Origin of the sequence: Streptomyces sp. RK62 (assembly GCF_018070255.1) — a bacterium.
GTDB classification, from domain to species: Bacteria; Actinomycetota; Actinomycetes; order Streptomycetales; family Streptomycetaceae; genus Streptomyces; species Streptomyces nigra.
The window spans coordinates 57459-511885 of the sequence record NZ_JAGPYD010000002.1 but is presented as its reverse complement, the minus strand read 5'-3'; the positions used below and the strand labels follow the sequence as shown (position 1 = coordinate 511885).

Annotated in this window: 408 protein-coding genes, 8 tRNA genes, 1 pseudogene and 2 riboswitches (1 of these 419 only partly in view); of the genes and pseudogenes, 153 read left to right on the top strand and 264 right to left on the bottom strand. The window is 71.2% G+C overall.

Annotation, left to right across the window (positions count from 1 at the left end; genetic code table 11):
• The 15 genes from KBY32_RS06080 to proS form a co-directional block, all read right to left on the bottom strand.
• Window positions 1-1025 carry the 5' portion of a YifB family Mg chelatase-like AAA ATPase gene (locus KBY32_RS06080; protein ID WP_210979119.1) on the bottom strand. Its footprint begins 601 nt before the window's first position, so 1025 of the gene's 1626 nt are visible here — the first part of the coding sequence; the start codon lies at window positions 1023-1025; its stop codon lies off the left edge, out of view.
• 1 nt (window position 1026) lies between these two features.
• Window positions 1027-1389: a YraN family protein gene (locus KBY32_RS06075; protein WP_210979118.1), complete on the bottom strand. Its 363-nt coding sequence runs from the start codon at window positions 1387-1389 to the stop codon at window positions 1027-1029.
• A gap of 163 nt (window positions 1390-1552) precedes the next feature.
• On the bottom strand, window positions 1553-1861 hold the full coding sequence (locus tag KBY32_RS06070) for a DUF2469 domain-containing protein (RefSeq protein WP_003993268.1): 309 nt from the start codon (window positions 1859-1861) through the stop codon (window positions 1553-1555).
• Between the two features lie 56 nt (window positions 1862-1917).
• Window positions 1918-2466 carry an NUDIX hydrolase gene (locus tag KBY32_RS06065; protein ID WP_374224908.1) on the bottom strand — a complete coding sequence of 183 codons (549 nt, stop codon included), beginning with the start codon at window positions 2464-2466 and terminating at the stop codon, window positions 1918-1920.
• Window positions 2456-3229 carry a signal peptidase I gene (lepB, locus tag KBY32_RS06060; RefSeq protein WP_055623282.1) on the bottom strand — a complete coding sequence of 258 codons (774 nt, stop codon included), beginning with the start codon at window positions 3227-3229 and terminating at the stop codon, window positions 2456-2458. The genes KBY32_RS06065 and lepB (KBY32_RS06060) overlap by 11 nt, the downstream gene beginning before the upstream one ends.
• Before the next feature lie 185 nt (window positions 3230-3414).
• Window positions 3415-4317 carry a signal peptidase I gene (gene lepB / locus KBY32_RS06055; protein WP_055623283.1) on the bottom strand — a complete coding sequence of 301 codons (903 nt, stop codon included), beginning with the start codon at window positions 4315-4317 and terminating at the stop codon, window positions 3415-3417.
• Complete coding sequence (lepB, locus tag KBY32_RS06050) at window positions 4250-5359, bottom strand: signal peptidase I (RefSeq protein WP_210979117.1); 1110 nt, start codon at window positions 5357-5359, stop codon at window positions 4250-4252. Before lepB (KBY32_RS06050) ends, lepB (KBY32_RS06055) begins: the two co-directional genes overlap by 68 nt.
• Complete coding sequence (lepB, locus tag KBY32_RS06045) at window positions 5352-6068, bottom strand: signal peptidase I (protein WP_210979116.1); 717 nt, start codon at window positions 6066-6068, stop codon at window positions 5352-5354. The genes lepB (KBY32_RS06050) and lepB (KBY32_RS06045) overlap by 8 nt, the downstream gene beginning before the upstream one ends.
• 60 nt (window positions 6069-6128) lie before the next feature.
• Window positions 6129-6479 (bottom strand): 50S ribosomal protein L19, encoded by a 351-nt coding sequence (rplS, locus tag KBY32_RS06040; protein ID WP_004924850.1) that lies wholly within the window; start codon window positions 6477-6479, stop codon window positions 6129-6131.
• A 135-nt stretch (window positions 6480-6614) separates the two neighbouring features.
• On the bottom strand, window positions 6615-7448 hold the full coding sequence (gene trmD, locus KBY32_RS06035; protein WP_210979115.1) for a tRNA (guanosine(37)-N1)-methyltransferase TrmD: 834 nt from the start codon (window positions 7446-7448) through the stop codon (window positions 6615-6617).
• Window positions 7448-7999, bottom strand: a complete 552-nt coding sequence (gene rimM / locus KBY32_RS06030) for a ribosome maturation factor RimM (RefSeq protein ID WP_115507948.1) — start codon at window positions 7997-7999, stop codon at window positions 7448-7450. Before rimM ends, trmD begins: the two co-directional genes overlap by 1 nt.
• An 84-nt stretch (window positions 8000-8083) precedes the next feature.
• Window positions 8084-8323 (bottom strand): RNA-binding protein, encoded by a 240-nt coding sequence (locus KBY32_RS06025; protein WP_003973401.1) that lies wholly within the window; start codon window positions 8321-8323, stop codon window positions 8084-8086.
• 2 nt (window positions 8324-8325) lie between these two features.
• The gene (gene rpsP, locus KBY32_RS06020) at window positions 8326-8745 is read right to left on the bottom strand and encodes a 30S ribosomal protein S16 (RefSeq protein ID WP_055623288.1); all 420 of its coding nucleotides are present in this window, start codon (window positions 8743-8745) and stop codon (window positions 8326-8328) included.
• 386 nt (window positions 8746-9131) lie between these two features.
• Window positions 9132-9728 carry a hypothetical protein gene (locus KBY32_RS06015; RefSeq protein ID WP_055623289.1) on the bottom strand — a complete coding sequence of 199 codons (597 nt, stop codon included), beginning with the start codon at window positions 9726-9728 and terminating at the stop codon, window positions 9132-9134.
• A 260-nt stretch (window positions 9729-9988) separates the two neighbouring features.
• Window positions 9989-11404 (bottom strand): proline--tRNA ligase, encoded by a 1416-nt coding sequence (gene proS, locus KBY32_RS06010; RefSeq protein WP_115507947.1) that lies wholly within the window; start codon window positions 11402-11404, stop codon window positions 9989-9991.
• 198 nt (window positions 11405-11602) lie between these two features.
• On the opposite strand from proS, the gene KBY32_RS06005 reads away from it, so the two are divergent.
• Window positions 11603-12457, top strand: a complete 855-nt coding sequence (locus tag KBY32_RS06005; protein ID WP_210979114.1) for a class I SAM-dependent methyltransferase — start codon at window positions 11603-11605, stop codon at window positions 12455-12457.
• Between the two features lie 18 nt (window positions 12458-12475).
• Here KBY32_RS06005 and ftsH read toward each other — a convergent pair whose 3' ends face one another.
• The 6 genes from ftsH to KBY32_RS05975 all read right to left on the bottom strand — a co-directional run bounded on the left by ftsH (window position 12476) and on the right by KBY32_RS05975 (window position 22118).
• Complete coding sequence (gene ftsH / locus KBY32_RS06000) at window positions 12476-14413, bottom strand: ATP-dependent zinc metalloprotease FtsH (RefSeq protein WP_210979113.1); 1938 nt, start codon at window positions 14411-14413, stop codon at window positions 12476-12478.
• Window positions 14414-14502: 89 nt separating this feature from the next.
• Entirely contained in the window at window positions 14503-16056 is a 1554-nt protein-coding gene (ffh, locus tag KBY32_RS05995; protein WP_055623293.1) for a signal recognition particle protein, read from the bottom strand.
• Between the two features lie 85 nt (window positions 16057-16141).
• The gene (locus KBY32_RS05990; RefSeq protein ID WP_210979112.1) at window positions 16142-18589 is read right to left on the bottom strand and encodes a [protein-PII] uridylyltransferase; all 2448 of its coding nucleotides are present in this window, start codon (window positions 18587-18589) and stop codon (window positions 16142-16144) included.
• A gap of 25 nt (window positions 18590-18614) precedes the next feature.
• Window positions 18615-18953, bottom strand: coding sequence for a P-II family nitrogen regulator (locus KBY32_RS05985; protein ID WP_003997576.1), 339 nt, complete (start codon window positions 18951-18953; stop codon window positions 18615-18617).
• Window positions 18950-20293, bottom strand: a complete 1344-nt coding sequence (locus tag KBY32_RS05980) for an ammonium transporter (protein WP_210979111.1) — start codon at window positions 20291-20293, stop codon at window positions 18950-18952. The genes KBY32_RS05985 and KBY32_RS05980 overlap by 4 nt, the downstream gene beginning before the upstream one ends.
• A gap of 334 nt (window positions 20294-20627) precedes the next feature.
• Window positions 20628-22118, bottom strand: coding sequence for a hypothetical protein (locus KBY32_RS05975; protein WP_210979110.1), 1491 nt, complete (start codon window positions 22116-22118; stop codon window positions 20628-20630).
• Between the two features lie 459 nt (window positions 22119-22577).
• Here KBY32_RS05975 and KBY32_RS05970 point away from each other — a divergent pair, with 459 nt between their 5' ends.
• Window positions 22578-23234, top strand: coding sequence for a bifunctional DNA primase/polymerase (locus KBY32_RS05970; protein ID WP_055623297.1), 657 nt, complete (start codon window positions 22578-22580; stop codon window positions 23232-23234).
• Window positions 23235-23328: 94 nt separating this feature from the next.
• Here KBY32_RS05970 and ftsY read toward each other — a convergent pair whose 3' ends face one another.
• Entirely contained in the window at window positions 23329-24537 is a 1209-nt protein-coding gene (ftsY, locus tag KBY32_RS05965; protein ID WP_055623298.1) for a signal recognition particle-docking protein FtsY, read from the bottom strand.
• 105 nt (window positions 24538-24642) lie between these two features.
• Here ftsY and KBY32_RS05960 point away from each other — a divergent pair, with 105 nt between their 5' ends.
• Complete coding sequence (locus KBY32_RS05960; protein WP_055623299.1) at window positions 24643-25614, top strand: LLM class flavin-dependent oxidoreductase; 972 nt, start codon at window positions 24643-24645, stop codon at window positions 25612-25614.
• A 113-nt stretch (window positions 25615-25727) separates the two neighbouring features.
• On the opposite strand, the gene KBY32_RS05955 is transcribed toward KBY32_RS05960, so the two are convergent.
• From KBY32_RS05955 to KBY32_RS05940, 4 genes are all read right to left on the bottom strand, one after another.
• On the bottom strand, window positions 25728-27143 hold the full coding sequence (locus KBY32_RS05955; protein WP_055623300.1) for a sugar porter family MFS transporter: 1416 nt from the start codon (window positions 27141-27143) through the stop codon (window positions 25728-25730).
• A 230-nt stretch (window positions 27144-27373) separates the two neighbouring features.
• Window positions 27374-30934 carry a chromosome segregation protein SMC gene (smc, locus tag KBY32_RS05950; protein WP_210979109.1) on the bottom strand — a complete coding sequence of 1187 codons (3561 nt, stop codon included), beginning with the start codon at window positions 30932-30934 and terminating at the stop codon, window positions 27374-27376.
• A 252-nt stretch (window positions 30935-31186) separates the two neighbouring features.
• A complete protein-coding gene (locus KBY32_RS05945) occupies window positions 31187-31390 on the bottom strand; it encodes a hypothetical protein (protein ID WP_055623302.1) in 204 nt (67 codons plus the stop codon).
• Between the two features lie 391 nt (window positions 31391-31781).
• Window positions 31782-32063 carry an acylphosphatase gene (locus KBY32_RS05940; protein ID WP_055623303.1) on the bottom strand — a complete coding sequence of 94 codons (282 nt, stop codon included), beginning with the start codon at window positions 32061-32063 and terminating at the stop codon, window positions 31782-31784.
• A 152-nt stretch (window positions 32064-32215) separates the two neighbouring features.
• Here KBY32_RS05940 and KBY32_RS05935 point away from each other — a divergent pair, with 152 nt between their 5' ends.
• Window positions 32216-33364 carry a CAP domain-containing protein gene (locus KBY32_RS05935; protein WP_210979108.1) on the top strand — a complete coding sequence of 383 codons (1149 nt, stop codon included), beginning with the start codon at window positions 32216-32218 and terminating at the stop codon, window positions 33362-33364.
• Window positions 33365-33396: 32 nt separating this feature from the next.
• On the opposite strand, the gene KBY32_RS05930 is transcribed toward KBY32_RS05935, so the two are convergent.
• The 3 genes from KBY32_RS05930 to KBY32_RS05920 form a co-directional block, all read right to left on the bottom strand.
• Window positions 33397-33792 (bottom strand): DUF6188 family protein, encoded by a 396-nt coding sequence (locus KBY32_RS05930; protein ID WP_210979107.1) that lies wholly within the window; start codon window positions 33790-33792, stop codon window positions 33397-33399.
• Window positions 33789-35132, bottom strand: coding sequence for an MATE family efflux transporter (locus KBY32_RS05925; RefSeq protein WP_308293657.1), 1344 nt, complete (start codon window positions 35130-35132; stop codon window positions 33789-33791). The genes KBY32_RS05930 and KBY32_RS05925 overlap by 4 nt, the downstream gene beginning before the upstream one ends.
• An 88-nt stretch (window positions 35133-35220) precedes the next feature.
• The gene (locus KBY32_RS05920) at window positions 35221-35565 is read right to left on the bottom strand and encodes a hypothetical protein (protein WP_210979106.1); all 345 of its coding nucleotides are present in this window, start codon (window positions 35563-35565) and stop codon (window positions 35221-35223) included.
• Window positions 35566-35760: 195 nt separating this feature from the next.
• On the opposite strand from KBY32_RS05920, the gene KBY32_RS05915 reads away from it, so the two are divergent.
• Entirely contained in the window at window positions 35761-36168 is a 408-nt protein-coding gene (locus KBY32_RS05915) for a helix-turn-helix domain-containing protein (protein WP_210979105.1), read from the top strand.
• On the opposite strand, the gene mutM is transcribed toward KBY32_RS05915, so the two are convergent.
• The 8 genes from mutM to recG form a co-directional block, all read right to left on the bottom strand.
• Entirely contained in the window at window positions 36141-37001 is an 861-nt protein-coding gene (gene mutM / locus KBY32_RS05910; RefSeq protein ID WP_210979104.1) for a bifunctional DNA-formamidopyrimidine glycosylase/DNA-(apurinic or apyrimidinic site) lyase, read from the bottom strand. The two genes, KBY32_RS05915 and mutM, sit on opposite strands and share 28 nt — an antisense overlap.
• Window positions 37002-37081: 80 nt before the next feature.
• Window positions 37082-37873, bottom strand: a complete 792-nt coding sequence (rnc, locus tag KBY32_RS05905) for a ribonuclease III (RefSeq protein WP_055623310.1) — start codon at window positions 37871-37873, stop codon at window positions 37082-37084.
• A 19-nt stretch (window positions 37874-37892) separates the two neighbouring features.
• Entirely contained in the window at window positions 37893-38066 is a 174-nt protein-coding gene (gene rpmF / locus KBY32_RS05900; RefSeq protein ID WP_003951102.1) for a 50S ribosomal protein L32, read from the bottom strand.
• 2 nt (window positions 38067-38068) lie between these two features.
• Window positions 38069-38710, bottom strand: a complete 642-nt coding sequence (locus KBY32_RS05895) for a DUF177 domain-containing protein (RefSeq protein WP_055623311.1) — start codon at window positions 38708-38710, stop codon at window positions 38069-38071.
• Between the two features lie 153 nt (window positions 38711-38863).
• Window positions 38864-39934 (bottom strand): ATP synthase F0 subunit B, encoded by a 1071-nt coding sequence (locus KBY32_RS05890; protein WP_210979103.1) that lies wholly within the window; start codon window positions 39932-39934, stop codon window positions 38864-38866.
• 58 nt (window positions 39935-39992) lie between these two features.
• Complete coding sequence (gene coaD, locus KBY32_RS05885) at window positions 39993-40472, bottom strand: pantetheine-phosphate adenylyltransferase (protein WP_055623313.1); 480 nt, start codon at window positions 40470-40472, stop codon at window positions 39993-39995.
• A 26-nt stretch (window positions 40473-40498) separates the two neighbouring features.
• Window positions 40499-41086: a 16S rRNA (guanine(966)-N(2))-methyltransferase RsmD gene (rsmD, locus tag KBY32_RS05880; protein ID WP_210979102.1), complete on the bottom strand. Its 588-nt coding sequence runs from the start codon at window positions 41084-41086 to the stop codon at window positions 40499-40501.
• 107 nt (window positions 41087-41193) lie between these two features.
• Window positions 41194-43398 carry an ATP-dependent DNA helicase RecG gene (gene recG / locus KBY32_RS05875; RefSeq protein ID WP_210979101.1) on the bottom strand — a complete coding sequence of 735 codons (2205 nt, stop codon included), beginning with the start codon at window positions 43396-43398 and terminating at the stop codon, window positions 41194-41196.
• A gap of 189 nt (window positions 43399-43587) precedes the next feature.
• On the opposite strand from recG, the gene KBY32_RS05870 reads away from it, so the two are divergent.
• A complete protein-coding gene (locus KBY32_RS05870; protein WP_210979100.1) occupies window positions 43588-45423 on the top strand; it encodes an HSP90 family protein in 1836 nt (611 codons plus the stop codon).
• A complete protein-coding gene (locus KBY32_RS05865; protein ID WP_210979099.1) occupies window positions 45423-48368 on the top strand; it encodes a tetratricopeptide repeat protein in 2946 nt (981 codons plus the stop codon). Before KBY32_RS05870 ends, KBY32_RS05865 begins: the two co-directional genes overlap by 1 nt.
• Before the next feature lie 8 nt (window positions 48369-48376).
• On the opposite strand, the gene KBY32_RS05860 is transcribed toward KBY32_RS05865, so the two are convergent.
• Window positions 48377-50044, bottom strand: a complete 1668-nt coding sequence (locus KBY32_RS05860; protein WP_210979098.1) for a DAK2 domain-containing protein — start codon at window positions 50042-50044, stop codon at window positions 48377-48379.
• Window positions 50045-50298: 254 nt separating this feature from the next.
• Here KBY32_RS05860 and rpmB point away from each other — a divergent pair, with 254 nt between their 5' ends.
• Complete coding sequence (gene rpmB, locus KBY32_RS05855) at window positions 50299-50484, top strand: 50S ribosomal protein L28 (protein ID WP_004924906.1); 186 nt, start codon at window positions 50299-50301, stop codon at window positions 50482-50484.
• An 88-nt stretch (window positions 50485-50572) separates the two neighbouring features.
• On the opposite strand, the gene thiD is transcribed toward rpmB, so the two are convergent.
• The gene (gene thiD, locus KBY32_RS05850) at window positions 50573-51355 is read right to left on the bottom strand and encodes a bifunctional hydroxymethylpyrimidine kinase/phosphomethylpyrimidine kinase (RefSeq protein WP_210979097.1); all 783 of its coding nucleotides are present in this window, start codon (window positions 51353-51355) and stop codon (window positions 50573-50575) included.
• Window positions 51352-52320, bottom strand: a complete 969-nt coding sequence (locus KBY32_RS05845; protein ID WP_210979096.1) for a thiamine-phosphate kinase — start codon at window positions 52318-52320, stop codon at window positions 51352-51354. The genes thiD and KBY32_RS05845 overlap by 4 nt, the downstream gene beginning before the upstream one ends.
• 206 nt (window positions 52321-52526) lie before the next feature.
• On the opposite strand from KBY32_RS05845, the gene KBY32_RS05840 reads away from it, so the two are divergent.
• Together KBY32_RS05840 and KBY32_RS05835 are read left to right on the top strand one after the other, a co-directional pair.
• On the top strand, window positions 52527-52760 hold the full coding sequence (locus tag KBY32_RS05840; protein WP_055623321.1) for an Lrp/AsnC family transcriptional regulator: 234 nt from the start codon (window positions 52527-52529) through the stop codon (window positions 52758-52760).
• 20 nt (window positions 52761-52780) lie between these two features.
• Complete coding sequence (locus tag KBY32_RS05835; RefSeq protein ID WP_055623322.1) at window positions 52781-53290, top strand: DUF3515 domain-containing protein; 510 nt, start codon at window positions 52781-52783, stop codon at window positions 53288-53290.
• Window positions 53291-53309: 19 nt separating this feature from the next.
• Here the strand turns inward: KBY32_RS05835 and KBY32_RS05830 are convergent, their stop codons facing one another.
• From KBY32_RS05830 to KBY32_RS05820, 3 genes are all read right to left on the bottom strand, one after another.
• Entirely contained in the window at window positions 53310-54467 is a 1158-nt protein-coding gene (locus tag KBY32_RS05830) for a D-alanine--D-alanine ligase family protein (RefSeq protein ID WP_055623323.1), read from the bottom strand.
• Window positions 54468-54570: 103 nt separating this feature from the next.
• Window positions 54571-55581, bottom strand: a complete 1011-nt coding sequence (locus KBY32_RS05825; RefSeq protein ID WP_210979095.1) for an NAD(P)H-dependent glycerol-3-phosphate dehydrogenase — start codon at window positions 55579-55581, stop codon at window positions 54571-54573.
• Window positions 55578-56366, bottom strand: a complete 789-nt coding sequence (locus tag KBY32_RS05820) for a 1-acyl-sn-glycerol-3-phosphate acyltransferase (protein ID WP_210979094.1) — start codon at window positions 56364-56366, stop codon at window positions 55578-55580. The genes KBY32_RS05825 and KBY32_RS05820 overlap by 4 nt, the downstream gene beginning before the upstream one ends.
• 212 nt (window positions 56367-56578) lie before the next feature.
• Here KBY32_RS05820 and cofC point away from each other — a divergent pair, with 212 nt between their 5' ends.
• Entirely contained in the window at window positions 56579-57217 is a 639-nt protein-coding gene (gene cofC / locus KBY32_RS05815; protein WP_210979093.1) for a 2-phospho-L-lactate guanylyltransferase, read from the top strand.
• Between the two features lie 75 nt (window positions 57218-57292).
• Window positions 57293-57496 (top strand): hypothetical protein, encoded by a 204-nt coding sequence (locus tag KBY32_RS05810; protein WP_055623327.1) that lies wholly within the window; start codon window positions 57293-57295, stop codon window positions 57494-57496.
• 105 nt (window positions 57497-57601) lie between these two features.
• Here KBY32_RS05810 and KBY32_RS05805 read toward each other — a convergent pair whose 3' ends face one another.
• The 4 genes from KBY32_RS05805 to leuC form a co-directional block, all read right to left on the bottom strand.
• Window positions 57602-58255, bottom strand: coding sequence for an HU family DNA-binding protein (locus KBY32_RS05805; RefSeq protein ID WP_115507921.1), 654 nt, complete (start codon window positions 58253-58255; stop codon window positions 57602-57604).
• Window positions 58256-58394: 139 nt separating this feature from the next.
• On the bottom strand, window positions 58395-58625 hold the full coding sequence (locus KBY32_RS05800; protein ID WP_055623329.1) for a hypothetical protein: 231 nt from the start codon (window positions 58623-58625) through the stop codon (window positions 58395-58397).
• A gap of 264 nt (window positions 58626-58889) precedes the next feature.
• Window positions 58890-59483, bottom strand: coding sequence for a 3-isopropylmalate dehydratase small subunit (gene leuD / locus KBY32_RS05795; protein WP_055623330.1), 594 nt, complete (start codon window positions 59481-59483; stop codon window positions 58890-58892).
• A 6-nt stretch (window positions 59484-59489) separates the two neighbouring features.
• Window positions 59490-60920 carry a 3-isopropylmalate dehydratase large subunit gene (gene leuC, locus KBY32_RS05790; protein WP_055623331.1) on the bottom strand — a complete coding sequence of 477 codons (1431 nt, stop codon included), beginning with the start codon at window positions 60918-60920 and terminating at the stop codon, window positions 59490-59492.
• 203 nt (window positions 60921-61123) lie between these two features.
• On the opposite strand from leuC, the gene ndgR reads away from it, so the two are divergent.
• Complete coding sequence (ndgR, locus tag KBY32_RS05785) at window positions 61124-61840, top strand: IclR family transcriptional regulator NdgR (protein ID WP_055623332.1); 717 nt, start codon at window positions 61124-61126, stop codon at window positions 61838-61840.
• Between the two features lie 129 nt (window positions 61841-61969).
• On the opposite strand, the gene KBY32_RS05780 is transcribed toward ndgR, so the two are convergent.
• Entirely contained in the window at window positions 61970-62479 is a 510-nt protein-coding gene (locus KBY32_RS05780; RefSeq protein WP_210979092.1) for a DUF4188 domain-containing protein, read from the bottom strand.
• A gap of 88 nt (window positions 62480-62567) precedes the next feature.
• Here KBY32_RS05780 and KBY32_RS05775 point away from each other — a divergent pair, with 88 nt between their 5' ends.
• Window positions 62568-63212, top strand: a complete 645-nt coding sequence (locus KBY32_RS05775; protein ID WP_115507918.1) for a MerR family transcriptional regulator — start codon at window positions 62568-62570, stop codon at window positions 63210-63212.
• 76 nt (window positions 63213-63288) lie between these two features.
• Here the strand turns inward: KBY32_RS05775 and KBY32_RS05770 are convergent.
• The 10 genes from KBY32_RS05770 to KBY32_RS05725 form a co-directional block, all read right to left on the bottom strand.
• Window positions 63289-63361: transfer RNA gene (locus tag KBY32_RS05770), tRNA-Glu, on the bottom strand.
• A gap of 28 nt (window positions 63362-63389) precedes the next feature.
• Window positions 63390-63461: transfer RNA gene (locus KBY32_RS05765), tRNA-Gln, on the bottom strand.
• Window positions 63462-63481: 20 nt separating this feature from the next.
• Window positions 63482-63554: transfer RNA gene (locus KBY32_RS05760), tRNA-Glu, on the bottom strand.
• A 62-nt stretch (window positions 63555-63616) separates the two neighbouring features.
• A tRNA-Glu gene (locus KBY32_RS05755) sits at window positions 63617-63689 on the bottom strand.
• 40 nt (window positions 63690-63729) lie between these two features.
• A tRNA-Gln gene (locus KBY32_RS05750) sits at window positions 63730-63801 on the bottom strand.
• A gap of 91 nt (window positions 63802-63892) precedes the next feature.
• On the bottom strand, window positions 63893-64624 hold the full coding sequence (locus KBY32_RS05745; protein ID WP_210979091.1) for an HAD family hydrolase: 732 nt from the start codon (window positions 64622-64624) through the stop codon (window positions 63893-63895).
• A gap of 55 nt (window positions 64625-64679) precedes the next feature.
• Window positions 64680-65354 carry a DUF4241 domain-containing protein gene (locus tag KBY32_RS05740; RefSeq protein WP_210979090.1) on the bottom strand — a complete coding sequence of 225 codons (675 nt, stop codon included), beginning with the start codon at window positions 65352-65354 and terminating at the stop codon, window positions 64680-64682.
• Between the two features lie 124 nt (window positions 65355-65478).
• A complete protein-coding gene (gene gltX / locus KBY32_RS05735; RefSeq protein WP_210979089.1) occupies window positions 65479-66966 on the bottom strand; it encodes a glutamate--tRNA ligase in 1488 nt (495 codons plus the stop codon).
• Window positions 66950-67735, bottom strand: a complete 786-nt coding sequence (locus tag KBY32_RS05730) for a fumarylacetoacetate hydrolase family protein (protein ID WP_055623338.1) — start codon at window positions 67733-67735, stop codon at window positions 66950-66952. The genes gltX and KBY32_RS05730 overlap by 17 nt, the downstream gene beginning before the upstream one ends.
• A gap of 163 nt (window positions 67736-67898) precedes the next feature.
• Window positions 67899-68081: a hypothetical protein gene (locus tag KBY32_RS05725; protein WP_055623339.1), complete on the bottom strand. Its 183-nt coding sequence runs from the start codon at window positions 68079-68081 to the stop codon at window positions 67899-67901.
• Between the two features lie 605 nt (window positions 68082-68686).
• Between KBY32_RS05725 and KBY32_RS05720 the strand changes: the two genes are divergently transcribed.
• The 8 genes from KBY32_RS05720 to KBY32_RS05685 all read left to right on the top strand — a co-directional run bounded on the left by KBY32_RS05720 (window position 68687) and on the right by KBY32_RS05685 (window position 79170).
• Window positions 68687-72382, top strand: a complete 3696-nt coding sequence (locus KBY32_RS05720) for a nitrate- and nitrite sensing domain-containing protein (RefSeq protein WP_210979088.1) — start codon at window positions 68687-68689, stop codon at window positions 72380-72382.
• A gap of 9 nt (window positions 72383-72391) precedes the next feature.
• The gene (locus KBY32_RS05715) at window positions 72392-72805 is read left to right on the top strand and encodes a roadblock/LC7 domain-containing protein (protein ID WP_055624380.1); all 414 of its coding nucleotides are present in this window, start codon (window positions 72392-72394) and stop codon (window positions 72803-72805) included.
• Window positions 72806-72918: 113 nt separating this feature from the next.
• On the top strand, window positions 72919-73317 hold the full coding sequence (locus KBY32_RS05710; RefSeq protein WP_003997626.1) for a DUF742 domain-containing protein: 399 nt from the start codon (window positions 72919-72921) through the stop codon (window positions 73315-73317).
• Window positions 73298-73873 carry an ATP/GTP-binding protein gene (locus KBY32_RS05705; RefSeq protein WP_055624289.1) on the top strand — a complete coding sequence of 192 codons (576 nt, stop codon included), beginning with the start codon at window positions 73298-73300 and terminating at the stop codon, window positions 73871-73873. Before KBY32_RS05710 ends, KBY32_RS05705 begins: the two co-directional genes overlap by 20 nt.
• Window positions 73874-74258: 385 nt before the next feature.
• Window positions 74259-77519, top strand: a complete 3261-nt coding sequence (locus tag KBY32_RS05700; protein ID WP_210979087.1) for a nitrate- and nitrite sensing domain-containing protein — start codon at window positions 74259-74261, stop codon at window positions 77517-77519.
• A gap of 10 nt (window positions 77520-77529) precedes the next feature.
• The gene (locus tag KBY32_RS05695) at window positions 77530-77943 is read left to right on the top strand and encodes a roadblock/LC7 domain-containing protein (RefSeq protein WP_004983065.1); all 414 of its coding nucleotides are present in this window, start codon (window positions 77530-77532) and stop codon (window positions 77941-77943) included.
• A gap of 95 nt (window positions 77944-78038) precedes the next feature.
• Window positions 78039-78608, top strand: coding sequence for a DUF742 domain-containing protein (locus KBY32_RS05690; RefSeq protein ID WP_062666611.1), 570 nt, complete (start codon window positions 78039-78041; stop codon window positions 78606-78608).
• Entirely contained in the window at window positions 78589-79170 is a 582-nt protein-coding gene (locus KBY32_RS05685; protein ID WP_026248371.1) for an ATP/GTP-binding protein, read from the top strand. The genes KBY32_RS05690 and KBY32_RS05685 overlap by 20 nt, the downstream gene beginning before the upstream one ends.
• 150 nt (window positions 79171-79320) lie before the next feature.
• On the opposite strand, the gene KBY32_RS05680 is transcribed toward KBY32_RS05685, so the two are convergent.
• The 3 genes from KBY32_RS05680 to KBY32_RS05670 form a co-directional block, all read right to left on the bottom strand.
• The gene (locus tag KBY32_RS05680; protein ID WP_055624292.1) at window positions 79321-79512 is read right to left on the bottom strand and encodes an acyl-CoA carboxylase subunit epsilon; all 192 of its coding nucleotides are present in this window, start codon (window positions 79510-79512) and stop codon (window positions 79321-79323) included.
• 45 nt (window positions 79513-79557) lie between these two features.
• On the bottom strand, window positions 79558-81141 hold the full coding sequence (locus KBY32_RS05675) for an acyl-CoA carboxylase subunit beta (RefSeq protein WP_055624293.1): 1584 nt from the start codon (window positions 81139-81141) through the stop codon (window positions 79558-79560).
• 154 nt (window positions 81142-81295) lie between these two features.
• The gene (locus KBY32_RS05670; RefSeq protein ID WP_308293656.1) at window positions 81296-83617 is read right to left on the bottom strand and encodes a polysaccharide lyase 8 family protein; all 2322 of its coding nucleotides are present in this window, start codon (window positions 83615-83617) and stop codon (window positions 81296-81298) included.
• A gap of 129 nt (window positions 83618-83746) precedes the next feature.
• On the opposite strand from KBY32_RS05670, the gene KBY32_RS05665 reads away from it, so the two are divergent.
• The 3 genes from KBY32_RS05665 to KBY32_RS05655 all read left to right on the top strand — a co-directional run bounded on the left by KBY32_RS05665 (window position 83747) and on the right by KBY32_RS05655 (window position 85998).
• Window positions 83747-84361, top strand: coding sequence for a YceI family protein (locus KBY32_RS05665; protein WP_210979085.1), 615 nt, complete (start codon window positions 83747-83749; stop codon window positions 84359-84361).
• A 136-nt stretch (window positions 84362-84497) separates the two neighbouring features.
• Entirely contained in the window at window positions 84498-85028 is a 531-nt protein-coding gene (locus KBY32_RS05660) for a DUF4240 domain-containing protein (protein ID WP_210979084.1), read from the top strand.
• Between the two features lie 190 nt (window positions 85029-85218).
• A complete protein-coding gene (locus KBY32_RS05655) occupies window positions 85219-85998 on the top strand; it encodes a trypsin-like serine protease (RefSeq protein ID WP_055624295.1) in 780 nt (259 codons plus the stop codon).
• 54 nt (window positions 85999-86052) lie between these two features.
• On the opposite strand, the gene KBY32_RS05650 is transcribed toward KBY32_RS05655, so the two are convergent.
• From KBY32_RS05650 to ureA, 7 genes are all read right to left on the bottom strand, one after another.
• Window positions 86053-87414, bottom strand: a complete 1362-nt coding sequence (locus KBY32_RS05650) for a hypothetical protein (protein WP_210979083.1) — start codon at window positions 87412-87414, stop codon at window positions 86053-86055.
• Between the two features lie 58 nt (window positions 87415-87472).
• Complete coding sequence (gene cimA, locus KBY32_RS05645) at window positions 87473-89077, bottom strand: citramalate synthase (protein WP_210979082.1); 1605 nt, start codon at window positions 89075-89077, stop codon at window positions 87473-87475.
• Window positions 89078-89385: 308 nt separating this feature from the next.
• Window positions 89386-90672: a PD40 domain-containing protein gene (locus KBY32_RS05640; RefSeq protein WP_210979081.1), complete on the bottom strand. Its 1287-nt coding sequence runs from the start codon at window positions 90670-90672 to the stop codon at window positions 89386-89388.
• Window positions 90673-90798: 126 nt separating this feature from the next.
• The gene (locus KBY32_RS05635) at window positions 90799-91398 is read right to left on the bottom strand and encodes a TetR/AcrR family transcriptional regulator (RefSeq protein ID WP_055624299.1); all 600 of its coding nucleotides are present in this window, start codon (window positions 91396-91398) and stop codon (window positions 90799-90801) included.
• 11 nt (window positions 91399-91409) lie between these two features.
• A complete protein-coding gene (locus tag KBY32_RS05630) occupies window positions 91410-92429 on the bottom strand; it encodes an agmatine/peptidylarginine deiminase (protein ID WP_210979080.1) in 1020 nt (339 codons plus the stop codon).
• A gap of 42 nt (window positions 92430-92471) precedes the next feature.
• Window positions 92472-94181, bottom strand: coding sequence for an urease subunit alpha (locus KBY32_RS05625; RefSeq protein WP_210979079.1), 1710 nt, complete (start codon window positions 94179-94181; stop codon window positions 92472-92474).
• Window positions 94178-94873 carry an urease subunit gamma gene (gene ureA / locus KBY32_RS05620; protein ID WP_210979078.1) on the bottom strand — a complete coding sequence of 232 codons (696 nt, stop codon included), beginning with the start codon at window positions 94871-94873 and terminating at the stop codon, window positions 94178-94180. Before ureA ends, KBY32_RS05625 begins: the two co-directional genes overlap by 4 nt.
• A gap of 131 nt (window positions 94874-95004) precedes the next feature.
• On the opposite strand from ureA, the gene KBY32_RS05615 reads away from it, so the two are divergent.
• Window positions 95005-96453: a cytosine permease gene (locus tag KBY32_RS05615; protein WP_210979077.1), complete on the top strand. Its 1449-nt coding sequence runs from the start codon at window positions 95005-95007 to the stop codon at window positions 96451-96453.
• Here KBY32_RS05615 and KBY32_RS05610 read toward each other — a convergent pair.
• From KBY32_RS05610 to KBY32_RS05595, 4 genes are all read right to left on the bottom strand, one after another.
• Window positions 96450-97538: a branched-chain amino acid aminotransferase gene (locus KBY32_RS05610; RefSeq protein WP_115507904.1), complete on the bottom strand. Its 1089-nt coding sequence runs from the start codon at window positions 97536-97538 to the stop codon at window positions 96450-96452. The genes KBY32_RS05615 and KBY32_RS05610 overlap by 4 nt on opposite strands.
• A gap of 266 nt (window positions 97539-97804) precedes the next feature.
• Complete coding sequence (locus tag KBY32_RS05605) at window positions 97805-98848, bottom strand: 3-isopropylmalate dehydrogenase (protein WP_210979076.1); 1044 nt, start codon at window positions 98846-98848, stop codon at window positions 97805-97807.
• A gap of 78 nt (window positions 98849-98926) precedes the next feature.
• Entirely contained in the window at window positions 98927-99067 is a 141-nt protein-coding gene (locus tag KBY32_RS05600) for a hypothetical protein (RefSeq protein ID WP_107096849.1), read from the bottom strand.
• 258 nt (window positions 99068-99325) lie between these two features.
• On the bottom strand, window positions 99326-99883 hold the full coding sequence (locus tag KBY32_RS05595; protein ID WP_210979075.1) for a GNAT family N-acetyltransferase: 558 nt from the start codon (window positions 99881-99883) through the stop codon (window positions 99326-99328).
• Between the two features lie 107 nt (window positions 99884-99990).
• On the opposite strand from KBY32_RS05595, the gene KBY32_RS05590 reads away from it, so the two are divergent.
• Window positions 99991-100197, top strand: coding sequence for a DUF5988 family protein (locus tag KBY32_RS05590; RefSeq protein ID WP_210979074.1), 207 nt, complete (start codon window positions 99991-99993; stop codon window positions 100195-100197).
• A 65-nt stretch (window positions 100198-100262) separates the two neighbouring features.
• Here KBY32_RS05590 and pruA read toward each other — a convergent pair whose 3' ends face one another.
• A complete protein-coding gene (pruA, locus tag KBY32_RS05585) occupies window positions 100263-101894 on the bottom strand; it encodes an L-glutamate gamma-semialdehyde dehydrogenase (protein WP_055624308.1) in 1632 nt (543 codons plus the stop codon).
• Window positions 101895-101971: 77 nt separating this feature from the next.
• Entirely contained in the window at window positions 101972-102898 is a 927-nt protein-coding gene (locus KBY32_RS05580; protein WP_210979073.1) for a proline dehydrogenase family protein, read from the bottom strand.
• Window positions 102899-103079: 181 nt separating this feature from the next.
• Here KBY32_RS05580 and KBY32_RS05575 point away from each other — a divergent pair, with 181 nt between their 5' ends.
• Window positions 103080-104255 carry a CdaR family transcriptional regulator gene (locus KBY32_RS05575; RefSeq protein WP_055624310.1) on the top strand — a complete coding sequence of 392 codons (1176 nt, stop codon included), beginning with the start codon at window positions 103080-103082 and terminating at the stop codon, window positions 104253-104255.
• 7 nt (window positions 104256-104262) lie between these two features.
• Here KBY32_RS05575 and KBY32_RS05570 read toward each other — a convergent pair whose 3' ends face one another.
• The gene (locus KBY32_RS05570) at window positions 104263-104841 is read right to left on the bottom strand and encodes a TetR/AcrR family transcriptional regulator (RefSeq protein WP_210979072.1); all 579 of its coding nucleotides are present in this window, start codon (window positions 104839-104841) and stop codon (window positions 104263-104265) included.
• 84 nt (window positions 104842-104925) lie between these two features.
• On the opposite strand from KBY32_RS05570, the gene KBY32_RS05565 reads away from it, so the two are divergent.
• On the top strand, window positions 104926-106476 hold the full coding sequence (locus KBY32_RS05565; RefSeq protein WP_210979071.1) for an MFS transporter: 1551 nt from the start codon (window positions 104926-104928) through the stop codon (window positions 106474-106476).
• A gap of 13 nt (window positions 106477-106489) precedes the next feature.
• Here the strand turns inward: KBY32_RS05565 and serA are convergent, their stop codons facing one another.
• The 6 genes from serA to KBY32_RS05535 all read right to left on the bottom strand — a co-directional run bounded on the left by serA (window position 106490) and on the right by KBY32_RS05535 (window position 116488).
• Window positions 106490-108079, bottom strand: a complete 1590-nt coding sequence (serA, locus tag KBY32_RS05560) for a phosphoglycerate dehydrogenase (protein ID WP_055624313.1) — start codon at window positions 108077-108079, stop codon at window positions 106490-106492.
• Between the two features lie 231 nt (window positions 108080-108310).
• Window positions 108311-109309 (bottom strand): ketol-acid reductoisomerase, encoded by a 999-nt coding sequence (gene ilvC / locus KBY32_RS05555; protein ID WP_210979070.1) that lies wholly within the window; start codon window positions 109307-109309, stop codon window positions 108311-108313.
• A gap of 118 nt (window positions 109310-109427) precedes the next feature.
• Window positions 109428-109952: an acetolactate synthase small subunit gene (ilvN, locus tag KBY32_RS05550; RefSeq protein ID WP_055624315.1), complete on the bottom strand. Its 525-nt coding sequence runs from the start codon at window positions 109950-109952 to the stop codon at window positions 109428-109430.
• Window positions 109953-109973: 21 nt separating this feature from the next.
• A complete protein-coding gene (locus tag KBY32_RS05545) occupies window positions 109974-111818 on the bottom strand; it encodes an acetolactate synthase large subunit (RefSeq protein WP_107096853.1) in 1845 nt (614 codons plus the stop codon).
• Window positions 111819-112061: 243 nt separating this feature from the next.
• Window positions 112062-115085 (bottom strand): bifunctional diguanylate cyclase/phosphodiesterase, encoded by a 3024-nt coding sequence (locus tag KBY32_RS05540; RefSeq protein WP_210979069.1) that lies wholly within the window; start codon window positions 115083-115085, stop codon window positions 112062-112064.
• A gap of 452 nt (window positions 115086-115537) precedes the next feature.
• Window positions 115538-116488, bottom strand: a complete 951-nt coding sequence (locus KBY32_RS05535; RefSeq protein ID WP_210979068.1) for a 2-hydroxyacid dehydrogenase — start codon at window positions 116486-116488, stop codon at window positions 115538-115540.
• A 75-nt stretch (window positions 116489-116563) separates the two neighbouring features.
• Between KBY32_RS05535 and KBY32_RS05530 the strand changes: the two genes are divergently transcribed.
• Window positions 116564-117562, top strand: coding sequence for an aldo/keto reductase (locus KBY32_RS05530; RefSeq protein WP_115507894.1), 999 nt, complete (start codon window positions 116564-116566; stop codon window positions 117560-117562).
• Between the two features lie 108 nt (window positions 117563-117670).
• Window positions 117671-118873 carry a sorbosone dehydrogenase family protein gene (locus tag KBY32_RS05525; protein ID WP_210979067.1) on the top strand — a complete coding sequence of 401 codons (1203 nt, stop codon included), beginning with the start codon at window positions 117671-117673 and terminating at the stop codon, window positions 118871-118873.
• Here KBY32_RS05525 and KBY32_RS05520 read toward each other — a convergent pair.
• From KBY32_RS05520 to KBY32_RS05495, 6 genes are all read right to left on the bottom strand, one after another.
• Window positions 118860-119096 (bottom strand): DUF6191 domain-containing protein, encoded by a 237-nt coding sequence (locus KBY32_RS05520; protein WP_210979167.1) that lies wholly within the window; start codon window positions 119094-119096, stop codon window positions 118860-118862. The genes KBY32_RS05525 and KBY32_RS05520 overlap by 14 nt on opposite strands.
• A gap of 38 nt (window positions 119097-119134) precedes the next feature.
• A complete protein-coding gene (locus KBY32_RS05515; RefSeq protein ID WP_210979066.1) occupies window positions 119135-122203 on the bottom strand; it encodes a helix-turn-helix transcriptional regulator in 3069 nt (1022 codons plus the stop codon).
• A 68-nt stretch (window positions 122204-122271) separates the two neighbouring features.
• On the bottom strand, window positions 122272-122475 hold the full coding sequence (locus KBY32_RS05510; protein ID WP_055624323.1) for a hypothetical protein: 204 nt from the start codon (window positions 122473-122475) through the stop codon (window positions 122272-122274).
• A gap of 228 nt (window positions 122476-122703) precedes the next feature.
• Window positions 122704-123246 (bottom strand): hypothetical protein, encoded by a 543-nt coding sequence (locus KBY32_RS05505; protein ID WP_055624324.1) that lies wholly within the window; start codon window positions 123244-123246, stop codon window positions 122704-122706.
• Window positions 123247-123281: 35 nt separating this feature from the next.
• Window positions 123282-123857 carry a GNAT family N-acetyltransferase gene (locus tag KBY32_RS05500; RefSeq protein ID WP_055624325.1) on the bottom strand — a complete coding sequence of 192 codons (576 nt, stop codon included), beginning with the start codon at window positions 123855-123857 and terminating at the stop codon, window positions 123282-123284.
• A complete protein-coding gene (locus KBY32_RS05495) occupies window positions 123835-126063 on the bottom strand; it encodes an MMPL family transporter (RefSeq protein WP_210979065.1) in 2229 nt (742 codons plus the stop codon). The genes KBY32_RS05500 and KBY32_RS05495 overlap by 23 nt, the downstream gene beginning before the upstream one ends.
• Before the next feature lie 307 nt (window positions 126064-126370).
• Between KBY32_RS05495 and KBY32_RS05490 the strand changes: the two genes are divergently transcribed.
• Window positions 126371-127174 carry a cyclopropane-fatty-acyl-phospholipid synthase family protein gene (locus tag KBY32_RS05490; protein WP_210979064.1) on the top strand — a complete coding sequence of 268 codons (804 nt, stop codon included), beginning with the start codon at window positions 126371-126373 and terminating at the stop codon, window positions 127172-127174.
• Window positions 127175-127234: 60 nt separating this feature from the next.
• On the opposite strand, the gene gatB is transcribed toward KBY32_RS05490, so the two are convergent.
• The 9 genes from gatB to KBY32_RS05445 all read right to left on the bottom strand — a co-directional run bounded on the left by gatB (window position 127235) and on the right by KBY32_RS05445 (window position 137926).
• Complete coding sequence (gene gatB, locus KBY32_RS05485; RefSeq protein ID WP_055624328.1) at window positions 127235-128749, bottom strand: Asp-tRNA(Asn)/Glu-tRNA(Gln) amidotransferase subunit GatB; 1515 nt, start codon at window positions 128747-128749, stop codon at window positions 127235-127237.
• A 15-nt stretch (window positions 128750-128764) separates the two neighbouring features.
• On the bottom strand, window positions 128765-129007 hold the full coding sequence (locus tag KBY32_RS05480; RefSeq protein WP_079033834.1) for a hypothetical protein: 243 nt from the start codon (window positions 129005-129007) through the stop codon (window positions 128765-128767).
• Window positions 129004-130497: an Asp-tRNA(Asn)/Glu-tRNA(Gln) amidotransferase subunit GatA gene (gene gatA / locus KBY32_RS05475; protein ID WP_115507886.1), complete on the bottom strand. Its 1494-nt coding sequence runs from the start codon at window positions 130495-130497 to the stop codon at window positions 129004-129006. Before gatA ends, KBY32_RS05480 begins: the two co-directional genes overlap by 4 nt.
• Window positions 130498-130503: 6 nt before the next feature.
• Window positions 130504-130800, bottom strand: a complete 297-nt coding sequence (gene gatC / locus KBY32_RS05470; protein WP_019754397.1) for an Asp-tRNA(Asn)/Glu-tRNA(Gln) amidotransferase subunit GatC — start codon at window positions 130798-130800, stop codon at window positions 130504-130506.
• 118 nt (window positions 130801-130918) lie between these two features.
• Entirely contained in the window at window positions 130919-133129 is a 2211-nt protein-coding gene (locus tag KBY32_RS05465; RefSeq protein WP_210979063.1) for a bifunctional diguanylate cyclase/phosphodiesterase, read from the bottom strand.
• Between the two features lie 272 nt (window positions 133130-133401).
• Window positions 133402-135597, bottom strand: coding sequence for an NAD-dependent DNA ligase LigA (gene ligA, locus KBY32_RS05460; RefSeq protein WP_210979062.1), 2196 nt, complete (start codon window positions 135595-135597; stop codon window positions 133402-133404).
• A gap of 14 nt (window positions 135598-135611) precedes the next feature.
• The gene (locus KBY32_RS05455) at window positions 135612-136619 is read right to left on the bottom strand and encodes a methionine synthase (protein ID WP_055624333.1); all 1008 of its coding nucleotides are present in this window, start codon (window positions 136617-136619) and stop codon (window positions 135612-135614) included.
• 39 nt (window positions 136620-136658) lie between these two features.
• A complete protein-coding gene (locus KBY32_RS05450) occupies window positions 136659-137348 on the bottom strand; it encodes an SDR family oxidoreductase (protein ID WP_199835475.1) in 690 nt (229 codons plus the stop codon).
• 38 nt (window positions 137349-137386) lie between these two features.
• Window positions 137387-137926, bottom strand: a complete 540-nt coding sequence (locus KBY32_RS05445) for a TIGR00730 family Rossman fold protein (RefSeq protein WP_210979061.1) — start codon at window positions 137924-137926, stop codon at window positions 137387-137389.
• A gap of 50 nt (window positions 137927-137976) precedes the next feature.
• On the opposite strand from KBY32_RS05445, the gene KBY32_RS05440 reads away from it, so the two are divergent.
• Both KBY32_RS05440 and KBY32_RS05435 read left to right on the top strand, forming a co-directional pair.
• Window positions 137977-138300: a DUF427 domain-containing protein gene (locus KBY32_RS05440; protein WP_055624336.1), complete on the top strand. Its 324-nt coding sequence runs from the start codon at window positions 137977-137979 to the stop codon at window positions 138298-138300.
• A 37-nt stretch (window positions 138301-138337) separates the two neighbouring features.
• Window positions 138338-139117, top strand: a complete 780-nt coding sequence (locus KBY32_RS05435; RefSeq protein WP_210979060.1) for an alpha/beta fold hydrolase — start codon at window positions 138338-138340, stop codon at window positions 139115-139117.
• Window positions 139118-139162: 45 nt separating this feature from the next.
• Here KBY32_RS05435 and mnmA read toward each other — a convergent pair whose 3' ends face one another.
• The gene (gene mnmA / locus KBY32_RS05430; RefSeq protein WP_210979059.1) at window positions 139163-140299 is read right to left on the bottom strand and encodes a tRNA 2-thiouridine(34) synthase MnmA; all 1137 of its coding nucleotides are present in this window, start codon (window positions 140297-140299) and stop codon (window positions 139163-139165) included.
• A 60-nt stretch (window positions 140300-140359) separates the two neighbouring features.
• On the opposite strand from mnmA, the gene KBY32_RS05425 reads away from it, so the two are divergent.
• A complete protein-coding gene (locus tag KBY32_RS05425; protein WP_055624339.1) occupies window positions 140360-141025 on the top strand; it encodes an N-acetylmuramoyl-L-alanine amidase in 666 nt (221 codons plus the stop codon).
• A 4-nt stretch (window positions 141026-141029) separates the two neighbouring features.
• Here KBY32_RS05425 and KBY32_RS05420 read toward each other — a convergent pair whose 3' ends face one another.
• The 3 genes from KBY32_RS05420 to KBY32_RS05410 all read right to left on the bottom strand — a co-directional run bounded on the left by KBY32_RS05420 (window position 141030) and on the right by KBY32_RS05410 (window position 142809).
• Window positions 141030-142199 (bottom strand): cysteine desulfurase family protein, encoded by a 1170-nt coding sequence (locus tag KBY32_RS05420; RefSeq protein ID WP_210979058.1) that lies wholly within the window; start codon window positions 142197-142199, stop codon window positions 141030-141032.
• A 90-nt stretch (window positions 142200-142289) separates the two neighbouring features.
• Window positions 142290-142568 (bottom strand): hypothetical protein, encoded by a 279-nt coding sequence (locus KBY32_RS05415; RefSeq protein WP_055624340.1) that lies wholly within the window; start codon window positions 142566-142568, stop codon window positions 142290-142292.
• An 88-nt stretch (window positions 142569-142656) separates the two neighbouring features.
• On the bottom strand, window positions 142657-142809 hold the full coding sequence (locus tag KBY32_RS05410; RefSeq protein WP_164492363.1) for a hypothetical protein: 153 nt from the start codon (window positions 142807-142809) through the stop codon (window positions 142657-142659).
• Window positions 142810-142945: 136 nt separating this feature from the next.
• On the opposite strand from KBY32_RS05410, the gene KBY32_RS05405 reads away from it, so the two are divergent.
• Window positions 142946-143572, top strand: coding sequence for a TetR family transcriptional regulator (locus KBY32_RS05405; RefSeq protein WP_055624341.1), 627 nt, complete (start codon window positions 142946-142948; stop codon window positions 143570-143572).
• Between the two features lie 146 nt (window positions 143573-143718).
• Here the strand turns inward: KBY32_RS05405 and KBY32_RS05400 are convergent, their stop codons facing one another.
• Window positions 143719-144582, bottom strand: a complete 864-nt coding sequence (locus KBY32_RS05400) for a thioesterase family protein (RefSeq protein ID WP_055624342.1) — start codon at window positions 144580-144582, stop codon at window positions 143719-143721.
• A gap of 98 nt (window positions 144583-144680) precedes the next feature.
• Here KBY32_RS05400 and KBY32_RS05395 point away from each other — a divergent pair, with 98 nt between their 5' ends.
• Window positions 144681-145907, top strand: coding sequence for an esterase family protein (locus tag KBY32_RS05395; protein ID WP_210979057.1), 1227 nt, complete (start codon window positions 144681-144683; stop codon window positions 145905-145907).
• Here the strand turns inward: KBY32_RS05395 and KBY32_RS05390 are convergent.
• The 9 genes from KBY32_RS05390 to KBY32_RS05350 all read right to left on the bottom strand — a co-directional run bounded on the left by KBY32_RS05390 (window position 145816) and on the right by KBY32_RS05350 (window position 155662).
• Window positions 145816-146472 carry a trimeric intracellular cation channel family protein gene (locus tag KBY32_RS05390; protein WP_055624344.1) on the bottom strand — a complete coding sequence of 219 codons (657 nt, stop codon included), beginning with the start codon at window positions 146470-146472 and terminating at the stop codon, window positions 145816-145818. The genes KBY32_RS05395 and KBY32_RS05390 overlap by 92 nt on opposite strands.
• 63 nt (window positions 146473-146535) lie before the next feature.
• Window positions 146536-147849, bottom strand: a complete 1314-nt coding sequence (locus tag KBY32_RS05385) for an ABC transporter ATP-binding protein (protein ID WP_210979056.1) — start codon at window positions 147847-147849, stop codon at window positions 146536-146538.
• Window positions 147846-148943, bottom strand: a complete 1098-nt coding sequence (locus tag KBY32_RS05380) for an ABC transporter ATP-binding protein (RefSeq protein WP_210979055.1) — start codon at window positions 148941-148943, stop codon at window positions 147846-147848. Before KBY32_RS05380 ends, KBY32_RS05385 begins: the two co-directional genes overlap by 4 nt.
• Complete coding sequence (locus KBY32_RS05375; protein ID WP_055624347.1) at window positions 148940-149947, bottom strand: ABC transporter permease; 1008 nt, start codon at window positions 149945-149947, stop codon at window positions 148940-148942. The genes KBY32_RS05380 and KBY32_RS05375 overlap by 4 nt, the downstream gene beginning before the upstream one ends.
• A 69-nt stretch (window positions 149948-150016) precedes the next feature.
• On the bottom strand, window positions 150017-151789 hold the full coding sequence (locus tag KBY32_RS05370; RefSeq protein WP_055624348.1) for an ABC transporter substrate-binding protein: 1773 nt from the start codon (window positions 151787-151789) through the stop codon (window positions 150017-150019).
• 37 nt (window positions 151790-151826) lie between these two features.
• The gene (locus tag KBY32_RS05365) at window positions 151827-152825 is read right to left on the bottom strand and encodes an ABC transporter permease (RefSeq protein WP_055624349.1); all 999 of its coding nucleotides are present in this window, start codon (window positions 152823-152825) and stop codon (window positions 151827-151829) included.
• Between the two features lie 362 nt (window positions 152826-153187).
• The gene (locus tag KBY32_RS05360; protein WP_055624350.1) at window positions 153188-153976 is read right to left on the bottom strand and encodes an enhanced serine sensitivity protein SseB C-terminal domain-containing protein; all 789 of its coding nucleotides are present in this window, start codon (window positions 153974-153976) and stop codon (window positions 153188-153190) included.
• 142 nt (window positions 153977-154118) lie between these two features.
• Window positions 154119-154910 (bottom strand): enhanced serine sensitivity protein SseB, encoded by a 792-nt coding sequence (locus KBY32_RS05355; protein ID WP_055624351.1) that lies wholly within the window; start codon window positions 154908-154910, stop codon window positions 154119-154121.
• Window positions 154911-154990: 80 nt separating this feature from the next.
• Window positions 154991-155662: an AAA family ATPase gene (locus KBY32_RS05350; RefSeq protein WP_055624352.1), complete on the bottom strand. Its 672-nt coding sequence runs from the start codon at window positions 155660-155662 to the stop codon at window positions 154991-154993.
• Window positions 155663-155832: 170 nt separating this feature from the next.
• A riboswitch (glycine riboswitch) is annotated at window positions 155833-155931 on the top strand.
• A gap of 145 nt (window positions 155932-156076) precedes the next feature.
• On the opposite strand from KBY32_RS05350, the gene gcvT reads away from it, so the two are divergent.
• From gcvT to KBY32_RS05325, 5 genes are all read left to right on the top strand, one after another.
• Window positions 156077-157195, top strand: coding sequence for a glycine cleavage system aminomethyltransferase GcvT (gene gcvT / locus KBY32_RS05345; protein WP_210979054.1), 1119 nt, complete (start codon window positions 156077-156079; stop codon window positions 157193-157195).
• Window positions 157196-157338: 143 nt separating this feature from the next.
• Window positions 157339-157716: a glycine cleavage system protein GcvH gene (gcvH, locus tag KBY32_RS05340; protein WP_055624354.1), complete on the top strand. Its 378-nt coding sequence runs from the start codon at window positions 157339-157341 to the stop codon at window positions 157714-157716.
• A gap of 16 nt (window positions 157717-157732) precedes the next feature.
• Window positions 157733-159010 (top strand): serine hydroxymethyltransferase, encoded by a 1278-nt coding sequence (gene glyA / locus KBY32_RS05335; RefSeq protein ID WP_210979053.1) that lies wholly within the window; start codon window positions 157733-157735, stop codon window positions 159008-159010.
• Window positions 159011-159104: 94 nt separating this feature from the next.
• On the top strand, window positions 159105-160472 hold the full coding sequence (locus KBY32_RS05330; RefSeq protein ID WP_055624356.1) for an L-serine ammonia-lyase: 1368 nt from the start codon (window positions 159105-159107) through the stop codon (window positions 160470-160472).
• Window positions 160473-160563: 91 nt separating this feature from the next.
• A complete protein-coding gene (locus KBY32_RS05325; RefSeq protein ID WP_055624357.1) occupies window positions 160564-161121 on the top strand; it encodes a glycoside hydrolase family 25 protein in 558 nt (185 codons plus the stop codon).
• A 41-nt stretch (window positions 161122-161162) separates the two neighbouring features.
• Here the strand turns inward: KBY32_RS05325 and KBY32_RS05320 are convergent, their stop codons facing one another.
• The 5 genes from KBY32_RS05320 to KBY32_RS05300 form a co-directional block, all read right to left on the bottom strand.
• Entirely contained in the window at window positions 161163-161381 is a 219-nt protein-coding gene (locus KBY32_RS05320) for an EF-hand domain-containing protein (RefSeq protein WP_055624358.1), read from the bottom strand.
• A 97-nt stretch (window positions 161382-161478) separates the two neighbouring features.
• The gene (locus tag KBY32_RS05315; RefSeq protein WP_055624359.1) at window positions 161479-161982 is read right to left on the bottom strand and encodes an ATP-binding protein; all 504 of its coding nucleotides are present in this window, start codon (window positions 161980-161982) and stop codon (window positions 161479-161481) included.
• A gap of 294 nt (window positions 161983-162276) precedes the next feature.
• The gene (locus KBY32_RS05310) at window positions 162277-163044 is read right to left on the bottom strand and encodes an enoyl-CoA hydratase/isomerase family protein (protein ID WP_210979052.1); all 768 of its coding nucleotides are present in this window, start codon (window positions 163042-163044) and stop codon (window positions 162277-162279) included.
• A 124-nt stretch (window positions 163045-163168) separates the two neighbouring features.
• Window positions 163169-164410: an Ig-like domain-containing protein gene (locus KBY32_RS05305; RefSeq protein ID WP_210979051.1), complete on the bottom strand. Its 1242-nt coding sequence runs from the start codon at window positions 164408-164410 to the stop codon at window positions 163169-163171.
• Window positions 164411-164590: 180 nt separating this feature from the next.
• Complete coding sequence (locus KBY32_RS05300) at window positions 164591-165838, bottom strand: Ig-like domain-containing protein (RefSeq protein WP_210979050.1); 1248 nt, start codon at window positions 165836-165838, stop codon at window positions 164591-164593.
• A gap of 157 nt (window positions 165839-165995) precedes the next feature.
• Between KBY32_RS05300 and glgX the strand changes: the two genes are divergently transcribed.
• Window positions 165996-168248 carry a glycogen debranching protein GlgX gene (gene glgX / locus KBY32_RS05295; protein WP_210979049.1) on the top strand — a complete coding sequence of 751 codons (2253 nt, stop codon included), beginning with the start codon at window positions 165996-165998 and terminating at the stop codon, window positions 168246-168248.
• Here the strand turns inward: glgX and KBY32_RS05290 are convergent, their stop codons facing one another.
• The 4 genes from KBY32_RS05290 to KBY32_RS05275 are packed head-to-tail and all read right to left on the bottom strand — an operon-like array spanning window position 168249 to window position 171810.
• Entirely contained in the window at window positions 168249-168905 is a 657-nt protein-coding gene (locus tag KBY32_RS05290; protein ID WP_115507868.1) for a response regulator transcription factor, read from the bottom strand.
• Window positions 168895-170151 (bottom strand): sensor histidine kinase, encoded by a 1257-nt coding sequence (locus tag KBY32_RS05285; RefSeq protein WP_210979048.1) that lies wholly within the window; start codon window positions 170149-170151, stop codon window positions 168895-168897. Before KBY32_RS05285 ends, KBY32_RS05290 begins: the two co-directional genes overlap by 11 nt.
• 25 nt (window positions 170152-170176) lie before the next feature.
• Window positions 170177-170911: an ABC transporter permease gene (locus tag KBY32_RS05280; RefSeq protein ID WP_210979047.1), complete on the bottom strand. Its 735-nt coding sequence runs from the start codon at window positions 170909-170911 to the stop codon at window positions 170177-170179.
• A complete protein-coding gene (locus tag KBY32_RS05275; RefSeq protein WP_210979046.1) occupies window positions 170908-171810 on the bottom strand; it encodes an ABC transporter ATP-binding protein in 903 nt (300 codons plus the stop codon). The genes KBY32_RS05280 and KBY32_RS05275 overlap by 4 nt, the downstream gene beginning before the upstream one ends.
• 207 nt (window positions 171811-172017) lie before the next feature.
• Here KBY32_RS05275 and KBY32_RS05270 point away from each other — a divergent pair, with 207 nt between their 5' ends.
• From KBY32_RS05270 to KBY32_RS35785, 9 genes are all read left to right on the top strand, one after another.
• Window positions 172018-173811, top strand: coding sequence for an ABC transporter ATP-binding protein (locus KBY32_RS05270; RefSeq protein WP_210979045.1), 1794 nt, complete (start codon window positions 172018-172020; stop codon window positions 173809-173811).
• Window positions 173808-175658, top strand: a complete 1851-nt coding sequence (locus tag KBY32_RS05265; protein ID WP_055624369.1) for an ABC transporter ATP-binding protein — start codon at window positions 173808-173810, stop codon at window positions 175656-175658. The genes KBY32_RS05270 and KBY32_RS05265 overlap by 4 nt, the downstream gene beginning before the upstream one ends.
• Window positions 175659-175698: 40 nt before the next feature.
• Window positions 175699-177420: an ABC transporter ATP-binding protein gene (locus tag KBY32_RS05260; RefSeq protein ID WP_210979044.1), complete on the top strand. Its 1722-nt coding sequence runs from the start codon at window positions 175699-175701 to the stop codon at window positions 177418-177420.
• A complete protein-coding gene (locus KBY32_RS05255) occupies window positions 177417-179243 on the top strand; it encodes an ABC transporter ATP-binding protein (protein ID WP_210979043.1) in 1827 nt (608 codons plus the stop codon). Before KBY32_RS05260 ends, KBY32_RS05255 begins: the two co-directional genes overlap by 4 nt.
• Window positions 179244-179316: 73 nt before the next feature.
• Window positions 179317-181347: an NAD(+) synthase gene (locus tag KBY32_RS05250; RefSeq protein ID WP_210979042.1), complete on the top strand. Its 2031-nt coding sequence runs from the start codon at window positions 179317-179319 to the stop codon at window positions 181345-181347.
• Window positions 181348-181656: 309 nt separating this feature from the next.
• Window positions 181657-183705, top strand: coding sequence for a M4 family metallopeptidase (locus tag KBY32_RS05245; RefSeq protein ID WP_210979041.1), 2049 nt, complete (start codon window positions 181657-181659; stop codon window positions 183703-183705).
• 215 nt (window positions 183706-183920) lie between these two features.
• On the top strand, window positions 183921-185573 hold the full coding sequence (locus tag KBY32_RS05240; protein WP_210979040.1) for a M4 family metallopeptidase: 1653 nt from the start codon (window positions 183921-183923) through the stop codon (window positions 185571-185573).
• 70 nt (window positions 185574-185643) lie between these two features.
• Entirely contained in the window at window positions 185644-186147 is a 504-nt protein-coding gene (locus KBY32_RS05235) for a DUF1990 family protein (protein WP_210979039.1), read from the top strand.
• Between the two features lie 55 nt (window positions 186148-186202).
• On the top strand, window positions 186203-189652 hold the full coding sequence (locus KBY32_RS35785) for a glycosyltransferase (protein WP_210979038.1): 3450 nt from the start codon (window positions 186203-186205) through the stop codon (window positions 189650-189652).
• A gap of 6 nt (window positions 189653-189658) precedes the next feature.
• On the opposite strand, the gene KBY32_RS05225 is transcribed toward KBY32_RS35785, so the two are convergent.
• Window positions 189659-190348 carry a hypothetical protein gene (locus KBY32_RS05225; protein WP_308293655.1) on the bottom strand — a complete coding sequence of 230 codons (690 nt, stop codon included), beginning with the start codon at window positions 190346-190348 and terminating at the stop codon, window positions 189659-189661.
• Window positions 190349-190467: 119 nt separating this feature from the next.
• Window positions 190468-193086 carry a glycosyltransferase family 1 protein gene (locus KBY32_RS05220; protein ID WP_210979037.1) on the bottom strand — a complete coding sequence of 873 codons (2619 nt, stop codon included), beginning with the start codon at window positions 193084-193086 and terminating at the stop codon, window positions 190468-190470.
• A gap of 322 nt (window positions 193087-193408) precedes the next feature.
• Here KBY32_RS05220 and KBY32_RS05215 point away from each other — a divergent pair, with 322 nt between their 5' ends.
• The 5 genes from KBY32_RS05215 to glgB all read left to right on the top strand — a co-directional run bounded on the left by KBY32_RS05215 (window position 193409) and on the right by glgB (window position 203150).
• On the top strand, window positions 193409-194611 hold the full coding sequence (locus KBY32_RS05215) for a S8 family peptidase (RefSeq protein ID WP_210979036.1): 1203 nt from the start codon (window positions 193409-193411) through the stop codon (window positions 194609-194611).
• 262 nt (window positions 194612-194873) lie between these two features.
• Window positions 194874-197048, top strand: a complete 2175-nt coding sequence (locus KBY32_RS05210) for an alpha-1,4-glucan--maltose-1-phosphate maltosyltransferase (RefSeq protein ID WP_210979035.1) — start codon at window positions 194874-194876, stop codon at window positions 197046-197048.
• On the top strand, window positions 197045-198745 hold the full coding sequence (gene treS, locus KBY32_RS05205) for a maltose alpha-D-glucosyltransferase (protein ID WP_210979034.1): 1701 nt from the start codon (window positions 197045-197047) through the stop codon (window positions 198743-198745). The genes KBY32_RS05210 and treS overlap by 4 nt, the downstream gene beginning before the upstream one ends.
• A gap of 83 nt (window positions 198746-198828) precedes the next feature.
• A complete protein-coding gene (locus KBY32_RS05200) occupies window positions 198829-200277 on the top strand; it encodes a maltokinase (protein WP_210979033.1) in 1449 nt (482 codons plus the stop codon).
• Window positions 200274-203150 carry a 1,4-alpha-glucan branching enzyme gene (gene glgB, locus KBY32_RS05195; protein WP_210979032.1) on the top strand — a complete coding sequence of 959 codons (2877 nt, stop codon included), beginning with the start codon at window positions 200274-200276 and terminating at the stop codon, window positions 203148-203150. Before KBY32_RS05200 ends, glgB begins: the two co-directional genes overlap by 4 nt.
• A 195-nt stretch (window positions 203151-203345) precedes the next feature.
• On the opposite strand, the gene KBY32_RS05190 is transcribed toward glgB, so the two are convergent.
• The 4 genes from KBY32_RS05190 to KBY32_RS05175 all read right to left on the bottom strand — a co-directional run bounded on the left by KBY32_RS05190 (window position 203346) and on the right by KBY32_RS05175 (window position 207962).
• On the bottom strand, window positions 203346-205562 hold the full coding sequence (locus KBY32_RS05190) for a UvrD-helicase domain-containing protein (RefSeq protein WP_247689015.1): 2217 nt from the start codon (window positions 205560-205562) through the stop codon (window positions 203346-203348).
• Window positions 205563-205733: 171 nt separating this feature from the next.
• Entirely contained in the window at window positions 205734-206048 is a 315-nt protein-coding gene (locus KBY32_RS05185; protein WP_115505561.1) for a co-chaperone YbbN, read from the bottom strand.
• Between the two features lie 14 nt (window positions 206049-206062).
• The gene (locus KBY32_RS05180; protein ID WP_055624965.1) at window positions 206063-206449 is read right to left on the bottom strand and encodes a MerR family transcriptional regulator; all 387 of its coding nucleotides are present in this window, start codon (window positions 206447-206449) and stop codon (window positions 206063-206065) included.
• A gap of 115 nt (window positions 206450-206564) precedes the next feature.
• A complete protein-coding gene (locus tag KBY32_RS05175; RefSeq protein ID WP_210979031.1) occupies window positions 206565-207962 on the bottom strand; it encodes a cation:dicarboxylate symporter family transporter in 1398 nt (465 codons plus the stop codon).
• Between the two features lie 221 nt (window positions 207963-208183).
• On the opposite strand from KBY32_RS05175, the gene KBY32_RS05170 reads away from it, so the two are divergent.
• From KBY32_RS05170 to KBY32_RS05145, 6 genes are all read left to right on the top strand, one after another.
• Window positions 208184-209869, top strand: coding sequence for a sensor histidine kinase (locus KBY32_RS05170; protein WP_247689014.1), 1686 nt, complete (start codon window positions 208184-208186; stop codon window positions 209867-209869).
• Window positions 209866-210573, top strand: coding sequence for a response regulator (locus KBY32_RS05165; RefSeq protein ID WP_055624968.1), 708 nt, complete (start codon window positions 209866-209868; stop codon window positions 210571-210573). Before KBY32_RS05170 ends, KBY32_RS05165 begins: the two co-directional genes overlap by 4 nt.
• 124 nt (window positions 210574-210697) lie before the next feature.
• Entirely contained in the window at window positions 210698-212071 is a 1374-nt protein-coding gene (locus KBY32_RS05160) for an extracellular solute-binding protein (RefSeq protein ID WP_210979030.1), read from the top strand.
• A 10-nt stretch (window positions 212072-212081) separates the two neighbouring features.
• A complete protein-coding gene (locus tag KBY32_RS05155; protein WP_210979029.1) occupies window positions 212082-213017 on the top strand; it encodes a carbohydrate ABC transporter permease in 936 nt (311 codons plus the stop codon).
• A gap of 2 nt (window positions 213018-213019) precedes the next feature.
• A complete protein-coding gene (locus KBY32_RS05150; protein ID WP_210979028.1) occupies window positions 213020-213859 on the top strand; it encodes a carbohydrate ABC transporter permease in 840 nt (279 codons plus the stop codon).
• Window positions 213860-214215: 356 nt separating this feature from the next.
• The gene (locus KBY32_RS05145) at window positions 214216-214962 is read left to right on the top strand and encodes a helix-turn-helix domain-containing protein (protein WP_374224906.1); all 747 of its coding nucleotides are present in this window, start codon (window positions 214216-214218) and stop codon (window positions 214960-214962) included.
• A 16-nt stretch (window positions 214963-214978) separates the two neighbouring features.
• Here the strand turns inward: KBY32_RS05145 and KBY32_RS05140 are convergent, their stop codons facing one another.
• On the bottom strand, window positions 214979-216004 hold the full coding sequence (locus KBY32_RS05140) for an ATP-dependent 6-phosphofructokinase (protein ID WP_108708770.1): 1026 nt from the start codon (window positions 216002-216004) through the stop codon (window positions 214979-214981).
• A gap of 299 nt (window positions 216005-216303) precedes the next feature.
• On the opposite strand from KBY32_RS05140, the gene pta reads away from it, so the two are divergent.
• From pta to pyk, 3 genes are all read left to right on the top strand, one after another.
• Window positions 216304-218406, top strand: a complete 2103-nt coding sequence (gene pta, locus KBY32_RS05135) for a phosphate acetyltransferase (protein WP_210979026.1) — start codon at window positions 216304-216306, stop codon at window positions 218404-218406.
• Window positions 218403-219629, top strand: coding sequence for an acetate kinase (locus tag KBY32_RS05130; RefSeq protein ID WP_210979025.1), 1227 nt, complete (start codon window positions 218403-218405; stop codon window positions 219627-219629). The genes pta and KBY32_RS05130 overlap by 4 nt, the downstream gene beginning before the upstream one ends.
• A 113-nt stretch (window positions 219630-219742) precedes the next feature.
• Window positions 219743-221173, top strand: coding sequence for a pyruvate kinase (gene pyk, locus KBY32_RS05125; protein WP_055624975.1), 1431 nt, complete (start codon window positions 219743-219745; stop codon window positions 221171-221173).
• A 66-nt stretch (window positions 221174-221239) separates the two neighbouring features.
• On the opposite strand, the gene KBY32_RS05120 is transcribed toward pyk, so the two are convergent.
• The 7 genes from KBY32_RS05120 to KBY32_RS05090 all read right to left on the bottom strand — a co-directional run bounded on the left by KBY32_RS05120 (window position 221240) and on the right by KBY32_RS05090 (window position 231877).
• Window positions 221240-221629 (bottom strand): hypothetical protein, encoded by a 390-nt coding sequence (locus KBY32_RS05120; protein WP_210979024.1) that lies wholly within the window; start codon window positions 221627-221629, stop codon window positions 221240-221242.
• 96 nt (window positions 221630-221725) lie between these two features.
• A complete protein-coding gene (locus KBY32_RS05115) occupies window positions 221726-222298 on the bottom strand; it encodes a hypothetical protein (protein ID WP_210979023.1) in 573 nt (190 codons plus the stop codon).
• Entirely contained in the window at window positions 222295-227121 is a 4827-nt protein-coding gene (locus KBY32_RS05110; protein ID WP_210979022.1) for a ricin-type beta-trefoil lectin domain protein, read from the bottom strand. The genes KBY32_RS05115 and KBY32_RS05110 overlap by 4 nt, the downstream gene beginning before the upstream one ends.
• Before the next feature lie 405 nt (window positions 227122-227526).
• A complete protein-coding gene (locus KBY32_RS05105; protein WP_210979021.1) occupies window positions 227527-228900 on the bottom strand; it encodes a hypothetical protein in 1374 nt (457 codons plus the stop codon).
• Window positions 228890-229462, bottom strand: coding sequence for a DUF6114 domain-containing protein (locus KBY32_RS05100; protein WP_210979020.1), 573 nt, complete (start codon window positions 229460-229462; stop codon window positions 228890-228892). Before KBY32_RS05100 ends, KBY32_RS05105 begins: the two co-directional genes overlap by 11 nt.
• Before the next feature lie 136 nt (window positions 229463-229598).
• Window positions 229599-230237, bottom strand: coding sequence for a DUF6230 family protein (locus KBY32_RS05095; RefSeq protein ID WP_108708761.1), 639 nt, complete (start codon window positions 230235-230237; stop codon window positions 229599-229601).
• 665 nt (window positions 230238-230902) lie between these two features.
• Window positions 230903-231877: a tetratricopeptide repeat protein gene (locus tag KBY32_RS05090; RefSeq protein WP_210979019.1), complete on the bottom strand. Its 975-nt coding sequence runs from the start codon at window positions 231875-231877 to the stop codon at window positions 230903-230905.
• Between the two features lie 239 nt (window positions 231878-232116).
• On the opposite strand from KBY32_RS05090, the gene KBY32_RS05085 reads away from it, so the two are divergent.
• Window positions 232117-232746: a TetR/AcrR family transcriptional regulator gene (locus KBY32_RS05085; protein WP_210979018.1), complete on the top strand. Its 630-nt coding sequence runs from the start codon at window positions 232117-232119 to the stop codon at window positions 232744-232746.
• A gap of 30 nt (window positions 232747-232776) precedes the next feature.
• Here the strand turns inward: KBY32_RS05085 and KBY32_RS05080 are convergent, their stop codons facing one another.
• The 5 genes from KBY32_RS05080 to KBY32_RS05060 form a co-directional block, all read right to left on the bottom strand.
• Complete coding sequence (locus tag KBY32_RS05080; protein WP_210979017.1) at window positions 232777-234477, bottom strand: methylmalonyl-CoA mutase; 1701 nt, start codon at window positions 234475-234477, stop codon at window positions 232777-232779.
• Between the two features lie 73 nt (window positions 234478-234550).
• Complete coding sequence (locus tag KBY32_RS05075; protein WP_055624985.1) at window positions 234551-234883, bottom strand: DUF3817 domain-containing protein; 333 nt, start codon at window positions 234881-234883, stop codon at window positions 234551-234553.
• A gap of 43 nt (window positions 234884-234926) precedes the next feature.
• Window positions 234927-235436 carry a MarR family winged helix-turn-helix transcriptional regulator gene (locus tag KBY32_RS05070; protein WP_055624986.1) on the bottom strand — a complete coding sequence of 170 codons (510 nt, stop codon included), beginning with the start codon at window positions 235434-235436 and terminating at the stop codon, window positions 234927-234929.
• An 83-nt stretch (window positions 235437-235519) separates the two neighbouring features.
• A complete protein-coding gene (locus KBY32_RS05065) occupies window positions 235520-235840 on the bottom strand; it encodes an antibiotic biosynthesis monooxygenase (protein WP_055624987.1) in 321 nt (106 codons plus the stop codon).
• Window positions 235837-237105 carry a cytochrome P450 gene (locus KBY32_RS05060; protein ID WP_210979016.1) on the bottom strand — a complete coding sequence of 423 codons (1269 nt, stop codon included), beginning with the start codon at window positions 237103-237105 and terminating at the stop codon, window positions 235837-235839. Before KBY32_RS05060 ends, KBY32_RS05065 begins: the two co-directional genes overlap by 4 nt.
• A gap of 147 nt (window positions 237106-237252) precedes the next feature.
• On the opposite strand from KBY32_RS05060, the gene KBY32_RS05055 reads away from it, so the two are divergent.
• Together KBY32_RS05055 and KBY32_RS05050 are read left to right on the top strand one after the other, a co-directional pair.
• Complete coding sequence (locus KBY32_RS05055; RefSeq protein ID WP_210979015.1) at window positions 237253-238881, top strand: FAD-dependent monooxygenase; 1629 nt, start codon at window positions 237253-237255, stop codon at window positions 238879-238881.
• A 61-nt stretch (window positions 238882-238942) separates the two neighbouring features.
• Complete coding sequence (locus tag KBY32_RS05050; RefSeq protein ID WP_210979014.1) at window positions 238943-239911, top strand: amidohydrolase family protein; 969 nt, start codon at window positions 238943-238945, stop codon at window positions 239909-239911.
• A 69-nt stretch (window positions 239912-239980) separates the two neighbouring features.
• On the opposite strand, the gene KBY32_RS05045 is transcribed toward KBY32_RS05050, so the two are convergent.
• The 9 genes from KBY32_RS05045 to KBY32_RS05005 form a co-directional block, all read right to left on the bottom strand.
• Window positions 239981-240304, bottom strand: coding sequence for a TcmI family type II polyketide cyclase (locus tag KBY32_RS05045; RefSeq protein WP_055624991.1), 324 nt, complete (start codon window positions 240302-240304; stop codon window positions 239981-239983).
• Window positions 240289-240744 carry an SRPBCC family protein gene (locus tag KBY32_RS05040; RefSeq protein ID WP_055624992.1) on the bottom strand — a complete coding sequence of 152 codons (456 nt, stop codon included), beginning with the start codon at window positions 240742-240744 and terminating at the stop codon, window positions 240289-240291. Before KBY32_RS05040 ends, KBY32_RS05045 begins: the two co-directional genes overlap by 16 nt.
• Window position 240745: 1 nt before the next feature.
• Window positions 240746-241012: an acyl carrier protein gene (locus KBY32_RS05035; protein ID WP_055624993.1), complete on the bottom strand. Its 267-nt coding sequence runs from the start codon at window positions 241010-241012 to the stop codon at window positions 240746-240748.
• Window positions 241013-241030: 18 nt separating this feature from the next.
• Window positions 241031-242281 carry a beta-ketoacyl synthase N-terminal-like domain-containing protein gene (locus KBY32_RS05030; protein ID WP_210979013.1) on the bottom strand — a complete coding sequence of 417 codons (1251 nt, stop codon included), beginning with the start codon at window positions 242279-242281 and terminating at the stop codon, window positions 241031-241033.
• Window positions 242278-243549, bottom strand: a complete 1272-nt coding sequence (locus KBY32_RS05025; RefSeq protein WP_055624995.1) for a beta-ketoacyl synthase — start codon at window positions 243547-243549, stop codon at window positions 242278-242280. The genes KBY32_RS05030 and KBY32_RS05025 overlap by 4 nt, the downstream gene beginning before the upstream one ends.
• Window positions 243546-244010, bottom strand: coding sequence for a cupin domain-containing protein (locus tag KBY32_RS05020; protein WP_055624996.1), 465 nt, complete (start codon window positions 244008-244010; stop codon window positions 243546-243548). The genes KBY32_RS05025 and KBY32_RS05020 overlap by 4 nt, the downstream gene beginning before the upstream one ends.
• A 44-nt stretch (window positions 244011-244054) precedes the next feature.
• On the bottom strand, window positions 244055-245164 hold the full coding sequence (locus tag KBY32_RS05015; RefSeq protein ID WP_210979012.1) for a SchA/CurD-like domain-containing protein: 1110 nt from the start codon (window positions 245162-245164) through the stop codon (window positions 244055-244057).
• A 241-nt stretch (window positions 245165-245405) separates the two neighbouring features.
• On the bottom strand, window positions 245406-245702 hold the full coding sequence (locus KBY32_RS05010; protein ID WP_055624998.1) for an MTH1187 family thiamine-binding protein: 297 nt from the start codon (window positions 245700-245702) through the stop codon (window positions 245406-245408).
• Window positions 245699-246043, bottom strand: coding sequence for a DUF3817 domain-containing protein (locus KBY32_RS05005; RefSeq protein WP_055624999.1), 345 nt, complete (start codon window positions 246041-246043; stop codon window positions 245699-245701). Before KBY32_RS05005 ends, KBY32_RS05010 begins: the two co-directional genes overlap by 4 nt.
• A 223-nt stretch (window positions 246044-246266) precedes the next feature.
• On the opposite strand from KBY32_RS05005, the gene KBY32_RS05000 reads away from it, so the two are divergent.
• From KBY32_RS05000 to KBY32_RS04985, 4 genes are all read left to right on the top strand, one after another.
• On the top strand, window positions 246267-246899 hold the full coding sequence (locus KBY32_RS05000) for an AIM24 family protein (RefSeq protein ID WP_055625000.1): 633 nt from the start codon (window positions 246267-246269) through the stop codon (window positions 246897-246899).
• A gap of 1 nt (window position 246900) precedes the next feature.
• The gene (locus KBY32_RS04995) at window positions 246901-247551 is read left to right on the top strand and encodes an AIM24 family protein (RefSeq protein WP_055625001.1); all 651 of its coding nucleotides are present in this window, start codon (window positions 246901-246903) and stop codon (window positions 247549-247551) included.
• Entirely contained in the window at window positions 247548-248345 is a 798-nt protein-coding gene (locus tag KBY32_RS04990; RefSeq protein ID WP_108708745.1) for an AIM24 family protein, read from the top strand. Before KBY32_RS04995 ends, KBY32_RS04990 begins: the two co-directional genes overlap by 4 nt.
• Before the next feature lie 105 nt (window positions 248346-248450).
• Window positions 248451-248927, top strand: coding sequence for a MarR family winged helix-turn-helix transcriptional regulator (locus KBY32_RS04985; RefSeq protein ID WP_055625003.1), 477 nt, complete (start codon window positions 248451-248453; stop codon window positions 248925-248927).
• Between the two features lie 19 nt (window positions 248928-248946).
• Here KBY32_RS04985 and KBY32_RS04980 read toward each other — a convergent pair whose 3' ends face one another.
• Together KBY32_RS04980 and KBY32_RS04975 are read right to left on the bottom strand one after the other, a co-directional pair.
• Window positions 248947-250401, bottom strand: a complete 1455-nt coding sequence (locus KBY32_RS04980; protein ID WP_210979011.1) for a cell wall metabolism sensor histidine kinase WalK — start codon at window positions 250399-250401, stop codon at window positions 248947-248949.
• The gene (locus KBY32_RS04975; protein ID WP_108708743.1) at window positions 250398-251075 is read right to left on the bottom strand and encodes a response regulator transcription factor; all 678 of its coding nucleotides are present in this window, start codon (window positions 251073-251075) and stop codon (window positions 250398-250400) included. Before KBY32_RS04975 ends, KBY32_RS04980 begins: the two co-directional genes overlap by 4 nt.
• Before the next feature lie 133 nt (window positions 251076-251208).
• Between KBY32_RS04975 and KBY32_RS04970 the strand changes: the two genes are divergently transcribed.
• Window positions 251209-251886 (top strand): PepSY domain-containing protein, encoded by a 678-nt coding sequence (locus KBY32_RS04970; RefSeq protein ID WP_210979010.1) that lies wholly within the window; start codon window positions 251209-251211, stop codon window positions 251884-251886.
• 18 nt (window positions 251887-251904) lie between these two features.
• Here the strand turns inward: KBY32_RS04970 and KBY32_RS04965 are convergent, their stop codons facing one another.
• The 3 genes from KBY32_RS04965 to KBY32_RS04955 all read right to left on the bottom strand — a co-directional run bounded on the left by KBY32_RS04965 (window position 251905) and on the right by KBY32_RS04955 (window position 255655).
• Entirely contained in the window at window positions 251905-253146 is a 1242-nt protein-coding gene (locus tag KBY32_RS04965; RefSeq protein WP_210979009.1) for an MFS transporter, read from the bottom strand.
• A gap of 300 nt (window positions 253147-253446) precedes the next feature.
• Window positions 253447-254403, bottom strand: a complete 957-nt coding sequence (gene meaB, locus KBY32_RS04960; RefSeq protein ID WP_055625008.1) for a methylmalonyl Co-A mutase-associated GTPase MeaB — start codon at window positions 254401-254403, stop codon at window positions 253447-253449.
• A 49-nt stretch (window positions 254404-254452) separates the two neighbouring features.
• A complete protein-coding gene (locus KBY32_RS04955) occupies window positions 254453-255655 on the bottom strand; it encodes an acetyl-CoA C-acetyltransferase (protein ID WP_079033892.1) in 1203 nt (400 codons plus the stop codon).
• Between the two features lie 148 nt (window positions 255656-255803).
• Here KBY32_RS04955 and mce point away from each other — a divergent pair, with 148 nt between their 5' ends.
• The 7 genes from mce to KBY32_RS04920 all read left to right on the top strand — a co-directional run bounded on the left by mce (window position 255804) and on the right by KBY32_RS04920 (window position 265567).
• Complete coding sequence (mce, locus tag KBY32_RS04950; RefSeq protein WP_210979008.1) at window positions 255804-256244, top strand: methylmalonyl-CoA epimerase; 441 nt, start codon at window positions 255804-255806, stop codon at window positions 256242-256244.
• Window positions 256245-256453: 209 nt separating this feature from the next.
• On the top strand, window positions 256454-260269 hold the full coding sequence (gene scy / locus KBY32_RS04945) for a polarized growth protein Scy (protein ID WP_210979007.1): 3816 nt from the start codon (window positions 256454-256456) through the stop codon (window positions 260267-260269).
• Window positions 260270-260452: 183 nt separating this feature from the next.
• Entirely contained in the window at window positions 260453-261388 is a 936-nt protein-coding gene (locus KBY32_RS04940) for a hypothetical protein (RefSeq protein ID WP_055625012.1), read from the top strand.
• Between the two features lie 143 nt (window positions 261389-261531).
• Window positions 261532-262500, top strand: coding sequence for an ABC transporter ATP-binding protein (locus KBY32_RS04935; protein ID WP_210979006.1), 969 nt, complete (start codon window positions 261532-261534; stop codon window positions 262498-262500).
• A 1-nt stretch (window position 262501) separates the two neighbouring features.
• The gene (locus KBY32_RS04930) at window positions 262502-263272 is read left to right on the top strand and encodes an ABC transporter permease (RefSeq protein WP_210979005.1); all 771 of its coding nucleotides are present in this window, start codon (window positions 262502-262504) and stop codon (window positions 263270-263272) included.
• A gap of 139 nt (window positions 263273-263411) precedes the next feature.
• A complete protein-coding gene (locus KBY32_RS04925; protein WP_210979004.1) occupies window positions 263412-264698 on the top strand; it encodes an ABC transporter ATP-binding protein in 1287 nt (428 codons plus the stop codon).
• Window positions 264695-265567, top strand: a complete 873-nt coding sequence (locus KBY32_RS04920; protein ID WP_108708734.1) for an ABC transporter permease subunit — start codon at window positions 264695-264697, stop codon at window positions 265565-265567. The genes KBY32_RS04925 and KBY32_RS04920 overlap by 4 nt, the downstream gene beginning before the upstream one ends.
• 4 nt (window positions 265568-265571) lie before the next feature.
• On the opposite strand, the gene KBY32_RS04915 is transcribed toward KBY32_RS04920, so the two are convergent.
• The gene (locus KBY32_RS04915) at window positions 265572-265904 is read right to left on the bottom strand and encodes a hypothetical protein (protein ID WP_055625195.1); all 333 of its coding nucleotides are present in this window, start codon (window positions 265902-265904) and stop codon (window positions 265572-265574) included.
• Between the two features lie 222 nt (window positions 265905-266126).
• On the opposite strand from KBY32_RS04915, the gene KBY32_RS04910 reads away from it, so the two are divergent.
• Window positions 266127-267155 carry an LLM class flavin-dependent oxidoreductase gene (locus KBY32_RS04910; RefSeq protein WP_055625194.1) on the top strand — a complete coding sequence of 343 codons (1029 nt, stop codon included), beginning with the start codon at window positions 266127-266129 and terminating at the stop codon, window positions 267153-267155.
• Between the two features lie 89 nt (window positions 267156-267244).
• Here the strand turns inward: KBY32_RS04910 and KBY32_RS04905 are convergent, their stop codons facing one another.
• Window positions 267245-267637, bottom strand: a complete 393-nt coding sequence (locus tag KBY32_RS04905) for an SCO5389 family protein (RefSeq protein WP_055625193.1) — start codon at window positions 267635-267637, stop codon at window positions 267245-267247.
• A 265-nt stretch (window positions 267638-267902) separates the two neighbouring features.
• Between KBY32_RS04905 and nucS the strand changes: the two genes are divergently transcribed.
• The gene (gene nucS, locus KBY32_RS04900) at window positions 267903-268574 is read left to right on the top strand and encodes an endonuclease NucS (protein ID WP_055625192.1); all 672 of its coding nucleotides are present in this window, start codon (window positions 267903-267905) and stop codon (window positions 268572-268574) included.
• A 77-nt stretch (window positions 268575-268651) separates the two neighbouring features.
• Here the strand turns inward: nucS and KBY32_RS04895 are convergent, their stop codons facing one another.
• The 4 genes from KBY32_RS04895 to KBY32_RS04880 all read right to left on the bottom strand — a co-directional run bounded on the left by KBY32_RS04895 (window position 268652) and on the right by KBY32_RS04880 (window position 273646).
• Window positions 268652-271225: an ATP-binding protein gene (locus KBY32_RS04895; RefSeq protein WP_210979003.1), complete on the bottom strand. Its 2574-nt coding sequence runs from the start codon at window positions 271223-271225 to the stop codon at window positions 268652-268654.
• A gap of 263 nt (window positions 271226-271488) precedes the next feature.
• Window positions 271489-271812 (bottom strand): STAS domain-containing protein, encoded by a 324-nt coding sequence (locus tag KBY32_RS04890; RefSeq protein ID WP_055625190.1) that lies wholly within the window; start codon window positions 271810-271812, stop codon window positions 271489-271491.
• 207 nt (window positions 271813-272019) lie between these two features.
• Entirely contained in the window at window positions 272020-272868 is an 849-nt protein-coding gene (locus KBY32_RS04885) for a 3-hydroxyacyl-CoA dehydrogenase family protein (RefSeq protein ID WP_055625189.1), read from the bottom strand.
• A gap of 136 nt (window positions 272869-273004) precedes the next feature.
• Entirely contained in the window at window positions 273005-273646 is a 642-nt protein-coding gene (locus KBY32_RS04880) for a TetR/AcrR family transcriptional regulator (protein WP_210979002.1), read from the bottom strand.
• Window positions 273647-273725: 79 nt separating this feature from the next.
• On the opposite strand from KBY32_RS04880, the gene KBY32_RS04875 reads away from it, so the two are divergent.
• The 3 genes from KBY32_RS04875 to KBY32_RS04865 are packed head-to-tail and all read left to right on the top strand — an operon-like array spanning window position 273726 to window position 275851.
• Window positions 273726-274508, top strand: coding sequence for an ABC transporter ATP-binding protein (locus KBY32_RS04875; RefSeq protein ID WP_055625187.1), 783 nt, complete (start codon window positions 273726-273728; stop codon window positions 274506-274508).
• Window positions 274509-274515: 7 nt separating this feature from the next.
• Window positions 274516-275265 carry an ABC transporter permease gene (locus tag KBY32_RS04870; RefSeq protein WP_210979001.1) on the top strand — a complete coding sequence of 250 codons (750 nt, stop codon included), beginning with the start codon at window positions 274516-274518 and terminating at the stop codon, window positions 275263-275265.
• A 13-nt stretch (window positions 275266-275278) separates the two neighbouring features.
• Window positions 275279-275851 carry a cob(I)yrinic acid a,c-diamide adenosyltransferase gene (locus KBY32_RS04865; protein WP_210979000.1) on the top strand — a complete coding sequence of 191 codons (573 nt, stop codon included), beginning with the start codon at window positions 275279-275281 and terminating at the stop codon, window positions 275849-275851.
• A 3-nt stretch (window positions 275852-275854) separates the two neighbouring features.
• On the opposite strand, the gene KBY32_RS04860 is transcribed toward KBY32_RS04865, so the two are convergent.
• On the bottom strand, window positions 275855-276427 hold the full coding sequence (locus KBY32_RS04860; protein WP_055625199.1) for a hypothetical protein: 573 nt from the start codon (window positions 276425-276427) through the stop codon (window positions 275855-275857).
• 153 nt (window positions 276428-276580) lie between these two features.
• Here KBY32_RS04860 and KBY32_RS04855 point away from each other — a divergent pair, with 153 nt between their 5' ends.
• From KBY32_RS04855 to KBY32_RS04845, 3 genes are all read left to right on the top strand, one after another.
• Window positions 276581-277768: a sensor histidine kinase gene (locus KBY32_RS04855; RefSeq protein ID WP_210978999.1), complete on the top strand. Its 1188-nt coding sequence runs from the start codon at window positions 276581-276583 to the stop codon at window positions 277766-277768.
• On the top strand, window positions 277765-278400 hold the full coding sequence (locus KBY32_RS04850) for a response regulator transcription factor (RefSeq protein ID WP_210978998.1): 636 nt from the start codon (window positions 277765-277767) through the stop codon (window positions 278398-278400). Before KBY32_RS04855 ends, KBY32_RS04850 begins: the two co-directional genes overlap by 4 nt.
• 144 nt (window positions 278401-278544) lie before the next feature.
• Window positions 278545-280371, top strand: coding sequence for a glycoside hydrolase family 18 chitinase (locus KBY32_RS04845; protein WP_210978997.1), 1827 nt, complete (start codon window positions 278545-278547; stop codon window positions 280369-280371).
• Window positions 280372-280443: 72 nt separating this feature from the next.
• Here the strand turns inward: KBY32_RS04845 and KBY32_RS04840 are convergent, their stop codons facing one another.
• The 27 genes from KBY32_RS04840 to KBY32_RS04710 form a co-directional block, all read right to left on the bottom strand.
• Window positions 280444-280890: a DUF2550 domain-containing protein gene (locus tag KBY32_RS04840; protein ID WP_055625181.1), complete on the bottom strand. Its 447-nt coding sequence runs from the start codon at window positions 280888-280890 to the stop codon at window positions 280444-280446.
• Window positions 280891-281053: 163 nt separating this feature from the next.
• On the bottom strand, window positions 281054-281428 hold the full coding sequence (locus tag KBY32_RS04835; protein ID WP_055625180.1) for a F0F1 ATP synthase subunit epsilon: 375 nt from the start codon (window positions 281426-281428) through the stop codon (window positions 281054-281056).
• 130 nt (window positions 281429-281558) lie between these two features.
• Window positions 281559-282995 (bottom strand): F0F1 ATP synthase subunit beta, encoded by a 1437-nt coding sequence (gene atpD, locus KBY32_RS04830; protein WP_055625179.1) that lies wholly within the window; start codon window positions 282993-282995, stop codon window positions 281559-281561.
• Complete coding sequence (locus tag KBY32_RS04825; protein WP_055625178.1) at window positions 282996-283916, bottom strand: F0F1 ATP synthase subunit gamma; 921 nt, start codon at window positions 283914-283916, stop codon at window positions 282996-282998. It abuts the gene before it with no gap.
• A gap of 21 nt (window positions 283917-283937) precedes the next feature.
• Window positions 283938-285530: a F0F1 ATP synthase subunit alpha gene (gene atpA / locus KBY32_RS04820; RefSeq protein ID WP_055625177.1), complete on the bottom strand. Its 1593-nt coding sequence runs from the start codon at window positions 285528-285530 to the stop codon at window positions 283938-283940.
• Between the two features lie 132 nt (window positions 285531-285662).
• Window positions 285663-286478 carry a F0F1 ATP synthase subunit delta gene (locus KBY32_RS04815; RefSeq protein ID WP_086866971.1) on the bottom strand — a complete coding sequence of 272 codons (816 nt, stop codon included), beginning with the start codon at window positions 286476-286478 and terminating at the stop codon, window positions 285663-285665.
• Window positions 286475-287020: a F0F1 ATP synthase subunit B gene (locus KBY32_RS04810; protein ID WP_210978996.1), complete on the bottom strand. Its 546-nt coding sequence runs from the start codon at window positions 287018-287020 to the stop codon at window positions 286475-286477. Before KBY32_RS04810 ends, KBY32_RS04815 begins: the two co-directional genes overlap by 4 nt.
• Window positions 287021-287062: 42 nt before the next feature.
• Window positions 287063-287293, bottom strand: a complete 231-nt coding sequence (gene atpE / locus KBY32_RS04805; RefSeq protein ID WP_024884520.1) for an ATP synthase F0 subunit C — start codon at window positions 287291-287293, stop codon at window positions 287063-287065.
• A gap of 73 nt (window positions 287294-287366) precedes the next feature.
• Entirely contained in the window at window positions 287367-288188 is an 822-nt protein-coding gene (atpB, locus tag KBY32_RS04800; protein WP_210978995.1) for a F0F1 ATP synthase subunit A, read from the bottom strand.
• Between the two features lie 225 nt (window positions 288189-288413).
• Window positions 288414-288860 (bottom strand): hypothetical protein, encoded by a 447-nt coding sequence (locus KBY32_RS04795; RefSeq protein ID WP_115507573.1) that lies wholly within the window; start codon window positions 288858-288860, stop codon window positions 288414-288416.
• Window positions 288861-289229: 369 nt separating this feature from the next.
• Complete coding sequence (locus KBY32_RS04790; protein ID WP_210978994.1) at window positions 289230-289559, bottom strand: hypothetical protein; 330 nt, start codon at window positions 289557-289559, stop codon at window positions 289230-289232.
• Between the two features lie 334 nt (window positions 289560-289893).
• Window positions 289894-291228 carry an MraY family glycosyltransferase gene (locus KBY32_RS04785; RefSeq protein ID WP_210978993.1) on the bottom strand — a complete coding sequence of 445 codons (1335 nt, stop codon included), beginning with the start codon at window positions 291226-291228 and terminating at the stop codon, window positions 289894-289896.
• A gap of 139 nt (window positions 291229-291367) precedes the next feature.
• Window positions 291368-292606, bottom strand: a complete 1239-nt coding sequence (gene glyA, locus KBY32_RS04780) for a serine hydroxymethyltransferase (protein ID WP_055625171.1) — start codon at window positions 292604-292606, stop codon at window positions 291368-291370.
• Between the two features lie 219 nt (window positions 292607-292825).
• Window positions 292826-293506, bottom strand: coding sequence for a protein-tyrosine-phosphatase (locus KBY32_RS04775; RefSeq protein ID WP_055625170.1), 681 nt, complete (start codon window positions 293504-293506; stop codon window positions 292826-292828).
• Window positions 293503-294150 carry an L-threonylcarbamoyladenylate synthase gene (locus KBY32_RS04770; protein WP_055625169.1) on the bottom strand — a complete coding sequence of 216 codons (648 nt, stop codon included), beginning with the start codon at window positions 294148-294150 and terminating at the stop codon, window positions 293503-293505. The genes KBY32_RS04775 and KBY32_RS04770 overlap by 4 nt, the downstream gene beginning before the upstream one ends.
• A gap of 52 nt (window positions 294151-294202) precedes the next feature.
• The gene (gene prmC, locus KBY32_RS04765) at window positions 294203-295042 is read right to left on the bottom strand and encodes a peptide chain release factor N(5)-glutamine methyltransferase (RefSeq protein WP_055625168.1); all 840 of its coding nucleotides are present in this window, start codon (window positions 295040-295042) and stop codon (window positions 294203-294205) included.
• Window positions 295043-295130: 88 nt separating this feature from the next.
• Window positions 295131-296207 (bottom strand): peptide chain release factor 1, encoded by a 1077-nt coding sequence (gene prfA, locus KBY32_RS04760; RefSeq protein WP_055625167.1) that lies wholly within the window; start codon window positions 296205-296207, stop codon window positions 295131-295133.
• Between the two features lie 105 nt (window positions 296208-296312).
• Complete coding sequence (gene rpmE, locus KBY32_RS04755; RefSeq protein WP_055625166.1) at window positions 296313-296537, bottom strand: 50S ribosomal protein L31; 225 nt, start codon at window positions 296535-296537, stop codon at window positions 296313-296315.
• Window positions 296538-296661: 124 nt separating this feature from the next.
• Window positions 296662-297804, bottom strand: a complete 1143-nt coding sequence (locus tag KBY32_RS04750; protein ID WP_210978992.1) for an LCP family protein — start codon at window positions 297802-297804, stop codon at window positions 296662-296664.
• Window positions 297805-298014: 210 nt separating this feature from the next.
• Complete coding sequence (locus tag KBY32_RS04745) at window positions 298015-299826, bottom strand: trypsin-like serine protease (protein WP_247689012.1); 1812 nt, start codon at window positions 299824-299826, stop codon at window positions 298015-298017.
• A gap of 121 nt (window positions 299827-299947) precedes the next feature.
• Complete coding sequence (gene rho / locus KBY32_RS04740; protein ID WP_210978991.1) at window positions 299948-302008, bottom strand: transcription termination factor Rho; 2061 nt, start codon at window positions 302006-302008, stop codon at window positions 299948-299950.
• A 411-nt stretch (window positions 302009-302419) separates the two neighbouring features.
• Entirely contained in the window at window positions 302420-303349 is a 930-nt protein-coding gene (gene thrB, locus KBY32_RS04735; protein ID WP_055625163.1) for a homoserine kinase, read from the bottom strand.
• A 334-nt stretch (window positions 303350-303683) separates the two neighbouring features.
• Window positions 303684-304742, bottom strand: a complete 1059-nt coding sequence (gene thrC / locus KBY32_RS04730; protein ID WP_055625162.1) for a threonine synthase — start codon at window positions 304740-304742, stop codon at window positions 303684-303686.
• Window positions 304743-304748: 6 nt separating this feature from the next.
• Window positions 304749-306041: a homoserine dehydrogenase gene (locus KBY32_RS04725; RefSeq protein WP_063885519.1), complete on the bottom strand. Its 1293-nt coding sequence runs from the start codon at window positions 306039-306041 to the stop codon at window positions 304749-304751.
• A 168-nt stretch (window positions 306042-306209) separates the two neighbouring features.
• Entirely contained in the window at window positions 306210-307601 is a 1392-nt protein-coding gene (gene lysA, locus KBY32_RS04720; protein WP_210978990.1) for a diaminopimelate decarboxylase, read from the bottom strand.
• Window positions 307602-307618: 17 nt separating this feature from the next.
• Entirely contained in the window at window positions 307619-308755 is a 1137-nt protein-coding gene (gene nrtL / locus KBY32_RS04715) for an ArgS-related anticodon-binding protein NrtL (RefSeq protein ID WP_210978989.1), read from the bottom strand.
• A 108-nt stretch (window positions 308756-308863) separates the two neighbouring features.
• Window positions 308864-309394 (bottom strand): response regulator, encoded by a 531-nt coding sequence (locus KBY32_RS04710; RefSeq protein WP_108710832.1) that lies wholly within the window; start codon window positions 309392-309394, stop codon window positions 308864-308866.
• A 59-nt stretch (window positions 309395-309453) separates the two neighbouring features.
• Here KBY32_RS04710 and KBY32_RS04705 point away from each other — a divergent pair.
• Together KBY32_RS04705 and KBY32_RS04700 are read left to right on the top strand one after the other, a co-directional pair.
• Window positions 309454-309525 (top strand) — tRNA-Arg (locus KBY32_RS04705).
• A 278-nt stretch (window positions 309526-309803) separates the two neighbouring features.
• Window positions 309804-310181, top strand: a complete 378-nt coding sequence (locus tag KBY32_RS04700) for a hypothetical protein (RefSeq protein WP_210978988.1) — start codon at window positions 309804-309806, stop codon at window positions 310179-310181.
• Window positions 310182-310321: 140 nt separating this feature from the next.
• On the opposite strand, the gene KBY32_RS04695 is transcribed toward KBY32_RS04700, so the two are convergent.
• The 14 genes and pseudogenes from KBY32_RS04695 to KBY32_RS04630 all read right to left on the bottom strand — a co-directional run bounded on the left by KBY32_RS04695 (window position 310322) and on the right by KBY32_RS04630 (window position 320327).
• Window positions 310322-311695, bottom strand: a complete 1374-nt coding sequence (locus tag KBY32_RS04695; RefSeq protein WP_210978987.1) for a tyrosine-type recombinase/integrase — start codon at window positions 311693-311695, stop codon at window positions 310322-310324.
• Window positions 311692-311862, bottom strand: a complete 171-nt coding sequence (locus tag KBY32_RS04690; RefSeq protein WP_006134823.1) for an AlpA family transcriptional regulator — start codon at window positions 311860-311862, stop codon at window positions 311692-311694. Before KBY32_RS04690 ends, KBY32_RS04695 begins: the two co-directional genes overlap by 4 nt.
• A pseudogene (locus tag KBY32_RS04685) lies at window positions 311862-313237 on the bottom strand (replication initiator). The gene KBY32_RS04690 and the pseudogene KBY32_RS04685 overlap by 1 nt, the downstream one beginning before the upstream one ends.
• A 93-nt stretch (window positions 313238-313330) precedes the next feature.
• Window positions 313331-313636 carry a SpdD-like protein gene (locus KBY32_RS04680; protein ID WP_210978986.1) on the bottom strand — a complete coding sequence of 102 codons (306 nt, stop codon included), beginning with the start codon at window positions 313634-313636 and terminating at the stop codon, window positions 313331-313333.
• Between the two features lie 20 nt (window positions 313637-313656).
• Window positions 313657-313812: a hypothetical protein gene (locus KBY32_RS04675; RefSeq protein WP_103543452.1), complete on the bottom strand. Its 156-nt coding sequence runs from the start codon at window positions 313810-313812 to the stop codon at window positions 313657-313659.
• A gap of 16 nt (window positions 313813-313828) precedes the next feature.
• Complete coding sequence (locus KBY32_RS04670; RefSeq protein WP_161107971.1) at window positions 313829-314008, bottom strand: mobile element transfer protein; 180 nt, start codon at window positions 314006-314008, stop codon at window positions 313829-313831.
• A gap of 13 nt (window positions 314009-314021) precedes the next feature.
• Complete coding sequence (locus KBY32_RS04665; protein ID WP_210978985.1) at window positions 314022-314720, bottom strand: DUF2637 domain-containing protein; 699 nt, start codon at window positions 314718-314720, stop codon at window positions 314022-314024.
• A gap of 87 nt (window positions 314721-314807) precedes the next feature.
• Window positions 314808-316163 carry an FtsK/SpoIIIE domain-containing protein gene (locus KBY32_RS04660; RefSeq protein WP_210978984.1) on the bottom strand — a complete coding sequence of 452 codons (1356 nt, stop codon included), beginning with the start codon at window positions 316161-316163 and terminating at the stop codon, window positions 314808-314810.
• Between the two features lie 5 nt (window positions 316164-316168).
• A complete protein-coding gene (locus tag KBY32_RS04655; protein WP_210978983.1) occupies window positions 316169-316516 on the bottom strand; it encodes a hypothetical protein in 348 nt (115 codons plus the stop codon).
• A gap of 242 nt (window positions 316517-316758) precedes the next feature.
• Entirely contained in the window at window positions 316759-317115 is a 357-nt protein-coding gene (locus KBY32_RS04650) for a DUF6233 domain-containing protein (protein ID WP_210978982.1), read from the bottom strand.
• Window positions 317116-317143: 28 nt separating this feature from the next.
• Window positions 317144-317968 carry a protein phosphatase 2C domain-containing protein gene (locus KBY32_RS04645; RefSeq protein ID WP_210978981.1) on the bottom strand — a complete coding sequence of 275 codons (825 nt, stop codon included), beginning with the start codon at window positions 317966-317968 and terminating at the stop codon, window positions 317144-317146.
• Entirely contained in the window at window positions 317965-318816 is an 852-nt protein-coding gene (locus KBY32_RS04640) for a sigma factor-like helix-turn-helix DNA-binding protein (RefSeq protein ID WP_210979163.1), read from the bottom strand. The genes KBY32_RS04645 and KBY32_RS04640 overlap by 4 nt, the downstream gene beginning before the upstream one ends.
• Window positions 318817-318991: 175 nt before the next feature.
• Window positions 318992-319381 carry an ATP-binding protein gene (locus KBY32_RS04635; RefSeq protein WP_006134834.1) on the bottom strand — a complete coding sequence of 130 codons (390 nt, stop codon included), beginning with the start codon at window positions 319379-319381 and terminating at the stop codon, window positions 318992-318994.
• A 97-nt stretch (window positions 319382-319478) separates the two neighbouring features.
• Entirely contained in the window at window positions 319479-320327 is an 849-nt protein-coding gene (locus KBY32_RS04630; protein ID WP_210979162.1) for a helix-turn-helix transcriptional regulator, read from the bottom strand.
• Window positions 320328-320579: 252 nt separating this feature from the next.
• Here KBY32_RS04630 and KBY32_RS04625 point away from each other — a divergent pair, with 252 nt between their 5' ends.
• Window positions 320580-320975 carry a hypothetical protein gene (locus KBY32_RS04625; protein ID WP_210978980.1) on the top strand — a complete coding sequence of 132 codons (396 nt, stop codon included), beginning with the start codon at window positions 320580-320582 and terminating at the stop codon, window positions 320973-320975.
• 418 nt (window positions 320976-321393) lie between these two features.
• Here KBY32_RS04625 and KBY32_RS04620 read toward each other — a convergent pair whose 3' ends face one another.
• Window positions 321394-322563 (bottom strand): hypothetical protein, encoded by a 1170-nt coding sequence (locus KBY32_RS04620; RefSeq protein WP_210978979.1) that lies wholly within the window; start codon window positions 322561-322563, stop codon window positions 321394-321396.
• An 897-nt stretch (window positions 322564-323460) separates the two neighbouring features.
• Between KBY32_RS04620 and KBY32_RS04615 the strand changes: the two genes are divergently transcribed.
• Entirely contained in the window at window positions 323461-328248 is a 4788-nt protein-coding gene (locus KBY32_RS04615) for a type ISP restriction/modification enzyme (RefSeq protein ID WP_210978978.1), read from the top strand.
• A gap of 228 nt (window positions 328249-328476) precedes the next feature.
• Here the strand turns inward: KBY32_RS04615 and KBY32_RS04610 are convergent, their stop codons facing one another.
• A complete protein-coding gene (locus tag KBY32_RS04610; RefSeq protein ID WP_210978977.1) occupies window positions 328477-328782 on the bottom strand; it encodes a hypothetical protein in 306 nt (101 codons plus the stop codon).
• A gap of 274 nt (window positions 328783-329056) precedes the next feature.
• Window positions 329057-331114: a TerD family protein gene (locus tag KBY32_RS04605; RefSeq protein WP_210978976.1), complete on the bottom strand. Its 2058-nt coding sequence runs from the start codon at window positions 331112-331114 to the stop codon at window positions 329057-329059.
• A 622-nt stretch (window positions 331115-331736) separates the two neighbouring features.
• Between KBY32_RS04605 and KBY32_RS04600 the strand changes: the two genes are divergently transcribed.
• Window positions 331737-334190 (top strand): hypothetical protein, encoded by a 2454-nt coding sequence (locus tag KBY32_RS04600; protein WP_210978975.1) that lies wholly within the window; start codon window positions 331737-331739, stop codon window positions 334188-334190.
• On the opposite strand, the gene KBY32_RS35630 is transcribed toward KBY32_RS04600, so the two are convergent.
• The 3 genes from KBY32_RS35630 to KBY32_RS35215 all read right to left on the bottom strand — a co-directional run bounded on the left by KBY32_RS35630 (window position 334184) and on the right by KBY32_RS35215 (window position 335204).
• Entirely contained in the window at window positions 334184-334381 is a 198-nt protein-coding gene (locus tag KBY32_RS35630) for an SHOCT domain-containing protein (RefSeq protein WP_210978974.1), read from the bottom strand. The genes KBY32_RS04600 and KBY32_RS35630 overlap by 7 nt on opposite strands.
• Window positions 334382-334461: 80 nt before the next feature.
• Entirely contained in the window at window positions 334462-334800 is a 339-nt protein-coding gene (locus KBY32_RS04590; protein WP_055624078.1) for a YciI family protein, read from the bottom strand.
• Between the two features lie 11 nt (window positions 334801-334811).
• Window positions 334812-335204: an ATP-binding protein gene (locus KBY32_RS35215; protein ID WP_055624079.1), complete on the bottom strand. Its 393-nt coding sequence runs from the start codon at window positions 335202-335204 to the stop codon at window positions 334812-334814.
• Window positions 335205-335596: 392 nt separating this feature from the next.
• On the opposite strand from KBY32_RS35215, the gene KBY32_RS04580 reads away from it, so the two are divergent.
• Window positions 335597-335827, top strand: a complete 231-nt coding sequence (locus KBY32_RS04580) for a DUF397 domain-containing protein (protein WP_055624080.1) — start codon at window positions 335597-335599, stop codon at window positions 335825-335827.
• 251 nt (window positions 335828-336078) lie between these two features.
• Window positions 336079-336990: a helix-turn-helix transcriptional regulator gene (locus tag KBY32_RS04575; protein WP_055624081.1), complete on the top strand. Its 912-nt coding sequence runs from the start codon at window positions 336079-336081 to the stop codon at window positions 336988-336990.
• 82 nt (window positions 336991-337072) lie between these two features.
• On the opposite strand, the gene KBY32_RS04570 is transcribed toward KBY32_RS04575, so the two are convergent.
• Window positions 337073-337891: an SAM-dependent methyltransferase gene (locus KBY32_RS04570; RefSeq protein WP_055624082.1), complete on the bottom strand. Its 819-nt coding sequence runs from the start codon at window positions 337889-337891 to the stop codon at window positions 337073-337075.
• A gap of 418 nt (window positions 337892-338309) precedes the next feature.
• Here KBY32_RS04570 and KBY32_RS04565 point away from each other — a divergent pair, with 418 nt between their 5' ends.
• A complete protein-coding gene (locus KBY32_RS04565; protein WP_210978972.1) occupies window positions 338310-339059 on the top strand; it encodes a thioesterase II family protein in 750 nt (249 codons plus the stop codon).
• Window positions 339060-339068: 9 nt separating this feature from the next.
• Here KBY32_RS04565 and KBY32_RS04560 read toward each other — a convergent pair whose 3' ends face one another.
• A complete protein-coding gene (locus KBY32_RS04560) occupies window positions 339069-340142 on the bottom strand; it encodes a Ku protein (protein WP_308293654.1) in 1074 nt (357 codons plus the stop codon).
• Window positions 340143-340229: 87 nt separating this feature from the next.
• Between KBY32_RS04560 and ligD the strand changes: the two genes are divergently transcribed.
• Window positions 340230-341111, top strand: coding sequence for a non-homologous end-joining DNA ligase (gene ligD, locus KBY32_RS04555; protein WP_210978970.1), 882 nt, complete (start codon window positions 340230-340232; stop codon window positions 341109-341111).
• 43 nt (window positions 341112-341154) lie between these two features.
• On the opposite strand, the gene KBY32_RS04550 is transcribed toward ligD, so the two are convergent.
• Window positions 341155-341961, bottom strand: coding sequence for a nuclease-related domain-containing protein (locus KBY32_RS04550; RefSeq protein ID WP_210978969.1), 807 nt, complete (start codon window positions 341959-341961; stop codon window positions 341155-341157).
• Between the two features lie 115 nt (window positions 341962-342076).
• On the opposite strand from KBY32_RS04550, the gene KBY32_RS04545 reads away from it, so the two are divergent.
• The 6 genes from KBY32_RS04545 (at window position 342077) to KBY32_RS04520 (ending at window position 348681) form a co-directional block, all read left to right on the top strand.
• The gene (locus KBY32_RS04545) at window positions 342077-342583 is read left to right on the top strand and encodes a dual specificity protein phosphatase family protein (RefSeq protein WP_210978968.1); all 507 of its coding nucleotides are present in this window, start codon (window positions 342077-342079) and stop codon (window positions 342581-342583) included.
• 103 nt (window positions 342584-342686) lie between these two features.
• Window positions 342687-343430 carry a hypothetical protein gene (locus KBY32_RS04540; protein WP_210978967.1) on the top strand — a complete coding sequence of 248 codons (744 nt, stop codon included), beginning with the start codon at window positions 342687-342689 and terminating at the stop codon, window positions 343428-343430.
• The gene (locus KBY32_RS04535; protein ID WP_055624089.1) at window positions 343427-344662 is read left to right on the top strand and encodes a HAMP domain-containing sensor histidine kinase; all 1236 of its coding nucleotides are present in this window, start codon (window positions 343427-343429) and stop codon (window positions 344660-344662) included. The genes KBY32_RS04540 and KBY32_RS04535 overlap by 4 nt, the downstream gene beginning before the upstream one ends.
• A 544-nt stretch (window positions 344663-345206) precedes the next feature.
• Window positions 345207-345734, top strand: a complete 528-nt coding sequence (locus KBY32_RS04530) for an SH3 domain-containing protein (protein WP_210978966.1) — start codon at window positions 345207-345209, stop codon at window positions 345732-345734.
• Window positions 345735-345787: 53 nt separating this feature from the next.
• Window positions 345788-347209, top strand: a complete 1422-nt coding sequence (locus KBY32_RS04525; protein WP_210978965.1) for an FtsW/RodA/SpoVE family cell cycle protein — start codon at window positions 345788-345790, stop codon at window positions 347207-347209.
• Window positions 347206-348681: a penicillin-binding transpeptidase domain-containing protein gene (locus KBY32_RS04520; RefSeq protein WP_210978964.1), complete on the top strand. Its 1476-nt coding sequence runs from the start codon at window positions 347206-347208 to the stop codon at window positions 348679-348681. Before KBY32_RS04525 ends, KBY32_RS04520 begins: the two co-directional genes overlap by 4 nt.
• A 10-nt stretch (window positions 348682-348691) precedes the next feature.
• Here KBY32_RS04520 and KBY32_RS04515 read toward each other — a convergent pair whose 3' ends face one another.
• Window positions 348692-349798, bottom strand: coding sequence for a ferritin-like domain-containing protein (locus tag KBY32_RS04515; protein ID WP_210978963.1), 1107 nt, complete (start codon window positions 349796-349798; stop codon window positions 348692-348694).
• A gap of 126 nt (window positions 349799-349924) precedes the next feature.
• On the opposite strand from KBY32_RS04515, the gene KBY32_RS04510 reads away from it, so the two are divergent.
• The 5 genes from KBY32_RS04510 (at window position 349925) to KBY32_RS04490 (ending at window position 353524) form a co-directional block, all read left to right on the top strand.
• Complete coding sequence (locus KBY32_RS04510) at window positions 349925-350863, top strand: diiron oxygenase (protein WP_210978962.1); 939 nt, start codon at window positions 349925-349927, stop codon at window positions 350861-350863.
• 38 nt (window positions 350864-350901) lie between these two features.
• Complete coding sequence (locus tag KBY32_RS04505; protein ID WP_210978961.1) at window positions 350902-351546, top strand: TetR/AcrR family transcriptional regulator; 645 nt, start codon at window positions 350902-350904, stop codon at window positions 351544-351546.
• Window positions 351547-351556: 10 nt separating this feature from the next.
• On the top strand, window positions 351557-351862 hold the full coding sequence (locus KBY32_RS04500; RefSeq protein WP_308293653.1) for a hypothetical protein: 306 nt from the start codon (window positions 351557-351559) through the stop codon (window positions 351860-351862).
• Between the two features lie 102 nt (window positions 351863-351964).
• A complete protein-coding gene (locus KBY32_RS04495) occupies window positions 351965-353017 on the top strand; it encodes an NlpC/P60 family protein (RefSeq protein ID WP_210978959.1) in 1053 nt (350 codons plus the stop codon).
• 147 nt (window positions 353018-353164) lie between these two features.
• The gene (locus KBY32_RS04490; protein WP_210978958.1) at window positions 353165-353524 is read left to right on the top strand and encodes a DUF805 domain-containing protein; all 360 of its coding nucleotides are present in this window, start codon (window positions 353165-353167) and stop codon (window positions 353522-353524) included.
• 77 nt (window positions 353525-353601) lie between these two features.
• Here KBY32_RS04490 and KBY32_RS04485 read toward each other — a convergent pair whose 3' ends face one another.
• The 5 genes from KBY32_RS04485 to KBY32_RS04465 are packed head-to-tail and all read right to left on the bottom strand — an operon-like array spanning window position 353602 to window position 359280.
• On the bottom strand, window positions 353602-354855 hold the full coding sequence (locus KBY32_RS04485) for a styrene monooxygenase/indole monooxygenase family protein (RefSeq protein WP_210978957.1): 1254 nt from the start codon (window positions 354853-354855) through the stop codon (window positions 353602-353604).
• 25 nt (window positions 354856-354880) lie between these two features.
• Window positions 354881-355492, bottom strand: a complete 612-nt coding sequence (locus KBY32_RS04480; RefSeq protein WP_055624100.1) for an ATP/GTP-binding protein — start codon at window positions 355490-355492, stop codon at window positions 354881-354883.
• Entirely contained in the window at window positions 355473-355892 is a 420-nt protein-coding gene (locus KBY32_RS04475; protein WP_055624101.1) for a DUF742 domain-containing protein, read from the bottom strand. Before KBY32_RS04475 ends, KBY32_RS04480 begins: the two co-directional genes overlap by 20 nt.
• Window positions 355889-356392 carry a roadblock/LC7 domain-containing protein gene (locus KBY32_RS04470; protein ID WP_055624102.1) on the bottom strand — a complete coding sequence of 168 codons (504 nt, stop codon included), beginning with the start codon at window positions 356390-356392 and terminating at the stop codon, window positions 355889-355891. Before KBY32_RS04470 ends, KBY32_RS04475 begins: the two co-directional genes overlap by 4 nt.
• The gene (locus KBY32_RS04465) at window positions 356389-359280 is read right to left on the bottom strand and encodes a nitrate- and nitrite sensing domain-containing protein (RefSeq protein WP_210978956.1); all 2892 of its coding nucleotides are present in this window, start codon (window positions 359278-359280) and stop codon (window positions 356389-356391) included. The genes KBY32_RS04470 and KBY32_RS04465 overlap by 4 nt, the downstream gene beginning before the upstream one ends.
• Before the next feature lie 406 nt (window positions 359281-359686).
• On the opposite strand from KBY32_RS04465, the gene KBY32_RS04460 reads away from it, so the two are divergent.
• On the top strand, window positions 359687-360457 hold the full coding sequence (locus KBY32_RS04460) for a protein phosphatase 2C domain-containing protein (RefSeq protein ID WP_210978955.1): 771 nt from the start codon (window positions 359687-359689) through the stop codon (window positions 360455-360457).
• Window positions 360458-360471: 14 nt separating this feature from the next.
• On the opposite strand, the gene KBY32_RS04455 is transcribed toward KBY32_RS04460, so the two are convergent.
• On the bottom strand, window positions 360472-360966 hold the full coding sequence (locus KBY32_RS04455) for a MarR family winged helix-turn-helix transcriptional regulator (RefSeq protein ID WP_374224900.1): 495 nt from the start codon (window positions 360964-360966) through the stop codon (window positions 360472-360474).
• A gap of 225 nt (window positions 360967-361191) precedes the next feature.
• Between KBY32_RS04455 and KBY32_RS04450 the strand changes: the two genes are divergently transcribed.
• Window positions 361192-362031, top strand: coding sequence for a lysozyme (locus tag KBY32_RS04450; protein WP_055624106.1), 840 nt, complete (start codon window positions 361192-361194; stop codon window positions 362029-362031).
• Window positions 362032-362100: 69 nt separating this feature from the next.
• Here the strand turns inward: KBY32_RS04450 and lon are convergent, their stop codons facing one another.
• Window positions 362101-364524, bottom strand: a complete 2424-nt coding sequence (lon, locus tag KBY32_RS04445) for an endopeptidase La (protein WP_210978953.1) — start codon at window positions 364522-364524, stop codon at window positions 362101-362103.
• Between the two features lie 308 nt (window positions 364525-364832).
• Here lon and KBY32_RS04440 point away from each other — a divergent pair, with 308 nt between their 5' ends.
• The 4 genes from KBY32_RS04440 to KBY32_RS04425 all read left to right on the top strand — a co-directional run bounded on the left by KBY32_RS04440 (window position 364833) and on the right by KBY32_RS04425 (window position 371560).
• Entirely contained in the window at window positions 364833-365510 is a 678-nt protein-coding gene (locus tag KBY32_RS04440; protein ID WP_115507527.1) for a spermidine synthase, read from the top strand.
• Between the two features lie 132 nt (window positions 365511-365642).
• Window positions 365643-366380 carry a response regulator transcription factor gene (locus KBY32_RS04435; RefSeq protein ID WP_030956984.1) on the top strand — a complete coding sequence of 246 codons (738 nt, stop codon included), beginning with the start codon at window positions 365643-365645 and terminating at the stop codon, window positions 366378-366380.
• Window positions 366377-367483 carry a cell wall metabolism sensor histidine kinase WalK gene (locus KBY32_RS04430; RefSeq protein ID WP_210978952.1) on the top strand — a complete coding sequence of 369 codons (1107 nt, stop codon included), beginning with the start codon at window positions 366377-366379 and terminating at the stop codon, window positions 367481-367483. The genes KBY32_RS04435 and KBY32_RS04430 overlap by 4 nt, the downstream gene beginning before the upstream one ends.
• 291 nt (window positions 367484-367774) lie before the next feature.
• Entirely contained in the window at window positions 367775-371560 is a 3786-nt protein-coding gene (locus tag KBY32_RS04425; RefSeq protein ID WP_210978951.1) for a multifunctional oxoglutarate decarboxylase/oxoglutarate dehydrogenase thiamine pyrophosphate-binding subunit/dihydrolipoyllysine-residue succinyltransferase subunit, read from the top strand.
• 83 nt (window positions 371561-371643) lie between these two features.
• On the opposite strand, the gene KBY32_RS04420 is transcribed toward KBY32_RS04425, so the two are convergent.
• The gene (locus KBY32_RS04420; protein ID WP_210978950.1) at window positions 371644-372633 is read right to left on the bottom strand and encodes a hypothetical protein; all 990 of its coding nucleotides are present in this window, start codon (window positions 372631-372633) and stop codon (window positions 371644-371646) included.
• A 136-nt stretch (window positions 372634-372769) separates the two neighbouring features.
• On the opposite strand from KBY32_RS04420, the gene KBY32_RS04415 reads away from it, so the two are divergent.
• Window positions 372770-372952, top strand: a complete 183-nt coding sequence (locus KBY32_RS04415) for a DUF6104 family protein (protein ID WP_055624112.1) — start codon at window positions 372770-372772, stop codon at window positions 372950-372952.
• 15 nt (window positions 372953-372967) lie between these two features.
• Here KBY32_RS04415 and KBY32_RS04410 read toward each other — a convergent pair whose 3' ends face one another.
• Complete coding sequence (locus KBY32_RS04410) at window positions 372968-373792, bottom strand: hypothetical protein (RefSeq protein ID WP_210978949.1); 825 nt, start codon at window positions 373790-373792, stop codon at window positions 372968-372970.
• A 170-nt stretch (window positions 373793-373962) separates the two neighbouring features.
• Here KBY32_RS04410 and KBY32_RS04405 point away from each other — a divergent pair, with 170 nt between their 5' ends.
• Both KBY32_RS04405 and KBY32_RS04400 read left to right on the top strand, forming a co-directional pair.
• Entirely contained in the window at window positions 373963-374931 is a 969-nt protein-coding gene (locus KBY32_RS04405) for a DUF4097 family beta strand repeat-containing protein (RefSeq protein WP_055624114.1), read from the top strand.
• A 1-nt stretch (window position 374932) separates the two neighbouring features.
• The gene (locus tag KBY32_RS04400; RefSeq protein ID WP_210978948.1) at window positions 374933-376021 is read left to right on the top strand and encodes a PadR family transcriptional regulator; all 1089 of its coding nucleotides are present in this window, start codon (window positions 374933-374935) and stop codon (window positions 376019-376021) included.
• Window positions 376022-376076: 55 nt separating this feature from the next.
• Here the strand turns inward: KBY32_RS04400 and KBY32_RS04395 are convergent, their stop codons facing one another.
• The 4 genes from KBY32_RS04395 to KBY32_RS04380 form a co-directional block, all read right to left on the bottom strand.
• The gene (locus tag KBY32_RS04395) at window positions 376077-376640 is read right to left on the bottom strand and encodes a Clp protease N-terminal domain-containing protein (protein WP_055624116.1); all 564 of its coding nucleotides are present in this window, start codon (window positions 376638-376640) and stop codon (window positions 376077-376079) included.
• Window positions 376640-376849 (bottom strand): helix-turn-helix domain-containing protein, encoded by a 210-nt coding sequence (locus tag KBY32_RS04390; protein WP_055624179.1) that lies wholly within the window; start codon window positions 376847-376849, stop codon window positions 376640-376642. Before KBY32_RS04390 ends, KBY32_RS04395 begins: the two co-directional genes overlap by 1 nt.
• A 125-nt stretch (window positions 376850-376974) precedes the next feature.
• Window positions 376975-377937: a zinc-binding dehydrogenase gene (locus tag KBY32_RS04385; RefSeq protein WP_055624117.1), complete on the bottom strand. Its 963-nt coding sequence runs from the start codon at window positions 377935-377937 to the stop codon at window positions 376975-376977.
• Window positions 377938-378178: 241 nt separating this feature from the next.
• Window positions 378179-379402, bottom strand: coding sequence for an NADP-dependent malic enzyme (locus KBY32_RS04380; RefSeq protein WP_055624118.1), 1224 nt, complete (start codon window positions 379400-379402; stop codon window positions 378179-378181).
• Window positions 379403-380055: 653 nt separating this feature from the next.
• Here KBY32_RS04380 and KBY32_RS04375 point away from each other — a divergent pair.
• From KBY32_RS04375 to KBY32_RS04365, 3 genes are read left to right on the top strand one after another with little or no spacing between them, the layout of a single operon-like run.
• Window positions 380056-381009, top strand: a complete 954-nt coding sequence (locus tag KBY32_RS04375; RefSeq protein ID WP_210978947.1) for an ABC transporter substrate-binding protein — start codon at window positions 380056-380058, stop codon at window positions 381007-381009.
• A gap of 35 nt (window positions 381010-381044) precedes the next feature.
• Window positions 381045-381989, top strand: coding sequence for an amino acid ABC transporter permease (locus KBY32_RS04370; RefSeq protein ID WP_210978946.1), 945 nt, complete (start codon window positions 381045-381047; stop codon window positions 381987-381989).
• On the top strand, window positions 381986-382747 hold the full coding sequence (locus KBY32_RS04365) for an amino acid ABC transporter ATP-binding protein (RefSeq protein WP_055624121.1): 762 nt from the start codon (window positions 381986-381988) through the stop codon (window positions 382745-382747). The genes KBY32_RS04370 and KBY32_RS04365 overlap by 4 nt, the downstream gene beginning before the upstream one ends.
• 71 nt (window positions 382748-382818) lie before the next feature.
• Here KBY32_RS04365 and KBY32_RS04360 read toward each other — a convergent pair whose 3' ends face one another.
• The gene (locus tag KBY32_RS04360) at window positions 382819-383595 is read right to left on the bottom strand and encodes a trans-aconitate 2-methyltransferase (protein ID WP_210978945.1); all 777 of its coding nucleotides are present in this window, start codon (window positions 383593-383595) and stop codon (window positions 382819-382821) included.
• A 98-nt stretch (window positions 383596-383693) separates the two neighbouring features.
• Between KBY32_RS04360 and KBY32_RS04355 the strand changes: the two genes are divergently transcribed.
• Window positions 383694-384323 carry an ABATE domain-containing protein gene (locus KBY32_RS04355; protein WP_055624123.1) on the top strand — a complete coding sequence of 210 codons (630 nt, stop codon included), beginning with the start codon at window positions 383694-383696 and terminating at the stop codon, window positions 384321-384323.
• On the opposite strand, the gene sodX is transcribed toward KBY32_RS04355, so the two are convergent.
• Window positions 384227-384661 (bottom strand): nickel-type superoxide dismutase maturation protease, encoded by a 435-nt coding sequence (gene sodX, locus KBY32_RS04350; protein ID WP_055624180.1) that lies wholly within the window; start codon window positions 384659-384661, stop codon window positions 384227-384229. The two genes, KBY32_RS04355 and sodX, sit on opposite strands and share 97 nt — an antisense overlap.
• A 145-nt stretch (window positions 384662-384806) precedes the next feature.
• Here sodX and sodN point away from each other — a divergent pair, with 145 nt between their 5' ends.
• The 3 genes from sodN (at window position 384807) to KBY32_RS04335 (ending at window position 387698) form a co-directional block, all read left to right on the top strand.
• Window positions 384807-385202 (top strand): superoxide dismutase, Ni, encoded by a 396-nt coding sequence (sodN, locus tag KBY32_RS04345; RefSeq protein WP_020123534.1) that lies wholly within the window; start codon window positions 384807-384809, stop codon window positions 385200-385202.
• Between the two features lie 170 nt (window positions 385203-385372).
• Window positions 385373-386929: a glycosyltransferase family 39 protein gene (locus tag KBY32_RS04340; RefSeq protein ID WP_210978944.1), complete on the top strand. Its 1557-nt coding sequence runs from the start codon at window positions 385373-385375 to the stop codon at window positions 386927-386929.
• 28 nt (window positions 386930-386957) lie between these two features.
• On the top strand, window positions 386958-387698 hold the full coding sequence (locus tag KBY32_RS04335) for a VOC family protein (protein ID WP_210978943.1): 741 nt from the start codon (window positions 386958-386960) through the stop codon (window positions 387696-387698).
• Here KBY32_RS04335 and KBY32_RS04330 read toward each other — a convergent pair.
• Genes KBY32_RS04330 through KBY32_RS04315 form a run of 4 tightly spaced genes read right to left on the bottom strand, consistent with a single transcriptional unit; the run spans window position 387685 to window position 389163 of the window.
• Entirely contained in the window at window positions 387685-387897 is a 213-nt protein-coding gene (locus tag KBY32_RS04330; RefSeq protein ID WP_247689122.1) for a hypothetical protein, read from the bottom strand. The genes KBY32_RS04335 and KBY32_RS04330 overlap by 14 nt on opposite strands.
• Window positions 387894-388226: a DUF952 domain-containing protein gene (locus KBY32_RS04325; RefSeq protein ID WP_055624126.1), complete on the bottom strand. Its 333-nt coding sequence runs from the start codon at window positions 388224-388226 to the stop codon at window positions 387894-387896. Before KBY32_RS04325 ends, KBY32_RS04330 begins: the two co-directional genes overlap by 4 nt.
• A 44-nt stretch (window positions 388227-388270) precedes the next feature.
• Window positions 388271-388552 carry a hypothetical protein gene (locus tag KBY32_RS04320; protein ID WP_210978941.1) on the bottom strand — a complete coding sequence of 94 codons (282 nt, stop codon included), beginning with the start codon at window positions 388550-388552 and terminating at the stop codon, window positions 388271-388273.
• 26 nt (window positions 388553-388578) lie between these two features.
• Window positions 388579-389163 (bottom strand): dihydrofolate reductase family protein, encoded by a 585-nt coding sequence (locus KBY32_RS04315; RefSeq protein WP_210978940.1) that lies wholly within the window; start codon window positions 389161-389163, stop codon window positions 388579-388581.
• A 134-nt stretch (window positions 389164-389297) separates the two neighbouring features.
• Here KBY32_RS04315 and KBY32_RS04310 point away from each other — a divergent pair, with 134 nt between their 5' ends.
• On the top strand, window positions 389298-389888 hold the full coding sequence (locus KBY32_RS04310; protein ID WP_210978939.1) for a TetR/AcrR family transcriptional regulator: 591 nt from the start codon (window positions 389298-389300) through the stop codon (window positions 389886-389888).
• Window positions 389889-389907: 19 nt separating this feature from the next.
• Here KBY32_RS04310 and KBY32_RS04305 read toward each other — a convergent pair whose 3' ends face one another.
• From KBY32_RS04305 to KBY32_RS04295, 3 genes are all read right to left on the bottom strand, one after another.
• Window positions 389908-390501 (bottom strand): N-acetyltransferase, encoded by a 594-nt coding sequence (locus KBY32_RS04305; RefSeq protein WP_210978938.1) that lies wholly within the window; start codon window positions 390499-390501, stop codon window positions 389908-389910.
• Window positions 390502-390753: 252 nt separating this feature from the next.
• Complete coding sequence (locus KBY32_RS04300) at window positions 390754-391881, bottom strand: family 2 encapsulin nanocompartment cargo protein polyprenyl transferase (protein ID WP_210978937.1); 1128 nt, start codon at window positions 391879-391881, stop codon at window positions 390754-390756.
• A 123-nt stretch (window positions 391882-392004) separates the two neighbouring features.
• A complete protein-coding gene (locus KBY32_RS04295) occupies window positions 392005-393411 on the bottom strand; it encodes a family 2B encapsulin nanocompartment shell protein (protein WP_210978936.1) in 1407 nt (468 codons plus the stop codon).
• 302 nt (window positions 393412-393713) lie between these two features.
• Between KBY32_RS04295 and KBY32_RS04290 the strand changes: the two genes are divergently transcribed.
• Together KBY32_RS04290 and KBY32_RS04285 are read left to right on the top strand one after the other, a co-directional pair.
• Complete coding sequence (locus KBY32_RS04290; RefSeq protein ID WP_181890392.1) at window positions 393714-394304, top strand: N-acetylmuramoyl-L-alanine amidase; 591 nt, start codon at window positions 393714-393716, stop codon at window positions 394302-394304.
• A gap of 27 nt (window positions 394305-394331) precedes the next feature.
• Window positions 394332-395252: a 1-aminocyclopropane-1-carboxylate deaminase/D-cysteine desulfhydrase gene (locus tag KBY32_RS04285; RefSeq protein ID WP_055624133.1), complete on the top strand. Its 921-nt coding sequence runs from the start codon at window positions 394332-394334 to the stop codon at window positions 395250-395252.
• A gap of 4 nt (window positions 395253-395256) precedes the next feature.
• On the opposite strand, the gene KBY32_RS04280 is transcribed toward KBY32_RS04285, so the two are convergent.
• Entirely contained in the window at window positions 395257-396852 is a 1596-nt protein-coding gene (locus KBY32_RS04280; protein WP_210978935.1) for a Na+/H+ antiporter, read from the bottom strand.
• Between the two features lie 135 nt (window positions 396853-396987).
• Between KBY32_RS04280 and KBY32_RS04275 the strand changes: the two genes are divergently transcribed.
• The 3 genes from KBY32_RS04275 to KBY32_RS04265 all read left to right on the top strand — a co-directional run bounded on the left by KBY32_RS04275 (window position 396988) and on the right by KBY32_RS04265 (window position 399078).
• Window positions 396988-397248, top strand: coding sequence for a UBP-type zinc finger domain-containing protein (locus KBY32_RS04275; protein ID WP_055624135.1), 261 nt, complete (start codon window positions 396988-396990; stop codon window positions 397246-397248).
• A gap of 271 nt (window positions 397249-397519) precedes the next feature.
• Window positions 397520-397933 carry a hypothetical protein gene (locus KBY32_RS04270; RefSeq protein WP_055624136.1) on the top strand — a complete coding sequence of 138 codons (414 nt, stop codon included), beginning with the start codon at window positions 397520-397522 and terminating at the stop codon, window positions 397931-397933.
• Window positions 397934-397950: 17 nt separating this feature from the next.
• Complete coding sequence (locus KBY32_RS04265) at window positions 397951-399078, top strand: RNA polymerase sigma factor SigF (RefSeq protein WP_079033811.1); 1128 nt, start codon at window positions 397951-397953, stop codon at window positions 399076-399078.
• Between the two features lie 24 nt (window positions 399079-399102).
• Here KBY32_RS04265 and KBY32_RS04260 read toward each other — a convergent pair whose 3' ends face one another.
• Window positions 399103-399558 (bottom strand): hypothetical protein, encoded by a 456-nt coding sequence (locus KBY32_RS04260; RefSeq protein ID WP_115507591.1) that lies wholly within the window; start codon window positions 399556-399558, stop codon window positions 399103-399105.
• A gap of 187 nt (window positions 399559-399745) precedes the next feature.
• On the opposite strand from KBY32_RS04260, the gene KBY32_RS04255 reads away from it, so the two are divergent.
• Together KBY32_RS04255 and KBY32_RS04250 are read left to right on the top strand one after the other, a co-directional pair.
• Window positions 399746-400714 (top strand): diacylglycerol kinase family protein, encoded by a 969-nt coding sequence (locus KBY32_RS04255; protein WP_055624139.1) that lies wholly within the window; start codon window positions 399746-399748, stop codon window positions 400712-400714.
• 316 nt (window positions 400715-401030) lie between these two features.
• Window positions 401031-401288: a WhiB family transcriptional regulator gene (locus KBY32_RS04250; RefSeq protein ID WP_003992873.1), complete on the top strand. Its 258-nt coding sequence runs from the start codon at window positions 401031-401033 to the stop codon at window positions 401286-401288.
• A 172-nt stretch (window positions 401289-401460) separates the two neighbouring features.
• Here KBY32_RS04250 and KBY32_RS04245 read toward each other — a convergent pair whose 3' ends face one another.
• Window positions 401461-402927, bottom strand: coding sequence for a sensor histidine kinase (locus tag KBY32_RS04245; RefSeq protein WP_055624140.1), 1467 nt, complete (start codon window positions 402925-402927; stop codon window positions 401461-401463).
• A gap of 665 nt (window positions 402928-403592) precedes the next feature.
• Between KBY32_RS04245 and nagB the strand changes: the two genes are divergently transcribed.
• Window positions 403593-404378 carry a glucosamine-6-phosphate deaminase gene (gene nagB, locus KBY32_RS04240; RefSeq protein ID WP_055624141.1) on the top strand — a complete coding sequence of 262 codons (786 nt, stop codon included), beginning with the start codon at window positions 403593-403595 and terminating at the stop codon, window positions 404376-404378.
• Window positions 404379-404517: 139 nt separating this feature from the next.
• On the opposite strand, the gene KBY32_RS04235 is transcribed toward nagB, so the two are convergent.
• The 4 genes from KBY32_RS04235 to KBY32_RS04220 form a co-directional block, all read right to left on the bottom strand.
• The gene (locus KBY32_RS04235; protein ID WP_210978934.1) at window positions 404518-405999 is read right to left on the bottom strand and encodes a glycoside hydrolase family 3 protein; all 1482 of its coding nucleotides are present in this window, start codon (window positions 405997-405999) and stop codon (window positions 404518-404520) included.
• Between the two features lie 9 nt (window positions 406000-406008).
• A complete protein-coding gene (locus KBY32_RS04230) occupies window positions 406009-406839 on the bottom strand; it encodes a carbohydrate ABC transporter permease (protein ID WP_210978933.1) in 831 nt (276 codons plus the stop codon).
• Window positions 406836-407822 (bottom strand): carbohydrate ABC transporter permease, encoded by a 987-nt coding sequence (locus KBY32_RS04225; protein ID WP_210978932.1) that lies wholly within the window; start codon window positions 407820-407822, stop codon window positions 406836-406838. Before KBY32_RS04225 ends, KBY32_RS04230 begins: the two co-directional genes overlap by 4 nt.
• A 78-nt stretch (window positions 407823-407900) precedes the next feature.
• A complete protein-coding gene (locus KBY32_RS04220; protein WP_210978931.1) occupies window positions 407901-409178 on the bottom strand; it encodes an extracellular solute-binding protein in 1278 nt (425 codons plus the stop codon).
• Window positions 409179-409534: 356 nt separating this feature from the next.
• Here KBY32_RS04220 and KBY32_RS04215 point away from each other — a divergent pair, with 356 nt between their 5' ends.
• The 6 genes from KBY32_RS04215 to KBY32_RS04190 all read left to right on the top strand — a co-directional run bounded on the left by KBY32_RS04215 (window position 409535) and on the right by KBY32_RS04190 (window position 416600).
• Window positions 409535-410299 (top strand): GntR family transcriptional regulator, encoded by a 765-nt coding sequence (locus tag KBY32_RS04215; RefSeq protein WP_055624146.1) that lies wholly within the window; start codon window positions 409535-409537, stop codon window positions 410297-410299.
• 164 nt (window positions 410300-410463) lie between these two features.
• A complete protein-coding gene (locus KBY32_RS04210; protein ID WP_055624147.1) occupies window positions 410464-410727 on the top strand; it encodes a DUF3311 domain-containing protein in 264 nt (87 codons plus the stop codon).
• Window positions 410724-412352, top strand: a complete 1629-nt coding sequence (mctP, locus tag KBY32_RS04205; protein WP_055624148.1) for a monocarboxylate uptake permease MctP — start codon at window positions 410724-410726, stop codon at window positions 412350-412352. The genes KBY32_RS04210 and mctP overlap by 4 nt, the downstream gene beginning before the upstream one ends.
• Before the next feature lie 73 nt (window positions 412353-412425).
• Window positions 412426-412932, top strand: a complete 507-nt coding sequence (locus KBY32_RS04200; RefSeq protein ID WP_055624149.1) for a GNAT family N-acetyltransferase — start codon at window positions 412426-412428, stop codon at window positions 412930-412932.
• A gap of 45 nt (window positions 412933-412977) precedes the next feature.
• Window positions 412978-413110, top strand: a riboswitch (cobalamin riboswitch).
• A gap of 122 nt (window positions 413111-413232) precedes the next feature.
• Entirely contained in the window at window positions 413233-415587 is a 2355-nt protein-coding gene (locus KBY32_RS04195; protein WP_210978930.1) for a ribonucleoside-diphosphate reductase subunit alpha, read from the top strand.
• Window positions 415588-415643: 56 nt separating this feature from the next.
• Window positions 415644-416600, top strand: coding sequence for a ribonucleotide-diphosphate reductase subunit beta (locus tag KBY32_RS04190; RefSeq protein ID WP_247689034.1), 957 nt, complete (start codon window positions 415644-415646; stop codon window positions 416598-416600).
• On the opposite strand, the gene KBY32_RS04185 is transcribed toward KBY32_RS04190, so the two are convergent.
• Complete coding sequence (locus KBY32_RS04185; protein WP_062668204.1) at window positions 416513-416752, bottom strand: hypothetical protein; 240 nt, start codon at window positions 416750-416752, stop codon at window positions 416513-416515. The genes KBY32_RS04190 and KBY32_RS04185 overlap by 88 nt on opposite strands.
• Before the next feature lie 92 nt (window positions 416753-416844).
• On the opposite strand from KBY32_RS04185, the gene KBY32_RS04180 reads away from it, so the two are divergent.
• Window positions 416845-417810 (top strand): GlxA family transcriptional regulator, encoded by a 966-nt coding sequence (locus tag KBY32_RS04180; RefSeq protein WP_055624152.1) that lies wholly within the window; start codon window positions 416845-416847, stop codon window positions 417808-417810.
• On the opposite strand, the gene KBY32_RS04175 is transcribed toward KBY32_RS04180, so the two are convergent.
• The 10 genes from KBY32_RS04175 to KBY32_RS04130 all read right to left on the bottom strand — a co-directional run bounded on the left by KBY32_RS04175 (window position 417807) and on the right by KBY32_RS04130 (window position 427719).
• Complete coding sequence (locus tag KBY32_RS04175) at window positions 417807-419195, bottom strand: cytochrome P450 (RefSeq protein WP_210978929.1); 1389 nt, start codon at window positions 419193-419195, stop codon at window positions 417807-417809. The genes KBY32_RS04180 and KBY32_RS04175 overlap by 4 nt on opposite strands.
• Window positions 419192-420277 carry an epi-isozizaene synthase gene (gene cyc1 / locus KBY32_RS04170; protein ID WP_210978928.1) on the bottom strand — a complete coding sequence of 362 codons (1086 nt, stop codon included), beginning with the start codon at window positions 420275-420277 and terminating at the stop codon, window positions 419192-419194. The genes KBY32_RS04175 and cyc1 overlap by 4 nt, the downstream gene beginning before the upstream one ends.
• 263 nt (window positions 420278-420540) lie before the next feature.
• Window positions 420541-421191, bottom strand: a complete 651-nt coding sequence (def, locus tag KBY32_RS04165) for a peptide deformylase (RefSeq protein WP_055624155.1) — start codon at window positions 421189-421191, stop codon at window positions 420541-420543.
• Window positions 421192-421265: 74 nt separating this feature from the next.
• Window positions 421266-422246, bottom strand: a complete 981-nt coding sequence (locus tag KBY32_RS04160) for a hypothetical protein (protein ID WP_055624156.1) — start codon at window positions 422244-422246, stop codon at window positions 421266-421268.
• A gap of 108 nt (window positions 422247-422354) precedes the next feature.
• Window positions 422355-423596 (bottom strand): HD-GYP domain-containing protein, encoded by a 1242-nt coding sequence (locus tag KBY32_RS04155; protein WP_210978927.1) that lies wholly within the window; start codon window positions 423594-423596, stop codon window positions 422355-422357.
• Window positions 423593-424900, bottom strand: a complete 1308-nt coding sequence (locus tag KBY32_RS04150) for an HD-GYP domain-containing protein (RefSeq protein ID WP_210978926.1) — start codon at window positions 424898-424900, stop codon at window positions 423593-423595. The genes KBY32_RS04155 and KBY32_RS04150 overlap by 4 nt, the downstream gene beginning before the upstream one ends.
• Before the next feature lie 111 nt (window positions 424901-425011).
• Entirely contained in the window at window positions 425012-425314 is a 303-nt protein-coding gene (rsrA, locus tag KBY32_RS04145; protein ID WP_055624159.1) for a mycothiol system anti-sigma-R factor, read from the bottom strand.
• Window positions 425311-426006 carry a sigma-70 family RNA polymerase sigma factor gene (locus KBY32_RS04140; protein WP_055624160.1) on the bottom strand — a complete coding sequence of 232 codons (696 nt, stop codon included), beginning with the start codon at window positions 426004-426006 and terminating at the stop codon, window positions 425311-425313. Before KBY32_RS04140 ends, rsrA begins: the two co-directional genes overlap by 4 nt.
• 257 nt (window positions 426007-426263) lie before the next feature.
• Window positions 426264-426902: an alpha/beta family hydrolase gene (locus KBY32_RS04135; RefSeq protein ID WP_210978925.1), complete on the bottom strand. Its 639-nt coding sequence runs from the start codon at window positions 426900-426902 to the stop codon at window positions 426264-426266.
• A gap of 1 nt (window position 426903) precedes the next feature.
• Window positions 426904-427719: an SOS response-associated peptidase gene (locus KBY32_RS04130; RefSeq protein WP_210978924.1), complete on the bottom strand. Its 816-nt coding sequence runs from the start codon at window positions 427717-427719 to the stop codon at window positions 426904-426906.
• 50 nt (window positions 427720-427769) lie between these two features.
• Here KBY32_RS04130 and KBY32_RS04125 point away from each other — a divergent pair, with 50 nt between their 5' ends.
• From KBY32_RS04125 to KBY32_RS04110, 4 genes are all read left to right on the top strand, one after another.
• A complete protein-coding gene (locus tag KBY32_RS04125; protein ID WP_210978923.1) occupies window positions 427770-428492 on the top strand; it encodes a M50 family metallopeptidase in 723 nt (240 codons plus the stop codon).
• A gap of 69 nt (window positions 428493-428561) precedes the next feature.
• Window positions 428562-429878, top strand: a complete 1317-nt coding sequence (gene aroA / locus KBY32_RS04120) for a 3-phosphoshikimate 1-carboxyvinyltransferase (RefSeq protein ID WP_210978922.1) — start codon at window positions 428562-428564, stop codon at window positions 429876-429878.
• A gap of 17 nt (window positions 429879-429895) precedes the next feature.
• Window positions 429896-430906, top strand: a complete 1011-nt coding sequence (rsgA, locus tag KBY32_RS04115; RefSeq protein WP_210978921.1) for a ribosome small subunit-dependent GTPase A — start codon at window positions 429896-429898, stop codon at window positions 430904-430906.
• 129 nt (window positions 430907-431035) lie between these two features.
• A complete protein-coding gene (locus KBY32_RS04110) occupies window positions 431036-431359 on the top strand; it encodes a multidrug efflux SMR transporter (RefSeq protein ID WP_108708595.1) in 324 nt (107 codons plus the stop codon).
• A 31-nt stretch (window positions 431360-431390) separates the two neighbouring features.
• On the opposite strand, the gene KBY32_RS04105 is transcribed toward KBY32_RS04110, so the two are convergent.
• Entirely contained in the window at window positions 431391-432005 is a 615-nt protein-coding gene (locus KBY32_RS04105; protein WP_210978920.1) for a TetR/AcrR family transcriptional regulator, read from the bottom strand.
• Between the two features lie 310 nt (window positions 432006-432315).
• Between KBY32_RS04105 and hisN the strand changes: the two genes are divergently transcribed.
• Both hisN and KBY32_RS04095 read left to right on the top strand, forming a co-directional pair.
• On the top strand, window positions 432316-433116 hold the full coding sequence (gene hisN, locus KBY32_RS04100; protein WP_108708594.1) for a histidinol-phosphatase: 801 nt from the start codon (window positions 432316-432318) through the stop codon (window positions 433114-433116).
• A gap of 136 nt (window positions 433117-433252) precedes the next feature.
• Window positions 433253-433645: a cyclic nucleotide-binding/CBS domain-containing protein gene (locus KBY32_RS04095; RefSeq protein ID WP_115507498.1), complete on the top strand. Its 393-nt coding sequence runs from the start codon at window positions 433253-433255 to the stop codon at window positions 433643-433645.
• A 94-nt stretch (window positions 433646-433739) separates the two neighbouring features.
• Here KBY32_RS04095 and KBY32_RS04090 read toward each other — a convergent pair whose 3' ends face one another.
• Complete coding sequence (locus tag KBY32_RS04090) at window positions 433740-435191, bottom strand: catalase (protein WP_210978919.1); 1452 nt, start codon at window positions 435189-435191, stop codon at window positions 433740-433742.
• Between the two features lie 154 nt (window positions 435192-435345).
• Between KBY32_RS04090 and KBY32_RS04085 the strand changes: the two genes are divergently transcribed.
• Entirely contained in the window at window positions 435346-435762 is a 417-nt protein-coding gene (locus tag KBY32_RS04085; RefSeq protein WP_055624170.1) for a Fur family transcriptional regulator, read from the top strand.
• Window positions 435763-435901: 139 nt separating this feature from the next.
• Here the strand turns inward: KBY32_RS04085 and KBY32_RS04080 are convergent.
• The 4 genes from KBY32_RS04080 to KBY32_RS04065 all read right to left on the bottom strand — a co-directional run bounded on the left by KBY32_RS04080 (window position 435902) and on the right by KBY32_RS04065 (window position 441308).
• A tRNA-Met gene (locus KBY32_RS04080) sits at window positions 435902-435975 on the bottom strand.
• Window positions 435976-436023: 48 nt separating this feature from the next.
• The gene (locus tag KBY32_RS04075) at window positions 436024-437826 is read right to left on the bottom strand and encodes a tetratricopeptide repeat protein (protein ID WP_374224899.1); all 1803 of its coding nucleotides are present in this window, start codon (window positions 437824-437826) and stop codon (window positions 436024-436026) included.
• A 344-nt stretch (window positions 437827-438170) separates the two neighbouring features.
• A tRNA-Met gene (locus KBY32_RS04070) sits at window positions 438171-438244 on the bottom strand.
• 112 nt (window positions 438245-438356) lie between these two features.
• Window positions 438357-441308: a UPF0182 family protein gene (locus KBY32_RS04065; protein ID WP_210979161.1), complete on the bottom strand. Its 2952-nt coding sequence runs from the start codon at window positions 441306-441308 to the stop codon at window positions 438357-438359.
• A 167-nt stretch (window positions 441309-441475) separates the two neighbouring features.
• On the opposite strand from KBY32_RS04065, the gene KBY32_RS04060 reads away from it, so the two are divergent.
• Complete coding sequence (locus tag KBY32_RS04060) at window positions 441476-442018, top strand: PPA1309 family protein (protein WP_055624184.1); 543 nt, start codon at window positions 441476-441478, stop codon at window positions 442016-442018.
• A 72-nt stretch (window positions 442019-442090) separates the two neighbouring features.
• Here the strand turns inward: KBY32_RS04060 and KBY32_RS04055 are convergent, their stop codons facing one another.
• The 4 genes from KBY32_RS04055 to KBY32_RS04040 all read right to left on the bottom strand — a co-directional run bounded on the left by KBY32_RS04055 (window position 442091) and on the right by KBY32_RS04040 (window position 445301).
• Window positions 442091-443188 (bottom strand): PDZ domain-containing protein, encoded by a 1098-nt coding sequence (locus KBY32_RS04055; RefSeq protein ID WP_055624172.1) that lies wholly within the window; start codon window positions 443186-443188, stop codon window positions 442091-442093.
• Between the two features lie 82 nt (window positions 443189-443270).
• Window positions 443271-443435, bottom strand: coding sequence for a hypothetical protein (locus KBY32_RS04050; RefSeq protein WP_164492349.1), 165 nt, complete (start codon window positions 443433-443435; stop codon window positions 443271-443273).
• Between the two features lie 175 nt (window positions 443436-443610).
• Window positions 443611-444072, bottom strand: coding sequence for a molybdenum cofactor biosynthesis protein MoaE (locus KBY32_RS04045; protein ID WP_108708589.1), 462 nt, complete (start codon window positions 444070-444072; stop codon window positions 443611-443613).
• A 110-nt stretch (window positions 444073-444182) separates the two neighbouring features.
• Window positions 444183-445301, bottom strand: a complete 1119-nt coding sequence (locus KBY32_RS04040) for an SDR family oxidoreductase (RefSeq protein ID WP_108708588.1) — start codon at window positions 445299-445301, stop codon at window positions 444183-444185.
• Between the two features lie 192 nt (window positions 445302-445493).
• Here KBY32_RS04040 and KBY32_RS04035 point away from each other — a divergent pair, with 192 nt between their 5' ends.
• Together KBY32_RS04035 and KBY32_RS04030 are read left to right on the top strand one after the other, a co-directional pair.
• Complete coding sequence (locus tag KBY32_RS04035) at window positions 445494-446951, top strand: zinc-dependent metalloprotease (protein ID WP_210978917.1); 1458 nt, start codon at window positions 445494-445496, stop codon at window positions 446949-446951.
• Window positions 446948-447469 carry an NUDIX hydrolase gene (locus KBY32_RS04030; protein WP_210978916.1) on the top strand — a complete coding sequence of 174 codons (522 nt, stop codon included), beginning with the start codon at window positions 446948-446950 and terminating at the stop codon, window positions 447467-447469. Before KBY32_RS04035 ends, KBY32_RS04030 begins: the two co-directional genes overlap by 4 nt.
• A 57-nt stretch (window positions 447470-447526) precedes the next feature.
• On the opposite strand, the gene KBY32_RS04025 is transcribed toward KBY32_RS04030, so the two are convergent.
• The 4 genes from KBY32_RS04025 to KBY32_RS04010 form a co-directional block, all read right to left on the bottom strand.
• The gene (locus KBY32_RS04025; protein ID WP_115507492.1) at window positions 447527-448282 is read right to left on the bottom strand and encodes an AIM24 family protein; all 756 of its coding nucleotides are present in this window, start codon (window positions 448280-448282) and stop codon (window positions 447527-447529) included.
• Between the two features lie 18 nt (window positions 448283-448300).
• Complete coding sequence (locus tag KBY32_RS04020) at window positions 448301-448981, bottom strand: AIM24 family protein (RefSeq protein ID WP_055624178.1); 681 nt, start codon at window positions 448979-448981, stop codon at window positions 448301-448303.
• Between the two features lie 13 nt (window positions 448982-448994).
• Window positions 448995-450701 (bottom strand): TerD family protein, encoded by a 1707-nt coding sequence (locus tag KBY32_RS04015; protein ID WP_210978915.1) that lies wholly within the window; start codon window positions 450699-450701, stop codon window positions 448995-448997.
• Window positions 450702-450851: 150 nt separating this feature from the next.
• The gene (locus KBY32_RS04010) at window positions 450852-451448 is read right to left on the bottom strand and encodes a M48 family metallopeptidase (protein ID WP_055621917.1); all 597 of its coding nucleotides are present in this window, start codon (window positions 451446-451448) and stop codon (window positions 450852-450854) included.
• A 326-nt stretch (window positions 451449-451774) separates the two neighbouring features.
• On the opposite strand from KBY32_RS04010, the gene KBY32_RS04005 reads away from it, so the two are divergent.
• Both KBY32_RS04005 and KBY32_RS04000 read left to right on the top strand, forming a co-directional pair.
• Window positions 451775-452995, top strand: a complete 1221-nt coding sequence (locus KBY32_RS04005) for a TOMM precursor leader peptide-binding protein (protein WP_210979160.1) — start codon at window positions 451775-451777, stop codon at window positions 452993-452995.
• On the top strand, window positions 452988-454364 hold the full coding sequence (locus tag KBY32_RS04000; protein WP_210978914.1) for an AarF/ABC1/UbiB kinase family protein: 1377 nt from the start codon (window positions 452988-452990) through the stop codon (window positions 454362-454364). The genes KBY32_RS04005 and KBY32_RS04000 overlap by 8 nt, the downstream gene beginning before the upstream one ends.
• Window positions 454365-454427 lie beyond the last annotated feature (63 nt).

The window sequence follows — 454427 nt, the reverse complement described above, 5'->3', positions numbered from 1 at the left end:
AGGGCGTCGAGTGCCCGGCCGCTGAATTCGGGCGTTTCATCCAAAAAGAGCACGCCTCTATGAGCGAGGGACACCGCGCCGGGGCGGGCGAAGCCGGGTCCGCCGCCGACGAGGGCCTGCATGGTGGCCGAGTGGTGCGGGGCGCAGTAGGGGGCGGTGTCGATGAGGGGCTTACCCGAGGGCAGGAGTCCGGCGATCGAGTGCACGGCGGTGACCTCGAGGGATTCCTGCCTGCCGAGGGGCGGCAGGATGGTGGGGAGCCGCTCCGCGAGCATGGTTTTCCCGGCTCCGGGTTGGCCTTCGAGGAAAAGGTGGTGGCCCCCGGCGGCGGCGACTTCGACGGCGGTGCGTGCGGACGTCTGTCCGACGACGTCGGCGAGGTCGTGTCCGTGCTCACCGGCGGTGGCGCCCAGGTTCTGCATGCCGGTGGCGGCGCCGGTGCCGGGCATGCGCAGTCCTGCGAGCAGGGGGTCGGGGCGGCCGTGGTCGTCGGGTTCCTCGTCGGGGACGGGTTCGTCGGCGAGGACGGCGATGAGCTGGCGCAGGCTGCGGACGCCGAGGACGGAGACGCCGGGCACGAGGGAGGCCTCGGCAGCGGCGCATTCGGGGACGACGACCTGTTCGTATCCGGCGTCGGCGGCGGCGAGGACGGCGGGGAGGATGCCCCGGACGGGGCGTACCCGGCCGTCCAGTCCGAGTTCGCCGATCATGACGATGTCGGCGAGGACCCGGGGGTCGATGCGTTCGGCGGCGCCGAGGACGGCGCAGGCGACGGCGAGGTCGAAGCCGCTGCCGGCTTTGGGGACGGATGCCGGGCTGAGTCCGACGGTGAGTTTCTTCTGCGGCCATTCGCCTCCGGAGTTGACGACGGCGGCCCGTACGCGGTCGCGGCTCTCGGTGAGGCTCTTGTCGGGGAGTCCGACGAGGGTGAAGGCGGCGACGCCTGGTTCGAGGTCGGCCTGGACCTCGACGACGACTCCTTCTACGCCGACGAGCGCGACGGAGCAGGTGCGTGCGAATCCCATGTCAGGCCACCCCTCGCACGTGCTCGACGACGGGGGCGCCGCGGTCGGGCAGGACGATGCCGACGAGGTCGATGCGGACGCCTCCGGGTGGGGCTCCGCCGTGTGCGTGGATCCAGCGTTCGGCGAGGCCGCGCAGGCGCCGGGCCTTGTCTGGGCCTACGGCGGCCATGGGGTGTTCGAAGCCGCAGGCCCTGCGGGTCTTCACCTCGCAGACGACGAGTACGTCGCCGTCGCGGGCGACGATGTCGATCTCTCCGGTCCTGCCGCTGCGCCAGTTGCGTCCGATGACGGTCATTCCGGCTTCGGTCAGCCGCCTTGCGGCGAGGTCCTCGCCGTACTTGCCGAGTGCGTTGCGTGCGTTCATGTCGGCACCACCTCCGGCGCCAACGATGAACCTGCTTCACCGAGCTATTGGATCTTGGTGGACGACTGTCGGGCTGTGGACAACTCCGTCACCCGTGCGGGTGCACTCTGCCGGCCGGGCAGAAGCACCCGGGCGACTGAGCCCGCCTGGACGCGCGTCGACGTCACCCGCTCGGCAGCTCGAGGTCACTCTTGTTCAGCTCCTCGATGTTCACGTCCTTGAACGTCAGCACGCGGACCTGCTTCACGAACCGGGCCGGCCGGTACATGTCCCAGACCCAGGCGTCCGCCATGGACACCTCGAAGAACACCTCGCCCTGGACCGAGTGCACCTGCATCTCGTAGTCGTTGGTCAGGTAGAAGCGCCGCTCGGTCTCGATCACGTACTTGAACAGACCGACGACATCGCGGTACTCCCGATAGAGCTTCAGCTCCATCTCGGTCTCGTACTTCTCGAGGTCCTCGGCGCTCATGGCATGTTCCCCTTCAGCCGTGCGATCCCCCCATTGTGCGCCAGTCCCGTCGGCCCCTAGACAATTTCGGTGTCGAGGGTCACGGGCCCGGCCGGGGGACCTTCGTCGAGCAGCCTGCGCAGCAGCTCGGCGAGTCTGGTCGGATACACCGTCTCATGTGCCCGGGTGAGTTCCCGACACGTCCACCAGCGTGCTCCGGCGACGCTGCGCCGCTCCAGCTCGGTGAGGGCCAGTGCCTTGATCGCCGTCTGGGCCGTACGGGCCAGGTAGTACCACTCGTCCTGGTCCCAGCGGCGGCCCGCGAACGGGAACGAGCACCGGCGCCGCCACAGCACGGGGCCGAGGTCGACGTCCGTGATGCCGGTCTCCTCCGCGAGTTCCCGCAGTGCGGCCTCTTCGCGCGTCTCGTCGCCCTCGACTCCCCCGCCGGGGGTGAACCACCAGTCGTCGGCGGGGTCCTCCGGCTCATGGCCGTGGAGCAGCAGGATGCGGTCCTCGGGGTCGAGCAGCACGACCCGCGCCACCCTGCGGACCCCGGCCTCGTCCCCAGCCCCGTCCCCGGCACCGGCCGCGTCCTCGTGCGGGCCGTCGGCCTCACCGGGCACGCGCGGGCTCCGCTCCTCCGCGCGAACGGCCGCCGAGCCGTGCGGCCACCGGTCCGTACGCCCCGCCGCCCAGGACGAGGACCGCCCCGGCGACGATCATGAGGCCCATGGTGCGCAGCGGTCCCTGCGCGGACAGCGGGCCGAGCTTCTCGAAGCCGGTGGCCTGCTCCAGCATGCCGTTCATGGGCCATACGACGGCTTCCACGCGGGCCGAGACGGCGCTGCGGGCGACCGTGCCGCGGGCGGCGTCGGTGAGGTGGGCGGTGGAGTCGAGGGAGCCGCTGCGCTCGTCGCCGAGGAGGAAGAGACGGCCCTCGGGGACCTTCACGCTCGGGAAGTCCTGGAGTTCGGCGAGGCCGTCGTCGGCCAGGTAGGGCTCGTCGATCTGCTTGCCGTTGACGGTGAGCTTGCCGTCGGTGCAGCAGGCGACGGTGTCGCCGCCGACGGCGACGACGCGCTTGACGACGGGGGCGTTGCTCACCCAGGTCTTGTCGGTGAAGACGACGACGTCACCGCGGTGGATGTCGCCGCTGCCGATGCGCTGGGCGAGGACGCGGGCGCCGGCGTCGATCGTGGGGGCCATCGAGCTGGTGGGGACGGTGTACGGCCGGTACACGATCGCTCCCCAGACGAAGCCGCCGAGGAACAGCGCCAGGCCCAGCGCCACGGCCAGCCCGGACAGCACCTGTCCGGTCCGGCCGCCCGCCGGGCCCTTGCTCGCGCCGGCACGCGGCGCCGTTCGTATCGTGCTCTCGCCACCCATGGACCCGCACCCTACCCGGCGGTACCGGCGCCGGGCAGCCCCTCAGGAACGCCCGGAGCGGCGGCCGGGCAAAGCTTTCCCCAGCTGCGGGTGCGAAACGGAACGACCGATGCCGCACTCCCCGCACGCGCCCTGAAGCGCCCACGCGAAGTACGGCACCACCCACCGGACAGGACGCCCCGTCCTCAGCGCGTCTCCGCCGCCTTCGCCCGCTGCCGCCGCCACAGCACCAGCGGCACCGCGCCCGCGAGCGCCAGGCTCGGCGGGGCGATGACCGGGGCTGCGGAGCGCGCGCTCAGGTCCTGGTCGAAGGTGTCCGGAACCGGCAGGTTGTCCCAGCGGCTGATGGGCCACGCGATGACGACGGCGCGGCCGACGACCTTGTCGACGGGGACCATGCCGTGGTTCTTGTCGGACTGGTTGTAGCGCGAGTCCCGGGAGTTCTGCCGGTGGTCGCCCATCACCCAGATGAAGCCCTGGGGGATCTTCACCTTGAACTGGCCGCCCTGGTCGTCCTGGCTGCACGGGGTGTTGCCGGGGTAGACGTAGGGCTCGTTCAGCGCCTTGCCGTTGACCGTGAGCGGGCCGGTGCCCTTGCACTCGACGGTGTCGCCGCCGACGCCGATCACCCGCTTGATCAGGTCCTTCTCCTCGGAGGACGGCATCAGGCCGATCCAGCTGAGGAAGGTCTGCAGGGCGTTCGGGTCGGGGGCGGGCTGGCCCGCGAGCCACTGGTCCGGGTCGTGGAAGACGACGACCTCGCCGCGCTCCGGCTCGGAGCCGAACCAGGGGGTGAGCTTGTCGACGAGGACGCGGTCACCCTGCTGGAGGGTGTTCTGCATCGAGTCGGAGGGGATCGAGAACGCCTGTACCAGGAACGTCTTGATGAGCAGCGCGAGGACGAGCGCGATCCCGATCAGGATCGGCAGCTCCTTCCAGAAGGAACGCTGCTTCTTCGCGGGGGCGGCCCCGCCCGACCCCTGGCCGCCGGTCGGGGGCTCTCCGCCCGACCGTCCGCCGTCATTGCCGGATCCGGGTCCATCCCCGGAGGTCACGGCGCCGTCCGCGGCAGGGTCGGCTGCGCCCACGGGACGTCCGCGGTGCTCCTCGCCGTCGTGCCCGGACCGTGCGCCAACCGCCACATCCCCCACGCCAACTCCTTACTCTGTGCCGCTGCCTGCCCCATGCGCGGCGCAGGCCCACCACTCCCATAACGAGCGGGAGTTCCGCAGGGCTCGGGAGCTGGAGCGTTCCGTTCGATTCGTCGGAGGCAACCCTATGCGACGGCGAGAGGGACACGGTCGACCCCGGGCCCGAGTCGGCCACGGAGGCGTAGGTGTTCGGCTCGTCGAGGCTGGTCCAGTGCCCGAGGGGCCAGGCGATCCACTTGGCGCGTCCGACGACCTCGTCCTCGGAGACGGTGCCGCCGTACTTCTGGTCCTGGTGGACGCGGGAGTCCGCGGAGTTGGACCGGTGGTCGCCCATGACCCAGAGCCGGCCCTGGGGGACGGTGATGTCGAACTGGATCTTGGAGGGGGCGTTGCCCGGGTACAGGTAGTCCTCGTTCAGAGGGACGCCGTTGACGGTGACGCGGCCCTGTGCGTCGCAGCATTTGACGCGGTCGCCGCCGACGCCGACGACCCGCTTGATCAGGTCTTTCTCGTCGTCGGAGGGCAGCAGGCCGATGAAGGTGAGGGCTTGTTTGACCTGCTTGACGACAACAGGGTCCTCCTTCTTCACGGTCGTCTGCTCGCCCTTGAGCCAGCCGCCGGGGTCCTTGAAGACCACGACGTCGCCGCGTTCGGGTTTGTTGCCGAACCAGGGGGTGAGCTTGTCGACGAGGACGCGGTCGCCGATCTGGATCGTCTGCTCCATGGAGCCGGACGGGATCACGAAGGCCTGGACGAGGAAGGTCTTCAGGACGAGCGCTATCAGGACGGCGACGCCGACGAGGAGGGGTATCTCCTTGATCGCGGAGCGCCTGCGGCGGCGTTTGACCTTGCGCTGGAGTTTGCGGCGCTCGGCGCGGCTGCGGCCACCCGTGGGGCCGGAGGCACGCCGGGAGCCGGTGGGAAGCAGGTTGTCGGCGGCGCTGCTGGGGATGCCGCGCGGCTTGCCGCGGTTACCCATGGGCGCCGTCCGGGGCGGGCACGCGCGCGTAGGCGTCCGGACGGTGCAGTCGGGTCCAGTGGCCGGCGGGCCAGACGACGGCGTCGGCGCGGCCGATGACGGCGTCGACGGGAATCATGCCGCCGCCGGGTGAGCCCAGGTGGTCGCGGGAGTCGCTGGAGGCGCTGCGGTGGTCGCCGAGGACGAAGAGCCGGCCGTCGGGGACGACCACATCGAACCGTACGGAGGACGGGCGGTCGCCGGGGTACAGGAAGGCCGACTCGTCGACCGGGCGCCCGTTCACCTGGATCCTCCCCTCCTTGTCGCAGCAGACCACATGGTCTCCCCCCACACCCACAACGCGTTTGATGTAGTCGGCGTGCCCGAAGTTCCCGGTTCCGTCGAACACGACGACATCGCCGCGCCGCGGCCCGGCATCGAAACGGTACGCCAACTTATTTACGAGGACGCGGTCGCCGATCCTCAATGCGGGCTCCATGGATCCGCTGGGAATCTCGAACGGCCGTGCGGCGAACATGGTGAGCAGCAGGGTGCACACCAGGACCAGCAGCAGCGTCAGGCTGTAGCGGCCGCCGGGGACGCGGGCGGTGATCCCGGTGGCGAACGCGAAGCGCGACCGGTCCTCCCGAGCCTCCGGTTCCGGGGTGTCCCCGGTGCCGGAAGGGCGGGAGGAGCGGTCGCGCTCCGTGTGCTGTGCTTCGGTGTCCATCGAGGCCAGATGCTATCCGGCCGCGCCGCGGACCCCTCGGGGGCGAGCCCCCGGAAGCGCTCAGTTCTCGCGCTTCTCCTTGATCTTCGCGGCCTTGCCGCGCAGCTCGCGCAGGTAGTACAGCTTGGCGCGACGCACGTCACCGCGGGTGACGAGCTCGATCTTCTCGACGATCGGGGTGTGCACCGGGAAGGTGCGCTCGACGCCGACGGAGAAGGAGACCTTGCGGACCGTGAAGGTCTCGCGCACGCCGGCACCCTGGCGGCGGATCACGACGCCCTTGAACTGCTGCACACGGGAGCGGTTGCCCTCGATGACGCGCACGTGGACGTTGACGGTGTCGCCGGGGCGGAACGCCGGGACGTCGCTGCGCAGCGACGCGGAGTCGACGGAGTCGAGCAGGTGAGACATTTCGTCTGCTTTCTTCGCTGATGCCACAGGTCATCAACGGAACTAGATGTTCGATGAGAGTGTGCTGTGCCCGTCGGGGCGGGCGTCGTGTCCCCCTGTGGCAGGGGCGCACGCCGGACGGCGCACAACAGCGGCCTATTCTTCCACGGCCTCGGTCCTGCGCCAAAATCGGCCGAACCGCGCGCCCTCCGGGTCGGGCATCCAGCCCAGGATGGAGAGCATCTCGCGGTCCTTCTTGTCGAACGCGGCGGGCTCGCAGCGTTCGATCAGATCGGGACGGTTGGCCGTGGTGCGCCGCAGCGCCTCGTCGCGGCGCCAGCGGGCGATCTTCCCGTGGTGGCCGCTGAGCAGCACCTCCGGGATGTCCCGGCCGCGCCACTCGGGCGGCTTGGTGTACACGGGACCTTCGAGCAGGCTCGCCATGGCACCGGGCGCGAAGGAGTCGTCGCGGTGCGACTCGGCGTTGCCGAGGACGCCGGGCAGCAGGCGGGCCACGGCCTCGGTGATGACGAGGACGGCCGCCTCGCCGCCGGCGAGGACGTAGTCGCCGATGGACACCTCGTGGACGGGCATCCGGGTGGCGTACTCGTCGATGACACGGCGGTCGATGCCCTCGTAGCGGGCCGGGGTGAAGATCAGCCAGGGCCGCTCGGACAGTTCGACGGCGAGTTCCTGGGTGAAGGGGCGTCCGCTGGGAGTGGGGACGATCAGGGTGGGCCGGCCCGCGCCGCCCTCGTAGCCGTCGGCGAGGACGGAGTCCAGCGCGTCGCCCCAGGGCTCGGTCTTCATGACCATGCCGGGGCCGCCGCCGTACGGGGTGTCGTCGACGGTGTTGTGGCGGTCGTAGGTCCACTGGCGCAGGTCGTGGACCTGGACGTTCAGCTGCCCGCGCGCACGTGCCTTGCCGACGAGGGAGACGTTCAGCGGGTCGAGGTACTCGGGGAAGATCGTGACGACGTCGAGCCGCATCAGCTCTCGGCCTCCGCGTCGCGGGTGGAGGCGATCTCGGCGCGGTCGTCGATGAGGCCGGGCGGCGGGGTGATGACGGCCCGCTGCTCCTCCAGGTCGATCTCGGAGACGATCTCGGAGACGAACGGGATCATGACCTCGCTGCCGTCGGGCCGCTCCACGATGAAGAGGTCCTGGGTGGGCAGGTGCGAGATCTCGGTGATACGGCCGACCTCGGTGCCGTCGGCGGTGACCACGTCCAGGTCCATGAGCTGGTGGTCGTAGTACTCGTCCTCCTCCTCGGGCAGCTCGTCGGGGTCGACGTCGGCGATGAGGAGGGTGTTGCGCAGGGCTTCGGCGCCGGTGCGGTCGCGTACGCCCTCGAAGCGCAGCAGGAGGCGTCCGCTGTGGACGCGGCCGCTCTCGATGGTGAGGGGTCCCGTGGAGGCGGGATCGGTGGCGAGCACGGCCCCGGGCGCGAGCCGCAGCTCCGGCTCGTCGGTGCGTACCTCGACGGTGACCTCGCCCTTGATGCCGTGGGCCCGGCCGATCCGTCCGACTACCAGCTGCACGTCTTCACTGTCTCCTGTCCTTACGACTACGGGCCGGGGACGGCCAGTGGCCCTCCCCGGCCCGAGCCGGTGCTGTGTTCGGCGTCAGCGGACGTGGTCCACGTCGACGAGGTCGACACGGACACCGCGGCCGCCGATGGCGCCCACGACGGTGCGCAGAGCGCGTGCGGTGCGGCCGTTGCGGCCGATCACCTTCCCGAGGTCGTCGGGGTGGACCCGGACCTCCAGCACACGCCCGCGGCGCAGGTTGCGCGAGGCGACCTGCACATCGTCAGGGTTGTCGACGATGCCCTTCACGAGGTGCTCGAGAGCCTCCTCGAGCATGCTCAGGCCTCGGCCGACTCGGACTCGGCCGGGGCCTCGTCCTTCTTCTCCGCCTTCTTCTTCTGGGTGATCGCCTCACCCTTGCCCTCGTCGTCGCCGCCGAGGGCCTCGAACGACGGGCGCGCCTTCTTCGGCTCGGCGGTCAGCAGCGGAGCCGGGGCGGGCTCGCCCTTGAACTTCTGCCAGTCGCCGGTCTTCTTCAGGATGGCGAGGACGGGCTCGGTCGGCTGCGCGCCGACACCCAGCCAGTACGCCACGCGCTCGGCGTCCACCTCGATGACCGACGGGTTGTAGGTCGGGTGGTACTTGCCGATCTCCTCGATCGCACGGCCGTCACGACGGGTGCGGGAGTCGGCGACGACGATGCGGTAGTGAGGCGAACGGATCTTGCCCAGACGCTTCAGCTTGATCTTGACTGCCACTGGAGTGGGTTCTCCTGGATTTGACGTGGTTGGGCACGGCAGGACTGCCGCGTGGGGTTGCGGTACCCGAGTGCCCGATGGACGCGTCAGCCGGAGGAGAGAGGGGTCCTGTGCGGCTGTCGAGTACAGCTAGCCATTGTGCCACACCCGGCGGGTCGCTCCCTGCCGCGGGCGGACGGCAGCGCGCGGGCATGACGAAGGGGCACCCGGCGAACCGGGTGCCGGTGAGCATCGGCCACGACCGGCCCGACGCCGCGGGATGCCGCCCTCACCGGGCCGTGCCGCACCTCGGCGGTACGGCGGTCCGGGTCAGGACGGCACCCGCCTCGCTCCGCGTCCCTGACCGGCAGCCACGAGATGCCGGTGCCGGACGCCGCGCGAGTGCGTCACGCCGCTCCCATGACCTCCGGGATGCGGAACGGCTTGCCGCAGCCGCCGCACACGATCGGGGCCTGGGCGAGGACCGAGGGGACGACGCGGACGTTGCGGCCGCAGTCGCAGACCGCCTTGACGCGGACGCCGCCTCCGGAGGAGCCGTGCCGTGCGGCCGGGCCCCGGAAGGTCCTGCCGGTGTCGGAGGAGGTCGCCGCTGTATGGGCCTTGAGGGCCCGCTGGAGGCGCTCGATGGTCGGCCGGTAGCGGCGCTTGGCCTCGGGGTTGAGCGTGACCAGGGAGAAACCGCTGCTCGGGTGCGGCTCCTCGGGATGGTCCAGGCCCAGCTCCTCGGCGATGGTGAGGAATCTGCGGTTGTGGTAGCGGCCGGCCCGGGACGTGTCCCGGATGCCGCGGGCGGCGGCGATGCCGTGGACTGCCTCATGGAGCAGTCGCTCGAAGGAGAGTTCGTGACCGCACGCGGACGACGACTCCCCGATCAGGGACTCTGGCGCGGCGAGATCCGGCAGCTCGGGGTGGTACCGCTGAATGTCGGCCCACGCCTGTGCCAGCTCTGCGGCGAGAACAGGTGGTGTCTGTGTCGTGCTCACGTAATGACAACGAGCCGGGGTGCCGCTGTGTTCCGATTCCAGGGCATCCCAAATAATTTGCACGTACCCGTCAGTCGGGAATGATGCGCACCGACGAGGGCGGGTGCGCTGATCTGCGGAGAAAGGCTTACAGCTCGTACCAAGCCGGTGCGTAGCCTGACGTACGACCCGGCGCGTAGGCCGTGTCCAGACGCGGTCACCCCTGTGATGGGCGTGTGCGCAAGAGGCGTTTCGGTCGCTGTCGCTCCCCCGGCGTCATCTCAGTAAGCGCGCGCGACGACCGCGACGTTACCGGGTGCGTCCTCGGCGTCGGGCACCGACCCGTCCCCGGCGACCAGACACCGTACGGTCACCGCGTGCTCGGCGAGCCTGGCCTCCCCTTCCGGGCCGAGCGCGGCCCACGGCAGGCGTGCCCAGCCGCCGGCGGTCACCGCCTCCACGGCCTCGTCGGCGGTGGCCACGTCCGCCGTCCGGGAGGCGCGGCGCTCGCGGGACTGTGCGAGGAGCAGCGCCTGGTCCTCCTCGAGGAGTGCGGGCAGCCGGGCGGGGAGCGTGTCGAGGGCGACGGGCTCCTTGCCGCCGGGGATCCGCCGGGCCAGCATCGCGGTGCCGGCGGCCAGGTCACGGGGGCCGACCTCGACGCGGGCCGGGACGCCCTTGAGTTCCCAGTCGACCGCGCGGCGGCCGAAGGGGGTGTCCGTGCGGTCGTCGACATGGACGCGCAGACCCGCGGCGGCGAGCCGGTCGCCGGTCTCGCGGACCTTGGCCAGAACCTGTTCGTCGCCCTTGACCGCGATCACGACGACCTGGGTCTGCGCCAGCCGGGGCGGGACGCGCAGTCCGTCGTCGTCGCCGTGCATCATCACCAGCGCGCCGATCATGCGGGTGGTGGAGCCCCAGGAGGTCTGCCAGACGAGTTCCTGCCGGCCCTCCGGGGAGAGATAGCGCGTGTCGAACGCCTTGGCGAAGTTCTGGCCGAGTTCATGGCTGGTGGCCATCTGGAGGGCCTTGCCGTCGCCCATCATGCCTTCGAGGGTGAGGGTGTTGACGGCTCCGGCGAAGCGCTCCTTCGCGGTCTTGCGGCCGGGCAGGACGTCCATGGCGAGGACGTTCACCATGAAGTCCTCGTAGACGTCGCGGTGGATGCGCGCGGCGAAGGCGCGGGCCTCCTCGTAGGTGGCGTGCGCGGTGTGGCCCTCCTGCCAGAGGAACTCGGTCGTGCGCAGGAACAGACGCGGCCGCAGCTCCCAACGCACCACGTTGGCCCACTGGTTGATCAGCAGCGGCAGATCGCGGTAGCTCTGCACCCACTTCGCGAAGTACTCGTTGACGATCATCTCGGAGGTGGGCCGGACCACGGCGGGCTCCTCCAGCGGCTTGCCGCCGCCGTGGGTGACGACCGCGAGTTCGGGGGCGAACCCCTCGACGTGGTCGGCCTCGCGGGCCAGGGAGGACTGCGGGATCAGCACCGGGAAGTAGGCGTTCTGTGTGCCGGTGGCCTTGATGCGGGCGTCCATCTCGGCCTGCATGCGCTCCCACAGGCCGTACCCGTACGGGCGGATGACCATGGTGCCGCGCACCGGTCCGTTGTCGGCCAGCTCCGCCTTGGCGACCAGGTCCTGGTACCAGCGCGGGAAGTCGTCCGTCCGGGGCGTGAGTACGGGTGCCTTGGCCATGTCGGGATCGTACGGGCTTCGATTACCGGAATGTGAATTTTGGCCACGGACACGGGGAAGCCACAAGCAGGGCCCCGCAACCCCTGGACGCGGGGACGGGCGCGGAGTTACCTGGCATACGGGGGGAGCGCGAGCGCGTGCCACGGGGGCGACGGAAGCGGGCATGGCGACAACTCTCGGCGGATTGGGGCGCTTTACATGACACCTACGCTCGTGCGGCAGCATCTGCCTCGCGCGGGCCGGGCACCCCGCGTGGACCCGTGTGCACGCGCGCGTGACTGGTCCGAGATCCAGGAGCGGATGCTGGTCCCGCTCTACGAGGCGGTCTACGAGCGCTTGGAGGTGGGTCCCGGCAGCCGGCTGCTGGGCCTGGGCTGCGGCAGCGGACTCGCCCTGCTGATGGCAGCGTCCAGAGGCGCGGCCGTCACCGGCGTCGACGCGTCCGCCCCCGAGCGGCTGGCCCTGGCGCGGCAGCGGCTGCTCCCGGCGAACGGCGACGCGGGCGCGCGGAGCGGGACCCGGCTGGTCGACGCCCTCGGGGACGCGAGGGAGCCGGGTTCGTCCGCCTTCACGGTCGTGACGGCCTTCGAGCCGATCGGGTGCCTGGCGGGTGACGCGGAAGGGCTGGCGGGTCTGCTGGCGGCCGCGACTCCGCTCGCCGGGCGGGGCTCGCCGGTGGTGCTGGCCGGCTGGGGGCCGCCCGAGCGGTGTGCGACGACGTCGGTGCTGCGGGTCGCCACGAAGCTGGCGGATCCGCTGCGGAACGCGGGCAGTTGGCGTCCGGCGCTGCGGGACGACCTGGAGGAGGTCGCCCAGCGGGCAGGGCTGCGGATCGACGGTTCGGGGCGGGTGGCCTGCCCGTTCGGGTACGCGGACGTGGACAGCGCCGTACGGGGGCTGCTGTCGACGGGGCTGTTCGACGCGGCGGTCACGGCGACGGACCAGGTGCAGGTCGACAAGGAGCTGGCGGAGGCGCTGCATCCGCATCAGCGGCGGGACGGGACGGTGTGGATGCCGAACGTCTTCCGGTACCTCATCGCGCGCGTGCCGTGAGCTGTCGCGTGCCGTGAGCTAGGCGGTCTCGCTCTTGGCGAGGCGCGGGATGCCGGCGACCCGGTAGGCGTCGGCCTCCTCCAGGGTCTCCTGTTCCAGCAGTGCCGCCGCGAGGGCGTCCAGCCGGTCGCGGTGCTCGCGGAGCTTGCGGCGGGCCTCCTCGTAGCAGTCGTCGACGATGCGGCGCATCTCGGCGTCGATGACGTCCAGGGTGCGGGGGGCCGCGGAGAGCCCGTACGCCTGCTGGGCGTCGCTGGGCAGGGCGGACAGCCGGCCGACGGCCTCGCTCATGCCCCAGCGGGCGACCATGCCGCGGGCGATGGCGGTGACCTGTTCGAGGTCGTTCTCCGCGCCGGTGGTGACGACGCCGTAGACCTCCTCCTCGGCGGCCATGCCACCCAGGGCGCCGATGATGCGGCCGCGCAGATACTCCTCGGAGTGCGCGTACCGCTCCACCTCCGGGGTGGACATGGTGACGCCGAGGGCGCGGCCGCGCGGCACGATGGTGACCTTGCGGACCGGGTCGGCGCCGGGCTGGAGCATGCCGAGCAGGGCGTGGCCGCTCTCGTGGTAGGCGGTGCGCCGGCGGTCCTCCTCGGGCATGACGAGGGTGCGTTCGGCGCCGAGCTGGACCTTCTCCAGTGCCTCGGACAGGTCCGTGGCGGTGACCTGGGACTGGCCGCGTTTGACGGCGAGGAGGGCGCCCTCGTTGGCGAGGTTAGCCAGGTCGGCGCCGGTCATGCCGGGGGTGGTGCGGGCCAGCTGGGTGAGGTCGACGTCGTCGGCGAGCGGGATGTCACGGGTGTGGATGCGCAGGATGGCCTCGCGGCCGCGGCGGTCCGGCGGGGAGACGTTGACGACGCGGTCGAAGCGGCCGGGGCGGGTCAGGGCGGGGTCGAGGATGTCGGCGCGGTTGGTGGCCGCGATGACGATGACGCCCTCGGAACCGGTGAAGCCGTCCATCTCGGTGAGGATCTGGTTGAGGGTCTGCTCGCGTTCGTCGTGGCCGCTGACGGAGGCGCCGCCGCTGCGGACGCGGCCGATGGTGTCGATCTCGTCGATGAAGATGATCGACGGTGCCACTTTGCGGGCCTCGCCGAACAGTTCCCGGACGCGGGAGGCGCCGACGCCGACGATCATCTCGATGAACTCGGACGCGGAGGCGGAGAAGAAGGGCACGCCGGCCTCGCCGGCCACGGCCCGGGCGAGCAGGGTCTTGCCGGTGCCGGGCGAGCCCGCGAGGAGGACGCCACGGGGCATCTTGGCGCCCATCGCGCGGTAGGCGTCGGGGTGTTCCAGGAAGTCGACGACGTCGTCGAGTTCGCCCTTGACCTCGTCGATGCCGGCGACGTCGGCGAAGGTCGTGCGGTGCCGGCCGGGCAGCAGCTCGACCGGTTTGGGCGGCGGCTTGCGTCCGAACATGCCGCCGGCGCCGCCCCGGCCGGGGCCGAACCGCCGGGCGATGAAGATCCACACGGCGACGATGATGACGATCGGCGCGAGGGAGATCAGCAGGTTGGTGAGGGCGCCGCGCTCCTTGACGACCGGTTCCGCGGTCACGGTGACGCCCCGGCTGTTCAGCTCCTGCCAGAGGTCGTCCTCGGCGAACGCCGGGCGCTGGGTGCGGAACGTGGTGTAGTCGCCGTGGTCGCCGGGGGCGTCCCGGGCGCTCTTCAGCTCGCCCTGGATGGCGTCGCCCTTGGAGTAGATCTTCGAGACGTTGTCCGCCTGCACCTGGCGGCTGAACTCGGTGTACGAGATCGTCGGCTCGTCGCCCCGGTCGAGGTAGTTCAGGCCGATGTAGGCGAGCAGGAACACGACCACCGCGGTGACGGCCAGCCCCCACCAGCGGCCGCGCATCCGCCGCCCGCCGGACCGCCCGGGCGGCTCCTCCGGTGTGCCCTCGGTGCGCCACGGCTGGTCCGGAGCCTTCCGTCGTGGCGCGGAATCGCTCATATCTGGACGTTACGGCAGTCGCGGGGCCTCGGCATGCGCAAGGGCGCCCCTCCCGGAGGAGGGACGCCCTGTGCGGCGTACGGGAGCGGTCAGCCCATGAACTTCTTGAACTCGTCGGGCAGCTCGAAGTCCTGTCCGGCCTGCTGGCCCGGCACCCCGAAGGCCCCGCCGCCCTGCGCGGCGGCGGCGCGGCGGGCGGCCTCCTCCTGCTCCTGCTGCTTGCGCTTCATCGGGTTCCCGGAGCGCTGCTTGCCCTTGGCCTTCTTCGGCTGCTTCTTGGAGCGGCCGGGGCCGCCACCCATGCCCGGCATCCCCGGCATGCCCGGCATTCCGCCACCCTGGGCCATGCGGGACATCATCTTGCGGGCCTCGAAGAACCGCTCGACGAGGTTCTTCACGGCGCTGACCTCGACGCCGGAGCCCTTGGCGATACGGGCGCGACGGGAGCCGTTGATGATCGTCGGTTCCTGGCGCTCGGCCGGGGTCATCGACTTGATGATCGCGGCGGTGCGGTCGACGTCCCGCTCGTCCAGGTTGTTGATCTGGTCCTTGATCTGGCCCATGCCCGGGAGCATGCCGAGCAGCTTGGAGATGCTGCCCATCTTCCGGACCTGCTCCATCTGGGCCAGGAAGTCGTCCAGGGTGAAGTCCTGGCCCTTCTTGGACGCCAGCTTGGAGGCCATCTTCTCGGCCTCTTCCTGGCTGAACGTCTTCTCCGCCTGCTCGATCAGGGTGAGCAGGTCACCCATGTCGAGGATGCGGGAGGCCATCCGGTCAGGGTGGAAGGCGTCGAATTCGTCGAGCTTCTCGCCGTTGGAGGCGAACATGATCGGCTTGCCGGTGATCTGCCGGATCGACAGGGCGGCACCACCGCGGGCGTCGCCGTCGAGCTTGGAGAGCACCACGCCGTCGAAGCCGACGCCGTCGCGGAAGGCCTCGGCGGTGTTGACCGCGTCCTGACCGATCATCGCGTCGACGACGAAGAGGATCTCGTCCGGGGAGACGGCGTCGCGGATGTCCGCGGCCTGCTGCATCATCTCCTGGTCGATGCCGAGCCGGCCGGCGGTGTCCACGATGACGATGTCGTGGACCTTGGCCTTGGCGTGCTCGATGGAGTCCTTGGCGACCTTGACCGGGTCGCCGACGCCGTTGCCCGGCTCGGGGGCGTAGACCGCGACACCGGCGCGCTCGGCGACGACGCTCAGCTGGTTCACGGCGTTCGGGCGCTGCAGGTCGGCGGCGACGAGCAGCGGCGAGTGGCCCTGCTCCTTCAGCCAGCGGCCGAGCTTGCCCGCGAGGGTGGTCTTACCGGCACCCTGCAGACCGGCCAGCATGATCACGGTGGGCGGCTGCTTGGCGAAGCGCAGCCGGCGGGTCTCGCCGCCCAGGATCGTGACGAGCTCGTCGTTGACGATCTTCAGGACCTGCTGGGCGGGGTTCAGCGCCTTGGAGACCTCGGCGCCGAGCGCCCGCTCCTTGACGTTCTTGATGAACGTCCGCACGACGGGCAGCGCCACGTCGGCTTCGAGGAGCGCGATACGGATCTCGCGCGCGGTGGCGTCGATGTCCGCTTCGGAGAGCCGTCCCTTGCCACGCAGGTTCTTGAACGTCGCTGAGAGGCGATCGGAAAGAGTATCGAACACGGCGCTCGCGGTCCTCGGGGTCGGTGGCAGCTGGGAATCGCCCTCCAGGGTATCCCGGCGACACAGGTGACCGGGATCCCCCGGGTCAGCCCCGCAGTGTCTCCTCCAGCTTGCGGGCCACGGACACGGCCTCCTCACCGGGCAGGGGCGCGCCCTCGGGCCCTGTGACATAGAACGCGTCGACGGCGTTGGCGCCGAGCGTGCTGACGTGGGCGCTGCGCACCCGCACGCTCGCGTCCTCCAGCGCCCGGCCGATCCGGAACAGCAGGCCCGGCGCGTCCTGGGCGCGGACCTCGATGACGGTGGCCAGCCGGGACGCGGCCGGGTGCACGGTGACCCGGGGCGGCGGCGCCACGACCCCGCGCCGCCGCGGATAGGCGGCGTCCCGCTCCGCGAGCCGCCCGGCGATGTCCAGCGACCCGTCCAGCGCCCGTACGAGGTCGGCGCGCAGCCGGGTCGCCTGCGGCAGGGAGCCGTACTCGGCGGCGACCCGCCAGTTCAGCAGGAGGACGGAGCCGTCGACGCCGTCGGGCAGGTCCAGGGCCCTCAGCTCGGCGGTGCGCACGGTCAGCCGGTGCATGGCGAGAACGCCGGCCACGGCGGGCAGCACGCCCGGCTGGTCGGGTACGGCGATGAGGAGCTCCACGCCGAGGGGTTCCGGGTCGCCTGCCGGCCGTTCCTCGGCCGGTGGCTCGGTCTGGGCGCGCAGGGCCAGGACGGGGCTGCCGATGGCGACGGCCTCCAGGGCGAGCCGTTCCTGCTCGGCGGTGGGCGCGGCGGCCTCCGGCTCCTCGGGGACGTCCCCGGCGAGGACCGCGCCGACCCGTTTGACCAGGTCGGCGACGAGGGAGCCGCGCCAGGCCGACCAGGCGGCGGGGCCGGTGGCGAGGGCGTCCGCCTCGGTGAGGGCGTGCAGCAGCTCCAGCGTGCCGGGCGAGCCGACGGCGTCGGCGACGGCGCGGACGGTCGCCGGGTCCTCCAGGTCCCGCCGGGTGGCGGTCTCGACGAGCAGCAGATGGTGCCGGACGAGGGTGGCGAGCACGGCCACGTCGTCGCGGTCGAAGCCGATCCGGGCCGCCATGTCCTTGACGATGATCTCGCCGGCCACCGAGTGGTCGCCGGGCCAGCCCTTGCCGATGTCGTGGAGCAGCGCGGCGACCAGGAGCAGGTCGGGGCGGTGGACGCGGCGGGTGAACTCGGAGGCGCGTACGGCGGTCTCGATGAGGTGCCGGTCGACGGTCCAGACGTGCACGGCGTTGCGCTGGGGGCGGCAGCGGACCCGCTCCCAGTCGGGCAGGAAGTGGGTGATCAGCCCTTCCGCCTCCAGGGCCTCCCAGACCTCCACGGTCGGCCGGCCCGAGCCCAGCAGGGTGACGAGCTGCTCGCGGGCCTCGGCGGGCCACGGCGTGGGCAGGGGGCGCACCCCGGTGGCCATACGGCGGACGGCGTGCAGGGAGAGCGGGAGTCCGGCCTGGGCGGCGGCGGCCGCGGCCCGCAGCGGCAGCACGGGGTCGCGGTCGGGGCGCGCGGCGCGGGCGAGCACGACCTCGCCGTCCTGTTCGACGACGCCCTCGGCCAGCGGGGAGCGTTCCGCGGTGGGTTTCCCGCCGCCCAGCATGGCCCTCAGCCGGGGCCGTACGGCACGGGAGCGCAGCACACGGCCGACCTCGCGCCAGGTGACGTCGCTGGCGTACGAGATGACCCGGGCCGCCTCGTAGACCTGGCGCAGCAGGGTGTCGGCGTCGAGGAGTCCGAGCTCGGCGGCGACCTGGTCCTGTTCCTGCAGGGCGAGCCGGTCGGTGGCCCGGCCGGTGGCGAGGTGCAGGGCGTCGCGGACGTCGAGGAGGCGGCGGCGGGCGTCGGCGAGGCCCTCGCGGGGGGCGTCCGCCAGCCAGGAGGCGGCGACGGCGCGCAGGATGGTGGCGTCCCGCAGCCCGCCGCGGGCCTCCTTGAGGTCGGGTTCCAGGAGGTACTGGAGTTCGCCCTGGCGTTCGGCGCGCTCGGCGGACAGCTCCTGGAGCTCGGGGAGCCGTTTGGCGGCCTGGTTGCGCCAGTCGGCGAGGACGGCGGTGCGCAGGCCCGTGGTGAGGCCGAGGTCACCGGCGATGTGCCGGGCGTCCAGCAGGCCGAGCTGCACCTTGAGGTCGTCGGCGGCGGTCTTGCGGGCCTCGGCGGGGGTGCGCACGGAGTGGTCGAGGGCGAGGCCGAGGTCCCAGACGGGGTACCAGATCCGGTCGGCCAGGGTGGCGACCGCCGTTGCGTCCCCTCCGTCGTGCAGCAGCAGGAGGTCGAGGTCGCTGCGCGGGGACAGCTCGCCGCGTCCGTAGCCACCGACGGCGACCAGGGCGACGCCCCGGGTGGCCTCGGCGCCCGCCGCGAACAGGCCGGTCAGCCAGTCGTCGGTGAGCTGGGCGAGGGCGGAGCGGCGCGGCGGCCCGGACCGCGCCCCCTCGGTGAGGAGGCGCAGCCGGGCCGCCGCGTAGCCGCTGGGTCCCGAGTCCTCTGCTTTGTCACGCACATCCGTACTCGACACCCGGCAGCTCCTGTTCTTCGTCTGGTCAGAGCGCGTCGGGGCCGCGCTCGCCGGTCCGGACCCGGACGGCCGTCTCGACGGGCAGGGACCAGACCTTGCCGTCGCCGATCTTGCCGGTGCGGGCGGCCTTGACGATGACGTCGATCAGCTGTTCGGCGTCGTCGTCCTCGGCCAGGACCTCGATGCGGATCTTCGGGACCAGGTCGACGGTGTACTCGGCACCGCGGTAGACCTCGGTGTGGCCCCGCTGACGACCGTAGCCGCTGGCCTCGGTGACCGTCAGGCCGTGTACTCCGAAGGCCTGGAGGGCTTCCTTGATCTCGTCGAGCCGGTGGGGCTTGACCACTGCGGTGATGAGCTTCATGCGTCCACCTTCTTGCTCTCGGCCGCGGCGACCGGGGCCGGGGTCGCGGCGGTACGGGCGGCACCGCCACCGGCACCGCTGAAGTCGTATGCGGTCTCGGCGTGCTCGGCCTGGTCGATGCCGGCGATCTCCTCGTCCTCGGAGACGCGCATCCCGATCGTCTTGTCGAGCAGGAAGGCGAGGACCGCAGAGGCGATCAGCGAGTAGGCGAGGACGCCGAAGACACCGGCGCACTGCTTCCAGAACTGGTCGAGGCCGCCGCCGTAGAAGAGGCCGGCCACGTCGGACTGGCCGCCGCCGGTGGCGAAGAAGCCGATCAGCAGCGAGCCGAGGACGCCGCCGACGAGGTGGACGCCGACCACGTCGAGGGAGTCGTCGTAGCCGAACCGGTACTTCAGGCCGACCGCCATGGCGCACAGGACACCGGCGATGAGACCGACGGCGATGGCGCCGAGCGGGGAGACCGCGCCACCGGCCGGGGTGATCGCGACGAGGCCGGCGACCGCGCCGGAGGCGGCACCGAGGGTGGTGAACGCGCCGTGGCGGATCTTCTCGTAGGCGAGCCAGCCGAGGACGGCGGCACCGGTGGCGACCTGCGTGTTGACGAACATCAGCGCGCCGACGCCGTCGTCGTTGCCGAGCCACGAGCCGGCGTTGAAGCCGAACCAGCCGAACCACAGCAGGCCGGCGCCGAGCATGACCAGCGGGAGGCTGTGCGGGCGCATCGGGTCCTTCTTGAAGCCGACGCGCTTGCCGATGACCAGGATCACGCCGAGCGCCGCGGCACCCGCGTTGATGTGGACGGCCGTACCACCGGCGAAGTCGATCACGCCGAGCTCGAAGGCCCAGCCGCCGGAGCCCCAGACCCAGTGGGCGACCGGGAAGTACACGATCGTGACCCACAGGGTGATGAACAGCGCCCAGGCCGTGAACTTCACGCGGTCCGCGAGGGCGCCGCTGATCAGGGCGGGCGTGAGGACGGCGAACATCAGCTGGAAGACGGCGAAGACGTAGACCGGGATGGTGTAGCCGTCCCAGAGCTCGGTCAGTCCGATCCCGCTGAGGCCGACGAAGTCGGAGGACCAGCCGATGAGGCCGCCGGAGTCGGTGCCGAACGCCAGGGAGAAGCCGTACAGCACCCACAGGATGGTGACGATCCCCAGGCTGATGAAGCTCATCATCAGCATGTTCAGTGTGCTCTTGACGCGGACCATGCCTCCGTAGAAGAAGGCCAGGCCCGGGGTCATGAGCATCACCAGGGCGGAACAGATGAGCATGAAACCTGTGTTGGCGGCGGACAACTCGGGAGCGTCTGCCGCAAGCGTGATGGCTGATGCCATCGGCGTCTCCTCGTCATAGGTACGGCGGCCCCGTGCGGGCGAAGCCTGAGCGGAGTGAGGGGTGGGCCGGTATGGGCCAAGAGATTGGCGCAGCGCGGTTTCGGTGGAAGCCCCTCGTTGTTTCGCCGCCGTGACGAAGGTCCCTCGCGTGTTACGCGTCGATGAACTGCCGGATCCGTGTCCGCTCGATCGTTATCGTGGCGCAACCTTCGTGGAGGGATGCAAACCGGCCGCGGTCGGCCTTCCGATGACCTGGCATGGGGGAGCCGAGTCGGGCAGTTCGGGAGGGCCGGCCGCGGCCGGGGTCAGGGGTGCCCTGGGGACACACGCGTGGTCAGACCGCCTCCGCGCTCTCGGGCAGTTCCACGGCGAGCTTTTCGGTCAGGTCGACGACCTCGGCCAGATCCCCGAAGTCGCGGACGGCGGTGTCGACCGTCTTTCGGATACGAGTGTTCACACGCTCGGAGCGGACCTTCTTGGCGATCCGCATGGCGCGCTCGGCGTAGCCGACGCTCTGCTCGGGCTCGCGCCGCAGCAGATGCACGGTGGCCATCCCGATGAGGTTCAGCGCGTACGACCGCTGGTGCTCGCTGTCCTCGGCGAACAGCTCCACGGCCCGCTGCATGACGGGCTCGGCGAGCGAGGCGTAGGCGGGGCTGCGGCCGGCCACGTAGGCGAGGTCACGGAAGGAGTGGCTGTTCTCCCCGTACAGCTCGGCCTCGGAGAAGAAGCGGATCCAGTCGGGGTCCGGCTCGTCCCACTCGTCGGCCTCGGCGAAGGTGTCCTCGGCCATGCGGACGGCCCGCTTGCACTTGCCGGGCTGGCCCATGTTGGCGTAGGCGCGGGCCTCCATCGCATACAGCATGGACTGCGTGCGGGGGCTGGCGCAGTCCCGGCTGCCGTACTGCGCGAGGTGGATCAGCTCCAGCGCGTCGTCGGGCCGGCCGAGGTGGATCATCTGCCGGCTCATGCTGGACAGGACGTACGAGCCGAGCGGCCGGTCGCCGGCCTCCTTTGCGGCGTGCAGCGCGAGGACGAAGTACTTCTGCGCGGTGGGCTGCAGCCCGACGTCGTACGACATCCAGCCGGCCAGCTCGGCGAGCTCGGCGGCGACCTTGAACAGGGTGCGGGTGGTGGCCTCGGGCTGCGGCTCCTGGAGCAGATCGGTCACCTCGTGCAGCTGCCCGACGACGGCCTTGCGGCGCAGGCCGCCGCCGCACTGGGCGTCCCACTGCCGGAACATCACGGTGGTGGACTGCAGCAGGTCCAGCTCGGGCTTGGACAGGCGGCCGCGGGCCCGGGAGGACGGGACGGCCCGGGAGTCGCGGTCCGCTGCCGGGGCCGGGACCAGCCAGCGCTGCATCGGCTCGATCAGCGCCGGCCCGGCGGACAGGGCGAGGGAGCTGCCGAGGAAGCCGCGCCGCGCCAGCATCAGATCGCTGCGGGAGAACTCGCTGAGCAGGGCGACCGTCTGCGGTCCGGTCCAGGGCAGGTCGACCCCGGACACCGACGGCGACTGGCGGGCGGCGCGCAGGCCGAGGTCCTCGACGGAGACGACACAGCCGAACCGCTCGGAGAACAGCTCGGACAGGATCCTGGGGATCGGCTCGCGGGGGTTCTCGCCGTCGAGCCAGCGGCGGACACGGGAGGTGTCCGTCGAGATGTGGTTGGCGCCCAGCTGACGGGCCCGGCGGTTCACCTGGCGGGCCAGCTCGCCCTTGGACCAGCCACTGCGCACGAACCAGGAGGAGAGGAGGTCGTTCGGGCGCTTGTCCGTGTGCGACGCGCCGGTGGCACTCGTACCGCTTCCGCCGTTGCCGCTCACTGGAACGCCCCCATCCCTTGGACCACTTGTCACCGAGTGCGCCAAGCCCTATCAGAATGCCGGTAAACACCGTCGCTCGTCTGGCAGTTGTCACCCTTCGAACGGAAACCCGACTTGCCCGCGGCATACCCACACGTGCATGTGCCCCGAGGCCTCGTGCACACACGGTAATCCTACGATCACTGGTGCAGCCATGGCGTTCGCGGAATCGCCACCATTCGCCACCCCTTCGAATGAACTCACGGGCGCCGCAACGCGATTCACTTGACATAGGACGGCCGGAAGTGGGCGGAACGGAGCACCGAGGGGCGCGTGTTGACCGTTCCACCACCCCGCACACCCCAACGCGCCGCCATGGACGCCGCGGCGCCCGGGGTATCCGGCCCTCCAGGGAATACAGAGGGTCACGATCCGCTTTCGTGCCGTAACCAGCGGCGCGCTGGACCCGTTGGAGGGGGCATGGGCTTCACGATCGGCGGTATCCGGGAGATCCGATCCGGCGCGCGTCGGCGCGGCCGCTCCTCGGAGTGCACCGCCGTGGCCGAGTTCACCGGACTGTGGGGCTGGGACGTGGTGCCCGGCGCGCGGGCCACGGCGGGCGTCTGCTCCTGCGGCCGCTCCGGCTGCGCGGCCCCCGGCGCGCACCCCCTGGACCTCGCCCCCGTCATCCCGGCCGGCGCCACCCTCGACGAGGTCACCAAGGCGTGGTCGGAGTACCCGGGCGCCTCGGTGCTGCTTCCGGTCGGGCGGACGTTCGACGTGATCGAGGTGGCCGAGCCGGCCGGCCGCCGGGCGCTGACCCGGCTGGAGCGCATGGGCCTCCCCCTCGGCCCGGTCATCGCCACCCCCGACGCCCGCGCCCAGTTCCTGGTCGCCCCCGGCGCCGCCGCCGAGCTGCCCGAGCTGCTCTACCGCATGGGCTGGGACGACCCCACCCACCTCGATCTGCACGGCCTCGGCCCCGGCAGCCACCTCACCGCGCCGCCCTCCGACCGGGGCGGCCTGGGCCCGGCCCGCTGGCTGCGCTCCCCCTCGCTGGACACGGCGACAAAGCCCCCGGCGGCCCGTCTGCTGCTGGGCACCCTGGCCTACGTGGCCCACCGTTCGCGCGCGTAGGCAGCAGTCGTACACAGCGAAGCGCCCGCCCCCAACTGCACCTTGGGTGGCGGGCGCTTCTTCGCGCGCTGCGACGGGCTCGCGGCCGGTGGGGTCACTCCCCGATCAGGGCGTCGACGAACGCCTCGGGCTCGAACGGCGCCAGGTCGTCGGCGCCCTCGCCGAGCCCGATCAGCTTGACCGGGACGCCCAGCTCGCGCTGGACGGCGATGACGATGCCGCCCTTGGCGGTGCCGTCCAGCTTGGTGAGGACGATGCCGGTGATGTCGACGACCTCGGCGAAGACACGGGCCTGCACGAGGCCGTTCTGCCCGGTGGTGGCGTCGAGCACGAGCAGCACCTCGTCGAGCGGCGCGTGCTTCTCCACGACGCGCTTGACCTTGCCGAGCTCGTCCATGAGGCCGGTCTTGGTGTGCAGGCGCCCGGCGGTGTCGATGAGGACGACGTCGGAGCCCATCTCCTTGCCCTCCTTCACCGCGTCGAAGGCGACGGAGGCGGGGTCGCCGCCCTCGGGGCCGCGCACGGTGTAGGCGCCGACGCGCTCGCCCCAGGTCTGGAGCTGGTCGGCGGCGGCGGCCCGGAAGGTGTCGGCGGCGCCGAGGACGACGCTGTTGCCGTCGGCGACCAGGACCCGGGCGAGCTTGCCGGTGGTGGTGGTCTTGCCGGTGCCGTTGACCCCGACGACCATCACGATGCCGGGCTTGCGGTCGTCCGGCTCGGTCCGCACGACGCGGTCCATGTCGGTGCCGACCAGCTTGAGCAGCTCCTCGCGCAGCAGGCCGCGCAGCTCCGCGGGGGTGCGGGTGCCGAGCACCTTGACGCGCTCACGCAGGCTGTCGACCAGCTCCTGGGTGGGCCGCACACCGACGTCGGCGGTGAGCAGGGTGTCCTCGATCTCCTCCCAGGTGTCCTCGTCCAGGTGCTCACGCGACAGGAGCGTGAGCAGGCCCTTGCCGAGGGCGTTCTGGGAGCGGGAGAGCCGGGCGCGCAGCCGGACCAGGCGGCCGGCGGTCGGTTCCGGCACCTCGATCGCGGTCGGCGGGAGCTCCTCGACGACGGGCGGTTCCTCGACGGCCGTCGCTCCGCCGCCCGGAAGGTCCACCTCCTCTATGGTCCGGCGCTCTTCGTCGCTCGGTGTCTCGGCCTCGTCGCCGACGTGCGGCTCGGCCGGTGGGGCGGTGATGTCGGGGGCGGCGGGCGGCGGCGGGGGCAGCTGCTTCTTGCGGCGCGTGCCGATGACCAGCCCGCTGACCGCGCCGAGCACGACCACGGCGATGACTACAGCAAGGATGACGATGTCCATAACCCGACCAGTATCGGCCATGGAGTGCCGCGACACCGCTATGGATGTCTGACACACCGTCAGCTAAGGTCCGCCGTGCCACCCGCCCGGCGAAGGGGGACCCCCATGCCCGTCTCGGTCGTGCGCTTCAACCTGGTCGAGCCCGACGCGACCCCCGCCTCGCTCTCCGCCCGCTACCGGGCCGCCCTGGAGATGGCCGCCTACGCCGACCGGCACGGCGTGACCACCGTGCAGACGGAGGAGCACCACGGGGCGGCGAACAACTGGCTGCCCTCCCCGTTCGCCTTCGCGGCGGCGGTCTTCGGCGCGACCCGCACCCTCGCCGTCACCGTCTCCGCGATCATCGGCCCGCTGCACGACCCGCTGCGGCTCGCCGAGGAGATCGCGGTCCTGGACCTGATCGGCGGGGGCCGGCTGGTGACGGTGGCCGGGATCGGGTACCGCCCCGAGGAGTACGCGATGTTCGACGTGGAGTGGAAGCGGCGCGGCCGGCTCCAGGACGAGCTGCTGGAGACGCTGCTGAAGGCGTGGACCGGTGAGCCGTTCGGGTACCGGGGCCGTACGGTACGGGTCACCCCGCGCCCGGCCAGCGAGCCGCACCCGCTGCTCCTGGTCGGCGGTTCCTCGAAGGCCGCCGCCCGCCGGGCCGCCCGGCTCGGGCTGCCGTTCTTCCCGAGCGCGCATCTGCCGGAGCTGGCGGCGTACTACACGGAGCGGCTGGCCGAGTACGGCACCGAGGGCTGGGTGATGATGCCGGCGGCCGAGACCCCGCTGCTGCATATCGCCGAGGACCCGGACCGGGCCTGGGCCGCGTACGGCCGGCACTTTCTGCACGAGGCCCGCACCTACGCCTCCTGGCAGTCCGGGGACATCCGCTCGGCGGTGCGCTCGGCGGCCACGACGGTGGCGGAGCTGCGGGCCGAGGGCGTGTACCGGATCGTCACGCCCGAGGAGTGCGTGGCGCTGGGCCACGACCACCACGTACTGCATCCGCTGGCCGGCGGGATGCCGCCGGAGGAAGGGTGGCGCAGCCTCACGCTGTACTGCGAGCGGGTGCTGCCCGCCCTCGGCGCCTGACCGGCGGACGACACGGCGCCGCCCCGGCTCGGGCGGTGGCCGAGCCGGGGCGGCGACGGGTTACGGGGAGAGGGGCAGCGGGGACTTGGCCCTTCTCCCCGGGTCGGGGGCGGTCAGCCCATCTCCTCCAGCTTCTTGCCCTTGGTCTCGGGCACGAACTTGAGGATGAAGGGGATGGAGAGGAAGGCGAACACCGCGTACATGACGTAGGTGAGCGACAGGTTCCACTCCGCCAGGTCCGGGAAGGTGATCGTGATCAGCCAGTTGGCGATCCACTGGGCCGAGGCGGCCACGCCCAGGGCGGCGGCGCGGATCTTGTTCGGGAAGACCTCGCCGAGCATGACCCAGACGACCACGCCCCAGGACAGGGCGAAGAACAGCACGAAGGCGTTGGCGGCGATCAGCGCCACATAGCCCTGCGCGGTGGGCAGCGGGTCGTTGCCGTGCTGGAAGGAGAAGGCCCAGGCGGCCGCCGCGAGGGAGATTCCCATGCCGATGGAGCCGATGAGGGCGAGCGGCTTGCGGCCGATGCGGTCGACGAAGATCATCGCGATCACGGTGCCGAGGATGTTGATGATCGAGGTCTCGAACGAGTAGAAGAACGAGCTCGACGGGTCGACGCCGACGGACTGCCACAGCAGGTTCGAGTAGTAGAAGATGACGTTGATGCCGACCAACTGCTGGAAGACGGACAGGCCGATACCGATCCACACGATCGGCAGCAGACCGAAGCGGCCGCCCAGCAGGTCCCGGAACGTGGACTTGTGGTCGCTGCGCATGGCGTCGTCGATCTCGGCGACGCGGGCGTCCAGGTCGATGTCGCCCTCGACGTCGGCGAGGACCTTCTTGGCGTCGGCGGTGCGGCCGACGCTGATCAGGTAGCGCGGGGACTCGGGAATGGCGAAGGACAGCAGCCCGTAGACGAGGGCGGGCACCAGCATCACGCCGAGCATCCACTGCCAGGCCTCCAGGCCCGCGACCTGCCCGCGCTCGGCGCCGTCGGCGAGGTTGAGGATGGCCCAGTTGACGAGCTGGGAGACCGCGATGCCGATGACGATGGCGGCCTGCTGGAACGAGGCGAGCCGGCCACGGTAGGCGGGCGGGGCGACCTCGGCGATGTAGGCCGGGCCGATGACGGAGGCCATGCCGATGGCGATGCCGCCGAGGACGCGCCAGGCGGCGAGGTCCCAGGCGGCGAAGGGCAGCGCGGACCCGACGGCGCTCACGGCGAACAGCACCGCCGCGATCTGCATGACGCGGATACGGCCGATGCGGTCGGCTATGCGGCCGGCGATCGCGGCACCCAGGGCGCTGCCGAGCAGGGCACTGGCGGCGACGGTTCCGGTGACACCGGAGCTGAGGTCGAAGCGGGCCTGGATACCGCCGTTGGCGCCGTTGATGACGGAGCTGTCGTAGCCGAAGAGGAAGCCGCCCATGGCGGCCGCCGCCGTGATGAAGACGACGTGCCCGAGATGCTCGGGGTGAGCCGTCCTGGCTCCTGCTGGCTGCGCCTGCGCTGTGCTGGTCACGTGTAACTCCTCGGGCCCCCGGCAACGTCGCCGGATGGGGGGATCAGCCCCTTCAGGCCGTGATACCTGAAGGAAAAAGCAACGCTGGTGACCCTATGCCTTCAAGTTTCGAAGTCAATAGGGAGAGGAGTGTGACTTCCAAGACCACTCAAGGTCGTGATGTGTTCATTTATTGAAGAGTTGAAGGTGACGGGAGGCAGTGAAGGGCCTCACCTGGGCCTTCGCGGCGCTCAGCGCAGCCGCTGGCTGATGACCTTCGACACACCGTCGCCCTGCATGGAGACGCCGTACAGGGCGTCGGCGACCTCCATCGTGCGCTTCTGGTGCGTGATCACGATGAGCTGGGAGGCCTCCTGCAGCTCCTGCATGATCCGGATGAGCCGCTGGAGGTTGGTGTCGTCGAGGGCGGCCTCGACCTCGTCCATGACGTAGAACGGGCTCGGCCGGGCCTTGAAGATCGACACCAGCAGGGCGACCGCCGTCAGCGAGCGCTCACCGCCGGAGAGCAGGGACAGACGCTTGACCTTCTTGCCGGGCGGGCGGGCCTCGACGTCCACACCGGTGGTGAGCATGTTGTCGGGGTCGGTCAGGACCAGGCGTCCCTCACCGCCCGGGAAGAGCCGGCTGAAGACGCCCTCGAACTCGCGTGCGGTGTCCCGGTAGGCCTCGGTGAAGACCTGCTCGACGCGCTCGTCGACCTCCTTGACCACCTGGAGCAGATCGGCGCGCGTCTTGCGCAGATCCTCCAGCTGCTCGCTGAGGAACTGGTGCCGCTCCTCCAGCGCCGCGAACTCCTCCAGCGCGAGCGGGTTCACCTTGCCGAGCTGCTGGTAGGCCCGCTCGGCGGACTTGAGCCGCTTCTCCTGCTCGGCGCGCACGAACGGCTTGGGCCGGTTGCGCGGATGGTCGGGGTCCTCCGGGAGCTGCTCCCCCTCGGCGGGCAGCGACGGCGGTACGAGCTGGTCGGGGCCGTACTCGGAGACCAGCCCCGCCGGCTCGACGCCCAGCTCCTCCAGCGCCTTGGTCTCCAGCTGCTCGATCCGCAGCCGCTTCTCGGCGCCCAGGACCTCGCCGCGGTGCACGGAGTCGGTGAGCTTGTCCAGCTCCGCCTTCAGATCGCGGCCCTCGGTGCGGGCGGCCGCCAGTTCCTGCTCGCGGCGGGCCTTGGCGGCCTCGGCGGCGGCGCGCTCCTGCTCGGCGCGGCCCAGCGAGACCTCGACATGGGCGAGGAGCTGCCGGGCGCCGGACGCGACGGCCTCGGCCACGGTCGCCTCGTGCCGCAGCCGCGCCCGCCGCTGTTCGGCACGCGCGCGTGCCTCGCGTTCGGCGCGGGCGGCCCGGTCCAGCGAGTCGGCCCGCCCGGCGAGTCCCTTGACCCGTTCCTCGTGCGTACGGACCTGGAGGCGGGCCTCCATCTCGGTCTGCCGCGCGTTGGCGCCGTCGGCGGCGAGCCGGTCGCGCACGGAGGTGTCCGGTTCCTCCTCGACCGGCATCTCCTCGGCGACGGCGAGCCGTTCCGCCAGCTCCTCGACCTCTTGAAGCGCCTTGTCGAGGGCCTCCTGGGCGCGGGCGGCGGCGGCCACGGACCGCTCGGCCTCCCCGGCGGCACCGCGCGCCTGCCCGGCGAGCCGGCCCAGCCGCTGGGCGACGGCCGACTTCTCCCGGTCGGCGGCCCGGCGCCGCTCCCCCAGCTCCTCGACGAGCGCGGCGCACTCCCGGCGCCGTTCGGCGGCCGCGTGCTGCGCCTCGGTCAGCTCCTCGCACCGTACGGCCAGCTCGTCCAGCTCGGCGGCGGCCTCGTCGACGGAGGCCTGCACCTCCAGCAGGCTGGGCGCGCCGGCGGAGCCGCCGTGCGCGAAGTGGGCGCCGAGGAGATCGCCCTCGGCGGTGACCGCGGTCAGCTCGGGGTGGGCGTAGACCAGGTCCTCGGCGTCCTCCAGGGTGCCGACGACGACGATCCCGCGCAGCAGGCGTCGTACGGCGGGCATGAGCTCGTCGGGACCGGAGACCAGGTCGGCGGCGTACCGCCCCGCGGGAGCCGGGGCCGGCTCGGTGGCGGGGGCGGGGGCGGGGGCGCCGGCGGGCAGGAGCGAGGCGCGGCCGCCGTCCTGCTTGCGCAGCAGTCGGATGGCCTCGGCGGCGGCGGCCGGGGACGTCACCGCGACCGCGTCCGCCGCGGACCCGAACGCGGCGGCGAGCGCCACCTCGTGTCCCGGCGCCACGGTCAGCAGCTCCGCCGCCGGTCCGAGCAGACCGGTCAGGCGGTCCCGGGCTCCCAGCAGGGCACCGGTGCCGTCCTTGCGGCGCAGGCCCATGGCCAGGGCCTCGTGGCGGGCCTGGGTCGCGGCGCGCCGGCGTTCGGCGGCGGTGGCGGCCTCGCGGGCGGCGGTCAGCGCGGCCTCCGCCTCGGCGAGCTGCCGCTTGGCCGTCTCGTGCCGCTCGCCGAGCTCGGCGTCACCGGCGTCCAGGCCGTCGACCTCGGCCTTCAGGGCCTCGTACTCCTCCTGGGCGGCGACGGCCCGCTCCTGCGCCTCGTCGCGGGCTGCGGCGAGCCGGTCGATCTCGGCCTGCGCGGAGGCGGCGCGTGAGCGGGCCGCGTTGACCTGGCCGTTCAGCCGGGCGAGACCTTCACGGCGGTCGGCGATGGCGCGGGCGACGTCCTTCAGGCGGCGCTCCTCGACGGCGAGCTCGCGCTCCAGTTCGGCGCGGTGCCCGACCGTGTCGTCCAGGGCGCGTTCGGCCGCCTCGAGGGCCGCCTCCAGCTCCGCCTCCTGCTCGCGGATCCGGGCGGCCTCGCGTTCCATGTCCTCGGGGTCGCGGCCCCGGCGCTCCTCGGGCGGCGCGGAGGTCGCGCTCTTCACCCGGGCGTCGGCCAGCGAGATCGTGCCGCGTACGCGCTCGGCGAGCTGGGACAGCTCGTACCAGGTCTGCTGGGCCCGCTGGAGGCGCGGGGCGAGCCGGCGCACCTCGTCCTCCAGGAGGGCCTCGCGCTGGAGCGCCTTCCTCAGCTCCTGCTCGGCGGCCTCCTTGCGGGCCTTGAGCGCGGCCTCGTCGGCGACCTCGGCGTTCAGCGCCTCCCGCAGCCGTACGAGGTCGTCGGCGAGCAGGCGCAGCCGGGCGTCGCGCAGGTCGGCCTGGATGACGGCGGCGCGGCGGGCGACGGCGGCCTGGCGGCCGAGGGGCTTGAGCTGGCGGCGGAGCTCCTCGGTGAGGTCCTGCACGCGCGCGAGGTTGGCCTGCATCGCGTCCAGCTTGCGGAGCGCCTTCTCCTTGCGCTTGCGGTGCTTGAGGACGCCGGCCGCCTCCTCGATGAAGGCGCGGCGGCCCATCGGGTCGGCATGCAGCACGGAGTCGAGCTGGCCCTGGCCGACGATGACGTGCATCTCGCGGCCGATACCGGAGTCGGAGAGCAGTTCCTGGATGTCGAGGAGGCGGCACGTGTCGCCGTTGATCTGGTACTCGCTGCCGCCGTTGCGGAACATGATCCGCGTGATGGTGACCTCGGCGTACTCGATGGGCAGCGCCCCGTCGGAGTTGTCGATGGTCAGGGACACCTCGGCGCGGCCCAGCGGGGGGCGGCCGGTGGTGCCGGCGAAGATGACGTCCTCCATCTTGCCGCCGCGCAGCGACTTGGCGCCCTGCTCGCCCATGACCCAGCTGAGCGCGTCCACGACGTTGGACTTGCCCGAGCCGTTCGGTCCGACGACACACGTGATCCCCGGCTCGAACCGGAGCGTGGTCGCCGAGGCGAACGACTTGAACCCTCGGAGGGTCAGGGCCTTGAGGTGCACGCCGCCGGACTCTACCGTCCGGCGATGTCTCGCTCCATGAACGTACGGTTTCGCCGGTGAACGCCGGGGGCACACCAGACGTTGAAGAAGGTGAAAGGATGCGCGGGGCAATAAGGCGGGGGAAAGAAAGAAGGGACGCCGAAGCGTCCCTTGCAATTTCTGACAACTGGATGCCCAGTCGTCCGACAACTGCCGAGCGGTTGGATACGGGCCGCCCGACCACTGCCGTGCTTTCGTGGAGCGATGCAGTGATCAGGTGAGCGCAGGCTCCGCCTGGTGTGCGTCGATGCTCTCCATGATCCTGTCGTGAGAAGCGGCAGCCGTCAGCGCCTCGTTCTCGGCCTGGATCCGTACGAGCTCGGATTCCAGGTCCTGGACACGCTGCTGGAGCCGTCGCATCTCGGCGAGGAGTCGCGGGTCGGAGCCGCCGACGTAACCGAGAAGCGCCTTTGCCATGATGGATGGTCCTCCACACTGAGTGACCGACCGATGCGGTGTGGGTCGTGAGGGATTCGCACCCGTGGATGCTTGACGAAGCCTGACGGGCCTTGAGTTGTACTGCCGTTCAGCCACGCCAAACAGCTGAGGTGCGCGGGGACTTTCAGCGTCTCACCAAAAAGTTTGACGGTCAACACGATCACGCCCCGTATTGGCGGGCGAACCCGGGGGCACACGGCCTGACGGCGGCACGCGGCGACTCCTGCGGGGCCCTGGGGGCGTGACGATCACCGTGAGAGCGGAGCTTGCCACTACGCGCGCTTCTTGGCAACCACCTGCTCATTTCTGCTTCGGGCAGGTGCCGGTGGCATGTCCCTCCGCTTCGGCGGGGCCGGCGCGGGCCCCTGAGTCACCGGATGGCGAAGCCGTCGTAGCCGCCGCGGGGTGTGTCCCAGATCTCGGTGACGCCGTCCACCCGCCCGGGCGTGTCGGCTCCCTGGAGCCAGTCGAGCAGCCCTTCGCAGTTCTTCCGGGGACCCTCGGCGACCACCTGGACCCGACCATCCTCCAAATTGAGAGCAAAACCACTCAGGCCGCCGATCTCGAGCGCCTTGGCCCGCGTGAACCAGCGGAAACCCACGCCCTGGACCCGTCCGCGCACCCAGGCGACCAACCGCACATCCTCACTCATGACTGCAACCTAACGGGCCAATGTCCCTCGGGGCACTTCCTCCCCTTGCGCCATGCGATACCGTCCCCACTCAATGAATCTCATTTGAAACTCACCTGATCGTGTGAGTTCCGTGAGGGCATGAAGACCGCAGGGACCAGGAAGGCCAGGACATGGGACGCCACCGACGCTCCGCCGCCGGCCGCGCCGCCACGGGCCGCGCCGCGGGGGGCACACACACGGACGGCTCGTACACGTACGGCGACGACCCGCTGAACCCGCAGGGCGACCGGCCCACCATGGGCATCGCTCCCTACCTGAACCCGGAGGCGTACGCCGAGGCCTACGCGCAGAGTGACGCCTACCTCTTCGCCACGGACGAGGGCTACGACCGGATCACCGCGACCACCACGTTCCCGGGCGACGACCTCACCACCGCCTTCGGCAGCGAGGGCTTCACGCCCGACAGCGGCACCCGGCTGCCGGGTGGCTCTCACCGCCGCCGCAAGAAGAAGGGCCCGGCACCGGTGAAGACCGGTCTGCTCGGTGTCTCGGCCGCGGTGGCCCTGGGCACGGTCGCGGTCGCCACCGGTGTGGTGCCCGGCATCGACAACTACCGGCTGGGCGGCGGCAGCGGCACCGACCGGGTGCAGTCCGCGGGCACCCCGACCAACGCGCCGAACGAGCTGGGCGGTACGTCGGGCAGCGCCGAGACCCAGGAGAGCGGCGGCGGCACGACGAGCCGCGACGTCGAGCGGCCCTCCTCGCCCGCTCCGTCCAAGGCGTCGTCCGCGCCGACGAAGACGCCGTCGAAGAAGCCCTCGGCCACGCCCAGCGAGAAGCCGAAGGACACGCCGTCGCGTACGGCCACGAAGACCCCGCAGAAGCCGGCGAAGCCCCCGAAGGCCGAGGAGCGCACCAGCGCCCCCGTGACGGTCTCCGCGGAGGCCGCCGCCGCGGCCGAGGTCCTCCGCCTCGTCAACGAGGAGCGCGCGCAGGTCGGCTGCACCCCGCTGGCCGCCAACAGCGCCCTGGCCGACCTGGCCCAGGACTTCAGCGAGGACATGGCCCAGCGCGGCTTCTTCGACCACACCGACCCGAGCGGCGCCTCCCCCTGGGACCGCGCGGCGAAGGCCGGCGTCACCGACCTCGGCGGCGAGAACATAGCCCGCGGCCAGGCGGACGCGGCATCGGTCATGGAAGCCTGGATGAACAGCCCCGGCCACAAGGCCAACATCCTGAACTGCGACTTCAAGACCCTGGGAGTCGGCGTCCACATGGGCCCCGGCGGTCCTTGGTGGACGCAGGACTTCGGGTACTGAGCTGCCCTCAGGTCAGCTCGGTCGGGCGGTCGTCAGCGCTCCCAGTCGTCCTCGCCGCCCGGGCCGACCGTGATCGAGTCCACTCCATACCCGGTCAGGTGCCAGGACTCGAACTGCGGGTCCGGGCCGATCCACAGCCCGGCGCCGTCGTCGAAGTCGATGACCAGAGCACCGTGCTCACGGACGTCGACCGCGATGACCGACTGCCCGAACAGCGCCAGTACAGGGGCGAGGCTCACACCTGTGCCGGGGTCGAGTTCATACCACTCGCCGGCTGCGTCCCGGAACAGGAACGGCGTCTCCAGCACCAGTTCGGCACCCAGCCGGTAGCCCTCGTCCGGGCCGAGGGCGCCGAGGCTCAGCCGCACTTGGTGATCGAAGGCCGTGCACTCCACCCGGGCGCCGATCAGGGCGGCAGGAACCTTCACCGTGTCTTCCTCTTCCCGACGCGTGGCAGTTCGACAGCGTATCGAGGTGCCGGAGGCCGGTACGCGCTGTGCCGGTGGAAGGCGTACGCCTTTCCGGCCGTCTGGAGGGAGTTGGTGAGTGCCAGGGCTGCCCAGAGGGCGGTGAGGCCGCCGGCTGTGGCGAGCGGTGCGGCGACGGCGGCCAGAACTCCGTAGCAGATGGCGGTCGTCACGAAGCTCGGCACCGTGCGCTTGAGGCCGATGAGGCCGAACCCAACGACGGCCTGGGCGGCGTCGGTGACGACCACGGCCAGTACCCACGGCAGGAGTTCGGTGATCTGCGGCCGTACCTCGGGGTCGCTGGTGAACAGCGGGACGACCCACGCGCTGCACACGATCACCGCTGTGCCGATGAACCCGACAACGGCCAGTGCGAGCCACGTTCCCGCCCGGATGCCGCGCCGGATCCTCGCGGTGTCGCGCTCCTCCGCGTACTCGGAGATCAGGGGGATCGTGGCCTGCCCGATCGCCACCGCGGCGGTGAAGATCAAGTTGACCAGGGAGATCCCGACGCTGTGCACCGCCGCGCTGTCCGTCCCGATCCGGGCCGCGGCGAAGGTCAGGACGCCCAGGACGGCGAACTTGACGAGGACGGTTCCGGCGAGCGGGATGCCCACCGCGCCCACCTTCCAGACCTGCCGCAGGTCCGGCCGGCCCGGACGCAGCGAGCGGCCGGACAGCGCGGTGCAGCGGTGCAGGGCCAGTTGGTTGGCGACGGCGGTGATCAGGCTGGAGGCGAGCATCGCGATGCCCGCCCCGGTCAGGCCCAGGCTCGGCAACGGGCCCGGGCCGCCCACGAGGACGACGGACAACGTGGCCGATGCCCCGGTGCCGAGCAGTCCGGCCCGCATCACCGACGTCGAGCGTCCGAGGGCGACCAGGACGGAGGTCGCCGCCGAGGTGACGGCGATGGCCAGCACACTCGCTGCCAGGAGGTAGGGGAAGATCCCCAACGCGTCCAGGGTGGGGCGGGGGACCCCGGTCACCCGGCCTATCAGCGGCACGGCCGCTACGGCCTGCGCGCCGAGGCCACCCACGATGACCGCCAGCCACATCCCGCTGTGCACCACGGGCAGCAGCCGGTCGGGGTCGTCCTTGCGGGGCGCGACGAACGGCATCACCCCGCGCAGCGCGCCCGCCACCGTGGCGGTGGCCGGGCTGAACACCGCCACGGTGACGGCGAAGGCGGCCAGGGCGGCGGTGGCGTGGTTGCCCAGCAGAGCGGTGTCGACCAGGGCCCCGGCCGAGGCGGCGATCATCGTCAGGTACAGCGGCAGCGCGGCACCGCTATCCCGGCCCACGCACTCCGCCCGTTTCGTCCGCTCCCCTCACCGATCACGGTTTCGATCATCACACCGGGGCGCCCGGCGAGTGGGCCGGTCGGTTAATTCAGTCCTCGGCCGTCCCGATCGGCCGCAGGGCCGACGTGTAGTCGCCGCTCGCCACGAGACGGTCGATGACCTCGGTCATCGCGGAGATGCCGGGGTCCCGGACCAGGAGGTTGTCCCAGCCGTAGAAGTACCGGCCGTCGAAGCACTCCCCCGTGTCCCGCCAGCGGTCCATCACACGGCGGGTCTCGTCGAGCGTGATGACGCTTCCCGACCAGCGCTGCCCGTCGGTGAAGGTCAGCAACATGTCGACGCTGCACACCTCGTCGAGATCCTCACCCGCGCCCGGCACGAAACAGATCTCGTACCCCGTCCTGCGCACTCGGTAGAACGGGCCGTCCCACATGTCTCGTCTCCCCCAGTCCGCCGGCCAAGAGAGCCAGGCCCCCACCCCGCCGGCTCGCTGGGACCCTACTGCGGCTTCGGGCACGCGTGCGCGCCCATTAGCAGATGGTCAGACCCGTCAGGCCGCCGCCACCCGGCACTAACAAAACGAAAGCGCATGCGGCGAGGCAGCGCTGTAGGCGCGTACGCTGGCAGCATGGAGAGCATTCAGGAGCAGGAGCGCACCCCAGACCCGTGCCTCCCGTACGACGTGTTCGCGAAGACCTGCCCGTCGCGGGGCACGCTGGAGCATGTCACCGGGCGCTGGGGCGGGCTCACGCTGAGCGCTCTGTACGACGGCTCGCTGCGGTTCAACGAGCTGCGCCGCAGGGTCGACGGCGTCAGCGAGAAGATGCTGTCCCAGACGCTGCACGCCCTGGAGCGCGACGGCCTGGTGCACCGGGAGGCGCAGCCGACGAATCCGCCGCGTGTGGACTACGAGCTGACCGAGCTGGGCCGGGGCGTGGCCGAGCGGCTGCTGGGCCTCATCCAGTTCCTGGAGGGGCGGATGGACGACGTGCTCGACGCACGCCGGAGCTACGACGAGACGCGCGGCGGCCTCTGACACTTCGGGCAGAAGTAGCTGGACCGGTTCATCCAGGGCCGGCGCCGCATCGGCGTGCCGCAGCGCTTGCAGGGCAGGCCCTCGCGCCCGTACGCGTCCAGCGAGCGGTCGAAGTAGCCGGACTCCCCGTTGACGTTGACGTAGAGGCTGTCGAAGCTGGTGCCGCCCACCGCGAGGGCCGCGTTCATCACGTCCCGGGCGTGCCCCAGGAGTTCGAGGGTGCGCGGGCGGGTGAGGGTCGCCGTCGGGCGGTCGTAGTGCAGACGGGCCCGCCAGAGTGCCTCGTCGGCGTAGATGTTGCCGACCCCGCTGATCAGGGACTGGTCGAGCAGGGCCCGTTTGACGGTGGTCCGCTTGCGCCGCAGCGCCTGGTGGAACGCCTCGTCGTCGAAGAGCGGGTCCAGCGGGTCGCGGGCGATGTGCGCGATGACGTCGGGCAGGCCGTCGGCGGCGGTGTCGTGCAACGACAGGCCGCCGAAGGTGCGCTGGTCGACGAAGCGCAGTTCGGTGCCGAGGGCGTCGGCGAAGCGCACGCGGATGCGCAGATGCTTCTCCGCGGGGGCGGTGTGCGGCTGGACCAGCAGCTGACCGCTCATGCCGAGGTGCGCCAGGACCGCCTGGCCGGTGTCCGCGAGCGGCAGCCACAGGTACTTGCCGCGCCGGCTGGGGACACCGACGCGGTGGCCCTTGAGGCGGTGCGCGAAGTCGTCGGCGCCCGCGATGTGCCGGCGCACGGCACGCGGGTGCAGCACCTCGGCGTCGGCGACCGTGCGATGGGCGACCCACCGCTCCAGGCCGCGCCGGACGACCTCGACCTCGGGCAACTCGGGCATGGTCTCTCCTGCACACCGTGCGGATACGGGCCGAGCGCCCGCCCCGGGGACGGGACGGGCGCTCGGATCGCGCTGTTCGGTCAGGCGGAGGCCGACGCGTCGGCGTCGGCGTCGGGCTCGGCGGCCTTCGCCGCCTCCTCCTTGGCGCGCTCGTCCGCCGCGGCCTTGATGGACCGCCACGCGGACTCGGCGGCCTGCTGCTCCGCCTCCTTCTTGCTGCGGCCGGTGCCGGTGCCGTACGAGACGCCTCCGACGCGGGCGGCAGCAGTGAAGGTCTTCTCGTGGTCGGGGCCGGTCTCCGTGACCAGGTACTCGGGGACGCCGAGCCCTTCGGTCGCGGTGAGCTCCTGGAGACTGGTCTTCCAGTCCAGGCCGGCTCCGAGGTTCGAGGACTTCTCGATCAGGGGGTCGAACAGGCGGTGCACGAGCTCCGCCGCCGAGTCCAGGCCCTGGTCGAGATAGACCGCGCCGATCACCGCTTCCAGGGTGTCGGCGAGGATGGATGCCTTGTCCCGGCCCCCTGTGCCCTCTTCACCGCGGCCGAGCCGGATGAAGGCGCCCAGGTCGAGCCCGCGGCCGACCTCCGCCAGCGCACGCGAGTTGACCACCGCGGCCCGCAGTTTGGCCAGTTGGCCCTCGGGCAGGTCGGGGTGGGTGCGGTACAGCGTGTCCGTGACCACCAGGCCGAGCACGGAGTCCCCGAGGAACTCCAGCCGCTCGTTGGTGGGCAGACCGCCGTTCTCGTACGCGTAGGAGCGGTGGGTCAGCGCACGCACCAGAAGGGCGGACTCGAGCTTGTACCCGAGCCGCCCTTCCAACAGCGTGTGGGACGAGGCCTGGTTGTCCGCTGCGTTCTTCTTGGGCGTGGACACAGTGCCTCTCACCAGCCGCTCAGACCTCGAGGACCTGGCGCTTGTTGTAGGTGCCGCAAGACGGGCACGCGATGTGCTGCTGCTTGGGCTCGTGGCAGCGCTCGCACGCAACCAGGGTGGGGACCGCAGCCTTCCACTGCGACCGGCGGTGGCGCGTGTTGCTGCGCGACATCTTCCGCTTCGGAACAGCCACGGCTACTTCTCCTGCTTCTCGTCGACGCCCGGTTCGGCGCCGCTCTTGTCGTCCTTATCGCCGGGTTCGAGTGAATCGGCGAGTCCCTGCAGTGCCGCCCAACGGATGTCGACGGCGTCATGGTGGTGGTCCGGGTCGTCAGCGAGACGTACGCCGCACTCGGCGCACAGTCCCGGGCAGTCTTCCTGGCACACCGGCTGCATCGGCAGTGCGAGCACCACCGCATCACGCAGCACAGGCTCGAGGTCGAACAGGCCGTCCTCGAGGAAGAGCCTGTCCTCGTCGTCCTCGGCGTCGTCGCCCGGTTCCGCGTGGTGAACGCGGCCCCGGTCGTCGGCGTCAGGGTACGAGAACATCTCCTGGAAGTCCGCTTCCACGTCGAGCTGAAGCGGCTCCAGACACCTTACGCACTCCCCCTCGGCCCGTGCACGGGCGGTGCCTGTGACAAGCACACCTTCCATGACCGATTCGAGCCGGATGTCGAGCTCCACCGGGGCGCCTTCCGGCACTCCGACGACCTTCTGGATACCGAGGTCCTTGGGGGCGTCGACCGTGCGGGTCTGGCGCTGCAGCGCACCGGGCCGCCGGCCCAGCTCGTGTGTGTCGAACACGAGGGGGTTGCGGTGGTCGAGGCGGGCTGTCACGCCGTTCCTGCTTTCGATCTGCTGAGCTCAGGGGGTTCCGCCGCCCAGTGGTGCCTGCGGGCAGCGTTGATCGCGGACGTACGCGCGACCGAAGAGCCAGGATACTGGACCTTTCGCTCACGGCCCAATCCGGTGGTCGCGCCACCGACCGCGCTACTGACCGCGCCCCTGTTCGTACGCCCTCAGCTGCTCCGGAGTGATCATGCTGGTGTCGAAGAGGCTGGTCTCGTCGAGCGCGTACGACTGCTGGTTCTGCTGGGGCTGCTGGGCCGCCTGCTGCGGGTCGTACGCCTGCTGGCCGGTGTCGTAGCCCTGATACGCGTAGGGGTCGGCCTGCTGGTAGCCGTAGGCGTCCTGCTGGCCGCCGTAACCCTGCTGGTAGCCGTACGGGTCGGCGGTCTGCTGCTGGTAGCCGTACGCCGGCTGCGCGGCCCCGGGGTCGTACTGCGGCTGCGGTGGTACGGCCGCCTGCTGCTCGGAGGGGGCCGCCGCCGCGGCGTCCTGCTGGGCGAGCGCGGCGAGGTCGGCGAGGTAGTCGGCGTCGCTGGAGTGCTGGACGCTGCTCATGTCGTCGGCGAGGGCGCCGAGGTCGTCGGTGGCGATCCGGCCGTGCAGCTTCTGCCGGCCGCGGCCGACCGCCTCCAGCGTCTTGGCGAGCACGGCCTCGAAGGCGCCGAGCTTGACGTCGACGTATTCGTCGGCGCTGCGGCGCAGGGTCTCCGGGTCGTGGCTGCGCTCGGGGGCGTCCTCGTCCTCGTAGCCGTTCTCGTCGGTGCCCGGGCCGGTGCCGAGGAGCTTCTCGCGGCCGCGGCCGACGGAGCCGAGGGTCTTGGTGAGGACGACCTCGAAGTTGGCGAGCTTGGAGTCGACGTAGTCGTCGGCCTCCGCGCGGATCTCCTCGGCCTCCTGGCGGGCCTCGGCGAGGATGCGGTCGGCCTCGGCCTGGGAGCGGCGGGCGATCTCGGTGCCGGAGACCAGGGAGCCGCGCTCGGCGTGCGCGCCCTGGATGATCCGCTCGGCCTCCTGGCGTGCCTGCTCGACCATCTGCTCGCGGTCGCCGATCAGCTCCTGGGCCTGGGCGAGGGAGCCGGGCAGGGCCTCGCGGACCTCTTCGAGCATCGAGAGCAGTTCGGCGCGGTTGACCACGCACGAGGCCGACATCGGCATCGACCGGGCACTGGAGACCGCCGAGACGATCTCGTCGAGCTTCTTCTGCACGTCCACCGTGTGCTCGCCACTCTCTACAGCTGTGATGGAGACGGACGGGACGACTGTAGCCCCATCAGCTGTGCCGCAGGCGCTTGTTCAGGGCCTCCAGGACCACCGGCGGGACGAGGTGGGAGACGTCGCCGCCCCAGGTCGCCACTTCCTTGACCAGGGAGGAGGACAGGAAGCTGTAGGTGGGGTTGGTGGGGACGAAGAGGGTCTCCACGCCCGACAGGCCGTTGTTCATCTGGGCCATCTGCAGCTCGTAGTCGAAGTCGCTGACCGCGCGCAGGCCCTTGACGATGGCCGGGATGTCGCGCTGCTTGCAGAAGTCGACGAGGAGGCCGTGGAACGCCTCGATCCGGACATTGCCGTACTCGGCGGTGACCTGGCGGATCAGGTCCAGTCGCTCGTCGACCTCGAACAGGCCCTTCTTGGACTTGTTGATCATGACGGCGACATAGACCTCGTCGTACAGCCTGGAGGCGCGGGAAATGATGTCCAGGTGTCCGTTGGTGATCGGGTCGAACGACCCGGGGCATACGGCGCGGCGCACTTGTGATCCCTCGCTCTCCGGTCCGGTCATCGTGCGTCTTCGCACGTAGAGGCGGCGCGACCGTACCAAAACGTTCCCTCGCCGTATCGGCGGGCCCGGATGCCCTCGAAACCGTCCGGCCACCGGAATTCCCCGCCTCTGGTGCTGCGCTCCACGGTGACGAGCGCGTCGGACGCGAGCCAGCCCCCGGTACGGAGTGTGAGGAGAATCTCCCGAAGATCGTCGTCGGAGACGGCGTACGGAGGGTCGAGGAAGACGATGTCGTACGGCTCACCGGGCGCCGCCGTGCGGATGATCTGTTCCGCTTTGCCCGACCTCACCTCGGCGCCGGGGAGGCCGAGACTCTTCACGTTCTCCCGGACGACGCGGGCGGCCCGGGCGTCGGCCTCGACGAGCAGGGTGTGGCCCGCGCCGCGCGAGAGGGCCTCCAGGCCGACGGCGCCGGAGCCGGCGTAGAGGTCCAGGACCCGCTCCCCGTCCAGCGGGCCGCCGAGGAGCGACTGCCAGGTGGAGAGGAGGCCTTCGCGCGCGCGGTCGGAGGTGGGCCTGGTCCCGGTGCCGGGCGGCACGGCCAGACGACGTCCGCCGGCGGCTCCGGCGATCACGCGGGTCATTTCACTGTCCTCGGGTGTGGGCGGTTGTGGGTATCAGTGTGGCCGGTCGCTCACGGGCCCGGGTACCCGCCTGGTCCATCCGGCCGCGTCCCCCGGACGGGCGGGTCTCACCCCTTCTCCAGGTACTGCTCCCGCTCCTCGTCCAGGAGGGCGTCCAGGGCGGTCCGCAGGCCGGGCAGCCCGGTGAGCTCCGGGTCCCGCTCGACCAGGGCGGCGGCCTCCTGCCGGGCCTGCGCGATGATCTCCTCGTCCTCGATGACGGCCAGCATCCGCAGGCTGGTGCGGGCGCCGGACTGGGCCTGGCCGAGGACGTCTCCCTCGCGGCGCTGCTCGAGGTCGATCCGGGACAGCTCGAAGCCGTCGAGGGTGGAGGCGACGGCGCCCAGGCGCTGGCGGGCCGGGCTCGCCTCGGGCATCTCCGTGACCAGGAGGCAGAGTCCGGGCGCGGAGCCTCGGCCGACGCGACCGCGCAGCTGGTGCAGCTGGGAGACGCCGAAGCGGTCGGCGTCCATGATCACCATGGCGGTGGCGTTCGGGACGTTGACGCCGACCTCGATGACGGTCGTGGCGACCAGGACGTCCGTGTCCCCGGCCGCGAAGCGGCGCATCACGGCGTCCTTGTCGTCGGGGTGCATCCTGCCGTGCAGCACCTCGACCGAGAGGCCCTGCAGAGGGCCCTTGGCGAGCTGCTCGGCCACGTCGAGGACGGCCAGCGGCGGGCGCTTCTCCGCCTCGTCCTCGGGCGACTTGGCCTTGCCCTTCTTCGGGTCGTCCTCCTCGTCGCCGATGCGGGGGCAGACGACGTACGCCTGATGGCCGTTCTCCACCTCCTCGCGCACGCGCTGCCAGGCGCGGGCGAGGAAGTGCGGCTTGTCGGCGGCCGGGACGACATGGGAGGCGATCGGCGAGCGGCCGGCGGGGAGCTGGTCGAGGACGGATGTCTCCAGGTCACCGAAGACGGTCATCGCGACCGTGCGCGGGATGGGGGTGGCCGTCATGACCAGCAGGTGCGGGGGCTGCTTGCCCTTGCCGCGCAGGGCGTCACGCTGCTCCACACCGAAGCGGTGCTGCTCGTCGACGACGACCAGACCGAGGTCGTGGAACTGCACCTTGTCCTCGATGAGGGCGTGCGTGCCGATGACGATGCCGGCCTCGCCGGTGACCAGGTCGAGCAGGGCCTGGCGGCGGGCGGCGGCTCCCATGGACCCGGTGAGCAGCACGACCTTGGTGGCGTGCTCGGCGCCGCCCAGCATGCCGCCCTCGGCCAGCTCGCCCATCATCTCGACGATCGACCGGTGGTGCTGCTGGGCCAGGACCTCGGTGGGCGCGAGCATCGCGGCCTGCCCGCCCGCGTCGACGACGGCGAGCATGGCGCGCAGCGCCACCATGGTCTTCCCGCTGCCGACCTCGCCCTGGAGGAGCCGGTGCATCGGGTGCTCGGTGGCCAGGTCGGCGAAGATCTCGCGGGAGACCTGCTGCTGGCCCTCGGTGAGGGTGAAGGGGAGGCGGGCGTCGAAGGCGGTGAGGAGTCCGTCGGGCGCGGGGCGGCGGGCGACGGCGGGGAGTTGGGCGTCGGCGTGCCGGCGGCGGGCGAGCGCGACCTGGAGGACGAAGGCCTCGTCCCACTTGAGGCGGGCGCGGGCGTCCTCGATGTCGGCCTTGGTGTGCGGGCGGTGGATCTTGAGCAGGGCCTCGGGGAGGGGGACCAGGCCGCGGCCTTCGCGCAGGGACTCCGGGAGCGGGTCGACGGCCTCCTGGGCGCTCGGCAGAACCGTCTGGATCGCCTTGCCGATCTTCCAGGACTCCAGTTTGGCGGTGGCCGGGTAGAGCGGGATGAGGGCGCCGGCCCAGCTCTCGACGGCCTCCTCGGAGTCGTCGCGCAGCAGCTCGTACGCCGGGTGGGCCAGTTGGAGGCGGCGGTTGAAGACGGAGACCTTGCCGGCGAACATCGCGCGGGTGCCGGGCAGGAGCTCCTTGTGGGGCTTGTGGACGCCGTTGCCGAAGAAGACCAGTTGGAGGCGGCCGCTGCCGTCCGTGATGGTGACCTCCAGGCGCTGGCCCTTGCCGCGCGGCGCCTTGGCGGAGGCGAAGCTGTGCAGCCGGGCGTCGGCGACCAGGGCGACCACGGTGACGTGCTCGTCCATGGGGAGGTCGGCGAGGTGCGTGAGCTGGCCGCGCTCCTCGTATCTGCGGGGGTAGTGGTGCAGCAGGTCCCCGACGGTGTGCAGGCCGAGATGCTCGGCCATCACCTTCGCGGTGGGAGGGCCGAGCACCTTCTTCAGTGGTTCGTCCAGTGCGGGCACGAGATCCATTCCACACCACGGCACTGACATCGCGGCGGGCGCCGCCGTGAGCTTGTGGGTAAACGTCCCGGAAACCCCTGGTCAGCCGGTTCGTCTCGGATCTAGGATGACGCGCCCCGGCCATCCCTTCGCGGTCACCGCCTCACCGGGACCGCCCGACCCCGCGCCGTCGCCCCTCCCCCCACCGGCGCTGCGACGATGGACTCACAGACCTCTCAGTCATCCCAGCCCTCCCTTCCCTCCCCGTCTCCTCACACCTTCCAGGTCGACCTGCGCGGTCTGGTGGATCTGCTCTCCCACCACCTCTACTCCAGTCCGAAGGTCTACCTGCGCGAACTGCTGCAGAACGCGGTCGACGCCATCACGGCCCGGCGTGCCGCGGAGCCGGACGCGCCCGCGCTGGTGCGGCTGTTCGCCGAGCCGGACGCGCTGCGCGTCGAGGACTCCGGGGTCGGGCTGACCGAGGCGGACGTGCACGACCTCCTCGCGACGATCGGGCGCAGCTCCAAGCGGGCGGAGGGACTTCAGGAGACGCGGTCGGACTTCCTCGGGCAGTTCGGCATCGGGCTGCTGGCCTGCTTCGTGGTCGCCGAGCGGATCCGGGTGGTCAGCCGCAGCGCGCGCACCCCGGACGCGGCGCCCGTGGAGTGGACGGCGGCCGACGACGGTTCGTACACCGTGCGCACCCTGCCGGACGACGCGCGTCCCGAGCCCGGCACGACCGTGCACCTGGTGGCGCGGGCCGGCGCCGCCGAGTGGCTGGCGGAGGACCGGGTGCTGGCGCTGGCGCGGGACTTCGGCTCGCTGCTGCCGTACGACGTGCGGGTCGGCGAGGAGGCGGTCACCGATCTGCCGGCGCCCTGGGACCGGCCGTACCCCTCCCCCGCCGCCCGGCGGGTGGCCCTCGGGCGGCACTGCCACGACCTGTTCGGCTTCACACCGCTGGACGCGATCGAGCTGGACGTGCCGCTCGCGGGGATCCGCGGGGTGGCGTACGTGCTGCCGTCGGCGGTGAGCCCGGCGCAGCGGGCGGGCCATCGCGTGCACCTCAAGGGCATGCTGCTGACCGAGCGCGCCGAACAGCTCCTGCCCGACTGGGCGTTCTTCGTGCGGTGCGTCCTGGACACCGACAGTCTGCGGCCGACGGCGTCGCGCGAGGCGCTGTACGAGGACGAGACGCTGGCGGCGGTGCGGGAGGCGCTGGGGGAACGGATCCGGTCCTGGCTGACGGGTCTCGCGGCCGGTGATCCGGAGCGGCTGGCGGCGTTCCTCGCGGTGCACCACCTGGGGGTGAAGTCCCTGGCGCGCCACGACCGGGAGATGCTGCGGACGATGCTGCCGTGGCTGCCGTTCGAGACGACGGACGGCCGGCTGTCCCTGGAGGAGTTCGCGCGCCGGCACCCGGTCGTGCACTTCACGCGGACCGTCGAGGAGTACCGCCAGGTGGCGCCGATCGCGTCCGCGCAGGGCGTCGGGGTGATCAACGGCGGCTACACGTACGACAGCGAGCTGGTCGAGGCGCTGCCGTCGGTGCGGCCGGGCACGGTCGTCGCCGAGCTGGACGCGGAGACCGTGACCGCGCATCTGGACGCGGTGGACCCGGCGGTGGAGCTGGCCCTGGCGGGCTTTCTGGCCGCCGCGCGGGCGAAGCTGGACCCGCTGGGCTGCGATGTGGTGCTGCGCGCCTTCCATCCGCTGTCGGTGCCCGCGCTGCACCTGGACGACCGGGCGGCCCGGCACGAGCAGGCCCGCGCGCAGGCCGAGGAGGAGGCCGACGACCTGTGGGCGGGCATCCTCGGCTCGCTGCGCGGCGAGGCGCCCCGCGCGCGTCTGGTGCTGAACCACCTCAGCCCGCTGATCCGCCGGATCGGTTCGCTCGGCGAGCCGGAACTGATCGGCACCGCCGTGGAGTCCCTGTACGGGCAGGCACTGCTGATGGCGCAGCGCCCGCTCAGGCCCGCGGACTCGGCGCTGCTGAACCGGGCCTTCATCGGCCTGCTGGAGTGGGCCACGAACGGCGAGGGGGACCGCTGATGACGGAGATCACCGACTTCGACGCGCTGCGCCGGGCGATGGCGGAGAACGGCGAGCAGCCGGAGGGCCCGGCCCGCAACGCGCGCGCGGAGCAGCTGCTCGCCGAGGCGGAGCGGCTGGGCGAACCGCTCGCCGTGATCGAGGCGCTCGGGCACCAGCTGAAGGTCTACAACTACAGCTCCGAGAAGGCGAAGATGTTCGTCCCGTTCGCGCGGCTGCTGCGCATGTGGGACGAGCGGCCCGAGGACTTCGACGAGTACGAGACGCACAGCCTGCACTGGGTCTTCAAGTGGATGTCGGCCGGGATGCTCGACCAGCCGCACATCCCGCTCGCCTCGATCGAGAAGTGGCTCGGCGAGATGGAGCACCGCTACCGGCTCGCCGGGCACTCCGAGCGGGCGGTGCGCAGCGCCGAGTTCAGCGTCGCCGCGCACGTCGGCGACCTGGAGCGGGCGGAGCGTGCGTACGCGGCGTGGCTGGCCGCCGACCGGGACTCCATGGCCGACTGCCACGCGTGCGAGCTGCACGGTCAGGGCTGGTGGCAGGCGGTGCGGGGCCGGGACGCGGAGGCGGTCCGGCTGTGGCGGCCGGTCCTGGACGGCGAGTACTCCTGCGCCCACGAGCCGCACACCGTGCTCGCGTCCTCCCTGGCGCCGCTGCTGCGTCTGGGCCGGGTGGACGAGGCCCGCGCCAACCATCTGCGGGGCTTCCGGCTGGTACGGCCGATGGAGAGCATGCGGGGCGCGTACGCGGACCATGTGGAGTTCTGCGCGCTGACCGGCAACGAGGCACGTGGTCTGGAGCTGCTGGCGGAGCGCCCGGCGTACTTCACGGACGACGGGCAGCCGCGCAGCAGGCTGGACTTCATGGCGGCGGTGGCCCTGCTCATGGACCGGCTGACCGAGCTGGGGCTGGGCGGGCAGCGCGTGCCGGGGCCGGCGGACCGCACGTGGACCGCGTGTGAACTGGCCGTCCACGCGCGCGAGGAGGCCCTCGCGCTGGCCGCGCGCTTCGACGAGCGCAACGGCACGTCGTACACGAGCGAGCGGGCCGTACAGCGGATGGCGCAGCGCCCGCTGGTGGAGCGGCTGCCGCTGGGCGTGCGGACGGCGAACCGCCCGGCGTCGGCGGCGTCGGCGGCCCCCGTCGCGCCCGCCCCCGAGGCCACGGACGAGGCGCCCGGACTGCCCGAGCTGCTCGCCGAGGCCCGACGGCTGTCGGACACCCTGCGGCCCAGTGCCATCGAGGCGTGGGCGGCGGTGTCCCGGGCCGCCGAGGGCGTCGAGCTGGACGCGCCGGACCGGGCGGAGATCGCCGACCACCGGGCGATGGATCTGGGCCCCGAGGGCGTCCCGCTGTTCGAGGAGGCCGCCGCGCTGTACGCGGAGGCGGGCGATCCGGGCGAGGCGCTGGCGGCCCGCGCGCGTGGGGCGTACGTCCGCGCGCTCACCGGCGAGGTGTCCGCGGCCCTCGACGCGATCGGCGCCCTGTACGACCAGGTCCTCGCGCTGTACGCCGAGGACGGCACGGGTGTGCGGCAGACGGCGGCCGTCCTGATGAGCCGGGCGCGGATCCTGATGCGCCGGGTCCACGAGGCCGAGGAGGGCACCGAGGCCACCGCCCTGTCCGCCGCCGAGTCCGCCGTCCGCGAGGTGCTGGCGTTCGTCTCGGGGCGCACCGGGGACGACGTACGGCTGCTCGCGCGGGTCGCGGAGGCCCGGGCGATGCTGGCCGAGCTGGCGGCGCTGACCGGTGACGTGGAGGGGGCCGCCGAGCTGTTCGCGCGGGCCTCGGGCGAGTTCGTCGGGGCGGGGCTGCCGTGGTTCGCGGTGGAGTACGAGGCCCGGCTGGCCGGTCTCGCCCACCATCTCGGCGACACGGCCCGCGCCGAGCGGGCGCTGCGGGCCGCCCTGCAGCACGGCGGGCCGTATCTGGAGGCGACCGGGCGGGCCCAGCTGCATCTGCAGCTGGCCGAGGTGCTGGGCGGCACCGGCGTCTCCGAGGAGGCCGCGGAGCACGCCCTGGAGGCGGCGCACTGGGCCGACGAGGCGGGCGAGAGCCGCACGCTCGGCGCGTGGGCCCGGCACCAGCTCGGCGGGTTCCTGGTACGGCAGCAACGTTTCGCCGAGGCGGCGGAGGTGCTGGAGTCGGCACTGCCCGACCTGTCCGCCGAGACGCACGGCGACGGGGCGGTCGTCCAGACGCTGTGGTGGCTCGGGGACTGTCTGAGCGAGCTCGGCGACCACCGGGACGCGGCGGAACGGCGGCTGCAGGCGGCCGCGATCGCCCGGGAGTGGCCCGAGCAGCACGACCACGCGACGCTGGCGCACCTGGCCGCCGAGTCGCTGGGCCACGCGGGGCTGCACACGGAGGCCGACCGGGCCTACACGCGCGCGGGTGAGCTGTGGCGCTCCCTGGGCAACGTGCACGGCCTGGTCCGTTCCCTGCGCGCCCGCGCGTGGCTGGCGCTGCGCGTGGAGGACGGCGGCGGCGCGCGGGCCGCCGAGCTGATGGCGGGCGCGGTCGAGGAGTGCACGGCGGCGCTGGACGAGGCGGCCGACGAGGAGGCGCGGCAGCGGCTGGTGGCCGAACTCGGCCAGACGCACCGCCAGTTCGGCGACCTCCTGGCGCGCTCGGCGGCCGAGGACGCGGAGGACGACTCGATCCGTACGGCGATGGAGGAGGCCCTGGCCCAGATGGCCCGGGCCGTCGCGGTGTTCGCCTCCCTCGGCGAGGACGCCCTGCACGGCCGTACCGGCGCCGAACTCGCCGCCGGCTGGCTCCAGGCCGACCTGAGCCGCCTCGCCGAGGCGGCGGCACACGCGCGTGCCGTCCTCTCCGCCTACGAGGACGCCGACCCCCGCGACGAGACGGTCCGGCAGCGCCGGGCCGAGGCCGAACAGATGCTCCAGGTCGTCGAGGAACAGGAGCGGGACGGCGGCTGACCCTCAGGTCACTCCACGCCGATGAGCAGGAGCGCTCCCTGCCGGCCGCCCCGGTAGACCACCGTGTCGACGGCGAGGTACGCCTCGCGCACCCGGTCCTCCAGGTGTGCGGCGATCGTCCCGGGCGCCTCGTCGCCGAGGACCAGGGTGACGAGTTCGCCGCCGGCGGCGAGCATGCGGTCGAGGACGGTCTCCGCGACGGCGGTGACGTCGGCGCCGATCACGGCCACGTCGCCGTCGATGAGGCCGAGGACGTCCCCGGCCTGGCAGATGCCGGCGGAGGTCCAGGACCGGTGCTCGGCGACGGCGACCTCGGCGTGCCGGGTCGCGCCGGCCGCGGAGGTCATCGAGACGACGTCCTCGTCGAAGCGGCGCTCCGGCTCGTGCACGGCGAGCGCCGCGATGCCCTGGACGGCGGAGCGGGTGGGGATCAGCGCCACCCGGATGCCCTCGGCGCGGGCCTGCTCGGCGGCCGCGGCGGCGGTGTGCCGCAGATCGGCGTCGTTGGGGAGCAGCACGACCTCGCGCGCGTGGGCCCGCCGTACGGCCTCCACGAGCTCCCCGCTGGCCGGGGGCTCACCGGGGCGGGCGAGCACGGTGGTCGCGCCGGCCTCGCCGTACAGCCCGGCCAGGCCCTCGCCGGGCACGACGGCGACGACGGCCCGCTGGACGCGTTCGCGGGGCGTTCGCTCGCCGGTGCTGTGCGCGTCGCCGGCCCCGAAGTGGGTGATCCGGATCCGGTACGGCCGTCCGGCCTCCACGCCGGCCTCCACGGCGGCGCCCGCGTCGTCGACATGGACGTGCACGTTCCACAGGCCGTCCCCGCCGACGACCACGAGGGAGTCACCGAGCCCGTCGAGGCGGTCCCGGAGCCGGGCCACGGCGGCGTCCTCGGCCTCCAGCAGATAGATGACCTCGAAGGCGGGGCCGCCCGCGCCGGGCCCGTCGGCGCAGTCCTCGGCGCCCACCGGTCCGTCCCCCGGTCCGGGGCGTACGCGCGCGGACGCCCCGGGGACGACGGGCGCCGCCTCGCCGGTGAACGTCTCGACCAGCGCGCCCAGGACGGCGACCAGTCCGCGTCCGCCGGCGTCGACCACCCCGGCGCGCTCCAGGGCGGCCAGCTGTCCGGGGGTCGCGGCGAGCGCCGCGCGCGCTCCCTCGAAAGCGGCCCGGGCGATCGCGCCGCAGTCGTCGCCGGTCGCCGCGCCGGCCGCGTCGGCGGCTGCGGAGGCCACCGTGAGGACGGTGCCCTCGACGGGGTGGGCCACGGCCTGGCGGGCGGAGTCGGCGGCGGTCCGCAGCGCCAGCCGCAGCCCGGTGCCGTCGGTGTGGGCCGTGTCTCCCTCGTCGGCGAGTACCTGGGCCATGCCGCGCAGCAGCTGGGCGAGGATCGTCCCGGAGTTGCCGCGCGCCCCGATCAGGGCGCCGTGCGCCATGGCGCGGACCGCGTCGGCGAGTGTGGGCTTGCCCACGTCGTAGGCGGTGAAGACGGCCTCCACGGCCGCGACCGCGGACTCCACGGTCAGATAGAGGTTCGTGCCGGTGTCCCCGTCGGCGACGGGATAGACGTTGATCGCGTCGATCTCCTCGCGCGCCCGGCCCAGCGACTCCAGCGCGAGGCCGCACCAGGTGCGCACCGCGAGAGCATCGAAGAATGTCTGCGGCACCTGCGCCACCTGCGCCTCCTCGGACTGCTGGAACGGGACGCAGCGTAGACCCAGGGCCGGGGCCCGCCGGAGGTGGCCCGGGACCGCCCCCCTCGCAGCCATGGTAGTTTCGTTGTACTGGCGCAGCCGTTGTATGCTGCTCCGGTTGCCCGATCCGATCGGGCCATTCCCCTGGCAACGCCACTCAGATCTCTGATCCTACGATCTCGATCCCGGCCTGCCGGGATCAACCGTAAGTGCATCTGAAGTCTTTGGAGTGACCCGTGGCTGCCAACTGCGACGTCTGCGGCAAGGGGCCGGGCTTCGGCAACAACATCTCGCACTCGCACCGCCGTACGCCCCGTCGCTGGAACCCGAACATCCAGCGCGTGCGTACCGTGGTCGGCGGGACGCCGAAGCGCGTGAACGCCTGCACCTCGTGCATCAAGGCCGGCAAGGTCTCGCGCTGACGCCCACAGCTGAGCGCGCGGCCACTGCTGGTTCGCTGCAAACAGCCGGTCCACCCTCGGGTGGGCCGGCTTTTCGCATGTCCGATCGCTAGCCGAGGTTCCAGCCGTGGTGCACGGGCCCGATCCCGGCGCCGAGGGCGAACCCGGCGGCGATCGCCCCGGTGACGTACTCCTTGGCGGCCATGACCGCCTCGGGCACGGTCTGCCCCTTGGCGAGCTGCGAGGCGATCGCGGAGGCGAGGGTGCAGCCGGTGCCGTGGGTGTGCCGGTTGTCGTGGCGCGGGGCGCGCAGCCAGTGCTCCTGCGAGCCGTCCGTGAGCAGGTCCACGGCGTCCCCGGCGAGATGGCCGCCCTTGATCACGACCCAGCGCGGCCCGTACGCCAGCACGGCCTCCGCCGCCCGCCTCAGGTCGTCCTCCGACTCGACACGCACCCCGGTGAGGTGCGCCACCTCGTCGAGGTTGGGCGTGGCCACGGTCGCCACCGGCAGCAGCGCGGTGCGGACGGAGTCGAGCGCGGACGGGGCGAGCAGCGCGTCCCCGTGCTTGGACACCCCGACCGGGTCGACGACGGACGGCGCGTCCGTCCCGGCGATCAACTCGGCGACCGTCTCGACGAGTTCGGCCGAGGACAGCATCCCGGTCTTCACGGCCCGTACGCCGATGTCGTCGACGACGCTGCGGTACTGGGCGCGGACCGCCTCGACGGGCAGCTCCCAGGCCCCTTGGACGCCGATCGAGTTCTGCGCGGTGACGGCGGTGATCACGCTCATGCCGTGCACGCCGAGCGCCAGCATCGTCTTCAGGTCGGCCTGGATGCCCGCCCCGCCGCCGGAGTCGGAGCCGGCCACGGTGAGTACGCCCGGTATCACGACTCGATGTCCCCTCCGAAGTGGTCCCAGCCGCCCTTGCGGGTCCAGGGCGCCCCGTCGACCGTGACGTGCGGCAGCGCCGAGGGGTTGAGGACCTCGCCGATGACCTTCCAGCGGGCCGGGAGCTTCACGTCGGGCGGGAAGGTCGCCACGATCGCGTGGTCCTCTCCCCCGGTCAGCACCCACTGCATGGGGTCGACGCCGACGGCTTGCCCGATGTCGTTCATCTGGGTGGGGATGTCGATGGCGCCCGAGCGGATGTCGATGCGCACCTTGCTGGCCTCGGCGATGTGCCCGAGGTCGGCGATCAGTCCGTCGCTGACGTCGCACATGGCGGTCGCGCCGAGCCCTGCGGCTGCCGGACCCGCGTGGTACGGCGGCTCGGGGCGCCGGTGCGCCTCCACGAAGGCTCGGGGCGAGCGGAACCCCCGGGAGAGCACGGCGTACCCGGCGGCGGACCAGCCCAGCCAGCCGGTCACGGCGACGAGGTCGCCGGGCTGGGCGCCGCCGCGGGTGACGGGCTCCTGGTTGCGCAGATCGCCGAGCGCGGTGATGGACACGGTGATGGAGTCGCCGCGGACGACGTCGCCGCCGACCACCGAGGCGCCCGCGACCTGGCACTCGTCGCGCAGTCCGTCCATCAGCTCGCTCGCCCAGGTCACCGGGAGTTCGGCCGGCACGACCAGGCCGAGCAGCAGCGCGGTCGGCACCGCCCCCATGGCGGCGATGTCCGCGAGGTTCTGGGCGGCGGCCTTGCGGCCGACGTCGTAGGCGGTGGACCAGTCGCGGCGGAAGTGCCGGCCCTCGACGAGGATGTCGGTGCTGGCGACCACCCTGCGGTCGGGGGCGGCCACCACCGCGGCGTCGTCGCCGGGGCCGACCCGGACCGCCGGGGTGGTGGTGAGACGGGAGGTGAGCTCCCTGATGAGCCCGAACTCCCCTAGCTCACCAACAGTGCCCTTCATTGCCCTTACGCCCCTTCTGTCCCTGTTCGCACCCGGTCGCGCGTCCCTGCTGCCCTCGTTACGGTCGAGGTGCACGTCACCTTCTGCCGTGCGCGCACCCCGGCGCGCAAGCCCCGGCCCTCGCAGGTCTCCCCGCGGCGAGCGGCGACGCGATACCGTGGCGTTCCTTTTCCCCACATGATCCTCGTGGCCGCCCTGGAGGTTCCGTGGTACAGGCGTACATCCTGATCCAGACCGAGGTCGGCAAGGCGTCGACCGTCGCCGAGACCATCGGCAAACTCCCTGGAGTCATCCAGGCCGAGGACGTGACGGGACCGTACGACGTCATCGTGCGCGCCCAGGCCGACACCGTCGACGACCTCGGCCGCATGGTGGTCGCCAAGGTCCAGCAGGTGGACGGCATCACCCGCACCCTGACCTGCCCCGTCGTCCATCTCTAGCCCCCGTCTACCCTTGGCCGGTGAACTCTTTCCGTCATCGGCGCCCCGTCGTCCTCGGGCTGCCCGCACTCGCCGTGCTCATCACCGCCGCGGGCTGCTCCTCAGCAGACGGCGGTGCCTCGGCGGCGGTTCCCAGTACCGGTGCGAAAGCCACGGGACTGTGCCGGAACCTCGACAAGGTGCTGCCGGCCGAGGTGGACGGGGCGGACCGTGACGATCCCTCGCCCGCGTCCGCGTTGACCGCGGGCTGGGGGGACCCGGCGATCATACTGCGGTGCGGTGTGGAACGGCCGCCCAAGATGCTGGACCCGAAGGTGGCCGAGGGCCATGACCCCGACGCGGTGCCCGGCGGCGTGGAAGGCGTCCGCTGGCTGATGGAGAAGCGCGACGACGGCGGGTACCGGTTCACCTCGGCCCTGCGCCGGGTGTACGTCGAGGTCGACGTGCCCGAGGGCCGGGACAGTTCGGGCGTGCTGATCGATCTGGCCCCGGCCATCAAGAAGGCGATCCCCGAAGGGATCGCCGACTGAGCCCCCGCCCGGATGTCTGCTAGCGCAGCCCCGTGGAGCGCCGCAGGGCCGCCTTGATGAGCCGGTCGATCAGCTCCGGATATTCGACGCCGCTCGCCTGCCACATCTGCGGGTACATCGAGATGGGCGTGAAGCCGGGCATCGTGTTGATCTCGTTGATCACGAACTCGCCGTCCTCGGTGAGGAAGAAGTCCGCCCGCACCAGGCCCTCGCACGAGGCCGCCTCGAAGGCCTCCACCGCCAGGCGCCGCACCTCGTCCGTCTCCTCGGCCGTCAGCGGCGCCGGGACGATGCCGGGCGTCGAGTCGATGTACTTGGCCTCGAAGTCGTAGTACGCGTGGGCGTCCGGCGGCGGGATCTCGGCGGGGACGGAGGCCCGCGGGCCGTCCTCGAACTCCAGCACCCCGCACTCGATCTCCCGGCCGCGCAGGGCCGCCTCCACGAGGATCTTCGGGTCGTGCCGCCGCGCCTCGGCGATCGCCTCGTCCAGCCCGGACAGGTCGTCGACCTTGGTGATGCCGATGGAGGAGCCCGCGCGCGCGGGCTTCACGAACAGCGGCCAGCCGTGGTCGCCGGCGAGGTCGATGATCTTCTTGCGGGCGGCGGACTCGTCCTGCTCCCACTCGCGCGGCCGGATCACCACGTACGGGCCCACCTTGAGCCCGAACGACGTGAACACCCGCTTCATGTACTCCTTGTCCTGGCCGACGGCCGAGGCGAGCACACCCGAACCCACGTACGGCACACCGGAGAGCTCCAGCAGCCCCTGCAGGGTGCCGTCCTCGCCGTAGGGGCCGTGCAGCACCGGGAAGACGACGTCGATCTCGCCCAGCGCCTTGGGCACCGAACCGGGCTCGCTGTAGACGACTTCGCGGTTGGCCGGGTCGACGGGCAGCACCACACCGCCGTCGTGGGACTCGGCGAGCTGGTCGACGCTGGGCGTACGGCGCTCGGTGATCGCCATACGGTCCGGATCGTCGGCGGTGAGCACCCAGCGGCCGCTCTGCGTGATGCCGATCGGCAGGACGTCGTACGTGGTCCGGTCGATCGCGCGCAGCACGGCCCCCGCGGTGACCGCGGAGATGCCGTGCTCGGAGCTGCGTCCGCCGAAGACGACGGCCACCCGCGGCTTGCGCGCCGGCCGGTCGGGGCTCTGGGGGAGGTTCTCGGTGCTCATATCGCGATGAGAGTACCCGGTGGTACGGGGCCGAGTCAGCGTCCGTTGACGGGTGGCGGTTCGAGGGCTGCCCCGAAAGGGTGGCTCAAGCGGAACCGGTCGCTCAGCGCCGCTCGGGCTTCGCGCTGCGCGACATCAGCTCCTTCAGGGCGACGACGGGCGGCTTGCCCTCGTGGACGATGCCGACGACCGTCTCCGTGATGGGCATGTCCACTTTGTGCCGGCGGGCCAGATCCAGCACGGACTCGCAGGACTTGACGCCCTCGGCGGTCTGCTTGGTGACCGCGATGGTCTCCTGCAGGGTCATGCCCTTGCCGAGGTTGGTACCGAAGGTGTGGTTGCGCGACAGCGGCGAGGAGCAGGTGGCCACCAGGTCGCCGAGGCCCGCGAGTCCCGCGAAGGTCAGCGGGTCGGCGCCCAGCGCCATCCCGAGCCGGGTGGTCTCGGCGAGCCCGCGCGTGATGAGCGAGCCCTTGGCGTTGTCACCGAGGCCCATGCCGTCCGCGATGCCGACGGCGAGACCGATGACGTTCTTCACGGCACCGCCCAGCTCGCACCCGACCACGTCGGTGTTGGTGTACGGGCGGAAGTACGGCGTGTGGGAGTGGGTCTGGAGCTTCTGGGCGACCGCCTCGTCGGTGCAGGCGACGACCGCGGCGGCGGGCATCCGCGCGGCGATCTCGCGCGCCAGGTTGGGTCCGGTGACGACGGCGATCCGGTCCGGGCCGACCTTGGCGACGTCCTCGATGACCTCGCTCATCCGCATCGCGGAGCCGAGTTCGACGCCCTTCATCAGGGAGACGAGGACGGTGCCCGGGGCGAGCAGCGGCGTCCAGTCGGCGAGGTTGGCGCGCAGGGTCTGCGAAGGGACGGCGAGGACGGTGAAGTCGGCGTCCCGGGTGGCCTCGGCGGCGTCCGTGGTGGCCCGCAAACTGCGGGGCAGTTCGACGCCGGGGAGGTAGTCCGGGTTGGTCCGGGTGGAGTTGACCGCGTCGGCCAGTCCGGCACGCCGGGCCCAGAGGGTCACCTCGCAGCCGGCGTCGGCGAGGACCATCCCGAAGGCGGTGCCCCACGATCCGGTGCCCATGACGGCCGCCTTGACGGGCTTGCTCACGTGCCCTGCCCCTCCTCCTGCTCGGCCTGCTCCCCCTGAGCCCGGCTGTTCTGCGCGGTGGTCCTGCGGCGCTGCTCGATGCGCTCGCGACGCGGGTCGTAGGGCACGTCGGGCGCCTTCTCCCCGCGGATCTCCTCGAGCTGGCGGGTGATCGCGGCCATGATGACCTCGGTCGCCTCCTTCAGCACCTCGGGGGTCATCTCCTGGTCGTAGAACGCCGAGAGGTCGACCGGGGGTCCGGCGAGCACGCGGTGCGTCTTGCGCGGGAACAGGTGCGGCTTCTTGGCGTACGGCGGCAGCAGTTCGTTGGCGCCCCACTGCGCGACCGGGATCACCGGGCACTTGGTCTGCAGGGCGACCCGCGCGGCACCGGTCTTGCCGGTCATGGGCCACAGCTCCGGGTCGCGGGTGAGGGTGCCCTCCGGATAGAAGGCCACGCATTCGCCGCGCTCCACGGCGTCGATCGCGGCGCGGAAGGCGCTCAGCGCGTCCGTGGTCTCCCGGTAGACGGGGATCTGACCGGTGCCACGCATCGCGGCGCCGACGAATCCCTTCTTGAAAAGGCCGCTCTTCGCGAGGAATCGCGGAACCCTGCCGGTGTTGTACTGAAAGTGCGCGTACGCGAAGGGATCCACGTGGGAATTGTGGTTCACCGCGGTGATAAATCCGCCCTCGGCCGGAATGTGCTCCATTCCACGCCAGTCCCGCTTGATCAGAACCACCAGCGGCGGTTTGCAGAGCACCGCGGCGAAGCGGTACCAGAAGCCGATTCTGCGGCGGGGCACGCGGACACCTTCCTCTAGGAATCAACGACATCGGGCCGGGGGGCCGCACAAGTGTCGCCCCAGGCCGCCGGTCTGTCGAGAACACTACGCCCGCCTGTTGCGCGCCCCCACCCCTCCACAGCGCTCCGCCCGCCGCCCCGGCACCGGCCGCCGGACGCCCCCGGCGACGGCTGGGCGACAATGACCGACGACGAGAGAGGGGCGGAACACCGGTGCAGTGGACCTTGGTCGTACCCCTGAAGCCCTTGGCACGGGCGAAGAGCAGGCTGTCGGACACCGCGGCCGACGCCCTGCGCCCGGGGCTGGCCCTCGCCTTCGCCCAGGACACCGTCGCCGCGGCCCTGGCCTGCTCGGCGGTGAAGGATGTGGCCGTCGTCACGGACGATGTGCTGGCCGGCCGCGAGCTGGCGCTGCTCGGCGCCCACATCGTCCCCGACGAGCCGCGCGGCGGTCTCAACGCGGCGCTGGCCCACGCCGCGGCGTTCGTACGGTCCACCCGCCCCGACGGAGCCGTGGCCGCGCTGAACGCCGACCTCCCGGCCCTGCGCCCGCTGGAATTGACCCGGGTCCTGGACGCGGCGGCGGAATTCCCCCGCGCCTTTCTCCCGGACACCGCGGATATCGGTACGACGCTGCTGACGGCGGCGCCGGGAAACGCGCTGCTGCCGGAGTTCGGCGAGAACTCGCGCGCCCGGCACCGCGCCTCGGGAGCACGGGAACTGCGCCTCCACGATGTGGACTCGGTACGCCAGGACGTGGACACCGGCGCGGACCTGCGGGCCGCCCTGGCGCTGGGCGTCGGCCCGCGCACGGCCCGGGCGGCGGCACGGCTGCTCACCGACGGCCCGTAGCGGACGCGGGGACGCCCCCCGCGTCCCGGCTAACACCCCCTCGCGGCCCCCCGGCAGAGCGCATAGGCTGCGAACATGCAGGCCACCGCATACACCTACGACGCCGACACCCGCTCCGGCAGTGTGCTGCTGGACGACGGCACGCCGGTCCCCTTCGACGCCCCGGCCTTCGACGCGGGCGGCCTGCGGCTGCTGCGCCCTGGGCAGCGGGTCCGCATCGAGACGGAGGGCGACGGGGGTTCGCTGCGCGTGACGCTGGTGACGCTCCAGACCTTCTGACGCTCCCGGGCCTTTGACGCTCCCGGACGTTCTGACGGGGCCCGGAAACGCCGCGGGCCGGACTCCCTGCGGAGTCCGGCCCGGCGCGTGAGTGCCCCTGCGGTTCTACCTCTTGCGGGCGGTCGCCTTGGCGGTGGTCTTGCGAGCCGTCGACTTCTTGGCGGGCGCCTTCTTGGCGGTGGCCTTCTTGGCCGGAGCCTTCTTCGCGGCCGTCTTCTTCGCGGTCGCGGTGGTCTTCTTCGCCGTCGTCTTCTTCGCGGCGGCCGTCGTCGTCTTCTTCGCGGGCGCCTTCTTCGCGGCCGTCTTCTTCGCGGTCGCCGTGGTCTTCTTCGCCGTCGTCTTCTTGGCGGCGCCCGTGGTCTTCTTCGCGGCGGCCTTGGTGGTCTTCTTCGCGGCGGCCTTCTTGACCGTGGCCGAGGCACCGCCGGTCAGGCTGCCCTTGGGCGCCTTCTTCACGGAGACCTCTCCGCCGCGCGGCAGCTTCTTCGAGCCGCTCACCAGGTCCTTGAAGCCCTGACCGGCGCGGAAGCGGGGAACCGAGGTCTTCTTGACCCGAACCCGCTCGCCCGTCTGAGGGTTGCGGGCGTACCGGGCCGGGCGGTCGACCTTCTCGAACGAACCGAAGCCGGTGACCGACACCCGCTCCCCCGCCACGACGGCGCGGACGATGGCGTCCAGTACGTGGTCGACAGCATCGGCGGCCTGCTGGCGGCCGCCCATCTTGTCGGCAATCGCTTCTACGAGCTGCGCCTTGTTCACGTCTTCCCCTTCGGAGACATCGCCAGAACGAATGTGTTCAAGCTTTTTCGCACGTTAGGCAGATATATACCGCAAATCAAACACGAAACGGGCTAATCACCCTTGTGCCGCAACAGACTCGACTGCCTCGAAGGTGTTCTCAGCGTTCCTCTTCGGGGAATCGCCCCGCGTCGAGGTCCGCGACGAACCGCTCCAGACGCCTTGCCGCTTCGGCGACGTCGTGCTTGGCCGCGGCCGTAATGACCAGCAGCTTCCGGGTCAGCGCCATCCGTACGCCCTCCGGGACTTGCAGTGCGCGCACGCTCGCGTGCGCTTCCTTGAGTTGGTCCGCGACCGCCGCATAGAGCTCGAGTTGGCCGTCGTGTTCCATGCACAGATTGTGCCATCTGGGGCGAGTTGTCGCCTGCCAGGGGTGCAACTCCGGCCTCAGTTGGCCTTCCGGGCACTTGCGGAAGCCGCGGTGGCACCACTCGCGTACCCCGGCAACACCCTTCTTAACGTGGGGTGTTGTGCCGGGCGTGGCGGACGGGCAGGGCCGTTCGGGTGCAGACATGGCGGTACCCCCGATCGGGCCGATCGGGGGTACCGCGGGTGTGTTGGGGTGGCCGAAAGTCGTCTTGCGCGGCCCGGCGGCTCAGTCCTGCAGGGTGCGCGGCTTGAACGACGGCCGCTTCGCCTCGTAGGCCGCGATGTCGGGCTCGTTCTGCAGGGTGATCGAGATGTCGTCGAGGCCGTTCAGCAGCCGCCAGCGGGAGTTCTCGTCCAGCTCGAAGGCGGCGGTGATGCCCTCGGCACGCACCTCACGTGCCTCGAGGTCCACAGTGACCTCAGCCGTGGGGTCCTTCTCGGTGAGCTCCCACAGCGCGTCCACGATCTTCTGCTCCAGCACGACCGTGAGCAGGCCGTTCTTCAGCGAGTTGCCGCGGAAGATGTCGGCGAAGCGGGACGAGATCACGGCCTTGAAGCCGTAGTTCTGCAGCGCCCACACGGCGTGCTCACGGGAGGAGCCGGTGCCGAAGTCGGGGCCGGCCACCAGCACCGTGGCGCCTTCGCGCTCGGGGCGGTTGAGCACGAACTCCGGGTCCTTGCGCCAGGCCTCGAACAGCCCGTCCTCGAAACCGTCCCGGGTCACCTTCTTGAGCCAGTGAGCAGGGATGATCTGGTCGGTGTCGACGTTGGAGCGGCGCAGCGGGACGGCCCGGCCGGTGTGCTTGGTGAATGCTTCCATGACTGATCAGACTCCAGCGGGCGTACGGGTCTCGGCGTCGGACAGGTCGGCCGGGGAGGCCAGGTGGCCCAGGACCGCGGTGGCCGCCGCGACCTGCGGCGACACCAGGTGCGTCCGTCCGCCCTTGCCCTGCCGGCCCTCGAAGTTGCGGTTGGACGTGGACGCCGAGCGCTCGCCGGGGGCGAGCTGGTCGGGGTTCATGCCCAGGCACATCGAGCAGCCCGCGTGCCGCCACTCGGCGCCGGCCTCCTTGAAGACGACGTCCAGGCCCTCCGAGACGGCCTGCAGACCGACCCGCGCGGAACCGGGGACGACCAGCATCCGTACGCCGTCGGCGACTTTGCGGCCCTTGACCAGCTCGGCGGCGGCGCGCAGGTCCTCGATGCGGCCGTTGGTGCAGGAGCCTACGAAGACGGTGTCCACCTTGATGGAGCGCAGCGGCTGGCCGGCCTCCAACCCCATGTACTCCAGGGCCTTTTCGGCGGCCAGGCGCTCCGAAGCGTCTTCGTACGAAGCCGGGTCGGGGACGGACGCCGAAAGCGGCGCGCCCTGGCCGGGGTTGGTGCCCCAGGTGACGAACGGCGACAGCTCGGAGGCGTCGATGACGACCTCGGCGTCGAACTCGGCGTCGTCGTCGGTCCGCAGCGTCTTCCAGTACGCGACGGCGGCGTCCCAGTCCTCACCCTTGGGCGCGTGCGGGCGGCCCTCGAGGTAGTCGAAGGTGGTCTGGTCGGGGGCGATCATGCCCGCGCGGGCGCCGGCCTCGATCGACATGTTGCAGATGGTCATCCGGGCCTCCATCGAGAGCTTCTCGATGGCGGAGCCGCGGTACTCCAGGACGTAGCCCTGGCCGCCTCCGGTGCCGATCCGCGCGATGATCGCGAGGATCAGGTCCTTGGCGGTGACCCCCTCGGGCAGCTCGCCGTCGACCGTGATGGCCATGGTCTTCGGGCGGGCCATCGGCAGCGTCTGGGTGGCCAGCACATGCTCCACCTGGGAGGTGCCGATACCGAACGCCAGGCCGCCGAACGCGCCGTGCGTGGAGGTGTGCGAGTCGCCGCAGACCACGGTCATGCCGGGCTGGGTCAGACCCAGCTGCGGGCCGACGACGTGGACGACGCCCTGCTCGACGTCGCCCAGCGGGTGCAGCCGGACGCCGAACTCGGCGGCGTTCTTGCGCAGGGTCTCCAGCTGGACACGGGAGACGGGGTCCGCGATGGGCTTGTCGATGTCGAGGGTCGGGGTGTTGTGATCCTCGGTCGCGATGGTGAGGTCGAGCCGGCGCACCCGGCGACCGGTCTTGCGCAGGCCGTCGAAGGCCTGCGGGCTGGTCACCTCGTGCAGCAGGTGCAGATCGATGAAGAGGAGGTCGGGCTCGCCCTCGGCGCGCCGGACGACGTGGTCGTCCCAGACCTTCTCCGCGAGTGTCCTACCCATCGCTTTCCCTTCGGCCGGTCTACGGTCCACCGGCCCAACTAGAGATCTTGAGAAGGCGACCGCCGCCCGCGCCCCTGCTTCCGGGCGTCCGCCGCCAGGCCCGTTCTGGTCCACGGGCCGCTGTGCCTTCGTGACATCCAGAGTGGCGTGTTCCACGAGAAATTGAACTTGCGTTTCACAGAGTGAGACGCGAGTATCGTTTCATGGACAACAGTAGCGGCGTCGGCGTCCTGGACAAGGCAGCCCTTGTCCTGAGCGCCCTGGAGTCCGGACCGGCCACCCTCGCGGGACTCGTCTCGGCCACCGGACTCGCACGACCCACGGCACACCGGCTGGCCGTGGCATTGGAACACCACCGGCTGGTGGCGCGCGACATGCAGGGCCGTTTCATTCTCGGCCCCCGGCTCGCGGAACTGGCAGCGGCGGCGGGTGAGGACCGTCTCCTCGCGACGGCCGGCCCCGTCCTCACGCATCTGCGGGACGTCACGGGCGAGAGCGCCCAGCTCTACCGCCGCCAGGGCGACATGCGCATCTGCGTCGCCGCGGCGGAGCGGCTGTCCGGCCTGCGGGACACGGTCCCGGTCGGCTCGACGCTGACGATGAAGGCCGGTTCGTCCGCGCAGATCCTGATGGCCTGGGAGGAGCCGGAGCGGCTGCACCGGGGCCTGCAGGGCGCCCGTTTCACGGCCACCGCCCTCTCCGGCGTACGGCGCCGCGGCTGGGCCCAGTCGATCGGCGAGCGCGAGCCGGGCGTCGCATCCGTCTCCGCGCCGGTGCGCGGCCCGTCGAACCGCGTGGTGGCCGCCGTGTCGGTCTCCGGCCCCATCGAGCGCCTCACGCGCCACCCGGGCCGTATGCACGCCCAGGCTGTGATCGACGCCGCCTCCCGCCTCTCCGAGGCGCTGCGCCGCACGGGCTGACCCCGCCGGCGACGACGTACGTACGCCGTCGGTCCACGATCCGCCTCAACGCCGCGGCGGATCCCGGACCGACGGCACGACCTTTTCAGGAGTGCGCGCTCCCCCAGTTGAGAGCTCCCGCTCTCCGAGTCAGGAACTCGCGCTCTCCGAGCGGTGGGCGAAGCGGTCCTTCGCGGACCGGCCGCGCCGCTCCACCGGCACCTGCCCGTGCGCGGCCGCGAGCCCGAAGGCCGGCATGTCCCCGTAGATGGACTCGTACGACCCCTCCGGCACGACGTACGCCTCGTGCCAGATCCCCACGTGCCCACGGGCCTTGCCGGCCCGTTCCTTGCGATGGACGATGCCCCACACCTTGTGGTGGAACATGTCCGGCGCGGCGGCGTACGCGTAGAGCTTCTCCTTGGACTCCCAGTACTGGACGACGTAGTACGTCCGCGGCGAGGCCGTCAGGAGCACCCGCCCCAGCAGCCCCCGGTCGGTGTCCCGCGCGAGTTCCGCCAGCATGCGGAACATCGCCAGCATGACCGGGAGCCACTGGTGCACCGCCCAGAAGTGGTTGATCCGCATGCCGATGAGCAGCACCACCACATCGCCCTCGGTGTCGGCGGTCGTACGCCCCAGCACCGGCTTCGCGAACATGTCGCCCCCTGGTCCCCTCATCGGATAGCGGCACTATCCTTCTGTTCGGTGGTTGGATAGTGGCACTGTCCAAGGGGAGGCGCAAGAGATGCGGCTGGCGGAGCTGAGTGAGCGCAGTGGCGTGCCCATCGCGACGATCAAGTACTACCTGCGCGAGGGCCTGTTGAGCCCCGGCCGCCAGATCAACGCCCGCACCGCCGAGTACGACGAGGAGCATCTGCGCCGGCTGCGTCTGGTGCGCGCGCTGATCCAGGTGGGACGGCTGCCGGTGGCGACCGTCCGGGAGGTGCTCGGGCACGTCGACGACGACGGCCTGCCCCGGACCATCCGCATGGGCGCCGCCCTCTGGGCCCTGCCCCAGGTGCCCGAGCCGGACGAGGACGACGAGCACGTCCGGGGCGCCCATGAGACCGCGGACCGGCTGCTGGCGGACCTGGGCTGGACCAACGCGCAGGCGCTGGTGACGATCTCGCCGGCCTACCGCTCCCTGGTCGTGGCGCTGGCGGCGCTGCGCCGCCTCGGCTACGACTGGGACCCTCAACTCCTGCTGTCCTACGCGCGGTTGATGCACGGGGCGGCCGTCCTCGACCTGGACTTCGTGGAGACCCACGCGTCGGAGGCGGAGAAGGTCGAGACGGCAGTCCTGGGCGCGGTGCTCGTCGAGCCGATGCTGCAGGCCCTGCACCGGCTGGCCCAGGAGGAGGAGTCCGCGCGGCGCTACGGCTTCGCGTGACCCGTGACACCCGGCCGGGGCACGCGGACCACACCACGACGAAGGCCCCCCGCCGAAGCGGAGGGCCTTCTCGCTGTACCCCCGACCGGATTCGAACCGGCGCTACCGCCTTGAGAGGGCGGCGTGCTAGGCCGCTACACAACGGGGGCGAGGATCATACGTTTCCGCAGATCCGAGCTGGTCTACCTGGACTCGAACCAAGACTAACTGAACCAGAATCAGTCGTGCTGCCAATTACACCATAGACCAATGTGGTTTAGACCAGTTTGTACCCCCGACCGGATTCGAACCGGCGCTACCGCCTTGAGAGGGCGGCGTGCTAGGCCGCTACACAACGGGGGCCCTAGCGATCCTGCATCGAGGTCGGTGGGAGCTACCCGAGCCGTCCTCGCGGGAAGGATCTGTACCCCCGACCGGATTCGAACCGGCGCTACTGCCTTGAGAGGGCAGCGTGCTAGGCCGCTACACAACGGGGGCTTTGCGGATTGGTTTCCGCGGCGCAGATGAGCTCTGCGAGCTGGCCTACCTGGACTCGAACCAAGACTAACTGAACCAGAATCAGTCGTGCTGCCAATTACACCATAGGCCACTGGAACGCAAGCCCCGGAGGGGTTCTTGTTCTAGTTCGCTCCCCCGGGTCCCGGCCTTTCGGCCCGCTCCCCGGCGGCGCAGGAAGAACATTACCTGAACGTGGGCCGGGCTCCAAAACGGGTATCGGTGCCGAGGAGCGCCGGGAGTTCGGCGAGCGAGGCGATCCGGTGGGGCCCGGAGACCATGTCATCGCCGGTGTACACACCGTCACGGTCGATCCACACCGACAGCAGCCCGGCGTCCGCGGCCCCCCGCCCGTCGATGCGCGGATGGTCGCCGACGTAGGCCACCTGGTGCGGCGCGAGCCCCAGGGCGGTGCAGGCGGCGAGGAAGGCGCCGGCCTCCGGCTTGGACACGCCCAGCTCGGCCGCGCACAGGATGGCCTCGAAGCGGTCGTGGACGCCCAGCACCCGCAGCTTGCGGTCCTGGACGTGCAGGCTCGAGTTCGACAGGACCGCGTGCCGGTGGCTGGCGGCGAGGGCGTCCAGCACCGGCAGCACGTCCGGGAACAGCGCCCACGCCGTCTCGTAGTGCGCCACGTACCGGTCGAACCAGGCGTCGGCCCCGGCGTCGGTCAGCTCCTCGCCGAGGAAGACCCGCACCCGGTCGCGGCGCTGTGTCTGGAAGGTCACATCGCCCGCGGAGAAGCGCGCCCACTGGGCCTCGGTGATCTCACGCCAGCGGGTCAGGGCCCGCTCGGCGCTGCCGTACCGCTCGAGCAGTCCCTCGGCCGCCAGGTGCGCGCGCATGCCGGCGCGGTCGGCCGTGGTGTAGTCGAAGAGGGTGTCGTCGACGTCCCAGACCACGGCGCGAATGCTCATGATCCGACGGTAGCGCGCGGCACCGGGGCGTGTCCGGGGGTCCGCCGCCCGGCCGTCAGACCAGGGCCTCGGAGGGGGCCGGGGCCACGAAGAAGTCGGTGACGAAGCAGGTGACCTCGCCGTCGGCGCCGCGGCCCGTCCAGGTGGGGTAGGCGCCGTCGCCCCAGCCCGAGGTGAAGGCGGCCAGGGTGTGCCCGGTGCCGGGGGACCTGATCAGGTGGGGCCCCTCGGACCAGTCGCTGTCCTCGAAGGCGTCCCACAGCGGCCCCTCGTCCTCCTGCGCCTCCGGGAAGCCCTGCTCGGCCGCGGCGTCGTAGAAGCAGCCGGTGCCGGCGTCGACGCCGTAGCCGTAGAACTCGTCGTCCCCCAGGTCGGCCGGGTCCTGGCCGGGGCGCAGCGCCAACTCCCAGCTCACGGTGGGTTCGTCGCGGACGACCAGGCGGGCCGCCGCCACCCGGCGGTGGGGGCGGTCGGACGGGGCCTCGTCAGGGCGGGTGAGGGTGGCGACGGCGGCCTCGACGCGGTAGCGGCCGGGGGCGACGGTGACCGTGAACGGCTCTATGTCTCCGGTGCCGAGGTAGACGAAGGGGTCGCAGGCGACGACCCGGCCGGTGGGCAGGTCCAGCTCGCCGCCGTCGGCCACATGGATCACACCGGTGGTCCCGGAGGGGTGGCTGAACGTGCTGCCCGGCGTGAACAGCCAGGTGTAGTCGCGAGGGGACATCGGCATGACGGACGCGCCTTCCTGATCAAGGACTTGGTGGGACGACCGTAGCGGGGGCCACTGACATCGCCGACGACGAAGGGGCGGCACCCGCGCGACGCGGGTGCCGCCCCTCACGGGCGCGCGGGGATCAGGCCGCGGTCAGCTTCGCGAGCGCCGCGTCGATCCGGGCCAGCGTCCGGTCCTTGCCCAGCACCTCGAGGGACTCGAAGAGCGGCAGGCCGACCGTGCGGCCGGTGACGGCGACGCGGACCGGGGCCTGGGCCTTGCCGAGCTTGAGGCCGTGGGCCTCGCCGGCGGCCAGGACGGCCTCCTTCAGCGACTCGGCGGAGGACCAGTCGGCGGCCTCCAGCTTCTCGCGGGCGGTGCGCAGCAGGGCGTCGGAGCCCTCCTTCATGGCCTTGGTCCAGGACGCCTCGTCGAAGACCGGCTCCGGCAGGAACAGGAAGTCGACGTTGTCGGTGATCTCGGAGAGGACCTTGAGGCGGGTCTGCGCGTGCGGGGCGATCGCCTGCCACTTCGCCTCGTCGAACGCCTCCGGGGCCCAGGGGGCGTGGGGCGCCTGGAGCCACGGGCGGCAGCGCTCGGCGAAGTCCTTCACGTCGAGCAGCCGGATGTGGTCGGCGTTGATCGCCTCGCACTTCTTCAGGTCGAAGCGGGCCGGGTTCGGGTTGACGTCCTCGATCTCGAAGGCCGCGACCATCTCGTCGATGCTGAAGATGTCTTGGTCGGCGGAGAGCGACCAGCCGAGCAGCGAGAGGTAGTTGAGCAGGCCCTCGGGCAGGAAGCCGCGCTCGCGATACAGGTTCAGCGAGGCCTGCGGGTCGCGCTTGGAGAGCTTCTTGTTGCCCTCGCCCATCACGTACGGCAGGTGGCCGAAGGCCGGGGTCCGCTTGGCGACGCCCAGGTCGGCGAGCGCCTTGTAGAGGGCGATCTGACGGGGCGTGGAGGAGAGCAGGTCCTCGCCGCGCAGGACGTGGGTGATCTCCATCAGGGCGTCGTCGACCGGATTGACCAGCGTGTACAGCGGGGCGCCGTTGGCACGGACGATGCCGTAGTCCGGGACGTTCTCCGGGAGGTAGGTGATCTCGCCGCGGACCAGGTCGGTGAAGGTGATCGGCTCGTCGGGCATCCGGAAGCGGACGATCGGCGTGCGGCCCTGGGCCTTGTACTCCTCGACCTGGGCGTCGGTCAGCTCGCGGCAGTGCCCGTCGTAGCCGGACGGCTTGCCGGCGGCGCGGGCGGCCTCGCGGCGGGTGTCCAGCTCCTCCTGGGAGCAGTAGCAGTGGTACGCGTAGCCGCCGTCGAGGAGCTTGGCCGCGACGTCCTGGTAGATGTCCATGCGCTGCGACTGGCGGTACGGCGCGTGCGGGCCGCCGACCTCGGGGCCCTCGTCCCAGTCGAAGCCCAGCCAGCGCATGGCGTCCAGCAGCTGTTCGTACGACTCCTCGGAGTCGCGGGCCGCGTCGGTGTCCTCGATGCGGAAGACCAGGGTGCCGCCGTGGTGCTTGGCGAACGCCCAGTTGAACAGGGCGGTGCGGACCAGGCCCACATGGGGATTACCGGTGGGTGAGGGGCAGAAACGGACGCGTACAGGTGCGCTAGCCACGCTTGACAACCTTGTTGGTGAGAGTGCCGATGCCTTCGATGGTGACGGCGACCTCGTCGCCGACGTGCAGGGGGCCGACCCCGGCCGGGGTGCCCGTGAGGATGACGTCGCCGGGGAGCAGCGTCATGGCCTCGGAGATGTTGACGACCAGGTCCTCGATGGAGTGGATCATCTCGCTGGTGCGGCCGAGCTGGCGCTGTTCGCCGTTGACCGTGAGCTGGATCGTCAGGTCGGACGCCGTCTCGACGTCCAGGCCGGTCTCCACCCAGGGGCCGAGCGGGCAGGAGGTGTCGAAGCCCTTGGCCCGGGCCCACTGCTTCTCGCGCTTCTGGACGTCCCGCGCGGTGACGTCGTTTGCGCAGGTGTAGCCGAAGATCACGTCCTTGACGCGTTCGCGCGGGACCTCGCGGCACAGCCGGCCGATGACGACGGCGAGTTCCGCCTCGTGGTGGAGGTCCTCGGTGAAGGACGGGTACTGGATCTCGTCGCCGGGGCCGATCACGGACGTGGAGGGCTTGAAGAAGGCGAACGGGGCGTCCGGCACCTCGTTGCCGAGTTCACGGGCGTGCTCGGCGTAGTTGCGGCCGAAGGCCACGACCTTGTTGGGGAGCACCGGCGGCAGCAGCCTGACCTTGCTCAGCGGCACCTTCGTGCCGGAGAGCTCGAAGTCCGTGAACGGGATGCCCTTGATGATGTCGAGGACGAGTTCGTCCGGCCTGTCGCCCTCGACCGCGCCGAAGGCGACGTTCCCGTCGATGGAGAATCTGGCGATGCGCACGGGATCCTGCGCCCCTCACTTGAGCCGGCTGGAGTCTGACGCTCCAGGCTAGCGCGGTGAGGCGTCCGCGCCTCGCGCGAGCGGCGCGGACGCCGGGGCCGTGTGGCGGATCCCTCCGCGGGGCGGTCGTCCGGGTGTGAACGACCGGCGGTCACCACCCGTACTAACCGGCGACGGTGGTCGCGGGGAGTTCCTGGAGGATGGTGCGCTTGGGGTTGGCGGTCTGAGCGGGGAGGTCGAGGGAGTGCTCCGGCTGCTCGGGGATGTGCAGTTCGTCGGCGCTGTCGAGGTGGGCCAGCTTCGTGCGCCGCGGGTTGGCTATGGTGTGGATCATCGTCGTCTTCACGGTCTTACGAGTCCTGTCGTGACGAAGCGCCCGGATACGGGCCCGACGGGGCCTGCGTCCGGACGCGGGTGGGCAGAAACATCCCTCTTGTAAAGCGCCAGGCTAAACATCCGGTTCCCGGAGAAGTCGTGAAGACCACTTGATCTGGGTGTGAGTTTGCTCACGCTCGGATGTATAAAGCGGGCAATTCAGACCAGCCCGGAGGGTCGGGGAAACGGACAATCGCCCCCTGAACCCACCATTCCGCTCCTGATCATGGCGACTGGGACACCCTTCCCGCGAAAGCGACTCGCGGAATTATGTCCGGTCTGGGGCGAATAAGGCTGCACGGCAGGTAATCCCCCACTCACGCGGTGTCACGTATGTCACGGCTCGACCTACGGGCCTTGTTGGAGATCCTGCACTGTGCTGGAATTCCTCGGACCGCCGCAGGATCGAGCCGGCGCACAGGGGGCGCATCGACGCGCCGAGTGGCGGCGAGAAGGGGGAGCCAGCGCCGGTCACTCACGACCACCAGGGAGCGTGTTCAGGACGCTCCCCAATACGCCGACACCGTGTCCGACCGCTCACGCGGAAGGGCGCCTGGTCCAGAGGTTGCGACGCTAGTGCAGGGACGTTTCAAGAGGGATGGCAGCGCTTCGGCGGAGCCGGAGCACGGCGGGACCGACCGAGGTCCCTCGCCCCAGCACGCCCAGACCCAGGGCCCGGCCCCGTCGGTCGACAGCGGCGAGCGCTCCGGGCGCCCCGCCGTGTCGGCGTCTCCGGGTGCCGCGGTTCCCCCGCCTCCGACGAAGAAGCCGGCCAAGGGCGAGACCGGCCCGGGCTCGCGAATAGCCCTGCGCAACTGGCGTATCTCCACACGCCTCGTCGCGCTGCTGACGCTCCCCGTGGTCGCGGCCACCTCGCTGGGCGCCCTGCGCATCAGCGACAACATGGACGACATCCAGCAGCTGGAGAACATGCGGCTGCTGACGGACATGACGAAGCGGGCCACCGAGCTCGCCCACGCCCTCCAGGAGGAGCGGGACCAGTCCGCCGGTCCGCTCGCCCACGGCGCCAAGTCGACCGACTACACGGTCAAGGGCTACCGCGACAAGACGGACCGCGCCGCGCAGAGCTTCCGCGACGCCTCCGAGGAGATCGACGACCAGAGCCGCGACGGCAGCCTCAAGGGCGTTCGCGACAACATCGTCCAGCTCATCCGCGAGCTCGGCACGATCTCCGAGGTCCGTGGCACCGCGTTCCAGGCCGAGGGCAACTCCACGCAGACCGTGGAGGCCTACCACCGGCTGATCACCCACCTGCTGGACCTCTCCCAGGACATGGCCGAGGCGACCAGCAACCCGGACATGATCCAGAGCACCCGCGCCCTGGCGTCGTTCTCCTCCGCCAAGGAGTACGCCTCCATCCAGCGCGCGGTCCTCGCCGCGGCCCTGCCGGCGAACAACACCGCCGACGCCGACCTCTCGGACAACGACCGCCTCTACGCCGACTCCGCGCTGGAGAGCCAGAAGTCCGAGCTCCGCTCCTTCAAGAGCATCTACGGCAGCGAGCCCGCCGACGAGCTGCTGAAGCCCATCGGCGAGGGCAACCCGACGATCAAGGCCAGTGACACCTACGCCACCCGCGCCCTGACCTCGGCCACCGGCCTCGCCTCGCTGGACAAGCGCTCCTACCGGGACTGGGTGGACGACAGCACCACCAAGATCCAGGGCATGCGCGCCATCGAGACCACGCTGCTCGAGGAGATGGAGCAGAAGGCCCGCGAGCTCCGCAACGAGTCGGAGAGCGAAGCGATCATCTCCGGTGCGCTGATCCTGCTCGTGCTCGGTGTGTCGCTGGTCGGCGCCTTCGTGGTGGCCCGCTCCATGATCCGCTCGCTGCGCCGGCTGGAGGAGACCGCCACCCGGGTCGCCCAGGACCGCCTGCCCGAGCTGGTCAAGCAGCTCTCCGAGTCCGACCCGCAGGACGTCGACACCTCCGTCGAGTCCGTCGGTGTGCACTCCCGGGACGAGATCGGCCAGGTGGCCGCGGCCTTCGACGACGTGCACCGCGAGGCGGTCCGCCTCGCCGCCGAGCAGGCCCTTCTGCGGGGCAACGTCAACGCGATGTTCACCAACCTCTCGCGCCGCTCCCAGGGCCTCATCCAGCGTCAGCTCTCGCTCATCTCCGAACTGGAGTCCCGCGAGGCCGACCCGGACCAGCTGTCCTCGCTCTTCAAGCTCGACCACCTCGCGACGCGTATGCGCCGTAACGGTGAGAACCTCCTCGTCCTCGCGGGTGAGGAGCCCGGCCGCCGGTGGACCCGCCCGGTCCCGCTGGTCGACGTGCTCCGCGCCGCCGCGTCGGAGGTGGAGCAGTACGAGCGCATCGAGCTGGCCGCCGTGCCGACCACCGAGGTGGCCGGCCGCGTGGTCAACGACCTCGTGCACCTGCTCGCCGAGCTGCTCGAGAACGCGACCTCCTTCTCCTCGCCGCAGACCAAGGTCAAGGTCACCGGTCACGCGCTGCCCGACGGCCGTGTGCTGATCGAGATCCACGACACCGGTATCGGCCTCTCCCCCGAGGACCTCGCGGCGATCAACGAGCGGCTCGCCTCGCCGCCCACCGTGGACGTCTCCGTCTCCCGCCGCATGGGTCTGTTCGTGGTCGGCCGTCTGTCGCAGCGCCACGGCATCCGCATCCAGCTGCGCCCGTCCGACTCCGGTGGTACGACCGCGCTGGTCATGCTGCCCGTCGACGTCGCCCAGGGCGGCAAGAAGCCGGCCGGCGGCAAGCCCGGCCCGAACGGCCCCGGTGCCTCCGGCGGTCCCGCCGCCGCGCAGGCCGCGGCCGGTGCGGCAGCCGCCCGCCGTCAGGTGCAGTCCGGCGGCGGCGCCTTCGGCGGAGGCTCGCCGAGCGGCGGCGCTCCGGGCGGTGGCCGGCTCGGTGCCGGTCAAGGCCCCCGGGCCGCGCTGCCCGGACGTGACGGCGGTGCCCCGGGTGCGCCGCGCGGACCGCAGGGCGGTCCCGGTGCTCCCGCGCAGGGCCGGCCGGCTCCGGCCGGTGCCGGCTTCGGCGGCCCCTCGCAGGGCGCCGGGCAGGGCATGCAGAGCAACGGCGCCGGTCAGGACCTGTTCGGCGGCGGCTCCCGCGGGACCGCCCCCGGCCGCGACCAGTCCCGGCAGAGCGCCCCGACGCCTCCGCCGGCTCCGCCCGCCGCAGGCGAGCAGGGCCCCCGCCGTGGCCGCCGGCCGCAGCTGCCGCCGCGCGGCGGCGCACGGGCCGAGCTGCCCGGCGGAAACCAGCCCTCGCGTCCCAGCTGGAGCGACGAGAACGCGCAGCCGCCCGTGCCGCGCGCCTCCCTCGACGCCCCGCGCGGCCACGACGAGGACCCGGCGCAGCAGACCTCGCGGATGCCGCGGATCGACGACCGGCAGGGCCCGGCCTCCACCTCGGAGTTCGCCCGCCCGGACTTCGACGCCGCGGCCCCCGGCGGATACGACCCGCAGAACACGGGTCAGTTCGCCCGCCCCAACGCCAACGCACAGCACGACACCGGCCAGTTCGTCCGCCCGGACGTCTACGGCACCAACGGCTCGGGCCAGAACAACGGCTCCCAGACGGGCCAGTTCCCCGCGCCCCAGGCGTACGACGGCGGCTCGACGGGCCGGCACTCCTTGCCGGGCCGCCCGGGCCCCGAGTCCACGGGCCAGTTCGAGCGTCCCCAGGTCAACGGCAACGGGTCGTACGGCGGCAACACCGGCTACGGCGCCGGGCAGCAGCCCCCCGTCCCGCAGCGTCCGCAGCAGCGGCCCGCGCGTCAGGAGCCCGAGGCCCTGCCGCCGGCGACCGGTCCCGGCGACGGTCGTACCCCGCTGTACGACACGCTGGAGACCAACTGGTTCCACGGCGGACCGCAGGGACGCCAGAGCACCGACACCCCGGCCGCCGCTCCGCAGCAGCAGGAGCGGCCGGCCCCCGCGGAGCGGCCCCAGCCGTCGTCCGCCCCCCAGCGCTCCGCGTCGACCGCCTGGCGCAGCTCACCGAACGACGACCTCGTCCGGCAGGCTGAACGCGTCAGGCAGCCCGCCGCGGGCGGAGTAACCACCTCCGGCCTGCCGCGCCGGGTGCCCAAGGCGAACCTCGTCCCGGGCACGGCTCAGCAGCAACAGCACCAAAGCGGTCCGCAGGTCTCGCGTGCGCCCGATGACGTACGCGGCCGGCTGACCAATCTTCGTCGGGGCATCGCTCAGGGCCGTCAGGCCGGCAGCGGCCAGACCGGCAGCTTCCCGAGCCCCACTCACCAGCAGGAGCGTTAGTTGAGCCAGATGAGCCAAGCGGCACAGAACCTCAACTGGTTGATCACCAACTTCGTGGACAACACCCCTGGGGTGTCCCACACCGTCGTCGTGTCCGCCGACGGCCTTCTGCTGGCCATGTCGGAGGGCTTCCCTCGCGACCGTGCCGACCAGCTGGCGGCCGTCGCGTCGGGTCTCACCTCGCTGACGGCAGGTGCCAGCCGGATCTTCGAGGGCGGCGACGTCGCACAGACCGTGGTGGAGATGGAGCGGGGGTTCCTCTTCCTCATGTCCATCTCGGACGGGTCGTCCCTAGCCGTCCTGGCGCACCCCGAGGCGGACATCGGCCTCGTCGGGTACGAGATGGCACTCCTGGTCGACCGTGCGGGCGCGGTCCTCACCCCGGACCTGCGCGCCGAACTCCAAGGCAGTCTGCTCCACTGACATCTCCCGGATCCACCCGTCTCACCAAATCACCGTCCGGCCGCCACAATCCCCCCACTGGCCCCTCACCCGACGGCTTGACCGACCGACTTGTGTCCCAGCCCGGAGGATTCATGACCCCGCCCACCGCCTCTCATGATCCGTACGCGGAGCCGTACGAGGATGAGGGCGACCAGCCGCTGGTACGTCCGTACGCGATGACCGGCGGCCGGACCCGGCCGCGCTACCAGTTGGCCATCGAGGCCCTGATCAGCACCACGGCCGACCCGGCGGCCCTGATGGGGCTCCTCCCGGAGCACCAGCGCATCTGCCACCTGTGCCGTGAGGTGAAGTCGGTCGCCGAGGTCTCCGCGCTTCTGTCCATGCCGCTGGGCGTGGCCAGGATCCTCGTGGCCGACCTCGCAGAGGCGGGCCTGGTCGCCATCCACCAGCCGGGTGGCGACGAGAACAACGGTGGCGCACCGGACGTGACGCTGCTCGAAAGGGTGCTCAGTGGACTTCGCAAGCTCTGAACCAAGCCGGGCGACCACCTCCGCGAAGATCGTGGTGGCGGGTGGCTTCGGCGTGGGCAAGACCACGTTCGTGGGTGCCGTCTCGGAGATCAACCCGCTGCGCACGGAGGCCGTCATGACCTCCGCGAGCGCGGGGATCGACGACCTCACGCACACCGGGGACAAGACCACCACCACGGTGGCCATGGACTTCGGACGCATAACCCTGGACCAGGACCTGATCCTGTACCTCTTCGGTACGCCGGGTCAGGACCGTTTCTGGTTCATGTGGGACGACCTGGTGCGCGGTGCCATCGGCGCCGTCGTGCTGGTGGACACCCGCCGGCTCGCCGACTGCTTCCCCGCGGTCGACTACTTCGAGAACAGCGGGCTTCCGTTCGTCATCGCCCTCAACGGTTTCGACGGACACCAGCCGTACACACCGGACGAGGTGCGCGAGGCGTTGCAGATCGGACCGGACGCGCCGATCATCACGACGGACGCCCGGCACCGCGCCGATGCCAAGAGTGCGCTGATCACGCTGGTGGAGCACGCCCTCATGGCACGGCTGCGGTAGCGCAAATCAGCGGGCGCGTACGGCAGTTGTCGTAGATGTCCCGGAGCCGACTGTGGCCTTTGACACGGTCGGCTCCGCTGTTCATAACGTTTCGGCAGAGGAATCGGGTGGTACGGCAACTCGTCGCGGTCGACCCGTCTCGCTGCGCGCACAAAGGCCCCGTCTTTTGACGGGGCTCGTTCTTTATGACCGTTTTATCTGGGACTTACATCGCACGGAATCCTCCTCTTCCACTGTTTGGAGGAGCGCGGGCCCACGTGCTGGAATGCCAGAACTGCCCACTGGCCGAAGACGTACTGATCGGTAATGCGTACTCCAAGGCGATGGGCTCTGAGACACAGCGGCACGACCTAGGTGCCGACCCCGCCGGAAGGTTGTTGGTCGAGTGAGGCGAAGCAAGAACAGTCCCGAGCCGTCGGCCCGGGGCAACTTCACCCCGCCGCCGCGCGGAGCGGCGCCCGCCCCTGTGCCCGGATCCGAGCCCACGGCCGCGCCGGCCTCGAGCGGCGGTCGTTTCTCGCCGCGCAACTGGCGCGTACCGACGCGGCTGAACGCGATCCTGCTCATACCCGTGATAGTCGGCCTCGTCATGGGCGGCTTCCAGGTCAAGAGCTCGATCGACACCTGGCAGGAGGCCGAGGACGCCGAGAACGTCGCCCTCCTCGTGCGCGCCGCCGCCGAGTACGGCAACGCCCTGCTGGACGAACGCGACCTCACCGCGGCCGACCTGCTCCAGGGCAAGGGCGCCACGGACACCGTGACGCAGCTGCGCTCGGCGACCGACGGCGCCAAGAAGAAGTTCGACGAGGCCGCGGAGAACCTGCCGCACACGGCCGCGCTCGACCGCCGTATGCAGCTCTTCCGGTCCAACGAGACCAAGCTGGCGCCCCTGCGCCAGGCCGCCTACACCAAGGCGATGGACCCGGTGAAGACCGAAGAGGGCTACGTCGCCGTCCAGCACTCCCTGATGGAGTTCGCCAACGAGCTCAGCCTGGGCACCGGCAACATCACCTCCTACGGCCGCACCGTCTACGCAGTCTCGCTCGCCAAGGCAGCCGTCTCGCTCCAGCGCTCGATCGGCGTGCACATGCTGATCCGGCCGAGCACCAAGCCGGCGATCGTCCGCCAGCAGGGCGTCTCCCTCGTGTCATACCGCTACCTCGAGGGCATCGCGATCAACGAGTTCGTCTCGGGCGCCACCCAGGACGACGTCGACCAGCTCGACCAGATCATGGCCGAGCAGCGTAAGAAGATCGGCGACAAGGGCCCGGCGGTCGACGCCGGTGACAGCAGCTCCACGCAGGGCGGCGCCTACACCGCCATGCCGGCCGCCGACGCCATGCTCCAGGGCGTCGCCGCGGGCACCTTCACGCCGGAGCAGCTCGCCGCCAAGGGCGTCACGCCCAAGGCCTGGCTGGGCGCCTCCACCGCGAAGTTCGAGGGCTACCGCGAGATCGAGACCGACCTCGTGAGCAAGGCCGTGGACGAGGCCGCGAGCGTCTCCGACGACGCCAAGACCGACGCCCTCATCACCGGTGCGGCCGTCGTGGTCGCCCTGCTCCTCGCGTTCATCCTGGCCGGCGCGGTCGCCCGGCAGATGTCCCGCGCGATGCGCCAGCTGCGCAACGCCGCCTTCGGCATCGCCGAGCAGCGCCTGCCGATGCTGGTCGACCAGCTCTCGCGCACCGACCCCGGCCGGGTCGACACGCGGGTCGCGCCCATCCCGATCACCACCCGCGACGAGATCGGCGAAGTCGCCCGCGCCTTCGACCAGGTCCACCGCGAGGCCGTCCGGCTCGCCGCCGAGCAGGCCCTGCTGCGGGGCAACATCAACGCGATCTTCACCAACCTGTCGCGCCGCAACCAGTCGCTGATCGAGGGCCAGCTGACGCTGATCACCGACCTGGAGAACAACGAGGCCGACCCGGACCAGCTGGAGAACCTCTTCAAGCTGGACCACCTCGCGACCCGCATGCGCCGCAACGGCGAGAACCTCCTGGTCCTCGCCGGCGAGGAGCCCGGCCGCCGCTGGGACCAGCCGGTCCCGCTGGTCGACGTGCTGCGCGCCGCCTCCTCCGAGGTGGAGCAGTACGAGCGCATCGAGCTGTCCGGCGTCCCGGAGGCCGAGATCCACGGCCGCGCGGTCACCGACCTCGTGCACCTGCTCGCCGAGCTGCTGGAGAACGCGACCACGTTCTCCTCGCCGCAGACCAAGGTGCGTGTCACCGCGACCCGTCTCCCCGACGGCCGCGTGATGATCGAGATCCACGACAAGGGCATCGGCCTCACCGCCGAGGACTTCGCGGACATCAACCACAAGCTGGCCAACCCGCCCACCGTCGACGCGGCGATATCCCAGCGCATGGGCCTGTTCGTGGTCGGCCGGCTGTCCGACCGGCACGGCATCCGGGTCCAGCTGCGCCCCTCGGGCGAGCAGGCCGGCACCACGTCGCTGGTCATGCTCCCGGACGCCATCACCCACGGTGGCGGCGGCGGCGAACAGCAGCCGCTGCAGGACGAGTTCACCGTCTCGCAGATCATCCCGGAGCAGCAGTTCCAGGGCGGCGAGAACTTCGGCCAGCCGATGCGTACGGCGGCGGAGCTCGGCTTCGACGACAGCGCCTACACCGAGGTCCCGGACGACATCCGCGACCTGGACCCGGTCGGCCGCTCCCTGATGCGCGAGGAGCGCCGGGCGGCCCTGGAGGCCCAGTCGCAGGGCCAGGACGGCTCCGAGGCGCCCGCCTACGACGAGTTCGGCCAGCCCGCCTACGACGACCGCAACGGCTACGCCGGCCGCCAGGACGGCTACGACCAGCAGCAGGCGTACGACGAGCAGCGGCAGCACTCCTACGAGGAGCAGCAGCAGGCGTACGGCGAGCAGCAGCGCGCCGCCTACGAGGAGCCCCAGCAGGCGTCGTACGACGACACCTACTACGCGCCGAACGGCGGCCTGCCCCGCGACGACACCTTCTCGTCCAACGGCGGCTACCAGGACTCCGGCTATGCGGAGCCCGCGGCCGAGGAGCCGGCGGCGCGCAACGCCTCCGCCCAGGACGGCTTCACGGCCTTCGACCAGCGACGCCACCAGGACGACTGGCCGCAGCAGAACAACTACCGCGACGGCTACCGTGACCAGTACGCTCCGGAAGCGGAATCCTCGCAGGCCGGTGACGTCACCGAGTCCGACAGCGTAGGCTTCGACCGTCCGGGACCGGCCCATTCCGCGCCCCACGCCATGACCGACGCCGGGCTTCCGCGTCGCGGCGCCGCCGCGGGCGGCGCCAACGGCACGCGTTCCGTGCGGCAGGAAGCACCGGCACCGGCTCCCACGCCGGAGAGCAACGGCGACAACGGCTGGCGTTCGCAGAACGACGAGCGCTGGCAGCAGGCCTCGGCGCTCCGGAAGCCCAAGGCGGGCGGAGTCACCTCCTCCGGCCTGCCGCGGCGGGTCCCGAAGGCCAACCTGGTCCAGGGAGCCGCCGAATCCACCCCCCAGGGGGGCCCACAGGTCTCCCGTGCTCCCGAGGACGTCCGGGGCAGGCTGAGCAACCTGCGCCGCGGTGTCCAGCGGGGTCGCAGCGCGGGAAGTGAAACGAACGGCCAGGGCTTCGGTCCTGACAGCACCTACAACCAGGAGCGTTAGTGTGAGCCCGATGAGCCAGGCGGCACAGAACCTGAACTGGTTGATCACCAACTTCGTGGACAACACCCCCGGGGTGTCCCACACGGTGGTGGTCTCCGCCGACGGACTCCTTCTGGCGATGTCCGAAGGCTTTCCGCGCGACCGCGCCGACCAGCTCGCGGCCGTCGCCTCCGGTCTGACGTCACTGACGGCAGGCGCCTCCCGCATCTTCGAGGGCGGCAGCGTGAACCAGACGGTTGTGGAGATGGAGCGGGGATTCCTCTTCATCATGTCCATCTCCGACGGTTCGTCCCTCGCGGTCCTCGCACATCCCGAGGCGGACATCGGCCTCATCGGGTACGAGATGGCCCTTCTGGTCGACCGTGCCGGTACGGTCCTGACGCCGGATCTGCGGGCGGAACTCCAGGGGAGCCTGCTCAACTGAACGGACAGCGGTGCGTTTTGGCGTCCCGGGGCCGTAAGGTTTCGGGACGCGGCTCCACATGATGGGTGCCAGGCACAGTCGGAGGAGGAGAGAAAGTGGCAACACCCCCAGACGGTTCGTCATCGGGCAACTGGTCGTACGGCCCTGCCCAGGGTCAGAACGACGGTTCCCAGAACCGGTACTTCCCCTCCCAGCCGAACCAGCGGCAGCCGTACGCCCCGCAGGGTCCCGGACCCTCGCCGTACGACCAGCCGCCGGCGCCGCGCATCCAGCCGGTGCAGCCGCAGCGACGCGCCCCTGAGCCGACGCCCGCCGGGGCGTCGAACAACCCGCTGGTGCGTCCGTACGCCATGACCGGCGGCCGGACCCGCCCGCGCTACCAGCTCGCCATCGAGGCGCTGGTGCACACCACCGCGCAGCCGCACCAGATGCAGGGCCAGCTGCCCGAGCATCAGCGGATCTGCAACCTCTGCCGAGAGATCAAATCGGTGGCCGAGGTCTCGGCCCTCCTCACGATCCCCCTCGGCGTGGCCAGGATCCTCGTCGCCGACTTGGCGGAAGCAGGACTGGTCGCGATCCATCAGCCCGGCGGCGACGAGAACGCCGGCGGCCAGCCAGACGTGACACTGCTCGAAAGGGTGCTCAGTGGACTTCGCAAGCTCTAGCGGAGGGCCTTCCCGCTCCACCACGTCCGCGAAGATCGTGGTGGCTGGCGGCTTCGGCGTGGGCAAGACCACGTTCGTGGGTGCCGTCTCGGAGATCAACCCGCTGCGCACAGAGGCCGTCATGACGTCCGCTTCGGCCGGCATCGACGACCTCACCCACACCGGGGACAAGACGACCACGACGGTCGCCATGGACTTCGGCCGTATCACCCTGGACCAGGACCTGATCCTGTACCTCTTCGGTACGCCCGGCCAGGACCGCTTCTGGTTCATGTGGGACGACCTGGTGCGCGGCGCCATCGGCGCGATCGTGCTGGTGGACACCCGCCGGCTCGCCGACTGCTTCCCCGCGGTCGACTACTTCGAGAACAGCGGGCTGCCCTTCGTCATCGCGCTGAACGGCTTCGACGGCAACCAGCCGTACAACCCGGACGAGGTGCGCGAGGCGCTGCAGATCGGCCCGGACACCCCGATCATCACGACGGACGCCCGCCACCGCGCGGACGCCAAGTCGGCGCTGATCACGCTCGTCGAGCACGCGCTGATGGCGCGGCTGCGGTAGGCGGACGGCTTCTGCGGCCACTGGGCTGCCTCGGACGGTCGATTCCGTCCGCAGGCAGCCTTCCGGCGTCTCAGGCGCTCTGTGGGCCGCTCAGGCACGACGAAGGGCCCCTCTCCGTACGGAGAGGGGCCCTCGCTGCGTTCTGCGGGCTCAGCGCCAGCTGTGCGGGGCGCGGAAGCCGCCCTCGCGCTCCAGGCGGCGCCAGCCGGCCTTGGCGCGACCCCGGTGGGCCGGCGCCTCGGTGGGCCGGGCGGCGGCGCGGGCGAGGAGGATCGCCGTGATGGCGGCGACTTCCTCGGGGTCGGCGTGACCCTTCTCGACGCGGATGTCAGGGACGTTCATGGGTTCAGTCTCCATGGATGAGGTTTCCGCACGGATACCGGTGGGTTACTGCGGAGGGTTGCCGTGCTTGCGGGACGGCAGGTCGGCGTGCTTGGACTGCAGCATCGCCAGGGAGCGGACGAGGACCTCCCGGGTCTCGGAGGGGTCGATCACGTCGTCGACCAGGCCTCGCTCGGCCGCGTAGTAGGGGTGCATCAGCTCGGACTTGTACTCCTTGACCATGCGGGCCCGCATGGCCTCGGGGTCCTCGGCCTCGGCGATCTGGCGCCGGAAGATGACGTTGGCGGCGCCCTCGGCGCCCATCACGGCGATCTCGTTGGTCGGCCAGGCGTAGGTGAGGTCGGCGCCGATGGACTGGCTGTCCATGACGATGTACGCGCCGCCGTACGCCTTGCGCAGGATCAGGGAGATCCGGGGCACGGTCGCGTTGCAGTAGGCGTACAGCAGCTTGGCGCCGTGGCGGATGATGCCGCCGTGCTCCTGGTCGACGCCCGGGAGGAAGCCGGGGACGTCCAGGAAGGTGACGATCGGGATGTTGAAGGCGTCGCACATCTGCACGAAGCGGGCGGCCTTCTCGGACGCCTCGATGTCGAGCACGCCAGCCAGCGACTGGGGCTGGTTGGCGACGATGCCGACGACCTGGCCGTCGAGCCGGGCCAGCGCGCAGATGATGTTGCGCGCCCAGCGCTCGTGGACCTCCAGGTACTCGCCGTCGTCGACGATCTCCTCGATGACCTTGGCCATGTCGTACGGCCGGTTACCGTCGGCCGGCACCAGGTCGAGCAGCGCCTCGCTGCGGCGGTCCGCGGCGTCGGACGGCTCCACGCGGGGCGGGTTCTCCCGGTTGTTCTGCGGGAGCATCGACAGGAGGTAGCGCACCTCGGCGATGCACGTCTCCTCGTCGTCGTACGCGAAGTGGCAGACGCCGGAGGTCTCGGCGTGCACGTCGGCGCCGCCCAGGCCGTTCTGCGTGATCTCCTCGCCGGTGACGGCCTTGACCACGTCGGGGCCCGTGATGAACATCTGCGAGGTCTCACGGACCATGAACACGAAGTCGGTGAGGGCGGGGCTGTAGGCCGCGCCGCCCGCGCACGGGCCGAGCATCACGCTGATCTGCGGGATGACGCCGGACGCCTTGGTGTTGCGCTGGAAGATGCCGCCGTAGCCGGCGAGGGCGGAGACGCCCTCCTGGATACGGGCGCCGGCGCCGTCGTTCAGGGAGACCAGCGGGGCACCGGCCGCGATGGCCATGTCCATGATCTTGTGGATCTTGGTGGCGTGGGCCTCGCCCAGCGCGCCGCCGAAGATCCGGAAGTCGTGCGCGTACACGAAGACCGTGCGGCCCTCGACCGTGCCCCAGCCGGTGATGACACCGTCGGTGTACGGCTTCTTGGCCTCCAGGCCGAAGCCCTGGGCCCGGTGCCGGCGCAGCTGCTCGACCTCACGGAAGGTGCCGGGGTCCAGGAGCAGCTCGATGCGCTCCCGGGCGGTCAGCTTCCCCTTGGCGTGCTGCGCCGCGGTGGCCTTCTCGCTCGGGCCGGCCAGCGCCTGGGCACGGATCTCGTGCAGCTCGGCGGTCCGTCCACGGGCGTCGATCGGCTCACCCGGTGCCTCATCCAAAACGGTCATGTAGTGACCTTACGAAGGACCCGGCGCAATGCGAGCCGTCGACTCCTCACAGTCTCCGGAGCGTTTTCCTGGTAGCACTGAACAGAACCAAGGCGGCATGCAGCCTTTCCGACTGCTCAGAGGGCATGTGCCTTGTGGGAGTCGCACAAACCCGTCAGAGGAGAACCACCTCACATCGGTGGGTGCGGCAATCCGTCCCCGGAGTGACGCGGAGCCGGAGCCGGGGCCCGGTGGCGAGGATCTCGACCGTCTCGTCGGCCTGTGCCACCCGTCGTACGGGGTGGTCCCAGACGATCTCCAGGGGTTCGCCCGTCCGGGGTGGTTCGCTCACGCAGAGGGTAGCGGTACGGCCGCGGCGCCGGACCAGCACGCTCGCTCCGGCGCCGGCGGTGAGGGGGCCCGCGGTGCCGGGCTCCCAGAAGACGGCCGCCGTGACGCCGAGGGAGGGGACGTGGACGGCCTGGCGGTCGCCGACATTGGCGAGGACGGACAGCCAACGGCGGTCGGCCGCCCGCGCGGCGACCTGCCGGCGGCTCGCGCCCGGCATCAGCACATAGCGGTAGGTGGCGTCGCGCGGGTCGGTGCCGTGGTCGAGCCAGAGGGTCTGCCAGCGACGGGTGCGGCGCTCGGTGGTGCTGGTGGTGTTGATGTCGGCCCAGGCGCCGCCGCGGTCCTCGCGCAGGGTGCGCAGCCGTCCGTACGGCACGATCCAGCCGCCGTGGCCCTCCAGATGGGCCCAGCCGGGGCCGCGCACGAGGGCCTGGGTGCCGCCCTCCCCCAGGTTGCGGTTGTCGACGACGGTCTCGACGGGGACGCCGTCGGAGCAGGTGATTCCGGCGCCGAGGCAGACCACGGCGTCGTCGAGGCAGAACCACGCCTTGCGGGCCCGGAGCGTCGATCCCAGCCCCTCCAGATCCTGGCCGATGGCCGCGTACTCACCGTCCGTCGTGCCGCCGACCCACCGCGCCCCGGGCCGGGCCTCGCCCCATTCGCCGCCGGCGCGGTCGGGGAGACGGCGGGTGGAGACGGTCGTACCGGGGAGGCGGTACCAGTCGACGGTCGGCCAGTACCAGTCGGAGTACTGGTCGCCGAGGCCGTCGGCCCACCAGGAGACCATGCCGGCGCCGGTGTGCCAGCCGCGCGGGTTCTCGCCGTTGCCGCACTCGTAGTGGGCGATCCGGTCGCTGGCCATGGCGATGTTCACGACGAAGCGCGGGCGGCGGTGGACGGCGCGGTCCATGGCGGCGAAGAGATGGTGCCCGACGGGCTCGTCGGCCGCCGGGACCGGCGACTCCGCCACGGCGTGCAGACGCGCGAGGTCGGCGACCCCGAACTGACGTGACGTCAGCACCGGTGTCGCGGTGTCCCGTTGGATCCACCCCTTGACGAGCCCGTGCCAGCGGTCGCGCTCGGCCTCGCTCGCGCCGCCCGCGAGGAGGGCGATAGCGGCGATGAGGGCGTGCCCGTGGTAGTGGTCGCTCCGCATGACCCGCCGGTCGTCGTTCCTCAGATACCCCCGGCTGATGGCACGCCCGTTGACGCTGTCCATCACCAGTCCGTCGTGGATCAGCGGGGCGTAGGCGCGCTCGACACTGTCGAGGACGATCCGCCGGTTCGGGTCGGTGACCTCCCAGTCGGAGCCGGCGAGCAGGGCGAAGAGGCGTCCGAGGCCGTCGAGGAGGACCTGGCCGTAGGTGCCGGAGTAGGCGACCCAGGTGTGCTGCACGAAGGACCCGTCGGCGTGGAGGCCGTCGCCGGACGTGACGTACGGGAAGACCGGGGAGAGGGCGTCCCGGGCGAGCGCGATCCGGTCCGGGGCGCGGCCGAGGACGCCGCGCAGGGCGACGCTGCGGCAGAGGTCCACGCGGTTGGCGCCGGTGGAGGTGCCGGAGTAGTCGGTGAGCAGGGTCTCGGGGATGAAGTGGTCGACGGCGGCGCAGGCGGCGTCGATCCGGGCCTGGCCGAGCTGCTCGTACAGGGCGGCCGTGATGTCCATGAGCAGGCGGGGGCTGCCGATCTGCCACTCCCACCAGTTGCCGTAGGGGGTGGTGCCGGGGTGGTAGACGGTGGCGGAGAGGTGGTCGAGTCCGCGCAGGACGTCGGCGAGCAGGGCGGGGTCGGCGGTGGCCCCGGTGCCGGGCTGGACGTAGGCCTGGGCCATGGTCCACAGACGGCTGTAGCTCCGGGTGATCCCGCCGGGCGGGTCGAAGGACTGGCCGGGCCACAGGGACGTCGGGGTGGGGGCCATCGTCTGCTGGAAGCCGCGGGCCAGCGTGCCGGTCTCGGCGAGCCGCCCGGCGTACGGCTCCGCGGCCGGGTCGTATCCCGTCCCCAGGGCGATGCCGAGCCAGCGGGCGCGGAGGGTGCCGTAGGGGTCGGCCGCCTCGGCGCGGGCCGGGGTCACGGCCGTGCGGCCGAGGGTCGCGGCGAGGGCGGCGGCGGTCAGCAGTGCTCGGCGCGAAGGGGTCATGTCCATGCCCTATCACGTCACAGGGCGTGACGCCAGAATCACCTTGCGGATGATGTTGAAAGTTGAAGGGAATGCGTCTACGGTGATGCGTGTTGGGTAGTTAAACATTCAACTTCACCCCCCGAGGAGAACACCATGGGCATCTTCAACCGCAAGGACTCCGCCGCCACCACCGCGACCGCCACCCCGGCCGCCGCCGTCGCGCCCGAGCTGGCCGCGCTGACCGGCGACTACACGATCGACCCGGCGCACTCCACGCTCGGCTTCGTCGCCCGGCACGCCATGGTCACCAACGTCAAGGGCAAGTTCCTCGACTTCAGCGGCTCCCTGCACCTGGACGGCTCGGACCCGGCCGCGTCCACGGCGTCCCTCGACATCAAGATGGACAGCATCGACACCGGGTCGGCGGACCGCGACGGTCACCTCAAGAGCGCGGACTTCTTCAAGACGGACGAGTTCCCGACGATGACGTTCCGCTCCACCAAGGCGGAGGTTCTGGGCGGCGACGACTACCGCATCACCGGCGACCTCACCATCCTGGGCACCACCCGCCCGATCACCATCGACCTGGAGTTCAACGGCGCCGCGAAGGACCCCTTCGGCAACGAGCGCGTCGGCTTCGAGGGCAAGGCGGAGATCCTGCGCTCCGAGTGGGGCCTGACCTGGAACGCCGCGCTGGAGACGGGCGGCGTGCTGGTCTCCGACAAGATCAAGCTGAACTTCGACATCTCGGCGATCAAGAACGCCTGATCGTCGCGACCTCCGGGTCGCCCTTTCCGAGCACACCCGCCCCCCGGTTCCCGCCGGGTGGGCGGGTGCTCTGGTTTTTGCCTACGGGACCGACGCCGTGACCCGTTGTCAGTGCCGGGTGGCAGGCTCTGGCGTCATGGACAGAGAGCGGTTCTGGCAGGTCGTCGAGGTTGCTCGCGCGCAGGCGCCCGGGCCGGATGACGCGGAGGGCGTCGCCGGGCTGGTGAGTGCGGGGCTGGCCGCGCGTCCGGCCGGGGAGATCGTCGCCGCCGAGCAGACGCTGTGGGATCTGATGGCGGACTCGTACACGACTCCGCTGTGGGCCGCCGCCTATCTGATCAACGGCGGGTGTTCCGACGACGGCTTCGACTACTTCCGGGGCTGGCTGATCGCGCAGGGGCGCGAGGTCTTCGAGCGTGCGGTCGCCGACCCCGACGCCTTGGCGGACCTTCCCGTCGTCAGGGCGTGTGCGGCCGACGGCGGTTTTCTCGAGGGTGAGGAGATTCTGGGCGTCGCCTGGAACGCGCATCTCGCCGCGACCGGTGAGCGGATTCCCCAAGGTGCGTGCACCATCCGGTATCCCGCGCCGGCTCCCGCCTGGGACTTCGACGATGCCGGTGAGATGGCGCGGCGGCTGCCCCGGCTGGCGGGGCTCTTCCTGGAGTAGGGGGCCGGCGCCGGCCGGGGGGCCGGTGGCTGGAATTGGGTTCTTGTGGGGGGTGTCACAGGGTTCTCATAATCCAGCGAGCAGTTGAGGACGGGGCGTGTCGGACGTTCTTGATTGACATGTCCCCGTCACCGCAGGTCATCGCACCTTCTCGCGTTCGTATGTCGAACCCCCCACGGAAGGCATCACGTTGAAGAAGCTCCTCACCGCGCTCAAGAGATGCGTGGTCCTCGGCGCCGCCGCTCTCGCGATCGTCAGTCTCCAGCCCGTGTCGGCCGCGCAGGCCGCCGAGCGTGTCGTCGGCGGGACCCGTGCCGCACAGGGCGAGTTCCCGTTCATGGTCCGGCTCTCCATGGGCTGTGGCGGCGCGCTCTACACCCAGCAGATCGTCCTCACCGCCGCGCACTGCGTCGGCTCGACCGGCCCCAACACCGGCATCACCGCGACCGCCGGTGTCGTGGACCTCCAGAACTCCAGCGGACGGGTCCAGGTCCGCTCCACCTACGTGTACCGGGCGCCGGGCTACAACGGCACCGGCAAGGACTGGGCGCTCATCAAGCTCGCGCAGCCGATCAACCTGCCGACGCTGAAGATCGCCACCACCACGCAGTACAACTCCGGCACGTTCACCGTCGCCGGCTGGGGCGCCAACCGTGAGGGCGGGGCCCAGCAGCGCTATCTGCTCAAGGCCAACGTGCCGTTCGTGAGCGACGCCCAGTGCCGTTCCTACAGCGGTTACAGCGGGCTCGTCGCCAACGAGGAGATCTGCGCCGGCCTGCCCTCCGGCGGCGTGGACACCTGCCAGGGCGACTCCGGCGGCCCCATGTTCCGGCGCGACGCGAGCAACGCCTGGATCCAGGTCGGCATCGTCAGCTGGGGCATAGGCTGCGCCCGGCCGAACGCGCCCGGCGTCTACACCGAGGTCTCCACCTTCGCCTCGGCCATCGCCTCGGCGGCGTCCTCCCTCTGACCCGATGAATGGGCGGGTCCGGTGCCGCAGTGCGCCGGGCCCGTCCGCCGCGTCTCAGAAGCCTCCGCCGTCGAAGCCGCCTCCTCCGCCGAAGTCCCCGCCGCCCCCGAAGCCCCCGTCGCCGAAGCCACCGCCGAAGTCGCCGGAGTCGAAGTCCGCGCCCGAGACGTCACCGCCCTCGTAGCCGCCGAAGTCCCCGTACCCGGAGCCGTAGTCGGCCCCGTACGCCGGGCCCGCCATCATGCTGCCGAGCAGGGTGCCGACGAGCAGGCCGGGCAGGATGCCGCCGCCGAAGTAGCCGCCCGCCCAGGGGCCGTAGGCCGGTCCGGCGTCCCAGTACGGCCGTCTGCCGTACTCGGTCTCGACCTCGCGGACCGCGGGATCACGGCCTTCGGCCAGCCGGGCCTGGTCCGCCGCGCACACCGGCACCTCGCGCGGCGCGCCGCCGGGCGGTGTCCACGTCTCGTCCGCCACCGCGGTGCCGTGCCGCGGGTCGAAGAAGCAGGGTGGCCGGCGCTCCGGCAGCGGCCGGCCCTCCCGGCGGGCGGCCAGCAGGGCGAGGGAGAAACGGCCGTCCGCCAAGGCCTGGGTGACCGCCTTGACGTCCTCCGGCTTGCGCGCGGCCTCCATCAGCCGCTTGGCTTTTTCGTAGGAGTCCAGGGCGTTCTCGTAGTCCGCGCGCATCGCGTCGTCGGCGCCGGGTTCGCCCGGGTGGAAGTCGAGCCGGTCCAGTTCCTCGCCGAACGCCGTGATGTCCTCGTCGACGACGACCCGCAGCTTCTCCAGCGCGGCCCGCTGTTCCTCCTCGTGGCGGCGCCGGTTGCGCCGGACCAGCGCGTAGGCGCCCGCGCCGCCCGCCGCGACCACCGCCCCGGCGACGACGAGGCCACCGGTGTCCACACCGCCGCCTCCGCCGCCGTCGCCCCAGGAGGCGGGGGCCGAGCCCCGGGCGCTGCGCAGCGCCGCGTCGACGAAGTCGTTCAGCTGAGCCTTGGGGTCGTCGACGTCCTGGACCGACGTGACGAGGTTCTGCACGCCGCGCGAAGGCAGCACGACGGTGTCGGCCCTTGCCCCGAAGCGGTCGCCGCTGCGGATCGCGTACAGACCGGTGATGCCGGTCTCCGTCCGCAGGTTCAGGAAGATGTTCCGCTCGGGCTGGTCGGCCGGCAGGACGGCCACGAAGACCGGTTTGCCGGCGTCCTTGATCTTGTCGGAGAGCGCTTCGGCGTCCGACGACGACAGCTGGTCCGAGGCGGCGGGATCGACGTACACCGGATCCTCGCGGAGCGCCTCGGCCACCGTGGACAGGTCCGTGGCCGCATGTGCGCCGGGCGTACCGGTCAGGAGCACCGCCGCGGTGGCGGCGACCGGCACGATCAGCGAGCGCATGAGGCCCCTCAAGCGCGGAGTCCTCATGCCTTCGACGCTACCCGATGCGGCGGTCCCGGGCGCCCGGGACCGCCCTTGCGCGCCCCTACTGGGCCGGTGCGACCCCGGCCCGCAGCAGCCCGTAGGTGTACGCGTCCTCCAGCGCCTGCCAGGACGCGGCGATGACGTTCTCAGCCACGCCGACCGTGGACCACTCGCCCGCTCCGTCGGACGTGGAGATCAGGACGCGGGTGGTGGACTGGGTGCCGTGGACGCCCTCGAGGATGCGGACCTTGTAGTCGACGAGGTCGAGGGCGGCGAGCTGGGGGTAGATCTTCTCCAGGGCGACGCGCAGCGCCCGGTCGAGGGCGTTGACCGGGCCGTTGCCCTCGGCGGTGGCGACGATCCGCTCGCCCTTGGCGAAGAGCTTGACGGTGGCCTCGTTGGCGTGGCTGCCGTCGGGGCGGTCCTCGACGATCGCGCGCCAGGACTCGACGTCGAAGTACTTCAGCGGCCTGCCCTCGACCTCGGCGCGCAGCAGCAGCTCGAAGGAGGCGTCGGCCGCTTCGTACGTGTAGCCCTTGAGTTCGCGCTCCTTGACCCGCTCGACCACCCGGCCGACCAGTTCGCGGTCGCCGCCGAGGTCGATGCCGAGCTCCTTGCCCTTGAGCTCGACGGAGGCGCGTCCGGCCATGTCGGAGACCAGCATCCGCATGGTGTTGCCGACCTGCTCGGGGTCGATGTGCTGGTAGAGGTCGGGGTCGACCTTGATCGCGGAGGCGTGCAGTCCGGCCTTGTGGGCGAAGGCGGAGACGCCGACGTACGGCTGGTGCGTGGAGGGGGTGAGGTTGACGACCTCGGCGATGGCGTGGGAGATGCGGGTCATCTCGCGCAGCCGGCCGTCGGGGAGGACCTTCTTGCCGTACTTGAGCTCCAGGGCGGCGACGACCGGGAACAGGTTGGCGTTGCCGACCCGCTCGCCGTAGCCGTTGGCGGTGCACTGGACGTGGGTGGCGCCCGCGTCGACGGCGGCGAGCGTGTTGGCGACCGCGCAGCCGGTGTCGTCCTGGGCGTGGATGCCGAGCCGGGCGCCGGTGTCGGCGAGGACGGTGGAGACGACGGCCTGGACCTGGGCGGGGAGCATGCCGCCGTTGGTGTCGCACAGGATGACGACGTCGGCGCCGGCCTCGGAGGCGGTGCGGACGACAGCCTTGGCGTACTCGGGGTTGGCGCGGTAGCCGTCGAAGAAGTGCTCGCAGTCGACGAAGACGCGGCGGCCCTCGGCGACCAGGTGGGAGACGGTGTCGCGGACCATCTCCAGGTTCTCGTCGAGGGTGGTGCGCAGCGCGAGCTCGACATGCCGGTCATGGGACTTGGCGACCAGGGTGATCACGGGGGCGCCGGACTCCAGCAGCGCCTTGACCTGCGGGTCCTCGCACGCCTTGCCGCCCGCGCGCCTCGTCGCGCCGAAGGCGACGAGCTGGGCGTGCCGGAACTCGATCTCCTGCTGGGCGCGGGCGAAGAACTCGGTGTCCCGCGGGTTGGCGCCGGGCCAGCCGCCCTCGATGAATCCCACGCCGAAGTCGTCCAGGTGACGGGCGATGGCCAGCTTGTCGGCGACGGTGAGGTTGATGCCCTCCCGCTGGGCGCCGTCGCGCAAGGTGGTGTCGAAGACGTGGAACGAGTCGTCGAGCTCGTTGGTCGGCGTCATGGTCGTAAGGCTCCTGATCTGGATCTCGGTCTAACCGGAATGACCGGCTCCACCGTCCCCACCTATGGTCCCTCACGCTCTCCGCCCGGCTGCGGGTGGGCCGGGAAACAGAAAAACCCCTCGCGGGTGCGAGAGGTCTGCGCGCGGGTCGAGGACGACGGTGTCCACCCGTACCTGGTCGTACGTGGTGGTCACTGCGGACCGGCGCGCCTGCTGCCAATAATCATGGCGAACGAGAGCACGGGGGAAGTCTGGCACACCTCCACCCCGTGCTCACCGTCCGTCTCAGGATGCGAACACTGTGCTGATCATCGACGGTGACGTACGAACCCGTCGACGGCCGCGTTGGTGTCGCCGGCCACGAGTTGGGCCGAGGCGCTGCCCAGGGTGACGCGCTCGGCCCCGGCGCTGATGGAGGTGACGTACACCGGCTCGTCGGTCACGGGGCCGCCGGTGACGGACGCGCTGATCAGACGGGTGCCGCCGGTGCGCAGGTCGCGGAGGTAGACGTTGGCCGGGCCGGCCGAGCCGTCGGGCAGGCGCGGGGTGGCCTCGTAGCCGACGTACCGGCCGTCGGCGCTGACGACGGGCCGGTCCGGCGAGGTCTCGCCGTCCGGGCCGGCGTCGATCCGCCGGGTGACGTCGCGGCGCAGATCGCGGACGTACAGGTCGGAGGCGTCCGGGCCGCCGCCGGGCAGCAGGTCCTCGTCCCAGTTCTCGAAGGCGACGGTACGGCCGTCCGCGGAGAGCGTGGCGGGCATGGCGTAGCGCGTGGCCGGGGAGCCGTCCGCCTTGACGTTGACCTGCTCCTCGGTGCCGGTGCGGCGGTCGTGCACCCAGGTGACGCCGTTGGAGCTGCGCGGGACGGGCTGGGTGTACAGCACGTAACGGCCGTCCGCGCTGACGTCCTGCAGCAGGGCCGCGTCGGTGGGTCGGTCGGTGTTGCTGACCCGCTCGGTGCGGCCGGTGCGGCGGTCGTGGACGTACACGGCGCCGAACAGATCGCGGGCGCCCTCCTCCATCCGGTCGGCCTTGGCGTTGAAGAAGACGTACCGCGCGTCGGCGGACAGTCGGGCGCCGGCCGAGTACGCGGAGCCGCCGTCGAAGGCGACGCTGATCCGCTCGGTGGTGCCGGTGCGCCGGTCGTGGAGGTAGACGTCCTCAGCCCCGGCGTCGGCGGGCGGGGTCTCCCAGGGCACGAGATCGCGGGCGCGTGAGCCGAACAGGACGTACCGGCCGTCGGCGCTGATGTCCCGCAGCGACGAGCCCTGGTCGGCCTGGGTGCCGTCCGAGGCGACGCTGACGCGTTCGACGGCTCCGGTGCGCGCGTCGCGCACGAAGACGTCGGTGTCCCCGTTCGTGTCGCCCGGCACCAGATGGGCGGCGTCCGACGAGAACGCGGCGAACCGGCCGTCGGCGCTGAGCGCAGGCGCGGACGCATGACCGTCGCCCTGCTCCCCCGTCGCCGAGACGGTGACCCGCTCGACGGACGGAGTGCCGGGCGCGGCCCCGGCCCCGGGCCCGGTCAGTACCGCCCCTCCGGCGGCCAGAACCAAGACGGTGACGAGCGCGCGCAAGCGCGCGGTGCGGTGCATGGATGGTCCCCCTGTGAATCCCCGTGGACGCTTCTCCCCCGGCCCCGCGCCGAGGGCTCCCCCGAGCCAAACGCACAACGCACGACGGGGTCAATCCCCTGAATTGCGTACAACCTGGACGCGTTCTCAGGCGTCCGCGAGCAGGCTCTCGTCGAGGAACTCCCGTACATGGCCCAGGATCCGGGCGCGGTCGGTGCCGCGCAGGCCGATCGCCACATGGATGGAGAAGCCGTCGAGGAGGGCCCGCAGCCGGGCGGCGAAGCGGTCCGGGTCGACCGGCCGGAACTCCCCGCGCGACACGCCCTCCGCGATGAGCGCCACGAGGTCGCGGTGCCAGGCGCCCTCGATCGCGGCCTGCCGGTCCCGGGCGTCGTCGTCGGCGTTCTGTGAGCGGTTCCAGACCTCGAGCCACAGGGTCCAGTGCGGGTCGCCCAGGCCGTCGGGGACGTACAGGTCGACGTAGGCGTCGAGCCGTTCGCGCGCGGAGTCGCCCCGGGCGAGCAGCCGGCCGCGTTCGGCGCCGAGGCGGCCCTCGCTCCACTCCAGGGTGCGCAGCAGCAGTTCGTCCTTGGAGCGGAAGTAGTAGAGGAGGTGGCCGCTGCTCATGCCGACCTCGCGGCCGAGCGCCGCCATGGTCAGCTTCTCCAGGCCGCGCTCGGCGATCATCTCCATGGCGGCGGCGAGCACCTCGTCGCGGGGCGGCGCCTGCCTGCGCCCACCGGCCATCTCATGCACTCCTACGTCATCGGCTGCTGCTGGGTGATGCAGTGGATGCCTCCACCGCCCGCGAAGATCGTACGGGCGTCGACGAGGGTCACCGTGCGTCCGGGGTGGAGGCGGCGCATGATCCCGGCGGCGACCTCGTCGTGCGGGTCGTCGAAAGCGCACAGGATCACGCCGCCGTTGCAGACGTAGTGGTTGATGTAGGAGTAGTCGACCCAGTGGCCGTCCTCGTCCTTGAGCACGGTCGGCGCGGGCACCTCGACGACCTCCAGGCGCCGTCCCCGGGCGTCGGTCGCGCCGCGCAGGATCTCCAGGTACTCCAGGGAGCGGGCGTGATCGGGGTGCTCGGGGTTTCGCTGGCTGTGCACGACGACGGTGCCGGGTCCGGCGAAAGCGGCGACGATGTCGACGTGGCCCTGGGTGCCGTACGTCCCGTAGTCGCCCGTGAGACCGTGCGGGAGCCAGATCGCCTTGGTGGTGCCGAGCCGGGCGTGGATCTCGGCCTCGACCTTCTCGCGGGTCCAGCCGGGGTTGCGTCCGGCGCCGAGCTGCACGGTGTCGGTGAGCAGGACGGTGCCCTCGCCGTCGACGTGGATCGCGCCGCCCTCGTTGACCAGCGGCGAGGAGTGGACGGGGACGCCCGTGAGGCCGGCGATCCGGCGGGCGATGCCGGCGTCGTGCTCCCAGCGGGCCCACTCCTGGCCGCCCCAGCCGTTGAACACCCAGTCCACGGCGGCCAGTCGGCCGTCCTCGTCCCGGACGAAGGTGGGGCCGATGTCACGCATCCACGCGTCGTCGAGCTCGCTCTCGGTCAACTCGACGCCGGCGCCGAGCAGTTCCCGGGCGGAGGCGGCCTGGCCGGGACCGTGGACCATGGTCACCGGCTCGAACCGGGCGACGGCACGCGCCACTTCGGCCCAGGCGGTGCGGGCCGCGGCGAGCTCGGCATCGGTGGCGAACGTCGGGTTGGGACCCGGCCAGGCCATCCAGGTGCGCTCGTGCGGGGCCCACTCGGGGGGCATGCGGAAGGTCATCACCACGTCCTAGAGGACTAGAGGACTAGAGGAAGTAGAGGACTAGAGGAAGTACAGGCGGTTGAGGGAGACGGAGTCGGCGGGCTCGGAGCGCAGCGGTTCGCCGTCGAGGGTGACCAGGCCGGTGCGCCCGTCGACGTCGACGGCCCCGACCCGGGAGTTGCGCCGCAGATCGGCGGGCCCGATGCCGCGGGTGCCGCGCACGGCGACCCTTCGGCGGCGGGTGGGCATGGAGTCGCCGCCCTGGTCGAGGGCGGCCCGCGCGACGAAGGCCACGGAGAGGTCGGCGGGCGTGGCGCCGTACGCCCCGAACTGCGGGCCGAGCACCAGGGGTTCGCAGGTGTCGGTGGCCGCGTTGGGGTCGCCGGTCACTCCGTATGCCGGGAAGCCGGCCTTGAGGACGAGCTGCGGCTTGGCACCGAAGAACTCGGGGCGCCACAGCACGATGTCGGCGAGCTTGCCGACCTCGATCGAGCCGACCTCGTGGGCGAGGCCGTGCGCGAGGGCCGGGTTGATGGTCAGCTTGGCGATGTAGCGCAGGACGCGCTCGTTGTCGTGGTCCTCGGGCGCACCGAACTGCGCCTTCATCTTCCCGGCCATCGCGAGGGTGCGCCGGACGGTCTCGCCGGCCCGGCCCATGCCCTGCGCGTCGGACGAGGTGATGCCGATGGCGCCCAGGTCGTGCAGGACGTCCTCGGCGCCCATGGTCCCGGCGCGGATCCGGTCGCGGGCCATGGCGGCGTCGCCGGGCAGGTCGGTCTTGAGGTCGTGGACGGAGACGATCATGCCGTAGTGCTCGGCGACGGCGTCCCGGCCGAAGGGCAGCGTGGGGTTGGTGGAGGAGCCGATGACGTTCGGGACGCCGGCCATCTTCAGGACGTTCGGGACGTGCCCACCGCCGCAGCCCTCGATGTGGAAGGCGTGGATGGTGCGGCCCTCCAGCACCCTCAGGGTGTCCTCGACGGACAGGCATTCGTTCAGGCCGTCGCTGTGCAGGGCGACCTGGACGTCGTGCTCCTCGGCGACGCGCAGCGCGGTGTCCAGCGCGCGGGTGTGGGCGCCCATGTCCTCGTGCACCTTGAATCCGGAGGCGCCGCCCTCGGCGAGGGCCTCGATCAGGGGTGCCTCGTGGGAGGACGAACCCCGCGCGAGGAAGCCGATGTTGACCGGCCAGGCGTCGAAGGCGCCGAACGCGTGCCGCAGCGCCCAGGGCGAGTTGACGCCGACGCCCCAGACCGGCCCGAACTCCTGGCCGATGATCGTGGTGACACCGGAGGCGAGCGACGCCTCCATCACGCGCGGGGACAGCAGATGGACATGGGTGTCGACGGCGCCGGCGGTGGCGATCAGGCCCTCGCCGGAGACGATCGAGGTGCCCGTGCCGACGACGACGTCGACCCCGTCGAGGGTGTCCGGGTTCCCGGCCCGTCCGATGGCGCTGATCCGCCCCTGCCGGATGCCGATGGACACCTTGCGGACGCCGAGGACCGCGTCGACGACCACGACGTTGCTGATGACGACGTCGCAGGTCTCGCGGACGGACGCGGCCTTCAGATGCAGCCCGTCCCGGGCGGTCTTGCCGAACCCGGCGAGGAACTCGTCGCCCGGGCGCTGGGAGTCGGACTCGACGCGGACGGTCAGCCCGGAGTCGCCGAGCCGGACGCGGTCGCCGGCGCGGGGGCCGTGGGTGGCCGCGTACTCGTGCGGGGTGAGGCGGCGGGCCTCGGCGGGGTGCCCTCCGGGACGGCTCATCGGCCGGCCTCCTTCTCGTCGGTGCCCAGGTAGCCGCAGGCGGCGGCCCGGCGCAGGGCCTCCTCGCGGGCGCCGGGCGCGTCCAGCGGCCCGTCGACCAGGCCCGCGAAGCCGATGGCGACGCGGTCGCCGCCGATGGGGACGAGCCCGACCTCGGCGCTCTCTCCCGGCCCGAACCGGACGGAGGACCCGGCGGGCACGGCGAGCCGCATCCCGTACGCCCGGGCCCGGGGGAAGTCGAGGCGCGGGTTGGCCTCGAAGAAGTGGAAGTGGGAGGTGACGGAGACCGGCACCGCGGCGGTGTTGGTGACCGTCAGCCGCAGGGCCGGTTCGGGTTCGGCGTGCTCGGGGCCGGGCAGCAGGGCGCCCGGGGCGTGCTCGCCCAGGCCCCCGCCGATCGGGTCGGAGACGACCGCGAGCCGGGAGCCGTCGTCGAAGACGGCCTCGACGTGCACCTCGGTGACGACGTCCGCGACACCGGGCAGGACGTCGTCCGGGCCGAGCACGGAGCGGGCCCGCTCGATCGCCTCGGCGAGCCGGAGGCCGTCGCGGGCGGCCTCGCACACCGTGTCCGCGATGAGCGCCGTCGCCTCGGGGACGTTGAGCCGCAGCCCGCGCGCGCGGCGGGCCCGCGCCAGCTCCGCGGCACCGAAGAGCAGCAGCCGGTCACGTTCCGTGGGCGTCAGTCTCATACCGCGGCCTCCTCCTTGCCCGCCAAAAGTTAGAACATCACTCTAAACATCAGAATCCATCATTCCAAGGGTTGACGACAGGGACGGTCGCACCTCAGATTGAACGGCACTCTAATCGAGGGAGATCAGCCATGCCGAGGGAACAGCGCGGGGTCGACACCATCCCCGAGGAGGAACGCACCAGTGGGCCGAAGGACCTCGTGTCGATCCTGCTCGGATCGAACCTCTGTCTGGGGGTGATCGTCTTCGGCTGGCTGCCGCCGTCGTTCGGTCTCGGTTGGTGGGCCTCCGTCAGCTCGATCGTGCTCGGCACCCTGGCCGGCACGGTCCTCACCGCCCCGCTGGCCCTGGTCTCGCTGCGCACGGCGACCAACCTGTCGACGTCCTCCGGCGCCCAGTTCGGCGTGCGCGGACGCCTCGTCGGCTCGGTCGTCGGCCTGCTGCTGGCGCTCGGGTACTCCGCGCTCACCGTGTGGATCGGCGGCGACGTGATGGTCGGCGTACTGGGCCGCCTGACCGGCATGCCGGCGAACGACGTCGCGTACGGCGTGGTCTACGCGCTGCTGGCCGCCGCGACCGTCGCGGGCGCGGTGTACGGCTACCGCGTGCTGCTCGCGCTGTCCCGCGTCCTCGCGATCGGCATGACGGCCCTGCTGGTCCTCGGGGTGATCGCCTACGCCCCGCACTTCACGACCGACGCGCTCCCCGAGGCCGGCGGCTATCTGCTGGGCGGCTTCTGGCCGACCTGGCTGCTGTCGGCGGTCGCGGCCGGACTGTCCGGGCCGATCGCCTTCATCACCCTGCTCGGCGACTACACCCGCTACATCTCACCGGTCCGCCACTCCGCGCGCCGGGTGCTGCACGCGACCTGGCTCGGTCTGATCCTGGGCCTGCTGGTCCCGCAGCTGTTCGGCACCTTCACGGCGTACGCGGCCCGCGCGGCGCTCGACTACGCGGGGCCGCTGGTCGACGCCTCCCCCACCTGGTACCTGCTGCCGCTGCTGCTCGCCGCCTCGGCCGGATCGGTCGGCAACGCGGGCCTGATGCTCTACTCGATGGGCCTGGACCTGGACGCGATCCTGCCGCGCGCCTCCCGCGCGACGGCCACGTACGCGGTCGCCGTCGTCGCCACCGTGTGCGTCTTCGCCGGGCACTACGCCTCCAGCACCCAGGACGCGATGACGTCGTTCGTGCTGCTGCTGACGGCGATCGGCACGCCGTGGGCGGTCATCACCCTCATCGGCTTCGTCCGCTGCGGGGGCGTGTACGACGCGGAGGCGCTCCAGGTGTTCAACCGTCGGGCGCGGGGCGGGATCTACTGGTACCGGGCCGGCTGGAACATACGGGCCACACTGTCCTGGGCGCTCGGCGCGGTGGTGGGCGTCCTGGCGGTCGCCCTGCCGTCGTACGAGGGGCCCCTGCTGGGCCTGACCGGCGGGGTGGACTGCAGCTTCCTGCTGTCGGGGCTGGTCGGCGGCGCGGCGTATCTGCTGCTGACACCGCGCTCCGAGGTGCTCGCGGACACCACGGCCGCCGTGGACAGTGCGTCCACGGCGGCCGTGAAGGTGCCTACGGATTAACCGAGCGGGTGCATCCAGCCGTGCTTGTCGTCGGCCGTGCCGCGCTGGATGTCGAGGAGAGCCTGGCGCAGCCTCATCGTGACCTCGCCGGGCTCGCCGCCGCCCTGCTGCCACTCGGCGCCGGTGCGCTTGACGGTGCCGACCGGGGTGATGACCGCCGCGGTGCCGCAGGCGAAGACCTCGGTGAGGGTGCCGTTCTCCGCGTCGCGCTGCCACTGGTCGACGGAGACACGGCCCTCCTCGGCCGTGTAGCCGAGGTCACGGGCGACCTGGAGCAGGGAGTCACGGGTGACGCCCTCCAGGATGGAGCCGGTGAGGGACGGGGTGACGATCCGGTCGCCGTACACGAAGTACAGGTTCATGCCGCCGAGTTCCTCGACCCACTTGCGCTCGACCGCGTCGAGGTAGCAGACCTGGGCGCAGCCCTCGGCCGCCGCCTCGGCCTGGGCCAGCAGGGAGGCGGCGTAGTTGCCGCCGGTCTTGGCGTCGCCCATGCCGCCGGGCACCGCGCGGACGTGGTCCTCGGAGACCCAGATCGACACCGGCTTGACACCGCCCGGGAAGTAGGCGCCGGCCGGGGAGGCGATGACGATGAACAGGTACTCGCCGGCGGGCCGGACGCCCAGCCCGACCTCGGTCGCGAACATGAACGGCCGCAGGTACAGGGACTCCTCGCCGCCGTGCGCGGGCACCCACGCCTGGTCCTGCTTCACCAGCGCGTCGCAGGCCTCGATGAACGTCTCGACCGGCAGCTCGGGCATGCCGAGCCGGCGGGCCGAGCGCTGGAAGCGGAGGGCGTTCTTCTCGGGGCGGAAGGTGGCGACGGTCCCGTCGGGCTGGCGGTACGCCTTGAGGCCCTCGAAGATCTCCTGCGCGTAGTGCAGGACCATGGTGGCCGGATCGAGGGAGAGCGGCGCGTACGGCACGAGCTGGCCGTCGTGCCAGCCGCGGCCCTCGGTCCACTTGATCGTCACCATGTGGTCGGTGAAGTGGCGGCCGAACCCCGGGTCGGTCAGGATCGCGTCGCGCTCCGCGGAGGAGAGCGGGCTGGCGGAGGGCTTGAGCTCGATCGTGGGCGTCGTCATGAGTGGTTGTCCTTCACCGGTTGTGTGTGACGGGCCGCGCTCACGCCTGTACTGCCCGTGGCCAGTGCTAGGACGTCCGAGCATTCCCTCATTCCGCGGCTCCTTGTTCGATTATCGCAAGAGCGGAGCGTGGACGAAATCGGCCTGTTCGGTGCGTTCGGCGTGGAGTGCGACCCAGGGGTCGATGGTGTCACCCGGCGGCGGACATGCGGAAGCCGCCGGGTGCGTTGTGACCCGGCGGCTTCGAGGTGTGCGAGCGGCGCGGGTCAGCCGGCTACGCGTACCGCGAGCGCGTCGCCGATCTGCGACGTGCTGCGCGCGGGCTTGCCGGTGCGGTCGGCCAGGTCGGCGGAGACCGCCTCGTCGATACGGGCGGCCTCGGCCTCGTAGCCGAGGTGGCGCAGGAGCAGGGCGACGGACAGGACCGTGGCGGTGGGGTCGGCCTTGCCCTGGCCCGCGATGTCCGGGGCGGAGCCGTGCACCGGCTCGAACATGGACGGGAACTCGCCGGACGGGTTGATGTTCCCGCTGGCGGCGACGCCGATGCCGCCGGAGACGGCCGCGGCGAGGTCGGTGACGATGTCGCCGAAGAGGTTGTCGGTGACGATGACGTCGAACCGCTCGGGCTGGGTCACCAGGTAGATGGTGGCCGCGTCGACGTGCATGTACTCGGTGGTGACCTCGGGGAACTCCTCGGCCACCCGGTTGAAGACGTCCGTCCACAGATGACCGGCGAAGGTCAGCACGTTGTTCTTGTGGATCAGGGCGAGCTTCTTGCGCGGGCGGGCCTGGGCGCGGGCGAAGGCGTCGCGGACGACGCGCTCGACACCGAAGGCCGTGTTGACGGAGACCTCGGTGGCGACCTCGTGCGGGGTGCCCTTGCGGATGGTGCCGCCGTTGCCGGTGTACGGGCCCTCGGTGCCCTCGCGGACCACGACGAAGTCGATGCTCGGCTCGCCGGCGAGCGGGGTGGCCACACCCGGCAGGAGCTTCGAGGGACGCAGGTTGACGTGGTGGTCGAAGGCGAAGCGGAGCTTCAGCAGGAAGCCGCGCTCCAGGACGCCGGAGGGGACCGACGGGTCGCCGATCGCGCCGAGCAGGATGGCGTCGTGGCCCTTGAGGGCGTCGAGGTCGGCGTCGGTGAGGGTCTCCCCCGTGGCGTGGTAGCGCCGGGCGCCGAAGTCGTACTCCTTGGTCTCCAGCTTCACATCCTGCGGGAGGACGGCGGAGAGGACCTTCAGGCCTTCGGCCACGACCTCCTGGCCGATGCCGTCACCGGGGATCACTGCGAGATCGATGCTGCGAGACATGTCGGCACCCTACTGCTCGTCCCATGGAATGACACACGCCGTCCGCCATACGGACAGCGTGTGTCGGCGACGAGGTCCCTACGCGGCCTGGTGGCCGGTCGCGCCGCCGTTGTCCCGGCGGTCGAGGGCGCGCTGGAGGGCGGCGGCCGCGTTCTTGCGGTCGTTGTCGCTGGTGCGGGAGAGATGACGGACTCGACGGCGGGCGGTCGTCTCGGCCATGGGAAATCGACTCCTTCGGCAAGCACGGGAGTGCGGGGAGGGTTACGAGACGCCGGAAGGGGCGGGGAGCGGTGCCGCAGGGGTTGCCTGCACGGGGCCCGGCTCACGACCGCCATTCGCTTGATCGAGCGAGACGTTCGGCTCCTACAAAGCTAAGGGAGCGGGGCGCGTCTGTCTCCACAATTACTCGGACTTCCTACTATCTGAGACGGCGCACCCGGCCACCCCGCGCCCACCTGCGCTTTTCCCGTCCGCCCCTCAGAGCACATCCCCGTCCCGCCAGTCGAAGACCAGCTCGAACGCGGGGTCCAGCGGACCGGCGAGCGCGGGCCGTACGAAGGTGCTCCCCTCCTCGTCGGGCAGCCGTACGACCCCGTCCACGCCGAGCGCGCAGATCCGCCCGGGCCACACCTGCCAGCCGCGCGCGGCGTACAGCGCGGCGCCCTCGTCGCTGGCGGAGAGCATCCCCGCGTCGTACGCCCGGTCGACGATCCGCTCCAGCTCCGCCATGACCCGCCCGCCGAGTCCGCGGCGGCGCCGGTCGGCCCGGACGGCGACGGCCTCGATGTAGCCGACCCGCAGCCAGCGGCCCCGGTGCCGGACCCGGCGCATGACGACCGAGCCGTGCCCGGCGAGCCGCCCGGCCTCGTCGTGGACGAGGACGTGGACACCGCCGAGCGCGTGCTCCCAGTCCTCGTCGGCGAGATCGCCGTCGAAGGCGTCCTCCAACAGGGCGCGCACGGCGTGGAGTTCGGCGGCGGTCAGATCGGCGGTGTGGGCGGTGCGCGCGGCACCGGCGGCTGCGGCGGACGTCATACGCCCAGTGTCCCGGCCGCCGCCGGGGCGGGGTCGGGCGTCAGCCAGTCGGCTGATCCTCCGCACGGCCCGGGAGGCACCGCCGTGCCCGGGGGAACGCTGGGTGCATGAACGACACGGCGAAGGTGTTCCTGGAAGGCGGCCCGGACGATCTGCCCGAGCGCATCGTGCCGGCCCCGTCCCCCGGCCCGGACGTGAAGATCGAGCTGCGCAACGGCTACGAGCACTTCCGGCCGACCTCCCGTCGCCGGGAGACACCGCAGGGGGAACTGCCGGTGTACGAGTGGTGGGAGCGCACGGAGATGCCCGGGTAGCGGGACGGAAACGCACGAGGGGCCGGGCGCATGGCGCCCGGCCCCTCGTCACGCACGTCGGACGGTCAGCCCATGTGCGGGTACGCGTAGTCGGTCGGCGGGACCAGCGTCTCCTTGATGGCGCGGGTCAGCGTCCAGCGCATCAGGTTCTGCGGGGCACCGGCCTTGTCGTTGGTGCCGGAGGCACGGCCGCCGCCGAAGGGCTGCTGGCCGACGACGGCGCCGGTCGACTTGTCGTTGATGTAGAAGTTGCCGGCCGCGTAGCGCAGCTTCTCCATGGTGTACGCGGTCGCCGCGCGGTCGGTCGAGATGACCGAGCCGGTCAGCGCGTACGCGGACACCGACTCCATCTGGGTCAGCATCTCGTCGTACGTGTCGTCCTCGTAGACGTGAACGGCGAGGATCGGGCCGAAGTACTCGGTCGTGAAGACCTCGTTCTCCGGGTCGCTGCACTCGATGACGGTCGGGCGGACGAAGTAGCCGACCGAGTCGTCGTAGGAGCCGCCCGCGACGATCGTGCAGGACGGGTCGGCCTGGGCGCGGTCGATGGCGGCCTTGTTCTTGGCGAAGGCGCGCTCGTCGATGACGGCGCCGATGAAGTTCGACAGGTCGGTGACGTCACCCATGGTCAGGTAGTCGACCTCGGCCGCGAACTCCTCCTTGAACCCGGAGTTCCAGATCGACGCCGGGATGTACGCCCGGGAGGTCGCCGAGCACTTCTGGCCCTGGTACTCGAAGGCACCGCGGGTCAGGGCGGTCTTCAGGACGGCGCGGTCGGCGCTGGGGTGCGCGACGACGAAGTCCTTGCCGCCGGTCTCGCCGACGATGCGGGGGTACGAGCGGTACTTCTCGATGTTGTTGCCGACCGTCTTCCACAGGTACTGGAAGGTCTTGGTCGAGCCGGTGAAGTGGATGCCCGCGAGGTCGCGGTGCTCCAGCGCCACCTTGGAGACCTCGATGCCGTCACCGGTGACGAGGTTGATGACGCCCTTGGGCAGTCCGGCCTCCTCGAGGAGCTGCATCAGCAGCACGGCGGCGTGGGTCTGCGTCGGGGACGGCTTCCAGACGACGACGTTGCCCATGAGGGCGGGCGCGGTCGGCAGGTTGCCCGCGATGGCCGTGAAGTTGAACGGCGTGATCGCGTAGACGAAGCCCTCCAGCGGGCGGTGGTCGAGGCGGTTCCAGACGCCCGGGGAGTTCGCCGGGGGCTGCTCGGCGAGCAGGTCGCGGGCGTATTTGACGTTGAAGCGCCAGAAGTCGACGAGCTCGCAGGGGGTGTCGATCTCGGCCTGCTGGGCGGTCTTGGACTGGCCGAGCATGGTGGAGGCGGCCAGCGTCTCGCGCCAGGGGCCGGCCAGCAGCTCGGCGGCGCGCAGGATGATCGCGGCGCGGTCGTCGAAGGACATGGCGCGCCAGGCCGGCGCGGCGGCGAGGGCCGCGTCGATGGCGTCCTGGGCGTCCTGCTGGGTGGCGGTGCCGAAGGTGCCGAGGCGGGCCTTGTGGTTGTGCGGCTGCACGACGTCGATCCGGTCGCCGCCGCCCATCCGCTTCTCACCGCCGATGGTCATCGGCAGGTCGATGGGGTTCTCGGCCAGCTCCTTGAGCTTGGCCTCCAGCCGGGCGCGCTCGGGCGAGCCGGGGGCGTAGCCGTGCACCGGCTCGTTGACGGGGGTGGGGACCTGGGTCACAGCGTCCATGGGTTCCGTAACTCCTTACTGAGCGTGTGTATCGAGCCGTTGTGCAGGGGCCGGGGGTGGGGCCGCGGTGCGGTGGCTCAGCCCTTGCTGACCATGGAGCGGACGAAGAACCGCAGGTTGGCGGGCTTCTCCGCGAGCCGCCGCATGAAGTAGCCGTACCAGTCGGTGCCGTAGGCCGTGTAGACGCGCATGCGGTGGCCCTCGGCGGCCAGCCGCAGGTGCTCGTCGCTGCGGATGCCGTACAGCATCTGGAACTCGTACTCGTCCAGTTTGCGCCCCGCGCGGCGGGCGAGCTCCTGTCCGATGGAGATCAGTCGCGGGTCGTGGGAGCCGATCATCGGGTACCCGGTGCCCTCCATCAGGATCCGCAGGATCCGGACGTACGCCTTGTCGATGTCCTGCTTGCGCTGCAGGGCGACCTCGGCGGGCTCCTTGTAGGCGCCCTTGACCAGGCGGACGCGGCTGCCGTTCGCGGCGAGGCGGCGGGCGTCGTCGTCGGTGCGGTACAGGTAGGCCTGGATGACGCAGCCGGTCTGCGGGAAGTCCTTCCGCAGCTCCTCGTGGATGGCGAACATCGAGTCGAGGGTGGTGTGGTCCTCGGCGTCCAGCGTGACCGTCGTGCCGATGGCGGCGGCGGCCTCGACGACGGGGCGGACGTTGGCGAGGGCCAGCTCGTGGCCGCCCTCCAGCGCCTGGCCGAACATCGACAGCTTCACGGACATCTCGACGCGCTCGCCGAGCTCCAGGTCCTTGATGCGGTCGACGAGGTGCAGATAGGCGTCGCGGGCGGCGGCGGCCTGCTCGGGGCGGGTGATGTCCTCGCCGACGACGTCCATGGTCAGCTCCAGGCCCTTGCCGGTGAGCTCCAGGACGATCGGCACGATCTCGTCGACGGTCTCGCCGGGGATGAACCGGTCGACGACCTGCTTCGTCACCGGGGCCGCCGAGATCAGGCGTCGCATCCGGTCGCTGCGCGACGCGGCGAGAATCACGGGACCCAGCACGGGGCACCTCCACAGACAACGAAAGGCGGCCGCATCCCGACCATTCGGGTACGGCACGGAGAACCACCGTGAAACCTAGGGATCTCTCCGATCGTCGGCCATCGACAGCTGTCACGCATCCGTGCCGGAGATCTCAGACATATGTATGAGGCCCCCGGTGGAATGAGGGAGAATCGCCCGTGTGACGCCCGCAGACAAGGCCGACTACCAGGAGCTCGTGGACGAGATCTCCGAGCTTCTGGGCGCCCCGGCGACGCTGGAGAACCGCGACTTCGAGCTGATCGCCTTCGGCGCGTACGACAGCGAGGGCGAGCTCGACGCGTCGGCCCTGGACCCGGTGCGCACCCGCTCGATCCTGACCCGGCGCTCCACGGCGGCCGTGCGGACCTGGTTCGAGGGTTTCGGCATCACCCGGGCGAGCGGCCCGGTGCGTATCCCGCGCACCCCGGAGGCCGGGGTGTACCGCGCACGGATCTGCCTTCCGGTACGCCATCGGGGTGTCGTCCTCGGCTATGTGTGGCTGCTGGACGGCGATCCCGGCCCCACCGACCGGCAGCTGGACGACGCGATGGCGGTGACCGCGCGGATCGGCGCGCTGCTCGCTGACGAGGCGCAGCACGGCGCCGATCTGAGCCGTGAGCTGCGCGCGGTGCTGACCGCGGAGCGCGGCTGGCAGAGCGACATGGCCGTCGCCGAGCTGCGCACGGCCCTCGGCCCGCGTGCGGACGGCGTCCACACGGTGCTCTGCGTGGCCCCCTGGCCGTCCGCGGACCCGGACGACGCCCCGTCGGTCCGGACGGTCCCGCACGCCACCGCGCTGTGCACGGTCCCCTGGGGCGCGGCCGGGCAGAGCCTCGCGGTGCTCGTCCGGCTGCGCTCGGCGGACGTACGGACGGCGGCGCACGCGGCGGCGGCCCGGCTGCTGAAGGACGACACGACGCCGGCCCGCCCCTCCGCGGGCCTCGGCGAACCGCGCACCGGGCTCGCCGAGCTGGCCGCGTCCTGGCGTGAGGCGTCGGCGGCGGCGCGCGCGGCGCTGGCGGAGCCTCGGCTCGGCCCGGTGGCCGAGTGGTCCGGCATCGGCCCGTACCGCCTGCTGACCGCCCTGCCCCCGGAGGCGTCCCGCGACGCGGCGATCGCCCCGCTGCTCTCCCCCGCCCAGCGCGAACTCGCCCACACCGCCGAGGTCTATCTGGACCGCGCGGGCCAGGCGGGCCGCACGGCCGCCGAACTCGGCATCCACCGCCAGACCCTGTACTACCGCCTCTCCCGCGTCGAGCAGCTCACCGGCCTGGACCTGGACGACGGCGAGGACCGCCTGCTGCTGCACATGGCGCTGAAGGCCGTCCGGCTGTAGGGGTCGCCTAACCGGCGGCCTCGACGACCATGCCGAGCCCCTCGGTGAGCGCGTCGGCGTCGGGCGCGCGGTCGGGGTCGAACTGCCACTGGACGATGAGGCCGGTCATCAGGGTGGTGTAGAAGCGGCCGAGCGTGTCCAGGGTCCTGTCCGGGACATCCTTCTCGGGCACGCCCGTGAACAGGGCGACGAGGGCCCGTTCGGCGTCCCGCTGCTGGCGCGCCAGATGATCGCGTACGGCGGGCAGTTGGTCCCCCATAGCCACGATCTCGACGCTGAGCCGCCACATCGAACCGGGCTCGCGCATGGTGGCGATGATGTTCGCCCACACCTCGCGGAACCGCTCCAGGGAGCCGGGCGGGGCCGTGACACCCCCGACCTCCGCCCCCTCGAAGGCGTCGGACAGCTCGCCGACCAGGGCCAGGTAGGCCTCCGCCAGCAGCGCGTCCTTCGAGCCGTAGTGATAGCCGATCGACGCCAGGTTGGTCCCCGACTCCTTGACGATGTCGCGTGCCGTCGTGCGCGCGAACCCCTTCGCCAGCAGGCAGCGCTTGGCGCCTTCGAGCAGATCCTCACGGTGTCCCATGCGACTCACCCTACCGCCCATCCATACAGCCGTCCTATACAAGTGTTCTAGACAAGCGTTTAAGACGCGCGTACATTCACCGGCATGACTTCCGAACCGAAGAGCGCCACCCCTGTGCCGACCCGTGCCGGCCGCCGCGAATGGACGGCCCTGGGCGTGCTGATGCTGCCGCTGCTGCTGGTCTCCATGGACGTCTCCGTCCTCTACTTCGCCATCCCGGCGATCGGCGCGGACCTGCGGCCCAGCGGCACCCAGCAGCTGTGGATCTTCGACATCTACGCCTTCGTCCTCGCCGGACTGCTGATGACGATGGGCGCCCTCGGCGACCGCGTCGGACACCGCCGGCTGCTGCTCACCGGCGCCGCCGCGTTCGGCGCTGCCTCGCTCGCGGCGGCCTACGCCGGCAGCGCCGGGATGCTGATCGCGGCCCGCGCGGTCCTCGGCGTCGGCGGCGCTACCCTGATGCCGTCGACCCTGGCCATGCTGCGCGCGCTGTTCCACGACCCCGGCCAGCGCGCGAAGGCGATCGGGGTGTGGTCGGGCGTGATGACGGCGGGGATCGCGCTCGGCTCGGTGCTGAGCGGGGTGCTGGTGGAGTTCTTCTGGTGGGGCTCGGTCTTCCTGGTCAATCTGCCCGCGATGGCCCTGCTGCTGGTCCTCGGCCCGCTGCTGCTGCCGGAGTCGCGAGCGGACCGCCCCGGCCGCTTCGACCTGCTCAGCGTCCCGCTGTCGCTGGCGGCCGTGCTTCCCGTGATCTACGGGCTGAAGGAGATCGCCGCCGACGGCTGGAACGTCCGCTACGTCGTGTCGATCACCGTCGGCCTGCTCTTCGCGGCCCTGTTCGTGCACCGTCAGCGCACGGCGGCGGCGCCGATGATCTCCCCGGAGCTGTTCCGTGGCCGGGGTTTCGCACCGGCCGTCGCCCTCAACCTGCTCTCGGCGTTCGGTGTGATGGGCTCGGCCTACTTCACCACGCAGTACCTGCAGTCGGTGCTCGGCAAGAGTGCCCTGGAGGCGGCCCTGTGGGCGCTGCTGCCGTCGGTGCCGATCGCCGCGGCGGCCCCCGTCGCCACCGGGCTGGTGAACCGGGGCGTGCACCGGGCCCATGTCGTCGCGGGGGGCTTCCTCGTCGCCTCGGGCGGCTTCGGGGTGCTGTCCCTGGCCGGCCCCGACTCACTGGCCCTGGTCCTCGGGGCCTGCGCGATCCTCGCGGTCGGCGGTGTCGTCGTGATGTCCCAGATCATGGATCTGGCGCTGGGAGGCGTGCCGGTGGAGCGGGCGGGGGCCGCGTCCTCGCTGATGGAGACGTCGAGCGAGTTCGGCGGGGCGATGGGCATGGCGGTGCTCGGCTCGATCGGGGCCGCCGTCTACCGCCATGAGGTCCCCGCGTCGGCGCCGGACGCGGCCCGCGAGACCCTGGGCGGTGCGCTGGCCGTCGCGGACCGGGTGCCGGGGCTGGCGGCGGTCGCGCGCGAGGCGTTCACCAGTGGGATGCGGGGCGCGGCACTCGCCGGGGCCGTCGTACTGGCCGGGGCGGCGGTGCTGGCCGCGCTCACCCTGCGGCGCTCCGGCGCCCGGGGGCGGACATGCGAAACGCCGGACGAGCCGAGCACGCTCAGCCCGTCCGGCGTCTGAGAGACGACCTGGATCAGGTCAGGTTCACCGCACGCGCGGACGTCGCGCCGATCTCGGCCGCGACCTCCGCCAGCACCCCGGCGGGCACCGTGTCGTCGACGGTGAGGACGGCCAGCGCCTCGCCGCCGGCCACGGCCCGCGAGACCTGCATACCGGCGATGTTGAGGCCCGCCTCGCCGAGGATGCGGCCGACGGTGCCGACGACACCCGGGCGGTCCTCGTAGCGCAGGACGGCCATGTGGTCGGCCAGCGCGAGGTCCACGTCGTACTCGCCGACGGCGACGATCTTCTGGAGGTGCTTCGGGCCGGCCAGCGTGCCGGAGACCGACACCTCCTCGCCGTTCGCGAGGGTGCCGCGCACGGTGACGACGTTGCGGTGGTCGCTCGACTCGGAGCTGGTCGTCAGCCGCACCTCGACGCCGCGCTCCTGCGCGAACAGCGGGGCGTTGACGTAGGAGACCGTCTCGTCGACGACGTCCTCGAAGACACCCTTGAGGGCGGACAGCTCCAGCACCTTCACATCGTGCTGGGTGATCTCGCCGTACACCTCGACGTCGAGACGGACCGCGACCTCGCCGGCGAGCGCCGTGAAGATCCGGCCGAGGCGCTCGGCGAGCGGCAGGCCCGGCTTGACGTCCTCGGCGATGACGCCGCCCTGGACGTTCACCGCGTCGGGGACCAGCTCACCGGCGAGCGCGAGCCGCACGGAGCGGGCGACGGCGATACCGGCCTTCTCCTGGGCCTCGTCGGTGGAGGCGCCGAGGTGCGGGGTGCTGACGACCTGGTCGAACTCGAACAGCGGGGAGTCCGTGCAGGGTTCCTTCGCGTACACGTCGAGACCGGCGCCGGCGACGCGGCCCTCCTTGAGGGCGGAGTACAGCGCCTCCTCGTCGACGATGCCGCCGCGCGCGGCGTTGACGATGCGCACGCTCGGCTTGACCTTGCGCAGCGCCTCGTCGCCGATCAGGCCGACCGTCTCCGGGGTCTTCGGCAGGTGGACGGTGATGAAGTCGGAGACCTCGAGCAGCTCGTCCAGGGACAGCACCTTGACGCCCATCTGCGCGGCGCGGGCCGGCTGGATGTAGGGGTCGTAGGCGACGACCTTCATGCCGAAGGCGGACATGCGCTGGGCGACGAGCGCGCCGATGCGGCCGAGGCCGACGACGCCGAGCGTCTTCTCGGCCAGCTCCACGCCGGTGTACTTGCTGCGCTTCCACTCGCCGTTCTTCAGCGCGGCGTTGGCCTGCGGGATGTTGCGGGCGGTGGCGAGCAGCAGACCGCAGGCCAGCTCGGCGGCGGTCACGATGTTCGAGGTGGGGGCGTTGACGACCATGACGCCGGCCTTGGTGGCGGCGGAGACGTCGACGTTGTCCAGGCCGACGCCGGCTCGCGCGACGACCTTGAGCTTGTTGGCGGCGGCGATCGCCTCGGCGTCCACCTTGGTCGCGGAGCGGATCAGGATCGCGTCCACGTCGGCGATGGCGGGCAGCAGCTCGGCCCGGTCGGCGCCGTTGCAGTGCCGGATCTCGAAGTCCGGACCAAGTGCGTCCACGGTCGCGGGCGAAAGCTCTTCAGCGATGAGTACGACGGGTTTCGAGCTCACGTGAGTCCTCACAAGTCCATTGCGGACGGCCGTCCCGACGGCCGCAGGCGGTGGAGGGGTGCTAGCCGCGTGGAAGACGCACGACGCTGTGGGCCTGACGCGTATGTAGTACGGCAGTGTAGTGCCGTGACGGGGGCGGTCTCACGCCCCTGCGGAAGGATCACTCGTCCGTGGTTGGACGAGATGGACAACAGGGCCGGAGCGAGCGCTCCGACCCTGTCGGCCTGAGGCTTACGCCTCCTCGTTCACCCAGCTCATGAGCTTGCGCAGCTCCTTGCCGGTGGTCTCCAGCAGGTGCTCGGAGTCCTGCTGCTTGTACTCGTTGTACTTCTTCAGGCCGCCGTGGTACTCGTCCATCCACTGCTGCGCGAAGGTGCCGTCCTGGATCTCGGCGAGGACCTTCTTCATCTCCGCCTTGGTGGCGTCGGTGATGATCCGCGGGCCGGTGACGTAGTCGCCCCACTCGGCGGTCTCGGAGATCGACCAGCGCATCTTCTCCAGGCCGCCCTCGTACATGAGGTCCACGATCAGCTTCAGCTCGTGCAGGCACTCGAAGTACGCGATCTCCGGCTGGTAGCCGGCCTCGGTCAGCGTCTCGAAGCCGGCCTTGACCAGCGCGGCCGTACCACCGCAGAGGACGGCCTGCTCACCGAACAGGTCGGTCTCGGTCTCCTCGGTGAAGGTCGTCTTGATGACGCCGGCGCGGGTGCCGCCGATGCCCTTGGCGTACGACAGGGCGAGCGCGAAGCCGTTGCCCGTGGCGTCCTGCTCGACGGCTGCGATGCAGGGGACGCCGCGGCCCTCCTCGTACTGACGGCGCACCAGGTGGCCCGGGCCCTTGGGGGCGACCATGCAGACGTCCACGCCGGCCGGGGGCTTGATGAAGCCGAAGCGGATGTTGAAGCCGTGGCCGAAGAAGAGCGCGTCGCCGTCGTTCAGGTTCGGGGCGATGTGCTCCTCGTAGACCTGGGCCTGGATCGGGTCCGGGACGAGGATCATGATGACGTCGGCCTCGGCGGCGGCCTCGGACGGGGTCACCACGCGCAGGCCCTGCTCCTCGGCCTTCGCCTTGGACTTGGAGCCCTCGTGCAGACCGACGCGCACGTCGACACCCGAGTCACGGAGCGACAGCGCGTGGGCGTGGCCCTGGCTGCCGTACCCGATGACCGCGACCTTGCGGCCCTGGATGATGGACAGGTCGGCGTCGGCGTCGTAGAACAGCTCGGCCACTTTGGGTTCTCTCCTTGGGTGCAGGTGTTGCGTCCCACCGTATGACGGTGGGGGTGAGGGAGGTCTCGGGGTCTCGGAATGCGGGCGGCCGGATTCGCCCGGCCGCCCGAACGGCGTCCTACGCCGACCGGTCCAGGGCGCGCAGCGACCGGTCCGTGATCGAACGGGCGCCGCGGCCGATGGCGATCGTGCCGGACTGGACGAGCTCCTTGATGCCGAACGGCTCCAGCATCTTCAGCATGGCCTCCAGCTTGTCGCTGGAGCCGGTGGCCTCGATCGTGACGGCCTCCGGGGAGACGTCGACGGTCTTGGCGCGGAACAGCTGGACGATCTCGACGATCTGGGAGCGCGTCTCGTTGTCGGCGCGGACCTTCACCAGAACGAGTTCACGCTGAACGGCGGAACCGGGCTCCAGCTCGACGATCTTCAGCACGTTGACGAGCTTGTTGAGCTGCTTCGTCACCTGCTCCAGCGGGAAGTCCTCGACGCTGACGACGATCGTGATGCGGGAGATGTCGGGGTGCTCGGTGACACCGACCGCGAGCGAGTCGATGTTGAAGCCGCGCCGGGAGAACAGGGCGGCGATCCGGGCCAGGATGCCCGGCGTGTTCTCCACCAGGACGGAGAGCGTGTGCTTGGACATGATCTTTTACGTCTCTCTCGCTCAGTCGTCTTCGTTGTCGCCGAAGTCGGGGCGGACGTCCCGGGCGGCCATGATCTCGTCGTTGGAGGTGCCGGCGGCGACCATCGGCCACACCATGGCGTCCTCGTGGACGATGAAGTCGACGACGACGGGGCGGTCGTTGATGGAGTTCGCCTCCTCGATCACCTTGTCGAGCTCGTCCGGCGACTCGCAGCGCAGGCCCACGCAGCCCATGGCCTCGGCCAGCTTGACGAAGTCCGGCACGCGGGTGCCCTTGGCCTGCGGGTTGACGTCGTCCGGGCCGGAGTGCAGCACGGTGTTGGAGTAGCGCTGGTTGTAGAACAGGGTCTGCCACTGGCGGACCATCCCGAGGGCGCCGTTGTTGATAATGGCGACCTTGATCGGGATGTTGTTCAGGGCGCAGGTGGTGAGTTCCTGATTGGTCATCTGGAAGCAGCCGTCGCCGTCGATCGCCCAGACGGTCCGGTCCGGGACGCCGGCCTTGGCGCCCATGGCGGCCGGCACCGCGTAGCCCATCGTCCCGGCGCCGCCGGAGTTCAGCCAGGTGGCGGGCTTCTCGTACTGGACGAAGTGCGCGGCCCACATCTGGTGCTGGCCGACGCCCGCCGCGAAGACGGTGCCCTCCGGGGCGAGCCGGCCGATCCGCTCGATGACCTGCTGCGGGGAGAGCGAGCCGTCCTCGGGCAGGTCGTAGCCGAGCGGGTAGGTGTCGCGCCAGCGGCTGAGGTCCTTCCACCAGGCGGTGTAGTCGCCCTGGTGGCCCTCGGCGTGCTCCTTCTGGACGGCCTGGACGAGGTCGGCGATGACCTCGCGCGCGTCACCGACGATCGGCACGTCGGCGGCGCGGTTCTTGCCGATCTCGGCGGGGTCGATGTCGGCGTGGACGATCTTGGCGTACGGGGCGAAGCTGTCCAGCTTGCCGGTGACGCGGTCGTCGAAGCGGGCTCCGAGGGCGACGATCAGGTCGGCCTTCTGCAGCGCGGTGACGGCGGTGACCGAACCGTGCATGCCCGGCATTCCCACGTGCAGCGGGTGGCTGTCGGGGAATGCGCCGAGCGCCATCAGGGTGGTGGTGACGGGCGCTCCGGTGAGTTCCGCGAGGACCTTCAGCTCGGCGGTGGCGCCGGCCTTCAGGACGCCGCCGCCGACGTAGAGGACGGGGCGCTTCGCGGAGGTGATGAGCTTGGCGGCCTCACGGATCTGCTTGGCGTGCGGCTTGGTGACGGGCCGGTAGCCGGGCAGGTCCATGACGGGCGGCCAGGTGAAGGTGGTCCTCGACTGGAGGATGTCCTTGGGGATGTCGACCAGGACGGGTCCCGGGCGGCCGGTGGAGGCGATGTGGAACGCCTGCGCGATGGTCCGCGGGATGTCCTCCGCCTTGGTGACGAGGAAGCTGTGCTTGGTGATCGGCATGGTGATGCCGACGATGTCCGCCTCCTGGAAGGCGTCCGTGCCGATCGCCTTGGACACGACCTGGCCGGTGATCGCGACGAGCGGCACGGAGTCCATGTGCGCGTCCGCGATCGGGGTGACCAGGTTGGTGGCGCCGGGACCGGACGTCGCCATGCACACCCCGACCTTGCCGGTGGCCTGCGCGTAGCCGGTGGCCGCGTGGCCCGCGCCCTGCTCGTGGCGGACCAGCACATGGCGCACCCGGGTGGAGTCCATCAGAGGGTCGTAGGCCGGCAGGATCGTGCCCCCGGGGATGCCGAACACGGTGTCGGCGCCGACCTCCTCGAGCGAGCGGATGAGGGACTGCGCACCCGTGACGTGCTCGGGCATGGACTGCTGTCCTCCGGATCGGGGCCGGGGCTGTGGGTGAGCCCCGGAGGCCTGCTCGGTCATCGGCATTCTCTTCTCGATGCTGAGGGTTTTTGCGAGGTTTGGGCGGAGTTTCGGCGTTGCATCACAGGTGCTGGTGCAACAAAAAACCCCTCGTGCCATAAGGCAAGCGAGGGGAGCGCGCCGGGTGTGGGTCGCTGGGATTCCGGGTCGGTCCGGACGTCACCAGCTTCAGCCGACGCGCTTTCCAAGTACGAGAATTCGGGTGCGCATGGCACTGACCCTCCCCCCGGCGCGCACTCGGTGTCAAGTGGGTGGGACGGGAGTCTCATTATGTGAGCGGAGCCCCGTCCCGCCTCCGAGAACGGCCGGAACCCCTCCGGCGTACCTGCCCGTCCCCCGGTCGGCGGGCTCCCGCGCACTGCCCACGAACGCCGGTTCGACGGCGCCGTTCGGTACCGGGTAGTGGCCGGCGGTGAGCGCCCGGCGCAGCCGGTACTCGTCCAGCGGACCGGAGAAGGCCATGCCCTGTCCATGGGTGCAGCCCATGGAGCGCAGCGCGACCACCTGTTCGGGGAGGTCCACCCCGTCGGCCACCGACTGGAGCCCGAGGTCGGACGCGATGCGGAGCAGCCCGCCGGTGATCTTGTGCAGCCGGGCGGACTCGACGACGCCCTCGACCAGGCCCCGGTCGAGCTTGAGCACGTCGACGGGGAGCCGGCGCAGGGCGGTGATGGCCGCGTAGCCGCTGCCGAAGCCGTCCAGGGCGATCCGGACGCCGAGCCGGCGCAGCCCGCCGAGCCGGCGCTCCAGCTCGTCCAGCGAGATCCTCGGGTCGAGGTCGGCCAGCTCGATGACGAGCGACCCGGACGGCAGCCCGTACCGGGTCAGGAGCGTCTCCACGGAGCCGAGGGGCATCGACCGGTCGAGCAGCCGGCGCGCGCCCACCCGTACGGCGACGGGGACGGCGTGTCCGGTCGCGGTGCGCTCGGCGGCCTGCTCGACGGCCTCCTCCAGCATCCAGCGGCCGAGCTCGGCGGTCTTGTCGCTGTCCTCGGCGACCCGCAGGAACTCGGCGGGGGTGAACAGCACGCCCTGCGAGGACCGCCAGCGCGCCTGGGTGGCGACCGACGTGATCCGGCCGGTCTCCAGGCACACCACCGGCTGGTGCAGCAGCGCGAACTCGCCGTCGTGGAGCGCGGCCCGCAGACGCGTGGCCAGCTCCGCCTTGCGGACGACGTCCTGCTGCATCTGCGGCTTGTACAGCTCGACGCGGCCCTTGCCGCCCGCCTTCGCCCGGTACATGGCCAGGTCGGCGTTGCGCAGCAACTCGCCCGCGCCGAGGCCCGGTTCGGCGAAGGCGACGCCGATGGAGGCGTTGACCCGGACATCGTTGCCGTCGATGAGGTAGGGCTGGGACAGCGTCACCCTGAGGCGGTCGGCGAGCTCCAGGATGTGCCCTTCCCGGGCGGTACGGTCGCGTGTGCCGTCCCCGGTGATCAGGGCCGCGAACTCGTCGCCGCCCAGCCGCGAGGCGATGTCCCCGCCGCGGACCGCGTCCTGGAGTCTGCGGGCGGCCTGGACGAGTAGCTCGTCCCCGGCCTGGTGTCCGATCGTGTCGTTGACGCCCTTGAAGCCGTCGAGGTCGATGAAGAGCACGGCCGTATTGCGCAGGGCGGCGCCCCGGTCGGTGGCGCGGCGGCCGGACAGGGCCTGCTGGACGCGCTTGGTGAACAGGGCGCGGTTGGGCAGGTCGGTGAGCGGGTCGTGCTCGGCGTTGTGCTGGAGCTGGGCCTGGAGTCGGACCCGCTCGGTGACGTCCCGGCTGTTGAAGATCAGCCCGCCGTGGTGCCGGTTGACCGTCGACTCGACGTTGAGCCAGCCGCCGTCGCCGGAGCGGAACCGGCACTCGATGCGCGTGGTGGGTTCCTCCAGCGGGCTGGCGGCGAGGAAGCGGCGCACCTCGTGCACCACGCAGCCCAGGTCCTCCGGGTGGATGAGGCCGGCCAGCTCCGAGCCGACCAGCTCCTCGGCGGAGCGGCCGTAGACGCCGGCGGCGGCCGGGGAGACGTACCGCAGGATGCCGCTGGGCGCGGCGATCATGATGACGTCGCTGGAGCCCTGCACCAGGGAGCGGAAGTGGTTCTCCTTCTGGGCCAGTTCCTGGGTGAGGGTGATGTTGTCGAGCAGCATGATGCCCTGGCGCACGACGAGGGCGAGCACCACGGTGCCGCCGGTGATGAGCACCACCTGGTCGACGCTCCGGCCGTTGAGGACGTTGTACAGGATGCCCAGGGTGCAGACGGCGGCGGCGAGGTAGGGCGTGAGCGCGGCCAGGGAGCCGGCGATCGGCCGGGTCAGCGGGTACCGGGGCTGGTCGCCCTGCTGCGGGGCCGGGTGGTGGTGGCCGGCGCCGCGCTGGCCGGGCAGGTGCTCGTGGACCACGCGGGAGTGCCCCCCGTCGTCCTGCGGCCCGGCGGCGCCCTTTCCGCGCCGGGGCGCCGCCCAGGGCGCGTAGGCGAGGAGCAGGGAGCCGGCGAACCAGCCGGCGTCGAGCAACTGGCCGGACTGGTACGAGTGGTGGAACAGCGGCGAGGTGAACAGGGCGTCGCACATGACGGTCAGGGCGAGCGCGCCGATCGCGGTGTTGACCGCGGTGCGGTTGGCCGAGGAGCGCCGGAAGTGCAGGGCGAGCACCATGCTGACCAGGGCGATGTCCAGCAGCGGATAGGCGAGCGAGAGCGCGGTGTGCGCCACGCCGGGCCCCTCGGACTTGGCGGCCTGGGCGAGGGCGAGGCTCCAGGCCAGCGTCAGCAGCGAGCCGCCGATCAGCCAGGCGTCGAGCCCCAGGCAGACCCAGCCGGCCTTGGTCACGGGCCGTTTGGCGAGCACCAGGAGGCCGACGATGGCGGGCGGCGCGAAGCACAGGAAGAACCCGTCGGCGTACGAGGGACTCGGCACGGGCCGCTCCAGGACGACCTCGTACCACCCCCAGACCAGATTGCCGAGGGCGGCCATCGCCGAGGAGAGCGCGAACAGCAGCCAGGCGGGCCGGAAGCGGATCCGGCGGCTGCGGGCGTACCGGAAGCAGGAGACGGCGGCCACCGCGGCGGCGGCGGCCAGCCCGAAGTCGCCCATGATCAGCGCGAGTCGGCCCGAGCCCCAGCCGAGCGCGGACCCGACGGCGTAGGCCGCGCACACCAGGGCCAGCGCGACCTGCTGGGCGAGCGCCGAGCCGCCGAACAGGGGGCGGTGGGGCAGGGCCGGCCGCGGCAGACGCCGGTTCCGCACTCCGTCGACACGTGTCGGGGAGGGCGGCGGCGAGCTCACCGGTCTCCTCCGGTGTGCGCCGCTCGCGGGTCCCGTGGGTCCGGGTGGGCCGGGCGGGTCTGCCGCCTCCTGCCGCCGGGCCCACCATGATGTCGGCCGTGACGGCAGCCGTGACCGTCCTCGTGGCCGCGTCCGCGGGCGGCCGTCCTCCAGGGTCGCCGTCGGCGGCCCCGCCGCGTCGGATCGATCGTCCATAGGCCGTGCATCGCCCGTCGCCCCCCTCACACATCTGGTCTGTCCGTCCCCGGCGCCGAACGGTGCACGGCGCAGCCCCTGTCCGGACGATACACCAGTCTCGTCACTCAGGGACATAGCATCTCTACTCTCCGTGACGACCAGCGCATATGCACGTACGGACCGTTCCCGAAGGGTTGCGGACGGTACTCGAAGCGGATTTCCGGCTTGTTGCGTGCGGCGCGCGCGTCACCCCGCGCGTGGTCGGCCGGTGGGCGTCACGCGGGGTTCGCGCCCGTCGTAAGGATCACGTTCCGCAAGGGCTCCCGGTTCACCCAACGAGTCAACTGGTCCACCAGCAACCGCTTCGCGCGCGGCAGGAACGCGGAGGTGGGTCCGCCGACGTGCGGGCTGATCAGGACGCCGGGGGCGCGCCAGAGGGCGTGCGCCGGCGCAAGCGGCTCGGGGTCGGTGACGTCCAGGGCCGCGGTGATGCGGCCGGTCTCCAGCTCGGCCAGCAGTGCCTTGGTGTCCACGACGCCGCCGCGCGCCACGTTGACCAGCAGCGCGCCGTCCTTCATCCGGGCGAGGAAGGAGGCGTCGACCAGGTGCCGGGTCTCTTCCGTGAGGGGCGTGGACAGGATGACGACGTCCGCGTCGGGCAGCAGCGCGGACAGATCGGTGAGTGGATGCACGGGGCCGCGCGCCGTGGTGCGCGCCGAGCGCGCGACGCGCGCCACCCGCGCCACCTCGAAGGGAACGAGCCGGTCCTCGATGGCGGCGCCGATCGAGCCGTATCCCACGATCAGGACGTTTCTGTCGGCGAGCGCCGGGCGGAAACCACCGCGCCACTCCCCCTTGTCCTGCGCGCGCACGAAGTCGGGGATGCCGCGCAGGGACGCGAGGATCAGCGCGAGCGTGAGCTCGGAGGTGCTCGCCTCGTGCACCCCGCGCGCGTTGCACAGCCGCACGCCGGGTCGCAGATGCCGCAGACCCGGCTCCACGTGGTCGGTGCCTGCGGACAGCGTCTGCACGACCTCCACGGCGGTCATCTCCGGCAGGGGCCGTTGCCCGACCGCGGACGGCTTCATGTACGGCACGACGTAGAAGGCGCAGTCCGCGGGGTCGGCGGGATAGTCCTCGGCGCCATCCCAGAAGCGGTACGCGGGACCTGCGGGAAGGCCCTCGATCTCGTCCGGACGGAGAGGGAGCCACACGTCAGCAGTCATGCCTGGAGGCTATGTCAGGCGAACTGGAGTGCAGAGGTTAGGTTGGGGTGCCGGAAGAGGGAGGGTTACGGCCAGGTGGAGCGCAGGACGATCGGCGCGGGCGCACTCGCGGTGGGAGCCGTCGGACTCGGGTGCATGCCGATGAGCTGGGCCTACAGCTCGTCGCGGCAGCGCGGCGAGGAGTCCCTCAGAACCGTGCACCGCGCGCTCGATCTGGGCACGACGCTGCTGGACACCGCCGACATGTACGGCCCGTTCACCAACGAGCTGCTGATGGGGCGGGTGTTGAAGGAGCGGCGGCCGGACGCCTTCGTGTCGACGAAGGTCGGTCTGCTCGTGGGCGAGCAGCACATCGTGGCCAACGGCCGTCCCGGCTATGTGAAGCGGGCGTGCGACGCCTCGCTGCGCCGGCTACAGACGGACGTCATCGACCTGTACCAACTGCACCGCGCCGACCCGGAGATACCCGTCGAGGAGACGTGGGGCGCGATGGCCGAGCTGGTGCAGGCCGGCAAGGTGCGGGCGCTGGGGCTGTGCGCGGTCGGCGCCCGCGGCGGCCGGCGTTCCGGAGCGCGGCTGCACGACGCCACGATCCGCCAGCTGCAGCGGGTGCAGCAGGTCTTCCCGGTGAGCGCGGTGCAGGCCGAGCTGTCCGTGTGGTCGCCCGAGGCGCTGGAGACGCTGCTGCCGTGGTGCGAGGCCCGCGGGGTCGGCTTCCTGGCCGCGATGCCGCTGGGCAACGGCTTTCTGACCGGCACCCTGACCCCGGGCCAGGGTTTCGAGCCGGACGACGTGCGGGCCCGGCACCCGCGCTTCACCGCCGAGATGATGGCGGCGAACCAGCCGATCGTGGTGGGGCTGCGCCGGATCGCCGCCCGGCACGGCGAGGGGGTCACACCGGCGCAGGTGGCGCTCGCCTGGGTGCTGGCGCAGGGGCGGCACGTGGTGCCGGTGCCGGGTGCCAAGCGGGAGCGGTGGGCGGCGGAGAACGCGCGGGCCGAGGCCCTGCGGCTGACGAGCGAGGACCTGGCCGAGGTGGCGGAGCTGCCCCGGGCACGGGGATCCTGGGACTGACGGCGGTCCCGCGGCCCGGCCGGGCCGCGTGCCCCCTGACCGGAGATCCGGACCCGTGATCCGAGATCCGTGCTCGGAGATCGGGAACCCGTGGGGCCCGGGCGGTGTATGAAGAGTGAGACCCGCCGCGTCGAAGGGACCGTGATCGTGCAACGTCGAGCTGTGTCGGCCGTGTTGGCCGCGGCCGCACTCCTGCTGACGGCCGGATGTTCGTCCGGCGACGGTGACGCGCCGGAGAAGAACGGCGGGGGGAGACCGACCGCGACCGCCGGCTCGGAGACGTCGCCGGGCGCGCGGGCGACCGCGACACCGCCCGCGAAGGGCTCGGTCTCCGTGGTGCGCACGGTCGCCGAGGGCCTGAAGACCCCCTGGGGTCTCGCCCCGATCCCGGGCGGTGACCTGCTGGTCTCCTCGCGCGACGAGGCCACGATCACCCGGATCGACACGAAGACCGGGAAGAAGACCGAGCTGGGCGAGGTGCCCGGAGTGTCACCGGCCGGCGAGGGCGGGCTGATGGGCATCGCCCTCTCCCCGGACTTCGCCGCGGACCACATGATCTACGCCTACTTCACCTCGGCCTCGGACAACCGCGTCGTGCGGATGCTCTACGACGAGAAGCGGCCCGCCGGACAGCAGCTGGGCGCACCGGACACGATCTTCAAGGGCATACCCAAGGGCTTCATCCACAACGGCGGCCGGATCGCCTTCGGCCCCGACCGGATGCTGTACGCGGGCACGGGCGAGAGCGGTGACACCGGTCTGTCGCAGGACAAGAAGTCGCTGGGCGGCAAGATCCTGCGGATGACCCCGGAGGGCGAGCCGGCGCCGGGCAACCCCTTCCCGGACTCCCCGGTGTACTCGTACGGCCACCGCAATGTGCAGGGCCTGGCCTGGGACCGTGAACAGCGGCTGTTCGCCTCGGAGTTCGGCCAGGACACCTGGGACGAGCTGAACGCGATCAAGCCGGGCGACAACTACGGCTGGCCCGAGGCGGAGGGCCGCACCGACGACGACGCCTTCCACAGTCCGCTCGCCCAGTGGGCCACCGACGAGGCCTCCCCGAGCGGGCTGGCCCACGCCGAGGGCTCCCTGTGGATGGCGGGGCTGAGAGGGCGGACGCTGTGGCGCGTCCCGCTGGGCGGCACCGAGGCGTCGGCCGACCCGCAGCCCTTCCTGAAGGAGGAGTACGGCCGGCTGCGGACGGTCGTGGCGGCGGGCGGTGACAGGCTGTGGCTGGTGACGAGCAACACCGACGGACGGGGCGACCCCAAGGCCGGCGACGACCGCGTCCTGGAGCTCAAGGTGAGCTGAGCCTCCGGCCGGGGGCCCGGTCCTGATCCTGGGGCTCGTCGGCGCCGTCCTCCTCGTCGGAGGTCTCCGTGAGCCGTATGACGACCTTTCCGGAGGCGAGGTCTATGGGGCCGCGTCCGGGGTCGTTGTCGCCGACGTCCTCGCGGCTCAGCTCCAGGCGCTTCTGTTCGTCGCGGGTGTGCTTGCGGCCCGGTGCGAAGAGTTCCTCGAACGGGTTGAACACAGGACCTCCCACGGCCGGCGTCCTTCTCAGCGTATGCCTCAGGCGTGCGTTCCGGAGCCGAGCGTCTCCAGGGGAAACAGCCCCATCCGGTGCGCCACGGCGGCCGCCTCGCCCCGGCCGGAGACACCGAGCTTGGCCAGGATGTTCGACACATGGACGCTGGCGGTCTTCGGGGAGATGAAGAGTTCCTCGGCGATCTGGCGGTTGGTGCGGCCCGCGGAGACCAGGCGCAGCACATCGCGCTCGCGGCTGGTGAGGCCGAGGGTGTCGGCCGGGTCGGCGGCGGGCGGGGCCGTGGTCAGGCTGAGGCGGGCCCGCTGGGCCAGCAGGGTCGTGGCGTCGGCGAGGGGGCGGGCGCCCAGGTGGTCGGCGGTGGCCCGGGTGAGCCGGAGCAGTTCGGTGGCGCGGGCGCGCTCGTCGTCGCCGCCCGCGGTCAGCAGCGCCTCGGCCAGGCGCAGGCGGACCCGGGCGAGGTCGTAGGGGCGTTCCAGGGCTTCGAAGGCGGTGACGACGTCGGACCAGGTGTCGGGGTCGGTGTGGTCCTCGGCCCGGTCGAGCTCGGCGCGGGTCCACCGCTCGTGGGCGCGCCACACGGGCGAGCCCGTGGCGAGGGTGCGTACGGCGTCGAAGAGGCGGCGCAGATAGGCGGTGCGTGCTGCGGGCCCGTCCGGCGGCGGGAGGGCGCGGGACTCGGACTCGGCGACGGCGGCGGCCAGCAGCAGTGGCCAGGCGTAGCGCTGGGTGCCGGGCGGGAAGCCGGCGTCGAGGGCCCGGTCGGCCTCGGCGCGGGCGTCGAGGAGGCGGCCCTCGGCGGCGGCGATCTCCAGGGCGAGGTGGGACATGGGGAGGTTGTGCTGGGGCATCGGGTCGTGGGTGCCGTAGGAGGCGCGGGCGGCGGCGAGATGGCGGGCGGCCTCGGCGGTCTCGCCGCGGGCGAGGGCGAGCTGGGCCAGGCGGTTGGCGGCGCCGCCGCGCGGCTTGGCGGACTGGCTGGTGCGCTGGGCGCTCACGGCGGCCTCGGCCGCCTCGTCCCAGCGGCCCAGGGTCGTCAGGGACTCGGCGAGGTTGACCCACACCCAGGCCTCGGAGTCGCGCAGACCCCACTCCTGGGTGAGCCGCAGGCCCTCGCGCAGGATGGACACGGCCTCCGCGGAGCGACCGACGGCCTCCAGGGCGGACGGCAGGTTCACATGGCTGCGGCCCACGACCGAGGTCAGGCCCCGGGCCAGGACGGCTTCCTTGACCTCGTACATCTGGGCGAGACCGGCGCTGTCGCCGGCTTCGACCATGAGTCCGCCGAGGGTCAGGCGGGCGTTCAGCTCGATGTCCTCGGCGCCGACCATGCGCGCGTACTCCACGGCCCGTTCGGCCGCGGACACGGCGTCGGGGCCGGGGTCGCGCAGCATGGACCAGCTGGCGGCGGTGGCCAGCACCTCGGCGTGCACCTCGGACGGCGGCAGTCCGCGCACCAGGTCCTGGGCGGTGCCGATCTCCTTCCAGCCGTCGCCGCGGGCCAGGGCCTGCGTCAGCCGGGAGCGCTGGATCCAGAACCAGGCGGCGCGCAGCGGGTCCTGTTCCTCCTCCAGCAGGTGCAGGGCCCGCTTGGTGATCTTCAGGGCGCGTTCGCGTTCCCCGCAGCGCCGCCCGGCGACGGCCGCCTCGGCCATCAGGTCGAGGTAGCGCAGCGGGGTGGGGGCGGGGTCGTGGGGCTCGCCGCGCCGCTCGGCCAGCGGGGGCGGGTAGGCCTCGGTGTAGTCGACGGGGCGCAGGGTGGCGCGGATGTCCGCCGGGGTGACGTCCCACAGTTCCATCGCCCGTTCCAGCAGCCGGAGTTGCTCGGAGTGGGCGCGCCGGCGGCGGGCGGTGACGGAGGCGTCCAGGACGGCGGGCAGGGCCTTGGCCGGGTCGTGGGCGTGGTACCAGTAGCTCGCCAGCCGCATGACGCGTTCACCGGCCGGGACGAGCGTCGGGTCGGCTTCGAGGGCTTCGGCGTAGCGGCGGTTGAGGCGGGAGCGTTCGCCGGGCAGCAGGTCGTCGGCGACGGCCTCGCGGACCAGGGAGTGCCGGAAGCGGTAGCCGTCGTCGCCGGGCGCGACGCTCAGGATGCTGGCGTTGACGGCGGCCCGCAGCGCCTCGATCAGATCGTCCTCGGCGAGGTCGGCGACGGCGGCGAGCAGCCGGTACTCGACGGTGGAGCCGCCCTCGGCGACGAGCCGGGCGATCCGCTGGGCGCTCTCGGGCAGCCGCTCGACGCGTACGAGCAGCAGGTCGCGAAGGGAGTCGGTGAGGCCGTCGCAGGCGCCCTCGTGGGTGGCGACGGCGAGTTCCTCGACGAAGAAGGCGTTGCCGTCGGAGCGTTCGAAGATGGCGTCGACCTGGGCCGGGTCGGGTTCGCGGGCGAGGATGCCGGCGATCTGGCAGCCGACCTCGTCGCGGGTGAAGCGGCCGAGCTCGATACGGCGGACGGTTCGCAGCCGGTCGAGTTCGGCGAGGAGGGGGCGCAGCGGGTGACGGCGGTGGATGTCGTCGGAGCGGTAGGTGGCGAGGACGACGAGGCGGCCGGTGCGCAGGGTGCGGAAGAGGTAGGTCAGCAGGTGGCGGGTGGAGGCGTCGGCCCAGTGGAGGTCCTCCAGGGCGACGACGACGGTGCGGTGGGCGGCGAGGCGTTCCAGGAGGCGGGCGGTGAGTTCGAAGAGGCGGGCCATGCCCTCCTCGCCGGAGCGGTCCGCGCCGAGGGCGGCGGGGGTCTCGCCGACCTCGGGCAGCAGCCGGGCCAGTTCGTCCTCCTGTCCGGCGGCGGCCGCGGCCAGCTCGTCGGGCAGTTGCCGGCGCAGGGCGCGCAGCGCGGTGGAGAAGGGGGCGAACGGAAGGCCGTCGGCGCCGATCTCGACGCAGCCGCCGAGGGCGACGACGGCGCCCGCGCGGGCGGCGGCGCCGGCGAACTCCTCGACGAGGCGGGTCTTGCCGACGCCCGCCTCGCCGCCGATGACCAACGCCTGCGGCTCGCCCGCGGTGGCACGGGCGAGCGCGTCGTCCAACGTCTCCAACTCGGTGGTGCGGCCGACGAACACGGGACTTACGGAGCGGCTCTCCACGGGCCCGAGCATCGCACGCGGCGCGGTCGGCGCGGCACCGGTTTTCCGGGGGCCGTCCCCGGATCCGGTGTCCCGCGGCCTCACGCGGCGCGTGCGGTGCCGTGCCGGCCGGGGCGGGCGCCGGGCGAGGGCGTGTCCTCCGCGTTCCGTGCGGGGCGCTGGGCGGCGCGGCGCTGGGCGCGGCGGACCCGGACGGCCTCGCGGACCAGGCGCTGGTGCTCGGCCTGGCGGATCAGTTCGTCGGTGCGGAGGTGGTGCATCTCGTGCTCGAAGTGGTCGAACATGGTGGTTTCCCCCTGGTGGGTCCCGGTTGTCATCGCTTCCTGCGATGCCTCAACCTTCGTCTCCCAGGGGGGTCCGCCACATCGGGAGAGTGCCGCATCTTGCCGGGCCGGTGGGTGCCTTAGACACGGCTGAGGGGCCTCAGGCCGCCGTCTAAGGTGCTTACGGCGGCTCTGAGGCCCCTCTGATCTGCGCTGTTCCCGCTCCGATCGGCGCGGGTGCGCGGTGTCTCAGCCGGCGGAGGGCAGGCCGAGCAGGGCGTCGGTGTACTTGAGGACGGCCAGCAGCAGGCCGATGACGCCGAGGGCGACACCGCCCCAGGCGACCGACTTGATCCAGGCGGGCTGCGGCAGACCGGGGGTGCCGAACGCGGGCCGGGCGAGCACCACGACGCCGACGATCAGCGCGACCACCGCGAACAGGCCGGCGAACAGCGCGGAGGCCTGCCAGGCGTCGCCGTAGACCGCCTGGATCTGGGTGGCGACGGCGGCGTCGGAGCGGGTCTCCAGCTGGCCGATGAGTGTCTGGCGGGCGGCGGCGACGGTGCCGATCCAGCCGCCGGTCAGGGACACGAGGCCGAGGGCCGCGGAGACCACCGCGGCGGCGCCCTGGCCGACGAAGGAGGGCGCCGCTTCCGTCGCCTCGGCGGCCACCTCCTCGGACTCGTCGCCGGTGACGGCCTCGGCCGGGGCCTCGGTCGTCTCGGTGACGTCCACGTTCTCGTCGTCGGCCTTGGCCGGGGTCACGGTCTCGTCCACTGTCTTCGTTCCCATGTCTGGCACCGTACGGACGCTTCCTGAGAGGTGTCTTAATGATCGCTGTGCGCGGTGCGCACGCGTGCTTCGCGCCACTCCGGGGCGAGGATCGACCACAGTTCCAGGTCGTGGCGCACCCCACCATAGAGGTGGGCCTGCCGGCGTACGCCGTCCCGGGTCATCCCGAGGCGGCGGGCGACGTTCAGGCTGGCGGTGTTCCCGGCGGCGGCCACCCATTCGACGCGGTGGATGCCGCGTTCCTCGACGGCCCAGTCGATGAGCGGCCGCATGGCCCGGGTGACCAGGCCGCGCCCGGTCGCCGCGGGCTCCAGCCAGCAGCCGACCTCGCAGACCCCGGCGGCGGCGTCGAAGTTCAGGGTGAGGACGCCGCCGACGAGCCGTCCGTCCAGCCAGATGCCGTGGTACGACGCCTTGTCGGCGGCGCGCAGGTCGGCGTACCGCTGGAGGGTCTCGCGGGCGGACACCGGGTCCGTGACGGCCGAGCCGAACGGGATGAACCGTCCGATGAACTCCCGGCCCCGCTCCAGATGGGCCAGGAACTCCTGCGCGTGCCACGGTTCCAGCGGCCTCAGCTCGGCTCCGTCGTCACCCAGGGATATCGCGTACATCGCCCCGCTGCTCCTTCTCCAGTTCCGCCACGACGTCGGTGAGCGTCTCATGGGCGGCACGGCACTCGGGCGGCTCGATGCTGATGCGGGGCATGCGCTTGTCCAGCCAGCGGGGCAGCCACCAGTTGGCTCCGCCGAGCAGATGCATCAGGGCGGGGACGAGGAGGGTGCGCAGGACGAAGGCGTCCAGGGCGACGGCCGCCGCGAGGGCGATGCCGAACATGGCGATCACGCGGTCGCCGCTGAGGACGAAGGCGAGGAACACCGAGATCATGATGACCGCGGCGGAGTTGATCACCCGGCTGGTCTCGGCGAGGCCGATGCGTACGGCCCGCCGGTTGTCGCCGGTCTCCAGCCACTCCTCGTACATCCGGCTGACCAGGAAGACCTGGTAGTCCATGGAGAGCCCGAAGAGGACGGACACCATGATCACGGGGAGGAAGGGCTCGATCGGGCCGGCCCGGCCCAGCCCCAGCAGCTCGCTCCCCCACCCCCACTGGAAGACCGCGACGACGACGCCGAAGGCGGCGGCGACGGCGGCCACGTTCATCGCGGCGGCCTTGAGCGGGATGCCGACCGAGCGGAAGGCGAGCAGGAGCAGCAGACAGCCCAGGCCGATGACGACCCCGACGAACAGGGGCAGCTTGCCGACGATCACGTCGGCGAAGTCGTCGTAGCCGGCCGTCATACCGCCGACCTGTATGTCGAGGGCGGTGCCGGTCTCGGCGCGCGGCAGGACCTCGTCGCGCAGCCGGTCCACGAGGCCGCTGGTCCGCTGGGACTGCGGGGACGACTCGGGGAGCACGGTGAGGTAGGCGGTGTCGCTGTGCGCGTTGTACGTCACCGGGGTGGCCGAGGCGACGCCCTCCGTGGCGCGCAGGGTGGTGTCGAGGCGGTCCAGGGCGAGCTTGTCCTCGGCGCCGTGGACCTCGGTGACTAGGGTGAGCGGCCCGTTGACGCCGGGTCCGAAGCCGTCCGCGAGGAGGTCGTAGGCCTGGCGGGTGGTGGAGGCCGCCGGGTTGTTGCCCTGGTCGGAGGTGCCCAGGCGCAGGCCCAGGGTGGGCAGCGCGAGGACGGTGATGACGGCGAGGGCGATCGCGCCGAGCGCCTTGGGGTGCCGTTCGACGAACGCGGACCAACGGGCGGCGAGCCCGGTGGGCAGCTCGGGCTGGGGGCCGTGCTCGGCGAGCCGGCGCCGCTCGCGGCGGCTGAGGGCGCGCATGCCGATGAGGGACAGCAGGGCGGGCAGCAGGGTGACGGACGCGGCGACGGTGAGGACGACGGTGAGGGACGCGGCGATGGCCACGCCGTTGAGGAAGCTCAGCCGCAGGATGAGCATGCCGAGCAGGGCGATGCACACCGTGGCGCCCGCGAACACCACCGCGCGCCCGGTGGTCGCCACCGCGTTGGTGATCGACTCGGCCACGGGCAGGCCGCGTTTGAGCCCCCGCCGGTGTCTGGTGACGATGAACAGGGCGTAGTCGATGCCGACGCCGAGGCCGATCAGCATGCCGAGCATGGGGGCGAAGTCGGCGACCGTCATGGCGTGCCCGAGGAGCGCGATGCCCGCGTAGGCGGTGCCGACGCTCACCAGGGCGGTGGCGATGGGCAGCAGCGAGGCGGCGAGCGAGCCGAAGGCGAGGAAGAGCACGACGGCGGCGACGGCCACGCCGACGATCTCGGCGGTGTGCCCGCCCGGCGACTCGGTCAGCGCGACGGCGGACCCGCCGAGCTCGACCTGGAGATCGTCGGTCGCGGCGGCCTTCGCCGTGTCCACAACGGCACGGGCCTCGCCCGCATCGAGGTGCTCGGCGCCCGCGTCGAAGGTCACGGTGGCGTAGGCGGTGTGCCCGTCCTCGCTGATCCGGGCGGGGCCCTGCTTGTCGTAGGGGTTGTCCACGGACGCGACGCCGGGCAGGTGGGCGATGTCGTCCAGGGTGCGCGTCATGGTCTGCTCGACGACGCCGGCGCGGACGGTGCCCGACGCGGTGTGCCACACGACGGTGTCGCTGTCACCGCCGAGTCCGGGGAAGCCGTCCTGCAACAGCTGGGTGGCGCGGCCCGACTCGGTGCCGGGGACCTCGTAGTCGTTGGAGTACGCGGAGCCCGTGACGGCGGCGGCCGCGCTCACCCCGCCGAAGGCGAGGAGCCAGAGCAGTACGGCGACGAGGCGGCGTTGGACACACCAGCGTGCAAGAGCTGCCACGAACGTGCTCCCAGGGGGACGATGTGTGGATCTTTGACCGGGAACAGTCGTTCATGAAGTGAACAGCCCGCAAAGAACGCATGAGCGATGTGAAACAACCCTTGCATCAGAAAATGATCGTTTGCCGCGATCGTGGGGTTGTTCACAGCAATAGGAGGAAGATCACAGGAAAGTAACGGCGTTTGCGTCGTCGCAGGTGGCGCCTCTCACAGAAGTGCCCCCGCGCACCGGGAACTTATTCTGAGCGCCCGGCCGGGCTCCTCCGTATCCTTTTCCGCTGTCCCGGACCCAAGGAGCCCATCCACTTATGCCGGACCACACCCCGCACACCCCGAGTGAGCACCTCGCCGCACGGCTGACCCACCCCCGCTATCCGCGCTCCGGCCACTACGACCCCCGCTGGGTGATCGACAACCAGATGGGGCCGAACGCGCTCTGGCTGCTGGAGTGGCTGGCCCCCGCCCTCGGCCTGGACGCCCTGCGCCCCGGCGCCCGCATCCTCGACCTGGGCTGCGGCCGTGCCATGACCTCCGTCTTCCTGGCCAGGGAGTACGACGCGCAGGTCACCGCCGCCGACCTGTGGATCGAGCCCGACGACAACGCCCGCCGGGTCGCCGAGGCCGGCTTCGCCGACCGGGTGCTGCCCGTGAAGGCGGAGGCGCACGACCTGCCGTTCGCCGAGGGGTGCTTCGACACGATCGTCAGCATCGACGCCTACCAGTACTTCGGCACCGACGACCTCTACCTGCCCACGCTCACCCGGCTGCTGCGCCCCGGCGGCCGGATCGGCGTGGTCGTCCCCGCGCTGCGCGAGGAGCCGGACGGCGTGGAGCCGCCGGAGCATCTGCGGCCGTACTGGGAGCCCGCGTACTGGTGCTTCCACAGCGCCGGCTGGTGGCGGCGGCACTGGACCCGCAGCGGTGCCGTGGAGGTCGAGGCCGCCGACTGGCTGGACGACGGCTGGCGGGACTGGCTGCTGTGGTGCGAGGTCGTCGCCGAGGAGAGCCCGGAGGAGTTCCACCGCACGATGGCCCGCCAGGTCGCCGAGATGGTCCGCCGGGACGAGGGCCGCACGCTGGGCTTCGTCCGCCTGGTGGGACGCCGCCTGTGACGACGAGGGGGGACGCACCGGCATCCGGTGCGTCCCCCCTCGGGGTGTCCTGCCTGAAGCTCAGCCTTCGCCGACGCCCAGCTTCTCCAGGATCAGCTCCTTGACGCGGGCCGCGTCGGCCTGGCCACGGGTGGCCTTCATGACCGCGCCGACCAGGGCGCCGGCCGCGGCGACCTTGCCGGAGCGGATCTTGTCGGCGATGCCCGGGTTGCCGGCGATGGCCTCGTCGACGGCGGCACCGAGGGCGCCCTCGTCGGAGACGACCTTCAGACCGCGCTTGTCGACGACCTCGTCCGGGGTGCCCTCGCCCGCGAGGACGCCCTCGATGACCTGACGGGCCAGCTTGTCGTTCAGGTCACCCTTCGCGACGAGCTCCGTGACCCGGGCGACCTGCTCGGGCGTGATGGACAGCTCGTCGAGCGCCTTGCCCGACTCGTTGGCGCTGCGGGCCAGCTCGCCCATCCACCACTTGCGGGCGGAGGCCGCGTCGGCACCCGCGTCGATCGTGGCGACGATCAGGTCCAGCGCACCGGCGTTGAGGATCGCCTGCATGTCGGTCGCCGAGATGCCCCACTCCTCGCGGAGCCGGTTGCGGCGGGCCAGCGGAAGCTCCGGCAGCCCGGCGCGGATCTCCTCGACCCACTCGCGCGAGGGAGCCACCGGCACCAGGTCCGGCTCGGGGAAGTACCGGTAGTCCTCGGCCTCCTCCTTCACACGGCCCGAGGTGGTGGACCCCGTGTCCTCGTGGAAGTGCCGGGTCTCCTGCACGATCGTGCCGCCGGACGACAGCACGGCCGCGTGCCGCTGGATCTCGAAACGGGCCGCGCGCTCCACGGACCGCAGCGAGTTGACGTTCTTCGTCTCCGAACGGGTGCCGAACTTCTCGGTGCCGTGCGGGCGCAGCGACAGGTTCACGTCGCAGCGCATCTGGCCCATCTCCATCCGGGCCTCGGAGACGCCGAGCGCCTTGATGACCTCGCGGAGCTCACGGACGTACGCCTTCGCGACCTCGGGGGCGCGCTCGCCGGCGCCCTCGATCGGCTTGGTGACGATCTCGATGAGCGGGATGCCGGCGCGGTTGTAGTCCAGCAGGGAGTGGGACGCGCCGTGGATACGGCCGGTGGCGCCGCCGACGTGCGTCGACTTGCCGGTGTCCTCCTCCATGTGGGCGCGCTCGATCTCGACGCGGAAGGTCTCCCCGTCCTCCAGCTGCACGTCGAGGTAGCCGTTGAAGGCGATCGGCTCGTCGTACTGGGAGGTCTGGAAGTTCTTCGGCATGTCCGGATAGAAGTAGTTCTTCCGGGCGAAGCGGCACCATTCGGCGATCTCGCAGTTCAGCGCGAGGCCGATCTTGATGGCGGACTCGACACCGGTCGCGTTGACGACCGGGAGCGCGCCGGGCAGGCCGAGGCAGACCGGGCAGGTCTGCGTGTTGGCGTCCTGGCCGAGCGCGGTCGAGCAACCGCAGAACATCTTGGTCTTGGTGCCGAGTTCGACATGGACCTCGAGGCCCATGACGGGGTCGTACGACGCGAGTGCGTCCTCGTACGACACCAGGTCGGTCGTGGTGGTCACGGTGAAACTTCCCTCTCAGCCCAGCAGGACGTCGTCGTCGCCCAGCCGCTTCAGCTCGCGGTAGAGGATGGCGAGGCCGGTGACGATCGCGGTGGCGGAGACGGCGGCGTCGATCAGACGCAGCGTGTCGCTCTCCACGCGGGCCTTCCGGGCCTGCTTGACGACGTTGACCGCACCGAACGCGGTGGTGGCCATGGACAGGTACAGCCCGGACTTCGACTTCTTGAAGCCCTTGGCCTTCGACATTGCCTTGCTCACAGCGACGGAGCCTCCTCGATCAGCGGGTGGCCCCACTTTTCCACGAAGGCCGCCTCGACGGCCGCGCCGACCTTGTAGAGCCGGTCGTCCTTCAGGGCCGGGGCGATGATCTGCAGGCCGACCGGAAGGTTGTCCTCCGGGGCCAGACCGCAGGGCAGCGACATGGCCGCGTTGCCCGCGAGGTTCGTCGGGATGGTGCACAGGTCGGCCAGGTACATCGCCATCGGGTCGTCGGCGCGCTCGCCGATCGCGAAGGCGGTGGTCGGGGTCGTCGGGGAGACGATCACGTCGACCTGCTCGAAGGCCTTCTCGAAGTCACGCGTGATGAGCGTGCGGACCTTCTGGGCGCTGCCGTAGTACGCGTCGTAGTAGCCGCTCGACAGGGCGTACGTGCCGAGCATGATGCGGCGCTTCACCTCGGGGCCGAAGCCGGCCTCACGGGTGAGGGAGGTGACCTCCTCCGCGGAGTGCGTGCCGTCGTCGCCGACGCGCAGGCCGTAGCGCAGGCCGTCGAAGCGGGCGAGGTTGGAGGAGCACTCCGACGGGGCGATCAGGTAGTACGCGGAGAGCGCCAGGTCGAAGGACGGGCAGTCCAGCTCGACGATCTCGGCGCCGAGCTCCTTCAGCAGTTCGACGGACTCGTCGAAGCGCTGGATGACGCCGGCCTGGTAGCCCTCGCCGCGGAACTGCTTGACGACGCCGACGCGCATCCCCTGGACGCTGCCGTTGCGGGCGGCCTCCACGACCGGCGGGACCGGGGCGTCGATGGACGTGGAGTCCATCGGGTCGTGCCCTGCGATGACCTCGTGCAGCAGGGCCGCGTCCAGGACCGTACGGGCGCAGGGCCCGCCCTGGTCCAGGGAGGAGGAGAAGGCGACCATGCCGTACCGGGAGACCGCGCCGTACGTCGGCTTGACGCCGACCGTGCCGGTGACGGCGGCCGGCTGGCGGATGGAGCCGCCGGTGTCGGTGCCGATGGCGAGCGGCGCCTGGAAGGAGGCCAGCGCGGCGGACGAGCCGCCGCCGGAGCCGCCGGGGATCTTGGTGAGGTCCCAGGGGTTGCCGGTCGGGCCGTAGGCGCTGTTCTCGGTGGAGGACCCCATGGCGAACTCGTCCATGTTGGTCTTGCCGAGGATGACCACGTCGGCGGCCTTCAGCCGCTTGGTGAGCGTCGCGTCGTACGGCGGGATCCAGCCTTCGAGCATCTTCGAGCCGACGGTCGTCGGGATGCCCTCGGTGGTGAAGATGTCCTTCAGCGCGAGGGGGACGCCGGCCAGCGGGCCCAGCTTCTCGCCGCGCTCCCGCTTCTCGTCGACGGCGCGGGCCTGCGCGAGCGCGCCCTCGCGGTCGACGTGGAGGAAGGCGTGCACCTTCTCGTCGACGGCCTCGATCCGGGCCAGGTGGGCCTCGGTGACCTGGACGGCCGTGAGCTCGCCGGAGGCGATCTTCTCGGCGGTCTCGGCCGCAGTGAGCTTGATGATGTCCGTCATGACTTCTTAGTCCTCCCCCAGGATCTGCGGCACCTTGAAACGCTGCTGCTCCTGGGCCGGGGCGCCGGAGAGCGCCTGCTCGGGGGTGAGCGAGGGACGGACCTCGTCCTCGCGCATGACGTTCGTCAGCGGGAGCGGGTGCGAGGTCGGCGGTACGTCTTGGTCGGCGACCTCACTGACGCGGGCGACCGCGCCGATGATGTCGTCCAGCTGTCCCGCGAAGTGGTCGAGCTCTTCGGGCTTCAGCTCCAGACGCGCCAGCCGGGCGAGGTGGGCGACCTCCTCGCGCGTGATGCCAGGCATGCAGCGATCCTCTGGGGTGAGTGTGTGTGGTTTGGCCCAATCCTATGGGTCGGGGGGGCGTGCCCGTGCATCGGTTTCCCCGTGGGGCCCGCGGGGTGCTGTTCAGGGCGTCACCAGGTCACTCGGCGGCCGGGAGCGCCGCCTTCGGACGCTGCCAGCCGCGCGATCCGCGCGCCCGCAGCCACGCCGTCGTCTCCTCGGGCGGCATGGCGGCCGCCACCAGCCAGCCCTGGACGGCGTCGCAGCGCAGATCGCGCAGCCGCTCCCAGGTCTCGTCGTCCTCGACGCCCTCGGCGACGACGAGCAGGCCGAGGGAGTGCGCGAGGTCGACCGTGCAGCGCACGATCTCGGCGTCCTCGGCGTCCACCGCGAGGCGGGCCACGAAGGAGCGGTCGATCTTCAGCTCGCTCACCGGCAGCCGCCGCAGATGCACCAGCGAGGAGTAGCCGGTGCCGAAGTCGTCCAGGGACATCTTCACGCCGTGCCCGGTGAGGGCGGCGAGGGTGTCGGCGGCGCGGGTCGGGTCCTCCAGCAGGACGTGCTCGGTGATCTCCAGCTGGAGCGCCCCCGCCGGGACGCCGTGCCGGGCGAGGCGCGCGGCGACGGAGCCGGCGAAGCCGGGGGTGTGCACGTCGCGCGGGGAGACGTTGACGGCGACCGGCACGAACAGGCCCTGGGAGCGCCAGCGCGCCACCTGGCCGAGCGCGGTCTCCAGGACGTACTCGGTGAGGTGCGGCATCAGCCCCGAGGACTCGGCTATCGCTATGAACTCGTCCGGCGGCACCCTCCCGCGCTCGGGGTGCACCCAGCGGACCAGCGCCTCGAGGCCGGCGACCTGTCCGTCGAAGCGGACCTTCGGCTGGTAGTGCAGCTCGACCTCGTGCGCGTCCAGGGCGCGGCGCAGATCGCCGAGCAGGCCGAGCCGGTCCGGGGTGTTGGAGTCCCGCTTGGACTCGTAGACCTCGACGCCCGTACGGTCCCGCTTCGCCTGGTACATGGCGACGTCCGCGCGGCGCAGCATCCCCTCGGCGTCCAGCGCGTGGTCCGGGAAGACGGCGACCCCGGCGCTGGCCTCCAGCACCAGGGTGAGGCCGTCCAGGTCGAGCGGTGAGCTGAGCGCGGCGACCAGACCGCGGGCGACGCGGGTCGCGGACGTGGTGGAGTCGGCGACGGGCAGCAGGACGGCGAACTCGTCTCCCCCGAGCCGCGCGGCCTCCGCCCCGCGCGGCAGGGCGAGCTGCAACCGGTCGGCGATCTGCAACAGCAGTCGGTCACCGGCGAGATGCCCCAAGGTGTCGTTGACCGACCGGAAACGGTCGAGGTCGATCAGCATGAGCGCGGACCGGGCGCCGATGCGTTCGGCGTCGTCCAGCGCGGTCCAGATCCGCTCCTGCAGCCACTGCCGGTTCGGCAGCCCGGTCAGCGGATCGCGCAGCTGCTCCTCCGCCCGGGCCCGGGCGATCCACAGCGTGGAGTCGAGGGCGATGAGCGGTATGGCGAACAGCGGCAGCAGCAAGGGCTTGGCGACGGCGACCACGCACACCAGCGGGGCGATGCCGAGCAGCGCGACGGCGACCAGGCCCTGTCTGACCAGGGCGGTGCGGGCGACGGTGGGCAGGCCGCCGCGCGGGGCGTGCAGATACCAGTGCAGGACGCGGGTGACGAGGAGGTAGGCGACCGCGACCAGGACGACGCCCGGCGCGGTGTACGGCGTCCAGGTGTCGGGGCTCCAGGGTCTCTCGACGCTCGGCACCCGGCCGAACGCGGCCAGCACCAGGGCGCCGGAGGCGATGCCGAGGATGTCCACCGCGCCGTGCAGCACGCCCTGGCGCCAGCTGCCGCGGCGGGCGACGCCGACCAGGACGACGACGGTGAGGCTGACCATGCCGGCCGGCACCCAGCCGTACAGCAGCAGGACGGCGAGGGTGAGGGCGGCGCCGGAGCCGGTGCCGCCCCACCAGCGGGCGCGGCCGAGAGCCACCAGATGGCCGACGATGACGCCGGTCAGCACGGCCAGGGACCAGCCGACGGTGCCGGACGGGAAGAGGGCGTGGCCGCCGGTGAAGGCCCGGTAGAACCCGGCGCCGAGGACGAACGCGGCGGCCCCGACCACCGCCGCGGGCAACGTGGGCCAGTAGGGGTGCCGTTCCTGTCCGGAGTCGGGCGGCCCGGCGCCGGGCTCGCCGTCGCGTCGTACGCCGCCGCCGTCCGTGGTGTCCCGCCCGGTGCCCGCGCCCGGGCGATCCGCGGTCCGTGTCGCCCACCCGCGCCATGCGCCGGCCGTCCGGCGCAGCCGTGAGTGCGGGGCGGCACTCTCGGTCGGTTCCATTCCCGTCCCTCTCACAGCCGGCGGTGCCCACGCCACGCGGCCCGTCGCCCGACAACTTCCCTCGACGGCCCCGCGCCGGAAAACCCTTCCCTCCGCCCTTCCTTGCTCCTCGACGGCGAAGGGATGCCCCGACCGCAGCTGGGCACGGCAGGCGCACATCTCAACAGTAGGCCGCTGAAGGCGCGTACGGGCAGCGGTCGTCGACGGTTGCCCGAATGCGCCCCAGCCACCCGTATGCATCTGATATGCGCCTATCGGGCCAGGTTCAACCGCTACTGCTCCGCGGACAGGGCAACTTCGGCCGCCGCTTCCGGCCCCTGTTCCAGCAGGACGGCGAAGCCGTCCTCGTCCAGAACCGGCACCTTCAGCTGCATCGCCTTGTCGTACTTGGACCCCGGGCTGTCGCCCACGACGACGAAGGACGTCTTCTTCGACACCGAACCGGTCACCTTCGCTCCGCGGCTCTCCAGCGCCTCCTTGGCCCCGTCCCGCGTGTAGTTCTCCAGCGTGCCGGTGACGACGACCGTCAGCCCTTCCAGCGGGCGGGGGCCCTCGTCCTCGCCGGAGGACTGCTCCTCCAGCGGCACTCCGGCCGCCTTCCACTTGCGGATGATCTCGCGGTGCCAGTCCTCGGCGAACCACTCCTTGAGGGCGGCGGCGATGATGGGACCGACTCCGGCGGTCGCCGCGAGCTCTTCCTCCGTGGCCTGTTCGATGCGGTCGATGGAGCGGAACTCACGGGCGAGGGCCTGCGCCGCGACCGGGCCGACGTGCCGGATGGACAGGCCGTTGAGGAACCTCGCGAGCGGGCGCTGCTTGGCCGCCTCGATGTTGGCCAGCAGGGCGAGGGTGTTCTTCTTCGGCTCGCCCTTCTGGTTGGCGAAGACCGTGACGACCTTCTCCTTGCCCGTCTTGGGGTCGCGCTTGGGCAGACCGCTGTCGGGGTCGAGGACGTACGCCTTGATGGGCAGCAGCTTCTCCACCGTCAGGTCGAACAGGTCGCCCTCGTCGGCCATGGGCGGGTCGGCCGGCTCCAGCGGGCGGGTGAGCGCGGCGGCGGCCACCGCGCCGAAGTGCTCGATGTCCAGGCACTCCCGGCCGGCGAGGTAGGTGAGGCGCTCCCGCAACTGGGCGGGGCAGGTACGGGCGTTGGGGCAGCGGAGGTCGATGTCGCCCTCCTTCATGGGCCGCAGCGGGGTGCCGCACTCGGGGCACTCGCTGGGCATCACGAACTCCCGCTCGCTGCCGTCCCGCAGGTCGACGACCGGGCCGAGGATCTCCGGGATGACGTCGCCGGCCTTGCGGATGACGACGGTGTCCCCGATGAGGACGCCCTTGGCCTTGACGACCTCCTGGTTGTGCAGGGTGGCGAACTCGACCTCGCTGCCCGCGACGGTGACCGGCTCGACCTGGGCGTACGGGGTGACGCGGCCGGTGCGGCCGACGCCGACCTTGATGTCGATGAGCTTGGTGTTCACCTCCTCCGGCGCGTACTTGTACGCGATGGCCCAGCGCGGGGCGCGCGCGGTGGAGCCGAGGCGGCCCTGGAGCCGGATCTCGTCGAGCTTGACGACGACGCCGTCGATCTCGTGCTCGACGGAGTGGCGGTTCTCGCCGTAGTACGCGATGAACTCGCGGATGCCTTCGAGGTCGTCGACCACGCGGTTGTGCGGGGAGGTGGGCAGGCCCCAGGTCTTCAGCAGGTCGTAGGCCTGGGAGAGCCGGGTCATGCCGGAGAAGCCCTGGAGGGCGCCGATGCCGTGGACGACCATGTGCAGCGGGCGGGTGGCGGTGACGCGCGGGTCCTTCTGGCGCAGCGAACCGGCCGCCGCGTTGCGCGGGTTGGCGAAGGGCTTGTCGCCGGCGGCGACCAGGCGTTCGTTGAGCTCGAGGAACTTCGCCATCGGGAAGTAGACCTCGCCGCGGATCTCGACCAGCTCGGGGACCTCGTCGCCGTGGAGGCGCTCCGGGATCTCCGCGATGGTGCGGACGTTGGGCGTGATGTCCTCGCCCGTGCGGCCGTCGCCGCGGGTGGCGGCACGGGTGAGACGGCCCTTCTCGTACGTCAGGTTGACGGCGAGTCCGTCGACCTTCAGCTCGCACAGGAAGTGGTACTCCTGATCGCCCAGTTCACGGGCGATGCGGTCCGCCCAGGCGGCGAGCTCCTCGTCGTTGAAGGTGTTGTCGAGCGACAGCATCCGCTCGCGGTGCTCGACCGCGGTGAACTCCGTCTCGTACGAACCCGCGACCTTCTGGGTCGGCGAGTCCGGGGTGCGCAGCTCCGGATACTTCTCCTCGAGGGCCTCCAGCCTCTTCAGCAGCCGGTCGAACTCGGCGTCGCTGACGACGGGGGCGTCCTTCACGTAGTACCGGAAGCGGTGCTCCTCGATCTGCTCCGCCAGCTGCGCGTGCTCTTCGCGGGCCTCGGCGGGCACCGCCGTCGTCTCCGCCTGCTTGTCGCCGGCCACCGTGTTTCCTCCCGTTACTCTGGGTTGTCCGCGAGGGATCTCGCCGCCTGGACGCAATGGGCGAGTGCCCGGCGCGCGTAGTCGGGGGACGCGCCCGCGAGTCCGCACGCCGGCGTGATCGTGACCGTCTCCGCGAGCAGCCCCGGTGACAGCCCCAGCCTGCGCCACAACGTCCTGACACCCATGACGCTACCGGCAGGGTCCGACAACGGGACGTCCGTGCCGGGGACGACACCGGCGAACAGCCGCGTGCCGCCTTCCACCGCCTCGCCGATCGCGTCGTCGTCACGCTCCGTGAGGAGGGAGAGGTCGAAGGAGACCGCGGCCGCGCCCGCCCGGCGCAGCAGCGCGAACGGCACGTCCGGTGCGCACGAGTGGACCACGACCGGGCCGTCGCCGTGCACCCCGACGACGTCGCGGAGGGTGGCCTCGACGATCTGCCGGTCGACGGCGCGGTGGGTGCGGTAGCCGCTGGCGGTCCTGACCTGTCCGCGCAGCACCGCGACCAGGGACGGCTCGTCGAGCTGGAGGACGAGCCGGGCGCCGGGGACCCGGCGCCCGACCTCCGCGAGATGCTCGCGCAGGCCCTCGGCGAGCGAGGCGGCGAGGTCCCGGCAGGCGCCGGGGTCGGACAGCGCGGCCTCGCCGTTGCGCAGCTCCAGGGCCGCGGCGAGCGTCCAGGGCCCCACGGCCTGCACCTTCAGCGGCCCCTCGTAGCCCTGGGTGAACTCCTCCAGCGCGTCGAGGTCCTCGCGCAGCCAGGACCGGGCCCGCCGGGTGTCGCGGCCGGGCCGGTCGCCGAGCCGCCACCCGCTGGGCTCCACGCGCGCGTACAGCTCGACGAGGAGCCCCGCGGTCCGCCCGATCATGTCGGCGCCGGGCCCGCGGGCGGGCAGTTCGGCCAGGAACGGGAAGTCCTCGAAGGAGCCGGTGGCGGTCTTCGCGGCCTCGCGGGCGTCGCCGCCGGGCAGCGAACCGACGCCGGTGGCCGCGCCGAACGGGAACTCAGTGCTGTTGCTCACCCGGAAAGACTATGCAACGCCGGGCGGGCGCACCGCCGCTCACCTGCCGGGCCGGACCGTCAGGTCGTTCACCTCCGCGTCGCGCGGCAGGTCCAGGGTCATCAGGATCGTCGTGGCGACCGACTCGGGGTCGATCCAGCGCGCGGGGTCGTACTCCTTGCCCTCCTGCTGGTGCACCTTGGCCTGCATGGGGCTCGCCGTGCGGCCCGGGTAGACCGAGGTGACCCGGACGCCGTTGCCGTGCTCCTCGGCCCGCAGGGAGTCCGCCAGGGCCTTCAGACCGTGCTTGGAGGCCGCGTACGCCCCCCATTGGGCGTGGGCGGTGAGACCGGCGCCGGAGTTCACGAACAGCACGTGCCCGCGCGCGGCGCGCAGCTGGGGCAGGAAGTGCCGGGTCAGTTCGGCGGGGGCGATCAGGTTGACGTTCAGCTGGTGGCGCCAGGTCTTGGGGGTGAGGTCGCCGACCGGGCCCAGGTCGACGACGCCGGCGATGTGCAGCAGGGAGTCGACCCGGTCGGGCAGCGACTGGTGGGAGAAGGCCCAGGACAGCCGGTCCGGGTCGGCCAGGTCGCCGACCAGGGTCCTCGCGCCCTCGTAGCGGGCGGCGAGCTCCTTCGCGCGGGCGGCGTCGCGCGCGTGCAGGACCAGGTCGTCCCCGCGCGCGTGCAGACGGCGGGCGACGGCCGCGCCGATTCCGGAGCCGGCTCCGGTGATCACATGTGTAGCCATACCCGCCATGCTCGCACCAGGCCCGGATCGGCTCCGGATCAGGCCACGCCCTGGCTCTCCTCCAGGTAGGCGAGGGCGCCCACGGGCTCCTCGGCGAAGAAGACCAGGTCGGTGAGCGGGCGGGGCAGGAAGCCTTCGTCGTCCATACGCCGGAACTGCTCCTTCAGGCCGTCGTAGAACCCGGCGGTGTTGAGCAGGACGACCGGCATCTCGGTGTGGCCGTGCTTCTTCAGCTCCAGGATCTCGGTCGCCTCGTCCAGGGTGCCGGTGCCGCCGACCATGATCACCACGGCGTCGGCCTTCTCCAGGAGCAGCCTCTTGCGCTCGGCGAGGTCCTTGGCGACCACCATCTCGTCGACGCCCGGCCGCGCCTTGGCGGAGAGGAACTCCACGGACACCCCGACGAGCCGGCCGCCCGCCTCCTGCACACCGTCCGCGACGACCTTCATCAGCCCCACGTCGGAACCGCCCCAGACGAGCGTGTGCCCGCCCTTGCCCAGCAGTTCCGCGAACTCGCGCGCGGGGCCGGTGTAGCGGTCGTCGAGGTCGGCGGCGGAGAGGAAGACGCAGATACGCATGGGCCCACGGTACGCGGGAAGAACCGGCGGCCCGCGCGCGCTGTCCCCACATGACCCTTGGACACACGATCACGATCGAACAGGGGACCCGGCGCGTACGGGTCGTGCACGACGGCCAGGTGCTGGCGGAGAGCGACCGCCCGCTGGTGCTGCGGGAGACGGGCTGTCCCGTGCGGTACTACCTCCCGCCGGAGGACGTCCGCCTGGACCTGCTGACCCCGTCGGCCACCCACACCCACTGCCCCTTCAAGGGCGACGCCTCCTACTGGTCGCACGGCGACACCGCGGATCTGGTCTGGGCGTACCCGGACCCGAAGCCGGACGTCGCGGCGATCAAGGACCACCTCTGCTTCTACGAAGTCGAGGTGTCGTAGGCGATTACTTCCGTGCCGTACGGCAATCTGCACAGGCATGGACAAGAAGACCATTTCAGCCGACGGCACCTCCCTCGCCTACGCGAGCCGGGGCGAGGGTCCGCCGGTGATCCTCGTCAGCGGCGCGATGTCCACCGGGGACACCGTGGCGCCCCTGGCGGAGGCGCTCGCGGACCGCTTCACGGCCGTCGTCTACGACCGCCGGGGGCGCGGCGCGAGCGGTGACACCCAGCCGTACGCGGTGGAGCGCGAGGTGGAGGACCTGGCGGCGCTGATCGGCGCGGTCGGCGGCGAGGCGGCGCTGTACGGCGTCTCCTCGGGCGGCGCGCTGGCGCTGCGGGCGGCCGCGAGCGGGCTGCCGGTGCGCCGGATCGCCGTGTACGAGGTGCCGTTCGCCGTGTACGAGGGCGGCGCCGAGGAGCGGGCGGAGTACACCGAGCGGCTGACGAGCGCGCTGGAGCAGGACCGGCGCGGGGACGCGGTCGAGCTGTTCCTGCGGCTGACAGGGCTCGGCGAGGGCCTCATCCAGGGCGCCCGGCAGTCCCCGATGTGGCCCGGCATGGAGTCGATCGCGCCGAGCCTGGCCTACGACGACGCCGTGATGGGCGACGGTCTGGTGCCGGAGGCCCGGCTGGCGTCGATCACGGCGCCGGTCCTGTCGCTCGCGGGCGGCGCGAGCCCCGAGTGGATGCGCGAGGCGGCCCGCATCGTCGCGGACACGGCACCCCGGGGGACGTACCGGGTGCTGGAGCGGCAGTCCCACATGGTGGAGCCGGAGGTGCTGGCGCCGGTCCTGACGGAGTTCTTCGGGCAGTGACCGGCGCGGGGCACGCGCGGGTGCGGGCAGCTCGCGCGCGTGGCCTCAGCCCGCCGGGGTGGTCTCCTTCACCCGGACCGTCGACGCGATCGTCGCCGAGCCCACCACGCGGGTGCCGTCGTACAGGACGATCGCCTGGCCGGGGGCGACCCCGCGGACCGGCTCGCCGAAGGTGACCTCCAGGCGGTCGCCGACCAGTTCGGCGCGCACCTCGGTCTCGCCGCCGTGGGCGCGCAGCTGGGCGGTGTAGGTGCCGGGGCCGGACGGGGCCACGCCGCACCAGCGGGGCTTGACCGCGGTCAGGGCGGACACGTCGAGGGCGGCGGCGGGGCCGACGGTGACGGTGTTGTCGACCGGCGAGATGTCCAGGACGTAGCGCGGCTTGCCGTCGGGTGCCGGGGTGCCGATGCGCAGGCCCTTGCGCTGGCCGATGGTGAAGCCGTACGCGCCCTCGTGGGTGCCGACCTTGGCGCCGGACTCGTCGACGATGTCGCCCTCCGCCTTGCCGAGCCGCTTGGCGAGGAAGCCCTGGGTGTCGCCGTCGGCGATGAAGCAGATGTCGTGCGAGTCGGGCTTCTTGGCGACGGCGAGACCGCGGCGCTCGGCCTCCGCGCGGATCTCGTCCTTGGTGGTGACGGTGTCGCCGAGCGGGAACATCGCGTGGGCGAGCTGCCGGTCGTCGAGCACGCCGAGGACGTAGCTCTGGTCCTTGGCCATGTCGGAGGCGCGGTGCAGCTCGCGCGTGCCGTCCTCGCGCACGATCACCTGGGCGTAGTGGCCGGTGCAGACCGCGTCGAAGCCGAGGGCGAGGGCCTTGTCGAGCAGCGCCGCGAACTTGATCTTCTCGTTGCAGCGCAGGCAGGGGTTGGGGGTGCGGCCGGCCTCGTACTCGGCGACGAAGTCCTCGACGACGTCCTCGCGGAAGCGGTCGGCGAGGTCCCACACGTAGAACGGGATGCCGATGACGTCGGCGGCGCGGCGGGCGTCTCGGGAGTCCTCGATGGTGCAGCAGCCCCGCGCGCCCGTGCGGAAGGACTGGGGGTTCGCGGAGAGCGCGAGATGGACGCCGGTCACGTCGTGCCCCGCTTCGGCCGCGCGGGCGGCGGCGACGGCGGAGTCGACCCCGCCGGACATGGCGGCGAGGACGCGGAGGGGGCGGGAGGGCTGCGCGGTGTCAGTCATAACCCCTCCAGGGTACGGGGACGCGGGAACCAGGACCCCCGGGTATCCGTTGACGATCACATGGGACAGGGGAAGGCTTCCAAGGACGGCGACCGGAGGATCGGGCGCCGTGCGGTGCTGATCGGCGGGGCGGTGGCCGCGGCGGGCTCGGCGGTGCTCGCCCGTGACGAGCTGGCCCGCCTGTGGTGGCGGGCGCCGGGCGTGGAGAAGCCGCGCAAGGAGGGCGAGGTCGACTACGCGGGGGCGCGGTGGGTGGCCGCGTCGGAGGCCAACTGGCGGCGGGCGGACCGCCCCGACGACTACGGCATCGACATGGTCGTCATCCATGTCACGCAGGGCAGCTTCGCCAGCGCGGTGAAGGTGTTCCAGGACCCGGAGCACAAGGCGGCCGCGCACTACATCGTCCGCAAGGACGGGCACATCACACAGATGATCCGCGAGCTCGACGTGGCGTACCACGCGGGCAACCGCGCCTACAACGAGCGCAGCGTCGGCATCGAGCACGAGGGCTTCGTGGAGCGCCCCGAGGACCTCACGGACGCGATGTACGAGGCGTCGGCCAGGCTGACGGCCCGGATATGCGCGCGCTATGACATCCCGGTCGACCGGGAGCACATCGTCGGGCATGTGGAGGTGCCGGGGACCGACCACACGGACCCCGGCAGGCACTGGGACTGGGACCGGTACATGAAGCTGGTGCGCGCCGCCCGCACGGCGCCCGCGTAGATCCTCAGGTGAGACCGGCCGCGCGGGCCCGTTCCACCGCCGGGCCGATCGCCCGGGCGACGGCCTCCACATCGGCCTCGGTGGAGGTGTGGCCGAGGGAGAAGCGCAGGGTGCCGCGGGCCAGGTCGGGGTCGGTGCCGGTGGCGAGCAGGACATGGCTGGGCTGGGCGACGCCCGCGGTGCAGGCGGAGCCGGTGGAGCACTCGATGCCCTGGGCGTCGAGCAGCAGGAGCAGGGAGTCGCCCTCGCAGCCGGGGAAGGTGAAGTGCGCGTTGGCCGGCAGCCGCCCGCCGGGCGCGGGGTCGCCGCCGAGGATCGCGTCCGGGACGGCCGTACGGACGGTCTCGACGAGGGAGTCGCGCAGGGCGCCGATCTCGCGGGCGAACCACTCCCGCTGCTCGGCGGCGAGGCGTCCGGCGACGGCGAAGGAGGCGATGGCGGGGACGTCGAGGGTCCCGGAGCGCACGTGCCGCTCCTGGCCGCCGCCGTGCAGGACGGGGACGGGGGTCTGGTCGCGGCCGAGGAGGAGCGCGCCGATGCCGTACGGGCCGCCGATCTTGTGGCCGGAGACCGTCATCGCGGCGAGCCCGGACGCGCCGAAGTCGACCGGGACCTGACCGAAGGCCTGGACCGCGTCGGCGTGCAGCGGCACCCCGAACTCGGCGGCGGTATCGGCCAGTTCACGGACCGGCATGACCGTGCCGATCTCGTTGTTGGCCCACATCACGGTGGCGAGGGCGACGTCGTCGGGGTTGCGGGCGATGGCCTTGCGCAGGGCGTCCGGGTGGACCCGGCCGTGTGTGTCGACGGGCAGGTACTCGACGGTGGCGCCCTCGTGCTCGGCGAGCCAGTGGACGGCGTCGAGGACGGCGTGGTGCTCGACGGGGCTGGCGAGGACGCGGGTGCGGGCCGGCTCGGCGTCGCGGCGGGCCCAGTACAGGCCCTTGACCGCGAGGTTGTCGGCCTCGGTGCCGCCGGAGGTGAAGACGACCTCGCTGGGGCGGGCGCCGAGCGCTTCCGCGAGGGTCTCGCGGGCCTCCTCGACGGTGCGCCGCGCGCGGCGGCCGGAAGCGTGCAGGGAGGAGGCGTTGCCGGTGACGCCCAGCTGGGCGGTCAGTGCCTCAGCCGCCTCCGGGAGCATCGGAGTGGTCGCGGCGTGGTCGAGGTAAGCCATGGTGGCCACGATTCTAGAGGGCCCCGGTGAGCGCTTTCGTGTCAAGGCCCCGGGCGGGACCCGGGCGGAACCCCCTGGGTCGTGTCCGGCCTACAGACTCCAGGACAGCGTGTCGTCCAGCTGCAGGAAGGCGAGCAGCACGACCAGGTCGGCGACGCCCAGGCCCATGCCGAGATAGGCGCGGCCCTTGCGTGCGGTGCCCCGCCACAGGGCCACCGCGGCCAGGACGACGGCGGTCGGGCCGAGGAAGACGTTGAAGACGAGGAGGCCGAGCAGGCCGAGGATGAAGGACGCGACGGCCATGCCGTCGGCGTCACGGGTGCGGGTCCGGGTGCGCGGCCGTTCGGCGGCCGGTGCGGTGAGATGCATGGGTGTCAGCTCCTGTTGGGTCGTCGGACCGACCGGTCGGCTGCCGGTGACAGACGTGTCGGTGACAGACGTGTCGGTGACGGGCGTGTCAGTGACGGCGGGCGTGCCGCTCGCGGGCGGCGAAGACGGCCAGCCAGCCGGCGATCACGGCGGCGGTGACGGCGCTGAAGGCGAGCGGCGCGTGGGCGACGGCGCCCAGCAGCACGCCCAGCAGCAGGAGCGCTGCGACGAGGAACAACATGGTCGGATCCCCCTCCGAGATCACGTGTCGATCTCTCTCAATTCGGTGAACAGTTGTGGTTACACTTGTTCACTGACTTCAGAGTACCCCGCCCCATGACTTCCCAACTCCAGAGAACAGTTGTTAACTGCATGGCATGAGTCACACCCTCGGCATACGGCAGGCCCAGAAGCAGAAGACCAGGCAGGCGCTCCTGGACGCCGCGTTGGCGCTGCTGGAGGACCAGAGCCTGAGCAGTCTGGGTCTGCGCGAGGTCACCCGAGCCGTGGGCGTCGCGCCGACCGCCTTCTACCGGCACTTCCGCTCCACCGCCGACCTGGGCGTCGCCCTGGTCGAGGAGGCGCTCGGCAGCCTGCACCCGATGATCCGCAACATCGTCGCCTCGGCCGGTGAGAGCGACCGGCGCATCGAGCGGGCGGTGGAGCTGATCGCGGACCATGTCGAGCGGTATCCCGCCCATGTGCGGTTCATCTCCCGGGAGCGGCACGGCGGCGTGCAGCCCGTGCGGGCGGCGATACAGGACCAACTCGCCCTGTTCGGCGAGGAGGTGAAGGCCGCGCTGGCGCAGGACCCCGTCTCGGAGGGCTGGCAGGACGACGACCTGCGGATGCTCGCCCATCTCTATGTCGACCAGATGCTGGTGACGGCCTCGCTGTTCCTGGAGGCCCTGGAGGGCCCGGAGGACGCGCGCCGGCAGGTCGCCGAGGACGCGATCCGGCGGATGCGGCTGATCACCCTCGGCCGGGAGCACTGGCTGGACTGAGCGACGGCGGACACAGAGGGACGGCGAACACGGACGGGCCGGGCGGCGGACGCCGAGGGACGGCGGACGCCGAGGGGGACGGCGAACACAGAGGGGCGGCACCCCCGTTCACCGGGAGTGCCGCCCCTTGCCGTACGGGTACGGCCTCAGCCGAGCCGCACCCGCGCCAGTTGACGGGACTGGGCGACGAGCCGGTCCGCGCTGTCCCAGACCTCGGCGTCCTCCTCCAGGAAGCCGCCCGCGAGATTGCGGGTGGTGATGGAGACGCGCAGCGGGCCGGGCGCGGGACGGTGGCGCACATGGACCGTGAGCTCGACGGTCGGGACCCAGCCGGAGATGCCGATCTCGAAGGCGGTGGGCGGCAGGGCGTCCACGGCCAGCAGCAGCGAGAGCGGGTCGGCGTCGCGGCCGTCGGCGAGGCCGAACCAGGCGCGCATCTCCCCCTTGCCCGAGGGCCGGCCGATCGCCCAGCCGACGGTGGCGGGGTCCAGCTTCAGCATCAGCCGCTCGGTGATGGCGGAGCTGCCGTCGACCGGGGCCGGGCCGTCGTCGGCGCCGAAGCAGTGCTCGATGGGCGGGATCGCCGGCGGCCGGGCCGTCGTGCGGACGTCGTCGGGCAGGGTGTCCAGGTCGCCGTAGGAGGCGAGGACGCGGATGCGCTCGACCTCGTTGCCTTCGGCGTCGTACTGGAAGAGGGAGGCCTGGCCGGTGGAGAGGGTGCGGCCGGTGCGGACGACGTCCGTGCGCACGACCGCGGGGCCCGGCTGGGACGCGGTCAGATAGTGCGCGGAGATCGTGAACGGGTCGCGGTGCGGCAGGGCGTCCGCGAGGGCGCGGCCGAGCACGGCCAGCAGATAGCCGCCATTGACGGCGCTGATGATGGTCCAGCCGGCGGAGAGGTCGATGTCGTACACGCCGGGCTCGCGCCGGGTGAGCGCGGTGTCGCGGTCGAACTCGCTGTCGCCGATCGTGGCCCGCTGGGCCGTGGTGGCGGAGGCTGCTTCTGACATGCCTGAACGGTACAACAGCTAACTACTAAGCGGTAGCTTTTCGTTGGGCGAGGGCTTGATCGTGAAACCCGGGGCCCGCTTCGCCCCTCTATGAGGACATGAGTCTCACCGGGACCCCGTTCCTCGTCACGCTCGGCGTGCTGTGCGCCGTCGCCGTCGCCCTGCCGCTGGCCCTCTGGTCACGGGTGCCCGGGCCCAGGGCCGCGCGGGCCGCCGCCCGGCTGGCCATGCTGCTCTTCGCGCAGGCCACGGCGGTCGCGCTGGTCTTCACGCTGGTCAACAACTCCAACCAGCTCTACGACAACTGGGAGGATCTGCTGGGCACCGGCGACCACGTCCGCACGGCCGCCGACCTCGGCGCGAGCGGCACCGGGGGCATAGCCGTGGAGACCCTGCCCAGGGTCCGCCAGACCTTCGAGCCGGGCAGGGGGCCCGGTATGCGCGCCGAGGGCGGGGTGCTCGTCACCCGGCTCGACGGCCGGGTGTCGGGGGTCCACGCCGAGGTCAACGTCTGGCTGCCGCCCCAGTACGACGACCCCGCCTACCGCGAGCACCGGTTCCCGGTGGTGGAGCTGTTGCCCGGCTATCCGGGCTCCTCGAAGGCCTGGTTCGGGTCGATGGACGCCACCGAGCAGCTGGCGCCGCTGATGCGCGCCGGGCGGATCGAGCCGTTCATCCTCGTCTCGCCGCGCACCAACCTGCTGCCCGGCGCGGACACCGGGTGCGCCAATGTGGCGGGCCGGGTCAACGCCGACACCTGGCTGAGCGTGGACGTGCCGAAGATGGTCATGGACAACTTCCGGGCGCTGCCCGCACCCGACGGCTGGGCGGTGGCCGGCTACTCGGCGGGCGCCCACTGCGCGGCGAAGCTGGCCGTGGCCCACCCCGACCGCTACCGGGCCGCCGTCGGGCTGTCCGGGTACAACGACCCCGCCTCCGAGGCCGGCTCGCTCGCCTCCCGCACCCCCGCGCTGCGGGCCGCCAACGACCCGTACGTCCTGCTGACGCGGTCCCCCGCGCCGCCGCCGGTCGCGCTGTACCTGTCGGGGCAGCCGGGCGACGGGTACGAGGCCGCGCAGGCCCTCGACCGCGCCGCCCGGCCGCCGACGCGGGTGGACGTGGTGTTCGTCCCGGGCAGCGCGGGAGGCCACACCATGGCGCTGTGGAAGCCGCAGGTGGTGCCCGCCTTCCAGTGGCTGAGCGAGGTGATGACCGCCCAGGACGCGCCCCGCGCTACTCCTCTCGCACGGTCGAGCGCCGGTTCCACGCACGCGGAGCCCGCCAGTGGAACCGCATGGCCAGCAGCCGCAGCACGAAGGCCGTGACCGCCGCGAGCGTGCCGGTGACCGGGGTCAGCGCGTCGTAGTGGATGCACAGGACGGTCAGCGAGGCGCCGACGATCGCGGGGACGGCGTACAGGTCGCGGTCCCAGCGCAGCAGGGAGGGCACCTCGTTGGCCAGCACGTCCCGCAGCACACCGCCGCCGACGGCGGTCGCCAGGCCGAGGGCCACGGAGGCGGTGAGGTTCAGCCCGTAGTCGTACGCCTTCGCCGTCCCGGCGACGCAGAACAGGCCGAGGCCCGCCGCGTCGAAGACGTTGACGCCGGTCTGGATGCGCTCGACGTGCGGGTGGAGGAAGAAGACCAGCGTCGTGGCGAGCAGCGGGGTGAGGAAGTACCCCAGGTCGGTGAACGCGGCCGGCGGCACGGCGCCGATGACCACGTCCCGGAACAGTCCGCCGCCCAGGGCCGTGACCTCGGCGAGGACGGCGATGCCGAAGACGTCGAAGTTCTTGCGGACCGCGAGCAGGGCGCCCGAGATCGCGAACACGAAGATCCCGATCAGGTCGAGCGTGTGCTGGACGGACGGGGCGAAAAGTTGCTGGAGCACCCGTACATTCTTACGCAGCAAACAGCCCCCGCCTTACAAAAGAAGGCGGGGGCTGCGGCGTGGCTACTTCTCGTCACCCTCGGCGGGAGCGTCCACGGACGCCTCGGCGTCCGTCTCCGAGGTCTCCGCGTCCGTCTCCGGGGCCTCGGCAGCAGGCTCCGGCTCCTTCGAGACGGCCTGCGAGTCGCCCTTCGATACCTTCCCGGCCTGCGGCAGCACCTCGGCCGCCACCGCCGCCGACGTCTGCGCGGACTCCGCGAGCACCTCGTCGGCCACCAGCTCGGCGGCCTCCTTGGCGGCGGTCAGCAGCACCGTGTCCTGCGGCTGCTGGTCCTCGAAGTTCTCCGGGTGGTGGCAGGCCACGCGCTGGCCGGGCCGCAGCTCCAGCAGCGGGGGCTCCACCGTCCGGCAGACCTCGGTCGCCTTCCAGCAGCGCGTGTGGAAGCGGCAGCCGGGCGGCGGGGCGATCGGCGAGGGCACGTCGCCACGGAGCAGGATGCGCTCGCTCTTGGCGCCCCGGCGCTTGGGGTCCGGAACCGGCACCGCCGACATCAGGGCCTTGGTGTACGGGTGCATCGGCGCCTCGTACAGCGAGGTGCGGTCGGCGAGCTCGACGATCTTGCCGAGGTACATCACCGCGATACGGTCCGACACATGCCGGACGACCGAGAGGTCGTGCGCGATGATCACGTAGGTCAGGCCGAGCTCCTCCTGGAGGTCGTCCATGAGGTTGACGACCTGCGCCTGGATGGAGACGTCCAGGGCGGAGACCGGCTCGTCCGCCACGACCAGCTTCGGCTTGAGCGCGAGCGCCCGGGCGATGCCGATGCGCTGGCGCTGGCCGCCGGAGAACTCGTGCGGGTAGCGGTTGTAGTGCTCGGGGCTCAGGCCCACCAGCTCCAGCAGCCGCTGGACCTCCTTCTTCACCCCGCCCTCGGGCTCGACGCCCTGGAGCCGGAAGGGCGCCGAGACGATCGAGCCGATGGTGTGCCGCGGGTTCAGGGAGCCGTACGGGTCCTGGAAGATCATCTGGATGTCCCGCCGCAGCGGGCGCATCCCGGCCGTGTTCAGCCGGGTGATGTCCTTGCCCTCGAAGTGGATCGAGCCGCCCGTCGGGTCCTGGAGGCGGGTGATGACCCGGCCCATGGTCGACTTGCCGCAGCCGGACTCGCCGACCACGCCCAGGGTCTCGCCCTTGCGCACCTCGAAGTCGATGCCGTCGACGGCCTTGACCGCGCCGACCTGACGCTGGAGGACGCCCTTGCGGATCGGGAAGTGCTTCTGCAGGCCCTCGACCTTGAGCAGCACCTCGCGCTCCTCGGCGGGGGCCGGCGCCTGGGCCGGTACGGCCGCGTCCGATTTCTTCGTCTCACTCACAGCTTCGGCGCAATCTCTTCGGTCCAGATCCGCGTGCGGTCCTCGGCCGAGAGGTGGCAGGCGGAGAAGTGCCCGCTGCCGACCTGCTGGAGCTCCGGGCGCACGGTACGGGTGACATCGCCCTTGGGGATGTCGGCGTACGGGCAGCGTGGGTGGAAGGCGCAGCCCGACGGGACGTTGATGAGGCTCGGCGGCTGGCCCTTGACGGGGATGAGCCGCTCCGAGGTCTCCCGGTCGATGCGCGGCATCGAGCCGAGCAGGCCCCAGGTGTAGGGGTGCTGCGGCCGCTCGAAGACGTCGTCGACGGACCCGCGCTCCACGCACCGGCCGCCGTACATCACGAGCACGTCGTCGGCGATCTCGGCGACCACGCCGAGGTCGTGGGTGATGAGGACGACCGCGGAGCCGAACTCCTTCTGCAGATCCCGGATGAGGTCGAGGATCTGCGCCTGGACGGTCACGTCGAGGGCGGTCGTCGGCTCGTCCGCGATGAGCAGCTCGGGGTTGTTGACCAGCGCCATCGCGATCATGGCGCGCTGGCGCATACCGCCGGAGAACTCGTGCGGGTAGTTGTCGACGCGCTTGCCGGGCTCGGGGATGCCGACCCGGTCGAGCATCTCGATGGCCCGCTTGCGCGCGGTCTTCTTGTTGACGTCGTGGTGGACCCGGTAGGCCTCCACGATCTGGCTGCCGATCGTGTAGTACGGGTGCATCGCGGACAGCGGGTCCTGGAAGATCATCGCCATCTCGCGGCCGCGCAGCCGGCGCACCTCGTCGGGCTCGGCGGAGATGAGCTCCTTGCCGTCGAGCCAGATCTCGCCGGACATCCGGACGTTCTTGCCGCGCGCCCCGAGCCGGTGCAGGCCCATGACGGCGAGCGAGGTGACCGACTTGCCGGAGCCGGACTCGCCGACGATGCAGAGGGTCTTGCCCTTCTCCAGCGAGAAGCTCAGCCCGTCGACGGACTTGACGAGGCCGTCGTCGGTCGGGAAGTGCACCTTGAGGTCGCGGACTTCGAGGAAGGCCGTGGACGCGTCGGAGGTGCCCTTCGCGGGCTCCCCCACTGCGGCACCGGTCTTGGAGAGTTCGGTCACGAGATCCTCACCCGCGGGTCGGCGGCGGCATACAACAGGTCCACCAGGAAGTTTGCGAGGACGACGAAGAAGGCGGCCAGGAGCGTGACGCCGAGGATCGGCGGCAGGTCGTTGTCGCGGATGGACTGCACCGCGTACTCGCCGATGCCGTGCAGGGAGAAGACCGTCTCGGTGATCACGGCGCCGCCGAGCAGCAGTCCGAGGTCCATGCCGAACACGGTGATGATCGGCGTCAGCGCGGCCCGCAGACCGTGCCGGACGACGACCTTGCGCTCCCGCAGGCCCTTGGCGCGGGCGCTGCGGATGAAGTCCTCGTTCATCGTCTCCAGCATCCCCGAGCGGGTGAGCCGGGCGTAGATGGCGGAGTACAGCAGGGCGAGCGAACACCAGGCGGGGAAGAGCGTGTTGGCCCACTGCGAGGGGTTCTCGGTGAACGGCACGTACTCCCGGCCGAAGATCGGCCACTGGTAGGTGAAGAGGAACAGCGCCAGCTGGCCGGTGAAGAACATGGGCAGCGAGACACCCGCGAGGGCGATGCCCATGAACGTGCGGTCGGCGAACGACCGCGGCTTCAGCGCGGAGATCACACCGGCCGTCACACCGCCCACCAGCCACAGCACGGCGGCACCGGCGGCCAGCGAGACCGTCACGGGCATCCGGTCGGTGAGCTGGGGCCAGACCTCGACGTGCGTCTTGAAGGAGTAGCCGAAGCACGGCGCGTTGCAGTGCGCCGTGGTGGGGCCGAGGTCGTAGGTGGCGCCGGAGACGATCCCCTTGATGAAGTCCCAGTACTGCACGTACACGGGCTGGTCGAGACCGAGGTTCTGCTTGACCGCCTCGATGTCGGCCTGGGTGGGACTCTTCCCGATGTACTGCTGGGCCAGCTGGTCGGCCGTCTGGCCGGCGAGCCGGGGCAGCAGGAAGAAGATCGCGAAGGTGACCGCGGTGACGACCAGCAGCAGGATCACTGCCGCGAGCGTCCGGCGGAGGATATACGAGATCACGGGGATCGGCGCTGGTGCCCGCGGGCCGTATGGCCCGCGGGCACCAAAGCCTTCACCTGCCTTCCGGGGCTACTTCTTGGTCGTACCGATGTTGAGGTAGTCGTACTGACCGCTCCAGGCCGCCGACGACACCAGGTTGGTGAAGTTCGCCGGGCGGTACAGCAGGACCTTGAAGTAGGTCAGCGGAACGAGGGCCGCCTCCTCCATCGTCTTCTTGTCGATCTGGGCGTAGAGGCTGTCGCGCTCGCCCTGGTCCTCGCTGGCGATGGCCTTCTCCAGCAGCGAGTCGACGTCCTTGTTGTCGAGCTGCGACAGGTTGGTGTTGCCGGACTCGCCGATCGCGTCGCTGTGCAGGATCTGCTGCAGGAAGCCGTAGCCGGACGGCCAGTCGGCACCCCACTGCATCATGTGCAGGCCGATGTTCTGCTTCTTGTTGAACTGCGGCACACCCGCGGCGTCGGTGAAGTACTTGCCCGACGGGAACTGCTTCAGGCTGGCGTTGATGCCGACCTTCTTCAGCGAGTCGATGATCGCGGTGGCCGCGTCGATCTCCGCCGGACGGTCGCTGCGCGCCGAGATGTTGGTGTCGATCGACGTCTTGCCGCAGGCCTTCAGCTGGTCCTTGGCCTTGGCCACGTCGCCCTTGTTGCCGGGCGTCGCGTACAGGTCGGACTTCTGGTAGCCCGGGATGTCCGGCGGCAGGACGGTGGAGGCGATGTCACCGCGGATCGGGCCGCCGAGGGCGGTCTGCACGGAGACCTTGTTGACCGCGAACTCCACGGCCTTGCGGCACTCGACCTTGTCGAACGGCGCGAGCTTGGTGTTGATCGCCATGTAGACCAGGCGGCCACCGTAGGTGTTGTCGGTGTTGGCCTTCTGGTCCGAGGAGTTGACGACCTTCGCCTGGGTCGCGGCCTGGACGCCCGTACCACCGAGGTCGATGGCCTTGCCGGACATGACGTCCTGGTCGATCGTCTCGGCGTTGACCTTCAGCTTGACGACGATCTTCTCGGGGTACTGCTTGCGCAGCGGGTCGCTCTTGGCGTCCCAGTTCTCGTTGCGGACCAGGACGGCTTCCTTGCCCTCCTGGTAGCTCTGGAACTTGTAGGAGCCCGACGACACGATCTTCTTGACGTAGTCGACGCCGGTGTCCTTCGCCTTCGGCACGGGGGCCGTCTGCGGGGTGGCGACCAGGTAGTCGAACTCCTGGAAGGCGCGGTTCAGCTTGAAGACGATCGTGGTGTCGTCCGGGGTCTGGATGGACGAGATGCCCTTGTCGCTCTTGTCCTTGTACGGGCCCTTGTACTTGTCGCCGCCCTCGAGGAACTGCTGGAAGTAGCTGGGGCCGAGGGAGAGCACGTCACGCGCGAAGTTGGAGCGCTCGACGGCGTACTTCACGTCCTTCGACGTGATCGGGGTGCCGTCCTCGTACTTCAGGCCCGGACGCAGCTTGTACGTCCAGGTCTTGCCGCCGTCGCTGGGCTCGCCCGGGGCGGAGGCCAGGTCCGGGACCAGCTCGTTGCCGGCCTCGCCGGCACCGGGCTTGAACGTCATCAGCGGACGGGCGTACAGCCGGCTGAGGTTGTACATGTACGCGTAGTACGTGTTGCCCGGGTCGAAGGAGTCCGGGACGTCGGAGTACTCGTACGTGACCGTCCCACCCTCCTGGGTGGAAGCGTTGACGACGCCCTTGGTGGCGGCGTTGGCACCGGCCGACTTCGATCCGTTGTTGTCCGACTTGTCATCGGCCTTGCTGCAGGCCGAAAGCAGCAAGCTCGCACTGCCGACGACCGCAACCGCGGCCAGCACTGACCTTCGCATGATGGTCTGCTTCCCCTCCATAGTTGGAAACTTGATGGGCTCTCGTCGCGGCCGCATGTCAGCGGCTGCGCGGGTCGAGAGCGTCGCGGAGTCCGTCGCCGAGCAGGTTGAACGCCAGGACGGTGACGAAGATGGCGAGGCCGGGCACGATCATGAACTGCGGGTCGACCTCGTAGAAGTCGACCGCCTGGTTGAGCATGCCGCCCCAGGAAGCCTGCGGGGGCTGGATGCCGACACCGAGGAAGCTCAGGCTGGCCTCGAAAAGGATGTTCGTCGGGATGAGCAGCGTCGAGTAGACGATGATCGGGCCGACCAGGTTCGGGAGGAGCTCCCGGAAGAGGATGTACGGCCCCTTGGCTCCCATCCCCCGGGAGGCGTCGACGAACTCGCGCTCCCTGAGGGCCAGGGTCTGACCGCGGACGATGCGGCCCAGATACGGCCAGTTGAAGAAACCGATGATGAAGATCAGCACGCTGATGTGCAGCGGCAGGCCCTCCAGGCCGAAGGCACCGCCCTGCAGGGTGGCCGAGATGGCGATGGCGAACAGCAGCAGCGGGAAGGCCAGGAAGGTGTCCATCAGCCGGCTGATGATCGTGTCGACCCGGCCGCCGTAGTAGCCGGCGACGACGCCGAGGATGGCGCCGATCGTGTTCGACAGGAGCGTGGCGCCGAACGCGACGACCAGCGACACCCAGGAGCCCTCGAGGATGCGGGTGGCGATGTCACGGCCGAACTTCGGCTCGACACCCAGCGGGTGCTCCCAGCTCATGCCGCCGAAGTCACCCTTGGGCAGCGAGGTGTTGGGATCGATGAGGTCCTGGTTGAGCGCGTTGGGGTCCAGGCCGAACAGCGCCTGGAGGGGGCGTGACAGGATCGCGAGCAGGATCAGCAGGATGACGATGACGCCGCCGGCGACGGCCACCTTGTCCTTCTTGAACCGGGACCAGGCGATCTGCCCCAGCGAACGCCCCTCGATCTTGCTCTTCTCGATCCCTGAGAGCACGGCCTCGGGCTGTGCCCCGGCCTCCGCTCCCGTTGTCTCGATCGGTGCGGTCACAGTGGAATTGACCCCTCTCGGCCGGCGGTTGCCGACCCCCCTGGCTGCCGCGGTAGCGGTTGCTCTCACTCGCACACAGGGCCGACCGGCCCGTGCCTAGCGGGGAGTCTTCAATGCAGGGGCGATCAGTCGCCAGAGCTGGCGGGGAAAGGATGCGTAACCGTGATGCTGTTTGGGGGATTCCGTTATCCGAACAGCGGGTAACAGCGGCCGGACGGGCACCAGTTGGGGCGTATGAGGGCGGACCGGGACCTTCTGATCGCATCTACGCGCGGAGATCCGCCTGGGAAACCACAGCGGGAAGGCGCTCACACCTACGACAGCGGGGGGTGGGACGAACCGGCGTTCTGGCAAGCCGAAGCTCAGTAACGGCCCTGTGCCGGAGGGTAGCCGTAGCCCGCGGCAGGGGCGGTGGCGTGTGCCTCGCGGTCGTAGAAGGGGCGCGCGGCCTGCCGCATCCACATCGCCACCGGGTCGTCCTCGTCGGCCATCGCGACCGTGGAGACGGGCAGTCCGTCCGGGACCGCGCCGACCGACTGGAGCATCATGGAGCGCACGGCGTCCACGGCGGGCGGGCTGGTGTCGTAGACGTCCAGGCCGATCGCCAGATACGGCGCCCCGAGCGCGGGCTGCACCCAGGCGCGGCGCAGGGTGCGCACGGCCGGGGTGCGGTGGGCGTTCTGCGAGAGCAGGGCGTAGAACTGCGGGATCTCGATGGCGGGCTCCGACAGCCGCAGCGGTCCGGCGGGCTGGCGGTCCAGGCCGGTGGCGATCCGGCGCAGGTCGAGCCAGGGGATGCCGAGGCCGCCGCCGGGGGCGTGCGGGTTCAGCCAGAGGCCGTAGTGGTCGGGGTAGAGGGTGCGGGCCACGTCGAGTCCGTCGACGACCTCGTAACTGCGGTTCCAGCCGCTGGCCGACAGCTCCTGGGCGGAGGTGACGCACGGGGCGTAGCCGTGGCCTTCGACCTCCATGTTCCCGTACTGGGCGTCCGGGGAGCCCGCCTGACCGTGCCACAGCAGCATCCAGACCTGGCCGGTGGCCGGGGTGGCGAGGGCGCGCAGGAGTGCCTCGTAGGCGTCGTAGCGCCCGGGGGTCACCTGGCGCAGCATGTGCTCGACCTGCCCGGTCGAGGTTGTGCCGCTCGCGCTCACCTTTTACCGCCCCTTCGGGAAAACATGGCATTGAGCCCGACATGGCTCTGAGCCCAGCTTAGGGCCTGTCGTCCGGATCGGTCCGGCGTCGCGGGGCGCCGGACCGCTCGTCGAAGATCTCGCGGACCACGCGTGCAGGATCTCAGGGCTCGCGTGTGTAGAACGGGCGGACCTTGGCGCGCATCCAGTCGATGACCGGGTCCTGGGCCACGTCGAGGAGGACCAGGTTGACCGGCCAGCGCACCGGGACGCGGCCGAGGGCGCGGCCCAGGGCGTCCATCGGGGCGGCCCGCAAGTCGCCCTCCCACTGCGTCAGTTCGACGCCGACGAACAGCACCGGCTCGCCGTCCTCGATCGCGCCGAGACAGCGGCGGGCGGTGGCGACGACGCCGATCGCGGCGAACTCGGCGGACGCCGCGGACAAAAAGTCGACCGGGTCGTCCTGCCAGTCGGGCTCGGAGAGCTTGACGCGGCCTCCGGAGGCGAAGCCGTCCAGCGGGGTGCGGCCCGCCCGGCACACCTCGGCCACCGCGGCCGGGGGCAGCGGCACGCCGACCACTCCGCCCGGGTTGACCGCGATGCCCACGTGCGGCGGCAGCCCGCGGGCGAACTCCACGGCCGGGGCGACGGTGTACGCCATGTGGGAGCCGACGACCTGCCGGAACTGCTCCTCTGAGGAGAAGACCGGGACATAGCCCTGGCCGTCGATCTCCATGCCGGGCAGGTCGAGCGGACCGCTGTCCGGGCCGCCGCCGTTGGGCAGCGGCACCCAGACGAAGCTGCGGCCCAGCACCTCCACGATCCGCCCGCCCGCCGACGGCCGGCCGAGGGAGGCCGAGAGCACCTCCTCCAGTTCGTTGCCGGGCCAGCCGCCGTGCGGGTGGAGGGGAGAGCCTGCCGGGAAGTCCGCGGGGAGATCCGCTGCGAAGTCCATCTGTCTGTGACCGCCTGCTGTGAATCACGTCTGAGGGTCGAAAGGCTACCGGGACCCGGCCCCGACCGGCCGGGCCCGGGTCAGCCCGTGAACCCGATCCGGCGCAAGGTGCCGGCCGCGTCCCGGTCGAGCAGCACCGCGGAGCCGCAGCCCCGGGGCAGCTCGCCGCTGTCGACGGCGCGCAGCAGCCGGGCGGCGGCGCGCCGGTGGCGCAGGAAGGCGTACCGGGAGACGCCCCGGCCGCGCTCGCGCTGCCCCTCCAGCGCGGTGTCCGGGTCGACGTCGAGCACCAGCAGGTGCAGGACGCCGCCGCGGCGCCGGGCGGCCCGGGCGAGCCAGCCGCGCACCCACGCCTGGGTGCCGCAGTCGTGCACGACGACCCCGCCGCCGCGGCGGACGGCGCGGCGCAGCCCGGCGTAGTGGGAGAGACGGACCAGGGGACGGTAGAGGGCGTAGGGCAGGAAACCGGGCATCCGGGCGTCCCAGCGGTCCCGGGTGTCCTGGGAGTCGACGCGCGGGCCGCGGACGGTCCGCCGCATCAGGGTGGACTTGCCGCTGCCGGGCAGGCCGGTGATCACGACGAGGTCGCGGGGGCCGAACAGCAGGGCGTGCGGGCCGCGACCGGACCGCTCGCGCAGGTCCCGCACCACCGGCGCCGGACGCGTCCGGGCCTCGACGACCGGGGCTCCCGGCTGCCCGGGCAGGGCGATGCCCGACGTGGTGGCGTACGCCGTGGTGCGCTTCACCGTCATCGTCCTCCTCCGCATACAGGCTTCCCCATCCCCACCGAGCGTAAAGAGAAGGTAATGGAGGATCCTCTCTGTTTTCGTTCGCTTACTGCCACAGGCCGGTTACAGATGTGGCCTGGGGCAGACGGGGCCGGGCATGCGATGATGGCGGCGCCAACTGCATACCGGCCGTTTGAATCCGCGCGGGAGAGTCCCCGGCTGTACGCCGCCGGGGCGCCGAAGGAGCAAGTCCCTCCCTTGAATCTCTCAGGCCCCGTTACCGCGCGGGCGAGGCACATCTGAAAAGCGGGCCGCCGTCGCCGGTGGTCCCACCCAAGGTGCAAGTCATGCCCACGCGCGGTCATGACGAACCTCTCAGGTTCCGATGACAGATGGGGAGGAACGACCGCCCGTCATGCCTTGGGAGACGACCGACCGATGAGCAGTTCCGAACCGCGCCGTACCGCCCTGGACGCCCTGCACCGCTCGCTGGGCGCCACCATGACCGACTTCGCCGGCTGGGACATGCCGCTGCGCTACGGCTCCGAGCGCGACGAGCACAACGCGGTGCGCACCCGCGCCGGCCTGTTCGACCTCTCGCACATGGGCGAGATCACGGTCACCGGCGCCCAGGCGGCCGCCTTCCTGAACCACGCCCTGGTGGGCAACATCGCCTCCGTCGGGGTGGGCCGCGCCCGCTACACCATGATCTGCCGGGCCGACGGCGGCATCCTGGACGACCTGATCGTCTACCGGCTCGACGAGACCGAGTACATGGTCGTCGCCAACGCCTCCAACGCCCAGGTCGTGCTCGACGCGCTGACCGAGCGGGTGGCCGGCTTCGACGCCGAGGTCCGCGACGACCGTGACGCGTACGCGCTGATCGCCGTCCAGGGCCCCGAGTCCCCCGGCATCCTGAAGTCGCTCACCGACGCCGATCTGGACGGCCTGAAGTACTACGCCGGCCTGCCCGGCACGGTCGCCGGCGTGCCCGCCCTGATCGCCCGCACGGGCTACACCGGCGAGGACGGCTTCGAGCTGTTCGTGAAGCCGGAGCACGCCGTGGAGCTGTGGCAGGCGCTGACCGAGGCCGGCCAGGGCGTCGGCCTGGTCCCCTGTGGCCTGTCCTGCCGTGACACGCTCCGCCTGGAGGCGGGCATGCCGCTGTACGGCAACGAGCTGTCGACCTCGCTCACCCCCTTCGACGCCGGCCTCGGCCGGGTGGTGAAGTTCGAGAAGGAGGGCGACTTCGTCGGGCGCGAGGCGCTCCGGGCCGCCGCCGCCAAGGCCGAGACCAACCCGCCGCGCGTCCTGGTCGGCCTGATCGCCGAGGGCCGCCGCGTGCCGCGCTCCGGGTACCCGGTCGTCGCCGACGGCGAGGTCATCGGCGAGGTGACCTCCGGCGCCCCCTCCCCCACCCTGGGCAAGCCGATCGCCATGGCCTACGTCGACGCCGCGCACGCGGCGCCGGGCACCCCCGGGGTCGGCGTGGACATCCGCGGCAGCCACGAGCCGTACGAGGTCGTGGCGCTGCCGTTCTACAAGCGGCAGAAGTAGGAACCGCGCGCGGCACGAGCCGCGCCGCGCGTACAGACTGGCAGGGCGGCGTGCGACCGCGCACGCCCGCCGCCATGTCCGCCGTCCCAGTCGTCTCAGTCCCCCTTCATCAGCACTGACGCGTGTACAGGAGAATTCAGGCCATGAGCAACCCCCAGCAGCTGCGTTACAGCAAGGAGCACGAGTGGCTCGCGACCGCCGAGGACGGCGTCGCCACCATCGGCATCACCGAGTTCGCGGCCAACGCGCTCGGCGACGTCGTCTACGCCCAGCTCCCCGAGGTCGGTTCGACCGTGACCGCGGGTGACACCTGCGGCGAACTGGAGTCGACGAAGTCCGTCTCCGACCTGTACTCCCCGGTCACCGGCGAGGTCACCGAGATCAACGAGGACGTGGTGAACGACCCGGCCCTGGTGAACTCGGCCCCCTTCGAGGGCGGCTGGCTGTTCAAGGTGCGCGTCACGGAGGAGCCGGCCGACCTGCTCTCCGCCGACGAGTACGACGCCCACACCGCCGGCTGAGGAGCCCGTACCCCCCATGTCTGAGAACTCCCTTCTGAACACGCCCCTGCACGAGCTGGACCCGGCGGTCGCCGCGGCGCTCGACGCCGAGCTGGAGCGTCAGCAGTCCACCCTCGAGATGATCGCGTCGGAGAACTTCGCCCCGGTCGCCGTCATGGAGGCGCAGGGCTCGGTCCTGACGAACAAGTACGCCGAGGGCTACCCGGGGCGGCGCTACTACGGCGGCTGCGAGCACGTCGACGTCGCCGAGCAGATCGCGATCGACCGGGTGAAGGAGCTGTTCGGCGCCGAGTACGCCAACGTCCAGCCGCACTCGGGCGCCTCGGCCAACCAGGCCGCGCTGTTCGCGCTGGCCCAGCCCGGCGACACCATCCTGGGCCTGGACCTGGCGCACGGCGGCCACCTCACCCACGGGATGCGGCTGAACTTCTCCGGCAAGCAGTTCCAGGTGGTCGCGTACCACGTGGACCCGGAGAGCGGTCTGGTCGACATGGACGAGGTGGAGCGCCTCGCCAAGGAGCACCGCCCGAAGGTGATCATCGCGGGCTGGTCGGCGTACCCGCGCCAGCTGGACTTCGCGGCCTTCCGCCGGATCGCCGACGAGACCGGCGCCTACCTGTGGGTGGACATGGCCCACTTCGCGGGCCTGGTCGCGGCGGGGCTGCACCCCAACCCGGTGCCGCACGCCGACGTGGTCACCTCCACCACCCACAAGACGCTCGGCGGGCCGCGCGGCGGGATCATCCTGGCGCGCAGCAAGGAGTTCGCGAAGAAGCTGAACTCCTCCGTCTTCCCGGGCTTCCAGGGCGGTCCGCTGGAGCACGTGATCGCCGCCAAGGCGGTCTCGTTCAAGGTCGCCGCCTCCGAGGAGTTCAAGGAGCGCCAGCGCCGCACGGTCGAGGGCGCCCGCATCCTCGCGGACCGGCTGACCGCGGCCGACGCCCGTAAGGCCGGGGTGAACGTGCTGTCCGGCGGCACGGACGTGCACCTCATCCTGGTCGACCTGCGGGAGTCCGAGCTGGACGGGCAGCAGGCCGAGGACCGCCTCCACGAGGTGGGGATCACGGTCAACCGCAACGCGGTGCCCAACGACCCGCGTCCGCCGATGGTGACCTCCGGGCTGCGCATCGGCACCCCGGCGCTGGCCACGCGCGGTTTCACCGCCGAGGACTTCACCGAGGTCGCGGACGTGATCGCCGAGACGCTGAAGCCGTCGTACGACGCCGCGGCGCTCAAGGCCCGGGTGAAGGCGCTGGCCGACAAGCACCCGCTCTACGCCGGTCTGAACAAGTAGGACCGTCGTCCCTTTCCCGGGGCGTCCCGCACACTCGAAGGTGCGGGGCACCCCGGGAAAGCCCCCCGCACCACCCCGCACCGAGGAGTTTTCCGTGGCCATATCGGTCTTCGACCTGTTCTCGATCGGCATCGGCCCGTCCAGCTCCCACACGGTCGGCCCGATGCGGGCGGCCCGTATGTTCGCGCGCCGGCTGCGCAACGAGGGCGTCCTGGAGTCCGTCACCGCCGTACGGGCCGAGCTGTACGGCTCGCTCGGCGCGACCGGGCACGGCCACGGCACCCCGAAGGCGGTGCTGCTGGGCCTGGAGGGCGATTCCCCGCGCACCGTGGACGTCGAGTCCGCGGACGGACGGGTGGAGTCGATCAAGGAGTCCGGCCGGCTGCGGCTGCTCGGCGATCACGAGATCGCCTTCTCCTTCGACGACGACCTGGTCCTGCACCGCCGCAAGGCCCTCCCCTACCACGCCAACGGCATGACCCTGTGGGCGTACGACGCCCAGGGCGGGGAGCTGCTGACGAAGACGTACTACTCGGTGGGCGGCGGTTTCGTCGTCGACGAGGACGCGGTCGGCGAGGACCGGATCAAGCTCGACGACACCGTCCTGAAGTACCCCTTCCGCACGGGCGACGAGCTGCTGCGCCTGACCCGGGAGACGGGGCTGTCGATCTCGGCGCTGATGCTGGAGAACGAGCGGGCCTGGCGCACCGAGGAGGAGATCCGCGAGGGCCTGCTGGAGATCTGGCGGGTGATGCGGGAGTGCGTGGCGCGGGGCATGTCCCGCGAGGGCATCCTGCCGGGCGGCCTGAAGGTCCGCCGCCGGGCCGCGAACACCGCGCGCAAGCTGCGCTCCGAGGGCGACGCGAAGGCCCTGGCCATGGAGTGGATCACGCTCTACGCGATGGCCGTGAACGAGGAGAACGCCGCCGGCGGCCGGGTGGTCACCGCCCCGACGAACGGTGCGGCCGGCATCATCCCGGCCGTTCTGCACTACTACATCAACTTCGTGCCGGGCGCCGACGAGGAGGGCGTGGTCCGCTTCCTGCTGGCCGCGGGCGCGATCGGCATGCTCTTCAAGGAGAACGCGTCGATCTCCGGTGCCGAGGTCGGCTGCCAGGGCGAGGTCGGCTCGGCCTGCTCGATGGCGGCGGGCGCGCTGGCGGAGGTCCTGGGCGGCTCCCCGGAGCAGGTGGAGAACGCCGCCGAGATCGGCATGGAGCACAACCTCGGCCTGACCTGCGACCCGGTCGGCGGCCTCGTGCAGATCCCCTGCATCGAGCGCAACGGCATGGCGGCCGTCAAGGCGGTCACGGCGGCCCGTATGGCGATGCGCGGCGACGGCTCGCACAAGGTGTCTCTGGACAAGGTCATCAAGACGATGAAGGACACGGGCGCCGACATGTCCGTCAAGTACAAGGAGACGGCGCGCGGGGGACTCGCCGTGAACATCATCGAATGTTGACGATTCCACGTCCATGACGCGTCGGCCGTGCCACGGTGGGGCATAAGCCAGGTCAACTCCTGTCCCCCCACGGCACTCAGGGAGTCCCCCCATGCTGCGCGGCATCGACGTGAGCGCGTACCAGTCCTCGTCCTACGACACCGACGGTCTCTCCTTCGTCTTCGTCAAGGCGACGGAGGGCCGCTCGTACGTCAACCCCAAGCTGTCCGCCCAGACGAAGCGGGCCCGTGACGCGGGCCTGGTCGTCGGCTTCTACCACTTCCTGTGGCCGGGCAATCTGACCGCCCAGGCCGACTACTTCCTGAAGAAGGCGCCGGAGAAGGCGGGTGACATCCTCGCCGTCGACTGGGAGACCACCGGCGACGGCACGCACGCGAGCAACGCGGAGAAGGACCGGTTCATCCGCATCCTGCGCGAGAAGCGGCCGGACAACCGGGTGGTGCTCTACTGCAACCGCCACTACTGGCTGAACGTCGACACCACGTCGTACGCCGGTGACGGCCTGTGGATCGCCGACTATGTGACGGCGGGCAAGCCCCGTATCCAGGCGAAGTGGCGGTTCCACCAGTACACGGACGACCCGCTGGACAAGAACGTCGCGAACTTCTCCAGCAAGGCGGCGCTGCGGGACTGGGCCGAGGACGCCTGAAGGGGCGCCTTCCCGGAGGAGGGCGCCCCTTCGGCGGGGTCCTACTTGCTCAGGAAGGCCCAGAACTCGTCGAACGACAGCACCTTGTCGCCGTTGAGGTCGCGGCTCTTGATGATGGCCTCGGCGACGGCCTCGGTGACGTTCCAGTCGCCGCCCTGGGCGAGGGCGGTCTTGAACTCGGCGGCGGTGATGGTGCCGTCGCCGTCCGCATCGATGCGCTCGAACTGCTTGCGTGCTTCCTCGATGTCGATGTGCGCCACCGGTCCGCCCCTCTACTCGCGTGTACTCGCGTCAACTCGTGTCGTGCTGGCTTTGTGCCGCAGGTCAGATTATCCGTTCGCGGGAGGGGGGCGGCCCTCAGCGTTCGGTGACCCTCATCTCGAACCAGGTGGTCTTGCCCCGGGGCAGCAGATCCACGCCCCAGCGGTCGGCTAGCTTGTCGACGAGGAACAGGCCCCGGCCGCTGACGTCCATCTCCTGAACGGGCATCAGACAGGGCAGCCCGCGCGAGGGGTCGCGGACCTCGATGCGGATCCAGCCGCGGCGGCGGCGCATCCGTAAGCCGAAGACCCGGGCGCCGGTGTGGCGGACGGCGTTGCCGACGAGTTCGGAGACGAGGAGCACGGCGTCCTCGGCCATCCTGGGGCTCAGCGCCCAGTGCCGCAGGACGATCACCTGGGTCAGCCGGCGCGCGGTGGCGGCGGACTCGGGGCGGGACGGCAGCGGAACTTCGGCCTCCGTGGGATTGCCGAACAACTCCAGCGCCTTCGCGGCAGTTTCGTCCTCGACCGCCGGCGACCAGCGCGCCGCGGTCGCACGGCTGTGTCCCCGCGGCTGTTCGATACCCTCCAGCCCCGCCATGCCCCCATCATGGCCGTCCGCGGGCCTCCGCGTGGCCGTTCCCGAGGAATACACCCCCCGGAAGCGGTCATTCCGCCGCACTCGATCGGCATATGCCAACGGCAGTTCGGTCCCGTCCACAGCCTCGCTGAGCTGCGGCGGAGCCCCCTCCGGCGGCCTTCGCCGGGCTCCCTCGACAAGGCAGGCTTAAGGCTGGCTTAAGGTTCCCATAAGCCGCCCCATCGAGGGATCCGGGTCAGACACCGTGTCAATTGCAAGGGGTACGGCGAACTTTCACCGGACCGCCGCGAGCCGTTAGAGGAACTTGGCCTTGCCCGGGCCCTCCTCGACGAAGCTGCGCATACCGCGTTCGCGATCCTCGGTCGCGAACAGGCCCGCGAACCAGTTCCGCTCGATCGCGAGGCCCGTCTCGATGTCCGTCTCCAGGCCGGCGTCGATGGACTCCTTGGCAGCGCGCAGCGCGATCGCCGGGCCCTGCGCCAGCTTCGCCGCCCAGGCGCGCGCCTCGGCGTAGACCTGGTCCGCCGCCACCACCCGGTCCACCAGGCCGAGTTCACGGGCCTCGTCGGCCTTGACCATCCGGCCGGTGAAGATGAGGTCCTTGGCCTTCGACGGGCCGACCAGACGGGCCAGCCGCTGGGTGCCGCCCGCGCCCGGGATCAGGCCGAGCAGGATCTCGGGCTGGCCCAGCTTGGCGTTGTCCGCGGCGATGCGGAAGTCCGCGCACAGGGCCAGCTCGCAGCCGCCGCCGAGCGCGTAGCCGGTCACCGCGGCCACCACCGGCTTGGGGATCCGGGCCACCGCCGTGAACGACTCCTGCAGAGCGCGGGCGCGCAGGACCATCGCCGTGTGGTCCATGGCCTGCATCTCCTTGATGTCCGCGCCGGCCGCGAACACCTTCTCCCCGCCGTAGATCACCACGGCCCGCACGTCGTCGCGGCGGCCGGCCTCCTCGGCGAGCTCCTTGAGCCGGTCCTGGGTGGCGACGTCCAGCGCGTTCATCGGCGGCCGGTCGAGACGGAGGGTACCGACGCCTTCGGCGACTTCGAGATTCACGGTCATGCGAGCAGGTTAACGGGGGCTAACCCGGGGCGGAGGGGTGCGGTCGGTCACATCCCGCGCCGGAGAACGCGAACGGCCCCGGTGCGGGTGCGCACCGGGGCCGTCGGGCCGTCACAGGCGGGCGTTACGCCTTCCACTTCTCCCAGGACATGTTCCAGCCGTTGAGGCCGTTGTCCGGGGCGACCGTGGCGTCGGCGGAGTTCTTCACGACCACGACGTCACCGATCATCGAGCGGTTGTAGAACCAGGCGGCCGGGGCGTTCTTGTCCCAGGCGCCCTTCACGTCGCGCAGGCCGACACAGCCGTGGCTGGCGTTGGTGTTGCCGAAGGCGCCGCTCGCCCAGTAGTTGCCGTGGATGAAGGTGCCGGAGTCGGTCAGGCGGATGGCGTGCGGCACGTCCTTGATGTCGTACTCGCCCTCGTAGCCGACCGTGTCGCCGTTCATCCGGGTCTGGACGAACTTCTCGGTCATGACCATCTGGCCGTTCCAGGTCTCGTAGCCGGGCGCGCCGGTGGTGACCGGGATGGTCTTGATGACCTTGCCCTCGCGGGTGACCTTCATCTTCTTGGTCTTCACGTCGACGTAGGAGACCTGGTCGCGGCCGATGGTGAAGGTGATCTTCTTGTCCTGCTTGCCGTAGACGCCGTCTCGGCCCTCGACGCCGTCGAGGTTCAGGTCGACGGTGACCTTGGTGCCGGCCTTCCAGTATTTCTCGGGCCGGAAGTCCAGGCGGTCGTTGCCGAACCAGTGACCGGCGACCTCGACGGCCGGCTCGGTCGTGATCCTCACGGCCTTCTCGACGTCGTCGGGGTTGGTGATGCCCCGGTCGAAGCGGAGGGAGAACGGCATGCCGACCCCCACCTTGGAGCCGTCCTCGGGGGTGAACCGGCCGAGGAAGGCGGCCTTCGGGGTGAGCGTGGTGAAGTCGGAGTCCTGTGTGGTCTCGACGCCCTCGGTGTCCTTGGCGACCGCGTGCACCGTGTACGTGGTCGAGGCGGCGAGATGCGTGGCCGGCGTCCAGGTGGCGCCGTCGCCGGATATCTCGCCGTCGACCTTGTTGCCCTTGCCGTCCTTGACCTCGACGGCGGTCAGCTTGCCCTGGGCCGCGGTGACCTTCAGCTCGCCGCTGGTGTCGACGGACTTGGCCCCGTCCTTCGGGGCTATGGTCACCTGCGCGCGGGACTTGCGGACCTCGGCCTGCGAGGAGTCCCCGCCCTTGGCGGTGTCACCGCCCGAGTCCGATCCGCCGCCGCCCCCGCACGCGGTGACGGCCAGCAGCAGCACTCCGGCGAGCGCCGCCATGCCCTTGCGTCCGCGCCGCGCGCGTGCGTCAACCGACGCCCCCGATATCGGCCGCACGTTCAATTCCGTGTCCCTCCCCCGGGCCTTTCCGGCCCCATTCCCCCGCGCGTCCACCGCGCTCACCGGCGCATATTAACCACAAGGTCAGGTCGTGGACGCCGGTGCTTCTGTCACCGTTTCGTTCCAACATCACCGGACGGGCGGCACGGCCCCCCGCCGCCCCCACCCGGCGGCGTCGTGCGGCTACTTGACGGCGGTCCCCGCCTTCCAGTCCGTCCAGCCCATGTTCCAGCCGCCGAGGCCGTTGTCCGGGGCCACCCGCTTGTCATTGCTGTGCACGACCTCGACGACGTCCCCGACGAGGCTGCGGTCGAAGAACCAGCCCGCGGGGGTGTCGGAGCCGCCGCCCTTGACGTCCCGCAGGCCCACGCATCCATGGCTGACGTTGGCGCTCCCGAAGACGGAGGGGTCCGCCCAGTAGTTGCCGTGCAGGAACGTGCCCGAGTCGGTCAGGCGCATGGCGTGCGGGACGTCGGGGATGTCGTACTCGCCCTTGCCGTCGGCCTTCTTGAAACCGACGGTGGCGCCGTTCATCCGGGTCAGCTCGAGCATCTCGGTGACGACCATCTTGCCGTTGTAGGTGGTGGTCTTCGGCGCGCCCGCGGTGATGGGCACGGTCGTCAGCAGGGCGCCGTCGCGCCGCACCTCCATGGTGTGCCGGGCCGCGTCGACGACGGAGACCTGGTGCCGGCCGACGGTGAAGGAGAACGTCTTGCGCTGCAGGCCGTACACGCCGGGCGCCCCCTCGACGTCCCGCAGGTCCAGGGCGACGGTGACCTGCGTGCCGGGCTTCCAGTAGTGCTCGGGGCGGAAGTCCAGGCGGGTCGCGCCGAACCAGTGCGGGCGGATCTCCACGGCCGGTTCGGCGGTGACCCGGACCGCGCGCTCCACGGCGGCCCGGCGGGCGATCGCGCGGTTGAACTTCAGGGACACGATCATCCCGGTGCCGACGGTCGAGCGGTCCTCGGGGGTGACGTAGCCGATGAACCGCTTGTCGGGGACGTACGTGGTGAACGTCGTGTGCCGTGCGCTGCGGCGCCCGTGGCCGTCGAGGGCCACCGCGTCGACCGTGTACCGGGCGGCCAGGGCGAGCCTGGGTTCGTCCGGCTCCCAGCGCAGGCCGTCCTTGGAGATCCGGCCGGGCACCGGGGTCTCCTCGGCGTCCTGCGACCGCACCACCCGCACCGACTCCAGGCGCCCGCTGCGCACCCGGACCAGCAACCGGTCGTCGGGGGACGCGCCCTCGGCCTTGTCCTCGGGCGTCACCCGGATGACGTCCTCGGGTGCCGGTGCCTTGTCGAGCATCCGGCCGAGCCCGGCCCGGTCGCCGTCCTCGGTGCAGCCGGGCACACCGGCCAGCAGCCCCGCCCATGTCAGTACGGCGGCCACCACGGCCACCGCGCGCCGCGCGCGCCCTTGTACGTGCCTCACGAAGACCCCAACGACGGGGGCGGCCCTGGGGAAACGTGAGTGCGAGCTACGCGCTGGGCAGAACAGTGGGGAGACGACGCGACGGGGAGCCGCGGCACGGGACGGCCGCGGCCCCTTTCCCTACGCGTGTGGTCCCTGAGCCGTGGGAGGCCGTCAGGTGTCGAGCGCAGCCGAGCAGGAGGCGGTGGCCGGGGCGGTCGCCGCTGAGGAGGGGCGCCCGGCCGTTCTGAACGGGGCGCGCGGCAGGGCCCCGGGGGTCCCCGTGCGGCCGGGGGCGCCGGTGCCGCTCGGCGCCCGCTTCCGGGTCGGGCCGGACGGGGTGGCGGGCACCAACTTCGCGCTGTGGGCGGGCGGGGCGGAGGCCGTGGAGCTGTGCCTGTTCGACGAGCGGGGCAAGGAGACCCGCGCCAAGCTGACCGAACTGACGCACGAGATCTGGCACGGCTTCGTCCCGGGCGTGATGCCGGGCCAGCGCTACGGCTACCGGGTGCACGGCCGCTGGGACCCGTGGACCGGCGCCCGCTGGAACCCGGCGAAGCTGCTCCTCGACCCGTACGCGCGTGCGGTGGACGGCGACTTCACCCTGCCGCCCGAGGTGTACGGGCACGTCCGGGACTGGCCGCAGCAGCATGTCGCGGACACCGTGCGCGACGAACGGGACTCGGCGCCGTACGTCCCCAAGGGCGTGGTCGTGCACGACGACGCGCCCGACGACGAGTGGCAGGACGACCGCCGCCCCAAGACCCCGTGGGCCGACTCGGTCATCTACGAGCTGCATGTGCGCGGCTTCACCAGGCTGCACCCCGGTATCCCCGAGGAACTGCGCGGCACCTACGCCGGGCTGGCGCACCCGGCGGCGATCGAGCACCTGGTGAAGCTCGGGGTGACGGCGGTGGAGCTGCTGCCGGTGCACCAGTTCGCGCACGAGGACCATCTGCTGCGGCGGGGCCTGCGCAACTACTGGGGCTACAACTCCATCGGCTACTTCGCCCCGCACGCCGGGTACGCCGCCTCGGGGACGACCGGCCAGCAGGTCGGGGAGTTCCGGCGGATGGTGCGCGCCCTGCACGCGGCCGGGATCGAGGTCATCCTCGACGTCGTCTACAACCACACGGCGGAGGCGGGCGAGCTCGGCCCGACGCTGTCGCTGAAGGGCGTCGACAACCGCGGCTACTACCGGCTGCAGGCGGACGCCCGCCGCTACGCCGACTACACGGGCTGCGGGAACACCCTGCACGTCGTCCAGCCGCAGGTGCTGCGGCTCATCACCGACTCGCTGCGGTACTGGGTGACGGAGATGGGCGTGGACGGCTTCCGGTTCGACCTGGCCGCCGCGCTGGCCCGCTCGATGCACGACGTCGACATGCTGTCGCCGTTCCTCGCCGTGATCGCGCAGGACCCGGTGCTGCGGCGGGTGAAGCTGATCGCCGAGCCGTGGGACGTCGGCTCCGGCGGCTACCAGGTGGGTGCCTTCCCTCCCCTGTGGACCGAGTGGAACGACCGCTACCGGGACGCCGTGCGGGACTTCTGGCGCGGCGCCCTGCCGGACGTACGGGACCTCGGGTACCGGCTGTCGGGGTCGAGCGACCTGTACGCATGGGGCGGGCGCAGGCCGTACGCGTCGGTGAACTTCGTGACCGCGCACGACGGCTTCACGCTGCGGGACATGGTGAGTTACGAGCACAAGCACAACGAGGCGAACGGCGAGGGCAACCGGGACGGCTCCAACGACAACCGGTCCTGGAACTGCGGCGCCGAGGGCGGGACCGACGACGAGGACGTCCTGGCCCTGCGCCGCCGCCAGCTGCGGAACCTGCTGTCCACCCTGCTGCTGTCGACGGGGGTGCCGATGCTGGTCGCGGGCGACGAGATGGGGCGCACCCAGCGCGGCAACAACAACGCCTACTGCCAGGACAACGAGATCAGCTGGCTGGACTGGGGGCTGCTGGAGGAGCCGGGCTGGAAGGCGCTGTTCGAGCTGACCTCGCGGCTGATCGCGCTGCGCCACCGGCATCCGGTGCTGCGCCGGAGGGCGTTCTTCTCGGGCCGGCCGCACTCGGCGGACGGGCTGCGCGACCTGGCCTGGTTCACCGCGCGCGGCACCGAGATGACGGAGGCCGACTGGTACGCGCCGGCCGCGACGCTGGGCATGTATCTGTCCGGACGGGACATCCCGGGCCGGGACGAGCGGGGGGCGCAGATCCTCGACGACAGCTTCCTCGTGGTCCTGCACACCGGGCACCGGCCGGTGGACTTCGTGCTGCCGGGGACGCCGTGGGCGCGGCGGTACGAGGTGGTCGTCGACACCTCCCGGGAGGAGCAGGGACGGGAGCCGGGCGCGGAGCATCCGGCCGGCACGGAGATCACCGTGCCGGAGCGGACCGTGCTGCTGCTGCGGGTGACGGGCTGATCAGCCGAGGATGCCGCGCTCGTAGGCCGTCGCGACGGCCGCCGCACGGTCGTTGACGCCGAGCTTGGCGTACAGATGGGTGAGGTGCGTCTTCACGGTCGCCTCGCTGATGAACAGCTCGCGGGCGATCTCCCGGTTGGAGGTGCCCCGGGCGACCAGCGCGAGGACCTCGCGCTCGCGGGCCGACAGCGGCTCGTCGCGCTCCCTTCTCGGGGTCCGCACGGCGGAGACCAGCCGGGAGGCGACGGCGGGCGAGAGGACCGTACGGCCCTCGGCGGCGGCCCGGACCGCGGTGAACAGCTCGTCGCGCGGGGCGTCCTTGAGCAGATAGCCGGTGGCTCCCGCCTCGATCGCGGGGATGGTGTCGGTGTCCGTGTCGTAGGTGGTCAGGACGAGGATCCGGGCGCGGGCGCCGGTGCGGGTGAGGTGGGCGATGGCCGCGACCCCGCCGCCGCCCGGCATGCGCAGGTCCATCAGGATCACGTCGGGGTCGAGGGCGGCGGCCCGCTCCACCGCCTCCTCGCCGCTCGCCGCCTCGCCGAGCACGGTGAAGCCGGGCGCGGACGCGAACATGCCGCGCAGACCGTCCCGGACGACGGGGTGGTCGTCGACGATCAGCAGGGTGATGGGGGACGACGTCCCGGTCTCACGGCTCATGGCGGACCAACGGTACGCGAGCCGACAGGGCCGTGCCGCGCCCCGGTTCGGACTCCACGGCCAGACAGCCCGCGATGCGCTCGGCGCGGGCGCGCATCCCGGCGAGACCGAACCCGCCGCTGCGGCTGCGCTCCGGCAGGGTCTCGGGGTCGAAGCCGCGGCCGTCGTCGCGGATGTCGAGGATGACCTCGTCGCCGAGGAAGGTGAGGGTGACGCCCACCCGGGTGGCGGCCGCGTGCCGGGCGGTGTTGGACAGGGCCTCCTGGGCGATCCGCAGCAGGGTCGCGGACAGCTCGTCGTGGAGGTGCTCGGTGGTGCCGGTGACGGTGAAGTCGGCGCGGGTGCCGGTGCGTTCGGACCACTCGGCGACCGTGCCCTTGAGGGCCTGCGGCAGGCCGTCGTGCTCCAGGGCGACGGGCGCGAGGTTGTGCACCGAGCGGCGGGCCTCGCCGAGGCTGTGCCGGGCCAGCGCGGAGGCGCGGTCCAGGTGGGTGCGGGCGGTGGCCAGGTCGGGGGCGCTCGCGACGACCTGGAGCTGGGCGATGATGCCGGTCAGGCCCTGCGCGATGGTGTCGTGGATCTCGGCGGCGAGACGGCGGCGCTCGTCGGCGACGCCCGCCTCCCGCGCCTGCACGAGCAACTGGCTGTGCAGGGCGGCGTTCTCCGCGAGGGCCTGGTGCAACGCCGTATTAGTGTGCTCCAGTTCCGCGATGGTCTCCGCACGGGCGCGGGAGCGTTCCTCCTGCTGCGCGGTGAGATGCCCGACGACGACGAGGAGGACGCTGTTGACCACGACGAGCCCGGCGAACACCACCCACTGCACGGGCCGTTGGAACGGCAGGCCGCCCGCCTGGGAGCCGGAGACGGTGACCGCGCTGGCGAACGGCCCGGCCCAGCGCAGCCGCCGCCCCCGCATCAGCTCCTCGGCGTCGAAGTAGCCGGCGGCCGCGTAGAACGCGAAGAACGGGTTGAGCCAGGTCAGCGCGAAGCCGAGGGCCCAGCGCACCGCGTAGTACACGGTCCCCGCCGTGGACGGGCCGGTCCTGGTGCGGCTCGCGCGGCCCCACCACAGCTGGAGCCCGAAGCCGGCGGCGACCAGGGCGCCGGCCGTCACCCGCTCCCCCGCGGCGGGCGTCAGTTCGGCGGTGGCCAGCGCCAGCAGTGTGGCGACGGCGAGGAGGACGTACGGTCCCCTGGCGCGGATCGCCTGCCAGCGCCGCTCGATGTCCCGGTCCGACAGGGTCATGGCACCAGTCTGCACGGCGGGTCTCCTACTCCCAGCGGAACCAGCGCGCGGCCGCCGCCGACAGCAGCACCGCCCAGCCGGCCATGACACCGAGGTGGGACCAGGCGGGCCAGTCGCCGGCCGTGGCGTCGCCGAGGGACTGGGCGGCGGCCCCGAACGGCGTGAGGACGACGATGTCCGCCAGCAGGTCCGGCATGGACGGCACCGGCAGCCACACGCCGGCGCAGAACAGCGTCGGGAAGAACACCGCCGTGCCGATCGCGCCCGCGATCTTCACCGTGCGGGAGACCGCCGCGATCACCGAGCCGAGCGCGAGCGCGGCGAGGACGGCGAGGAGCAGCGCCAGTAGATAGCCGAACGGCTGCCGGGGCAGGTGAACGTCGCACACGAGCCGTCCGACGGTGAGCGTCACCAGGGCGGAGAGCACCGCGGCGAGCGCGTGCACCAGCATCTGCGCGGACAGCAGCGCAGAAGGCCGGACCGGGGTGGTGGCCATACGGCGCAGGATGCCGTGCTCCCGGTAGCCGGTGAGGCCGGCCGGCATGGCCTGCACCCCGGCGACGATCATGCCGACGAGCACGGTGACCGGGACATAGGTGTCGACGACGCGCAGTCCGCCGAGCCCGTCCTGGGGTTCGCGGAACGCGGGGACGGCGCCCAGGATCACCAGCAGCAGCGGCGGGAACGCGAGGATCCAGAAAAGGCTGCCCGGTTCGCGGGCGAGCAGCCGGGCCTCGGTGCGCAGGACGGCGGTGTTCATGAGGGGGTCTCCGTGAGGTCCAGGTAGGCGTCGTCCAGGGTGGCGTCGCCGACGCGCAGTTGGTGGGCGGTGACGCGGTGCCGGGCGAGCAGGCTGATGACGGCGTTCACCGTCTCGTCGCCGCCGGTCAGGGTGATCCGGCCGTCCTTGTGGCTGATGGAGGCCAGTCGGGGCAGCGCGTTCAGCTCGCGTTCGTCCAGCGGCGCGGACGGGGTGAAGGCGATGACCGTGGCACCGGCGGAGCGGCGGATGAGGTCGGCGGGGGTGCCGAGGGCGGCGATCCGGCCCTGGTCGATCACGGCGACGCGGTCGCAGAGCCGCTGCGCCTCCTCCATGAAGTGGGTGACGAGCAGGACGGTCACCCCGCTGTCCCGGATCTCCTCGATGAGCTTCCAGGTGTCGCGGCGGGCCCGGGGGTCGAGGCCCGTGGTCAGTTCGTCGAGAACGACGACGCGCGGGTCGCCGACGAGGGCGAGCGCGATGAACAGGCGCTGCTTCTGCCCGCCGGAGAGCTTGCCGAACCGGATGTCGAGCCGGCCGGCGAGGCCCAGGCGGCCGGCGAGCGGACGCCAGTCGACGGGTGCCGGGTGCAGGGCCGCGTACAGGCGCAGGGCCTCGCCCACGGTGAGCTTCTCCTGCAGGCGGCCCTCCTGGAGTTGGGCGCCGAGGACGTGGGTGACACGGTCGTGGTCGGCGACGGGGTCGAGGCCGGTGACCCGCACCCGGCCGGCGTCGGGGACGCGCAGGCCCTCGACGCACTCGACGGTGGTGGTCTTCCCGGCGCCGTTCGGGCCGAGGATGCCGAAGATCTCGCCCTCCTCGACGGTGAAGGAGACGCCGTCGACGACGGGCCGGCCGCCGTAGGACTTGCGCAGATCGGTGACTTCGATGACGGGCATGCCCTCAGCGTGGCCGCGCGGGCCGGTCCCCGGTATCGGCCGTCGCGCTCGGAATCGCATCCCCCGATCGGATGATGCGCGGGGTACGACCTCGCCGCACCGGTGTGTGCGGCCGGTCGAACGCGCAGGTCGTAGGACCGGGGACGGATGCGGGTCCGGCCAAAACTCGGTGGGCAGTGTCAGTGGCGATCCGTAGGCTCGCTGCTGATGGCCACTACACAGGAAACCCCAGGGAGCAGTTCCGAGCGATCCGCCGTGCGTACGCTGCTGCGGCTGTGGCCGTATGTGCGGCCGGTGCGGGTGCGGTGGTTCACCGCCGCCGCCGTGGCCGTCGTCGCGTCCTGTCTGGCGCTGGTCATCCCGCTGGTCCTGAAGTGGATGGTGGACGGCCCCATCACCGACCGGGACCCGGCCGGGGTGTGGCTCGGCGCGCTGTTCCTGCTGCTCCTCGGCATAGGGGAGGCGCTGCTGTTCGGGCTGCGGCGGTGGCTGGTGGCGCGGCCCCTGGCCGGCGTCGAGGCGTCGATGCGCGCGGAGCTGTACCGGCATCTGCAGCGGCTGCCGGTGGCGTTCCACGACCGGTGGGCGTCGGGGCAGTTGCTGTCGCGCGGCACCACCGATCTGATGCTGGTGCGGATGTTCCTGGCGTTCCCGCTGACGTTCCTGCTGGTCAACAGCGTGACGATTCTGGCCGGCGTGGTCATCATGCTGGTCCAGGACGTGACGCTCGGGCTGGTGATCCTGGTGCCGGCGGTGCCGGTCATGGTCATGTGCGTGGTCTTCGAGAAGCGGTACGCGCTGGTGGCGCGGCGGGCGCAGGACCAGGTGGGCGATCTGACGACACTCGTCGAGGAGAGCGTGCTCGGCATCCGGATCATCAAGGGGTTCGGGCGGCACCGCAGCCAGGCCCGGGCGTTCCGGGAGATGGCGCGGACGCTGCGCGGCACCGAGCTGCACAAGGCCCGCCTGCTGGCGACGATCTGGGCCGTCATCATCACGCTCCCCGAGCTGGCGATCGGCGCGGCCCTGGTGCTGGGCACCGTACGGGTCGCCGACGGCGAGCTGTCGGCGGGCACCCTGGTGGCGTTCCTGTCGACGGCGCTCGCGCTGCGCTGGCCCGTGGACTCGATCGGCTTCCTGCTGGCGATGAGCCAGGAGGCGGCGACGGCCACCGAACGGTACTTCGAGGTCATGGACGAGGCCCCCGAGAGCCGGGCGGTGGTGGCAGAGGCCGGGGCCGGGGCGGACCGCGCCGACCGCGGGCTGCGCTTCGAGGGCGTGCGGTTCCGCTACCCGGACGCCCCCGAGGACTCCCCGCCCGTCCTGGACCGTATCGATCTGCACATCCGGCCCGGCGAGTCCCTGGCGCTGGTCGGCGCGACGGGCAGCGGCAAGACGACGCTGACGGCCCTGGTGCCCCGGCTGTACGAGCTGACGGCCGGGCGGATCACCCTGGACGGCAAGGACATCGCGGCCATGCCCCGCGAGGAGCTGCGCGCGCTGGTCGCCGTCGCCTTCGAGGAGCCCACGCTGTTCTCCGCGAGCGTCGCGGACAACGTTCTCATGGGGACCGCGGCGGACGCCGGTGAGCCGGAGCTGGAGCGGGCCCTCGCGGTCGCGCAGGCCGGCTTCGCGCACGACCTGCCGCACGGCACCGCGACCCAGGTCGGCGAGCAGGGGCTGAGCCTGTCCGGCGGCCAGCGCCAGCGGCTCGCGCTGGCCCGGGCGGTCGTGGGCCGCCCCCGCTTCCTCGTGCTGGACGATCCGCTGTCCGCCCTGGACGTGCACACCGAGTCGCTGGTCGAGGCGGCCCTGCGGGACGTCCTCGCGGACACCACCGCCCTGATCGTCGCGCACCGCCCGTCGACGGTCCTGCTCGCGGACCGGGTGGCCCTGCTGTCCGAGGGCCGGATCGCGGCGGTCGGCACCCATCACGAACTGCTGCGGGACAACGCCGAGTACGCGTATCTCATGGCCGGAGCAGAGGAGGCCGCCCGATGACGGCGACGACCGCGAAGCCGGGCACCGGCCGGCCCGACGAGCGGCCCGGGACCCGGGACGAGCAGTTCGACCAGGACGCCCTGCCCTCGCCGCCGGGCGCCACGGCCGCGCTGCTGCGGTCGCTGCTGGCCCCCATGAAGGCCCGGGTCGCGCTGACCACGCTGTTGCTGCTGCTCCAGCAGGCGGCTGTGCAGGCGGGGCCGCTGCTGGTGGCGTACGCCATCGACTCGGCGGTGCCCGCGTTCCGGCGCGACGACCTGGGGCCGCTGATCGCGGTCGCGGCCGGCTATCTGCTGTGCTCGGTGGCCTCCGGCGGTCTGCAGTACGCGTTCTTCCGGGTGTCCGCCCGCGTCAACCAGGACGTGCTGCTCGATCTGCGGGGCCGTATCTTCCGCCACGCGCAGGCGCTGAGCCTCGACTTCCACGAGCGCTACACCTCGGGCCGGCTGATCTCCCGCTCCACCACGGACGTCGAGTCGCTGCGCGAACTGCTCGACGAGGGCCTGCAGGAACTCGTCACCGTGGTCCTGTCGTTCGTCTACATCTCGGCGATGCTGCTGTGGCTGGACCTCGGGCTCGGCGCGGTGGCGGTGGCCTCCTTCGTGCCGCTGTACCTGCTGGTGCGGTCCTACCGGCGCCGGGCCGCGCGCGTGTACACGCAGCGGTCCACGGCGATCGCGGCCGTCATCGTGAAGTTCGTGGAGACGATGAACGGCATCCGCCCGGTGCGCGCGTTCCGCCGCGAGCGGGCCAACGACGCCGACTTCCGGGTCCTCAACCACCGGCACGAGCGCACCAACGGCGACGCGCTGCTGGAGATGGCCCGGTACGTCGTCGGATCCCGGCTGGTCGCCAACACGGCGGTCGCGGGGATCGTGCTGTGGGGCGCCTACCGGGTCGCGGGCGGCACCCTGGCCCTCGGTGTGCTGGCGGCGGCCGTGCTGTATCTGCGGCGGCTGTACGACCCGATCGACCGGCTCGGCATGTTCCTCAACTCGTACCAGTCGGCGGGTGCCTCCCTGGAGAAGATCGCCGGTCTGCTGGCCCAGACGCCGTCCGTGCCGGAGCCGGCCGCGCCGAAGGAGCTCCCGGCGAAGGTGGGCGGGCAGCCCGGCCGCGAGGTCGTCTTCGACGAGGTCCGGTTCGCCTACCGCACGGGCGGCGAGGTGCTGCCCCGCTTCGACCTGACCCTGCCGGCCGGGCAGACCGTCGCCGTCGTGGGTTCCACGGGCGCCGGCAAGTCCACGCTGGCCAAGCTGCTCGCCCGGTTCTACGACCCGTCCGACGGACGGGTCCTGCTGGACGGCGTGGACCTGCGCGACCTGGCCGGGCCGGAGCTGCGGCGCGGGGTCGTGATGGTGACGCAGGAGGCGTTCCTGTTCTCCGGCACGGTCGCCGAGAACATCGCGATCGGGCGGCCGGACGCGACCCGTGCGGAGATCGAGCGGGCGGCGAAGGCCATCGGGGCGCACGACTTCATCGCCGCGCTGCCCGAGGGCTACGACACCGACGTACGCAAGCGGGGCGGCCGTATCTCGGCGGGTCAGCGGCAACTCGTGGCGTTCGCGCGCGCGTTGCTGGCCGATCCGGCGGTGCTGATCCTGGACGAGGCGACCAGTTCGCTGGACATCCCCGGGGAGCGTGCCGTGCAGCGCGCGATGTCGACGGTCCTGCGCGGCCGTACGGCCGTCGTCATCGCGCACCGGCTGTCCACGGTGGAGATCGCCGACCGGGTGCTGGTGATGGAGCACGGCAGAATCGTCGAGGACGGCACACCGGCCGAACTCATCGGCGGTACGGGCCGGTTCGCGGATCTGCACCGGGCGTGGCGGGACAGCCTGGCGTGACGGACGGGCCATCGGGACGGCGGACGGGACACGGGGGACGATGATCGACGCGTACGGGGATCCGGGCGAGCCCGACCGCCGGGGCGGCCGGCGCTACCTGGGGTGGCTGGTGCGGCGGCAGGCGGCGCGGTCCGCCGCCGGGGCGCTGATCTCCAGTGTGTGGATGGTGCTGCTGGCCGCCACGCCCTATCTGCTGTCGCGGGCCGTGGACGACGGGCTCGCGGACGGCGACCGGGGCGCGCTGCTGGGCTGGACGGCGGCGCTGTTCGGGGTGGGCGCGTTCAACGCCTGGCTGAGCATCATGCGGCACCGCACGATGACCCGGGTCCGGATGGACGCCAACTTCCGCACGGTGAAGGTGCTCATCGACCAGGCGGTGCGGCTCGGTGCCGCGCTGCCGCGCCGGATCGGCGCCGGGGAGGTCGTCACCATCGGGGTGGGCGACGTGCAGACCATCAGCACGTCCCTGACCGTCGTGGGGCCCGGGATGGGCGCGGTCGTCGCCTATCTGGTGGTCGCAGGACTGCTGGTGTCCGTGTCGGTGCCGATCGCGGTCGTGGTGCTGCTCGGGATGCCGCTGATCGGCGTCCTGGTCGGACCGCTGCTCGGCCGGCTGCAGGGCGCGGAGACGGAGTACCGGGAGCTCCAGGGGGTGCTGACCGCCCGGATCACCGATCTGGCGGGCGGGCTGCGCGTGCTCAACGGCCTGGGCGGCAAGGGCCTGGTCGCGGACGCCTTCCGGAGCGACTCGCGGCGGCTGCGGGCGCAGGGCTACCGGGTGGGCGCGGTGACCAGCTGGGTGCAGGCGCTCGGCGTGGGACTGCCGACGCTGTTCCTGGCCGTGGTGACCTGGCTGGCGGCCCGGCTCGCCGCCCAGGGGGCGATCACCGTGGGCGAGCTGGTCGCGGTGTACGGCTATGTGGCGGTGCTGGTGATGCCGGTGGCGTTCTTCATCGAGTGCGGTTACCAGGTCAGCCGGGGCGTGGTGGCGGCCCGTCGGGTCGTACGGTTCCTGCGCCTGGAGCCGATGGAGGACACCGGCACCCGGGAGGCGCCCGCCGGGCCCGCCCCGCTGGAGGACCCGGAGTCCGGGGTGCGGGTCCTGCCGGGCCGGTTGACGGCGCTGGCCGGGGCGCGGCCCGCCGACGCGGTGGCCGTCGTCGACCGCATCGCCCGGTACACGCCGTCGGCGGCGACCTGGGGCGGTGTACCGCTGGCCGAGATCCCGGCGGCGCGGGTGCGGGAGCGCATCCTGGTCGCCGACCACGAGGCCGACCTGTTCGCCGGTCCGCTGCGCGAGCTGGTGTCCGGGTCCGCCGACCGGGACGACGAGGCGATCGCCCGGGCCGTGCGCACGGCGGTGGCCGAGGACATCGTCCGCGGGCTGCCGGACGGGCTGGACTCCCCGGTGGACGCGCAGGGCCGCAATCTGTCCGGCGGGCAGCGCCAGCGGGTCCGTCTGGTGCGCGCGCTGCTGGCCGATCCGGAGGTGCTGCTGGCCGTCGAGCCGACGTCGGCGCTGGACGCCCATACGGAGGCGCGGGTAGCCGAGCGGCTGCGCGAAGAGCGCGCCGGGCGCACCACCGTGGTCACGACGACGTCCCCGCTCGTCCTGGACCGCGCGGACGTCGTGCACTACCTGGTCGACGGCAAGGTGGCGGCCACCGGGACGCACCGCGCGCTGCTGGAGGAGGAGCCCGGCTACCGGTCGCTGGTGGCGCGGGACGAGGACGCAGAGGACGCCGAGGAGGCCGTACGGTGACGGACGCACAAGGCTCCCGGGAGTCCGCGCGCGGGGCGCTTCCCGTGGCCGGGCCCCGGGACGTCCGCCGGGCCACCGTCCGGCTGGTCCGTGCCGACGCCCGCGCCTTCGCCGCCGTGCTCGCCCTGAACGCGCTCGCCGCGCTCGCCGGTCTGGCCGCGCCCTGGCTGCTGGGCCGGATCGTCGACGAGGTCCGGGCCGGGTCCGGGGTGTCGGCGGTGGACCGGCTGGCGCCGGCCATCCTGGTGGCGGCGGTGACCCAGCTGCTGCTGGCCCGCTGGGCCCGCTACGTAGGCCACCGCTTCGGCGAACGCACCCTCGCCCGGGTCCGCGAGGAGTACGTGCGCCGTACGCTCGCGCTGCCCGCGTCGGTCGTGGAGCGGGCCGGCACCGGCGATCTGACGGCCCGGGGCACCGCCGACGTCACCGCCGTCGGCACCACCCTGCGCGACGCGGGCCCCGAGCTGCTCATCAACGGCGTGCAGGTGCTGTTCCTGCTGGTCGCGGTGTTCGTGCTGGACCCGCTGCTGGGCGCCTGCGGACTGCTGGGGCTGGGCGTGCTGTGGCCGGTGCTGCGCTGGTATCTGCGCCGGGCCCGCACGGGCTATCTCGCCGAGGGCGCGGCCAACTCCGACGTGGCGGAGGTCCTCGCGGCCACCGCGTCCGGCGCCCGCACGGTCGAGGCGCTGCGGCTGGAGCGCCGGCGGGTGTCGGCGAGCCGGGACGCGCTGGACGTCTCGCGCCGGGCCCGGCTGCACACCCTCTTCCTGCGCTCGGTGTTCTTCCCCTCGGTCGAGATCGCCTATCTGGTGCCGGTGGTGACGGTCCTGCTGACCGGCGGGGCCCTGCACGCGCGCGGCGCGGTCAGCCTGGGCACGGTGGTCGCGGCGGCGCTGTACCTCCAGCAGATGGCCGGCCCGCTGGACGAGATCCTGATGCGGGTGGAGCAACTGCAGAGCAGCGGCGCCTCGTTCGCCCGGGTGGAAGGGCTGGCCCGTGCCCCGCAGGCGGCGGACGGGGCCGGTCCGTCCCCGGACGGCGACCGGATCGACGTGACCGGTGTGCGGTACGCCTACGACCGGGGCGGCGAGGTCCTCGGCGGCGTCGATCTGGCGGTGCGCCCCGGCGAACGCCTCGCGATCGTCGGCCCGTCGGGCGCCGGGAAGTCGACGCTGAGCCGGCTGCTGGCGGGTGTGGACGCGCCCACCGCCGGCGCGGTGACGGTCGGCGGGGTGCCCGTGGCCGGGCTCGACCCGGAACGGCTGCGCCGTCAGGTCGTCCTGGTGACCCAGGAGCACCACGTCTTCCTGGGCACGGTCCGCGACAACCTCCGGATCGCCGAGCCGTCCGCGTCCGACGAGGCGCTGTGGGCCGCGCTCACCGCGGTCGGCGCCGACACCTGGGTGCGGGAGCTGCCCGCGGGACTGGACACCCGGCTCGGCGACGGAGGCACCCCCACGGACGGCTCCCAGGCCCAGCAGCTCGCCCTCGCCCGCGTGGTGCTCGCCGACCCGCACACCCTGATCCTCGACGAGGCCACGGCCCTGCTCGACCCGACGACCGCCCGGCACACCGAGCGGGCCCTCGCGGCGGTGCTGCGCGGCCGTACGGTCGTCGCCGTCGCCCACCGGCTGCACACCGCGCACGACGCCGACCGGGTGGCCGTGATGGAGGGCGGTCTGCTCACCGAGCTGGGCACGCACGAGGAACTGGTCGCGGCGGGCGGGGCGTACGCGGCGCTGTGGCGGTCCTGGCACGGCGAGCGGCCCGCGGCTCCCTTCACGGCGCCTCGGACCCCGGGCCCTGCATCCGAGGGCGCATGATCGGAAGATCTATGCTCAATGGGGTACTAGAGGCTGACACGCCGAAGAACGTCCAGCAGAAAGCCACGGTCCATTGAACTTCTGGTCGATCTACCAGCACGGCTTCGCGCGGGTGGCCGCGTGCACGGGCCACACCGTCATCGCCGACCCGCGGGCCAACGCGGAGGCCGCCCTGCGGCAGGCCCGGCGGTGCGCCGAGGAGGGCGTGGCGGTCGCCGTCTTCCCCGAGCTGGGGCTGACCGGCTACTCCATCGAGGACCTGCTGCTCCAGGACGTGGTGCTGGACGACGTGGAACGGGCGCTGGACACGGTGGTCGCGGGGTCGGCCGACCTGTTGACGGTGCTGGTGGTGGGCGCCCCGCTGCGCCACCGGAACCGGGTCTACAACTGCGCGGTCGTCGTGCACCGGGGCCGGATCCTCGGCGTGGCGCCGAAGTCGTACCCGCCGAACTACCGCGAGTTCTACGAGAAGCGGCAGATCGCGGCCGGTGACGACGAGCGCGGCGGCACCATCCGGATCGGCGGCGAGGAGGTCCCGTTCGGGACGGACCTGCTCTTCGAGGCGCGGGACGTGCCGGGCCTCGTGCTGCACGCGGAGATCTGCGAGGACATGTGGGTGCCGGTGCCGCCGAGCGCGGAGGCCGCGCTCGCGGGTGCGACGGTGCTGGCGAACCTGTCGGGCAGCCCGATCACGGTGGGCCGGGCGGAGGACCGCCGGCTGCTGTGCCGTTCGGCGTCCTCGCGCTGCCTCGCGGCCTACGTCTACTCGGCGGCCGGTCTGGGCGAGTCGACCACGGACCTGTCCTGGGACGGGCAGACGATGATCTACGAGAACGGTGTGCTCCTCGCGGAGACGGACCGTTTCTCCGCCGACGACCAGTTCGCGGTGGCCGACGTCGACCTGGACCTGCTGCGCCAGGAGCGGCTGCGGATGGGCACGTTCGACGACAACCGGCGCACCCACGCCGGGCGCACCGGTGACTTCCGGCGGATCGCGTTCCTGCTCGACCCGCCCGCCGGCGACCTGGGACTCAGGCGCCGGGTGGAGCGCTTCCCGTTCGTGCCGGCGGACGCCGGCCGGCTCGCCCTGGACTGCTACGAGGCGTACAACATCCAGGTCGCGGGGCTCCAGCAGCGACTGGCCGCGATCGGGAACCCGAAGGTCGTCATCGGGGTGTCCGGCGGTCTGGACTCCACGCACGCGCTGATCGTCGCGGCCCGCGCGATGGACCGGGCGGGCCGGCCGCGCAGCGACATCCTGGCGTTCACGCTGCCGGGCTTCGCGACCAGCGACCACACCAAGGACAACGCGCACAAGCTGATGAACTCGCTGGGTGTCACGGCGGCCGAGCTGGACATCACGCCGACCGCGCGGCTGATGCTCGAGGAGATGGGGCACCCGTTCGCGTCCGGTGAGCCGGTGTACGACGTCACCTTCGAGAACGTGCAGGCCGGCCTGCGCACCGACTACCTGTTCCGGCTGGCGAACCAGCGCGGCGGGATCGTGCTGGGCACGGGCGACCTGTCGGAGCTGGCGCTGGGCTGGTCGACGTACGGCGTCGGCGACCAGATGAGCCACTACAACGTCAACGGCGGGGTGCCGAAGACGCTGATGCAGCATCTGATCCGCTGGGTCGTCGCCTCCGGGCAGTTCGACGAGGAGACCGGCCGTACGCTGACCGCGATCCTGGACACGGAGATCAGCCCGGAGCTGGTGCCGGGCGAGGAGATGCAGTCGACGGAGTCGAAGATCGGGCCGTACGCGCTGCACGACTTCACGCTGTTCCATGTGCTGCGGTACGGCTTCCGGCCGTCGAAGATCGCCTTCCTGGCCTGGCACGCCTGGCACGACGCGGAGGCGGGCGCCTGGCCGCCCGGCTTCCCCGAGGCCAAGCGGGTGGCGTACGACCTGGCGGAGATCAGGCGCTGGCTGGAGGTCTTCTGCCGTCGCTTCTTCGCATTCGCACAGTTCAAGCGCTCCGCGATGCCGAACGGCCCGAAGGTCTCGGCGGGCGGCTCGCTCTCGCCGCGCGGGGACTGGCGGGCGCCCTCGGACGGCAACGCGGCGGCGTGGCTGCGCGATCTGGAGCGCATCGACGTCTGAGGCGGTCAGGGCGTCCCGAATCCTCCGGAGCGCCCGAGGCGTCCGGTCCGTTTATCGAACGTGAACTCCCGGACAACGAACGATTTCCGGCCAAGTTCCTGACGCGCCCCTGACAGAAACCGCAATCACCTGCCACTCTTCCCACGGCCGCGACACAGCAACCCCACAGCACCGCCGTACGGCGGTGGCCGCGGCCGAGCTCCGCACGCGCACGTCGTTCTGCGTACCACCCCGATCTGCCCGGACGGCCCACCCGCCGGCCGGTCTCCCCTGGCCGTGTGATCCGCGGCCGCGCAGAAGGAGTCAGTGTTGAGAGACAGGTCCTCCCACAGACGCACCCCCCACACCCCCCGCCGCCGGGCCGCCGCCGTGGCCCTCGTCGGCGTCGCCGCGCTCGTCGCGGCAGCCGTCCAGACGGGCGCCGCGACCGCGGCCCCGCCCCGGGCCCCGCAGGCGGCCGGCCAGGTGCTCCCGGGCGCCGAGTCGGTCAAGCTCACCCCCGCCCAGCGCGCCGAGCTGATACGCGAGGCCAACGCCACCAAGGCGGACACCGCGAAGGACCTGGGCCTCGGCGCCAAGGAGAAGCTGGTCGTCCGTGACGTCGTCAAGGACGGCGACGGCACGGTCCACACCCGCTACGAGCGCACCTACGACGGTCTGCCGGTCCTCGGCGGCGACCTCGTCGTGGAGACCGCGAAGTCGGGCGCCACCAAGGACGTCGTGAAGGCGACGAAGGCCGCCATCAAGCCGGCGACGACGGCCGCCGCCGTCCCCGCCGCGAAGGCGGAGAAGCAGGCGCTGGCCGCGGCGAAGGCCGAGGACGCCAAGAGCCCGGACGTCAACAAGGCTCCGCGCAAGGTGATCTGGGCCGCGCAGGGCAAGCCCACCCTCGCCTACGAGACCGTCGTCGGCGGCCTCCAGGACGACGGCACGCCCAACGAGCTGCACGTCATCACCGACGCGGCCACCGGCGAGAAGCTCTACGAGCACCAGGGCATCGAGACCGGCACCGGCAACACGATGTACAGCGGCACGGTGACGCTCGGCACCACGCAGTCGGGGTCGACGTACAACCTGACCGACGGCGCGCGCGGCGGCCACAAAACGTACAACCTCAACCGCGGCACCTCGGGCACCGGGACGCTCTTCTCCGGCGCCGACGACGTGTGGGGCAACGGCTCGGCGTCCAACACGGAGACCGCGGGCGCCGACGCGCACTACGGCGCCGCGCTGACGTGGGACTACTACAAGAACGTGCACGGCCGCAGCGGCATCCGGGGCGACGGCGTCGGCGCCTACTCCCGCGTGCACTACGGCAACAACTACGTGAACGCGTTCTGGTCCGACAGCTGCTTCTGCATGACCTACGGCGACGGCTCGGGGAACACCCACCCGCTGACGTCGATCGACGTGGCCGGCCACGAGATGACCCACGGCGTCACCTCCAACACCGCGGGCCTGGTCTACAGCGGCGAGTCCGGTGGTCTGAACGAGGCGACGTCCGACATCTTCGGCTCGACCGTCGAGTTCTACGCGAACAACTCCTCCGACGTCGGCGACTACCTCATCGGCGAGGAGATCGACATCAACGGCGACGGCTCGCCGCTGCGCTACATGGACAAGCCGAGCAAGGACGGCGCGTCCAAGGACGCCTGGTACTCGGGCATCGGCTCGATCGACGTGCACTACTCGTCCGGGCCGGCGAACCACTTCTTCTACCTGCTGAGCGAGGGCAGCGGCACCAAGACCATCAACGGTGTCACCTACAACTCGCCCACCTCGGACGGCCTTCCGGTCACCGGCATCGGCCGCGCCAAGGCGGAGAAGATCTGGTTCCGCGCGCTGACCACGAAGTTCACCTCGAACACCAACTACGCGGCCGCCCGCACCGGCACCCTGGCCGCGACCGGTGAGCTCTACGGCACCACCAGCGCCGAGTACAAGGCGGTCCAGGACGCCTGGGCGGGTGTCAACGTGGGCACGCGCTCCGACGGCGGGGGCGGCGGCGGCACCGTCTTCGAGAACACGGCCGACGTCTCCATCCCGGACCGCGGCTCGGCGGTCACCTCGTCGATCACCGTGTCGGGGCGGACCGGCAACGCGCCGTCCAACCTCCAGGTCGGTGTGAACATCGTCCACACCTACATCGGTGACCTGAAGGTCGACCTGCTCGCTCCCGACGGGAGTGTCTACGTCCTCAAGGGCTACGGCACCGGCGGCAGCGCGGACAACATCGACACCACGTACACCGTGAACGCGTCCTCCGAGGCCGCCAACGGTGTCTGGAAACTGCGGGTCCAGGACAACGCGTCACTCGACACCGGCTACATCAACAGCTGGAAGCTGACCTTCCCGTAGGCCGCACGCACGCGGTGCTTCCCAGTGCGGGGCGCCGTCCCGGTGGGTTCAACTCCCGCCGGGGCGGCGCCCGTTCACATATCAGAAACATTTTGATGAATGGTCAAGTTCAGGTCAACATCATCTCGGGCTCATGACATGTACGCGACCTAGATGCCACTCTTCCCTCAACCGCCGCACAGAACTCCCCGTCCTTCCCCCACCAAGGAGCCCGTGTGACCCCCCTCTACGCGCGTCGCAAGCGCACCACCCTGGCCATATCGACCGCCGTCGCGGCCGGGGCACTCCTCACCACCGCCCTGACCACCGGGACCTCGTCCGCGGCCCCCGGCGCCGAGGCCGCCCCGCTCGCCGTCCCGGTCGCCCTGGCGCCCGCCGCGCGCACCGCCCTGATCCAGGACCAGCAGGCCGAGGCCGCCGGAACCGCCGAGGACCTCGGCCTCGGCGCCCAGGAGAAGCTGGTCGTCAGAGACGTCGTCAAGGACGCCGACGGCTCCGTGCACACCCGCTACGAGCGCACCTACGCCGGACTCCCCGTCCTCGGCGGCGACCTGGTCGTCCACGAGTCGGCGTCCGGCGCGCGCAAGGGCGTCACCAAGGCGACGAAGGCCGCCATCGAGGTGTCCTCGCTGAAGCCGGCGATCAGCGCCGCGAAGGCCGAGGGCCAGGCCCTGAAGCGGGCCGAGGCGGCCGGCGCCGAGAAGACCGAGGCCGACCGCGCGCCGCGCAAGGTGATCTGGGCCGCGAGCGGCAAGCCGACCCTCGCCTACGAGACCGTCGTCGGCGGCCTGCAGGAGGACGGCACCCCGAACGAGCTGCACGTCGTCACCGACGCCGCGACCGGCGCGAAGCTCTACGAGTTCCAGGGCATCGAGACCGGCAGCGGCAAGAGCCTGTACTCGGGCAGCGTCACCCTCGGCACCACCAAGTCCGGTTCGACGTACCAGCTGTACGACACCGGGCGCGGCGGTCACAAGACGTACAACAAGGCGCGCAGCACCAGCTCGGCCGCGGGCACCCTGTTCACCGACGCGGACGACGCCTGGGGCACCGGCAGCGCCTCCAGCTCCACCAGCGACCAGACGGCCGCCGTGGACGCCGCGTACGGCGCCCAGGTCACCTGGGACTTCTACAAGAACACCTTCGGCCGCAACGGCATCAAGAACGACGGCAAGGCCGCCTACTCCCGCGTCCACTACGGGAACGCCTACGTCAACGCGTTCTGGTCGGACAGCTGCTTCTGCATGACGTACGGCGACGGCACGGGCAACACCCACCCGCTGACCTCGCTGGACGTGGCCGGCCACGAGATGACCCACGGCGTCACCTCCAACACCGCGGGCCTGAACTACTCGGGCGAGTCCGGCGGCCTGAACGAGGCCACCTCGGACATCCTCGGCACGGCCGTGGAGTTCTACGCGGCGAACTCCTCGGACGCCGGCGACTACCTCATCGGCGAGAAGATCGACATCAACGGCGACGGCACGCCGCTGCGCCACATGGACAAGCCCAGCAAGGACGGCGCCTCCGCCGACAACTGGTCGTCGAGCCTGAAGAACCTCGACGTGCACTACTCGTCGGGCCCCGCGAACCACTTCTTCTTCCTCCTCGCGGAGGGCAGCGGCGCCCGGACGATCAACGGGGTGAGCTACAACTCCCCGACCTCCAACGGCTCGACGCTCACCGGCATCGGCCGCGCCAAGGCCGTCCAGATCTGGTACAAGGCGCTGACGTCGTACATGACGTCGACGACGAACTACGCGGGCGCCCGCACGGCCACGCTGAACGCCGCGTCGGCCCTGTACGGCTCCACCAGCACCGAGTACAAGGCGGTGGCCGCCGCCTGGGCCGCGGTCAACGTGAGCTGACCCGGTCCTGAACCGGCGGGCGGCACCCGGGACGACCGCGTCCCCGGGTGCCGCCCTACTCTTGGGACCCATGTCCTTCACGTACGACGCCGTCGGCGCGACCCGGGAGACCGGCTTCTGCCCGCCCGGCTTCCACCCCCTCCATGTGCGCACCCGCGTAGGCGAGGGCGAGGACGTCTTCCGCAGAGCCGCCGAGGCGGTGATGACCTGGGAGATGCACCGCGCGATGGGCGTCGGCATCGACGCCTCGGCCGACCGCGCGGCCACCGGCGTCGACGTCACGGTCACCCTCGCCGGCATGATCAAGGCCCCCTGCCGGGTCGTGTGGACCGTCGAGGAGTACCGCAGGACCGGCTGGGCCTACGGCACCCTCAGCGGCCACCCCGAGTGCGGCGAGGAGGCCTTCGTCGTGGAACGCACCGGCGACGGCACGGTCTGGCTGTCCGTGAACGCCTTCAGCCGCCCCGCCAAGTGGTACTCCCGCGCGGCCGGCCCGGCCACCCGAGGCCTCCAGCACGCCTACGCCCGCCGCTGCGGCACAGTGCTGCGCAGGCTCTGCGGAGAAGACACCTGACGGTCGCCCCACTCCCCCGGGTGATCGTACGATCGGCGTGAGGTGAGGGGGGTTCGTGGACATCTCCGAGGTGACCAATCCGTACGACTACCGGAATCCGGTGCGCGACGCCGCGGTCTTCGCAGGCCGGGACGAGGAACTCGCCACCATCTCCCACGAACTCGTCCAGGCGGCGGTCGACCGGCCCTCGGTCTGCGTCGTGCTGGACGGCCCCCGGGCGGCCGGCAAGACCAGCCTTCTCAACGCCGCCGAACGGATGGCCCGCGCGCACGATCTGACCACGGTCCGCGTCGAGCTGATCGCGGGCGACGGAGACCCGCTCGTCTTCTTCCGCAAGCTGTACGACGAACTCGTCGCGGTGATCACCTCGGGCTCGGAGGGGCCCCCGCTGCCGTTCGAACTGGCCGCCGTGCGGCGGGTGATGGCCGGGGCCGGTGACGCCTCCTCGGTGGCACCGCTCCAGTTCCCCGAAGCGGTGGCCCTCGCCGGTCCGGGCGGTCGGGTGCCGGAGGCTGCGCTCCGTGCCGACCTCGCCGCATTCGTAGCCCTGCTCGGGCACCCGATCGCACTGATGGTGGACGAGGCCCAGGTGATCGCGGACGACGCCCGCGCGCTCTCCGCCCTGCGCTTCCTCACCTCCCGCGTCGACGGTCTGGTGCTGGTCCTCGCGGGCACGTCGGGGCTGACGGACAGGATCGCGGAGGTGCACTCGCCGATCCTGAGACAGTTCCGGCGGATCGAGGTCAGACGGTTCGTGGAAGAGGACGACATCCTCGCCTGCATCGAGCGCCCCCTGATGAAAGCCGGTGTCTTCGGCATCTCCGTGAAAGACCTCGTGTCACCGCTGAGGCAGCTCACCGACGGCAATCCGTACGCCATCCAGTTGTACTGCCATGAGATGTTCGAACGTCTCAGGCGGGGTCTCACGGCCGATCTGGAACTCACTCCGGAAGTGCTCGCCGACATCCGCTCCCGCATGGAGTCGGAGTCGCACAGCAGCGTCCTCGAACGCCCGCTGATCCGCGCCGTGCGCGCCATGGGGCGAGCCGAGCTGATCGCCTTCAACGTGCTGACCTCCGCCCTGGACCACGCGACGGCGGACGAGGCCTGGTTCTGCCACTGCCTGGCGGAGACACCGGAGATCACCCACGAGGAGTACGAGCAGTACCGCGCGGCGCTGGTGGATCGGGGCATCCTCCAGGACGGGGACACCGTGCGGCTCGCCATCGAGACCGAGCTCTTCGACGAGGTGTACACCCGTGTGTGGTCGGCCGGCGTTCTCGGGCCCTTACCGCACGCCCAGCTCACCAGCCGGGCCGACGTGCGGGGAATGCTGACGAACCGTCTGTTGTGCCTGCTGCACGAGTTCGCCGAGGAGCCCCTTCGCATCATGCCGACCTGCTGCGCGCGGATGGGCGCGACCGCCCTCGAGCGCAGCTTCGACGCGCTGGGCCGCCTCCCCGCCGCCGGCCCGGACGCCACCCCGCCGATCGACTTCGTGCACTTCGCGATCCTCCAGGCGGGCGAGCCCAAGGCACTCGACCTCACCACCGTCACCTGCTCCTACGGGGAGCATGTCGTCCAGCGCTGGCTCTACGCGGCAGACACCGACGACATCGAGCTCGGTCAGCGGGCCGACTTCACAGCGGCGGCCGAACGCATCGCCGGGTTCGGCGGCCGACTCACGGCGGAGCGCGTCCGCCAGCCCCTGCGGACCTGGCCGGCCGAGGAATGGTTCCAGAAGGCGACCGGCAGGCTGCGGTACGAACTGGGCTACAACCACCGGGTGGCGGCGTACGGCGCCTACGCCACCGGCGACCTCGTCCGCGCGCGGGCACGCTTCCAGTCGTCCTTCGCGCTGGACCCCGGCTGGGAACAGGCCAACTGCCTGGGCTACCTCCATCTGAAAGCCGGCCTCCGCGAGGACGCGCTCGAATGGTCGCGTCAGGCCGTCGCCCTGGCCGACAACCCCTGGAATCGCGCACTGAGTCTCTACAACACGGCCATGGCACACCTGCTGGCCGGAGAGGCGGACCTGGCAGCGGGGCGGCTCAAGGAGACGGCGGCCGAGCTGGACAGAGTCGCGATGACCAACTACTCGATCGGCTACCTCCTGCTGCCCGATCCCGAGGACTCCTCCCTGTTGCGCGAGGAGACCGACGTGGATCTCATCGACGCGGCGCGGCGGGCCCGGGCCGCGCTCGGGGTGACCGCCGAGGTCCCGGTGGCCATGGGCGCCGAGCCGCCTGCCCTGCGTACGGCCACCGACACCCCGGCCCCCGAGTCCGCGGACCGTCCCCCCGTCGTGCTCTCCGTCGCCACCGAGTGGTCCTCCTCGCACGGAGGTCTCAGCACCTTCAATCGCGAGCTGTGCCGTGCCCTGGCGGCCGCCGGGGCCCAGGTGTTCTGCGTGGTGCTGGAGGCCACCGCCGAGGAGATGTCGGCCGCCGACGCGGCCGGCGTCACCCTGCTGCCCGCCCGCAGGATCCCGGGGGCCTCGGCGGACATGCGCCTGGCCGCCCGCCCACGCGACCTCCCCGCGGGCGTCGAGCCCGACCTGGTCCTCGGCCACGGCCGCATCACCGGCCCTCCGGCACAGCAGCTGCGCGACGACCTCTTCCCCGGCGCCCGCCGCCTGCACTTCGTGCACATGGCCCCGGACGAGATCGAGTGGCACAAGCCGGACCGGGGCAACGACGCCGGTCTGCTGGCCGAGGAACGCACCCGCATCGAGCGCGCCCTGGGCGGAACCGCCCACCGTGTCATCGCTGTCGGGCCCCGGCTGTACGACCAGTTCCTCGACGAGGTGCGGAGCCCCGAGGGGCTCTGGCCCGAAAGGCTCGACCCGGGGTTCGACACCGAGGTGCCGGGCGCGGCCGATCGTGTCCCACCGAAGGGGCGGCCGCTCCGGGTCTTCCTGCTCGGCCGTATCGAGGACGCGGAGCTCAAGGGCCTCGACATCGCCGCCGGGGCCTGCGGCAAGGTCGCGCAGTGGTTCCATGCCGAAGGTCTGCGCTTCGGTGTCCGCCTGGTCGTGCGCGGGGCGCCCGAGAGCGAGGTGGAGGCCTCGTGGAAGCAGATCAAGGCTTGGGCGGGCACCGGCAGGCTGGACGTGGTCGTCCGGCCCTACACGGCGGAGCAGGACCGTATCGAGGACGACTTGCGCAGCGCCGGCCTCGTGATCATGCCGTCCCGCAGGGAGGGGTTCGGTCTGGTCGGTCTGGAGGCGATCCTGGCCGGCATCCCGGTGCTGGTGGGATCGGACAGCGGACTGGCCGACCTGCTGCGGGAAGAGCTCGGGCACGAGCCGGCGAGCCGGTTCGTCGTCGAGCTCTCGGGAGACGACCACGAGGACACCGAGAAGTGGGCACGGGCCGTCAACGGGAAGCTGCGCGACCTCGAGGGGGCGTTCCGTCAGGCCGCGGAGCTTCGCCGGGTCCTCGCCGGGAAGGTGCCGTGGCAGCGGGCGGCGGACGTGGTCCTGCGGGAACTCCCGAACCGTTGACCGGCGTCACCGCCCGAACGCGGACGCTGTGACGTCCCGTTCCGGGGTCGCCCGGTGGTATTCGTACGTGCCGATGTCGGTGACCTTGATCAGGAGGCAGAAGCGGTCCACCGACGGGAGCCGTTCCGCGACGTGCGCGTACTCGCGGCGGAGGTAGTGGACGGCCGCGAGGTTCGTCACCGAGGACTGGCCGCAAACCAGGAACACGGGGCGGCTGGACTCGGCGGGCGTGAACTTGGCGACCAAGGCGTACTCCTGGTTGCCGCGGTCGAAGAGGAACTTCTCGCCTCCGACCTCGATGGCCACCGACTCCGGCCGGATGCCGTCGTAGGGGTGGACGGTGACCCCGGGCAGATGGGCGGCGAGGTGGCCGCCGGTGCGGAGGTTGGCGCCGCCGGCCGGGCCGCCGACGCAGAACTCCGTGCGGTCGTCGTTGCCGCCGCGGAAGGCCCCCGGCTCGACGGCGGCCTTGCACCCCAGCTCGCCGATGAGCAGCGTCAGTTCGACGACGGCCCGGACGTCACGGTAGTGGGCGGTGCCCGGTGCGTCGTGCTTGTTGCCCAGGACGATCAGGCACGTCTCGCCCGGCCGGACGCCGAAGAACGCCGCCCTCCTGTTCACCGCCCGGGCCTTCTTGGCCCGCTCCCACAACCAGACGAAGCCGCCACCGAGCAGACTGGTCACCAGCCCGATCACGATGTTCCCCAGGACCGACTGAATGGGGTCCCCCTCTCCACGATGAAGCGCCCCCATTCTCACAGGGTTCGCTCCCTCCGTGGAGAGGGATCTTCACCTCCGGGCCGGTTCCCGCACGCTCAGCGCAGCAGGACCCCGCCGCCCTCCCCCGTCTCCTGGGAGGGAACCGCCAGGAGGCCGAGTTCGGCGCTGGAGGCGAGGAGGCGGTGGGACGGGAGGATGCGGACCGTGTAGCCGTAGGGGCCGGTGCGGTCGAGGGAGAGCGGGCCCTCGTAGACCCAGCGGCCGTCCGTGTCGGGGCTGCCCACCGGCTTCAGCGGCACCGTGGAGGCGTCCGCGATCCGGTCCTCGCCGTCGACCCGGCCCGAGACGGCCTGCACCTCGACGTCCTCCGGGCCCAGCTCGCCGAGGCCGACGCGCACGCGCAGGCTCAGGGTCGAGCCGAGTTCCGCGGTGGGTGCCGCGGCCGACGTCTCGACGTGGTCGACGGTGACGGCGTGCCACGCGGAGCGCACCCGGGCCTTCCAGCCGGCCAGTTCGCGCGCCGCGTCCGGGGTCATCGCGCGGTGGGCGTGCGCGGCCGGGGTGTAGAGGCGGTCGACGTACTCGCGGACCATGCGGCCTGCCAGCACCTTCGGGCCGAGCAGGGTCAGGGTCCGGCGGACCATCTCGATCCAGCGGTCCGGCAGACCGTCCCGCCCGCGCTCGTAGAAACGGGGGGTGATCCGCTGCTCCAGCAGGTCGTACAGCGCCGCGGCCTCTATGTCGTCCCGGCGGTCGGGATCGGTGCCGGTGCCGTCGGCCGTGGGGATCGACCAGCCGAAGTCGGGCTGGAACCACTCGTCCCACCAGCCGTCCAGGACGGACAGGTTGAGGCAGCCGTTGAGCGCCGCCTTCATCCCGGAGGTGCCGCACGCCTCCAGGGGCCGCAGCGGGTTGTTCAGCCAGATGTCGCAGCCGGGGTAGAGCTTCTTGGCCATCGCCATGCCGTAGTCGGGCAGGAAGACGATGCGGTGGCGCACCCGGGGGTCGTCGGCGAAGCGGACGAGTTCCTGCACGAGGCGTTTGCCGCCGTCGTCCGCCGGGTGCGCCTTGCCGGCGACCACGATCTGGACGGGCCGCTCCGGGTGCAGCAGCAGGCTCATCAGCCGGTCGGGGTCCCGCAGCATCAGCGTCAGCCGCTTGTACGAGGGGACGCGGCGGGCGAAGCCGATGGTGAGGACGTCGGGGTCGAGGACGCCGTCGACCCAGCCGAGCTCGGCGGTCCCGGCGCCCCGCTGCCGCCAGGAGGCCCGCAGCCGCTCGCGCACCTCCTGGACGAGCTGTTCGCGCAGCACCCGGCGCAGCTCCCAGACCTCCTGGTCGGGGATGTCGGCGACGGCGTCCCAGCGGTCGGAGCCGCCGACGGTCAGCGCGTCCTCCATGCGCCGGGCGCCGATCCGGTCCGCGCCGAGGCGGAACACCTCGGGCGCGACCCAGGTCGGGGCGTGCACACCGTTGGTGACGGAGGTGATCGGCACCTCGTCGGGGTCGAAGCCCGGCCACAGCCCGGAGAACATCTCGCGGCTGACGTTGCCGTGCAGCAGGGACACGCCGTTGGCGCGCTGACCGAGGCGCAGGCCCATCACGGCCATGTTGAACAGGTTGGCCTCGCCACCGGGGTAGGTCTCCATGCCGAGCTGGAGGATGCGCCCCACCTCGATGCCGGGCAGTTCGGCGTCGGGCCCGAAGTGACGGGCGACCAGTTCGCGGTCGAACCGGTCGATGCCGGCCGGGACGGGGGTGTGCGTGGTGAACACCGTCCCGGCCCGGACGGCCTCCAGTGCCGCGTCGAAGTCGAGGCCGCCCTCGCACAGTTCGGCGATGCGCTCCAGGCCGAGGAAGCCGGCGTGGCCCTCGTTGGTGTGGAAGACCTCGGGCGCCGGGTGGCCGGTGAGCCGGCAGTACGTCCGCACGGCCCGCACCCCTCCTATGCCGAGGAGCATCTCCTGGAGCAGCCGGTGCTCGCTGCCGCCGCCGTAGAGCCGGTCGGTGACGCCGCGTTCGCCGAGGTCGTTCTCCTCGACGTCGGAGTCGAGCAGCAGCAGCGGGACCCGGCCGACCTGGGCGAGCCAGATCCGGGCGTGCAGCGACCGGCCGCCGGGCAGGGCCAGCCGGAGCCGGGCGGGGGTGCCGTCGGCCTCCTCGAGCAGGGCGAGCGGCAGCTCGTTGGGGTCGAGGACCGGGTAGTGCTCCTGCTGCCAGCCGTCCCGGGACAGGGTCTGGCGGAAGTAGCCGTGCCGGTAGAGCAGGCCGACGCCGATCAGCGGGACGCCGAGGTCGCTGGCCGCCTTCAGATGGTCGCCGGCGAGGATGCCGAGGCCGCCGGAGTACTGCGGCAGGGCGGCCGTGATGCCGAACTCGGGCGAGAAGTAGGCGATCGCCGCGGGCAGTCCAGCGGGCTGCAGCTGGTACCAGCGGTCGCCGGTGACGTAGTCGTCGAGGTCGCGGGCGGCGGCGGCCAGCCGCTCCAGGAAGGACGCGTCCTGGGCCAGCTCGGCGAGCCGCGCGGGCGGGACGCTGCCCAGGAGCCGTACGGGGTCGTCGCCCGAGGCGGCCCAGCGCCCGGGGTCGACGGAGCGGAACAGTTCGCGGGTCTGCGCGTGCCAGGACCAGCGCAGATTGCGCGCCAGATCGCTGAGGGGCCGCAGGGGTTCGGGGAGGACAGGACGGACGGTGAACCGACGGATCGCCTTCACTTTCCACCTCGGGCAGCACGTGGCAGGGGACACACGGCGGTGTGGGTCCCGTCAACGCCCCCGACGGTATCGGTATGCGGGGCTTCGTCACCAGCGTGCGTTTTGCGTACCCGGGGCGCGTCGTACGGCCGATGTCCGTCCGAAAGTGGACGCAACCTTTACGCATCCGGCCATGGCGGATATGGCCGATTCCACCCCCGTAGGCGTCCTTGTGGCGACTTCTCGCATCAGGAGAGGGTGACGGATGGCGCGCCGGCCCACGCCGGGTGCACCGGGTGCTTCAGGGCCGCCGTGCGCCGAGTCGAGGAGGGGAAGCCACACCATGGCACGGACGCGCACACGGCGTCTGCGCTGGGCGGCCGGCCTGACCGCGGTGACCTGTGTCGCCGCGCTCTCGGTCGTCACCGCGCCCGCGCACGCCGCACCGGAGGGGCGGATACAGGGCGCCGGGCTGCCCGGCGCCGTCGGCGGCAGTTACGTGGTGACGCTCAGACAGGGGACGGCGGCCCTGTCGCCGGCCGGAAAGAGTCTCGCCGCGCGCTATGGGGTCGAAATCAGCCATACGTACGGCACGGTCCTCAACGGCTGGGCCATCCGCGCCGACGCGAGACAGGCCAGGCGGCTCGCGGCCGACCCCCGGGTCGCCTCGGTCGCGCAGGACACCCGGGTGACGCTGGAGGACACGCAGGAGAATCCACCGTCCTGGGGACTCGACCGCGTCGATCAGGCCAATCTTCCACTGAGCATGAGCTACAGCTGGCCGCGCCCGGCGGGGGCCGGTGTGACCGTGTACGTCATCGACACCGGCGTCCGCGTCTCGCACCGGGACTTCGGCGGCCGCGCCCGCTACGGCTGGGACTTCGTGGACGACGACCGCACGGCGGGCGACGGCAACGGCCACGGCACCCATGTCGCCGGCACGATCGCGGGCACCACGTACGGCATCGCCAAGAAGGCGCAGGTCGTGGCGGTCCGGGTGCTGGACGACACGGGCGGCGGCAGCACCGCCGACGTCATCGCGGGCATCGACTGGGTGACCCGGAACGCGAAGAAGCCGGCCGTCGCCAACGTCAGTCTGGGCGGCCCCCGCAACCGCCAGCTGGATGCCGCCGTACGCGACTCCGTGGCGTCCGGCGTCACCTACACGGTCGCGGCGGGCAACGCCGGACAGCCCGCCGCGCTGTACTCCCCCGCCGGGGTCTCCCAGGCCGTCACCGTGGGCGCGACCGACCGCACCGACCGGCGGGCCGGCTTCTCCAACCACGGCCCCGCCCTGGACCTGTTCGCCCCCGGCGTGTCGATCACCTCGGCGTCGAACGCGAGCGACACCGCGAAGGCGGCCTACTCGGGTACGTCGATGGCGTCGCCGCACGTCGCGGGCGCCGCCGCGCTCTATCTGGCGGACCATCGGCGGGCGACGCCCGCACAGGTGTCCAAGGCTCTGGTGGCGCGGGCCGTCTCCGGAAGGATCTCCGGCCGCGGGGCCGGCTCACCGGACGAACTCCTGCGGGTTCCGAAGCCGTGACGCCCGTGTGACGGCCACTCACGGGGACCGGTCCCGTTCGTCCGGAACGGGACCGGTCTTGTGCGTAGACATACGCGTGAGTAGTTAACAAAGTGCCGGATTGCCCACCCGAATAGGGTGGGAAGGCTCCTCCGGTACACCCCACCGTGCGCTCCCGGGCGCACACCCCCACGGGGTGCATCCGACAGCGACACCGTCACACCGCAGGACCCACCTCCCCATTGTCATCCGCCCACCAACGTTGACGCGGACAGGAGCGGTCATGCCCGCCAAGCACCACCAGTCGTCCTCACCCCCGACGCCCCGCGCCCAGGCCCGGCCCACCCGCGCCGAGTCACCGCCCGCCCATGACACCGTGACCGCCGACCCGGGACCGCCGACGCCGCGGCGGCCCGCCCCGGCCGCCGGGGCGGCGGACCGGATCGGGCGCATACCCGTCCTCGACGTCCGCCCGGTCGTGCAGCGCGGGCGCAGGCCCGCCAAGGCGGTGACCGGCGAGTCCTTCATGGTCACGGCGACCGTGTTCCGGGAGGGCCATGACGCGGTGGCCGCCAACGTCGTGCTGACCGATCCGAGGGGCCGCCCGGGTCCCTGGACCCCGATGCGCGAACTCGCCCCGGGCACCGACCGCTGGGGCGCGCTCGTGACACCGGACGCGCCCGGTGACTGGAGCTTCCGGGTCGAGGCGTGGAGCGATCCCGTCGCCACCTGGCGGCACCACGCCCAGATCAAGATCCCGGCCGGCATCGACACCGAGCTGGTGCTGGAGGAGGGCGCGCGCCTGCACGAACGCGCCGCCGACGGCGTGCCCGAGGGCGCGGGACGGACGGTGGTCCTGCGGGCCGCCGAGGCATTGCGGGACGAGTCCCGCCCGGCGGCATGGCGGTTGTCGGCCGCGCTGACGCCCGAGATCGACGACGTCCTCGGCCGGTATCCGTTGCGGGATCTGGTGACGGCGTCGGAGGCGTTGCCGTTGCTGGTGGAGCGGGAGCGGGCGCTGTTCGGGTCGTGGTACGAGTTCTTCCCGCGCTCGGAGGGGACGCCGGAGCGGCCGCACGGGACGTTCGAGACGGCGGCGCGCCGGCTGCCGGCGATCGCCGCGATGGGCTTCGACGTCGTGTATCTGCCGCCGATCCATCCGATCGGGACGACGTTCCGCAAGGGCCCCGACAACACGCTGTCGGCCGGGCCGGACGATGTGGGGGTGCCGTGGGCGATCGGCTCGCCCGAGGGCGGGCACGACGCCGTGCACCCGGATCTGGGGACGATCGAGGACTTCGACCGGTTCGTGGCGCGTGCGCGGGAGTTGGGGCTGGAGATCGCGCTGGACTTCGCGCTGCAGTGCTCGCCCGATCATCCGTGGGTGTCGAAGCATCCGGAGTGGTTCCACCACCGCCCGGACGGCACGATCGCGTATGCGGAGAACCCGCCGAAGAAGTACCAGGACATCTACCCGATCGCGTTCGACGCGGACATGGACGGGCTGGTCGCGGAGACCCTGCGGATCCTGCGGCACTGGATGGGCCACGGGGTGCGGATCTTCCGGGTGGACAACCCCCACACCAAGCCGGTGGTGTTCTGGCAGCGGGTCATCGCCGACATCAACCGCACCGACCCCGATGTCATCTTCCTGGCGGAGGCGTTCACCCGTCCGGCGATGATGCACACGCTGGCGCAGATCGGCTTCCAGCAGTCGTACACGTACTTCACCTGGCGGACCGGCAAGCAGGAGCTGACGGAGTATCTGACCGAGCTGTCGGGGGAGGCGGCCGCCTACATGCGGCCCAACTTCTTCGTCAACACCCCCGACATCCTGCACGCCTACCTCCAGCACGGGCACCGTCCCGCCTTCGAGGTCCGTGCCGTCCTGGCCGCCACCCTCTCCCCCACCTGGGGCGTCTACAGCGGCTACGAACTGTGCGAGAACACCCCCCTGCGCGAGGGCAGCGAGGAGTACCTGAACAGCGAGAAGTACCAGCTGCGCCAACGCGACTGGGAGACCGCCGAACGCGAGGGCCGCACCATCACCCCCCTCATCACCCGGCTGAACATGATCCGGCGGGAGAACCCGGCGCTGCGGCAGCTGCGCGACCTGCACTTCCACCACGCGGACAAGGAGGAGGTGCTCGTCTACTCCAAGCGCAGCGGCTCGAACACTGTTCTGGTGGTCGCCAACCTCGACCCCCACCACACCCAGGAGGCGACGGTCTCGTTGGACATGCCGCAACTCGGCCTGGACTGGCACGAGTCGGTGCCGGTGCGCGACGAGCTCACCGGCGAGACCTATCACTGGGGCAGAGCGAACTATGTGCGTCTGCTGCCCGGCGGCGCGCATGTGCTCGTCGTCGGACAGGAGCCCGGGGGGCGTCCCCGGGATGCGCGCGGCGAGGCTCTGCGACCGTCCACCCCGCAGATCGGAGGGTCACCCGCCACATGATCGTCAACGAGCCCGTCCCGGACACCTTCGAGGACACCCCGGCCAACGACCGTGATCCCGACTGGTTCAAGCGCGCCGTCTTCTACGAGGTCCTGGTCCGCTCCTTCCAGGACAGCAACGGCGACGGCGTGGGCGACCTCAAGGGCCTGACCGCCAAGCTCGACTACCTGCAATGGCTCGGCGTCGACTGCCTGTGGCTGCCGCCCTTCTTCAAGTCCCCGCTGCGCGACGGCGGCTACGACGTCTCCGACTACACCTCCGTGCTCCCCGAGTTCGGCGACCTCGCGGACTTCGTGGAGTTCGTGGACGCGGCCCATCAGCGGGGCATGCGGGTGATCATCGACTTCGTCATGAACCACACGAGTGATCAGCACCCGTGGTTCCAGGAGTCCCGCAAGGACCCCGAGGGCCCCTACGGCGACTACTACATGTGGGCCGACGACGACAAGGCCTATCCCGACGCGCGCATCATCTTCGTCGACACCGAGGCCTCCAACTGGACCTTCGACCCGGTCCGCAAGCAGTACTACTTCCACCGCTTCTTCTCCCACCAGCCCGACCTCAACTACGAGAACCCGGCCGTGCAGGAGGAGATCCTCTCCGCCCTGAAGTTCTGGCTCGACCTCGGCATCGACGGCTTCCGCCTCGACGCCGTCCCCTACCTCTACGCCGAGGAAGGGACCAACTGCGAGAACCTCCCGGCGACCCACGAGTTCCTGAAGCGGGTGCGCAAGGAGATCGACGCGCAGTACCCGGACACGGTGCTGCTGGCGGAGGCGAACCAGTGGCCGGAGGACGTCGTCGACTACTTCGGGGACTACGCCTCGGGCGGCGACGAGTGCCACATGGCCTTCCACTTCCCGGTCATGCCCCGCATCTTCATGGCGGTGCGCCGCGAGTCCCGCTACCCCGTCTCGGAAATCCTCGCGAAGACCCCGGCCATCCCGTCCGGCTGCCAGTGGGGCATCTTCCTGCGCAACCACGACGAGCTGACCCTGGAGATGGTCACCGACGAGGAGCGCGACTACATGTGGGCGGAATACGCCAAGGACCCCCGCATGCGCGCCAACATCGGCATCCGCCGGCGTCTGGCCCCGCTCCTCGACAACGACCGCAACCAGATCGAACTGTTCACCGCGCTGCTGCTGTCCCTGCCGGGCTCGCCGATCCTCTACTACGGCGACGAGATCGGCATGGGCGACAACATCTGGCTCGGCGACCGCGACGCCGTCCGCACGCCGATGCAGTGGACGCCGGACCGCAACGCCGGCTTCTCGTCGAGCGACCCCGGACGGCTGTTCCTGCCGACGATCATGGACCCGGTCTACGGCTACCAGGTCACGAACGTCGAGGCATCCATGTCCTCGCCGTCCTCGCTGCTCCACTGGACCCGGCGCATGATCGAGATCCGCAAGCAGAACCCCGCCTTCGGACTCGGCTCCTACACCGAACTCCAGTCGACGAACCCGGCGGTGATCGCGTTCCTGCGGGAGTACGAGGACGACCTCGTGCTCTGCGTGAACAACTTCTCGCGGTTCGCGCAGCCGACGGAACTCGATCTCAGCCCGTTCACCGGCCGCCATCCGGTCGAGCTGTTCGGCGGGGTGCGATTCCCGGCCATCGGTGAGCTCCCGTACTTGCTGACGCTCGGGGGCCACGGCTTCTACTGGTTCCGGCTGCGCAAGGACGCCGCCTGAGAGCCCGGCGGGGCGGTTTCCACCGCCCCGCCGGGGGCACGCAGAAGTATCACCCCGACCGCCCGGGGAAAGGACGCGACGTCATGTCGGAAGCCGTCACCCGCAGCTCCCTCTCCACCCCGCCCGGCCTCCTCGCGTCACTGGAGCCCCTGCTCAGGGACTGGCTGCCGCGGCAGCGCTGGTTCGCCGGCAAGGGGCGTCCGGTCACGGGCTTCTCGATGGTCGCGGCGACCGCCCTGCTGCCGCCCGGCGGCACCCGGGGCCTGTACCACCTGCTGGTGCGCGCCCATCAGCCGCTCACACCCGCGCGGGGCGCGCCCGAACAACCGGCGGACTGCTACCAGTTGCTCATCGGTGAACGCGAGACCCTGCCGCCCCGGCTGGCACCCGCGCTGATCGGGCATGTCACCGGCGGCCCGCTCGCGGGACGCACCGTGTACGACGCGCTGTACGACCCCCGCCCCTGCGAACTGCTCCTGGAGGCCCTGCGCACCGGGGCCCGTATCGGCGCTCTGCGCTTCGAACGGGACAGCGGCACCGAGATCCGGTCGGGCCTGGTGCCCCGCCTGATCACCTCGGAGCAGTCCAACTCCTCTGTCGTATACGGCGATACGTTCATCCTGAAGCTGCTGCGCAGGGTGGTGCCCGGCGTCAACCCCGACCTGGAGCTGCCTCTGGCGCTGGCCCGCGAGGGCTGCGACCGGGTGCCCGCGCCGACCGCGTGGATGCGGGCGGAGCTCTCGGGTGAGCCGTATGTGCTGGGGGTGCTCCAGCCGTTCGTGCAGGGCGCGGCGGACGGCTGGGACCTGGCGCTGCGCGGGCTCGCCAAGGGCGAGGACTTCGCGGCGGCCGCGCGGGCGCTGGGGCGCGCGACCGCCGAGGTGCACACGGCGCTGGCCCGCGCCCTGCCGACCGTCACGCTCGGGCACACCCAGGTGCGGCAACAGGTCGAGGGCATGCTCGAACGGCTCGACGCCGCCGCCCAGGCGGTGCCCACGTTACGGCCGTACGCGCCCGCCCTGCGCTCGGCCTTCGACGCGCTGGCCGAACTCGCCGCCGAGGGCTCCACCTGGACGGCCCAGCGTGTCCACGGCGATCTGCACCTCGGGCAGTGCCTGCGCTCGCCCTCCGGGCAGTGGTGGCTGATCGACTTCGAGGGCGAGCCGTCGAAGCCGCTCGCGGAACGGCGGATGCCGCAGCCGCCGGTACGGGACGTGGCCGGCATGCTGCGCAGCTTCGACTACGCCGCCCACTCCGCCGAGCATCCGGCCCCCGGCTGGGCCGAGGCCTGCCGGGCCGCCTACTGCACCGGGTACGCCGAGGCCGGCGACGCCGACCCGCGGACCGATCCGGTGCTGCTGCGGGCGTACGAGACGGACAAGGCGATCTACGAGGTCGTGTACGAGGCCCGGCACCGGCCGGACTGGCTGCCGGTGCCGATGGCGGCGATACGCCGGCTCGCCGCCGACGCCCCGCCCGCACCCCCCTCCACCCCTGTGTTCCCCCCTTCGCCGAGGAGGCCCCGCCCGTGACCCCCCGCACCACTCCCCCCAGCGAGCCGGACCCGCAGACACCGGCCGAGTCCACGACGGCCGAGACGAAGACGCCGGCGAAGAAGACGGCGGCCAGGAAGGCGCCCGCGAAGAAGGCCGCGCAGGCCGGGACGGCCAGGTCCGCGCAGGCCGTGGAGAAGGCCGTGGCGTCCATGCGGGAGGGGGCCGCGAAGAAGGGGACGGCGAAGAAGGCCCCGGCCGCGGCGGCCGCGAAGAAGGCCGTCGAGAAGACGGCGGTCGCGAAGAAGACGGCTGCGAAGAAGACGGCTCCGGCCGAGAAGACGGCTGCCAAGAAGGCCGCGGCGACGAAGAAGGCCGTGGCGAAGAAGACGACCGCCAAGAAGGCCGCGACCACGACCGCCACTGCCAAGAAGGCGGTGGCCAAGAAAGCGGTGGCCAAGAAGGCCGCCGCTCAGCAGTCCCCCGCGAAGAAGACCGTCGCCAAGCAGGCCGGCGCGCGGACCCCCGCCAAGGCCGCCGCTGGGAAGGGCTCCACCGGCGAGGGCCCCACCGCGCCGCCGTCCGGGGGCGCGGGTGCGAAGAAGGCCGGGACCCGGCGGATTCCCGCCCAGCAGGCCGCGCAGAAGAAGATCCCCGCCCAGCAGGCGAGCGAGGGCAAGGGCGGCGGCGAGCAGCAGCCTCCGGCGCCCGTGACGGTCGCGGACTCCGCCGCCCTGGACGCCGCCGACCGCGACCGGCTGCTGTCCGGCACGCACCACGAGCCGCACTCCGTGCTCGGCGCGCACCCGGTCCCCGGCGGGGTCGCCTTCCGTGCCTTCCGGCCGTTCGCCCTGTCGGTGACGGTCGTCGCCGGTGCCGTACGGGCGGAGCTGCACGACGACGGCGACGGCTTCTTCACCGGGCTGCTCCCGCTGCGGGACGTACCGCAGGACTACCGGCTCCTCGTGGCGTACGAGGGGACGGTGCAGGAGACCGAGGACGCGTACCGCTTCCTGCCCGCGCTGGGCGACCTGGACCTGCATCTGATCGGTGAGGGCCGGCATGAGGAGCTGTGGCGGGCCCTCGGCGCCCAGCCGATGACGCACCAGGGCGTGACCGGCACCCGCTTCACGGTGTGGGCGCCGAACGCGCGCGGCGTCTCGCTCGCCGGCACCTTCAACTACTGGGACGGCACCGGCTACCCGCTGCGCTCGCTCGGCGGTACGGGCGTGTGGGAGCTGTTCGTGCCCGGCATCGGGGAGGGCGAGCTCTACAAGTTCGAGATCACCCGGCCCGACGGTTCGAAGACGCTGCGCGCGGACCCGATGGCCCGGCGCACGGAGGCCCCGCCGAACACGTCGTCCATCGTGTACGCCTCGGGGTACGAGTGGGGTGACGCGGCCTGGCTGGAGCGGCGCGGGACACCGGCCCCGCACGAGGCGCCGTTCTCGGTGTACGAGGTCCATCTGGCTTCCTGGCGGCCGGGGTTGACGTACCGCCAGCTCGCGGAGCAGCTGCCCGCCTACGTCAAGGACCTGGGCTTCACGCATGTGGAGCTGATGCCGGTCGCCGAGCATCCGTTCGGGGGCTCGTGGGGCTACCAGGTCACCGGGTTCTACGCGCCGACGGCCCGGCTCGGCACCCCCGACGACTTCAAGTACCTCGTGGACCGGCTGCACCAGGCCGGGATCGGGGTGCTGATGGACTGGGTGCCGGCGCACTTCCCGCGCGACGACTGGGCGCTGGCCGAGTTCGACGGGCGCCCGCTGTACGAGCACGAGGACCCGCTGCGTTCCGCGCACCCCGACTGGGGCACGCTGGAGTTCGACTTCGGACGGCGCGAGGTGCGCAACTTCCTGGTCGCCAACGCGGTGTACTGGTGCGAGGAGTTCCACATTGACGGCCTGCGGGTGGACGCCGTCGCCTCGATGCTCTACCTGGACTACTCACGTGAGCCCGGCCAGTGGGTGCCGAACGAGCACGGCGGCCGGGAGAACCTGGACGCGGTGGCGTTCCTGCAGGAGATGAACGCGACCGTCTACCGGCGCAACCCGGGGATCGTGACGATCGCGGAGGAGTCGACGGCCTGGGACGGGGTGACCCGGCCGACGCATGTGACCGGTCCCGGCGGCTTCGGCGGGCTGGGCTTCGGGCTGAAGTGGAACATGGGCTGGATGCACGACTCGCTGCAGTACATGACGAAGGAGCCGGTGCACCGCAGGTACCACCACGACGAGATGACGTTCTCGATGGTGTACGCGTACAGCGAGAACTACGTCCTGCCGATCTCGCACGACGAGGTGGTGCACGGCAAGCGGTCGCTGGTGTCGAAGATGCCGGGTGACTGGTGGCAGCAGCGGGCCAATCTGCGGGCCTACCTGGGCTTCATGTGGGCGCACCCGGGGAAGCAACTTCTCTTCATGGGGCAGGAGTTCGCGCAGGGCGCGGAGTGGTCCGAGGCGCACGGGCCGGACTGGTGGCTGCTGGACCCCGCGTACGGGGCGGAGGCGGACCATCGGGGGGTGCGGGATCTGGTGCGGGACCTGAACACGGTGTACCGGCATACGCCGGCGCTGTGGCAGCGGGACACGGATCCGTCCGGGTTCCGGTGGGTGGTGGGTGATGCCGCCGATGACAACGTGTTCGCGTTTCTGCGGTACGACGCGGAGGGGGTGCCGTTGCTGGCGGTGTCGAACATGTCGCCGGTCGTGCGGGAGGAGTATCGGCTGGGGGTGCCGGAGGAGGTGCCGGCGTGGCATGAGGTTCTGAACACGGATGCGGCGCGGTACGGGGGCGGTGACGTGGTCAACCCCGAGCCGGTGAAGCCCGAGCCGCAGACCTGGCACGCCCACCCGGCCAGCATCCGCCTGACGCTGCCACCCCTGGCCACCGTCTGGCTCCGCCCGGCCTAGGTTTCCTCGCCCCCGCCGCCCCTACCCGCCCCATCCTTCTGGGGCTCCGCCCCAGACCCCGCTCCTCAAACGCCGGAGGGGCTGAATTCAGCCCGTCCGGCGTTTGAGGACGAGGCCCGTCCAGGGCCGAAACGGGGGCCCGGGGGCGGCAGCCCCCGGGGACGGGACGGGAAGGGGCGGCGGGGGCGAAGGAAGTCAGTTCTCGGACAGGGCCTTGGGGAGGCGGCCCGTGTGGAGGACGCCCAGGCGTTGCGTCGCACGCGTCAGGGCCACGTACAAGTCGCTCGTGCCGTACAGCCCCGGCTCCACCACCAGCACCGAGTCGAACTCCAGCCCCTTGGCCTGACGGGGGTCGAGGAGCACGACCGTACGCGTGAGATCGGGCTGCTCCCCCGCCGTCACCCCGTCCAGCCGAGCGGCCAGCCGCCGGTGCAGATGCCGCGGCGCGATGACCGCGAGCCGCCCCTCCGCGGGCGTCAGCTCCTTCACCGCCGAGGCCACGGCCTCGGGCAGATCGTCGGTGGCCCGGATCCACGGCCGCTCCCCCGTGGACCGTACGGAACTCGGCGGTTCGAAGTCCGGGTCCTCCGCCCGGACGACGGCCGCCGCCAGCTCCATGATCTCGGCGGGCGTACGGTAGTTGACGCCGAGCCGGGTGTGCTCCCAGCGGTCCTCGACGTACGGCTGGAGGATCTTCTCCCAGGAGCCGACGCCGGCCGCCTCGGCGGTCTGCGCCGGGTCGCCGACGAGGGTCATCGACCGGGTGGGGACGCGCCGCATGAGCAGGCGCCAGGCCATCGGGGACAGCTCCTGCGCCTCGTCGACGATGATGTGCCCGAACGCCCAGGTCCGGTCGGCCGCCGCGCGCTGGGCGGCGCTGCGGTGGTCGTCCTCCTCCTGGCGTTCGGCGAACCGCTCGGCGTCGATGATGTCGTGCGCGGAGAGGATCTCGCTGTCCTCCTCGTCCTTGTCGTCGAACTCATAGGTCCGGGACGCGTACGACACGTCCAGCACGCCCTGCGCGTAGGCGATCTGCGTCTCGCGCTCACGCTCGGCGCGGGCCCGGGCGAGCCGGTCGTCCTCGCCGAGCAGTTCGGCGGCCTCGTCGAGCAGCGGTACGTCCGCCACGGTCCACGCCCGGGTGACGGGCCGACGGATCGCGGCGGCGTCCTCGTCGGGGAGGTAGCCGACGGGGTCGGCGAGGAAGTCGGCGACCAGGCGCTGCGGGGTGAGCCGGGGCCACAGCTGGTCGATGGCCGCCCACACCTCGGGGTTCTCGGCGATCTCGTCGCGGATCTGGGTGATGTCGCTGGGGTCGAGCAGGCTGGTGCCGTCGAAGGGGTCGGTGCCGACCCGCTCGGCGTACAGCTCGGTGAGGGTGTTGAGGATGTGCCCCTCGAAGTGCTCCCGGGCCGCGTTGTGCGGCAGCCGGGCGGCGCGGGTCCTCTCGCGGGCGACCTTGACGAGTCCGTCGTCGAGCATGAGGACCTCGCGGTCGTGCTCGATGGCGATGACCGGGTCGGGCAGCGCCTGCCAGTCCCGGACGACCTCGGCGAGGACGTCGGCCATGTCGGCGCGGCCCTTCACGGCGGCCGCCTCGCGGGTGTCGGTGGCGGTGGCCTTCACGCCGGGGAAGAGTTCGCCGACCGTGGCCAGCAGGACGCCGGTCTCGCCGAGGGAGGGCAGCACCTCGCCGATGTAGCCGAGGAAGGCGGGGTTGGGGCCGACGATGAGGACGGCCCGCTTGGCGAGCAGCTCGCGGTGCTCGTAGAGGAGGTAGGCGGCGCGGTGCAGGGCGACGGCGGTCTTGCCGGTGCCGGGGCCGCCCTCGACGACGAGGACTCCGCGGTGCGGTGCCCGGATGATCTCGTCCTGCTCGGCCTGGATGGTCTGCACGATGTCGTGCATCCGGCCGGTGCGGGCGGCGTCGAGCGCCGCGAGGAGCACGGCGTCGCCGCTGGGGTCCTCGTGGCCGGTGCGCTCCCGGTCGCCGAGGTCGAGGATCTCGTCGTGCAGGGCGGTGACCGTCCGCCCCTCGGTGGTGATGTGCCGCCGGCGGCGCAGCCCCATCGGGGTGTGGCCGGTGGCCAGGTAGAAGGGGCGGGCGACGTCGGCCCGCCAGTCGATGAGGATCGGGGTGCGTTCGGTGTCGTCGGCGCGCAGGCCGATCCGGCCGATGTGGTGGGCGCCGCCCGAGGAGAGGTCGATCCGGCCGAAGCACAGGGAGCCGTCGACCGCGTTGAGCGCGGCGAGCAGCCCCGAGCGTTCGGCGACGAGGATGTCCCGCTCCAGGCGGGCCTGCATGGGCTTGTCGCCCTGGGCGAGCGCGTCCGTGACTCCGGCCTCGGTGTCGCCGCGCAGGGCGTCGACGCGTGCGTACAGGCCGTCGATGAATTCCTGCTCGCGTCGCAATTCACCGTCTTGGAATTCGGTGTTTGACAATTCCGCTCCCGCCCGGATATACTGTGCTCACTGAACTTCTCCGCGCCTTCCCTATTCGAAGTCGCGAACCATTGAATATACGCAAAGAAATCCCCCGGGCGCAATTGCCCGGGGGATTTCTCGTTGCGTGTGGCGCGGTGCTCAGAGCACGTCGGCCAGCTCCTCCAGCAGCCGCCGCTTGGGCCGCGCCCCGACCATCGCCTTCACCGGCTCGCCGTCGCGGAAGACGAGGAAGGTCGGCATGGACAGCACCTTGTAGGCGTTGGTCGTCAGCGGATTGGTGTCCACATCGAGCTGAACGACCTTCAGCCGCTCCCCCTCCTCCGCGGCCAGCGCGCCCAGCACCGGTCCCATCTGCCGGCACGGCGGGCACCAGTCGGCGGTGAACTCCACCAGCACCGGCAGCTCCGCCCCGATCACCTCCGCCGCGAAGTCCGCGTCCGTCACCTCGGTCACGCCCGCCGCCTTGATCACAGCTCCCGCCCTCCCAGTTCGCACAACGGTGGTTCGCTCTCGGCCAGCGCCAGCCGCAGCCCTATCTGCTCGCGGACGGCCCGCAGCTCGCCGATCAGCGCGTCGAGCTCGTCCAGCTTGCGCCGGTACACCGCGAGCGAGGCCGGGCAGGTGTCGCCCTCCGCATGGCCGGCCCGCAGGCACTCCACGAACGGCCGGGTCTCCTCCAGGTCGAACCCGAAGTCCTGCAGCGTCCTGATCTGCCGCAGCAACCGCAGGTCGCCCTCGTCGTACACCCGGTGCCCGTTGGGGCCGCGCCGCGCGGGCAGCAGCCCGCGTGACTCGTAGTAGCGCAGGGTGCGCGTCGTGGTCCCGGCCCGCGCGGCCAGCTCGCCGATTCGCATGCGGTCGAACGTAGTCCTTGACGCCGACGTCAGGGCAAGGGCCGCACACGGCCGGACGCCCGGCCCCGGTTCAGGCGGGGCCGGGCGTCCGGTGCGAAGGGGCCGGTCAGGGCGGTCACGCCTTCGCGAGCTCCTTCTCGCCGTCCTGGCCGGGGGCCTCGGCCGGGGCGGGCTCGGTGTCGTGGCCGTGGTCGTCGAGCAGGGTCTTCTCGTCGAAGGGGATACGGCCCGCGAGCACCTCGTCGACGCGCTCCCGGTCGATCTCCTTCGTCCAGGTGCCGATGAGCACGGTGGCGACGGCGTTGCCCGCGAAGTTCGTCAGGGCGCGGGCCTCGCTCATGAAGCGGTCGATGCCGACGATCAGGCCGATGCCGTCCACCAGGGCCGGCTTGTGCGACTGCAGGCCGCCGGCCAGGGTCGCGAGCCCGGCGCCGGTGACACCGGCGGCGCCCTTGGAGGCGACCAGCAGGAAGAGCAGCAGCGGGATCTGCTCACCGATCGACATAGGGGTGCCCATGGCGTCGGCGATGAACAGGGACGCCATGGTCATGTAGATCATGGTGCCGTCGAGATTGAAGGAGTAGCCGGTCGGGACGGTGATGCCGACGACGGGCTTGCTGACGCCGAGGTGCTCCATCTTCGCGATGAGGCGCGGCAGGGCCGACTCGGAGGACGACGTCGACAGGATCAGCAGGAACTCACGGCCCAGGTACTTGAACAGCGTGAAGACGTTGAGGCCGGCGACGATCCGCAGCAGCGCGCCCAGCACCAGGAACACGAACAGGAAGCAGGTGACGTAGAAGCCCAGCATCAGCACGGCGAGGCTCTTGAGCGCGTCCACGCCGGCCGAGCCGGTGACGGCGGCGATGGCGCCGAAGGCACCGATCGGCGCGGCCCACATCACCATGGCGAGGATGCGGAAGACGAGCCGCTGGATGTGCTGCACCCCGCGCAGGATCGGCTCCCCGGCGGAGCCCATGGCCTGCAGCGCGAAACCGGCGAGCAGGGCGATCAGGAGGGTCTGCAGGACCGACTCGGAGGTGAAGGCGGAGACGATCGTGGTCGGGATGATGCCGAGCAGGAACTCGGTGGTGTCCTTGGCCTCCGCGTCCACCTGCGCCTGGCCGACGTCCTTGACGGCGTCGGTGACGGCGAGGCCGGTGCCGGGCTCCAGGATGTTGCCGACGACGAGGCCGATGGCGAGGGCGACCAGCGACATCGCCAGGAAGTAGACCAGTGCGATACCGCCGACGGCGCCGACCTTGGCGGCCTTCCGTACGGAGCCGATGCCCAGCACGATCGTGCAGAAGATGATCGGCGAGATCATCATCTTGATCAGTGCGACGAAGCCCGTGCCGATCGGCTTCAGCTCCACGGCGAAGTCGGGCGCGACCAGGCCCACGGTGATACCGAGGGCCACCGCGATGATCACCGCGATGTAGAGGTAGTGCGTGCGGTCCCGCTTGGCGACGGGTGCGGCAGGTGCCGTATCGGGGGAACTGGCGGCGGCCACGGCTGCCCTCCTTGACGTCTTCGTCGGTTGTCACCGGCGTGCGGCTCACGTCCGGGGTGGGGGTTCGCTGGGGACCAGGGCGTGTTTCCGAGAACACGCCCCAGCGCGCCCCTGGGGACGGGGGTCGTATGCAGCGATGCGGTGACTATCTCCCGGCGTGTGAGGGCGGTCACCCTTCCGTTCATTTAGTTCACCGGGAACCGTGCGGGCAGACTGGCGGCATGCGTATCCCCGTCCCGAGACCCCGCAGCCTGGCCGGGCAGCTGTTCGCCATGCAGGCCGTGCTGATCGCGGTGCTGTTCTCCGGGTACGCCGTGTTCACCTACCTCAGCGACCGCGATCAGGCCGAGGACGCGGCGGGCCGGCAGGCCGCGGCGGTGGCCCAGTCGATCGCCGACGCCCCGTCGACGCGCGAGGCCATCCGCACCGACGATCCGACGGCCGACCTCCAGCCGTACGCGCTGCGGGTCCAGCGGGACGCCGAGGTCGACTTCGTCACGATCATGGATCCGCGCGGGATCCGCTGGACCCACCCGGACGACCGGCAGATAGGGCGGCCGTTCCGCGGGCACACCGAGCGCGCGCTCCACGGGGAGCCGTTCACGGAGACGTACACCGGCACCCTGGGCCCGTCGGTGCGGGCGGTGGTGCCGATCTACGACGGCGGCACCGGCCGGGACGACATCGTCGGCCTGGTCAGCGCGGGCATCCGGGTGGAGGAGATCAGCAAGCGGGTGCAGGAGCAGCTGACCGCCCTGATCGGCGGGGCGGCGGGCGCGCTGACGCTGGGCGCGGTCGGCACGTATGTGATCAACGCGCGGCTGCGCCGGCACACCCACGGGATGAACGCGGCCGAGCTGAGCCGGATGCACGACTACCACCAGGCCGCCCTGCACGCGGTGCGCGAGGGGCTGCTGATGCTGGACGGGCAGTTCCGGGTGGCGCTCATCAACGACGGGGGCCGGGAGCTGCTGGGCGTCGGCGACGTGGTGGGCCGGTCCGTGGCGGAGCTGGGGCTGCCGGCGCCGCTGACGGGCGCGCTGCTCGCGTCCGAGCCCCGGGTGGACGAGGTGCATCTGACCGCCGAGCGGGTGCTGGTCGTGAACACCTCACCGGTCTCGGGCGGTGAGCGGCGGGGCACGGTGGTGACGCTGCGCGACGTGACCGAGCTGCAGTCGGTGATGGGTGAGCTGGACTCCGAGCGGGGCTTCACGCAGGCGCTGCGCTCGCAGGCGCACGAGGCGGCGAACCGGCTGCACACGGTGGTGTCGCTGATCGAGCTGGGGCGGGCCGAGGAGGCGGTGGAGTTCGCCACCGCCGAGCTGGAGCTGGCGCAGGCGCTCACCGACCAGGTCGTCGCGGCGGTGAGCGAGCCGGTGCTGGCGGCGCTGCTGCTCGGCAAGACGGCCCAGGCGAACGAGCGGGGCGTGGAACTCGTCGTCTCCGAGGACAGCCGGCTCGACGACGGGCTGCTGAGCGAGGCACTGCCCGCCCGGGACCTGGTGACCGTGCTGGGCAATCTGATCGACAACGCCGTGGACGCGGCACAGGGAAGCGTGGGGGCACGGGTGACGGTGACGGCGTACGCGCGGGACGGCGAACTGGTGCTGCGGGTGACGGACACCGGCACCGGGGTGGACCCCGCGCACGCCGAGGCGGTGTTCCGGCGCGGGTTCTCCACCAAGCCGGCCGGGCCGGGCGGCCGGGGCCTGGGGCTGGCGCTGGTCCGGCAGGTCGTGACCCGGCACCGGGGGGAGCTGGCGGTGACCCGGGCCGAGGGCGGCGGGGCGGTGTTCGAGGTGCGGCTGCGCCTGGCGGACGGCGGCTCCGGTGACCCGGGTGCGGGTACCGTGCCCGCGCAGGGCGGATCCGTCGAGGACGCCGTGGCCGTGAGAGGTGACGTATGACGGGGGGCGGCGCCGCGCAGCCGATCCGGGTGCTGGTGGTCGAGGACGACCCGGTAGCCGCGGACGCTCATGTGATGTACGTCGGCCGGGTGCCGGGTTTCGTCGCGGTCGGTACGGCGCACACGGGCGCGGAGGCGCGCCGGGCGCTGGAGCGGACGCCGGTGGATCTGCTGCTGCTGGACCTGCATCTGCCGGATGTGCACGGGCTGCAGCTGGCCCGGTCGCTGCGGGCCGCCGGGCATCACGCGGACGTGATCGCGGTGACGTCGGCCCGGGATCTCGCGGTGGTGCGCGAGGGGGTGTCGCTGGGCGTCGTGCAGTACGTGCTGAAGCCGTTCACCTTCGCCACGCTGCGGGACCGGCTGGTGCGGTACGCGGAGTTCCACGCGGCCGTCGGCGAGGCGAGCGGCCAGGACGAGGTGGACCGGGCGCTCGCGGCGCTGCGGGCGCCGGGCCCCGCGGCGCTCCCGAAGGGGCTGAGCGGTCCGACGCTGGAGCGGGTGACCGGTGCGGTGCGGGACGCGGACGGCGGGCTGACGGCGGCCGGGGTCGCCGAGGCCGTGGGGATCTCCCGGATCACGGCCCGCCGCTATCTGGAGCATCTGGTCGATGCCGGGCGGGCCGAACGCAGGCCGGTGTACGGGCAGGTGGGGCGTCCGGAGCTGGTGTACCGGTGGCTGCCGGGGCCGGGGACGGGCCGATAGACGCCGGCCGTCACGACCTCCTCAAGCGCTTTCCCCCGCACATCCATTGACCTGACTAGACCACTCCTCTTAGGTTCACCGGGCAGCCGTCCAGCGCCACAACGTCGTGCGCCCGCAGGAGGTCATGCCCGTGCGCCCCACCGCCGCCCTCCCCCCGCTCCTCGCCGTCGCCCTCGCCGTCACCACGCTCACCGCGTGCGGCGGCGGTTCCGGCAGCGACCCGGACACGCTGAAGGTCTCCTTCAAGCAGTCCACGGACAACTCCGTGAAGGTGATGGACACCTATCTCGCGGACATCAAGAAGCAGTTCGAGAAGGCGAACCCCGGCAAGAAGGTGGAGTTCGTCCCCATCAAGGCCCCGGACTCGGAGTACTACACCAAGCTGCAGCAGATGCTCCGCTCCCCCAAGACCGCTCCCGACCTGGTCTACGAGGACACCTTCCTCATCAACTCGGACATCACCAGCGGGTACTTGAAGCCGCTCGACCCGTATCTCGCGAAGTGGCCGGACTGGGACCAGTTCATCGACACGGCGAAGGCCGCGGCCAAGGGCGAGGACGGCAGGACGTACGGCGTCCCGGACGGCACCGACACCCGGGGCCTGTGGTTCGACAAGGGGATCTTCGCCAAGGCGGGTCTGCCCGCCGACTGGCAGCCGAAGACCTGGGACGACGTCCTCGACGCGGCCCGTGCCATCAAGACGAAGGTCCCCGGCGTCACACCCCTGAACGTCTACACCGGCAAGCCCGCCGGCGAGGCCGCCACCATGCAGGGCTTCGAGATGCTGCTGTACGGCACGAACGACGGCTCCTCGGACCCGCTGTACGACAAGGGGTCCAAGAAGTGGATCGCCGGAAGCAAGGGCTTCAAGGACGCCCTGGCGTTCGTGGAGACGGTCTACAAGGAGAAGCTGGGACCGGACGTCTCTGACGCCCTCGACCCCAACTTCGGTACCCGGGTGCGCGGTGAGCTGCTGCCCGAGGGCAAGCTCGGCATCGACCTCGACGGGTCCTGGCTGCCGCAGGACTGGCTGGAGGGCAGCGGCCACGAGTGGCCGGAGTGGTCGCGGAAGCTGGGGCTTGCCGCCATGCCCACCCAGCACGGGCAGGCGCCCGGCAAGGTGAGCATGTCCGGCGGCTGGACCTGGGCGATCCCCGCCAAGGCCGGCAACCCCGACCTCGCCTTCGAGTTCGTGAAGACCATGCAGACCAAGGCGAACGCGAAGAAGTGGTACATCGCCAACTCCGGTATCGCGGTCCGCGAGGACGTCGCCGCCGACCCCGGGTACGTCGAGGCGCAGCCCGGCATCAAGTTCTTCACCGATCTGGTGGCCTCCACGCACTACCGGCCCGCCTACCCGGCGTACCCGAAGGTCTCCACCGCGATCCAGGAGGCGATGGAGGGCGTGACCACGGGTGACGCGTCGGTGGAGGAGGCGGCGAAGGCGTACGACGAGGAGCTGGAATCGGCGACCGACGGCCAGGTGATCGAGAAGTGAGCCGCCGCCCATGAGCACCGCCACCGATCCCGGCCTCGAAAAGAGGCCGGGTCCGGGCGCCGCGCCGCCCCGCCCGGCCGCCCGGTCCCCTCGCGTCCCGCTGCTGCGGGTCCTGCCGCTGGCCCCGGCCGTCGTCCTCCTGCTGCTGTTCCTGGCCGGCCCGATCGCGTACTGCGCCTACATCGCGTTCACCGACCTCCAGCTGACCGGGCAGGCCGAGGACTCGTTCGTCGGGTTCGAGAACTTCACCACCGCCTTCGGCGACGACGCGTTCCTGAACGCCGTCTGGCTCACCCTCGTCTTCACGGTGATCTCGGCCCTGGTCGGCCAGAACACCCTGGGGCTGGCGCTGGCGGCGCTGATGCAGCGCGCCTCGAAGCCGGTGCGCACGCTGGTCGGCGGCATCGTCATCACGGCGTGGGTGCTGCCGGAGGTCGTCGCCGGCTTCCTGCTGTACGCCTTCTTCCGCCGCGAGGGCACCCTGAACGCCGTACTGGACTGGCTCCATCTGCCCACCCAGAACTGGCTGTTCACCCTGCCGATCCTGGCGGTGTCCTTCGCGAACGTCTGGCGGGGCACGGCCTTCTCGATGCTGGTGTACTCGGCGGCCCTCAACGAGATCCCGAAGGAGATCACCGAGGCCGCGGAGGTCGACGGGGCCGGCGGTTGGCGCCGGCTGTGGCACATCACGCTGCCGATGATCCGGCGCTCCATCGGCACCAATCTGATGCTGATCACCTTGCAGACGCTGTCCGTGTTCGGGCTGATCTGGGTGATGACCCGGGGCGGTCCGGGCGGCCGCAGCCAGACGCTGCCGCTGTTCATGTACGAGGAGGCGTTCCAGAAGAGCATGATCGGCTACGGCACCGCGGTCGCCCTGCTGCTGCTCGTGGTGGGCTCGCTGTTCTCGGTGGTCTATCTGCGTCTGCTGCGAACGGAGGTCTGAGCATGGCGCGTACGCTCACGTCCCGCCGGGCCTCGCACCGGCTGGCCGCCGACGCCGGACTGCTGGTGGTGGCCGCCGCGTTCGTGCTGCCGCTGGCCTGGGTGGTGCTGTCCGCCCTGGACCCGCACGCGGATCTGCGGGTGAAGCTGCCCGACGGGCTGACCCTGGACAACTTCGACGCGGTCATGACCCCGGAGATCACCTTCACCCCGCTGCTGAACAGCCTGCTGCTGTGCGGCGGCGGGACGCTGCTGACGGTGGCCTGCTCGGCGCTGGCCGCCTATCCGCTGTCGCGGTTCCGGTCCCGGTTCAACCGGCCGTTCCTGCTGACGGTGCTGTTCGCGACGAGCCTGCCGATCACGGCGATCATGGTGCCGGTGTACGCGCTGTTCGTGCAGGTGAACCTGATCGACACGATGGAAGGCACGATCTTCTTCTTCGCCGCGTCCCAACTGCCCTTCTCCATCTGGCTGATGAAGAACTTCATGGACGGGGTGCCGAAGGAGCTGGAGGAGGCGGCCTGGACGGACGGAGCGTCTTCCTTCCAGTCGCTGGTGCGGATCGTGCTGCCTCTGATGGGGCCGGGTGTGGCGGTCGTGACGGTGTTCTCGTTCGTGATGATGTGGGGGAACTTCTTCGTCCCGTTCATGCTGCTGCTGACGCCGGACCAGATGCCGGCGGCGGTGAGCATCAACGAGTTCTTCGGCAACCGGGGCACGGTGGTCTACGGCCAGCTGGCCGCGTTCTCGATCCTGTACTCGACGCCGGTGATCCTGTTGTACGTGCTGGTGGCGCGCCGGCTGGGCGGCGGGTTCGCGCTGGGCGGGGCGGTCAAGGGGTGACGGGCGGGGGCGGCCGTCGGATTCGAGCCGCCTCCCGGGGCGCGTCGGGCCGTGGCCGGCACCGCACGGGCCGCACGCGTCTTCGAGTCCCGTCCGTGCGGTCGGCTGCCGCGGGTCGGTCCGACGGGAGACCCGGCTGTGGATACGGCTCCGCACACGAGGCCGAATATGCCGCCTGAGCTTGCCGTTCCCCGGGCGCGGGCACCCGAGGGGTCGGCCGGGGCGCTTCGGGGCGGTGTCCGACCGGGTGCGACACCGCCTCCCTCCAGGGACCGAACCCGCCGGTAGCCGTATCTTCGTACGATCCGTGATCCTGGCTGAACAGACCGTAGTCACCGCTTCGGGGCCGTCCTACGGTGTGGGCCGTGCGCCGACCGCCAGCTCAGCAGAACCAGCCGCCCCACCGTTCCAGCCATCGCAATCCGCCCACCCCGCCGTTCAACGCCCCCGCCGCCCGCCGTCTGAGAGCCGGCCTCAGCATGGGGCCAGAGCACGTCGCCTACGGCATGCGGGTCTCCTACGGCCTTCCCCATGTCACCGGGGACCTCGTCCTCGCGTGGGAGCGCGAACTCGTGGCGCCGGACAACGCCGAACTCACCGCCCTCGCGGGCGTCCTGTGGTGCTCGCCGGGCGAACTGCTCGGCAGACCCCGGACGTTGCGCGAGCACCGTGTCGCCCGGGGCCTCGCGCCCGAGGACGTGGCCCGTGCCGTCGGGGTCGATCTGCACGCCTACTTGACGATGGAGGAGCACGACGCGTGGCGGGGCACCGACCGCCAGTCCGCCGCGCTCGCCGACGTGCTCGGGCTGTCGCTGCCCGACTTCATCACCGTGACCGGCCGCGACGGACGCCTGGCCGACCTGCTGCGCAGCGCCGTGACGACGCGCTGGCAGGCGTACGTCCGCCCGGTGGGCGCGATCGCGCCGCTGGACCGGCGGCTGATCCAGGACGCCCTGCGGGAGCTGCACCAGGAGTACCAGGGGCAGATGACCGCCACCCTCAGCTGGGGCGCGGGCTCCGGCGACTCCAGCGCGGCGGGCCGGGCGTTCCTGGACGGGATCGTGGAGCGCTTCTGGACGGCGGTGCAGGGCGGCACGCCCTGACACCGGCCGACACCCCCTAGAAGACGGACTCCGCCTCGTCCATGCGGTCCTTCGGGACCGTCTTCAGCTCGGTGACTGCCTCGGCGAGCGGGACCATCACGATGTCCGTGCCGCGCAGGGCCGTCATCCTGCCGAACTCGCCGCGGTGGGCGGCCTCCACGGCGTGCCAACCGAACCGGGTCGCGAGGACGCGGTCGTACGCGGTGGGCACGCCGCCGCGCTGGACATGGCCGAGGATGACCGGCTTGGCCTCCTTGCCGAGGCGCCGCTCCAGCTCGAAGGCGAGGGCGGTGCCGATGCCCTGGAAGCGCTCGTGGCCGAACTGGTCGATCTCGCCCTTGCCGTAGTCCATGCTGCCGTCGGCGGGGTGGGCGCCCTCGGCGACACAGATGACCGCGAACTTCTTGCCGCGGGCGAAGCGTTCCTCGACCATCTTGACGAGGTCGGCGGGGTCGAACGGCCGCTCCGGGAGGCAGATGCCGTGCGCGCCGGCGGCCATGCCGGACTCCAGCGCGATCCAGCCCGCGTGCCGGCCCATGACCTCGACGACCATGACGCGCTGGTGCGACTCGGCCGTGGTCTTCAGGCGGTCCATGGCCTCGGTGGCGACGCCGACGGCGGTGTCGAAGCCGAAGGTGCGGTCCGTGGAGGAGATGTCGTTGTCGATCGTCTTGGGGACGCCGACGACCGGCAGGCCCGCGTCGGAGAGCATCCGGGCGGCCGTCAGGGTGCCCTCGCCGCCGATCGGGATGAGCGCGTCGATACCGAAGTCACGGGCGATGTCCGGGGCGTTCTCACAGGCCTCGCGCAGCCGGGCGCGCTCCAGGCGGGAGGAGCCGAGGATGGTGCCGCCGCGGGCCAGGATGCCGCTGACCGCCTCCAGGTCGAGGGTGCGGTAGTGGCCGTCGAGCAGGCCCGCGAAGCCGTCCTCGAAGCCGATCACCTCGTCGCCGTATTGGGTGACGGCGCGGTGCACGACCGACCGGATCACGGCGTTCAGGCCGGGGCAGTCGCCGCCTGCGGTGAGAACTCCGATGCGCATCGTGCTGTGTCTCCTGCTCGCTGTCGTGATACCGGTGAGCCAATCCGATTGTTTCACGTCTCCGAGGGCCCTGTCGCTTGCGTCCGGTCCGCCCCGCTCCGTCCTGTTCCGGGCCGTGCCGGCGCCGCCCCCGTCCCGCGCGTACCCCCTGCCGGGCCCCTCATCCTGGCGGGCGCCTTAACGACGGCCAAGGGTAGTGTCAAGAGGGTTTCACTCCTCTCACCGGGTGATGTCGCGGCCCGACGTGGGACCCGAGGACGCGACGGACGAGACGGCGACAGAGGAAACGGAGATCACGCGTGACGCGCAGCGTGTACGTGACCGGCATCGACCGCGGCGACGGCCGCCAGGTCGTCGAGCTGGGGGTGATGGAGCTCCTGACCCGCCAGGTCGACCGGGTCGGGGTGTTCCGGCCGCTGGTCCACCACTCACCCGACCGCCTGTTCGAGCTGCTGCGCGCCCGGTACCGCCTCTCCCAGAACCCGGCGACGGTCTACGGCATGGACTACCACGAGGCGTCCGCCCTCCAGGCCGAGCGCGGCACCGACGAACTGGTGTCCACGCTCGTCGACCGCTTCCACGCGGTCACCCGGGACTACGACGTCGTCCTGGTGCTCGGCACCGACTTCGCCGACACCCAGCTCCCGGACGAGCTGTCCCTCAACGCCCGGCTGGCCAACGAGTTCGGCGCCTCCGTCCTCCCGGTCGTCGGCGGACGCGGGCAGAACACCGAGTCGGTGCTCGCCGAGACCCGCAACGCCTACCGCGCGTACGAGAACCTGGGCTGCGACGTGCTGGCCATGGTGACCAACCGGGTGGCCCGCGAGGACCGGGACGAGATCGCCGGGCGGCTGGCCTCCCGGCTGCCCGTGCCCTGTTACGTCGTCCCCGACGAGCCGGCCCTGTCCGCGCCGACGGTCGCGCAGATCGTCCAGGCCCTGGACGCGAAGGTGCTGCTCGGCGACGACTCGGGGCTCGCGCGCGACGCGCTGGACTTCGTGTTCGGCGGCGCGATGCTGCCGAACTTCCTGAGCGCGCTGACGCCGGGCTGTCTGGTGGTCACCCCGGGCGACCGGGCCGACCTGGTCGTCGGCTCGCTGGCCGCGCACAGCGCCGGCACCCCGCCGATCGCCGGGGTGCTGCTCACCCTCGACGAGCGGCCCGGCGACGAGATCCTCACCCTGGCCGCGCGGCTCGCGCCGGGCACGCCGGTGCTGTCCGTGCCGGGCTACAGCTTCTCCACCGCCGAGCGACTGTCGTCGCTGGAGGGCAAGTTGAGCGCGGCCACCCCGCGCAAGGCGGAGATCGCGCTCGGCCTGTTCGAGCGGTACGTCGACACCGGGGACCTGCTGGGGCGGGTCTCGGCGCCGAGCTCCGACCGGGTCACGCCGATGATGTTCGAGCACAAGCTGCTGGAGCAGGCGCGCGCGGATCTGCGGCGCATCGTGCTGCCCGAGGGCACCGAGCCGCGCGTCCTGCAGGCCGCCGAGGTGCTGCTGCGGCGGAACGTCTGCGACCTCACGCTGCTCGGACCGGCCGACCGGATCCGCAAGACCGCCGCCGACCTCGGTATCGACCTGGGCGACACCCAGCTGATCGACCCGGCGACCAGCGAACTGCGCGACTCCTTCGCCGAGAAGTACGCCGGGCTGCGCGCCCACAAGGGGGTCACCGTCGAGCTGGCGTACGACGTGGTCAGCGACGTCAACTACTTCGGCACCCTGATGGTGCAGGAGGGGCTCGCCGACGGCATGGTGTCGGGGTCGGTGCACTCGACGGCGGCGACCATCCGGCCCGCGTTCGAGATCATCAAGACGAAGCCGGACGCCGGCATCGTCTCCTCGGTGTTCTTCATGTGCCTCGCCGACAAGGTGCTCGTCTACGGCGACTGCGCGGTGAACCCGGACCCGGACGCCGAGCAGCTGGCCGACATCGCCGTGCAGTCGGCGGCCACCGCCGCGCGGTTCGGGGTGGAGCCGCGGATCGCGATGCTGTCGTACTCGACGGGCACCTCCGGCTCGGGCGCCGATGTCGACAAGGTGCGGGAGGCGACCGAGCTGGTCCGTTCGCGCCGGCCCGACCTGCGGATCGAGGGTCCCATCCAGTACGACGCCGCCGTGGAGCCGACCGTGGCCGCGACCAAGCTGCCGGAGTCCGACGTGGCCGGCCAGGCGTCCGTGCTGATCTTCCCGGACCTCAACACCGGCAACAACACCTACAAGGCCGTGCAGCGCTCGGCCGGCGCGATCGCCGTCGGCCCGGTCCTGCAGGGTCTGCGCAAGCCGGTCAACGACCTGTCCCGGGGCGCCCTCGTCTCGGACATCGTCAACACCGTCGCCATCACGGCGATCCAGTCCCAGCCCCCCGTCCCGTCCTCCGAGCGGAAGGCCGCCGCCCCGTGACCGCCACCCGCGTCCTCGTCCTCAACTCCGGCTCGTCGTCGCTGAAGTACCAGCTGCTCGACATGCGCGACCGTATGCGGCTCGCCACGGGGCTCGTCGAGCGCATCGGCGAGCGGACCTCCCGGCTGAAGCACACCCCGCTGACGGGCGGCGGCGAGAGCCGCGAGCGCGGCGGCGCGATCGCCGACCACGACGCCGCCCTGAAGGCCGTGGCGGCGGAGCTCGCCCAGGACGGCCTCGGGCTGGACTCGCCGGAGCTGGCCGCGATCGGGCACCGGGTGGTGCACGGCGGCAAGCGGTTCACCGAGCCGACCGTCATCGACGAGGCGGTGCTCGCCGAGATCGAGCGGCTCATCCCGGTGGCGCCACTGCACAACCCGGCGAACCTCACCGGCATCCGCACGGCGCGCTCACTGCGCCCGGACCTGCCGCAGGTCGCCGTCTTCGACACGGCCTTCCACACCACGATGCCGGAGTCGGCCGCCCGCTACGCCATCGACGTCGAGACCGCCGACCGGCACCGCATCCGGCGCTACGGCTTCCACGGCACCTCGCACGCGTACGTCTCGCGGGCCACCGCCGAGCTGCTCGGCAAGGCACCCGAAGAGGTGAACGTCATCGTGCTGCACCTCGGCAACGGCGCCTCGGCGTCGGCGGTGCGGGGCGGAAGGTGCGTGGAGACCTCCATGGGGCTGACGCCTTTGGAGGGACTCGTGATGGGTACGCGATCGGGTGACACCGATCCCGCCGTCATCTTCCATTTGACGCGCGTCGCCGAAATGTCCATCGAGGAAATCGACGCCCTGCTCAACAAGAAGAGCGGATTGATCGGGCTCTGCGGCGACAACGACATGCGGGAGATCCGGCGCCGCGTCGACGAGGGCGACGAGCGCGCGCAATTGGCGTTCGACATCTACATTCACCGGTTGAAGAAGTACATAGGCGCCTATTACGCGGTGCTCGGCCGGGTGGACGCCGTCGTGTTCACGGCCGGGGTCGGGGAGAACGCGGCCCCGGTCCGCGAGGCGGCCGTGGCGGGCCTGGAGCAGCTGGGTCTCGCCGTGGACCCGGAGCTGAACGCGGCGCGCGGCGACGGGGCGCGGGTCATCTCACCGGCGGGCGCGCGGGTCGCGGTGGCGGTGGTGCCGACGGACGAGGAACTGGAGATCGCGACGCAGACCTACGCTCTGGTCGGCGAGGCGGCGACTGAGCGAGGACGATGAACGACGGCAACGGAGGTAAACGGCCCGGTAACACGGCTGAGCAAAGCACAGCTCATTTGTACTTTCCACCAGACGGAATATTCCGCGGCGAAACAAACCGATAGGATCGTCCCATGCGCCGTTCGAAAATCGTTTGTACTCTCGGCCCCGCGGTCGACTCCCATGAACAGCTCGTGTCGCTGATCCAGGCCGGCATGAACGTGGCCCGCTTCAACTTCAGCCACGGCACCCACGAGGACCACCAGGGGCGGTACGAGCGCCTGCGGGCCGCCGCCAAGGAGACCGGCCGCGCCATCGGCGTGCTGGCCGACCTCCAGGGACCGAAGATCCGTCTGGAGACCTTCGCCGAGGGCCCGGTCGAGCTGGAGCGCGGTGACGAGTTCGTCATCACCACCGAGGACGTCCCGGGCGACAAGTCCATCTGCGGGACGACCTACAAGGGCCTGCCCGGAGACGTCTCCAAGGGCGACCAGATCCTGATCAACGACGGCAACGTCGAGCTGAAGGTCACCGAGGTCGAGGGCCCGCGGGTGCGGACCATCGTCATCGAGGGCGGTGTGGTCTCCGACCACAAGGGCATCAACCTGCCGGGTGCGGCGGTGAACGTGCCGGCGCTGTCCGAGAAGGACGTCGAGGACCTGCGCTTCGCGCTGCGCATGGGCTGCGACCTGGTCGCCCTGTCCTTCGTGCGGGACGCCGACGACGTGCAGGACGTGCACAAGGTCATGGACGAGGTCGGCCGCCGCGTCCCGGTCATCGCCAAGGTGGAGAAGCCGCAGGCGGTCGCCAACATGGAGGACGTCGTGATGGCGTTCGACGGCGTGATGGTCGCGCGTGGCGACCTGGCCGTCGAGTACCCGCTCGAGAAGGTCCCGATGGTGCAGAAGCGCCTCATCGAGCTGTGCCGGCGCAACGCCAAGCCGGTGATCGTGGCGACCCAGATGATGGAGTCGATGATCACCAACTCCCGTCCGACCCGCGCCGAGGCCTCCGACGTGGCCAACGCGATCCTGGACGGCGCGGACGCGGTCATGCTGTCGGCGGAGTCCTCGGTCGGCGCCTACCCGATCGAGACGGTCCGCACGATGTCGAAGATCGTCACGGCCGCCGAGCAGGAACTGCTCTCCAAGGGCCTCCAGCCGCTGGTGCCGGGCAAGAAGCCCCGCACCCAGGGCGGTTCGGTCGCCCGCGCGGCCTGCGAGATCGCCGACTTCCTCGGCGGCAAGGGCCTGGTCGCCTTCACCCAGTCCGGCGACACCGCCCGCCGCCTGAGCCGCTACCGGGCGGCGCAGCAGATCATCGCGTTCACGACGGACGAGTCCACGCGCAACCAGATGACCCTCAGCTGGGGCGTCGAGCCGCACGTGGTGCCGTTCGTGAACAGCACCGACGAGATGGTCGACCTGGTCGACCAGGAGATCGTCAAGCTGGGCCTGTTCCACGAGGGCGACATCGTGGTCATCACGGCGGGCTCCCCGCCCGGGGTCCCGGGCACGACGAACATGGTCCGGGTCCACCACCTGGGCGGCCAGGGCCGCGACTGACGGCTGGACGTCTCGGTTCTCGGAGGGCGCCCCACGCTTCGCGGCGGGGGGCGCCCTCCGCGTGTGTCACGCCTCGGCGACCGCGCGGACGACGGCGGACGCCAGGGCGTCGAAGTTCTCCCGGTAGAAGCCCGTTCGGATGTGGAAGGGCTCCTGCGCGAAGAGGCCGCCACGCTCGACGAACCTGATGGGCAGTGCGGTCAGCGCGCTGTGCATCGTGTGCAGTTCCTCGATGGTGAACCGGAAGTCGCGAGACTCCGTGTGCCGCCCGGCCAGCCGTCCCACGAGCGCGTCGACGGCCTCCCGCCCCGCGCCGACCAACAGGATCAACTGCGTGTCACCGTAGTCCAGTCCTGCGAGAAAGCTCAGCGCCTCGTACATCGCCGAAACCTGACGGGGCGCTAGCCGGACGACGAAGACATCGCCGTCGCGGGTCACTTTCAGCTGGGTTCTCAACTGTTCCTCTCTCCTGGGCGGCGATGCGGCCAGCGCGTGCGAAGGGCGCCCCCTCCCCTGTCGGCAGGGGGCGCCCTCTGGTGCCCGACCTCTTTGTCAGTCCTCGTCCTCGGGAAGCAGACCCATCGCTTCGGGGAACTCCAGAGCCAGGCCCCTGCGTTCAGGGTCCTCCTCCGCCTCAGCGATGGCGCGGAAGTGGTCGATCAGGGCGTGCCGGTCCTCCTCGGAGGCCTGGTCCAGTCCCGTCTGCAGACCTGCCGCGGCCCACTCGCCGACCTTCACGGCGTCGTCCGGGTCGATGACGTCGTCGTCCGCCAGCTCGATCGCCAGAAGCAGATTCATGACGGCTTCCGCGAGCACACGGACGACGGCCTCGGGCCGGCCGACCCGAGCGGAGTGCTCGGGGGCGGCGCGCAGCGACTCGGCGAACTCGACGGCCGCCGCCTTCCGCTCCGGCACTCCTTCACGGTCGGCGTTCTCCTGGAGAACCAGCGCCAGCGCCCGCTGTTCCTCACCGGTGGCGTCGGCGAGCCCAGACCGGAGGATGCCCAGCGCTCCCTCAGTGAGTCGCCCGGCGTCATCCGGATCGAGTCCGCCGGGGCGTGCGGACCGCAGAGTCACCACGACGTCCATCAGGACGTTCGCGAGAAGGCGTTCGAGTTGGGTCACGGTGCCACGATCCTCACTCGGATGTTGGTGATGAGCTGCTTCGCGAGGATCTTCCGCGCCTCGTCAGCCACCTTGGCGCTCGGAACCTCCCAGACACCTGTCATCCCGTTCTGTTCCAGGGCCAGGGACTGGTTCTGCGCCTGCCTGTAGGACTTGGGATACCGGGTGACGTTGTACTTGCGGTCGATCATGATCTTGTTGGCGACGTCGATGCCGTCGAACTTGATCTCCGCGAGTCTGACTGCACCGGGCTTGTAGTACTGAAGGGCCGGAGCGAATCCCTGTCGGGCCCCCATCGCTCCCGCATCGTACTTCGCGGCGTCGGAGCCGGCAGACAAGGTTTCCGTGAGCCATCGGATCTCGCCGTCGCAGTTGTGCGCCAGGACCGGCGCGTCTCCTGCGAGCACATAGAACGTGTGCAGGTCGGCGACAGTGATGTCGTACACCGACCGAGGGGCGAGGTCGGGCCGGTCCCGCAGAGCCGTCACCACGCGGACCGTTCCGTCCGGGGTGCGCAGACGGTCGCCGACGCGCAGGTCGGCCACCAGGGTCCACCCACGGCCGGTGACGAAGAAGCGGTGGCCCGTGGTGCTGGAGAGCCGCCCGCCGTCGGCAACCGTGATGTCGACCAGATGGTCGGTGTCGTGGCGCCATGTCCGGGTGACCTGACGCGCCTTCAGAAGGCCGGTCTCCGTGTCGGCGGCCAGAACCGTGTCGTTCTCCCGCACGTCACGGATCGCCTTGCGTGATCCGTCACCCATCAACACCCGGGTCTCGCCGGGGAAACTGTTGATCCGGCACGCTGTCTTGAGCCCGTCGGAGGTGTTGATGATCCGTTCGACGTCGGCCAGTGTCGCGGGGTTGATACGCAGGATCTTGAGCGCGTCGAATGCGTCCCTGACCCCGATCCCGGTCCGCATCGCGGCGTCCACGGCTCGGATGCCGTCGGCCACGGCTGTCACGGCCTTGCCGGGCACGAACCAGGTCGCCGCCCACGCGCAGCCCGAGACGGAACCGTGGTAGCACGCGGTGAAGTCGTGCGTGAGCGCCTCGATGATCGGCGCCCACAGCTGTTCGACCACGTCCCAGGCGCTGACCAGGATCGCCTTGTTCTCAGTGATCTTCTTGACCTCGGTGTCGAGGAAGATCGAGCTCTCGTCCGGGCAGCCGGACTGCGTGGCGGGGACGTTCGGGTCGGTGCACAGGTAGTAGTCGACGGTGACGTTGACCGTCACCTCGAACTCGTTGCAGTGGGTGGTGGGGTCGGCCCAGGCGATCCCACACACGCTGAGCGACTTCTGACCGAGCCACTTCGGCTCACCGACCGGATCGATCTTGTCGATGACGTAGAAGACACTGCCGAGCCCCGTCCCGGCGCCCGACGCCACCTGCTTGTTCGCGTCGGTGCGAGCCGCCTGCTCGGCCGCCTCCTGTGCCTCCTCGGCGTACTTCTCGGCGTCCTTCGCCGCCTCTTCCGCCTCTGTGGCCGCCTTGTCCGCACGGTCGGCTGCCGCTCGGGCCTCCTTGGCGTCCGCCTCTGCCGCCGAAGCGGCCTTGCGGGCCGCTTCCGCGTCGAGCGCCGCCTCGTCGGCGGAGTCTCGGGCCGCCTTTGCATGGCTCTCGGCACGGCCCGCCGCCTTGTCGGCCGCCGCCGCGTCCTCCGCCGCCTGGCGGTCGTACTCGACCGTGCGGGCCAGTGACGCGACCGCCTTCGACGCGGCCTTCGCGGCGTCGGCGGCGTATCCCAGGGCCTCCTTGGCGTAACCGCGGGCGTCCGACGCGTGCTTGGCGGCGTTCGCCGCGTGCTGGTAGGCGGCCTTGGCGTCGCCCTTCGCCTGGTCGGCGAGCGCCTGCGACGAGGCGGCCTCCTCCTGGGCGTTCTTGGCATGCGTCTCGGCGACGGCCTGCTGCTGCTCCGCGATCGTCTTGGAGCCCTGCCCGGCCAGCACCACCAGACCGGCGACCGAGTCGGTGTCGACGTACGGCGAGCCGAGCTGGATGGCGTCGTTGGCCGGCTTGGCCACCTGCGCGGCGGCCTTCCCGGCGTCCACGGCGGCCTGCGCCGTGACATAGGCGAAGCCCGCCGCCTTCGCGGACGCCGCCAGTGCCTTGCCGGCCTCCTTATTGGCCTCGTCCGCCTCGGACTTGGCGGTCTTGGCCTTCGCCTCCGCCTCGTCGGCCAGCTTCACCGCCGTCTTGGCCTCCGCAGAGGCGTGCTGCGACGCCTTGATGGCGTCGGCCGTGGCGCTCGTCGCGGTCTTCACCGCGGCGTCCGCCTTCAGCTTCGCGGCCTGCGCGGCATCGGCGTCGGCACGCGCCCGCTTGGCCGCGGACTCCGCACGGGTGGCCGCCGCGTCCGCGTCCGCCGCGGCCTGGGTCGCCGCGTCGGCCGCGGACCGGGCCTTGCCGGCAGCGGTCTCGGCGTCGTCGGCGTGCTTGTCGGCCTGGTTGGCGGCGGCACGGGCCTCGTCGGCCGCGCTTCCGGCCTCCAGCGAGTCGGCGTAGGCGGCCTTCGCGTCGGCCTTCGCCCGGGCGGCGTCCGCCTTCTGCTCGGCGTCCCACGCGTCGTCCCGCATGCTCTTGGCGTGGTCACGGGCCTTGACGGCCACGTTGCGCTTCTCGACCGCGGTGCCTTCGGACGCCTCGGCCTTCTCACGCGCGTCCTTGGCCTTCGCCGCCTCGCTCTGGGCCGTCTTCTTGTGCTGCTCCGCCTCCGCCTGTTTGGCGGCGGCCTTCTCCTTCTCCGCCTTGGCCGTCTTCTCCTCGGCCTCGGCGGCCAGCCGCTTGGCGTGGGCCGTGGCCGCCGCCGACTTGGCCTCGCCCTCCGCCTTCAGGGCCACCGCGAGCTTGGCCTCCGTGGTCTCCTTGTCCTTCTTGGCGTTGTCGCGGTGCACCTTGGCGGCGTCCGCCGCGGCCTTCGCCTGCAGCTCGGCCGTCTCGGCGGCCTTCTTGCGGAACTCGGCCTTGGCCTGCGCCGCCTGGGCGAGCGCGCGCTGGGCGATGGTGTCGCTGTCGCTCGCGGAGGCGCGGGTCGCCGCCTCGGCGGTCTCACCGGCCTTCACCATCGCTTCCAGCGCGGCCACCGCACCCTTGGTGACCTGGGCCTTCTGCTGGCCCACGAGCAGCCCGCGGCCCCGCGGGGCGCCCTGCTGGTCGGCGATGGTGTACGCCGCCTGCTCGGCGGTGTCGGAGATGGTCGCCGCCTTCTGCGCGGCGGCCAGCTGCGCCTTCAGTGCCGTCAGCTGGTTGGCCGCACTGGTGCGCGCGGCCGTGAGGCCCGCCTTCGCCTTGTCGAACTGGGCCTTCGGTGGGACGGTCCCCTTCTGGCCGGACGGCTTGATGGTGACCTTCTGCGCGGTGGCGCCGGAGCACGTCCACAGCCGGGAGTCCTGGCCGTTGTCGTACGTCTTCAGGTCCAGGCACTTGCCCGTGCCCACGTTCTTCAGCGGCGTGGCCGCGCGGACGTTGTACTCCCAGGTCTGCGCCGGGATGCTCTTGCACGTCGCGAGCTGGATCTTCGTACCGTCGGCCGCGTTGTTCCCCGCGACCTCGACGCACTTGAGCGCCTTGACGTTGCGCAGGTGCAGGCCCTTGTCGTCGCCCTCGACGGTCCACTGCTGGGCGGCGGAGCCGTTGCAGGTGTAGATCTGGACGGCGGTGCCGTCGGTCGTGCCCCCGCCCGCGGCGTCCAGGCACAGGCCCTTCTTGCCGGTCACCTCGATGGTGGTGGGCGCGTTCCCGATGGCGCCGACGCCGCCGGCGGACCAGTAGTCCTGCCAGCGGGTGAGGTGGTCGGCGGTCCAGGACTGCCCGATCAGGTCGCCGAGCGCCTTGGCGCCGGCGGTGAGCGCCTTGGTGGCGTCCTTGTTGGCGGTCAGGATCTGGTTGCGCTGCGTGGCCTGGGCCGCGATCTCCTGCTGCCACTCGGCCGCCGCGGTGGCGGTGGCGTCGCTCAGGGCGTCGCGCGGGTCGAGCGGGTCGCGCCAGGCGCACGTGGCGAAACGGGACTTGAGGTCCTCGACCGCGACACGGTACTCGGGCGAGCCCGGTTCCGGGGCGGTACGGGGGAAGCCCCCGGAGGTCAGGAAGATCCGGGCGTCATCGGCTCCGGGCTGGCCCGAGGTGTCCGTGAGCCACCGGAAGGCGTCGCGCTCGGCGAGGGCCCGGTTCCATTCGTCGCTCGGCAGACTCGGGTCGGGGTCCTTGCCGTAGAGCGGGGTGCCCAGGTCGGCGACGGCCTTGCGCGTGGCGGCGTCGGCGGCGGGGGTGGAGTCCTTGTAGAAGGTCTCCTCGTCCTGCCAGAAGCGGTCGGCGGTCCACCGGTCGAGACCGGTCTGGGTGTAGAAGCCGGGCTTGCCGTTGCCGCCGTCCGGCGGCCAGTGGAAGCCGGTGTCGGTGAAGCCGGCCGGGTTGGTCAGGCCCTCGAGCGGCTTCTTCCAGGTGTCGCGCTGGGCGGCGAGGTCCTGCAGCGCCTTGTCGGCGGTGGCCCGGTCGCTCTTGAACGCCGTGGCCAGCGGCGTGTTCTCCCAGTACTTCCGGTCGGCGAGGGTGTGCAGCTCCTCGGCCGGCCGGTTGAGGGCGTCCTGCGCCGTGCCGGCCATCGCGGGGCCGCCCAGGCGCAGGACGTCGGCCATCAGGCACTGGTCCTGGCGCAGTTGCTCGGCGGCCGTGTCGTCGAACCACGGGCTCGAACCGGCCACGGGGGCGGCGTCGTCGAGCGAGTTCGTGGGGCGCGTGAGCAGGTCGGGGCTCACAGCGAGGCCGGTGAGGAGGGCGGCGGCCAGCGGGAGTGGAAGCAGCCGGGTGAAGCGGCTCCGTCTCATGCGCGGCGCCGGCCCGGAGGACCCGGGGGGTCTGGAACGCAAGGGGGCATCCCTTTCTGGGTGCGGAGGGCAACCAGGGGCGGGCGTTCACAGATGGGGCGCGAGAAGGCGATGAGAGGTCATGCGGGCACGGCAGACGTGCGCTTCCCCTGTTCCCCCGTCGACGACGCAGTTCCCCCGGTCGCAGTCGGTCGTACACGGTCCGAATGTGGTCATGTTCGGAACACGTGCAGCCCAACTGTACCCAAAGTCAGTCGACTTGAGGGAGGAAAAGGGGAGGCGGAGTGAAGGAAGAGTGACGCGAAGCCGGAACACGACTGTGGCCCGGCCCTCGGACGAGGACCGGGCCACAGCCACTGTGCGGCTCCCGAACGGGCTCGTGTCGGCGTCCCGGTGACGCCCGGCTCAGTCGGTCGTGAAGTTGTGCAGCCCCGGCACATGCAGGGTGCCGCCGAACTGGGCGGCCTGCGTGACCTTGACCTTGGTGAAGTAGATCAGGGGGATGTTCAGCGGCGGCGGGTTCTCCGGGTCGAAGGTGACCGGGATCAGCCCGAGCAGGTTGCCGGAGATGCTCTCCGTGTACATCACCGTCTTGCCACCGCGGATGGTCGACGTCGAGCCCTCGGCCGCCTGCACGTGGTAGGTCTTGCCGGACTGCTTGTCGTTCACCGTCTGGTGCAGGTCACCGATGTCGGTGCCGTCGGAGATGACGTACTTCAGCACCTTCTTCTTCTTGCCGCTGGCCGTCTTCACCTCGACGATGCCCTGGTAGTCGGCACCCTTCAGCAGCAGCGAGCTGGCGTTGAGGTACCACGGGTCGTCGGGCAGCGGCACGGTGTTGTCGACGCCGCCCTCGTCGTCGGTGGCGACCGGACAGTCGTCCGGGTCGACGCCGGCGCTCTCGGACGGGCTCGGCGTGGCGGTGACCTCGTCGGCCGCCTCCTTCACCGCGTCGGAGGTGTCCTTCCCCGCGTCGGACGCCTTGTCACCGGCGTCCTCGACGGCCTTCCCCGCCGTGTCGGTGACCTTGTCGGTGGTCTCCTTCACCGGGTCGGACGCCGCGGAGGACTCCTTGGCGGAGGGCTCCTCGCCGGACGACGCCTCCTCGGTGGCGCTCGCCGAGGGCGACGGTGTGGGGCTCGCGCTCTCGTCGCCCTTCGCACCGCCCGTGAAGATGCCCTCGATGGCGTCGCCGATGTTCTCCAGCAGGTTGCCGCCGCTCTGGGAGGGCGACGGGGACGGCGTGGCCGTCTCGGCGGACGGGGCCTCCCCGGTCTTGCTCTCCGACGGCTTCGGCGCGGGCTCGGCATCGTCGGAACCTGAATCCGACGAGGACGAACCGCCCGCGGACTGCGAGGAGTCCGAGGAGCCGGAGTCCGAGGAGTTGCCGGAGCCGGAGTCCGAGGAGTTGTCGGAGCCGGAGTCCGAGGGGTCCGGCTTGGCCGTCTCCTTCTCGTCGGCCGACGCGCTGGCGCTCGGGGACGGGGACGCCGAGGCGTCGGCGTCGTCCTCCAGCGCGGCCACGCAGTCCTTGTACTCGTCGGCCGTCAGGCTGTTGGCCGTGGGCTTGGTGGCGTTGTCGCTGTCGGCCTGCGCGAGCGTGGGCGTGAAGCCCATGCCCATCAGGACCGCAGTCGGCATCGCCGCCAGGGCTATCGCCTTGCCCGCGGGCATCTGGAATCTGGTGAACAGCGGCTTCTTGGGCGCCGCGTGTCGCGGCCCGGTTCTCACACGGGACGTGTCCACCTCAGTCCCGTGGGTCACCTCGTCAGCCGGCACTGTGCCTCCCGTTCGCCCCGTTCGCCGGGCTCGTTCCTGACAGATCGTTCGACTCGCCCACCACGGGCTTCAGGGCGGTGGTGTCGGAGTCCGCGGCACCTTCCGGCGCGGACCCCTCACTCGTCGTGCCGGCCTGCGCGGGCTGCGCGTCCTCGTCCTCCCCGGGCGCCCAGGACACGGCCATCGCTCCGCCGATCAGGGCGAGGAGGAAGCCGATGAGGAAGCCACCGAGGTTGGACACGGGAATGGACACCAGGCCCAGCAGGATCGCCGCGATGCCCGCGAAGACGCGCACGTGCTTCTGGAACCAGAGGCTGATGCCCAGGACGACGAGCAGCACACCGATGATCAGCGATCCGGCACCCGCCGTCGTGGCCATCGCCAGCGTCAGGTGCCCGATCTGCAGGTGGGCGTACGGGAAGTACGCGATCGGGAGGCCGCCGAGCATGATGAACAGACCTGCCCAGAACGGCCTGGTGCCCCGCCAGGCGCGGAACTTCCGCCTGGCGACCCGGAGGTAGTGCTCATCGGTGCCGGGAACGGCAGGAGTCTCGGCGCTCATGGAAAACAGCTCCCTGGTGCGGCGTTGCTGTGGTGGTGAAGCGAGGGTGAGTCGTTGGCCCGCCCGCCTGCGCGGCAGACGGGTGGAGAGTGCACGGGCGGGGGTGCCACCGGCTCCCCCGCCCGTCAGAGAGTGCTCAGTAGCACTCCGCGCCGTCCGTCGACAGCGACATCTTCAGGCCGCTGAGCTTGAAGGTTCCGGCGGTGGTCGCCCACGCCGTCTGCTTCACGTCCGTGAGGACGGCCTTCTCGGCCTGCTGGGCGAACCCGTACGGGTTGGCCTGCTCGCCGCCGCCCTTCATGCCCGGACCCTTGTTGGCGTCCTTGGCGGCCACACCGATGTCGATGTTCGTGAACTCGGCGTCGGCCTTCAGGTCGGCGACGTCGATGTAGAGGTTCTTCGCCTCGACCGGCTTCTTCGGGTCGGTGCCGGCCCGCAGGACCAGGCTCACGTCACCGACGAACGGCAGGTCCGGGGTGACGACCGACTGGCACAGGTTGTTGATCGTGGCGTTCGTGAACGCCGAGACGGCGACGGGGTGAACCGTCTTCTTGCCGGAGAGCGTGTAACCCTCGTCAAGAGCGCCGTACTGCGAGAAACCGGTACCGGTGAGCTTGTCCGTCGTCACCTTGAACGACTGACCCGAAACGCTGAACGACGCTGCCAGAGCGCCCTGCGCGAGGGCGACACCTATCGCTGCCGTGGCGGCGACGCTGGGCACCATGACCACAGCGAACCGCTTCCATCTGGTCCCGCCACGCACCTGGGACTCCATATTTCCTCCTTCTCGGACGTACATCTCCGGCCCTGGCTGCCACTGTCGGCTCGACGGCTCAGCCGGGCAGGGATGGGAGAAGTGCTACGTCCTCGGGAAGGAGAGCGCCCGCGCTCGGTGGCGCGAGAACCGCGCCCGAATCACCGGCGATCACCCCCGAGCGACAACCACTGGTCGCGCCTGACACGCATCACGCACAACCTTGCTGGACAGGCTTCACCGAAACGGGTGAAGACCCCCCTGCCCAAGAGCCGGCGCCACTGCCGCCGGCTCTGCTCGGTGGGGACCCAGGAACTCCCGCGACCCGACCGGCTGTCGGGGGTGGGGAACAGGACCGAGCGTGGCCGATCGTGGTGCATTCTCGCCGCCCGCACAAGGGGCCTCGTTACTGGGTAGTAACGGCGGGATAACCGAACAACGACCCGCCGGTCTCGGTCGACGACACAGGGTGGCCCCGGACGACCGGACAAATCCAAGAATGGACAGACGAAAACCGACAGAACGACGCCTGCGACTTACCCGCAGTAACGGCGGCCGCGATTACCAAGATTTGGCAAAGCGCGGCCGCCTGGATGCTCTGTCGGCCAATCCCTTCACTGCCGCAACATGGCGCAGAGCGATCGACGACCGGTCGGAACCGGCCCCTCGCCCCGGTCGCGGAGCGCCTAGAACAGCGCCCGCGCCAGCGCCCTGCGCGCCGCCGCCACCCGAGGATCGTCGGCGCCGACGACCTCGAACAGCTCCAGCAGCCGCAGCCGTACGGCGTCCCGGTCGTCGCCCGCCGTGCGCCCGATCGCCTCGATGAGCCGGCCGAAGGCGTCCTCGACGTGCCCGCCCACCAGGTCCAGGTCGGCGGCGGCGATCTGCGCCTGCACATCGGCGGGCCGGTCGGCGGCGTCCTTGCGCACCTGCTGCGGGTCGAGGCCCTGCACCCGCTGGAGCAGCTCGGCCTGCGCGAGGCCCAGCTTGGCCTCGCTGTTCGCCGGGTCGTCGGCCAGGACGTTCCTGTACGCCTGGACGGCACCGGCCAGATCGCCGGCGTCCAGGGCCTCGACGGCGGCCTCGAGCTGGGCGTCGTACGGACCGGCGGGCACCTCGGGGGCGGTCTGGGCGCCGCCCGGCTCGGCCTCGGGGTCGACGGCGAGGCCGGTGAGCCCGAAGCGCTGCTCGGCCACCGCGACGAGCTGGTCCAGCGTCTGGCGGATCTGCGCCTCGCCGGCCGCGCCCTGGAAGAGGGGCAGCGCCTGGCCGGCGACGACCGCGAAGACGGCGGGGATGCCCTGCACGCCGAACTGCTGCATCAGCATCTGGTTGGCGTCGACGTCGATCTTGGCGAGGAGGAGACGGCCGTTGTACTCGACGGTGAGCCGCTCCAGGAGCGGGCTCAGCTGCTTGCACGGCTCGCACCACTCGGCCCAGAAGTCGATGACGACCGGTACCTCGGCGGAGCGCTGGAGGACGTCGCGCTCGAAGCCCGCCTCATCCACGTCGATGACGAGGTCGGCGGGTGACACGGCTCCCGGCCCGCCCTGCCGGGCGGCCTGGGCTCGCGCCTGCTCCGCCTTCGCCTTGGCCTCCTGGGCCGCCTTCACCGCGGCGAGGTCGACGACCCCGCTCATGGACATGTTCCGTGGCTGCATGCGTCTATCCTCCCCCGTTCGGCGCGCCCTGTGAAAAGCGGTGTGAAAACCGGCCCGGGCCGGTGTGGTTCGACGCGGGTCCCCACCCGCGTCAGCGTGGTCAAGCGTGGTGCGTGGTCAAGCGTGGTCATCGCTTTCGCTACGAGTCGTAGCGTAATGGCATCGGAGGCCCCCTGGACACCCCCCGGCCGTGATCTCCCTCACCGGCCGCACGACATCCGCACGGATAGGGTCGAACCATGGAGAGCCAGTCCGTTCCCGCCCGCCCGGGACGCCCGCGCAGCGCCGCCGCGGACGCGGCGATCCTGGCGGCCACCCGGGAGGCGCTGGTCGAACTGGGCTGGTCGAAGCTCACCCTCGGCGATGTGGCGACCCGGGCCGGGGTGGCGAAGACGACCCTCTACCGCCGCTGGTCCGGCAAGCACGAACTGGTCGTGGACGCGGTCGCCGAACTCTTCGACGCGCTGCGGCTGCCCGACCGGGGCAGTCTGGCCGCCGACATCGAGGGCGTCGTGCTGCAGTTCGCGGCGATCCTGGCCCGGCCGGAGGCGAAGAGCGGGCTGATGGCGGTCGTGGCGGAGTCGACCCGGGACGAGGCGCTGCGCGACCGTATCCGCACCTCGATCGTGGACCGGCAGAAGCGGCTGGTGCTCGAGGGCCGGGCGCGCGCCCAGGGCCGCGGGGAGCTGCCGCCGCCGTCGGGCCCTGCGGAGTCGGACCGGACGGCCGACCTCATCTTCGACATGGTCGCGGGGGCCGTCGTGCACCGGACGCTGGTGAGCGGGCATCCGGCGGACGAGGAGTGGGTGCGCGGCTTCACCCAGGTGCTCCTGCTGGGGCTGGCGGGGGCGGCCACGGCCGGCGACTGAGCGTCGGCCGCGGCCGCCCTCCGATGGGGCTCAGAAGCCCGCCGGCTCCGTGTAGACGCCCCACTCGTCGCGCAGGACGTCGCAGATCTCGCCCAGGGTGGCCTCGGCGCGTACGGCGTCCAGCATCGGCTCGATCATGTTGGCGCCGCTGCGGGCGGCGTCCAGCATCGCGTCCAGCGCGGTGCGTACGGCGGCGTCGTCGCGGGCGGCCTTGCGGGTGGCCAGCACCCGCACCTGCTCGCGCTCCACCTCGTGGCTGACCCGCAGGATCTCCAGGTCGCCGGTGACCGAGCCGGTGTGGACGTTGACGCCGACGACCTTCTTGTCGCCCTTCTCCAGGGAGCGCTGGTACTGGAAGGCGGACTCGGCGATCTCGCCGGTGAACCAGCCGTCCTCGATCCCGCGCAGGATGCCGGAGGTGATCGGCCCGATGGGGTGCCTGCCGTCGGGGTGGGCGCGCAGGCCGCGCTCCTTGATCTGGTCGAAGATCTTCTCGGCGTCGGCCTCGATCCGGTCGGTGAGCTGCTCGATGTACCAGGAGCCGCCCAGCGGGTCGGCGACGTTGGCGACGCCGGTCTCCTCCATGAGGACCTGCTGGGTACGGAGCGCGATCTCGGCGGCCTGCTCGGAGGGGAGCGCGAGCGTCTCGTCGAGGGCGTTGGTGTGCAGGGAGTTGGTCCCGCCGAGCACCGCGGCGAGCGCCTCGACCGCGGTGCGGACGACGTTGTTGTACGGCTGCTGCGCGGTGAGCGAGACACCGGCGGTCTGGGTGTGGAACCGCAGCCACTGCGCCTTCTCGCTCTGCGCCCCGTACACGTCCCGCATCCAGCGCGCCCAGATGCGGCGGGCCGCGCGGAACTTGGCGATCTCCTCGAAGAAGTCGACATGGGCGTCGAAGAAGAAGGACAGGCCCGGCGCGAAGACGTCGACGTCGAGGCCGCGGCTGAGGCCCAGCTCGACGTAGCCGAAGCCGTCCGCGAGGGTGTACGCCAGCTCCTGCGCGGCCGTGGCCCCGGCCTCGCGGATGTGGTACCCGGAGACGGACAGCGGCTTGTAGGCGGGGATGCCGGCCGCGCAGTGCTCCATCAGGTCGCCGATGAGGCGCAGATGCGGCTCGGGCTGGAAGAGCCACTCCTTCTGCGCGATGTACTCCTTGAAGATGTCGGTCTGCAGGGTGCCGTTGAGCACGCCCGGGTCGACGCCCTGGCGCTCGGCGGCCACCAGGTACATGCAGAAGACGGGCACGGCGGGCCCGCTGATGGTCATGGACGTGGTCACGTCGCCGAGGGGGATGTCCTTGAACAGGACCTCCATGTCGGCGGCGGAGTCGATGGCGACGCCGCAGTGCCCGACCTCGCCGAGCGAGCGCGGGTCGTCGGAGTCGCGGCCCATGAGGGTCGGCATGTCGAAGGCGACGGAGAGACCGCCTCCGCCGTTGCCGAGGATCATCTTGTAGCGCTCGTTGGTCTGCTCGGCGTTGCCGAACCCGGCGAACTGCCGGATGGTCCACGTCCGCCCTCGGTAGCCGGTCGGGTAGAGCCCGCGGGTGAAGGGGTACTCCCCGGGCCAGCCGATCCGCTCGAAGCCCTCGTACCTGTCTCCCGGCCGGGGCCCGTACACCGGCTCCACGGGGTCCCCGGAGAGCGTGGTGAAGTCTGCGTCGCGCTTGCGCGCGGCGTCGTACCGGGCCTGCCAGCGGCGGCGGCCCTCCTCGATGGCGTCAGCGTCCATACCCATGAATTTACTTGGACGTCCTAGTAAATGTCGATGGGAGAACCGCCGCACCCGGGGCGCGGCGGTCGGATCAGGCCTTGGCGACAGCCGGCTCCACGCCGCTGACCAGCGGTTCCACATCCCGTGTGACCTTGCGCTCCACGAAGAAGGCGGCCAGCGGAATGGTGCCGGAGAGGAGCACCCAGAGCAGCTTCCCGAACGGCCACTTCGCCTTGGACCCGAGGTCGAACGCGAAGATCAGGTAGACGATGTAGAGGAAGCCGTGCACCTGGGAGACGGCGAAGGTGACGTCCTCGCCCATGTCGAAGCCGTACTTGAACACCATGCAGGTGCACAGCACGAGCAGCATGACGGCGGTGACGTAGGCCATCACCCGGTAGCGGGTCAGGACGCTCTTCTTCATGCAGAAGAGCGTAACCACCTGTTCCGGGAGATCTTGGCCGGGGTCAGCTCTCCTCGAAGTCATGTGCCGCGACCCGCAGCGGGCGCAGCATCGCGAAGATCTCCGCGCACTCTTCGGCGTCGTACACCCCGAGTCCGAAGTCCATGGCCATCAGATCGCGGGTGGCGGCGTCGACGACCTCGCGGCCCTTGTCGGTGATGGAGGCGAGGGTGCCGCGCCCGTCGTTGGGGTTGGGGCGCTTGGCCACCAGGCCGGAGCGCACCAGCCTGTCGACGGTGTTCGTCACCGACGTGGGGTGCACCATCAGCCGCTCGCCGATCTTGGACATCGGCAGCTCGCCGGCCTTGGAGAAGTTCAGCAGCACCAGCGCCTCGTACCGGGCGAACGTCAGCCCGTACGGCTTGACCACCGAGTCGACCTCGGCGAGGAGGATCTGCTGGGCGCGCATGATCGACGTGATGGCGGCCATGGACGGCACGCTGCCCCAGCGCTGCTTCCAGAGTTCGTCGGCGCGGGCGATGGGGTCGAAGGGAAGACTGAGCGGCTTCGGCACGTCCCCGACCTTACCGGCCGGTCACATGCTGGTCAGCCCCGTCTCGCCCTTCGGTCCCGCTCCCGGCGCCCCGCGCCGGCCGCTCAGGCGGTGGTGCTCTCCCTGACCTGGAAGACCGCCGTCCAGCGGTCGTCGTGCAGACAGGCGTTCATCGGCTCGACCAGGGTCCGGTGCGCGGAGCCGGTGCGCCAGGCCCGTACCGCCTCGAAGCTCTCCCACTCACTGGTGAGCAGCCACTGGGCGGGGTCGTCCAGCGAGCGGCACAGCTGCTCGCCGAGATGGCCGGGGACACCGGCCGAGCCCCGGCGGACCTCGCGGTAGGACGCCACGAAGTCCGCCTCCATCCCCTCGCGCACGCGCAGCAGCCGCACCACGCGTACCCGCTCCGGGGCTCCGCCCGTCATGACGGGTCGAGGACGACGGGGAGCTCGGCGAGGCCCCGGAAGGCCGGGAACGGCACGGTCATCCAGCGCGCGTCCTCGGGCTTCTGCGCCAGCGCCACCTTGGGGTGCCGCGCGAAGAGGGTGCCCAGGGCGATCTGCATCTCCAGCCGGGCGAGCGGGGCGCCGACGCAGTAGTGCGGGCCGTAGCCGAACGCGAGGTGCGAGGCCTGGACGTTCGGGCGCCGGACGTCCATCTCGTCGGGGGCGGCGAACATCTCCGGGTCCCGGTTGGCGCCGGTGATGGAGATCTGGACCAGGGCGCCCTTGGGGATCAGGGTGTCCCGGACGACCACGTCCTCCTTGGCGTAGCGGAACGTGGAGTTCTCCACGGAGGTCTCGAACCGGAAGACCTCCTCGATGGCCGAGGCCAGCGAGCTCGCGTCCTTCAACGCCAGTTCCTTCTGGTCGGGCCGGCTGAGCAGGTGGTGGACCGCGTTCCCGATCTGGTACGCCGTCGACTTGTGCCCGGCGAAGAGCAGCACCCAGGCGGTGGAGACGAGTTCGCCGTCGGTGAGGGCGCCCTCCTGGTCCTGGGCGGTGACGAGGGCGCTGAGCAGACCGCTGTCGGGCTCCCGGCGCTTACGCGCGCACAGGTCGACGAGATAGTCGCGGAGATTTCCCTCGGCGATCTCCAGTTTCGCGCGCGCCTCCGGACCGAATCCGGTCTGGGCGACCGTCGCGGACCATTCCTGCGCCTGCTTCCGCTCGTTCTCCGGAACGCCGAGGAGTTCACAGATGACCTGCAGCGGAAGGGGGAAGCAGAATTCCGGCAGGAGATTCACCGGCTCGTTCGTCGGGCAGGCGTCGAGCAGTTCGTCGGTGATCTGCTGGACCCGGGCCCGCAGGGATTCGACGCGCTTCGGGGTGAAGGTGTTGCCGACGATGCGCCGCAGCCGGGTGTGCTTCGGCGGGTCGGAGAAGAGCATGTTGTCGTCGAGGGCGATCGACGAGTCGCCGAAGATGCGGTGGTAGGCGTCGATGGCGCCGTACATGTCCTTGCTGAACCGGGGGTCGGCGAGGGCGGCGCGGGCGTCGTCATAACGCGTGATGAGGTACGTCTGCACGCCGTGCGGCGGGGACAGCGGGCAGACCGGCGCCGACTCCCTGAGGGCGGCGTACACGGGGTGCGGGTTTGCGCGGAACTCCCGGCTGCACGAGGACGCCGCGGCGGCCGCCTCCTGTGCCGACAGTGCCTCGGATTCCTCGGATGCGAACGCTTGCGTCATGACTGGTCCCCGGGGTTGGCGTGAAAGTCCGTGGTTTCGAAGCCACAGTTCCCCGGGGCGTTCAGGGCCGCAAACGGTGCTGCGCCATACGGGTTCGGTCGGTGAAGGACGTGTGGCTCGGAGCCCGTCACGGTAGACATCGACGACGTGAGCGGACACGAAGCGGAATCTGTACCAGTTCTCGTCGTCGGCGGCTCCCTGGTGGGTCTTTCCACTTCGGTCTTCCTGGGACGCCTCGGAATTCAGCACCTGCTCGTGGAACGGCACGAGGGGACGTCCACGCACCCGCGCGGCCGGGGCAACAACGTGCGCACGATGGAGATCTACCGGACCGCCGGGGTGGAACCGCGGATCCGTGAGGCGGCGCGCGTGCTCTCCGGGAACGACGGGATCCTCCAGGTGGACACCCTCACCGGGTCCAGACGCCGCTGGATCATCGGGGACATCTCCGGCGGCATGGACATCACCCGGGTGAGCTCGTCGGACTGGTGCCTGTGCAGCCAGAACGACCTGGAGCCGGTCCTGCTGCAGTACGCGCGGGAGTTGGGCGCGGACATCCGGTTCGGCTCCGAGGTGGTCTCCTTCGAGCAGGACGGCGAGGGGGTGCGGGCCGAGATCCTGGACCGGGCGTCCGGCGCGACCCGTGTCGTGCGCGCCGAATACCTGGTGGCGGCCGACGGCCCGCGCAGCCCGGTGCGCACCCGGCTGGGGATCGGGCAGTCCGGTCCGGGCGAGCTGTTCCACAACGTGAGCGTCACCTTCCGCAGCCGGAACCTGAAGGACCACGTCGGCAAGAAACGTTTCGTCGTCTGCTACGTCACCGACCCCGAGGGCGAGGGCGCCCTGCTCCCTGTCGACAACGAGGAGCGCTGGGTCATCCATGTGCCCTGGTATCCGGCGCGGGGCGAGACCCTCGACGACTTCACCGACGAGCGGCTCACCGCGCACATCCGCGCCGCGGCCGGCGTCGACGACATCGACGTCGAGGTCACCGGCCGGGCGCCCTGGCACGCCTCGAAGCGGGTCGCGGACGCCTACGGCGAGGGCCGGGTCCTGCTCGCCGGGGACTCCGTCCACGAGATGCCGCCGACCGGCGCGTTCGGCTCCAACACCGGTATCCAGGACGCCCACAACCTGGCCTGGAAGCTGGCGGCCGTGCTGCGCGGCTGGGCGGGCCCGGCGCTGCTGGACACGTACGAGGCGGAACGGCGCCCGGTCGCGCTGGAAACCGGCACCCGCGCCTGCGTCCAGGCCGCCGACGAGCAGCACCCCGGCTTCAGCCCGACGGGCCGCAACGACGATCCGGCGGACCTGATGACCGTCGCCCTCTGCTACCGCTACGCCTCCCGGGCCGTCGTGGACGCCCCCGCGCAACGCCCGGTCGTCCCCGACGCCTTCGAGCTCGGCGGTGAACCGGGCAGCCGCGCGCCCCACATGTGGGTGATCCGGGACGGCTCCCGGATCTCCACGCTGGACCTGTACGAGCAGTCCTTCGTGCTGCTCGCCGGGTCGGGCGGGCAGAAGTGGCGGACCGCGGTCCAGAAGGCGTCGGCGAATCTGGGCGTGCCCGTCGAGGCGTATCTCGTGGGCACCGGTCCCGACCACGACCTGGCCCCGGAGACGGACGCCGACTGGGCCGAGCTGCACGGCACCGCCGAGGACGGCGCGGTGCTGGTGCGCCCCGACGGCTTCGTCGCCTGGCGGGCCGACGCGGCGATGCCGGACGCCGACCGTGTGCTGACGAACGTGCTGCAGAGCGTGCTCTGCCGCGACTGACCCGCGCCTGACCCGCGCCGAATCACCCATCCACTGCTTCGAGCACCGAGGACGGTGTGCCATGCCCCCTCTCGCCGGACGTATCGACGTCCACCATCACTTCACCGCCCCGGCCTGGCTGGACTGGGCGGAACGACGCGGCGTCGTCGACCGGGAGCGGCTGCCCTGGTGGACCCGCTGGGACCGGGACGCCGCCCTGGAGATCATGGACAAGACGGGCATCGGCACCGCGGTGATGACCGTGGCCATGCTCGGCCGGTTCCAGGAGCGCGCCGAACGCCAGGAGAGCGCCCGGGTCGCGCTGCGCGCCGCGGCCGACGTCGTCGAGGCCGACCCGGAGCGCTTCGCCTTCTTCACCCCGGTCTTCCTGGACGACCTGGAGCTGTCGTCCTGGAGCGTGCGGCACGGCCTCGACGAGCTCGGGGCGGTCGGGGTGAGCACCCGGACCAGCATGAACGGCGTCTTCCTCGGCGACCCGGCGCACGACCGGCTGCTGCGTGAGCTCGACGAGCGCTCCGCGGTGGTCAGCACGCATCCCATGGAGGTGCCGGCCGGCAAGGACGGCGGAGGCGGGCTGCCCGGCATGCCGCCCTTCGTGTGCGACTTCCTGATGGACACGACCCGCGCGGCCGTGAACCTCATCCGCAACGGCACCCTGGACCGCTACCCCAACCTGAGCTTCATCCTGCCGCACGGCGGTGGCTTCCTCCCCTACATGGCGACCCGACTGGAGCTGTTCGGCGGGGCCGTGGAGCCGGCCGTCGAACCCGAGCGGGTCCGCGACTATCTGCACCGGTTCTACTTCGACACCGCCGGGCCGATGTCGCCGTCGGCGACGCCCACGCTGATGGCGACGGTGGATCCGGACCGGATCCTCTTCGGCACTGACTGGCCGCCCACGCCCGCCCATGTCATCGCCGACCGCGTCACGCCCGCTCTGGACAGCGACCCGTTCCTGTCCGAGGAGCAGCTCCAGCGGATCAACCGGGACAACGCGCTGCGCCTGATGCCGGCGCTCGACCGGTCGTAGCCGGGACTAGGCGGACGAAAGGCCGCCGCCCGCACCGGATCGGTGCGGGCGGCGGCCTGTGTGCTGCGCTCAGTCCTTGCGCCACTGGTAGAAGCAGCGGGCCATCGCGTCCTTCGGACTCCGCCAGGTCTGCGGGTCGTAGGGGCTGACGAACGCCTCCAGGCGGCGGCTGATGCCGACGAACTCGGGGTGCCCGGCCACCTTGGCGATGGCGGGCCCCGGGTCCTGCTCGGCCTCGATGAAGTGCATGTAGACGTCGCCGAACTGGAACAGCGAGCGCTGGGTGACGCCCACGAGGTGGGGCAGTTCGCCGCGGTCGGAGTCGGCGAAGACGCCGGCGATGTCCTTGGCGGCGCCGGGCTCCATCCGGGCGACGATCAGTGCGTGGTGCATGCCGCCTCCACACGGTCGCGGATGAGGGCCATCTGGATGGGCGAGTTGCGGTTGATGTTGTCCGTCATCCACGCGTCGTCGACCGGGGCGTCGGGCTTCATCTCGAAGTCCTGCGTCCAGTGCATCCGGGTGCCGTCCGGGGTCTCCTCGTACTCCCACACGATGTTCATGTAGGCGAAGGGGCCGGTCTCGATACGGCGGGCGCGGACGATGAGCTTCTCGCGGTCGGCGACGCGCTCGGAGACCCAGCTCCAGACCTTGCCGTTCTCGTCGGGGTGCATGGTGAGGCGGAACGTCACCGTGTCGCCGTCGCGGGAGAGCACCTCGCAGGAGGCGTACTCGCTGAACAGCTCGGGCCAGCGCTCCAGGTCGTTCGTCATGTCCCAGACGAGGTCGACGGGCGCGGCGATGGTGATCTCGTTCTCGGTGTGTCCGGCCATGTCAGGCTCCCGTCGCGAGCGAGCCGTTGACCAGGTCGAGGAAGGCCCGGGGGCTCTTGCAGCGCTCCGCGTCGGTGGGCAGCGCCCGGCCGTGGCGGTTCTCCAGCTCGCCCACGATGCCGAGCAGGCCGAGGGAGTCCAGCCCGAACTCGGCGAACGGGGTGTCGGCCCGGCCCTCCAGGTCGTGCGGGTCGACGGTCACACCGGCGGCCTGCTTCATCAGGGTCGCCAGTTCCGTGAAGGTCACCTGGGTCACTTGAGTCGTCATACGCGTTCTCCTTGTCGTCTATCCGGCGGTCGTGTCGCCCCGGCGCAGGACGAGCGCCGCGTTGGAGCCCATGAGTCCCCGGCTGAGGACGAGGGCGGTGCGCAGGTCGGCCGGGCGGGCCGAGGACGTCACCAGGTCGATGTCGTGGCAGACGTCGAAGACGCCCGGGGTCGGCGGGATCAGCCCGTGCTCCATGGCCTGCACCGCGGCCACGACGTCGAGCAGGGGTGCGCCGCAGTAGGAGCGCCCGATGCCGGCCTTGGGGGCGGTCACCGGCACACGGGTGCCGTGCGCGCCGAGCGCGTCGGCGAGGGCGAGTGCCTCGGCGCGGTCGGCCTCGGGGACGCCCAGCGCGTCGGCGAAGACCACGTCGATCTCCTCCGGTGCGCAGCCGGCCTCGTCGAGGGCGCCCCGGACGGCCTGCGCGAGCCCTTCGCGGGAGCGGTCCCAGCGGGAGGCGCCGGTGAAGGTGGCGGAGTGCCCGGCGACGGTGGCCCGGACGTCCGTGCCCCGGCGCCGCGCCCGGTCCAGGTCCTCGACGACCAGGACGGCTCCGCCCTCGGCGGGGACGAATCCGCAGGCCGCCGAGGTGAAGGGGCGGTAGGCGCGGGTGGGGTCGGCCTCGGTGCTGAGCTCGGGGTAGCCGAGCTGGCAGACGGCCGAGTAGGGGGCGAGGGGGGCCTCGGCCGCCCCGACCACGATGACGTCGGTGCCGCGGTGCACGGCCCGGGCGGCGTGCGCGACGGCGTCGAGGCCGCCCGCCTCGTCGCTGGCCACCACCGAGCAGGGGCCCTTGAAGCCCTTGCGGATGGAGATCTGGCCGGTGCTGGCCGCGTAGAACCAGGCGATGGACTGGTAGGGCCCGACGAACCGGGAGCCCTTGCCCCACAGTTTCTGCAGTTCGCGCTGGCCGAACTCGCCGCCGCCGGACCCGGCGGCGGTGACGACGCCCACGGAGTACGGGGCGTTCGTCCAGGCGGCGGGGCTGAGCCCGGCGTCCTGGAGGGCGGCGTCGGCGGCCGCGAGCGCGAAGTGGGTGAACTTGTCGGTCTGGACGAGGAAGGTCTCCTCGATCAGCGCGGTGGCGTCGAAGCCGCGGACCTCGCCCGCGACCCGCAGGGGCAGGTGCTCGCAGCCCTCGCGGGTGACCCGGTCGAGGACGCTCGTGCCGTCCTTGACGTTCTTCCAGTAGGTGTCCGCGTGCAGTCCGTTGGGCGCGACCACGCCGATGCCCGTGACGGCCGTCCGCCGGGTGCGTCGACCACTCATCGTCGTCTCCTCCCCTGCGGGCCCGTCAGGAGCACCGCGGACTGGAACCCGCCGAAGCCGCTGCCCACGGACAGGACGTTGTCCAGCCGGCGGGGGCGTGCGGTGCGCGGGACGTAGTCCAGGTCGCACTCGGGGTCCGGGGTCTCGTAGTTGGCCGTCGGCGGCACCACCTGGCGGGCCAGCGCGAGGACGCAGGCCACGACCTCGATCGCGCCGATCGCGCCGAGCGAGTGGCCCACCATGGACTTGATGGAGCTCATGGGGGTGTCGTAGGCGTGGGAGCCCAGCGACTTCTTGACGGCGGCGGTCTCGTGCCGGTCGTTCTGGCGGGTGCCCGAGCCGTGCGCGTTGACGTAGTCGATCTCCGTGGGGTTCACCCGCGCGTGGTCGAGCGTCTCGTCGATGGCCCGGGCCATCTCCAGGCCCTCACTGGTCAGACCGGTCATGTGGTAGGCGTTGCCGAACGTGGCGTAGCCGCCGATCTCGCAGTAGACGTGCGCGCCGCGGGCCCGGGCGTGCTCCAGTTCCTCCAGGACGAGGACGGCGGCGCCCTCGCCCATGACGAAGCCGTCGCGGTGGGCGTCGAAGGGCCGTGAGGCGTGGGCCGGGTCGTCGTTGTTCGGCGAGGTGGCCTTGATGGCGTCGAAGCACGCCATGGTGATCGGGGAGATCGGGGAGTCCGAGGCCCCGGCGAGGCAGATGTCGGCGCGGCCCTCCTCGATGGTGTGGAAGGCGTAGCCGACGGCGTCGAGGCCGGAGGTGCAGCCGGTGGACACGGTCTGCACCGGCCCCTGGGCGCCGAAGCGTTCGGCGACGTCGGCGGCGAGTGTGCTGGGCGAGAACGCCCGGTGCAGCTGGGGCTCGGCGGCCCGGTGGTCGACGTCCCAGCGCTCGCCGTGCGCGCTGACCAGGACGTAGTCGTGCTCCAGGCGGGTGGTGCCGCCGACCGCGCTGCCGAGGGAGACGGCCACGCGCCAGGGGTTCTCGGCGGCGAAGTCGACCCCGCTGTCGGTCACCGCCTCCTGGGCGGCGACCAGCGCGAACTGGATGTAGCGGTCGGCGCGTTCGCCGACAGCGGGGTCGAGCCCGTGCGCGACGGGGTCGAAGTCGCACTCGGCGGCTATCCGGGAGCGCAGGCCCTCGGGGTCGAACAGGGTGATGCCGCGGGTCGCCGTACGGCCGCTGGACAGCAGGTCCCAGAAGGCGGGGACCCCTATGCCGCCGGGGGCGACCACGCCTATGCCGGTCACCGCCACGCGCCGGGTCATGACAACACCCCGGGCCGGGCGGGACTCGCTCCCTCTTCCTGGACCAGCGGGTACGGCTTGACGTCGTCGCTGATCTCCGGGGCCTCGGTGTCGACGTGGCCGAGGCTCGGCTTGGGGGCCAGCGGGCTGAGATGGAAGACCATCCGGGCCTCCTCGTCACCGACGTTGCGGAAGCGGTGCCGCATGTCGATGGGGATCATGAGGCCCTGGTCGGCCCGGAGGGGAAACGTTTCTCCGTCCAGGTCCACCTCCAGCCGGCCCTCCACGACGTACACGAACTCCTCCGAGTACGGGTGGTAGTGCTCGCTGATGCGTTCGCCCGGCCGCATGATGGCCAGGCCCATGAAGCCGCTCGTGGCGCCCACCGTGACGGGGGTGAGCAGGGTGCGCAGATCGCCGCCGCGCTTGCGGTTCGGCTCGATCTCGTTGAGGTCCACGACGCGCGGGCGCATCTTGTCCATGGGTTGTCTCCAGGTCGTTCGGTGAGGTGTCGGTCCCCGCGCCGTCAGGACTGCGCGGCCCTGCGGTCGGTGATCAGCGCCATGCCGGCGTGGGCGAGGAGGCGGTTGGCCTCGCGCTCGCCCGGAAGCGGCCCCGGCACGCCGAGCGCCTCGCCGTCGAGCAGGCGGGCGAGGACGGCGGCCTTGCGGGGGCCCTGGATGCCGAGCGTCCTGACCGGGTCGGTCTCGGGGTCGCCCCGGACGTCGATCAGGCGGACGACGATGTCCTCGCGCTGGAAGACGGTGCTGCGGTGGACGGGTGACGCCGGGTCGGCGGCGGCCGCCTCGTCCTGCCGGCCCAGCAGTGCGGCGAGCGCCATCCCGCTCCCCGGCCGGGCCGGGTAGTAGAGGGCGTGCCGGGTGATGCCGTCCGGTTCCGGGCCGCCGCGCGCCACGTGGTGGACGGGCGGCATCGCGGCACGGATGAAGAAGGTGCGGGCCGAGTCGGGGTCGGTGAGGTCCCGGTCCTGCTCCAGATGCGGGTTGAGGGCCTCTTCCACGGCCCGGATCTCGGGCTGGCGGGAGACGTGGCGCAGCGCCTTGGTCAGGTCGCCCTCGACCTCGACGGTGCGCACGACGCGGTTGCCGTGCATGAAGAGGGTGGTCCGGCGCAGCCGCGTGGTGTCGTCGACGCGGGCCTCCGGCGGGGTGTAACCGGCGAGGATCTCCGCGACCTTGGACTCGGAACCGGGCTTGACGGTGAAGGTGAGGGCGTGTCGGATCACTCCGTCGCCGGTCCGCGGGGCGGACTGCAGCCCACCGGTGGGGCGCTGGTGTCCGCCGGTCTCGCGGACGACGCCGAAGCGCGTCGAGCGGAGCTCACGGACGCAGTTCTGCAGCGGCCGGACCGTCTCGATGTGGTCCTCGCTGTTGACCCAGGCGAGGTAGGGCGGGGCGGACTCCCACTCACTGGTGATGATCCACTGGGCGGGGTTCTCCACGGACTGGCAGAGCTGGTCACCGAGGTGACCGGGTATCGACGCGACGCGGTCGCGCATCTGCTCGTAGGCGGCCAGGAACTCGTGCTGCGCGCCTTCTTTGAGGTCGACGAACAGGAGGACGCGCATCCTGGAGCCGTCGAACGCCGACTGCGACGTGTAGGGCGAAGTGGTCATCCGGCGGACCCTTCCTTCGCGGGAGCAAGCGGCGGCCGTACCCTCGTCCACCAGCGCGAACGCGGGTCCCGGCCCTGAGCCTTCATCGTGGGTCAGGGCTTTGGGGAACGCGAGCCGCGCGGGCCATCCGAGGGATCTTCGCGCGGCCGGAACGCCGCGAGGCGCCCCCGCGGCCGGGGGCGCCTCGAAGTCCCCCCGTGACGAGGGGGGTTGGAGCGGGCCGGTGCGCGCCGGCCGCCGGTCACCCGGCCAGGTACCGCTCCACGGTCTCCACCTTGGAGGTGAGGCCGTCGCTCACGCCGGGCCGGATGTCGGCCTTCAGCACCAGGGAGACCCGGGGCGCGCGCGCCTCGACGGCCGCGACGGCGCGCTTGACGACGTCCATGACCTCGTCCCAGCTCTCGCCCTCGACCGAGGTGAACATCGCGTCGGTGCGGTGGGGCAGTCCGGACTCGCGGACCACCCGGACGGCGTCGGCGACGTACTCCCCCACGTCCTCGCCGACACCGAGCGGGGTGACGGAGAACGCGACGATCATGCGTTCACGACCCCTTCCTTACGGGCGCGGGAGGCGATCACCGCGTCCTCGGCCTCGCGCTTGAGGCGGCGGTCGGCGAAGAAGCCGCCGGTCGGCAGGACGGACAGGACGAGGTAGAGGGCGGCGGTACCCAGCGGCCACTTGGCGCGGTTCCAGGCGTCCGCCCAGAAGACCAGGTACAGCACGAACAGCATGCCGTGGACCGCGCCCATCACGGGAACCGCGTTGAAGTCCGTGGTCCGCTTCAGCACCGAGCAGACGAGCAGGAGCAGGAACGACACCGCCTCGGGGGTCGAGACGAGGCGGAGGCGGCGCAGAGCGCCGGCGGTCTTGATGTCCACGGGTCACCTTCGGGGTGGAGTCGGCGGGAGGGGCGGCGAGCGGCCCGCATCGCTTGTGAACGCAAGCACAATCGCCCCGGCCATTGTGGCAAACCCGCCGGGCGCCCGGGGCGCGGGGGTGGAAGGCGCCCGCGCGTCTTCCTCCCAGGGTCGTGTCAGGGGTGAAGTCCGTCGCAGGTATCTGTCCGCCGGGGGCGCCTGCGGTTACCTTCGCTGCGTGGCGATGTTCCGACTCCAGGGCAGCAAGGTGCTCGCCGTCGACATGACCGGGGACGCCGTGAGGGCGAAGAACGGCTCGATGGTCGCGTACGACGGGCAGATGGCCTTCAAGAAGATGAGCGGCGGCGGCGAGGGCATCCGGGGCATGGTGACCCGGCGCCTGACCGGTGAGCAGATGACGATGATGGAGGTGAAGGGGCACGGGACCTGCTGGTTCGCGGACCGGGCCTCGGAGATCAACCTGGTCGGCCTCCAGGGCGACAAGCTGTACGTCGAGTCGAGCAACCTGCTCGCGACGGACGGCGGGCTGCGCACCGGCACGACCTTCACGGGGATGCGCGGCGCCTCCCAGGGCAACGGGCTGTTCACGACCACGGTCGAGGGGCACGGGCAGGCGGCGATCATGTCGGACGGCCCGGCCGTGGTGCTGCGGGTCAGCGCGCAGTACCCGCTGACGGTGGACCCGGGGGCGTATGTGGCGCACCAGGGGAATCTGCGGCAGTCCTTCCAGTCCGGTGTGACGTTCCGCACGCTGCTGGGCGAGGGCGGCGGGGAGGCCTTCCAGATCCGCTTCGAGGGGGACGGGCTGGTGTACGTGCAGCCGAGCGAGCGCAACACGATCGCGGGGGACGTCTGAGATGGGCTTCCGTGAGATCAACTCCAAGATGATCGAGGCGACGGTCGTCCCCGGGCAGCGGCTGTTCAGTCAGCGCGGCGCGATGCTCGCGTACAAGGGCGACGTCTCCTTCACCCCGAACATGGCCGGCGGCCAGGGCGGGATCATGTCGATGATCGGGCGCCGGGTGGCGAACGAGGACACCCCGCTGATGACGGTCGAGGGCAACGGCACGGTCCTGTTCGGGCACGGCGGCCACCACATCCAGGTGATCGACCTGACCGGGGACACCCTGTGCGTCGAGGCGGACCGGCTGCTCGCCTTCGAGGGCACCCTCCAGCAGGGCACGCTGTTCCTCGGCTCGCAGGGCGGCGTGATGGGCATGGTGCGCGGGCAGATCAGCGGGCAGGGCCTGTTCACCACGACCCTCAAGGGGCACGGCTCGGTGGCGGTCATGGCGCACGGCGGTGTCCTCGAGGTCCCGATCACCCCGCAGCGCCCGGTCCACGTCGACCCGCAGGCGTACGTCGCCCACCACGGCGACGTGCGCAACAAGCTGTCGACGGCGCTGGGCTGGCGGGACATGGTGGGCCGGGGCTCCGGCGAGGCGTTCCAGCTGGAGCTCAGCGGCAGCGGTGCGGTGTACGTGCAGGCGTCGGAGGAGAAGCTGTGAGCCACTACCCGGGCGCGGGTCCCACGGTGTACGACCCCATGACGCTGCCCAGCGACGACAACGTGAACTCGTACACCTTCTGCGTGGAGCTCAAGGGGAACCAGTGGTTCCTGCAGAAGGGCAAGATGATCGCCTACTACGGCTCGATGGAGTTCAACGGCATCGGGCACGGCCGGCTGGACCGACTTGTCCGTACGTCCTTCCATTCGCCACTGCACGCGAGCGACTGGGTCGTGGCGGAGGGCTCCGGCAAGATGCTGCTGGCCGACCGGGCTTTCGACGTCAATTCGTACGACCTCGAAGACGGCAACCTGACCATTCGCTCGGGCAACCTGCTCGCTTTTCAGCCAACTCTTGCCCTCAAGCAATCGATCGTGCCGGGTTTTCTGACGCTGATCGGAACCGGAAAGTTCGTGGCCGCATCTAACGGGCCGGTGGTGTTCATGGAACCGCCGATCCGGGTGGACCCGCAGGCGCTCGTCGGCTGGGCCGACTGCCCGTCGCCGTGCCACCACTACGACCATGGCTACATGACCGGCGTGATGGGCGGTCTACGTGCACTGACGGGCCTCGGAGGGGCCTCCGGGGAGGAGCATCAGTTCGAGTTCGTCGGGGCCGGCACGGTGCTGCTCCAGTCGAGCGAGACCCTCATGGCGGAGCAGGCGACGGGGGTGCTCCCGCCGGACGCCGGAGTCCCCGGTTCCGGTGGGGCGCACACAGGCCCTTCACAAGCGGGCGGGGCACCGCGCCTTCCCGGACAGCTGGGAGACCTCCAGCGTCGCTTCGGGCTGTGAGCGGTAGTCTGCGGAGTGTGACATCGAACGTGTGCGCACACGAGTGACCCGTCACAGACCACCCCTCACTAGTTCGCCTTTCAACATTTTAGGTAGACTTCATTCATGGAGACCGAGACGGCCACCCGCTGGCTGACCAATGCGGAGCAGTGCGCCTGGCGCACCCACCTGGAGGTCAACAGGCTGTTGACGTACCAGCTCGAGAAGGACCTCCAGCCGTTCGGCCTGACAATGAACGACTACGAGATCCTGGTGAACCTGTCCGAGTCGGAGGACGTACGGATGCGGATGAGCGACCTCGCGTCGGCCACCCTCCAGTCCAAGAGCCGGCTCTCCCACCAGATCACCCGGATGGAGAACGCCGACCTGGTCCGGCGCGAGAACTGCGAGTCCGACCGGCGCGGGCTCTACGCGGTCCTCACCGAGCACGGCATGGAGACGATGAAGAAGGTCGCGCCGCATCACGTGGCGTCCGTGCGCAGGCACTTCATCGACCTGCTCTCCCCCGAGGCGCTGACCGAGCTCGACAAGGCCCTCAAGCCGATCGCCGAGCATCTGCGCAGCCAGCGCGGGCGCCCCTGACCAGGACGGCGCCCCGCACCTAACGAGCCCGCGGCAGGCGGAGCTCGAACAGAGCTCCGCCCGCGGGCGCCCGGCCCACGGTCAGCGTCCCCCCGTGCCGTACGGCCACGTCACGGGCGATGGCCAGACCGAGCCCGGCACCCCCGTCGTCCCGGCTGCGCGCCTCGTCCAGCCGGACGAACCGCTCGAAGATGCGCTCCCGGTCGGCCTCCGGCACCCCGTCCCCGTCGTCGGCGACGGCCACGACCGCCCACTCCCCCTCCGCCCGCACGCCCACGGTGACCGCCGAACGGGCGTGCCGCCGCGCGTTGTCCAGCAGGTTGGTGAGCACCCGCCCCACCTGCGCCCGCGACCCGGCCACCGGCACCTCGTCCGCCGTCACCGTCACCCCGGCCCGCCCCTCGGCGTGCTCGCGGGCCAGCGCGCCCAGATCGAAACGCGCGTCCCCCGGCCGCTCCCCCGCGTCCAGCCGGGCGAGCAGCAGCAGGTCGGCGGCGAGCGTCTGCAGCCGTACGGTGTCCGTCACCGCCCCGTCCAGGTCGAGCAGTTCGGGGTGCGCGGCGCCCACCTCCAGCTGGGTGCGCAGCGAGGCGATGGGGCTGCGCAGCTCGTGCGAGGCGTCGGCGACGAAGCGGCGCTGGCGTTCCACGGAGCTCTCCAGCGCGGCCAGCGTCTCATTGGTCGTCAGGGCCAGCCGGGCCACCTCGTCATGGGTGGCCGGCACCGGGACGCGGCGCGCGAGGTCCTCGCTGGCGGTGATGGCCGCCATCTCCCGCCGGATGCCCTCGACCGGGCTCAGCGCGCGCCGGGTGACCAGCCAGGTGGCGCCCGCGACGACCGCGAGCAGCAGCGGGAAGCCGATCAGCATGGCGGTGGTGGCGGTGCCGACGGCGCTGCGCTCGGCGGCGAGCGGCGCCCCGGCGTACACGGTGAACTTCCCCCGGTCCTCGAACTCCACCTCGACGGCGGCGAAGCGGTAGTCCGCGGTGGTGCCGTCGATGGTGGCCGTGCCGGTGCTGAAGTCCGTGTCGGAGTCGACTTCACCGCGGGGGGCGGCGTCGTCGTCCGGCCCGTCGGAGCCGTTCGCGTCGTCGGAGTCGTCCGCGTCGTCGTCGGCGTCCCCGCCCGCCCGTCCGCCCGGATCCCCCGGCCGGGCGGTGTCGGCGCCGGTGCCGGTGCCGGTGACGCGCTCCAGGTCCTCGCTCACCGCGACCACCCTGCCGCGTTCGTCGACGATCTGGACGGGCCGGTCGTCCTCGTCGAGGCCGGTGAGCTTGTCGTAGGGCCGGCCGTCGGACAGCTCGACGGCGACGGCCCGCGCCGCGCTCGCCGCCTCGGACTCCGCCTGCCCCGTCAGATCGGAGCGCAGCGACAGCAGGACGGCCGCCCCGGCGGCGAGCAGGGCCACCGCGACCACGAGGGTGGCGGCCAGTGTCGCCCGGGAGCGGACCGAGCCGAACCAGCGGCGCGTCACGACGCCGTCTCCGGACGCTCCAGCCGGTACCCGGCGCCCCGCACGGTCCGGATGAGCTCGGGCCGCAGCTTGCGCCGCAGCGCGCTGACGTAGACCTCGACGATGTTCGGGTCTCCGTCGTACGCGAAGTCCCAGACGTGGTCCAGGATCTCCGACTTGGACACCACCTCGCCGGGCCGTGTCACGAGTGTCTCGAGCACCGAGAACTCCCGGGTGGTCAGCGGCACCTCGTCGGCGCCGAGGAAGACCCGGCGGGCGGCCGTGTCGACCCTGAGGTCGCCGAGGACGTGGACGGGTGAGGCGCCCGCGCCCTGGCGGCCGCGCCGCAGCAGCGCCTTGACCCGGGCGACCAGGACGACGTACGAGAACGGCTTGGTGAGGTAGTCGTCGGCGCCGGTGTCCAGGCCCTCCGCCTCGTCGTACTCGCCGTCCTTGGCGGTGAGCATGAGGATGGGCACGTCGTGGCCGGCGGCGCGCAGGGCGGCGCAGACCCGGTAGCCGTTCATGCCGGGCAGCATGATGTCCAGGATCACGAGGTCGTGGATCCCCTCACCGGCCAGGTGCAGCCCCTCCAGGCCGTCGTGGACGACGTCCACGGCGTAGCCCTCGGCGGTCAGGCCCTTGGCGAGGGACCGGGCCAGGCGTCTTTCGTCCTCCACGATCAGCAGGCGCATGCGTACAGCCTGGCAAAGCCCACCTGAAGACGTCTTCAGGGTCCTTCAGCTTCCTCTCAGCATCGAACGGGCACATTGAATCCCGTCGAAAGGCACCGAGCCGGAATGTTCGGCGGAAAACGGGAGGAAACCCATGAAGCGCAACATCGTCCTCGCCACCGTGGCCGCGGCGGCCCTGATCGGCGGCGGCACGGTCGCGGCCTACGCGGGCAGCGGTGACGACGGCGCGTCGCCCCGGCAGTCGGACGTCCGGGTCGCCGACGACCGCGACGACGCGCCGAAGGACGACACCGACGACCGGGACGACGCCCAGGACGACCGGGACGACGCCCGTGACGACCGCGAGGAGGCTGCTGCGCAGGCGCGGGGCGCCGATGTCACCGCCGCCGAGGCGATCGCGGCGGCGCTGGAGCGGACGCCGGGCACGGCCGTCTCCGCCGAACTGGACGACGACGGCTCGCGCGTCTGGGAGGTCACCGTCGTCAAGGCCGACGGCACCGAGCACGACGTACGGGTCTCCGCCGGCGACGGCAAGGTCCTGAGCGACCGGCGCGACGACGACGATGACGACGACGGCCGACGGGACCTCGCCGCGCTGAAGGGCTCCACGGTGGACGCCCGCGAGGCCGCCGAGGCGGCGGCCGCGAAGGGCACCGTCGTCGAGATCGACCTGGACGACGACGGCCCGGCCGTCTGGAAGGCCGAGACCACCAAGGGCGAGTGGAACGTCGACCTCAAGAGCGGCGCGGTGACCGCGCACCACGACGACGCGGGCCAGGACGACGACCGTAACGACCGCGACGACGACTGACGACACGACTTCAGGACGTCAGGACGTCTTCGCCACAGGAACCCCGTCCCCCACGGGGTGAGGGGCGCCTCCCTTGCGGGTGGCGCCCCTCGCCACTGTCCCGGCCACCAGCAGGGTCGCCGCGCCGGTCGCCGCCAGGCACCAGCCCGTCGGCAGCAGCCCCGCCAGCACCCCGGCGCCCGCCGTCCCGGCCGTACTGCCCGCGTTGACCGCGGTGTTGACCCAGGCGCCGGCCCGCACCCGGGCATCGGCCGGGGCCGCCGCGTCCGCGAGGAGGTAGGCCGTGGTGAGCGCGGGCGCCACGAAGAACCCGGCCGCCGCCATGACCGCCGTGAGCGTGCCGAGGCCGGTCGCCAGGCCCGCGAGCAGCACGGCCAGGCCGAGACCGGCCGTCAGCAGCGGCAGCCGTACGCCCGCCGAAGTGCGCCAGGACACCGCGCCGTTGAGCAGCCCGCCGACGGCACTCCCCGCCGACAGGGCGGCCAGCGGCCAGGCCGCGCCCCCGCCGCCCGAGCCGTGGCCCTCGGCGAACGCGACGACGAGCAGATCGACGGCGCCGAGCGCGAGCCCGACGCCCAGGGCTGCGAGCACGGGCCGCCGGACCGCCCGCAGGACACGGCCCCGGCCGCCCTCATGTTCCTTCGCTCCCGCACGCTCGGGCCGCACCGACCGCACCACGGGCGACAGGACGAAGCCGGCCGCGCCCGCCGTGATCAGTACCGCCCCGACCGCGATGCCGACGGCCGGCGGAGCGAGGGCGACGAGGAGGCCGACGAGCAACGGGCCCGTGACGAACAGCAGTTCCTCGGCGACGGCGTCCAGGCTGTAGGCGCGCCGCAGCAACTCCGGGTCGGGGGCGATCCTCCCCCACACGGCCCGCATCGCCGGGCCGAGCGGCGGCGTACAGGCCCCGGCCGCGGCGGCCACGGCGCCCACGACCAGCGGCGGGGCGGCGCCCGGCCGCAAGACGACGGCCGTCAGCAGCCCGAGCAGCCCGGCGTAGGCGGCGGTCATCGGTACGAGCGCCCGGCGCGGCCCGTGCCGGTCGATCAGCGCCGCCCGGGCGGGCGACAGGAAGACGCTCGTCGCGGAGAACAGCGCCATGACGGCGCCCGCCACCGTGTAGGACCCGCTGGTCCGGGTCACGGCGAGCATCAAGGAGAGGGGGACGATCCCGTACGACAGCCGGCCGAGCAGGGCGGCGGCGAAGGTCGTCCGGGCATGGGGCAGGCGCAGCACGTGCGCGTAGGAGGCAGGCATGACGAGTCCTCGTGATGGCGTGGGAGAAGGGGGCACCGAGGAGCCACGGGAGCCGTGAGGCTCGGACCGTGGCCCGGTGTCCGCCTACGCCAAGGAGAGGAACATGCGGATCAAGGTAGCAAGAAGGACTGACGCCGCCTAGGGCCTTTCGTTTGGATCAGGCCGGATCAGGGAGCGGGCTCTGGGGCCGTGCATCGCAAGGCGGAGGAGGGCGCCATGGCGGAGCCATGGCAACCGACGACAACGCGGCGAGGCGCGGCCCCAGAGCCCGCGACCCCGGCATGATCCAAACGAAAGGCCCTAGGTGCGCGTCAGGCCCGCCACCAGTTCGTCCGCCGCGCGGTACGGGTCGAGTTCGCCGGCCGTGATCCGCTCCGCGAGGGCGCCGAGGCGGCGGTCGCCGTGCAGGTCGGCGATGCGTTCGCGAAGGGCGGTGACGGCGATGGTCTCCACCTCGCGGGCGGCGCGGGCGCGCCGGCGCTCGGTCAGGACGCCCCGCTCCTCCATCCAGGCGCGGTGCTTCTCCAGGGCCTCCACGACCTCGTCGACGCCCTCGCCGCGGGCGGCGACCGTCTTGACGATGGGCGGGCGCCAGTCGCCGGGGCCGCGGGACTCGCCGAGGCCGAGCATGTGGTTGAGCTCGCGGGCGGTGGCGTCGGCGCCGTCACGGTCCGCCTTGTTGACGACGTAGACGTCGCCGATCTCCAGGATGCCCGCCTTCGCGGCCTGGATGCCGTCGCCCATGCCGGGGGCGAGGAGGACGACGGAGGTGTCGGCCTGGGAGGCGATCTCCACCTCCGACTGGCCCACGCCGACGGTCTCCACCAGGATCACGTCGCAGCCGGCCGCGTCGAGGACGCGGATGGCCTGCGGGGCGGCCCAGGCGAGGCCGCCGAGATGGCCCCGGGTGGCCATGGACCGGATGTAGACGCCGGGGTCGGAGGCGTGGTCCGACATCCGGACCCGGTCGCCGAGCAGCGCGCCTCCGGAGAAGGGCGAGGACGGGTCGACGGCCAGGACGCCGACCCGCTTCCCCTGCTTGCGGTAGGCCGTGACGAGCGCGGAGGTGGACGTCGACTTGCCCACGCCCGGGGACCCGGTCAGACCGACGACGTAGGCGTTGCCGGTCAGCGGGGCCAGTGCCGCCATGACCTCCCGCAGCTGCGGGGACGCCCCCTCCACGAGGGAGATCAGCCGGGCCACGGCCCGCGGCCGGCCTTCCCTGGCCTGGGCCACCAGGGTGGAGACGTCCTGCATCACAGCTCCGTTCACAGATCGTTCGCTACTGCGTCCTCGCGAAAGGACGTCAGGCCTTCGGTACCCGCACGATCAGCGCGTCACCCTGACCGCCGCCACCGCACAGCGCGGCCGCGCCGACGCCGCCGCCGCGCCGCTTCAGCTCCAGGGCCAGGTGCAGCACGAGCCGGGCACCGGACATGCCGATCGGGTGGCCCAGGGCGATGGCACCACCGTTGACGTTCACCTTTTCCGATGACACGCCGAGGTCCTTCATTGACTGCACCGCGACGGCGGCGAAGGCCTCGTTGATCTCGATGAGGTCGAGGTCGGAGACCTCCAGGCCCTCCTTCTTCAGGGCGTGCAGGATGGCGTTGGACGGCTGGGACTGCAGCGAGTTGTCGGGGCCCGCGACATTGCCGTGGGCGCCGATCTCGGCGATCCAGTCCAGGCCGAGCTCCTGGGCCTTGGCCTTGCTCATGACGACGACCGCGGCGGCGCCGTCGGAGATCTGCGAGCTGGAGCCGGCCGTGATCGTGCCGTCCTTGGCGAACGCCGGGCGCAGCTTGCCCAGCGACTCGGCGGTGGTGTCGCCGCGGATGCCCTCGTCCTTGCTGAACAGGACCGGGTCGCCCTTGCGCTGCGGGATCTCGACCGGGGTGATCTCGGCCTCGAAGACGCCGTTCTTCTGGGCGGCGGCGGCGCGCTGGTGGGACAGGGCGGCGATCTCGTCCTGCTCGGGACGGGCGATGCCGAGACGGGTGTTGTGCTTCTCCGTGGACTCGCCCATGGCGATGTTCTCGAAGGCGTCGGTCAGGCCGTCGTGCGCCATCGCGTCGAGCACCTGCACCGCGCCGTACTTGTAGCCCTCACGGGACTTGGGCAGCAGGTGGGGCGCGTTGGTCATGGACTCCTGACCACCGGCGACGATCACGTCGAACTCGCCGGCGCGGATCAGCTGGTCCGCGAGGGCGATGGCGTCGAGGCCGGACAGACACACCTTGTTGATGGTGAGCGCCGGGACGTTCATGGGGATGCCGGCCTTGACCGCGGCCTGGCGCGCCGGGATCTGCCCCGCCCCGGCCTGGAGCACCTGGCCCATGATCACGTACTGGACCTGGTCGCCGCCGATCCCCGCACGGTCGAGGGCGGCCTTGATGGCGAAGCCGCCGAGGTCGGCTCCGGAGAACGACTTCAGCGAGCCCAGCAGCCGTCCCATCGGGGTGCGGGCACCCGCGACGATGACGGACGTCGTGCCGTTTCCAGAAGACATGAGATGAGATCCCCTTCCAGCCTGCACAGCCGAGGAGTGAACGAGGGTTTACTTCGAATGTACTGAGTGGCACTCCGTGCCGTCACCGGGCCGTCGGTGTGATCGCGCGCACGTTGCGTAACCACCCCGTGAGCGCTCCACTGAATCCATGCTGACGCGAATCGACCACATCGGAATCGCCTGCTTCGATCTCGACAAGACCGTCGAGTTCTACCGGGCCACCTACGGCTTCGAGGTCTTCCACTCCGAGGTCAACGAGGAGCAGGGCGTCCGCGAGGCCATGCTCAAGATCAACGACACCTCCGACGGCGGCGCCTCCTACCTGCAGCTTCTCGAGCCGACCCGCCCGGACTCCACCGTGGCGAAGTGGCTCGACAAGAACGGCGAGGGCGTCCACCACATCGCCTTCGGCACCGCGGACGTGGACGGCGACGCCGCCGCGATCAAGGAAAAGGGCGTGCGCGTGCTCTACGAAGAGCCGCGGATCGGCTCCATGGGGTCACGTATCACGTTCCTGCACCCCAAGGATTGTCATGGTGTTCTGACAGAACTGGTCACTTCGGCGCCTGTTGAGTCACCTGAGCACTGACCCTCGTACATAGGGGCCGGTAGGGTTGGGGGCGGTCGCTCTCTGAACCGAGGTGACCGCATGCCGGGGTCCGGGTATCGGGGGGCGAGCGTCGGGGCGGCAGCCCATGCTCCGCCGTTGATCTGACACCATTCCCCGGGGGCACCGTCCGTTCGGACGGACGGGGCTCATGGCCAGGGATGCGACCAGGGGACGGATGGGACCGCGCAGTGCGGGGCTACGAACGCCAGGAGCGAGAGCCGGCGGCTGACGTCGACCACCTCTCTCGGTTCGAGGCCGAGATGGATCGGCTGAAGACCGAGCGGGAGAAGGCGATCCAGCACGCCGAGGACCTCGGCTACCAGGTCGAGGTGCTGCGCGCCAAGCTTCACGAGGCGCGCCGCACCATCATGTCCCGGCCCGCCTTCGACGGCGGTGACATCGGATACCAGGCCGAGCAGTTGCTGCGCAACGCCCAGGTGCAGGCCGACCAGCTGCGCCAGGAGGCCGAGCGCGAGCTGAGCCAGGCCCGCGCGCAGACGCAGCGCATCCTCCAGGAGCACGCCGAGCAGGCCGCCCGGCTCCAGGCCGAGCTGCACCAGGAGGCGGTCACCCGGCGCCAGCAGCTGGACCAGGAGCTGGCCGAGCGCCGGCAGACCGTCGAGTCGCACGTCAACGAGAACGTGGCCTGGGCGGAGCAGCTGCGCGCCCGCACCGAGCAGCAGGCCCGCCGGCTGCTGGACGAGTCGCGCGCCGAGGCCGAGCAGGCCCTGTCGGCCGCGCGCGCCGAGGCCGAGCGGCTGGCCGGCGAGGCCCGCCGCCGGCTGACCGACGCCGCCGAGGAGGCCCGTACCGAGGCGGAGCAGATCCTGCGCCGGGCGCGGACCGACGCCGAGCGCCTGCTGAACGCCGCCTCCACCCAGGCCCAGGAGGCCACCGACCACGCCGAGCAGCTGCGCAGCTCCACGGTCAACGAGTCGGACGCCGCCCGCCGCCAGGCCACCGAGCTGAGCCGCGCCGCCGAGCAGCGCATGGCCGAGGCCGAGGAGGCGCTGCGCAAGGCGCAGTCCGAGGCGGAGAAGCTGGTCACCGAGGCCAAGGCGGCCGCCGAGAAGACGCTGTCCGGGGCCGAGTCGGCCAACGAGCAGCGCATGCGCACGGCCAAGGAGCAGGTCGCCCGGCTGGTCGAGGAGGCCACCAAGGAGGCCGAGAACACCAAGGCCGACGCCGAGCAGGTCATCGCCGACGCCCGCGCGGAGGCCGAGAAGGTCCTCGCCGAGGCCGCCGAGAAGGCCCGCACGCTCACCGCCGAGGAGAGCGCGACCCAGCTGTCCAAGGCCGCCAAGACCGCCGAGGACGTGCTCAACAAGGCGCAGCAGGAGGCGCAGAACACCACCAAGGCCGCCGTCGAGGAGGCCGAGCGGATCCGCCGGGAGGCGGAGACCGAGGCGGACCGGCTGCGCGCCGAGGCGCACGACATCGCCGAGCAGCTCAAGGGCGCGGCGAAGGACGACACCAAGGAGTACCGGGCCAAGACGGTCGAGCTGCAGGAGGAGGCCCGCCGGCTGCGCGGCGAGGCCGAGCAGCTGCGCTCGGAGGCCGTCGCCGAGGGCGAGAAGATCCGCGCGGAGGCCCGCAAGGAGGCCGTCCAGCAGATCGAGGAGGCGGCCAAGACCGCCGAGGAGCTGCTGGCCAAGGCCAAGCAGGACGCGGACGACCTGCGCCAGAAGGCCACCACGGACAGCGAGAAGGTCCGCACCGAGGCCATCGAGCGGGCGACGACGCTGCGCCGGCAGGCCGAGGAGACGCTGCAGCGCACCCGGCAGGAGGCCGAGCGGCACCGCGAGGAGGTCGTCGAGCAGGCCGAGGGCATCAAGGCCGACGCCGAGCGGGCCGCGCAGGAGCTGCGCGAGGAGACCGAGCGCGGCGTCGAGGCGCGCCGTGCGGAGGCCGCCGAGGAGCTGACGCGGCTTCACACCGAGGCCGAGCAGCGGCTCGCGGCGGCCGAGGAGGCCCTGCGCGACGCCCGCGAGGAGGCCGCCCGTATCCGCCGGGAGGCCGCCGAGGAGACCGACCGGCTGCGCGGCGAGGCCGCCGAGCGGATCCGTACGCTCCAGCAGCAGGCCGAGGAGGAGGCCGACCGGCTGCGCACCGAGGCCGCGTCGGACGCGTCGGCGTCCCGTGCCGAGGGCGAGGCCGTCGCCGTACGGCTGCGGTCGGAGGCCGCGGCCGAGGCCGAGCGGCTGAGGTCGGAGGCCCAGGAGACCGCCGACCGGGTGCGTGCCGAGGCGCAGGCCGCCGCCGAGCGGCTGGCCACGGAGGCGTCGGAGACGCTGGCCGCCGCCCAGGAGGAGGCCGGCCGGCGCCGCCGCGAGGCCGAGGAACTGCTCGGTTCCGCGCGCCAGGAGGCCGACCAGGAGCGCGAGCGGGCCCGCGAGCAGAGCGAGGAACTGCTGGCCTCCGCCCGCAATCGGGTGGAGGAGGCGCAGACCGAGGCGGAGCGCCTGGTCGAGGAGGCCGACCGGCGCGCCACCGAGATGGTGTCGGCGGCCGAGCAGCACGCGCAGCAGGTCCGCGACTCCGTGACCGGGCTGCACGAGCAGGCCCAGGAGGAGATCGCCGGGCTGCGCAGCGCCGCCGAGCACGCGGCCGAGCGCACCCGCCGCGAGGCCGAGGAGGAGGCGGACCGGGTCCGTTCCGACGCCTACGCCGAACGGGAGCGGGCCGGCGAGGACGCCGCGCGGCTGCGGCGCGAGGCCAAGGAGGAGACGGAGGCCGCCAAGTCGCTGGCCGAGCGGACGGTCGGCGAGGCCATCGCCGAGGCGGACCGGCTGCGCACGGAGGCCACCGAGCACGCCCAGCGGCTGCGCACCGAGGCGTCCGACACGATCACGGAGGCGGACCAGGCGGCGTCCCGGACCCGGGCGGACGCCCGCGAGGACGCCAACCGCATCCGCTCAGACGCGGCGGGGCAGGCCGACACGCTCATCACCGAGGCCCGTTCCGAGGCGGAGCGGTTGCAGTCGGAGACGATCGCCGAGGCCGACCGGATGCTGGCCGAGGCGCACGCCAAGGCGGAGGAGCTGCGCGCCGAGGCCGCGGACACGGTCGGGTCGGCGCAGCAGCACGCCGAGCGGGTCCGCAGCGAGTCGGAGCGGGTCCGGGCCGAGGCGGCCGCGGAGGCGGAGCGGCTGGTGGCCTCGGCCCGCGAGGAGGCCGAGCGCACCCTGGACGAGGCCCGCAAGGACGCCAACAAGCGGCGTTCGGAGGCGGCCGAGCAGGTCGACACGCTCATCACGGAGACCACCGCCGAGGCGGACAAGCTGCTCACCGAGGCGCAGCAGCAGGCGCACAAGACGACCGCGGACGCCGAGGCGCAGGCCGACACGATGGTGGGCGCGGCCCGCAAGGAGGCCGATCGGCTGGTCGCCGAGGCGACGGTCGAGGGCAACACCGCGGTGGAGAAGGCCCGTACGGACGCCGACGAGCTGCTGGTCGGGGCCCGCCGGGACGCCACCGCGATCCGGGAGCGGGCCGAGGAGCTGCGCGACCGCATCACCAGCGAGATCGAGGAGCTGCACGAGCGCGCCCGGCGGGAGGCCGCCGAGACGATGAAGTCGACCGGCGACCGCTGCGACGCGCTCATCAAGGCGGCCGAGGAGCAGCTGTCCAAGGCGCAGGCGAAGGCCAAGGAGCTGGTGTCGGAGGCCAACTCCGAGGCGGGCAAGGTCCGTATCGCCGCGGTGAAGAAGGCCGAGGGGCTGCTCAAGGAGGCCGAGCAGAAGCGGGCGACGCTGATCCGCGAGGCCGAGGAGCTGAAGGCCGAGGCGATCCGCGAGGCCAAGGCCACGGTCGAGGAGGGCAAGCGCGAGCTGGAGGTCCTCGTCCGGCGCCGCGAGGACATCAACGCCGAGATCTCACGCGTCCAGGACGTCCTGGAGGCGCTGGAGTCCTTCGAGGCTCCGGGCGGCGCGAAGGACGGCGGGGTCAAGGCGGGGGCGACCGTGGGGGCTCCCCGATCGGGTGGCAAGACGTCCGACGGCTAGCGTTCGACGCGGGTTCCGGTGTCTCCTGGGGGCTTTGACCGGGTTTTTGGCAAGCCGTCCGACGGTTAGCCACTCAAAAGGGGTCTCATTCTCCAGATCAAACACGTATCCGCTCGATGACACACCGCTTCGGCCCCTAGGATTCCACTTATCACCTCACCGGTCTCATTCGACAGGAACCCCATGAGCGACACTTCCCCCTACGGCTTCGAGCTTGTGCGGCGTGGGTACGACCGCGCTCAGGTGGACGAACGGATCTCGAAGCTCGTCTCCGACCGTGACAGCGCTCTCGCCCGTATCACCGCCCTGGAGAAGCGCATCGAGGAGCTCCACCTCGAGACGCAGAACGCCCAGGCGCAGGTGACCGACTCCGAGCCGTCGTACGCGGGCCTCGGCGCGCGTGTCGAGAAGATCCTCCGCCTCGCCGAGGAGGAGGCCAAGGACCTGCGCGAGGAGGCGCGTCGGGCGGCGGAACAGCACCGCGAGCTCGCCGAGTCCGCGGCCCAGCAGGTGCGCAACGACGCGGAATCGTTCGCGGCGGAGCGCAAGGCCAAGGCCGAGGACGAGGGTGTCCGCATCGTCGAGAAGGCGAAGAGCGACGCCTCCCAGCTGCGTTCCGAGGCGCAGAAGGACGCTCAGTCCAAGCGTGAGGAGGCGGACGCCCTCTTCGAGGAGACCCGCGCCAAGGCCGCGCAGGCCGCCGCCGACTTCGAGACCAACCTGGCCAAGCGCCGGGAGCAGTCGGAGCGCGACCTGGCCTCGCGTCAGGCCAAGGCCGAGAAGCGCCTCGCCGAGATCGAGCACCGCGCCGAGCAGCTGCGCCTGGAGGCCGAGAAGCTGCGCACCGACGCCGAGCGCCGCGCCCGCCAGACGGTGGAGACCGCGCAGCGCCAGGCCGAGGACATCGTGGCGGACGCGAACGCCAAGGCCGACCGGATCCGTTCGGAATCCGAGCGCGAGCTGGCCGCTCTCACCAACCGCCGCGACAGCATCAACGCACAGCTGACCAACGTGCGCGAGATGCTGGCGACCCTCACGGGCGCCGCGGTGGCCGCCGCCGGCACCCCGGCCGAGGACGAGCCGATCTCCCGCGGGGTCCCCGCGCAGCAGACCCGGTGACCGGCTGACGCCCGTAGAACGACCGAGGCCCGTGCCCCTTCGTGGGGCGCGGGCCTTCGCCGTGCGCGGGTGAGGCGGAATCACCGAGGACTGTTTGCACCGCCCGGGTGGCATCGGCCCAACGGTCCCCCTAGCGTGGCCGCATGATCGAGCTGTCGGGGCTGACCAAGCGGTACGGCGAGAAGGTGGCGGTGAACAACCTGTCCTTCACCGTCAGACCGGGCATCGTCACGGGCTTCCTCGGCCCGAACGGCGCGGGCAAGTCGACGACGATGCGGATGGTGCTGGGCCTGGACCATCCGACGGCCGGTGACGTCCGTATCGACGGCCGGCACTACCAGGAGCTCAAGGACCCGCTGACGTACATCGGCGCCCTGCTGGAGGCGAAGGCCTGGCACGGCGGCCGCAGCGCCTACAACCATCTGCTGTGTCTCGCGCAGAGCAACGGCATCCCGGATGCCCGGGTCCGCGAGGTGCTGGAGACGGTCGGCCTCACCGCGGTCGCCCGCAAGAAGACCAAGGGCTTCTCGATGGGCATGGGGCAGCGCCTGGGCATCGCGGCCGCGCTGCTCGGCGACCCCCGGATCCTGATGTTCGACGAGCCGGTCAACGGCCTCGACCCCGAGGGCATCCACTGGATCCGCAATCTGATGAAGTCGCTGGCCGCGCAGGGCCGTACGGTCTTCGTCTCCTCGCACCTGATGAGCGAGATGGCGCTGACCGCCGACCACCTCGTGGTCATCGGGCAGGGCCGGCTGCTCGCCGACACCTCCATGGCGGACTTCATCGCCCGCAACTCCCGGGCGTACGTCCGTGTCCGCAGCCCCCAGCGGGAGCGGCTGCTCGACCTGCTGCACGCCGAGGGCGTCACCCCGGTCGAGGCGGGCGACGGCGCGCTGGAGGTCGACGGCGCCACGTCCGAGCGGATCGGGGAGCTGGCGGCGCGGCACCAGATCGTGCTGCACGAGCTGAGCACCCAGCAGGCGTCCCTGGAGGAGGCCTTCATGCAGCTGACCGCGGAGTCGGTCGAGTACCACGCGCACACCGGTCAGGCCCCGGCCCCGCCGCCTGAGCCGCAGCAGGCGTGGGGCGAGGGCTGGAGGAGGAACTGACATGGCGACGACGCAGGTACTCCGCTCCGAGTGGACCAAGATCCGCTCGGTGGCCTCCACGGTGTGGACGCTGTCCCTGGCGCTGGTCGTGACCGTGGCCCTCGGCATGCTGATCTCGGCCCTGTCGAAGAACGAGTTCGACAACCTGAGCGAACGGGACCGGCTGGAGTTCGATCCGACCTTCATCAGCTTCGCGGGGATGAGCCTCGGTCAGCTCGCGATGATCGTGTTCGGGGTGCTGGTCGTCTCGAACGAGTACAGCACCGGCATGATCCGGATCTCGCTGGCCGCCGTGCCGCGCCGCGGCACCTTCCTGTTCAGCAAGATCGCGGTGGCAACGGCGCTGGCGCTGGCCGTCGGCCTGGCGACCAGCTTCCTCACGTTCTTCCTCGGGCAGGCGATGCTGGGCGACCACCGGGCGTCGATCGGCGACCCGGGGGTGCTGCGCGCGGTGTTCGGCGGCGGGCTGTACATGATGCTGATCGCGATGTTCTCGATGGGGGTCGCCGCGATGCTGCGCTCCCCCATGCTGTCGCTGGGCATCCTGATGCCGTTCTTCTTCCTGGTCTCCAACATCCTCGGCAACGTCTCCGCCACCGAGAAGGTCGGCCGCTATCTGCCCGACCAGGCCGGCAGCGCCATCCTCCAGGTGGTCACCCCGGTCGACGACGACCGTCCCTACGGCCCCTGGGGCGGGCTCGGCATCATGGCGCTGTGGGTGATCGCGGCCCTCGTCGGCGGCTACCTCACGCTCCGGAAGCGGGACGCCTAGGTGCATAAGGGGTGATCCGGGGCCGGTGGGGCCGAAGTTTTACTCGCCCTTGAGTGGAACCGTCAGCGCCCTTATATCCTCCTAACCCTTACGGGGGGCGTGCGCCCCGCTGTCCTGAACCTTTCGATGGGTGCGGAGCATGATCGAGGCAGTCGGCCTGACCAAGCGCTACGGCGACAAGACCGCTGTGTACAACCTGTCCTTCCAGGTGCGGCCCGGTGCCGTCACCGGCTTCCTGGGGCCCAACGGCTCCGGCAAGTCGACGACGATGCGGATGATCCTCGGTCTGGACAACCCGACCGCGGGCCACGTCACCATCGGCGGCTACCCGTACCGCAGGCTGCCGAACGCGCCCCGCCAGGTCGGCGCGCTGCTCGACGCCAAGGCGGTGCACGGCGGCCGGTCGGCGCGCAACCATCTGCTGAGCCTCGCGCAGCTCGCCGGCATCCCGGCCCGGCGGGTGGACGAGGTGCTGGGCGTGGTCGGCCTCCAGGACGTGGCCGGGCGCCGCTCCAAGGGCTTCTCCCTCGGCATGGGCCAGCGCCTGGGCATCGCGGCGGCGCTGCTCGGCGACCCGCAGGTCCTCCTGTTCGACGAGCCGGTCAACGGCCTCGACCCCGAGGGCATCCACTGGGTGCGGAACCTGATGAAGTCGCTGGCGGCCGAGGGCCGTACCGTCTTCGTCTCCTCCCACCTGATGAGCGAGATGGCGCTGACCGCCGACCACCTCATCGTGATCGGGCGCGGCCAGCTGCTCGCCGACATGAGCGTGAAGGACTTCATCGCGGCGAACTCCGCCGGCTTCGCCCGGGTCCGCACCCCCGACACCGAGCCGCAGCTGCGCGAGAAGCTGGCCGGCGCGCTCACCGAGGCGGGCGGGCATGTGCTGCCCGAGCAGGACGGCGCACTCCGGGTGACCGGGCTGCCGCTCCCGCAGATCAGCGACATCGCCCACAGCTCGGATGTACGGCTGTGGGAGCTGTCGCCGCACCAGGCCTCGCTGGAGGAGGCGTACATGCGGATGACGCAGGGCGCCGTCGACTACCGCTCGACCACCGACCAGAAGGAAGGGCTGCAGCAGCCGCTGCCGCCCGGCGCCCAGCCGCCGATGCCGGTGCCCGGCCAGGGCCAGCCCGGCTGGTACGCCCCGCCGCCGCCCCATCAGGGGGCGCCCGGCCCGTACGGCGCGCCCGCGGGCCCCGCCGCCGCGCCGGGGGCGCCCCCGGCCAACCCGTACGCCCAGCCGGCCGCCCAGGCGCCGCAGGAGGCGCCCGCGAGCCAGGCGCCCGCGCCGCAGCCCGCCGCCGCGCCCGCGCCCCCACAGGCGCCCGCCCAGCCGCCCGCGCCGCCCGCGCCCGCCGCCGCGCCGCAGGACGCCGCCCCAGCCGCCCCCGCCGCCCCGACCAAGTCCGAGGAAGCCCGATGAGCACGCCCCAGCCCCCGATGCCGCAGACCGCCGCACCGACCTGGCAGGCGGCTCCCGGTCAGCCGTACCCCACGTACACCTCGCCGATCCCGGTGGTGCGCACGCACCTCGGGCACGCGCTCGCGTCCGAGTGGACGAAGATCCGGTCGGTGCGCTCCACGGTGTGGACGCTCGGGGTGTTCGTGGCGCTCGTGGTCGGCATCGGCCTGGCGGTGGCCGCGCTGATCGCCGCCAACGCCTCACAGGAGAGCCTGGCGGGCGAGAGCCCGCTGCCGTTCGGGTTCTTCGGCCTGCTGCTCGGCAGCATCTGCATCATCACGCTCGGCGTGCTGACCACGGCCTCGGAGTACGGCACCGGCATGATCCGGACCACGATGACGGCCTGCCCGACCCGCGGCCGGGTGCTGGCGGCGAAGGCGATCGTCTTCTTCGCGGTGGCGTTCACGGTGACGCTGGTGTCGGCCGTCCTGGTCGCCCTGGCGGACGTCGCGATGCTGGACGGCGCGCGCGAGCCGTCGACCGAGGAGTGGCTGAAGGGCACCGTCGGCGTCTCGCTCTATCTGGCGCTGCTGGGGCTGCTGTCGCTCGTCGTCGGCTCGGTCATCCGGCACTCGGCGGGCGCGATCACGATCATGATCGGCCTCCTGCTGGCGCCGCTGGTGATCGCGCTCTTCATGTTCGCGGAGAGCCTGCAGGACCTGCAGCAGGCGCTGTTCGAGTACTCCATCCCGAACCAGCTGGGCGTCTTCTACGCGCAGTCCCTCTCGCAGTCCGGCCCGGACGGCTGGGACCCGCTGTGGATCATGCTCGGGGTGACGGCCGCCGTGTTCGCGGGCGCCTGGGCGCTGCTGGAGCGGCGCGACGTGTAGCCCCTCAGAACCTCGGCGCGTTACGGGACCGCTGCACCCGTGTGGTGCGGCGGTCCTTCGCGTTCCAGCACGCCTTGTGCCAGTGCCGGCGGTCGTCGACGCCCACGTGGTCCGGCCAGGCGACGACGTGCGGGACGCCGTCCGGGATCATCTGGTCGCAGCCCGGGCAGCGGTACGTCTTGCCCTGCGCGCTCGATCCCGCCACATGCCGTACGTTCCAGTCCTCGCCCTGCCAGCTCTCCGTGGACTGCCAGCCGCCGTAGCGGCCGGTGCGGTCCTCCCCGGAACCGCGGCCGGACGGGCCGGCGCCCTTGGATCGGTTGCGACGCGGGGACACGGGACACCTCACGGAGCTATACAGGACGGGGGTCGACTCCAGCCTACGCGGCGCCGACCGGGGTACCCGTACGGCACCAACCCCCACAAGTCCCCCGCGCGGACCCTCGATTCTGCAGACAATCCGCAAATCCCCCCGCCAGGCCGTGTCCTCGGCACGTGTCAGACGGTTATGCCCGCTGGGGGAGCTCCGCGTCGGAGCCAAGGAAGCAGGAAAACAGCAATGCGCGTAGGTAGTTTCGTGTTGGCGGCCCGGTTCCCTGGCCAGGGCGACGGGGAGGCGCTGCACCGGGCGGTCCGCTCCGCCGAGGTCGCCGAGGAGGCGGGCCTCGACTCGGTCTGGCTGGCCGAGCACCACTTCGTGCCGTACGGCACCTGTCCGTCCGCGGTCACCCTGGCCGCCCTGCTGCTCGGCCGCACGCGCCGGCTGCGGGTCGGCACCGCGGTCAGCGTCCTGCCGACCGCGCACCCGGTGGCCCTGGGCGAGCAGGCCGCCCTGCTGCACATCACGTCCGGCGGGCGGTTCTCGCTGGGCGTGGGGCGCGGCGGGCCCTGGGTCGACCTGGAGGTCTTCGGCTCGGGCCTCGGCGCCTACGAGGAGGGCTTCCCGGAATCACTCGATCTGCTGCTGCGCTGGCTGCGCGAACCGGCGGTCGGGGCCGCCGGCGAGCGGTTCGGCTTCCGCGAGGTGGCGGTCGTGCCCCGGCCGTCGGAGTGCCTCACGGACGTGGACGGCCCCGAGGTGGTCGTCGCCTGCACCTCGCCGCGCAGTGTGCGCCTCGCGGCCGAGCGCGGGCTGCCGATGCTCCTCGGCATGCACGTGGGCGACGAGGAGAAGGCACAGATGGTCGCCCTGTGGCGGGAGCACGCGCGCGCGGCCGGGCGCTCCGGGGACGAGATCCGCGAGGCCGCCCATGTCTCCGCCGGGGTCTGCCAGATCGCCGACCGCCGCACCGACGCCGTGGAGACGCTCACGAAGGCGATGCCCGGCTGGCTGCGGCAGGGGCTGGACGCCCATGTGACGGTGGACGGCCGCGCGCGGGCCATGCGCGACCCGCTCGCGTACACCGAACTGCTCTGCGGGCTGCACCCGGTGGGCACCCCGCGTCTCGCCGTCGACCGGCTCGCCGCGACCAGCGAGCGGACCGGGATCTCCCGTTTCGCCCTGCTGGTCGAGGGCTCGGGCGACCTGACGGCCACCGAGGAGAACGTACGGCGGCTGGGCGCGGAGGTCCTCCCGCAGCTCGGCTGAAACGCGCGCGGGGGGTCCCCGCCGATGGGCTTGCCGCCCCGGTACTGAATGCACCTCCCGCGTACGGAGCGGCAAGCGAGCGCCTCGTGTCAGCAGTCCCTGAACTCCGGGGACTGGTTGAGCACCTGACTGCGGACCGAGGTGAAGCGGGCCAGTGTGTCGTCGACCGAGGAGTCGACCGGGAACACCGCCACCCGGTGGCAGTTCTGGAAGGCCAGCCGCACCCCGAAGTGCCGCTGCAGGGCGCCGCGTATCGCGTCGCTCGCAAGGGCACGCAGCAACTGACCCCGTGCCTGCTCGTCCGGCGGGGGCGTCTGGTTGTCGGCGAACTGACCGCCGTCGACCTTCAGCTGAGCCACCAGGGAGCTGATCATCTCCCATGCATAGGGCAGGGAGGTCCGGACGCAGTCGACGAATTCGGCTTCGTCGACCTCGCCTCGCTCGGCCTTCTCGAGTAGGGCCGGTGAGACGTCGAGCGACATGGGTTCTCCTCTCGCACCCCCGCCGTGGCAGGGGTTGCCGGACAGATGAGGGAGTCCGCGCGACCGGACACGCTGTGTACACACCCCGCGACCTCCCGTTTAATACGGTAGGCAACAGACCGTGACGGCACCAGGAGAATGCGTACATGAGCCAGTCCCTTTAGGCTCACAATCGGCCAGAAACGAACAGGGGCAGTCCGGGGTCTTCCGGACTCCCCCAGGGCGGATCGCGTCGACCCTGGCCCGTCGAGTAGCGTTGCGGACCATGCGTCTCGTCATTGCCCGATGCTCCGTCGACTACGCGGGCCGGCTCACCGCCCACCTGCCCTCGGCGCCCCGTCTGATCCTGGTCAAGGCGGACGGCAGCGTCTCGATCCACGCGGACGACCGGGCCTACAAACCCCTGAACTGGATGTCGCCGCCCTGCACGCTGAAGGAGGGCGACGGCGAGCAGAAGGACGTCTGGACGGTCACCAACAAAGCGGGCGAGAAGCTGATCATCACGATGGAGGAGATCCTCCACGACTCGTCGCACGAACTGGGCGTGGACCCCGGTCTGATCAAGGACGGCGTGGAAGCGCACCTCCAGGAACTCCTCGCGGACCGCATCGAGACGCTCGGCGAGGGCTACACACTGATCCGGCGCGAGTACATGACCGCCATCGGCCCGGTGGACATCCTGTGCCGGGACGCCGAGGGCCGCACGGTCGCGGTCGAGATCAAGCGGCGCGGCGAGATCGACGGTGTGGAGCAGCTGACACGCTATCTGGAGCTGCTGAACCGCGATCCCCATCTCGCCCCGGTGCGCGGCATCTTCGCGGCCCAGGAGATCAAGCCGCAGGCCCGGGTGCTGGCGACGGACCGCGGGATCGGCTGCCAGGTGCTCGACTACGACGCGATGCGCGGCATCGAGGACGACAAGCTGCGGCTGTTCTGACGCGCCCCGCTCAGGACGAAGGGCCGGTTCCGTCGGACGGAACCGGCCCTTCGTCGTGAGTGGGTCCTGAGGGGACCTCAGATGACGGTGTCGGAGGCGTCGCTCGGCGAGCCGGGGCCGTCGCTCTGCGGGGCGCTCGCGGAGCTGGTCTCCGCCGGGCCGGAGGAGGACGGGCCGCTGGCCGACGTCGAGCTGGTCGGCGTGTTCGTCGGGTCCTCCGTCGGGGTGCCGGTCGGGTCCTCCGTCGGCTCCTCGGTGGGATCCTCCGTCGGTTCCTCGGTCTCCGTCTCGGTCGGCCGGGGTGGCCTGGTCGAGGACGGCGGCCTCGTGCTCGACGGCGGCTTGGTGGTCTCGTCCGAGTCGCCGCCGCCCGGCTTGTGCGTGCCGCTCGGGTCGTCCGACGGCTTCGCCGAGCTGGTCGGCGTCGGGTCGTCCGAGGTGCCGAGGGTGCCGTCGGGGCCGGGGTCCGTGGGCCGGCTGGTCGCCGACCCGGTGTCACCCGAGTCCTTGCCGTCGGTGCCCGCCACCTCGTCCGCGCCGAGGCTGTCGTCGCCGGCGCCCTGGCTCGCGGACGGGTTGACGCCGACCCGCGTGGACGGGCCCTCGGGGTCGCCGTCGGAGGTCGCGCCGAGCGTCACCACCGTGCCGAGGACGGCCACCAGGAGCGCGCCCGCGCCGGCCGCGACGAGGTTGCGCCTGGCGAAGCTGCGCACTCCGCCCCGGCCCTTGTGGGAGGGCAGCGGGGAGGCGGCGGGTGCGGCCGAGCGGTGGGTGACCAGCGTCGAGGTGTCGACGACCGGCGGGAACGGGGCGGGCACTCCCCCGGGCGGCGACTGGGACTCCTCGTACCGGGCGTCCGGGACCTCCTCGCCCGCCGTCGCGCCGAAGGCGACGAGTCCCGGCGCGGTGCCGGAGCGGTCGTCGACGAGGGCGAGGGCGCGGCGGCCCGCGACGGTGCCGCGCTTGTCGGCGAGGGCGCCGCGCAGGCCGATCGCGGTCTCCAGCTCGGTGCGGGCCCGGTCCAGCCGGCCGTCGCACAGCGCGAGGACACCCAACTCGTGGTGGAAGTAGGCCTGTTCGGTGACGTCACCGGCCGCCCGGGCCGCCTCGGCGCCGGCGCGCAGCGCGCGCTCCCAGGCGCTCCAGTGCAGTCCGGCCGCGAACGCGGGCGCCGCCGCGCGGGCCAGCTGGACGGCGGGGTCGGTCTCGTCCTCCTCGGACGCGGAGGCGTCCGCGGCGGGGGCCGGGGCCGGGGAGGCCACGAGCACGCCCAGCGCGGCCAGCAGGGCGTCCGCCTCGGCGCTGACGCGCTCCGGGGTGACCGAGGGGTGCCCGGCCCACCAGGTGTAGTGCTGGGCGGCGCTGAGGGCGGTCTCCTCGATGTCGTCGGCGTAGCCGGCGCTCTCCAGCTGGATCTGCACCCCGGCGGCGAGCCGGTAGCGGGAGCCGATCGGCGAGACCAGTCCGCAGTCGGCCAGCTCGCCGAGGGCGGCGTCCGCGTGGGTGTCGCCCACGAGGGCGGGCAGATGGGCCTGGTGCGGCATCTCGCCGCCCAGCGCGACGGCGAACCGCAGGGCGGCCCGGGCGGAGGCGCTGAGCCGTGAGGCGAGCAGCCGGGCGGGTGCGGCGGCCTCCCCGAGGGACGGCAGCGGCACCTCCTCGCGGTCGCGCACGGTCTCGGTGTCGACGGCGTCGGCGGGCGGGGCGGCCTCGAAGACGCCGTACTCGTCGACCGCCTCGGCCTCGGCCCGCAGCCGGTCCCGCTGCCGCAGCAGCGCGCCCGCCTGGACGAACCGCAGCGGCAGGCCCTCCGACTCGAACCAGAGGTCGCCCGCCCAGTTGCGCTCGTCCTCGGTGAGGTCGCGGCCGACGACGTGTTCCAGCAGTTCCATGCCGGCGGCGCGCTCCAGGCCGCCGAGCTCGACCTCCTCCATGTCGGACTCGGCGGACGGGGCGGGCACGTCGGGGGTGGCGCCGATCAGGAAGGCGCACTCGGGGGTCGCGTCGAGCAGCTCGTCGAGGGCGGTGCCGCCGAACTCGATGTCGTCGAGGACGACGACGGCTCCGATGTCCCGCACGCAGGCGCGCAGTTCGTCCTGTTCCGGACGGTGCAGCGGGGCGTCGTGGACGGCGCGGAAGAGGTCGTGCAGCAGATCGTCCGGGGTGCGGCGGAAGCCGGTGAGCCGGATCACCCCGTCGGGCGCCAGGTCCTCGCAGTCCTCGGCGACGAGGTCGAGGAGGCTGGTGCGGCCGGCGCCGCGGGGGCCGACCAGGCGCACGGAGCGGCCGCGCGCGAGCAGCCGTACGAGTTGTTCGCGCTCCTCCTGGCGGGCCAGCAGGGGCGGGGCGGGACGCGTCGGCCCGGGCGGGACCGGGGGCCGCGCGGCGCGGTCGGCCTCGGCGCGGTCGGCCGCGGAGAGCTTCTCGGGGCGGGCCGGCCGCTCGGCCGGCGGGCAGGGTTCTATCTCGCTGCCGTCGACCGGGTTGACGGTGAGCAGGAGATCGCCCGAGACGAGCTGCACGGTGCGGGCGAGTGTCGGCGCGTGCTGTCCGAAGTCGGGTGTCAGGGGATCCCTGGGCGGGCGCGGACGCGACGACTGCTCGTCGGCGTCATGGCCGTACCCCTCGGGTCCCCGGGTGTTCGGGTCCATAGGTTCCAAGCCCCCCAAAAGCGTCGTGTGCGTCTGCCAAGCCCCTCCCGGCCTTGCTGCACACCGCGCTGTCGCTTCTGGTCCGGGCCCGCTCGAAGGGAAACGTCTAGCCAGCGGGCAGCCGAACCCTAAACCTTCGCACAGTATCTACGACAGCCCGGGGTCCCGCGCCGTCCGAGACATCACAGTCTCGTGAGGATTGTGCGTGGTGCGCCGTTCGCAGACGGAACGCCCGACTGTCCCGCCCCACCCGTGCCGGGGTGTCACACCCGGGGCAGGGACTCCACCCCGATACCGCCCTCGATCGCCAGGATCCGGTGCAGCCGGGTGGCCACCAGCAGGCGCTGCATCTGCAGCGGCACGCCGCGCAGCACCAGGCGCCGGCCGCAGCGGCCGGCCCGCCGGTGGGCCCCCATGATCACCCCGAGTCCGGTGGCGTCCCAGGAGTCCAGCTCGGACAGGTCGAGCACCAGATCGCCGACTCCGTCGTCGACGGCCGAGTGCAGGACCGTACGGGCGTCCGCCGCGCTGCGGACGTCGAGGCGGCCCCCGACGACCAGTTCGGCGTGGTCGCCCCTGATGTGCATAGCGCTCCCCTAAGCGTGCGTTCGTGCTCCGCGGTGTGTGGTCTGCGTAGGTGCGTGGGTCTGTCGTTGCTACGAGTCTTCGCAGTGGCCGGTGATGCAACCTCTGACTGCGTTCAGCGGCCAGAGGTTGCCGTCTGTAAGCGAACCGATACCGAATTCACCCCATCGCGTGACTCGTGCGGGGGCTGTGCGGTGGTGTACGAAACCTCAGTAGCTGTAAAAGCCTTGCCCGCTCTTGCGGCCGATGTCACCCGCGTCCACCATCCGGCGCATCAGCTCCGGCGGGGCGAACTTCTCGTCCTGGGACTCGGTGTAGATGTTGCCGGTGGCGTGCAGCAGGATGTCGACGCCGGTCAGGTCGGCCGTGGCCAGGGGGCCCATGGCGTGCCCGAAGCCCAGCTTGCAGGCCAGGTCGATGTCCTCGGCGGTGGCGACGCCCGACTCGTAGAGCTTGGTCGCCTCGACGACGAGCGCCGAGATCAGCCGGGTGGTGACGAAACCGGCGACGTCGCGGTTGACGACGATGCAGGTCTTGCCGACGGACTCGGCGAACTCACGGGCGGTGGCGAGGGTTTCGTCGCTGGTCTTGTAGCCGCGGACCAGCTCGACGAGCTGCATCATCGGCACCGGCGAGAAGAAGTGCACGCCGACGACCCGCTCGGGGTGCTCGGTGGCCGCCGCGATCTTGGTGATCGGGATGGCGGAGGTGTTGGAGGCGAGCACGGCGTCGGGGCGCACGATCTTGTCGAGCGCGCGGAAGATCTCGTGCTTGACCTCGAGCTTCTCGAAGACCGCCTCGACGACAACGTCGGCGTCCGCGGCGGCGTCCAGGTCGGTGGTCGCGGTGATCCGGGCCAGGGCGGCGTCGGCGTCATGCGCCTCGAGCTTGCCCTTGCTCACGAACTTGTCGTACGAGGCCTTGATGCCGTCCGTGCCGCGCTTGAGCGCCTCGTCCGTGACGTCCCGAAGGACGACGTCCCAGCCCGCCTGCGCGGAGACCTGGGCGATCCCGGAACCCATCAAGCCGGCGCCGATGACGGCAAGCTTCCGTGCCACTGTTGCGACTCCTTCGAGAAACGCCTTACACCCTGTTGAGGTTGCTCTTCGGCGGACCCTAGCGGCAGTGAGGCACTGTGTGACCGGTTAGTAACGCGAGTCACGTCTCATCTGACGGACATCACACCGGCACGGCTCATTGCGCGCCCCGGACGGCGTAGTTGAGCACCTTCTCGCTCAACAGCTCCTCGATGTCGTCGAGAAGCACCAGCGTCTCACGGGACACTTCGCCCGGTTTGCGCCCCTTGAGCATCTCCCGGCCGACGGCCGTGAAAACGGTGTGGTGGATCCAGGCGAGCTGACCGGCGATCAGCCCCGGCAGCGGGTCGCCGGCGTCGGCGCCGGTGTCCTCGCGCAGGGTCGCCTCGAGGTCGTCGTGGATCTCCTGCTGGAGGCTCCACAGGCGTGAGCGCAGCGGGGGCGCCTCGTGGATGCAGCGCATGAAGCGGTCGTAGCCCTCCATGAGCCCGACGCGGGGCGAGACCCCCTCGACGTCGGCGCGCAGCTCGCGCAGCACCGCGCGGGCGGCCGACTCCCCCTCCGGCCGCGCCCGGACCCAGCGGGACAGCTGGTCGACGACGCCGGCGGAGCGGTCGAAGAACAGGTCCTCCTTGGCCGGGAAGTAGTTGTAGACGGTGTTCACCGAGACGTCGGCGGCCTCCGCCACGTCCGCCATGGTCACGGTCACGAAGCCGTGCTCCAGGAACAGCCCGGTGGCGATGTCCGAGATCCGCTGCCGCGTCTCGCGCTTCTTGCGCTCCCTGAGCCCTTCCGTCATGCCCTCATCCTAACTTCGATGGGGTCTCTTGAATTTTGGGGCCGTTGCAAAATTTCAGTGACTCTGTTTTTCTAGGCGCATGCCTGTCATCAGTGCGGCCGGACTGGCCCGTACCTTCCAGACCCGGCGCGGCCCCGTGGAGGCCGTGCGTTCCGTCGACCTGACCGTCCAGAAAGGCGAGATCCTCGGCTTCCTCGGCCCGAACGGCGCCGGCAAGACGACGACCCTGCGGATGCTGACGACCCTGCTGGCCCCCACCGGCGGCGCGGCCACCGTCGCCGGCCACGACCTCGCGACCGACCCCGCGGGGGTGCGGCGCGCCAGCGGCTACGTGGCCCAGTCGGGCGGGGTGGACCCGCAGATCACCGTGCGGGAGGAGCTGGTCACCCAGGGCCGCCTGTACCGCCTGCCGAAGGCGCGGGCCGTCGAGCGCGCCGCGGAACTCGCCCACGACCTCGGCCTGACCGAGCTGCTGGACCGCAAGGCCGGCGCCCTCTCCGGGGGCCAGCGCAGGCGCCTGGACATCGCGATGGCGCTCACCCACCGCCCGGCGGTGCTGTTCCTGGACGAGCCGACGACCGGTCTCGACCCCGGCAGCCGGGCCGATCTGTGGGACCTGGTGCGGCGGCTGCGCGACGAGCAGGGCACCACCGTCTTCCTGACCACCCACTACCTGGACGAGGCCGACGCCCTCGCCGACCGCCTGGTGATCGTCGACCGCGGCACGGTCGTCGCCGAGGGCACGCCGAGCGCGCTGAAGCTGCGCCACTGCGGCTCGATCGACGCGTCCCTCCAGGACACCTTCCTCGCCGTCACCGGGCGCGGCCCGGTCCCGGCCGACGCCGCCCCCGTAGCCGTATAGGACCCTCATGCTGATCCAGGACACGGCCCTCATCTACGGCCGTTACATGCGCCAGTCCCTGCGCTCCCGCTTCGCGCTGCTCTTCGGCGTGCTGATGCCGCTGCTGTACCTGCTGTTCTTCGGCCCGCTGCTCACGGACCTGCCGCTCGGCGGGAAGGGGTCCTCCTGGCAGGTGCTGGTGCCCGGGCTGCTGCTCCAACTCGGGCTGTTCGGCGCGTCCTTCGCGGGGTTCGCGGTCATCATCGAGCAGGGCCAGGGCGTGGTGGACCGGATGCGGGTGACGCCGGTCAGCCGGCTCGCCCTGCTGCTCGGGCGCGTGCTGCGGGAGGCCACGGTGTTCGTCTTCCAGGCGGTGCTGCTGGTGCTGGCGGCGCTCGTGATGGGGCTGCGCGCCCCGCTGCCCGGCGTGCTGATCGGGTTCGCCTTCGTGGGGCTGCTGACGGTGTCGCTGGCCTCGCTGTCGTACGCGCTCGCGCTGAAGGTCCGCACCCCGCAGGAGTTCGGCCCGGCGGTCAACGCGCTGACGATGCCGATGATGCTGCTGTCCGGTCTGATGCTGCCGATGACGCTGGGGCCGCGCTGGCTGGACGTGCTGTCCCACTTCGTACCGTTCCGCTATCTGGTGGACGCGGTCCGGGACGCCTACGTCGGCGCGTACACCACGCAGCACATGCTGTACGGCACGGTCGTGGCCGTCCTCTTCGCCGCGCTCGCCGTGACAGTGGGCACACGCGTCTTCCGCGCCGCCGGAGCATAACTAGGCTGGTCGCATGGTCAATCTGACGCGTATCTACACCCGGACCGGCGACCAGGGCACCACCGCCCTCGGCGACATGAGCCGGACCTCCAAGACCGATCTGCGGATCTCGGCGTACGCCGACGCCAACGAGGCGAACGCCGTGCTCGGCACCGCCATCGCGCTGGGCGGGCTGGAGGAGGAGGTCGTCGAGGTCCTCACTCGCGTACAGAACGACCTGTTCGACGTGGGCGCGGACCTGTCGACGCCGGTCGTGGAGAACCCGGAGTACCCGCCGCTGCGGGTGGAGCAGTTCTACATCGACCGGCTGGAGGCGGACTGCGACCGCTTCAACGAGCGGCTGGAGAAGCTGCGGTCCTTCATCCTGCCCGGCGGCACCCCCGGCGCGGCCCTGCTGCACCAGGCGTGCACGGTGGTCCGGCGTGCGGAGCGCTCGACGTGGGCCGCGCTGGAGGTGCACGGCGAGACGATGAACCCGCTCACCGCGACCTACCTCAACCGCCTCTCCGACCTCCTGTTCATCCTCGCCAGGACGGCGAACAAGGAGGTCGGGGACGTGCTGTGGGTGCCGGGCGGGGAGCGCTAGCCGTCACCGGCCCACCGTCCTACGCTCCGGTTCCCGGTCGGGCTCGGCCTTGGGCCGCTTCGGCCACAGCAGATAGGTCAGGGCGATCAGGCCGTGGATGCCGGCGGCGCGCAGCGCCACCCACTGGAAGGACCGCAGGGACGAGGTGTCGCCGTCCCCGACGTACCAGACGGCCGCCTGGAGCAGGGTGAGCGCGACCGCCGCCGCGAGGAGCGTCCGCAGCCACAGGGCGCCCTCGTGCCGGGCCCGTGCCATGCCGTAGCGCGGTGGGCGCGGGGGCCGGGGCGCCCCGGCCAGGCGGTGCGCGGCGTGGCCGTCGAGCCAGCGGATCGTGTAGTGGCCGTAGGCGACGGTGTAGCCGATGTAGAGCGCTGCCAGGCCGTGCTCCCAGCCGGGTTCGGCGCCGTTCCTGAGGTCGACCGCCGTGGCGGCGAACAGGACCAGTTCCAGCACCGGCTCGCACAGCAGCAGCACGACGCTCGTGCGGCGCCACTTCAGCAGGTAGCGCACGGCCAGCCCCAGGGCCAGCAGCACCCAGAACCCGACCTCGCAGGCGACGATGAGGGCGACGATCACCACAGGCTCCCTTCGTTCACCCCTCCAGGCTCCCGCCGGGCGCGCCCGCTTCCGTCGTCGGCGGTGACGAAACCGCCGTACATCGAACGATGCAGTCCGGGACCCGCCTCGGGCAGCACGCGTCCGCCCCGGGCAGCGTGTTGGATGGAACGCATGGCCCTCCCCCGCCCGCACCGCTTCGACGTGTACGTCGCCGTCGCCGGGCTGCTCGGCGGTCTGCTCCTGGTGGGCATCGGCCTGGGCAACCGGTCCCGCGAGGACCCCGTCACGCTCTTCGACGGGCCCTGGCCGATCCTGGTGCCGCTCACCGTGATGGCCGGCTGCGAACTGCTGCGCCGGGCGGCCCCGCGGACGGCCCTGATGATCGCCACGCCCGCGATCGCCGCGGACGTGCTGACCCAGGGCAACCTGGCGACGGTCCTGATGTTCACCGACATCATGTACGCGGCCGTGCTGTACGGCCCGCTCGCCTCGGCCCGGCGCATCCAGTGGATCACCGGGCTGCTGACGGTGACCGGGACGGTCGTCCCGTACGCGGTCTGGCGGGTGCCGGAGGCGCTGCTCATCGGCGTGGTCATCGGGGTCGTGGCGTACGGTCCCGCCGCCACCGGCTGGATCGTGCGCAACCACCGCGACGCCGCCGAGGCCGCCCGGCTGCGGGCCGAGCAGACGGCGCTGCTGGCCGAGATGGACCGCGCCCAGGCCGTGACGTCGGAGCGCTCCCGGATGGCCCGCGAGCTGCACGACCTGGTGGCCAACCACCTCTCGGCGATCGCCATCCACTCCACCGCCGCGCTCTCCCTGGACGACCCGGCGACCTCCCGGGAGGCGCTGTCCGTGATCCGGGAGAACAGCGTCGCCGGGCTCGCCGAGATGCGCCGGCTCATCGGCATCCTGCGGGAGGCGGGCGCCGGCACCGAACCGGCGGCCGCCCCGACCCTGGACGGCCTCGACGCGCTGGCCGACGGCGCCCGCGCCAACGGCCTGGACGTCCGCCTCGACGCCGACCCCGGCACGGTCCCCGCGCCCGTGGAGCTGGCCGCCTACCGGATCGTCCAGGAGTCGCTGACCAACGCCCTCAAGCACGCGGCGCCCGGCCCGGTCACGGTCACCCTCGCCCGGCGGGACGGCTGTCTGGCCGTCACCGTGACCAGCCCGTTCGGCGACCGGGAGGGGCCGCGCGCGCCCGGTTCGGGCGCCGGTCTGGTCGGGATGCGGGAGCGGGCCGCGCTGCTGGGCGGGACGTTCGAGGCGGGCCCCGCCCATGAACCGGGGTCCGCGGACGGCAAGATCTGGGCCGTGCGCGCCCTGCTTCCGCTGACCGAAGGAGACTCCGCATGATCCGTGTCCTGGTCGCCGAGGACCAGTCCTCGGTCCGCGCCGGCCTCGTCCTCATCCTGCGCAGCGCCCCCGACATCGAGGTCGTCGGCGAGGCGGCGGACGGCGAGCAGGCGGTGGCCCTGGCCCGGGAGCTGCGCCCCGACCTGGTGCTGATGGACATTCAGATGCCGCGTCTGGACGGGGTGTCGGCCACCCGGCAGGTGGTCGCCGAGCGGCTCGCGGACGTACTGGTGCTGACCACCTTCGACCTGGACGAGTACGTCTTCGGGGCGCTGCGCGCGGGGGCGTCGGGGTTCCTGCTGAAGAACACCGAGGCGAAGGACCTGATCACGGCGGTGCGTACGGTGGCGGGGGGCGAGGGCCTGATCGCGCCGGCCGTCACCCGGCGCCTGATCGCCGAGTTCGCGGCGAAACCGGCCCGGGAGGCCGATCCGTCCGTCCTGGACGCGCTCACCCGGCGCGAGCGCGAGGTGCTGTCGTGTCTCGGCGAGGGGCTGTCCAACGCCGAGATCGCGAACCGGCTGGACATGGCCGAGGCGACGGCGAAGACGCACGTCAGCCGTCTGCTGGGGAAGCTGGAGCTGCGCAGCCGGGTCCAAGCGGCCGTACTCTCCCAGGAGTTGGGTATCTAGAGCGCGGGCGGGGGATGCCCATCAGGTGCCGAACGTCAAGTGGTCCAGACCTATTGACCTGTGGTCCAGACCTTTCTATTCTCACCGCACCATGAGTGGGCGTGAGGCTCAGTCACGCCCCAGGACTCCCCAAGGAGGCGCGACATGCGCTTCAGACACAGAGCCGTGGCAGGATTCGCGACGCTGCTGCTCCCGCTGGCAGGCCTGGTCGGCCTCGCGAGCCCCGCCGAGGCGGCGGCTTCCGCCACCGCCACCTACTCCAAGCCCCAGGACTGGGGCACCGGCTTCGAGGGCAAGTGGACGGTGAAGAACACCGGCACCACGACGCTCTCCTCGTGGACCGTCGAGTGGGACTTCCCCTCCGGCACCTCGGTCACCTCCGCCTGGGACGCCGACGTCACCTCCTCCGGCAACCACTGGACCGCCAAGAACAAGTCCTGGAACGGCACGCTCGCCCCCGGCGCCTCCATCAGCTTCGGCTTCAACGGCAAGGGCTCCGGATCCCCCTCCAACTGCAAGCTCAACGGCGGCAGTTGTGACGGCGGGCCGAGCGAGCCCGGGGACAACCCGCCCAGCGCCCCCGGCACCCCCACCGCCTCGGACATCACCAACACCTCGGTGAAGCTGTCCTGGAGCGCGGCCACCGACGACAAGGGCGTCAAGAACTACGACGTGCTGCGTGACGGCGCCAAGGTCGCGACCGTGACGTCCACCTCGTACTCGGACACCGGCCTCACCGCCGGCACCGACTACTCCTACACGGTCCAGGCGCGGGACACCGCCGACCAGACCGGCCCGGTCAGCGGCGCCCGCGCGGTGCGCACCACCGGCGGCACCACCGAGCCGCCGCCCACCGGCGACAAGGTCAAGCTCGGCTACTTCACCGAGTGGGGCGTCTACGGCCGCAACTACCACGTCAAGAACCTGGTGACGTCGGGCTCCGCGTCCAAGATCACCCACATCAACTACGCCTTCGGCAACGTCAAGAACGGTCAGTGCACCGTCGACGACACCTACGCCGCCTACGACAAGGCGTACACCGCCGACCAGTCCGTCAGCGGCCAGGCCGACACCTGGGACCAGCCGCTGCGCGGCAACTTCAACCAGCTGCGCCAGCTGAAGGCGAAGTACCCGCACATCAAGGTGCTGTACTCCTTCGGCGGCTGGACCTACTCCGGCGGCTTCGGCCAGGCGGCACAGAACGCGGCCGCGTTCGCCAAGTCCTGCAAGGCCGTCGTGGAGGACCCGCGCTGGGCCGACGTCTTCGACGGCATCGACATCGACTGGGAGTACCCGAACGCCTGCGGTCTGACCTGTGACACCTCCGGCCCGGCGGCCTTCAAGACGCTGATGCAGGCGCTGCGCGCCGAGTTCGGCTCGAACTACCTGGTCACCGCGGCCATCACCGCCGACGGCTCCAACGGCGGCAAGATCGACGCGGCCGACTACGGCGGCGCCTCGCAGTACCTCGACTGGTACAACGTGATGACGTACGACTACTTCGGCGCCTTCAACGCGCAGGGCCCGACGGCCCCGCACTCGCCGCTGACGTCGTACGCCGGCATCCCGCAGGCCGGCTTCAACTCGGCCGACGCGATCGCCAAGCTGAAGTCCAAGGGCGTGCCGTCCAAGAAGCTCCTGCTCGGCATCGGCTTCTACGGCCGCGGCTGGACCGGTGTGACCCAGGCCGCCCCCGGCGGCACGGCGACCGGCGCGGCCCCCGGCACCTACGAGGCGGGCATCGAGGACTACAAGATCCTCAAGAACTCCTGCCCGGCCAACGGCACCATCGCCGGCACCGCCTACGCCCACTGCGGCACCAACTGGTGGTCGTACGACACCCCGTCGACGATCGCGGGGAAGATGAGCTGGGCCAAGAACCAGGGCCTCGGCGGAGCCTTCTTCTGGGAGTTCAGCGGCGACACCGGCAACGGTGAGCTGGTGAGCGCCATCAACAGCGGTCTGCAGTAACCCGTACGGCAGTACGAAGCCGCCACGGACAGGTCACGAGCCTGTCCGTGGCGGTCTTTTTTCGCGTTCTTCTCAGGCGACGTTGACGCGCTGGCCGGGCGGGGCGGCCTCCAGCCAGGCCAGGAAGCCGGTGAGCGCGTCCTCGCTCATGGCCAGTTCGAGCCGGGTGCCCCGGTGGAGACAGGTGAGGATGACGGCGTCCGAGAGGAGCGCCAGCTCCTCCTCGCCGTCGGGGACACGGCGGCCGGCCACCTCGATGGCGGAACGCTCCAGGACGCGGCGCGGACGGTAGGCGTAGGAGAAGACGCGGTACCACTCGATGCGGTCGCCGTTGTAGCGGGCGACGCCGTAGCTCCAGCCCTTGCCGCTGGTGTCGGTCTTCTCCGGCACGTCCCAGCGCAGGGAACAGTCGAAGGTGCCGCCCGAGCGCTGGATGAGCCTGCGGCGCAGGCCGAAGACGAACAACCCCAGCACCACAAGGGCGACGACGGTTCCGCACACAGTCAGAGCGAGGACCATCGACACCGACCTCCTCGTCTCCTAGGTAACGGAACGGAAAAAACTTCCATATCTGCCACAGCCGCGACCGGCACCGGATCGCTCCGGTCCCAGCCGCGGCTGAGTGACGTCAATCGCGAGCGCTCCCCCTGAGCCTAAAGGGCCCGGGAGGCGACCCGGGGGGTCAGCGCGCCGTCGCCGCCCGCAGGCGGACCTCCGCGCGGCGTCCGGCGGAGGCGTCGTCCGCCGACTTCGCGCGCTCGAGCGCCCGCTCCGCGCGCTGGACGTCGATCTCCTCGGACAGTTCGGCGATCTCCGCCAGCAGCGACAGCTTGTCGTCCGCGAACGAGATGAAACCGCCGTGCACCGCGGCGATGACGGTCCCACCATCACTCGTACGGATGGTCACCGGGCCCGACTCCAGCACACCGAGCAGCGGCTGGTGACCGGGCATGACGCCGATGTCGCCGGACGTGGTGCGCGCGACGACCAGGGTGGCCTGGCCCGACCAGACCTCACGGTCGGCGGCGACCAGCGCGACGTGCAGCTCAGCAGCCAAGATGGCTCCTCGGGTCACCACCCGGCGGTTCTGCCGGGTGTTGGTTACAAGTCTAATAGGCATGAATGAGGGGGCGGGACGTGCCCCCGCCCCCTCATCACGAGCTCAATGGCTCACGAAGACCGATGCGTCAGGAGACGCCCAGCTCCTTCGCGTTCTTCTTGAGGTCCTCGAGACCACCGCACATGAAGAACGCCTGCTCCGGGAAGTGGTCGAACTCACCGTCGCAGATCGCGTTGAACGCGGTGATCGACTCGTCCAGCGGCACGTCCGAGCCGTCCACACCGGTGAACTGCTTGGCGACGTGCGTGTTCTGGGACAGGAAGCGCTCGACGCGGCGGGCACGCTGGACGACCAGCTTGTCCTCCTCGCTGAGCTCGTCGATACCGAGGATCGCGATGATGTCCTGGAGGTCCTTGTACTTCTGCAGGATCCCCTTGACGCGCATCGCGGTGTTGTAGTGGTCCTGCGCGATGTAGCGCGGGTCCAGGATCCGGGACGTGGAGTCCAGCGGGTCCACGGCCGGGTAGATGCCCTTCTCGGAGATCGGACGGGACAGAACCGTCGTCGCGTCGAGGTGGGCGAAGGTGGTGGCCGGCGCCGGGTCGGTCAGGTCGTCCGCGGGGACGTAGATCGCCTGCATCGAGGTGATCGAGTGACCACGGGTCGAGGTGATGCGCTCCTGGAGGAGACCCATCTCGTCGGCCAGGTTCGGCTGGTAGCCCACCGCGGAGGGCATACGGCCGAGCAGGGTCGACACCTCGGAACCGGCCTGGGTGAAGCGGAAGATGTTGTCGATGAAGAACAGCACGTCCTGCTTCTGCACATCGCGGAAGTACTCCGCCATGGTCAGACCGGCCAGGGCCACGCGCAGACGGGTGCCCGGGGGCTCGTCCATCTGGCCGAAGACCAGCGCGGTCTTGTCGATGACGCCCGACTCGCTCATCTCGTCGATGAGGTCGTTGCCCTCACGGGTGCGCTCACCGACACCGGCGAACACCGACACACCGTCGTGGTTGTTGGCGACGCGGTAGATCATCTCCTGGATGAGCACCGTCTTGCCGACGCCGGCACCGCCGAACAGGCCGATCTTTCCACCCTTGACGTACGGGGTGAGAAGGTCGATGACCTTGACGCCGGTCTCGAACATCTCGGTCTTCGACTCGAGCTCGTCGAAGTTCGGGGCCTTGCGGTGGATGGACCAGCGCTCGCCCTCGTACTTCTCGTCGACGTTCAGCACCTCACCGAGGGTGTTGAACACCTTGCCCTTGGTGAAGTCGCCGACCGGGACGGTGATGCCCGTGCCCGTGTCGGTGACGGCGGCCTGGCGGACCAGGCCGTCGGTGGGCTGCATGGAGATGGTGCGGACCAGGCCGTCGCCCAGGTGCTGGGCGACCTCGAGGGTCAGCGTCTTCTTCTCGCCGGCGTTGGCCGGGTCGGCCACCTCGACGTGAAGGGCGTTGTAGATCTCCGGCATCGCGTCGACGGGGAACTCCACGTCGACGACCGGGCCGATGACCCGGGCGACGCGGCCCGTAGCCGTCGCGGTCTCAACAGTGGTGGTCATTTATCGGTCACTCCCCGCGGTCGCGTCGGCCAGGGCGCTGGCGCCACCGACGATCTCGCTGATTTCCTGGGTGATTTCGGCCTGGCGGGCCGCGTTGGCAAGACGGGAGAGCGTGTTGATCAGCTCGCCCGCGTTGTCGGTGGCCGACTTCATCGCGCGCCGCGTGGCGGCGTGCTTCGAAGCGGCCGACTGGAGCAGCGCGTTGTAGATCCGGCTCTCGACGTACCGCGGCAGCAGGGCGTCGAGGACGTCCTCCGCCGACGGCTCGAAGTCGAACAGCGGCAGGATCTCGCCCTTGGACGGGGCGGTCTCCTGCGCGACCTCCTCGAGGCGCAGCGGAAGCAGCTGGGCGCCCAGCGCCTGCTGCGTCATCATCGAGACGAACTCGGTGTAGACGATGTGGAGCTCGTCCACGCCGCCCTCGGCCGTGTCCTTCTCGATGGCCTCGATCAGCGGGGCCGCGACCGTCTTGGCGTCCGCGTACGTCGGCTCGTCCGTGAAGCCGCTCCACGACTCCGCGATCTTGCGCTCGCGGAAGTTGTAGTGCGCCACACCGCGACGGCCCACGATGTACGTCTCGACCTGCTTGCCCTCGCGCTCCAGGCGCTCGGTCAGCTGCTCCGCCGCCTTGATGGCGTTGGAGTTGAAGGCGCCGGCGAGACCACGGTCGCTCGTGAGGAGCAGCACCGCGGACCGCGTGACCGTCTCGGCCTGCGTGGTCAGCGGGTGCTTGGTGTTCGATCCGGTGCCGACCGCCGTGACCGCGCGGGTGAGCTCGGTCGCGTACGGCGTGGAGGCCGCCACCTTGCGCTGCGCCTTGACGACGCGCGAGGCGGCGATCATCTCCATCGCCTTCGTGATCTTCTTGGTCGCGGTGACGGATCGGATGCGACGCTTGTAGACCCGGAGCTGAGCTCCCATGAGTCAGGTCCCTTCCTTACGTCACTTGGCGGCAGCGGCCGGAGCGTCCTCGCCGAGCAGCTTGCCGTCCGCGGTCTCGAACTGCTTCTTGAACTCCGCGATGGCGTCGGCGACGGCGGTGAGGGTGTCGTCCGACATCTTGCCGCCCTCCTTGATGGAGGTCATGAGGCCCTGCTCCTTGCGGTGCAGGTACTCCAGGAGCTCCTTCTCGAAGCGCCGGATGTCGGCGACCGGGACGTCGTCCATCTTGCCGGTGGTACCGGCCCACACGGAGACGACCTGGTCCTCGGTGGACATGGGCTCGTACTGGGCCTGCTTCAGCAGCTCGACCATGCGCTGGCCGCGCTCCAGCTGCGCCTTCGACGCGGCGTCCAGGTCGGAACCGAAGGCGGCGAACGCCTCCAGCTCACGGAACTGGGCCAGGTCGACACGCAGACGGCCGGAGACCTGCTTCATCGCCTTGTGCTGCGCGGAACCACCGACTCGGGAGACGGAGATACCGACGTTCAGCGCGGGGCGCTGACCGGCGTTGAAGAGGTCCGACTCCAGGAAGCACTGGCCGTCGGTGATGGAGATGACGTTGGTCGGGATGAACGCCGAGACGTCGTTGGCCTTGGTCTCGACGATCGGCAGACCGGTCATCGAGCCGGCACCCATCTCGTCGGAGAGCTTCGCGCAGCGCTCCAGCAGACGGGAGTGCAGGTAGAAGACGTCACCCGGGTAGGCCTCACGGCCCGGCGGGCGGCGCAGCAGCAGGGACACGGCGCGGTAGGCGTCGGCCTGCTTCGAGAGGTCGTCGAAGATGATGAGGACGTGCTTGCCCTCGTACATCCACTGCTGGCCGATGGCCGAACCGGTGTACGGCGCCAGGTACTTGAAGCCGGCCGGGTCGGACGCCGGGGCGGCGACGATGGTCGTGTACTCCAGCGCGCCGTTCTCCTCCAGCGCGCGGCGGACCGACGCGATGGTCGAGCCCTTCTGGCCGATGGCGACGTAGATGCAGCGGACCTGCTTGTTCACGTCGCCGGAGCGCCAGTTGTCGCGCTGGTTGATGATCGTGTCGACGGCCAGGGCGGTCTTGCCGGTCTGGCGGTCACCGATGATCAGCTGACGCTGGCCACGGCCGATCGGGGTCATCGCGTCGACGGCCTTGTAGCCGGTCTCCATCGGCTCGTGCACCGACTTGCGCTGCATGACCGTGGGGGCCTGCAGCTCGAGGGCACGACGACCGCTGGTCTCGATCTCGCCGAGGCCGTCGATCGGGTTGCCGAGCGGGTCGACGACACGGCCGAGGTAGCCCTCGCCGACGGCCACGGAGAGCACCTCACCGGTGCGCGTGACCGGCTGGCCCTCCTCGATGCCGCTGAACTCACCGAGGACGATGGCGCCGATCTCGCGCTCTTCCAGGTTGAGCGCGAGGCCGAGGGTGCCGTCCTCGAACTTCAGCAGTTCGTTGGCCATGGCCGAGGGGAGGCCCTCGACCTTCGCGATGCCGTCGCCGGCAAGGGTGACCGTACCGACCTCCTCGCGCGAGGCCGCGTCCGGCTTGTACGACTGGACAAAGTTCTCCAGCGCGTCCCGGATCTCCTCCGGCCGGATCGTGAGCTCCGCCATCTGGGTTCCCTGCTCTCCTTGTTGGGCCCGAAGTTTCACTTTGGGGGGATGGGGACTCCCCCCTGAACGAGGTGAATCCTCTGTACGACCCAACTGGGCCGTCGTAAGTACGTACTGCGTATTGAGTTGCTGCTAGCCCGCCAGGCGGCGGCCGGCGTCCTCGATGCGGTCCGCGATCGAGCCGTTGATGACCTCGTCGCCGACCTGCACCCGGATGCCTCCGACGACCTCGGGGTCCACGTCGAGATTGAGGTGCATCTGACGGCCGTAGACCTTGGCGAGGGCTGCGCCCAGGCGCTGCTTCTGCCGGTCGCTCAGCGGCACCGCCGAGGTGACCACGGCGACCATGCGCTCCCGGCGCTCGGCGGCGAGCTTGGACAGGGACTCCAGTCCCGACTCCAGGCTACGTCCACGCGGCGCGGTCACGAGGCGCGTCACCAGACGCTCGGTGGTCGCCTTGGCCCGGCCGCCGAGGAGGCTGCGCAGCAGCTCGCTCTTGGCCGAGGCGGTGGCGCCACGGTCGGTGAGCGCGGCACGCAGTTCCGTGTTGGAGGAGACGATCCGGCCGAACCGGAACAGCTCGTCCTCGACGTCGTCGAGCGTGCCCGCCTTCTGGGCGGCGGTGAGGTCGGCGATGTTCGCCAGCTCCTCGAGCGCGTCCACCAGGTCGCGGGACTGCGACCAGCGGGAGCGCACCATGCCGCCCAGCAGGTCGGCGGTCTCGCCGCCGACCTGGTTGCCGAGCAGGCGCCGGGCCAGGTCGGCCTTGGCCTCGCCGGCCTGCGCCGGGTCGGTGAGGACCCGACGCAGCGACACCTCGCGGTCGAGCAGCGCGGTGACGGCGGCCAGCTCGTCTGCGAGCCGTCCGGCGTCGACGGACGTGTTGTCCGTCAGCGCGTCGAGTCGCTCGCGTGCGGCTGCCAGGGCCTCGCGGCTCGCTCCGTTCATCGTCCGGCCTCGGCCTTCTCCTCGAGCTCGTCGAGGAAGCGGTCGATGACGCGGCTCTGCCGGGCGTGGTCCTCGAGGGACTCGCCGACGAGCTTGCCGGCCAGTTCGGTGGCGAGCTTGCCGACGTCCTGGCGCAGCGCGGACGCGGCGGCCTTGCGGTCGGCCTCGATCTGGGCGTGACCGGCGGCGACGATCTCCTCGCGCTGCCGCTGGCCTTCCGCGCGCATCTCGGCGATGAGCGTGGCGCCCTGCTCCTGCGCCTCCTGGCGCAGACGCGCGGCCTCATGCCGGGCCTCGGCGAGCTGAGCCTTGTACTGCTCAAGGACGCTCTGGGCCTCGGTCTGGGCGGCCTCGGCCTTCTCGATACCGCCCTCGATGGCCTCGCGACGCTGCTCCAGAACCTTGTTGATGTTCGGGAGAAGCTTCCAAGCGAGGAAGCCGAAGACGATGACGAAGGCGATGAGGCCGATGACGAGCTCGGGGATCGGCGGAACGAGGGGGTTTTCCATCTCCTCAGCCGCCACAATGAGCAGTTGGCTCATTTCAGTGCCTTTCGTCTAGTCGGCTGGTCGTTGATCGTCAGATCACTTGCCGTAGACGAACGGCATGACCAGACCGATCAGGGCGAGCGCCTCACAGAAGGCGAAGCCGAGGATCTGGTTGGCACGGATCAGGCCGGCAGCCTCGGGCTGACGGGCGAGAGCCTGGGTGCCGTTACCGAAGATGATGCCGACGCCGACGCCGGGGCCGATGGCAGCGAGGCCGTAACCGATGGAGCCGAGCGAGCCGGAAACAGCGGCAAGGGTCTGGGACATGCCAGTTCTTCCTTTTCTTTACGGACCGGTGGGGGTTGGCCACCGGACGACTGGAGGTCGAGGGAGGGAGGGCTCAGTGGTGCTCGGCGAGCGCGCCCTGGATGTAGGTGCACGTCAGAAGCACGAAGACGTACGCCTGAAGGGCCTGGATGAAGAGCTCGAAGGCCGTCATCACCACGGTCATGATGAACGAGACACCGGCGTAGGCGATCCCGATGCCGTTCAGCAGGTACCAGCTGGCGATCGTGAAGAGAAGCAGCAGGGTGTGGCCGGCGAACATGTTCGCGAAGAGTCGGACGGCGTGGGTGAAGGGCCGCACCAGCAGGTTCGAGAAGAACTCGATGAGCATGGCGAGCGGAAGCACCGCGCCGAGCGACTTGTCGTAGCCCGTGACGTTCTTGAAGAACCCGACGAATCCGTGGCGCTTGAAGGTCAGGGAGACCCACAGGACGTAGACGATCAGCGCGAGCACCGCCGGGTAGGCGATGATCGCCGTCACCGGGAACTGCGCGACGGGAATGATCGACCAGAGGTTCATCATCCAGATGAAGAAGAACAGCGAGACGATGAGAGGAACGTACTTCTCGCCCTCCTTCTTACCGATCGTCTCGTAGACGACGCCGCGCCGGATGAAGTCGTACCCGGCCTCGGCGACCATCTGCAGCTTGCCCGGAACGACCTGCGGCTTGCGGAACGCGGCCCAGAAGAAGCCGATGATGACGATCGAGCCGAGCAGCGCGAGCAGCATCGTCTTGTTGAAGTAGACGTTGCTGTCCGCGTCGCCCCACAGAGGCTCGAACAGGAACGAGTGCAGGCCGGGAGCCGGGAAGCCACAGCCGTCGAAGATGTGGCAGTCGGTCTCGAAGGCGAGCACCTGCGTCGGGTCAGCACTCACCGCGGGCTCCTTCAGCGTGGCGCATAGGTACGGCAACCTCGTTGTGTCGGCGCGGCGCGAGGCCGCGGGTCGGCACGGGACTGGTGTTACGGATATGGGGGCGGCTGGGGGGCATCTCGCCTCGCGATTGAGCAGGCGTCAGCTCAGATGCCCGCGCCCGCGATGCCGCAGTTGGCACCGGACGATAGCAGGACTTCTGGAGCGCCTTTATCCCGCCCCTACCCCTCACGACGAATGCCCCGTCTTTTCGGACTTGCCACCCTTGGAGGAGGCGTCCGAATCGGGTTCCACGTAGAGGATCTTGGCCTTCATGTGGGCCCGGGTCTGCGCGGCGATCCACACGAGCGTGGTCCCGAGCAGGGTGAACGCGAAGGCCCGCGGGTTGAACAGCGTCGTGTTCTTGAACGCGGCCAGGAAGATGAAGAGCAGCAGGATCTGCGCGGCGTACAGCATCAGCCCCATGGCCTGGAACAGATGCGGAAGCGATTTGGCAGTGCGCTGGAGCACATAGAGACCGAGCCCCATGAAGAGGATCACGACCAGCGTCGCGACGACGGCCCCGATCGCGCCCTCGCCACCGGCGACCACACCACTGACGACGGCGGCTACGGCGCCGGCGGCAGCTGTGGGCACACCGGCCTGGAGCAGGGTGCGGGCGTCATTGGACGGCATGGCGGCAACTCCGCTTTCACGGTGGGGGCAGGGTGTCGTCATGGACGAGCGTAGTCCCGGGCTGAGAGAGAACCTCACGCCGGTGGACCGTCGCACTGCGGTCCTACGGCTCTATCCGGGGGTTCTCGTGAACCGTATCACAAACTATTTGATGAGGTCTTTACCTGGGAGTGTGCCTACTGTCACACATGAGGGTGACTGCGCGCGTCTGTGCAGTTCACAGGACGCCTTGTCTGATATTGAGGCGGTTCGTTCCCCCATGACTTGGCAATGCTCTCGTCAGATTCTTACCTTGCTCGTGACCACCCGGACACACCGGGGCCCCGGCGGTACGTCATCCCGCCGGGGCCCACTCATTTCAGCGTGCGCTCAGCAGCTGATGTTCTTGATGCCGGTCGCCTTCGTCCACAGCGCACCGCCGTAGCGGAAGCTCTGCGTCTTGTTGGCGCCGATGCTGAACTCCGGGTCCCTGCGGGCGGCCACCGTCACGCTGAAGCACGCCTTGCGGCTACACGAGTTCTTGACCTTGATGTAGCGGTTCATGCCCTGGTTGTAGCGGTCGAGCATCTTGACGCACCCGGCCCGGTCGGCCTGGGCCGCGGGCTCCTGCGGCGCGGCGACCGCCTGCGTCGCACCCGCGAAGCTGAGCGAGCTGCCGAGCGCCACAACCGCGGCGACCGAGCCGATGAACTTACGCATGTGTGTTCCCTCCGTTTGCACTGACTGCCGGCGACGTGCGGCGTTCTGGTCATGAACGCGTCGCCGGGGAGGGAATCTAGATCAACCGCTTCGACGGTCACAAATGTTTACTAATGGACGAATCGGCATTTTCTTTCTCCACTGGCTCATTCCCTACTTGCAGCGAAGTGCCGGCCGCCCACGCCGGTCGGCGACGGACAGAACGTCCCTGATCAAGAGCGTCGTGCGAGCTCGGTTCGGCGGGCAGGGATGGTGGGAAAGACGATCCGGCCAAACTGCGGAAATGCTGGGGCCGGGCTCAGCGTGCTGCTCAGCCCGGCCGGTTGTTGCGTCGTCAGTGGGAGGAGCCGGCTCCGCGCCTGTCCGGCAGGGGGGAGCGGGCGCCCAGCGCCGTCGCTCCGTTGGGGCCCGCGGCCCCCGCCGCGACCGGGGTGCGGGATTCCGGGGCGGTCTTCTCGGTGGTATCCGGGTCGGGGGCGGTCGTGCCCGCGGAGAGGGTCACGGCGCGGCTCCTGCGGTAGCGGGGCGGGACGAAGTGTTCCGCCCAGCGGGGGGTGCGCGGGGTGAAGCGCGGCAGGAGCAGGAGGATCAGGCCGATCGCGCTGAGGACGACCACGCCGAGCACGATCCACATGGACGCCGAGTTGACCGAGTAGGCGAGCGCGCCGAAGGCGATCAGGGCCGACCAGAAGTACATGATCAGCACCGCACGGCTGTGGGAGTGGCCGATCTCCAGCAGCCGGTGGTGCAGATGCCCCCGGTCGGCGGCGAACGGCGACTGGCCGCGCCAGGTGCGGCGCACGATCGCCAGGATCAGGTCCGCCGCCGGGATCGCGATGATGGTCAGCGGCATCAGCAGCGGGATGTAGAGGGGCACCATCTGGTGGACCGCGCTGCGCTCGGACCCGCCGAAGAGGTTGTCCGGGTCGACCTGCCCGGTGACGGAGATGGCGCCCGCCGCCAGGACCAGCCCGATCAGCATCGAGCCCGAGTCGCCCATGAAGATGCGCGCCGGGTGCATGTTGTGCGGCAGGAAGCCCAGGCACATGCCCATCAGGATCGCCGAGAACAGCGTCGCGGGAGCCGCGGCCTCGATGCCGTACGAGTACCAGATGCGGTAGGCGTACATGAAGAACGCCGCCGCCGCGATGCACACCATGCCGGCCGCGAGGCCGTCGAGCCCGTCGACGAAGTTGACCGCGTTGATGGTGATGACGACCAGGGCGACCGTCAGCAGGGTGCCCTGCCACTGGGTCAGCGCGACCGTGCCCACCTTGGGGATGGGCAGCCACAGGATGGTCAGGCCCTGCATGACCATCACACCCGCGGCGATCACCTGACCGCCCAGCTTGATCAGGGCGTCGATCTCGAACTTGTCGTCCAGGACGCCGATCAGCCAGATCAGCGCCGCCCCGGACAGCAGCGCCCGGGGCTCGTTGGACTTCTCGAAGACCGCGCTGAGGTTCGTGAGGTGGTCCGCCACCAGCAGGCCCGCGCACAGGCCGAAGAACATCGCGATCCCGCCGAGCCGCGGGGTGGGCTCCCGGTGCACGTCACGGGCGCGGATCTCCGGCATCGCCCCGGCCACGATCGCGAACTTCCGCACCGGCCCTGTCAGCAGATACGTCACCGCGGCCGTGACACAGAGTGTCAGCAGGTATTCACGCACGGGCTTCCCCACAAATCTCGCCGGCCATCTCAGCCCCACACCCTAGCGACGGACGCGTACGCGACGCATATGTGAGGGGACTTCCGGGTAACGACGATGGTTGCACGTGTGGCTGTGTGCCCGGCGCGGGTACCCCGTCTCACCGGGGATAGGGCGGAAATCCACCGGCCAGCTCCCGCACTTCTTCACGGGCCGTGTGACTTTCGCCCTCCCCGCGCAGCACGCGCGCGATGAGCGCCGCCACCCGGACCATCTCCTCCTCCCCCATGCCCTGCGTGGTGACGGCCGCGGTGCCCAGCCGCAGGCCCCGCACGTCGCCGTGCGGCAGCGCGCAGCTGTCCAGTACGACGCCGGCCGCCGCGAGCCGGAGGCGTGCGGTGCGCCCGTCGACGCCGAGCGGGGAGGGGTCGGCGGTGATGAGGTGGGTGTCCGTGCCGCCGGTGGTGACGACCAGCCCCTGCGCGGCGAGGCCGGCGGCGAGCGTGCGCGCGTTGGCGACGACCTGGTGCGCGTACGCGGCGAACGCCGGGGTGGCGGCCTCCCCGAAGGCGACGGCCTTGGCGGCCACGGTGTGCATCTGCGCCCCGCCCTGGGTGAACGGGAACACCGCCCGGTCGACGCGCTCCGCGAGGTCGGAGCCGCACAGGAGCATGCCGCCGCGGGGACCGCGCAGCACCTTGTGGGTGGTGGCGCAGACGATGTCGGCGAACGGCACCGGGCTGGGCGCCGCTCCCCCGGCCACCAGCCCGATGGGGTGGGCGGCGTCGGCGATGAGGTAGGCCCCGACCTCGTCGGCGACCTCGCGGAAGAAGGCGTGGTCGATGTGGCGGGGGTAGGCGATCGAACCGCACACGATCGCCTTGGGCCGGTGGGTGCGGGCGAGGGTGCGCACCTGGTCGTGGTCGATGAGCCCGGTCTCCGCGTCGACGCCGTACGGGACGAAGTCGAACCAGCGCCCGGAGAAATTGGCGGGCGAGCCGTGCGTGAGGTGCCCGCCGTACGGCAGACCGAGGGCGAGGACGGTGTCGCCGGGCCGCAGCAGCGCCGCGTAGGCGGCGAGGACGGCGGAGGACCCGGAGTGGGACTGCACATTGGCGTGCTCGGCGCCGAAGAGGTCCTTGGCGCGCTCCACGGCCAGCCGCTCGGCGACGTCGACCATCTCGCACCCGCCGTGGTACCGGCTGCCCGGATAGCCCTCCGCGTACTTGTTGGCCAGCGGCGAGCCGAGCGCGGCCAGGACGGCCGGCGACGTGAAGTTCTCGGCGGCGATCAGCTGGAGCGTGGTGGACTGCCGGTCGAGCTCGCCGTGCAGGATGTCGGCGAGCTGGGGGTCCTGCCGCCGCAGGACATCGGCCTCGAGGGTATGGGTGACCGACATGGTGGGCTCCGGACGTGCGTCGACGATGACGTGAGTCCAATGTAGGCCCGGCCGGCCGGAGCCGCCCTGCGGTGTTAGGCCCTCGCGGGCACCCCCGTCAGCGCCGTCACCACCGGCACCCATCCCCGACGCGCCCCTCGCACCGCTCGGCCCTCGCGGGCCTCCCGGGCATCGCGCCGCTGCGGCGGACTCCGTCCACCGGCACACCGCCCCCCGCGATCACGCCCTCGCGGGCACCCCCGTCAGCGCTGTCACCACCGGATCGAGTGCCTCGTGTATCTCCTCGCCCACCGAGCGGAAGAACGTCAGCGGTGCCCCGTACGGGTCGTACACCTCGTCCGCCTCCGCCGTCGGGGCCAGAAGCCACCCGCGTAGAGCCGCCGCCGCACGCACCAGCGCACGCGCGCGCCGCACCACGCCGTCCTCCAGCGGAGGCAGCGTCGCGGGGTCTATGGCGCGGACCAGGCGGGTGAACTCCTTCAGGGTGAAGGTGCGCAGGCCCGCCGAGTGGCCCATGGAGATGACCTGGGCACGGTGGTCGCGGGTCGCCGTCAGGACCAGGTCGGCCATGATGACGTGCTCGTCGAGCAGCTCGCGGCCCGTGAAGCCGCCGGCGTCCGCGCCGAAGTCGGCGAGGACGGTCTCGGCGTTGGCCTCCATGGGCGCGCCCTCGTGGCCCCAGGTGCCGGCGCTCTCCACGACGAGGGAGCGGCCCAGCACGCCGAGCCGCTGCTGCACGAGATGACGCGTCAGCCGCTCGGTGATCGGCGAGCGGCACACGTTGCCGGTGCTGACGTGGAGGATGCGGAAGCTGTCGCGCGGGAGCCCCACGAAGGTCGTCGTGATCTCCGCCGCGCTTTCCCGGTTGCCTATGCCGCGCCCCGGTTCAGGGGCTGTCAATTGGCCACCTCGAGGTCGGGTACGACCTTCCGCAGCTCCTCCGCCGAGATCGCGCCCGCGCGGAGCAGCAGCGGCACCTCGCGGGTGACGTCGACGATGGAGGACGGCACGTTGCCCGGGGTGGGGCCGCCGTCCAGGTAGACGGAGACCGAGTCGCCGAGCATGTTCTGCGCGGCGTCGCAGTCCTCGGGCGCCGGGTGCCCGGTGAGGTTCGCGGAGGAGACCGCCATGGGGCCGACCTCGGTCAGCAGCTCGATGGCGACCGGGTGCAGCGGCATGCGCACGGCGACCGTGCCCCGGGTGTCGCCGAGGTCCCACTGCAGGGACGGCTGGTGCCGGGCGACCAGGGTGAGCGCGCCCGGCCAGAACGCGTCGACGAGCTCCCACGCCAGCTCGGAGAAGTCGGTGACGAGCCCGTGGAGCGTGTTCGGGGAGCCGATCAGGACGGGCGTCGGCATGTTCCGGCCGCGGCCCTTGGCCTCCAGCAGATCGCCGACGGCCTCCTTGGTGAAGGCGTCGGCGCCGATGCCGTACACGGTGTCGGTGGGGAGGACCACGAGCTCGCCTCGGCGGACGGCGGACGCGGCCTCACGCAGACCCGTCGTACGGTCGGTCGCGTCGTTGGTGTCGTATCGCCGTGCCATGTCTAGCGGGCCTCCTCGTACACGTACTTCCGGACAAGAGCTCGGGGGGTGGTCACGGCATCGCCTTGCGGGCGGTCGCGAACCGGGGGCGGTTGTTCAGGTCGGGGTGGTCGGCGGCGTCGGCCCAGCCCCGTTCCTCGGTGAAGATCCACGGCACCTGGCCGCCCTGGGTGTCGGCGTGCTCGATGACGACGACGCCGCCGGGCCGCAGCAGGCGGTGCGCGGTGCGCTCGATGCCCCGGATGAGGTCCAGGCCGTCCTCGCCGGAGAACAGGGCGAGCTCGGGATCGTAGTCCCGGGCCTCGGGGGCGACGTACTCCCACTCGGTGAGCGGGATGTACGGCGGGTTGGAGATGACCAGGTCCACCTGGCCGTCGAGGTCGCGGAAGGCGTCCAGGGCGTCGCCCTGGCGCAGCTCGACCCTGGACCCCTCGACGTTCTTCCGGGTCCAGCGCAGGGCGTCCTCGGACAGCTCCACGGCGTGCACGCGGGAGCGGGGCACCTCCTGGGCGAGGGCGAGCGCGATGGCGCCGGAGCCGGTGCACAGGTCGACGATGCAGGGCTCGACGACATCCATGGCGCGTACCGCGTCTATGGCCCAGCCGACGACGGACTCGGTCTCGGGCCGGGGCACGAACACCCCGGGCCCGACGTGGAGTTCGAGGTAGCGGAAGTAGGCCCGTCCGGTGATGTGCTGGAGCGGCTCACGCTGCTCGCGCCGGGCGATGACCTCCCAGTAGCGGGCGTCGAAGTCGGCGTCCTTCACGGAGTGCAGCTCGCCCCGCTTCACGCCGTGCACGAACGCTGCGAGTTCCTCGGCGTCGTTGCGCGGCGAGGGCACGCCGGCGTCGGCCAGCCGCTGGGTGGCCTGGGCCACCTCCGCGAGCAGCACGCTGCGGGGGCTCGAGGGTCGCCCCCCAATGGATTGCTGCACGCAAGTCCTCCGTGTCGTACTCGTCCGTGCCTACGTCCTGGCGTCCTTACGCGGCTGCCAGCTTGGCCGCCGAGTCCGCGTCGACGCAGGCCTGGATCACGGCGTCGAGGTCGCCGTCCAGGACCTGGTCCAGGTTGTAGGCCTTGAAGCCCACCCGGTGGTCCGAGATGCGGTTCTCCGGGTAGTTGTAGGTGCGGATCTTCTCGGAGCGGTCGACCGTGCGGACCTGGCTGCGGCGCGCGTCGGCGGCCTCCTTCTCGGCCTCCTCCTGCGCCGCGGCGAGCAGCCTGGAGCGCAGGATACGCATCGCCTGCTCCTTGTTCTGCAGCTGGCTCTTCTCGTTCTGGCAGGAGGCGACGACTCCGGTCGGCAGGTGCGTGATGCGCACCGCGGAGTCGGTGGTGTTGACCGACTGGCCGCCCGGCCCGGACGACCGGTACACGTCGATGCGCAGATCGTTGGGGTTGATCTCGACGTCGATCTCCTCGGCCTCGGGCGTGACCAGCACACCGGCGGCGGAGGTGTGGATACGGCCCTGGGACTCGGTCGCGGGCACACGCTGCACGCGGTGCACCCCGCCCTCGTACTTCAGCCGGGCCCAGACGCCCTGGCCGGGCTCGGTGGCGCCCTGGCCGCCCTTGGTCTTCACGGCGACCTGGACGTCCTTGTAGCCGCCCAGCTCGGACTCGGTGGCGTCGATGATCTCGGTCTTCCAGCCGACGCGCTCGGCGTAGCGCAGGTACATGCGCAGCAGGTCGCCCGCGAAGAGCGCGGACTCGTCGCCGCCGGCGCCCGCCTTGATCTCCAGGATGACGTCCTTGTCGTCGCTCGGGTCGCGCGGGACGAGCAGCAGGCGGAGCTTCTCGGTGAGCTCCTCGCGGCGCTGCTCGAGCTCCTTGACCTCGGCGGCGAACTCCGGGTCGTCGGCGCCCAGTTCACGGGCCGTCTCGATGTCGTCGCCCGTCTGCTTCCACGACCGGTAGGTGGCGACGATCGGCGTGAGCTCGGCGTAGCGCTTGTTCAGCTTGCGCGCGTTCGCCTGGTCGGAGTGGACCGACGGGTCGGCGAGCCTCGTCTCCAGGTCGGCGTGCTCAGCGACCAGTTCCTCGACGGCCTCGAACATCTTGGGCTCCTGAAATGCGTACGGAAGGGAAGGGCGGGCGACCAAAAACGCCGGTCCCGGCGCGCCTGGTGGGGGCGCGGCCGTGGACCGGCGAATCGGTGCTCGCTACTTCTTGGAGCCGGCGGCAGCCTTGCCGAAGCGGGCCTCGAAGCGGGCCACACGGCCACCGGTGTCGAGGATCTTCTGCTTGCCCGTGTAGAACGGGTGGCACTCGGAGCAGACCTCGGCGCGGACGGTGCCGCTGGAGATCGTGCTGCGGGTGGTGAACGACGCGCCACAGGTGCAGCTGACCTGCGTCTCGACGTACTCGGGGTGGATGTCGCGCTTCAAGGTGTCTCCTAGAGTTCCTGGAGGGCGCCGGGTCGCCGCCGCGGGATGCGGGAGCGTGAACCGGGGCCGACGTACCAGTCTGCCAGGACTGGGGCCATCCCCCCAAACCGGGGGTCCCGGTGATCTATTCCCCGGACCGTACGACGCCGTTCGCGTCGCCCGTCGCGGTGCCCTCGGTGGCCGCCTTCGGGATCGGCCGGTCGTGCTCGAGGGCCGTGAAGACCTGCTTGGCCTTTGCCTCGGCGACGATCACCCGGTTCGGGTCGGCCGGGTCGTAGCGGACGGGCAGCGTCACCATGGTCATGTTCTTCGAGCTGATGCCCTTGAGGCCGTTCGCGAAGGACATGAGCCGGTTGACCGAGCCCAGGCCGGAGTCGGTCGTGACGGTCTTGGTGGCGGTGTCGGCGAGGTCGAGCAGCCGCTTGGGGTTGCCGAACAGGTCGATGCTCTTGGCCTGCTCGATGAGGGCCTTCATGAACGCCTGCTGGAGCTGGATGCGGCCGAGGTCGGAGCCGTCGCCCACCCCGTGCCGGGTGCGAACCAGGCCGAGGGCCTGCTCGCCGTCGAGCCGGTGGGTGCCGGCCGTCAGCTTGAGATGGCTGTCGGGGTCGTCGATGGCCTTGGTGGTGGTGACCTCGACGCCGCCGAGCCGGTCGATCAGCTTCTGGAACCCGGAGAAGTCGACCTCCAGGTAGTGGTCCATGCGGATGCCGGTCAGGGACTCCACCGTCTTCACCGCACACGGCGCGCCGCCGGTGCTGTACGCCGAGTTGAACATGACGCCCGAGGCCGCCGGGTACGCGTTGCCGTCGGTGTCGGTGCAGCGGGGCCGGTCGATGATCGTGTCGCGCGGCACGGAGACCACGCTGGCCTTCTTGTGGCCCTTGTGGATGTGCAGGATCATCGCGGTGTCCGAGCGGGCGCTGCCGTCGTCGGCGCCGCCGCCGAGCTTCTTGTTGCCGCCGCCGGAGCGGGAGTCGGAGCCGAGCACGAGGATGTTCTCCGAGCCGTTGTCGGCCTTCCGCGGCCGGTCGGTGCCGAGGGCCTGGTCGATGTCGACGCTCTGCAGATTGCCGTTGAGCTTGAAGTACAGATATCCGGCGCCGGTGCCGCCCAGGACGACGATCCCCGCGGCCGTCCAGGCGGCGATCAGCAGGCCCTTGCGTCTCCGGCGGGGCCTGCGGCGGCGTCCCTTGCCGCGCGGTCGGGGCGTCCTGGAGCCGGTTCCGCCCGGTATGCCGGGCTCCGGCGTGCTCTCGGCTGACACTCTGCTCCTCGGTTCTCGTCCGGTCGTCTCCCCCTTGCGGTCAGGTTCGGGCGTGGCACAAAAGCACCCTTACCGCACCATCGTCACCCCGTCGGGTCAGACGGGGAAACCCGGACGAGGGTTGCACAGACGACTGTGCCCACCGCCGGAGCGACGGTGGGCACGGTGTGCTGCGGGTGGGGCGGGCCGGACCCGCTCCCACCTGGGATGTCAGCCGAAGATGTCGTACTGCTTGAAGTCGGTCGCGACCGAGATCCTTGTGGCGAAGATCTCGCTCGTGGCCTTGCCGGTGCCCTTGTAGAGGTAGAGCGTGCCGCCGGTGGTGCGGGCCAGGAAGTCGGCCTTGCCGTCGCCGGTGATGTCACCGACGGCGTCGAAGGCGTTGTACGTCCAGTGGCTGCGGACCTTGATCCGGGACGAGAACGCCTCGGAGCCGGTCTTGCCGGTGCCCTTGTACAGGTAGATGTCACCGGTGCTCGCCTGGCGGGCGATCAGGTCGGCCTTGCCGTCACCGGTGAAGTCGCCGTGGCCGCGCACGGAGTTGTACTGGTTCCAGCCGGTGCGGACCGAGTAGCGGGTGCCGAAGGTGCCGTCGCCCTTGCCCGGGTAGACGTACAGCGTCCCGCCGGAGTCGACCGAGATCAGGTCGGGCAGGTAGTCGCCGTTGACGTCACCGGGGGTGATGACGCGGGTGCGGGTCTTCCAGTTGTCCGCGATCTTCTTGGTGGACCAGCTCTGGGCGGACGGCACGTAGTGCGTCCAGAAGACGTCGCCGTCGCTGCTGCGGCGGTACACCAGGTCCTGGTAGCCGTCCCGGTCGAGGTCGGTCTGCAGGACGACGTTCACGCCGTTCCAGTTGCCCCAGGACTCGCGGGCCGCGAAGGAGCTGCCCTTGGAGTCCTTGGAGTAGCCGGTCTTGGTGGAGGCGTTGCGCACCCACAGGTCGGCCTTGTGGTCGCCGCTGATGTTGGTGTCCTCGACGCGCGGGTAGGCGGCGCCGACGTAGGTGCTGACCTTCGAGAAGACGCTGTAGGCGCCCTTGGCGACGCAGTTCTGCACGCCCCAGGAGACGACGCCGACGATACGGCCGTTGACCACGAGCGGCCCGCCGGAGTCGCCGTTGCAGGCGGAGACGGTGCCGCTGTCGCTGCCGGTGGCCGGCTTGCCCGCGCACACCATGTGGCCCTTGACGAAGTCCGCGCCGAAGTAGCCGGCGCAGGTGCTGTCGGACTGCACGGGCAGCGTCGCCGACTTCAGCGACTGCGAGATGTCCTCGCTGGTGGAGCTGGTGCGGCCCCAGCCGTAGACCTTGGCGCTGGTGCCGGAGGCGTACGAGGCGGTGTCGCCGGACGTCGTCATGCGGATCGGCGTCGCCTTGACCTTGCTGCCCAGCGTGATGACGGCGATGTCGTTGTCGATCGTCGTCGCGCTGTACGACGGGTGGTACCACTGCCGGTACGGCAGCGAGACGGTGCCGCCGTGCAGGTCGCTGCCGCCGGAGCCGTCGGAGGTGGGCAGCTGGTTGGTGCCGGTGACGATGGCGCCGTAGCTGTACCAGTCGTAGCCCTTGACGCAGTGCGCGGCGGTGAGGATCTTCGTCGGCGCGACGACGGCGCCGCCGCAGAAGAAGCCGAGGTCGTCGTCCTCGGAGGCGGTGCCCCGGTCGTCGTAGTACCAGAGCTGCGCCATCCAGGGCGCCGTGGTGATGCTGGTCGTGGTGCCGCCGATCACCATGGGGCTCGCGGTCGAGTCGTCGCCGCCCGCGGTGTACGACGACTTCTTCGACGTCTCGCCCGCGGCGTCGTCACCGGCGAGCGCGCCGGTCACGCGGCGCTCCAGCTCGGCCGACGGCACCGAGGCGGTGGTGGGCTTCACGGTGGGCTGCGGCGCGGCGGTGGCGGCTCCCGCGGTGGACGTGAGCAGGGCGGCGGCGACGGCCGCGGCGACACCGGCGGCGGCGATGGGCAGCCCGAAGCGGATCCGGCGTCTGTGACGACCGCTGCCGGATTGGGTGGTGGTCAAGGTCCCCCCAGAGACACAAGAGTAGGAAGGGGTGCCTGAGGCACCCGTCCCTATCAGCGCCAAAAGGCCGCCCCACGTCACTCGCGTGACGTGGGGCGGCCTCTACTGGACGCGAACCGGCTCAGTCGCCGTTGCCGGGAGTCGGCGTCGTCTTCTGGATCTGCATCAGGAACTCGACGTTCGACTTGGTCTGCTTCATCTTGTCGAGGAGCAGCTCGATCGCCTGCTGCTGGTCGAGCGCGTGCAGGACACGACGGAGCTTCCAGACGACCGCCAGCTCCTCGTTGCCGAGCAGGATCTCTTCCTTACGGGTGCCGGACGCGTCGACGTCCACCGCGGGGAAGATGCGCTTGTCGGCGAGCTTCCGGTCGAGCTTGAGCTCCATGTTGCCGGTGCCCTTGAACTCCTCGAAGATCACCTCGTCCATACGGGACCCGGTGTCGACGAGCGCGGTCGCGAGGATGGTCAGCGAGCCGCCGTCCTCGATGTTGCGCGCGGCACCGAAGAAGCGCTTCGGCGGGTACAGGGCCGTCGAGTCGACACCACCGGACAGGATGCGGCCGGAGGCCGGGGCGGCGAGGTTGTACGCACGGCCCAGACGGGTGATCGAGTCGAGCAGCACGACCACGTCGTGACCCAGCTCCACCAGGCGCTTGGCGCGCTCGATGGCCAGCTCGGCGACCGTGGTGTGGTCCTCGGCCGGGCGGTCGAAGGTCGAGGAGATGACCTCGCCCTTCACCGACCGCTGCATGTCGGTGACCTCTTCCGGACGCTCGTCGACGAGGACGACCATCAGGTGGCACTCGGGGTTGTTGTGCGTGATCGCGTTGGCGATCGCCTGCATGATCATGGTCTTGCCGGTCTTCGGCGGGGCCACGATCAGACCACGCTGGCCCTTGCCGATCGGCGACACGAGGTCGATGATCCGCGTGGTCAGCACGCCCGGGTCCGTCTCCAGACGGAGGCGGTCCTGCGGGTAGAGCGGGGTCAGCTTGTTGAACTCCGGGCGGCCGCGGCCGTGTTCGGGCGCCATGCCGTTGACGGAGTCGAGGCGGACCAGCGCGTTGAACTTCTCGCGCCGCTCGCCTTCCTTGGGCTGACGGACCGCGCCGGTGATGTGGTCGCCCTTGCGCAGGCCGTTCTTGCGGACCTGGGCGAGGGAGACGTACACGTCGTTCGGGCCGGGCAGGTAGCCGGAGGTACGGATGAACGCGTAGTTGTCGAGGATGTCCAGGATGCCCGCGACCGGGATCAGGACGTCGTCCTCGTTGATCTGCGGCTCCTGCACGTCGTCGCGGCCACGACGGCCACGGCGGTCGCGGTAGCGGCCACGACGTCCGCGCCGGCCGCCCTCGAAGTCGTCGTCGTCCTGCGGGCCGTTGTCACGCTGGCGGTCCTGACGGCCGCCGCCCTGCTGCTGGCCCTGCTGACGGTCCTGACGGCCGCCGCCCTGCTGGTCGTCGCCCTTGCGACGGTCGCCGCGGTCACCGCGATCACGCTCGCGGCCGCGGTCACGGCGGTCGCGGCGGCGGTTCTCGCCGCCGTCACCGGCGTCGCCCTTGGCGTCGTTGCCCTGCTGGCCCTGGGACTGCGTCTCGGCCTTCGACTCGCTCTTCGCCTCGGCGGTGACCGTCTCGGGCGTGCTCGCGGGCGCACCGGCGTCGGCGGTGGCACGGCGGCGGCGGCGCTCGGCCGGCGCGTCGTCTCCCCCGCGCTCACCGTCCGCGCCCCGCTCGTCCGCGTCGCCGCGGGAGGGGCCGCCGGCCGGCTGGCCGGGGATCTCGATCTGCTGCTGGGCCACCGCCTGGTCGGCGGGGGCCTCCGCCTTCGCCTTCTTGTCGGCGTCGTCGCCGGTGCGCGCCTTGGAGGTGGCACGGCGCTTGGGCTTGGTCTCGGTGGCGGCGTCGGCCTTCGGGGCCGCGGCACCTCCTCCCCCAGAGGGGGTACCCCCAGCCTGCGCCTCCTTGATGACCTCGATCAGCTGGCTCTTGCGCATCCGCGCGGTGCCCCTGATGCCGAGGCCGGAGGCGACCTGCTGCAGCTCGGCCAGCACCATGCCCTCGAGGCCGGTACCGCGGCGCCGCCGGGAGCCGGCACCGCTGGCAGGCGCGGAGGCGTCCGTGGCGGGCGCGGCAGCGGTCTCCTCGACACGTGCGCCCATCAGATCGGTGGTGTCGCTCACGAAGGGTCCTTCCCTGGAGCGGACGTCGGCCTGTCTGGCTCGGCGACCGGTTGTGCTGTCCGGCGTCGGTCCTTGGTGTGTGGACCGTGCCGGGGCGGTGGTCCGCCAAAGGCGGCGGAGGAATATCTGGAGATGGCGGTTCCCTGAGCCGTGGCACTGAGTGTCGGTGTCACGCGGCTCGGTCGCGCCGGTTCCGGAGCGTGCCCGGCGAGTCGCTCAGCGCTCGCGTACGAGGTACTGCCCGCATACGTCGTACGGAACGCAGTGCGACTTGGGAGGCTCCCGGAAGAATGTCTGTCCCGGACGGGGACACGAAGCACCTCGCCATGGTGGGGTCGGGTGCAGACTTGAGGTTAACACTACCGGATCCAACAAACATTCCCCCTCTCGAAATCCGGCAACCGCGCGCTTTCAGATGTCACCGGACGGCGCGAGCGGCAGTACGCACGCGCCTTGAGCGTCGAGTTCGAGCCGGTTCGCGGCCCATCCCTCGCCTGCCAGATGCGCGACCTTGTCGGCGGTGGCCTCGTCGGCCAGCGCCAGGACGGTCGGGCCCGCGCCCGAGATCACCGCGGGCACTCCGTCGGCTCGCAGCCGCTCCACGAGGGCCGCGCTCTCCGGCATGGCCGGCGCGCGGTACTCCTGGTGGAGACGGTCCTCGGTGGCGGGCAGCAGCAGCTCGGGGCGCCTGGTCAGGGCCTCGACGAGCAGGGCGGCACGGCCCGCGTTGGCGGCGGCGTCGACGTGCGGGACGGTACGCGGGAGCAGGCCGCGCGCGGTCTCGGTGAGGACCGGCTTCCCGGGGACGAAAACCACCGGAACGATGGAATCGGCCGGATCCATCCTGATGGCGCGGGCGGCGCCGGCCTCCATCCAGGAGAGCGTGAATCCGCCGAGCAGACAGGCCGCGACGTTGTCGGGGTGGCCCTCGATCTCGGTCGCGAGCTCCAGGAGCGCGGTGTCGTCGAGGCGGGCCTCGCCGCCTATCGTCACGGCCCGGGCGGCGACGATGCCGGCGCAGATGGCGGCGGAGGAGGAGCCGAGGCCGCGGCCGTGCGGGATGCGGTTGGCGCAGACGATCTCGAGGCCGCGCGGCTGGCCGCCCAGGAGGTCGAAGGCGGTGCGCAGGGACCGTACGAGGAGGTGCTTCTCGTCGCGGGGCAGCGTCTCGCTGCCCTCACCCGCGATGTCGATGTGCAGCCCGGAGTCGGCCACCCGGACGACGACGTCGTCGTAGAGCCCCAGCGACAGGCCGAGGGCGTCGAAGCCCGGGCCGAGATTGGCGCTGGTGGCGGGGACGCGCACCCGGACGGCGGCGGCGCGGAACGCTGGACCGGCCATCGCTCGATGACTCTCCTTGAGCTGCGTGATTGTCGAAGACACTTCGATGCCGTACGAGAACCCAGGGGGCCGCGTGCCGGGCCGCGGAGACGACGCGGCACCGCGCCCTGCGGAGGCATATGCGGCGGGCGGGTTCAGTACAGCCTATCGAAGACAGGTTCTGTGGCGACATAGGGCGCACAGGAGGCGCACGATGCGTGTCGTATGTCCCCTGTGCACCCCCCACTCAGGGACTTCCCCAGGTGGGCGCCGTCCGAACACGCCACGCGGACCCGTACGACGGGGTGTGGCGCCACTGCCTCGGCGGTGGCGCCCTCCGCCCGTCCGGCGGCGTTTACGCCAGCCCGAGCCGCTCCGCCGCGGTGGCCGCGTCGACCGGGACGGTGACCGGCTGCGGGGCGCCGGCGACGGCCCAGTCGGGGTCCTTCAGACCGTTGCCGGTCACGGTGCACACGATGCGCTGCCCCGGGTCGACCTTGCCCTGCTCGGCCGCCTTCAGCAGACCGGCGACCGACGCGGCGGACGCGGGCTCCACGAAGACGCCCTCCTGAGCGGCCAACAGCCGGTAGGCGCGCAGGATCTCACGGTCCGTCACCTCGTCGATGAAGCCGCCCGACTCGTCCCGCGCCGCGAGGGCGAAGTCCCAGGAGGCCGGGTTGCCGATACGGATGGCGGTGGCGATGGTCGAGGGGTCCTTGACGACCTCGCCGCGCACGATGGGCGCGGAGCCGGACGCCTGGAAGCCCCACATACGGGGGGTGCGGGTCGCCAAGCCGTCGGCGGCGTACTCCCGGTACCCCTTCCAGTACGCGGTGATGTTGCCCGCGTTGCCCACCGGCAGGACGTGGATGTCGGGGGCGTCGCCGAGCATGTCCACGATCTCGAAGGCGGCCGTCTTCTGCCCCTCGATGCGTACCGGGTTGACCGAATTGACCAGCGACACCGGGTAGTTGTCGCTCAGGTCGCGGGCGAGCGTGAGGCAGTCGTCGAAGTTGCCGTCGACCTGGAGGATCTTCGCGCCGTGCACGAGGGCCTGGCCCATCTTGCCGAGCGCGATCTTGCCCTGCGGCACCAGCACGGCGGACACCATGCCGGCGCGCACGGCGTAGGCGGCGGCGCTCGCCGACGTATTGCCGGTGGAGGCGCAGATGACCGCCTTGGCGCCCTCCTCCTTGGCCCGCGTGATGGCCATGGTCATACCGCGGTCCTTGAAGGACCCGGTCGGGTTGGCGCCCTCCACCTTGAGGTGGACCTCGCAGCCCGTGCGCTCGGAGAGCACCTGCGCGGGCACGAGGGGCGTGCCGCCCTCACGGAGCGTCACGACCGGCGTGGTGTCGGAGACGGGCAGCCGGTCCCGGTACTCCTCGATGATTCCGCGCCACTGGTGGGTCATTGCTGGTTACTCTCCTTCAACCCGCATGATGCTGGCGACACCCCGCACGGTGTCGAGCTTGCGCAACGCCTCGACGGTCCCGACGAGGGCCGCGTCGGACGCACGGTGGGTGACGACGACGAGGGAGGCCTCGCCGTCCTTGCCTTGCTGGCGGACGGTGTCGATGGACACGCCGTGCTCCGCGAACACGGTCGCGACCTGAGCGAGAACACCCGGTTTGTCCGCCACGTCAAGGCTGATGTGGTACCGCGTGACGACCTCGCCCATCCCGGAGACGGGAAGGGCGGCGTACGCGGATTCGCCGGGACCGGTCGCGCCGTTGAGCCGGTTGCGGCAGACGGCGACGAGGTCGCCGAGCACGGCGGACGCGGTCGGGGAGCCGCCCGCGCCGGGGCCGTAGAACATCAGCTGCCCACTGGCGTCGGACTCCACGAACACGGCGTTGTACGCGCCGCGCACGGAGGCCAGCGGATGGGTCAGCGGGATCATGGCGGGGTGCACGCGCGCGGTGACGGACCCGCCGTCCGCGGCCCGCTCGCAGATGGCGAGCAGCTTGATGGTGCAGCCCATCTCCTTGGCGGAGGCGAAGTCGGCCGCGGTCACCTCGGTCATGCCCTCGCGGTAGACGTCGTCGAGACGCACGCGCGTGTGGAAGGCGATCCCGGCGAGGATGGCGGCCTTGGCGGCCGCGTCGAACCCCTCGACATCGGCGGTCGGATCGGCTTCCGCGTACCCCAGGGCGGTGGCCTCGTCGAGGGCCTCCTGATACCCGGCCCCGGTCGAGTCCATCTTGTCGAGGATGAAGTTCGTCGTCCCATTGACGATGCCGAGCACCCGGTTGACCTTGTCCCCGGCGAGGGACTCGCGCAGCGGACGGATCAGCGGGATGGCACCGGCGACGGCGGCCTCGTAGTAGAGGTCCTTGCCGTGCTTCTCGGCGGCGGCGTGCAGGGCCGCGCCGTCCTGGGCGAGGAGCGCCTTGTTGGCGGAGACGACGGAGGCGCCGTGCTCGAAGGCGGTGGTGATGAGCGCGCGGGCCGGCTCGATGCCGCCGATGACCTCGACGACGACGTCGATGTCACCGCGCTTGACGAGGGCGGTGGCGTCGGTGGTGACGAGGGCCGGGTCGATGCCCTCGCGCACCTTGCCGGGACGCCGTACGGCCACGCCCGCGAGCTCCACCGGGGCACCGATGCGGGCGGCGAGGTCGTCGGCGTGCGTCGTCATGATGCGCGCCACCTCTGAGCCGACCACTCCACAGCCCAGCAGCGCCACCTTCAGCGGACGCGTACGCATCATCCGACCTCGTTTCCTCATACCGTCTACGGTTGCACCAGTCTCACTCACCGGACGGGAGTTTCTGCCCTTCGTCCGGATCGTGAGACATCTATTTCATTTGTACCGGGGTGGGAGACGAGAGATCTTCCACCCCGGTGTCTTGGCCGTTGCCGTGCTCCGGCCCGCGGGTCAGCCGACGTCGAGCCGAAGAAGATCCTCTTCGGTCTCTCGTCGGACGATTTCCCGGGACCCGCCGTCCCGCACGGCGACGACCGGCGGCCGCAGCACGTGGTTGTAGTTGCTGGCCATGGAACGGCAGTAGGCGCCCGTCGCCGGTACGGCGATGAGGTCGCCCGGTGCCAGGTCGGCCGGCAGGAACGCGTCCTTGACCACGATGTCCCCGCTCTCACAGTGCTTGCCGACGACGCGCGCGAGCATGGGCTCGGCGTCGGAGAAGCGGGAGACGAGGGCGACGCTGTACTCGGCGTCGTACAGGGCGGTGCGGATGTTGTCCGACATCCCGCCGTCGACGGAGACGTACGTGCGCAGCCCGTCGAGCGGCTTGATGGTCCCGACCTCGTAGAGCGTGAACGCGGTCGGCCCGACGATGGCGCGCCCCGGCTCCACGCTGATCCGCGGCGTGCGCAGCTTCGCGGCCTCACACTCCCGGGTGACGATCTCGGTGAGCGCCTTGGCGATCTCGTGGGGTTCACGGGGATCGTCGTCACTCGTGTACGCGATCCCGAGCCCGCCGCCGAGGTCGATCTCGGGAAGCTCGACGCCGTGCTCGTCACGGATGTCCTTCAGCAGCCCGACCACGCGGTGCGCGGCGACCTCGAACCCGGACATGTCGAAGATCTGCGACCCGATGTGGGAGTGGATGCCGATGACGTCGAGCCCGTCGAGCTGCAGCGCGCGCCGCACGGCCTCGGCGGCCTGCCCGCCGGCGAGCGGGATGCCGAACTTCTGGTCCTCGTGGGCGGTGGCGATGAACTCGTGGGTGTGCGCCTCGACGCCGACGGTGATGCGGATCTGCACACGCTGCCGCGTACCGAGCTCCCGGGCGATATGAGCGACCCGGACGATCTCCTGGAACGAGTCGAGCACGATCCGCCCGACCCCCGCCTCGACGGCCCGGCGGATCTCGGCGACGGACTTGTTGTTGCCGTGGAAGGCGATCCGCTCGGCGGGCATCCCGGCGGAGAGCGCGGTGGTGAGCTCGCCGCCGGAGCAGACGTCGAGGTTGAGCCCCTCCTCGTGCAGCCAGCGCACGACGGCACGGGACAGGAACGCCTTGCCCGCGTAGAAGACGTCGGCGTCGGTCCCGAAGGCGTCGCGCCAGGCGCGGGCCCGGGCCCGGAAGTCGCTCTCGTCGAGGACATAGGCGGGGGTGCCGTGCTGTTCGGCCAGGGTCTTCACGTCGACCCCGCCGACGGTGACGACTCCGTCGGCGCCCCGGTCGACGGTCCGGGCCCACACCTTGGGATCGAGGGCGTTCAGGTCCGCGGGCGGGGCCGAGTAGTGCCCCTCGGGGAGGACGTCGGCGTGACGGGGCCCGGCGGGATGTGCGGAACGGCTCATGACTCTTGTCGGCTTCCTCAGAGATGTTCGGGTGCGTCGATGCCGAGCAGGGACAGGCCACCGGCCAGCACCGCCCCGGCGGCTTCGGCGAGCGCGAGCCGGGCGCGGTGGGTGGCCGAGGGTTTCTCCGCCCCGCGCGGCAGCACCGCGGGCAGCAGGGGCAGCACGGCATCGGCGACGGTGACGAGGTGCCGGGCAAGTCGATCGGGAGCGCGGTGCGCGGCGGCCTGGGCGAGCACGCGGGGGTGGTCGGCCAGGGGGTGGAGGAGGGGGTGGGGGGTGGCCGCCTGGGGGTTCCTTGGGGTGGGGGCGCCGGTGGGATGGGCGGGCGCACCGGCAGGGTGAGCTGGGTCGCCGTCGGGCTCGATCGGGCCTGGCTCGGCGCGGAATCCCAGGTCGGCGGCGTTACGGCTGAGGGCCCGGATGCGGGCGTGCGCGTAACGGACGCGGAAGAGGGGGTTGCCCTCACGCTGGACGAGATGCTCGTCGGAGATACGGGGCCGGTCGTGCCCGGCGGGGTGAAGCAACGCCCACCGCCCGGCGTCACGACCGAGGTGGAGAGGGGAGGCCGGAGCGGGAACAGGCTGAATGACGTGGCCCGCCGAGGAGGCCGCCGGACCCGGAACTCCCTCGTCCCCACAGCCCGGCACCCCGAGTACGGTGATCCACTCCCCCTCGAGCACACCGCCCTCGCAGCTGGTGCGCACGCCCACCCCCTGGGACCGCAACAACCGACCGACGACATCCATGACGACGACGGCACGGACCTCGCACGGGGCGCGCAGGTGCGCGACCTCACCGCTGGGCTCGTCGACGAACCCGTACCGGGGGCCGCGCCGCAGGATCTCGGCGACGAGATCGACGCCGGCCGCGCCGCCGAGGGTGATGTTGAGGAACCCGGGCCCGGTGACGACGACGTCCCGCACACCGTCACTGGCGGCGAGCCGGGTGCGCAGGATCTCGGCCACGTGGAGCGGGGGCTGCCCGGCGGGCCGGGCGAGCTGGAGGGCGATGTTGGTGGCGTAGTCGCCACAGCCACCGGGGCCGGGAGCGGTGACCTTGACGCGCTCCGGCACGGCGACGTCCAGCACCCCGTCGTCGACAGCACGACGCACCGCGCCCAGCACGGTACGGGAGAACTCGACGGGGGTCACGGGTCAAGCGTATGGGAGGAGGGGGGTGGGTATGCGACCGGGTTTGTACGGGCCGCTGGGTGTGACCCGGCCCCACACGGAAGGCCCCCCAGGGCCCGCTGGCCCGCCCTAAACCCTGACCCCGGCTCCCAGTCCCCCACCGACGCGGCGCTCCCCCTCCAGCAACCGCCGCACGACACTCACGAGTTCGGCGGGCTCGAAGGGCTTGGGCAGAAAGGCGTCGACGCCGACGTCGAGCCCGCTCTCGATCTCGTACTGCGTACAGCCGCTGATGATCGCGAGGGGAAGATCACGCGTACGGCTGTCGGCACGGAGCTGCGCGGCGGTGCGCAGCCCGTCGAGGCGGGGCATGACGACATCGAGGGTGATCACATCGGGCCGCACCTGATGGACCACATCAAGACACTCGGCACCATCGGCCGCGGTCACGACCTCGATGCCCTCCAGCTCGAGATTGACCCTGATCAACTGCCGGATGACCTTGTTGTCGTCCACAACAAGCACCCGGCCGGACGCGCCTGGCACAACTCGAGAGTAGGTCCGGACCGGCCACCGCGTCCGGGTTTTCCCGACTTCCACCCCCTGCGGGTGACCCACCCCAGCTCGCACGGGGTGCCACACCCCGCAAAACCCGTTCATGAACACCCCACCGGAGCTGGTAGTGTTCTACCCGTCGCCGCGAGCAACGCGACCGACACGCCCCCGTAGCTCAGGGGATAGAGCAACGGCCTCCGGAGCCGTGTGCGCAGGTTCGAATCCTGCCGGGGGCACCCTGTATGAGGTGCCGAAAGACCCCGTCACCAGCGGAAACGCTGAGAGCGGGGTCTTCGCGTATGTGCAGGCGTGTGCGGCCCGGAGCGGGCGTATGCCGAGGTCTGTGGACTATTCGTGGACAGGATCTTCGAGAGTCTGCCCAGCTCAGCCGACACTTGAGAAGGCCAGCGAGGTCACGGACCCACCACGGACCAGGCCCTCGCTACTGAGCTTGATCGGGCGATGTCGGGTGATTGCCTGACAGGTGAGGGATGGGTCCGGTAGATGTGTGCGCGTGAATGACTCCACGCCCCAGAACGACGAGCCCACATCCTTCGTTGAGAAGACGAAGTACCTGTACGGGAAGCACAAGGGGAAGATCTTCGCCGCCGGCACCGCCTTGGGCGGCATGGCTCTGGCCGTCGCTGTCGTGGTTTCCAGGACCGCCATGGAACAGAACCCTTCCGAGGATGCCGAGGACGCAGAGGACTCCGAGCCGGTCGCCGAATCTGCGGCCGCGGACGAGCGGCGGAATGGCCCTGTCAGACACTCGGTCGTCGGGCACAAGAGGACCCTTGCTGACGGACGCATCATTTCCGTTGCGCCTTATGAGCGGGGCGGCTCCTCGGATGACGAGGATGAGCACGAATACCCCGGCGAAGCCGCAGCCTGAGCGCGTGGGGAGAAGGGTCGTTCAACACAGCCCAGAGCTGGTAACGCGTAGGCAAGCGTCTACAGCATCCTGTGGAGACACAAGAAAGGCGAAGGTCCCCGGAGTCATCCGGGGACCTAGGAATCGAGCAACGCCAGTGCTTACTCGTATTCGCGCAACAACTCCTCGATCTTGCGGTTGACGATCTCCTGCCGTCCGTCGATGCACTTGGCATAGCGGCTTAGCAGGACCTCGACGCTGTTGCCCGCACGCTCGGCGACCTCCGTCGGGTCTACCCCGGAGTTGAGCCAGGTCGACAGTGCCGAGTGCCTGAGGTCGTACGGGCGCGCAGCGAGCGGGGAGGCGACCGCGGCCGGCGGAAGCGCCAGCGCACGGGCCTCCTGCCAGACTCGGTAGTACGTCGAGGAGCCGACCACTCCCCCGCGTTCGTTGGTGAACAGCCGCCCGTCCTCGGCGGTGCCGAAGGTGTCGAGGTGCTGCCGGAGGATGGCGACGAGCTGGGGCGGGATCGGTACGAGCCGGACCTCTTCCGCCGGCCGGTTCTTGAGGCCCCGGTCGTCGTGGGTCTCACCGGAGTCCGTCCACTGCTTTCCGACGCTGGGACGCGTCCGGTTCAGCAGTACCGTCCCCCAGCCGGTCTCAGGCAGTTTCAGGTCCGCATCGGTGAGGCCGACGGCCTCAGCCGGACGCAAAGCGCCGTAGTACATGCAGGCGAACAGGCCGACGAGTCGGCGACCACGCGCCCGGCCGTACCCACCGACGTACGAGACCGCAGTCAGCAGGGAACGGGCCTGCGCAGGATTGGCGACCACCCGGGGGTCGACTTCCCCGGCCACCTTCGGTTTCTTCCAGCGGATGCCCGTGATCGGATTCTCTTTGAATTCCCCGAGGTCCACGGCATAGTGCAGCGCGTTGACGAGTGTCCGACGCTTGCGCCGGACAGTCTCCGCGGCTGCCGCCGTCCCGTCGAGCTTCAGCTTGAGCGAATCCAGGACGGCCCTGCCGATCGCAGCGTCACCGAGGTCCGAGAGCGGACGCGACGCCTTGGCCACCCAGTGCAGGGTGTTCGCGATCTCGGTCGGTAATTCGCGCTCGTCCGGTCCGGGAAGGACGAAGGCCCAGTTGCGAAGCGCCCTCCTGATCAGTTCCTCGGACGGCCGTCCCGGACGCTCGTCAAGAAGGCCCATCGTCACGGCGGTCAGAGCCTCATTGATCCCGTTGCGCGTGTTCGGCGCGGCGTGCGGCCACTTCATGGCGAGGTACTTCAGAGCGAAGGCGTACCAGGTCATCGAGGCTGCCTTTTCGACCATCGAATCGGGCAGCCCTGTCTCTGTGCCAAACTCTTCACCGGCATGAGCAGCGCGAAGCAACTTGGAACGGTAATGGTCCGCAAGCCCTTTGGTGCGGAACTTTTCGGAGAACACGTTCCCGGCAACGGTCCACCGGACGTCATAGGACGACTTCTTGGTGTTCCTCTTCCGGACACCCCACACCTTTACGTCGAGAGACTTCATGCTGCCGCCTCCAACTGCCGCAGCCAGGCGGTGAAGTCACTTCGCCACACCCGGAGCTCCCCGTTGGGGAGCTTGAACGCAGCGGGGCCCTGCCCCAGCTCTCGCCACCGGTAGAAAGTACGGCGGGATACACCACCCAGCTCTGCGAGGATCTGCGGGACGGTCATCAATTCGTCACGTCGGTGGTCCACGCCGGTTCTCCTTCCGTGTCGTCATCTGTCAGGGCTGCGGGTGAAGGGATGCCGTGAGCGATGAGGTGTTCTGCAGCGGTCAGTCCGGTGCCGGCGAATCGCCAGTGGGAGAGGACGAGCACGGTGTCCGGGTCGGGCAGCGGGTGGCCGGCCTCGGCCGCGCGTTCGCGGGTGAGGGCTTCGTTGTGGTCGGCGCGTTCCTGGCGGAGGGCGCCGAGGGTGACGGAGTAGGCGCGGGACTTGGTGGAGAAGTGGCCGCGGAAGCCGAGCATGTGGGCCCACTTGCGTAGGCGCAGGTCTTCCAGCTCGGGGAGCGCCCCGAGGTGCCAGCAGGTGAGGATCATGCGCCGGGCGTGGTCGGTGACATCGGCTCCGATCAGGTCCGTGATCGGGTTGCGGATAGGCCGGTCGAGGGTGCCCGCCGTCTCGGCTCCCTTGGTGGCGTACTTGGCGATGTAGGCGGCCACCGCGCGGCTGGACAGTTCCGAGGTGCCGTCGAAGTCGGCCGAGCGGATGGGGCGGATGTCGAGCTGGTCGCCGAAGCGGAAGGTGTACGCGCGGTTGTCGAGGACCGGACCGGGTGCCTCGGCTTCCCTGGCCGCCCAGCGGATCGCTTCGGTGAGGAGTTCGGTCGTGGCCCAGGCCGGCGGGGTGTCCTCGGCACCATGCGGGCCGTCGAGGCGGATGACGGCGTGGAAGTGGACAGCGCCGCGCCGCTGGTACTCGGCGACCTTGGCGTAGGAGACCTTGAGGCAGTGACGCAGCGCCGAACGGCTGAGGCCCGCGCGGGAGGCGAGGTGCTGGCGCAGGTAGGTGGTGAAGCGGCCCCAGAGCTTCCCCGCATGGGCGTTCCACAGGACGGCCGCACGGTAGTCGTATTGGTCCGGGTCCAGGGGCGTGCCGAGGGCGGGGTCGTCGCCCGGGTGAAGGCGTCCGCAGCGGCACCGGCCGCCGCCGGGGCGGTTGTGCACGGGGCCGAAGGACGGTGCGGTGAAGGTGGCGAAGACGCGCGGGTGTTGGGCCACGGCCGGGCCGATGCCTTTGCCGCCGCTCAGACCGGCGTGACGAGGTGGAAGGTGTCTTTGCGGTACACCTCGGCGCACGAGGCGCACCGGGTGGCGCGGCGGTTGTTGCAGCGGATGAGGAGCTGTCCGGCCGGGAGGTCGCGGTCGGCGATTTCCCGGACGATCTCCCCGGTAACGGCGTGAACGTCGAGCCGGTGGCCCTCCATCCGAACGGGCTGCTCGCAGCCGCCGAGGCGCTGGATCTGGTGGGCATAGCCGCTGAGGTCGCCATGCCGGGCGAGTGCTGCCAGTTGGCGGATGGCTGCGGTCGGAGCCGCAGGAGTCATGTGCGGGATCCTCCTTGCGTGGGATGGGTGTGCAGTTGCTTTTGTCGAGGGGACTAGACAGTGCGAGAAGGCCGGGAGGTCGGGTCGGCGGTGTCAGCGGCGGGCGATGCAGGAACGGACGGCGAGGGCACACACGGCCACGGATGCGGCGGTAAGGGCGACGGCGAGAAGCATGGAGACCAAGACGGCGCCGACGACCAGGACCAAGGCGGTGCCGCCGCCGACCAGGGCAAGCACGGTGCCCGGCGTGACCTGGACGGCCGGACGGGCCGGGGTCGGGGTAGCGGGTGCCGGCGGCGGGGCCGGAGTGTCCAGCGTGATGGTGGTCGGTTCGACGACAGCGGGCGGGGTGGTCAGGCCGGTGGGCTGCGGCATGGTCGGGACCTTCGGTCGGAACACGAGCGGTCTCCCTTCGCAGGTCACTTGAGGGCGGGATCGATGACGGGGGCGAGCAGGCTGTCGGCGAGGAGGTAGCCGCCGAGGAGCAGTACGGCGATAAGCCACCAGGGCGGGCGGATGAGCTTGATGCCGAGGACGCCGACGACGAGGAGGGCGAGCCAGAGCGGAACGTCCATGTCGAGTGGTCTCCTGTCAGGCCGGGCAGCGGTGGGTGCGGGCGGCGAGTTCGGCGGCGGCGCGGCTGTCGTACTCGGTGGAGAAGTCGCAGCGGGGCGCGGTGCAGGCGGCCAGGTGGCGGTTCCGGCCGCGTTCGACGTAGGAGGCGACGTTGACGGGGCCGATGCGTCGGAGGTTGCGGAAACGGCGGTTCACGGTGGGGCTCCTCTCAGAGGTGTGCGGCGACGGATGCGGTCATGGACGGGGGCAGGCCGAGCCGAGTGCGTACGGCGTCGGGGTCGGCGGGGCGGCCGGTGGCCGAGCGGTGTTCCTCGGCCAAGGCCCGGACGCGGTCGACGAGGGCGGGCGGCAGGGCGACTGCAGGAGCAGGCGCCGGGGCGGAAGCGGTGGCCGGCGCGGCAGCAGGCTCGGGAGCCGGTTCGGGGTCGGCGGGGTACGGAACCTTGTGATCGGGCCCCTCCACGTCGGACGAACTGCCGTCAGGAGCCGTAGCGGCGTCCGTCGCAGGAGAGGCGGCGGGCTCTTCCGCGGTGTGCGGAGCGTGAGCCAGCAACGTGCCGCCGAAGAAGGCGACAGCGGGCCAGCCCGCGACCATCACGCGGAGCCAGGCGGGTACGTCGTCCAGGTCGAGGAGGCCGGCCGTGGCGACGTTGGCGCCGAGGGACGCGGCCAGGGCTACGAGGAACCACAGGCGCGGACCGCCGGCCGCCTGGCCCGCTCGCTGTGACTGGCGCATCCGACGCCAGGCGGCGACCAGGAGCAGGTCGACACTCACGGGATAGGCCCACGCCTTCCAGCCGTCCTGTCCGGCCGCCGCGGCGACGTCGTGCAGGTGGGAGAAGGACAGGGCACCGGCGATGACGGCCTGCACGATCACGGCGTCCACGCGGGCCAGGTGGGCACGCATCGGCTCGGGCTCCTTCGGTTGGGGCATGGCAGGGGTAGGGACTTGGCGCGTGAGGCGGTCACGCCGACCGTTGGAGGGGAAGTGCGGCTACCCGGTCACGGGGCGCGTGGCGGGCTGCACGACGGGAGCAGCGGAAGGCTGCGGCACCACGGGGCGGAAGGTGTCCAGGCGGGGCAGTACCGGAATCAGGCCCGAGGTGTCGCGGCAGACGGCCGCCGCGTTTTCGAGGGTGAGGTGGGGTGAGCGGACGCGGGACCAGCCTCCGGAGGAGTCACCGACGACCGCGACGCCGGGTCGTTCGGCCGGGATCCTGGTGGCTGCCAGCGCCGCTTCCGGTGCGATGTCGCCGAGGGCCATGTTGGCGGACGTCTCGTCGTTGACGCGGTGGCAGACCCGACCGGTGAGCTGGGCGCGGAGCATGGTGGCGCCCTTGCCGAGTTCGGCGCCGAAGCGCTGCCCGCACACCTCCAGATAGATACCGGCCGCGCGCCCGAGCTGGGCGAGGCGGATGAGCTTGGTGACCATGGCGTCCCGCCGCTTCTCGTCGTCCTTGCTCGCGGCGAGGAAGAGTTCAGCGACCTCGTCGACGACGACCACGACCGGCACCGGCCGCGCCTTCTCCGGCAGGCCCCAGACGTCCGAGGTGAGCACGGCATCCGGACCGGCCCCGCCCCTCATGCCGATGAGGCGGAAGCGTGCCTCCATCTCGTCCACCAGGACGTCAAGGAGGTCGTTAGCACGGTCCGGCGTGTCGGCGAGCGCCGACAACCGGGGCGCGAACGGCGCCAGTTCGACGCCCCACTTGCAGTCGATGCCGACGAGTGCGACGGGTTGCCGGGCCAGCCCGCAGAGCAGGTAGCGCAGGTACACGGACTTGCCCGACTGCGTGGCCCCGAGGATGAGTTCGTGCGGCACGGTGCGGAAGTCCCGGACGTGCCAGTGTCCATCCTCGCGCAGTGCCAGGGGCAGGGTCAGCGGTTCGGTCCGCAGCCACCGACGAGGGGGCCGGACATCAGTGAGGACGTCCCAGCCGACCAACCGCAGCTCCAGTCGTCCCGGTTTGGTGGGCCGGACGTGCACGGCGTGCGCACCCCAGGCGTGCCGTAGCCGGTCAGCCGAAGCGTTGAAGTCCTCGGGTGCCTGGCCGGCCGCCATACGCAGCCGCATCACGATTCCGGACCCGGTCGGCAGCGGCAGCGACCGACGAGGCGGCACGGGAGCGGCCTGCCGCCCCACCATCCGGGCTGTTGCACGGCGCACGGGCGAGGCGGGCACCGTCAGGCCGCAGGCGTCCATCGTGGCCCGGTACGTGGCGAGCACCCGCAGCGTCACGGCCGGATACCCGACCAGCCACCAGAACAGGACCGGCAGCCGACGGCGCACAACGGCCAGCGCAGCCGCCACCAGCAGCGCTAACAGCAGAATCCACAGGGCATCGGACATGGCGGTCAGCCCTGCACCGCGGCCGGGGTACCGACCATGACGGCGTCTGCCCGGTAGGCGATGCCGTGCCGAGTACGGCCGCCGAACTCGCTCTCCCAGGGCCGCGCGATCAGACCGGACAGGAACACCGGTGCGCCCATGACCAGTCCTTCGCCGATGCCCTTCTCGGGCACGGTGACCTTGATCATGTCCGAGCCGCCCTGGGCGATGAACACCAGCTCCAGGACCATGAGCCGGTCGTTGGTGACCGGGTCCACGGCCACCTCGCCGGTCTGCCGGTCCCTCACCTTGACCTCGGGGAGCTTGGTGACCAGCAGAGTGGCGGACGAGGTGTCCACGGGGATGACACGCATTCTGAACCTCACTTGATTCGGGCGCCTCGTGGACGCCGAGGCGTTGAATACCCCCCTAGACAGCACAGGGAGGCGACCACCCCAACTGTCTAGGGGGGTTGACGACACCGTAAACCGACGCCCCGTCAACTGTCTAGGGGGGTATACGAGCGTGTCGCGCAAGCGTCGATAGGACCACCCGATCTCGCAGCGGCCGGTGACGCCATTCGGGAGCCCCTCGCCCGCTTTTTAGACCACCACTGTCACGGGTTGTCGAGCAGACCCAGCGCAGTATCCGGGCGGCAGTGCACGCACGCCGGCACGCCATGCTGAAGAGCTTCAACCACCTGCTCGCGGGACGCGGGACGACACCGGCCCGACTTCGTCGCTGCCCAGCAGTCCCCGGCATGGACGGCGTCCACGTTCTTCCGGTTGAGCCCGTACTGGAGCAGCCAGTCCGGAGGCGGCGGCCGCATCTCCTCACCTCGGCGCCGCTCGGCCTCGCGCCGTTCCTCGTCCGCGATCCACCCGTCGAGCTGGCGCACGGCGGCCGTCGCCTGTTGCACGACCACACGGCGCGCGAAGCGCAGCAGCTCCAGTCGGGACGGTTTGTCGCTCACGCGTTCGATTTTACGGTTGGGTGTGCGGCTACGACGAGGGCACCCAGTGGAGAACCGTGGCGTCGTCCCTCGCCTTTCCGCGAGGCCATCGCTGCCCGTCGGGATCGCTGTTCTCCGCTTCCCGTACACGGCGGATGAGTTCGTCCGGGCTGGCGGACGCGAGCACGTCCAGCACGTTCGTCCAGTCGGCGAGGCCGAACCGGTCGACGAGGCGTGTCGCGCCGTCGCTCAGCAGGGTCACGGACGCCAGCGTCTCCAGCGGCACCGTTCCGGTGAGGGCGTGCTCGGCTGCCCGTGGTTCGGGGCCGGCGATCCAGAAGCCGCCCGGCCGGTTACGGAGTCCCGTCAGGTCTTCGCGGTACTGGGCCAGGGCGGCAGCGTGCTCGGGCGTGCCGGTGGGCAGTCGGTCGACCGGCGCGCGGAGTTGCTTTCCGACCTGGTCCAGGCGGTCGTCGGTGACAGCGGTCGTCTTCCCGTCCTGACCGGCGAGGAGGAGGGTCGAGTCGCCGAGGACGAGGTACTCCAGCGCTCCCCCGCCGACTCGGACCGCGACGACTGTGCTGGTGGGGCTGGCCCGGTAGGTCAGGTCGCACGTGTCCTCGTGCAGGGACCGGACGCCGCGGATCGCGTCGGCGAGGCAGTCGGCGAGGGGCCGGGCGGGATCTCCAGCGATGTAGCCCAGCAGCAGTCCGCCCAGGGTCGAGGAGAACCACGCGATGCCGTGCACGCAGCCGGTCTCGGCTCCTGCGACGCCGGCACCGTCGAGGAGGACGGCCGCACCGGGAGCGGTGGCCGCGAAGTCCTCGTTCTGCTGGTCTGGTTCGGCGGGCAGCGTGCCGAGGGCGACGTTCACGCCGTCGTCTCCTCGTCGTGCAGATAGAGGGGGCAGAGGAGTTCGGCGGATTGTGGCTCTTCGGTCTCGGGGTCGTATTCGACACTCACCAGCGTGGAGAAGTGCCGCTCCCCCACCTGTCCCCACAGCATGCTGAGGTCCGAGGTGAGCAGGTGGACTACGCCGAGGGAGCCTGCCGTGTGGATGCCAGCGATGGCGAGGACCGAGCCGTTGCCGTCCGGGCGAGGCAGTCGGCCCAGGTATCCGACGTCGTGCGGGCGGCTCGGCTCGAGGTCTGCCCCTGCGTGGTACGCCGTGCCAGTACGCCGGTCCGCCAGTGCCCAGGGCTCACCCTCCGGGTGTTCCCAGGCGAGTACCGGGTCCTGGGCGTACAGGTCGCGCATGGCCTGGGACATGCCCGGCCCGCAGACGACGACCAGGCCGTCACGGTTGAGGTCGACCTCGCCGCTCACCTGCACGTGGCCGGAGCTGACGTCTAGCCCATACGACTTCGCCAGCTCCTCCAGCCGCTTGCCGGAGTTCATGTCGGCCATCGCGACGACCGGGCGCTTCTTCGCGTCGTCCCACCGCAGCGGCGTCACGACCGTGACGGCACCCGTCCCAAGGAAGGCCCCCTCGGGCGCGGGGCCAGTGTGCCGGATCTGATGAATCCGCCCGCGGCTCAGGCCGGCCTTCTCGGCGATCTGCGCGTAGGACATTCCTTGCGCGTGGAGGTCCTGAACCACGCGGCGGCGGAGCCGGGCGAGTTCGGTCACCTCCTGCTGCGCAGCGGCCAGCCTCGTGGTGACCTCACGCAGAAGCAGGTACGGATCATCGATCGCCATGATCCGCTGCAACTCGTCCGACATGACCACACCTCCCAGAAGTACCCAGGAGTCTAGGGCCCTAGACGGAATGGGCGGGAGGCGCCGTCCCGTACGACTTTCAACGACGAAGAAGCGCGACCTCCGCCGAGGCACACCCCGAGGAGTCACCCGTCACCGCCGGCACAGCAACGGCCACCCATCAGCGGGCGGCGCGCGATCACGCACCCTCCCAGGCCAGCTCCGCCCATACAGAACGCCCGTCAGGCCAGTTCTTCACACCCCAGTCCTTCGCACAGGCCGCGATCAGCAGCAGCCCACGCCCGCCCTCTTCCTGGCTGGTCACATCACACAGGTGCGGGACCCGTTCGCCACCCTGGTCGACCACCTCGATACGGACGAAGCCGTCACCGAAACCCACGACCACGAGGAACCAGCCGCCCTCAGCACCGCTCAGCGAGTGACGTACTGCGTTGGTGGCCAGTTCGCTGACAACCAGGGTGGCGTCATCGACCGGCCCCTTCTCGGCGACTAAGGCAGCGACGAAGTGACGGGCCTGGACCACTTGTTCGGCCAGACCCGGGAAGGCACGGCACCACTTGGTACGCATGGCAAGCTCCTTGTCTGCGTCTAGGGGACTAGACAGCGCGACGGCAGGCTATGCCCACAGGAAGCCAGCACGCTAGGCATGCAGAGGAATTATTCCTCTAAGGGGTGACCGTGTCATCGAGCTCACGGAACTCCTTCATCATCCGCAACAACAGCTCACGCGCCTCGCCACCAAAGACGGCTGCCTCTTGGAAGCGGTGGAAGGCCTCCTCGTACGCAGCCACCTCGGCGGAGTCGACCGACACCCGCTCACCGGTGAACGCCTCGATCACGACAGCCTGCTCGTCGCACAGCGTGAATCCGTGACGAGGCAGAAGCGGCACCGGGCGGCGCCACGGGACGACACCGAGCCGCACAGTGCTCAGGCTCTCGACGGCGAGCAACCGGTCGAGCTGGGCGAGCATCAGCGCCGGTGTGCCCGGCCAGGTCCGCAGCACAGCTTCCGTCAACACGAACACCGACTCGCGCCCCGGCTCGTACAACACGCTCTGCCGCTCCACACGCGCAGCGACAGCCCGACCGACCGCCGCAGGGGCCGAGTCCGGCGCACTCTCGAAGACGTGACGGGCGTACTCCGCACTCTGGAGCAGGCCAGGCAGAACGACGCACTGGAAGGACCGAACCGACCGAGCACCGCGGACCGCGTCATCAACGACGAGCCCAGCGGGCAGCCCTGCCGCTTCGGAATCGGTGTCGATTGCAGACTCAACGGCGACGAGCAGGTCACGGACCTCCCGGGCCGCCGACTCGTCGAGGCTGAGCGCCCGGCACAGCCGGTCCAGCACATCGACGCTAGGAACCATGCGCCCGGTCTCCACCTTGGAGACCGTCGGCTGACCAACGCCGGCCCGATGAGCCAGAGCAGCACCCGTCAGGCCAGCCTCCGCACGCAGAGCCCGAAGACGTGCCCCAAGCACCCTCATCCGCTCGCGCCGTTCACTCCCCATACCCAGGGTTCTACACCACGAGCCGACAGCGACCAGGCGCAAGAGCAGCATCAACAGCCACCAGCATGAGCGTGATTCAAAGTCTCTCTACTGGTTCAAGGCCCGCGCACGGCGCGGGAGCGCGCCGCCTTGTCGGCGGGGCCGCCGCCACTGTCTTCGCCAGCGGCGGCCCCGCCCGGCGGCACGCCACATGCAGCGGGCAGACGAAAAACAACCTCCCACCCGACAGGGAGCCCGGGCAGGCTTAGCCCCATGGAGACCCCGACAGCACCCACTGCCTTCTATGTCACGTTCAACGACTACCTCCAGGACCCGAACGACAGCGACATCCTCCGGCGAGCGATGACCGTCTACGCCGACCGGCTCACCTTTGACAGCGACCACCTCACCTTCTGGCTGACCGGAAGCGAAGTCGGCCGCTTCTTATTCAGCATCATCGAGTCGATACGCCCCCAGGCCGACTTGGGCAGACAGCGGGAATCACCGGAAGAGCTCCGCGCCCGCTACCCCAAAATGGGCGAGCCCTGGACCCAGGAAGACGACACGCACCTCCTCGCCCTCTACCAGCAAGGAGAGCGAGACCTGGAAACCCTCGGGACACAGTTCGACCGCAAGCCCAGCGCCATCAGGTCACGCCTGGCGAACTAGGCCTGGAAAGCCTCGGCTGACCTGGCAGAAGGCAGCCGCGGGGCAGAAACGAGGCCTCCGGCGGGGGCGCTCAGGCTCCGGGATGGTGAGGGCTTCTTAGGCGGGTGCCGACCGGTGGGGTGTGGTGGTGGGGAACTCCCATCCCGTCTGCCGTCGACCCAGGCAGAGCCGAGCAGACACGGCACCGGGCGTCCAGGTCGTTCGTACAGTGGCGCGCTCCACCTGGACGCCCGGCACCGCGCCTGCTCCACGGTGTGTGGGTCGACGGCAGACGGGATGGGAGTCGGGGTGGAGTTCGGTGCAGGCAATCCCAGCGCGAATGTCCGTGGACCACACCTCCAGAACGGAAATGGGTCAAAGCGGAGCCGCCTGGGTTGCCTTATGTAGGAAACAGGATGCGGCCACGCGCTTTCTCCGGTTAGCGTTCACTAGAATCACCATCGCGAAAAAGCCGTCGCTTAGCGTTTTCATATCGAAAATGGTGCTCGAAGTTACTGACTTCCATGTCACTCCGGCAACTCAAGAAGCCTTCACGAACCCGATCTGAAACATACGGAAGATCGGACGATTCCATAACGAACTCACAGGCCTCACGCCACCCGGCACCCCTGGCGAGATACTGCAGCAGTAGGTCCTTTTCATCGTTCAAACCTTCCGCTTCTAGAGCTCTATACAGTTCCAGCTTGTCTTTGCCTGGGCTGAAATTTTCATATTCAGAAATTACACGCTTAACGCCTTCCTGGTAACCGCGATTACGGAACTCCCGAATCAACTCGATGGTCATGTCAGGCGATTCGTTCCACCGACCCGCCATGCGACCAAAGCCGCTACCAACCCTCCAGTCGTATCCAGCCGAAACTATGCCGATGTAAATGTCGGCAACTTCGGAGGAGCTTCGACTTTCCTCCACTTCGTGGATCAGCTGGGCGGCTGGATCTTGCGCTCCAGCATGGAATAGAAGGAGCAGGGATTCAGTAACATCTGCAACCGTGCGAAGCCGACCGAAGTGGCGCAGGAAGTTAAGATCCCCTATCGGCTCATACGAAGACGGCAGCATAACAAGGAGGGCGGGAACCTTTGCTGCTGTGACCAATTGAGCCAAGCCGACGACGACGCCCTCAGCAAACCTCACCCACCCGCGATTCTGTAGAGTGTCCAGAAGCTCTCTAACGCCCTCCGGCGTTTGACTCAATGCGTACTCCAAAAGATGTCCAACGTCCCCCGAACTGGCAGAATTATTCAGCGCAGCATTCATCCTATTTTCGGCAGCGGATCCACCCTCAGTCAAAAATGGCTGCTCTGCAGACATCCAGAGCTGATGGAAGCGTTCGGCTTCGGCGTCGATATCTGTCTTGCGAATCGACTTCTCGGCAAGCACGCGCACCAGGGAATCTACCTGCTTAATCGTCGGCCACCGCTTGCCGGAAAAGATCTTGGAGAGTAGATCTCTATTCATCGTCGCCGAAAGGAGCAACCTGTCGGCTATTTCGGCACTCAATCCCCGCAGGCCTGGCGCATCGGCTAGTTGGTACAACTTGTGCAATTCGATTAGAAGGTCACGTTTAGGACCTTCTGGCACTCGGTCCATTCCTGGCAGCTCAACCCGCCGGCTCCCTCCGCTAGACACGGCTCCATCCTCCACCTGTCAGTAAGTGTCAGTGAGTGGCAGCAGCTTAGGCGAGAGCCCCCTTCTGACGTGGGCAAAGCCCGGACTCTGCATGCATGTTGGCAGCGACGTGCAAGGCACTCGTTCGATGCCCCCTGACTGGAGTCAGGCAGGGTCGGTTCGTAGACCCGGTTCTCTCTTGCGGCTGACAGAGATCGGAGATCAAACGATGTGCACCGGCACAGACAAGAAGGCGTCGAGGCAGCCGAAGGCGACCTGGACGAAGCTGCTACTCAGTGCGATTGGGGGCGCTTGTTCCGGCCTGGTAAGGGCCACGCTTGAGGTTTGGTGGCGCCATTGAAGGACCTGAAAGCCGGCTCTGGCTGGCACGAGAGACGACGTGGCCTACACCTGCGGCGGAAGCGGGAGAGCCTTACCGGTCGGCCCGCCAGAGCGCTAACTGCACCGACGGCCTTCCGCTGCTGACCTCCAAGGCCGACAACGACAGAAGCCCACGGCGTCCGACCAGGTGGGAGCCGTGGGCTTCATCAGCCTCGCTGGTGAGTGAGGCCCGTGATCAGTAGACCGGCTACCCACCGCAGTTGCCTGCGCTCGCCACGCCCACCACCTACCTCGTATGGCACCCCGTAGTTTCCGGGTTGATCGAAAGTTCCTGATCAGGGCTTGGCTCAAGGACTTGAGCAGTACAGTTATGAAGCTTTTGGTGGGAACGATCCGGCGTCCGGCAGGTGCGCCGTGGACAGTGATGGGGTGCGGAGCGAGTTGGCTACGGACACGACGACGGTGCACGACGTACTCAGGGCGATTCGCCACGGGGCCACCGGGAACCGAGACCGGGGCACCCGGTTTGAAGAACTCATGGTTCAGTACCTCAGCACCGATCCGGAGTGGACCGAGCAGTTCACCCGGGTGTGGATGTGGTCCGACTGGCCGGGGGCAGAGCACGACAAGCGCGATACGGGCATCGACCTGGTCGCCCAGGACCGCGAGACCGGCGGCTTCTGCGCCATCCAGTGCAAGTTTTACGAGCCGCATCACACGGTCCGCAAGGAGGACATCGACTCCTTCTTCACGGCCTCCGGCAAGGGCGCCTTCACCCGCCGGATGATCATCTCCACGACGGACAAGTGGAGCGACAACGCCGAAGCCGCGCTCGACGACCAGCAGATCCCCGTCACCCGGATAGGACTGGCCAGCATCGCGAACAGCGCTGTCGAGTGGCATCTGCCCGCGGCCGGCATCGACCACGAAGTCCAGATGACGCTGCGGGACAAGAAGACCCCGCGCCCCCACCAGAAGGCGGCGATCGACGACGTCTTCGCCGGCTTCGCCGAGCATAACCGCGGCAAGCTCATCATGGCCTGCGGCACCGGCAAGACCTTCACCAGCCTGAAGATCGCCGAACGGCTTCAGCAGGAGCGGGCCGAGGCTGGCCAGGGTGAGCACACCACCGTCCTGTTCCTGGTGCCCTCCATCGCCCTGCTCTCGCAGTCGCTGCGTGAGTGGTCGTACGAGGCCAAGGTTCCGCTGCGTGCGTTTGCCGTCTGCTCCGACGCCCAGGTCGGCAAGCAGAAGGCCCAAGGCGACGACAAGGACATGTCCACCCATGACCTCGCCCTGCCAGCCACCACCAGCCCCGACCGGCTGATGGCGCAGATGGCCAGCGTCGAGGCCGCCCCCGGCCTGACCGTCGTGTTCTCGACCTACCAGTCGATCGCCACCATCTCCGCGGCCCAGAAGAAGGGCATGCCGCGGTTCGACCTCATCCTGTGCGACGAGGCCCACCGCACTACCGGCGTCACCCTGTCCGGCCACGACGAGTCCGCGTTCGTCCGCGTCCACGACGACAGCTTCATCGGTGCTGATCGCCGGCTGTACATGACCGCCACCCCGCGCGTGTACAGCGACGACACCAAGCAGGACGCCAAGGACGCCTCCGCGGCCGTCGCCTCGATGGACAACGAGGCCCAGTACGGTCCCGAGTTCCACCGCCTCGGCTTCGGCAAGGCCGTCGAACAGGGACTGCTCACTGATTACAAGGTCCTCATCCTCACCATCGATGAGGACGTGGTCGCCAAAACCCTCCAGGAAGGTCTCTCCGGAGGCGACTCCGAACTACGGATCGACGACGCAGCGAAAATCATCGGCTGCTGGAACGCCCTGGCCAAGCGCACCGGCACCTTCGCCGATGGCTCCGGGTTCGGCAAGGACGACGCCCCGATGAAGCGGGCCGTCGCGTTCTCCCGCTCCATCGCCGACTCCAAGGCAATCATGGAGCGGTTCAACGAGGTCGTCGACGCGTACGACGAGGCCGATGACGACGTGCTGCACTGCGAGGTTGAACACGTCGATGGCACGTTCAACACCCTGCGACGCAACCAGCTCCTCGACTGGCTCAAGCAAGACCCCGGCCCGAACAACGCCCGCATCCTGACCAACGCCCGCTGCCTGTCCGAGGGCGTGGACGTCCCCAGCCTCGACGCGGTGCTGTTCCTCAACCCGCGCAACTCCGTCGTCGACGTCGTGCAGTCCGTTGGACGCGTCATGCGCGTCGCGCCAGGCAAGAACTACGGCTACATCATCCTGCCCGTCGCCGTCCCCGCGGGCCTCTCCCCCGAGAAGGCCCTCGCGGACAACCAGCGCTTCAAGACCGTCTGGCAGGTCCTCCAGGCACTGCGCGCCCACGACGACCGCTTCAACGCGACCGTCAACCAGATCGAGCTCAACAAGAAGAAGCCCGACATCATCGGGTACACCCACATCGGTGCCGGCGACGAGGGGATCGGCGACAAGGATGGCTCCAGCACCGCGGACAGCGCCAAGGCTGCTAAGGAGAAGGAAGCCCAGGGCGCCCAGCACGTCCAGGACGCCTTGTTCTCCATAAGTGACTGGCGGGACGCGATCTACGCCCGCATCGTCGACAAGGTCGGTGAGCGCCAGTATTGGGAGGTTTGGGCTAAGGACATCGCCCAGATCGCCAACCGCCACGTCGCCCGCATCAAGGCCGCACTCGCCCTCCCCGACAAGCGGGCCGCGTTCGAGGAGTTCGTCGGCGAGCTGCGGGCGACCATCAACCCAGGTGTAACCGATGACGCGGCCGTGGACATGCTCGCCCAGCACATCGTCACCAAGCCCGTGTTCGACGCCTTGTTCAAGGACTACGCCTTCGCCGAGCACAACCCGGTCTCCAAGGCTATGCAGGGGATGCTCAACATCCTCGACGACCAGGGGCTCGACGCCGAGGCCAAAACCCTGGAGAGCTTCTACCACTCGGTCAAAGTCCGCGCCCAGGACATCGACAACCACGAGGGCCGCCAGCGCGTCATCGTCGAGCTGTACGACAAGTTCTTCAAGACCGCCCTGCCCAAGACCGCCGACGCCCTGGGCATCGTCTACACCCCGATCGAGGTCGTCGACTTCATCATCCGCTCCACCGAACAGGCGCTGACCAAGCACCTCGGCAAGTCCCTGTCCGACGAGGGCGTCCAGATCATCGACCCCTTCGTCGGCACCGGCACCTTCCCGGTCCGCCTCCTCCAGTCCGGGCTCATCAAGCCCAACGACCTCCTGCGCAAGTACACCAGCGAACTGCACGCCACAGAGATCGTGCTGCTCGCGTACTACATCGCGGCCGTCAACATCGAGGCAGCCTTCCACGACCTCGCCGGCGGGGAGTACAAGCCCTTTGAAGGCATCGTCCTGGCGGATACCTTCCAGCTCGCGGAAGGCACGGCGCAGCTCGACGGCATGGATGTGCTGGAAGGCAACAGCGAACGAGCGAAGAAGCAGAAGGCCCAGCCGATCACGGTCGTCATCGGCAACCCGCCGTACTCGGTGGGGCAGGACAGCCAGAACGACGACAACAAGAACCTGAAATACGAGACGCTCGACGAGCGCATCGCACAGACTTATGTCGCTCAGTCCACGGCCACCCTGAAGACGTCGCTGTACGACTCCTACATCCGCGCTATCCGTTGGGCCTCTGACCGTGTCCAAGACGAGGGCGTGGTCGCCTTTGTCTCCAACGGCGGCTACATCGACGGCAACACCGCTGACGGGCTACGCAAGTCGCTGGTAAACGAGTTCGACGCGATCTACTGCTACAACCTGCGCGGCAACCAGCGCACCGCTGGCGAGCAGTCCAAAAAGGAAGGGGGCAAGATTTTCGGCTCAGGCAGCCGAAACACCGTCGCCATCCTGATCCTTGTCAAAGGCAGCAAGAACGGCACTTCCGCGTCCGCCTGCGAGCTGTACTACCACGAGGTCGACGACTACCTCACCCGCGAGGAGAAACTGGACAAGCTCCGCATCCAGAGCCTCGACACTCTGGAGTGGGAGAAGATCGCCCCGAACGCCGAGGGTGACTGGATCAACCAGCGGGACGAGAGCTACGCAGCCTTCCAGGCAATCGCGGAGAAGGAGAAGGCCGCCCAGGCTACGGCCATCTTCGAGCTCTACTCAAGCGGACTCAAGACTGGACGTGATGCGTGGGCCTACAACTTCTCCGAGCCTCGTCTCAAGGAGAACATGGAGTCCACGATCGACTTCTACAACCAGCAGGTATCAGGCTTCGCCTCGCACTGTAAGCAGGAGGCCATCACGTCTCCCAAGGCACCGGACGTCGACCAGTTCATCGACCTTGACCCGAAGAAGATCAGCTGGGATCGCGCCGATAAGGCGCGCATCGCAAAAAAGGAACGGTACGAGTTCGCTGAGGACCGCATCTTTGCTTCGATGTACCGCCCCTTCACCAAGTCCCATGTCTACTTCGACCGAAAGCTGAACAACACCGTCTACCAGCTGCCGAGGGTGTTCCCGACACCGGACCATGAGAACGTCGGCTTCTACACCACCGGCACTGGGTCCGACGAGCCGTTCTCGCTATTGATGACGGATGTTGTGCCGGACCTGCATGCCGTCGGCACCAAGAGCGTCGGCCCGCACTTCGCCCGCTACACGTACCGTGAACTGACAGTCGAGGGAGGTTTCGACTTCCGCGAGAGTGGCGATGGCTACGAGCGCATCGACAACATCACCGACGTCGCCCTGGCTAGCTACCGCAAGGCGTACCCCGACCTGGCCATCACCAAGGACGACATCTTCTACTACACCTACGGCCTGCTCCACTCCCCGGAGTATCGAGAGCGCTTCGCCGCGGACCTGAAGAAGTCCCTGCCGCGCATCCCCAAGGTGCGTGACTTCCACGGCTTCGCCGCGGCCGGTCGTAAGCTCGCCGACTTGCACGTCCACTACGAGCAAGCCGAGCCGTACAAGGGCATTGTCGAGACGGTGACCGGCGACGCATCCATCACGCCCCCCAGCGAGCTGTACCGGGTCGCCAAGATGAAGATCCCGAAGATCAAGGGGCAGGCTGACCGGTCGACGATCCTCTACAACACTCGGGTCAAGCTGACCAACATCCCAGAAGAGGCGTACCGCTACCAGCTCGGTGCCCGGTCCGCGATCGAGTGGATCATCGACCGCTACCAGGTCAAGGTCGACAAGGCGTCAGAGATCATCAACGACCCCAACGACTGGTCTGACGACCCGCGCTACATCATCGACCTGCTCAAGCGAATCGTCACGGTCAGCCTGAAAACGATGAGGATCGTGGACAGCCTCCCCTCGCTCGACATCGTGGAGTAACAGAACAGTCGGGCGCGGACTATTCGTGGACAGAATCTCCTGTCAATGAATAGTCCGCTCCCCTGACCTGCTGGTTCGCTATGCCCATACGCGGCCTCCGGAGCCGTATGCGCGCTCAGCAGAGTCATGGGCCGGGCATGCCCTAGAACGCCCGCACCTGCCGAGGCACTGTCTGCGAAGCGGGACAGCGGCTGCGTGTCCGGGGAGCTTGGCGCATGCGGCGTGGGGTCAGGTGAGTGTCTTGCGAATCAGGGGGTGGTTCTCGTCGTACAGCTCCAAAGAGTGCCTCAGCCCGAAGTGGGTGAGGAGGGCCGCCAGGTTGTTGAAGCGTTCTGGGGCTATCACTCCGTTGAGCAGGACGTCTGGGCCGTCCACTGGGTCCAGCTCCACACGGCACCAAGTCGTTTCCACCTCGTAGCCGTGCCATGAGGAGGAGGTGGAGTTCCAGCCGGCTCGGACGAAGCGTTCGGCTATCGGGGAGGCGTCCTTGCAGCCGTGCAGGATGCCGACCACGTTGTTGGCCGCCTCGGCCAAGGCTGGGGCTAAGGGCTGTCCCGTAATTCCCGGTGGATCAGCGCGCGGCGTCAGATGCGGTGCATCGCAAGGCGGAGGGTCGTCCGCATACTGGATGTATGCGGACGACCCGACAACGCGGCGAGGTGCCGTAGCTGTCGTCGCGCGCCCGCCGGGAATTACGGGACAGCCCTTAGGGCTTCGCCTTCGTCTGACAGGTTCACGGGCACAGTATGAGGGGCCCGGCAGGCCCCGTCACCGGGCGTGACGGGGGCTGTTCCGCCGGGGGTGGGGGTCAGGGCTTAGGTTGGGGGGATCGGCGGGGTCTGGATGGGTCCAGGTGGGCTGCGACTGTGGTGTAGAAGCGGTGGACCGCTTCGTCGACGCTGCGGATGAAGCCCGTCTCGGCGTTGCCGCGGCCGTTGCCCATGCTCTTGAGCAGGGACAGGCGGAAGCCGGTGATGCGGGTGGCGTTGTCCTTCGGGAGGAGGTCCGCCGGCTCGGGGCGGAGGCGTTCCAGGGTGCCGCGGGGGCCGCCCTTGGTCCCGTCGACCAGGGTTTCGATGTGGAGCGTCGCCGGTGCGTCCGCCAGGTTGCGGATCAGGCGCTTCGCCCAGGACAGGGGGTAGCCCTGCTCGGGGGCCGGGATCTCCATGGAGGTGCGGAGTTTGCCCGTCCGGAGGTCCGCCACGATGCCGAGGACGCCGGGGGTGCCCTCGATGCGCAGTTCCGCCTGGAGGCGTCCCTCGACGCAGAGTTGTTCGGCGAGGAGTGCTCGGCGGGTTCCCGGGTCCGTTCCGCGCTTCGTGCGCTGGACGGGGAGGACCTTCTGGCCCAGCTCGCCGCCCAGCCCGAGGCATACCTGCCGGATGAGCCGCTCCCAGCTCTCGACGACCTCCAGGGCGCGGGCGTCGCCCTCGCAGAGGGTCTCGTCGTCGATGCCGTTGCGTACGGGGACCCAGGCCCGGCCCATGTTCTGGAAGCCGTGGCAACCGGAGTTGTCGTGCTGCAGGTAGTGCAGCAGTTCCTGGAGCAGCCACGCGTGTGCCGCGTTGCCGACGCCCTCGTGGCGGATCAGCATCTGTGCCTGGTGGGCGACCTCGGCCCAGGAGAGGTGCCAGAGAGCGACCTTGTGCTTGCGCCGGCCGTCGATCTTGACGTCGACGAGCGGGCTGCCCTCCAGCGCCACGTCGTTCGACAGCGTGATCACGGCCTCGTAGCCGCGGCGCGCGGCGATGTCCATGTACGCCTGCACCTGTTCGGCCTTGAGGGCGTTGCCGTTGGTCTTGGTCTCGACCAGGGCCGTCCACAGCTTGCCGGCGCGCTCGACGCGGATCACTCCGTCGGGGCGCCGTGGGGTGTCGCCGTGCGGCAGGCTGACCTCGGTGAAGGTCTCCATACGGCCGGCCGGTGCGCCGAACGCGGCGGTGAGTCTCCTGCCGAACTCCGGTACCTGCGCCATCACCGACAGCAGCACCGACGTGGCCCGCATCTCGCGCTCGTGATCGCTCTTCAGCGCCGACACCGGGAAGAGGCGTGCCTGCTTCCACGCGTCGTGCTCCGCCAGGCTCGGCTTGGCCGCCTTGGGCAGGGTGATCTTCTTCTTCGCCGTACGGGGGCGAGTCGAGCGCTTTCGGGGCTCGCTCTCGTCCTGGGAGCGGCCGTCCTGGGGGCGGCGCGGTGACGGGACTGCCTCCAGGCCGCCCGCGGAGCGGGGCGGTTCGGCGACCGCGGGCCTCGCCGTCGTCTCCGCGTGCTCGGTGCCCGAGGGATCGTCCTGCGCCTCGGCCGCCTCCGCCGCTTCGGCGTCGTCCTCGATGTCTACGCCGAAGTCGGTTGCCAGGCCCGCGAGTCCGGCCTCGTATCCCTGACCTACGGCGCGGAACTTCCACTCCTCGCCGCGGCGGTAGAGCTCGCCGAAGATGATCGCGCTGATCGCGTCGACGTCGTCGATGGCGAAGCGGAGGAGCTCCTCGCCGGCTCCGTCGGAGAGGGAGAGCCTCACGTCGTCCAGTTCGCCGAAGTGGGCTCCGTTGTACCGGCTGGCGGTCACGAGGATGCGGTCCACGTCGGCCGGGACCGCCGTCAGGTCGAAGCTGATCCGGTCCTCACTGCCGTTCGCCGTGGGCGTCTTTCCCAGGAGCTGCACGCTCCCGTCGGCCGCGACCGGGTTGTTGTAGAAGTAGAAGTCGGCGTCGCTGCGGACCTTGCCGTTCAGATCCAGCAGCAGAACCGAGACGTCCGCGTCCCCTTCGCCCGTCGGGCTCCCCCAGCCCAGACCGACGATCACCGACCCGACGTTCTCACTCAGGGCTGACAGCGTTGCGTTCGCGCCCTTGACCATTTCCTGCATTGAACCCCCCAAACAGTGCGACCTGGGCACACGGTCGCCCGCGCCCCAGTCGCCAGACAAGCGACGCATAATGCCGCGTCGCGCGCCGGTAACTGTAGTGCTCATGGAGTGCGGTGCGGGGCGGTTCGGGTGTCTTCCCGAGGCGTCGGGGGGTGAGAGTGCATCGGCTTGTGGGGGGGTGGAGTTGTGAAGAAGCTGAGCCGACGTCGACTTAACCTCGGGCGTCGTGCGTCGCAGGGGTCGACTCCGCCGCTGGCGCCGGTCGTTCGCTGTCCTTGTTATTCGTGTGCGTTGCAATGATCGCCTGCGGCTGCTATCAATCTTCCCCACGCATCATCACATGATCTTCACATCCTGAGGGTTCCTTCTCATGGCCGGTGGTCGGGGGAGTTCGCGTGTTCCGTCGGTCGGCCCCCGGGCCGTGAGTCCATCTGGAAAGCACATGAGCAATTGCCCGTCCTGCGGTGCTGAGACAGCCGCAGGTCATGCGTTCTGCAGCCGTTGTGGGGTGCCGGTTGCCGAAGTCGGTGCGGCTGAACCCGCTTCTCCTACCGCCGCCCCGCCTCCTCCCCCGCCGACCGCGCCGCCCACGGCTCCGGCCGCAGTTCCTGCCGGACCGCCCATGCCGCAGTTCGCGCCCCCCGGGCGGGCCGCCCAGTGGTTCGGGGCCGTGCGGCCCGACGCGGCGGCCGCCAAGAGCGTGGCCGTCGGTGCGCTGGCGGCGTTGGGGAGTCAGCTCGGGCTGCTGTTCGCCGTCCTCGCCGTCGGGGCGCAGTTCCTGCCCGACGAGAACACCGGCACCTTCGGTGACTGGCTGCTGGCCACCGTATGGATGGCCGGGCTGGCGCTCCGGGGCACGCTGGGGCTGTCCCTCGAGGAGCAGGCGCAGTCCTGGGGGGCGGACGAGGTCGCCGGGCAGGGGGAGATCGGGCTCACCCTGCAGCTGCTGCTCTTCACCGGTACCGCGCTGTTCGCGGTGTGGTGGTTCGCGCGGCGCGGTGAGCGGCGTCTCGCGGCGGACACCTGGGCCCGGGTGGCCGGGCGGTCCGCGACCGGGGCGCTCGTCTACGCCCTCGCCATGACCGTCCTGGCGCTGGCGACCCACTCCTCCGCCGTCTTCGGGATGGACACCGGGGAGCTCGAGACGACCTCGGTCGACATGGGGCTCGCCGTCTGGCCGCTCCTCCCCTACACGCTCGTCTTCGTCCTCCTCACCGACCTCGCCGCGCGCGCCTCCGTGCGCCACGCCGATCTGGGCGCGCTGCCCGGTGCGTTCGCCGGCCGGCTGGGCGCGTGGCGGGCTCCGTTCGTCGCCGCGGGCACCGTGAGCGTCGTACTGCTGGGGGTGGGTGCGCTCACCGCGGCGGGTTACGCGGTCTTCGGTGACACCGACGACCTGAGTGCCGGGGCCGTGTTCGCGCTTGTCCTGGTCACAATCGTCAACTCCGCCGTCTGGCTGGCCGGTGTCGGTCTCGGCGTCACGATCGGCGGCACCCTGGACGGCGCCGCCGGTATCGACTCCTTCTTCGGCGCCGGGAGCACCCGTGCGCTGGAGGACTCGAAGTCGGGGCTGCTGACGGGCGGTATGCCCTGGGGTGCCTATCTGCTGCTGCTCGTCGTCGTCCTGACGGTCGTGGTCACCGCGGTGCGGCAGGGGCTGGGCCATGACCCGCGGGAGCGTCTGCTGGGCGCGCTGTGGAGGTTCGCGGTCGCCATGGCCGTCGTGTGGATGCCGCTGGGGCTCGTCTCCACGGTGGGTGCGGCGGTCGAGGGGGACGTGTCCACCGGGGGCGCGTTCGGCGGTGCCAGCGGGAGTGCGCACGGGACCGTGTCCGTGGGGCTGTCCTTGGTCGGGGTGTTGTTCATATCCCTGTTGTGGGGCGCGTTGTTGGTCGTGGGGGCGCAGTTCCTGACCCGGCAGCTGGTGAGCGTCTTCCCGGGTGCGGCGGTGCGGGTGCTGCGGCTGCCCGGAGGACCCGTGCACCCGCAGTGGGCCGCGCTGCTCGCCGACGCCGCGCGCCGTAAGGGCCGGCCGGTGCCGGCGTGGCTGGAGGGTGCGCTGAGCGAGCCCCTGGCCTGCCCGCCGCTCGCCACCGGCAGCAAGCGGGCCCGCCTCACCGGCATCGGCCTGATCGCGGCCGTCGTCCTCGGTGGCGGTGGTACGGCTGCCTGGGCCGTCGTGGACTCCCAGGTGTACGGCCCGGAGGGCGCCGTCGAGGACTACTTCGAGGCGCTCACGGAGGGACGCGCCGAGGACGTCCTGGCACTGCTCGGCGGCACCGACTCCGGCCCGCTGCTGACGCAGGCCGTACTGGACCGGCAGCGCAAGGCGGCGCCGATGACCGGCGTCAGCATCGGCGAGGTGGAGGAGTCCGAGGACATGGCCGCCGTCACCGTGACGTACACGGTGGACGGCGACGAGTACGAGACCGTCGTGCACCTGGTCGCCGACAAGGAGGACAGGCACCACGGGCTGTGGCGGCGCTGGCGGGTCCTGGGCGGTCTCGGCCAGGTCGAGCTGACGGCGTCGTCCGTTCTCGGCAAGGCGCAGGTGAACGGGGTGACGGTGCCGTTGGACGAGGGCCCCACCGAAGTGACCGTCTTCCCCGGCTCGGTGACCGTGGACGGTGTGAGCACCGCCCATGTCGCCGCCAACGGGGGCGGCACGGTCGTCGTGGGGCCGGGTGAGACCGAGGTCGTGGACGAACTCCGCGCGGGTCTCACCGGCAAGGGCGAGCGGGCCGCGCAGCAGGCCGTGCTCACCGAGCTGAAGGAGTGCGTGGAGCGGAGCACGACCCTCGAACCCGACGACTGCCCGATCAGCCCGGACGGCTACTTCTGGGGTGACGATGCCGAGGACGTGAAGTGGACCCAGAAGTCCGAGCCGTCCCTGCAGACCGAGCTGGCCGAGGACGGCACCGTGACCGTCTCCGGTGAACTGGACCTGGAGGTCGCCTGGACCGACGTCAGCTTCGACGTGGAGGAGAAGATGGAGGACACGTGCACGTCGTCCTTCTCGGCCACCGTCGACCTCTCCGGCACGACGCCGAGCGTCAGCTTCGACGAGTACTACTGAGCGGCGGGTACTGACGAGACCCTCTGATCGGCGGGTACGTCCGATCCGTCCGGGCCGGCACCTTCACGGGTGCCGGCCCGGGCGCGCGTGAGCCACATGCGGGCCAGGATCTCCGCCTTCTTCGACGTGAACTCCTCCTCCGAGAGAATGCCCGCGTCCCGCAGCTCGGCGAGCTGGCGGAGCTGCTCCACGGAGGTTCCGCCCGGTTGCGGCGCAGGGGCGGGGGCGGGGGCCGCCGTCGGCTGCTCGGCGCCCGGGACCTTGCCGAGGCTCAGGCCGTCGGGTCCGGCATGATTTCGCGGACCTCCTGGGGGCAGCGGCACGCCTCGGCGATTTTGGCCGCCCAGGCCAGCGCGGCCTCGCGGGTGGGGACGTCGATGACCGAGAAGCCTCCGATCACCGCCTTGGTCTCCGGGGCGGGGCCGTCGGTGGCGGTGCCGTCCGGGGACACGATGCTCGCCCGCTGGCGTTCCAGTCCGCCGCCGTAGACCCAGACGCCGGCCTCGCGGGCCTGGCGGACCACCTCCATCGAGGCCTCGGCCACCTTCGGCAGCTCGCCCTCGGGGATGATCATGGTGCCGTCGTCGAACGAGATCAGATAGTGCGTCATGGCCGACTGTTCTACGGCACGTCGGGCTCGTCCGTGCGCAGCATCGCCCAGACCGTCTTGCCGGCCGGGGGGCGGCGGGTCCAGCCCCAGTGCTCGGACAGGGCCTCGATGATGCGCAGACCGCGGCCGTGCTCGTCGAACGGGTCGCTGGTGTGGGGGTAGACCGGCGGGCTGTCGCTCGGGTCGATGACCGCGCAGACCAGGTGCCCCGGGCGGCGCAGGCTGAGCCGGAGCCAGATGTCGCCGTCGCCCCCGGCGTGCAGGACGGCGTTGGCCAGGAGTTCGGTGACGACCGTGAGCGCGTCGACGGTGCGGTGGGCGAGGCCCCAGTCGTCCAGGGTGCGGCGGACGACGTCACGGGCCTGGGCGCAGCCTCGTTCCGCGCCGGTGAGGCGCAGGGTCACGGGGCGGGGCGTGTCCGTACCGGCGGGCGTGTCCGTACCGGACGCGGTCGGTCCGGCGGGGCGCAGAGGCGCGATACGGGGCGTCTGCGGGGCGGCGCCGAGGCCTCGTACGGCGGCGCCGAGAGGGCGGGCCGGCCTCGCGGGGGACACAGCGCTGCCGGGCGGTCGAAGGCCTTCGTACGCAGGTAAGGACACAACGTCTCCCTGATACACGGTCATGACGGGGCGTCTGCACCGCAGTTGACGGCACGGCTATTATCCACGACGAAGGCCTCCTCGTGCAATTTCACGGGAAATTGCGCGTGGAATGTCATCGCAGAGCACGATGCGTGTCCGGGGCCCGGCGTGGCGGAGGGGCGTGCGCGTGGCGGAACGTGAGCAAGGAGAGTGCAGTGCCAACAGCACCGAACGGCGTACGGGCCAGCTCGTTGGGCGTCCGTTGGATCAAAAGCCGGCACAGCAATGCCGAGGGCAACTGCGTCGAAGTGGCGGCTCTGGCCGACGGGCGGGTCGCCCTGCGCAACTCCCGCGACCCCGACGGCCCCGCGCTCGTCTACACGCCGGGCGAGATCTCCGCGTTCCTGGCCGGCGCCAAGGACGGTGAGTTCGACCACCTGGCCTGACGCCGCTCGGCCGGTCGCGTGACGGCGGCCGGCCGGCCACAGGCACCGGCGCCCCTGGCGGGGTGCCGGTCACGCAGGGGCGCCGCGGCTCTTCGGGGGAGGCGGCGGCGCCCCTGGCGGGGGCGTGTCGGGCCCTGATCATCCGTGCCGCAAACGGAAGTTGAGCGCTCCACTTCTGGCGGGGCCAGGCGGCGGGAGCCATCCGGATGCGATAATGCAGTCTGTCGTATGCCCGTCTACGGGGAGTCAGGATGTCCTCCGAGTCACCTCGCATTTCCCGCCTCGAGCCGTATCTGAGCCGGACGGAGCCCGCGCCCACCCTGCTGAAGATGCTGGTCGGCGTGCAGCTGGCGGGTATCCGCGAGGATGCCGGGCTCTCCCAGGACCAGGCGGCGAGGGCCGCGGGGTTCAGCCCGGCGAAGCTGTCGCGGATCGAGTCGGGCAAGGGCCGCCGGCCCCCCACCGAGGCCGACGTCCGTACGCTCCTGGAGCAGTACGGCACCGAGGAGTACGAGGCCTCCGTGCTGCTGCAGCTGCTCAAGCGGGCCAATGAGCCCGGCTGGTGGCAGCGGTACGACAAGCGGCTGATGCCGGAGTGGTTCGACCGGCTGGTCGGGCTGCAGGAGGCCGCCACCGCGATCCGTACCTTCGAGCTCCAGTACGTCCCCGGCCTGCTGCAGACCGAGGCCTACACACGGGCCGTCGTGGAGCGGGGGCTGCCCACGGCGTCCGCGCGCGAGGTGCAGCGGCGCGTCGAGCTGCGTATGCGCCGCCGCCAGCTTCTGCACCGCGCCGACGCGCCCCGGCTGTGGGCGATCGTGGACGAGTCGGTGCTGCTGCGCGTCCTCGGCAGCCCCGCGGTCATGCACGAACAGCTCGAGTACCTCGTCGAGATGGCGCAGCGGCCGCATGTGACCGTACAGATCGTGCCGCTGGACGTGACGAACGCGTCCGCGCCCGCCATCCCGATCACCTATCTCCGGTTCGGCGGCGTGGACCTGCCCGACATCGTGTACCTGGAGCACATCAAGAGCGCCGCGTTCCTGGAGGACCGCGACGAGACGGAGGAGTACCGGCTCGCGCTCGACCGCCTGGGCGACGAGGCCCTCGACCCGCGGGAGTCGCTGGAGCGGCTGCGCGAGACCATGAAGCGTTACGCGTGACGCGCTACAACTGACGCGCTGAAGCGGTCTCGCCGGAGCCCCCTCGCGGAATCATGGAGGCTCCGGACGCGTACCGGGGGGGCTACTGCGGAAGTCGGCCGATGCCGCCGAACTCGATCCACTCCTGCGTCTGCTGACGCGGCGCCACCTCGTTGTCGGGGCGCCAGGTGGAGACCTCCACCAGGCCGGGCTCCAGGATCTCCAGGCCCTCGAAGTACTCCTCGACGTCCTTCTCCTGACGCACCCGGCCCCAGTGGCCCTGGGTCGCCTGGTCCATGAACTCGGTGACGAACTTGCGGACCTCGGGGTCCTCGCTGACCAGCTGGCACATCAGCATGAAGCTGCCGGGGGCGAGGCGCTCGCGCACCCGGCGGGCCACCGCGAGCGGGCCGTCGGTGTCGCTGTCCGGGATGCAGTGGAACACCGAGTTGAAGAGCACGGCGACCGGCTGCGAGAAGTCGATCAGGCGCTGGGTGTCCGGGTGATCGAAGATGCCGTCCGTGTCGCGCATGTCGGCGTGGATGACGGCCGTGCGGTCGTTCTGGTCGAGCAGGGCGCGCCCGTGCACCAGGACCATCGGGTCGTTGTCGACGTAGATGACACGCGACTCGGGGTCGATGTCCTGCGCGACCTGGTGGACGTTGTTCTGGGTGGGCAGACCGGAGCCGTGGTCGAGGAACTGGCGGATGCCGTACTCACCGGCGAGGGTGCGGACGGCGCGCTGGAGGAAACGCCGGTTGTTCACCGCGAGGGCCCGGGTACTGGGGACGACCTTGTCCAGTTCCTCGCAGGCCGCTCGGTCGGAGGCGTAGTTGTCCTTGCCGCCGAGATAGTGGTCGTACATGCGCGCCGCTGTCGGCACCGCTGCGTCGATCGATGTGGACAGCTTTCCAGGCTCCATCGTTTCCCCCAGTGGCAGGGCCGGCCGAGGAGGATCACCTCGCCGACAACCCATCCTAGGGAGAGGCGAGTTGGTCGGGCCAGCCCATCGCGCAAGCCCGCAGGGCCTCTCGCGCCCCGCGGGGCGGGCGAGGACCGGCGAATTGGAGCAAGGGTGCGAACCGGTCACGCGCCCGTGCGTGCCCAGGTGTCCGCAAACGTTCGTAGGTGTCTACGAGATCGGCGGGCGGCGGCAGGGTCGGGTGCCGGGGGGTGCCGTCAAGTGCCGTCCCGGGCCCGGCGATCAGCGGGGACCCGTGTCGTCAGGAGGCCCCGTCGGCGGTGGTTTCTCGGTCGCCTTTCGTGCGCGGGACGGCCGTGCGCATCGCCTCGAACTAGAGTTCCTGGTAAAGAATCGCATTCGAGTTCGAGGCGGAACCATGACCGTGCCCGGGACGCGGAGCCGGTGGCTGCGGGGCACGCGCTCCCCCGGCGCGCGGACGCTGCTGGTGTGCTTCCCGCACGCGGGCGGGGCGGCCGGGTTCTTCCACGACTGGGCGGCGCTCACCCCGCCGTGGCTCGACGTCCTGGCGGTCCAGTACCCCGGCCGCCAGGACCGGCTGAACGACCCCTGCCCGGCCACGATCGAGGAGCTGGCCGACACGGTCGCCGAGGCCCTGGTGCGGGAGGCGGCGGACGGTCCGCCACTGGCGCTGTTCGGGCACAGCATGGGCTCGGCGGTGGCGTACGAGGTGGCAGGGCGGCTGGCGGACGCGGGCCGCGCCCCGGCCCGTCTCGTCGTGTCGGGGCGCGGCCGGCCACGCGGTCCGCATGAGCTCGCGCCGCGCGCGGCCCCGGACGACGACGAGATCCTGCGGCACGTCCGCACGCTCGATCCCGCGGGCGCCGCCCTGTACGACCATCCCGATCTGCGGCCCGTGATCATGCCGGCGCTGCGCGCGGACTTCCGGATGCTGGCCGCCCACCGTCCGGCCCCGCTGCGGCGGCTGGCGGTGCCGGTGACCGCCTGCGGCGGGGACCGCGACCCGGTGTGCCCGGTCGCGGAGCTGTCGTCCTGGTCGGACGTGACCGCGCGGGAGCCGGAGGTGCGGGTCTTCGAGGGCGGCCACTTCTATCTGACCCCGCGGAAGACCGACGTGCTGGCCCTCCTCGCCGCACGGCTGGTGTGACGGCGGGGATCAGGCCGAACGCTTGCGCGACGCCGTCTTCTTGGCCGCCGTCTTCTTCGCGGCGGTCTTGGACGCGCTGCCGCTCTTGGCCGTGCTCTTCACCGCGCTCTTCTTCGTGCTTTGCGCGGACTTCGACGTCGACTTCTTCGTGGACGACGCCGTCTTCTTGGCCGCGGTCTTCCCGCCGGACGTGGACTTCCTGCCCGCGGTCTGCTTCGGTGCGGCGCGGGCGGACTTCCGCTGCGGCAGCGTCCGCACCTCCGCCTCCGCGGGCCCGGCGGTCTCGTCCGGCTCCGCCGGCTCCTCGCCACGGGACTCCTTCGCCGCCCGCACGCTCTTCTCCAGCGCGGCCATCAGGTCGAGGACCTTGCCGGACTGGGCCGGTTCGGGCGACTCGGGCGGGGCCTCGCCGGAGGCCTTCGCGGCGACGACCTCCTCCAGGGCCTCGCGGTACTCGTCGTGCAGCTCGTCCAGCTCGATCTCGCCGAGGGTGTCCATGAGGGCGTCCGCGAGATCGAGCTCCTTGTCGTTCACGGTGACGTGCGTGTCCGGTGCGACACCCTCGGGGGCGCGGACCTCGTCCGGCCACAGGAGCCCGTGCATGGCGATGGCGTCGTCCACGACCCGCAGCATGCCGAGCCGCTCCCGGCCGCGCAGGGCGTACTTGGCGATCGCCACCTTCTGGCTGCGCTTGAGCGCCTCCCGCAGCAGGGTGTACGGCTTCGCGGCCTGCGCCCCGCCGGCCGCGAGGTAGTAGGCGGCGTCCATCTGGAGCGGGTCGATCCGCTCGGCCGGGACGAAGGCGACGATCTCGATGGTCTTGGCGGTCGGCAGCGGGAGGTGGGACAGGTCCTCGTCCGTGATCGGGACGATCGTGCCGTCCGCGTCCTCGTACCCCTTGCCGATCTCGGACTGGTCGACCTCGCGGTCCTCCAGCTCGCAGACCTTGCGGTAGCGGATCCGGCCGCCGTCCTCCGTGTGGATCTGCCGGAAGGAGATCGAGCGGTTCTGGGTGGCGTTCACCAGCTTGATGGGGATGCTGACCAGGCCGAACGAGATCGCGCCGTTCCAGATGGATCGCACTTCCGCACCCCTTCGGTCGATATGCCACTTCCGGCTATATGCCAGGATTGTTCCTATATTCAGCAGTTTCTCTGGAATCCTCATCGTATGACGCCGATCACAGAGGTGGAGGGGCGACGGCTCGCGCTCAGCAACCTGGAGAAGGTGCTGTACCCGGCGACCGGCTTCACCAAGGGCGAGGTGCTCCACTACTACGCCACCACCGCCCCGGTGCTGCTGCCGCATCTGCGCGACCGGCCGGTGTCGTTCCTGCGCTATCCGGACGGCCCGGACGGGCAGCAGTTCTTCGCCAAGAACGTGCCACCGGGCACCCCCGACTGGGTCACGACCGCCGAGGTGCCCCGGATGGAGGGGCCGGCGCGGATGGTGCTGGTGCAGGACCTGGCGAGTCTGATGTGGGCCGCCAACCTCGTCACCGAGTTCCACACCCCCCAGTGGGTGATCACGGCGCCCGGCGAGGCGGACCGGCTGGTCTTCGACCTGGACCCGGGGTCGCCCGCCTCGGTCGTCGAGTGCTGCGAGGTCGCCCTCTGGCTGCGGGAGCGGCTGGCCGCCGACGGCATCGAGGCGTACGCCAAGACCTCCGGCTCCAAGGGCCTGCACCTGGCCGCGGCCGTACGGCAGGTGTCCTCCGAGCGGGCCACCGAGTACGCCAAGGAGCTCGCCGTGGAGGCCGAGCGGGCGATGCCACGGCTGGTCGTCCACCGGATGACGAAGAGCCTGCGGCCGGGGAAGGTCTTCGTCGACTGGAGCCAGAACGCCGCCCGCAAGACGACGGCCGCCCCCTACACCCTGCGCGCCCGCGCCGAGCCGCTGGTGTCCGCGCCGATCACCTGGGAGGAGGTGGCGGAGTGCCGCGACCCCGGCTCCCTGACCTTCCGCGCCCCGGACCTGGCCCCGCGCCTCCAGGACTTCGGTGATCTGCTGGCCCCGCTGCTGGACCCGAGGACCGCGACCGCGTTGCCCTGAGGCCTGGCCTGGCGTCTGCCCTGACGCCCGCCTGTTCTGCAGGTCAGAGCGCCGCCGCCCACACCGTGCGGTCCCGCGCCATCGCGTACAGCGCCTCGACGTCCGCCGGTTTCAGCAGTCCGCCCGTCCGTGCGAACCCGGCGATCTCCGTGTCCCGCAGCACCCGCACCTCCCGGGGCGGCGCGGTCACCGCCACCTCGGCCGGGGCGACGAGGACGAGGACCGGGCGGACCTCGGCGGTCAGGACGTGCGCGGCCCGGGCGGCCTCGGCGCGCAGGCGCCGCAGCAGCGGCTGTGCCGTCCGCCGTCCGAGCATGACCAGCGGGTCGGCGACGGTCACCTTCTGCCTGCGGGCGTACAGGCTGTGCAGTGCGAACAGCCCGCCGGGCCCGATCAGCAGATGGTGGATACGGTCCCCGCCGGGCAGCGGCACCGAGTGCAGCACCCGCCAGCCCGCACCCTCCAGCAGGTCCAGCGCCTCGCCGGCCGTCCGCTCGGCGGTCAGCGCCCGCTGCCGGGGGTCGGCCCGCAGCCGGTGGGCGGGCCCCGGGTCCCGGTCGAGGGCGACGAGCAGCGCCTCGCCGGGGCGGTTGGGGGCCAGGTCGTCGTCCGGGTGGAGGGCGAGCCGGGCCAGGTCGGCGGGGGTGGGGACCGGGGGCGGGCCCACGGCGACCGTGCCGGTGGCGAACGGGGCGAGGGCCTCCAGCACCTCCTCGCGGTGCTCCTGGCCGAGGAGGTTCACGCGGGCCGCCTCCCTGTCGTACCAGGCGATGTTCCGCCCGTCCGGGAGGCGGACGTACAGCCGTTCCTGGCCGTGCCGCCAGGCGGGCACGACGCGCAGTTCGCTCATGGCACCATCACCCCACCGACCATGGGAACAGGCGGGGTGCTGCGCGGGCAAGAACCCGGTTACCTTGGGGAGGAGTTGGGCAGACCCCTCGCGAGGGGTGGCTGGGGAGGCGCCGTTGCGTACCCGCAGGAAGCAACCCGACGTACCCGCTCCGGACAGTCCGTGGAGCGAGATCGTGCCCGGTCTGTGGATGGGCGGGCACCAGTTCCGCGGTCGCACCGGGCAGCTGGAGTTCGCCGTGGTGCGGGACGAGTTCGACCTCGTCCAGTCCCTGCTGCGGCTGCCCGGGCACGGGCCGGACCCGGGGGTGGAGCACCATGTGTGGCCGATCCCGGACGGGCCGCTGGACGGGACCCAGCTCACGGGCGTGATCCGGCTCGCGGACGCCGTGTCGGAGGCGCTGGACGCGGGCCGCAGGGTCCTGGTCCGCTGCTACCACGGCTACAACCGCTCGGGCCTGGTCGTCGCCCACGCCCTGATCCGGCGCAGCCACTCGCCCGATCAGGCCATCCGGCTGATACGCTCCCGCCGCTCTCCCTGGGCCCTGCACAACGAGCTGTTCGTCGACTACCTCCGCGCGGGACTGCCGGTCGCCCGGCTCCTGGAGGAACTCGCCGAGTGAGCGGTTCGCCCGTCCGCCACCCGGGTGCGCAAAAAGGACTTCCGTACGAATAGGGTGTACGCGCCACGGGCGCCCGCCCCTCACCCGCCCTCCCTGGAGAACCGTGCCCCGCAGCCGCCCCCTGCGCCTCGCCGCGCTCGTCGCCGTGCTGGCGGCGGCCGTCGCGGGCTGCGGTGACGCCGGGGGCCTGCGCAGCGCGGGCCCGACCGAGACCGCCGTCGGCCCGGACAAGCTCTGGCCGCAGCTGACGCCGGCGTCGAGTCCGGCGTATGTGATCGGCGAGGTGAACCGCGAGGTCGTCAAGGGTGTCGCGGTCTCCGGCGGCGACATCCACGCCGTGGACCCGGTGGCCGTCGTACGGCGGGAGATCGCCGAGAGCCCCGGGGACTACACGGGCGACCGGGCGCCGTACCGCGACACCGGGCGGCTGATGGCGCAGTGCGGCGCGGGGGCGGGCCACGGCCGGTGCCCGGTGCTGCGGCCCTACTACCGGGATCTGACCGGCGACGGGCGCGCCGAGCTGACGCTGGGCTTCCGGCTGCTGCCGGGCCGGACCACCGCGGTGCGCGTCTACACCGTCGAGAAGCAGCGGCTGGTACGGGTGATGAGCTGGGACGACGCGGTCAGCGGGGTGGAGCTGGCCCGGCGTTCGGTGATCATCCGCTCGCCGTCGGAGGTCGCCGGGTACGAGTACCGGCTGCAGTGGACGTGGGAGCCGGACCAGAAGGCGATGCTGCTCACGCACGACGAGATGCTGCGCACGGGCCCGCACCCGCCGAAGACCCCGAAGCCGTCCCGCTCTCCCTCGGCATCCTCGTCGGCGTCCCCCTCGGCGGGCACGCCGTGAGGGTCCGGCTGCCCCGGTGGGCCGGGCCGCTCGCCGTGAAGGCCGCCGTGTTCATCACGGTGATGTGCTGTGCGCTCGCGGCCCTGCTCGGCGTCCTCGTGCATGTCTCGGTGACCAACCAGACCGTCGGCAAGGCGCGCGAACTGGCGCTGGGCCGGCTGGCGAGCGCCACGACGGCGTTCGAGACCGGGGACACCCTCGGTGCCGGGGTCCGCGTGGACCCGCCGGGGCTGCCGCGCTCCCTGCGGGAGCTGGCCCTGGGCGGCGAGCGGGGCACGGTCGTCGCCGACCACCGGGGGCGCCCCACGATGTGGGCGGCGGGCCCCGTCGACCGCGGCCGGGTCCTCGCCGTCGAGGTGGACTACTCACAGCAGGCCCGCACGATCGACGGTCTGGACCGGGCGATCCTGTGGTCGTCGGCCCTGGCGATCGGGGTGACGGTCCTGGCGGGCGCGTTCGCGGTGACCCGGGTGACGCGCCGGCTGCACGCGACGGCCGGGGTGGCCCGGCGGATCAGCGTCGGCGACCTGGACGCACGGGTCGGCGACCCGCGGACGAAGGACCCGGACCGGCCGCAGGACGAGGTGGCCGTGGTCGCCGCCGCCCTGGACTCCATGGCGTCCTCGCTCCAGGGCAAGCTGCTGGCCGAGCAGCGGTTCACGGCGGACGTGGCGCACGAGCTGCGCACCCCGCTGACCGGGCTGCACGCGGCGGCCGAACTGCTGCCGCCGGGGCGGCCGACCGAGCTGGTACGGGACCGGGTGGCCGCGCTGCGGACGCTGACCGAGGACCTGCTGGAGATCTCGCGGCTGGAGTCGGGGCGGGAGCGCTCCGAGCTGGACACCGAGTCGCTGGCGGCGCTGGCGGACCGGGTGGTGCGGGGGTCGGCGGGTGACACGGAGGTCGTCGTCGTGCGGGACGCGGTCGTGGAGACCGACCGGCGGCGGCTGGAGCGGGTGCTGGGCAATCTGGTGGCCAACGCGCACAAGCACGGCCGGGGGCCGGTGGTGCTGACGGTGGACGGGCGCGTGGTGACGGTCCGGGACCACGGCGAGGGCTATCCGGAGTACCTGGTCGCGCACGGGCCACAGCGGTTCCGCACCGAGGGCGGCGCCAAGGGGCACGGACTGGGGCTCACCATCGCGCTGGGACAGGCGGAGGTCCTGGGCGCACGACTGACGTTCACGAACGCGGAGGACGGAGGGGCAGTGGCCCGACTGACGCTGCCGTAGGCGGCGAGGGCACTCCCGCGCGGCGGCCCACGCTGCGGCAGCGGCCGGACGGCATCCCCGGCGCACCGGCTGACGCTGCCGTAACGGCCGGGCATGTCCCGCGCGGCGACCGACGCTGCCGTGACAGCCGGGCGGCACTCCCCACGCACCGGCCGTCCCCGCCGCAGCAGCCGGACCGCATCCGCGGTACTCCGGACGCTGACACCGCCGTAGCGACCAGGCGGCGTCCCCCGCGCTCCGGCCGCGCCTCAACGGCCGGACGGCATATCCCGCGCGCCGGCCCACACCGCCGCAGCAGCCGGACGGCACTCCCCATACGGCCGACACTGCCCTGACAGCCGGGCGGCACTCCCCGTACGGCCTGACAGCCCGGCGGCATTCCCCGCGTCGGCGGCGCGCTCGCGGCGTGGGGCGGGTTCTCCCCCGGGCGTGGTGCTCGGTTGGCCCATTCAGACGCGCGGCGCCCGGAGGGCGCTCCTAACGTGGCGATCAGTCAGGTTTTTCCTGTCCCGGGGTTTTCCGGGACTGTCCTCGGAGGTGCCTCATGGCCCTGCGTTCGCGTTTCGCGCTGTCCATAGCCGTCGGTCTGCTCGCCACCGGCGCGGCCGCCACACCCGCCATGGCCGACGACGAGTGGGGGTCCGGCAGCAGCTCGGAGTCCAACAGCTCGGAGTCCCAGGGGGACTGGGGCGGGACCCAGGGGGAGGGCGGCGGCGGTGGCGCCCAGGGTGGGGACGGCGGCGGGGACTGGGGCGGCGGCGGTCAGGGCGGTGAGGAGAACGCGTCGCAGGGCGCGTCCCAGGGCGACTGGGGCGGTGGCGGCCAGGGCGGGAGCCAGCAGTTCACCCGGGGCCGGGTCACCGCGGGCACCCTGCTGCTGCGCAGCGCGCCCGACCGGGGCAGCGAGGTCATCCGTGTCGTGCACCGGGGCGACCACGTGCGTATCTACTGCAAGACCCGCGGCGAGAGCGTCCAGGGCAACCGGAACTGGTACCTCCTCGCGGACGGCACCTGGGCGTGGGGCTCGGCGCGCTACATCGAGACCGTCGGGCGCTCGCCGCGCTGGTGCTGAGGCATCAGGAGGCATCAGGCGCGCAAGACGCACTATTTGGGTAGGTTCCGGACATGACCAAGGCCGGAACCTCCCTGGTGGCGGCGGACGCGCCCGCTCCCACCGCAGCTCTCCCCCGGCGCCGTGGCATCGAACTGTCCCTCCTCGTCGTGGCCGTCCTGCTCAGCGTGTACGGCTACTGCGCGGTCGGCCTCGCCCGGCACGGCACCGTCCCGCCCGGCGCCGCCGGCTACGGCGCCGGGCTGGGTGTGCTGGCGCTGGTCGCGCATCTGGCCGTACGCCTGCGCGCCCCTTCGGCGGACCCCCTGCTGCTGCCGATCGGCGTGCTGCTCAACGGGCTCGGCCTGGTGCTGATCTACCGGCTCGACCTGGAGACGCCGGGCGACCGGGCGGCGCCCACCCAACTCGTCTGGTCCACGCTCGGGGTGGCACTGTTCATCGTGGTCGTGCTGCTGCTGCGCGACCACCGGGTGCTCCAGCGCTACGCGTACGTCTGTGTGGTCGCCGCGCTCGTCCTGCTCACCCTGCCGATCCTCTTCCCCTCGGTGAACGGCGCCCGGATCTGGATCCGGATCGCGGGATTCTCCATCCAGCCCGGCGAGTTCGCGAAGGTGCTGCTCGCGGTGTTCTTCGCGGCGTACCTGGCCGCCAACCGCAGCGCCCTGGCCTACACGGGCCGGAGGGTCTTCGGGGTGGAGCGGCTGCAACTGCCGACCGGGCGGGTGCTCGGCCCGATCGTCGCCATCTGGCTGGTGAGCGTCGGCGTGCTCGTCCTCGAACGGGACCTGGGCACCTCGCTGTTGTTCTTCGGCCTGTTCGTCGTGCTGCTGTACGTCGCGACCGGGCGCACCGGCTGGATCGCGCTCGGCCTGCTGCTCGCCGCGGCGGGCGCCATCGCCGTGGGCCAGTTGGAGCCGCATGTGCACGGCCGGGTCGAGGACTGGCGGCACCCCTTCGCCTCCATCGAGGCGGGCGAGGGCCCCAACCAGCTCTCCCAGTCGCTGTTCGCCTTCGCGGCGGGCGGCACGTTCGGCACCGGGCTGGGCCTCGGCAACTCGATCCTCATCGGCTTCGCGGCCAAGTCGGACTTCATCCTGGCCACCGCCGGGGAGGAGCTGGGCCTGGCCGGACTGTCCGCGGTCTTTCTGCTGTACGGCCTGCTCGTGGAGCGCGGCTACCGCACGGGGCTCGCGCTGCGCGACCCGTTCGGGCGACTGCTCGCGGTGGGGCTCGCATCGATCGTGGCGCTCCAGGTGTTCGTGATCGCGGGCGGGGTGACCGGGCTGATCCCGCTGACCGGCATGGCGATGCCGTTTCTGGCGCAGGGCGGCTCGTCGGTCGTCACCAACTGGGCGATCGTGGCGCTGCTGATCCGGCTGAGCGACCGGGCGCGCAGCCGGCTCGGGGTGCCCCGGGCCGAGGAGCCCGCGGCGCCGGAGACCGGGCGGCACGAGCACGCGGGGGCCGCCCGATGACCCGGCACATCCGGCACGCCGCCTTCTTCTGCGCCCTGCTGCTGGCCGCGCTGCTGGTCAACGCGGCCCGCGTCCAGGTCGTCGAGGCACCGGCCTACGACGACAACATCGCCAACCGCCGCACCACCATCGCCCGGTACGGGCAGCCGCGCGGGAACATCCTGGTCGACGGCGCCCCGGTCACCGGTTCGCAGGACACCGGGGAGCATCTGCGCTACGAGCGCACGTACACGAACGGCCCGATGTACGCGCCGGTCACCGGGTACGCCTCGCAGGTGTACGGCACGACCCTGCTGGAGCACACCGAGGACGGGGTGCTGGCGGGCACCGACCCGCTGCTGTCGCCGTTCCCGCTGTGGGGGGCCGCCGCGCGGGGCCGCTTTCCGGGCGGGGACGTGGTCACGACACTGCGGCGGGCCGCGCAGGAGGCGGCGTACGAGGGGCTGGCGGGCCGCAAGGGGGCGGTCGCGGCGATCGAGCCGTCGACGGGACGCGTCCTCGCCCTGGTCTCGGCGCCCTCCTACGATCCGTCGGTGCTGTCGGGGAACGGCTCGGCGGTGGCCCGCTCCTGGTCGACGCTGAACCGCGACCCGGACAGGCCGATGCTGAACCGGGCGGCGCGCAAGACGTATCCGCCGGGTTCCACGTTCAAGGTGGTGACGGCGGCCGCGGCGCTGGACGCGGGGGTGGTCGAGGACCTGGACGCCAAGACCCGCACCCCCGACCCGTACACGCTGCCGGGGACCCGGACGCGGCTGACGAACGCGTCCGAGGGGTGTAAGAACGTGCCGCTGCGCAAGGCGTTCGAGTGGTCCTGCAACACGGTGTTCGCCAAGCTCGGCGTGGAGGTGGGCGTCGACCGGATGGCGGCGACGGCGAGCGCGTTCGGGTTCAACGACGCCGAGCTGAAGATCCCGTACTCGGTGGCCGAGTCGACGTTCGACACCCGGGTGGACCGGGCGCAGCTCGCGCTGTCCTCGATCGGGCAGTACAACACGCGGGCGACACCGCTGCAGATGGCGATGGTGGCGGCGGCCGTGGCCAATGGCGGGCAGGTGCGCTCGCCGTATCTGGTGGAGCGCACGCTGCGGGCCGGCGGCGGGACGGTGGCGGCGGCCGGGTCGCGTCCGATGCGGCAGGCGATGCGGCCCTCGACGGCCGCGCAGCTGCGGGAGCTGATGGTGGACGTGGTGCGGGAGGGCACCGGAACCAACGCCTGGATCCCGGGCGCGACGGTCGGCGGCAAGACCGGCACGGCCCAGCACGGGCTGGGCAACTCCGGGACGCCGTACGCGTGGTTCGTCTCCTGGGCGCAGGGCGACCGTGACGTGGAGCCGAAGGTCGCGGTCGCCGTGGTGGTGGAGGACGCGGACGCGGACCGGGGCGAGATCAGCGGCGGCGGGGACGCGGCGCCGATCGCGCGGGCGGTGATGGAGGCCGTGCTGAAGTCGTCGCCGGAGCCGCGGCGGTGAGCCGGGCGGCTCAGTCGCCGGCGCCCGCCCGTACGGCGTCGGTCACCTCGGCGACCCGCTCGCGCTCCTCGCGGGCGAACCGTTCGGCGTCCAGCCGCTCGGCGATCTCCTCGTCCTGGCTCATCAGCAGGTCCAGGTTGTGGTCGCCCATCTCCAGCACGCCCATGTCGACGTAGGCCCGCTGGAGGCGTTCGCCCCACAGGCCGATGTCCTTGACGCAGGGCACGATGCGGGAGAACAGCAGCTTGCGGAAGAGCTGGAGGAACTCGGAGCGCTCGCTGAGCTCCTCCGCCTCGGCGTTCGGCACGCCGAAGTTCTCCAGGACCTCGACACCCCGCAGCCGGTCCCGCATCAGGTAGCAGCCCTCGATGACGAACTCCTCGCGCTCGCGCAGTTCGGCGTCGGTGAGCTGCTTGTAGTAGTCGCGCAGGGCCATCCGCCCGAAGGCGACGTGCCGGGCCTCGTCCTGCATGACGTAGGCGAGGATCTGCCGGGGCAGCGGCTTGGTGGTGGTGTCGCGGATCATGCCGAACGCGGCGAGCGCCAGGCCCTCGATCAGCACCTGCATCCCGAGGTAGGGCATGTCCCAGCGGCTGTCGCGCAGGGTGTCGCCGAGCAGGGCCTGGAGGTTGTCGTTGATCGGGTAGACCATCCCGACCTTCTCGTGCAGGAAGCGGCCGTAGATCTCGGCGTGCCGGGCCTCGTCCATGGTCTGGGTCGCCGAGTAGAACTTGGCGTCCATGTCGGGCACCGACTCCACGATCCGCGCCGCGCAGATCATGGCGCCCTGCTCGCCGTGCAGGAACTGGCTGAACTGCCAGGAGGCGTAATGCCTGCGCAGGTCGCCCCGCTCCCGTTCGCTCATCCGGTCCCAGTACGGGGTGCCGTACAGGGCCATCGCGTCCTCGGGGGTGCCGAGCGGGTCGTAGGGGTCGACCTCCAGGTCCCAGTCGATCCTGCGCTGCCCGTCCCACTGTTTGTCCTTGCCCTTCTGGTAGAGGGCGAGGAGCCGCTCGCGGCCGTCGTCGTACTCCCAGTTGAAGCGGGCCGCGCCGGTCGCCGGTACCTGCCAGAGAGGGGCACCCGGATCGTCGGCGTACACGTCGTATGTCGGCATATGGCGCAGGCTCCTACGTGTTGGACGCGGGGTCAACAAGTGCGGCACAGGGGATTGACGGGCTTACTGACAGGCAGTCTCATAAGAGCCGTACGATGTGACCACCGGTAACGAGGTGAGGGACCGATGACTGCCCTGACGGAAGCCGAGGCGCTGGACGGACTGCGCGACGCGCTCGGCCTGCTCAAGGACCGTGAACAGGTGGCCGAACGCCTCCTCGCCTCTTCCGCGAAGCACTCGTTCGACCCCGACAAGGAGCTGGACTGGGACGCGCCCTTCGAGGAGGGCAAGTGGTTCTGGCCCCCGGAGCTGGTCTCGCTCTACGACACCCCGATGTGGAAGCGGATGAGCGAGGAGCAGCGCATCCTGCTCTCCCAGCACGAGGCCGCCGCGCTCGCCTCCCTCGGCATCTGGTTCGAGCTGATCCTGATGCAGCTGCTGGTCCGGCACATCTACGACAAGGCGGCGACGAGCGCCCACGTCCGGTACGCCCTCACCGAGATCGAGGACGAGTGCCGGCACTCCAAGATGTTCGCCCGCGTGATCACCCGCGGCGGCACGCCCTGGTACCCGGTCAGCCGGGTCCACCAGAACCTGGGCCGGCTGTTCAAGACGATCTCCACCACCCCGGGCTCCTTCACGGCCACCCTGCTCGGCGAGGAGGTGCTCGACTGGATGCAGCGCCTGACCTTCCCGGACGAGCGCGTCCAGCCGCTGATCCGCGGGGTCACGCGGATCCATGTGGTCGAGGAGGCCCGCCATGTGCGCTACGCCCGTGAGGAGCTGCGCCGGCAGATGATGACGGCCCCGAGGTGGTCGCAGGAGTTCACCCGGGTCACCTCCGGGGAGTTCGCCCGCGTCTTCTCGGTCGCCTTCGTCAACCCGGACGTCTACACCAACGTCGGCCTCGACAAGCGGGAGGCCATGGCGCAGGTCAAGGCCAGCGGCCACCGGCGCGAGGTCATGCAGACCGGCGCGAAGCGGCTGACCGACTTCCTGGACGACATCGGCGTCCTGCGGGGCGTGGGCCGCCGCCTGTGGAAGTCGTCGGGGCTGCTGGCGTAGCCGTAGGCGCTCCCGGCCCGGCGGTTAGGCTTCCTTCCATGCCAGCCGCTCCCGCGTACCGCCGTCTGAGCGTCGAGGAGCGCCGTTCGCAGCTCCTCGACGCCGCCCTCGGGCTCTTCGCGCACCGCGCCCCCGAGGAGGTCTCCCTCGACGACGTGGCGGAGGCGGCCGGGGTGTCCCGGCCGCTGGTGTACCGGTACTTCCCGGGCGGCAAGCAGCAGCTCTACGAGGCCGCCCTGCGCTCCGCCGCCGAGGAGCTGCGGAAGTGCTTCGCCGAGCCCCTCGACGGTCCCCTGGTCCCCCGCCTCGCCCGTGCGCTCGACCGCTATCTCGCGTTCGTCGACGAGCACGACACCGGGTTCAGCGCCCTGCTCCAGGGCGGCAGCGTCGTCGAGACGTCCCGGACGACGGCGATCGTCGACGGGGTGCGCCGGGCCGCCGCCGAGCACATCCTGCGGCACCTGGCGGTCGGTGACCCCGGGCTGCGCCTGCGTATGACCGTCCGGATGTGGATCACGGCCGTGGAGGCGGCCTCGCTGATCTGGCTGGACGAGGGCAAGCAGCCGCCCGTGGAGGAGCTGCGGGACTGGCTGGTGGACCAGTTCGTGGCCGTCCTGTCGGTCACCGCCACCCGGGACCCGCAGACCGCGGCGCTGGCCGAGCGCCTACTGGCGGATGGCTGACACTGGTCCCGTGAAGAGCGAAGACATCCCGTTCGAGGGCGGCCCGATGGACGGCCGGGTGCTGCCCGTGCTGCTGGGCATCACCGGGCATCCGCCGAAGACGTACCGCATCCCCGTCCCCGCCCCGGACGGCGGCCCGCCCACGGTCCTCGTCTACCGCCGCGTCCCGCGCGTCCAGGGCGCCCGGCCGGGGCTGTCCCGGCGCTGGAAGTACGCCTACGACCCCGAGGGCGAGCGGGGCGGCCGCCGGCTGAACTGGCCGTGGTCGCGTCCCGGCGACACGCCGCCCGGCAAGCGGGACGACCCGCACGGGTGACCGGCCTACGCCGAACCGCGCACGTCCCGCGCGCGGACCCGGTGCGTCCGCCCGATGCTCACGGTGCGAGCAGAGATCCTGTACCGCACCGGAGGTGATGACATGTCAGGAAGGCCGCTGCGTCTGGCGTGCACCGCGGCCGTGCTGTCCGCCGCGCTCCTCGCCCCCGGGTCCGCCACGGCGGCCCCCGAGCCCCCGGAGCGCACCACGGCCGCCCTGCTGACGGACCTTCAGCGTCTGTACCGGGAGGCGGAGCGGGCGACCGAGACGTACAACGCCACCGAGGAGAAGCTGGACCGGCAGCGCGGCGAGGTGGCCCGCCTGGACAAGGCCCTCGCCGCCGCGCGGCTGCGGCTGCACGACAGCCGGGGCGCGGCCGGCCGGCTGGCCCGCCAGCAGTACCAGAACACCACGGCGATCTCCCCGTACGTACGGCTGCTGCTGGCCCGCGACCCTCAGCATGCCCTGGACCAGGGGCATGTCATCGGCCTGCTGGCCCGCGAACGCGCCGAGACGGTCGGCCGGCTGACCGGCACGGAACGCGAGGCGGACCGCCTGGCCCGCCGCGCCCGAGCCGCCCTGGACACCCAACTGTCCCTGGCCGAACGGCAGAAGAAGGACCGGGACGCCGTACGCAAGCGGCTGCGCGAGGTGGAGGAACTCCTGGCCTCCCTCACCGCCGAGCAGCTCGCCGAACTGGCCGAACTGGAGGAGAAGGGCGTCGAGAAGGCGCAGAAGGACCTGGTGTCGTCGGGCACCCTCGCGCAGGACGACCACAAGCCGTCCGCCCGGGCGAAGCGGGCGATCCGCTTCGCCGAACGCCAGCTGGGCAAGCCGTACCGCTGGGGCGCCGAGGGACCGAAGTCGTACGACTGCTCGGGGCTGACCCAGCGGGCCTGGGCGCACGCCGGCACCCGTATCCCCCGCACCAGCCAGGAACAGTGGGCCCGCCTCGAACGGATCCCGCTGACCGAAATGCGCCCCGGCGACCTCGTGATCTACTTCCCGGACGCCACGCACGTCGCCCTGTACATCGGCAGGGGAAAAGTGGTCCAGGCCCCCCGCCCCGGCGAGAAGGTCAGGATCTCGCCGATCGCCTCCAACCCGGTCCTGGGCGCGGTCCGGCCGGCGACGAAGACCCGCAGCTCAAAGTAGTCGAAGTGGCCTTTTATCAAGCCACAGATGATCACCGATCAGACGCTGCGCGATAACTTTTTGACCCGCGAGATCAAGCCATCTAGATTCCGCTGGCCTGTTCATTTCAAGCAGGCCTTCACCCGATCTCGTCCCTGGGGGGGACCCATGAACTGGTACCTCGACGTCCTCAAGAAGTACGCCACCTTCAGCGGCCGCGCCCGCCGCAAGGAGTACTGGATGTTCGTGCTCTTCAACGCGATCGCGTACATCCTGCTGATGGTCATCGACCTGGCCACCATCGGCTCCGGCGTCCTCGCCGTCATCTACGAGGTCGCCGTCCTGGTCCCCTCGCTCGCGGTCGGCGTCCGCCGTCTGCACGACACGGACCGCTCCGGCTGGTGGCTGCTCATCGCCCTCATCCCGCTCGTCGGCGCCATCATCCTGCTGGTCTTCCTGGCCAGCGACGGCAAGCCGGAGGCGAACAAGTACGGCCTGAACCCGAAGCTGGCGCCGGCCGCCGCCTGATCAGGCTCACACAACGACGGTGGCCTGCCCCCTCCCGGGGGGCAGGCCACCGTCGTGTTGTATCGGGCCCGGCAAACTCAGGCGCCCGCGAGGGAGCCCAGGTAGGACTCCGTCTTCTCCGGGTCGTAGAAGAAGTTCTCGAAGTCGGCCGGGTTGTCGAAGGCGTTGGCGAAGCGGTCGGCGGCGGGCTGGAGCTGGCCTGCCGCGCCGATGAGGTTGAGGACGTGCTCCGGGGGCGGGGCCAGCATGGCGTTCGTCCACTTGGTGACGTGCTGGGCCGTGTCCCAGTAGCGGTCGAACGTGGCCCGCATCCAGGCCTCGTCGAACTCCTTGTCGCCGTGCTCCAGGATCGACGCGAGGTAGGCGGCCGCGCACTTGGACGCCGAGTTGGAGCCCTGGCCGGTGATCGGGTCGTTGGCCACGACGACGTCCGCGACACCGAGGACCAGGCCGCCGCCGGGCAGCGTGCCGACGGGGTTGCGGACCGTGGGGGCGTACCGTCCGCTCAGCGTGCCGCCGGCGTCCGTCAGCTCCACCTTCGTGGCGCGGGCGTACTCCCACGGCACGTACCGCTCCATGAGTTCCAGGGTCAGGGAGAGGTGCTCGGCCGGGTCCTTCACGCCGTTGAAGACGTCGAGCGGGCCGCCGGGTATGCCCTCCCAGAACAGGATGTCCGCGCGCCCGGACGTCGTCAGGGTCGGCATGACGAACAGCTCGCCGACGCCGGGGACGAGGTTGCAGCGGACCGCCTCGGTGTCCGGGTGCTCCGGGCGCGGGCCCATGCCGTGCACATAGGCGACCGCGAGGGCGCGCTGGGGCTCGCTGTACGGGGAGCGCTCCGCGTCCCGGCCGAACATCTGGACGAGCTCACCCTTGCCCGCCGAGACCAGCACGAGGTCGTAGGTGCGGGCGAAGTAGTCCAGGTCGCCGACGGCCGCGCCGTGGATGACGAGCTGGCCGCCGCGCTGGGCGAAGGTCTCCATCCAGCCGGCCATCTTCACCCGCTGGTCCACGGACTGGGCGAACCCGTCGAGCCGGCCCAGCCAGTCGATCGCGCGGGCCGCCGGGCCCTCGGCCCAGGAGCCGGGGGCGGCGACCGAGACGCCGAGTCCTTCGATCTTCGGGGCCTGGGACTCCCAGAAGTTCAGCTGGAGGTCGCGCTCGTGCTGGAGTGCGGTGTGGAACATGCACTGGGTGGACATGACCCGCCCGGAGCGGATCTCGTCCGCGGTCCGGTTGGACATCAGGGTGACCTCGTACCCGTGGGACTGGAGTCCGAGGGCGAGCTGGAGACCGGACTGGCCGGCCCCGACGACGAGTATCTTCCGCATGCGGGTGAGGGCTCCTAACCGCGTTTCACTCGGGGGTGACGTCCAGCGCGTGTCCCACCAGGGACAACAGGGTCTCGATCACCGAGATCCGGCGCCTCGCGTCCATGATCATTACAGGTATGTGCGGAGGGATCGTCAACGCCTCCCGCACGTCCTCCGGTTCGAACCGCTCACTGCCGTCGAAGTGGTTGACCGCGACGACGTACGGCAGCCCGCAGCTCTCGAAGTAGTCGAGCGCCGGGAAGCAGTCCTTCAGCCGCCGGGTGTCGGCCATGACGACCGCGCCGATCGCGCCGCGCACCAAGTCGTCCCACATGAACCAGAACCGCTGCTGGCCCGGGGTGCCGAACAGATACAGCACCAGGTCCTCGTCGAGCGTGATCCGCCCGAAGTCCATGGCCACGGTGGTGGTCGACTTGCCGGGCGTGGCGGTGAGGTCGTCGGTCTCCTCGCTCGCCTCGGTCATCAGCGCCTCGGTCTGCAGCGGCGTGATCTCCGAGACGGACGTGACGAGCGTGGTCTTGCCGACGCCGAACCCGCCCGCCACGACTATCTTCGTGGCGATCGGGGCCCGGGCCCGGTCCGTCTGCCAGGACCGCAGGTCCTCGTCGGTGTCCTCAAAGACGACGGAGTCCACTCAGCACCCTTTCGAGCAGAGCCCGGTCCGGACGGCCGGTGCCATGACCGGTTCCGGTGCCGTACACACGGATCTTTCCCTGGTCCGCGAGATCGCTGAGGAGCACGCGGACCACGCCGAGCGGCATCTTCAGCAGCGCGGCGATCTCGGCCACCGTACGCATCCGGCGGCACAGTTCGACGATGGCCCTCAGCTCCGGCATCACCTTGGTGCTGAGCGAGCCGTTCGTCAGCTCCTTGCGCTCCTCGGGGGCCTCCAGCGCGGCCACGAACGTCTCCACCAGGAGGACGTGGCCGAAGCGGGTGCGGCCGCCGGTGAGCGAGTAGGGCCGCACACGGGCCGGTTTTCGGTCACCCCCGCGCACGGGGAGCTGTTGCCGGTTCCTCGGGGCGTTGCTCATCGGGTGCTCCCTGCCGACGCGGGCTCCAGCGACTTCCGCAGCTCGCTGCGGAGTTCCGGGGTGAGGACATGTCCGGCCCGGCCGACGAAGAGCGCCATGTGGTACGCGACCACGCTCATGTCGCAGTCGGCGGAGCCGTGCACCCCGAGCAGCGAGCCGTCGCTGATGGACATCACGAAGAGGCTGCCCTCGTCCATGGCGACCATGGTGTGCTTCACCCCGCCGAACTCCATCAGCTTGGCCGCCCCGACGGTGAGGCTGCCGATGCCGGAGACGATGGTGGCGAGGTCGGCGGAGGAGCCGCGCGGGCCCGATCGCCGCTCGTGCCTCGCCTCGCGGGCCTCGGCGTTGCGTGCCTGGTCGGAGGAGAGGAGCAGGAGGCCGTCGGAGGAGACGACGGCGACCGACTGGATACCCGGCACCTCCTCGACCAGATTCGTCAACAACCAATGCAGGTTGCGGGCTTCACTGCTCAGTCCGAAGGTACTGGGCGCGGTCAACTGCTTGCCTCCTCGACTGTGCCCCCCGTGGCTGCTTCGGATTCGGTGCTCGCTCCGGCGGGCGTGTCCGGTGCCTTGTTCTGTCCGGTGCGTTCGGCGATCTCCGCCTGGACGTCGCGGTAGCCGGCCTGCGCGCCCTTGCGGAAGCCGCCGAGCCGGCGGCGCAGGGCCTCGGCGTCGACGCCCCCGCTGCGGCGGACCGGCGCGGCCGTCGGTGCGGTGATCCGGGGGGTGCGCTTGGGCAGGCCCTTGTCGGTGACGGGCTCCGGGTCCTCGTCCACCTCGTCCTGGGCGCGTTCGTGGGTGTCGGGGCCGATGGCGTACGGGTCGGGGCGCTCGGGCCGTTCGGGCGTCTCCGTGCGCTCGGGCCGCTCCGTCTGCTCGGCACGCTCGGCCAGCTCGGGCCGCTCCGTCAGCTCGGGCCGCTCCGTGAGCGACTCCTCGGCCGGGGCGGCGGCGGGCTCCGGGATCAGCAGCTCCATCGTCGTCTCGGCGGGCGACTGCTGGGCGGGGACGTGCGGTTCGGCGGGCTTGTCGGCGGCGGGCTCGGTGGCCGTGGGCTCGGTGGCCTCGGGCTCCTTGCCGGCCTCCCCCGACTCGGCCTCCGACTCGTTGCGCTGCACGGCCTGCTCGGCCAGCGCCACCAGCGGGTCGGCGCCCTTCTGCCGGGCCGGAAGATGGTTGGAGTTGGCCTCGGCGTCGGCGCCCGGCAGGGAGAAGGCGTGGCCGCCGGTGTGGCGCGGCGACTCCGTGGGGACCGCGGCGGTGGGCGCGGCGGCCAGCAGGCCCTTGGGCAGGACCGCGACGGCCGCGACTCCGCCCTGCTTCTGCTCGCGCAGCTGCACGCGGACGCCGTGCCGGTGGGCGAGGCGGGCGACGACGTACAGGCCGAGACCCAGCCCGTCCTCGCCCTCCTGGTCGTAGGTGGCCTCCGGGTCGAACTCGGCGAGGCGGGTGTTGAGCCGGGTCAGCCGGTCGCCCGCCATGCCGATGCCCTCGTCCTGCACGGAGAGCATGACCTCGCCGCTCTCCAGCAGCCAGCCGGACACCTCGACGGGCAGGTCCGGCGGGGAGAACGAGGTGGCGTTCTCCATGAGTTCGGCGAGCAGGTGGGACAGGTCGTCGGCGGCGAAGCCGGCCACGTGCGCGTGCGGCGGCAGCGCGGCGATCCGGACCCGCTCGTACCGCTCGATCTCGCTGACGGCGGCGCGGACGACGTCCACGAGCGGCACCGGTCCGGCGTGCTGCTGGACGTGCTCGGTGCCGGCCAGCACGAGGAGGTTCTCGCTGTGCCGGCGCATGACCGTGGCGAAGTGGTCGAGCTTGAACAGGGTGGCGAGGCGCTCGGGGTCCTGCTCGCGCTCCTCCAGGCCCTCGATCACGCCGAGTTGCCGCTCGACCAGGCCGAGGGTGCGCAGGGCGAGATTGACGAAGGTGCCGCCGATGCTCTCGCGCAGCCGCTCCAGCTGGGCGGTGGACTCGGTGAGTTCGCCGCGCAGCTCCTCGCGGGCGTCGGCCATCTTCTGGCGCTGCCCGACCAGGTGCTTGCGGTCCGACTCCAGGGTGGCGATGCGCTCGTTCAGGGCGACGGCCCGCGCGTGCAGCGCGTTGACGGAGTCGACGACCTGGGCGAACTCGTCCCTGCGGCCGGTGAACCGCACGGGTTCCTCGGCGGCCGGGTCGGCGGCGCCCGCGAGCCGGGCGGACCCGAGCCGCAGCACCGCGAGGGGCCGGGTGAGGCCGCGGGCCATGCCGGTGGCCACGCCCACGGCGAGCAGCATCAGCACGCCGAGGATCGCGATGTGGATCTCCAGCGCGGTGACGTCGTCGTCGCGGAGCTGCTCCAGGGCCTTGGTGCGGCGGTCGTAGAGGGCCGACTCGGCGCCGCGCATCGAGTCGACGCGGGCGGACAGGGCGGCCGAGGCCCGGCGGGTGTTGGTCTCCAGGTCCCGGTCGCTGAGCGAGGGCTGGTCGGTGAGGGCGGTCAGGTAGCGCTCGGCGGTGTCGACCTCGGGACCGGTGACGGTGGAGTCGTACGAGGTGCGCGCGGCGGGCGCGGCGGTGTCCCGGAAGTCGGCGAGGGCCGCGTCGGAGCGCAGCCGGGCCTGCTGGGCGGCGGTGGCGAGCGCGTCGCGCTGCTTGGTGTCCGCGTCCGAGGAGGTCTTCCGGGTGGTCGCGACACCGGTGAGCGGGTCGACGACGGTCTGGGTGGTGGTGGGCACGCTCAGCGCGGCGAGCAGCAGCCCGCGTGCGGCGGCGGCCTGCTGCACCGCGGTGTCCAGTTCGGCCAGCGCGTGGGCGCCGGTGCCGGCGCGCGAGGGCATCTCCTCGGCCAGGCGCTCGGCGAGCCGGTGCAGTTCGGCGATGGCCGCCGTGTACGCGGCGTGCGCCTCCAGGGCGGTGCTCTTGCCGGTGAGCGCGGACCGGCGCAGCGTGGCGACGCCTTCGAGGTCGTCGCGCAGGCCGGCGGGCGTGTCGGTGTCGGCGCGCAGCTCCTCGACCTGCCGGTCGACCCGGGCGCTGCGCTGCTCGCTGGGCGCCTTGGACTTGGGGCGGCCCGCGGCGATGTAGGAGGTGACCTCGTCGCGCTCGTCGGCGAGGGAGTGCGCGAGGGTGAGCGCGTCCTGGGTCTGCTCGGCGAGCGTCACGGCGCTCTGTGTGTCGTGCAGTTGCCCGGAGGCGGTGACGATCGAGGGGACGCCGGCGCCGGCGATGGCCGCGGCGACGACGGCCACGGCGACGATCAGCCGGTTCCGTACGTGGGTCGGGCGCCCCTTGCCTGCGGGGGCGGGGGCGTCGGCGGTGCCGGGGGTGGGCTGGTCGCCTCCTGCGGAGGCCGTCTGCTTGCCTGAGCGACGAGGCCGCGTCTTCTGCACCGGTGCTCGCATTCCTGACTCGTGGTACCCATGGGTCCGGATGACGTCGGGTCAACTTCCGTCGACCGTACGTACACCCCTCCCCCAAGCTCGCGACTGGGTTCGCGCCCGGGGTGGCCCTCACCGGTCCCCGACCCTCCCAGTGCCGGTGGGCGACGGTCCGGCATCACCTGACCCGCCACCCGAAGGAGTGAACCCCGGAGGGGAGTTGGCGGGCAAGTTCCCGTGGCCGGTGCCAGGGCCTTGCGTGGTGGGCCGGTTGGACGTCTGCGGCGGGCGGTGGCAATATTCGCCGCCACGTCTTGCCGGAGTGATGCATTCCTCTCAAATCAGGCGGGTGACCTGCGTCGCCGTGACGGTCCGGCGGAAGTCGCGCCCCTGGGCGGGACCTTGTGAAGGGCTCGTGCAGACTGGCCGGATGCGCACAGAGCTAGTTTCGGAGTCGGGCGATCCGGACCGCGCCAACGAGGACTTCGCGAGTGTGGTCCTGCCCGCTTCGGGGCGGGGAGGGGCCCTCGTCGTCCTGGACGGGGTGACGCCGCCGCGGGACGGGGCCGGGTGTGTGCACTCCGTCCACTGGTTCACCGCACGGCTCGGCGGGGCCCTGACCGAACTGACCGTTTCCCTCCCCGATGTGCCCCTCGCGGAGGTGCTGGCCCGGGCGATCGCGCGCACCGCCGAGGCCCACGCGGGGACTTGTGACCTTTCTCACCCGCGCACGCCCCAGGCAACCGTCGTCCTCGCGCGGTGGTCCGCCGGGGCGGTGGAGCACCTCGTCCTGTCCGACTCGGCCCTGCTGGTGGAGTCCCCCGACGGGACGGTGACGCCCTGCCTCGACGACCGGCTGGACCGGCTGCCGGCGTCGGCGCTGGCGACGCACGCCCATGTCGACACGTATCTGCGCAACAAGGAGGGCGGCTTCTTCACGGCGGCCGCCGACCCGGCGGTGGCGGAGCGGGCGGTGACGGGGGCGCTGCCGCGCGGCGAGGTGCGCACCCTGGCCGCCCTGACGGACGGGGCGACCCGCTGGGTGGAGCGCTTCCAGCAGGGCGACTGGCGCGACTGCCTCGGCTACGTCCGGGAGAAGGGCGCGGGGGCGCTGGTGGAGCGGGTGCGCGCGCTGGAGCGGACGCACCCGGGGCGCGGCAAGCGGCACGACGACGCGACGGTCGTGTACGTGGAGCTGTGAGGCGCCGGGGGCGGTTACTGGTCCATGCCCCGGTTCAGCTGGTTCAGCAGCCGGGCCAGCTCCGCGACCTCCTCGCGCTCCCAGTGGGACATCTGGGCGACATAGCGCGCCCGGCGGGCCTCGCGGACCTTGGCGACCCGGCGGCGGCCCTCCTCGGTGAGGTGCACCAGCCAGGCCCGGCCGTCCGCCGGGTCCGGTTCCCGGGCGACCAGGCCGAGGTCCTCCAGGGCGCGCAGCTGGCGCGACATGGTGGCCTTGCCGACGCCGATGTACGCGGCGAGTTCGGTGGCCCGCAGCTGTCCCGACTCGTCCAGACGGACCAGCAGTCCGTACGCCGCCGACTCCAGGTCCGGGTGGACCTCGCGGGCCATCTCGCCCTGCTTGGCCCGGGCGCGCCGGAAGAGGACCGTCAACTCGCGTTCCAGGTCCAGGAACTCGGGCTGGTCCAAACCACCGCTGGAGCTACCGGGTCCGGGCGCCATCGCGTCGCCGTTGCCGTCTTCGTGCACGTCAGCCCCTGCCTCGTTTTCCCGGCCGTGAAAGTTTCCGCCAACCGGCGTCATCGCCGCAGCTCCGTCAGTATTTCGCAGGCTTAGACCAACGGCAGCCGCCAGGCCCTCTTCCACCTGGTCATTCCGCTGCCTAGCGTCGTACGCGGAGCATGCCGCTGACATGCTCACGCCACACCCGTGCGCGTTCCCCACCATGCGTCACCGAGCCTTCGGAGGCACGCTATGCCCGTGCACAGACCCGAACAGCGCCACCCCCACAGCCTCTGTCCGACCGGACTCCTGCTCACCCTCGCACTCGCCCTGGCCCTGCTCGTCCTGACCGCCCAGCCGTCGTCCGCGCGGGACGGCGGCACCCCGCCGCGCGGCTCCGCCCACATGGGCATGGGCGTCGCGGCACACGACGGCACCGACGGCGTCCCCGCCGGCACCCTGGCCGCCCAGACGGAGGGCGTCGACGTCTCCAGCCACCAGGGCAACGTCGCCTGGTCGACCCTGTGGTCCAGCGGGGTCAAGTGGGCCTATGTGAAGGCCACCGAGGGGACGTACTACACCAACCCCTACTTCGCCCAGCAGTACAACGGCTCCTACAACGTGGGCATGATCCGCGGGGCGTACCACTTCGCGACCCCGGACACCACCAATGGAGCAACCCAGGCCGACTACTTCGTCGACCACGGCGGCGGCTGGTCCCGCGACGGCCGCACCCTGCCCGGTGTCCTCGACATCGAGTGGAACCCGTACGGCGACGCCTGCTTCGGCAAGTCCGCGAGCGGGATGGTCACCTGGATCCGCGACTTCGTAAACCGCTACAAGGCGCGCACCGGCCGCGACCCCGTCATCTACACGGCGACCAGCTGGTGGAAGCAGTGCACCGGCAACTCCAGCGCCTTCGCCTCGGCCAACCCGCTGTGGATCGCCCGGTACGCCGCGTCCGTGGGCGAACTGCCGGCCGGCTGGAGCTACTACACGATGTGGCAGTACACGTCGACCGGCCCGACCGTCGGCGACCACGACCGGTTCAACGGCGCCCTCGACCGGGTCGTGGCCCTGGCCAACGGCTGACTCCCCCGCACGGCGAGGGCCCGGGTCCCCTTCCGGGGGCCCGGGCCCTTTCCTGTCCGGCGGCGTCCGTCACGCCGCCGCCGGAACCTCCCGGGCCGCGTCGCTGGTGGCCGGCGACAGGGCCAGCTCCAGCACCTGGCGGACATCGGTCACGGCGTGGACGTCGAGCTTGTCCAGCACCTCGGCCGGGACGTCGTCCAGGTCGGGCTCGTTGCGCTTCGGGATGATCACCGTGGTGACCCCCGCGCGGTGCGCGGCGAGCAGCTTCTGCTTCACGCCGCCGATCGGCAGCACCCGTCCGGTCAGCGAGACCTCACCGGTCATCGCCACGTCCGTACGCACCAGCCGTCCGCTGAGCAGCGACGCGAGCGCCGTCGTCATCGTGATGCCCGCGCTCGGCCCGTCCTTCGGGACCGCGCCCGCTGGGAAGTGGATGTGCACGCCCCGGTCCTTCAGATCGGCGACGGGCAGCTCCAGCTCGGCGCCGTGGCTGCGCAGGAAGCTCAGCGCGATCTGGGCGCTCTCCTTCATCACGTCACCCAGCTGGCCGGTCAGCGTCAGGCCCGCCGCGCCCGTCTCCGGGTCGGCCAGCGACGCCTCGACGAACAGCACGTCGCCGCCCGCGCCGGTCACCGCGAGACCGGTGGCCACGCCCGGCACGGCCGTACGGCGCTCGGCCGGGTCCTGGGCGGACTCGGGCACGTGGTGCGGCCGGCCGATCAGGCCGCGCAGCTCGCCCTCGGTGACGCTGAACGGCAGCTTCCGCTCGCCCAGTTCGTGCTGGGCCGCCACCTTGCGCAGCAGCCGCGCGATGGACCGCTCCAGGGTGCGCACGCCCGCCTCACGGGTGTACTCGCCGGCGAGCTTGCGCAGCGCGCCCTCGTCGATGGTGACCTCGTCCGTGTTCAGTCCCGCCCGTTCCAGCTGGCGCGGGAGCAGGTGGTCGCGGGCGATGACGACCTTCTCGTCCTCGGTGTAGCCGTCGAGCCGGACCAGTTCCATACGGTCGAGCAGCGCCTCCGGGATGGCCTCCAGCACGTTGGCCGTGGCCAGGAAGACGACGTCGCTCAGGTCCAGCTCGACCTCCAGGTAGTGGTCCCGGAAGGTGTGGTTCTGTGCCGGGTCGAGCACTTCGAGGAGCGCGGCCGCGGGGTCCCCGCGGAAGTCGGAGCCGACCTTGTCGATCTCGTCGAGCAGGACCACCGGGTTCATCGACCCGGCCTCCTTGATCGCCCGCACGATCCGGCCGGGCAGGGCACCCACGTAGGTACGGCGGTGGCCGCGGATCTCGGCCTCGTCGCGCACACCGCCGAGGGCGACGCGCACGAACTTGCGGCCCATGGCGTGGGCGACGGACTCACCCAGCGAGGTCTTGCCGACACCGGGCGGTCCGACGAGCGCCAGCACGGCACCGCCGCGCCGCCCGCCGACCACACCGAGGCCGCGCTCACCGCGCCGCTTGCGCACCGCGAGGTACTCGGTGATCCGCTCCTTCACGTCCTCGAGACCGGAGTGCTCGGCGTCCAGCACGCCCTTGGCGCCCTGGATGTCGTAGGCGTCCTCGGTGCGCTCGTTCCACGGCAGCTCCAGGACGGTGTCCAGCCAGGTGCGGATCCAGGAGCCCTCGGGCGACTGGTCGCTCGACCGCTCCAGCTTGTCGACCTCCTTGAGCGCGGCCTCGCGGACCTTCTCCGGCAGGTCGGCGGCCTCCACGCGGGCGCGGTAGTCGTCGGACTCCTCGGCGGGGTCCTTGCCTGCCTCGCCGTTCAGCTCGCGCAACTCCTTGCGGACGGCCTCCAGCTGGCGGCGCAGCAGGAACTCGCGCTGCTGCTTGTCGACGCCCTCCTGGACGTCCTTGGCGATGGTCTCGGCCACGTCCTGCTCGGCGAGGTGGTCACGCAGCTGCTGCGTGGCGAGCTTCAGCCGGGCCACCGGGTCGGCGGTCTCCAGCAGCTCCACCTTCTGCTCGGTGGTCAGGAAGGGCGAGTAACCGGAGTTGTCGGCGAGCTGCGAGACGTCGTCGATGGCCTGCACCCGGTCCACGACCTGCCAGGCGCCGCGCTTGCGCAGCCAGGCGGTGGCGAGCGCCTTGTACTCCTTCACCAGCTCCGCCACCTGTCCGGGCAGCGGATCGGGCACGCTCTGGTCGACGGGCGTGCCCTCGACCCACAGCGCCGCACCCGGCCCGGTGGTGCCGGCGCCGATACGCACCCGGCCCCGGCCGCGGATCAGGGCACCGGGATCACCGTCGGCCAGCCGGCCGACCTGCTCCACGGTGCCGAGCACCCCGGTGCTCGCGTAGGTGCCGTCGATACGCGGCACCAGCAGCACCCGGGGCTTGCCGGGCGTGGACCGCGCGGCGGCCTGGGCGGCCTCCACGGCGGCACGCACATCGGCGTCGTTCAAGTCCAGGGGGACCACCATCCCGGGCAGCACGACCTCGTCGTCGAGCGGCAGCACGGGCAGGGTGAGCGATGTGGACGTCGAAGCCATGATCTCCCCTTAGGCAGTCAAGTTGAGTTACGCCGACTCAATGCACAGGGGATCCCGATTGTTCCCGCCACTCCGGGGCGTTCGCTGACAGCGATCGACAGCGGACCGGGCATGTGGAAACCACGGGGTCGACAGGAGAAGCGGCGAGTCGACGGCCGCTATTCCGGCCGGTCCTGACCGCCGGGGTCCCGGCGCGCGTAGCCGACGGCACGGTGACTGAGCCGGTCCCCGCCGGGAGGCGGTCACGGCGTTCGCCGGCAGCGATCGGGTGCTCACCCTCACCCGCTCCCGCCTGGCAGGATGGCCCGATGTCCACTTCGTACGACACGCCTGTGGTTCTGGACCGTCGCGAAGGCCCCTATGGGGAGGTGGTGCTGCGGCGGCACGGGGAGCTGCTGCAGATCATCGCCAACGGCTGCTTCCTGATGGACACCTCCGACGGCCGCTCGGAGCGGCTGCTGGTGGACGCGGCACTGGACGCGCTGGGCGACCGTTCACGGCCGCACATCCTGATCGGCGGGCTCGGCGTCGGGTTCTCGCTCGCACACGCCGCGGCCGACCCGCGGCCGGGGCGGATCACCGTCGCGGAGCGCGAGCACGCGATCATCGACTGGCATCTCGGCGGGCCGCTGTCCGGCCTCTCCGCGGCGGCGCTCGCCGACCCGCGGACGTCGATCCTGGAGACCGATCTCGTCACCCACGTGTATGAGACATCCGCCACGTACGACGCGCTCTGCCTCGACATCGACAACGGACCCGGATGGACCGTCACCGACGGCAACGAGAGCCTGTACTCACCGGACGGACTGGCCGCCTGCGCAAGGGCGTTGACACCGGGTGGGGTACTGGCCGTATGGTCCGCTCAGCCCTCTCCGGAATTCGAAGAAACCTTGCGCAATGCCGGATTCCAGCAGGTGCGTACCGATGAGATCCCCGTTGCCCGGGGCGTTCCGGACGTCGTGCACCTCGCCGTCCGACCTGGATAGCCCTGGCACGGTGACTCCCCGTACTCTGCTTTCCTGACGCGGATCATTCAAGCGTCAATCGCAAGCATGCGCAGGCACAGCCAGTAAGCGGGATCACCCCACGGATTCCGGAAAGCAACTTTGGGGCGGGCGATGGAGCAGACACACACCTCCCACAACGGCACGGCGGCGACCCCCGGCGCACAGCGCCGGGTCCTGGTGGTCGAGGACGATCCGACCATCGTGGACGCCATCGCGGCCCGTCTGCGCGCCGAGGGATTCCTCGTGCAGACCGCGGGAGACGGCCCGGCGGCCGTCGACACGGCCGAGGCCTGGCAGCCCGACCTCCTGATCCTCGACATCATGCTGCCGGGCTTCGACGGTCTGGAGGTCTGCCGCCGGGTGCAGGCCCAGCGGCCGGTGCCGGTCATGATGCTGACCGCGCGGGACGACGAGACGGACATGCTGGTCGGGCTCGGCGTCGGCGCCGACGACTACATGACCAAGCCGTTCTCCATGCGGGAGCTGGCGGCACGCGTGCACGTGCTGCTGCGCCGCGTCGAGCGCGCCGCCCTCGCCGCCACCACGCCGCGCTCGGGCATCCTGCGCCTCGGCGAGCTGGAGATCGACCACGCGCAGCGGCGCGTACGGGTCCGCAGCGAGGACGTGCATCTGACGCCGACCGAGTTCGACCTGCTGGTGTGCCTGGCGAACACCCCGCGCGCGGTCCTCTCCCGCGAGCAGCTGCTCGCCGAGGTATGGGACTGGGCGGACGCCTCCGGCACCCGGACCGTGGACAGCCACATCAAGGCGCTGCGCCGGAAGATCGGGGCCGAGCGCATCCGCACCGTGCACGGCGTGGGCTACGCCCTGGAGACGCCGACGCCATGAGCGACGGTCCGGCCGCGCGGAGAGGCCCCGGGGAGCCCTGGGGCGGCGTACGTCCGTTCTCGATCAAGACCAAGCTGGGCGCGCTCGTCGTCATCGCGGTCCTGATCACCACCGGACTGTCGATGATCGCGGTGCGCACCCAGACGGAGCTGCGCTTCATCACGGTCTTCTCGATGATCGCCACGCTGCTCATCACGCAGTTCGTGGCGCATTCGCTCACCGCGCCGCTGGACGAGATGAACACGGTCGCCCGGTCCATATCCCAGGGCGACTACACCCGTCGGGTCAGCGAGAGCCGCCGCGACGAACTGGGCGACCTGGCCGGGACGATCAACCTCATGGCCGACGAGCTGGAGGCCCAGGACCAGCAGCGCAAGGAGCTGGTCGCGAACGTCTCCCACGAGCTGCGCACCCCGATCGCGGGCCTGCGCGCGGTCCTGGAGAACGTGGTCGACGGCATCGCCGAGGCCGACCCCGAGACGATGCGCACGGCGCTGAAGCAGACCGAGCGCCTCGGCCGGCTCGTGGAGACCCTGCTGGACCTGTCCCGTCTGGACAACGGGGTCGTCCCGCTGCGGATGCGGCGCTTCGAGGTATGGCCCTATCTCTCCGGGGTGCTGAAGGAGGCCAACATGGTCGCCTCCGCGCGCGCGGGCATGACCTCGGGCTCCGGCAGCCACACCCGTACCGACGTGCATCTGCACCTCGACGTGTCCCCGCCGGAGCTGACCGCGCACGCCGACCCCGAGCGCATCCACCAGGTCGTCGCCAACCTCATCGACAACGCGATCAAGCACAGCCCGCCGCACGGCAGGGTCACGGTCAAGGCGCGGCGCGGCCCGCTCCCGGAGTCGCTGGAGCTGGAGGTCCTGGACGAGGGTCCGGGCATCCCGCGCTCGGACTGGCACCGGGTCTTCGAGCGGTTCAACCGGGGCGCGGTCAGCCGCCCGCACGGCCCGGGCAGCGACGGCGGCACCGGACTGGGGCTGGCGATCGCGCGCTGGGCGGTGGACCTTCACGGCGGCCGGATCGGTGTGGCCGAGTCGGATCGGGGTTGCCGGATTCTTGTCACACTTCCAGGGCAGCCTTCCGTACCAAGTTGACGTAAAGTTCGAAGCGGAGCGCCAAGATCCACACGCGTCGTGCCTGACAGGGCCGTGTGATCAGGTACAGACCTGCGCCGTCGCCGCGTCAGGTCGCGGTCGCGCCATCCCCTTTACGTGCCGCAGAAGCGGAACCCCGCTTGTTTCCCGCCATTTCTGAGCCCGAAACACGCTTCCCGATGTGACTTACACGACGATGACCATGCCCGGCCTGACCTTCCCGGCCGGGGAGGCGTAGCCTTGATTCCCGCTGTCCATCACCTTGTGAAGCGGAAGAGGGCGGTTGCCGCCGTGTCGCCACAGTCCCCCAGTAACGCATCGAGCATCTCGACCGACGCGGACCAAGCGGGCAAGAACCCCGCTGCCGCGTTCGGCGCCAACGAGTGGCTCGTCGACGAGATCTATCAGCAGTACCTCCAGGACCCGAATTCGGTAGACCGCGCCTGGTGGGACTTCTTCGCCGACTACAAGCCGGGGGCTGCCGCCGCCCCGGCTCCGGCGGGTACCGCGGCCGCGGGGGCCGCGGAGACCACCACCGCTCCGGCCGACGCGTCGGTCCCGGCGCCCGCTCCCGCGGCTCCGAAGCCGGCGGCCGCGGCCCCGGCCAAGGCCGCCGCGCCCGCCGCTCCTGCGCCGGCGAAGCCCGCCGCGGCCCCGGCCGCCAAGCCGGCCCAGCCGAAGAAGGGCGAGCCCGCCGCCGCCCCCGCGGACGGCCCCGAGTTCGTGACGCTGCGCGGCCCCTCCGCCGCGGTCGCCAAGAACATGAACGCCTCGCTGGAGCTGCCGACCGCCACCTCGGTCCGCGCGGTCCCGGTGAAGCTGCTGTTCGACAACCGCATCGTCATCAACAACCACCTCAAGCGGGCCCGGGGCGGGAAGATCTCCTTCACGCACCTGATCGGCTACGCGATGGTGCAGGCCATCAAGGCCATGCCGTCGATGAACTACTCGTTCGGCGAGAAGGACGGCAAGCCGACCCTCGTCAAGCCGGCGCACGTCAACCTCGGCCTCGCCATCGACCTGGTCAAGCCCAACGGCGACCGCCAGCTCGTCGTCGCGGCGATCAAGAAGGCCGAGACGCTGAACTTCTTCGAGTTCTGGCAGGCCTACGAGGACATCGTCCGCCGCGCCCGTGACGGCAAGCTGACGATGGACGACTTCACCGGTGTCACGGTCTCCCTGACCAACCCCGGCGGCCTCGGCACCGTGCACTCCGTGCCGCGTCTGATGCCCGGCCAGTCGGTGATCATGGGCGTCGGCTCCATGGACTACCCGGCGGAGTTCCAGGGCACCTCCCAGGACACCCTGAACAAGCTCGGCATCTCCAAGGTCATGACGCTCACGTCGACCTACGACCACCGGGTCATCCAGGGCGCCGCGTCCGGCGAGTTCCTCCGCCAGGTCGCGAACCTCCTGCTCGGCGAGAACGGCTTCTACGACGACATCTTCGAGGCCCTGCGCATCCCCTACGAGCCGGTCCGCTGGCTCAAGGACATCGACGCCAGCCACGACGACGACGTCACCAAGGCCGCCAGGGTCTTCGAGCTGATTCACTCCTACCGGGTCCGCGGCCACGTCATGGCCGACACCGACCCGCTGGAGTACCGCCAGCGCAAGCACCCCGACCTCGACATCACCGAGCACGGCCTCACCCTGTGGGACCTGGAGCGCGAGTTCGCGGTCGGCGGTTTCTCGGGCAAGTCCCTGATGAAGCTGCGCGACATCCTCGGCGTGCTGCGCGACTCGTACTGCCGCACCACCGGCATCGAGTTCATGCACATCCAGGACCCCAAGCAGCGCAAGTGGATCCAGGACCGCATCGAGCGCCCGCACTCCAAGCCGGAGCGCGAGGAGCAGCTGCGCATCCTGCGCCGGCTGAACGCCGCGGAGGCCTTCGAGACCTTCCTGCAGACGAAGTACGTCGGCCAGAAGCGCTTCTCCCTGGAGGGCGGCGAGTCCGTCATCCCGCTGCTCGACGCGGTGCTGGACTCGGCCGCCGAGTCCCGCCTCGACGAGGTCGTCATCGGCATGGCCCACCGCGGCCGGCTGAACGTCCTGGCGAACATCGTCGGCAAGTCGTACGCGCAGATCTTCCGCGAGTTCGAGGGCAACCTCGACCCGAAGTCGATGCACGGCTCCGGCGACGTGAAGTACCACCTGGGCGCCGAGGGCACCTTCACCGGCCTGGACGGCGAGCAGATCAAGGTCTCGCTCACCGCCAACCCCTCCCACCTGGAGGCGGTCGACCCGGTCCTGGAGGGCGTCGCCCGCGCCAAGCAGGACATCATCAACAAGGGCGGCACGGACTTCACCGTCCTGCCGATCGCCCTGCACGGCGACGCGGCCTTCGCGGGCCAGGGCGTCGTCGCCGAGACGCTGAACATGTCGCAGCTGCGCGGCTACCGCACCGGCGGCACCGTCCACGTCGTCATCAACAACCAGGTCGGCTTCACCGCGGCCCCCGAGTCCTCGCGTTCCTCCATGTACGCGACGGACGTGGCCCGCATGATCGAGGCCCCGATCTTCCATGTGAACGGCGACGACCCCGAGGCCGTCGTCCGGGTCGCGCGGCTGGCCTTCGAGTTCCGTCAGGCGTTCAACAAGGACGTCGTGATCGACCTCATCTGCTACCGCCGCCGCGGTCACAACGAGTCGGACAACCCGGCCTTCACCCAGCCGCTGATGTACGACCTGATCGACAAGAAGCGCTCGGTGCGCAAGCTGTACACCGAGTCCCTGATCGGTCGCGGCGACATCACCCTGGAAGAGGCCGAGCAGGCGCTGCAGGACTACCAGGGCCAGCTGGAGAAGGTCTTCACGGAGGTCCGCGAGGCCACCGCGCAGCCGACCGCCGCCGAGCCCACGGACCCGCAGGCCGAGTTCCCGGTCGCCGTGAACACCGCGGTGACCACGGAGGTCGTCAAGCGGATCGCCGAGTCCCAGGTCAACATCCCCGACCATGTCACCGTCCACCCGCGTCTGCTGCCCCAGCTGCAGCGCCGCGCGTCGATGGTCGAGGACGGCACCATCGACTGGGGCATGGGCGAGACCCTCGCGGTCGGCTCCCTCCTGCTCGAGGGCGTCCCGGTCCGGCTCGCCGGCCAGGACTCGCAGCGCGGCACCTTCGGCCAGCGCCACGCGGTGATCATCGACAACAAGACGGGCGAGGAGTACACGCCGCTCCAGTACCTCTCCGAGGACCAGGCGCGGTACAACGTGTACAACTCCCTGCTGTCCGAGTACGCGGCGATGGGCTTCGAGTACGGCTACTCGCTCGCCCGCCCCGACGCGCTCGTGATGTGGGAGGCGCAGTTCGGCGACTTCGTCAACGGCGCCCAGACCGTCGTCGACGAGTTCATCTCCTCGGCCGAGCAGAAGTGGGCGCAGACCTCCGGTGTCGTCCTGCTCCTGCCGCACGGCTACGAGGGCCAGGGCCCGGACCACTCCTCGGCCCGCCCGGAGCGGTTCCTGCAGCTCTGCGCGCAGAACAACATGACGGTCGCCATGCCGACCTCGCCGTCGAACTACTTCCACCTCCTGCGGTGGCAGGTGCACAACCCGCACCACAAGCCGCTGGTCGTCTTCACCCCGAAGTCGATGCTGCGCCTGAAGGCCGCCGCGTCGAAGGCGGAGGAGTTCACCACCGGCCAGTTCCAGCCGGTCATCGGTGACGCGTCGGTCGACCCGGCCGCCGTGAAGAAGGTCGTCTTCTGCGCCGGCAAGGTCTACTACGACCTGGAGGCCGAGCGGAAGAAGCGCGGCGTCACGGACACGGCGATCATCCGCATCGAGCGCCTGTACCCGCTGCCGGGTGCCGAGCTCCAGGCGGAGATCAAGAAGTACCCGAACGCCGAGAAGTACCTGTGGGCCCAGGAGGAGCCGGCGAACCAGGGTGCGTGGCCGTTCATCGCGCTCAACCTGATCGACCACCTGGACCTCGCGGTCGGCGCCGACGTCCCGCACGGCGAGCGCCTGCGCCGTATCTCGCGTCCGCACTCCTCGTCCCCGGCCGTCGGTTCCGCCAAGCGGCACCAGGCCGAGCAGGAGCAGCTGGTGCGTGAGGTGTTCGAGGCCTGAGCCTGCGGAACGCCGTAGGAGAGCCCGGACGGAAGGCCCGGCTCCGAGTCCCCTCGACTCGGAGCCGGGCCTTCCGGCGTCCGCTACCGCAGGGCTGCGTGGAGCTCGGCGAGGGCGCGTACGGTCGACCGGATCTCCAGCAGACAGGCGGTGGCCCCGGACGGGCGCCGGGCCGGCTCGGGCGCCCTGGACGGTTCGATGCCGACGGTGTCCACCTCCACGGCGAAGGGCAGCTGCAGCATCCGTACGGCGGTGGCGTGCTGGGCGGGCACATGGAGCGCGGTCGTCACCAGCAACAGCCGGTCCCCCGGCTCCAGTTCGGCGACCCGCTCGGCGAAGAAGGCGTAGCTGTCCGCGGTGTCAGCGCGGCGCCGCTCCGGCCGGCTCGACGGGGCGGCGACCACCCGCACGGGCAGCCTCCCGGGCGTACGGTACGTGCGGACGGCCCAGGTGCCGCCGGGCAGTTCGGACTCCTCGCCGGCCACGGACTCGGGCGTCTGCAGACCGAAGGCGCGGCGGGTGCCGAAGTCGAGGGCCTCGTACTCCTCGCCGAGCTCGGGCGCCCCGGCGAGCGCGGCGAGCTCGAACTCGTCGCCCACGAAGGGGCGGTGGCCGCCGAGGGCGGTGACGGAGCCGGCGGTCACCCGTCCGGTGCGGATCAGACGGGCGGCGTATGCCGTGCGGGCCAGGCAGGCGCGGATGAGGCCGCCGAGGACCAGGACGTGCTCGTAGTGGCCGTAGCGCAGCCGGGTGCCGCCACAGAGGCCGAGCGCCTCGGCGGCCGCCCGTACGAGCTGCTGCAGCTCGGGGCGTACGGGCAGGTCGTCGGCGAGATTGCGTTCCCTGCCGCGCCGGGTGTCCCAGCGGCGGGTGAACACGTCGAGCCGGGCCAGCCGCTCGGCCGCGTCGCCCTTGCGGGCCGCCAGGTCGCGGGCGAGTTCATGGTCCTGGTCGGTGCGGGCGAACGCCTCGACCAGGGCGCGCACGGGCGGGGAGGCCAGCCAGTCCTCGATGTCCGCGACCGGGTCAACTCCCGTGCCGACGAGGGGTACCGGGTCGAAGTGCGTACTCATGTCGTTCCGTCTCCGTGGGATGGGACTACCGCGCGCCGTCCCGAGAACTGCCGGGACGGGGGCGGGGTCACGGAGCCGTCGGCGAGCGGCCCCGGCCCGGCACGCAGCCGTGGCGGACAGGACATATCCTCACCTCATGTACTTCACCGACCGAGGCATCGAAGAGCTGGAGAAGCGGCGCGGCGAGGAGGAGATCACCTTCGAGTGGCTGGCCGAGCAGCTGCGCACCTTCGTCGATCTGAACCCCGACTTCGAGGTACCGGTGGAGCGGCTGGCGACCTGGCTTGCCCGGCTGGACGACGAGGACGACGACATCTGAGGACGCCGCTGTACGTCAGTCCAGCGGGCTGACGGGCCAGCAGGCGAGGCCCAGTGTGCCGTGGGCCAGCAGGAGCGCGCCAGCGGTCGTCCAGCCGCCGCTGCGGCGGTGCAGGCCCCAGGCCGTGAGGGGCAGGCCGACCGCGATCTGGGCCAGGGAGAGGGCACGCGCCCAGGGTCCCGCGGCGGCCCAGGGCACGAGAGGGGCCGGCGGCGCGGCGTCGCCCTCGGACCGGGCGGTGCCCTCGGCCGGGCGGACGTGCGGGTGTGCGCGTGCGGCGGCGCGCAGCCGGTCGGCGCTGTCGCCGGGGGCGAGGCCGTCGGGCAGGTGCACACCCGCACGCTGGAGGACGGCGAGCAGTCCGCGCAGGCGGGCGCGGGCGTCGGACGCCGGGTCGGGGCGGGTCAGTTCGTCGAGGGACTGCTCGTCGAGCACCGGGTCGAGGCCGAGGCGGGCGGCGAAGGTGTGCATGGCCTCGTCGACGCCGGCCGGGGTGCCGTTGGCGAGCCATTCGTAGCCGACCGGGCGGCGGAAGCCCGAGGCGAGGGAGTACCCGGCGCGCTCGGTGTCCCACCACAGGGCGAGCGCGGGCCACGGGGCGCCGACGGCCAGGGCGAGGGCCCAGCCGGACAGGACGCGGTCGACCGGCTCGCCGCCCTCCTGCCAGGGCCTGCCCTCGGGGACGAGCACGCTCCATCCCTCGCCGGCCGGCGCGAGCAGCATGTCCTCGCGCAGCAGCCGGGCCACGGGTGCGACGGAATCGGGTTCCGCCCGGCACAGGAGCAGGGCGCCCGGGGCCGGCTGGGCCTCGCGGGCGGACCGGGACTGTTCCGTCGACATGCCCCCACGCTAGGCCGCTTTGTCCGGTGAGCGGGATTTGTGATCACCAGAACGAGTGCCTTGACTTTCCCTGCCCGCGATATATCGTGTTTTACGGAAGACGCGATATGGCGTGTCGTGTCCAGGCCCGGCCCGTGCGGTCGCGCCCGGCCGGTCAGGAGGTCCGCACCATGCCCGAGTGGTCCGTCACGGAGCCCAGGAAACTCACCTTCGAGGAGCCGGTGCGCGACCTGCACGTCCGCGTCGTCAACGGAACGGTGAACGTGGTGGGCACCGAGGAGGGTTCCGCACGCCTGGAGGTCTCCGAGATCGAGGGCCCGCCGCTGGTGGTGACCCAGCAGGACGGCGTCCTGACCGTCGCCTACGAGGACCTGCCCTGGAAGGGGTTCCTCAAGTGGCTGGACCGCAAGGGCTGGCGCCGCAGCGCGGTGGTCTCCCTGGCGGTGCCGGCCGACACCCGTGTCGAGGTGGGCGTGGTGGGCGCGAGCGCGTTCGTCTCCGGCCTGCGGGGGCGGTCCATGGTCAAGGGCGTCACCGGCGACACCACACTGGTCGGCCTGTCCGGGCCGGTCCGCGCGGACACCGTGTCCGGGAACCTGGAGGCGCAGGCCGTGACCGGCGACCTCCGCTTCAACTCGGTCTCCGGTGATCTGACGGTCGTCGAGGGCGCCGCCTCGTCCGTGAAGGCCGACTCCGTCAGCGGGTCCATGATCGTCGACCTGGACCCGGACGGCCCGACGGACGTCCGGCTGACCAGCGTCTCCGGCGAGATCGCCATACGGCTGCCCGCCCCGGCCGACGCCGACGTCGAGGCCAACACCGCGAGCGGCACCATCTCCAACGCCTTCGACGACCTCCGGGTGCACGGCCAGTGGGGCGCGCACAAGATCACCGGCCGGCTGGGCGCCGGCACCGGCAAGCTCCGGGCGACGACGGTCTCCGGCTCCATCGCGCTGCTGCGCCGCCCGCCCCGGGAGGACGAGTCCTGGGCAGGTGAGGCGCCCGGCCCGGCCGGGGACCCGGTGGGCGGCCCCGCGGCCGGAGCGGGGGACAATCCCCTCTCCGGCCAGGGCGACGATCCGACCGACGCCCCCACACCCCGCCCGGCCGACGGCACGACCGACAAGAAGGTGCTCTGACATGCCCCCCGTCTTCGCCCACGGCCGCCTGCGCCTGTATCTGCTGAAGCTGCTGGACGAGGCGCCCCGCCACGGCTACGAGGTGATCCGCCTGCTGGAGGAACGCTTCCAGGGGCTGTACGCACCGTCCGCCGGCACCGTCTACCCCCGTCTGGCCAAGCTGGAGGCGGAGGGCCTGGTCACCCACACCACCGAGGGCGGCCGCAAGGTGTACGCCATCACGGACGCCGGCCGCGCCGAACTCGCCGACCGCAGCGGTGAACTGGCCGATCTGGAGCTGGAGATCCGGGAGTCGGTCGCCGAGCTGGCCGCCGAGATGCAGGCCGATGTGCGTGGCGCGGCCGGTGATCTGCGGCGCGAGATGCGGGCCGCCGTGTCCGAGGCCCGCAAGGGCGGCTCCGGGACGGAGAGCGCCTCGGGCGACTTCTCGGACGTCACCGACAAGGAGGCCTGGCGGGCCGCCAAGGAGGAGATGCGCCGGGCCAAGCAGGAGTGGAAGGAGCAGGCCCGCCGCGCCAAGGACGAGAGCCGGCGCGCCCGCGAGGAGGCCCAGCGTGCCCGGCGCCAGGCCAAGGAGGCGCAGGACCGCGCCCGCGCCCAGGCCCAGGAGGAGGTCCAGCGCATCGCCCGCCGGGTCCAGGAGCATGTGCAGGACCACTTCGCCCGGGGCGACTGGCCGACGGGGCTCCGCGAGGGCCTGACGGAACTGACCAAGGAGTTCGGGGACTTCGGCAAGGGCTTCGGCCGGGACTTCGGCTTCGGCCGCCAGGGCGCCTCCTCCCCCGGGACCGACCGGGCCGGGCAGGCTCCGGCAGCCGAGCACTCCCCCGCCGCCGAGTACACCCGGCCCCCCGAGTACTCCGAGACCCCCGGGGACTTCCCGGCCGGCTACGAGCCCACCTGGGCCCATGAGAGCGGCACCGGCGACCCGGCCCGCGACCTGGACCGGCTGCTCGACCGGTTCCGCGACGACATCCGCGACGCGGCCCGCGACCACGGTGTGACGCCGGACCAGTTCCGGGATGTCCGGCGCCACTTGTCGACGGCGGCGGCCCATATCGGCGCCGTACTGCGGGCGCCCAAGTCCTGACGGAGGCCGGGCGGTACGGCCCCACCGCCCGGCCCGGCCTTCCCCGCAGCGCTCCTCAGCCGGCCTTGGACTCCGGTCCGCCGTACAGCACGCGGGTGACGGACTCATGGGTCACGCCGTGGTCGGCGAGGGCCTCGGCGGGGACGCCGGGGCGGCTGGTCAGGGCCAGCAGCAGATGCTCGTCGCCGATGTACCGGTCCCGGCGGGCGACGGCCATGCGCAGCGACCGCGTCAGCACATCCTTGGCGTCCTTGCTGAACGGACGGTGCCCGGACCAGCCGCCCCGGCCGCGACGGTCCCCGGCCAGCGCCCCTACGCCGTGCGCCTCCTCGACCCGGGCGACGATCTCCGTGACGTCGATCCCGAGTCCGGCGAGCGCGTCGGTTTCGGCCTGCGACAGCCCGCCCCGTCGGCGGGCCTCGCCGAGCGCCCGGCGTACGGAGTCGAGCCATGCTCCGCCGCCGAGCGACGCCAGGGCGAACGACGCCCGGCCGCCCTCCCGGTCCAGCAGCGCGAGCAGCAGATGCTCGGGCCCGACGGCCGGCGCCTCGTCCCGCTCGGCGTGCTCGACCGCGCCCGTCACCACCGCGCGGGCGTCCTTCGTGAACCGTTCGAACATCAACGCCTCCCGTGCTTCTTGTGGACGGCCTGCCTGCTGACCCCGAGCTCCGCGGCGATCTCCTGCCACGACCACCCTTGGTTGCGCGCGCTGCGCACCTGCACCGCCTCCAGCTGTTCCAGCAGCCGGCGCAGGGCGGCGACGGCCCGCAGGCCCACCCTTGGATCGCGATCTCCCGCCCGCTCGGCGAGATCCGTTGCCTCGGTCATGATGTCAATATTGGTTGACAGGTCGGGCGATGTCAACCCTAGTTGACATGCGGGCGCTGGGGACATGAAGAACGGCGGGTCCGGAGCAGAGCCCGGACCCGCCGTGAAAGGCGCGACGCCAAAGGTCAGTTGGTGAGCACGATCTTCCCGAACTGCTCGCCGGACGCCATCCGCTCGAAGCCCTCACGGGCCCGGTCCATCGGCAGCACCTCGTCGATCACGGGGCGTACCCCGGTCGCGGCGCAGAAGGACAGCAGGTCCTCCAGCTCGTCCTTGGTGCCCATGGTGGAGCCGACGACCTTCAGCTCCAGGAAGAAGATCCGGGTGAGCTCGGCGTGGGAGGGCCGGTCGCCGCTGGTGGCGCCGGAGATGACCAGCGTGCCGCCCGGCTTCAGCGACTTCACGGAGTGCGACCAGGTGGCGGCGCCGACCGTCTCGATCACGGCGTCGACGCGCTGCGGGAGCCGGGCCCCCGACTCCACGGCCTCGACGGCGCCCAGCTCCAGGGCGCGCTTGCGCTTGGCCTCGTCCCGGCTGGTGGCGAAGACGCGCAGCCCCGCCGCCTTGCCGAGGACGATCGCGGCCGTGGCGACACCGCCGCCGGCGCCCTGCACCAGCACCGAGTCGCCGGGCCGTACACCGGCGTTGGTGAACAGCATCCGGTACGCGGTCAGCCAGGCGGTGGGCAGGCAGGCGGCCTCCTCGAAGGAGAGCTCCTTGGGCTTGGGCAGGACGTTCCAGGTCGGGACGGCGACCTGCTCGGCGAAGGTGCCCTGGTAGCGCTCGGTGAGGATGGAGCGGGGCTCCCGGGGGCCGACCCCGTGCCCGCTCTGGCCGATGACGGAGTGCAGGACGACCTCGTTGCCGTCCTCGTCGACGCCGGCGGCGTCGCAGCCGAGGATCATCGGCAGCCGTTCCTCGGGGAGGCCCACACCCCGCAGGGACCAGAGGTCGTGATGGTTCAGGGAGGCGGCCCTGACATCGATGGTGCTCCAGCCGGGGCGGGCCTCGGGGGCCGGGCGGTCCCCCAACTCCAGGCCGGAGAGCGGCTGGTCGCGGTCGATTCGGGCGGCGTAGACGGCGAACATGACCTTGACGATAGGCTCCGCGCCCGGCCGGCGGAACGGTGGGGCGTTGTGAGACACGCCCTCTTGCCAAGCCACCGGGCCCCTGCGAGCAGCCTCGCGCGACACGCCGGGCCCGGTCCCGTCCGTCACCCGGACGGCGGAGCGGACGGGTAAAGAGACAAGCCACCCCGCCGATATGCACCCCCCGACGAAAGCGACCCCGCCCGGACAGCCGGACGGGGTCGTTCTGCCGATACCGGGGTCAGCGGCGCGCGACGCCCTCGGCGCGGGCGGCGGCGGCGACGGCCGCGGTGACCGCGGGAGCCACACGCTCGTCGAACGGCGACGGGATCACATAGTCGGCGGCGAGGTCGTCACCGACGACACCGGCCAGCGCCTCGGCGGCGGCGATCTTCATGCCCTCGGTGATCCGGGAGGCCCGCACCTGGAGGGCGCCGGCGAAGATGCCGGGGAAGGCCAGCACGTTGTTGATCTGGTTCGGGAAGTCCGACCGGCCGGTGGCGACGACCGCGGCGTACTTGTGCGCGACCTCGGGGTGCACCTCGGGGTTCGGGTTGGCCATGGCGAACACGAAGGCGCCCTCGGCCATCGAGGCGACGGCCTCCTCGGGCACCGTGCCGCCGGAGACGCCGATGAACACGTCCGCGCCGGCCAGGGCCGACTCCAGCGAGCCGGTGAGGCCGGCCTTGTTGGTGAACCCGGCCACCTCGCGCTTGACGTCCGTCAGATCGGTCCGGTCGGCCGACACGACACCCTTGCGGTCGGCCACGGCGACATCGCCGATACCGGCCTCGACCAGCATCCGGGCGATGGCGACACCGGCCGCGCCGGCACCGGAGATCACGGCCCGCAGGTCCGCGAGTCCCTTGCCGGTCAGCCGCGCCGCGTTGCGCAGCGCCGCCAGCGTCACGACGGCCGTGCCGTGCTGGTCGTCGTGGAAGACCGGGATGTCGAGCCGCTCCTGCAGCTTGCGCTCGATCTCGAAGCACCGGGGGGCCGAGATGTCCTCGAGGTTCACTCCCCCGAAGGACGGCGCGAGGCGCACCACGGTCTCGACGATCTCGTCGACGCCGGTGCAGGCGAGGGCGATCGGGACCGCGTCCACGCCGCCGAACTGCTTGAACAGAATGGCCTTGCCCTCCATCACCGGGAGGGAGGCCTCGGGACCGATGTCACCGAGCCCCAGCACGGCCGTGCCGTCGGTCACGACGGCGACGACGGACGACTTCCACGTGTAGTCGTTGACGAGTTCCGGCTGCTCGGCGATCGCGCTGCACACTTTCGCGACGCCGGGCGTGTACGCCAGGGACAGGTCGTCCTTGTCGCGGACCGGCACGGTGGCCTGCACGGCCATCTTGCCGCCGCGGTGCAGGGCGAATGCCGGATCGAAGGAATCGAGGGGCTCGACCCCTCCGTCCTGATCGGTATTGCCCCCGCTGCGAGGATTGACGATCTCCGCTGCCACTTGTCTGACCCCTTAAATGATCATGGTTGAGGGTGGGACCACTCCTGGTGAGAAGTGGGCGGGGACGCGTATGGCCCTGCTCGTTGATACGTACGACGTACGGCCCATACACGACGGGCGCGCCGCACACGCGCCCTGAGCCCCGGATGAGGGGTGTAAAGAACCTTCTTACCGGACGGACCGCGCCGCGACGAGTCCAATACGTGCAAGATCACATGACGCATGGGGAGGCTTCCTCACCCATGGATACGAATCGGACACGACGTGAGGGTGGCACCGGTGTGAATCGTGCCGAAATGGGCGGACAATCATCACCAAACACCATGGACGGTCACTGAACCTCACGTACCCCACACACGACCGGTCCGCATCCTGCGAAACGCCGAAGATCTTCCGGCCGGAAGGATGGATTCCCGTAGAAGGTGCGGCCAGGGTGGACCGGCCCGCGGCGGTTCGGGGGTAACCCGTTATCCGATTTTGACATGGCGGGCGCCCTGAATGGCCCAGTCCGAATGGCAAGATGCCGTAATCACACAGGGTCGCGACACTCGAAGGCGTGTGCTCTCGTCGACCTGAGGAACACAGGCCCCTGCCGGTCACCGGCAGGCGCCCGCCCCATCGGCAACTCCACCCATCCGCCGGAGGAACCCACCATGACCGCACGCACCACCCGTCGTACGACCGCCGCTCGCTCCCGGTTGGCAGTGGTCGGCTCGATCGCGGTCGCAGGCGCACTGATTCTCACCGGTTGCGGTGACCAGACCGACAGCAACACGGAGGGCACGGGCTCGAAGAGCGCCGCACCGCTCGCCGACAAGCTGCCGCAGGCGATCCGCGACAAGGGCGTCATCAAGGTCGGCTCGGACATCGCGTACGCCCCGGTCGAGTTCAAGGACGACTCCGGCAAGACGGTCGGCATCGACCCCGACCTGGCCGCCGCCATGGGCAAGCAGCTCGGCGTGACGTTCCAGTTCGAGAACGGCACCTTCGACAGCCTGATCACCGGTCTGCGCTCGAAGCGCTACGACATCGCCATGTCGGCGATGACGGACACCAAGGACCGCCAGGAGGGCATCGACTCGGACACCGGCAAGAAGGTCGGTGAGGGCGTCGACTTCGTCGACTACTTCACGGCCGGTGTCTCGATCTACACCCAGAAGGGCAAGAACACCGACATCAAGACCTGGTCGGACCTGTGCGGCAAGAAGATCGTCGTGCAGCGCGGCACGGTCTCCGAGGACCTGGCCAAGGCCGAGGCCAAGAAGTGCTCCGGTGGCAAGACCATCACCATCGAGGCCTTCGACAACGACCAGCAGGCCCAGACCCGCCTGCGCTCGGGCGGCGCCGCCGCCGGCTCGTCCGACTTCCCCGTCGCCGCGTACGCCGTGAAGACCTCCGGTGGCGGCAACGACTTCCAGCTGGTCGGCGAGCAGGTCGAGGCCGCCCCGTACGGCATCGCGGTCGCCAAGACCAACACCCAGCTGCGCGACGCCCTCAAGGCCGCCCTCGACGCGATCATCGACAACGGCGAGTACGACAAGATCATCAAGAAGTGGGGCGTCGAGGACGGTGCCGTGAAGGAAGCCACCATCAACGGCGGCAAGTGACCGCGTCGGACAGCGGGCACTGAAAGGCAACACCTGTGACTGACATCGACAAGAAGGACGGGCCGGCGGACACCCCGCCGGCCGGTCCGGAGGCCATCAAGGCCATCCCGGTCCGCCACTACGGGCGGTACGTCTCCGCCGTCCTGGCCATCGCCATCCTGGCCGCGATCGTCTACGCCTTCTCCCAGGGCAAGATCAACTGGGGCGCGATCCCGGACTACTTCTTCGACGACCGCATCCTCGACGGCGTCGGCAAGACGCTGCTGCTGACGGTCCTGTCCATGGCGATCGGCATCATCGGCGGCGTCCTGCTCGCCGTGATGCGGCTGTCCAAGAACCCCGTGACCTCGTCCATCGCGTGGTTCTACATCTGGTTCTTCCGCGGCACCCCGGTCCTGGTCCAGCTCATCGTCTGGTTCAACCTGGGCCTGGTCTTCGAGTACATCAACCTCGGCCCGTTCTACAAGAACGAGTGGTCCGACTTCATGACGCCGTTCCTGACGGCGCTGCTCGGACTCGGCCTCAACGAGGCGGCGTACATGGCGGAGATCTGCCGCGCCGGTCTGCTCGCGGTCGACGAGGGCCAGACGGAGGCCTCGCACGCCCTCGGCATGAGCCATGTGAAGACGCTGCGCCGCATCGTCATCCCGCAGGCCATGCGCGTGATCGTGCCGCCCACGGGCAACGAGGTCATCAACATGCTGAAGACGACCTCGCTGGTCTCGGTCGTCCAGTATCCCGAGCTGCTGCGCGCGGCCCAGGACATCGGCCAGACCTCCGGTGCCCCGGCCGAGATGCTGTTCCTCGCGGCCGCCTGGTACCTGCTGCTGACCTCGGTCTTCAGCATCGGCCAGTACTACCTGGAGCGCTACTACGCCCGCGGTTCGAGCCGGTCCCTGCCGGCGACGCCGTTCCAGAAGATCAAGGCGAACCTGCTGTCCCTGTCCAACCGCTCTTCGTCGACGGGAGGCACCGCATGACCGCCATGGTCAAGGCCGAGGGCGTCCACAAGTCCTTCGGCCCCGTAGAGGTCCTCAAGGGCATCGACCTCGAGGTCAAGCAGGGTGAGGTGTTCTGCCTCATCGGTCCGTCGGGTTCCGGCAAGTCGACCTTCCTGCGGTGCATCAACCACCTGGAGAAGATCAACGCCGGCCGGCTGTACGTCGACGGCGAGCTGGTCGGCTACCGCCAGAAGGGCGACAAGCTGTACGAGCTCAAGGACAGCGAGGTCGCGCTGAAGCGCCGGGACATCGGCATGGTGTTCCAGCGGTTCAACCTGTTCCCGCACATGACGGCCCTGGAGAACGTCATCGAGGCGCCGATCCAGGTCAAGGGCGTCTCCCGCGCCCAGGCCCGGGAGCGGGCGCGCGAGCTCCTCGACCGGGTCGGCCTGGCCGACAAGGCGGGGAACTACCCCTCGCAGCTCTCCGGCGGCCAGCAGCAGCGCGTGGCGATCGCCCGCGCGCTCGCCATGGACCCGAAGCTGATGCTCTTCGACGAGCCCACCTCGGCGCTCGACCCGGAGCTGGTCGGCGACGTCCTGGACGTCATGCGCGACCTCGCCGAGTCCGGTATGACGATGGTCGTCGTCACCCATGAGATGGGCTTCGCCCGCGAGGTGGGCGACAGCCTGGTCTTCATGGACGGCGGTGTGGTCGTCGAGTCCGGCGATCCGCGGGAGGTCCTGACCAACCCGCAGCACGAGCGGACGCAGGCGTTCCTGTCCAAGGTGCTCTGACCGAGGGCCGAAGACGGACCGGAGGGGCGGTACGGGTCATCCGTACCGCCCCTCTCGTCATGTCCGGGGTGCTACTTCAGCGCCAGCAGCAGCGTGTCCGACGGGGAGCACCAGACCGGCCGGGCCTCCCCGAAGCCCTGCTCGCGCAGGACGCGGGCGTGCCAGGCGGCCGGGGGCATGTCGCCGTCGGCGTGGTCGCCGTAGATCTCGAAGCGGCGGGCCGTCGGCCCGGCGAGGGCCGGGTCCTCGGCCGCGAGCCGCCACCACTCGGACCAGTCGGGGACGCCGTCCGCCCTGGCGCGTTCCATGCGGGCGTGGCGCTGGGCGCGCTCGGCGGCGTTGATCCGGGGCGTCGTGTCGTCGATCATGTGGTCCGCGTTCATGAAGACACCGCCGTCACGGACGAGCTCCGCGACCTGACCGTAGAGGGCCACGAGGGGTTCACGGTGCAGCCAGTGCAGGGCCGTGGCGGTCAGGACGGCGTCGTAGGAGTCGTACGGCAGCCGGGCCGGCCAGTCGGGGTCCTTGAGGTCGGCCGTGACGAACGAGATCCGCTCGTCGCCCGCGAAGGTGCCCTCGGCGATGGCCAGGAGCGCCGGGTCGAGGTCGACGCCGGTGCTGGTGGCCTCGGGGAACCGCGCGAGCAGCCGCGCCGAGATGCTTCCGGTGCCGCACGCGAGGTCGAGCACGCGCGGGGCCGGGCCGACGAGGGCCTCGACCATGTCGAGCATGATCCGGAAGCGGTCCTCGCGGTCCGGCATGTACCACTCCTGCTGCCGGTCCCAGCTGCGCTGCCAGGCGCCCCAGTCCGCGGTGGTCGTGATGGCCGAGGTGTCCATGTCCGTCATCGAGCCCCTCCGTCGCACGATTGCGTAATACCCTGGATCCACGATCGACCATTACCCGACCGCACGACGACGATAGAACGTCTCCGTAAGGACTACAAGTGGAACTGGCCTATTACTCGGACTACGCCGTCCGGCTCGTCAACAGCGAGGACCCGGCCCGGGGCAAGGATGCGCTGACCTCGGTCGAGGCCGTCCGCGACCTCTTCGGCGGCAGCCAGGAGGCGGCCCGCCGCGCCACCGACGCGGACGTCACCCGCTTCCGCTCGGTCCGCGCACGCCTGCGGTCGGTCTTCGAGGCGGCGAACGACGGCGACGAGTCCACCGCGGTGAACCTGCTGAACGCCCTGCTCCTGGAGTTCCCGGTGAGCCCGCAGATCTCCGGGCACGACGTCCGCGACGACGACGGGCGCCCGCTGTGGCACATGCATCTCGCCGACCATCCGTCGAACGCGACCGCCGGCTACGCGGCCATCGCCGCGATGGGCCTGGCCTTCCATCTGACGGAGTACGGCGTCGACCGGCTGGGGCTGTGCGAGGCGGCGCCCTGCCGCAACGCCTACCTGGACACCTCGACCAACCGCTCCCGGCGCTACTGCTCGGACCGCTGCGCGACCCGCGCCAACGTCGCCGCCTACCGGGCCCGCAAACGCCTGGAGGCCGACCGGTCGGCCAGCACCGGCCGCACCGCCGACAGCGCCCAGCGCAGCCTCGCGAACGGCGAGCGCTGACCGGGCTTGCGCGGCCGCACCCGCAGCCGTACGCGGCCCAGGATCAGCTCGTCCGGGACGACGCCGTAGTCGGTGCTGTCGCCGCCCGCGAACGCGTTGTCGGCCAGCACCCACCAGCCGCCGTCCCGGCGCTCGGCCGCGCGCTTGACGACCAGCAGGTCCTGCTGGAACGGATGGCGCAGGACCACGACGTCACCGGGCCGGGTCCGGCCCCGGTGCGACACGACGAGCAGATCGCCGTGGTACAGCGTGGGCACCATGGAGGGACCGGTCACCTCGGCCCACCCGAAGGGCCGCCCGGCCCGCCCGCGCTCGGTCTCCTGCGACAACTCCGGCATCCCCGGCACCTCCCCGGTACGGTCCTCCACCAGTCTCAGTCTCACCCTGGACTTTTGTCCTAAGCCCACGGGGGCACTCGCGAAATCCGGTCTTGCAGGGAGTAATGTCCCACCTGAGAAGACGATCACGAGGAAGGAATGCTCCATGCTTTCCCGCCTGTTTGCCCCCAAGGTCAAGGTCAGCGCACACTGCGACCTGCCCTGCGGTGTGTACGACCCGGCCCAGGCCCGCATCGAGGCGGAGTCGGTGAAGGCCGTCCAGGAGAAGATGGCCGCCAACGACGACCCGCACTTCCAGGCGCGTGCCACCGTCATCAAGGAGCAGCGCGCCGAGCTGGCCAAGCACCACGTCTCGGTGCTCTGGAGCGACTACTTCAAGCCCCCGCACTTCGAGAAGTACCCGGAGCTGCACCAGCTGGTCAACGACGCCCTGAAGGCCCTCTCGGCCGCCAAGGCGTCGACGGACCCGGCGACGGGCCAGAAGGCTCTGGACTACATCGCCCAGATCGACAAGATCTTCTGGGAGACCAAGAAGGCCTGAACCCAGGCCTTTTGTCGTTTCCCGACCTCCGAAGGGGCTCGGCCGGTTCGCCGGACGGGCCCCTTCGGTGTCGGTTCCCGCGCGTGGCCCCAGGTTCCGCCGAGAGGCCGTGAGAGTACTCACCCGTATCGGAGGTGGTTCTTGATCGGCGCGGTCCCGTAGGTTCTGACATGTCCACCCGGTGGACGAGATGTCGATCCACGGGGGGAACACCGTTGTCCGCACCATGCCCTACGGCCGTCGCCGAGGCGCCCGTCGTCCCGGGAGCGCCCGCCGGGGAACCGATTCCGCGCCGCCGCTCCGAACGGCCGTTCCTGTGGGTGGTCCCCGTGGTGTGGACCGTCGGCCTCGGGCTCTGGGGGCTCTCCCGGCAGGACAGCGTCTGGCGCGACGAGGCCGCGACCTGGCAGGTGGCCCGGCGCTCCAGCGGCGCGATAGGGCACATGCTGGAGCATGTCGACGCCGTGCACGGGCTCTACTACCTGCTGATGCACGCCCTGTTCGGCTGGTTCGGCGGCGGCACGACGACCCTGCGGCTCCCCTCGGTGCTGGCCATGGCGGTCGCGGCGGCGTGTGTGACCCACCTCGGGCGGCGGCTGTCCGGAGCCTGGGCCGGGCCGGCGGGCGGACTGGCCCTCGGGCTGCTCCCGGCGGTGCAGTTCTACCTCCAGGAGGGCCGCCCGTACGCACTCGTCACCGCCGGGGCCGGTGTCGCGACCGTGCTGCTGGTGACCGCGCTCCAAGGGCGGGCCCGGCGCCGGCACTGGGCCGGCTACGCGGTCGCGGTCGCCGTGTGCGGGCTGCTCAACTGGCTGTCACTGCTGATGCTCGCCGCGCATCTCGTGACCCTGGTGTGGGTGCGGGCGCCACGAGCGGTCCTGGTGCGCTGGGCGGTGGCGTCGGCGCTCGCCGTCGCGGCCGTGCTGCCGCTGATCCTGTTCAGCCTCGGCCAGGCCGAACAGGTCTCCTGGATACCGCCGTTGACCTGGCACATGCTGATCGGCCCCGGGGTCCTCGTCGCGATCGGGACGCTCGGCTGCCTGGTGGACCGTCCGCGCGCCGGGCGGCTCTCGGCGTCGGCCGTGGGGCTGCCGCTGCTGGCGGTGCCCCAACTCCTGCTCGCCGGTGTCTCCTTGGTGAAGCCGCTCTTCCTGGACCGCTATGTGCTGTTCTCGATGCTGGGTCTGGCGCTGCTGATCGGCTCCGCGCTGGGGGCGGCCGTACGGGCGCTCCGGCCGCGGCTGCCGAGGGCGTCGGCGCTGCTGGTCCCGGTGGCGGTCGCCGTGGCGCTGGCCGCGCTGCTCCCCCAGTCGCTGGCCAAGCGGTCCCCGGCGAGCCGCGTGGACGACGTGCTGGCGGTGGCGGCCGACGTACGGCGGATGAAACAGGACGGCGACGCCGTGGTGTTCGTACCGGCGGCCCGGCGGGACACCGCGCTGGTCTCGCCGGACGCCTTCGCGGGCGTACGGGACATAGCGCTGGCGCGCGGTCCGGTGGAGTCCGGGACGCTGAAGGGCGAGGAGGCGTCGCCCGCCCGGATACGGTCCGCGATGCTGGCCCAGCGGCGGATCCTGCTGGTGACGGACGCGGCAGCGGTGGCCCGGCCGGTGTCGGCACAGCGGGACGAGGTCAAGTCCGACGTGCTGAAGCGGTACTTCACCGTGGTGACGGACATACAGGTGCGCGGGCGGCGGGTGACGGTGTACGAGCGGAAACCGTCCCGGTGAGAGCGGCGACCCGGCCTACGATCACCCCATGAGCATCCGCTGGACCTACGCCTTCGTCGACCGGCCCGCCGCCCTGTTCGAGCGGGCGCACACCTTCTGGGCGGCGGTCACGGGGAGCGGGCTGTCCGAGTTCCGGGGCGAGCTGGGCGAGTTCGTGACCCTGGTGCCGGGCGGCGGGGCGGACGCCTGTGTGAAGGTGCAGGGGGTCGGCGCGGGGGCCGGGGGCGCGCATCTCGACTTCGCCGTGGACGACGTACGGGGGTTCGTGGCGGACGCGCTGGAGCTCGGTGCCGGACTCGTCGCCGAGCACGACGGGTGGGCCGTGCTGCGTACGCCCGCGGGGGTGCCGTTCTGCGTGGTGCCGTGGGCCGGGGAGTCGGTCCGGCCGCCCGTGGTGCGCGGAAGCCGGCTCGACCAGGTCTGCCTGGACCTGCCGCCCTCAGCGTTCGACGCCGAAGTCGCCTTCTTCGGCGCCCTGCTGGACGGCTGGGCGTCGGCGCCCGGCTCGCTCCCCGAGTTCCACGTACTGCTGCCCCCGGCCGGGCTGCCCGTCCGGATCCTGCTCCAGCGGCTCGGCGAGGAACGCCCGCCCTCCGCCCATGTCGACCTCGCCTGCGCGGACATCGCGGCGACCCGCGCCCGGCACGAGGAACTGGGCGCCCTCTTCGTCGCCGACGGCGCACACTGGACGGTGCTGCGGGACCCGGCGGGCGGTGTCTACTGCCTGACGGCACGCGATCCGGGCACGGGCGCGCTCAGCGCCCGCTGACGATGCAGAGGACGTCCACGCTTCCGTCCGCGGGCGAGGGGCACTCCGGCGGCGGTGACGTGCTCGGCGTCGCGTTCTCCCAGCCGTACCGCCCCGGCGGCCGTCCCGTGTCCTGCAGCCACAGCGTCGCCCCGCCCGCGACGGCCACCAGGACCAGCCAGGCCGCCACGATCCACCGCCATGGCCGCCGCCGCGTCACCTCCACCGCTCCACGTCGACCACGGCGCCGACCGGCAGCGGCCCGTACACGTGCGGGAACTCCTCACCGCCCGGCTCCACCGCCTCGTAGCGCAGCGGCACGTCCAGCCGCTCGGGGTCGACGACCAGCACCACGAGATCGTCCGGCCCGTCGTAGGTGCCGTAGAGGAAGGCGGCGACCTTGGGGAGCTGGGCGCGGGTCGAGCAGTGGATGAAGCCCTCCTCCTGCAGCGTGCGGCCACGGGTGGAGATCTCGTAGGCGCCGCGCTCGCGGGCGGCCTCCCAGAGCGAGCGCTCCGTGAGGTGGAGGATGTACGTGTGTTCGGACATACGGCGAGCGTACGGTCCGGGGCGGAACCGCTCCTCGCCGCCGGTCAGGATTCGGTCGCGGTGGTCTTCTCGGGTGACGCGGCCGGGCTCCCGGGCGGGGTCGGCCCACCGGACGCGGCGGGCTCACCGGACGCGGCGGGCTCACCGGGCCGGGCGGGCCGGTCGTGCTGCTGCTCGGCGGCGCCTTCGGAATGCGCCGCGCAGTCGGGGTTCCGGCAGGGACCGGGAACCCATGTGGGGACCCATGCGCCCAGCGTCTTGTGACGCCGGACGACCGTTTCGACGGGCTGTCCGCAGTCGGGACAGACGTGCTGTTCGCTGCCCATGTCCCCAGGGTAGGGCGGCGCGCCGCTCAGCGCTTCCTGCTGTACGTACGAACCACGATGCCGTTCTTGAAGGCGCGGATCTCGTCGAGCGCGAAGTCGGTGACGGCGGAGCCCGAGCCGAACATCGGCATGCCAGTCCCGTAGACGACGGGGTAGCTCTTGATGACGAGTTCGTCGATCTCGTCGATCAGCTCGCCGGCGAGCTGCGAGCCGCCGCACAGGTAGATGTCCAGTCCGCCCTCCTCCGCCTTCAGGGCGCGGACGGTGCCGACGACGTCGTCCCTGATCAGCGCGACGTCCGGGTCCGGGGACTCGGCCAGGGAGCGCGAGGCGACGTACTGGCGCAGATGGGCGTAGGGGCTGGTGATGCCCTCCTTCAGCCCCTCGTCGTAGCTGCCCCGCCCCTGGACGACCGTGTCGAACCGCACGTTCTCGAGGTGGTCGAGGCCGAGGGCGCGGCGGCCGGGGGTGGACACCGTCTCCGGGTACCGCTCCATGAGGAAGGCCAGGAACTCCTCGTCCACGAAACGGAACATGTCCGTGGCGTCGCCGGCCGGGTCCCCGATGAAGCCGTCGAGGGAGCAGGCGATGAAGTAGGTGAGCTTTCGCAAGCCGGTCTCTTTTCGTAGGCTGACCGCAACCACTTCGGTTGTAGTGCTTCAGTTGTAGTACTCCGGCTGTAGTGGTTACAAGTGCTTTTCCCGTGCTGTTCCATGAGGGCTTCAAGTGAGGGAGGGGATTCCGCATGGCGGGTAACCCGGAGCGGCGGGCCGCTCTCGTCGACGCGGGCGTCGAGTTGCTGGCGCGTGAAGGGGCGCGGGGGCTGACGTTCCGGGCGGTGGACGCCGAGGCCGGGGTGCCGGTCGGCACCGCCTCCAACTACTTCACCGACCGTGAGGACCTGCTCCGGCAGATCGACGCCCGGCTGCACACACGGCTCGCGCCGGAGCCGGAGGTCCTCGCCGGGCTGCTCGCACGGCCGAAGGACCGCTCGCTCGTCACCGCGTTCATGCACGACCTGATGGGCCGGGCCACCCGCGACCGCACCGGGTATCTGGCGCTGCTGGAGATGCGCCTGGAGGCGTCCCGGCGCCCCGAACTGCGCGCCTCGTTCACCAAGTCGGTGCGCGGCGACCTCGACGAGGCCCTCGCCTTCCACCGCTCCGCCGGGCTGCCCGGCGGCGACGAGGTCGTCACCGTGCTCTATCTGGCGATGCTCGGCCTGCTCCTGGAGCACCTGACCCTGCCGGACGTCCTGGACGGCGTCCTCCCCGGGGTGTCCGTCCCGGACGGGCTGGTGGAGCGGATCACGGCGACGGTGGTGCCGGAGGCGTAGCCAGAGGGGGTTCTCTCGATCAGCCGCGCGGCTCTCGCCACATCGGCCACATCGGGGGGCCGTCCGGAAGGTCGAGGCGGCGGCCCTCCAGGGCGAAGCCGAGGCGTTCGTACAGCACCCGGCTGCGGGCACTGCTGGCCTCCAGATAGGCGCCGACGCCGTCCCGGTCGCAGCGGTCGAGGACGGAGGTGATGAGGGCGGTGCCCAGGCCCTGCCCCTGCCGCCCGGGAGCCGCGGCGATCATCCACAGGTACTCGTGGGCCCGTCCGGCCGGGTGGACGCCGGCGGTGAGCCGGCCGATCAGCTCGACGCGCTCGTTGTCCGGGTCGACCTCGGCCCGCAGTTGCGCGGGCCCCTCGTCGTCCTGCTCGGGCGCGTCGGCGGGGACGGACATCCACAGCGCGCAGGCCGTGCCGTCCTCGGTGAGGTCGATCCGGCCGTGGGCCAGCACGACGTCGGTGAAAGCGGCCATCAGCTTCGGGTGCGTGGTCCGGCGGTGCTCCCTGCCCGGGAAGACCCAGCTGCTGACCGGGTCGTCCTGGAAGGCCGCGTCCAGCAGCCCCACCACCAGCTCCCGGTCCGCCTCGCCCGCCGTCCGGATCGCCACGCCCATGAGTCCGCGCCCCTTCGTCTCAACCGGCCTTGATCGTAGGGCGGTTGGTGCCGCGATGGCGCACCGGGGACGACTTTGACGCGATCCATGCGGCTCGCCACGCAGAGGCGCCCGATGTGAAGGCGGGCCCCGCACACCGTGGGGATGTGCGGGACCCGCCGGGCCGGAGCCACGGTGGTGCCGTACGGGGTCAGGAGCCGTACGGCCCCGATGGCTCCGGGGTCCTCGATTCCGCGGCGGCCACCGCGGGTCTCAGGCGCTGCGCCGGGTCACGAACTCGGCCAGCGCCAGCAGTCCCCCCGCCTCCTCCGGTTCGGGCACCGCGCGGGCGAGCGCCTGTACGGCACGGGCCATCCGGTCCGCGGCCTGGGCCTGCGCCCAGTCGCGGCCGCCGGCCCGCTCCACGGCGAGCACGGTCCGCTGCAGGTCCTCCTGGTCGTAGGGCGCCTCGTAGAGCGCGGCCAGCTCCTGGGCGGCCGGGCCGCCCGAGGTGAGCGCCGCGACGACGGGCAGGGACTTCTTGCGGGCGGCGAGGTCCGCGCCGACCGGCTTGCCGGTCCGGCTCGGGTCGCCCCATATGCCGATCACGTCGTCGATGAGCTGGAACGCGAGCCCGGCCTCACGGCCGAACGCGTCCATCGCCCGTACCCCGCCGTCGCCGGCGCCCGCGTACAGCGCCCCGAGGGCGCAGGCGCAGCCGAGGAGCGCGCCGGTCTTGGCCTCGGCCATGGCGAGCACCTCGTCGAGGGTGACCTCGGTGGGGCGCCGCTTCTCCAGCGCGGTGTCGGCGTGCTGCCCGGCGCACAGTTCGACCACGCAGTCGGCGAGCCGGGACGCGGCCTTGGCGGACGCCGGATGCGGGTCGTCGGCGAGCAGGCGCAGCGCCAGCGCCTGCAGGGCGTCACCGGCGAGGATCGCGTCGGCGTCGCCGAACACGGTCCAGGCGGTGGGCCGGTGCCGGCGTGTGGTGTCGCGGTCCATCACGTCGTCGTGCAACAGCGTGAAGTTGTGGACCAGTTCCACCGCGACGGCCGCTCTGAGGGCGGCCGCCCGGGCCCGCGGTCCGCCGAGCGCGGCCGCGGCGGTGAGGACGAGGGCGGGCCGGATCGCCTTGCCCGCGCCGCCCGAGGCCGGGGTGCCGTCCGGGTCGGTCCAGCCGAAGTGGTAGCCCGCGATCCTGCGCATCGAGGGCGGCAGCGACTCGACCGCCGCCCGCATCTCGGGGTCGACGGACGCCCGGGTGCGCTCCAGGATCACCGCCGCCTCCGGCGTGTCGGCCGGTCCCGGCGGGCCGGCCCGGCCGGTTACGACGGGCCCCCGCCCCTCGGGCGGCTCGGTGGCGAGCGGGACCCCGGCGGGGCGGTGCTGTGTCTCCGTCATGAACTCACCCACGGCCTCGCCTCGATGAGTCGGCCCACGGTGGCCCTTCCGTTCCAGCTGGACGCCTACGCCGTGGGTCTACCCAAGCGGCGTGTGCGGAACACGGCGTACCGGCTGCGGAGGTCATCGCCAACGGCCGATCTCGACGTTCTCCAGGACACCCAGCGCGTCCGGGACCAGTACCGCCGCCGAGTAGTACGCCGTCACCAGGTACTTGATGATGGCCTGTTCGTTGATGCCCATGAAGCGGCACGACAGGCTCGGCTCGATCTCGTCGGGGATGCCGGCCTGCTGGAGGCCGATGACGCCCTGCTCCGCCTCGCCGGTGCGCAGCGCGATGATCGAGGTCGTCCGGGCCTCGGTGACCGGGATCTTGTTGCAGGGGAAGATCGGCACGCCCCGCCAGGTGGGGATGCGGTTGCCGGACATGTCGATGGTCTCCGGGACCAGTCCGCGCTTGTTCAGCTCGCGTCCGAACGCGGAGATCGCACGCGGGTGGGCGAGGAGCATCTTGGTGCCGCGCCGCCGGCTGAGCAGTTCGTCCAGGTCGTCGGGGCTGGGCACACCGTCGTGCGGCTGGAGCCGCTGGTCGTACTCGCAGTTGTGGAGCAGGCCGAACTCGCGGTTGTTGACCAGCTCGTGCTCCTGGCGCTCCTTCAGGGCCTCCACGGTGAGCCGCAGCTGCTGCTCGGTCTGGTTCATCGGCTGGTTGTAGAGGTCGGCCACACGCGTGTGGATGCGCAGCACGGTCTGGGCGATGCTCAGTTCGTACTCGCGGGGCCGGGGTTCGTAGTCGACGAAGGTGTGCGGGATGTCCGGCTCGCCGCTGTGGCCGGCCGCGAGGTCGACCTCCTTCTCGCCGTACTTGTTGGTGCGCTGCGCCGGGATCGACCGCAGCTCCTCCAGGTGCTCGCGCAGCGACTCGGAGCGCTCCGCGACCTGCTCGAAGTCCCGGCGGTCGAGCACCAGGACGGTGCACGCGGTGATCGTGCGGGCCGTGTACTCCCAGATGGCGTCGGGGTCGAGCAGCGCCGCCTCGCCTAGGTAGGCGCCGTCGGCGAGGACGCCCAGCGACTCGTCCTCCCCGTAGGGGCCGGTGCCGATCTTCTCGACCCTGCCGTGCGCCAGCAGGTACACCGCGTCCGTCGGGCTGCCGAACGAGGCGATGACCTGGCCCGACGCGAACTCCCGCTGCGCGCACCGCTGGGCGAGCTCGGAGAGCACGTCCTCGTCCTCGAAGGAGCGCAGCGCCGGCAGCTCACCCAGCTCGGCGGGGATGACCTCGACGCGGTCGCCGGTCTTCACGAACGTGACGCGGCCGTCCCCCACGGCGTACGTCAGCCGCCGGTTCACCCGGTACGTGCCGCCCTGCACATTGACCCAGGGCAGCATGCGCAGCAGCCAGCGGGAGCTGATCTCCTGCATCTGGGGCGCGGACTTGGTCGTGGTGGCCAGGTTCCGTGCGGCCGCCGTGCCGAGACTCTGCTGTGTCTTGGCCTGCTCCGTACGGACCTCTTCGCCTACCGACATATGGAATTGCCCTCCCGGTCGTGCACCGGCGCCGTCCTGACGCCACGCGTAGCGATCTGCCTGACCAGGCTTTCATCACGGAACGTGTTGGTGCTATTACCCGAACGAGCGGGAATGGATCACGGTCCCGCTGGGCAGATGGTGGTCTTCTGTCGACCCGTACCGGCCCTCCGGACTGGCTGAAACGGCTCGCTCGCCGTACGACGGGGCGAGCGGCAAGGAGTCCTTTCTTCCGTTTCCGGTAAAGGACCGGTACGAGGCGGTCGCATCCGGCGGCCGCCCCACGGCGCGAGGAGGCGTACATGGCCACACCCATGTCCGCGAGCAGATTCCTGCAGAGGCTGCGCGCGGAGGGCGTGACGGTCGTCGAGGTCGGCGACTGGGAGCACCACAACCGCAACCACGTGGGGCCGTGGGGCCCCGTGCACGGCGTGATGATCCATCACACGGTGACCAAGGGCAGCGCGGCCACGGTCGAGCTCTGCCGCAAGGGCTACGAGGGGCTGCCAGGCCCGCTCTGCCACGGCGTGATCACCAAGGACGGCAAGGTCCATCTGGTCGGCTACGGCCGCGCCAACCACGCGGGGCTCGGCGACGACGACGTCCTGCGCGCGGTCATCGCGGAGAAGACCCTGCCGCCGGACAACGAGGCGAACACCGACGGCAACCGCCACTTCTACGGCTTCGAGTGCGAGAACCTCGGCGACGGCAAGGACCCCTGGCCCGAGGCGCAGCTCGACGCGATCGCGCGCGTGTCGGCGGCGGTCTGCCGGCATCACGGCTGGAACGAACGCTCGGTGATCGGGCACCTGGAGTGGCAGCCCGGGAAGGTCGATCCGCGCGGGTTCACGATGGCGTCCTTGCGCGGGCGGGTCCGGGAGCGGCTGAAGTAGCGGCCCCGCGCCGGTCACAATGGCCGGGTGACCAGCCGTGACGCCGTACCCGACCTCGCCGCCCTGCGGCCGCGGCTGCCCTCGCCGCTGTGCGAGTCGGCGGACGGGCGGCTGGCGCGGCACGGTGTGCGGCTGCTGCTCAAGCGGGACGACCTGATCCACCCGGAGCTGATCGGCAACAAGTGGCGCAAGCTCGCGCCGAACCTGACGGCCGCGGCGGGACGGACGGTCGCCACCTTCGGCGGTGCCTACTCGAACCATCTGCGGGCCACGGCGGCGGCGGGCCGTCTCCTCGGCCTGCCCACGGTCGGCGTGGTGCGCGGCCAGGAGCTGGCGGGGCGTCCCCTCAACCCCTCGCTGGCCCGGTGCGTGGCCGACGGGATGCGACTGCACTTCGTCGACCGGTCGACGTACCGGCGGAAGTCCGAACCCTCGACGCTCGCCGCGGTGCTGCGCGCGGCGGGCGCCCAGGACGCCTACGTCGTACCGGAGGGCGGCAGCAACGCTCTCGCCGTCCAGGGCTGCCGGGCGCTCGGCGAGGAGCTGCGCGGTCGGGCCGACGTGATCGCGGTGGCGTGCGGCACGGGCGGCACCCTGGCGGGCCTGGCCGCCGGGCTGGGCGCCGGCGCGCGGGCGCTCGGCGTGCCGGTCCTGAAGGGCGGCTTCCTCGGCGCCGAGGTCCGCGCCCTGCAGACGGCGGCGTTCGGGGGTCCGCGCGGCGACTGGTCGCTCGACGAGCGGTTCCACTTCGGCGGGTACGCGCGTACGACGCCCGCACTGGAGTCCTTCGCGGCCGACTTCGAGGACCGCCACGGGCTGCCCGTCGAGCGGCTCTATGTGGCCAAAATGCTGTACGCGGTCGTGGCCCTCGCCGAGGAGGGCGCCTTCGCGCGCGGGACGACGGTCGCGGCCGTCGTCACCGGCGCGCCGCTCCCCGGAATCAGCTGACCGCTCAGCCCTGCTCGCGGTAGGCCGCGGCCTCCTCCAGGTCGAGTCTGCGCAGCAGGGTGCGCAGCATCTCGTCGTCGATGTAGCGGCCGTCGCGCAGTTTGACGAAGACGGCGCGTTCGGCGCCGATCGTCTCCCGGACCAGGCGCCGGTAGGTGTCGTCGACGGACTCGCCGGTGATCGGGTTGGCCTGGCCGAGGCGTTCCCAGACGGAGTTGCGGCGGCGTTCCAGGACCGCCCGCAGCCGCTCGACGAGGGGTTCGGGAAGGGCGTTGCGCTCGTCGGCGAGCAGTTCCCGCAGGCGTTCCTCGGCGGCGCGGGACGCCTGCGCCTGGGCGTTGGCCTCGGCGAGGGTCTCGGCCTGGGGATCGCGGCCCGGCAGCTTCAGCAGGCGGATCAGGGCGGGCAGCGTCACGCCCTGCACGACGAGCGTGCCGATCACGGTCGTGAAGGTGAGGAACAGGATGAGGTTGCGCTCGGGGAACGGCCGGCCGTCGTGCATCGTCAGCGGGATGGAGAAGGCGATGGCGAGGGAGACCACGCCCCGCATCCCCGCCCAGGAGATGACGAACGGCCCCTTCCAGGTCGGGTCGTCCTCGCGTTCCCTGATCCGGGCCGAGAGCATCCGCGGCAGGAAGGTCGCCGGATACACCCAGGCGAAGCGGGACACGACGACGACGACGAACAGGGCGAGCGCGTACCAGGCGGCCGTTTTGCCCTCGTAGGCGCCGAGGGCCTTGAGGACGACCGGCAGCTGCAGGCCGATCAGGGCGAACACCGCCGACTCCAGCACGAAGGCGACCATCTTCCACACCGCCTCCTCCTGGAGCCGGGTCGCGAAGTCGACCTCCCACGCGCGGTGCCCGAGATAGAGGGCGACGACCACGACGGCGAGCACACCGGAGGCGTGCACCTGCTCGGCGAGCGCGTACGCCACGAACGGGGTGAGCAACGACAGCGTGTTCTGGAGCAGCGCCTCCTTCAGATGGGTGCGCAGCCAGTGGATCGGCACCATCAGGACCAGTCCGACGACCACACCGCCGACCGCGGCCAGCAGAAACTCGCCGATACCGCCGAGCCAGGTGGCACCCTCGCCGACGGCCGCCGCGACGGCCACCCGGTAGGCGGTGATCGCGGTGGCGTCGTTCACCAGGGACTCGCCCTGGAGGATCGTGGTGATCCGGGACGGCAGGCCGACCCGGCGGGCGACGGCCGTCGCCGCGACCGCGTCGGGTGGCGCCACGACCGCGCCCAGCACCAGCGCCGCGGTCAGCGGGAGCCCGGGGACGAGCAGATAGGCCGCGTAGCCGACCACGACGGTGGCGAACAGGACGTACCCCACGGACAGCAGCGCCACGGGCCGCAGCTGCGCGCGCAGGTCGAGGTAGGAGCTGTCGGTGGCCGCCGTGTACAGCAGCGGCGGCAGGATCAGCGGCAGCACGATGTGCGGGTCGAGCGTGTAGTCGGGCACGCCCGGCACGAACGACACCACGAGTCCGGCGGCGACCAGCAGCAGGGGCGCCGGCACCGGGACCCGCCGGCCGAGCGCGGCGACCGCGGCACTGCCCGCCACCAGCAACAGCAGCGGCATCACGTCCATGCTTCTCGCCCACCCTCGTCCGTCGCCGGCGCTCGCCCGCGCCCGCTCGCCGTGTCCGGGGACGGCGGCCGTCCGCGCCTCCCGGCCATGATTGTCCCGCGCGGGGCCACGCGCGGCCGTCGTAACCTGGCAATCATGAAACAGTGCACGCACGCCGACGGGCTGCCGCACCCGGAACCCGAGCCGCTGAGCGAGACATGTCCGGAGTGTCTGGCGGAGGGCACGCACCCGGTCCAGCTGAGGATCTGCCTCACCTGCGGCCACATCGGCTGCTGCGACTCCTCGCCCGGGCGCCATGCCACCGGGCACCACAAGGAGTCCGGGCACCCGGTCATGCGGACCTTCGAGCCCGGCGAGCGCTGGCGCTGGTGCTTCGTGGACCACGTTCTGGTGTGACGGGGACGTAGGCTGGACGACGCCGGTGGCCCGACGGTTCGACCGTCTGACGTCTGGGTACGTCAAACCGGCGCGCGCTCTTCCCAATTGGGCCCGCAGACCCCCTAGCCACGGAGCGTATCCGTGTGTTTACTATGAGTGACAGCAAGGGGTTGGGGTCCTGGGGACAGGAAACTTCGAAGCGCGATAGCGTCACCGCTGAACCACAGATCGCGTTACCCCGGGGGGCGACCCTCGGCCCCGAGAAGCTTGTACCACCTTGGAGGTGAGGGTGTCCCAGATCGCAGGCGAGCCCGTGACCCAGGACTTCGTGGAAGTCCGGCTGCCGGCTGCGGGTGCCTACCTGTCGGTGCTGCGTACGGCGACTGCCGGCCTCGCCGCCCGTTTGGACTTCACCCTCGACGAGATCGAGGACCTTCGCATCGCGGTGGACGAGGCCTGCGCGATCCTGCTGCAGCAGGCCGTGCCCGGCTCGGTGCTCAGCTGCGTCTTCCGCCTCGTCGACGACTCGCTGGAGGTCACCGTCTCGGCCCCGACCACGGACGGCCACGCCCCGTCCCGCGACACCTTCGCCTGGACCGTGCTCTCGGCCCTCGCCGGCAAGGTGTCCTCGGCGGTGGACGAGGACAAGACCGTGTCGATCAGCCTCTACAAACAGCGCGGCGCGGGACCCGGGCCGGCGTGAGGGACGGGGACGGGCCGGTGCGGGACGAAGAGCGCGGCACACGGGAGCTGCCGGAAGGCACCTCCCCCTGCTCCGACGGAGCCGGGAGCCTGGGGGCGGGCCCGAGCGGCCCGAGCGGTTCCCGCCGCATGGCGGACGGCATCGACGGCATCCCCGAGCAGGCCCGGCCACACCCGGAGGACGACTCCGTGGCGACCGGCCTCCTGGCCGACGGGCGGGATGACGACGGTGCCGTGCAGGGCACGCCGCCGGCCGGGCGCATCGGGGTCTCCCCGGCCCGGCCGGCGGCGAGGGCTCGGGAGAGGGCTACGGGGACGATGAGCGAGCACGAGCGATACGCCGAGGAACGGCCGACGAGCGCGCGCGGCGCGCAGGCCACACGCCACGACCCGCAGGACCGCAGCGGGGCGCGCGCCCTGTTCGTCGAGCTGCGCGGCCTGCAGGACGGCACCCCGGAGTACGCGGAGCTGCGCAACCGGCTGGTCCGGATGCATCTGCCGCTCGTGGAGCACCTCGCGCGCCGCTTCCGCAATCGCGGCGAGCCGCTCGACGACCTCACCCAGGTCGCCACCATCGGGCTGATCAAGTCGGTCGACCGGTTCGACCCGGACCGCGGCGTGGAGTTCTCCACGTACGCGACCCCGACGGTCGTCGGCGAGATCAAGCGGCATTTCCGGGACAAGGGCTGGGCGGTGCGCGTCCCGCGCCGGCTGCAGGAGCTGCGCCTCGCGCTGACGACGGCCACCGCCGAGCTGTCCCAGCTGCACGGCCGCTCCCCCACCGTCCACGAGCTCGCCGAGAAGCTGGCGATCTCGGAGGAGGAGGTCCTGGAAGGCCTGGAGTCGGCCAACGCCTACTCCACGCTGTCGCTGGACGTCCCCGACACCGACGACGAGTCCCCGGCGGTCGCGGACACCCTGGGCGCGGAGGACGAGGCGCTGGAGGGCGTCGAGTACCGCGAGTCGCTCAAGCCGCTGCTGGAGGATCTCCCGCCGCGCGAGAAGCGGATCCTGCTGCTGCGCTTCTTCGGCAACATGACCCAGTCGCAGATCGCGCAGGAGGTCGGCATCTCGCAGATGCACGTCTCCCGGCTGCTGGCGCGCACGCTGGCACAGCTGCGGGAGAAGCTGCTGGTCGAGGAGTGACCGTCGCCGGTCGGCCCCGCCGGGTCAGCTCTCGTCGGGTTCGGCGCCGGGCCGGCGGATGCCGAGGGCCTGTGTGGTCGAAGGGCTGACCAGGAAGACGAGCGTGGCGATCGCGGCGGCGGCCAGGGCGATCCCCACCGGGATGGCGATGCTGTCGGCCTGCAGCAGGCTGTAGGCCACCGGCAGCGCCAGGATCTGGGTGATCACGGACGGTCCCCGGCTCCAGCTGCGCAGGGCGAACAGTCCGCGCGCGGCGAGCAGCGGCAGCAGGGCGAGGACGACGAGGGTGATCCCGAGCGTGACGGCCTGCCCCCGGTCGTCCGGGTCCCCGGTCAGTCCCAGCACCAGCACCCAGACGCCGCCGACGGCCAGTCCCAGCCCTTCCAGGGCGGTGAGCACGGCGGCGTAGGTGAGCCGCCGCGGGCGCGGACCGGCGGTTTCCTCGGGAGCGGGGGTCTCGGGGGTCTGCTGCTTGGTCACCCCTGAAGGGTAGCCCTCGGCCCGGGGCCGCTTTTCGGCCGAGGTCACCTTCATCGCGGTGCCCCGGCCCGGGCCTCCCGATCCCCCGCCGTCCCCCGTTTTCTCGTGTCGAGGCTCACGCGGGTTCTCCCGGGAGATCCCCACCTCGACCTGTGCCCGGTACCCCCCAGTAGGTACGCTGCCAGTCATGCGTGCACTTCTCGTGGTCAATCCGGCGGCAACCACCACAAGCGCACGTACGCGCGATGTCCTGATCCATGCGCTCGCCAGCGAGATGAAGCTGGAGGCGGTCACCACCGAGTACCGCGGCCATGCGCGCGACCTGGGCCGGCAGGCGGCGGACAGCGACGACATCGACCTGGTGGTCGCCCTCGGCGGCGACGGCACCGTGAACGAGGTCGTCAACGGTCTGCTGCACAAGGGCCCCGACCCGGAGAACCTGCCGCGTCTCGCGGTGGTCCCGGGCGGCTCCACCAACGTCTTCGCCCGCGCCCTCGGCCTGCCCAACGACGCCGTGGAGGCGACCGGCGCCCTGCTGGACGCCCTGCGCGAGGGCAGCGAGCGCACGGTCGGCATGGGCATAGCCGCCGGCACCCCGGGCACCGCCGACGAGGCCGTGCCGGGCCGCTGGTTCACCTTCTGCGCGGGGCTCGGCTTCGACGCGGGGGTCGTCGGCCGGGTCGAGCAGCAGCGTGAGCAGGGCCGGAAGTCCACGCACGCGCTGTATCTGCGCCAGGTGGCGCGTCAGTTCCTCCAGGAGCCCAACCGCCGGCACGGCACGATCACGCTGGAGCGGCCGGGGGCGGACCCGGTGACCGATTTGGTGCTGTCCATCGTCTGCAACACCGCTCCATGGACGTATCTGCTCAATCGTCCCGTGTACGCGGCACCTAAGGCCTCGTTCGATACCGGGCTCGACGTACTCGGTCTCAGCCGCATGTCCACGGTCGCGGTTGCCCGGTATGCGACCCAGTTGCTCACTTCGTCCCCCGAGCGGGGACCCCATGGCAAGCACGCCGTCTCCCTGCACGACCTGGACCGGTTCACCTTGCATTCGAAGGTGCCCCTGCCCCTTCAGATGGACGGCGACCACCTGGGGCTGCGTACGAGCGTGACGTTCACAGGCGTACGCCGTGCACTGCGTGTGATTGTGTGAGCGGAACGGGCGAAAGTCCTTTCACTCGAACGTTTAGGCCAGGGTCCACCCCATGGAAGTACGGCTGTGACCTAGTCGACACCGAGGAATCAAAAAAAACTTTCCGGAAGGGGTTGTATCCGTCGCCGAGGTTTGCGAGTCTCTACATGGCGATCGGGACGGCCCGCAAGACCGGCCTCCACTGATCACCAGAATCCCCTTCAACTCACAGGACCCACGCCGGGAACCTGGCGGTAGGCCCTTCACTTGTTGAGGGATTCGTGAAAGCGTTCACATTCACAAGCAACCCGCATGTAATCAAGGAGAGGTAGCAGCCATGGACTGGCGTCACAACGCCGTTTGCCGCGAGGAAGACCCCGAGCTCTTCTTCCCCATCGGCAACACCGGTCCTGCGCTGCTGCAGATCGAGGAAGCCAAGGCCGTCTGCCGCCGCTGCCCGGTGATCGAGCAGTGCCTGCAGTGGGCGCTCGAGTCCGGTCAGGACTCCGGCGTCTGGGGTGGTCTCAGCGAGGACGAGCGTCGTGCGATGAAGCGCCGCGCCGCCCGCAACCGGGCCCGTCAGGCCTCCGCCTGACACTCCCACCCCGCAACAACAGCCTGAGCTTGGCGGCGCGTACAGCGCGTACGCATCTCCCGCCCCGAGCCGCAGCGCGCAGTACCCCCGATGAGCACAGGCCCCGGACCTTCTGGTCCGGGGCTCTTTGCTGTCCGCGCTCCCCCGCCGCCGGCCGCTGCGCGGGCCGGTGCTACTTGGTCGCCCGGACCGGGATGTCGAGGATCACCCGGGTGCCCCGCTCCGGCGCGGGGACCATGTCGAACGCGCCGCCCAACTCGCCCTCGACGAGCGTCCGTACGATCTGCAGACCGAGGTTGCCCGCGGTGTGCGGGTCGAAGCCCTCGGGCAGACCGACGCCGTCGTCCTGGACGGTGACGAGGAGCCGCGCCTGCTTGGTCGTCCCGCCGCGGACCGCCGACACCTCGACGGTGCCGGTGTCGCCGTCGCGGAAGCCGTGCTCCAGCGCGTTCTGCAGGACCTCCGTCAGGACCATCGACAGCGGGGTGGCGACCTCGGCGTCCAGGATGCCGAAGCGGCCGGTGCGCCGGCCGGTGACCTTGCCGGGCGAGATCTCGGCGACCATCGCGAGCACCCGGTCGGCGATCTCGTCGAACTCGACGCGCTCGTCCAGGTTCTGGGAGAGCGTCTCGTGCACGATGGCGATCGAGCCGACCCGGCGGACCGCCTCCTCCAGTGCCTCCCGGCCGCGGTCGGACTCGATGCGCCGGGCCTGCAGACGCAACAGCGCGGCCACCGTCTGGAGGTTGTTCTTGACCCGGTGGTGGATCTCCCGGATCGTCGCGTCCTTGGTGATCAACTCACGCTCGCGGCGGCGCAGTTCGGTGACGTCCCGCAGCAGCACCAGCGAACCGATGCGGATGCCCTTGGGCTTGAGCGGGATCGCCCGGAACTGGATCACGCCGTCCTCGGACTCGATCTCGAACTCCCGGGGCGCCCAGCCGCTGGCGACCTTGGCGAGCGCCTCGTCGACGGGCCCGTGGGTGGGGGCGAGTTCGGCGGTCGTCCGGCCCAGGTGATGGCCGACCAGGTCGGCGGCGAGGCCGAGGCGGTGGTAGGCGGAGAGGGCGTTCGGGGAGGCGTACTGGACGACGCCGTCGGCGTCGACGCGAATCAGACCGTCGCCGACGCGGGGCGAGGCGTCCATGTCGACCTGCTGGTTGGCGAACGGGAACGAGCCGGCCGCGATCATCTGCGCGAGGTCGGAGGCGCTCTGCAGATAGGTGAGCTCGAGTCGGCTCGGGGTGCGCACGGTGAGCAGGTTGGTGTTGCGCGCGATGACGCCGAGGACGCGGCCCTCCCGCCGGACCGGGATCGACTCGACGCGGACCGGGACCTCCTCGCGCCACTCGGGGTCGCCCTCGCGCACGATCCGGCCCTCGTCGAGCGCCGCGTCCAGCATCGGGCGGCGGCCGCGCGGGACGAGGTGGCCGACCATGTCGTCCTGGTAGGAGGTGGGGCCGGTGTTGGGCCGCATCTGCGCCACGGAGACATAGCGGGTGCCGTCGCTGGTGGGTACCCACAGCACGAGGTCGGCGAAGGAGAGGTCGGAGAGCAGCTGCCACTCCGAGACCAGCAGATGCAGCCACTCGAGGTCGGTGTCGTCGAGGGCCGTGTGCTGGCGTACGAGTTCGTTCATGGAGGGCACGAGGCCGAGCGTACCTGGGGTTACCCGCGTAGCACGCACGCCGGTGGCGGGACGCCGTACGGCCCCGGAGACACCCGCGGGCCGCGGCGCCTGAGAGGGACCCTCAACCCTCCCGGCACCGCAGCCCGGAGCAATATCGGCCGTGGGGTGTGCGGTCCCGGTCGGCCGAGGGTGAGGACCCGAAGCAGTCAGGGCAGAGAGCTCCGGTTCCTCGGTCCGCCTTCCTGTGCGGGGAAGGCGGAAGTCGGTGCGTTCTCGTTCCACGCACTCCCTGGCATTGTGGACTAGACCACTCGGGCGTGTCCATGCGTGGGAGCGTGTTCGCTGTTGGCGCTTTCGTGCGGGCTCTCGCACCGGCCCGAGCCGGCGGGTCGCCCTGGCATACATCACGCAGCCTAACCCGTGTGGGTTCATGTCGGGGCGGGTCGGCCGGGGCAATTCCAGCGCACGACCGCCGGTTCGTCCCAGGTCGCCCGGTTCGGCCGGGTCGTACCGGGTCACACGGTCCGCAAGAGGACCCTGGACAGGGGTGCGGAAACGGCGATCCGCGGGGCGCGCTCACCTGGGCCCGAAGGGCACGCTCTGTTAGATTGGTCTAAACCACATGCTCCCTTCAGGGTGACCTTCGAGTCCCTCTTCAGATCGGCAGGCCCAGCGTGGAAGTTGTCATCGTTCCGGACGCCCAGGCGGGTGGCGAGCTGATAGCCGAGGCCATGGCCCAGCTGCTCCGACGCAAGCCCGACGCCCTGCTCGGTGTGGCCACCGGGTCGACACCGCTGCCCATCTACACGGCGCTCGCGGAGAAGGTGCGCTCCGGTGCCGTCGACGCCTCGCGGGCGCGCATCGCCCAGCTCGACGAATACGTAGGGCTCCCCGCCGAGCACCCCGAGTCCTACCGCTCGGTGCTGCGGCGCGAGGTGCTGGAGCCGCTCGGGATCTCCATGGACGCCTTCATGGGCCCGGACGGCACGGCCGAGGACGTACAGGCCGCGTGCGAGGAGTACGACGCGGCCCTGGCGGCGGCCGGCGGGGTCGACCTCCAGCTGCTCGGGATCGGCACCGACGGGCACATCGGCTTCAACGAGCCCTGTTCGTCGCTGGCCTCGCGGACCCGGATCAAGACGCTCACCGAGCAGACCCGGGTGGACAACGCCCGCTTCTTCGACGGGGACATCGAGCAGGTCCCGCACCACGTGATCACGCAGGGCATCGGGACGATCCTGGAGGCGCGGCACCTGGTGCTGCTGGCCACGGGTGAGGGTAAGGCGGATGCCGTCGCGGCGACCGTGGAGGGGCCGGTCGCGGCCGTGTGCCCGGCGTCGGCGCTGCAACTGCACCCGCACGCGACGGTCGTCGTGGACGAGGCGGCCGCCTCGAAGCTGAAGCTGGCGGACTACTTCCGCCACACGTACGCCAACAAGCCGGACTGGCAGGGGATTTGAGAAACGGGCCTCGTCTGTCTGGTTCGGTGCGTTGCCGGCTGCGGGTAGTCGTGGGCTGATCGCGCAGTTGCCCGCGCCCCTCAGGGGTGACGAAGGCGCCGGTTCCTTCACAAGGAACCGGCGCCTTTCGTCGTAACCCCTACTGTCCCGCGATGACCTCCGCCGCCGCGCGGCCGCAGACGCGGGCCGCGCCGTGGGTTGCGATGTGCAGGGCGCCGCGGGGGGTCGCCTGGGGGACGCCCATTTCCACCACGATCGTGTCGGGGCGGGCCGTCAGGAGGTCGTCCAGGGCCGTCGCCATCCAGGGGTGGCGGTGTTCGTCGCGGACCACGGCCACGATTCGACGGTCGCCCGCCGCTTCGAGGGCCGCACGGGCCGCGTCCTCGCCCGTGTAGCTGCCCGTCCGCGTGCCGGGGAGGAGGCCGGCCAGCTCCGCCGCCACGCCCCACGGGGTCTCGTCGCCGACCGCGATATTGGCGACCGGCGTGAACGCGGCGACGTACGGCGCCCCGGTGAGCGGAGTGAAGGACCCGGCGCCGGTCAGCCGCAGGGCGCGGCGGGCCGCGACCAGGCCGATGTCGGGGCGGGCCTCGGCCGCGTCCGCCGTGGTGGCCGTCGTCCAGCGGGCCAGCTCGCGGACGCGTTCGGCCGCCTCCGCGAGCCGTGCCTCGGGCAGGTCGCCCTCGCGGACGGCCGTGACGAGGGCGTCGCGCAGCCGCCGTACCGTCTCGTCGTCGGCGAGGCCGCCGCCCACGCAGATGGCGTCGGCGCCGGCCGCGATCGCGAGGACGCTGCCGCGCTCGATGCCGTAGGTGGCGGCGATGGCCTGCATCTCCATGCCGTCGGTGACGATGAGGCCGGTGTAGCCGAGTTCGCCGCGCAGCAGCTCGGTCAGGACGGCGCGGGACAGGGTCGCCGGGCGGTCCGGGTCCAGGGCGGGCACGAGGATGTGCGCGCTCATCACCGCCCGGGTGCCGGCGGCGATCGCCGCGCGGAACGGGGCGAGTTCGCGCTCGGTCAGCACCGAGGCGTCGGCGTCGATGCGGGGCAGCGCGTGGTGGGAGTCGACGGCGGTGTCGCCGTGGCCGGGGAAGTGCTTGGTGCACGCGGCGACGCCCGCCGACTGCAGACCGGTGACATAGGCCGCGGTGTGCCGGGCGGCCAGGGCGGTGTCGGCGCCGAAGGAGCGCACGCCGATCACCGGGTTGGCCGGGTTGGAGTTGACGTCGGCCGACGGGGCCCAGTTGAGGTTGACGCCGCAGGCGGCGAGGCGGCGGCCCAGTTCGGCCGCGACCTGCCGGGTGAGGTCGACGTCGTCGACGGCGCCGAGGGCGTGGTTGCCGGGGAAGCTGGAGCCGGTCCGCACCTCGAGCCGGGTGACGTCGCCGCCCTCCTCGTCGATCGCCACGAGGACGTCGTCGCGCTCGGCGCGCAACTGGGCGGTGAGGGCGGCCAGCTGCTCGGGCGAGGCGATGTTGCGGCCGAACAGTCCGACGGAGGCGAGTCCCTCCCCGAGCCGGCGCAGCAGCCAGTCCGGGGCGGTGGTGCCGGTGAAGCCCGGCTGGAGCACGGTCAGGGCATCGCGCGTGAGTGTGTCGGTGCCGCTGGCGATGGTCGTCATCGGGTGGCGTTATCCCTTCACGGCGCCGGCCGTCAGGCCGCTGACAGCCCTGCGCTGCAGGAAGACGAAGAGGATCAGGATCGGGACGGCGAAGAGGGACGAGGCCGCCATGGTCGCGCCCCAGTCGTTGCCGAAGGCGGTCTGGAAGCTGGACAGCCACAGCGGCAGGGTCTGCGACTCCGCCTCCTTGTTCAGCACCAGGACCAGCGGGAACTCGTTCCACGCGGTGATGAAGCCGAAGAGGGACGTGGACATCAGGCCCGGCGCCAGCAGCGGCAGGATGACCTTGAGGAAGGCCTGGGAGCGGGTGCAGCCGTCGACCATCGCCGCCTCCTCCAGTTCCCGGGGCACCGCGGCGACGAAGCCGCGCAGCGTCAGGATGGTGAAGGGCAGGATCATCATCATGTAGAAGACCGTCAGCGGCAGCAGGCTGTTCAGCATCGACGCGTCCCGGACGATCATGTACATCGCAATGATCATGACCTCCCAGGGCGCCATCTGGGCCAGCATGAAGCCGATGACGAACCCGCGCCGCCCCTTGAACCGCATCCGGGCGAGGGCGAACGCGCCGGCCAGCGCGATGACCAGGGCGAAGGCGACCGCGCAGAGGGTGACGATCAGCGAGTTGGTGACGTAGGTCCAGAAGTGGTCGACGCCGGTGGCCCGCTGGAAGTGCTCGAAGGTGACGTCGGTCGGGAACCAGACCGGGTCCTCGGAGATGATGTCGCCGGTCGGCTTGAACGCCGTGGCGAACATCCAGTACACGGGGAAAACGAAGCCGACGAACAGGACGACGGCCGTGACGTTGGGCCACAGACGGCCGAAGAGTGAGCGCTTCACAGCTCGTCCTCCTCTTGCTTGAGCACGATCCTGAGGTAGTACGCGGTCAGGCCGAGCAGGATCAGGATGGTCAGGACGGCGATCGCCGCGCCCATGCCGTAGTGCTGGTTCCCGACGCCCTCGATGTAGGCGTAGACGGGCAGGATCTCGGTGAGCCGGTCGGGGCCGCCGCCGTTGATGGTGAAGACCTGCACGAACGCCTTGAACACCCAGATGACCTCCAGGAAGGTCGTGGCGTACAGGAAGGGGCGCAGGAACGGCATGGTCACCGTGGTGAAGCTTTTCCAGACGCCCGCGCCGTCCAGGGAGGCGGCCTCGTACAGCTCGCTGGGGATGGTGGTCGTGGCCGCGTAGAGGTTGATCGCGACGAACGGGATCGACATCCACACGATCAGCAGGGTGACCACGAAGAACGTGGACATCTGGCTGCTGGTCCAGCTGTAGTCGGCCATCGAGTGCCAGCCGAGCTTGTCCAGCAACCAGTTGACGACGCCGAAGCGCTGGGCGAACAGCCACTGGTAGACGGTGCTCGCGGCGACCACGGGCATCGCCCAGGCCAGGACGAGCCCCATCATGAGCGTGAGCCGCATCCGCTTGCCGAGGCGGGCGAGCAGCAGGCCGATCAGCGTTCCCGCGACCATGATCAGGACGACGTTGACCGCCGTGAACAGGATCGAGCGCAGGGTGACGCGCCAGAAGTCCTCGCCGGTGAGGACCTGCTTGTAGTTCTCGACGCCGTTCCACTCGGTGACGTGCTGGATCAGCTGCGCCATGTTGAGGTTCTGGAACGACAGCAGCACGTCCTTCAGCAACGGCCAGCCGAGCAGCAGCACGGTGGCCGCGCAGGCCGGCAGCAGCAGGAGGTAGGGGACGAACGTGCCCGCGCGTTTCCCCGTCGCGGGTCTGGGCCCGCGGGGTCCGCCCGGGGTCGTCTTCGCCACGTCCACCGGACCGGAGGGCGGCCGTTCGGTCTGCACGGTCATGCTCGCGATCTCTCTCTCGACCTACCGGAACGAGGGTGCGGGGGGCGGCCCGACGGCCGGCCCCCGCACCCGGTGCCCTTACTGCTGCTGCGCGAGGCGCTTGTTGAACTCGTCCTCGACCTGCTTGGCGGCGGCGGCCGGGGACTTCCCGTTCAGCACGGCGGTCATGTACGTCTTGACCGGGTTGGGGGCGTTCTCGACGGCGGCCCACTCGGGGATCAGCGGCGTGGTGCCACCGCCCGCGGCGGCCGGCGCGGCGGCCTCGGCCACCTCATTGCCCTTGAGGTTGCTCTGCAGCGACTCCTTGTTGGGGATGACGCCGTTGAGCTTGGCGAGCTCGCCCTCGTACTGGTCGGACAGGGCGATCTTCAGGAACTCCTTGGCGAGCTCCTGCTTCTTGCTGCCCGCGGCGACCGCGAGGTTGGAGCCGCCGAGGAAGACGCCCTCGGGCTTGTCGGCCGTGGCACCGGGGATGGTGAAGTAGCCGATCTCCTTCTCGATCTTCGGGTTCGCCTTGACGGCGATGCCGGCCTCCCAGCCCATGCCGATGAAGGCGCCGACGTTGCCCTTGCCGAAGACCTCGCCCTGCTGCGGGGTGGCCTCGTCCTTGTCCTTGGGGGCCTTGGACAGGGCCTGGAACTTCTTGTACGTCTCCATGGCGGCGGCGACCTTGGGGTCGTCGAGGTTGGAGACGTACTTGCCGTCCTGCTCCTTCACCAGCTGGACACCCTCACCGATGGTGAGGCCCACGAAGTGGTACCAGTTCTGGCCGGGCAGGTAGATGGGCTCGGCGTCGGTCTTCTCGCCGATCTGCTTGAGGTCGGCGTAGAACTCGTCGCGGGTCTTGGGCGTGTCCTTGATGCCGGCGTCGGCCCAGACCTTCTTGTTGTAGAGCACCACGCGGTTGGCGAAGTACCAGGGAGCCGCGTACTGCTTGCCCTCGAAGATGGAGGACTCGTTGAGGGACGCCGTCCACTCGGCGCCGATCTCGTTCTTGAGGTCGGCCAGGTCGGCGAGGCCGCCCGTCTTGGCGTAGGCCGGCGTCTGGGTGTTGCCGATCTCGAAGACGTCCGGCGGGTTCTCCTCGGAGAGGGCGGTGGTCAGCTTCTGCTGGATGCCGTTCCACTGCTGGATCTGGAACTTGACCTTGGCCTTCGTCTTCTTCTCGAAGGCGGCGGCGACGTCCTTCTGCCACTGGTCGGGCGAGGAACCGTCCATCACCCACACCGTGAGCGTCTCGCCGGCGTACCCGTCCGCCCCGGCCTTGCCACCGCCGTCGCCGTTGTCGCCCCCGCACGCCGCCAGGGAGATCATCATGCCCGCGACACCGATCGCGGATATCAGCCTGCGCTTCACGCCACCCTCCTCAGGGATGCCACAAACCCCCCTGCCTCCCCGCACTAGCGATGGGCCGGGACCTGGACCAATGGTGTAGACCAGTACCCGGAGCTTGGACCAGACCAGAAGGGGTGTCAAGGGTGCTCGAAGGGGCTCCTACCAGCCGTTATGCGACCTACATATGCAGGAACCTTTAAGTAAGAAACCCTCGAAAATACGGTTCGCGGCCGCCATCGGCCGCTAGACCATTGCATTCTGTGGACTAGACCAAACGGCGCGGCGACGGTATACAGAACAGATCACGGAGCGTACGGGGACAGGCCCCACGCCACCGTGCCACGATGTGAGCCGCAGCCGGAGCGGGAAGGCGGAGCATGAGCACCGACGTCAGCAGTGCGGAGAACGAGAGCGGCGTCCCCGTCCGCACCGCCCGCGTGCCCAAGTACTACCGCCTGAAGAAGCATCTCCTCGACATGACGGAGACCCAGGCGCCCGGCACCCCCGTGCCGCCCGAGCGCACGCTCGCCGCCGAGTTCGACACCTCACGCACGACCGTGCGCCAGGCCCTCCAGGAACTCGTCGTCGAGGGCCGGCTGGAGCGCATCCAGGGCAAGGGCACGTTCGTCGCCAAGCCGAAGGTGTCGCAGGCGCTGCAGCTCACCTCGTACACCGAGGACATGCGCGCGCAGGGCCTGGAGCCGACCTCGCAGCTGCTGGACATCGGGTACATCACCGCCGACGACCGCCTGGCCGACCTGCTCGACATCACGGCCGGCGGCCGGGTGCTGCGCATCGAGCGGCTGCGCATGGCGAACGGCGAGCCGATGGCCATCGAGACCACCCACCTGAGCGCCAAGCGCTTCCCCGCGCTGCGCCGGTCCCTGGTCAAGTACACCTCGCTCTACACCGCGCTCGCCGAGGTCTACGACGTCCACCTCGCCGAGGCCGAGGAGACCATCGAGACCTCGCTGGCCACCCCGCGCGAGGCCGGTCTGCTCGGCACCGACGTGGGCCTGCCGATGCTCATGCTGTCCCGGCACTCCCTGGACCGCGAGGGCCAGCCGGTGGAGTGGGTGCGCTCGGTGTACCGCGGCGACCGCTACAAGTTCGTGGCCAGGCTCAAGAGGCCGCAGGACTGACGTACGGACGAGGTCGGTACGGAGGATTCCGCTTCTGTCCGGCTCCGTGTGACGTGCACACGATTCCTCCACATCGGAAGGGCGGTCAAGGCCTTCCGCTGCGGTTGCGCCGTCACCTACATTGCCCGGGCATTTCCCAGGCGATCAATGAGCGGAGCCGTCCGATGTCAGATGCACCAGAAGTGAACAGAGGCCTGGTGACGCCCGCCCGGGTGGTCATCGGCCTCTGCCTGGCCGCACCCTTCGTGGCGATGCTGTGGGTGGGTTCGTACAGCAGGACCGACCCGCAGTTCATCGGCATCCCGTTCTTCTACTGGTACCAGATGCTGTGGGTGCTGATCTCGACGCTGCTGACGATGACCGCGTACAAGCTGTGGCAGCGTGACCAGCGCGCCCGCGCCTCCCAGAAGGGCGGTGCCGCGGAATGAACGACGGCGTGAACGGCGTCGCGCTCGGCGTCTTCATCTTCTTCTTCCTGGCCGTCACGGTCATGGGCTTCCTGGCGGCGCGCTGGCGCAAGGCCGAGAACGAGCACAGCCTCGACGAATGGGGCCTGGGCGGCCGGTCGTTCGGCACCTGGGTCACGTGGTTCCTGCTCGGCGGCGACCTGTACACCGCGTACACCTTCGTGGCGGTCCCGGCCGCGATCTACGCGGCCGGCGCGGCGGGCTTCTTCGCGGTGCCGTACACCATCCTCGTCTACCCGTTGATCTTCACGTTCCTGCCGCGCCTGTGGTCGGTCTCGCACAAGCACGGCTATGTGACGACCTCCGACTTCGTGCGCGGGCGGTTCGGCTCCAAGAGCCTGTCGCTGGCCGTGGCGGTCACCGGCATCCTGGCGACGATGCCCTACATCGCGCTCCAACTGGTCGGCATCCAGGCCGTCCTGGACGTGATGGGCGTCGGCGGCGGCGAGAGCACCAACTGGTTCGTCAAGGACCTGCCGCTGCTCATCGCCTTCGGTGTGCTGGCCGCGTACACCTACTCGTCGGGCCTGCGCGCCCCCGCGCTGATCGCGTTCGTCAAGGACACGCTGATCTACATCGTCATCGCGGTGGCGATCATCTACATCCCGATCAAGCTGGGCGGCTTCGACGAGATCTTCGCCAAGGCGAGCGAGGCGTACAGCCAGACCAACCCGGCCACGGGTGCCCCGCGCGGAGCGCTCACCCCGCCGGACGCGACCCAGTGGACGTACGCCACGCTGGCGCTTGGCTCCGCCCTCGCGCTGTTCATGTATCCGCACTCGATCACCGCGACGCTGTCCTCGCGCAGCCGTGAGGTGATCCGGCGCAACACCACGATCCTGCCGCTGTACTCCCTGATGCTGGGCCTGCTGGCGCTGCTCGGCTTCATGGCGATCGCGGCCGGCATCAAGGTGCAGAACGGCCAGCTGGCGATCCCACAGCTGTTCGAGAACATGTTCCCCGCCTGGTTCGCGGGCGTGGCCTTCGCGGCGATCGGCATCGGCGCGCTGGTGCCTGCGGCGATCATGTCCATCGCGGCGGCGAACCTGTTCACCCGCAACATCTACAAGGACTTCATCAAGCCCGACGCCACGCCCGCGCAGGAGACCAAGGTCTCCAAGATCGTGTCGCTGCTGGTGAAGGTGGGCGCGCTGGTCTTCGTCCTCACCATGGACAAGACGGTCGCCATCAACTTCCAGCTGCTGGGCGGCATCTGGATCCTGCAGACCTTCCCGGCCCTGGTGGGCGGTCTGTTCACCCGCTGGTTCCACCGCTGGGCCCTGCTGGCCGGCTGGGCGGTCGGCATGGTCTACGGCACGCTCGCCGCGTACGGGGTGGCGACCCCGGCGCAGAAGCACTTCGGCGGCTCCTCCAAGGAGATCCCGGGCATCGGTGAGATCGGCTACATCGGTCTGACGGCGTTCGTGCTCAACGTGCTGGTCACCGTCGTCCTGACCTTCGTCCTGCGGGCCGCGAAGGCCCCGGACGGCGTCGACGAGACGAAGCCGGAGGACTACACGGCGGACGCGGGCGACCCCGGCGTCCAGGTGGAGCTGCCGCCGGCCACGGCGGGCTCGTCCCACTGAACCACCGGTACACGGCGGGCCGTCGGAGAAATCCGGCGGCCCGCCGCCGTGTGCGTACGACAGACTCGGGTGCATGGACATCGTGATCCGGCAGGCGGAACCCGGGGAGTACGGCATCCTCGGGGAGATCACCGCACAGGCCTATCTCCGCGACGGCCTCCTCGACTTCGGCGAGGACGACTCCTATCTCCATGAGCTCAAGGACGTGGCGAAGCGCGCGGCGGCCGCCGAGGTGCTCGTGGCCGTCGAGCACGACCGCGTCCTCGGTGGCGTGACGTTCGTCTCGGGCAGCGGCCCGATGGCGGATCTGGCCGGGCCCGGCGAGGCGGAGATCCGGATGCTCGCCGTCGACCGGGCGGCCCGGGGACGCGGCGCCGGCGAGGCGCTCGTACGCGCCTGCCTGGACCGCGCCCGCGCCACGGAGGGCTGTGTGCGCGTGGTCCTCTCCTCCCAGCCCACCATGTACAGCGCCCACCGCATCTACGGGCGTCTGGGCTTCGTCCGCACCCCGGAACGGGACTGGAACCCCGTGCCGGAGCTCCTCGACCTCACGCTCGTCACCTATGAGTTGACGCTCTGACACCACCACGCCACAACATCTAGGGGTGGCGCGACGGGCGAGCACAAGATGTATGCTCATGCTCGCTGTCGCCGCAGGGGAATCCGGTGCGAATCCGGAACTGTCCCGCAACGGTGTACTTGTGCATGTTCCGTGCACATGGTCAGTCCGAGGACCTGCCGACAGTGCGTCCCGGCCACCCGGCCGGTGCGCCAGACGTCCGGGCCTCGTGGAATGGGCCGGTGGACGCGACGCCCCGTGCGCTCGTGAGCTGCCCCCTGCCCTCCGCAAGGCCCTGTGCCGAGCGAGGGAGAGCCTCACGTGACCATCGCGCCAGCCGAACCGGCCTCAGCGGCGGCCGAACCGGAGAACGACGGTCCCGGTGCCGCGCTGTTGCGGACCCTGACCGAGCTGACCGCCGACCTCCCCGACGCCGACCCCGGCCGGGTCGCCGCCGCCGCGCTGCGCGGCCGGTCCGCGCGGGCCGACGAGGCGGAGCTGCGCGAGCTCGCCACCGAGGCGGCGGCCGGTCTCATCTCCGAGGACCCGGCGTACAGCCGGCTGGCCGCGCGGCTGCTCACCCTCTCCATCGCCGCCGAGGCCGCCTCGCAGGGCGTCACGACCTTCACCGGGTCGGTCGCGACCGGGCACCGCGAGGGCCTGATCGCCGACCGGACCGCCGCTTTCGCGCGGACGCACGCGGACCGGCTCGACGCGCTCGTCGACCCCGCGGCCGACGACCGGTTCGGCTACTTCGGCCTGCGCACCCTCTACAGCCGCTATCTGCTGCGGCATCCGCACACCCGCAAGGTGATCGAGACGCCCCAGCACTTCCTGCTGCGGGTCGCCTCCGGTCTCGCCGCGGACGACACCTCCTCGGCGGTGGACGAGGTCGCCGCGCTGTACCGGCTGATGAGCCGCCTGGAGTACCTGCCGTCCTCCCCCACGCTCTTCAACTCCGGCACCCGGCACCCCCAGATGTCGTCCTGCTACCTCTTGGACTCCCCCAAGGACGAGCTGGACTCGATCTACGACCGCTACCACCAGGTCGCCCGGCTCTCCAAGCACGCCGGCGGCATCGGCCTGTCGTACTCCCGCATCCGCTCGCGGGGTTCGCTGATCCGGGGCACCAACGGGCACTCCAACGGCATCGTCCCGTTCCTGAAGACGCTGGACGCCTCCGTGGCGGCCGTGAACCAGGGCGGGCGGCGCAAGGGCGCGGCGGCGGTGTACCTGGAGACCTGGCACTCCGACATCGAGGAGTTCCTGGAGCTGCGGGACAACACCGGTGAGGACGCCCGCCGTACGCACAATCTGAACCTCGCGCACTGGGTGCCGGACGAGTTCATGCGCCGGGTGGAGGCCGACCGGCCGTGGAGCCTGTTCTCCCCCGCCGACGTGCCCGAGCTGGTCGACCTGTGGGGCGAGGAGTTCGACGCGGCCTACCGTGCGGCCGAGGCGAAGGGCCTCGCGCGCAAGACCCTCCCGGCCCGCGAGCTGTACGGCCGGATGATGCGCACCCTCGCGCAGACCGGCAACGGCTGGATGACCTTCAAGGACGCCGCCAACCGGACCGCCAACCAGACCGCCCTGCCCGGGCACGTGGTGCACTCCTCCAACCTGTGCACCGAGATCCTGGAGGTCACGGACGACGGGGAGACGGCGGTCTGCAACCTCGGCTCGGTCAACCTCGGCGCCTTCGTGCGCGACGGGGACATCGACTGGGAGCGCCTGGACGCCACGGTCCGCACGGCCGTCACGTTCCTCGACCGGGTCGTGGACATCAACTTCTACCCGACCGAGCAGGCCGGCCGCTCCAACGCCCGGTGGCGCCCGGTGGGCCTGGGTGCGATGGGTCTGCAGGACGTCTTCTTCCAGCTGCGGCTGCCCTTCGACTCGCCCGAGGCGAAGGCGCTGTCCACGCGGATCGCCGAGCGGATCATGCTCGCCGCGTACGAGGCGTCCGCCGACCTCGCCGAGCGCGAGGGCCCGGTGCCGGCCTGGGAGAAGACCCGCACCGCGCGGGGCGTGCTGCACCCCGACCACTACGCCGTGGAGCTGAACTGGCCCGAGCGCTGGGCCGCGCTGCGCGACCGCCTCGCCGTGACCGGCCTGCGCAACTCGCTGCTGCTGGCCATCGCGCCGACCGCCACGATCGCGTCGATCGCCGGTGTCTACGAGTGCATCGAGCCGCAGGTGTCCAACCTGTTCAAGCGCGAGACGCTGTCCGGTGAGTTCCTCCAGGTCAACTCGTATCTCGTGGAGGAGCTGAAGCGGCTCGGCGTGTGGGACGCCCGCACCCGCGAGGCGCTGCGCGAGGCGAACGGCTCGGTGCAGGACTTCGCGTGGATCCCGGCGGACGTACGGGCGCTGTACCGCACGGCGTGGGAGATCCCGCAGCGCGGCCTGATCGACATGGCGGCGGCGCGCACCCCGTTCCTCGACCAGTCGCAGTCCCTGAACCTGTTCCTGGAGACGCCGACCATCGGGAAGCTCTCCTCGATGTACGCGTACGCCTGGAAGCAGGGCCTGAAGACCACGTACTACCTGCGCTCCCGCCCGGCGACGAGGATCGCCCGCGCGGCCCGTGCCACCGTCCCCGTCCAGCAGGCCGCCGACCCCGAGGCCGTCGCCTGCTCCCTTGAGAACCCCGAGTCCTGCGAGGCCTGCCAGTGACCACCAGCACGACCAAGAACCTGCTCGACCCCGGCTTCGAGCTGACCCTACGCCCCATGCGCTACCCGGACTTCTACGAGCGCTACCGGGACGCGATCAAGAACACCTGGACCGTCGAGGAGGTCGACCTCCACTCGGACGTCGCCGACCTCGCGAAGCTGTCACCGGCGGAGCAGCACCTGATCGGCCGGCTGGTGGCGTTCTTCGCGACCGGTGACTCGATCGTCGCGAACAACCTGGTGCTGACGCTGTACAAGCACATCAACTCCCCGGAGGCGCGGCTGTACCTCTCGCGCCAGCTGTTCGAGGAGGCCGTGCACGTCCAGTTCTATCTGACGCTGCTGGACACCTATCTCCCCGATCCGGAGGACCGGGCGGCGGCGTTCGCGGCGGTGGAGAACATCCCGTCCATCCGCGAGAAGGCCGAGTTCTGCTTCCGCTGGATGGACTCGGTGGAGAAGCTGGACCGGCTGGAGTCGCAGTCCGACCGCCGGCGGTTCCTGCTCAACCTGATCTGCTTCGCGGCCTGCATCGAGGGCCTGTTCTTCTACGGCGCCTTCGCCTACGTCTACTGGTTCCGCAGCCGGGGCCTGCTGCACGGCCTCGCGACCGGCACCAACTGGGTGTTCCGGGACGAGACCATGCACATGTCGTTCGCGTTCGACGTGGTCGACACGGTCCGCAAGGAGGAGCCGGAGCTGTTCGACGACCGGCTCCAGCAGCAGGTCACCGACATGCTGAAGGAGGCCGTCGAGGCCGAGCTGCAGTTCGCGCGCGACCTGTGTGGTGACGGCCTCCCGGGCATGAACACCGACTCGATGCGGCAGTACCTGGAGTGCGTCGCCGACCAGCGGCTGACCCGCCTCGGCTTCGCCCCGGTGTACGGCTCCGAGAACCCCTTCTCCTTCATGGAGCTGCAGGGGGTTCAGGAGTTGACCAACTTCTTCGAGCGGCGTCCCTCGGCGTACCAGGTGGCGGTGGAGGGCACCGTCGACCTGGACGAGGACTTCTGAGTCCGGACCGCGTCGCGCTCCTGGGCCTCCCTGATCTGACGGTCGATACGGCGGTCGTGCACGATCCCGATCACGGAGGGGAGGACCAGGAGGACGAACATCCCGAGCACGACGGCCATGGCGAGCAGTGTCTGTGTCTGTTCCGTAGTCATGACACCACTGTCGCGCCGGACACTCCTGTCGAACAGTGGCAGGACTGCCGCACACCCTCGATTTACTGCCATCCGCGAGGCACAATGGCAGCATGCTGAAGAACGTGGCGGCCGTCCTGCTCGACGGCGTACACCCCTTCGAACTCGGTGTGGTCTGCGAGGTGTTCGGCATCGACCGCAGCGACGAGGGCCTGCCCACGTACGACTTCGCGGTCGTCTCGGCCGAGGGGCCGACGCTGGGCACCCACGCCGGCGGGCTGACCCTCTCCACCCCGTACGGTCTGGAGCGGCTGGAGGAGGCGGACCTGATCGCGGTGCCGGCCGGGAACGCCTACCTCACCCGTGAGTTCCCGCCCGAGCTGCTGGACGCCCTGGTCAGAGCGGTCGACCGGGGCGCCCGGGTGCTCAGCGTCTGCTCCGGGGTCTTCATGCTGGGGGCGGCGGGCCTGCTCGACGGGCGCCGGTGCAGTGTGCACTGGCGGCATGCCGAGGAGCTGGCGCGGCGGCACCCCCGGACGACGGTCGAGCCGGATGTGCTCTACGTCGACGAGGGGCCGGTGATCACCAGCGCCGGCACCGCCGCCGGCATCGACGCCTGTCTGCACCTGGTGCGCAAGGAGCAGGGCCCGGAGGTCGCCAACAAGATCGCCCGGCGGATGGTGGTCCCGCCGCACCGGGACGGCGGCCAGGCCCAGTACATCGAGCGCCCGCTGCCCGCCTCGTCCTGCGACACCGTCGGCGAGGTGCTGGCCTGGATGGAACGGCACCTCGACGAGGACGTCACCGTCGAGCAGCTCGCCGAGCGCGCGCTGATGTCCCCGCGGACCTTCGCCCGCCGCTTCCAGCAGGAGACCGGCACCACCCCCTACCGCTGGATCCTGCGGCAACGGGTCCTGCTGGCCCAGCAGTTGCTGGAGGCGACGGACGAGACGGTGGACGCGATCGCCGGCCGGACCGGGTTCGGCACGGCGGCCGCGCTCCGCCACCAGTTCGTACGGGCCCTGGGGACGACCCCGCAGGCCTACCGGCGCACGTTCAAGGGACCGGAAGCCGCCTAGCCCTGTCGGCTGCGGGGTGTCGTCCGCAGCCTCAGGTCGTGCGGGTGGAGGGTGATGCCGACCCTGGTCCCGTCCTTCGAGCCGGATGTCTGCTCGAAGTGGTACGAGGTCGCCAGCGCCGCCGTGACCAGCGTCAGCAGCGCCATCGAGAAGTGGTCGCTCGGGCACTTGCGGTTACCGACGCCGAATGGCGTCATGGCGTACTTCGGCACCTCCTTCGCCCGCTCCGGCAGCCAGCGGTCCGGGTCGAACCGGAGGTGGTCAGTGTAGGACCGCGGGTCGCGCTGGACCGCGTACGGGCTGTAGACGATGTCGGACCCGGCCGGAATGCGATAGCCACCGAGTTCGGTGTCGGCGACCGCACGCCGGGTGAGAATCCAGATGGCGGGCCGCAGCCGCATTGCCTCGATCACGACATTGTTGGTGTGGCGCAGGGCGCGGACGTCCTCGAATGCCACCGGCCGGCCGGCGGTCACGGATTCAACTTCCGCGCGCACCTTGTCGGCGTGTTCCGGGTGCTCGGCGAGCACATGGAGCAGCCACATGATCGTGGACCCCACGGTTTCGGCCCCCGCGGTCAGAATGGCCACGACCTGGTCGTGGATCTCCTGCTCGCCAATGGGGTCGCCATTGCCGTCCGTGGCCTCCAGCAATGCCGTCAGCAAATCGTTCGGCTTTTGACCGGATGCCCGGCGTTCGGCGACGATCTCGTCGACGATGAGATGGAAATCGGCCAGGGCGCCGTTGAATCGGCGGTTGGCCGGGAGCGGCAGCCTGTAAAGCGGCCCGAGCGGGATCACCATCCGCCGGTACATGCCCCGGAACAGCGTGTCGAGCGCCGCGGACAGCCGCTCGGCGCGTTCGTCCATGTACGCCCCGCGCAGCAGACAGCGGGCGGCGACGCGCACGGCGATCCGGAAGGCCTCGGTGGTGCAGTCGATGATCTCGCCGGCCTGCCACCGCCCGGTGAGCGCGTGCGCCTCCTCCTCCATGACCGGCGCGTAGCCGGGGATGGCGTCGAGCCGGAACGCGGGCTGCATGGTGCGGCGCTGACGGCGGTGCCGGGGCCCGTTCGCGGTGGCCACGCCCTCCTTGCCGAGCAGCTCCTCCAGCGACTCCCACAGCGGACCGGCGATCTCGAAGTCGGTGCTCAGCGCCAGTGCGCCGGTGAGTTCGGGGCTGGTGACGGCGTACAGCGTCTTCGGGCCGAGCCTCAGGCGGACGACCTCGCCGTGGTCGCGCAGCCCGGACATGAAGGCCAGGGGATCTCGGACCATGCGCCAGGCGTGGCGCAGTACGGGGACCCCGCCGCCCGCGAGGGGCGGCTCGCGCAGTTCGGAGGACGGACGGGAGCCGGTTCCCGGGGGTGCGGACTCGACGGTCATTTCTCACCTGCCGCTTCGTTGCTGACGTACGGGGGCGTGGACCGGTCGTCCCAGCTGTCGACCTTGTACCGGCCGGACTCGTGGTGGAACCAGTAGACCGAGCTGAACCAGTTGCGCATATTGCCGACGCAGGTGCGCACGGCGGTACCGAGTTCCTTTCCCTGCCGGGTGCCGTCGGCGAGGGAGTCGGCGAACATCAGGGCGTCGCGTTCGGCGACGAGGAATGCGGAGACACAGCCGTCGATGCGGTGCCGCATTTCGACGATGGCCTCTTCCAGGGTCAGCCGTTCATGGGTGACGAGACTGATGCCGAGATTGTGGACCTCGTCGCCCGCTATTTCCTTCGGGAGGGAGCACAGGTCGTTGTACCAGGCGGCGAATTCCTGGCTCAGTAATGCCGCCCTCCGGTATGCGGGATGCTTTCTCACGAAGTCGGGGAGTTCGCGTTCCGCGCTCGGTTCGAGAAGGTCGTTCCAGATGTGGTGGGCGAAGGTGAGCCGGCGCAGGGCGAGGTATTCCTCGACGGTGGGGATACGCCCTTCGGTGCGGTTCACGAATTCCCGGTCGTACGCCTCGATCACGGCGTGGAAGTGGCGGGCGAAGCGGGCGTTCCAGCCGGGCGACAGGAACGAGTACAGCCGTACGAGGCTGTCGGCCAGCCCCGCCACCAGCGGATCGGGGTGCCCGAGGTGCCGCTCGGGCGCGTCGAGGGCGGTGTGCAGCCGGGTCCGCAGCCGTCGCCAGGCGGCCGGCCGGCGGTGGACGATGTCGCGGTCGTGCCGGTCGTCCCAGACGAAGAACCACGCGCTGTAGTCGGCTATCGCCTGCAGGACGGCCTCGGGGGCCTCGGTGTAGTACCCCGCCATGAGATCGGTGTAGCAGAGGCCGTCGGCATACTCCTCGACCTTGTCGGCCGGCATGAGCCGTTTTTCGAGGAGCCAGGTGCGGGTCTTCTCCTGGAGCCGGGGCCAATAGGGATGGAGTTGCCTGGGAAACGCTTCCTCGATCACCGGAAGAGAGAGCGCTGGTGGTACCGGTACCGCTGTCGGTGTCGATGTGGTGCCGCGTGAGAAAGCATGCACGAACAAACCCCTCTCAGCCCGCCGGTCGGTCACGCCCTCCCCTGCGCCGGGCGTGCACCGTCGTGTATCCCCGCACTTCCATTCAGCACCACAACTGACCGTTCTGGGAACGGATTTGCATCATTCACTACCCCTACAGGACCGCAGTCCCGCTGTCATCGGCGGGACGCGCTCGAACAGATGACGGAGACGCGAACGGCGCCCGCCCGGGACGAAGGTCCTGGGCGGGCGCCGTACGGATGCGGCCCGTGGGCGCGAGGGGGTCAGTCGTTGGCGACGACCGGGTAGCGCGGCTCGTTCTCGGCCATCTGCCGCAGCGCGTCCTTGCGCTCCCGCTTGGAGAGGCGGTCGATGTAGAGGTAGCCGTACAGGTGGTCCGTCTCGTGCTGCAGGCAGCGGGCGAAGTAGCCGGTGCCGCGCACCTTGATCGGGTTGCCCTTCTCGTCCTGGCCGGTCACCTCGGCGTAGTCCGGGCGGGCCAGCGGGGCGTACGCGGTCGGCACGGACAGGCAGCCCTCGTTGCTGTCGTCCAGGCGGCGCCGGTCCGCGGGCAGCTCGACGAGCTTGGGGTTGCAGACGACACCGACGTGCCGCACGCCCTCGTCGTCCGGGCAGTCGTAGACGAAGACCTTCAGGTCGACGCCGATCTGGTTGGCGGCCAGGCCGACGCCCTCGGCGGTGCGCTGCGAGGCGAACATGTCGTCGACCAGCTGCCGCAGTTCGTCGTCGAACTCCGTGACGTCCTTGCACTCCTTGTGCAGGACGGGGTTGCCGACGACCGTGATGGGCCGCGAGGTGCCGCGCTCGCGGTACGCCTGCTCGCGCTCCTCGCAGTCCTCCGAGTCGATGACGAAGCCCTCGTCGTCGACGGGGAGCACGCCCGCGTGCTGCTGATCGGTGTCCTGCTGGGCCATGACAGACGTAAGCCTTTCCTGCACAAACCGGGGATCGGACGGACGGTGATGCTGATACAGGGTACGGGGAACGCTCAGCAGACCTCTTCGAGATCACGCCAGTCACGGCTGTCCGGGCTGTCCGCGACCCAGCCGTCCAGCAGCCCCCGGACCAGCGCGGCCGGCGCGGCGACCCCGCACTCGCGCTCCGGCACCCACAGCTGCCCGTCGGTGCGGTGCCCCAGCGGACCCGGGTGGCCGGGCTCACTGTGGTCGTGCGGGTCCAGATGCTCCCCGTCGCCCTCGTCGGACGGCATCCGTGACTCCGAGCACATCCGGCACAGCAGACGCACGGACGACGACCAGTCCTCCGCGGCGAACCCGGCGTCGGCCGCGAGCTGCTCCAGCGCGTCCCGGTCGGACTCGGTGGCCGCCTCCAGCAGGACCACCCAGGTCGGGACGGGCGACGGCGCCCACAGCTCGATCTCGTCGAAGACCGGGAAGGAGTGACCGGACGACGTGGTCCGCTCCCCGTGGGGCACCCCGTCGTGCAGCACGACCTCGCCCCAGCGGCGGCCGGACGACGGCAGCGGGATCGACAGCACCTCGATCCGGGCGGGGTCCAGCCGCCGCCCCCACACCACCTCGGCCTCGCCCTCCGGGGAGAGCCGTACGGCCGCGCTGCCCAGGTCCATCCCGGCCGGCTCACCGGACTCGGTGGCCCCGCCCGGCACCCGCAGGCCGTACGCCTGCCAGGCCCGCCGGGCCAGCGGCCAGTCCTGCAGCGCGGTCGCCGCGATGCCGACGTTCCACCAGTCGGGGGCGCCGGTCTCGCGGTCCAGCAGGGCCACGGCCCGCAGCCCGGCGGCCCGCGCCTGCTCCCAGTCGTGCCGGAACTTGTGCAGCAGCGCGAGATTGAACCAGGACTCGGACAGCCAGGGCTCCAGATCGGCGGCCCGCGTCAGCAGCGCGCCGGCGTCCTCGTACCGGCCGTCGCCGATCAGAGTGAACGCCCGGTCGGTGGCCTGCCGCCAGGAGGCGGAGGGCCGGTGCCGTCCCTTGCCGAAGATCCTCACGATTCCCGCCTGCCAGTTCCGTGGAGTGGGCTGGCTAGTGCTGCCCCCGGACACCCTTTCCTTCGCATCCAACCACGTACGGCTGGAAGGGCGCTCATTACCCATGGGTTACCCAGCCACAGGCATGCTCAGACCGTCTCTGGACAGGACCCGCGCGAGCGAGCCGACCACCTCCGGGGCGTACTCCCCGGCGGTGCCCAGGCGCAGTTCCTCCAGGGCCGCCAGCGCCCCGCCGGGCCCCGCGTCGCGTGCCTTCTCCTCGTACGCGTTCACCGCGCGCACGATCCGGGCGGCGACCGGCTGCTCGGCGCAGGGGTCCGCGAGACGCTCCACGATCAGCGCCACCTGGGGGCTCACGCCGGTCTGGCGGACCACGGCCCCGCCGAGCAGCGCGATCCGCCGCTGCTCCTCGGCGGGCAGCCGGGCGGTCGCCCCGGCCGGCACCGGGTCGACCAGGCTGAGCTGCCCGATGTCGTGCATGAGCGCCGCGTACTCCAGCACGGTGAGCTCCGCCTCGGACAGCCCGAGGTCCCGGCCGACCTCCCGGCTGAGGGCGGCCACCCGGCGGGCGTGCCCGGCCGGGGTGTACCCGGCGATCTCGGTGGCCCGGGCGAGCGAGGCGATGGTCTGCCGGTAGGTGGTCCGCACGGCGGCGTACCGGCGGAACGACATCTGGGTGAGCAGCAGCGGCACCGAGAAGACCGGCAGCGCCCACAGCCCGACGACGGCGACGGCGAGCGCCATCACCGCGCCCGTGGCGCAGACCGCCGACCCGATGCCGAGGGTGGCCCGCAGCTCGTCGCGGAGCAGCGGCCCGAACGGCCAGCCGGTGCGGGAGTGCGCGAGGGCCGCGGCGAGCAGCGCGTCGCACAGGAAGGTGAGGGTGAGGACCGCCGCCAGGAGCAGGGCGTAGGAGGTGCCCCAGCCGTGGAAGGCGCCCTGGTTGTAGAGGGGGTGCAGACAGACCGCGGCGAAGCCGGTGGTGAGCACGCGCCGCGCGAGATGGTCCCGCACGGGCCTCCCGCACGCGATGTGCGGGACGCTCCCGAGCAGCGAGGCGGTCAGCACCACACCGACGACCTGGGTCACCCCGTGATGGGTGGCCTGCCCGCCGGCCTCCCCGAGCAGCGCGTACGACAGGGCGGCCGCGGCGCCGAGAGGTGCGGCCTCGCGGCCCTCGGCCCCGGTCCAGCGGGTCAGCTCACCGAGGACGACGAGGGCGCCGAAGGCGAGGGCGGTGCCGCGTTCGTCGAGGCCGTCGCGCAGACAGTCGAGCAGGGAGAGCCCGGCGAGGAGGGCGGCGCCGGTGTGGACGCAGCCGAGCAGGAGCGATGGCCGCGGGGCCGTCATCGGTGGGCTCCGGGGGCGCTGGAGACGGGCGGCCGGGACGGGGGCGCGCCGGCCTCGTCGGCGGTCACGGCGGGGTGCCAGCCGAACCGGCGGACGGCCCGGACGAGCGCGGTGACCATCCGGGGGTCGAACTGCGAGCCCGCGCACCGCTGGAGCTCTCGCAGCGCGACCTGGACGGGCCGGGCCCGGGAGTACGAGCGGGTCGACGTCATCGCGTCGAAGGCGTCCGCGACGGCCACCACCCGGGCGGGCTCCGGGATCTGGCCGCCCCTCAGGCCGTAGGGGTAGCCGCTGCCGTCGAGGCGTTCGTGGTGGTGCAGGACGGCGGCCCGGGCCTCGCCGAGGAAGGAGATGCCGCGGACCATCTCGTGCCCGTACTCCGGGTGCAGCTCGATGATCCGGCGTTCCTCGGGGGTGAGGGGGCCGTCCTTGCGCAGCAGCCGGGTGGGCACGCCGAGTTTGCCGACGTCGTGCAGGATGCCGGCGAAGCGCAGCACCTCCACCCGCTCGTCGTCCAGGCCCAGTTCCCGGGCGATCATCATGGAGGCGTGCCCGACGCGCTCGCTGTGGCCGCGCGTGTAGCCGTCCTTGATGTCGACGGCCTGCACGAGGGCGCGGATGGTGGCCTGATGGGCCGCGTGCTCCCGGTGGTACTGGGCGAACACCCACCACGACACCCACATGGGCAGCAGCACGAGCAGGGCCGCGACGGGGCCGTACGGGCTGTGCCAGAGGACGGCCATCATGAGTCCGGCCAGGCCGTGCACGGCGATGGGCGCGAGGGAGCGCAGGAAGAGACCGCGCCAGGCGCGGCGCGCGGGCACCCGCTCGGCGAGCGTCAGGATGCCGCCGTCGAGCAGGGTGAGGACCAGGCAGAACGCGACGACGGCGGCCCCGGCGGCGGCGAGCGCGCGGGGGAACTCCGACGCGGTCACGGCGTCCGGCTCGCCGAGCGCCCCGTAGACCCCGGCGGCCGCCGACACGGCGAGCACCAGCTGGGAGGCCCGCCACAGGCGCCGCGGTCCGCGCGGCCGGCGTCCGACGGGTCCGAGCAGCGCGCCCGGCACCGCCACGAGCGCGGCGGCGGGCGCGGGCAGGAGGAACGCCCCGGCCAGCAGCACGGGGTAGAAGGTGCCCGACAGACGTCCGCGGGCGGCGACGCGTCCCCCGCCGGCGTACAGCGCGGCGAGGAGGGCCACCGCCCACCAGGGCGGGTGCGCGGACCGCAGGGGCACCAGACAGAGCGCCGCCGCGAGGGCGGCACAGGCGACATACACACGCCCCCGTGCCGGCAAGCTCTCCATGCCCGGCCCCTCCCCCACCGTCACCTGCTCAGCTCACGCGGAGCCTAGGTGGGTGTGGGGGCGGGTGCGGGCGTGTCGCCCGCCTTTCGCACGTTCGGGTGACGCGGGGCGTCAGGTCTCCTGCGGTGCGGTGGCCACGTCGTGGTCGGGCACGGCCTGTCCGGAGCGGATCAGGTCGAGCCGGCCCAGCACCTTCGCGCGCAGGTCCGTGGGGACGTCGTCATGGCCGCAGCAGCGCTTGACGAGCTTCTTCACGGCCTCTTCGAGTCCGTACTTCTCCAGGCACGGCGAGCACTCCTGGAAATGCTGCTTGAACTTGACGCGGTCGACGTCCGGCATCTCGCTGTCGAGGAACTCGTAGAGGTGGTCGAGTACCTCGGAGCAGTCCGTCTCGTGCGGCTCTCCGCAGCTCATGAGCCCGAGCCTTTCGCTTCGTCCGACTCTCCGGCGCCGGCCGGGACCAGCCCGCGCTCGCGGGCGTAGTCCTCGAGCATGCCGCGCAGTTGACGGCGGCCCCGGTGCAGCCGGGACATCACCGTTCCGATGGGTGTCCCCATGATGTCCGCGATCTCCTTGTACGCAAAGCCCTCTACGTCGGCCAGATACACGGCGATGCGGAATTCCTCGGGGATCGCCTGCAGTGCTTCCTTCACGTCCGAGTCCGGCAGGTGGTCCAGCGCCTGCGACTCGGCGGAGCGCAGTCCGGTCGACATGTGCGACTCGGCGCGCGCCAGCTGCCAGTCCTCGATCTCCTCGGCCGCGGAGCGCTGGGGTTCGCGCTGCTTCTTGCGGTACGAGTTGATGAAGGTGTTGGTGAGGATCCGGTACAGCCACGCCTTCAGGTTGGTGCCCTCGCGGAACTGGTGGAAGGACGCGTACGCCTTGGCGTAGGTCTCCTGCACCAGGTCCTCGGCATCGGCCGGGTTGCGCGTCATGCGCAGCGCGGCCGAATACATCTGGTCGAGGAATTCGAGCGCGTCCCGCTCGAAGCGCGCGGTGCGCTCGGCGGTCGTCTCGGGGGACGTGCCCACGCTCGTGCCCAGGCCCTCGGGCTGCTCCGCCTGGCCGTTGTCGGTCCCTGCGTCGGTACCGGGAACCGGACCCACCTCCTCAAGATTCCGGGCAGGGCCGAATCCGGCCGTGCCTGAATCGGAGGATAGACGACCTGCCGTACCTGCCGCCCCTCGAACAGGGGCGGTCTTGGCCGCGTGCAGCACCGTCCAGTCCAGGTCGGCACGGCTGCTGCGACTCGGGCAGAAGGTCGAACCCATGCGGCGGACTTCCTCTCCAGCGACGTCGGTGCCGGTGCGTGGGCACCGCTGTCCGCCACAACAGAGGCCGGGGCCGCAACATTCCCGAGTCTTTACCCCAGTGACCCGGCCCACCCGACGACCGCGTCCGTGACGAGGGACACGGCCTCGTCCTGGGTGAGGGGCGCCCGCTTGGGCACGGCGAACCCGTGGTCGCCGTGGGGCACCTCGACCAGTTCGTAGGGGCCGTCGGGGAACTCCTCCGGCCTGCCGAAGGGGTCGTTGCCGCCCTGGACGACGAGAGTGGGCACGCCGGCGCCGAGCAGTTCGTCCGCCCGGGACTTCTCCGGCTTGCCCGGCGGGTGCAGGGGGAAGCTGAGCGCCAGTACGGCGTGCGCCCCGAGCTCCACGGCCGTGCGGCAGGCGACGCGGGCGCCCGCGCTGCGCCCGCCGGAGACCACGGGCAGGCCCGGCGCCGCGAGCGCCGGCCACACTCCGCGCCACCCGGTGTCCAGGGTCTTCGGCGCGGGCGCCACCTTCTTGCCGGCCACCCGCCAGGGCTGCTCGACGAGGGCGACGCTCACCCCGTGCCCGGGGAGGGTCCGGGCGAGCGCCACGAGGTCGCGGGCGCCGATGCCGCCGCCGGCGCCGTGGCTCACGGCCAGCACGAGCCGGGGCCGGGGCGCCGGGTGCCAGGTGACACGGGCGTCCCCCGCGTCCGTGGCGATGGTCTCGATGATCTCGGTCGTCACGTCAGAAGAGTGTGCCCTCTTCGGGGCCGTCGAGCTCCTTCAGCAGCTCCGGGCCGTTGTTGCGGACGTTGCTGACCAGGGTGGAGACCGGGTAGGCGCGCATCAGCCCGGACGGCGGCGGCGTGAGGAGCGAGCGCAGCTCCTCCGGGTCCTGGCGGGCGGGGTCCAGCCAGGCGTCCCAGCGGTCGGGCGTCAGCATCAGCGGCATCCGGGGGTGGATGTCGGCCAGGGAGCGGGGGCCCTCCTCGGGCGCGACCGCGAGCGGCTCGGTCTCCGCCTCCGTGGTGATCACCGAGCAGGTCACCCACCAGGCCCGCGGATGGTCGTCCGGCAGGGTCCGGTCCCGCCAGAACTCGTACAGCCCGGCCATCGCGAAGACCGAGCCGTCGGCGGGGAGCACGAAGTAGGGCTGCTTGCGCGGCCGTTTGCGCTTCCCCTCCTGCTCCAGGTCCAGCTCCTGGCGGCCGGTGACCCACTCGTAGTAACCGTCGGCGGGGATGACGCAGCGCCGGGAGGTGAAGGCCCGCCGGTACGACGGCTTCTCGTGGACCGTCTCCGCGCGCGCGTTGATCATCTTGAAGGCGCTCTCGGGCGTCTTGGACCAGCTGGGGACCAGTCCCCACTTCAGCTTGCGCAGCTGCCGAACCGGGCGCGGGTCGTCCGCGTCTTTCAGGGGGCGGTCCAGGACGACGTGGACCTCCTTGGTCGGCGCCACGTTGTAGTCCGGCTCCAGGGTCTCCTCCGGCTCCCACTTCTCGACCTCGAAGATCGCCGCGAGGTCCTCGGGCCCACGACTGGCTGCATACCGTCCGCACATACGTGCCACACTGCCAGATTCCATCCACCCCGAGGGAGTCGACGCCTCATATGGACAGCACCGCATCCGCCTCGCTCGCCTCGCTGTGGGACGAGGTCTCCGGTACGCAGACCGACCCGGACCTGTGGGTGGTGATCGCCACCCTGGTGGCGGCGCTCGCCGTGGTCGTCACGCCCGGCGCGTGGCGGCTGGCGCGCAACGCCATCACCATCGCCCACGAGGGCGGGCACGGTCTGGTCGCCCTGCTGACCGGCCGGGCGCTGACCGGGATACGGCTGCACTCCGACACCAGCGGCCTCACGGTGAGCCGCGGCAAGCCGTACGGCCTCGGCATGATCCTCACGGCGGCCGCGGGCTACACGGCGCCGCCGCTGCTGGGGCTCGGCGGTGCCGCGCTGCTGTCCGCCGGGCGCATCACGCTGCTGCTGTGGCTGGCGACGCTCCTGCTGCTGGCGATGCTGGTGATGATCCGCAATGCCTATGGGGCGCTCACGGTCTTCCTGACGGGCGGCACGTTCGTGGTGGTCTCGTGGCTCGCGGGACCGCAGGTGCAGGCGGCGTTCGCGTACGCGGTGGTGTGGTTCCTCCTGGTGGGCGGGGTTCCGCCGGCCTTCGAACTGCAGGCGAAGCGGTCGCGGGGCGGGGCCGGCGACTCGGACGCGGACCAGCTGTCGCGGCTCACCCATGTCCCGGCGGGGCTGTGGCTGTTCCTTTTCCACGCGGTGTCGCTGTGCTCGCTCCTCGGCGGGGGCCGCTGGATGCTGGACCTGTGAGGCGCTGCGTCACAGGGCGCGGCCCCACGGCGCGGCACCGGCGGGACCGCCTGCTTATAAAGTGGGGCCATGGCCCCGAACGACGCATCCACCGCCCTCTGGCCCGCCCCGCACGCGAGCGGAGCCGTCGACGCGACGGTCCACGTGCCGGGGTCCAAGTCCGTCACCAACCGTGCCCTCGTCCTCGCCGCCCTGGCGAGCGAGCCCGGCTGGCTGCGTCGCCCGCTGCGCTCCCGGGACACGCTGCTGATGGCCGGCGCGCTGCGCACCATGGGTGTCGGTATCGAGGAGGGCGTGGGTCCGGAGGGCACCGGTGAGGCGTGGCGGGTCCTGCCCGCGGGCCTGCGCGGCCCGGCCACGGTCGACGTCGGCAACGCCGGCACGGTGATGCGCTTCCTGCCGCCGGTGGCCGCGCTGGCCGACGGCCCGGTCCGCTTCGACGGCGACCCGAGGTCGTACGAGCGTCCGCTGCACGGGGTGATCGACGCGCTGCGCGTCCTCGGCGCCCGGATCGACGACGACGGCCGGGGCGCGCTGCCGCTGACCGTGCACGGCGGGGGTGCGCTGGAGGGCGGCGTGGTGGAGATCGACGCCTCGTCGTCGTCCCAGTTCGTGTCGGCGCTGCTGCTGTCGGGTCCGCGCTTCAACCAGGGCGTCGAGGTCCGGCACACCGGCTCCACGCTGCCGTCGATGCCGCACATCCGGATGACCGTCGACATGCTGCGCGCGGTCGGCGCCCAGGTGGACACCCCGGAGTCGGGCGGTGAGCCGAACGTCTGGCGGGTCACGCCGGGCGCTCTGCTCGGCCGCGATCTGACCGTCGAGCCGGATCTGTCCAACGCCCAGCCGTTCCTCGCGGCGGCGCTGGTGACCGGCGGCAAGATCCTCATCCCGGACTGGCCGGCCCGCACCACGCAGCCCGGCGACCGGCTGCGGGAGATCTTCACCGAGATGGGCGGCTCCTGCGAACTGACGGAGTACGGGCTGGTCTTCACCGGCTCGGGCGCGATCCACGGCATCGACGTGGACCTCGGCGAGGTCGGCGAGCTGACGCCCGGCATCGCGGCGGTCGCGGCCCTCGCCGACTCCCCCTCGACCCTGCGCGGGGTGGCGCATCTGCGGCTGCACGAGACGGACCGGCTGGCCGCGCTCACCAAGGAGATCAACGAACTCGGCGGCGATGTCACCGAGACCGCCGACGGCCTGCACATCCGCCCGCGCCCGCTGCACGGCGGCGTGTTCCACACCTACGAGGACCACCGTATGGCGACGGCCGGCGCGATCATCGGCCTCGCGGTCGAGAGTGTGAGCATCGAGAACGTGGCGACGACGGCGAAGACGCTGCCGGACTTCCCCGATCTGTGGACCGGGATGCTCGGGGCGTAGGGCTCGGGGACACAGCGATGCGCCGCTACGGCAAGCACACCGACGAGGACGACATCCGCACGCGCCCCGGCCGTCGGAACACCCGGCCCCGGACCAACATCCGCCCGAAGCACGAGGACGCCGCCGAGGGCATGGTCCTCACCGTCGACCGTGGGCGGCTGACCTGTCTCGTCGACGACCGGGTCGTCCTCGCGATGAAGGCCCGCGAACTGGGCCGCAAGGCCGCGGTGGTCGGCGACCGGGTGGCCCTGGTCGGCGATCTGACCGGGAAGAAGGACACGCTCGCGCGGATCGTGCGCATCGAGGAGCGCAGCTCGGTGCTGCGCCGCACCGCCGACGACGACGACCCGTTCGAGCGGGTCGTGGTCGCCAACGCCGACCAGCTCGCCATCGTCACCGCCCTCGCCGACCCCGAGCCGCGGCCCCGGCTGATCGACCGCTGTCTCGTGGCGGCCTTCGACGGCGGCCTGGAGCCGCTGCTGGTGCTGACCAAGTCCGACCTCGCGTCGCCGGACGAACTGCTGGAGCTGTACGGCGCGTTGGACATCCCGTACGTCGTCACCAACCGCGAGGAACTGGCCGACGGCGGCGCCGCGGACCGGGTGCGCGAGCATCTGAGCGGCAGGGTCACGGCGTTCGTGGGCCACTCCGGCGTCGGCAAGACGACGCTGGTGAACGCGCTGGTTCCGGAGGATCGCCGGCGTATCACCGGACACGTCAACGCGGTGACAGGGCGCGGCCGGCACACCACCACGTCGGCGCTCGCCCTGCCGCTGGGCGGGGCGGACGGCTGGGTGGTGGACACCCCGGGCGTACGGTCGTTCGGGCTCGCCCATGTCGACCCGTCCCGCGTCATCCACGCCTTCCCCGACCTGGAGGCGGGCACCGAGGGCTGCCCGCGCGCGTGCAGTCACGACGAGCCGGACTGCGCGCTGGACGCCTGGGTGGCGGAGGGTCACGCCGATCCGGCGCGGCTGTACTCGCTGCGCCGGCTGCTGTCGACGCGGGAGCGCACGGAGGGCGACTGACCTCCGCGTTGTTTGTCCCCCCGTGAGTTAGGTAAGGGCATAATCGCACTGAGCGAGCTCCAAGCTTGGCCAAAGGCTGACGAACCTGACATAGCGGTCACCGAACCTGGGGATACGGGAGGACAGCACATGGCGTGGCTGCTGGTCATCGTGGCGGGGCTGCTCGAAACCGGCTTCGCCGTCTGTCTGAAACTGTCGCACGGCTTCTCACGGCTGTGGCCGACCGTGGCCTTCTGCATCTTCGCGCTCGGCAGCTTCGGTCTGCTGACCCTGTCCTTGCGGAAGCTGGACGTGGGTCCGGCCTACGCGGTGTGGACGGGCATCGGGGCGGCGGGCACCGCGATCTACGGGATGGTCTTCCTCGGGGACATCGTCTCCACGCTGAAGATCGTGTCGATCTCCCTGGTCATCCTGGGAGTGGTCGGCCTCCAGCTGTCCGGATCCGCGCACTAGGTGCATCGACCCGCAGGGTTGTTGACGCGGGTCAGTCTTTCAACTGCCGGTCCAGCGCGCCCCGTACGAGCTCGGCGACCCCGTTCTCGCCGGGCGGCGGGGCGGCGACGCAGGACAGGGCGAGCCGCAGGGCGAGTTCGCAGCAGCGCGCGAGACCGGCGGGGTCCGGTTGGGCGGCACCGGACGCGGCGAGCACCGTGACGGCCCGGTCGCGCACCATGGCCACGAAATCGCCGGGCGCGGGCAGCGGCCCGTCGGCCCTGCGCTGGGCGGGCACGGCCGAGGAGGACGGCACCGCGGACAGCGTCGGCGCGGGCAGGCGCTCGCTCCAGCAACCGGTGAGCAGGGCGCGGACCACTGCGTTGTCGCGGGCGAGCCGCGCGGTCCAGTCGGCGGTCGCGGTCAGCCGGTCGCGGGCGTCACCGGTGGTGGCGAGCGCGCGTTCGACGCCCGCCAGATAGGTGTCGGCCTCCCTGCGGACCAGCGCGCGGGCCAGGCCCTCCTTGCTGCCGAACTCGTTGTAGAGCGTCTGCCGGGACACCCCGGCCGCCGCGGCCACGTCGACCATCCGCACGGCCGACCAGGGCCGGCGCGCCAGCGCCGTGAAGGCGGCGTCGAGCAGGGAATCCCGCGCTGCAGGCATCATCGCCTCCTGGGGCGAGCGGCTTAGCGCCCAGATTTGACGCGCGGGGAACCACTGTCAAGGGTTCCCGAAGGCATCCGGTGCCTTCGGCCGGGGGGCGCGCGGGGCTCGGACGCCGGGCGCCGGGGAGGCTTGGGGCGCGGGGTGGCTTTCCGGCGCAGGCGGCGTGGGGCCCGGCGCGGGAGGGCTTTCCGGCGCCGGGGGCGCCGGGGCGGGTGCGGGGTTGGGATCGGGTGTGTGGCTCTCGTGTGGGGGCCGGTCCGCGCGGGGGTCCTGTGGCCCCACCTCGATCACGACAGATACGGTTCGTTCCATGCCGGACTACCTCGACGATCTCCGCCTCGCCCACGTCCTCGCGGACGCCGCCGACGCCGCCACCATGGCCCGCTTCAAGGCGCTCGACCTCAAGGTAGAGACCAAGCCGGACATGACGCCGGTGAGCGAGGCCGACCGGGCCGCCGAGGAGCTGATCCGGGGGCAGCTGCAGCGGGCCCGCCCGCGCGACGCGATCCTCGGCGAGGAGTACGGCGTCGAGGGCACCGGCCCCCGCCGCTGGGTGATCGACCCGATCGACGGCACCAAGAACTACGTCCGGGGCGTCCCGGTGTGGGCCACGCTCATCTCGCTGATGGAGGCGGGCGAGGGTGGCTTCCAGCCGGTCGTCGGCGTCGTGTCCGCCCCGGCGCTCGGCCGGCGCTGGTGGGCCGCGCAGGGGTACGGCGCGTTCAGCGGGCGCAGCCTCTCCGCCGCGACCCGGTTGCACGTCTCGCGCGTCTCGAAGCTGGCGGACGCGTCGTTCGCGTACTCCTCGCTCAGCGGCTGGGAGGAGCAGGGGCGCCTGGACGGCTTCCTCGACCTGACGCGCGAGGTCTGGCGCACGCGCGCGTACGGCGACTTCTGGCCGTACATGATGGTCGCCGAGGGCGCGGTGGACCTCTGCGCCGAACCGGAGCTCTCCCTCTGGGACATGGCCGCGACCTCGATCGTCGTGACGGAGGCGGGCGGCAGCTTCACCGGCCTCGACGGCCGCCCCGGCCCGCACAGCGGCAACGCCGCAGCCTCGAACGGCCTGCTGCACGACGAACTCCTGGGCTACCTCAACGGCCGGTACTGAACGCCCTCTTGTTGACCCCCTCTTTACCTGTCACTCTGGGGATCCCCCCACTTGTGAACTTGTGCACCGCCATAGGGCGCGTCCTGCGTCAGGCAGGAGCGGCGGTGCGGGGGCACTTCAGGAGGTGGCTCCATCCATGCTCGTACGAGACGCCATGAGCACCGTGGTCCTCACCATCGGCCCCACCCACACCCTTCGCCAGGCAGCCGCGCTGATGTCCACCCGCCGGGTCGGCGCGGCCGTCGTCCATGATCCCGACGCGGGCGGCATCGGCATCCTCACCGAACGCGACATCCTCAACTCCGTCGGTCTCGGGCAGAGTCCGGACACCGAACGGGTGCACGACCACACCACCGACGACGTCGTCTTCGCCACCCCGTCCTGGACCCTGGAGGAGGCGGCCCGTGCCATGGCGCACGGCGGCTTCCGGCATCTGATCGTGCTGGAGGGCGACGAGCCCGTCGGCGTCGTCTCGGTCCGGGACGTCATCCGCTGCTGGGCTCCGGCCCGCCAGCACGCGCCGGCCTGAGCACCAGCACACGCCGGCCTGAGCACACACGACGGGCCGGACTCCCCCACGGAGCCCGGCCCGTCCGCCGCGGCAAGCGGTCCAGCGCCTTCGGTCAGCCGCGCAGTGCCTGCACGGCGGCCTCCAGCCGCTTGCCGAAGTCCTCGTCGGCCTGACGGAAGTTGTCGATCGCGCGCTCGGCGATGTCGTCGCGCGTCACACCGGAGATGGCGTTCGCCAGGTTCTTCACCAGGCGCTCCTTCTCGTCCTCCGACATCAGCCGGTAGAGGTTGCCCGCCTGGACGAAGTCGTTGTCCTCGGCGTGGACGGGCGTGACCGTCTCACCGGTGACCCCGCCGACCTGCACGGGCTGCCACAGCGGGCGGTCCGTCTGGAAGGGGCCGCCGAAGCTGTTCGGCTCGTAGTTCTTCGCGCCCTTGTGGCGGCCGTCGTAGAGGTGGCCGTCACGGGAGTGGGTGCGCGCCTCGGTGGCGTGCGGACGGTTCACCGGCAGGTGGTCGGCGTTGATGCCGACGCGGTAGCGGTGGGCGTCGCCGTACGCGAAGAGACGGCCCTGGAGCATCTTGTCCGGGGAGGGACCGATGCCCGGCACGAAGTGGGCGGGGCTGAAGATCGACTGCTCGACCTCGGCGAAGATGTTCTCCGGGTTGCGGTTGAGCTCCAGCTTGCCGAACTCGATCAGCGGGTAGTCCGCGTGCGGCCAGACCTTGGTCAGGTCGAACGGGTTGAAGCGGTAGGTCGCCGCCTCGGCCACCGGCATGATCTGCACGGACACGGTCCAGGTTGGGTACTCGCCGCGCTCGATGGCCTCGCGCAGATCGCGCTGGTGCGAGTCGGGGTCCTTGCCCGCGAGGACCTCGGCCTCCTCCGCGGTCAGGTTCTTGACGCCCTGGTCCGTCTTGAAGTGGTACTTGACCCAGAAGGCCTCGCCGGCCTCGTTGTTCCACTGGTAGGTGTGCGAGCCGAAGCCGTCCATGTGGCGGTAGGACGCCGGGATGCCGCGGTCGCCGAACAGCCAGGTCACCTGGTGGGTCGACTCGGGCGACAGACCCCAGAAGTCGAAGACGTTGTCCGCCTCCTGCGAGCCGGTGTACGGGTCGCGCTTCTGGGTGTGGATGAAGTCGGGGAACTTGATCGCGTCCCGGATGAAGAACACCGGGGTGTTGTTGCCGACGAGGTCGTAGTTGCCCTCCTCGGTGTAGAACTTCACCGCGAAACCGCGCGGGTCGCGCACCGCGTCCGCCGCGCCCAGGTTGCCCGCGACCGTGGAGAAGCGCAGGAAGACCTCGGTCTCCTTGCCCACCTCGGACAGGAACTTCGCCCGGGTGTACCGCGTGACGTCGCCGGTCACCCTGAAGGTGCCGTACGCGCCGGCGCCGCGGGCGTGCACCACGCGCTCCGGGATGCGCTCCCGGTTGAAGTGCGCGAGCTTCTCGAGCAGGAGCTGGTCCTGGACGAGGACCGGGCCGCCGATCCCCGCGGTCTCGCTGTTCTGGTTGTCGGCCACCGGAGCTCCGGCCTCCGTCGTGAGCGGTCCCTGGGTCACGTAACGCCTCCTGCTTGGTTCTGGGTGAACCCGACCCTTCCTGTTTCTTGGTCAAGTTCATCACCGATCCTACAATGGACATTGTCTAAGTCAAGTGAAGCTCCAAAGTCACATCTGTTCAGAACCTGGTCCTGGTGCTGTTAAGGTGTCCTCCATGAGTGACCTTCTGGAACGGCTGCGTGGACGCGGATGGCGCATGACCGCGCAGCGGCGTGTCGTGGCCGAGGTCCTCGCCGGCGAGCACGTCCATATGACGGCCGACGAGGTGCACGCCCGAGCTGTCGCCAAGCTGCCCGAGATCTCGCGCGCCACCGTCTACAACACGCTGGGTGAGCTCGTGTCCCTCGGCGAGGTGGTGGAGGTCTCCACCGACAAGCGTGCCAAGCGGTACGACCCGAACGCGCACCGGCCGCACCACCACCTGGTGTGCGCCCAGTGCGGGACGATCCGGGACGTCCACCCCACCGGGAACCCGCTGGCCGACCTCCCCGACTCCGAGCGCTTCGGCTTCTCGGTGTCCGAGGTCGAGGTCACCTACCGCGGCGTCTGCCCGAACTGCTCCAAGGCCTGAGCACGCTCCTGAAGCCCCGGCGCCCCTGAGGTGCCGGGGCTTCGTGCTGCCCGGCCGGCGCGGGGCAGGGGACGGCGCAAACACCAGGTGAAAACACCAAGGGCCGGAATCCCTGAGGATTCCGGCCCTTGGCCTTGAGTAGCGGGGACAGGATTTGAACCTGCGACCTCTGGGTTATGAGCCCAGCGAGCTACCGAGCTGCTCCACCCCGCGTCGGTGAAATGAACACTACGTCAAGGACGCGGACAGAGGCAAATCACTTCAGGCGGACAGTTCCTCCCGCAGAGCGTCCCGCAGGCGTGCCGCGCGCTGCGCGACCTCCTTGGGGCCGAGGGTCACCGCGCGGTCGGCCCAGCGCTGGCCCTCCGCCAGCTCGCCGCGACGCGCGTAGACCAGGGCGAGGCGCAAGGCCGACCGCCCGTGCCCGGCGTCCGCCGCACGGGTCCACCACACGGCGGCCTCGGGCTCGCTGCCCTCCCTCGCCAGCAGCAGACCGAGGTTGAACGCGCCGTTGCGCGAGCCGGCCTCGGCGGCCCTCCGGTACCACTCGGCCGCCTCCACGACGTCACCGCGCGCGGCGGCCAGCATGCCGACCCTGACCTGGGCGCGCCGGTGCCCCTGGGTCGCCGCGCGCTCGTACCACTCCTCGCACTCCGTCTTCTCGTGCACCGTCTCGCCGAGCTCGTGCGCGGGCTCCGGCGGGCGCCGCGCGTCGAGCAGGGTCGCCAGCCGGTACGCCGCCTCGGCACTGCCGGCCCCGGCCGCGCACCGCAGATGCCGCTCGGCCGCGAACTCGTCCCCGTCCCGCAGCCGCGCGATGCCGACCTGCAGCGCCGCCTCCGAGTGCCCGGCGGCGGCCGCGCGCTCGTACCAGCGCAGCGCGGCCTCCTCCTCGCCCCGTCCGGCGTGCAGGATGCCCAGGTTGAACGCGGCGTCCACGCTGCCGGCCTCGGCGGCCTTGGAGAACCAGGGCTCGGCGCCCGCGGCGTCCCCGACCTGGAGCAGCAGGATGGCCAGCGCGTTCGCCGCCTCGCGATGCCCGGCGTACGCGGCCCGCCGGTACCACTGCTCGGCCTGTGCGGTGCGCTTCTGCTCGGCGCACAGCAGCCCCAGGTTGTAGGCGCCGTTCACGTCCCCGGCGTCCATGGCGGCCCGGTACCAGCGCTCGGCGGTCTGCGTCTCGCCCCGCTCGGCGTGCAGCGCGCCCAGGGCGTTGGCCGCGTTGCCGTCGCCGTCCTGGGCGGCCCGCAGCCACCACACGGCGGCGCTCTCGCTGTCCCCGGCGTCGCGCAGCAGGAAGCCCAGCGCGCAGGCGGCCCGCGGCTCGCCGTCCTTGGCGGACGTCAGATACCAGCGCCCGGCCTCCTTGAGCTCGCCCCGCCGCTCGAGGATGGCCCCGAGGTGCAGGGCGGCCCGGCGGTGTCCGCGCGCGGCGGCCTGCCGGTACCACTGCTCGGCCTCCTCCGGCGCGGCCTCGTCCGCGGCGACACCGTTGTCCGGCCCGTCCAGGTCCGTATGGCCGGCCTGACGGTCGAGCGCGCGGGCCAGCCGGTACGCCGCCTCGCGGTGGCCGCGCTCGGCGGCCGCCCGCATCCAGCGCTCGGCGCCGGGGTCGCTGCGGTGCTCCAGCAGATCGGCGAGTGCGTAGGCGCCCAGCGCGTGTCCCTGCTCGGCGGACTGCCGCAGCCAGTACTCGGCGGCGGGCTCGTCGCCGCGCTCGCGGTGGTGCCGGCCGAGCGCGTGCGCGGCCGCGGCCGAACCGGCGACAGCGGCGATCCGCCACCAGCCGGCGGCCTCGTCGGCGTAGCCGCGCTGGTGCAGCAGGACGCCCAGGTTGTTGGCCGCGGCCCGGTCGCCCGCGGCGGTGGCGGCCCGCAGATGGGGCTCGGCGCCGTCGAGGTCGCCACGGCGCAGCAGCATGGCCCCGAGGACGCTCATGGCCTCGACCTCGCCGCTCTGCGCGGCGAGCCGGTGGCGTGCCTCCTCGGCGGCCTCCCCCGCGTCGTCGGCGTCCAGGGGGCGGTCGAGGGCCGGGGTGTCCTCCGGCTGCACCAGATCACTCATCGGCTGCGAGGCGTCCTCCATCGGCTGCACGGAATCGCCCGCCGACTGCGCATAGTCGGCAGGCTGCACAAACCGCCCTGTATCCAACAGAGTTGCCTTGTCCCCCATAACGTCCATCGTCGCACCACCTGCAACCTGGGTACACCTGGTATACCGCAGCCAGTGAGGTCACTTCAGCGTTTTGTCGACATGCCCACAGAGAGACAAGTCAAACACAGACGGCCCAACTCGCCACGGCGGCGCGTCCATCCCGCTGCCCTGCACATGCGTTCGCACACCACGAAGGCCCGGATCCATGAGGATCCGGGCCTTCGCTTGTCGCACGATCGAATCGCCGACTTCAGTAGCGGGGACAGGATTTGAACCTGCGACCTCTGGGTTATGAGCCCAGCGAGCTACCGAGCTGCTCCACCCCGCGCCGTTGTGTTGCAACCGTACCACGGCGCGGGGTGGGCCTTTTGACCAGCTCAGCGCCCTCAGGAGGTGTCTTGCCGGTCATGCCGGGCTCCCGGCATGACCGGCAAGACACCCTAGGTCCCGGTCGGACTGCTGGTCGGCTCGGGACTCTTGCTCGGCTTGGCGTCCGCGTCCCCGTCACCGGATCCGCCGGCGCCCTTGTTCGCGGCGTCCTGGGCGTCCTCGGCCCGCCGCAGCGCGTCCTGAAGGTCCTTCTGCGCCTTGCCGTACGCCTCCCAGTCACCCTTCTTCAGGGCTTCCTGGCCGGCGTCGAACGCCTTCTGGGCGTCGTCGAGCGCTTCCTGGACCGTCGGGTCGTTGGACTTCGGCGGCGGGGTCGTACCGCCGTCGTCGCCCTCGTCCGGCGGCTCGGTGGTCGGGCCCTCGGCTCCGAAGACCTTGTTCAGCGCCTCGTCGAGCGTGTCCTCGAAGGCGGTCGCGCCGCCGTAGGACACCAGCACCTTGCGCAGCAGCGGGTACTTCAGCCCGCCACCGCGGACGTAGACCGGCTCCACGTAGAGCAGTCCGCCGTCCAGCGGGACCGCCAGCAGGTTGCCGTACTCGACCTCCGAGTCGCCGCCTCTCAGCAGCCTGATCGTCTCGGCGATGTTCTGCTCGGAGTTGAACTGGCTCTGCACCTGACTGGGGCCGTTGACCGTGGTGTTGGTCGGCAGTTTCAGAATTCTGATCTTGCCGTAGTCACCGGTCCCCGCCTCCGCGTCGACCGCCATGAACGCGCTGAGGTTGTCCCTGCCGTTCGGCGTGAACGTCGTCGTCAGGGAGAACGCCTGCGCCTGCTGGTCGGGCATCTTCATGCTCAGGTAGTACGGCGGCACCGCGCTGCCCGACTTGTTGGTCGGGTCGTCCGGGACCTGCCAGACCTCGCTGCCGCTGAGGAACGTCGTGGCGTCCTTCACGTGGTAGCGGGTGAGCAGCTCACGCTGGACCTTGAACAGGTCCTGCGGGTACCGCAGATGGGCCATGAGCCCGCTGGAGATCTCGCTCTTGGCCTTCACCGTGCCGGGGAAGGCCTTCATCCAGGTCTTCAGGACGGGGTCCTTGGTGTCCCACTGGAACAGCTTGACCTCACCGGTGTAGGCGTCGACCGTCGCCTTCACCGAGTTGCGGATGTAGTTGACCTGGTTCTGCTGGGCCACCACCGCGCGGTTGTCGTTGGTGGCGGTCAGCGAGTCGGCCGTGGTGTCGCCGAGGGTCGTGCGCGAGGAGTACGGGTAGCCGTTCGTCGTCGTGTACGCGTCGACGATCCACTGGATCCGTCCGTCCACGACCGCCGGGTAGGCGTCGCCGTCGATGGTCAGCCACGGGGCGACCGCCTCGACGCGCTCCTTGGGCGTGCGGTTGTACAGGATGCGCGAACCGTCGCCGATGGCACCCGAGTACAGGATCTGCGGCTCGCCGAACGCCACGGCGTACGCGGCCCGGTTGACCGGGTTGGAGAGGCTGACCCCGCTGTCGCCCTTGTAGCTGTAGGTCTTCTCACCGCTGTCGTCGGAGTAGTCGATCTCCTTCTGGGGACCGCCGACGATCGAGTACATCGTGGTCTTCTCGCCGTAGTAGACCCGCTGCTCGTACGTCCCGAGGTCGCCCTTGGACGGCAGGTCGGACTCGGTGAAATCCGGGCGGCCCTGGGAGTCGGCGTTGGTGCCCTCCGCGGCCACCGCGCCGTATCCGTGGGTGTACCGGAAGTGGTCGTTGATCCAGTTGCGCTTCGGGATGCCGTTGAGGTTGATCTCGCGCAGACCGATGACCGTGTCCTGGTCCTTGCCGTCCTTGCTGTACCGGTCCACGTCCAGGTTGGTCGGGAACGCGTAGTAGTTCCTGATCTGCTGGAGCTGCTGGAACGTCGGCGAGACGATGTTCGGGTCCATGATGCGGATGCTCGCCGTGGAGCCCACGTCGTCGCGCAGCTTGGTCTTGTCCTCGGTCTCGCTGGTGCCGGGGTACTCGGTGACCTGGGTGCCGTCGATGCCGTAGGCGTCACGCGTCGCCTTCAGGTTCTTCTCGACGTACGGCGCTTCCTTGGCCTGCTCGTTCGGCTGGACCTGGAACTTCTGCACGATCGCCGGGTACAGGCCGCCGATCAGGATCGCGGACAGCACCATCAGGCCGAAGCCGATCACGGGCAGCTGCCAGGTGCGCCGCCACAGGGTGGCGAAGAACAGCAGGGCGCAGATGACCGCGATGCAGAACAGGATCGTCTTCGCCGGCAGATAGGCGTTGGCGTCGACGTACCGCAGACCGGTCCAGTTGTCGGTGGCCTTGAAGTCGCTGGACTTGACCGCCAGGCCGTACCGGTCGAGCCAGTACGCGACGGCCTTCAGCGCGACGAAGATGCCGAGGAGGACCGAGAGGTGCCCGGTGGCGGCGGCCGTGGCGCGCGCGCCGGGGCTGGTGATGCGCAGCCCGCCGTACAGGTAGTGGGTGAGCGCGGCGGCGATCACGGAGAGGATCACGGCGGCGAAGCCGAAGCCGAGCAGGAACCGGTACCAGGGCAGGTCGAAGGCGTAGAAGCCGACGTCGAGGTGGAACTGCGGGTCCTTCTCACCGAAGGGCACGCCGTTGACCCACATCAGCCAGGTCCGCCACTGGCTGGAGGCGGAGGCGCCGGCGATCAGGCCGACCAGCGCCGTGATGGCGATCAGCAGCCACTTCTTGTAGGGCGCGATGCCCATGCGGTAGCGGTCGAGGTTCTGCTGCTCCATCGACATCGCGCTCAGCGGCGGGCGCAGCCGGTGGGCCAGCCAGATGTTGAAGCCGACCGCGAGGGCCATCAGCAGACCGAAGACGAAGAACAGTCCGATCTTGGTCCACAGCGTCGTCGTGAACACCGACGAGTAGTTCACCGACCGGTACCAGAGCCAGTCCGTCCAGAACCCCGCGAACATGGTGAAGACCATGCCGAGGACGGCGAGGACGCCCAGTGTCATGAGCAGGGTCCGGACCCGCCGGGACGGGCGGCCCACTCTCATCCGTGGCCCGGTCGGGCCTCCGCCGCGGTCCGGCATCTGGAAAGCCAAGGTTTCGCACCCCGAAGTTCGCTGTTGGTCTGGGTCAGGCCCGCGTCTTCGTGGACCCTCTGTGGCCCCCCGTGATCGCGGGTCCACACCTATGCAACTTACTCACCCTTTACTCGGTTCCCGATTCGGGCCAGGAACGAGGCAGGATTGTGACCATGTCCAACACTCCCATGGCAGCCAACCCGCTGACCCGGGCCGTTCTCGAGATCGACGAGTACGCCTCCGGACTCGGCTGGGACCAGCCCGCCCGCCTCTTCGCCCTCGTCGACACCGCACGGCTGCGAGTCCAGGAACCCGGCCTCGCCGCCCAGCTCGGCCTGGGGGACGAGCAGGAGTCCACCGGCCTGACCCCGATCGAGCAGGACGAACTTCCAACGGGCAAGCAGCTCGACGAGTTCCTCGGCACGATCGCCTGGCCCGACGCCGTCACCGGCTGCGCGCTCACGGTCGAGCGCCTCATGCTGCCGCCGTCCGCCGAGGCGCAGGTGCCGCAGGGCCTGAGCGATGCCGAGCTGACGCGCTGGGTGGCGGAGCACCCAGAGCGTCAGGAGGTCCGGATGACGGTGGCGGTGCTGCGCGACGGCAGCCGTGAGTCGGCGCTGCGGCTGCGCGAGAAGGACACCCCGACGGAGGTCCTGACCGGTCCCGAGCTGGTGCCCGGCCTGGCGCAGGCGCTGGCGGCGACGTTCGAGGACTGAGGACCTCGGGATACGACGGCGGGGCGCCCCCTCATTCGGGGGGCGCCCCGCCGTCGTAGGTGCCGGACCGGGTCAGCTCCCGGTGGTGCACTTCGGCAGTCCGGCGGTGTCGCCGGAGCGGATGTCCTTCAGGGCGCCGAGCGCGTCGTCGATGGTGTCGACCTTGACCAGGGTGAGCCCGTCGGGGACGTCCCGGGCGGCGGTGGCGCAGTTGTCGGCGGGGGTGAGGAAGAACTGGGCGCCCTTGTCGCGCGCGCCCACGGTCTTCATCTCGATGCCGCCGATGGGACCGACCTTGCCCGCGTCGTCGATGGTGCCCGTGCCGGCGACGAACTTCCCGCCGGTGAGGCTGCCCGGCGTCAGCTTGTCGTAGAGCCCGAGCGCGAACATCAGGCCCGCGCTGGGGCCGCCGACGTCGGCGAGCTTGATGTCGATGTCGAACGGGAAGGTGTGGTCGGTCCCGGCGGAGATGCCGACGATGGCGCGCTTGGCGCCGCTGTCGTCGGACTCGGCGGTCCTGATCGTCACCTTCTCGCTGCCCTGCGGCATGCGGCGCTCCTTCTCCGCGGCGGCCTGCTCCTTGGCCGGGACGATCGTGAAGACGACGTCCTGGCCGGGCTCGTGCTTGGTCACCAGGTCGGCGACGTCCCCGGGCTTCTTCACGGCGGTTCCGTCGACGGCCTTGATCACGTCACCGGCGTGCAGCTTGCCCTCCGCCGGGCTGCCCTTCACGACCGTCGAGACGATCACCCAGCTGCGCACCGGGATGTCCAGCGCCTTCAGGGCGGCGACCTTCGCGCTCTCCTGGGACTGGCTGAACTCCTCGGCGTTCTCCTGGGTGGACTCCTCCTCCGTCTTGCCGTCCGGATAGAGGGTGTCGTGCGGCACGACCTTGTTGTCGTGCGCCAGCCAGCCGTAGACGGCCTCCACGAGGTTCATCCGGTAGTCGGCGCTCGTGACCCGCACGGTGGTCATGTTGAGGTGGCCGCTCGTCGGATAGGTCTTGCGCCCGGAGATCTGCAGCACCGGCTCGCCGTCGTGCTCCCCCAGGGTGTTCACCGTGGGCCCCGGGGACATCTCGGCATACGGCACGCGGATGAAGACCCCCGCGCACAGGAGCGCGATCAGCATCAGAGTGGAGGCGAGCATCGTCGCGGTGCGGCGTGGCATGGCACGACAGTACGTGACAGTCCTGTCAGAGCCCCGTCAGGGCCGGGATCCGGACCACGCGGGCGCCCTGGGGCGCCGGTGATCAGGTCCGGGACGGGGGCTTCTCCATGGCGGCGCGGAACCGCGCGTACCCGTCGAGCTCGGGCCCGTCGCCGCGGGTTCTGCGGGTCCTGTTGGCCCAGCTCCCCCACAGGCCGGCGCCGATCGCGGCCCCGAGCGGAATCAGCAACCAGGCGAGCGCCGTCATGCGCGCCTCCCGTCCCCAGAGCGAACCGCAAACTGACTGATCAGCAGATTAACCGCTGGCACTGACAACGCTCATGCCCGGGGTGCGGTTACGCAAGCCGAGTGGGGTGGACGGGTCCCCGGAGGCCTCCGGCGGACGGGTCGGCGGGCGCGGACGATCAGCCGGCGCGGACGGGTCAGCAGGCGCCGACCCACTCCTCGGTGCCGTCCGAGAACCTCTGGTGCTTCCAGATCGGCACCTCGTGCTTGAGGTCGTCGATCAGCTTCCGGCACGCCTCGAACGCCTCGCCGCGGTGGGGGCAGGAGACGGCGACGACGACGGCGAGGTCACCGACCGCGAGGTCGCCCACGCGGTGCACTGCGGCGAGCGCCCGCACCGGGAACCCGGCGACGACCTTCTCCGCGATCCGGCGCATCTCGGCCTCGGCGCTGGGATGGCACGAGTACGTCAGCGCGTCCACGTCGGCGCCCCCGTCGTGGTTGCGCACGGTGCCCACGAACAGCGCGGTCCCGCCGGACGCGTCGTCCCCGACGGCCCGGAAGACCTCGTCCACGGAGAGGGGTGTCTCACGGATGCCGATGAGCTTGACCGGGTCCTGAGCGCCCTGCTCACCGGGGTGATCACTGGTAGGTGCCATGCCCCCATCGTGCCCCACGCGCGCGAGGGCGGGGAATAGCGTCATCGCCCGGCACACGCGTGTGGCTCTTTGGAGCCTCCTACAGACGGCACGGGGCCGTCCGGGCGCGGTCAGATCCGGCGGCGGGCCTTGCGCGCCCTGCGGACCACCGCCGCGGCGCCCAGCAGCGCCACCGTCGCACCCGCGGCACCGGCGGCCGTCGCATCCTTGCGGCCCAGGCGCCGTCCGGCGACCGTGTGCCGTCCGGAGACCTCCTCCAGCAGCTCCGCGAGCACCTCCTCGTTGGTCCACTGCGGCCGCCACCCGGCGTCGTGCAGCCGGCTCCCGCTGACCACCCACGGGTACATCGTGTAGGCGAGGTCCCCCGCCGGCGACGGCGTCAGGCCGATGCGGTGCAGCCGGGCCGCCGCGCCGAGGGCCACCGCGGACGGCAGTTCCATCCGCCGGATCCCGCTGAGTTCCTCGACCTCCTCCTGCTCCAGCCATCCGTCGCAGCCGACGGCCAGTTCCCCGTCGACCTTCTCCAGGACGGCGTACTCCAGGGCGCCGCACAGGTCCTCGACATGGCAGAACTGCCAGGCGGGCCGCGACCCGGCGACCACCAGCAGCCGGGGCGACTCGAAGTACCTGGTCAGCGCGGTGTCGGTGCCGCCGACCAGGACCGCCGGGCGGACGACCGTGACATTGAGGCCCGGGTGGGCGCGGGGGGCGCGGCGCGCCAGGCGCTCGATCTCCAGCAGATCGCCGACGCCGGTGGCCTCGGCGGTCGCCCGCAGCTCGGCGTCCTCGGACAGCGGCAGCTCGTTGTCCGGCAGGGCGCCGTAGACCATCGCGGAGGTGCACAGCACCACGCGGTGCACTCCGGCGGCCGCGGCGGCCGTCAGGACGGTCTGGGTCCCCCGAACGTTGTAGGCGGTCCGCGCGGCGGGATCCGTCTCCAGATCGAGGTCGAGCGCCAGGTGCACGACGACGTCGGCGCCGCGCAGCTTCTCCGCGATGGCCGGGTCACGGACGTCCAGGATGTGCCACTGCGCCTCCGCGCAGTCGCCGCGCCGCTCGTCGATCGCGATGACCTGCTTGACCTCGTCGGAGGCGACGAGCCGCTCCGTGAGCAGGGCACCGACGCCGGACGCGGCACCGGTGACCGCGACGACGGGACCGCGCACACCGCGCGCGGGAGGGGTTGACCGGTTTCGCGCTGCGCGAACCTGCGGATCGGGGGAACTCACCGGGCGTCTCCAGCGGTTGTCTTCAGTACGAGCGTGAGTGACGCGTACGTACCAGGTGGCATCCATCCTGCCGCAGGCCGAGAGTCGGCGAAGCACCGAGGCCCGATCGGGCACAGGTGTCTACGCTGGGTGGTGTTATCGGGCAGTCGTGCCGCCGGCGCCAGCCGGTGGCCTTACCAGCCGAGGAATCCCGTGAGTGACACCCCATTCGGATTCGGCCTTCCGCCGGAGGAGCCGGACGACGGCGACGAGGGCAAGAAGAAGGACCAGGAGAGCGGTGGTGGTCAGGGACCGTCCAACCCGTTCGGCTTCGGGCTGCCCGGTGCCGGAGGCTTTGGCAGCCCGGGCGCCGACAATCCGTTCGCAGCGATGTTCGGTTCTCTGAGCCCCAACGACCTGGGCGCCGCCTTCCAGCAGCTCGGCCAGATGCTCTCCTACGAGGGCGGCCCGGTGAACTGGGACATGGCCAAGCAGATCGCCCGCCAGACGGTCTCCCAGGGCACGGCGGACGGCACCAAGGACGCCAGCGTCGGCCCCGCCGACCGCACCGCCGTGCAGGAGGCGGTCCGCCTCGCCGACCTGTGGCTCGACGACGCGACGTCGCTGCCGTCGGGCGCGGGCACCGCCGTCGCCTGGAGCCGCGCGGAGTGGGTCGAGGCGACCCTGCCCGCGTGGCAGGAGCTGGTCGACCCGGTGGCCGAGCGCGTCGGCAACGCCATGGGCGATGTGCTGCCCGAGGAGATGCAGGCCATGGCCGGCCCGCTGATCGGCATGATGCGCTCGATGGGCGGCGCCATGTTCGGCACGCAGATCGGGCAGGCCGTGGGCGTGCTCGCGGGCGAGGTCGTCGGCTCCACCGACATCGGCCTGCCGCTCGGCCCGGCCGGGAAGGCCGCGCTCCTTCCGGTCAACATCGAGTCGTTCGGCAAGGACCTGAGTGTGCCGCAGGAGGAGGTGCGCCTGTATCTGGCGCTGCGCGAGGCCGCCCACCAGCGGCTCTTCGCCCATGTGCCGTGGCTGCGCTCCCATCTGTTCGGCGCGGTCGACGGGTACGCGCGCGGGATCAAGGTCGACACCGCCAAGCTGGAGGACGTCGTCGGCCAGTTCGACCCGCAGAACCCCGAGCAGCTGCAGGACGCGCTCCAGCAGGGCATGTTCCAGCCGGAGGACACCCCCGAGCAGAAGGCCGCCCTTGCCCGTCTGGAGACGGCTCTGGCGCTGGTCGAGGGCTGGGTGGACGCGGTGGTGCACGCGGCCGCGAAGCCCCGTCTGTCGTCCGCGGACGCGCTGCGCGAGACGCTGCGCCGCCGTCGTGCGTCGGGCGGTCCGGCCGAGCAGACCTTCGCCACGCTCATCGGGCTCGAGCTGCGTCCGCGCCGGCTGCGCGACGCCTCCCGGCTGTGGGCCTCGCTCACGGACGCGCGCGGTGTCGACGGCCGGGACGCCCTGTGGCACCACCCGGACATGCTGCCGACGGCGAGCGACCTGGACGACCCGGACGGCTTCGTGCACCGCGAGCAGATCGATTTCTCCGAGCTCGACAAGATGCTCGGCGAGGCGGCGAGCGGTGGCGGCTCCACGGGCAAGCCGGACCTGAGCAAGGGCCCCGAGGACGGCGAGGACCGCCGGAAGGACGACGACGGCGAGTGAGCCTGTACGACGACGCGGTCCTGGTGCTCAAGGGGTACGAGGACCAGAGCGAGCTGCGCCAGGTCTACCTCGACCATCTCGCGGCGCACCCCGACGGACTGTGGAAGGCCTGCTCGGACGGCCATATCACGGCGAGCGCCCTGGTGGTCGACCCCGACCGCGGACGGGTGCTGCTGACGCTGCACAGAAAGCTGCGGATGTGGCTGCAGATGGGCGGCCACTGCGAGCCGGGCGACGCGACCCTGGCGGCGGCCGCCCTGCGCGAGGCCACCGAGGAGTCCGGCGTCACCGGTCTGACGCTGCTGCCTGGCGGCCCGGTGCGCCTCGACCGGCATCCCATCCCGGCGCCCTGCAACTGGCATCTGGACGTGCAGTACGCCGTCCTCGCGCCCTCGGACGCCGAGCACGCGATCAGCGACGAGTCACTGGACGTGCGCTGGTTCGCCTACGACGAGGTCCCGGACGTGGCGGACGAGTCGGTCGTACGGCTGCTGGAGGCCACGCGCGCGCGGCTGTGAACGCGTGAGGGGCGACCGCCGGGCGGTCACCCCTCACGCGTGCGGGCCGGTGCCCGGTCAGCTCCAGACGTTGCCCTGGTTCTGACCCCGGGCGCCCTGCTGGCCCATGCCGTACTGGGCGGCGAGGCCGGAGCCGATCTGGGCGTTCTGCGGCGGCAGCAGCTCGCTGGGCTGGACCAGCGCGAAGCCGGTGCCCATGAAGCTGAGCTCCCAGCCCTCACCGGTGTTGCCGCGGCGCCGCCACACCCCGGAGGAGTGCGTCTGCGCCTGCATCTGCACCCGCAGCCCGGTGGACCAGGCCACGATCGCGTCGGCGTCGCAGTTGACGTACTTGTCGGGCGTCACCTGCATCATCAGCGGCATGCCGGAGGTCATCAGGGCGACCTTGCCGCGGCCGGTGATGTTGAGCTGGTACTTCCCGGAGCCGGAGATGCCGTAGAGGCTGTCCACGGCGATGACCTCGTGGTGCAGCGAGGAGTCCATCGCCAGCACATAGCTGCTGTCGACGGTCAGCCCGTCCTGGTCGACGTCCACGAGGTGGACGTGCTGCTTGAGGTTGGCGAGGTAGACGACGCCCTGTCCGTGGCAGCGCATGAGGTCCAGGCCCTCACCGGTGCGCGCCCGCGAGCGTGACTGCTGGTTGCTCTGGAACTCGGCGTCGAACTCGACGAGTCCCTGGTAGGCGACCATCGTGCCCTTGCGGGCGAGGACGTCGTCGTGACCCTCCAGGGCGACGCGGAGCATCTGCTTGTTCTGCAGGCTCCAGCGGTCCTGGGTCTGCTGGTCGTTGTAGGCGAAAATCGGGCTCTGCATGGCGTTCTTCGCTCCCCCTCAGCCCCGGACCCGGAGGCGGTCGGTACTGTCCTCGCTCGGCTGGACGACGACGATGCCCTGGCCGGAGAAGGCCATCTGGTAGGCCTCGCCGCTGCCCCGGCCGATCAGGGACTGCGCCTTGAAGCTGCGCTTGCCCTTCACCTTGAGGTTCGGCGACCAGGCGACGAGCGCGTCGGGGTCGACGTACGTCTCGTCCTCGCCGCCGCCGCAGTCGACGACGATCGGCTTGCCCCGGGAGGTCAGCGCGACCCAGCCCTGGCCGGAGATCTTCGTGTTCCACAGGCCCTGCCCGGCGAACTTCGCCAGGCCCTTGACCCGCTCGACACCCCACGTCAGATGCGCGTCGAAGGCGAGCAGATTGGTGGCGTTGACGGAGATGCCGTCGCCGTTGAGGTTGATCACGACGACGTTGGCTCCGTAGTCGGCGAGGTAGAGCAGGCCGTCGCCGGAGCACTTCATCAGCGGCGCGCCCTCACCGGTGAGCCAGTCCTTGGCGATCTGGCGGACGGCGGGCGGGTTGGGCTCGTACTGGACGAAGCCCTCGTAGGCGACCATCGAGCCCACGCGCGCGAGGAGGTCGTGCCCGGTCTGCATGGCCACCTTGACCATGTGGTTGCCGTGGTTCTCCATGCGGGCGGTGACGGGTGCGGGGGCGTAGCCCGCGAGCGGCTGGTTCATGACGGGCTCTCCCTCAGATCTCGTACGGCTGGACGACGACGAAGCTGCCGGGCGCCGCCCGGAACTGGAGGTTCACGCTCTCGCCGGTGTCGCCGGGATAGGCGTTGCGGCGCATGCGCACCTGGCTGGAGACGACCACCTGAGCGGCGGACGACCAGGCGACGACGGCGTTGCAGTCGGCGAACGTCGTGGGCGTGACGGGCAGCACCACGGGGGTGCCGTGCGTCTTGACGACGATCGTGCCGGTGCCGGTGAACTGCATCGTGAACAGCGCGCCGCCGGGGATGCCGTGTCCCTCGATCCGGCGGACCTCGTACTGCAGGCCCTCGTCGAAGGCGAGGACGTTCTCCGCGGAGACACAGATGCCGTCGCCCTGGAGTTCGATGGGGTGCACCATCGTGTTGTCCTCGGCGAGGAACACCTGGCCCTGGCCGGTGCAGCGCATGAGCTGCATCTCCTGGCCGGTCGCGTTGCCCACGATCCGGCCGGAGAAGCCGGCGCCCTTGTAGCTGAAGTCCACCTTGCCCTGGTAGAGCACCATACTGCCCTGGCGGGCCAGCACGGGCTGGCCTCCGACGCCGAGGTCGACGCGGACCATCTTCTTGTTCTGCTGCGTCCAGCGCTGTCCGGTCGGCGTCTCCTTGAACTGCTGGAGGGCCGCGGCGACACCGGGCGCCTGGGGGGCGCCGTGCGGGACCTGGCCGGGCACCTGACCGGGGATCTGGCCCGGGACCTGCCCGTACGCGGGCGGCTGCTGGCCGTATCCCGGGGGCGGGGTGGGCTGTCCGTAGCCGGGCGGCGGGGCCGGGGCCTGGGGTGCCTGCGGCGCCTGCGGGTAGCCGTAGCCGGGAGGCGGCGGCGCGGAGGGCTGGCCGTAGGGCGCGGGCGCCGGGGCGGGCGGCGGCGGGGTGCCACCGGGCGGCGTCATGGGCGCGACGATCGTCGGCTGGGCGTGCACCGACGGCGCCGGGGCCGGAGGCGGGGGCGTGGCACCGGGCGGGGGCGCGAAGCCCTGGGCGGCCGGAGCCGGCGCGGGGGCCGGCGGAGCCGCGGGCTGCGGGACGGGAGCCGGCGCGGGCGCTCCTGCCGGGGCGCCGAAGGCGGGCGCCGGGGCGGCCTGGGCGGGCGGCGCGAAACTGGGCGCGCCGGCGCCGGCCTGAGACTGCGGCGGGGCGGCGGCGGGCGTCTCCTCCTCCATCACCTCGCCGCCGAAGTTCCTGAGCAGCGCCTCGAGGCCGCCGTCGAAGCCCTGTCCGACGGCGGCGAACCGCCAGACGTCCTTCAGATAGAAGTCGCCCAGCATGACGGCGCGTTCGGTGGTGAACTCGGAGCCGGTGAAGGAGTACCGGGCCACCTCCTCGCCACCCGCGACGATACGGATGTAACCCGGGCCGACCTGCGACATCTGACCGTCGCCGTCGAGCGTCGCGGTGAAGGACAGCTTCTGGATCTGCGGGGGGATCTTGTCGAGTGTGACCCGGAACGACTCGGTGTCACCGGCCTGCGCGCCGAGGATCTGGATGGCCTCCTCGGGGGACTTCGGCTGATTGAAGAAGATGAAGTAACGGTCGTCGGAGAGCCGTTCGTCGGCGTCGAGACCGAAGCAGCTGATGTCGAAGGTCAGCCCTGGGCCACCGATCTGTACACCTACGTACAGATCCGTGCCCGCCGTGAGATCACTGATCCTGGCCTTGTGGCCGCGTTGGAATTCCCTGGCCATGCGTAACGACCGTCCCCCATCCCGAAGTGAGTGCGTCGCGACAGGCTAACGGCAAACTCGGACATCGGACGAAGCCGGTACAGACCCGGTACACAACCCTTCCACGACCGAATCGGGGGCGTCGTCTGCGGACACCTGCGCGTGCGCCGCCTACTCGCCCCGGGCGGCGGGCAGATGGGGCAGCCGCTCGGCGGCCACGACGCCTTCGAGGTAGCCCTTGGCGCGCTCGGTGCGGGGATACGCCTCCAGCAGCCGCCAGAAGCGGGGCCCGTGTCCGGGGACGAGGAGATGCGCGAGCTCGTGCAGCAGGACGTAGTCCACGACGTACTCGGGCATTCCCTGCAGCCGGTGGGAGAGCCGGATGCTGCCCTCGGCGGGGGTGCACGAGCCCCAGCGGGTGTTCTGGTTGGTGACCCAGCGGACCGAGTCGGGCCGCGCCCGGCCGTCCAGATACTGCTCCGACAACCGGTCCGCGCGCGTGGACAGTTCGGCGTCGCCGAGGACCTTCTTGCTCTCCTGGGCGGCCAGCTTGTCGAGCATGACGCGCACCCAGCGCTGCTCCTCCGCCTCGGACATTCGGGCGGGGATGAGCACGATGGTGCGATCGCCCTCGCGGTACGCCGAGACCGTCCGGCGGCGCCGGGCGCTCCTGCGGACCTCGATCGCGTTCGCCCCCGGGCCGCTCAGGGGCGGGCTCGTCGTACTGCGCTGTGGCGTTCCGGCGCGGTGCAGTGGGTCGGCGGACACGCCCCGACGTTACCCGCTGTGGCGGGGGGAAGTCCCGACTCCGGGACGGTTCGGTTCCGATCCCCCACGGCCCGTCCGATTTGTACGACGAATATCCACTGCCTGTGGACAACTTTCGGCACCGATCGGCGTGACCGTGCATTCTGGCGGACGTCGGGGACGCCACGACCGGGCTCCCCCGGCACACGGGGACGCACCATCACGACGGCTACGGGGGCCTGTTCATGCGCACTGCACCATCGACGGATACGACGGATACGACTGAGACGACGGATAGGGCGGATGAGGCGGAGGCGGACAGGGCGGAGGCCGGGGTGGGGCTTCCGCTGGCGCCCTTGCTGAAGCCCGCGTTGCGGCGCGCCTGGCGCGATCTCAATACGGTGCAGTTCGGGATGACTCCGGCGCACGCGCTGACGCTGGGGCCGATGGACACCGCGACGGGCAGCTTCCTCGATCTGCTGAACGGCACCCGGGGACCGGAGTTGCTCCGCGAGGAGGGCCGGCGGATGGACCTGCCCGACGGGCATGTCGACGGGCTGCTGCGACGGCTCGCGCGGGCCGGTCTGCTCGACGACGCCCGGGGCGGCGGGCCGGGGGGCGACCTGCTACGGCGCAGAAAGGCCGTCCTGGACCGGCTCCGTCCCGATCTGGCCTCGCTGTCCCTGACCACCTCCGACCCGGGCGAGGCGATCGGCCGCCTCGCCGCCCGGCGTGCCGCGCGGGTGCAGGTCCGGGGCGCGGGCCGGGTGGGCGCGACGCTCGCCTCTCTGCTGGCGGGCGCCGGGGTCGGTGAGGTGGACGTGCGCGACATCGGGCGGGTCGAGCCGGGGGACGTGACGCCGGGCGGGCTGCCGGCGGAGACGGTCGGCGACCGCAGGGACGAGGCCGCGCGCAGGGTGGCCCGCCGGCATGCCCCGGACCGCCCGCCGCGCCGGGACACCCGCTCCCCCCGCGGACAGGACACCCAGGGCCACTCGTTGGTGATCATCGCCCCGCGCGACGACATCGGCGTGCACGCCCCGTCACCGTCCGCCGCCGAACCACTGATCGACTCCGGTACGCCCCATCTGTACGTCGGCGTGGTCGAGGGAACCGGTGTGGTCGGCCCCCTCGTCCTGCCCGGCGAGACGGCCTGCGCGGGCTGCCTCGACGCGGACCGCACCGACCGCGACCCGGCGTGGCCGCGTCTGGTCGCCCAGTGGCGGTCGGGCCGGGGCAGGTCACGGCCGGTGCCACCCTGCGATCTCGCGCTGGCCACCACGGTCGCCGGACTGGCCGCCGCGCACGCCCTCGCCTTCCTCGACGGCCGGATCCCCTCGACGGCGGGTGCGCGGTGGGAAGTGACACTACCCGGTCTGACCTGGCACGCCCGTCCGATCTGGGCGCATCGTGCCTGCTCGTGCGGTGCCGCGGACAAAGGTGAGGGGGAACACCCCTCCGCGAAGGCGGGGTCGCACGAGACAATGGCGAGGGAACGGCCGTCGAAGACGCCACGCCGCGAGGGGGGCACCGCACGGCCGGCTCGGATCTGGAGGGCGCATGTCTGATCTTCCGCGCAAGGCGGTCACCCGCACCGCCAAGCTCGCCGCGCTCCCGCTCGGCTTCGCCGGGCGGGCGACCTGGGGACTCGGCAAGCGGATCGTCGGTGAGTCCGCGGAGATCGTCGGCCGCGAGCTGCAGCAACGGACCGCCGAGCAGATGTTCAAGGTCCTCGGCGAGCTCAAGGGCGGCGCCATGAAGTTCGGCCAGGCGCTGTCCGTCTTCGAGTCCGCCCTGCCCGAGGAGATCGCCGGGCCGTACCGCGCGGCCCTCACCAAGCTGCAGGAGGCCGCCCCGCCGATGCCGACGCGCACCGTGCACGCGGTGCTGGCGGAGCGGCTCGGCGAGGACTGGCGCGAGCTGTTCCTGGAGTTCGAGGACAAGCCGGCCGCCGCCGCCTCGATCGGCCAGGTCCACCGGGGCGTGTGGCACGACGGCCGTGAGGTCGCGGTCAAGGTGCAGTACCCCGGCGCCGGGGAGGCCCTGCTGTCCGACCTGAACCAGCTGAGCCGCTTCGCCCGGCTCCTGGGTCCCCTGATCCCGGGCATGGACATCAAGCCGCTCATCTCGGAGCTGAAGGACCGCGTCTCCGAGGAACTGGACTACGGCCTGGAGGCGCAGGCCCAGCAGGCGCACGCGGAGGAGTTCGCGGACGACCCGGACGTCGTCGTCCCGGCGGTCGTCCACCAGAGCGACGAGGTGCTGATCACCGAGTGGATGGACGGTGTGCCGCTCTCGGAGGTGATCTCCGACGGCACCGAGGAGCAGCGCGACCGCGCCGGTCAGCTCCTGGCCCGGTTCCTCTTCTCCGGCCCGGCCCGCACCGGCCTGCTGCACGCCGACCCCCACCCGGGGAACTTCCGGCTGCTGCCGGGCGACCCGGACGGCCACGGCGACTGGCGGCTGGGTGTGCTGGACTTCGGCACGGTCGACCGGCTCCCGGGGGGTCTGCCGACGCCCATCGGGGAGTCGCTGCGCATGACGCTGGACGGCGACGCGGACGCGGTCTACGAGATGCTGTGCGGCGAGGGCTTCGTCAAGGAGACGATCGCCCTGGAGCCCGAGGCCGTCATGGACTACCTGCTGCCGATCATCGAACCGGCGCAGGTCGAGGAGTTCACCTTCACCCGTGGCTGGATGCGCAGTCAGGCGGCCCGGGTGGCCGACCCCCGCTCCCCCGCCTACCAGCTGGGCAAGCAGCTCAATCTGCCGCCCGCCTATCTCCTCATCCACCGGGTGACGCTGAGCACCATCGGCGTGCTGTGTCAGCTCGGGGCGACCGTGCGGCTGCGCGAGGAACTGGAGGAGTGGCTGCCGGGGTTCGCGCCGGAGGACTACGACTACACGGACGAGGAGGACTCGGCGGCGGAGGCCTGAGCCGGGGGCCGCACGGGCTGCGCGGGTTATACGGGCTCCTCGGCCCACACGGGCTGCCCGGCC

What these genes read in the sequence shown, in the direction of transcription:
- KBY32_RS05075 (WP_055624985.1), bottom strand. Translation starts at nt 234,883, where the DNA reads ATGAAGAAGAGCGTCCTGACCCGCTACCGGGTGATGGCCTACGTCACC.
- KBY32_RS05210 (WP_210979035.1), top strand. Translation starts at nt 194,874, where the DNA reads ATGCCCGCCAAGCACCACCAGTCGTCCTCACCCCCGACGCCCCGCGCC.
- KBY32_RS04475 (WP_055624101.1), bottom strand. Translation starts at nt 355,892, where the DNA reads ATGAGCAACGCCCCGAGGAACCGGCAACAGCTCCCCGTGCGCGGGGGT.
- KBY32_RS05040 (WP_055624992.1), bottom strand. Translation starts at nt 240,744, where the DNA reads ATGGCCGGACACACCGAGAACGAGATCACCATCGCCGCGCCCGTCGAC.
- KBY32_RS04430 (WP_210978952.1), top strand. Translation starts at nt 366,377, where the DNA reads ATGAGCGACGGTCCGGCCGCGCGGAGAGGCCCCGGGGAGCCCTGGGGC.
- KBY32_RS05490 (WP_210979064.1), top strand. Translation starts at nt 126,371, where the DNA reads ATGCCGGACCACACCCCGCACACCCCGAGTGAGCACCTCGCCGCACGG.
- KBY32_RS05215 (WP_210979036.1), top strand. Translation starts at nt 193,409, where the DNA reads ATGGCACGGACGCGCACACGGCGTCTGCGCTGGGCGGCCGGCCTGACC.
- KBY32_RS04615 (WP_210978978.1), top strand. Translation starts at nt 323,461, where the DNA reads ATGGTTCAGTACCTCAGCACCGATCCGGAGTGGACCGAGCAGTTCACC.
- KBY32_RS04280 (WP_210978935.1), bottom strand. Translation starts at nt 396,852, where the DNA reads ATGGACGTGATGCCGCTGCTGTTGCTGGTGGCGGGCAGTGCCGCGGTC.
- KBY32_RS04660 (WP_210978984.1), bottom strand. Translation starts at nt 316,163, where the DNA reads ATGTCCGATGCCCTGTGGATTCTGCTGTTAGCGCTGCTGGTGGCGGCT.
- KBY32_RS04065 (WP_210979161.1), bottom strand. Translation starts at nt 441,308, where the DNA reads ATGCCGGACCGCGGCGGAGGCCCGACCGGGCCACGGATGAGAGTGGGC.
- KBY32_RS04015 (WP_210978915.1), bottom strand. Translation starts at nt 450,701, where the DNA reads ATGGCCAGGGAATTCCAACGCGGCCACAAGGCCAGGATCAGTGATCTC.
- KBY32_RS05980 (WP_210979111.1), bottom strand. Translation starts at nt 20,293, where the DNA reads ATGGCATCAGCCATCACGCTTGCGGCAGACGCTCCCGAGTTGTCCGCC.
- KBY32_RS05425 (WP_055624339.1), top strand. Translation starts at nt 140,360, where the DNA reads ATGGGACAGGGGAAGGCTTCCAAGGACGGCGACCGGAGGATCGGGCGC.
- KBY32_RS05080 (WP_210979017.1), bottom strand. Translation starts at nt 234,477, where the DNA reads ATGGACGCTGACGCCATCGAGGAGGGCCGCCGCCGCTGGCAGGCCCGG.
- KBY32_RS04450 (WP_055624106.1), top strand. Translation starts at nt 361,192, where the DNA reads ATGCCCGTGCACAGACCCGAACAGCGCCACCCCCACAGCCTCTGTCCG.
- KBY32_RS05535 (WP_210979068.1), bottom strand. Translation starts at nt 116,488, where the DNA reads ATGACTGCTGACGTGTGGCTCCCTCTCCGTCCGGACGAGATCGAGGGC.
- KBY32_RS04365 (WP_055624121.1), top strand. Translation starts at nt 381,986, where the DNA reads ATGACCGCCATGGTCAAGGCCGAGGGCGTCCACAAGTCCTTCGGCCCC.
- KBY32_RS05640 (WP_210979081.1), bottom strand. Translation starts at nt 90,672, where the DNA reads ATGCACCGCACCGCGCGCTTGCGCGCGCTCGTCACCGTCTTGGTTCTG.
- recG (WP_210979101.1), bottom strand. Translation starts at nt 43,398, where the DNA reads ATGGATCTCGTGCCCGCACTGGACGAACCACTGAAGAAGGTGCTCGGC.
- KBY32_RS05010 (WP_055624998.1), bottom strand. Translation starts at nt 245,702, where the DNA reads ATGATCGTCGCGTTCTCCGTCACCCCGCTCGGTGTCGGCGAGGACGTG.
- KBY32_RS04515 (WP_210978963.1), bottom strand. Translation starts at nt 349,798, where the DNA reads ATGCCGACATACGACGTGTACGCCGACGATCCGGGTGCCCCTCTCTGG.
- KBY32_RS05420 (WP_210979058.1), bottom strand. Translation starts at nt 142,199, where the DNA reads ATGGCTTACCTCGACCACGCCGCGACCACTCCGATGCTCCCGGAGGCG.
- KBY32_RS05605 (WP_210979076.1), bottom strand. Translation starts at nt 98,848, where the DNA reads ATGTCTCGCAGCATCGATCTCGCAGTGATCCCCGGTGACGGCATCGGC.
- KBY32_RS05045 (WP_055624991.1), bottom strand. Translation starts at nt 240,304, where the DNA reads ATGCACCACGCACTGATCGTCGCCCGGATGGAGCCCGGCGCCGCCAAG.
- leuC (WP_055623331.1), bottom strand. Translation starts at nt 60,920, where the DNA reads ATGGGTAGGACACTCGCGGAGAAGGTCTGGGACGACCACGTCGTCCGG.
- ureA (WP_210979078.1), bottom strand. Translation starts at nt 94,873, where the DNA reads ATGAGACTGACGCCCACGGAACGTGACCGGCTGCTGCTCTTCGGTGCC.
- KBY32_RS04190 (WP_247689034.1), top strand. Translation starts at nt 415,644, where the DNA reads ATGCGCTACCCGGACTTCTACGAGCGCTACCGGGACGCGATCAAGAAC.
- KBY32_RS05920 (WP_210979106.1), bottom strand. Translation starts at nt 35,565, where the DNA reads ATGTGGGACGGCCCGTTCTACCGAGTGCGCAGGACGGGGTACGAGATC.
- KBY32_RS04955 (WP_079033892.1), bottom strand. Translation starts at nt 255,655, where the DNA reads ATGTCTTCTGGAAACGGCACGACGTCCGTCATCGTCGCGGGTGCCCGC.
- KBY32_RS05870 (WP_210979100.1), top strand. Translation starts at nt 43,588, where the DNA reads ATGGACTCACAGACCTCTCAGTCATCCCAGCCCTCCCTTCCCTCCCCG.
- KBY32_RS04905 (WP_055625193.1), bottom strand. Translation starts at nt 267,637, where the DNA reads ATGTCGCTCGACGTCTCACCGGCCCTACTCGAGAAGGCCGAGCGAGGC.
- KBY32_RS05635 (WP_055624299.1), bottom strand. Translation starts at nt 91,398, where the DNA reads ATGGCCGGTGGGCGCAGGCAGGCGCCGCCCCGCGACGAGGTGCTCGCC.
- leuD (WP_055623330.1), bottom strand. Translation starts at nt 59,483, where the DNA reads ATGGAAGCATTCACCAAGCACACCGGCCGGGCCGTCCCGCTGCGCCGC.
- KBY32_RS05025 (WP_055624995.1), bottom strand. Translation starts at nt 243,549, where the DNA reads ATGACCCGGCGCGTGGCGGTGACCGGCATAGGCGTGGTCGCCCCCGGC.
- KBY32_RS05595 (WP_210979075.1), bottom strand. Translation starts at nt 99,883, where the DNA reads ATGACGTCCGCCGCAGCCGCCGGTGCCGCGCGCACCGCCCACACCGCC.
- KBY32_RS04095 (WP_115507498.1), top strand. Translation starts at nt 433,253, where the DNA reads ATGCTCGTACGAGACGCCATGAGCACCGTGGTCCTCACCATCGGCCCC.
- mutM (WP_210979104.1), bottom strand. Translation starts at nt 37,001, where the DNA reads ATGCCCGAGTTGCCCGAGGTCGAGGTCGTCCGGCGCGGCCTGGAGCGG.
- KBY32_RS04520 (WP_210978964.1), top strand. Translation starts at nt 347,206, where the DNA reads ATGACCCGGCACATCCGGCACGCCGCCTTCTTCTGCGCCCTGCTGCTG.
- gatC (WP_019754397.1), bottom strand. Translation starts at nt 130,800, where the DNA reads ATGCCTGGCATCACGCGCGAGGAGGTCGCCCACCTCGCCCGGCTGGCG.
- KBY32_RS05350 (WP_055624352.1), bottom strand. Translation starts at nt 155,662, where the DNA reads ATGACGGTGAAGCGCACCACGGCGTACGCCACCACGTCGGGCATCGCC.
- KBY32_RS05525 (WP_210979067.1), top strand. Translation starts at nt 117,671, where the DNA reads ATGAAGAGTGAGACCCGCCGCGTCGAAGGGACCGTGATCGTGCAACGT.
- KBY32_RS04920 (WP_108708734.1), top strand. Translation starts at nt 264,695, where the DNA reads ATGAGCACGCCCCAGCCCCCGATGCCGCAGACCGCCGCACCGACCTGG.
- KBY32_RS04965 (WP_210979009.1), bottom strand. Translation starts at nt 253,146, where the DNA reads ATGCCTGCCTCCTACGCGCACGTGCTGCGCCTGCCCCATGCCCGGACG.
- KBY32_RS04105 (WP_210978920.1), bottom strand. Translation starts at nt 432,005, where the DNA reads ATGATGCCTGCAGCGCGGGATTCCCTGCTCGACGCCGCCTTCACGGCG.
- KBY32_RS04630 (WP_210979162.1), bottom strand. Translation starts at nt 320,327, where the DNA reads ATGGGGAGTGAACGGCGCGAGCGGATGAGGGTGCTTGGGGCACGTCTT.
- KBY32_RS05680 (WP_055624292.1), bottom strand. Translation starts at nt 79,512, where the DNA reads ATGAACGTCCCTGACATCCGCGTCGAGAAGGGTCACGCCGACCCCGAG.
- ligD (WP_210978970.1), top strand. Translation starts at nt 340,230, where the DNA reads ATGACGCCGATCACAGAGGTGGAGGGGCGACGGCTCGCGCTCAGCAAC.
- KBY32_RS05615 (WP_210979077.1), top strand. Translation starts at nt 95,005, where the DNA reads ATGCCGAGGGAACAGCGCGGGGTCGACACCATCCCCGAGGAGGAACGC.
- KBY32_RS04360 (WP_210978945.1), bottom strand. Translation starts at nt 383,595, where the DNA reads ATGACGGACATGGACACCTCGGCCATCACGACCACCGCGGACTGGGGC.
- mce (WP_210979008.1), top strand. Translation starts at nt 255,804, where the DNA reads ATGCTGACGCGAATCGACCACATCGGAATCGCCTGCTTCGATCTCGAC.
- KBY32_RS06005 (WP_210979114.1), top strand. Translation starts at nt 11,603, where the DNA reads ATGACACCTACGCTCGTGCGGCAGCATCTGCCTCGCGCGGGCCGGGCA.
- KBY32_RS04495 (WP_210978959.1), top strand. Translation starts at nt 351,965, where the DNA reads ATGTCAGGAAGGCCGCTGCGTCTGGCGTGCACCGCGGCCGTGCTGTCC.
- KBY32_RS04075 (WP_374224899.1), bottom strand. Translation starts at nt 437,826, where the DNA reads ATGAGTGATCTGGTGCAGCCGGAGGACACCCCGGCCCTCGACCGCCCC.
- KBY32_RS04440 (WP_115507527.1), top strand. Translation starts at nt 364,833, where the DNA reads ATGTCCACTTCGTACGACACGCCTGTGGTTCTGGACCGTCGCGAAGGC.
- KBY32_RS04880 (WP_210979002.1), bottom strand. Translation starts at nt 273,646, where the DNA reads ATGACGGAAGGGCTCAGGGAGCGCAAGAAGCGCGAGACGCGGCAGCGG.
- gatA (WP_115507886.1), bottom strand. Translation starts at nt 130,497, where the DNA reads ATGACGGACATCATCAAGCTCACTGCGGCCGAGACCGCCGAGAAGATC.
- KBY32_RS05515 (WP_210979066.1), bottom strand. Translation starts at nt 122,203, where the DNA reads ATGCTCGGGCCCGTGGAGAGCCGCTCCGTAAGTCCCGTGTTCGTCGGC.
- hisN (WP_108708594.1), top strand. Translation starts at nt 432,316, where the DNA reads ATGCCGGACTACCTCGACGATCTCCGCCTCGCCCACGTCCTCGCGGAC.
- thrC (WP_055625162.1), bottom strand. Translation starts at nt 304,742, where the DNA reads ATGACCCACCAGTGGCGCGGAATCATCGAGGAGTACCGGGACCGGCTG.
- prfA (WP_055625167.1), bottom strand. Translation starts at nt 296,207, where the DNA reads ATGTTCGAGGCCGTCGAGGAACTGGTCGCTGAGCACGCCGACCTGGAG.
- KBY32_RS04045 (WP_108708589.1), bottom strand. Translation starts at nt 444,072, where the DNA reads ATGGCACCTACCAGTGATCACCCCGGTGAGCAGGGCGCTCAGGACCCG.
- KBY32_RS04675 (WP_103543452.1), bottom strand. Translation starts at nt 313,812, where the DNA reads ATGGACGTTCCGCTCTGGCTCGCCCTCCTCGTCGTCGGCGTCCTCGGC.
- KBY32_RS04855 (WP_210978999.1), top strand. Translation starts at nt 276,581, where the DNA reads ATGGCCCTCCCCCGCCCGCACCGCTTCGACGTGTACGTCGCCGTCGCC.
- KBY32_RS05510 (WP_055624323.1), bottom strand. Translation starts at nt 122,475, where the DNA reads ATGTTCGACCACTTCGAGCACGAGATGCACCACCTCCGCACCGACGAA.
- KBY32_RS04795 (WP_115507573.1), bottom strand. Translation starts at nt 288,860, where the DNA reads ATGCCGTCCAATGACGCCCGCACCCTGCTCCAGGCCGGTGTGCCCACA.
- KBY32_RS04870 (WP_210979001.1), top strand. Translation starts at nt 274,516, where the DNA reads ATGCTGATCCAGGACACGGCCCTCATCTACGGCCGTTACATGCGCCAG.
- KBY32_RS04415 (WP_055624112.1), top strand. Translation starts at nt 372,770, where the DNA reads ATGTACTTCACCGACCGAGGCATCGAAGAGCTGGAGAAGCGGCGCGGC.
- KBY32_RS05740 (WP_210979090.1), bottom strand. Translation starts at nt 65,354, where the DNA reads ATGCCGATGTCCCCTCGCGACTACACCTGGCTGTTCACGCCGGGCAGC.
- KBY32_RS04850 (WP_210978998.1), top strand. Translation starts at nt 277,765, where the DNA reads ATGATCCGTGTCCTGGTCGCCGAGGACCAGTCCTCGGTCCGCGCCGGC.
- KBY32_RS04695 (WP_210978987.1), bottom strand. Translation starts at nt 311,695, where the DNA reads ATGAAGTCTCTCGACGTAAAGGTGTGGGGTGTCCGGAAGAGGAACACC.
- KBY32_RS05845 (WP_210979096.1), bottom strand. Translation starts at nt 52,320, where the DNA reads ATGAAGGGCACTGTTGGTGAGCTAGGGGAGTTCGGGCTCATCAGGGAG.
- KBY32_RS04420 (WP_210978950.1), bottom strand. Translation starts at nt 372,633, where the DNA reads ATGAGTACGCACTTCGACCCGGTACCCCTCGTCGGCACGGGAGTTGAC.
- KBY32_RS05400 (WP_055624342.1), bottom strand. Translation starts at nt 144,582, where the DNA reads ATGTCAGAAGCAGCCTCCGCCACCACGGCCCAGCGGGCCACGATCGGC.
- KBY32_RS04255 (WP_055624139.1), top strand. Translation starts at nt 399,746, where the DNA reads ATGCGTGCACTTCTCGTGGTCAATCCGGCGGCAACCACCACAAGCGCA.
- KBY32_RS05100 (WP_210979020.1), bottom strand. Translation starts at nt 229,462, where the DNA reads ATGAGCGCCGAGACTCCTGCCGTTCCCGGCACCGATGAGCACTACCTC.
- KBY32_RS05235 (WP_210979039.1), top strand. Translation starts at nt 185,644, where the DNA reads ATGTCCTTCACGTACGACGCCGTCGGCGCGACCCGGGAGACCGGCTTC.
- ftsY (WP_055623298.1), bottom strand. Translation starts at nt 24,537, where the DNA reads ATGGACATCGTCATCCTTGCTGTAGTCATCGCCGTGGTCGTGCTCGGC.
- KBY32_RS04305 (WP_210978938.1), bottom strand. Translation starts at nt 390,501, where the DNA reads ATGGGCGTGGCGATCCGGACGGCGGGCGAGGCGGACCGGGAGCTGGTG.
- KBY32_RS04060 (WP_055624184.1), top strand. Translation starts at nt 441,476, where the DNA reads ATGTCCAACACTCCCATGGCAGCCAACCCGCTGACCCGGGCCGTTCTC.
- thrB (WP_055625163.1), bottom strand. Translation starts at nt 303,349, where the DNA reads ATGGCCGGTCCAGCGTTCCGCGCCGCCGCCGTCCGGGTGCGCGTCCCC.
- KBY32_RS04055 (WP_055624172.1), bottom strand. Translation starts at nt 443,188, where the DNA reads ATGCCACGCCGCACCGCGACGATGCTCGCCTCCACTCTGATGCTGATC.
- KBY32_RS05660 (WP_210979084.1), top strand. Translation starts at nt 84,498, where the DNA reads ATGGACAGAGAGCGGTTCTGGCAGGTCGTCGAGGTTGCTCGCGCGCAG.
- KBY32_RS04975 (WP_108708743.1), bottom strand. Translation starts at nt 251,075, where the DNA reads ATGCGCCTGCTGATCGTGGAGGACGAAAGACGCCTGGCCCGGTCCCTC.
- KBY32_RS05695 (WP_004983065.1), top strand. Translation starts at nt 77,530, where the DNA reads ATGAGCCAGGCGGCACAGAACCTGAACTGGTTGATCACCAACTTCGTG.
- KBY32_RS05830 (WP_055623323.1), bottom strand. Translation starts at nt 54,467, where the DNA reads ATGAGCACCGAGAACCTCCCCCAGAGCCCCGACCGGCCGGCGCGCAAG.
- KBY32_RS04125 (WP_210978923.1), top strand. Translation starts at nt 427,770, where the DNA reads ATGGACAGCACCGCATCCGCCTCGCTCGCCTCGCTGTGGGACGAGGTC.
- KBY32_RS04340 (WP_210978944.1), top strand. Translation starts at nt 385,373, where the DNA reads ATGTCCACCCGGTGGACGAGATGTCGATCCACGGGGGGAACACCGTTG.
- KBY32_RS04890 (WP_055625190.1), bottom strand. Translation starts at nt 271,812, where the DNA reads ATGCACATCAGGGGCGACCACGCCGAACTGGTCGTCGGGGGCCGCCTC.
- gcvH (WP_055624354.1), top strand. Translation starts at nt 157,339, where the DNA reads ATGAGCAACCCCCAGCAGCTGCGTTACAGCAAGGAGCACGAGTGGCTC.
- KBY32_RS04935 (WP_210979006.1), top strand. Translation starts at nt 261,532, where the DNA reads ATGATCGAGCTGTCGGGGCTGACCAAGCGGTACGGCGAGAAGGTGGCG.
- mnmA (WP_210979059.1), bottom strand. Translation starts at nt 140,299, where the DNA reads ATGACTGACACCGCGCAGCCCTCCCGCCCCCTCCGCGTCCTCGCCGCC.
- KBY32_RS04295 (WP_210978936.1), bottom strand. Translation starts at nt 393,411, where the DNA reads ATGTCGGTAGGCGAAGAGGTCCGTACGGAGCAGGCCAAGACACAGCAG.
- KBY32_RS04390 (WP_055624179.1), bottom strand. Translation starts at nt 376,849, where the DNA reads ATGACCGAGGCAACGGATCTCGCCGAGCGGGCGGGAGATCGCGATCCA.
- lon (WP_210978953.1), bottom strand. Translation starts at nt 364,524, where the DNA reads ATGGCTTCGACGTCCACATCGCTCACCCTGCCCGTGCTGCCGCTCGAC.
- KBY32_RS04320 (WP_210978941.1), bottom strand. Translation starts at nt 388,552, where the DNA reads ATGGGCAGCGAACAGCACGTCTGTCCCGACTGCGGACAGCCCGTCGAA.
- KBY32_RS05715 (WP_055624380.1), top strand. Translation starts at nt 72,392, where the DNA reads ATGAGCCAAGCGGCACAGAACCTCAACTGGTTGATCACCAACTTCGTG.
- mctP (WP_055624148.1), top strand. Translation starts at nt 410,724, where the DNA reads ATGAACGACGGCGTGAACGGCGTCGCGCTCGGCGTCTTCATCTTCTTC.
- KBY32_RS05095 (WP_108708761.1), bottom strand. Translation starts at nt 230,237, where the DNA reads ATGGAGTCCCAGGTGCGTGGCGGGACCAGATGGAAGCGGTTCGCTGTG.
- KBY32_RS05000 (WP_055625000.1), top strand. Translation starts at nt 246,267, where the DNA reads ATGTTCCGACTCCAGGGCAGCAAGGTGCTCGCCGTCGACATGACCGGG.
- atpD (WP_055625179.1), bottom strand. Translation starts at nt 282,995, where the DNA reads ATGACCACCACTGTTGAGACCGCGACGGCTACGGGCCGCGTCGCCCGG.
- KBY32_RS05200 (WP_210979033.1), top strand. Translation starts at nt 198,829, where the DNA reads ATGTCGGAAGCCGTCACCCGCAGCTCCCTCTCCACCCCGCCCGGCCTC.
- lepB (WP_210979116.1), bottom strand. Translation starts at nt 6,068, where the DNA reads ATGGACACCGAAGCACAGCACACGGAGCGCGACCGCTCCTCCCGCCCT.
- KBY32_RS04400 (WP_210978948.1), top strand. Translation starts at nt 374,933, where the DNA reads ATGCCCCCCGTCTTCGCCCACGGCCGCCTGCGCCTGTATCTGCTGAAG.
- KBY32_RS04605 (WP_210978976.1), bottom strand. Translation starts at nt 331,114, where the DNA reads ATGCAGGAAATGGTCAAGGGCGCGAACGCAACGCTGTCAGCCCTGAGT.
- atpE (WP_024884520.1), bottom strand. Translation starts at nt 287,293, where the DNA reads ATGTCCCAGACCCTTGCCGCTGTTTCCGGCTCGCTCGGCTCCATCGGT.
- KBY32_RS05270 (WP_210979045.1), top strand. Translation starts at nt 172,018, where the DNA reads ATGGCCACTACACAGGAAACCCCAGGGAGCAGTTCCGAGCGATCCGCC.
- KBY32_RS04210 (WP_055624147.1), top strand. Translation starts at nt 410,464, where the DNA reads ATGTCAGATGCACCAGAAGTGAACAGAGGCCTGGTGACGCCCGCCCGG.
- KBY32_RS04510 (WP_210978962.1), top strand. Translation starts at nt 349,925, where the DNA reads ATGACTGCCCTGACGGAAGCCGAGGCGCTGGACGGACTGCGCGACGCG.
- KBY32_RS05020 (WP_055624996.1), bottom strand. Translation starts at nt 244,010, where the DNA reads ATGGACAAGATGCGCCCGCGCGTCGTGGACCTCAACGAGATCGAGCCG.
- KBY32_RS05450 (WP_199835475.1), bottom strand. Translation starts at nt 137,348, where the DNA reads ATGGCTACACATGTGATCACCGGAGCCGGCTCCGGAATCGGCGCGGCC.
- KBY32_RS05940 (WP_055623303.1), bottom strand. Translation starts at nt 32,063, where the DNA reads ATGAGTGAGGATGTGCGGTTGGTCGCCTGGGTGCGCGGACGGGTCCAG.
- KBY32_RS05315 (WP_055624359.1), bottom strand. Translation starts at nt 161,982, where the DNA reads ATGGCGGGGCTGGAGGGTATCGAACAGCCGCGGGGACACAGCCGTGCG.
- KBY32_RS05170 (WP_247689014.1), top strand. Translation starts at nt 208,184, where the DNA reads ATGCGTATCCCCGTCCCGAGACCCCGCAGCCTGGCCGGGCAGCTGTTC.
- lepB (WP_210979117.1), bottom strand. Translation starts at nt 5,359, where the DNA reads ATGGGTAACCGCGGCAAGCCGCGCGGCATCCCCAGCAGCGCCGCCGAC.
- rplS (WP_004924850.1), bottom strand. Translation starts at nt 6,479, where the DNA reads ATGTCTCACCTGCTCGACTCCGTCGACTCCGCGTCGCTGCGCAGCGAC.
- KBY32_RS04725 (WP_063885519.1), bottom strand. Translation starts at nt 306,041, where the DNA reads ATGATGCGTACGCGTCCGCTGAAGGTGGCGCTGCTGGGCTGTGGAGTG.
- KBY32_RS04025 (WP_115507492.1), bottom strand. Translation starts at nt 448,282, where the DNA reads ATGCAGAGCCCGATTTTCGCCTACAACGACCAGCAGACCCAGGACCGC.
- KBY32_RS04490 (WP_210978958.1), top strand. Translation starts at nt 353,165, where the DNA reads ATGAACTGGTACCTCGACGTCCTCAAGAAGTACGCCACCTTCAGCGGC.
- KBY32_RS04245 (WP_055624140.1), bottom strand. Translation starts at nt 402,927, where the DNA reads ATGAACGAACTCGTACGCCAGCACACGGCCCTCGACGACACCGACCTC.
- KBY32_RS04840 (WP_055625181.1), bottom strand. Translation starts at nt 280,890, where the DNA reads ATGGTCCTCGCTCTGACTGTGTGCGGAACCGTCGTCGCCCTTGTGGTG.
- KBY32_RS05935 (WP_210979108.1), top strand. Translation starts at nt 32,216, where the DNA reads ATGGGACGCCACCGACGCTCCGCCGCCGGCCGCGCCGCCACGGGCCGC.
- KBY32_RS06075 (WP_210979118.1), bottom strand. Translation starts at nt 1,389, where the DNA reads ATGAACGCACGCAACGCACTCGGCAAGTACGGCGAGGACCTCGCCGCA.
- KBY32_RS04110 (WP_108708595.1), top strand. Translation starts at nt 431,036, where the DNA reads ATGGCGTGGCTGCTGGTCATCGTGGCGGGGCTGCTCGAAACCGGCTTC.
- KBY32_RS04485 (WP_210978957.1), bottom strand. Translation starts at nt 354,855, where the DNA reads ATGCGGAAGATACTCGTCGTCGGGGCCGGCCAGTCCGGTCTCCAGCTC.
- KBY32_RS05415 (WP_055624340.1), bottom strand. Translation starts at nt 142,568, where the DNA reads ATGCATCTCACCGCACCGGCCGCCGAACGGCCGCGCACCCGGACCCGC.
- KBY32_RS04505 (WP_210978961.1), top strand. Translation starts at nt 350,902, where the DNA reads ATGCCAGCCGCTCCCGCGTACCGCCGTCTGAGCGTCGAGGAGCGCCGT.
- KBY32_RS04995 (WP_055625001.1), top strand. Translation starts at nt 246,901, where the DNA reads ATGGGCTTCCGTGAGATCAACTCCAAGATGATCGAGGCGACGGTCGTC.
- KBY32_RS04635 (WP_006134834.1), bottom strand. Translation starts at nt 319,381, where the DNA reads ATGCGTACCAAGTGGTGCCGTGCCTTCCCGGGTCTGGCCGAACAAGTG.
- sodX (WP_055624180.1), bottom strand. Translation starts at nt 384,661, where the DNA reads ATGCCGGAGTTGTCGCAGGAGACCGAGCGCGGGCGGGCCGGGCGGCCC.
- KBY32_RS05110 (WP_210979022.1), bottom strand. Translation starts at nt 227,121, where the DNA reads ATGAGACGGAGCCGCTTCACCCGGCTGCTTCCACTCCCGCTGGCCGCC.
- KBY32_RS05355 (WP_055624351.1), bottom strand. Translation starts at nt 154,910, where the DNA reads ATGGACTTCGCAGCGGATCTCCCCGCGGACTTCCCGGCAGGCTCTCCC.
- ilvN (WP_055624315.1), bottom strand. Translation starts at nt 109,952, where the DNA reads ATGTCCAAGCACACGCTCTCCGTCCTGGTGGAGAACACGCCGGGCATC.
- KBY32_RS04875 (WP_055625187.1), top strand. Translation starts at nt 273,726, where the DNA reads ATGCCTGTCATCAGTGCGGCCGGACTGGCCCGTACCTTCCAGACCCGG.
- KBY32_RS04020 (WP_055624178.1), bottom strand. Translation starts at nt 448,981, where the DNA reads ATGAACCAGCCGCTCGCGGGCTACGCCCCCGCACCCGTCACCGCCCGC.
- trmD (WP_210979115.1), bottom strand. Translation starts at nt 7,448, where the DNA reads ATGCGGCTCGACGTCGTCACGATCTTCCCCGAGTACCTCGACCCGCTG.
- KBY32_RS04275 (WP_055624135.1), top strand. Translation starts at nt 396,988, where the DNA reads ATGAAACAGTGCACGCACGCCGACGGGCTGCCGCACCCGGAACCCGAG.
- KBY32_RS04235 (WP_210978934.1), bottom strand. Translation starts at nt 405,999, where the DNA reads ATGACGACCATCGCCAGCGGCACCGACACACTCACGCGCGATGCCCTG.
- KBY32_RS05625 (WP_210979079.1), bottom strand. Translation starts at nt 94,181, where the DNA reads ATGAGCCGTCCCGGAGGGCACCCCGCCGAGGCCCGCCGCCTCACCCCG.
- KBY32_RS06025 (WP_003973401.1), bottom strand. Translation starts at nt 8,323, where the DNA reads ATGCTCGAGGAGGCTCTCGAGCACCTCGTGAAGGGCATCGTCGACAAC.
- KBY32_RS04200 (WP_055624149.1), top strand. Translation starts at nt 412,426, where the DNA reads ATGGACATCGTGATCCGGCAGGCGGAACCCGGGGAGTACGGCATCCTC.
- pruA (WP_055624308.1), bottom strand. Translation starts at nt 101,894, where the DNA reads ATGGACGCTGTGACCCAGGTCCCCACCCCCGTCAACGAGCCGGTGCAC.
- KBY32_RS05675 (WP_055624293.1), bottom strand. Translation starts at nt 81,141, where the DNA reads ATGACCGTTTTGGATGAGGCACCGGGTGAGCCGATCGACGCCCGTGGA.
- treS (WP_210979034.1), top strand. Translation starts at nt 197,045, where the DNA reads ATGATCGTCAACGAGCCCGTCCCGGACACCTTCGAGGACACCCCGGCC.
- KBY32_RS05065 (WP_055624987.1), bottom strand. Translation starts at nt 235,840, where the DNA reads ATGACGGGCGGAGCCCCGGAGCGGGTACGCGTGGTGCGGCTGCTGCGC.
- KBY32_RS05915 (WP_210979105.1), top strand. Translation starts at nt 35,761, where the DNA reads ATGGAGAGCATTCAGGAGCAGGAGCGCACCCCAGACCCGTGCCTCCCG.
- KBY32_RS05275 (WP_210979046.1), bottom strand. Translation starts at nt 171,810, where the DNA reads ATGCCCGTCATCGAAGTCACCGATCTGCGCAAGTCCTACGGCGGCCGG.
- meaB (WP_055625008.1), bottom strand. Translation starts at nt 254,403, where the DNA reads ATGCAGGACGTCTCCACCCTGGTGGCCCAGGCCAGGGAAGGCCGGCCG.
- KBY32_RS04175 (WP_210978929.1), bottom strand. Translation starts at nt 419,195, where the DNA reads ATGACCGTCGAGTCCGCACCCCCGGGAACCGGCTCCCGTCCGTCCTCC.
- KBY32_RS04050 (WP_164492349.1), bottom strand. Translation starts at nt 443,435, where the DNA reads ATGACGGCGCTCGCCTGGTTGCTGATTCCGCTCGGGGCCGCGATCGGC.
- KBY32_RS04910 (WP_055625194.1), top strand. Translation starts at nt 266,127, where the DNA reads ATGCGCGTAGGTAGTTTCGTGTTGGCGGCCCGGTTCCCTGGCCAGGGC.
- KBY32_RS05565 (WP_210979071.1), top strand. Translation starts at nt 104,926, where the DNA reads ATGACTTCCGAACCGAAGAGCGCCACCCCTGTGCCGACCCGTGCCGGC.
- KBY32_RS05265 (WP_055624369.1), top strand. Translation starts at nt 173,808, where the DNA reads ATGACGGCGACGACCGCGAAGCCGGGCACCGGCCGGCCCGACGAGCGG.
- rsrA (WP_055624159.1), bottom strand. Translation starts at nt 425,314, where the DNA reads ATGAGCTGCGGAGAGCCGCACGAGACGGACTGCTCCGAGGTACTCGAC.
- rsmD (WP_210979102.1), bottom strand. Translation starts at nt 41,086, where the DNA reads ATGACCCGCGTGATCGCCGGAGCCGCCGGCGGACGTCGTCTGGCCGTG.
- KBY32_RS05505 (WP_055624324.1), bottom strand. Translation starts at nt 123,246, where the DNA reads ATGGGAACGAAGACAGTGGACGAGACCGTGACCCCGGCCAAGGCCGAC.
- KBY32_RS05050 (WP_210979014.1), top strand. Translation starts at nt 238,943, where the DNA reads ATGCCCCCTCTCGCCGGACGTATCGACGTCCACCATCACTTCACCGCC.
- KBY32_RS05710 (WP_003997626.1), top strand. Translation starts at nt 72,919, where the DNA reads ATGACCCCGCCCACCGCCTCTCATGATCCGTACGCGGAGCCGTACGAG.
- KBY32_RS05630 (WP_210979080.1), bottom strand. Translation starts at nt 92,429, where the DNA reads ATGACCTTCCGCATGCCCCCCGAGTGGGCCCCGCACGAGCGCACCTGG.
- KBY32_RS04865 (WP_210979000.1), top strand. Translation starts at nt 275,279, where the DNA reads ATGGTCAATCTGACGCGTATCTACACCCGGACCGGCGACCAGGGCACC.
- KBY32_RS06070 (WP_003993268.1), bottom strand. Translation starts at nt 1,861, where the DNA reads ATGAGCGCCGAGGACCTCGAGAAGTACGAGACCGAGATGGAGCTGAAG.
- KBY32_RS04825 (WP_055625178.1), bottom strand. Translation starts at nt 283,916, where the DNA reads ATGGGAGCTCAGCTCCGGGTCTACAAGCGTCGCATCCGATCCGTCACC.
- KBY32_RS04600 (WP_210978975.1), top strand. Translation starts at nt 331,737, where the DNA reads ATGCCGCAGTTCGCGCCCCCCGGGCGGGCCGCCCAGTGGTTCGGGGCC.
- KBY32_RS04710 (WP_108710832.1), bottom strand. Translation starts at nt 309,394, where the DNA reads ATGAACGGGTTTTGCGGGGTGTGGCACCCCGTGCGAGCTGGGGTGGGT.
- KBY32_RS04810 (WP_210978996.1), bottom strand. Translation starts at nt 287,020, where the DNA reads ATGAGCCAACTGCTCATTGTGGCGGCTGAGGAGATGGAAAACCCCCTC.
- KBY32_RS04290 (WP_181890392.1), top strand. Translation starts at nt 393,714, where the DNA reads ATGGCCACACCCATGTCCGCGAGCAGATTCCTGCAGAGGCTGCGCGCG.
- lysA (WP_210978990.1), bottom strand. Translation starts at nt 307,601, where the DNA reads ATGAGCCGTTCCGCACATCCCGCCGGGCCCCGTCACGCCGACGTCCTC.
- KBY32_RS05600 (WP_107096849.1), bottom strand. Translation starts at nt 99,067, where the DNA reads ATGGCCGAGACGACCGCCCGCCGTCGAGTCCGTCATCTCTCCCGCACC.
- KBY32_RS04185 (WP_062668204.1), bottom strand. Translation starts at nt 416,752, where the DNA reads ATGACTACGGAACAGACACAGACACTGCTCGCCATGGCCGTCGTGCTC.
- KBY32_RS04550 (WP_210978969.1), bottom strand. Translation starts at nt 341,961, where the DNA reads ATGAGCGAACTGCGCGTCGTGCCCGCCTGGCGGCACGGCCAGGAACGG.
- KBY32_RS05150 (WP_210979028.1), top strand. Translation starts at nt 213,020, where the DNA reads ATGGCGCGTACGCTCACGTCCCGCCGGGCCTCGCACCGGCTGGCCGCC.
- KBY32_RS05670 (WP_308293656.1), bottom strand. Translation starts at nt 83,617, where the DNA reads ATGGACATGACCCCTTCGCGCCGAGCACTGCTGACCGCCGCCGCCCTC.
- KBY32_RS05545 (WP_107096853.1), bottom strand. Translation starts at nt 111,818, where the DNA reads ATGACCGAGCAGGCCTCCGGGGCTCACCCACAGCCCCGGCCCCGATCC.
- KBY32_RS04985 (WP_055625003.1), top strand. Translation starts at nt 248,451, where the DNA reads ATGGAGACCGAGACGGCCACCCGCTGGCTGACCAATGCGGAGCAGTGC.
- KBY32_RS04690 (WP_006134823.1), bottom strand. Translation starts at nt 311,862, where the DNA reads ATGACCGTCCCGCAGATCCTCGCAGAGCTGGGTGGTGTATCCCGCCGT.
- KBY32_RS04250 (WP_003992873.1), top strand. Translation starts at nt 401,031, where the DNA reads ATGGACTGGCGTCACAACGCCGTTTGCCGCGAGGAAGACCCCGAGCTC.
- KBY32_RS05395 (WP_210979057.1), top strand. Translation starts at nt 144,681, where the DNA reads ATGAGTCTCACCGGGACCCCGTTCCTCGTCACGCTCGGCGTGCTGTGC.
- KBY32_RS04565 (WP_210978972.1), top strand. Translation starts at nt 338,310, where the DNA reads ATGACCGTGCCCGGGACGCGGAGCCGGTGGCTGCGGGGCACGCGCTCC.
- KBY32_RS04335 (WP_210978943.1), top strand. Translation starts at nt 386,958, where the DNA reads ATGAGCATCCGCTGGACCTACGCCTTCGTCGACCGGCCCGCCGCCCTG.
- aroA (WP_210978922.1), top strand. Translation starts at nt 428,562, where the DNA reads ATGGCCCCGAACGACGCATCCACCGCCCTCTGGCCCGCCCCGCACGCG.
- KBY32_RS04970 (WP_210979010.1), top strand. Translation starts at nt 251,209, where the DNA reads ATGAAGCGCAACATCGTCCTCGCCACCGTGGCCGCGGCGGCCCTGATC.
- KBY32_RS05570 (WP_210979072.1), bottom strand. Translation starts at nt 104,841, where the DNA reads ATGGGACACCGTGAGGATCTGCTCGAAGGCGCCAAGCGCTGCCTGCTG.
- KBY32_RS04405 (WP_055624114.1), top strand. Translation starts at nt 373,963, where the DNA reads ATGCCCGAGTGGTCCGTCACGGAGCCCAGGAAACTCACCTTCGAGGAG.
- KBY32_RS05500 (WP_055624325.1), bottom strand. Translation starts at nt 123,857, where the DNA reads ATGTACGCGATATCCCTGGGTGACGACGGAGCCGAGCTGAGGCCGCTG.
- KBY32_RS04625 (WP_210978980.1), top strand. Translation starts at nt 320,580, where the DNA reads ATGGAGACCCCGACAGCACCCACTGCCTTCTATGTCACGTTCAACGAC.
- KBY32_RS05410 (WP_164492363.1), bottom strand. Translation starts at nt 142,809, where the DNA reads ATGTTGTTCCTCGTCGCAGCGCTCCTGCTGCTGGGCGTGCTGCTGGGC.
- KBY32_RS04085 (WP_055624170.1), top strand. Translation starts at nt 435,346, where the DNA reads ATGAGTGACCTTCTGGAACGGCTGCGTGGACGCGGATGGCGCATGACC.
- KBY32_RS05865 (WP_210979099.1), top strand. Translation starts at nt 45,423, where the DNA reads ATGACGGAGATCACCGACTTCGACGCGCTGCGCCGGGCGATGGCGGAG.
- nucS (WP_055625192.1), top strand. Translation starts at nt 267,903, where the DNA reads ATGCGTCTCGTCATTGCCCGATGCTCCGTCGACTACGCGGGCCGGCTC.
- cimA (WP_210979082.1), bottom strand. Translation starts at nt 89,077, where the DNA reads ATGACGCCGACCAACGAGCTCGACGACTCGTTCCACGTCTTCGACACC.
- KBY32_RS04845 (WP_210978997.1), top strand. Translation starts at nt 278,545, where the DNA reads ATGCGCTTCAGACACAGAGCCGTGGCAGGATTCGCGACGCTGCTGCTC.
- KBY32_RS04180 (WP_055624152.1), top strand. Translation starts at nt 416,845, where the DNA reads ATGCTGAAGAACGTGGCGGCCGTCCTGCTCGACGGCGTACACCCCTTC.
- KBY32_RS05745 (WP_210979091.1), bottom strand. Translation starts at nt 64,624, where the DNA reads ATGAGCATTCGCGCCGTGGTCTGGGACGTCGACGACACCCTCTTCGAC.
- def (WP_055624155.1), bottom strand. Translation starts at nt 421,191, where the DNA reads ATGGCCCAGCAGGACACCGATCAGCAGCACGCGGGCGTGCTCCCCGTC.
- KBY32_RS04575 (WP_055624081.1), top strand. Translation starts at nt 336,079, where the DNA reads ATGTCCTCCGAGTCACCTCGCATTTCCCGCCTCGAGCCGTATCTGAGC.
- pyk (WP_055624975.1), top strand. Translation starts at nt 219,743, where the DNA reads ATGCGCCGTTCGAAAATCGTTTGTACTCTCGGCCCCGCGGTCGACTCC.
- KBY32_RS05160 (WP_210979030.1), top strand. Translation starts at nt 210,698, where the DNA reads ATGCCCGTGCGCCCCACCGCCGCCCTCCCCCCGCTCCTCGCCGTCGCC.
- KBY32_RS05325 (WP_055624357.1), top strand. Translation starts at nt 160,564, where the DNA reads ATGCTGCGCGGCATCGACGTGAGCGCGTACCAGTCCTCGTCCTACGAC.
- KBY32_RS04310 (WP_210978939.1), top strand. Translation starts at nt 389,298, where the DNA reads ATGGCGGGTAACCCGGAGCGGCGGGCCGCTCTCGTCGACGCGGGCGTC.
- KBY32_RS04895 (WP_210979003.1), bottom strand. Translation starts at nt 271,225, where the DNA reads ATGGACCCGAACACCCGGGGACCCGAGGGGTACGGCCATGACGCCGAC.
- KBY32_RS04130 (WP_210978924.1), bottom strand. Translation starts at nt 427,719, where the DNA reads ATGTGCGGACGGTATGCAGCCAGTCGTGGGCCCGAGGACCTCGCGGCG.
- KBY32_RS05165 (WP_055624968.1), top strand. Translation starts at nt 209,866, where the DNA reads ATGACGGGGGGCGGCGCCGCGCAGCCGATCCGGGTGCTGGTGGTCGAG.
- KBY32_RS04215 (WP_055624146.1), top strand. Translation starts at nt 409,535, where the DNA reads ATGAGCACCGACGTCAGCAGTGCGGAGAACGAGAGCGGCGTCCCCGTC.
- KBY32_RS05035 (WP_055624993.1), bottom strand. Translation starts at nt 241,012, where the DNA reads ATGACGACTCAAGTGACCCAGGTGACCTTCACGGAACTGGCGACCCTG.
- KBY32_RS05945 (WP_055623302.1), bottom strand. Translation starts at nt 31,390, where the DNA reads ATGGCAAAGGCGCTTCTCGGTTACGTCGGCGGCTCCGACCCGCGACTC.
- KBY32_RS05140 (WP_108708770.1), bottom strand. Translation starts at nt 216,004, where the DNA reads ATGCGCATCGGAGTTCTCACCGCAGGCGGCGACTGCCCCGGCCTGAAC.
- KBY32_RS05440 (WP_055624336.1), top strand. Translation starts at nt 137,977, where the DNA reads ATGACCCTTGGACACACGATCACGATCGAACAGGGGACCCGGCGCGTA.
- KBY32_RS04435 (WP_030956984.1), top strand. Translation starts at nt 365,643, where the DNA reads ATGGAGCAGACACACACCTCCCACAACGGCACGGCGGCGACCCCCGGC.
- KBY32_RS05435 (WP_210979060.1), top strand. Translation starts at nt 138,338, where the DNA reads ATGGACAAGAAGACCATTTCAGCCGACGGCACCTCCCTCGCCTACGCG.
- KBY32_RS05465 (WP_210979063.1), bottom strand. Translation starts at nt 133,129, where the DNA reads ATGGAACCGACCGAGAGTGCCGCCCCGCACTCACGGCTGCGCCGGACG.
- rsgA (WP_210978921.1), top strand. Translation starts at nt 429,896, where the DNA reads ATGCGCCGCTACGGCAAGCACACCGACGAGGACGACATCCGCACGCGC.
- glyA (WP_055625171.1), bottom strand. Translation starts at nt 292,606, where the DNA reads ATGTCGGTCACCCATACCCTCGAGGCCGATGTCCTGCGGCGGCAGGAC.
- KBY32_RS04590 (WP_055624078.1), bottom strand. Translation starts at nt 334,800, where the DNA reads ATGACGCACTATCTGATCTCGTTCGACGACGGCACCATGATCATCCCC.
- KBY32_RS05090 (WP_210979019.1), bottom strand. Translation starts at nt 231,877, where the DNA reads ATGCAGCCACGGAACATGTCCATGAGCGGGGTCGTCGACCTCGCCGCG.
- KBY32_RS04530 (WP_210978966.1), top strand. Translation starts at nt 345,207, where the DNA reads ATGGCCCTGCGTTCGCGTTTCGCGCTGTCCATAGCCGTCGGTCTGCTC.
- KBY32_RS05260 (WP_210979044.1), top strand. Translation starts at nt 175,699, where the DNA reads ATGATCGACGCGTACGGGGATCCGGGCGAGCCCGACCGCCGGGGCGGC.
- proS (WP_115507947.1), bottom strand. Translation starts at nt 11,404, where the DNA reads ATGGCCAAGGCACCCGTACTCACGCCCCGGACGGACGACTTCCCGCGC.
- KBY32_RS04665 (WP_210978985.1), bottom strand. Translation starts at nt 314,720, where the DNA reads ATGCGTGCCCACCTGGCCCGCGTGGACGCCGTGATCGTGCAGGCCGTC.
- lepB (WP_055623282.1), bottom strand. Translation starts at nt 3,229, where the DNA reads ATGGGTGGCGAGAGCACGATACGAACGGCGCCGCGTGCCGGCGCGAGC.
- KBY32_RS04155 (WP_210978927.1), bottom strand. Translation starts at nt 423,596, where the DNA reads ATGACGGCCCCGCGGCCATCGCTCCTGCTCGGCTGCGTCCACACCGGC.
- KBY32_RS04925 (WP_210979004.1), top strand. Translation starts at nt 263,412, where the DNA reads ATGATCGAGGCAGTCGGCCTGACCAAGCGCTACGGCGACAAGACCGCT.
- KBY32_RS05030 (WP_210979013.1), bottom strand. Translation starts at nt 242,281, where the DNA reads ATGAGTGGTCGACGCACCCGGCGGACGGCCGTCACGGGCATCGGCGTG.
- atpA (WP_055625177.1), bottom strand. Translation starts at nt 285,530, where the DNA reads ATGGCGGAGCTCACGATCCGGCCGGAGGAGATCCGGGACGCGCTGGAG.
- KBY32_RS05280 (WP_210979047.1), bottom strand. Translation starts at nt 170,911, where the DNA reads ATGAACACCGCCGTCCTGCGCACCGAGGCCCGGCTGCTCGCCCGCGAA.
- KBY32_RS05155 (WP_210979029.1), top strand. Translation starts at nt 212,082, where the DNA reads ATGAGCACCGCCACCGATCCCGGCCTCGAAAAGAGGCCGGGTCCGGGC.
- KBY32_RS05445 (WP_210979061.1), bottom strand. Translation starts at nt 137,926, where the DNA reads ATGCGTATCTGCGTCTTCCTCTCCGCCGCCGACCTCGACGACCGCTAC.
- KBY32_RS05405 (WP_055624341.1), top strand. Translation starts at nt 142,946, where the DNA reads ATGAGTCACACCCTCGGCATACGGCAGGCCCAGAAGCAGAAGACCAGG.
- KBY32_RS04225 (WP_210978932.1), bottom strand. Translation starts at nt 407,822, where the DNA reads ATGACCGTGCAGACCGAACGGCCGCCCTCCGGTCCGGTGGACGTGGCG.
- KBY32_RS04375 (WP_210978947.1), top strand. Translation starts at nt 380,056, where the DNA reads ATGACCGCACGCACCACCCGTCGTACGACCGCCGCTCGCTCCCGGTTG.
- KBY32_RS05310 (WP_210979052.1), bottom strand. Translation starts at nt 163,044, where the DNA reads ATGACCGTGAATCTCGAAGTCGCCGAAGGCGTCGGTACCCTCCGTCTC.
- KBY32_RS04770 (WP_055625169.1), bottom strand. Translation starts at nt 294,150, where the DNA reads ATGGCACGGCGATACGACACCAACGACGCGACCGACCGTACGACGGGT.
- KBY32_RS05285 (WP_210979048.1), bottom strand. Translation starts at nt 170,151, where the DNA reads ATGACCCTGTCGGACCGGGACATCGAGCGGCGCTGGCAGGCGATCCGC.
- sodN (WP_020123534.1), top strand. Translation starts at nt 384,807, where the DNA reads ATGCTTTCCCGCCTGTTTGCCCCCAAGGTCAAGGTCAGCGCACACTGC.
- KBY32_RS04570 (WP_055624082.1), bottom strand. Translation starts at nt 337,891, where the DNA reads ATGGAGCCTGGAAAGCTGTCCACATCGATCGACGCAGCGGTGCCGACA.
- KBY32_RS05015 (WP_210979012.1), bottom strand. Translation starts at nt 245,164, where the DNA reads ATGACCACTTCGCCCTACACGTCGCAGTCGGCGTTCGACGGCTCCAGG.
- KBY32_RS05180 (WP_055624965.1), bottom strand. Translation starts at nt 206,449, where the DNA reads ATGCGAATCGGCGAGCTGGCCGCGCGGGCCGGGACCACGACGCGCACC.
- KBY32_RS04000 (WP_210978914.1), top strand. Translation starts at nt 452,988, where the DNA reads ATGTCTGATCTTCCGCGCAAGGCGGTCACCCGCACCGCCAAGCTCGCC.
- KBY32_RS05590 (WP_210979074.1), top strand. Translation starts at nt 99,991, where the DNA reads ATGAACGACACGGCGAAGGTGTTCCTGGAAGGCGGCCCGGACGATCTG.
- ftsH (WP_210979113.1), bottom strand. Translation starts at nt 14,413, where the DNA reads ATGAGCGATTCCGCGCCACGACGGAAGGCTCCGGACCAGCCGTGGCGC.
- KBY32_RS04150 (WP_210978926.1), bottom strand. Translation starts at nt 424,900, where the DNA reads ATGGAGAGCTTGCCGGCACGGGGGCGTGTGTATGTCGCCTGTGCCGCC.
- KBY32_RS04640 (WP_210979163.1), bottom strand. Translation starts at nt 318,816, where the DNA reads ATGTCGGACGAGTTGCAGCGGATCATGGCGATCGATGATCCGTACCTG.
- KBY32_RS05810 (WP_055623327.1), top strand. Translation starts at nt 57,293, where the DNA reads ATGCAGGCCACCGCATACACCTACGACGCCGACACCCGCTCCGGCAGT.
- KBY32_RS04395 (WP_055624116.1), bottom strand. Translation starts at nt 376,640, where the DNA reads ATGTTCGAACGGTTCACGAAGGACGCCCGCGCGGTGGTGACGGGCGCG.
- KBY32_RS04465 (WP_210978956.1), bottom strand. Translation starts at nt 359,280, where the DNA reads ATGCGAGCACCGGTGCAGAAGACGCGGCCTCGTCGCTCAGGCAAGCAG.
- KBY32_RS04940 (WP_055625012.1), top strand. Translation starts at nt 260,453, where the DNA reads ATGAGCGACACTTCCCCCTACGGCTTCGAGCTTGTGCGGCGTGGGTAC.
- KBY32_RS05780 (WP_210979092.1), bottom strand. Translation starts at nt 62,479, where the DNA reads ATGTTCGCGAAGCCGGTGCTGGGGCGTACGACCGCCGACACCGAGGGC.
- KBY32_RS04815 (WP_086866971.1), bottom strand. Translation starts at nt 286,478, where the DNA reads ATGAACGGAGCGAGCCGCGAGGCCCTGGCAGCCGCACGCGAGCGACTC.
- KBY32_RS05665 (WP_210979085.1), top strand. Translation starts at nt 83,747, where the DNA reads ATGGGCATCTTCAACCGCAAGGACTCCGCCGCCACCACCGCGACCGCC.
- KBY32_RS04930 (WP_210979005.1), top strand. Translation starts at nt 262,502, where the DNA reads ATGGCGACGACGCAGGTACTCCGCTCCGAGTGGACCAAGATCCGCTCG.
- KBY32_RS05370 (WP_055624348.1), bottom strand. Translation starts at nt 151,789, where the DNA reads ATGGAGGGGAAGCAGACCATCATGCGAAGGTCAGTGCTGGCCGCGGTT.
- KBY32_RS04410 (WP_210978949.1), bottom strand. Translation starts at nt 373,792, where the DNA reads ATGTCGACGGAACAGTCCCGGTCCGCCCGCGAGGCCCAGCCGGCCCCG.
- KBY32_RS04620 (WP_210978979.1), bottom strand. Translation starts at nt 322,563, where the DNA reads ATGGACCGAGTGCCAGAAGGTCCTAAACGTGACCTTCTAATCGAATTG.
- KBY32_RS04790 (WP_210978994.1), bottom strand. Translation starts at nt 289,559, where the DNA reads ATGCGTAAGTTCATCGGCTCGGTCGCCGCGGTTGTGGCGCTCGGCAGC.
- KBY32_RS05800 (WP_055623329.1), bottom strand. Translation starts at nt 58,625, where the DNA reads ATGGAACACGACGGCCAACTCGAGCTCTATGCGGCGGTCGCGGACCAA.
- KBY32_RS04300 (WP_210978937.1), bottom strand. Translation starts at nt 391,881, where the DNA reads ATGACGGAGACACAGCACCGCCCCGCCGGGGTCCCGCTCGCCACCGAG.
- gcvT (WP_210979054.1), top strand. Translation starts at nt 156,077, where the DNA reads ATGAGCAGTTCCGAACCGCGCCGTACCGCCCTGGACGCCCTGCACCGC.
- glyA (WP_210979053.1), top strand. Translation starts at nt 157,733, where the DNA reads ATGTCTGAGAACTCCCTTCTGAACACGCCCCTGCACGAGCTGGACCCG.
- KBY32_RS05650 (WP_210979083.1), bottom strand. Translation starts at nt 87,414, where the DNA reads ATGAGGACTCCGCGCTTGAGGGGCCTCATGCGCTCGCTGATCGTGCCG.
- KBY32_RS05985 (WP_003997576.1), bottom strand. Translation starts at nt 18,953, where the DNA reads ATGAAGCTCATCACCGCAGTGGTCAAGCCCCACCGGCTCGACGAGATC.
- KBY32_RS04525 (WP_210978965.1), top strand. Translation starts at nt 345,788, where the DNA reads ATGACCAAGGCCGGAACCTCCCTGGTGGCGGCGGACGCGCCCGCTCCC.
- KBY32_RS05060 (WP_210979016.1), bottom strand. Translation starts at nt 237,105, where the DNA reads ATGACGCAAGCGTTCGCATCCGAGGAATCCGAGGCACTGTCGGCACAG.
- KBY32_RS04385 (WP_055624117.1), bottom strand. Translation starts at nt 377,937, where the DNA reads ATGTTCGCCGTCTACGCCGCCCGAATCGACCGCGACCAGCCGCTCTCC.
- ndgR (WP_055623332.1), top strand. Translation starts at nt 61,124, where the DNA reads ATGGACAACAGTAGCGGCGTCGGCGTCCTGGACAAGGCAGCCCTTGTC.
- KBY32_RS04325 (WP_055624126.1), bottom strand. Translation starts at nt 388,226, where the DNA reads ATGTCCGAACACACGTACATCCTCCACCTCACGGAGCGCTCGCTCTGG.
- KBY32_RS05960 (WP_055623299.1), top strand. Translation starts at nt 24,643, where the DNA reads ATGCCCGTCTCGGTCGTGCGCTTCAACCTGGTCGAGCCCGACGCGACC.
- KBY32_RS05085 (WP_210979018.1), top strand. Translation starts at nt 232,117, where the DNA reads ATGGAGAGCCAGTCCGTTCCCGCCCGCCCGGGACGCCCGCGCAGCGCC.
- KBY32_RS05775 (WP_115507918.1), top strand. Translation starts at nt 62,568, where the DNA reads ATGCGGCTGGCGGAGCTGAGTGAGCGCAGTGGCGTGCCCATCGCGACG.
- KBY32_RS04655 (WP_210978983.1), bottom strand. Translation starts at nt 316,516, where the DNA reads ATGCGTGTCATCCCCGTGGACACCTCGTCCGCCACTCTGCTGGTCACC.
- KBY32_RS05970 (WP_055623297.1), top strand. Translation starts at nt 22,578, where the DNA reads ATGGGCTTCACGATCGGCGGTATCCGGGAGATCCGATCCGGCGCGCGT.
- KBY32_RS05290 (WP_115507868.1), bottom strand. Translation starts at nt 168,905, where the DNA reads ATGAGCCGTGAGACCGGGACGTCGTCCCCCATCACCCTGCTGATCGTC.
- KBY32_RS05610 (WP_115507904.1), bottom strand. Translation starts at nt 97,538, where the DNA reads ATGACGACGCCCACGATCGAGCTCAAGCCCTCCGCCAGCCCGCTCTCC.
- KBY32_RS04460 (WP_210978955.1), top strand. Translation starts at nt 359,687, where the DNA reads ATGCGCACAGAGCTAGTTTCGGAGTCGGGCGATCCGGACCGCGCCAAC.